At 71.7% G+C, this 348,112-nt stretch carries 319 protein-coding genes, 7 tRNA genes and 2 pseudogenes (1 of these 328 running past the window's edge); 190 read left to right on the forward strand and 138 right to left on the reverse strand.

The window, feature by feature from the left end; translation table 11 throughout:
- Positions 1 to 645, reverse strand: the 5' portion of a protein-coding gene (locus ACIPEQ_RS01045; protein WP_402714197.1) for an A/G-specific adenine glycosylase. It extends 222 nt beyond the left edge of the window; the window shows 645 of its 867 coding nt (coding positions 1-645); the start codon lies at positions 643 to 645; the stop codon falls past the left edge of the window.
- 85 nt (positions 646 to 730) lie between these two features.
- Between ACIPEQ_RS01045 and ACIPEQ_RS01050 the strand changes: the two genes are divergently transcribed.
- The 5 genes from ACIPEQ_RS01050 to ACIPEQ_RS01070 all read left to right on the forward strand — a co-directional run bounded on the left by ACIPEQ_RS01050 (position 731) and on the right by ACIPEQ_RS01070 (position 4,088).
- Positions 731 to 1,177 (forward strand): hypothetical protein, encoded by a 447-nt coding sequence (locus ACIPEQ_RS01050; RefSeq protein ID WP_250367177.1) that lies wholly within the window; start codon positions 731 to 733, stop codon positions 1,175 to 1,177.
- A 50-nt stretch (positions 1,178 to 1,227) separates the two neighbouring features.
- Positions 1,228 to 2,190 carry a tRNA pseudouridine(55) synthase TruB gene (gene truB, locus ACIPEQ_RS01055; RefSeq protein ID WP_402713539.1) on the forward strand — a complete coding sequence of 321 codons (963 nt, stop codon included), beginning with the start codon at positions 1,228 to 1,230 and terminating at the stop codon, positions 2,188 to 2,190.
- Positions 2,187 to 2,552: a hypothetical protein gene (locus ACIPEQ_RS01060; RefSeq protein WP_126892040.1), complete on the forward strand. Its 366-nt coding sequence runs from the start codon at positions 2,187 to 2,189 to the stop codon at positions 2,550 to 2,552. Before truB ends, ACIPEQ_RS01060 begins: the two co-directional genes overlap by 4 nt.
- A gap of 121 nt (positions 2,553 to 2,673) precedes the next feature.
- Positions 2,674 to 3,114: a hypothetical protein gene (locus ACIPEQ_RS01065; protein WP_402713541.1), complete on the forward strand. Its 441-nt coding sequence runs from the start codon at positions 2,674 to 2,676 to the stop codon at positions 3,112 to 3,114.
- Positions 3,115 to 3,122: 8 nt separating this feature from the next.
- Complete coding sequence (locus ACIPEQ_RS01070; RefSeq protein WP_402713542.1) at positions 3,123 to 4,088, forward strand: bifunctional riboflavin kinase/FAD synthetase; 966 nt, start codon at positions 3,123 to 3,125, stop codon at positions 4,086 to 4,088.
- A 205-nt stretch (positions 4,089 to 4,293) separates the two neighbouring features.
- Here the strand turns inward: ACIPEQ_RS01070 and ACIPEQ_RS01075 are convergent, their stop codons facing one another.
- Together ACIPEQ_RS01075 and ACIPEQ_RS01080 are read right to left on the reverse strand one after the other, a co-directional pair.
- Positions 4,294 to 5,526 (reverse strand): DUF349 domain-containing protein, encoded by a 1,233-nt coding sequence (locus ACIPEQ_RS01075; RefSeq protein WP_402713543.1) that lies wholly within the window; start codon positions 5,524 to 5,526, stop codon positions 4,294 to 4,296.
- A gap of 149 nt (positions 5,527 to 5,675) precedes the next feature.
- Entirely contained in the window at positions 5,676 to 6,488 is an 813-nt protein-coding gene (locus tag ACIPEQ_RS01080; RefSeq protein ID WP_402713544.1) for a peptidylprolyl isomerase, read from the reverse strand.
- A gap of 129 nt (positions 6,489 to 6,617) precedes the next feature.
- Here ACIPEQ_RS01080 and ACIPEQ_RS01085 point away from each other — a divergent pair, with 129 nt between their 5' ends.
- From ACIPEQ_RS01085 to aroB, 9 genes are all read left to right on the forward strand, one after another.
- Positions 6,618 to 8,048: a replication-associated recombination protein A gene (locus ACIPEQ_RS01085; RefSeq protein WP_402714198.1), complete on the forward strand. Its 1,431-nt coding sequence runs from the start codon at positions 6,618 to 6,620 to the stop codon at positions 8,046 to 8,048.
- 253 nt (positions 8,049 to 8,301) lie between these two features.
- Positions 8,302 to 8,931: a 30S ribosomal protein S4 gene (rpsD, locus tag ACIPEQ_RS01090; protein ID WP_058726527.1), complete on the forward strand. Its 630-nt coding sequence runs from the start codon at positions 8,302 to 8,304 to the stop codon at positions 8,929 to 8,931.
- Positions 8,932 to 9,061: 130 nt separating this feature from the next.
- A complete protein-coding gene (locus ACIPEQ_RS01095) occupies positions 9,062 to 9,244 on the forward strand; it encodes a hypothetical protein (protein ID WP_066654557.1) in 183 nt (60 codons plus the stop codon).
- A 56-nt stretch (positions 9,245 to 9,300) separates the two neighbouring features.
- Positions 9,301 to 11,958: an alanine--tRNA ligase gene (alaS, locus tag ACIPEQ_RS01100; protein ID WP_402713545.1), complete on the forward strand. Its 2,658-nt coding sequence runs from the start codon at positions 9,301 to 9,303 to the stop codon at positions 11,956 to 11,958.
- An 8-nt stretch (positions 11,959 to 11,966) separates the two neighbouring features.
- Positions 11,967 to 12,410, forward strand: coding sequence for a Holliday junction resolvase RuvX (ruvX, locus tag ACIPEQ_RS01105; RefSeq protein ID WP_175416095.1), 444 nt, complete (start codon positions 11,967 to 11,969; stop codon positions 12,408 to 12,410).
- Positions 12,411 to 12,499: 89 nt separating this feature from the next.
- A complete protein-coding gene (gene mltG, locus ACIPEQ_RS01110; protein WP_402713547.1) occupies positions 12,500 to 14,116 on the forward strand; it encodes an endolytic transglycosylase MltG in 1,617 nt (538 codons plus the stop codon).
- Between the two features lie 55 nt (positions 14,117 to 14,171).
- Complete coding sequence (gene aroC / locus ACIPEQ_RS01115) at positions 14,172 to 15,422, forward strand: chorismate synthase (protein ID WP_402713549.1); 1,251 nt, start codon at positions 14,172 to 14,174, stop codon at positions 15,420 to 15,422.
- Positions 15,419 to 16,042, forward strand: coding sequence for a shikimate kinase (locus ACIPEQ_RS01120; protein ID WP_402713550.1), 624 nt, complete (start codon positions 15,419 to 15,421; stop codon positions 16,040 to 16,042). The genes aroC and ACIPEQ_RS01120 overlap by 4 nt, the downstream gene beginning before the upstream one ends.
- 11 nt (positions 16,043 to 16,053) lie before the next feature.
- Positions 16,054 to 17,136, forward strand: a complete 1,083-nt coding sequence (aroB, locus tag ACIPEQ_RS01125) for a 3-dehydroquinate synthase (RefSeq protein ID WP_402714199.1) — start codon at positions 16,054 to 16,056, stop codon at positions 17,134 to 17,136.
- Positions 17,137 to 17,311: 175 nt separating this feature from the next.
- On the opposite strand, the gene ACIPEQ_RS01130 is transcribed toward aroB, so the two are convergent.
- Positions 17,312 to 17,656 (reverse strand): hypothetical protein, encoded by a 345-nt coding sequence (locus tag ACIPEQ_RS01130; protein ID WP_402713551.1) that lies wholly within the window; start codon positions 17,654 to 17,656, stop codon positions 17,312 to 17,314.
- Between the two features lie 126 nt (positions 17,657 to 17,782).
- Between ACIPEQ_RS01130 and ACIPEQ_RS01135 the strand changes: the two genes are divergently transcribed.
- From ACIPEQ_RS01135 to ACIPEQ_RS01200, 14 genes are all read left to right on the forward strand, one after another.
- Complete coding sequence (locus tag ACIPEQ_RS01135) at positions 17,783 to 19,471, forward strand: ABC1 kinase family protein (protein ID WP_402713553.1); 1,689 nt, start codon at positions 17,783 to 17,785, stop codon at positions 19,469 to 19,471.
- 156 nt (positions 19,472 to 19,627) lie between these two features.
- The gene (efp, locus tag ACIPEQ_RS01140; RefSeq protein WP_058729119.1) at positions 19,628 to 20,191 is read left to right on the forward strand and encodes an elongation factor P; all 564 of its coding nucleotides are present in this window, start codon (positions 19,628 to 19,630) and stop codon (positions 20,189 to 20,191) included.
- Between the two features lie 11 nt (positions 20,192 to 20,202).
- Entirely contained in the window at positions 20,203 to 20,721 is a 519-nt protein-coding gene (gene nusB / locus ACIPEQ_RS01145) for a transcription antitermination factor NusB (protein ID WP_402713554.1), read from the forward strand.
- 57 nt (positions 20,722 to 20,778) lie between these two features.
- Entirely contained in the window at positions 20,779 to 21,348 is a 570-nt protein-coding gene (gene pyrR, locus ACIPEQ_RS01150; RefSeq protein WP_402713556.1) for a bifunctional pyr operon transcriptional regulator/uracil phosphoribosyltransferase PyrR, read from the forward strand.
- Positions 21,345 to 22,307 (forward strand): aspartate carbamoyltransferase catalytic subunit, encoded by a 963-nt coding sequence (locus ACIPEQ_RS01155; protein ID WP_209677253.1) that lies wholly within the window; start codon positions 21,345 to 21,347, stop codon positions 22,305 to 22,307. Before pyrR ends, ACIPEQ_RS01155 begins: the two co-directional genes overlap by 4 nt.
- Entirely contained in the window at positions 22,304 to 23,668 is a 1,365-nt protein-coding gene (locus tag ACIPEQ_RS01160) for a dihydroorotase (RefSeq protein ID WP_402713558.1), read from the forward strand. Before ACIPEQ_RS01155 ends, ACIPEQ_RS01160 begins: the two co-directional genes overlap by 4 nt.
- Positions 23,669 to 23,684: 16 nt before the next feature.
- Positions 23,685 to 24,227 carry a hypothetical protein gene (locus ACIPEQ_RS01165; protein WP_126890790.1) on the forward strand — a complete coding sequence of 181 codons (543 nt, stop codon included), beginning with the start codon at positions 23,685 to 23,687 and terminating at the stop codon, positions 24,225 to 24,227.
- The gene (gene carA / locus ACIPEQ_RS01170; protein ID WP_402713560.1) at positions 24,227 to 25,456 is read left to right on the forward strand and encodes a glutamine-hydrolyzing carbamoyl-phosphate synthase small subunit; all 1,230 of its coding nucleotides are present in this window, start codon (positions 24,227 to 24,229) and stop codon (positions 25,454 to 25,456) included. Before ACIPEQ_RS01165 ends, carA begins: the two co-directional genes overlap by 1 nt.
- Positions 25,456 to 28,734 (forward strand): carbamoyl-phosphate synthase large subunit, encoded by a 3,279-nt coding sequence (gene carB, locus ACIPEQ_RS01175; protein ID WP_402713561.1) that lies wholly within the window; start codon positions 25,456 to 25,458, stop codon positions 28,732 to 28,734. Before carA ends, carB begins: the two co-directional genes overlap by 1 nt.
- Before the next feature lie 11 nt (positions 28,735 to 28,745).
- Positions 28,746 to 29,642, forward strand: a complete 897-nt coding sequence (gene pyrF, locus ACIPEQ_RS01180; RefSeq protein ID WP_402713563.1) for an orotidine-5'-phosphate decarboxylase — start codon at positions 28,746 to 28,748, stop codon at positions 29,640 to 29,642.
- 56 nt (positions 29,643 to 29,698) lie between these two features.
- Positions 29,699 to 30,592 (forward strand): guanylate kinase, encoded by an 894-nt coding sequence (gmk, locus tag ACIPEQ_RS01185; RefSeq protein ID WP_209823705.1) that lies wholly within the window; start codon positions 29,699 to 29,701, stop codon positions 30,590 to 30,592.
- A 115-nt stretch (positions 30,593 to 30,707) separates the two neighbouring features.
- Positions 30,708 to 30,971, forward strand: coding sequence for a DNA-directed RNA polymerase subunit omega (rpoZ, locus tag ACIPEQ_RS01190; RefSeq protein ID WP_402713564.1), 264 nt, complete (start codon positions 30,708 to 30,710; stop codon positions 30,969 to 30,971).
- 5 nt (positions 30,972 to 30,976) lie between these two features.
- Positions 30,977 to 32,191, forward strand: a complete 1,215-nt coding sequence (metK, locus tag ACIPEQ_RS01195) for a methionine adenosyltransferase (RefSeq protein ID WP_126890794.1) — start codon at positions 30,977 to 30,979, stop codon at positions 32,189 to 32,191.
- A 7-nt stretch (positions 32,192 to 32,198) separates the two neighbouring features.
- Positions 32,199 to 34,181 carry a primosomal protein N' gene (locus ACIPEQ_RS01200; RefSeq protein WP_402713566.1) on the forward strand — a complete coding sequence of 661 codons (1,983 nt, stop codon included), beginning with the start codon at positions 32,199 to 32,201 and terminating at the stop codon, positions 34,179 to 34,181.
- A gap of 94 nt (positions 34,182 to 34,275) precedes the next feature.
- Here ACIPEQ_RS01200 and ACIPEQ_RS01205 read toward each other — a convergent pair whose 3' ends face one another.
- Entirely contained in the window at positions 34,276 to 34,731 is a 456-nt protein-coding gene (locus ACIPEQ_RS01205) for a DUF4383 domain-containing protein (RefSeq protein WP_174234689.1), read from the reverse strand.
- A gap of 93 nt (positions 34,732 to 34,824) precedes the next feature.
- Here ACIPEQ_RS01205 and ACIPEQ_RS01210 point away from each other — a divergent pair, with 93 nt between their 5' ends.
- From ACIPEQ_RS01210 to ACIPEQ_RS01295, 18 genes are all read left to right on the forward strand, one after another.
- Complete coding sequence (locus ACIPEQ_RS01210) at positions 34,825 to 35,760, forward strand: methionyl-tRNA formyltransferase (RefSeq protein ID WP_402713567.1); 936 nt, start codon at positions 34,825 to 34,827, stop codon at positions 35,758 to 35,760.
- A complete protein-coding gene (locus ACIPEQ_RS01215; protein ID WP_402713569.1) occupies positions 35,757 to 37,307 on the forward strand; it encodes an RsmB/NOP family class I SAM-dependent RNA methyltransferase in 1,551 nt (516 codons plus the stop codon). The genes ACIPEQ_RS01210 and ACIPEQ_RS01215 overlap by 4 nt, the downstream gene beginning before the upstream one ends.
- A gap of 106 nt (positions 37,308 to 37,413) precedes the next feature.
- Positions 37,414 to 38,073: a ribulose-phosphate 3-epimerase gene (rpe, locus tag ACIPEQ_RS01220; protein WP_402713571.1), complete on the forward strand. Its 660-nt coding sequence runs from the start codon at positions 37,414 to 37,416 to the stop codon at positions 38,071 to 38,073.
- Between the two features lie 92 nt (positions 38,074 to 38,165).
- Positions 38,166 to 38,429 (forward strand): phosphoribosyl-ATP diphosphatase, encoded by a 264-nt coding sequence (locus tag ACIPEQ_RS01225; RefSeq protein ID WP_058726551.1) that lies wholly within the window; start codon positions 38,166 to 38,168, stop codon positions 38,427 to 38,429.
- Positions 38,430 to 38,504: 75 nt separating this feature from the next.
- Complete coding sequence (gene hisG, locus ACIPEQ_RS01230; protein ID WP_126890801.1) at positions 38,505 to 39,344, forward strand: ATP phosphoribosyltransferase; 840 nt, start codon at positions 38,505 to 38,507, stop codon at positions 39,342 to 39,344.
- Positions 39,345 to 39,421: 77 nt separating this feature from the next.
- Positions 39,422 to 40,177, forward strand: coding sequence for an imidazole glycerol phosphate synthase subunit HisF (hisF, locus tag ACIPEQ_RS01235; protein ID WP_126890815.1), 756 nt, complete (start codon positions 39,422 to 39,424; stop codon positions 40,175 to 40,177).
- Positions 40,178 to 40,230: 53 nt separating this feature from the next.
- A complete protein-coding gene (gene hisI / locus ACIPEQ_RS01240; RefSeq protein WP_402713572.1) occupies positions 40,231 to 40,656 on the forward strand; it encodes a phosphoribosyl-AMP cyclohydrolase in 426 nt (141 codons plus the stop codon).
- Entirely contained in the window at positions 40,653 to 42,197 is a 1,545-nt protein-coding gene (locus tag ACIPEQ_RS01245) for an anthranilate synthase component I (protein WP_402713574.1), read from the forward strand. Before hisI ends, ACIPEQ_RS01245 begins: the two co-directional genes overlap by 4 nt.
- The gene (locus ACIPEQ_RS01250) at positions 42,194 to 42,961 is read left to right on the forward strand and encodes a Trp biosynthesis-associated membrane protein (RefSeq protein ID WP_402713576.1); all 768 of its coding nucleotides are present in this window, start codon (positions 42,194 to 42,196) and stop codon (positions 42,959 to 42,961) included. Before ACIPEQ_RS01245 ends, ACIPEQ_RS01250 begins: the two co-directional genes overlap by 4 nt.
- On the forward strand, positions 42,958 to 43,197 hold the full coding sequence (locus ACIPEQ_RS01255) for a DUF6704 family protein (protein ID WP_066654504.1): 240 nt from the start codon (positions 42,958 to 42,960) through the stop codon (positions 43,195 to 43,197). Before ACIPEQ_RS01250 ends, ACIPEQ_RS01255 begins: the two co-directional genes overlap by 4 nt.
- Before the next feature lie 13 nt (positions 43,198 to 43,210).
- Entirely contained in the window at positions 43,211 to 44,011 is an 801-nt protein-coding gene (gene trpC, locus ACIPEQ_RS01260) for an indole-3-glycerol phosphate synthase TrpC (protein ID WP_402714200.1), read from the forward strand.
- A 64-nt stretch (positions 44,012 to 44,075) separates the two neighbouring features.
- A complete protein-coding gene (gene trpB, locus ACIPEQ_RS01265; protein ID WP_402713578.1) occupies positions 44,076 to 45,290 on the forward strand; it encodes a tryptophan synthase subunit beta in 1,215 nt (404 codons plus the stop codon).
- A complete protein-coding gene (gene trpA / locus ACIPEQ_RS01270; protein WP_402713580.1) occupies positions 45,287 to 46,090 on the forward strand; it encodes a tryptophan synthase subunit alpha in 804 nt (267 codons plus the stop codon). Before trpB ends, trpA begins: the two co-directional genes overlap by 4 nt.
- A gap of 234 nt (positions 46,091 to 46,324) precedes the next feature.
- Positions 46,325 to 47,320: a prolipoprotein diacylglyceryl transferase gene (gene lgt / locus ACIPEQ_RS01275; protein ID WP_209677234.1), complete on the forward strand. Its 996-nt coding sequence runs from the start codon at positions 46,325 to 46,327 to the stop codon at positions 47,318 to 47,320.
- 215 nt (positions 47,321 to 47,535) lie between these two features.
- Positions 47,536 to 52,143, forward strand: coding sequence for a glutamate synthase large subunit (gene gltB / locus ACIPEQ_RS01280; protein WP_402713581.1), 4,608 nt, complete (start codon positions 47,536 to 47,538; stop codon positions 52,141 to 52,143).
- Between the two features lie 65 nt (positions 52,144 to 52,208).
- Positions 52,209 to 53,666: a glutamate synthase subunit beta gene (locus tag ACIPEQ_RS01285; protein WP_402713583.1), complete on the forward strand. Its 1,458-nt coding sequence runs from the start codon at positions 52,209 to 52,211 to the stop codon at positions 53,664 to 53,666.
- Positions 53,667 to 53,805: 139 nt separating this feature from the next.
- Positions 53,806 to 55,251, forward strand: coding sequence for a pyruvate kinase (gene pyk / locus ACIPEQ_RS01290; RefSeq protein ID WP_066654495.1), 1,446 nt, complete (start codon positions 53,806 to 53,808; stop codon positions 55,249 to 55,251).
- 342 nt (positions 55,252 to 55,593) lie between these two features.
- Positions 55,594 to 56,670 carry a VIT1/CCC1 transporter family protein gene (locus tag ACIPEQ_RS01295; protein ID WP_402713584.1) on the forward strand — a complete coding sequence of 359 codons (1,077 nt, stop codon included), beginning with the start codon at positions 55,594 to 55,596 and terminating at the stop codon, positions 56,668 to 56,670.
- Between the two features lie 63 nt (positions 56,671 to 56,733).
- On the opposite strand, the gene ACIPEQ_RS01300 is transcribed toward ACIPEQ_RS01295, so the two are convergent.
- Together ACIPEQ_RS01300 and ACIPEQ_RS01305 are read right to left on the reverse strand one after the other, a co-directional pair.
- Positions 56,734 to 57,273 (reverse strand): HdeD family acid-resistance protein, encoded by a 540-nt coding sequence (locus ACIPEQ_RS01300; RefSeq protein ID WP_402713585.1) that lies wholly within the window; start codon positions 57,271 to 57,273, stop codon positions 56,734 to 56,736.
- 158 nt (positions 57,274 to 57,431) lie between these two features.
- Positions 57,432 to 57,938 (reverse strand): hypothetical protein, encoded by a 507-nt coding sequence (locus ACIPEQ_RS01305; RefSeq protein ID WP_402713587.1) that lies wholly within the window; start codon positions 57,936 to 57,938, stop codon positions 57,432 to 57,434.
- Between the two features lie 149 nt (positions 57,939 to 58,087).
- On the opposite strand from ACIPEQ_RS01305, the gene ACIPEQ_RS01310 reads away from it, so the two are divergent.
- The 6 genes from ACIPEQ_RS01310 (at position 58,088) to ACIPEQ_RS01335 (ending at position 62,413) form a co-directional block, all read left to right on the forward strand.
- The gene (locus ACIPEQ_RS01310) at positions 58,088 to 58,771 is read left to right on the forward strand and encodes a response regulator transcription factor (RefSeq protein ID WP_402713588.1); all 684 of its coding nucleotides are present in this window, start codon (positions 58,088 to 58,090) and stop codon (positions 58,769 to 58,771) included.
- Positions 58,771 to 60,345: an ATP-binding protein gene (locus tag ACIPEQ_RS01315; RefSeq protein ID WP_402713590.1), complete on the forward strand. Its 1,575-nt coding sequence runs from the start codon at positions 58,771 to 58,773 to the stop codon at positions 60,343 to 60,345. Before ACIPEQ_RS01310 ends, ACIPEQ_RS01315 begins: the two co-directional genes overlap by 1 nt.
- Positions 60,342 to 60,899 carry an MOSC domain-containing protein gene (locus tag ACIPEQ_RS01320; RefSeq protein WP_402713592.1) on the forward strand — a complete coding sequence of 186 codons (558 nt, stop codon included), beginning with the start codon at positions 60,342 to 60,344 and terminating at the stop codon, positions 60,897 to 60,899. Before ACIPEQ_RS01315 ends, ACIPEQ_RS01320 begins: the two co-directional genes overlap by 4 nt.
- Positions 60,900 to 60,940: 41 nt before the next feature.
- Positions 60,941 to 61,021 (forward strand) — tRNA-Leu (locus ACIPEQ_RS01325).
- 178 nt (positions 61,022 to 61,199) lie between these two features.
- Positions 61,200 to 61,805: an ANTAR domain-containing response regulator gene (locus tag ACIPEQ_RS01330; RefSeq protein ID WP_022903868.1), complete on the forward strand. Its 606-nt coding sequence runs from the start codon at positions 61,200 to 61,202 to the stop codon at positions 61,803 to 61,805.
- Between the two features lie 137 nt (positions 61,806 to 61,942).
- Positions 61,943 to 62,413 carry a GNAT family N-acetyltransferase gene (locus tag ACIPEQ_RS01335; RefSeq protein WP_402713594.1) on the forward strand — a complete coding sequence of 157 codons (471 nt, stop codon included), beginning with the start codon at positions 61,943 to 61,945 and terminating at the stop codon, positions 62,411 to 62,413.
- 19 nt (positions 62,414 to 62,432) lie between these two features.
- Here ACIPEQ_RS01335 and ACIPEQ_RS01340 read toward each other — a convergent pair whose 3' ends face one another.
- A complete protein-coding gene (locus ACIPEQ_RS01340; RefSeq protein WP_058730186.1) occupies positions 62,433 to 62,801 on the reverse strand; it encodes a PaaI family thioesterase in 369 nt (122 codons plus the stop codon).
- Positions 62,802 to 62,913: 112 nt separating this feature from the next.
- On the opposite strand from ACIPEQ_RS01340, the gene polA reads away from it, so the two are divergent.
- The 15 genes from polA (at position 62,914) to ACIPEQ_RS01415 (ending at position 84,289) form a co-directional block, all read left to right on the forward strand.
- The gene (polA, locus tag ACIPEQ_RS01345) at positions 62,914 to 65,586 is read left to right on the forward strand and encodes a DNA polymerase I (RefSeq protein ID WP_402713595.1); all 2,673 of its coding nucleotides are present in this window, start codon (positions 62,914 to 62,916) and stop codon (positions 65,584 to 65,586) included.
- 241 nt (positions 65,587 to 65,827) lie between these two features.
- Positions 65,828 to 67,507, forward strand: a complete 1,680-nt coding sequence (locus tag ACIPEQ_RS01350; RefSeq protein ID WP_402713597.1) for a DUF885 domain-containing protein — start codon at positions 65,828 to 65,830, stop codon at positions 67,505 to 67,507.
- A gap of 293 nt (positions 67,508 to 67,800) precedes the next feature.
- Positions 67,801 to 69,270, forward strand: coding sequence for a 30S ribosomal protein S1 (gene rpsA / locus ACIPEQ_RS01355; RefSeq protein ID WP_402713598.1), 1,470 nt, complete (start codon positions 67,801 to 67,803; stop codon positions 69,268 to 69,270).
- A gap of 90 nt (positions 69,271 to 69,360) precedes the next feature.
- Entirely contained in the window at positions 69,361 to 69,963 is a 603-nt protein-coding gene (gene coaE / locus ACIPEQ_RS01360; RefSeq protein WP_402713600.1) for a dephospho-CoA kinase, read from the forward strand.
- Positions 69,964 to 70,047: 84 nt separating this feature from the next.
- Positions 70,048 to 72,132 carry an excinuclease ABC subunit UvrB gene (gene uvrB, locus ACIPEQ_RS01365; protein WP_402713602.1) on the forward strand — a complete coding sequence of 695 codons (2,085 nt, stop codon included), beginning with the start codon at positions 70,048 to 70,050 and terminating at the stop codon, positions 72,130 to 72,132.
- Positions 72,122 to 73,045, forward strand: a complete 924-nt coding sequence (locus ACIPEQ_RS01370; protein ID WP_402713603.1) for an SDR family NAD(P)-dependent oxidoreductase — start codon at positions 72,122 to 72,124, stop codon at positions 73,043 to 73,045. Before uvrB ends, ACIPEQ_RS01370 begins: the two co-directional genes overlap by 11 nt.
- Before the next feature lie 49 nt (positions 73,046 to 73,094).
- A complete protein-coding gene (gene uvrA, locus ACIPEQ_RS01375) occupies positions 73,095 to 76,133 on the forward strand; it encodes an excinuclease ABC subunit UvrA (protein WP_402713604.1) in 3,039 nt (1,012 codons plus the stop codon).
- Positions 76,134 to 78,218, forward strand: coding sequence for an excinuclease ABC subunit UvrC (gene uvrC, locus ACIPEQ_RS01380; RefSeq protein WP_402713605.1), 2,085 nt, complete (start codon positions 76,134 to 76,136; stop codon positions 78,216 to 78,218).
- Positions 78,219 to 78,326: 108 nt separating this feature from the next.
- On the forward strand, positions 78,327 to 79,238 hold the full coding sequence (rapZ, locus tag ACIPEQ_RS01385; protein ID WP_209677211.1) for an RNase adapter RapZ: 912 nt from the start codon (positions 78,327 to 78,329) through the stop codon (positions 79,236 to 79,238).
- A 75-nt stretch (positions 79,239 to 79,313) separates the two neighbouring features.
- Complete coding sequence (gene whiA / locus ACIPEQ_RS01390; RefSeq protein WP_126891140.1) at positions 79,314 to 80,294, forward strand: DNA-binding protein WhiA; 981 nt, start codon at positions 79,314 to 79,316, stop codon at positions 80,292 to 80,294.
- 259 nt (positions 80,295 to 80,553) lie between these two features.
- Positions 80,554 to 81,564: a type I glyceraldehyde-3-phosphate dehydrogenase gene (gene gap / locus ACIPEQ_RS01395; protein ID WP_058727794.1), complete on the forward strand. Its 1,011-nt coding sequence runs from the start codon at positions 80,554 to 80,556 to the stop codon at positions 81,562 to 81,564.
- Entirely contained in the window at positions 81,561 to 82,778 is a 1,218-nt protein-coding gene (locus tag ACIPEQ_RS01400) for a phosphoglycerate kinase (protein WP_402713607.1), read from the forward strand. Before gap ends, ACIPEQ_RS01400 begins: the two co-directional genes overlap by 4 nt.
- Complete coding sequence (gene tpiA, locus ACIPEQ_RS01405) at positions 82,775 to 83,554, forward strand: triose-phosphate isomerase (RefSeq protein WP_402713608.1); 780 nt, start codon at positions 82,775 to 82,777, stop codon at positions 83,552 to 83,554. Before ACIPEQ_RS01400 ends, tpiA begins: the two co-directional genes overlap by 4 nt.
- 120 nt (positions 83,555 to 83,674) lie before the next feature.
- Positions 83,675 to 83,926, forward strand: coding sequence for a preprotein translocase subunit SecG (gene secG / locus ACIPEQ_RS01410; protein ID WP_058727797.1), 252 nt, complete (start codon positions 83,675 to 83,677; stop codon positions 83,924 to 83,926).
- 3 nt (positions 83,927 to 83,929) lie between these two features.
- A complete protein-coding gene (locus tag ACIPEQ_RS01415; protein ID WP_402713610.1) occupies positions 83,930 to 84,289 on the forward strand; it encodes an RNA polymerase-binding protein RbpA in 360 nt (119 codons plus the stop codon).
- 245 nt (positions 84,290 to 84,534) lie between these two features.
- Here the strand turns inward: ACIPEQ_RS01415 and pgl are convergent, their stop codons facing one another.
- The 5 genes from pgl to tkt form a co-directional block, all read right to left on the reverse strand.
- Positions 84,535 to 85,305 carry a 6-phosphogluconolactonase gene (pgl, locus tag ACIPEQ_RS01420; protein WP_126891144.1) on the reverse strand — a complete coding sequence of 257 codons (771 nt, stop codon included), beginning with the start codon at positions 85,303 to 85,305 and terminating at the stop codon, positions 84,535 to 84,537.
- A 108-nt stretch (positions 85,306 to 85,413) separates the two neighbouring features.
- Entirely contained in the window at positions 85,414 to 86,358 is a 945-nt protein-coding gene (locus ACIPEQ_RS01425; protein ID WP_126891145.1) for a glucose-6-phosphate dehydrogenase assembly protein OpcA, read from the reverse strand.
- The gene (zwf, locus tag ACIPEQ_RS01430) at positions 86,355 to 87,893 is read right to left on the reverse strand and encodes a glucose-6-phosphate dehydrogenase (protein WP_250366989.1); all 1,539 of its coding nucleotides are present in this window, start codon (positions 87,891 to 87,893) and stop codon (positions 86,355 to 86,357) included. The genes ACIPEQ_RS01425 and zwf overlap by 4 nt, the downstream gene beginning before the upstream one ends.
- 195 nt (positions 87,894 to 88,088) lie before the next feature.
- Complete coding sequence (tal, locus tag ACIPEQ_RS01435; RefSeq protein WP_209823609.1) at positions 88,089 to 89,201, reverse strand: transaldolase; 1,113 nt, start codon at positions 89,199 to 89,201, stop codon at positions 88,089 to 88,091.
- Between the two features lie 155 nt (positions 89,202 to 89,356).
- Positions 89,357 to 91,450 (reverse strand): transketolase, encoded by a 2,094-nt coding sequence (gene tkt / locus ACIPEQ_RS01440; protein WP_402713612.1) that lies wholly within the window; start codon positions 91,448 to 91,450, stop codon positions 89,357 to 89,359.
- Positions 91,451 to 91,823: 373 nt separating this feature from the next.
- Between tkt and ACIPEQ_RS01445 the strand changes: the two genes are divergently transcribed.
- Complete coding sequence (locus tag ACIPEQ_RS01445; RefSeq protein WP_250366987.1) at positions 91,824 to 92,768, forward strand: heme o synthase; 945 nt, start codon at positions 91,824 to 91,826, stop codon at positions 92,766 to 92,768.
- A gap of 607 nt (positions 92,769 to 93,375) precedes the next feature.
- On the opposite strand, the gene ACIPEQ_RS01450 is transcribed toward ACIPEQ_RS01445, so the two are convergent.
- Entirely contained in the window at positions 93,376 to 94,362 is a 987-nt protein-coding gene (locus tag ACIPEQ_RS01450) for a heme A synthase (protein WP_402713614.1), read from the reverse strand.
- A gap of 250 nt (positions 94,363 to 94,612) precedes the next feature.
- On the opposite strand from ACIPEQ_RS01450, the gene sufB reads away from it, so the two are divergent.
- The 5 genes from sufB to ACIPEQ_RS01475 are packed head-to-tail and all read left to right on the forward strand — an operon-like array spanning position 94,613 to position 98,848.
- Positions 94,613 to 96,031 (forward strand): Fe-S cluster assembly protein SufB, encoded by a 1,419-nt coding sequence (sufB, locus tag ACIPEQ_RS01455; protein ID WP_066654410.1) that lies wholly within the window; start codon positions 94,613 to 94,615, stop codon positions 96,029 to 96,031.
- Positions 96,032 to 97,369 (forward strand): Fe-S cluster assembly protein SufD, encoded by a 1,338-nt coding sequence (gene sufD / locus ACIPEQ_RS01460; RefSeq protein ID WP_402713616.1) that lies wholly within the window; start codon positions 96,032 to 96,034, stop codon positions 97,367 to 97,369. It abuts the gene before it with no gap.
- Positions 97,369 to 97,695 carry a non-heme iron oxygenase ferredoxin subunit gene (locus tag ACIPEQ_RS01465; protein ID WP_402713617.1) on the forward strand — a complete coding sequence of 109 codons (327 nt, stop codon included), beginning with the start codon at positions 97,369 to 97,371 and terminating at the stop codon, positions 97,693 to 97,695. Before sufD ends, ACIPEQ_RS01465 begins: the two co-directional genes overlap by 1 nt.
- Positions 97,696 to 97,754: 59 nt before the next feature.
- Positions 97,755 to 98,519 (forward strand): Fe-S cluster assembly ATPase SufC, encoded by a 765-nt coding sequence (gene sufC / locus ACIPEQ_RS01470; RefSeq protein ID WP_402713618.1) that lies wholly within the window; start codon positions 97,755 to 97,757, stop codon positions 98,517 to 98,519.
- Positions 98,519 to 98,848, forward strand: coding sequence for a metal-sulfur cluster assembly factor (locus tag ACIPEQ_RS01475; protein WP_022902786.1), 330 nt, complete (start codon positions 98,519 to 98,521; stop codon positions 98,846 to 98,848). The genes sufC and ACIPEQ_RS01475 overlap by 1 nt, the downstream gene beginning before the upstream one ends.
- Positions 98,849 to 99,104: 256 nt before the next feature.
- Here the strand turns inward: ACIPEQ_RS01475 and ACIPEQ_RS01480 are convergent, their stop codons facing one another.
- Positions 99,105 to 99,746: a biotin transporter BioY gene (locus ACIPEQ_RS01480; protein ID WP_402713619.1), complete on the reverse strand. Its 642-nt coding sequence runs from the start codon at positions 99,744 to 99,746 to the stop codon at positions 99,105 to 99,107.
- A gap of 74 nt (positions 99,747 to 99,820) precedes the next feature.
- Here ACIPEQ_RS01480 and ACIPEQ_RS01485 point away from each other — a divergent pair, with 74 nt between their 5' ends.
- On the forward strand, positions 99,821 to 101,419 hold the full coding sequence (locus ACIPEQ_RS01485) for an ABC-F family ATP-binding cassette domain-containing protein (protein ID WP_209823612.1): 1,599 nt from the start codon (positions 99,821 to 99,823) through the stop codon (positions 101,417 to 101,419).
- A 63-nt stretch (positions 101,420 to 101,482) separates the two neighbouring features.
- On the opposite strand, the gene ACIPEQ_RS01490 is transcribed toward ACIPEQ_RS01485, so the two are convergent.
- From ACIPEQ_RS01490 to ACIPEQ_RS01500, 3 genes are read right to left on the reverse strand one after another with little or no spacing between them, the layout of a single operon-like run.
- Positions 101,483 to 102,508, reverse strand: coding sequence for an SURF1 family protein (locus ACIPEQ_RS01490; RefSeq protein WP_402713622.1), 1,026 nt, complete (start codon positions 102,506 to 102,508; stop codon positions 101,483 to 101,485).
- Positions 102,505 to 102,813, reverse strand: coding sequence for a hypothetical protein (locus ACIPEQ_RS01495; RefSeq protein ID WP_374109361.1), 309 nt, complete (start codon positions 102,811 to 102,813; stop codon positions 102,505 to 102,507). The genes ACIPEQ_RS01490 and ACIPEQ_RS01495 overlap by 4 nt, the downstream gene beginning before the upstream one ends.
- Complete coding sequence (locus ACIPEQ_RS01500; RefSeq protein WP_161972653.1) at positions 102,813 to 103,289, reverse strand: DUF3099 domain-containing protein; 477 nt, start codon at positions 103,287 to 103,289, stop codon at positions 102,813 to 102,815. Before ACIPEQ_RS01500 ends, ACIPEQ_RS01495 begins: the two co-directional genes overlap by 1 nt.
- 179 nt (positions 103,290 to 103,468) lie before the next feature.
- Here ACIPEQ_RS01500 and fabG point away from each other — a divergent pair, with 179 nt between their 5' ends.
- Positions 103,469 to 104,182, forward strand: coding sequence for a 3-oxoacyl-ACP reductase FabG (fabG, locus tag ACIPEQ_RS01505; RefSeq protein WP_058750253.1), 714 nt, complete (start codon positions 103,469 to 103,471; stop codon positions 104,180 to 104,182).
- 108 nt (positions 104,183 to 104,290) lie between these two features.
- Here fabG and serB read toward each other — a convergent pair whose 3' ends face one another.
- Positions 104,291 to 104,929 (reverse strand): phosphoserine phosphatase SerB, encoded by a 639-nt coding sequence (gene serB, locus ACIPEQ_RS01510; RefSeq protein ID WP_126892068.1) that lies wholly within the window; start codon positions 104,927 to 104,929, stop codon positions 104,291 to 104,293.
- An 80-nt stretch (positions 104,930 to 105,009) separates the two neighbouring features.
- Complete coding sequence (gene glgC / locus ACIPEQ_RS01515; RefSeq protein WP_209677193.1) at positions 105,010 to 106,251, reverse strand: glucose-1-phosphate adenylyltransferase; 1,242 nt, start codon at positions 106,249 to 106,251, stop codon at positions 105,010 to 105,012.
- Between the two features lie 47 nt (positions 106,252 to 106,298).
- On the opposite strand from glgC, the gene glgA reads away from it, so the two are divergent.
- The 3 genes from glgA (at position 106,299) to ACIPEQ_RS01530 (ending at position 108,675) form a co-directional block, all read left to right on the forward strand.
- On the forward strand, positions 106,299 to 107,498 hold the full coding sequence (gene glgA / locus ACIPEQ_RS01520) for a glycogen synthase (protein WP_402713624.1): 1,200 nt from the start codon (positions 106,299 to 106,301) through the stop codon (positions 107,496 to 107,498).
- A 9-nt stretch (positions 107,499 to 107,507) separates the two neighbouring features.
- Positions 107,508 to 108,290: an ABC transporter ATP-binding protein gene (locus ACIPEQ_RS01525; RefSeq protein ID WP_209823614.1), complete on the forward strand. Its 783-nt coding sequence runs from the start codon at positions 107,508 to 107,510 to the stop codon at positions 108,288 to 108,290.
- A 136-nt stretch (positions 108,291 to 108,426) separates the two neighbouring features.
- Positions 108,427 to 108,675, forward strand: coding sequence for a type B 50S ribosomal protein L31 (locus tag ACIPEQ_RS01530; protein ID WP_022905175.1), 249 nt, complete (start codon positions 108,427 to 108,429; stop codon positions 108,673 to 108,675).
- Positions 108,676 to 109,318: 643 nt separating this feature from the next.
- On the opposite strand, the gene ACIPEQ_RS01535 is transcribed toward ACIPEQ_RS01530, so the two are convergent.
- Both ACIPEQ_RS01535 and treS read right to left on the reverse strand, forming a co-directional pair.
- Positions 109,319 to 110,017 carry a 3'-5' exonuclease gene (locus ACIPEQ_RS01535; RefSeq protein ID WP_354027232.1) on the reverse strand — a complete coding sequence of 233 codons (699 nt, stop codon included), beginning with the start codon at positions 110,015 to 110,017 and terminating at the stop codon, positions 109,319 to 109,321.
- A gap of 323 nt (positions 110,018 to 110,340) precedes the next feature.
- Complete coding sequence (gene treS, locus ACIPEQ_RS01540) at positions 110,341 to 112,053, reverse strand: maltose alpha-D-glucosyltransferase (protein WP_402713627.1); 1,713 nt, start codon at positions 112,051 to 112,053, stop codon at positions 110,341 to 110,343.
- A gap of 238 nt (positions 112,054 to 112,291) precedes the next feature.
- On the opposite strand from treS, the gene ACIPEQ_RS01545 reads away from it, so the two are divergent.
- Both ACIPEQ_RS01545 and ACIPEQ_RS01550 read left to right on the forward strand, forming a co-directional pair.
- Positions 112,292 to 113,281, forward strand: a complete 990-nt coding sequence (locus ACIPEQ_RS01545) for an alpha/beta fold hydrolase (protein WP_402713628.1) — start codon at positions 112,292 to 112,294, stop codon at positions 113,279 to 113,281.
- Positions 113,282 to 113,286: 5 nt separating this feature from the next.
- Positions 113,287 to 114,360, forward strand: a complete 1,074-nt coding sequence (locus tag ACIPEQ_RS01550; RefSeq protein WP_402714201.1) for a glycosyltransferase family 4 protein — start codon at positions 113,287 to 113,289, stop codon at positions 114,358 to 114,360.
- Positions 114,361 to 114,417: 57 nt separating this feature from the next.
- Here the strand turns inward: ACIPEQ_RS01550 and ACIPEQ_RS01555 are convergent, their stop codons facing one another.
- The 3 genes from ACIPEQ_RS01555 to ACIPEQ_RS01565 all read right to left on the reverse strand — a co-directional run bounded on the left by ACIPEQ_RS01555 (position 114,418) and on the right by ACIPEQ_RS01565 (position 116,823).
- A complete protein-coding gene (locus ACIPEQ_RS01555; protein ID WP_402713630.1) occupies positions 114,418 to 115,143 on the reverse strand; it encodes a hypothetical protein in 726 nt (241 codons plus the stop codon).
- A gap of 133 nt (positions 115,144 to 115,276) precedes the next feature.
- Positions 115,277 to 115,912 (reverse strand): histidine phosphatase family protein, encoded by a 636-nt coding sequence (locus ACIPEQ_RS01560; protein WP_402713631.1) that lies wholly within the window; start codon positions 115,910 to 115,912, stop codon positions 115,277 to 115,279.
- On the reverse strand, positions 115,909 to 116,823 hold the full coding sequence (locus ACIPEQ_RS01565; RefSeq protein ID WP_402714202.1) for a Sir2 family NAD-dependent protein deacetylase: 915 nt from the start codon (positions 116,821 to 116,823) through the stop codon (positions 115,909 to 115,911). Before ACIPEQ_RS01565 ends, ACIPEQ_RS01560 begins: the two co-directional genes overlap by 4 nt.
- A 74-nt stretch (positions 116,824 to 116,897) precedes the next feature.
- On the opposite strand from ACIPEQ_RS01565, the gene ACIPEQ_RS01570 reads away from it, so the two are divergent.
- Positions 116,898 to 117,725, forward strand: coding sequence for a TrmH family RNA methyltransferase (locus tag ACIPEQ_RS01570; protein ID WP_402713632.1), 828 nt, complete (start codon positions 116,898 to 116,900; stop codon positions 117,723 to 117,725).
- A 28-nt stretch (positions 117,726 to 117,753) separates the two neighbouring features.
- On the opposite strand, the gene ACIPEQ_RS01575 is transcribed toward ACIPEQ_RS01570, so the two are convergent.
- Together ACIPEQ_RS01575 and ACIPEQ_RS01580 are read right to left on the reverse strand one after the other, a co-directional pair.
- Positions 117,754 to 119,325 carry an AtzH-like domain-containing protein gene (locus ACIPEQ_RS01575; protein ID WP_402713634.1) on the reverse strand — a complete coding sequence of 524 codons (1,572 nt, stop codon included), beginning with the start codon at positions 119,323 to 119,325 and terminating at the stop codon, positions 117,754 to 117,756.
- On the reverse strand, positions 119,322 to 120,515 hold the full coding sequence (locus ACIPEQ_RS01580; RefSeq protein ID WP_402713636.1) for an acetamidase/formamidase family protein: 1,194 nt from the start codon (positions 120,513 to 120,515) through the stop codon (positions 119,322 to 119,324). Before ACIPEQ_RS01580 ends, ACIPEQ_RS01575 begins: the two co-directional genes overlap by 4 nt.
- Positions 120,516 to 120,707: 192 nt before the next feature.
- Here ACIPEQ_RS01580 and ACIPEQ_RS01585 point away from each other — a divergent pair, with 192 nt between their 5' ends.
- Together ACIPEQ_RS01585 and ACIPEQ_RS01590 are read left to right on the forward strand one after the other, a co-directional pair.
- A complete protein-coding gene (locus tag ACIPEQ_RS01585; protein WP_402713637.1) occupies positions 120,708 to 122,042 on the forward strand; it encodes a D-alanyl-D-alanine carboxypeptidase family protein in 1,335 nt (444 codons plus the stop codon).
- A 10-nt stretch (positions 122,043 to 122,052) separates the two neighbouring features.
- Positions 122,053 to 123,462, forward strand: a complete 1,410-nt coding sequence (locus tag ACIPEQ_RS01590; RefSeq protein WP_402713639.1) for a serine hydrolase domain-containing protein — start codon at positions 122,053 to 122,055, stop codon at positions 123,460 to 123,462.
- A 100-nt stretch (positions 123,463 to 123,562) separates the two neighbouring features.
- Here ACIPEQ_RS01590 and ACIPEQ_RS01595 read toward each other — a convergent pair whose 3' ends face one another.
- On the reverse strand, positions 123,563 to 124,354 hold the full coding sequence (locus tag ACIPEQ_RS01595; RefSeq protein ID WP_402713641.1) for an SGNH/GDSL hydrolase family protein: 792 nt from the start codon (positions 124,352 to 124,354) through the stop codon (positions 123,563 to 123,565).
- Positions 124,355 to 124,377: 23 nt separating this feature from the next.
- Here ACIPEQ_RS01595 and ACIPEQ_RS01600 point away from each other — a divergent pair, with 23 nt between their 5' ends.
- From ACIPEQ_RS01600 to ACIPEQ_RS01635, 8 genes are all read left to right on the forward strand, one after another.
- Positions 124,378 to 125,535 (forward strand): acyl-CoA dehydrogenase family protein, encoded by a 1,158-nt coding sequence (locus ACIPEQ_RS01600; protein WP_402713643.1) that lies wholly within the window; start codon positions 124,378 to 124,380, stop codon positions 125,533 to 125,535.
- Between the two features lie 64 nt (positions 125,536 to 125,599).
- The gene (dinB, locus tag ACIPEQ_RS01605; protein WP_250366968.1) at positions 125,600 to 126,850 is read left to right on the forward strand and encodes a DNA polymerase IV; all 1,251 of its coding nucleotides are present in this window, start codon (positions 125,600 to 125,602) and stop codon (positions 126,848 to 126,850) included.
- Between the two features lie 164 nt (positions 126,851 to 127,014).
- Positions 127,015 to 128,814 (forward strand): DEAD/DEAH box helicase, encoded by a 1,800-nt coding sequence (locus ACIPEQ_RS01610; RefSeq protein ID WP_402714203.1) that lies wholly within the window; start codon positions 127,015 to 127,017, stop codon positions 128,812 to 128,814.
- The gene (locus ACIPEQ_RS01615) at positions 128,811 to 129,020 is read left to right on the forward strand and encodes a hypothetical protein (RefSeq protein WP_209677165.1); all 210 of its coding nucleotides are present in this window, start codon (positions 128,811 to 128,813) and stop codon (positions 129,018 to 129,020) included. Before ACIPEQ_RS01610 ends, ACIPEQ_RS01615 begins: the two co-directional genes overlap by 4 nt.
- 112 nt (positions 129,021 to 129,132) lie before the next feature.
- Positions 129,133 to 130,461 (forward strand): NAD(P)/FAD-dependent oxidoreductase, encoded by a 1,329-nt coding sequence (locus ACIPEQ_RS01620; protein WP_402713645.1) that lies wholly within the window; start codon positions 129,133 to 129,135, stop codon positions 130,459 to 130,461.
- Positions 130,462 to 130,644: 183 nt separating this feature from the next.
- On the forward strand, positions 130,645 to 132,105 hold the full coding sequence (locus tag ACIPEQ_RS01625) for an HD domain-containing protein (RefSeq protein WP_402713647.1): 1,461 nt from the start codon (positions 130,645 to 130,647) through the stop codon (positions 132,103 to 132,105).
- A gap of 163 nt (positions 132,106 to 132,268) precedes the next feature.
- Entirely contained in the window at positions 132,269 to 133,408 is a 1,140-nt protein-coding gene (locus ACIPEQ_RS01630) for a zinc-dependent alcohol dehydrogenase (RefSeq protein ID WP_402713649.1), read from the forward strand.
- An 11-nt stretch (positions 133,409 to 133,419) separates the two neighbouring features.
- Positions 133,420 to 134,001 (forward strand): hypothetical protein, encoded by a 582-nt coding sequence (locus ACIPEQ_RS01635; protein WP_402713651.1) that lies wholly within the window; start codon positions 133,420 to 133,422, stop codon positions 133,999 to 134,001.
- Between the two features lie 175 nt (positions 134,002 to 134,176).
- Here the strand turns inward: ACIPEQ_RS01635 and ACIPEQ_RS01640 are convergent.
- Positions 134,177 to 134,262, reverse strand: a tRNA-Leu gene (locus tag ACIPEQ_RS01640).
- A 188-nt stretch (positions 134,263 to 134,450) separates the two neighbouring features.
- Between ACIPEQ_RS01640 and ACIPEQ_RS01645 the strand changes: the two genes are divergently transcribed.
- From ACIPEQ_RS01645 to mshC, 3 genes are all read left to right on the forward strand, one after another.
- Entirely contained in the window at positions 134,451 to 135,767 is a 1,317-nt protein-coding gene (locus ACIPEQ_RS01645) for a M20/M25/M40 family metallo-hydrolase (RefSeq protein ID WP_402713652.1), read from the forward strand.
- 61 nt (positions 135,768 to 135,828) lie between these two features.
- Complete coding sequence (locus tag ACIPEQ_RS01650) at positions 135,829 to 136,659, forward strand: undecaprenyl-diphosphate phosphatase (protein ID WP_326496292.1); 831 nt, start codon at positions 135,829 to 135,831, stop codon at positions 136,657 to 136,659.
- Positions 136,656 to 137,900 carry a cysteine--1-D-myo-inosityl 2-amino-2-deoxy-alpha-D-glucopyranoside ligase gene (gene mshC / locus ACIPEQ_RS01655; protein WP_402713654.1) on the forward strand — a complete coding sequence of 415 codons (1,245 nt, stop codon included), beginning with the start codon at positions 136,656 to 136,658 and terminating at the stop codon, positions 137,898 to 137,900. The genes ACIPEQ_RS01650 and mshC overlap by 4 nt, the downstream gene beginning before the upstream one ends.
- A 248-nt stretch (positions 137,901 to 138,148) precedes the next feature.
- Here the strand turns inward: mshC and ACIPEQ_RS01660 are convergent, their stop codons facing one another.
- On the reverse strand, positions 138,149 to 139,084 hold the full coding sequence (locus ACIPEQ_RS01660; protein WP_209677153.1) for a PAC2 family protein: 936 nt from the start codon (positions 139,082 to 139,084) through the stop codon (positions 138,149 to 138,151).
- Positions 139,085 to 139,243: 159 nt separating this feature from the next.
- Here ACIPEQ_RS01660 and ACIPEQ_RS01665 point away from each other — a divergent pair, with 159 nt between their 5' ends.
- The 9 genes from ACIPEQ_RS01665 to ACIPEQ_RS01705 all read left to right on the forward strand — a co-directional run bounded on the left by ACIPEQ_RS01665 (position 139,244) and on the right by ACIPEQ_RS01705 (position 150,025).
- Complete coding sequence (locus ACIPEQ_RS01665; protein ID WP_402713656.1) at positions 139,244 to 139,954, forward strand: HAD family hydrolase; 711 nt, start codon at positions 139,244 to 139,246, stop codon at positions 139,952 to 139,954.
- Positions 139,951 to 141,084, forward strand: coding sequence for a tRNA (adenine-N1)-methyltransferase (locus ACIPEQ_RS01670; RefSeq protein WP_402713658.1), 1,134 nt, complete (start codon positions 139,951 to 139,953; stop codon positions 141,082 to 141,084). Before ACIPEQ_RS01665 ends, ACIPEQ_RS01670 begins: the two co-directional genes overlap by 4 nt.
- A gap of 40 nt (positions 141,085 to 141,124) precedes the next feature.
- Positions 141,125 to 142,051, forward strand: a complete 927-nt coding sequence (locus ACIPEQ_RS01675; RefSeq protein ID WP_402713659.1) for an FKBP-type peptidyl-prolyl cis-trans isomerase — start codon at positions 141,125 to 141,127, stop codon at positions 142,049 to 142,051.
- A 72-nt stretch (positions 142,052 to 142,123) separates the two neighbouring features.
- Positions 142,124 to 143,254 carry a helix-turn-helix transcriptional regulator gene (locus ACIPEQ_RS01680; RefSeq protein WP_402713660.1) on the forward strand — a complete coding sequence of 377 codons (1,131 nt, stop codon included), beginning with the start codon at positions 142,124 to 142,126 and terminating at the stop codon, positions 143,252 to 143,254.
- Positions 143,247 to 144,218 (forward strand): helix-turn-helix transcriptional regulator, encoded by a 972-nt coding sequence (locus tag ACIPEQ_RS01685; protein WP_402713661.1) that lies wholly within the window; start codon positions 143,247 to 143,249, stop codon positions 144,216 to 144,218. The genes ACIPEQ_RS01680 and ACIPEQ_RS01685 overlap by 8 nt, the downstream gene beginning before the upstream one ends.
- Positions 144,219 to 144,688: 470 nt before the next feature.
- Positions 144,689 to 145,441, forward strand: a complete 753-nt coding sequence (tatC, locus tag ACIPEQ_RS01690; RefSeq protein ID WP_402714204.1) for a twin-arginine translocase subunit TatC — start codon at positions 144,689 to 144,691, stop codon at positions 145,439 to 145,441.
- Entirely contained in the window at positions 145,441 to 147,882 is a 2,442-nt protein-coding gene (locus tag ACIPEQ_RS01695; protein ID WP_402713663.1) for a DEAD/DEAH box helicase, read from the forward strand. Before tatC ends, ACIPEQ_RS01695 begins: the two co-directional genes overlap by 1 nt.
- A gap of 11 nt (positions 147,883 to 147,893) precedes the next feature.
- Positions 147,894 to 149,570 (forward strand): apolipoprotein N-acyltransferase, encoded by a 1,677-nt coding sequence (gene lnt, locus ACIPEQ_RS01700; RefSeq protein ID WP_402713665.1) that lies wholly within the window; start codon positions 147,894 to 147,896, stop codon positions 149,568 to 149,570.
- 104 nt (positions 149,571 to 149,674) lie between these two features.
- A complete protein-coding gene (locus tag ACIPEQ_RS01705) occupies positions 149,675 to 150,025 on the forward strand; it encodes an RNA polymerase-binding protein RbpA (RefSeq protein WP_126890067.1) in 351 nt (116 codons plus the stop codon).
- A 73-nt stretch (positions 150,026 to 150,098) separates the two neighbouring features.
- On the opposite strand, the gene ACIPEQ_RS01710 is transcribed toward ACIPEQ_RS01705, so the two are convergent.
- Both ACIPEQ_RS01710 and ACIPEQ_RS01715 read right to left on the reverse strand, forming a co-directional pair.
- Positions 150,099 to 151,280, reverse strand: a complete 1,182-nt coding sequence (locus tag ACIPEQ_RS01710; RefSeq protein ID WP_402713667.1) for an SPFH domain-containing protein — start codon at positions 151,278 to 151,280, stop codon at positions 150,099 to 150,101.
- The gene (locus tag ACIPEQ_RS01715; RefSeq protein WP_238638036.1) at positions 151,277 to 151,747 is read right to left on the reverse strand and encodes an NfeD family protein; all 471 of its coding nucleotides are present in this window, start codon (positions 151,745 to 151,747) and stop codon (positions 151,277 to 151,279) included. Before ACIPEQ_RS01715 ends, ACIPEQ_RS01710 begins: the two co-directional genes overlap by 4 nt.
- A 188-nt stretch (positions 151,748 to 151,935) precedes the next feature.
- Here ACIPEQ_RS01715 and ACIPEQ_RS01720 point away from each other — a divergent pair, with 188 nt between their 5' ends.
- The 6 genes from ACIPEQ_RS01720 (at position 151,936) to ACIPEQ_RS01745 (ending at position 156,696) form a co-directional block, all read left to right on the forward strand.
- On the forward strand, positions 151,936 to 152,697 hold the full coding sequence (locus ACIPEQ_RS01720) for an SDR family oxidoreductase (protein ID WP_126890069.1): 762 nt from the start codon (positions 151,936 to 151,938) through the stop codon (positions 152,695 to 152,697).
- A 34-nt stretch (positions 152,698 to 152,731) separates the two neighbouring features.
- Positions 152,732 to 153,187, forward strand: a complete 456-nt coding sequence (locus ACIPEQ_RS01725; protein ID WP_402713669.1) for an NUDIX hydrolase — start codon at positions 152,732 to 152,734, stop codon at positions 153,185 to 153,187.
- 124 nt (positions 153,188 to 153,311) lie between these two features.
- Positions 153,312 to 153,623 carry a DUF4190 domain-containing protein gene (locus ACIPEQ_RS01730; RefSeq protein ID WP_126890071.1) on the forward strand — a complete coding sequence of 104 codons (312 nt, stop codon included), beginning with the start codon at positions 153,312 to 153,314 and terminating at the stop codon, positions 153,621 to 153,623.
- Positions 153,624 to 153,747: 124 nt separating this feature from the next.
- Positions 153,748 to 153,912 (forward strand): hypothetical protein, encoded by a 165-nt coding sequence (locus tag ACIPEQ_RS01735; RefSeq protein WP_153257417.1) that lies wholly within the window; start codon positions 153,748 to 153,750, stop codon positions 153,910 to 153,912.
- 856 nt (positions 153,913 to 154,768) lie between these two features.
- Positions 154,769 to 156,052: a sensor histidine kinase gene (locus ACIPEQ_RS01740; RefSeq protein ID WP_402713670.1), complete on the forward strand. Its 1,284-nt coding sequence runs from the start codon at positions 154,769 to 154,771 to the stop codon at positions 156,050 to 156,052.
- On the forward strand, positions 156,049 to 156,696 hold the full coding sequence (locus tag ACIPEQ_RS01745) for a response regulator transcription factor (RefSeq protein ID WP_354027205.1): 648 nt from the start codon (positions 156,049 to 156,051) through the stop codon (positions 156,694 to 156,696). The genes ACIPEQ_RS01740 and ACIPEQ_RS01745 overlap by 4 nt, the downstream gene beginning before the upstream one ends.
- A gap of 20 nt (positions 156,697 to 156,716) precedes the next feature.
- Here the strand turns inward: ACIPEQ_RS01745 and ACIPEQ_RS01750 are convergent, their stop codons facing one another.
- Positions 156,717 to 157,847, reverse strand: a complete 1,131-nt coding sequence (locus tag ACIPEQ_RS01750; RefSeq protein ID WP_402713672.1) for a hypothetical protein — start codon at positions 157,845 to 157,847, stop codon at positions 156,717 to 156,719.
- Between the two features lie 130 nt (positions 157,848 to 157,977).
- Here ACIPEQ_RS01750 and ACIPEQ_RS01755 point away from each other — a divergent pair, with 130 nt between their 5' ends.
- Complete coding sequence (locus ACIPEQ_RS01755) at positions 157,978 to 158,508, forward strand: CGNR zinc finger domain-containing protein (protein WP_402713674.1); 531 nt, start codon at positions 157,978 to 157,980, stop codon at positions 158,506 to 158,508.
- A 215-nt stretch (positions 158,509 to 158,723) separates the two neighbouring features.
- Here ACIPEQ_RS01755 and ACIPEQ_RS01760 read toward each other — a convergent pair whose 3' ends face one another.
- Positions 158,724 to 159,098, reverse strand: a complete 375-nt coding sequence (locus tag ACIPEQ_RS01760) for a cupin domain-containing protein (RefSeq protein WP_402713676.1) — start codon at positions 159,096 to 159,098, stop codon at positions 158,724 to 158,726.
- Between the two features lie 64 nt (positions 159,099 to 159,162).
- Positions 159,163 to 160,194, reverse strand: a complete 1,032-nt coding sequence (locus ACIPEQ_RS01765) for an alcohol dehydrogenase catalytic domain-containing protein (protein WP_402713678.1) — start codon at positions 160,192 to 160,194, stop codon at positions 159,163 to 159,165.
- 103 nt (positions 160,195 to 160,297) lie between these two features.
- On the opposite strand from ACIPEQ_RS01765, the gene ACIPEQ_RS01770 reads away from it, so the two are divergent.
- Entirely contained in the window at positions 160,298 to 160,936 is a 639-nt protein-coding gene (locus tag ACIPEQ_RS01770; RefSeq protein ID WP_402713680.1) for an RNA polymerase sigma factor, read from the forward strand.
- The gene (locus ACIPEQ_RS01775) at positions 160,933 to 161,916 is read left to right on the forward strand and encodes a CU044_5270 family protein (protein WP_402713682.1); all 984 of its coding nucleotides are present in this window, start codon (positions 160,933 to 160,935) and stop codon (positions 161,914 to 161,916) included. The genes ACIPEQ_RS01770 and ACIPEQ_RS01775 overlap by 4 nt, the downstream gene beginning before the upstream one ends.
- 70 nt (positions 161,917 to 161,986) lie before the next feature.
- On the opposite strand, the gene ACIPEQ_RS01780 is transcribed toward ACIPEQ_RS01775, so the two are convergent.
- Positions 161,987 to 162,130 carry a hypothetical protein gene (locus ACIPEQ_RS01780; protein ID WP_402713684.1) on the reverse strand — a complete coding sequence of 48 codons (144 nt, stop codon included), beginning with the start codon at positions 162,128 to 162,130 and terminating at the stop codon, positions 161,987 to 161,989.
- 117 nt (positions 162,131 to 162,247) lie between these two features.
- On the opposite strand from ACIPEQ_RS01780, the gene ACIPEQ_RS01785 reads away from it, so the two are divergent.
- From ACIPEQ_RS01785 to ACIPEQ_RS01795, 3 genes are all read left to right on the forward strand, one after another.
- A complete protein-coding gene (locus ACIPEQ_RS01785) occupies positions 162,248 to 162,403 on the forward strand; it encodes a hypothetical protein (protein WP_402713685.1) in 156 nt (51 codons plus the stop codon).
- A gap of 75 nt (positions 162,404 to 162,478) precedes the next feature.
- Positions 162,479 to 163,705 carry a Na+/H+ antiporter NhaA gene (nhaA, locus tag ACIPEQ_RS01790; RefSeq protein WP_402713687.1) on the forward strand — a complete coding sequence of 409 codons (1,227 nt, stop codon included), beginning with the start codon at positions 162,479 to 162,481 and terminating at the stop codon, positions 163,703 to 163,705.
- A gap of 114 nt (positions 163,706 to 163,819) precedes the next feature.
- Positions 163,820 to 164,608 carry a fluoride efflux transporter FluC gene (locus ACIPEQ_RS01795; protein WP_402713689.1) on the forward strand — a complete coding sequence of 263 codons (789 nt, stop codon included), beginning with the start codon at positions 163,820 to 163,822 and terminating at the stop codon, positions 164,606 to 164,608.
- A 366-nt stretch (positions 164,609 to 164,974) separates the two neighbouring features.
- Here the strand turns inward: ACIPEQ_RS01795 and ACIPEQ_RS01800 are convergent, their stop codons facing one another.
- Genes ACIPEQ_RS01800 through ACIPEQ_RS01810 form a run of 3 tightly spaced genes read right to left on the reverse strand, consistent with a single transcriptional unit; the run spans position 164,975 to position 166,636 of the window.
- On the reverse strand, positions 164,975 to 165,400 hold the full coding sequence (locus ACIPEQ_RS01800) for a cupin domain-containing protein (protein ID WP_402713691.1): 426 nt from the start codon (positions 165,398 to 165,400) through the stop codon (positions 164,975 to 164,977).
- Positions 165,397 to 165,747 carry a carboxymuconolactone decarboxylase family protein gene (locus ACIPEQ_RS01805; RefSeq protein ID WP_402713693.1) on the reverse strand — a complete coding sequence of 117 codons (351 nt, stop codon included), beginning with the start codon at positions 165,745 to 165,747 and terminating at the stop codon, positions 165,397 to 165,399. Before ACIPEQ_RS01805 ends, ACIPEQ_RS01800 begins: the two co-directional genes overlap by 4 nt.
- Complete coding sequence (locus tag ACIPEQ_RS01810; RefSeq protein ID WP_402714205.1) at positions 165,731 to 166,636, reverse strand: helix-turn-helix transcriptional regulator; 906 nt, start codon at positions 166,634 to 166,636, stop codon at positions 165,731 to 165,733. The genes ACIPEQ_RS01805 and ACIPEQ_RS01810 overlap by 17 nt, the downstream gene beginning before the upstream one ends.
- A gap of 139 nt (positions 166,637 to 166,775) precedes the next feature.
- On the opposite strand from ACIPEQ_RS01810, the gene ACIPEQ_RS01815 reads away from it, so the two are divergent.
- From ACIPEQ_RS01815 to ACIPEQ_RS01825, 3 genes and pseudogenes are all read left to right on the forward strand, one after another.
- Entirely contained in the window at positions 166,776 to 167,798 is a 1,023-nt protein-coding gene (locus tag ACIPEQ_RS01815) for a zinc-dependent alcohol dehydrogenase family protein (protein WP_402713695.1), read from the forward strand.
- A gap of 128 nt (positions 167,799 to 167,926) precedes the next feature.
- Positions 167,927 to 169,159: a multidrug effflux MFS transporter gene (locus tag ACIPEQ_RS01820; RefSeq protein ID WP_402713697.1), complete on the forward strand. Its 1,233-nt coding sequence runs from the start codon at positions 167,927 to 167,929 to the stop codon at positions 169,157 to 169,159.
- A gap of 165 nt (positions 169,160 to 169,324) precedes the next feature.
- Positions 169,325 to 169,585 (forward strand): annotated as a pseudogene (locus tag ACIPEQ_RS01825) (DUF2255 family protein); the annotation flags it as partial.
- 966 nt (positions 169,586 to 170,551) lie between these two features.
- Here ACIPEQ_RS01825 and ACIPEQ_RS01830 read toward each other — a convergent pair.
- Positions 170,552 to 173,941, reverse strand: coding sequence for an RHS repeat-associated core domain-containing protein (locus ACIPEQ_RS01830; protein ID WP_402713699.1), 3,390 nt, complete (start codon positions 173,939 to 173,941; stop codon positions 170,552 to 170,554).
- A 319-nt stretch (positions 173,942 to 174,260) separates the two neighbouring features.
- Here ACIPEQ_RS01830 and ACIPEQ_RS01835 point away from each other — a divergent pair.
- Positions 174,261 to 174,879: pseudogene (locus tag ACIPEQ_RS01835) on the forward strand (recombinase family protein).
- A gap of 338 nt (positions 174,880 to 175,217) precedes the next feature.
- Here ACIPEQ_RS01835 and ACIPEQ_RS01840 read toward each other — a convergent pair.
- Entirely contained in the window at positions 175,218 to 175,898 is a 681-nt protein-coding gene (locus ACIPEQ_RS01840) for an SDR family NAD(P)-dependent oxidoreductase (protein ID WP_250366949.1), read from the reverse strand.
- A gap of 102 nt (positions 175,899 to 176,000) precedes the next feature.
- On the opposite strand from ACIPEQ_RS01840, the gene ACIPEQ_RS01845 reads away from it, so the two are divergent.
- On the forward strand, positions 176,001 to 176,834 hold the full coding sequence (locus ACIPEQ_RS01845; protein WP_402713701.1) for a helix-turn-helix transcriptional regulator: 834 nt from the start codon (positions 176,001 to 176,003) through the stop codon (positions 176,832 to 176,834).
- A 49-nt stretch (positions 176,835 to 176,883) separates the two neighbouring features.
- Here the strand turns inward: ACIPEQ_RS01845 and dhaM are convergent, their stop codons facing one another.
- From dhaM to dhaK, 3 genes are read right to left on the reverse strand one after another with little or no spacing between them, the layout of a single operon-like run.
- Entirely contained in the window at positions 176,884 to 177,603 is a 720-nt protein-coding gene (gene dhaM, locus ACIPEQ_RS01850; protein ID WP_402713702.1) for a dihydroxyacetone kinase phosphoryl donor subunit DhaM, read from the reverse strand.
- The gene (gene dhaL, locus ACIPEQ_RS01855; protein ID WP_402713703.1) at positions 177,600 to 178,226 is read right to left on the reverse strand and encodes a dihydroxyacetone kinase subunit DhaL; all 627 of its coding nucleotides are present in this window, start codon (positions 178,224 to 178,226) and stop codon (positions 177,600 to 177,602) included. The genes dhaM and dhaL overlap by 4 nt, the downstream gene beginning before the upstream one ends.
- Positions 178,227 to 178,257: 31 nt before the next feature.
- A complete protein-coding gene (gene dhaK / locus ACIPEQ_RS01860) occupies positions 178,258 to 179,259 on the reverse strand; it encodes a dihydroxyacetone kinase subunit DhaK (RefSeq protein ID WP_250366946.1) in 1,002 nt (333 codons plus the stop codon).
- 312 nt (positions 179,260 to 179,571) lie between these two features.
- Here dhaK and ACIPEQ_RS01865 point away from each other — a divergent pair, with 312 nt between their 5' ends.
- Together ACIPEQ_RS01865 and glpK are read left to right on the forward strand one after the other, a co-directional pair.
- Positions 179,572 to 180,297, forward strand: a complete 726-nt coding sequence (locus tag ACIPEQ_RS01865; RefSeq protein ID WP_402713704.1) for an MIP/aquaporin family protein — start codon at positions 179,572 to 179,574, stop codon at positions 180,295 to 180,297.
- A gap of 53 nt (positions 180,298 to 180,350) precedes the next feature.
- Entirely contained in the window at positions 180,351 to 181,862 is a 1,512-nt protein-coding gene (gene glpK, locus ACIPEQ_RS01870; RefSeq protein ID WP_402713705.1) for a glycerol kinase GlpK, read from the forward strand.
- Positions 181,863 to 182,119: 257 nt separating this feature from the next.
- On the opposite strand, the gene trpD is transcribed toward glpK, so the two are convergent.
- On the reverse strand, positions 182,120 to 183,175 hold the full coding sequence (gene trpD / locus ACIPEQ_RS01875) for an anthranilate phosphoribosyltransferase (protein ID WP_250366944.1): 1,056 nt from the start codon (positions 183,173 to 183,175) through the stop codon (positions 182,120 to 182,122).
- A 70-nt stretch (positions 183,176 to 183,245) separates the two neighbouring features.
- Between trpD and ACIPEQ_RS01880 the strand changes: the two genes are divergently transcribed.
- The 5 genes from ACIPEQ_RS01880 (at position 183,246) to ACIPEQ_RS01900 (ending at position 188,648) form a co-directional block, all read left to right on the forward strand.
- Positions 183,246 to 183,884, forward strand: coding sequence for a heme-copper oxidase subunit III (locus tag ACIPEQ_RS01880; RefSeq protein WP_058727853.1), 639 nt, complete (start codon positions 183,246 to 183,248; stop codon positions 183,882 to 183,884).
- Positions 183,885 to 183,905: 21 nt separating this feature from the next.
- Entirely contained in the window at positions 183,906 to 184,709 is an 804-nt protein-coding gene (locus ACIPEQ_RS01885) for a cytochrome c (RefSeq protein ID WP_126890110.1), read from the forward strand.
- 33 nt (positions 184,710 to 184,742) lie between these two features.
- Positions 184,743 to 185,810, forward strand: coding sequence for a ubiquinol-cytochrome c reductase iron-sulfur subunit (locus ACIPEQ_RS01890; protein WP_174234667.1), 1,068 nt, complete (start codon positions 184,743 to 184,745; stop codon positions 185,808 to 185,810).
- Positions 185,810 to 187,504 carry a ubiquinol-cytochrome c reductase cytochrome b subunit gene (locus tag ACIPEQ_RS01895; protein WP_250366943.1) on the forward strand — a complete coding sequence of 565 codons (1,695 nt, stop codon included), beginning with the start codon at positions 185,810 to 185,812 and terminating at the stop codon, positions 187,502 to 187,504. The genes ACIPEQ_RS01890 and ACIPEQ_RS01895 overlap by 1 nt, the downstream gene beginning before the upstream one ends.
- Before the next feature lie 184 nt (positions 187,505 to 187,688).
- Entirely contained in the window at positions 187,689 to 188,648 is a 960-nt protein-coding gene (locus ACIPEQ_RS01900) for a phosphodiesterase (protein WP_402713707.1), read from the forward strand.
- A 184-nt stretch (positions 188,649 to 188,832) separates the two neighbouring features.
- On the opposite strand, the gene ACIPEQ_RS01905 is transcribed toward ACIPEQ_RS01900, so the two are convergent.
- The 4 genes from ACIPEQ_RS01905 to ACIPEQ_RS01920 all read right to left on the reverse strand — a co-directional run bounded on the left by ACIPEQ_RS01905 (position 188,833) and on the right by ACIPEQ_RS01920 (position 193,026).
- Entirely contained in the window at positions 188,833 to 190,386 is a 1,554-nt protein-coding gene (locus ACIPEQ_RS01905) for a stealth conserved region 3 domain-containing protein (RefSeq protein ID WP_402713708.1), read from the reverse strand.
- Positions 190,387 to 190,466: 80 nt separating this feature from the next.
- Positions 190,467 to 190,829 carry a DUF6804 family protein gene (locus tag ACIPEQ_RS01910; protein ID WP_402713710.1) on the reverse strand — a complete coding sequence of 121 codons (363 nt, stop codon included), beginning with the start codon at positions 190,827 to 190,829 and terminating at the stop codon, positions 190,467 to 190,469.
- Between the two features lie 83 nt (positions 190,830 to 190,912).
- Complete coding sequence (locus ACIPEQ_RS01915; RefSeq protein ID WP_402713711.1) at positions 190,913 to 191,497, reverse strand: GDSL-type esterase/lipase family protein; 585 nt, start codon at positions 191,495 to 191,497, stop codon at positions 190,913 to 190,915.
- A complete protein-coding gene (locus ACIPEQ_RS01920) occupies positions 191,494 to 193,026 on the reverse strand; it encodes an SDR family oxidoreductase (protein ID WP_402713713.1) in 1,533 nt (510 codons plus the stop codon). The genes ACIPEQ_RS01915 and ACIPEQ_RS01920 overlap by 4 nt, the downstream gene beginning before the upstream one ends.
- A gap of 42 nt (positions 193,027 to 193,068) precedes the next feature.
- Between ACIPEQ_RS01920 and deoC the strand changes: the two genes are divergently transcribed.
- From deoC to ACIPEQ_RS01935, 3 genes are all read left to right on the forward strand, one after another.
- On the forward strand, positions 193,069 to 193,830 hold the full coding sequence (deoC, locus tag ACIPEQ_RS01925) for a deoxyribose-phosphate aldolase (RefSeq protein WP_402713715.1): 762 nt from the start codon (positions 193,069 to 193,071) through the stop codon (positions 193,828 to 193,830).
- A gap of 156 nt (positions 193,831 to 193,986) precedes the next feature.
- Entirely contained in the window at positions 193,987 to 194,946 is a 960-nt protein-coding gene (locus ACIPEQ_RS01930) for an ROK family protein (RefSeq protein ID WP_402713716.1), read from the forward strand.
- Between the two features lie 91 nt (positions 194,947 to 195,037).
- Positions 195,038 to 195,607 (forward strand): type IV toxin-antitoxin system AbiEi family antitoxin, encoded by a 570-nt coding sequence (locus ACIPEQ_RS01935; protein ID WP_402713717.1) that lies wholly within the window; start codon positions 195,038 to 195,040, stop codon positions 195,605 to 195,607.
- 55 nt (positions 195,608 to 195,662) lie between these two features.
- Here the strand turns inward: ACIPEQ_RS01935 and ACIPEQ_RS01940 are convergent, their stop codons facing one another.
- From ACIPEQ_RS01940 to ACIPEQ_RS02005, 14 genes are all read right to left on the reverse strand, one after another.
- Positions 195,663 to 198,005, reverse strand: a complete 2,343-nt coding sequence (locus ACIPEQ_RS01940; protein WP_402713719.1) for a RelA/SpoT family protein — start codon at positions 198,003 to 198,005, stop codon at positions 195,663 to 195,665.
- A gap of 57 nt (positions 198,006 to 198,062) precedes the next feature.
- On the reverse strand, positions 198,063 to 198,425 hold the full coding sequence (locus tag ACIPEQ_RS01945) for a rhodanese-like domain-containing protein (RefSeq protein ID WP_402713720.1): 363 nt from the start codon (positions 198,423 to 198,425) through the stop codon (positions 198,063 to 198,065).
- Complete coding sequence (gene secF, locus ACIPEQ_RS01950; protein WP_126890119.1) at positions 198,425 to 199,429, reverse strand: protein translocase subunit SecF; 1,005 nt, start codon at positions 199,427 to 199,429, stop codon at positions 198,425 to 198,427. The genes ACIPEQ_RS01945 and secF overlap by 1 nt, the downstream gene beginning before the upstream one ends.
- A complete protein-coding gene (gene secD, locus ACIPEQ_RS01955; RefSeq protein WP_402713721.1) occupies positions 199,429 to 201,177 on the reverse strand; it encodes a protein translocase subunit SecD in 1,749 nt (582 codons plus the stop codon). Before secD ends, secF begins: the two co-directional genes overlap by 1 nt.
- A gap of 91 nt (positions 201,178 to 201,268) precedes the next feature.
- The gene (gene yajC, locus ACIPEQ_RS01960; protein ID WP_402713723.1) at positions 201,269 to 201,664 is read right to left on the reverse strand and encodes a preprotein translocase subunit YajC; all 396 of its coding nucleotides are present in this window, start codon (positions 201,662 to 201,664) and stop codon (positions 201,269 to 201,271) included.
- 168 nt (positions 201,665 to 201,832) lie between these two features.
- Entirely contained in the window at positions 201,833 to 202,861 is a 1,029-nt protein-coding gene (gene ruvB, locus ACIPEQ_RS01965; protein WP_126890122.1) for a Holliday junction branch migration DNA helicase RuvB, read from the reverse strand.
- The gene (ruvA, locus tag ACIPEQ_RS01970; RefSeq protein WP_402713725.1) at positions 202,858 to 203,478 is read right to left on the reverse strand and encodes a Holliday junction branch migration protein RuvA; all 621 of its coding nucleotides are present in this window, start codon (positions 203,476 to 203,478) and stop codon (positions 202,858 to 202,860) included. The genes ruvB and ruvA overlap by 4 nt, the downstream gene beginning before the upstream one ends.
- Before the next feature lie 10 nt (positions 203,479 to 203,488).
- A complete protein-coding gene (ruvC, locus tag ACIPEQ_RS01975) occupies positions 203,489 to 204,154 on the reverse strand; it encodes a crossover junction endodeoxyribonuclease RuvC (protein WP_402713726.1) in 666 nt (221 codons plus the stop codon).
- Positions 204,155 to 204,158: 4 nt separating this feature from the next.
- Positions 204,159 to 204,923: a YebC/PmpR family DNA-binding transcriptional regulator gene (locus ACIPEQ_RS01980; RefSeq protein ID WP_402713728.1), complete on the reverse strand. Its 765-nt coding sequence runs from the start codon at positions 204,921 to 204,923 to the stop codon at positions 204,159 to 204,161.
- Positions 204,924 to 205,086: 163 nt separating this feature from the next.
- On the reverse strand, positions 205,087 to 205,680 hold the full coding sequence (gene pdxT, locus ACIPEQ_RS01985) for a pyridoxal 5'-phosphate synthase glutaminase subunit PdxT (RefSeq protein ID WP_402713730.1): 594 nt from the start codon (positions 205,678 to 205,680) through the stop codon (positions 205,087 to 205,089).
- Positions 205,677 to 206,597 (reverse strand): pyridoxal 5'-phosphate synthase lyase subunit PdxS, encoded by a 921-nt coding sequence (gene pdxS, locus ACIPEQ_RS01990; RefSeq protein ID WP_402713731.1) that lies wholly within the window; start codon positions 206,595 to 206,597, stop codon positions 205,677 to 205,679. Before pdxS ends, pdxT begins: the two co-directional genes overlap by 4 nt.
- Positions 206,598 to 206,609: 12 nt before the next feature.
- On the reverse strand, positions 206,610 to 207,257 hold the full coding sequence (locus tag ACIPEQ_RS01995) for an HIT family protein (RefSeq protein ID WP_402713732.1): 648 nt from the start codon (positions 207,255 to 207,257) through the stop codon (positions 206,610 to 206,612).
- Positions 207,257 to 209,245, reverse strand: a complete 1,989-nt coding sequence (gene thrS / locus ACIPEQ_RS02000; RefSeq protein ID WP_402714206.1) for a threonine--tRNA ligase — start codon at positions 209,243 to 209,245, stop codon at positions 207,257 to 207,259. Before thrS ends, ACIPEQ_RS01995 begins: the two co-directional genes overlap by 1 nt.
- Before the next feature lie 94 nt (positions 209,246 to 209,339).
- Positions 209,340 to 209,882, reverse strand: a complete 543-nt coding sequence (locus ACIPEQ_RS02005) for an adenine phosphoribosyltransferase (RefSeq protein WP_126891604.1) — start codon at positions 209,880 to 209,882, stop codon at positions 209,340 to 209,342.
- A 165-nt stretch (positions 209,883 to 210,047) separates the two neighbouring features.
- On the opposite strand from ACIPEQ_RS02005, the gene ACIPEQ_RS02010 reads away from it, so the two are divergent.
- On the forward strand, positions 210,048 to 211,055 hold the full coding sequence (locus ACIPEQ_RS02010) for a glycoside hydrolase family 6 protein (RefSeq protein ID WP_402713733.1): 1,008 nt from the start codon (positions 210,048 to 210,050) through the stop codon (positions 211,053 to 211,055).
- Positions 211,056 to 211,208: 153 nt separating this feature from the next.
- Here ACIPEQ_RS02010 and ACIPEQ_RS02015 read toward each other — a convergent pair whose 3' ends face one another.
- From ACIPEQ_RS02015 to ybaK, 3 genes are all read right to left on the reverse strand, one after another.
- Positions 211,209 to 211,457 carry a hypothetical protein gene (locus tag ACIPEQ_RS02015; RefSeq protein WP_402713735.1) on the reverse strand — a complete coding sequence of 83 codons (249 nt, stop codon included), beginning with the start codon at positions 211,455 to 211,457 and terminating at the stop codon, positions 211,209 to 211,211.
- 694 nt (positions 211,458 to 212,151) lie between these two features.
- Positions 212,152 to 214,743, reverse strand: coding sequence for an ATP-dependent Clp protease ATP-binding subunit (locus tag ACIPEQ_RS02020; RefSeq protein ID WP_402713737.1), 2,592 nt, complete (start codon positions 214,741 to 214,743; stop codon positions 212,152 to 212,154).
- 95 nt (positions 214,744 to 214,838) lie between these two features.
- The gene (gene ybaK, locus ACIPEQ_RS02025) at positions 214,839 to 215,324 is read right to left on the reverse strand and encodes a Cys-tRNA(Pro) deacylase (RefSeq protein WP_402713738.1); all 486 of its coding nucleotides are present in this window, start codon (positions 215,322 to 215,324) and stop codon (positions 214,839 to 214,841) included.
- Between the two features lie 66 nt (positions 215,325 to 215,390).
- On the opposite strand from ybaK, the gene ACIPEQ_RS02030 reads away from it, so the two are divergent.
- Together ACIPEQ_RS02030 and yidC are read left to right on the forward strand one after the other, a co-directional pair.
- Positions 215,391 to 215,693, forward strand: a complete 303-nt coding sequence (locus ACIPEQ_RS02030; protein ID WP_402713740.1) for a hypothetical protein — start codon at positions 215,391 to 215,393, stop codon at positions 215,691 to 215,693.
- A 56-nt stretch (positions 215,694 to 215,749) separates the two neighbouring features.
- Entirely contained in the window at positions 215,750 to 216,484 is a 735-nt protein-coding gene (gene yidC, locus ACIPEQ_RS02035) for a membrane protein insertase YidC (RefSeq protein ID WP_402713742.1), read from the forward strand.
- Positions 216,485 to 216,506: 22 nt separating this feature from the next.
- On the opposite strand, the gene ACIPEQ_RS02040 is transcribed toward yidC, so the two are convergent.
- Complete coding sequence (locus ACIPEQ_RS02040; protein ID WP_402713743.1) at positions 216,507 to 216,752, reverse strand: hypothetical protein; 246 nt, start codon at positions 216,750 to 216,752, stop codon at positions 216,507 to 216,509.
- 74 nt (positions 216,753 to 216,826) lie between these two features.
- Between ACIPEQ_RS02040 and ACIPEQ_RS02045 the strand changes: the two genes are divergently transcribed.
- Together ACIPEQ_RS02045 and ACIPEQ_RS02050 are read left to right on the forward strand one after the other, a co-directional pair.
- A complete protein-coding gene (locus tag ACIPEQ_RS02045) occupies positions 216,827 to 217,699 on the forward strand; it encodes a hypothetical protein (RefSeq protein WP_402713744.1) in 873 nt (290 codons plus the stop codon).
- 231 nt (positions 217,700 to 217,930) lie between these two features.
- Positions 217,931 to 219,313 (forward strand): MFS transporter, encoded by a 1,383-nt coding sequence (locus ACIPEQ_RS02050; protein ID WP_402713746.1) that lies wholly within the window; start codon positions 217,931 to 217,933, stop codon positions 219,311 to 219,313.
- A gap of 79 nt (positions 219,314 to 219,392) precedes the next feature.
- Here the strand turns inward: ACIPEQ_RS02050 and ACIPEQ_RS02055 are convergent, their stop codons facing one another.
- From ACIPEQ_RS02055 to ACIPEQ_RS02075, 5 genes are all read right to left on the reverse strand, one after another.
- Positions 219,393 to 221,684, reverse strand: a complete 2,292-nt coding sequence (locus ACIPEQ_RS02055) for a carboxypeptidase regulatory-like domain-containing protein (protein WP_402713748.1) — start codon at positions 221,682 to 221,684, stop codon at positions 219,393 to 219,395.
- Positions 221,685 to 221,780: 96 nt separating this feature from the next.
- On the reverse strand, positions 221,781 to 222,251 hold the full coding sequence (locus ACIPEQ_RS02060) for an NUDIX domain-containing protein (RefSeq protein WP_402713750.1): 471 nt from the start codon (positions 222,249 to 222,251) through the stop codon (positions 221,781 to 221,783).
- Positions 222,252 to 222,284: 33 nt separating this feature from the next.
- Positions 222,285 to 223,340 carry an SGNH/GDSL hydrolase family protein gene (locus tag ACIPEQ_RS02065; protein WP_402713752.1) on the reverse strand — a complete coding sequence of 352 codons (1,056 nt, stop codon included), beginning with the start codon at positions 223,338 to 223,340 and terminating at the stop codon, positions 222,285 to 222,287.
- A gap of 110 nt (positions 223,341 to 223,450) precedes the next feature.
- On the reverse strand, positions 223,451 to 223,807 hold the full coding sequence (locus ACIPEQ_RS02070) for a PRC-barrel domain-containing protein (RefSeq protein WP_402713753.1): 357 nt from the start codon (positions 223,805 to 223,807) through the stop codon (positions 223,451 to 223,453).
- A 61-nt stretch (positions 223,808 to 223,868) separates the two neighbouring features.
- Entirely contained in the window at positions 223,869 to 224,879 is a 1,011-nt protein-coding gene (locus ACIPEQ_RS02075) for a glycosyltransferase family 9 protein (protein ID WP_402713755.1), read from the reverse strand.
- Between the two features lie 61 nt (positions 224,880 to 224,940).
- Between ACIPEQ_RS02075 and ACIPEQ_RS02080 the strand changes: the two genes are divergently transcribed.
- From ACIPEQ_RS02080 to ACIPEQ_RS02110, 7 genes are all read left to right on the forward strand, one after another.
- Positions 224,941 to 225,492 carry a D-glycero-alpha-D-manno-heptose-1,7-bisphosphate 7-phosphatase gene (locus tag ACIPEQ_RS02080; protein WP_402713756.1) on the forward strand — a complete coding sequence of 184 codons (552 nt, stop codon included), beginning with the start codon at positions 224,941 to 224,943 and terminating at the stop codon, positions 225,490 to 225,492.
- A 68-nt stretch (positions 225,493 to 225,560) separates the two neighbouring features.
- Positions 225,561 to 226,613, forward strand: a complete 1,053-nt coding sequence (locus tag ACIPEQ_RS02085) for a glycosyltransferase family 9 protein (protein WP_402714207.1) — start codon at positions 225,561 to 225,563, stop codon at positions 226,611 to 226,613.
- Between the two features lie 146 nt (positions 226,614 to 226,759).
- Complete coding sequence (locus tag ACIPEQ_RS02090) at positions 226,760 to 227,761, forward strand: glycosyltransferase (RefSeq protein WP_402713757.1); 1,002 nt, start codon at positions 226,760 to 226,762, stop codon at positions 227,759 to 227,761.
- Complete coding sequence (locus ACIPEQ_RS02095) at positions 227,758 to 229,155, forward strand: glycosyltransferase (RefSeq protein WP_402713759.1); 1,398 nt, start codon at positions 227,758 to 227,760, stop codon at positions 229,153 to 229,155. The genes ACIPEQ_RS02090 and ACIPEQ_RS02095 overlap by 4 nt, the downstream gene beginning before the upstream one ends.
- Complete coding sequence (locus ACIPEQ_RS02100; RefSeq protein WP_402713761.1) at positions 229,152 to 229,778, forward strand: SIS domain-containing protein; 627 nt, start codon at positions 229,152 to 229,154, stop codon at positions 229,776 to 229,778. Before ACIPEQ_RS02095 ends, ACIPEQ_RS02100 begins: the two co-directional genes overlap by 4 nt.
- A 68-nt stretch (positions 229,779 to 229,846) precedes the next feature.
- The gene (locus ACIPEQ_RS02105) at positions 229,847 to 231,235 is read left to right on the forward strand and encodes a PfkB family carbohydrate kinase (RefSeq protein ID WP_402714208.1); all 1,389 of its coding nucleotides are present in this window, start codon (positions 229,847 to 229,849) and stop codon (positions 231,233 to 231,235) included.
- Between the two features lie 142 nt (positions 231,236 to 231,377).
- The gene (locus tag ACIPEQ_RS02110; RefSeq protein WP_402713762.1) at positions 231,378 to 232,082 is read left to right on the forward strand and encodes an SDR family oxidoreductase; all 705 of its coding nucleotides are present in this window, start codon (positions 231,378 to 231,380) and stop codon (positions 232,080 to 232,082) included.
- A gap of 393 nt (positions 232,083 to 232,475) precedes the next feature.
- On the opposite strand, the gene ACIPEQ_RS02115 is transcribed toward ACIPEQ_RS02110, so the two are convergent.
- Positions 232,476 to 233,597: a glycosyltransferase family 9 protein gene (locus ACIPEQ_RS02115; RefSeq protein ID WP_402713764.1), complete on the reverse strand. Its 1,122-nt coding sequence runs from the start codon at positions 233,595 to 233,597 to the stop codon at positions 232,476 to 232,478.
- Positions 233,598 to 233,753: 156 nt separating this feature from the next.
- Between ACIPEQ_RS02115 and ACIPEQ_RS02120 the strand changes: the two genes are divergently transcribed.
- The 5 genes from ACIPEQ_RS02120 to ACIPEQ_RS02140 are packed head-to-tail and all read left to right on the forward strand — an operon-like array spanning position 233,754 to position 239,048.
- Positions 233,754 to 235,178, forward strand: a complete 1,425-nt coding sequence (locus ACIPEQ_RS02120; protein WP_402713766.1) for an aldehyde dehydrogenase family protein — start codon at positions 233,754 to 233,756, stop codon at positions 235,176 to 235,178.
- Positions 235,175 to 236,728: a D-glycero-beta-D-manno-heptose 1-phosphate adenylyltransferase gene (gene rfaE2 / locus ACIPEQ_RS02125; RefSeq protein WP_402713768.1), complete on the forward strand. Its 1,554-nt coding sequence runs from the start codon at positions 235,175 to 235,177 to the stop codon at positions 236,726 to 236,728. The genes ACIPEQ_RS02120 and rfaE2 overlap by 4 nt, the downstream gene beginning before the upstream one ends.
- Positions 236,725 to 237,615, forward strand: coding sequence for a glycosyltransferase family 2 protein (locus ACIPEQ_RS02130; protein WP_402713770.1), 891 nt, complete (start codon positions 236,725 to 236,727; stop codon positions 237,613 to 237,615). The genes rfaE2 and ACIPEQ_RS02130 overlap by 4 nt, the downstream gene beginning before the upstream one ends.
- A 48-nt stretch (positions 237,616 to 237,663) precedes the next feature.
- Positions 237,664 to 238,257, forward strand: a complete 594-nt coding sequence (locus ACIPEQ_RS02135) for a molybdopterin-dependent oxidoreductase (RefSeq protein WP_402713772.1) — start codon at positions 237,664 to 237,666, stop codon at positions 238,255 to 238,257.
- Positions 238,254 to 239,048 (forward strand): ferredoxin reductase, encoded by a 795-nt coding sequence (locus ACIPEQ_RS02140; RefSeq protein WP_402713773.1) that lies wholly within the window; start codon positions 238,254 to 238,256, stop codon positions 239,046 to 239,048. Before ACIPEQ_RS02135 ends, ACIPEQ_RS02140 begins: the two co-directional genes overlap by 4 nt.
- 62 nt (positions 239,049 to 239,110) lie before the next feature.
- Here the strand turns inward: ACIPEQ_RS02140 and ACIPEQ_RS02145 are convergent.
- A tRNA-Gly gene (locus ACIPEQ_RS02145) sits at positions 239,111 to 239,182 on the reverse strand.
- 304 nt (positions 239,183 to 239,486) lie between these two features.
- Between ACIPEQ_RS02145 and ACIPEQ_RS02150 the strand changes: the two genes are divergently transcribed.
- Positions 239,487 to 239,693 (forward strand): hypothetical protein, encoded by a 207-nt coding sequence (locus ACIPEQ_RS02150; RefSeq protein WP_058727894.1) that lies wholly within the window; start codon positions 239,487 to 239,489, stop codon positions 239,691 to 239,693.
- 58 nt (positions 239,694 to 239,751) lie between these two features.
- Here the strand turns inward: ACIPEQ_RS02150 and ACIPEQ_RS02155 are convergent, their stop codons facing one another.
- From ACIPEQ_RS02155 to ACIPEQ_RS02190, 8 genes are all read right to left on the reverse strand, one after another.
- Positions 239,752 to 240,117, reverse strand: coding sequence for a hypothetical protein (locus ACIPEQ_RS02155; protein ID WP_402713775.1), 366 nt, complete (start codon positions 240,115 to 240,117; stop codon positions 239,752 to 239,754).
- The gene (locus ACIPEQ_RS02160; protein ID WP_402713776.1) at positions 240,114 to 240,608 is read right to left on the reverse strand and encodes a hypothetical protein; all 495 of its coding nucleotides are present in this window, start codon (positions 240,606 to 240,608) and stop codon (positions 240,114 to 240,116) included. The genes ACIPEQ_RS02155 and ACIPEQ_RS02160 overlap by 4 nt, the downstream gene beginning before the upstream one ends.
- A gap of 104 nt (positions 240,609 to 240,712) precedes the next feature.
- Positions 240,713 to 241,222, reverse strand: a complete 510-nt coding sequence (locus ACIPEQ_RS02165) for a hypothetical protein (protein ID WP_402713777.1) — start codon at positions 241,220 to 241,222, stop codon at positions 240,713 to 240,715.
- Between the two features lie 35 nt (positions 241,223 to 241,257).
- Positions 241,258 to 241,713, reverse strand: coding sequence for a hypothetical protein (locus tag ACIPEQ_RS02170; protein ID WP_402713778.1), 456 nt, complete (start codon positions 241,711 to 241,713; stop codon positions 241,258 to 241,260).
- A 71-nt stretch (positions 241,714 to 241,784) separates the two neighbouring features.
- Positions 241,785 to 243,767, reverse strand: coding sequence for an alpha/beta hydrolase (locus ACIPEQ_RS02175; RefSeq protein WP_402713779.1), 1,983 nt, complete (start codon positions 243,765 to 243,767; stop codon positions 241,785 to 241,787).
- Between the two features lie 285 nt (positions 243,768 to 244,052).
- Positions 244,053 to 244,124, reverse strand: a tRNA-Val gene (locus tag ACIPEQ_RS02180).
- A gap of 45 nt (positions 244,125 to 244,169) precedes the next feature.
- Positions 244,170 to 244,243, reverse strand: a tRNA-Cys gene (locus ACIPEQ_RS02185).
- Between the two features lie 82 nt (positions 244,244 to 244,325).
- Positions 244,326 to 244,397: transfer RNA gene (locus ACIPEQ_RS02190), tRNA-Gly, on the reverse strand.
- 365 nt (positions 244,398 to 244,762) lie between these two features.
- On the opposite strand from ACIPEQ_RS02190, the gene ACIPEQ_RS02195 reads away from it, so the two are divergent.
- The 5 genes from ACIPEQ_RS02195 (at position 244,763) to ACIPEQ_RS02215 (ending at position 251,575) form a co-directional block, all read left to right on the forward strand.
- Positions 244,763 to 244,835, forward strand: a tRNA-Val gene (locus ACIPEQ_RS02195).
- A gap of 75 nt (positions 244,836 to 244,910) precedes the next feature.
- On the forward strand, positions 244,911 to 246,425 hold the full coding sequence (locus ACIPEQ_RS02200; protein ID WP_402713781.1) for a DUF3375 domain-containing protein: 1,515 nt from the start codon (positions 244,911 to 244,913) through the stop codon (positions 246,423 to 246,425).
- Positions 246,422 to 247,183 (forward strand): DUF4194 domain-containing protein, encoded by a 762-nt coding sequence (locus tag ACIPEQ_RS02205; protein ID WP_402713783.1) that lies wholly within the window; start codon positions 246,422 to 246,424, stop codon positions 247,181 to 247,183. Before ACIPEQ_RS02200 ends, ACIPEQ_RS02205 begins: the two co-directional genes overlap by 4 nt.
- Complete coding sequence (locus ACIPEQ_RS02210; RefSeq protein WP_402713784.1) at positions 247,180 to 250,545, forward strand: ATP-binding protein; 3,366 nt, start codon at positions 247,180 to 247,182, stop codon at positions 250,543 to 250,545. The genes ACIPEQ_RS02205 and ACIPEQ_RS02210 overlap by 4 nt, the downstream gene beginning before the upstream one ends.
- A gap of 727 nt (positions 250,546 to 251,272) precedes the next feature.
- Complete coding sequence (locus ACIPEQ_RS02215; RefSeq protein WP_402713785.1) at positions 251,273 to 251,575, forward strand: hypothetical protein; 303 nt, start codon at positions 251,273 to 251,275, stop codon at positions 251,573 to 251,575.
- A 182-nt stretch (positions 251,576 to 251,757) separates the two neighbouring features.
- On the opposite strand, the gene ACIPEQ_RS02220 is transcribed toward ACIPEQ_RS02215, so the two are convergent.
- Positions 251,758 to 253,221 carry a peptide MFS transporter gene (locus ACIPEQ_RS02220; RefSeq protein ID WP_402713786.1) on the reverse strand — a complete coding sequence of 488 codons (1,464 nt, stop codon included), beginning with the start codon at positions 253,219 to 253,221 and terminating at the stop codon, positions 251,758 to 251,760.
- 209 nt (positions 253,222 to 253,430) lie between these two features.
- Here ACIPEQ_RS02220 and ACIPEQ_RS02225 point away from each other — a divergent pair, with 209 nt between their 5' ends.
- From ACIPEQ_RS02225 to ACIPEQ_RS02235, 3 genes are all read left to right on the forward strand, one after another.
- Positions 253,431 to 255,530: an acyl-CoA dehydrogenase gene (locus ACIPEQ_RS02225; RefSeq protein ID WP_402713787.1), complete on the forward strand. Its 2,100-nt coding sequence runs from the start codon at positions 253,431 to 253,433 to the stop codon at positions 255,528 to 255,530.
- A gap of 69 nt (positions 255,531 to 255,599) precedes the next feature.
- Positions 255,600 to 256,193, forward strand: coding sequence for a DNA-binding protein (locus tag ACIPEQ_RS02230; RefSeq protein WP_402713788.1), 594 nt, complete (start codon positions 255,600 to 255,602; stop codon positions 256,191 to 256,193).
- Positions 256,190 to 256,753, forward strand: coding sequence for a hypothetical protein (locus ACIPEQ_RS02235; protein WP_402713789.1), 564 nt, complete (start codon positions 256,190 to 256,192; stop codon positions 256,751 to 256,753). Before ACIPEQ_RS02230 ends, ACIPEQ_RS02235 begins: the two co-directional genes overlap by 4 nt.
- 86 nt (positions 256,754 to 256,839) lie before the next feature.
- Here ACIPEQ_RS02235 and csrA read toward each other — a convergent pair whose 3' ends face one another.
- The 13 genes from csrA to ACIPEQ_RS02300 all read right to left on the reverse strand — a co-directional run bounded on the left by csrA (position 256,840) and on the right by ACIPEQ_RS02300 (position 267,534).
- On the reverse strand, positions 256,840 to 257,112 hold the full coding sequence (gene csrA, locus ACIPEQ_RS02240) for a carbon storage regulator CsrA (RefSeq protein WP_402713791.1): 273 nt from the start codon (positions 257,110 to 257,112) through the stop codon (positions 256,840 to 256,842).
- Between the two features lie 4 nt (positions 257,113 to 257,116).
- On the reverse strand, positions 257,117 to 258,154 hold the full coding sequence (locus ACIPEQ_RS02245; RefSeq protein WP_402713793.1) for a hypothetical protein: 1,038 nt from the start codon (positions 258,152 to 258,154) through the stop codon (positions 257,117 to 257,119).
- Positions 258,129 to 260,183: a flagellar biosynthesis protein FlhA gene (locus ACIPEQ_RS02250; protein ID WP_402713795.1), complete on the reverse strand. Its 2,055-nt coding sequence runs from the start codon at positions 260,181 to 260,183 to the stop codon at positions 258,129 to 258,131. The genes ACIPEQ_RS02245 and ACIPEQ_RS02250 overlap by 26 nt, the downstream gene beginning before the upstream one ends.
- Positions 260,180 to 261,370, reverse strand: coding sequence for a flagellar biosynthesis protein FlhB (locus ACIPEQ_RS02255; RefSeq protein WP_402713797.1), 1,191 nt, complete (start codon positions 261,368 to 261,370; stop codon positions 260,180 to 260,182). The genes ACIPEQ_RS02250 and ACIPEQ_RS02255 overlap by 4 nt, the downstream gene beginning before the upstream one ends.
- Positions 261,371 to 261,376: 6 nt before the next feature.
- Positions 261,377 to 262,153, reverse strand: coding sequence for a flagellar biosynthetic protein FliR (locus ACIPEQ_RS02260; protein WP_402713799.1), 777 nt, complete (start codon positions 262,151 to 262,153; stop codon positions 261,377 to 261,379).
- Between the two features lie 2 nt (positions 262,154 to 262,155).
- The gene (locus tag ACIPEQ_RS02265; RefSeq protein WP_354027170.1) at positions 262,156 to 262,428 is read right to left on the reverse strand and encodes a flagellar biosynthetic protein FliQ; all 273 of its coding nucleotides are present in this window, start codon (positions 262,426 to 262,428) and stop codon (positions 262,156 to 262,158) included.
- Complete coding sequence (gene fliP, locus ACIPEQ_RS02270) at positions 262,428 to 263,252, reverse strand: flagellar type III secretion system pore protein FliP (RefSeq protein WP_209677058.1); 825 nt, start codon at positions 263,250 to 263,252, stop codon at positions 262,428 to 262,430. The genes ACIPEQ_RS02265 and fliP overlap by 1 nt, the downstream gene beginning before the upstream one ends.
- Positions 263,249 to 263,842: a FliO/MopB family protein gene (locus ACIPEQ_RS02275; protein WP_402713801.1), complete on the reverse strand. Its 594-nt coding sequence runs from the start codon at positions 263,840 to 263,842 to the stop codon at positions 263,249 to 263,251. Before ACIPEQ_RS02275 ends, fliP begins: the two co-directional genes overlap by 4 nt.
- 3 nt (positions 263,843 to 263,845) lie before the next feature.
- On the reverse strand, positions 263,846 to 264,553 hold the full coding sequence (gene fliN / locus ACIPEQ_RS02280) for a flagellar motor switch protein FliN (RefSeq protein WP_126891868.1): 708 nt from the start codon (positions 264,551 to 264,553) through the stop codon (positions 263,846 to 263,848).
- Positions 264,550 to 265,431, reverse strand: a complete 882-nt coding sequence (locus tag ACIPEQ_RS02285) for a flagellar motor switch protein FliM (protein ID WP_402713803.1) — start codon at positions 265,429 to 265,431, stop codon at positions 264,550 to 264,552. Before ACIPEQ_RS02285 ends, fliN begins: the two co-directional genes overlap by 4 nt.
- Before the next feature lie 66 nt (positions 265,432 to 265,497).
- On the reverse strand, positions 265,498 to 266,430 hold the full coding sequence (locus ACIPEQ_RS02290) for a flagellar motor protein MotB (protein WP_402713804.1): 933 nt from the start codon (positions 266,428 to 266,430) through the stop codon (positions 265,498 to 265,500).
- A 2-nt stretch (positions 266,431 to 266,432) separates the two neighbouring features.
- Complete coding sequence (locus ACIPEQ_RS02295; protein ID WP_250366880.1) at positions 266,433 to 267,248, reverse strand: motility protein A; 816 nt, start codon at positions 267,246 to 267,248, stop codon at positions 266,433 to 266,435.
- A 1-nt stretch (position 267,249) separates the two neighbouring features.
- On the reverse strand, positions 267,250 to 267,534 hold the full coding sequence (locus ACIPEQ_RS02300) for a flagellar FlbD family protein (RefSeq protein WP_126891864.1): 285 nt from the start codon (positions 267,532 to 267,534) through the stop codon (positions 267,250 to 267,252).
- Positions 267,535 to 267,768: 234 nt separating this feature from the next.
- On the opposite strand from ACIPEQ_RS02300, the gene ACIPEQ_RS02305 reads away from it, so the two are divergent.
- The 3 genes from ACIPEQ_RS02305 to ACIPEQ_RS02315 all read left to right on the forward strand — a co-directional run bounded on the left by ACIPEQ_RS02305 (position 267,769) and on the right by ACIPEQ_RS02315 (position 271,389).
- Positions 267,769 to 269,346, forward strand: a complete 1,578-nt coding sequence (locus ACIPEQ_RS02305) for a helix-turn-helix domain-containing protein (protein WP_402713806.1) — start codon at positions 267,769 to 267,771, stop codon at positions 269,344 to 269,346.
- Between the two features lie 164 nt (positions 269,347 to 269,510).
- On the forward strand, positions 269,511 to 270,638 hold the full coding sequence (locus ACIPEQ_RS02310; RefSeq protein WP_402713807.1) for a DUF475 domain-containing protein: 1,128 nt from the start codon (positions 269,511 to 269,513) through the stop codon (positions 270,636 to 270,638).
- Between the two features lie 94 nt (positions 270,639 to 270,732).
- The gene (locus tag ACIPEQ_RS02315) at positions 270,733 to 271,389 is read left to right on the forward strand and encodes a DUF1345 domain-containing protein (protein WP_402713809.1); all 657 of its coding nucleotides are present in this window, start codon (positions 270,733 to 270,735) and stop codon (positions 271,387 to 271,389) included.
- A gap of 37 nt (positions 271,390 to 271,426) precedes the next feature.
- Here ACIPEQ_RS02315 and ACIPEQ_RS02320 read toward each other — a convergent pair whose 3' ends face one another.
- From ACIPEQ_RS02320 to ACIPEQ_RS02330, 3 genes are all read right to left on the reverse strand, one after another.
- Positions 271,427 to 272,158, reverse strand: coding sequence for a hypothetical protein (locus ACIPEQ_RS02320; protein ID WP_402713811.1), 732 nt, complete (start codon positions 272,156 to 272,158; stop codon positions 271,427 to 271,429).
- Between the two features lie 94 nt (positions 272,159 to 272,252).
- On the reverse strand, positions 272,253 to 272,801 hold the full coding sequence (locus tag ACIPEQ_RS02325) for a PIN domain-containing protein (protein ID WP_402713813.1): 549 nt from the start codon (positions 272,799 to 272,801) through the stop codon (positions 272,253 to 272,255).
- Positions 272,802 to 272,804: 3 nt separating this feature from the next.
- Positions 272,805 to 273,296: a helix-turn-helix domain-containing protein gene (locus ACIPEQ_RS02330; RefSeq protein ID WP_250366873.1), complete on the reverse strand. Its 492-nt coding sequence runs from the start codon at positions 273,294 to 273,296 to the stop codon at positions 272,805 to 272,807.
- Between the two features lie 148 nt (positions 273,297 to 273,444).
- Between ACIPEQ_RS02330 and ACIPEQ_RS02335 the strand changes: the two genes are divergently transcribed.
- Entirely contained in the window at positions 273,445 to 275,025 is a 1,581-nt protein-coding gene (locus tag ACIPEQ_RS02335; protein ID WP_402713816.1) for a Na+/H+ antiporter, read from the forward strand.
- Between the two features lie 57 nt (positions 275,026 to 275,082).
- Here ACIPEQ_RS02335 and ACIPEQ_RS02340 read toward each other — a convergent pair whose 3' ends face one another.
- On the reverse strand, positions 275,083 to 276,180 hold the full coding sequence (locus tag ACIPEQ_RS02340) for a type I restriction endonuclease (RefSeq protein WP_402713817.1): 1,098 nt from the start codon (positions 276,178 to 276,180) through the stop codon (positions 275,083 to 275,085).
- A gap of 204 nt (positions 276,181 to 276,384) precedes the next feature.
- The gene (locus ACIPEQ_RS02345) at positions 276,385 to 277,116 is read right to left on the reverse strand and encodes a FadR/GntR family transcriptional regulator (RefSeq protein WP_402713818.1); all 732 of its coding nucleotides are present in this window, start codon (positions 277,114 to 277,116) and stop codon (positions 276,385 to 276,387) included.
- 84 nt (positions 277,117 to 277,200) lie between these two features.
- Here ACIPEQ_RS02345 and ACIPEQ_RS02350 point away from each other — a divergent pair, with 84 nt between their 5' ends.
- The 4 genes from ACIPEQ_RS02350 to ACIPEQ_RS02365 all read left to right on the forward strand — a co-directional run bounded on the left by ACIPEQ_RS02350 (position 277,201) and on the right by ACIPEQ_RS02365 (position 281,591).
- Positions 277,201 to 278,130 (forward strand): proline iminopeptidase-family hydrolase, encoded by a 930-nt coding sequence (locus ACIPEQ_RS02350; RefSeq protein WP_402713819.1) that lies wholly within the window; start codon positions 277,201 to 277,203, stop codon positions 278,128 to 278,130.
- Between the two features lie 170 nt (positions 278,131 to 278,300).
- Entirely contained in the window at positions 278,301 to 279,749 is a 1,449-nt protein-coding gene (locus ACIPEQ_RS02355; protein WP_354027161.1) for an APC family permease, read from the forward strand.
- The gene (locus tag ACIPEQ_RS02360; RefSeq protein ID WP_402713821.1) at positions 279,746 to 280,678 is read left to right on the forward strand and encodes an acetamidase/formamidase family protein; all 933 of its coding nucleotides are present in this window, start codon (positions 279,746 to 279,748) and stop codon (positions 280,676 to 280,678) included. Before ACIPEQ_RS02355 ends, ACIPEQ_RS02360 begins: the two co-directional genes overlap by 4 nt.
- Positions 280,679 to 280,916: 238 nt before the next feature.
- Positions 280,917 to 281,591 (forward strand): NUDIX domain-containing protein, encoded by a 675-nt coding sequence (locus ACIPEQ_RS02365; protein WP_402713822.1) that lies wholly within the window; start codon positions 280,917 to 280,919, stop codon positions 281,589 to 281,591.
- Between the two features lie 73 nt (positions 281,592 to 281,664).
- Here the strand turns inward: ACIPEQ_RS02365 and ACIPEQ_RS02370 are convergent, their stop codons facing one another.
- A complete protein-coding gene (locus ACIPEQ_RS02370) occupies positions 281,665 to 282,249 on the reverse strand; it encodes a DUF6611 family protein (protein WP_402713824.1) in 585 nt (194 codons plus the stop codon).
- A 141-nt stretch (positions 282,250 to 282,390) separates the two neighbouring features.
- On the opposite strand from ACIPEQ_RS02370, the gene ACIPEQ_RS02375 reads away from it, so the two are divergent.
- Positions 282,391 to 283,140, forward strand: a complete 750-nt coding sequence (locus ACIPEQ_RS02375) for an inositol monophosphatase family protein (RefSeq protein WP_402713826.1) — start codon at positions 282,391 to 282,393, stop codon at positions 283,138 to 283,140.
- Positions 283,141 to 283,254: 114 nt separating this feature from the next.
- Here the strand turns inward: ACIPEQ_RS02375 and ACIPEQ_RS02380 are convergent, their stop codons facing one another.
- From ACIPEQ_RS02380 to ACIPEQ_RS02400, 5 genes are all read right to left on the reverse strand, one after another.
- The gene (locus tag ACIPEQ_RS02380) at positions 283,255 to 284,685 is read right to left on the reverse strand and encodes a UDP-glucose dehydrogenase family protein (protein WP_402713827.1); all 1,431 of its coding nucleotides are present in this window, start codon (positions 284,683 to 284,685) and stop codon (positions 283,255 to 283,257) included.
- A 72-nt stretch (positions 284,686 to 284,757) separates the two neighbouring features.
- Entirely contained in the window at positions 284,758 to 285,912 is a 1,155-nt protein-coding gene (locus ACIPEQ_RS02385; RefSeq protein ID WP_402713829.1) for a right-handed parallel beta-helix repeat-containing protein, read from the reverse strand.
- 3 nt (positions 285,913 to 285,915) lie between these two features.
- Positions 285,916 to 287,829: a right-handed parallel beta-helix repeat-containing protein gene (locus ACIPEQ_RS02390; RefSeq protein WP_402713831.1), complete on the reverse strand. Its 1,914-nt coding sequence runs from the start codon at positions 287,827 to 287,829 to the stop codon at positions 285,916 to 285,918.
- Positions 287,826 to 289,229 (reverse strand): glycosyltransferase, encoded by a 1,404-nt coding sequence (locus ACIPEQ_RS02395; RefSeq protein WP_402713833.1) that lies wholly within the window; start codon positions 289,227 to 289,229, stop codon positions 287,826 to 287,828. Before ACIPEQ_RS02395 ends, ACIPEQ_RS02390 begins: the two co-directional genes overlap by 4 nt.
- A gap of 428 nt (positions 289,230 to 289,657) precedes the next feature.
- Positions 289,658 to 289,990: a hypothetical protein gene (locus ACIPEQ_RS02400; protein ID WP_402713835.1), complete on the reverse strand. Its 333-nt coding sequence runs from the start codon at positions 289,988 to 289,990 to the stop codon at positions 289,658 to 289,660.
- Between the two features lie 506 nt (positions 289,991 to 290,496).
- Here ACIPEQ_RS02400 and ACIPEQ_RS02405 point away from each other — a divergent pair.
- The 3 genes from ACIPEQ_RS02405 to ACIPEQ_RS02415 all read left to right on the forward strand — a co-directional run bounded on the left by ACIPEQ_RS02405 (position 290,497) and on the right by ACIPEQ_RS02415 (position 292,748).
- Positions 290,497 to 290,697: a hypothetical protein gene (locus ACIPEQ_RS02405; protein WP_402713837.1), complete on the forward strand. Its 201-nt coding sequence runs from the start codon at positions 290,497 to 290,499 to the stop codon at positions 290,695 to 290,697.
- A gap of 117 nt (positions 290,698 to 290,814) precedes the next feature.
- Positions 290,815 to 291,393, forward strand: coding sequence for a hypothetical protein (locus tag ACIPEQ_RS02410; RefSeq protein WP_402713838.1), 579 nt, complete (start codon positions 290,815 to 290,817; stop codon positions 291,391 to 291,393).
- Positions 291,394 to 291,590: 197 nt separating this feature from the next.
- A complete protein-coding gene (locus ACIPEQ_RS02415; RefSeq protein ID WP_402713840.1) occupies positions 291,591 to 292,748 on the forward strand; it encodes an FAD-dependent monooxygenase in 1,158 nt (385 codons plus the stop codon).
- 37 nt (positions 292,749 to 292,785) lie between these two features.
- Here the strand turns inward: ACIPEQ_RS02415 and ACIPEQ_RS02420 are convergent, their stop codons facing one another.
- Positions 292,786 to 293,610, reverse strand: coding sequence for a hypothetical protein (locus ACIPEQ_RS02420; protein WP_402713842.1), 825 nt, complete (start codon positions 293,608 to 293,610; stop codon positions 292,786 to 292,788).
- Between the two features lie 80 nt (positions 293,611 to 293,690).
- Here ACIPEQ_RS02420 and ACIPEQ_RS02425 point away from each other — a divergent pair, with 80 nt between their 5' ends.
- Positions 293,691 to 294,041 (forward strand): NUDIX domain-containing protein, encoded by a 351-nt coding sequence (locus ACIPEQ_RS02425; protein ID WP_402713844.1) that lies wholly within the window; start codon positions 293,691 to 293,693, stop codon positions 294,039 to 294,041.
- Positions 294,042 to 294,212: 171 nt separating this feature from the next.
- Positions 294,213 to 295,265, forward strand: coding sequence for a BLUF domain-containing protein (locus tag ACIPEQ_RS02430; protein ID WP_354027144.1), 1,053 nt, complete (start codon positions 294,213 to 294,215; stop codon positions 295,263 to 295,265).
- A 208-nt stretch (positions 295,266 to 295,473) separates the two neighbouring features.
- Here the strand turns inward: ACIPEQ_RS02430 and ACIPEQ_RS02435 are convergent, their stop codons facing one another.
- The 17 genes from ACIPEQ_RS02435 to ACIPEQ_RS02515 form a co-directional block, all read right to left on the reverse strand.
- Positions 295,474 to 296,649, reverse strand: coding sequence for a flagellar hook protein FlgE (locus tag ACIPEQ_RS02435; protein ID WP_402713846.1), 1,176 nt, complete (start codon positions 296,647 to 296,649; stop codon positions 295,474 to 295,476).
- Between the two features lie 54 nt (positions 296,650 to 296,703).
- Positions 296,704 to 297,135 carry a flagellar hook capping FlgD N-terminal domain-containing protein gene (locus ACIPEQ_RS02440; RefSeq protein WP_209677026.1) on the reverse strand — a complete coding sequence of 144 codons (432 nt, stop codon included), beginning with the start codon at positions 297,133 to 297,135 and terminating at the stop codon, positions 296,704 to 296,706.
- Between the two features lie 24 nt (positions 297,136 to 297,159).
- On the reverse strand, positions 297,160 to 298,548 hold the full coding sequence (locus tag ACIPEQ_RS02445; protein ID WP_402713848.1) for a flagellar hook-length control protein FliK: 1,389 nt from the start codon (positions 298,546 to 298,548) through the stop codon (positions 297,160 to 297,162).
- On the reverse strand, positions 298,545 to 299,273 hold the full coding sequence (locus tag ACIPEQ_RS02450) for a C40 family peptidase (RefSeq protein ID WP_402713850.1): 729 nt from the start codon (positions 299,271 to 299,273) through the stop codon (positions 298,545 to 298,547). The genes ACIPEQ_RS02445 and ACIPEQ_RS02450 overlap by 4 nt, the downstream gene beginning before the upstream one ends.
- Positions 299,270 to 299,701 (reverse strand): flagellar export protein FliJ, encoded by a 432-nt coding sequence (locus tag ACIPEQ_RS02455; RefSeq protein ID WP_402713852.1) that lies wholly within the window; start codon positions 299,699 to 299,701, stop codon positions 299,270 to 299,272. Before ACIPEQ_RS02455 ends, ACIPEQ_RS02450 begins: the two co-directional genes overlap by 4 nt.
- Positions 299,701 to 301,032, reverse strand: coding sequence for a FliI/YscN family ATPase (locus ACIPEQ_RS02460; protein WP_402713854.1), 1,332 nt, complete (start codon positions 301,030 to 301,032; stop codon positions 299,701 to 299,703). The genes ACIPEQ_RS02455 and ACIPEQ_RS02460 overlap by 1 nt, the downstream gene beginning before the upstream one ends.
- Positions 301,029 to 301,691: a hypothetical protein gene (locus ACIPEQ_RS02465; RefSeq protein WP_402713855.1), complete on the reverse strand. Its 663-nt coding sequence runs from the start codon at positions 301,689 to 301,691 to the stop codon at positions 301,029 to 301,031. Before ACIPEQ_RS02465 ends, ACIPEQ_RS02460 begins: the two co-directional genes overlap by 4 nt.
- Entirely contained in the window at positions 301,684 to 302,733 is a 1,050-nt protein-coding gene (gene fliG / locus ACIPEQ_RS02470) for a flagellar motor switch protein FliG (protein ID WP_402713857.1), read from the reverse strand. The genes ACIPEQ_RS02465 and fliG overlap by 8 nt, the downstream gene beginning before the upstream one ends.
- Entirely contained in the window at positions 302,730 to 304,406 is a 1,677-nt protein-coding gene (gene fliF, locus ACIPEQ_RS02475) for a flagellar basal-body MS-ring/collar protein FliF (protein ID WP_402713859.1), read from the reverse strand. The genes fliG and fliF overlap by 4 nt, the downstream gene beginning before the upstream one ends.
- The gene (fliE, locus tag ACIPEQ_RS02480) at positions 304,406 to 304,777 is read right to left on the reverse strand and encodes a flagellar hook-basal body complex protein FliE (RefSeq protein WP_402713860.1); all 372 of its coding nucleotides are present in this window, start codon (positions 304,775 to 304,777) and stop codon (positions 304,406 to 304,408) included. Before fliE ends, fliF begins: the two co-directional genes overlap by 1 nt.
- Entirely contained in the window at positions 304,777 to 305,172 is a 396-nt protein-coding gene (locus ACIPEQ_RS02485; RefSeq protein ID WP_224442989.1) for a flagellar basal body rod protein FlgC, read from the reverse strand. Before ACIPEQ_RS02485 ends, fliE begins: the two co-directional genes overlap by 1 nt.
- Complete coding sequence (locus tag ACIPEQ_RS02490) at positions 305,169 to 305,513, reverse strand: flagellar basal body rod protein FlgB (protein WP_402713862.1); 345 nt, start codon at positions 305,511 to 305,513, stop codon at positions 305,169 to 305,171. The genes ACIPEQ_RS02485 and ACIPEQ_RS02490 overlap by 4 nt, the downstream gene beginning before the upstream one ends.
- Before the next feature lie 381 nt (positions 305,514 to 305,894).
- On the reverse strand, positions 305,895 to 306,260 hold the full coding sequence (locus tag ACIPEQ_RS02495; protein ID WP_402713864.1) for a hypothetical protein: 366 nt from the start codon (positions 306,258 to 306,260) through the stop codon (positions 305,895 to 305,897).
- Positions 306,250 to 306,726 (reverse strand): flagellar export chaperone FliS, encoded by a 477-nt coding sequence (gene fliS, locus ACIPEQ_RS02500; protein ID WP_402713866.1) that lies wholly within the window; start codon positions 306,724 to 306,726, stop codon positions 306,250 to 306,252. The genes ACIPEQ_RS02495 and fliS overlap by 11 nt, the downstream gene beginning before the upstream one ends.
- A gap of 11 nt (positions 306,727 to 306,737) precedes the next feature.
- Entirely contained in the window at positions 306,738 to 308,138 is a 1,401-nt protein-coding gene (gene fliD, locus ACIPEQ_RS02505) for a flagellar filament capping protein FliD (RefSeq protein ID WP_402713867.1), read from the reverse strand.
- A 92-nt stretch (positions 308,139 to 308,230) separates the two neighbouring features.
- On the reverse strand, positions 308,231 to 309,082 hold the full coding sequence (locus ACIPEQ_RS02510) for a flagellin (protein WP_402713869.1): 852 nt from the start codon (positions 309,080 to 309,082) through the stop codon (positions 308,231 to 308,233).
- Between the two features lie 121 nt (positions 309,083 to 309,203).
- The gene (locus tag ACIPEQ_RS02515; protein ID WP_402713870.1) at positions 309,204 to 310,019 is read right to left on the reverse strand and encodes a sigma-70 family RNA polymerase sigma factor; all 816 of its coding nucleotides are present in this window, start codon (positions 310,017 to 310,019) and stop codon (positions 309,204 to 309,206) included.
- 493 nt (positions 310,020 to 310,512) lie between these two features.
- On the opposite strand from ACIPEQ_RS02515, the gene flgN reads away from it, so the two are divergent.
- The 6 genes from flgN (at position 310,513) to ACIPEQ_RS02545 (ending at position 315,910) form a co-directional block, all read left to right on the forward strand.
- Positions 310,513 to 310,998, forward strand: a complete 486-nt coding sequence (gene flgN / locus ACIPEQ_RS02520) for a flagellar export chaperone FlgN (RefSeq protein ID WP_402713872.1) — start codon at positions 310,513 to 310,515, stop codon at positions 310,996 to 310,998.
- 7 nt (positions 310,999 to 311,005) lie between these two features.
- Complete coding sequence (gene flgK / locus ACIPEQ_RS02525) at positions 311,006 to 312,421, forward strand: flagellar hook-associated protein FlgK (protein ID WP_402713873.1); 1,416 nt, start codon at positions 311,006 to 311,008, stop codon at positions 312,419 to 312,421.
- Positions 312,422 to 312,423: 2 nt separating this feature from the next.
- Entirely contained in the window at positions 312,424 to 313,305 is an 882-nt protein-coding gene (locus ACIPEQ_RS02530) for a flagellin (RefSeq protein WP_402713875.1), read from the forward strand.
- A complete protein-coding gene (gene fliW, locus ACIPEQ_RS02535) occupies positions 313,302 to 313,670 on the forward strand; it encodes a flagellar assembly protein FliW (RefSeq protein WP_402713877.1) in 369 nt (122 codons plus the stop codon). Before ACIPEQ_RS02530 ends, fliW begins: the two co-directional genes overlap by 4 nt.
- 308 nt (positions 313,671 to 313,978) lie before the next feature.
- Positions 313,979 to 314,917 carry a hypothetical protein gene (locus ACIPEQ_RS02540; protein WP_402713878.1) on the forward strand — a complete coding sequence of 313 codons (939 nt, stop codon included), beginning with the start codon at positions 313,979 to 313,981 and terminating at the stop codon, positions 314,915 to 314,917.
- A 72-nt stretch (positions 314,918 to 314,989) separates the two neighbouring features.
- Complete coding sequence (locus ACIPEQ_RS02545; protein ID WP_402713880.1) at positions 314,990 to 315,910, forward strand: hypothetical protein; 921 nt, start codon at positions 314,990 to 314,992, stop codon at positions 315,908 to 315,910.
- A gap of 86 nt (positions 315,911 to 315,996) precedes the next feature.
- On the opposite strand, the gene ACIPEQ_RS02550 is transcribed toward ACIPEQ_RS02545, so the two are convergent.
- A complete protein-coding gene (locus tag ACIPEQ_RS02550; RefSeq protein WP_402713881.1) occupies positions 315,997 to 316,965 on the reverse strand; it encodes a beta-ketoacyl-ACP synthase 3 in 969 nt (322 codons plus the stop codon).
- A gap of 78 nt (positions 316,966 to 317,043) precedes the next feature.
- Entirely contained in the window at positions 317,044 to 317,436 is a 393-nt protein-coding gene (locus ACIPEQ_RS02555; protein ID WP_402713883.1) for a ChaB family protein, read from the reverse strand.
- Positions 317,437 to 317,566: 130 nt separating this feature from the next.
- Here ACIPEQ_RS02555 and ACIPEQ_RS02560 point away from each other — a divergent pair, with 130 nt between their 5' ends.
- Entirely contained in the window at positions 317,567 to 318,538 is a 972-nt protein-coding gene (locus tag ACIPEQ_RS02560; protein WP_402713884.1) for an aldo/keto reductase, read from the forward strand.
- 277 nt (positions 318,539 to 318,815) lie between these two features.
- Here ACIPEQ_RS02560 and ACIPEQ_RS02565 read toward each other — a convergent pair whose 3' ends face one another.
- Entirely contained in the window at positions 318,816 to 320,090 is a 1,275-nt protein-coding gene (locus tag ACIPEQ_RS02565) for an ammonium transporter (protein WP_402713886.1), read from the reverse strand.
- Between the two features lie 267 nt (positions 320,091 to 320,357).
- Positions 320,358 to 321,308, reverse strand: a complete 951-nt coding sequence (gene zapE, locus ACIPEQ_RS02570; RefSeq protein WP_402714209.1) for a cell division protein ZapE — start codon at positions 321,306 to 321,308, stop codon at positions 320,358 to 320,360.
- Between the two features lie 190 nt (positions 321,309 to 321,498).
- Here zapE and ACIPEQ_RS02575 point away from each other — a divergent pair, with 190 nt between their 5' ends.
- The 5 genes from ACIPEQ_RS02575 (at position 321,499) to ACIPEQ_RS02595 (ending at position 325,302) form a co-directional block, all read left to right on the forward strand.
- Positions 321,499 to 322,410, forward strand: coding sequence for a sulfurtransferase (locus ACIPEQ_RS02575; protein ID WP_209823690.1), 912 nt, complete (start codon positions 321,499 to 321,501; stop codon positions 322,408 to 322,410).
- Complete coding sequence (locus ACIPEQ_RS02580; RefSeq protein ID WP_402713887.1) at positions 322,407 to 322,856, forward strand: SufE family protein; 450 nt, start codon at positions 322,407 to 322,409, stop codon at positions 322,854 to 322,856. The genes ACIPEQ_RS02575 and ACIPEQ_RS02580 overlap by 4 nt, the downstream gene beginning before the upstream one ends.
- Before the next feature lie 209 nt (positions 322,857 to 323,065).
- The gene (locus ACIPEQ_RS02585; protein ID WP_402713888.1) at positions 323,066 to 323,815 is read left to right on the forward strand and encodes a DUF6188 family protein; all 750 of its coding nucleotides are present in this window, start codon (positions 323,066 to 323,068) and stop codon (positions 323,813 to 323,815) included.
- Positions 323,805 to 324,590, forward strand: a complete 786-nt coding sequence (locus ACIPEQ_RS02590) for a hypothetical protein (RefSeq protein WP_402713889.1) — start codon at positions 323,805 to 323,807, stop codon at positions 324,588 to 324,590. The genes ACIPEQ_RS02585 and ACIPEQ_RS02590 overlap by 11 nt, the downstream gene beginning before the upstream one ends.
- 1 nt (position 324,591) lies before the next feature.
- Entirely contained in the window at positions 324,592 to 325,302 is a 711-nt protein-coding gene (locus ACIPEQ_RS02595) for a hypothetical protein (protein ID WP_402713890.1), read from the forward strand.
- Positions 325,303 to 325,367: 65 nt separating this feature from the next.
- Here ACIPEQ_RS02595 and ACIPEQ_RS02600 read toward each other — a convergent pair whose 3' ends face one another.
- The gene (locus ACIPEQ_RS02600; RefSeq protein ID WP_402713892.1) at positions 325,368 to 326,591 is read right to left on the reverse strand and encodes an alpha/beta fold hydrolase; all 1,224 of its coding nucleotides are present in this window, start codon (positions 326,589 to 326,591) and stop codon (positions 325,368 to 325,370) included.
- 23 nt (positions 326,592 to 326,614) lie between these two features.
- Here ACIPEQ_RS02600 and ACIPEQ_RS02605 point away from each other — a divergent pair, with 23 nt between their 5' ends.
- The 4 genes from ACIPEQ_RS02605 to ACIPEQ_RS02620 all read left to right on the forward strand — a co-directional run bounded on the left by ACIPEQ_RS02605 (position 326,615) and on the right by ACIPEQ_RS02620 (position 331,943).
- Complete coding sequence (locus ACIPEQ_RS02605) at positions 326,615 to 327,196, forward strand: DUF3000 domain-containing protein (RefSeq protein WP_209676978.1); 582 nt, start codon at positions 326,615 to 326,617, stop codon at positions 327,194 to 327,196.
- An 83-nt stretch (positions 327,197 to 327,279) separates the two neighbouring features.
- Entirely contained in the window at positions 327,280 to 328,464 is a 1,185-nt protein-coding gene (locus tag ACIPEQ_RS02610; RefSeq protein ID WP_402714210.1) for an HRDC domain-containing protein, read from the forward strand.
- 126 nt (positions 328,465 to 328,590) lie between these two features.
- On the forward strand, positions 328,591 to 329,802 hold the full coding sequence (locus ACIPEQ_RS02615; protein WP_402713893.1) for a thiolase family protein: 1,212 nt from the start codon (positions 328,591 to 328,593) through the stop codon (positions 329,800 to 329,802).
- Between the two features lie 2 nt (positions 329,803 to 329,804).
- Complete coding sequence (locus ACIPEQ_RS02620) at positions 329,805 to 331,943, forward strand: 3-hydroxyacyl-CoA dehydrogenase NAD-binding domain-containing protein (protein ID WP_402713895.1); 2,139 nt, start codon at positions 329,805 to 329,807, stop codon at positions 331,941 to 331,943.
- 154 nt (positions 331,944 to 332,097) lie between these two features.
- Here ACIPEQ_RS02620 and dxs read toward each other — a convergent pair whose 3' ends face one another.
- From dxs to dut, 5 genes are all read right to left on the reverse strand, one after another.
- Entirely contained in the window at positions 332,098 to 334,032 is a 1,935-nt protein-coding gene (gene dxs / locus ACIPEQ_RS02625; protein WP_402713897.1) for a 1-deoxy-D-xylulose-5-phosphate synthase, read from the reverse strand.
- A gap of 131 nt (positions 334,033 to 334,163) precedes the next feature.
- Positions 334,164 to 337,001 (reverse strand): aconitate hydratase, encoded by a 2,838-nt coding sequence (locus tag ACIPEQ_RS02630; RefSeq protein WP_402713899.1) that lies wholly within the window; start codon positions 336,999 to 337,001, stop codon positions 334,164 to 334,166.
- A gap of 128 nt (positions 337,002 to 337,129) precedes the next feature.
- The gene (locus tag ACIPEQ_RS02635) at positions 337,130 to 337,960 is read right to left on the reverse strand and encodes a DUF3159 domain-containing protein (protein WP_402713900.1); all 831 of its coding nucleotides are present in this window, start codon (positions 337,958 to 337,960) and stop codon (positions 337,130 to 337,132) included.
- Between the two features lie 44 nt (positions 337,961 to 338,004).
- A complete protein-coding gene (locus ACIPEQ_RS02640; RefSeq protein WP_402713902.1) occupies positions 338,005 to 338,727 on the reverse strand; it encodes a DUF3710 domain-containing protein in 723 nt (240 codons plus the stop codon).
- Complete coding sequence (gene dut / locus ACIPEQ_RS02645) at positions 338,724 to 339,212, reverse strand: dUTP diphosphatase (protein WP_402713903.1); 489 nt, start codon at positions 339,210 to 339,212, stop codon at positions 338,724 to 338,726. The genes ACIPEQ_RS02640 and dut overlap by 4 nt, the downstream gene beginning before the upstream one ends.
- A 77-nt stretch (positions 339,213 to 339,289) precedes the next feature.
- On the opposite strand from dut, the gene ACIPEQ_RS02650 reads away from it, so the two are divergent.
- A complete protein-coding gene (locus ACIPEQ_RS02650; protein WP_126890578.1) occupies positions 339,290 to 339,721 on the forward strand; it encodes a DUF3093 domain-containing protein in 432 nt (143 codons plus the stop codon).
- A gap of 228 nt (positions 339,722 to 339,949) precedes the next feature.
- On the opposite strand, the gene ACIPEQ_RS02655 is transcribed toward ACIPEQ_RS02650, so the two are convergent.
- Entirely contained in the window at positions 339,950 to 340,249 is a 300-nt protein-coding gene (locus ACIPEQ_RS02655) for a DUF4193 domain-containing protein (protein ID WP_031272446.1), read from the reverse strand.
- 287 nt (positions 340,250 to 340,536) lie between these two features.
- On the opposite strand from ACIPEQ_RS02655, the gene sepH reads away from it, so the two are divergent.
- On the forward strand, positions 340,537 to 341,550 hold the full coding sequence (sepH, locus tag ACIPEQ_RS02660) for a septation protein SepH (RefSeq protein ID WP_402713905.1): 1,014 nt from the start codon (positions 340,537 to 340,539) through the stop codon (positions 341,548 to 341,550).
- 108 nt (positions 341,551 to 341,658) lie between these two features.
- On the opposite strand, the gene ACIPEQ_RS02665 is transcribed toward sepH, so the two are convergent.
- Positions 341,659 to 342,825, reverse strand: coding sequence for an alkaline phosphatase family protein (locus ACIPEQ_RS02665; protein WP_402713907.1), 1,167 nt, complete (start codon positions 342,823 to 342,825; stop codon positions 341,659 to 341,661).
- Between the two features lie 25 nt (positions 342,826 to 342,850).
- Between ACIPEQ_RS02665 and ACIPEQ_RS02670 the strand changes: the two genes are divergently transcribed.
- The gene (locus ACIPEQ_RS02670) at positions 342,851 to 345,337 is read left to right on the forward strand and encodes a DNA topoisomerase (ATP-hydrolyzing) subunit A (RefSeq protein WP_402713909.1); all 2,487 of its coding nucleotides are present in this window, start codon (positions 342,851 to 342,853) and stop codon (positions 345,335 to 345,337) included.
- A 107-nt stretch (positions 345,338 to 345,444) separates the two neighbouring features.
- On the opposite strand, the gene ACIPEQ_RS02675 is transcribed toward ACIPEQ_RS02670, so the two are convergent.
- A complete protein-coding gene (locus ACIPEQ_RS02675; RefSeq protein ID WP_402713911.1) occupies positions 345,445 to 347,562 on the reverse strand; it encodes a type IIA DNA topoisomerase subunit B in 2,118 nt (705 codons plus the stop codon).
- Between the two features lie 177 nt (positions 347,563 to 347,739).
- On the opposite strand from ACIPEQ_RS02675, the gene ACIPEQ_RS02680 reads away from it, so the two are divergent.
- Entirely contained in the window at positions 347,740 to 347,964 is a 225-nt protein-coding gene (locus tag ACIPEQ_RS02680; protein WP_402713912.1) for a hypothetical protein, read from the forward strand.
- Positions 347,965 to 348,112 lie beyond the last annotated feature (148 nt).

Consider the following 348,112-nt stretch of genomic DNA (forward strand, 5'->3'; position numbering starts at 1 on the left):
GTCGTGCTCCGGGTACCCGGCCGCCCGCCAGGCACACCGATCGGCGATCGGGCACGCGTCGCACGCGGGGGAGCGGGCGGTGCAGACGAGCGCGCCGAGCTCCATCACCGCGGCGTTCGTCGCGGCGGCGTCGTCGCGGTCCTCGGGGAGCACCGACTCCATGAGCGGCAGGTCCCGCTTCGCCTTCGCGGGCCCGGGCTCGCCCTCGCCGAGGACCGCCCGGGCGAGCACACGCCGGACGTTGACGTCGACGACGGGGTGCCGGTCGCCGTACGCGAAGACCGCGACGGCCCTGGCGGTGTAGTCGCCGATGCCGGGCAGGGCGAGGAGCGCGTCCACGTCGCGCGGGACGACGTTGTCGTGCTGCTCGGCGATCGCGGTCGCCGCCGCGTGCAGCGCGAGCGCGCGTCTCGGGTAGCCGAGCCGGTCCCAGGCACGGACCGCGTCGCCGGGCGGTGAGGCCGCGAGGTCCGCAGGGGTCGGCCACCGGGTGAGCCACGCCTCCAGGCGGGGGACGACCCGCGCGACCTGCGTCTGCTGGAGCATGATCTCGCTGACCAGCGTGCCCCAGGCGGGGAAGCCCGGGCGGCGCCACGGCAGGTCGCGGGCCTCCGCTCGGAACCAGGCCAGGAGCGGGGCGGCGATGTCGGGACGGCTCGGGTCCGTCGGGTTCTCCACAGACGGCCGGGAGGCTCCGCTCGCGTTCACCACGACAGCCTACGGTGGGTGCATGGCACGCTGGGCACCGCAGGAGACCGACACGATGGCCGCGATCGCGAGCGAGGTGATCGCACAGGTCGGGACGAACCGGACGGTCGTCGGCATCGACGGTCAGGACGGCACCGACCTCGAGCGGGTCGCTGCTGCGCTGGTCGCGGCGTTCCAGCAGCACGGTGTGTCCGCGCTGGCCGCGGCGGCCCCCTCCACCGACCTCGACGTGCTCCGCGCCGACGTCGTCACCCCGTTCCGCACGACCGGAGCGGGCGAGGGCGTGCTCGTCGTGCACGGGCAGGGCCTGCTCGCGTCGGGCACCAGGAACCTCTGGCGCTGGTCGCTGTGGGTGGAGCAGGAGGACGGCCGCCTCGAGCGCCGCGCGGACGTCAAGATCGCCGCCTCGGCCGTGCTCGACGTGACGGACCCGGACCACCCCCGTCGCGAGTGGAACGACGCCTGCTGACCGAGGCTGCGCGAGGTCGGGCAGACGCACGTCGCTGGTAGCCTCGTCCGGTGCTCGCTACCCCGCCTGACGGCATCCTCCTCGTCGACAAGCCGCAGGGCATCTCCAGCCACCGGGTGGTGTCGATCGCACGTCGGCGTCTCGGTCTCAAGAAGATCGGTCACGCGGGCACCCTCGACCCGATGGCGACCGGCCTGCTGCTGCTCGGTGCCGGGCCGTCCACGAGGCTCCTGACACACCTGGTCGGTCTCGGCAAGACCTACACGGCGACGATCCGGCTGGGCGTCGGGACGGACTCGGACGACGCGGACGGCACGCCGACGTCAGCCGTCGGGGTCGCGGGCGCGGACGTCTCCGACGAGGCGATCGAGCACGCGGTCGCCGCCCAGCGCGGGGTGATCGACCAGGTGCCCTCGACGGTCAGTGCGATCAAGGTCGACGGGCGACGGGCCTACGACCTCGCCCGGAAGGGCGAGGAGGTCGTCCTGCGCTCCCGCACGGTCACGGTGTCCCGCTTCACGGTGACCGGGCGCGACGACCACACCGTCACCGTCGACGGCGTGGACGTCCCCGTGGTGGACCTCGACGTCGTGGTCGACTGCTCCTCGGGGACGTACGTCCGGGCCCTGGCACGCGACGTCGGCGCCGCCCTCGGGACGGGCGCCCACCTCACTGCCCTCCGACGCACCGCCGTCGGACCGTTCGACGTGGCGGACGCGCTGGACCTCGAGGACGACTCCGTCGACGTCGCAGCAGCCCTGGCACGTCCGGCGGACGTCGCACGGCGACTGTTCGACGTCGTCACGCTCGACGCGGCTGCGGCGAAGGACCTGACGGACGGCAAGCGGGTCGCGGTGGAGCACCCCGACCACGACGGCCCGGTCGCCGCGGTGGCGCAGGAGGACGACCGACTGGTCGGGCTCGTGTCGGTGCGGCGCGGTCGACTGCGGGTCATCACGAACTTCCCGGCGCCGACGACCGTCGGCACCACGACGGACGGAGCGCACGCGTGATCGAGTGGTTCATGTGGGTGCAGCTCGCGCTGGCCGTGGTCGCCGGGCTGTTCGCCGTGGTGGTCGGGTTCCTCGGCTGGAAGCCGAACGACTACACCGTCGGGTCGCTCGCGGTGATCGAGCTGCTGCTCCTGGCGCAGGGCGTGATCTCGCTCGTGCTCCCCGCGGTCGGCAGTCCGCCGCAGGGCAACGCGCTCGAGTTCGGGGTGTACGCCGTGTCGGTGCTGCTCGTGCCGCCGGCTGCGATCCTGTGGGCGCTGATCGACCGCACGAAGTGGAGCACGGTCGTCCTCGGAGCGGGGGCCTTCACCGTCGCGGTGATGGTCTACCGCATGTACCAGATCTGGTTCGCGCTGAACTGACCCCGGGCGCGCTGCGTGCGCGGCTGCTGCGTTGCCGGTGCCGGTGCCGGTGCCGGTACGGCTACCGGTGTCCGCTGCCGGGCGTCCGCGCTCGTCACCCGTCGTCGGTAGACTCGTCGCCGTGGCGAACAGATCCTCCCTCGCGACCGGCGTCGGCCGGGTCCTCATCGCCGTGTACGGCATCCTCGCACTCGCGGCCACCGGGCGCAGCGTCGTCCAGATCATCGAGAAGTTCTCGTTCGCGCCGTTCGCCTACACGCTCAGTGCCGTCGCGGCCGTGGTCTACATCGTCGCGATGATCGCGCTCATCGCCCCCGGCCGCGCCTGGTACCGCGTCGCGTGCGTGACCATCGGCTTCGAGATGGCCGGTGTGCTGGTCGTCGGCACCCTGTCGTTGCTCGACCGGCAGCTGTTCCCCGACGACACCGTGTGGTCGTACTACGGCCTCGGCTACGTCTTCGCGCCGCTCGTGCTCCCGATCGCCGGACTCTGGTGGTTGCGGAAGCACCACCGGACCGCCGTCGCCGAGCCGGCCACGGCGTCCGCGACGGTCGGCGAGTAGGGCGCGGCGTGCAGTACTACGACGACGTCGCGGACGTGGCGCAGGGCTTCGGCCCGAGCGCCGTCACCATCGGCAAGTTCGACGGGGTCCACGTCGGACACCGCGCGGTGATCGCGCACCTCGAGCGTGCCGCCCGCGATCGCGGACTCGTCTCCACCGTGGTGACCTTCGACCGCCACCCGCTCAGCGTCATCGACCCCGACCGCGTGCCACCCGCGCTGACGAGCACCGCGCAGCGACGCGAACTCCTCGAGGACATCGGGGTGGACGCGATGCTCCTGCTGCGCTTCGACCAGGACCTGCAGTCGCAGGCGCCCGAGGCGTTCGTCTCCGAGATCCTGGTCGGCACACTGCACGCCGAGCTGGTCTTCGTCGGCAGCGACTTCCGGTTCGGCGCCCGCGGCGCCGGGGACGTCGACCTGCTGCGTCGACTGGGGGAGCAGCACGGCTTCCGTGTCGAGCTCATCGACGACGTCGACCTGCGCGACGACGTCCGCCCGTCCGACGAACGCCGCGTCTCCTCGACCTGGATCCGCGAACTGCTCGGCGACGGTCGCGTGGCCGAGGCCGCCCGCCTGCTCGGTCGCGAGCACGCAGTCCGGAGCACCGTGGTGCACGGGAACCAGCGTGGTCGTGCCATGGGGTACCCGACCGCGAACCTCGACCCGTCGTGCGAGGGGTTCGTCCCCGCGGACGGCGTCTACGCGGCCCGCGTGCTGCACGACGGCACGGTGTACCCGGCAGCGGTGTCGGTGGGCAACAACCCGACGTTCCAGGGCGTCCCGGCGAAGCAGATCGAGGCGCACCTGCTCGACGTCGACATCGACCTGTACGGCGACACGATCTCGGTGCTGTTCGTCTCGTACGTGCGTGGCATGGTCGCGTTCTCGTCGATGGACGAGCTCGCGACCCAGATGCGCCAGGACGACCTCGACATCCGTCTGCTGCTCGGGCTGCCCGCACCGGTTCAGTAGCACGCGCCCGGCCTCGGGGCGGCCCGGCCGTGTGCGAGGTCGTGTGCGAGTCTCGGCCTGAGCGTCACGCCTCGCGCGTCCGAGCACGAGGACCGTCGCTCAGACCGAGTCTCGGGCCCACGGCACGCAGCGCGCAGCACGCAGCGCGCAGCACGACGCCCCGCGACCGATCAGCGGTCGCGGGGCGTCGTCTGCGTGGTGCTGGTCAGCTCCCGAGTGCGTCGAGCCAGATCTTGCGGGCGTCCAGGGCTTCCTGCGCCTCCTTGATCTTGCGGGAGTCGCCGGAGGCCTGGGCGGCCTCGAGCTCGGCCTGGAGCTTGCCGATGGCGTCCTCGAGCTGGCTCGCCAGGCCGGTCTGCCGTGCCTTGCGCTCAGGGTCGGAGGCCTTCCAGTGCTGGTCCTCGAGGCTCCGCACGTGGTCCTCGACCGCACGGAGTCGGTCCTCGATCCGGCGGACGTCGCCTCGGGGGACCTTGCCGATCTCGTCCCACCGCCGCTGGATGTCCGTCAGGGTGCGGCGGGCGGCGACGCGGTCGGTCTGCTGCAGGAGCGGCTCGGCCTCGGTCAGCAGGGCCTGCTTCGCGACGAGGTTCGCGGAGAACTCCTCGTTCTCCACCGCGGCCTCGGCATGGCGCTGCTCGAAGAGCACGTCGCCGGCGGCCTTGAACCGTGCCCAGAGCGCGTCGTCGTGGCGCTTCCCGGCGCGACCGGCACGCTTCCAGTCGTCGAGCAGCTGGCGGTACGCGGGGATGCCGTCCGACCCGCGGGTCGCGAGCGCCTCGGCCTGCTGCACGAGCTCCTGCTTGCGGTTCCGCGCGTCGCGGTGCTGTGCGTCGAGCTCGGAGTAGAAGGCGCGGCGGTGCTGGTCGACCGTCGAACGGGCGGCTCGGAAGCGCTTCCAGAGTTCGTTGGCCTCGTTCTTCGGCAGGCGCGGGCCGTCGTGCTGGTGCTGCTGCCAGCGGGAGAAGACGTCGTCGAGCTGCGCGGTGATCTGCTTCCACTGCGCGCGCGCCGGGTCGACGGCGGCGAGCGACTCGGCTTCCTCCACCAGGGAGGTGCGGTACGCCAGCGCGTCGGTGAGCGCCTGCTGTGCCTGTGCCTGCTGCTCCTTGGTGAGCGAGCCCACCTGATCGGACAGGCTCGCGACCCGGTTCTCGAGCGACTTCAGGTCGCCCACCACACGGGCCTCGGCGACCTGCGTCCGCAGGTGCTCGACGGTCCGGGCGACGTCGTTCGCCGAGGCGCCGCGCTGGACGCGCTGCTCGGCGATCTTCACCTGCCCCTCGAGGTCGGCGTACTTGCGCGCGAAGTACGCGAGGGCCTCGTCCGGGGTGGCGTCCGGGTACTCACCGACGGCCTTCTCGCCGTCGTCGTACCGGACGTACACCGTCCCGTTCTCGTCGACCCGGCCCCAGGTCGTTGCTTCGTCAGGTCCCACAGGTCTCGCCTCGATCGTGGTCGTGCATCACCGACGTCACCGTCGGCACGGTCAGGTCGTCAGCCTATTGCACCGGAGGGTCCCGGGGGCCAGTCGGACGTACGGGCTGTGGACGACCGGGCGCCGGGGGAGGGGCCCCACCCGTCCGGTCAGTCGGCCTTGCGGATGGTCGCGCCGGTGATCGTCGTCGCGACCTCCGGCGCACCGGTGCCGTCCGAGCCCGCCGACGCGATGCCCTTCGAGGTGATCTCGCGCTCCAGGTCGTCGAGCCCGCTCGTGACCTTGCCGACGACGGTGTACCCGCCCGTCGACCCGTCGAGCGTCGTGTCGCCGTAGACGATGAAGAACTGCGTCGACTGCGAGTACGGTGACGCACCACGTGCGATCGCGAGGGTGCCCTCGGCGTACCGGCCGTCGCTCGGGACGTTCTCGAGCGGACCGTACTGGAACCCGGCGTCGCCCGTCCCGTCGCCGTTCGCCGACCCGCACTGCAGGAACCGGAAGTCGGCGCTGTCGGCCAGGCGGTGGCAGGTGGTGCCCTCGTAGAACTGCTTGCGGATGAGGTCGATCTCGACGCTCGCCGCCTGCGGAGCGTCCTCGCCGTCGAGCTCGATGCCGAGCTCGACGTCCTTGTTCAGCGTCAGCGTGCCGGTCCAGGTCGCACCGTCCGCGATGCCCTTGCTCGGCACCGTGCCGGTGTTCCCGGCCGTCGCACTCGCCGAGGTGGTCGGGGTGGACGTCGCACTCGCGCTCGCGTCCGGCGTGTCCCCGGCCTGCGACCCCGCGAAGGCGAGCTGCGACCCGGTGGCCAGCGCCGCGACCAGGAGCAGCACGCCCGTACCGACGACGTTGTCCCGTACCCGCCGGCGTCGCTGCCGGTCGTGCACCCCCTGTCGGGCCTGGTAGAGACGGAGCCGCTCGCGCGCCTCGCGGTTGTCGCGCGCCTGGTTCTTCGGTGCCACGGTGCTGATCGGACCTCTCGTCGACTGTGCCGACGAGCGTAGCGGACCGAGGGGCACGGCCGGCCTGGAGGCACGCAGCACGTCGGCGGTCCGGCCTACGATCGGAGCATGGCAGCGGATCGATCGGGCATGCGCGCGCCCACGACGGGTGGTCGCGCGGGGTTGGCTCAGGGGTCCGTCCCGCTCGCGGTGCGGATGCGGCCGACGAGCCTGGACGAGGTCGCCGGGCAGCAGCACCTGCTCGGCCGGGGCAGCCCGCTGGTGCAGCTCGCCACCGGTACACGCGAGAACCCGGGCGGGGTGTCCGTGATCCTCTGGGGCCCGCCGGGCACCGGCAAGACGACCCTGGCGCAGGCGATCGCCCGGCAGTCCGGTCGCGAGTTCGTCGAGCTCTCGGCCGTGACCGCCGGCGTGAAGGACGTGCGCGAGGTCATGGAGAAGGCCCTCACGCACCGTGACCTCTACGGCTCGACCACCGTCTTGTTCCTCGACGAGATCCACCGGTTCAGCAAGGCCCAGCAGGACGCCCTGCTGCCGGGCGTCGAGAACGGGTGGGTGATCCTGATCGCCGCGACCACCGAGAACCCGTCGTTCTCCGTGATCTCGCCGCTGCTCTCACGTTCCCTCCTGCTGACGCTCAGGCCACTGACCGACGAGGACCTCGGCATGCTCGTCGACCGGGCGGTCGAGGACCCGCGCGGACTGGGCGGCTCGGTCGTCCTCGGCGACGACGCACGGGCGGCGATCGTCCGACTGTCCTCCGGCGACGCCCGTCGAGCGCTCACCGCACTCGAGGCCGCCGCGTCCTCGGCGATCGCCGCGCGGGCCGACGGCGCGCGCGACGCCGACGCCGGCGCCGACGACGCTGACCCCGACGAGGACACGGCGCTCGACGACCTTTCCCTCGGTGACGTCGAGACGGTGCCGCTGGTCGACGCCGACACGGTGGCTGCGGCGGTCGACCGGGCGCTGCTGCGGTACGACCGGCAGGGCGACGAGCACTACGACGTCATCAGCGCCTTCATCAAGTCCGTGCGGGGGAGCGACGTCGACGCCGCGCTGCACTACCTCGCGCGGATGATCGAGGCGGGCGAGGACCCGCGGTTCATCGCCCGCCGCATCATCATCTCGGCGTCCGAGGACATCGGCATGGCCGACCCCCAGGCCCTGCCGATCGCCGTCGCAGCAGCGCAGGCGGTGCAGCTCATCGGGATGCCCGAGGGTCGCATCCCCCTGGCCGAGGCCGTGGTCTACCTCGCGACGGCGCCGAAGTCGAACGCGTCGTACAACGGGGTCAACGCGGCGGTCGCGGACGTCAAGGCCGGGCGGATGGGCGTCGTCCCGGTGCACCTCCGCGACGCGCACTACCCGGGGGCGAAGCGGCTCGGGCACGGCAAGGGGTACGTCTACTCGCACGACGCCGAGCACGGGGTCGCCCGCCAGCAGTACCTGCCCGACGCGCTCGAAGGCACGGAGTACTACACGCCGACCGGCAACGGGTACGAGCGCGAGGTCGGTCCCCGGCTCGAACGACTCCGGAAGATCACGCGCGGTGAGTGAGCCCGGTGCTTCACCCGGGGTCCCGATGCTGCTATCGTTGACGGGCCTACGTCCTGGTCCTCGCGTGCGGCTGCGCCGAGGACAGAGTCCCACCCCGGTGGGACGGGGGCAGAGGTTCGGACTGTAGCCGTCCGATCCCACAGGCTCATCCCTCTGGATCCCGTCGCCGGGATCGACCACCCACGTGCGCTCGACGCCCGCGGTCGGTCGTGTGCCCGGCGAGTCATTCAGTTCAGACAGAGAAAAGGACCCTGTGTCTACCAAGTCACGCACCCGCAGCAAGACCCGCCTCTCGCGCGCGCTCGGCATCCCGCTGACGCCGAAGGCGGCCCGTTACCTCGAGAAGCGCCCCTACGGCCCCGGTGAGCACGGCCGCACCCGCCGTCGCGCGGACAGCGACTACGCCGTCCGTCTCCGTGAGAAGCAGCGTCTGCGCGCCCAGTACGGCATCCGCGAGAAGCAGCTCCGCATCGTCTTCGAAGAGGCCCGCAAGACGAAGGGCCTGACGGGTGAGAACCTCGTCGAGCTCCTCGAGCAGCGCCTCGACGCCCTCGTGCTGCGTGCCGGCTTCGCCCGCACCACCGCGCAGGCCCGTCAGCTGATCGTGCACCGTCACATCCTGGTCGACGGCAAGCTCGTCGACCGTCCGTCCTTCCGCGTGAAGGAGGGGCAGCTCATCCACGTGAAGCAGCGCTCCGAGTCCCTCGAGCCGTTCCAGGTCGCCGCCGCCGGTGGGCACCAGGAAGTCCTGCCGAAGGTCCCGGGCTACCTCGAGGTCGAGATCGACAAGCTCCAGGCCCGCCTGGTCCGTCGCCCGAAGCGCGCCGAGGTCCCCGTGACCTGTGAAGTGCAGCTCGTCGTCGAGTACTACGCAGCTCGCTGATCCACCGATCACACCCGAACGGCGGGTCGTCCTCTCAGGAGGACGGCCCGCCGTTCGGCGTCCCGGCTGCCCCGCGCCACTACACTCGTTCGGGCACGCACCGCTCGCGTGCGCGAGAGGGAGAGGCACCGTGAAGCAGCTGTTCTTCGTCGCCGTCGGCGTCGTCATCGGGTTCGCCGCCGCGCACCGGATCGCGAACACCCCCGGCGGCGCACGGCTCTTCGCGGACGTGAACGCGCGGACGAAGGCGTTCACCGACGCCGTGGCCGACGGGTACCGCTCCCGCGAGGCCGAACTCCGCACCGACGCCTGAGCGTCACCGCCCCCCAGCTCCCACGCACCCTCCGCCGACCTGAATCAGGAAGCACCATGCAGACCGCAGAGATCCGCCGCCGTTGGCTCCAGTTCTTCGGCGACCGCGGACACACCGTCGTCCCGTCCGCGTCGCTCGTCTCGGACGACCCGTCGCTGCTCTTCACGGTCGCCGGCATGGTCCCGTTCATCCCGTACCTGACCGGGCTCGTCCCGGCTCCGTACCCGCGTGCGACGAGCGTGCAGAAGTGCATCCGCACGAACGACATCGAGGAGGTCGGCAAGACCCCTCGGCACGGCACGTTCTTCCAGATGAACGGCAACTTCTCGTTCGGGGACTACTTCAAGGAGCAGGCGATCCAGTACGCCTGGGAGTTCCTGACCACCCCGGAGGCGGACGGTGGCCTCGGCTTCTCCGCCGACGACCTGTGGGTCACGGTGTACGAGGACGACGACGAGGCGATCGCGTTCTGGAAGCAGCACTCGTCGCTGCCGGACGAGCGGATCCAGCGCCTCGGCAAGGACACCAACTACTGGTCGACCGGTCAGCCCGGTCCCGCGGGCCCGTGCTCGGAGATCTTCTTCGACCGTGGTCCGGAGTACGGCATCGACGGCGGACCTGCCACCGACGACGACCGCTACGTCGAGATCTGGAACCTGGTCTTCATGCAGTACCAGATCGCCGACGTGCGGTCGAAGTACGACTTCACGATCACCGGTGAGCTGCCGAACAAGAACATCGACACCGGCATGGGGCTCGAGCGCGTCGCCTTCATCAAGCAGGGCGTCGACAACATGTACGAGATCGACCAGGTCCGCCCGGTCCTCGACGAGGCCGCTCGGATCTCCGGTCGTCGCTACGGCGCCGTGCACGAGGACGACGTCCGGATGCGCGTCATCGCCGACCACGTCCGTTCCTCGCTCATGCTCGTCACGGACGGTGTCACGCCGTCGAACGAGGGTCGCGGCTACATCCTGCGCCGACTGCTCCGCCGCACCGTGCGGGCCATGCGCCTGCTCGGTGTCGAGGGCGCGACCTTCCCGCAGCTCTTCCCGGCGTCGCGCGACGCCATGCAGGAGGCCTACCCGGAGGTCGCGAGCGACTTCGACCGCATCGCCCGGATCGCCTACGCCGAGGAGGAGACGTTCCTCCGCACGCTGGCGCAGGGCACCACGATCCTCGACGTCGCGGTCGAGCGCGCGAAGCAGGACGGCGCCCCCTCGATCGGCGGCGACACCGCGTTCCTGCTCCACGACACGTTCGGCTTCCCGATCGACCTGACGATGGAGATGGCGGACGAAGCCGGCGTCCAGGTCGACCGCGGGGCGTTCGAGACCCTGATGTCGGAGCAGCGTGCCCGTGCCAAGGCGGACGCGAAGAGCAAGAAGACCGCCCTCGCCGACCTCAGCGTCTACAGCGCCTTCCGTGCGAAGGGCGAGACGGTCTTCCTGGGCTACGACGCGCTCGAGGCCGAGTCCGCCGTGCTCGGCATCATCGTCGGCGGCACCAGTGTCGATCGCGCCGTCGCCGGCGACATCGCCGAGGTGATCCTCGGTGAGACGTCCCTGTACGCCGAGTCCGGTGGCCAGGACGCCGACCAGGGCTCGATCGTCGGCAACGGCTTCGACCTCGAGGTGCTCGACGTGCAGCGCCCGGTCGCCGGTCTCTGGAGCCACACGGTCCAGGTCCGTTCCGGCGAGGTCGGTGTCGGCGACGCCGCGACGACGGTCGTCGACGCCGAGTACCGCCGTGGGGCGACCCAGGCGCACTCGGCGACGCACCTCGTGAACGCGGCGCTCCGCGACGTGCTCGGCCCGGAGGCCCTGCAGGCCGGCTCGTACAACAAGTCCGGCTACATGCGCCTCGACTTCTCGTGGTCGCAGCCGGTCTCCGGCGCCACCCGGTCCGAGATCGAGGAGGTCGTGAACGCGGCGATCCGCTCCGACCTCGCGGTGCAGACCCGGGTGCTCCCGCTCGACGAGGCCAAGGCGCTCGGCGCGCAGGCGCTGTTCGGCGAGAAGTACGGCAGCGAGGTCCGCATGGTCGACATCGGCGGGCCGTGGTCGCGCGAGCTCTGTGGTGGCACGCACGTGGCGTCCAGCGCGCAGGTCGGCCTCGTCAACCTGGTGGGGGAGTCGAGCGTCGGCTCGACCAACCGCCGCGTCGAGGCCCTCGTCGGCCTCGAGGGCTTCCGCGACCTCGCCGTCGAGCGGACGATCGTCTCGCAGCTCTCGAGCGCGCTGAAGGCGCCCCGCGAGGACCTGCCGACCCGCGTGCAGGGGCTCATGGAGGACCTCCGCACCGCGCAGAAGCGGATCGCCGAGTTCGAGTCGGCGAACCTGCAGCAGCGGGTGCCGTCGATCGCGCGGCAGGCCGAGACCGTCGGCGCCGTGACGGTGGTCGCCGAGACGGTCGACGGGCTGCAGTCCGGCGACGACCTGCGCTCCCTGGCGACCGGCGTCCGTGGTCAGCTCGGTGACGGCGCCGCGGTCGTGGTCCTCGGTGCGGTGATCACCGGTAAGCCCGTGGTGATCGTGGCGACGAACGACGCTGCGCGGGCGGCCGGGGTGCAGGCGGGGCCCCTCGCCAAGGAGGCGGCCGGCGTGCTCGGTGGTGGCGGCGGCGGCAAGCCCGACCTCGCCCAGGGTGGCGGCACCGATGCGGCGGCGTTGCCCGCGGCACTGCGCGCCGTGACCGCGCGACTGGCGGGCTGAGCGTGCCGATCCGTCCGGGGCGTCGTCTCGGGGTCGACGTCGGCAAGGCCCGCATCGGTGTCGCCGTGTGCGACCGGGACGGGCTGCTGGCCACGCCGGTCGAGACGGTGCCCCGGGCGCAGGCGACCGACGTGCGCCGGATCGTCGAACTCGCCGACGAGTACGACGTCCTCGAGATCGTCGTCGGGCTGCCCCTGTCGATGTCCGGCGACGACACCCCGTCGACCGCGGACGCCAGGGGGTTCGCGGAGCTGCTCGCCGAGCACCGGCCGGTGCGCCTGGTCGACGAGCGGTTGTCCACGGTGACGGCGCAGCGCGGGTTGCACCAGGCCGGGAGGAACACGAAGAAATCCCGGGCCGTGATCGATCAAGCGGCCGCTGTTATCATCCTGCAACACGCGCTCGACCACGAGCGTGCGTCCAGCGCCGCTCCCGGCGCAACGCTTCCCTGACCGACCGGCCCCGGGACGGGTCGGGAGACCGTCGTTCCCGGACCGACGGGGCCCAGGTGGAGCCCCCGACCCGAGAGACCGAGGATCCCTTGGCAGACGACCTGGACTGGGACGCCATCATCGCGCCCGGCGACGACGCCGGGCGGCGACGTCGCACCGCCGAACCCGCCGCCGAGCCCGACCGCCCGATGTCCCGGCGGGAAGCCCGCGCCGCCGAGGCGGCAGGGTCCGAGCGCGCGCGCCGGGTCCCGGCACCGGCGGAGGGCACCGACGACGGTCCGGCCGCAGCGGGTGCCGACGCGCGCGGCCCGGCGTCGCAGCCGGCCGCGGAGCGACCCGCCTCACCGGCGGACGCACCGGTCGCGAGATCTGACGACGAGCTGCACCCCGACGTCCGGGCGCTGCTGACGGGAGAGCTCAGGGCGCCCGACGCCCAAGCCGTCCGCGATGCCCGTGCCGGGAACCGGCCGGGCCGGAGCGCGCGCGCCGCGAGCGACTCCGACGGACCGGACGCTGCCGCAGCCGCCGCCGCCGCGGGCGGAGCTGCCGGGGGCGACCGCGGGGCCGGCGGCACCGGAGACGGACGCGGGCGGAGTGGCGGAGGCGGAGGAGCCTCCCGGCCGCCGCGCGAGCCGCGACCGAAGCGGCGTCGGGGGCCGCTGATCGCCGGCATCGTGATCGTCGCCCTCGTCCTGGTCGGCGGCGTCGGTGCGTACGCGTTCGCCGCGCCCAAGGTGCAGCAGCTGATCAGCGCCGTCGGCGGTTCCAGCGAGCCCGACGACTACACGGGCGACGGGACGAGCAAGGTCACCGTGACCATCAAGCAGGGCGACATCGGCGAGGACGTCGCGAAGACCCTGCAGCGCAGCGGGGTCGTGAAGAGCTCGAAGGTCTTCTACAAGCTGCTGCTGACCTCGCCGGACGTCTCGTTCCAGCCGGGGTCGTACGAGCTGAAGAAGCAGATGAGCTCGAAGGCCGCCCTCGCCGCGCTCAAGGACTCCGGCAACCGCGTCCAGGCCTCGATCGTCATCCCGGAGGGGACCGCGCTGCAGGACATCGAGGCGGGCATGGTCTCGAAGGCGGGGCTGTCCGAGGCCGAGGTGAGCGCAGCCGCGAAGGACGTGCAGGCCTACGGGCTCCCTGCGGGCACGACGACGCTCGAGGGGTGGCTCTTCCCGGCGACGTACCCGATCAACCCCGGGTGGACCGCGAAGCAGTACTTCCAGTCGATGGTCGACACCATGAAGGAGCACCTGGCCGCCGCCGGGGTCGCCGAGGCCGACCAGGAGCGGGTGGTCGTCTTCGCCTCGCTCGTGCAGAAGGAGGCGGGCCTCGCCGCCGACTACCCGAAGGTCGCCCGGGTGTTCCAGAACCGGCTCGACATCGACATGCCGCTGCAGTCGGACGCGACCGTCGCCTACGGGACGGGCAACACGCACAAGGTGACCACGACCGACGCCGAACGCGCCGACGCCGGCAATCCGTACAACACCTACGTGCACAAGGGGCTGCCCCCGGCGCCGATCTCGAACCCGGGCGACGTCGCGATCAAGGCCGTCACGAACATGGCCGACGGGAAGTGGCTCTACTTCGTGACGGTCGACCTGGACACGGGCGAGACCGTCTTCTCGGACACGTACGCGGAGCACCAGGTGGCCGTGAAGCAGTTCCAGGCCTGGCTCCGGGCGCACCCCGAGTACCAGTAGTGCCCGCAGGGTCCGGTCGCGTCGCACGACCGGACCCTGTGGGAGGATGGTCGACATGCTTCGTTGGTTGACCGCTGGTGAGTCCCACGGACCCGAACTCATCGCGATGCTCGAGGGCCTGCCCGCGGGCGTCCCGGTGTCGTTCGAGTCCATCCGCACCGACCTCGCGCGACGGAAGCTCGGCTACGGACGCGGGTCGCGGATGAAGTTCGAGCAGGACGAGCTCCACGTCTCCGGCGGCGTGCGCCACGGCTCCTCGCTCGGCAGCCCCATCGCGATCCGCATCGGCAACACCGAGTGGCCCAAGTGGGTCGAGGTGATGAACCCCGAGCCCGTCGATCCGACCGAGATGTCCCGCGGCCGGAGCGCCCCCCTGACCCGGCCGCGTCCGGGTCACGCCGACCTGGTCGGCATGCAGAAGTACGGCTTCGACGAGGCACGACCGATCCTCGAGCGTGCGTCCGCCCGCGAGACCGCGGCGCGGGTCGCACTCGGTGCGGTCGCCAAGTCCTTCCTGGCCGAGCTGGGCATCCGCTCGGTCGCCCACACCCTGCAGGTCGGCACCGTCCGCGTGCCCGACGGCACGCCGCTGCCCCTGCCCGACGACGTCGACCGCCTGGACGAGGACCAGCTCCGCTGCGCGGACCCGGAGACCTCCGCACGGATGGTCACCGAGGTCGAGGCGGCGAAGAAGGACGGGGACACCCTGGGCGGCGTCGTCGAGGTGCTGTTCTACGGTGTCCCGCCCGGGCTCGGCTCGCACGTGCACTGGGACCGTCGACTCGACGCCCGGCTCGCCGCGGCGATCATGGGCATCCAGGCGATCAAGGGCGTTGAGGTCGGCGACGGCTTCGCCACCGCCGCACGCCGCGGGTCCGAGGCGCACGACGAGCTGTACCGCGAGGACGGCGAGATCGTCCGGACGAGCGACCGTGCCGGAGGGACCGAGGGTGGCATGTCCACCGGGACCGTGCTCCGCGTCCGCGCCGGCATGAAGCCGATCGCGACCGTACCGCACGCGCTGCACACCATCGACGTCGCCACCGGCGAGGACGCCGCCGCCCACCACCAGCGCAGCGACGTCTGCGCGGTGCCGGCCTCCGGTGTCGTGGCCGAGGCGATGGTCGCGCTCGTGCTGGCCGATGCCGTGCTGGAGAAGTTCGGCGGCGACAGCCTGACCGAGACGAAGCGCAACCTCGACGCCTACCTCGCGGCACTGCCGGAGACCCTGCGTTCCCGCCGGACCGACGGCGCAGCGTCCCAGGCGGCCGGGTCGCACGCGGCCGGGTCCACGTCGGTCCGGTGACCGGCGCCGACGCGTCGACCACCGGGGCGCTCCCGGGAACCGACGTGCCGGTCGTCGTGATCGGACCGATGGGTGCCGGCAAGTCGAGTGTCGGCAAGCGCGTCGCCAAGGCTCTCGGTGTGCCGTTCACCGACACCGACCGGGTCATCGCACGAGCACACGGACCGATCCCGGGCATCTTCGCCGACCGTGGTGAACCGGCGTTCCGCAAGCTCGAGGCCGAGGCGGTCCGCGCGGCAGTCGCGACCGGCGGCGTCGTCTCGGTCGGCGGAGGCGCCGTGACGCACCCGGACACACGGGCGGCCCTGCGCGGTTCCCGCATCGTGCTGCTCACGGTGTCGCCCGAGGCCGTCGCGGCGCGGATCGCCGGCAGCGACCGACCGCTCCTGGCGCAGGGCGGGATCGATGCGTGGCAGACGATCGCCGACGAGCGGGCAGCGACCTACGCCGACCTCGCGCACGCGACGTTCGACACCTCGCGACGCCCGATGGCGCACGTCGTCCGCGACGTCGTCGCGTGGGTGACCGAGCAGCAGACCGGCTCCGACGAGGGGCGCACCGGCTCCGACCAGGAGCACAGCGGCTCCGACCAGGAGCACACCACCGGAGGGACACCGTGACCGCGTCGAACCTGCCCGAGGGCACCACCGAGATCCGGGTCGGCGGCGAGGGCGGCTCCCGCGTCGTGGTCGGCAACGACCTGTTCGGCTCGGTCCCGTCGCTGCTCGGCCAACGGGTGGCGAAGGTGCTCATCGTGCACGCGCCGACCCTCGGTGCCCGGGCGAACGAGCTCCGCACCGTCCTCGTCGACGCCGGGCTCGATGCGCTCATCGCCGAGGTCCCGGATGCCGAGGCCGCCAAGCGCATCGAGGTCGCCGCGTTCTGCTGGCAGGTCATGGGTCAGGCGGACTTCACCCGCACCGATGCCGTCATCGGCCTCGGCGGGGGAGCCGTCACCGACCTCGCCGGGTTCGTCGCGGCCACCTGGCTCCGGGGCGTGCCGTTCCTGGCGATGCCGACGAGCGTGCTCGGACTGGTCGACGCGAGCGTCGGCGGGAAGACCGGCATCAACACCAACGAGGGCAAGAACCTGGTCGGGGCCTTCCACCACCCGCGCGCGGTGGTCGCCGACCTCGACCTCGTCCGGACGTTGCCGCGCAACGACGTGCTCACCGGGTTCGCCGAGATCGTCAAGGCGGGCTTCATCGCGGTGCCCGAGATCCTGGACGTGGTCGAGGCCGACGTCGACCGCGTCACCGACCCGACGACGCCGGAGTTCCGCCGCGTCGTCGAGCTCGCGATCGCGCTCAAGGCGGAGGTCGTCTCCGAGGACTTCACCGAGCAGGGGCGCCGGGAGGTCCTGAACTACGGGCACACCCTCGGGCACGCGATCGAGCACGCCGAGCGCTACCAGTGGCGGCACGGTGCGGCGGTGTCGGTCGGCATGGTGTTCGCCGCCGAGCTCGCGCGGCTGACGGGTCACCTGGACGACGCGACCGTCGACCGGCACCGGTCGATCCTCGAGTCGCTGGAGCTGCCGACGAGCTACGGACTCGGACGGTGGGAGGGCCTGCTCGCCACCATGCGTCGTGACAAGAAGGCGCGAGCGGGCATGCTCCGGTTCATCATCCTCGACGGGGTCGGCAAGCCCGTCACCCTCGAGGGCCCGGAGGACCACCTGCTCTTCACCGCCTACCAGGAGGTCGGCGTCTAGCAGGTCCGCACGCCTCGGTCAGCGGAGCTTGCGGCACGTTCGACGCCACCACCACTTCACGCGGAGCGAGACGGTGAGGACGTCGGTACGCTTCCACTCCCGGAACTCGTCGACCGTTGCTCCGTTCACCCACGCGTAGTACTGCTCCCGCCCGTCGACGTCGAGATCCGGTGCGTCAGGGAGTGGTCTCCGGAGCGGCATCTGATCCGGTCCTTCCGTCGGTGGTCGTCATGGTGGTATCGGGCTGAGCTTCGGCCGCGACGATGCGACGCAGCGCCTGCGTGGCCAGCCGCCAGTCCGGTTCGGACCACCACGCTACGTCTTCGAGCGCCACGAGCACACGTTTCGAGATGTCGTACTCCGGGCTGTCCCGTCGCCGAGCGAGCGCCCAGACGAAGCGCGACCAGGCATGGTCACGGTCCGCGGTGCGTCGTGCCTGGAAGGCGCCGAACCAGCTGACGACCGCAGCGGCGATCGACGCCGTCGCAGCGATCGCCGCGGTCATGAGTGCAGTGTCCATGTGACGAGGGTCGTGCAGTGGACCCGACCGCACGTGGCAGGTGCGCCGACCTGTGGACGGTGCGCCGCGCCTCCCGGCTGTGCAGGAGCGGGGCAGGCCCGCAGGGCCGGGGAGCAGACTGGTCCGGTGCCCACCCCGCCCCGCCTGAGCGATCTCGGCCAGCAGGACGTCGCCGTCGGCAGCCTGCGTTCCCGTACCCGACGCTTCGCCGAGCTGCTGTCGATCGCCCGCCGCCACGAGCTCCTGCCCTTCCGACGGCTCGACTTCACGCGTGACCCGGACACGTCGGACCTGCGGCGACGGCAGGCCGAGCACCTGCGCCGCGCCCTCGAGGAGGCGGGCGGTGGGTTCGTGAAGATGGGACAGCTGCTGTCGACCCGCGACGACCTGCTGCCCGACGAGTGGACCGAGTGCCTCGCGCACCTGCAGCGGAGCGTCCGTCCCGCCGACGCCGCGGAGGTCGCGACGCTCCTCGAGGAGGAGCTGGGCGCACCCGTCGACGAGGTGTTCGCGTCCTTCGACGCCGAGCCGGTCGCCGCGGCATCGATCGCGCAGGTGCACCGCGCGACCCTGCGCGACGGCACGGTCGTCGCCGTCAAGGTCCAGCGCCCGGGCATCGACGCCGCGGTCCGCCGCGACGTCGACATCGCGCTGCGGGTGGTCCGGTTCCTCGCGCGCACGAGCACCGAGGCCCGCCAGGTCGGGGTCGCCGACGTCGCACAGCAGTACGCCGACGACCTGGTGCGGCAGGTGGACTTCACCTCGGAGATGCGGAACCTGACCGCGCTGCGTGCCGCGCAGGCCAGGAGCGCCCGGCCGGACGCGGTCGCCTACCCGGAGCCGTACCGGGACCTCTCCGGCCGTCGGGTGATGGTGATGGAGTTCCTCGAGGGGGAGACGCTCAGCGCGTTGCGTGCCGCGGGGACCGGCCAGGACCTCGACACGCCGATGCGCGCCGTGCTCGACGCCTTCCTCCGGCAGATCGTCTTCGACGGGATCTACCACGCCGACCTGCACCCGGGGAACGTCGTGCTGCTGCCGGACGGGCGTCCGGCCCTCATCGACTTCGGGTCCGTCGGCCGACTCGACCCGGGCCTGCGGAGCACCGTGCAGGACCTGCTCGCCGGCTACATCCAGGACGACACGGAGCGGATCGCCGACGCGGTGATGCGGATGGCACCGGTACGCGATGCCGAGGACGAACCCGACTTCCGCCGGGACATCGCGGCGTTCGTCGCGGACGAGCTCGGCCCCGGCGCCCGGATCGGCGTCGAGACCGTCGACGACGCCGTCGCCGTGTTCGGGCGCTACCGGCTCAAGCCGCCACCGGACTTCGTCGCCGCCGCCCGAGCGCTCGCGATCTTCGAGGGGACCCTCCGCAGCCTCGCGCCGTCGTTCGACCTGCTCGAGGAGTCGCGCGACCTCGCGCGGCAGCAGATCCGCGACCAGCTGCGGCCGCGTGCCGTGCGCGACCTCGCCGTCCGCGAGCTCTTCGGGGTGGTGTCGGCCGCACGGAAGCTGCCCCGTCGGGTCGACCGCATCACCGAGGCGCTCGAGACGGGCAAGCTCGCGGTGAACATCCGGCTGTTCTCGGACCGCCGCGACCGTGAGGTGGTCTCCGGCCTGGTCCGGCGCGTGCTGCTCGTGCTGCTCGGCGCCGGTGCCGGCGTGCTGGCGATCGTGTACCTCGCGTCGCCGGCGCGGCCGACGGCGGTGCTCTCCACCGGGGCGGCCGGGGGCATCCTGGGCGGTACCGCCGTGGTGCTGCTGGTCTGGGCGGCGATCGACGCGTGGCGGGCGCGGCGGAGGCGGTGAGCCGTGACCGAGCGGCGGTCGCCCACGGCGGCGACCACCGGCCCGGCGGTCCTCGTCCGCTACACTCGTCGGGGCGTCGGCGAGGGCTCTCTCCGTCGTCGCCGGGACCGGACGAACGTCCGGGAGACCTTCACAACACCATCGAACGGAAGACCCATGGCGAGTACCACTGACATCAAGAACGGCGCCGTTCTCATCATCGACGGGCAGCTCTGGTCGGTCGTCGAGTTCCAGCACGTCAAGCCGGGCAAGGGCGGCGCCTTCGTCCGCACCAAGCTCAAGAACGTCGTCTCGGGCAAGGTCGTCGACCGCACGTTCAACGCCGGCGCGAAGATCGACACCGCGACCGTGGACCGCCGCGACTACCAGTACCTGTACCAGGACGGCGAGTCGTACGTCTTCATGGACACCGACACCTACGACCAGGTCCCCGTGTCGGAGACCGTCGTCGGCGACGCCAAGAACTACCTGCTCGAGTCCGCCATGGTCACCATCGCGATGAACGAGGGCAACCCGCTCTACATCGAGCTCCCGACGTCGATCGTCACCGAGGTCGAGACCGAGCCGGGCCTGCAGGGCGACCGTTCCTCGGGCGGCACGAAGGACGCGACCATCATCGCGACCGGCCACCGCATCCAGGTCCCGCTCTACCTGGAGAACGGCACCACCGTGAAGATCGACACGCGCGACGGCAGCTTCCTCGGCCGCGTCAACAACTAGGCGCTCGCTCCATGAGTGCTCGTTCGAAGGCCCGCAAGCGCGCCCTCGACATGCTGTACGTCGCCGAGGTGCGTGAGCTCCCGATCGCGGACGTCCTGGCCACCGAGACGGTGCGGCACCTCGACCAGCCCGAGCGGGCGTCGAGCTGGGACTACGCCCGTCAGATCGTCACCGGCGTCGACGACGACCGCGCGGCGATCGACAAGGTGATCGTCGAGCACGCGCAGGGCTGGTCCATCGCCCGCATGCCCGTGCTCGACCGTTGCATCCTGCGGATGGGTGTCTGGGAACTCCGGTACAACCCCGAGGTCCCGGACGCGGTCGCGATCGCCGAGGCCGTCGAGCTCGCGCAGTCGCTCTCGACGGACGACTCGGCCGGCTTCGTGAACGGCGTGCTCGGCGCCGTCGCCGGCGGCCGTGCGCCGTCCGGTCGCGCTGCCGAGCAGGGCGTCGCTCCGTCCGGTCGCACTGCCGAGCAGGGCGCCGCACCGTCCGGTCGGACTGTCGCGGGGGACGAGGAGTCCGAGTAGGGTTGTCCACGTCAGCGTCCTTTAAGTCCGTCCGGTGAGGCGGGGAAGGAGGTCGGCGTGGGCACCAGAACGGTCCTGCAACACCCCGACATCGCGCGTGCTCTGACACGCATCGCGCACGAGATCCTCGAGGCCAACCACGGCGCCTCGGAGCTCGTGCTCCTGGGCATCCCGACACGGGGTGCCGTCCTGGCCGAGCGGCTCGACCGCATCCTGGCCGACATCGAGCCCGAGTGGACGCCGGGTCCCACCCGCACCGGCACGCTCGACGTCACCATGCACCGGGACGACCTCGGTCACGGCATCGGTCGCGCCCCGCACCGGACGACGATCCCGGCCGGCGGCATCGACGGCAAGGTCGTCGTGCTCGTGGACGACGTGCTCTTCTCCGGCCGCACGGTGCGCGCCGCGCTCGACGCCCTGCAGGGGATCGGACGGCCGCGTGCGGTCCGCCTCGCGGTGCTCGTCGACCGGGGGCACCGGGAGCTGCCGATCCGCGCGGACCACGTCGGCAAGAACCTGCCGACCGCGTCCGACGAGCGGGTCACGCTGCGGCTGACCGAGACCGACGGCACCGACGAGGTCGTCATCGAACAGCCGGACGCGCGGCAGGAGGCAGCCTCGTGAAGCACCTCCTCTCCACCGCCGACCTGTCCCGCGAGCAGGCCGTCCGCATCCTCGACGTCGCCGAGGAGATGGCCGAGGTCAACACGCGCGAGGTCCGGAAGCTCCCGGCACTCCGCGGCAAGACCGTCGTGAACCTGTTCTTCGAGGACTCCACCCGCACGCGCATCTCCTTCGAGGCCGCCGCCAAGCGCCTGTCCGCCGACGTCATCAACTTCGCGGCGAAGGGCTCCAGCGTCTCGAAGGGCGAGTCGCTGAAGGACACCGTCCAGACCCTCGGCGCGATGGGCATCGACGGCATCGTCATGCGGCACCCGGCGTCGGGCGCCCCGCGGGTCCTCGCCGAGGCCGACTGGATCGACGTCCCGGTGGTGAACGCCGGCGACGGGACGCACGAGCACCCGACGCAGGCCCTGCTCGACGCCTTCACGATGCGCCGTCGTCTCCACGGCACCGCGAGCCGCGGGCAGGGGCTCGACGGCGTCCGCGTGACGATCGTCGGCGACGTCCTGCACAGCCGGGTCGCCCGGAGCAACGCCTGGCTGCTCCGCACGCTCGGCGCCGAGGTCACGTTCGCCGCGCCGCCGACCCTGCTGCCCGCGGTCGACCGGCCGTTCGGTGCCGCCGTGCACCACGACCTCGACGCCGCCCTCGCCGAGGACCCGGACGTCGTGATGCTGCTCCGGATCCAGCAGGAGCGGATGAACGACGCGTTCTTCCCGAACCCCCGCGAGTACACCCGCCACTTCGGCCTCACCGCAGCCCGGGCGGCGCGCCTGTCCGAGCGCACGCTGATCATGCACCCGGGGCCGATGAACCGCGGCCTCGAGATCGCCGGCGTGGCCGCCGACGACCCGCGCTCGACGGTCGTCGAGCAGGTCGCCAACGGCGTGTCCGTCCGCATGGCCGTCCTGTACCTCGCCCTCACCGGCGAGCACGAAGCGAAGGAGTCCGTCGCATGACCGCCCACCTGATCCGCGGCGCGCAGCTGGTCGACGGCTCGCGTGCCGACATCCGCCTGGAGGGACGACGCATCACCGCGGTCGGGTCCGGTCTCGACGGGGCCGGCGCCTCGGTCGTCGACGCGGACGGCCTGATCGCCCTGCCCGGTCTCGTGGACCTCCACACGCACCTGCGCGAGCCCGGCTCCGAGGAGTCCGAGACCGTCCTCACCGGATCCCGTGCCGCGGCGGCCGGCGGCTTCACCGCCGTCAACGCGATGGCGAACTCCTCGCCGGTCGCGGACACCGCGGGCGTGGTCGAGCAGGTCCAGGCGCTCGGGGACGACGCCGGCTACGTCACGGTCCGCCCGATCGGCGCCGTGTCGCAGGGGCTGCAGGGCACGCACCTGTCCGAGATCGGCGCGATGGCGACGAGCCGGGCGAAGGTCCGCGTCTTCTCGGACGACGGCTCGTGCGTCGCCGACCCGCTGCTCATGCGTCGGGCGCTCGAGTACATCAAGGGCTTCGGCGGGGTCCTCGCGCAGCACGCGCAGGAGCCGCGGCTGACCATCGGTGCGCAGATGAACGAGGGCCGGCTGTCGTCGGAGCTCGGGCTCGCCGGCTGGCCGGCCGTGGCCGAGGAGGCGATCATCGCCCGCGACGTGCTGCTCGCCGACCACGTGGGCGCACGCCTGCACGTCTGCCACGTGTCGACCGCCGGCAGCGTCGAGGTGATCCGCTGGGCGAAGTCCCGCGGGATCGACGTCACCGCCGAGGTCACGCCGCACCACCTCGTGCTCACCGAGGACCTCATCGCCGGGGTCGACGGAGCACCCGGGTACGACGCCCGGTACAAGGTGAACCCGCCGCTGCGCTCCCGCGAGGACGTCGACGCCCTGCGCGCCGCACTGGCCGACGGCACGATCGACATCGTCGCGACCGACCACGCCCCGCACACCGCCGAGGCGAAGTGCTGCGAGTGGCCGGCCGCGGCGAACGGCATGGTCGGGCTCGAGTCGGCGCTGAGCGTCGTGCACGCCGCCGTGGTCGAGGACGGCCGGCTCGGCTGGGCGGACGTCGCGCGGGTGCTGTCCGAGACACCCGCCCGCATCGGCCAGGTCGAGGGGCACGGTCAGCGCATCGCCGAGGGCGCCCCCGCCGAGCTGACGCTGTACGACCCTGCGGCGGTGCGGGAGTTCTCGGTCGACGACCTGCACGGCCAGTCGCAGAACTCGCCGTACCTCGGCATGCGGCTGCCCGGCCGGGTCGTCGCGACCTTCCACCACGGGTACCCGACGCTGCTCGACGGCGTGCTCGTCGACGCCGAGACGGTCGCCGCGGCCGCACTCGCGGCGCGGTCGGCGAAGGGGGCGTCCGCGTGAGCCCGGCGGTGACACGGTGAGCGGCGACGCGCTGCGCTGGCTGACCGGAGCGGTGATCCTGCTCCTGGTGGCCGCGCTGTTCGTCGCCATGGCGCGCACCTGGCGGACCCGGACCCGCGCGCAGACCGCAGCGGTGCCTCCCGTCCCGGTCCCGACCGGGCTCGGACCGGCGGCCGGGTCCTGGGACGGCTTCACCGTCGCGACGACCCGCGCCGACCAGCCCCTCGAACGCATCACGGCGGGCGGGCTCGGGTTCCGGGGCCGCGGAGGGGTTACCGTGCACGACACCGGGGTGGTCCTGCACCACGCCGGCACCGCCGACCGGTGGATCGCCGCGACCGACGTCCGTGGCGCCGACCGGGCGACCTCGGCCATCGACCGGGTGGTCGAACCCGGGGGACTGGTCCGTCTGCGATGGACGGCGACCGGCGCCGCAGGAGCGACGGACCTCGACACCTACTTCCGGTTCCCGGAGGGCGACGCAGCAGCACTCGCCGCCCTGCAGGGACTGACGACGACGCACGAACACCCGCACACCGCGGGCGAAGGGACGAACTGATGACACGCGAACGGGCCGTACTGGTCCTCGAGGACGGCACCCGCTACGACGGACGGGCCTACGGCGCCCGAGGCCGATCCCTGGGAGAGGTCGTCTTCGCCACCGGCATGACCGGCTACCAGGAGACGCTGACCGACCCGTCCTACGCCGGGCAGATCGTGGTGCAGACCGCGCCGCACATCGGCAACACCGGCGTCAACGACGAGGACCCCGAGTCCCGTCGCATCTGGGTCGCCGGCTACGTGGTCCGTGACCCCAGCCGCGTCGTGTCGAACCACCGCGCGAACGCGACCCTCGACGACCACCTGGTGCGCGACGGCATCGTCGGCATCTCCGGCATCGACACGCGCGCGCTCACCCGCCGGATCCGCGACGCGGGCGCCATGAAGGGCGGCGTCTTCAGCGGGGCGGACGCGGACCTGTCCGCGGACGAGCAGCTGCGTGCCGTGCGCGAGCAGGCCGCCATGGCCGGTGCGAGCTTCTCGTCGATCGTGTCCACGCCGGAGACGTACGTGGTGCCCGCCGTCGGCGAGCAGATCGGCCGGCTCGCCGTGCTCGACCTCGGCGTCAAGGCGTCGACCACCCGGTACCTCGCCGAGCGCGGGTTCGAGGTGCACGTCGTGCCGCAGGACATCACGGCGGACGCGCTGCAGGAGCTCGACCCCGACGCGCTCTTCTACTCGAACGGCCCCGGTGACCCGGCTGCGAGCGACGCGCAGGTCGAACTGCTCCAGGAGTCCCTGCGGACCGGCCGCCCGTTCTTCGGCATCTGCTTCGGCAACCAGCTCCTCGGCCGCGCGCTCGGCTTCGGCACGTACAAGCTGCCCTTCGGCCACCGCGGCATCAACCAGCCGGTGCTCGACACCGCCACGGGGAAGGTCGAGATCACGAGCCAGAACCACGGCTTCGCGGTCGACGCGCCCCTGGGCGAGGTGCTCGAGTCGCCGGCCGGGTTCGGCCGGGTCGAGGTCTCGCACTACTCCCTGAACGACCAGGTCGTCGAGGGCCTCCGCGCGCTCGACGTGCCAGCGTTCAGCGTGCAGTACCACCCCGAGGCGGCGGCCGGTCCGCACGACTCCATGTACCTGTTCGACCGGTTCGCGGACCTGGTCCGTGCGCGACGCGAGGGGAAGCCGCTCGACGCGGCGACCGCCACCGCCACGACCCCCGCAGCCGACCCGACGACCGACGCCGGCGCGTCGGCCGCGCAGAACGAAAGCAGCAACTGATGCCGAAGCGCGCAGACATCAACTCCGTCCTCGTCATCGGCTCGGGCCCGATCGTCATCGGTCAGGCCGCCGAGTTCGACTACTCCGGCACCCAGGCGTGCCGCGTCCTCCGCGCCGAGGGCGTCCGCGTCATCCTCGTCAACCCGAACCCGGCGACGATCATGACCGACCCCGACTTCGCCGACGCGACCTACATCGAGCCGATCACGAGCGCCTCGCTCGAGGAGATCATCAAGATCGAGCGCCCCGACGCCGTGCTCCCGACCCTCGGTGGCCAGACGGCGCTCAACGCGGCGATCAAGCTCGACGCCGAGGGCATCCTCGACAAGTACGACGTCGAGCTCATCGGTGCGAAGGTCGACGCCATCCAGCGCGGCGAGGACCGTCAGCTCTTCAAGGAGCTCGTGCTCGAGTCCGGTGCCGACGTGGCCCGCAGCCACATCGCCCACACCCTGGACGAGGCGAAGGCGTTCGCGCAGGACCTCGGCTACCCGCTCGTCGTCCGACCGTCCTTCACGATGGGTGGTCTCGGCTCCGGCTTCGCGTACAACGAGGAGGAGCTCGTCCGCTTCGTGGGCGACGGCCTGCAGTCGAGCCCGACCACCGAGGTGCTCCTCGAGGAGTCGATCCTCGGCTGGAAGGAGTACGAGCTCGAGCTCATGCGGGACAACTTCGACAACACAGTCGTGATCTGCTCGATCGAGAACGTCGACCCGGTGGGTGTCCACACCGGTGACTCGATCACCGTCGCCCCCGCGCTGACGCTGACCGACCGCGAGTACCAGAACATGCGGAACATCGGCATCGACATCATCCGTCGCGTCGGTGTCGACACCGGCGGCTGCAACATCCAGTTCGCCGTCGACCCGTCGAACGGTCGCCTGATCGTCATCGAGATGAACCCGCGCGTCTCCCGCTCGTCCGCGCTCGCGTCGAAGGCGACCGGCTTCCCGATCGCGAAGATCGCCGCGAAGCTCGCCATCGGGTACCGCCTCGACGAGATCGAGAACGACATCACCCGGGTCACGCCGGCGAGCTTCGAGCCGACGCTCGACTATGTCGTCGTGAAGACCCCGCGGTTCGCGTTCGAGAAGTTCCCGGCGGCCGACGCCACGCTCACCACCACCATGAAGAGCGTCGGCGAGGCGATGGCCATCGGTCGGAACTACGCCACCGCCCTGCAGAAGTCCCTGCGGAGCCTCGAGAAGCGCGGGTCGAGCTTCCACTGGGACACCCCGGCGGCCGAACTCGACAAGGACGCCCTGCTCGAGAAGGCGAAGACGCCGACCGACGGCCGCATCGTCACGGTGCAGCAGGCCCTCGTCGCCGGCGCCACCGCGGGCGAGGTCTTCGAGGCCACGAAGATCGACCCGTGGTTCATCGACCAGATCGTCCTCATCAACGAGGTCGCCGACGAGGTGCGTGCTGCGGAGACGCTCGACGCGGACACCCTGCGCTGGGCGAAGGAGCACGGCTTCAGCGACGCCCAGATCGCCGCGCTGCGAGGGATCACGGAGCAGGAGGCGCGCGACGCCCGCCACGAGCAGGGCATCCGCCCGGTCTTCAAGACGGTGGACACCTGCGCCGGCGAGTTCCCGGCCCTCACGCCGTACCACTACTCGTCGTACGACGCCGAGACCGAGGTCGCCGCGAGCGACCGCAAGAAGGTCGTCATCCTCGGCTCCGGCCCGAACCGCATCGGTCAGGGCGTCGAGTTCGACTACTCGTGCGTGCACGCCTCGTTCGCGCTGTCGGACGCCGGCTACGAGACGATCATGATCAACTGCAACCCGGAGACGGTCTCCACCGACTACGACACCTCGGACCGGCTGTACTTCGAGCCGCTCACCACCGAGGACGTGCTCGAGGTCATCGAGGCCGAGGCGGCGTCCGGCGAGCTCGTCGGTGTCGTCGTGCAGCTCGGTGGGCAGACCGCCCTCGGGCTCGCGAAGCCGCTCGAGGCGGCCGGCATCCCGATCCTCGGCACGACCCCGAGCGCGATCGACTCCGCCGAGGAGCGCGGCCAGTTCGCCGCGATCCTCGAGCAGGCCGGCCTGCTCGCACCGCGGAACGGCACCGCCCACGACCTGGCCAGCGCGACCGCGGTGGCCGAGGAGATCGGGTACCCGGTCCTCGTCCGCCCGTCCTTCGTGCTCGGCGGACGCGGCATGGAGATCGTCTACGACCCGGCCGCCCTCGCGGACTACTTCGACCGCATGGCCGACCAGGCGATCATCGGCCCGGACCTGCCGCTGCTGGTCGACCGGTTCCTCGACGACGCGGTGGAGATCGACGTCGACGCGCTCTTCGACGGCGAGCGGCTCTACGTCGGCGGCATCATGGAGCACATCGAGGAGGCCGGGATCCACTCCGGTGACTCGGCCTGCACCCTGCCGCCGGTCGGCCTCGGCAAGGCCGAGATCCGCGGCGTGGTCGAGGCGACGGAGAAGATCGCCCGCGGCATCGGCGTGCAGGGCCTGCTCAACGTGCAGTTCGCGATCGGCGCGGGTGTGCTCTACGTCCTCGAGGCGAACCCGCGCGCCAGCCGCACGGTCCCGTTCGTGTCGAAGGCGCTCGGCATCCCGCTCGCCAAGGCGGCGAGCCGGGTGATGACCGGCACGTCGATCGCCGCGCTCGTCGCCGAGGGCATGCTGCCGGAGCGCGACGGTTCCTCGGTCCCGCCGCAGGCACCCGTCGCCGTGAAGGAGGCCGTGCTGCCCTTCCGTCGCTTCCGTACCCACGACGGCCAGGTCGTCGACTCGGTGCTCAGCCCCGAGATGCGGTCGACCGGCGAGGTCATGGGCATCGACCGCGACTTCCCGCGGGCGTTCCTCAAGTCGCAGGACGCCGCGTACGGTGGTCTGCCGACGAGCGGCACGGTCTTCGTGAGCGTCGCGGACACGGACAAGCGCCAGGTCGTCCTGCCCGTGCACCGGCTGCAGCAGCTCGGGTTCACGATCACCGCGACCGAGGGGACCGCCGAGGTCCTGCGCCGCAACGGCATCGAGGTCACCCTGGTCGGCAAGTACAGCGAGGGCGGCGAGAGCGTCGTCGACCTGCTGGCTCGCGACGCGGTCGACATCGTCATCAACACGCCCTCCGGCGCCGCCGGTCGTGCGGACGGCTACGAGATCCGTGCGGCCACGGTCGCCGCGGACAAGCCGCTCTTCACGACGATCGCGCAGCTCGGTGCGGCGGTCGCGGCGATCGAGACGATCGGCACCCCGCTCAGCGCCCGCAGCCTGCAGGACTACGCGCTCGAGCGCGCGACCTGGTGACGGGAGCGGACGTGACGGCCGCCGTGTCGACGCCCCGGACGGGAGGCTCGAGCCCCTTCGGTGTCCGGCTCGCCGCCGCCGTGGGGCAGCGTTCCCCCCTGTGCGTCGGCATCGACCCCCACGCCGCCACCCTGGCGGCGTGGGGGCTCGGCCGCGACGAGCAGGGTCTCACCGCTTTCGGCGCGACCCTGGTCGACGCGGCCGCCGGCCGCGCGGCGATCGTGAAGCCGCAGATCGCCTTCTTCGAGGCGGCCGGGGTGCCCGGGTACCGCGCGCTCGACGCGACCCTCCGTCGCGCGCGTGATGCGGGCCTCCTGGTCGTCGCCGACGTGAAGCGGGGCGACATCGGGTCGACCGGTGACGACTACGCGCTCGCGTGGCTCGACCGAGACGGCCCGTTCCTGGCCGACGCGATGACGGTGTCGCCGTACCTCGGGTACGGCTCGCTCGCCGGCACCGTCGAGGTGGCACGGCGGAACGACGCGGGCGTGTTCGTGCTCGCCGCGACGAGCAACCCGGAGGCGCGCGTGCTGCAGACCGCCGTGCTCGCCGAGGGGCCGCGTGCCGGACGATCCGTCGCTGCCGGTATCGTCCTTGATGTGGCAGACGACAACCGGACCGGCGGCGAGCAGCCGCTCGGGGACGTCGGGCTCGTGCTCGGCGCCACCCTCGACCTCGACGACTTCGGCATCGACGCGGAGACCATCGGCAACGCGCCGGTGCTCGCCCCGGGCTTCGGCGCACAGGGAGCGCGGATCGAGGACCTGCGCGCCCGGTACGGTGCGCGCGCCGAGCAGGTCCTGGTGAACGAGTCCCGCGGGCTGCTGGCGGACGGCCCGGACGGTGTCGCGGCCCTCGTGCAGGACCGCGTCGACCGCATCCACGCTGCACTGGGGGCGGCCGCGTGACGGACCAGACGCCCGCCGACCAGACGCCCGCCGACCAGACGCCCGACCGCGGCGACCTGCCCGCGCACCGCAACCCGCCGGAGGTCGACCGGGTCGCGGCTGCCCGCGCCGCCGTCGCCGCACGGCGCGCCCGGGCGGCGGTCAAGGCGCAGGTCGCGTCGGGGGAGCGCAGCGCCCTCGAGGTCGCCCGTGCCGCCTGGTCCGACGAGGACCTGCCCGCCGAGAAGTCCCTGCGCGTGCGGGACCTGCTCACGAGCATGTCCGGCATCGGCCCTGCGCGTGCCGAGGCCGTGATGGGGGAGCTCCGCATCGCGCCGTCCAAGCGGCTCGGTGGTCTCGGTACCCGCCAGCGCACCGCCCTGGCGGACTGGCTCGCCGCGCGCGGCCGGAAGCGCGGCGCGTCGAAGCTCGTCGTGCTCGCCGGACCGACCGCGGTCGGCAAGGGCACCGTGAGCGCGCACATCCGCGAGCACTTCCCCGACGTGAACCTCAGCGTCTCGGCGACGACCCGGAAGCCCCGTCCGGGCGAGGTCGACGGCGTGCACTACTACTTCGTCGACGACGCCGAGTTCGACCGGATGATCCGCGACCGCGAGCTGCTCGAGTGGGCGGTCGTGCACAACTCCTACCGGTACGGCACGCCGCGTCCGCCGATCGACCGCGCGCTCGACGCCGGCGACAAGGTGATGCTCGAGATCGACCTGCAGGGCGCCCGGCAGGTCCGTGACGCCATGCCCGAGGCCGTGCTCGTGTTCCTGCTGCCGCCGACGTGGGAGGAACTGGTCCGCCGGCTCATCGGCCGCGGCACCGAGTCCGCCGAGGAACAGGCGCGCCGCCTCGAGACCGCGAAGGTCGAGCTGGCCGCCCAGGACGAGTTCGACGTGCGGATCGTGAACTCGGATGTCGGCACCGCGGCACGCGAGGTCGTAGACTTGTTCTCTGCGCCCTGACACGGCGCACCCGCGCGCGCCTCCTCGGCGTCGCGCCCGCGCAGCCCGACCACGGTCTGGCGGTCCGATCCGGTCGGACCCGCGCCCCACGCACCCGCAGCCGACAGGAGACACCATGGCCAACCCCCAGGGCATCATCGACCCGCCCATCGACGACCTGCTCGCCAAGGTGGAGTCGAAGTACGCGCTCGTCATCTTCGCCTCGAAGCGCGCGCGTCAGATCAACGACTACTACGCCGACCTGCACGAGGGGTCGCTCTTCGACAACGTCGGCCCGCTCGTCGACTCGACGATCGACGACAAGCCGCTGTCCGTCGCTCTGCACGAGATCAACGAGGACAAGCTGACCGTCACCAAGCAGCAGAAGCCCACCGACTGACCCCGGTGAGCGGCACCAACCTGCGCCTCTTCACGTCCGAGTCGGTGACGGAGGGGCACCCCGACAAGATCTGCGACCAGATCTCGGACACGATCCTCGACGCGCTGCTCGCGGTCGACCCGCACGCGCGGGTCGCGGTCGAGACGATGGTCACCACCGGGCTCGTGCACGTCGCGGGCGAGGTCACGACCTCCGGCTACGTCGAGATCCCGAAGCTCGTCCGCGACGTCATCACGGGCATCGGCTACAACTCGTCCGAGGTGTCCTTCGACGGCCGCACCTGCGGTGTCGAGGTGTCGATCGGCGCGCAGTCACCGGACATCGCCCAGGGCGTGGACGAGTCGCTCGACAGCCGGTCCGGCGCCGGCGTCGACGAGCTCGACCGCCAGGGTGCGGGTGACCAGGGCATCATGTTCGGCTTCGCCACGAACGAGACGCCCGAGTACATGCCCGTCGCGATCTGGCTCGCGCACCGCCTGGCGGAGCGTCTGGCCGAGGTCCGCAAGACCGGTGTGCTCGACTTCCTCCGTCCGGACGGCAAGACGCAGGTCACGGTCGGCTACGACGGCGTCGTGCCGAAGACCGTCGAGACGGTCGTGCTCTCCACGCAGCACTCGCCCGCGGTCACGCTCGACGAGCTCACGGCGCAGATCACCGAGCACGTGATCCGTCCGGTGCTCGACCTTGTCGACCTCGACTCGTCGCACGTCGACGTCATCGTGAACCCGACCGGCCGGTTCGAGATCGGCGGCCCGCAGGGCGACGCCGGGCTCACCGGGCGCAAGGTGATCGTCGACACGTACGGCGGAGCCTCCCGGCACGGCGGTGGCGCGTTCAGCGGCAAGGACCCGTCGAAGGTCGACCGCTCGGCCGCGTACGCGCTGCGCTGGGTCGCGAAGAACGCCGTCGCCGCGGGGCTCGCGGACCGGCTCGAGGTCCAGGTGGCCTACGCCATCGGCCGTGCGAAGCCCGTCGGCCTGTACGTCGAGTCGTTCGGCACCGGACACGTCGACGACGCCACGATCGAGGCGGCGATCACCGAGGTGTTCGACCTGCGTCCGGCCGCGATCATCCGCGACCTCGACCTGCTCAAGCCCCGGTACGCGCAGACCGCGGCGTACGGCCACTTCGGCCGCGAGCTGCCCGGCTTCACCTGGGAGCAGCTCGACCGCGTCGAGGAGCTCCGCGCCGCAGCAGGGCTCGTCACCGCCGCCGTCTAGGCACCGTGTGACCTCCGTCGCGCGCGTCGTCCTCGACTCGCCGCTCCCGCAGTTGGACCGTCTGTTCGACTACCGGGTGCCGGCCGAGCTCGAGGACGACTGCGTGCCGGGGGTCCGCGTCAAGGTGCCGCTGCGCACCGGCGCCCGGATGTCCGACGCGTACGTCGTCGAGATCGTCTCCGAGGGAGACTGGCCGGGCGAGCTCAGTCCCGTCGAGCAGGTCGTGTCACCGGTGCCCGTGCTGGCGCCGGAGATCTGGACCCTCGCGCGCGCCGTCGCCGACCGTGCCGCCGGCGTCGCGTCCGACGTGCTCCGGCTCGCCGTGCCGACGCGGCAGGTCCGTGCCGAGAAGGCCTGGCTGGCCCGCGACACCTCGTGGTCGCCCCCGGCGGTCGAGCCGACCCCCGTCACCGGCTACGGCGAGGGCGTCCTGGAGGCACTGCTCGCCGACCACGGACGGGCTGCGGTCGACGCCGTCCCCCACCCCGTCGACCTCGGGACGGCCGAGGATCCCGTGTGGGTGCCCGGATGGGCCGCGACGCTCGCGCAGGCCGCATCCCAGGTCGTCGCACGTGAGCAGTCCGCCGTGCTCGCGGTGCCGGACTTCCGCGACGTCACCGACCTCGAACGGGCGCTCCTCGCCGTGCTCCCGCCCGAGCGCGTCGTCCGCTTCGACGCCAAGCAGACGAACGGGCAGCGGGCGAAGGCACTGCTGCAGGCGCGGACCCACGCGGTCGTGGCGATCGGCAACCGGACGGCGGCGTTCGCACCGGCTGCCGAGCTCGGACTCGTGGCGATGTGGGACGACGGCGACGCGTCCTTCGTCGAGCCCCGCGCCCCGTACGTGCACACGCGTGACGTCGCCCTCGTCCGGACCGCCCAGTCCGGCGCTGCCCTCCTCTTCCTCGCGCACGCCCGGTCGACCGACGTGCAGCGGCTCGTCGAGCTGCACTGGCTCCAGGAGGTCGCGCCGTACCGGGTGCCGACGCCGAAGGTGATCCCGACCGCGCAGCAGGCGAGCGCCGAGGGCTTCGCAGCCCAGGCGCGCATCCCGAGCACGGCGTGGCGTGCCGCCCGCGAGGCCAGCCAGCACGGCCCGGTCCTCGTGCAGGTCGCGAACCCGGGCTTCGGCACCGGGTTGGTCTGCGCCGACTGCGGCGAGCGCGCGCACTGCCGGGTGTGCGGCGGGCCACTCGGCAGCCCGCACCGGAACGCGACCCCGCAGTGCCGGTTCTGCGGTGCCCTCGCCGTCGGGTACCGGTGCCCGACGTGCGGCGGGGGGAAGCTCAAGCCCGTCGGGCAGGGGGCGCAGCGGACCGCCGACGAGCTCGGTCGGGCGTTCCCCGGTACGAGGATCGTGGTGGCCGACGGCTCCCGTCCGCTCGACGAGGTCCCGGCCCGCCCCGCGGTGGTCGTCGCCACCCGTGGCGCGGAGCCCAGCGTGCCAGGCGGGTACGCCTGCGTACTGCTGCTCGACGGCGAACGGCTCCTCGCGCGTGAGGGGCTCCGGGTGCAGGAGGACGTGCTCCGCTTCTGGACGAACGCCGCCGCCAAGGGCGCGCCTGGTGCCGAGGTGTACCTCGTCGGCATCGGCGGGAAGCTCGCCACCGCGATGGCGCTCTGGCGGCTCGACGGTCCGGCGCACGACGAACTCGTCGATCGACGCGCCCTGCACTTCCCGCCGGCGGTCCGCGTGGCGACCCTCACCGGCACGGACGAGGCGGTGACCGCGGCGGTCGAGGCCCTCGGCGACGCGGTCGTCGGGGCGGTCCTCGGCCCGGTGCCGGTGCCGGAGGACCCGGTGCCCGGGACGGTCCGTGCGATCGTGCGGTTCCCGTACGCGCACGGGGGGGAGGTCGCGGCGACGCTCAAGGCCGAGGTGATCCGCCGCTCGTCGACCCGGCGGGTGCTGCCGGGCGGCAACCGCCGTCGTGCGGCGCCCACCCTGCGCGTGCGGCTCGACGACGCCGAGCCGTTCACCGAGGTCTGACCCGCTGCCGCAGAACGCAACGTCGGCGGCTGCTCGCAGGGGTGTACCACCGCGAGGAGCCGCCGACGTGGTGTGTTGCGGGTCCGGCCCCGGGTCAGGCGCCGACCGGGCGGCGGCGCTCCCGCGGGAAGACGACGCCGAGCGCCACCATGCCGATCGCCAGCACGAGGTGCAGCCAGTTGTCTGCCCAGTTCAGCGGGACGAAGTTCGCGCCGGACATCGTGCCCGCGGTGAACAGGCCGTACACCCACAGCACGAAGTAGACGACGCCGCCGATCACGAGGTACATCCGCGAGCCTGTCGCACGGTTCGCCGCGAGCAACCCGACGACACCGAACAGCAGGTGCACGATGTTGTGCAGGACCGACACCTGGAAGATCCCGAGCAGCATCGCCATCGAGTGGTGCCCGGCACCGCCGAGGTCGCCGGAGGTCAGCCCCGGCACGAACCCGGCGATCCCGACGAGCAGGAACACGATGCCGACGACGAGCGCGACCTTCTGGATCGACGAGCCGGCGTAGCGGTTGGTGGAGGTGGTGACGTCACTCATGGTCCGGACGTTACCCAGGCGGCTCGCAGTCCGTTCCCGGTCGTCCACGTCCCGCGCGCGTCGGACACCGTCGGGCGTGGGACGATGGACCCCATGCGTCTCGTCGTCGCCGGCAGCCCCGCTGCGGCCGTCCCCACCCTCCGACGTCTCGCCGCCTCCGACCACGAGATCGCGGCCGTCCTCACCCGACCCCCGACATCCCAGGGCCGGAAGCGTGTCCTCACGCCGACGCCCGTGGCGCAGGTCGCCGGGGAGCTCGGTCTGCCCGTCATCGAGGCGACCCGGGTGGACGAGGCCGTGACCGCGCAGCTCGTCGACCTGCAGACCGACCTCGGCGTCATCGTCGCGTACGGTGCGCTCCTCCGTCGTCCCGCCCTCGACGCTCCGCGCCTCGGCTGGGTCAACCTGCACTTCTCCGACCTGCCGGCGTACCGCGGTGCCGCGCCCGTCCAGCGCGCCGTGATGGCGGGCGACACCCGGACCGCCGCGACGGTCTTCCAGCTCGTCGAGGCGCTCGACGCCGGTCCCGTGTACGCCGCCGACCCGTTCGACATCGACCCGGACGCGACCAGCGGAGACGTCCTCGCCGCGATGGCCGAATCGGGGGCGGAGACCGTCCTGCGGGTCGTCGACGCCCTGGCCGACGGGAGCGCGGTCGCCACCGAGCAGTCCGGGCCGGTCACCCTCGCCCCGAAGCCGACCGCCGACGACGCACACGTCACCTTCGACGAACCGGCTCCCGCCGTCCACGCCCGCGTCCGCGGGGTGACGCCCGAGCCCGGCGCGTTCGCCCACCTCGGCCAGACACGGGTGAAGCTGCTCCGCAGCGCGCTCCTGCCGGGAGGCACGACCTCCTCCGCCCCGCACCTCGCGCCCGGCGCGCTCGCACTGGTCGACGGTCGGCTGCTCGTCGGGACGGCCGACGTGCCGCTCGTGCTCGCCGAGGTGCAACCGGCAGGCAAGACGGCGATGGACGGTGCGGCCTGGGCACGCGGTCTCGGCTCGCTCGAGGGCGTGGTGCTCGCATGAGCCCGACGAACCAGCCGCCCCGGCAGTCGCGAGCAGACCGCCGACCCCGGCCGACCAGTGCCCGTCGGGTCGCGTTCGACGTGCTCCGCGCGGTGCAGGTCGACGACGCCTACGCCAACCTGCTCCTGCCCACGCGCATCCGTCGCGCCGGCCTCTCCGCCCGCGACGCCGCCTTCGCCACCGAGCTGACCTACGGGTCGATCCGGATGCTCGGCCGCTACGACGCGATCGTCGGGGTCGCATCCGGTCGCCGGCTCGACAACATCGAGTCCGACGTGCTCGACGTGATGCGCCTCGGGGTGCACCAGCTGCTCGGCATGCGCACACCCACGCACGCGGCCGTCTCGGCGACCGTGGAGCTCGCCCGCGAGGTCGGCGCCCGTCGGGCCACCGGCTTCGTGAACGCCGTGCTGCGGAAGGTCGCCGCCAAGACCGACGACGAGTGGGACGCCCTGGTCACCGAGGGGCGGAGCGGCGACGCGCTGCTGGCCACCCGCTGGTCGCACCCGTCGTGGGTGGTCGCTGCGCTCCGGGACGCGCTGGCGGCGGAGCGGTCGCGCGACGAGCTCGCCGCCCTGCTCGCAGCCGACAACGTCGCGCCGCGCGTGCAGCTCGTCGCGCTCCCGGGGCTCGCCACCGACGAGGACGTCCGCACCGCGACGGCCGGCGACGCCGACGACGAGGCAGCGCCGCTCGGACCCGGCACCGTGACCCAGGACGATGACGGTGCCGACGACGGAGCCGGGACCGACGACGACACGGGCACCGAGCCTCCCGTCCGGATCCCCGAGGCGGACGCCGGTCCGGTGTCGCCGCTCGGCATCCGCGGGACGACCGGCGATCCCGCGCGGGTCCCCGGTGTCGCCGCCGGCCGGCTCCGGGTGCAGGACGAGGGGTCGCAGCTCGCGGCCCTCGCCCTCACGCGGTCGTCCGCCGTCCGCCCGGGGGAGCGGTGGCTCGACATGTGTGCCGGGCCCGGGGGCAAGGCCGCGCTCCTCGCCGCAGAGGCCGCGCAGGGCAGAGCGACCCTCGTCGCGAACGAGCTCGTCCCCGCTCGCGCCGGACTGGTGCGCAAGGCGCTGTCCACCGTGGTGGGCGCCGACACCGTCACGGTCGTCGAGGGCGACGGACGGCGCTTCGGCAAGCCGGGCGACGAGCTGTTCGACCGGATCCTGCTCGATGCTCCGTGCACCGGGCTCGGCGCGCTCCGTCGGCGTCCCGAGGCGCGGTGGCGCAAGCAGCCCGAGGACGTCCCCGAGCTCGCGGCGCTCCAGGCCGAGCTGCTCGACGCGGCCGTCCGAGCGCTCGCACCCGGTGGGACCCTGGCGTACGTGACGTGCTCGCCGCACCTGGCCGAGACGCGCGGACAGGTCGACGCGCTCCTGGAGCGGCACGGCGACGTGCTCGAGCAGCTCGACACCGCCGGCGTGGTCCGGTCGGTGGCGGCCCGGGACCCGCAGGTCGCCGACGGTCCGACGGTGCAGCTGTGGCCGCACCGGATCGGCACCGACGCCATGTTCGTCGCGCTCCTCCGCCGCCGCGCCTGACCCCTTCCGCGCGACGCAACGTCGGCGTCTGCTCGCAGTGCAGTACCGCTGCGAGGTGCCGCCGACGTTGCGTTCTGCGGAGGACACGGATCGGTAGGGTTGCACGGTGACGATCCGCATCTCGCCGAGCATCCTGTCCGCCGACTTCGCCAACCTCGAGCGGGAGCTGCACCGCATCGAGAGCGCCGACATGGTGCACGTCGACGTGATGGACAACCACTTCGTGCCGAACCTCACGCTCGGCCTGCCGATCGTGCAGCGCCTGCAGGAGGTCTCGCCGGTGCCGCTCGACGTCCACCTGATGATCACCGACGCGGACGTGCAGGCGCCGAAGTACGCCGAGACGGGCGCCTCGAGCGTCACGTTCCACTTCGAGGCCGCCGACGACCCGGTGGCCACCGCAGCCGCGATCCGGTCGAACGGTGCCCGTGCCGCCGTCGCGGTGAAGCCCGGCACCCCGATCACGCAGGTGCTCCACCACCTCGACGCCTACGACATGATCCTGCTCATGACCGTCGAACCCGGCTTCGGCGGGCAGTCGTTCATGCCGTCCGTCATGCCGAAGCTCGCCGACGCGCGCGCCGCGGTGGACGCCTCGGGCCTCGACGTCTGGCTGGAGGTCGACGGCGGCATCGCGGTCGACACCGTGCCCGAGGCCGTCCGCAGCGGCGCCGACACGCTCGTGGCCGGATCCGCCGTCTACGGCGGTGAGCCCGCCGAGCGCATCGCTGACCTGCGCGAGGCGGCAGCGGCGGCACGCGCGTGACCGACCGGGCGGACAGCGTGTCGGAGGCGACCAGCGCCTCCCGTCCGGACGGTGCGTCAGCCGTGTCCGCGCAGGACGGTAGCCTGGTCCCCGTGAAGACGTTCGACGACCTGTTCGCGGAGCTGACCGAGAAGGCGCGCACGCGCCCCGAGGGCTCCGGCACCGTCGCCGAACTGGACGCCGGCGTGCACCAGATCGGCAAGAAGATCGTGGAAGAGGCCGCCGAGGTCTGGATGGCGGCCGAGTACGAGGGTGACGAGCGCACCTCGGAGGAGATCTCGCAGCTGATCTACCACCTCCAGGTGCTCATGGTCGCGAAGGGGCTCACCCCGGCGGACGTCTGGCGACATCTGTAGGCACCCGCCACGCGCGCTCCGGCGCCGTCGCGACCCGCAGACGTCACCGACCTCCAGCAGAAAGCAGACCCCCTGATGCTCCGCATCGCCGTGCCCAACAAGGGCTCGCTGTCCGAGACCGCCTCCGAGATGCTCAAGGAGGCCGGGTACGCCGGTCGCCGTGACCCGAAGGCGCTCCACCTGCTCGACGAGCGCAACGGCGTCGAGTTCTTCTTCCTCCGCCCGCGCGACATCGCGACCTACGTCGGCTCCGGCGCGCTCGACGTCGGCATCACCGGCCGTGACCTGCTGCTCGACTCCGGGTCGGCGGCGCACGAGGTCGACGCGCTCGGGTTCGCCGACTCGACCTTCCGGTTCGCCGGCACCCCCGGTCGGTTCACCGAGCTGCAGGACCTCGACGGCGTCCGCGTCGCGACGAGCTACCCGGGTCTCGTGGGGGAGTTCCTCGCCCGGCACGGGGTGACAGCGACCCTCGTGAAGCTCGACGGCGCCGTCGAGAGCGCCGTGCGCCTCGGTGTCGCCGACGCCGTGGCCGACGTCGTCTCGACGGGCAGCACGCTCCGTGCCGCCGGGCTCGAGATCTTCGGTCCGGTCATCCTCGAGTCGACCGCGCTGCTCATCTCGACCGACGAGAGCATCCCGGGCATCGACGTCCTGCGTCGTCGCCTGCAGGGCGTGCTCGTCGCCCGCGGCTACGTCATGCTCGACTACGACATCCCGACCGACCTGCTCGAGCAGGCCACCGCGGTGGCGTCGGGCATCGAGTCGCCGACGGTCTCCCCGCTGCACGACCGCGACTGGTCGGCCGTCCGCGTGATGATCCCGCGCGAGGACGCGAACCTCATCATGGACGCGCTCTACGACCTCGGCGCGCGTGCCATCCTCGTCAGCCCGATCCACGCCGCACGCCTGTGAACGACGCGCTGCGCCCCGGCGCGACCGGACCCGAGCGCGGTTCCACCGACAGTGGTGCCGCCGGTGTCGCCGGCGGGGTGTCGGTCCGGGTCGTCCCGTGCCTCGACGTGCAGGGCGGTCGGGTCGTCAAGGGCGTGAACTTCCTCGACCTGCAGGACGCCGGCGACCCGGTCGAGCTCGCCGCCCGCTACTACGAGCAGGGCGCCGACGAGCTCACCTTCCTCGACGTCGGAGCGACGGTCGAGAACCGCGCGACGATGTACGACACCGTGACCCGGACGGCGGAGCAGGTCTTCATCCCGCTCACCGTCGGCGGTGGCGTCCGGAGCGTCGACGACGTGTCCCGTCTGCAGCAGTGCGGCGCGGACAAGATCGGCGTGAACAGCGCGGCGATCGCCCGGCCGGAGCTCGTCGGCGAGATCGCGGACCGCTTCGGTGCGCAGGCGGTCGTGCTGTCGCTCGACGTGAAGCGCTCGGACCGGATGCCGTCCGGCTTCGTGGTCACCACGCACGGCGGCCGCACGGAGTCCGACCTCGACGCGATCGCGTGGGCACGCGAGGGCGTCGAGCGCGGCGCCGGCGAGCTGCTCGTCAACTCGATCGACGCCGACGGCACGAAGAACGGCTTCGACCTCGAGCTCATCGCCGCGGTGCGCGCGGTCTCGTCGGTCCCCGTCATCGGCTCGGGAGGCGCTGGTCGCGTCGAGCACTTCGCCCCGGCCGTCGAGTCGGGAGCGGACGCCGTGCTCGCCGCCAGCGTCTTCCACCGCGGCGAGATGACCATCGGGGACGTCAAGGCAGCGCTGCGCGCCGCCGGCCACCCCGTCCGCTGACACCCGTCCGCTGACACCCGTCCGCCGACACCCCGCCGTAGGCTAGGAGTCCCATGACCGACAGCACCAGCACCAGCACGGAGGCGGTCCTCGACCGCGCACGGTTCGGGCACGACGGGCTGCTCCCCGCAGTCGTGCAGGAGGAGTCCTCGAAGGACGTCCTCATGCTCGGCTGGATGGACCGCGAAGCCCTCCGCCGCACCCTCACCGAGGGGCGGGTGACCTTCTGGTCGCGGTCGCGGCAGGAGTACTGGCGGAAGGGCGACACGTCCGGGCACGCGCAGTACGTCCGCGCCGCGGCACTCGACTGCGACGACGACACCCTGCTCGTCACCGTGCAGCAGGTCGGGGCGGCGTGCCACACGGGTGCGCACAGCTGCTTCGAGGTCGACCCGCTCGACCCCGTGACGGCGTCCGCGCCGGCCGAGGTCGTGACCGACGCACACGGAGCGACCACGGCCGTGGAGGAGACCCGATGAGCACCGCCACCGGCGCGGAGGAACCGCGCACGACCTCCCGGCAGGCCTTCGACGACCTGCTCGACGGCCACCGCGTCGTCCCGGTCGTCCGCGCGCTGTACGCCGACAGCGAGACGCCCGTCGGCGTCTACCGCAAGCTCGCGGACGGCCGCCCCGGGTCGTTCCTGCTCGAGTCCGCCGGCCAGGGCGGCCTGTGGTCGCGCTGGTCGTTCGTCGGGGTCCGGAGCTTCGGCGTCCTGACCCAGGACGGTGACCGGGCCTCGTGGATCGACACCGGCATCCCGGCGTCCCGGGCCGTGGACTCGCTCGAGGGCGCACCCCTCGACGTCCTGGCGCGCCTGCACGACCGGTGGGCGACCCCGCGCGTGCCGGGCACCCCGCCGCTCGTCGGCGGCACGGTCGGGTTCATCGGGTGGGAGGCCGTGCGGCAGCTCGAGCACCTGCCGGACGTCCCGCCGGCCGACTTCGATGTGCCGGGGCAGGCCTTGGCGTTCGTGTCCGAGCTCGCGGCGCTCGACCACCGCACGGGTCTCGTGCTCCTCGTCGCGAGCGTCCTCAACGACGGCACCGACGACGCCGACACGATGTGGTCGGACGCGCAGGCCCGGCTCGACCGGATGCAGGCCGACCTGGTGCAGCCGAGCCCGGCGACGGTGGCCGAGGCGTTCGAGATCGCCGAGCCGACACCGCGCCACCGGACGACGCCCGAGGACTACATGGCCGCGGTCGAGCGGTCGAAGGACTTCATCCGCGACGGCGACGTGTTCCAGGTCGTGATCTCGCAGCGGTTCGACCACGACGTCACGGCCGATCCGCTCGACGTGTACCGGGTGCTGCGGACGCTCAACCCGAGCCCTTACATGTACTTCCTCGCCCTGGCGGACACCGCGGACGAGCGCTTCTGGATCGTGGGCGCCTCGCCGGAGGCACTCGTGAAGGTGCAGGACGGGCGCGCGATCACGCACCCGATCGCCGGGTCCCGCCCGCGCGGGGCGAGCCCGGTCGAGGACGTCCGCCTCGGCGACGAGCTGCTCGCGGACCCGAAGGAGCGCGCCGAGCACCTGATGCTCGTCGACCTCGCCCGCAACGACCTGCAGAAGGTGTGCGAGCCGGGGACCGTCGCGGTGACCGAGTTCATGACCGTCGAGCGCTTCAGCCACATCATGCACCTGGTGTCGAGCGTCGAGGGCTCCGTGCGGCCGGAGGCCTCGGCGATCGACGTCTTCCGAGCGACCTTCCCCGCCGGCACGCTGTCGGGAGCACCGAAGCCGCGCGCGCTCGAGATCATCGACGAGCTCGAGCCGGCGAAGCGCGGGGCGTACGCGGGGGTCGTCGGCTACTTCGACTTCGCGGGCGACGCCGACCTGGCGATCGCGATCCGCACGGCGCTCATCAAGGACGGCGTGGCCCGTGTGCAGGCCGGCGCCGGACTCGTCGCCGACTCCGACCCGCACACCGAGCACGTCGAGGCCGTCAACAAGGCCGCCGCCCCCCTGCGTGCCGTCGCGACCGCGAACCGCATGCGCGAGGTCCGCTCGTGAGGCGCTCCCGCCCGCTCGTCGTCGTCGCCGGCCTCGCGGTCGCGGGCATCGTGATGCTCTCCTGGACCCGGACCTGGTTCACGGTGCACCTGCACGCCGGCACCGCGGTGGTGCCGCGGGTCGTGGCGGACGGTGCCGCCGTCGTGCCGCAGTACACGGCGCTGGCCATCGCGAGTCTGGCACTGTTCCTCGCCCTGACGATCGCCGGCCGGGTGCTCCGTGTCGTGCTCGCGGCGGTCGAGGTGCTGCTCGGCTTCGCGGTCGTCGCGACCGGCATCGGTGCACTGGCGGACCCGGTCGCCGCATCGAAGGGTGCGGTCGGCGAGGTCGCCGGCGTCAGCGACACCGAGGCCGTGCGGCAGGTCGTCGACCGGGTGGACGTCACCGCCTGGCCCGCCGTGGGCATCGCCGGCGGAGTCCTCGCCGTGGTCCTCGGCATCGTCGTGTTCGTGGTGCAGCGGCAGTGGCCCGGCCCGACCCGGAAGTACGCGGCCGCGACCGCCGGTGCCGCCGCCGACGCCCGTGCCCAGTCCCCGGTACCGCGCGACGCGATCACCGACTGGGACGACCTGAGCGCCGGTGACGACCCGACCGCCGACCCCACCGCCGACCCGACCGCCGAGCGGTCCGCCGACCCGGCCGCGGACTCCGCCGCCGAGACCCGCGGGACGGGCGCGGTGGGGGAGTCGTCCACGAGCGACACGGTAGGATCGGATCGGCGCCGATCGGACGACGGCGCCGGAGCAGAACGAGGAGCACCGTGAGCAACACTGAGCCCGCAGAACTCGGCGAAGGCCACTCGCCGGCCGCCTGGACCGCCGTCGTGATCATGCTGATCGGCTTCGCGGCAGGCACGCTGTTCTTCTGGTTCGACCTGGCGTGGGGCGTCTGGGCGTCCGCCGTCGTCGTGGTGATCGGCCTGGTCGTCGGTGCCGTGATGGCGAAGGCCGGCTACGGCGTCAACGGTCCGAAGTACGTCGCCAAGCACCACGCGGAGTAGTCCCGTGCCGAACGTGCTCGAGACCCTCGTCGCGGGCGCGCTCGAGGACGCCGCCGCCCGTCGTGCCGACCGTCCGCTCTCGGACGTCGAGCGCGACCTGGACCGGGTGGCGTCGCCGCTCGACGCCCTCGACTTCCTGTCGCCCGGCGACCGCGTGAAGATCCTCGCCGAGGTCAAGCGCGCGAGCCCGTCGCGCGGTTCGATGGCGCCCATCGAGGACCCGGCCGCCCTCGCTGCCGACTACGAGCGTGGCGGAGCGTCGACGATCAGCGTCCTCACCGAGGGGCGGAAGTTCCTCGGCAGCCTCGCCGACCTCGAGGCCGTGAAGGCGCGCGTGTCGCTGCCGGTGCTCCGCAAGGACTTCATCGCCGACCCGTACCAGGTGTTCGAGGCCCGTGCGGCCGGGGCCGACCTGGTGCTGCTCATCGTGGCGGCGCTGGAGCAGCGACAGCTCGTCGAGCTGCACGAGCTCGCCGAGCAGCTCGGCATGCGCGTGCTGGTCGAGGCGCACTCCGGTGACGAGGTCTCCCGCGGCCTGGACGCCGGCGCACGCATCCTCGGCGTCAACGCGCGCGACCTGACCGACTTCTCGCTGGACCGCGACCTGTTCGGCTCCCTCGCCGACCGCATCCCCGACGGGGTCGTGCGCGTCGCCGAGTCCGCCGTCGCCGGTCCCGCCGACGTCGCCCACTACCGCGCTGCGGGTGCCGACGTCGTCCTGGTGGGTGAGGCGCTCGTCACGGGCGCGGACCCCGCCACCACCCTCGCGTCGTTCATCGCCGCAGCGGACGGCTCCGGCCGTCCGCGCGGCTGATCCGACCACCGTCCCACCGGTCGCCCCGCACACCGGGGCCGCCGAACACCCCGGGAGACCCACTGTGACCTCACTCCGTGACCTGCAGGGCCCGTACTTCGGCGACTTCGGCGGACGCTTCGTCCCCGAGTCGCTCGTGCTCGCGCTCGACGAGCTCGAGACCGCCTTCCGCGAGGCCTGGGCGGACCCGGCGTTCCGCGAGGAGCTCGACACGCTCCAGCGCGAGTACACCGGTCGTCCGTCGATCATCACCGAGGCGCCGCGGTTCGCGAAGCACGCCGGTGGTGCGCGCATCATCCTCAAGCGCGAGGACCTCAACCACACCGGCTCGCACAAGATCAACAACGTGCTCGGTCAGGCGCTCGTCGCGAAGCGCCTCGGCAAGACCCGCCTGATCGCCGAGACGGGTGCGGGGCAGCACGGCGTCGCGACGGCCACCGCCGCGGCGCTGTTCGGCATGGACTGCGTCGTGTACATGGGTGCGGTCGACACCGAGCGTCAGGCGCTGAACGTCGCGCGCATGCGGCTGCTCGGCGCCGAGGTGATCCCCGTCGAGACCGGCTCGCGCACGCTGAAGGACGCCATCAACGACGCACTGCGCGACTGGGTGGCGAACGTCGACTCGACCCACTACCTGCTCGGCACCGTCGCAGGTCCGCACCCGTTCCCGGAGATGGTCCGCGAGTTCCACAAGGTGATCGGCGAGGAGGCCCGGAAGCAGGTCCTCGACCGCATCGGTCGTCTGCCGGACGCCGTCGCCGCGTGCGTCGGCGGCGGGTCGAACGCGATGGGCATCTTCGAGGCCTTCCTCGACGACGAGTCGGTCCGGTTGCACGGCTTCGAGGCCGGCGGCGACGGCATCGAGACCGGTCGGCACGCCGCGAGCATCTCGCTCGGGCGCACCGGTGTCCTCCAGGGCACGATGTCGTACCTCATGCAGGACGAGGACGGCCAGACCATCGAGAGCCACAGCATCTCGGCGGGCCTCGACTACCCGAGCGTCGGTCCCGAGCACGCCTACCTCGCCTCGATCGGCCGCGCGCAGTACTCGCCGATCACCGACGCCGAGGCGATGGAGGCCTTCCGCCTGCTCGGCCGGACCGAGGGCATCCTGCCGGCCATCGAGTCGGCGCACGCGCTCGCAGGGGCGATCAAGCTGGGCAAGGAGCTCGGTCCCGACGGCGTCGTGCTGGTGTCCCTGTCCGGACGTGGTGACAAGGACGTCGCGTCCGCCAGCCGCTACTTCGGCATCCTCGACGAGAACGCGGTGCAGCTGTGACGAACCCCGGGACCTCCACGTCGGTCGCGACGACGATCGACACCGCGAACGCCGAGCGCGCCGGCGCCGTCGTCGGGTACCTGCCCGCCGGCTTCCCCGATCTGCAGACCAGCGTGGACGCAGCCGTCGCCCTCGCCGAGAACGGGGTCGACGTCATCGAACTCGGCCTGCCGTACTCCGACCCGGTGATGGACGGTCCGGTGATCCAGCGCGCCGCCGAGGAGAGCCTGGCGAACGGGTTCCGCGTCGCGCAGGTGTTCGACGCGGTCCACCAGATCACCGACCGGGTCGACGTGCCCGTACTCGTGATGACCTACTGGAACCCGGTGCTCCGCTACGGCGTCGAGCGCTTCGCCGACGACCTCGTCGCGGCCGGCGCGTCCGGCCTGATCACGCCGGACCTCATCCCGGACGAGGGCCGCGCCTGGATCGACGCGTCGGAGCGCACCGGGCTCGACCGGGTGTTCCTCGCGGCGCCGTCCTCGACCGACGCCCGCATGGAGCAGGCGGTCCGATCGAGTCGCGGGTTCGTCTACGCCGTGTCGACGATGGGCGTCACCGGTGCGCGCGTCGGTGTCGACACCGCCGCCCGCACCGTCGTGTCGCGACTCCGCGACGCCGGGGTGGAGCGCACGTGCGTCGGCCTCGGCATCTCGACCGCCGACCAGGTGCGCGAGGTCCTCGAGTACGCGGACGGCGCGATCATCGGGTCCGCTTTCGTGCGCGCCCTCGCCGACCTCGGCGTCCAGGGCGTCGCGGACCGCGCGGCCGACCTGACCAGCGGCGCCGTGCGCGGCTGACGAGGGCGCACCGCCAGCCGCCAGCCGCCAGCCGAGAGCGAGCAGACCGGACGGGAGGCGCGGTGCGGGTGGGCCGACCGGCTCACCCGCTCCGCGCCTCCCGTCCGTGTCGGTCACAGTTCCCACAGGACCGCGCCCTGGTTCCTGGTCGGCGCGGTTCCCGCGCTACAGTGAGCGGGGCCGACCCTCCAGCGGCACCGCGGCCGTCCAGCACCGAAAGGCGACAGCACCTCCATGCCCCTCCTGAGCATCCCGAGCCCGAGCACCGCGTGGCAGTACTTCGACCTGACCGCCTGGCTCCGTGACGCGTTCGGCTGGTCGCTGCCGCTCGACTTCCGGATCCACGCGTACGCGATCTGCATCCTGCTGGGCATCGTCGCGGCCGTCGTGCTGGCGAACCGGCGGCTCAACGCCCGCGGGGTCGAGCGCTGGATCATCATCGACATCGCGATCTGGGCGGTGCCGGCCGGGATCATCGGTGGTCGCCTGTTCCACGTCTTCACCCACGTCAGCGACTACTTCGGGCCGGGGCGTGACCCGCTCTCGTTCCTCTACGTCTGGGAGGGAGGGCTGGCGATCTTCGGCGCGCTCATCCTCGGGTCGCTCGGCGCGTACATCGGGTGCCGCCAGGTGGGTCTGCGCTTCTCGACCCTGATCGACGCCATCGCGCCGGGTGTCCTGCTCGCCCAGGCCTTCGGCCGCCTCGGCAACTACTTCAACCACGAGCTGTTCGGCATGCCGACGAGCCTGCCGTGGGGGCTCGAGATCGAGTCGACGAACGCCGCGTTCCCGAAGGGCCTGCCCGAGGGCACGCTGTTCCACCCGACCTTCCTCTACGAGATCATCTGGAACGTCGTCGGCGTCGTCGTCATCCTGCTGCTCGACAAGCGCTTCCGGCTGCAGTGGGGCAAGGTCATGGCGCTCTACCTGATCTGGTACGGCACCGGCCGATCGGTCCTCGAGTCCATCCGCGTCGACACGAGCGAGACCTTCTTCGGGATCCGCACGAACGTCTGGATGTCGTTCGCCGCGATCCTGCTCGGCATCGTGATCTTCCTCGTGCAGACGCGTCGGCACACCGGTCAGGAGCCGAGCCCGTACCTGCCGGGTCGCGAGCCGCGTCGGACCTCCGATGTAGACTCGGACGACACCTGGTCGGAACACGACGACGACGCTCCGGCGACCGACGTCGACGCCGATCCGGTCCCTGCAGCAGGCCGCGCGCGGTAACTCCGCGACCGGCAGCACCCGCTCCACGGACGGCACCCGCCGGCCACGGAGCACCCTCCGCACGGTCGGGTCACCACGAGCGACCCCGCCACCTCGCGCGTCGTCTGCGCACCCTCCACGGCGACGCGCACGGGCACCAGTCCCGCCCGCTCGGGCGGAACGCACCACCGGGCCACCGACGTCCCTGTTCCACTTCCTCGTGAGGACGGTTCCCCATGGCGCTCCAGCCAGACCTTGCCCCCCGTTCGACGCGCTCCCTGCAGCCGGCGCACCGACGTTTCTCGGCCGTGCCCGAGGCCGTCGGTGCCTACGACCCGGCGAACGAGAAGGACGCCTGCGGCCTCGCCATGGTCGCGACGCTCCGCGGCACCGCCGGGCACGACATCGTGGACGCCGCGCTCGGCGCGCTCCGGAACCTCGAGCACCGCGGTGCCGTCGGCTCCGACGCCGGTACCGGTGACGGCGCGGGCATCCTGTGCCAGGTGCCGGACGCGTTCCTGCGCGACGAGGTGCCCTTCGAACTGCCTGCCGCGGGGGAGTACGCGGTGGGAACGGCCTACCTGCCCGTCGACGAGGACGAGCGCCACGCGGTGAAGGGCGCCGTCGAGCGCATCGCCCGCGAGGAAGGCCTGAAGGTCCTCGGCTGGCGCGAGGTGCCGGTGCGTCCGGAGGTCCTCGGGACGCTCGCGCGTGCCGCGATGCCGGCGTTCGAGCAGCTCTTCGTCGCCTCGACCCGGCACGACGTCCACGGTGCCGCCTGGAGCGGGATCGCCCTCGACCGTCAGGCCTTCCGGCTGCGCAAGCGCGCGGAGCACGGCGTCGAGGTCTACTTCATGTCGCTGTCGAGCCGGACGATGGTCTACAAGGGCATGGTCACGACGCTCCAGCTCGAGCCGTTCTACCCGGACCTCAGCGACGAGCGCTTCGCGTCGAAGCTCGCGATCGTGCACTCGCGCTACTCGACGAACACCTTCCCGTCGTGGCCGCTGGCGCAGCCGTTCCGCACGCTCGCGCACAACGGTGAGATCAACACCGTCCGCGGCAACCGCAACTGGATGCGCGCGCGCCAGTCGCAGCTCGAGAGCGAACTCCTCGGCGACCTCGCGCCGCTGCTGCCGATCGTCAGCCCGGGCGCGAGTGACTCGGCGTCGTTCGACGAGACCCTCGAGCTGCTCACGCTGACCGGCCGCAGCCTGCCGCACGCGGTGTCGATGATGGTGCCGGAGGCCTGGGAGAACCAGGTCGGCATGGACCCGGACCTCCGGGCGTTCTACGAGTACCACTCGATGCTCATGGAGCCGTGGGACGGCCCGGCGGCGATCACGTTCACCGACGGCGCGGTCGTCGGCGCGACGCTCGACCGCAACGGCCTGCGCCCCGGGCGCTTCCTCGTGACGGACGACGGCCTGATCGTGATGGGGTCCGAGACGGGTGTCATCGACGTCCCGGCGGGCAAGGTCGTCCGCAAGGGCCGCCTGCGTCCAGGCCGGATGTTCGTCGTGGACACCGAGGCCGGTCGGATCATCGAGGACGACGAGGTCAAGCGCGAGCTGGCGACGTCGGGCCCGTGGGCGCGGTGGCTCGACGAGGGGCGGATCAACCTGAGCGACCTGCCGGAGCGCGAGCACATCGTGCACACCCCGGCATCGGTCACCCGGCGCCAGCGTGCGTTCGGGTACACCGAAGAAGAGGTCCGCATCCTGCTCCGCCCGATGGCGCAGACCGGTGCGGAGCCCCTCGGCGCGATGGGTTCGGACACGCCGATCGCCGTGCTCTCGGAACGTCCGCGCCTGCTGTTCGACTACTTCACGCAGCAGTTCGCACAGGTGACGAACCCGCCGCTCGACTCGATCCGCGAGCAGGTCATCACTTCCATGGGCATGGGCCTCGGACCGGAGCGCAACCTGCTGAGCGCCGGGCCCGAGCACGCGAAGCAGATCGTGCTCGACTTCCCGGTGATCGACAACGACGAGCTCGCGAAGATCCAGCACTTCGAGACGGAGTCCGGACGCCACCTGACCGTCACGATCAAGGGCCTGTACCGCGTCGACGCGGGCAAGAAGGCGATGCAGAAGCGCATCGCGGCGGTCTGCGACGAGGTCGACCAGGCGATCGAGTCGGGCAAGCAGTTCATCGTGCTGTCCGACCGTGACGGCAACGCCGAGCAGGCACCCGTCCCGAGCCTCCTGCTGCTCGCGGCCGTGCACCACCACCTCATCCGCACCGAGCAGCGCATGAAGGTCGGGCTCATCGTCGAGGCCGGCGACGTCCGCGAGGTCCACCACGTCGCGACCCTGATCGGCTACGGCGCCTCGGCGATCAACCCGTACCTGGCGATGGAGACGTGCGAGAACCTCGTGCGCTCGGGCATGATCACCGGCATCACGCCGGAGCAGGCCGTGAAGAACGTGATCAAGGCGCTCGGCAAGGGCGTGCTGAAGATCATGTCGAAGATGGGCATCTCGACGGTGTCCAGCTACGCCGGCGCGCAGGCGTTCGAGGCCGTCGGGCTCAGCCAGGAGTTCGTGGACAAGTACTTCACGGGCACCTCGTCGATCCTCGGCGGCGTCGGCATCGAGGTCATCGCGAAGGAGAACGCCGAGCGTCACGCCCAGGCGTACCCGCAGGACGGCGCGGTGCTGTCGCACGAGCGGCTGCAGACCGGCGGCGAGTACCAGTGGCGCCGTGAGGGTCCGCCGCACCTGTTCAACCCGGACACGGTCTTCCGGCTCCAGCACGCCACCCGTGCCCGCCGGTACGACATCTTCCGCGAGTACTCGCAGGCGGTCGACGACCAGTCCGAGGAGCTCATGACGCTCCGCGGTCTGTTCCGGTTCCGCCACGGCGTCCGGGAGCCGATCGCGCTGGACGAGGTCGAGCCGATCGAGTCGATCGTGAAGCGGTTCAACACCGGCGCGATGTCCTACGGGTCGATCTCACAAGAGGCCCACGAGACCCTCGCGATCGCGATGAACCGCCTCGGTGCGCGCTCGAACACGGGCGAGGGCGGCGAGGACGTCGAGCGTCTGCTCGACCCCGAGCGCCGCAGTGCGATCAAGCAGGTCGCCTCCGGCCGCTTCGGCGTCACGAGCATGTACCTGACGCACGCCACCGACATCCAGCTGAAGATGGCGCAGGGCGCGAAGCCGGGCGAGGGCGGGCAGCTGCCGCCGACCAAGGTGTACCCGTGGGTCGCCCGCACCCGGCACGCGACCGCCGGCGTCGGGCTCATCTCGCCGCCGCCGCACCACGACATCTACTCGATCGAGGACCTCAAGCAGCTCATCTTCGACGTGAAGCGGGCGAACCCGTCGGCGCGCGTCCACGTGAAGCTCGTGAGCCAGTCCGGCATCGGCGCGGTCGCCGCGGGCGTGACGAAGGCGCTGGCCGACGTCGTGCTCGTCTCCGGCCACGACGGCGGCACCGGGGCGTCCCCGCTCAACTCGCTCAAGCACGCGGGCACCCCGTGGGAGATCGGCCTGGCCGAGACCCAGCAGACCCTCATGCTGAACGGCATGCGCGACCGCGTGGTCGTGCAGGTCGACGGGCAGATGAAGACCGGCCGCGACGTGGTCGTGGCGGCGCTGCTCGGCGCCGAGGAGTACGGCTTCGCGACCGCACCGCTCGTCGTCGAGGGCTGCATCCTGATGCGTGTCTGCCACCTGGACACGTGCCCGGTGGGTGTCGCGACGCAGAACCCGGAGCTCCGCAAGCGCTTCACCGGCAAGCCCGAGTTCGTCGTGAACTTCTTCGAGTTCATCGCACAAGAGGTCCGTGAGCTCCTCGCCGAGCTCGGCTTCCGGTCGCTCGACGAGGCCATCGGACAGGTCGACACGCTCGACACCGACCGTGCCGTGGAGCACTGGAAGGCGTCGGGCCTCGACCTCGCACCGGTCCTGCACGGGCCGGAGTTCGGCCGCGACGAGCCCCGCCGTCACCTGCGCGAGCAGGACCACGAGCTCGACGAGCACTTCGACGTGCAGCTCGTCCGGCAGACCGCCGACGTCCTCGAGCACGGCGGCTCCGTCGCGCTCGACCTGCCGATCCGCAACACCGAGCGGGCGGTCGGCACCATGCTGGGCCACGAGGTCACGCTGCGGCACGGCGAGCACGGCCTGCCCGCCGGGTCGATCGACGTCACGCTGCGCGGCTCGGCCGGGCAGTCGCTCGGGGCGTTCCTGCCGGCGGGCATCACGCTCCGCCTGGTCGGCGACAGCAACGACTACGTCGGCAAGGGCCTGTCCGGCGGCGCGATCGTCGTCCGCCCGGACACCGAGTCGGCGTTCGACCCGTCCGAGAACGTCATCGCGGGCAACGTCATCGGCTACGGCGCGACCCAGGGCAGCATGTTCATCCGCGGCATCGTGGGCGAGCGGTTCCTCGTCCGGAACTCCGGCGCGACCGCGGTGGTCGAGGGCGTGGGCGACCACGCGCTCGAGTACATGACCGGTGGGCTCGCGCTGATCCTGGGCGAGACCGGACGGAACCTCGGCGCCGGCATGTCCGGCGGCACCGCGTACGTCCGCGGGCTCCGTCGGGAGCACGTGAACGCCGACGCGCTGGCGACCGGTGAGCTGCGGCTCGAGGAGCTCGACAGCGCCGACGTCGAGATCGTCACCGACCTGCTCCGGCAGCACCTCGCCGAGACCGGGTCGACCGTCGCGGGCGACCTGCTCGAGTCCGGTGACCTGAGCGACTTCGTCAAGGTGCTCCCGCGCGACTACGCCGCCGTCCTCGCGACCCGCCAGCAGGCGGTCGACGAGGGCCTCGACCCGGACGGCACCGTCGTCTGGAACCGCATCCTGGAGGTGACCGGTGGCTGATACGACCCCGGCGCGCTCCCGCAGCGACCACCCCACCCCGAACGAGACCGAGCAGGAGGCGGACCATGGCTGACCCGAAGGGCTTCCTCAAGGTGCAGGAGCGCGAGCTCCCGCCCCGCCGCCCCGTGCCCGTGCGGCTCATGGACTGGAAGGAGGTCTACGAGCAGCAGGAGTCCGGTGCCCTGAAGCGGCAGGCCGGTCGCTGCATGGACTGCGGCGTGCCCTTCTGCCACCAGGGCTGCCCGCTCGGGAACCTCATCCCGGAGTGGAACGACCTGACGTGGCGCGGCGAGGGCCGCCAGGCGATCGAGCGCCTGCACGCGACGAACAACTTCCCGGAGTTCACCGGCAAGCTCTGCCCCGCCCCGTGCGAGTCGTCCTGCGTGCTCGGCATCAACCAGCCGCCGGTCACCATCAAGCAGGTCGAGGTCTCGATCATCGACGAGGCGTACAAGAACGGTTGGGTCACCCCGCACCCGCCGGAGCGCCTGACCGGCAAGACCGTCGCGGTCGTGGGTTCGGGCCCCGCCGGCCTCGCTGCCGCCCAGCAGCTCACGCGCGCCGGTCACACCGTCGCCGTGTACGAGCGGGACGACCGCATCGGTGGCCTGCTGCGCTACGGCATCCCGGACTTCAAGATGGAGAAGCGCCAGATCGACGCGCGGCTCGCCCAGATGCAGGCCGAGGGCACCCGCTTCCGCGCCGGCGTGGAGATCGGCGTGGACATCACGTGGGACGACCTGAAGTCCCGCTACGACGCGGTCGTCGTCGCCACCGGCGCCACGGTGCCGCGCGACCTGCCGATCCCCGGACGCGACCTCGCGGGCGTGCACTACGCGATGGAGTACCTCGTCCAGCAGAACAAGGCGAACGCCGGCACCACCGTCGACAACCAGGTCACGGCCGAGGGCAAGCACGTCGTCGTCATCGGCGGCGGCGACACCGGCGCGGACTGCATCGGCACCGCCCACCGCCAGGGCGCCCTGAGCGTGACGAACCTGGCGATCGGCAAGCAGCCGCCGCTCGAGCGTCCGTCCGAGCAGCCGTGGCCGATGTTCCCGACGGTGTTCGAGGTCACGAGCGCCCACGAGGAGGGCGGCGAGCGGCACTTCCTGGCGTCGACGGTCGAGTTCCTCGGCAACGCCGCGGGCGAGGTCCGCGCGCTCCGGGTCGCCGAGACCGAGTACCTCGACGGTCGTCGCGTGCCGAAGACGGGCACCGAGCGCGAGATCCCGGCCGACCTGGTGCTCATCGCGATGGGCTTCACCGGTCCCGAGACCGACACCATCGAGCCGCAGCTCGGGCTCCCCGCGACGGTCTCGGGAGCGGTCGCCCGTCAGGCCGACTACTCGACGAACGAGCCCGGCGTGTTCGTGGCCGGTGACGCCGGCCGTGGCCAGTCGCTCATCGTCTGGGCGATCGCCGAGGGGCGCGCCGCCGCCTCGAAGGTCGACGCGTACCTCGAGGGCTCGACCATCCTGCCGGCGCCCGTCAAGGCCACCGACCGCGCGCTCACGGTCTGACGTCGTGAACGCGCACGGAACACCGGTCCACCGATGAGCAGCAGGCCACCGGCACTCGATAGGGTGCTGGTGGCCTGCTCTCGTTCCGCGCGGCCCCACAGCGCGGAAACCGGCACCACCCACCACACGAAGGAATCCATTGAGACGCGCAAAGATCGTTTCGACGCTCGGTCCGGCTACGTCGGACTACGAGACCGTCAAGGAGATCATCGAAGCGGGCGTCGACGTCGCCCGCCTCAACCTCAGCCACGGTGACTACAGCGTCCACGAGGCCAACTACGAGAACGTCCGTCGCGCTGCCGAGGACCTCGGCAAGCCGGTCGCGATCCTCGTCGACCTGCAGGGTCCGAAGATCCGTCTCGCGAAGTTCGCCGACGGCCCGCACGAGCTCGCCGTCGGTGACGTCTTCACGATCACGACCGAGGACGTCCCCGGCTCGAAGGAGATCTGCGGCACGACGTTCAAGGGCCTGCCCCAGGACGTCAAGCCCGGCGACCCGCTGCTCATCGACGACGGCCGCGTCCGCCTGCGCGTGCTCGACACCGACGGCGTGCGCGTGCGCACCGAGGTCGTCGTCGCCGGCACCGTCTCGAACAACAAGGGCATCAACCTCCCCGGCGTCGCGGTCAACGTCCCGGCGCTGAGCGAGAAGGACGAGGCGGACCTCCGCTGGGCGATCCGTCAGGGCGCCGACCTCATCGCGCTGTCGTTCGTCCGCAATGCCTCGGACGTCGTCCGCGCCCACGAGATCATGGACGAGGAGGGCAAGCGCCTCCCGATCATCGCCAAGGTCGAGAAGCCGCAGGCCGTCGACGCCCTCGAGGAGATCATCGACGCCTTCGACAGCATCATGGTCGCCCGCGGTGACCTCGGTGTGGAGCTCCCGCTCGAGGCCGTCCCGATCGTGCAGAAGCGCGCCGTCGAGCTGTCCCGCCGCATGGCGAAGCCGGTCATCGTCGCGACGCAGATGCTCGAGTCGATGATCTCGTCGCCGATCCCGACCCGGGCCGAGACCTCCGACGTCGCGAACGCCGTCCTCGACGGCGCGGACGCGGTCATGCTCTCCGGCGAGACCAGCGTCGGCGAGTACCCGGTGCAGACGGTCCGCACGATGGCCCGCATCGTCGAGTCGACCGAGGACCACGGCCTCGAGCGCATCGCCCCGCTCGGCACGAAGCCGCGCACGCTCGGCGGTGCGATCACGCTCGCCGCGGTCGAGATCGCCGAGTTCACCGAGGCGTCGTACCTCTGCGTCTTCACCGAGTCCGGCGACTCGGCACGTCGCATGTCGCGGCTCCGCCACGGTCTGCCGATCATCGCGTTCACCCCGAACGAGGCCACGCGGCGCCGCATGGCGCTCACCTGGGGTGTCCGCTCGTTCCTCGTGGAGCGCAAGACCCACACCGACGAGCTGTTCTCGCAGGTCGACGACGTGCTGCTCGCGAACGGTCTCGCCGCCCCCGGCGACCGGGTCATCGTGACGGCCGGCTCGCCTCCCGGACTCGAGGGCTCGACGAACGACCTGCGCGTGCACCGCGTCGGCGACGCGCACGCCGAGGCGGCTCCCGCCTACGTGCGGGACTGACCCCGGTCAGACCACCCGGTCACCACGCCGACAGGGCGCGGACGGGAGGCACGGCGCGACACCGCGCACGGCCTCCGGTCCGCGCCCTGTCGCGTGTGTGCCCCCGCCGCGTCGGGTGACCGGCGGCGTCGACACGCCGGCGTCGCCGCGAGACGGCCCGGAGCGCGCGAGACGCCCTCGGATCCGACGGCGTCTCGCCGCGCCAGCGGCGTCTCGTCGCGACGGAGGCGTCTCGTCGCGCCGACGGCGTCTCGCCGTGACCGAGGCGTCCCGATGGGCCGGAACCGGCCACCCGCGGTGCGCCGCGACCACGCGTCGGAACGAGCGGGCAGGATCGGTGCCGTGAGCCTCCAGGACGAACGCCCCACCGCACCCACCGCAGCCGACGTGCGCCGCTGGCGTCGGTACCTGGCGGACGAGCGTGCCGAGGCCGCGGTCTACCGGAACCTGTCGACCCGCCGCTCCGGTGAGGAGCGCGAGATCCTGGCGGCACTGGCCGACGCCGAGAGGCGGCACGAGCAGCACTGGCTCGACCTGCTCGGGGACGACGTCGGCCGACCGTTCCGCGGCAGCCTGCGCACCCGGGTCCTCGCCGCACTCGCGAAGCGGTTCGGCTCGGTGTTCGTCCTCGCGCTCATGCAGCGCGCCGAGGACCGGTCGCCCTACGCCGACGACGACGACGCGACCGCACGCATGGCGGCCGACGAGCGGATCCACGGCGAGGTCGTCCGGGGCCTCGCGAACCGCGGCCGGATGCGGTTGTCCGGCACCTTCCGCGCGGCGGTCTTCGGGGCCAACGACGGACTCGTGTCGAACCTCGCGCTGATCATCGGCATCAGTGCCTCGGGCGCCGACCGGCACTTCGTGCTGCTCAGCGGGATCGCCGGGTTGCTCGCCGGTGCACTGTCGATGGGGGCGGGGGAGTACGTGTCGGTGCGGTCGCAGCGCGAGCTGCTCGACGCCTCCGCGCCGCACCCCGAGGCCGGGCGGGCGGTCGCCGACCTGGACGTCGACGCCAACGAGCTCGCCCTGGTCTACCGCGCGCGCGGCATGGACGAGGCAGCGGCGCAGGCGCACGCGGCCGAGGTCCTCGGCGGTCGGACGGTCACGGCAGCCACCGCGACGGACGAGCACGAGGCGGTGGGCAGCGGGACGAGCGCCGCCGTGTCGAGCTTCTGCTTCTTCGCGTCCGGGGCGATCATCCCGGTGCTGCCCTACCTGTTCGGGCTCCAGGGATGGCCGGCGATCGTGCTCGCGGCCGTGCTGGTCGGCATCGCGCTCCTCGGGACCGGTGCGGTCGTCGGTGTGCTCAGCGGGGCCTCACCGCTGAAGCGGGCACTGCGCCAGCTCGCGATCGGCTTCGGCGCCGCGGTCGTGACGTACGGGCTCGGCCTGCTGTTCGGGACCGGGAGCGCGTGACGGGCGACGCGAGCGGTTCCCGATCGACGCCGCAGCAGCCGGCGGACGCTCCTGCCTGACGCGTCAGCGGCGCGCGGCCGCGCGTGCGGGGAGCAACAGGAGCGCCGCGGCCCCGACGACGACCAGCGCGATGCCGGAGAACACCGTGAACACCGTCAGCGCGAGCCCCGGCGCGACGAGCACGACGACGCCGCCGATGATCGACAGGAGCCCGCTCACCACGCTCGGCAGCCTCGAGGAACCCGGGTGCCCCACGAACGCGCCGACGATGGCTGCGACGCCCTCGAGGAGGAACGCCACGCCCGCCAGCACGGCGTAGGCCAACAGGGGGATCGCCGGGTCGACGAGGGTCACCAGGCCGGCGACCCCGACGAGTCCGCCGACGACTCCCGACGTCCACCGCCAGACGGCGGACGTGCCGTGCCCCCGCACCGCCGCGACGACGCGCATCGCGCCCGCCGCCACCAGGTAGACGCCGAAGACGAGTGCGACGAGGACGAGGGACGGTTCGGGCCAGACGACGGCGACGATGCCGAGCACGATCGCGACCACGGCCGTGACGACGACGAACGCGCGGAACGACCGCACGGCGCGAGAGTCCACGGATGCCCCTTCCGCTCGGTCCGCGAGGACCCCGACGGTACCCGTGGGAGCACGTCGGCGTCCGCGGTCGGGATCGGGCGCGCCGGTCCGGCCGGGAGGCGCGACGTGCGTCGACCGGTCGGCCGACGACGGGCGCCTCCCGCACCGGGGCGACCCGCTCAGGACCCGGACGTCGGCGCGGGGGTGGCGGATCCGTCCGCGCTGTCGCCCTGGCCGGGCTGCGGCGGCTTCGGGGCGTCCGTGCCGGTCGGCGGGGTGGGGACGTCGCCGTCCTTCGGCGGCTCCGGTGCGTCCGTGCCGGTCGGCGGCTTCGGTGCGTCGCCGTCCTTCGGCTTCGGTGCGTCGCCGGCCGGCGGGGCGGCCACGCAGCCGGGAGCCGGAGCAGCGCCCGGACCGGTGCCCTCGGCGCCCGGTGCCTTCTCCGCGCCGTGGCCGGGGGCGTCCTTCGCGCCCGGAACGGGAGCGTCGGTCGGTGCGCCGCTGGGCGCATCCGTCGGTGCACTCGTGGCGCGCGGGGTGCCGGATCCGTCGGCGACGGCGGCGGTCACGCCGAGCCCGCCGAGGAGCAGCGCTGCAGCAGCCGCGGACCCGATCCCGACGCGACGCAGCGTGCGGCGGCGGCGGTCGGGAGCGGTGACGGGCTGGTCGTGTCGTTCGTCGTGCATGGTGTGCCTTCCGTGTCGGTGTCACCGGACCGGAGTGGTCCGGCGACGAGGACGACGGTCGAGCTCGAATCTGAAGCAGGACTGAAGCACAGCGATCCTCCAGCGTCCTCCATGCTCTCTACGGGCAGTGCCCACCTACCGTGTCCGCCGTGAACGCACCCGCTCGTGTCCTGGTGGTCGAGGACGACGACTCCCTCCGCACCGCCGTCGCCGCGACCCTGCGCGCCGAGGGCTTCGTCGTGACCGAGGTGTCCGACGGCCGCTCGATCGCCGAGGACCTCGACCGGGCCGCCCCCGACCTCGTCCTGCTCGACTGGATGCTGCCCGGCCCGAGCGGCATCCTGCTCGCGGCCCGGATCCGTACACGGTCGGACGCCGCCGTCGTGATGATGACCGCGCGGGACGAGCTCGACGACCGACTCCGCGGCTTCGCCGAGGGGGCCGACGACTACGTGGTGAAGCCGTTCGCGATGGCCGAGCTCGTGGCCAGGGTGACCGCCGTGCTGCGTCGCCGCGGTCGGGTCCCGTCGGTGATCGAGGTCGGCGACCTGGTGCTCGACCCCGAGGGCGCGACCGTCCGACGCGGTGGTGTCCTGCTCGACCTGACCGCCACGGAGTTCCGGCTGCTGCGCTTCCTCGCCGAGAGTCGGGGCCGGACGGTGTCGAAGGGACAGATCACGACACAGGTGTGGGGCTACGAGGACATCGCGCCGAACCTGGTCGAGGTCCACCTCAGCGCACTCCGCCGCAAGATGGAGGCGCACGGACCCCGGCTCGTGCACACCGTCCGGGGGCTCGGGTACCGGCTCGCCGTGGACCGGGGCGCAGCGTGATGCCGGTCGGCGATCGGCTCCGCACGACGTCGCTGCGGTTGCGGACCGTCGTGGCGGTGCTCGTGCTGCTCGCGGTGCTGCTCGCCGGGCTCGTCGTCGCGGTCGAGGCGGTGCTCGGCGCCCGGCTCCGCGCCCAGGTCGAGGACCGCCTGCGGGACCGGGCGGCCGCCGCGGCCGCGCTCGTCGGGGTGCTCGACGCGGACGACCTGGCCGACCGGCTCTCGGACCAGGGACTCTCGGTGCGGATCGTGCAGCCCGACGGTGCCGCTGTCGAAGCCGGTCCGACCCCCGACCAGCTGCGCTCCGGTCCGCCCGACCCCGGAGGACTCCCGGGACCGGCCGTGCGCGACCGGTCAGCGGGCGGGTCGTCGGCCCCCGGATCGACGTCTGCCGGGTCGTCGTCGGCCGGGTCGTCCGGGCCCGGAGCCGCCTCGGCGACGTCCGGTGCATCCGTCGTGTCGTCCAGCCTGCGGGACGACGACGGCGTCCTCACGCTCCGGTCCGTCCTCGACGACGGCACCCGCATCACCCTGACCGCCGGGACGCGTGACGTGCAGGAGACCCTCGCGCAGCTCGGCTGGGTCATGGGCGGCGCGTCCGCGGCCTTCCTCGGTGTCGCCGTGGTGGGCGTCGTCGTGGTCGTCCGTCGGGCGCTGTGCCCGCTCGACGAGGTCACCGCGACCGCGCGCTCGATCGCCGACGGTGATCGCGGTCGGCGCCTCCGACCCGCCAGGACCGACACCGAGATCGGCCGCGTGGCCGCCGCGTTCGACGAGATGCTCGACGCCGTCGAGGGCGCCGAGGCCCAGGCCGTCGCCGCCGAGGAGCGCGTCCGCGGGTTCCTGTCCGACGCTGCACACGAACTCCGCACGCCGGTCGCCGGGGTCCGCGCAGCGGCCGACACCCTCGTGCGCAGCGGCGGCGACGACCCGGCGACGACCGAGGTGCTCGCCGTGCACGTCGTCCGACAGGCGGACCGCGCGGCACGCCTCGTCGACGACATGCTCACGATGGCGCGCCTGGACCGCGGGATCGCCCTCGACCGACGGACGACCGACCTCGTGCCGTGGATCCGTACCGAGGTCGACCGGCTCGGACTCCGGCTGCCGGGCATCACCCTGCAGCCCGACGTGCCGTCCGGGTCCGTGCGAGCGGACGTCGACCCCGACCGGCTCGCCCAGGTGCTCGGGAACCTCGTCGACAACGCCGCACGGGCCACCGGCGGCACGGGGACGGTCCGGGTGGCCCTCGGCACGGACGAGGGCGACGTGGTGCTCGAGGTCGAGGACGACGGCCCCGGCATCCCCGCCGAGGACCGGGAGCGCGTGTTCGACCGTCTCGTCCGGCTCGAGGACTCCCGCGACGTCCGGTCGGGCGGCGCCGGACTCGGCCTGCCGATCGCCCGCGGCATCGCGGTCGCCCACGGCGGGACCCTCGTCCACGGGGACGACGGCACGCTCGGCGGCGCCCGGTTCGTGCTCCGCCTGCCCCACGCCGGACGGTCCGTCGATGCTGCGCCCGGAGCACCCCGGACTGTCGGTCGGGCCCCTGCGTCTGCGACGATGGGCACGTGAGCGCTCTTCAGGAGACCGGCCGGATCGTCGCGGTGAGCCGCGACGCCGAACACCGCTTCAGCAAGCCCGTGGTCGAGGAGATCACCCTCGTCACCGGGTGGGGTGTCGAGGGCGACGCCCACGCCGGCACGACCGTGCAGCACCGGTCGCGCGTCGCCCGCGACCCCTCGCAGCCGAACCTGCGCCAGGTGCACCTGCTGCACGCCGAGGTCTTCGACGAGGTCGCAGCGGCCGGGCACACGGTCGTCCCCGGCGACATGGGGGAGAACGTCACCACGCGCGGCGTCGACCTGCTCGGACTGCCGACGGGTGCGATGCTCCACCTCGGTGACGAGGCGTGCGTGCGCGTGACCGGACTCCGGAACCCCTGCCAGCAGATCAACGACTTCGACCCCGGCCTGCTCCGCGCGGTCCTCGGTCGGGCCGAGGACGGGACGGTGGAGCGCAAGGGCGGCGTGATGGGGGTGGTCGTCGCGGGCGGCGTGGTCCGCGCCGGCGACACCGTGCGCGTCGAGCTGCCGGCGGGGGAGCCGCAGCCGCTCGTTCCGGTGTGACGACCGGAGGCGGACCCGGGCCCTGCTAGCCTGGAGCCCTCGCGAGTGTGGTGGAACGGTAGACACGGGGCACTCAAAATGCTCTGCCTCACGGCGTGCGGGTTCGAGTCCCGCCACTCGTACAAGGTCGCTCACGGCGTGCGGGGCTGCGCGCACCGAGGGTCCCGCCACTCGTACAAGGTCGCTCACGGCGTGCGGGGCTGCGCGCACCGAGGGTCCCGCCACTCGTACGGAAGCTCGTTGTCGACGCCACTCCACAGCTGACGGAAGCCGCGCACTCCGTCTAGTAGGCTCTCCGTCGTGAGTGACACAGAAGCAACCCCAGCAGCACCGCGTCGCGTCGTCGTCGCCGAGGACGAGTCGCTCATCCGTCTCGACATCGTCGAGATCCTCCGCGACAACGGCTTCGACGTGGTCGGCGAGGCGGGCGACGGTGAGACCGCCGTCCAGCTCGCGACCGACCTGCGCCCGGACCTCGTCGTCATGGACGTCAAGATGCCGCAGCTCGACGGCATCTCCGCTGCCGAGAAGCTCTCCAAGAACCACATCGCTCCGGTGGTCCTCCTCACGGCCTTCAGCCAGAAGGACCTCGTCGAGCGTGCGACGGAGGCCGGTGCCCTGGCCTACGTCGTGAAGCCCTTCACCCCGAACGACCTGCTGCCCGCGATCGAGATCGCCCTCTCGCGCCACCAGCAGATCATCACGCTCGAGGCCGAGGTGGCCGACCTCGTCGAGCGCTTCGAGACCCGCAAGCTCGTCGACCGTGCCAAGGGCCTGCTCAACGAGAAGATGGGCCTCACCGAGCCCGAGGCGTTCCGCTGGATCCAGAAGGCGTCGATGGACCGCCGCCTGACCATGCACGACGTCGCGAAGGCGATCATCGAGCAGCTCAGCGCCAAGAAGTAACGAGTACCCACTCGCTCACGCGGAGAGCGCCGCCGGACCGGTCCGGCGGCGCTCTCCGCGTTCCGGCCGCGGCAGGCGCCGGACGGGAGGCGCGGGTCGGCCCCGCCGCCGCGCCGTCGACCTGGCAGGGTGGGGACATGGACGACGTGGTGATCCGAGCCTCCCGACCGGCGGACATGCCTGCGGTCGCCGACCTGCGCTGGCGGTGGAGCGTCGACGAGGACGGGCGCGCGCCGACGGCGACCCGCGAGGAGTACCGCGAGGCGATGACCGCCTTCGCCCGCGAGCACGGCGACTCGCACCGGTCCGTCGTCGCGGAGCGGGGCGGCGTCGTGCTCGGTATGGCGTGGCTCGCGCTGAACGCCCGTCCGCCGGTGCCGCACCGCCCACGGGGACGCGTCGCCGCCGAGCTGCAGAGCGTCTACGTGCACCCGGACCTGCGCGGCGCCGGAGTGGCGAAGCTCCTGGTCGCGGCCCTGCTCGACGTGGCGGACGAGGCCGGCGCGGAGCGCGTGGTGGTGCACTCGAGCGTCGTCGGCGAGACGCTCTACCGTCGGCTCGGGTTCGGGGACGCCCGCCTGCTGCTGCAGCGACCGCCGGAGGACTGAACGGTCCCGGTCCGGTGGACTAGCGCCGCTCGCGGATCATGTTCGTGATGCGCACGGTCGAGCACCGTCGGCCCTCGTCGTCGGTCAGGACGATCTCGTGCGTCGTGAGGGTGCCGCCGAGGTGGATCGCCGTGCAGGTCCCGGTCACGCGGCCGCTCGTGGCGCTCCGCGAGTGGGACGCGCTCAGCTCGATCCCGACGGCGTAGCGCCCGGGGCCGGCGTGGACGTTCGCGGCCATCGAACCGAGGCTCTCGGCGAGCACGACGTAGGCGCCGCCGTGCAGCAGGCCGACCGGCTGGCGGTTGCCCTCGACGGGGATCGATCCGACGGCCCGCTCGGCGCTCAGCTCGGTGATCTCCATGCCCATCTTCGTGGCGAGTTCACCCATCCCGCGGTCGGACAGTCGCTCGTCGACGGCTCCGGAGGTGGTCGGTTCGTGGGTCACGTCGTCGGTCACGCTGGCGGACTCCCGTGTCGGATGGCGTCGGTAGGCTGTCCGGGTGTCGGACTCCGCAAAGCCTACCCTCATGGTCATCGACGGCCACTCGCTCGCCTTCCGGGCCTTCTACGCGCTCCCGGTCGACAGCTTCGTGAACCGCGAGGGGCAGCACACGAACGCCATCCACGGCTTCATCTCGATGCTGCTCATGCTCCTGCAGCGCGAGAAGCCGACGCACCTGGCGGTCGCGTTCGACATCTCCCGGTTCTCGTTCCGCACGCGTGAGTACGAGGACTACAAGGGCACCCGTTCCGAGACCCCGCCGGAGTTCAAGGGCCAGATCCCGCTCCTGCAGCAGGCGCTCGAGGCGATGGGCATCACGACGGTCACGAAGGAGGACTACGAGGCCGACGACATCCTCGCCACCTTCGCCCGTCAGGGGTCCGAGCAGGGGTACCAGGTGTACGTCGTGTCCGGTGACCGCGACTCCATCCAGCTCGTGAACGACGACGTCACGCTGCTGTACCCGTCGGTGCGCGGCGTCTCCGAGCTCACCCGGTACGACCGCGACAAGGTGTACGAGCGGTACGGCATCGAGCCGCACCAGTACCCGGACATCGCGGCGCTCGTCGGCGAGACCAGCGACAACCTGATCGGCATCGACAAGGTCGGCGAGAAGACCGCGGTGAAGTGGATCACGGCGTACGGCTCGCTCGAGGGGGTGCTCGAGCACGCCGACGAGATCAAGGGCGTCGTCGGCAACAACCTCCGCGAGCAGAAGGACCGGGCGATCCGGAACCGGAAGCTGAACCGACTCGTGAACGACGTCGAGCTGCCCGTGGGCCCCGGCGACGTCGCACTGCGCCCGCTCGACGAGCAGGCGGTCCGCGACCTCTTCGCGAAGCTGCAGTTCCGCACCCTGCTCGACCGGGTGTTCAAGGTCGCCGGCAACGGTGAGCCCGGCGAGGCGAGCGACGCCCCCGGCACCGTCGACAGCGGTGCCCCGACCCCGCCGAAGGTCACCACGGTCATCGACGAGGAGCTCGGCCACTGGCTCGAGCGCAAGGGTGCGAACGACGCCGAGAACGGGTTCGGCGTCGCGGTCGAGGTCATCGACGGCCGGCTCAGCGCGATCGGCATCGCCACCCACGACGACGCCGTCCTGGTCCCCGGCGGCAGCGGCGCGAAGGACTACGAGCAGCTCGCCGCGTGGTTCGCGTCCGACGCACCGAAGCACTTCCACGACGCCAAGGCCGCGATCAAGGCCCTCGGAACGGTCGGCATCACCGTCGCGGGCATCGCCGGTGACGCCCGTCTCACCGGGTGGCTCGCACAACCCGGCAAGCAGGGGCAGCCCCTCGCCGACCTCGTGTACCAGGAGCTCGGCGAGGAACTGCCGACCGCCGACCCGAACCAGCTCGTCCCCGAGACCGAGCCGGTGAACATCGGGGTGCACGCCTGGTACGTCCTGCGCGTCGACACCGCTCTGCGCTCGCGCGTCGACGAGTCGTCGCTGCGCGTGCTCGACACGATCGAGCTGCCGCTCGTCCCGGTGCTCGCGGGCATGGAGACCATCGGCGTCGGCATCGACCGACCGGTGCTGACCGGGCTGTCGCACGACCTGGGGGAGCGGGCCGCCGAGCTCGCGCAGCAGGCGTTCGCCGAGATCGGGCACGAGGTGAACCTCGGTTCGCCGAAGCAGCTGCAGGAGGTCCTGTTCACCGAGCTCGCGATGCCGAAGACCCGCAAGACGAAGACGGGCTTCTCGACCGACGCCGCGAGCCTGGCGGACCTGCAGGAGCAGCACCCGCACCCCTTCCTCGGCCTGCTGCTGCAGCACCGTGACGCGACGAAGCTCCGCCAGATCGTCGACACGCTCGACGCGGCGGTCGTCGACGGGCGCATCCACACCCGCTACGAGCAGACCGGCACCAGCACCGGCCGCGTGTCGTCGACCGACCCGAACCTGCAGAACATCCCGGTCAAGACCGCCGTCGGCCGCCGCATCCGCTCGGCCTTCGCGGTCGCCGAGCCGTACACGACCCTCGTCACCGCCGACTACTCGCAGATCGAGATGCGCATCATGGCGCACCTGTCGGGCGACCCGGGCCTCATCCAGGCGTTCAACGAGGGCGAGGACCTGCACCGCTTCGTCGGCGCCCGGGTGTTCTCGGTCGAGCCGGCCGACGTCACGCCGGAGATGCGCACGAAGGTCAAGGCGATGTCCTACGGCCTGGCGTACGGCCTCAGCCCGTTCGGTCTGTCGAAGCAGCTCCGCATCGAACAGTCCGAGGCCCGCACGCTCATGAACGAGTACTTCGCCCGGTTCGGTGCCGTGCGCGACTACCTCCGGGGCGTCGTCGAGCAGGCCCGCGAGGACGGCTACACCGAGACGATCTTCGGTCGCCGTCGTCCGTTCCCGGACCTGAAGAGCCCGAACCGCGTCCTCCGTGAGAACGCCGAGCGTGCCGCGCTGAACGCCCCGATCCAGGGGTCGGCGGCCGACATCATGAAGATCGCGATGCTCGGTGTCGACGAGGACCTCCGTGAGGGCTCGCTCGAGTCGCACCTGCTGCTCCAGGTGCACGACGAGCTCATCCTCGAGGTCGCGCCCGGCGAGCAGGAGCGCGTCGAGGAGATCCTGCGGACGCGGATGGGTGCGGCGGCCGAGCTGAGCGTCCCGCTCGACGTGTCGGTCGGCGTCGGCCCGAACTGGGAGGTCGCGGCGCACTGACCCGCGCGGGTCGCGTCGCGACCACGGGCCGGACGGGAGGCACGGTGCCAGCTGGCACCGTGCCTCCCGTCCGTCGTCGTGTCGCGCGGCCAGCGTGGCGAGCGTTCCTGCCCATCACACGTGACCTGGGATGCCGAACCGCGCGTCGGAGGCAGGAAGGAACGACGTCCCACGCGCGGATCGACCTCCCACGCGCGGATCGGCACCCGGCGCGCGTCGTGTCGCTGGGTAGGGTCGGGGCATGAGCGAAGACCGACCCGTCCGCCAGCCGTCCGCCGTCGACCGCGTCGCCGAGGACTGGGTGTCCACCCTCGTCGACCTCGACCCGACCGTCGCCACGTACATCGGTGTCCCGGGACGCACCGACGGCTACGGCGACGCTTCTCCCGCCGGTGCCGACGCCCTCGCCGACGCTGCCCGCTCGGCCCGCCGCGCCCTCGACGCCGCCGAGTCCACCGACGACGTGGACCGCGTGACGAAGACCGACCTCGGCGCGGAGCTCGACCTGGTCGTCGAGTCGCACGAGCGGAAGCTGCACCTGCGGAACCTCAACGTGATCGCGAGCCCCGCGCAGGAGTTCCGCGACGTCCTCGACCTGATGCCGACCGCCACGGCCGACGACTGGCAGGACGTCGCCGGTCGTCTCGCCGCACTGCCGGGCGCCCTCGAGGGGTGCCGAGAGACCCTGCTCCAGGGCACGCGTGAGCAGGTGACGCCCGCGAAGCGCCAGGTCGAGTTCGTCGCCGAGCAGGCGGCCCGCAACGGCGCCGAGGACGGGTTCTTCCGGCAGCTGGTGGACGGCGCCGCGCTCGAGGGCGGCGCGCCGCTGCCCGAGTCGCTCCGCAGCGAACTGGCCCGCGGGGCCGAGGTCGCAGCCGCCGCCTACCGCTCGTTCAGCGGCTTCCTCGAGCACGAGCTCCTGCCGCTCGCGACCCCGGTGGACGCGGTCGGCCGCGAGGACTACGAGCTGCACTCCCGACGATTCCTCGGCGCGGTCGTCGACCTCGACGAGACGTACGAGTGGGGCATCGAGGAGCTCGCCCGCATGCGCGACGAGCAGGAGCGCATCGCGGACCGCATCGAGTCGGGTGCCTCCGTGGCGCGCGCGATCGAGGTCCTCGACGCCGACCCCGCCCGCATCCTGCACGGCACCGACGCGCTGCAGCGGTGGATGCAGGAGACGAGCGACGCGTCGATCCGGGCGATGGACGGGAAGTACTTCGACATCGCCGACCCGATCAAGCGCCTGGAGTGCCGGATCGCGCCGACGCAGGAGGGCGGGATCTACTACACCGGCCCCTCCGACGACTTCTCCCGGGCCGGCCGCATGTGGTGGTCGGTGCCGCAGGGCGTGACCGAGTTCGGCACCTGGCGCGAGAAGACCACGGTCTACCACGAGGGCGTCCCGGGCCACCACCTGCAGATCAGCCAGGCGGTCTACAACCGCGGCGAGCTGAACACGTGGCGCCGCCAGCTGGCCGGTCCGTCCGGGCACGTGGAGGGCTGGGCGCTCTACGCCGAGCGGCTCATGGAGCAGCTCGGGTTCCTCGACGACGACGGCGACCGCCTCGGCATGCTCGACGGCCAGCGGATGCGTGCGGCCCGCGTCGTGCTCGACATCGGCGTGCACCTGCAGAAGACCAACCCCGACGGCGGCGGCTGGACGTGGGAGTACGCGCTCGACTTCATGGGGCAGAACGTCAACATGGCGCCGGAGTTCGTGCAGTTCGAGGTCGCCCGCTACTTCGGGTGGCCGGGACAGGCCCCGTCCTACAAGGTCGGGCAGCGCGTCTGGGAGTCCATCCGCGACGAGCTCGCCGCCCGTGAGGGCGCCGCGTTCGACCTCAAGGCCTTCCACCACCGCGCGCTCGCGCTCGGCGGTGTCGGCCTGGACACGCTCCGGAGCGCGCTGCTGGGCTGACCACCAGCGGCTGGCGACGGACGGCTGACGGACGGGAGGCGCGGGGCGGACCCCGCCACGCGCCTCGCGTCCGTCGCGGGTGGGGCTCCTCCGTCCGGCCGGGTCCGGCCCGTCCGCGACACGCGACGACACGCCCGGTTGTCAGGGTCACCGCGCTGCGGTTAGACTCGATCGGCGCAATCTGCGTCATCCAACCAACCGCTGCGACGGCTCGTACCTGTGACAGGTGCGGACCAGGGGGTCGCTCCCTCGCCGTCTCGGCCCGACTCATGTCCGTTCGGAGCAATCTCTACATGACAACCACCACGACCAAGGCTCCCAAGCAGGTCGCCATCAACGACATCGGCTCGGCTGATGACTTCCTGGCCGAGGTCGAGAAGACCCTGAAGTTCTTCAACGACGGAGACCTCATCTCCGGCACCGTCGTGAAGATCGACCGCGACGAGGTCCTCCTCGACGTCGGTTACAAGACCGAGGGTGTCATCCCCTCGCGCGAGCTCTCGATCAAGCACGACGTCGACCCCAACGAGGTCGTCGAGGTCGGCGACGAGGTCGAGGCCCTGGTCCTCCAGAAGGAGGACAAGGAAGGCCGCCTCATCCTGTCGAAGAAGCGTGCGCAGTACGAGCGCGCGTGGGGCGACGTCGAGAAGATCAAGGAGTCCGACGGCGTCGTGACCGGCACGGTCATCGAGGTCGTCAAGGGCGGTCTGATCGTCGACATCGGCCTCCGTGGCTTCCTCCCGGCCTCGCTCATCGAGCTGCGTCGCGTCCGCGACCTGACCCCGTACCTGGGCCAGGAGCTCGAGGCGAAGATCCTGGAGCTCGACAAGAACCGCAACAACGTAGTCCTCTCGCGCCGCGCCCTGCTCGAGCAGACGCAGTCCGAGTCGCGCACCACCTTCCTCAACAACCTCCACAAGGGCCAGGTCCGCAAGGGCATCGTGTCGTCGATCGTCAACTTCGGTGCGTTCGTCGACCTGGGCGGCGTCGACGGTCTCGTCCACGTCTCCGAGCTCTCCTGGAAGCACATCGAGCACGCCAGCGAGGTCGTCGAGGTCGGTCAGGAAGTCACCGTCGAGATCCTCGAGGTGGACCTGGACCGCGAGCGCGTGTCGCTCTCGCTCAAGGCTACGCAGGAGGACCCGTGGCAGGTCTTCGCCCGCACCCACGCGATCGGCCAGATCGCACCGGGCAAGGTCACGAAGCTCGTGCCGTTCGGTGCCTTCGTCCGCGTCGCCGACGGCATCGAGGGTCTCGTCCACATCTCGGAGCTCTCGAACAAGCACGTCGAGCTCGCCGAGCAGGTCGTCTCCGTCGGTGACGAGGTCTTCGTCAAGATCATCGACATCGACCTCGACCGTCGTCGCATCTCGCTCAGCCTCAAGCAGGCGAACGAGGGCGTGGACCCGGAGGGCACCGAGTTCGACCCGGCGCTCTACGGCATGCCGACCGAGTACGACGACCAGGGCAACTACAAGTACCCCGAGGGCTTCGACCCGGAGACCAACGAGTGGCTCGAGGGCTACGACACCCAGCGCACCGAGTGGGAGGGCCAGTACGCGGCCGCCCAGTCGCGCTGGGAGGCCCACAAGGCGCAGGTCGCGAAGACCATCGCCGACGAGGAGAAGGGTGGCTTCGACCTCCCGGCCTCGGCCTCGAGCTCGTCCTCGTCGACCTTCTCGAGCGAGTCGAACGGTCAGGGCACCCTGGCCGACGACGCCTCGCTCGCGGCGCTCCGCGAGAAGCTCAGCTCGAGCAACTGATCGAGCGGGTCGCACCGTACCGGAAGCCCGGCACTCCTCACGGGGTGCCGGGCTTCCGGCGTTCCGCGACCTGATCGGTAGCCTGGAGCGGTGCGCATCATCGGTCTGACAGGCGGCATCGCCGCGGGCAAGTCCACGGTCTCCCGTCGCTGGGCGGAGCACGGCGCGGTGGTCGTCGACGCCGACCGGCTCGCGCGACAGGCGGTCGCACCGGGCAGTCCCGGGCTCGCCCGCGTCGCCGAGCGGTTCGGGACGGGCGTGCTCGCACCCGACGGCTCGCTCGACCGGCCCGCGCTCGGCAGCATCGTGTTCGCCGACGCCGCGGCTCGGAAGGACCTCGAGGGCATCACCCACCCCGAGGTGTGGCGTCTCGCACGGCAGGCGTTCGACGCCGCCGAGGCAGCCGATCCCGACGCCGTCGTCGTGTACGACGTGCCGCTGCTGGCCGAGGCCCGGGGGAGCCGTCCGATCCGGTTCGACGCGGTCGTCGTCGTCGACGCCCCCGCGGCACAGCGCGTCGAACGGCTCGTGGAGCACCGGGGGATGGCCCGCGAGGAGGCCGAGCGTCGGGTGGGCGCACAGGCGTCCGACGCGGAGCGACTCGCCCTCGCCGACCACGTCGTCGACGCGACCGGCTCGCTCGAGGACACGCTCCGGTCGGCGGACGAGGTGTGGCACCGGATCGCCGGCTGAGGCGGTCCTGCGCGCTCGCGCGCACGCTCAGCTGTGGGCGATCAGGGCCGCGTGGTGTCAGGGGTCCCGACTAGCGTTGGTCCCATGGCAGTGTCGATCGAGCCCACCCGGGCGATCCGTCCCTTCGAGGTGATCAGCGAGTACTCGCCGAGCGGTGACCAGCCGGCGGCGATCGCCGAGCTCGCCGGTCGGATCAACGCCGGTGAGACCGACGTGGTGCTCCTCGGAGCGACCGGTACCGGTAAGTCGGCGACGACGGCCTGGCTCATCGAGCAGGTGCAGCGCCCGACGCTCGTGCTCGCGCACAACAAGACCCTGGCCGCGCAGCTGGCGAACGAGTTCCGCGGGCTCATGCCGAACAACGCGGTCGAGTACTTCGTGTCGTACTACGACTACTACCAGCCCGAGGCGTACGTCCCGCAGACGGACACCTTCATCGAGAAGGACTCCTCGGTCAACGCCGAGGTCGAGCGCCTCCGCCACTCGACGACGAACTCGCTGCTCAGCCGGCGCGACGTCGTGGTCGTCTCCACCGTGTCCTGCATCTACGGCCTCGGCACGCCGGAGCAGTACATGAACGCGTCGATCGCGCTCCACGTCGGCCAGACGATCTCGCGGGACCAGCTCGTGCGCAAGTTCGTCGGCATGCAGTACCAGCGGAACGACGTCGACTTCGCGCGCGGTACCTTCCGTGTGCGCGGCGACACCATCGAGATCATCCCGATGTACGAGGAACACGCCATCCGCATCGAGATGTTCGGTGACGAGATCGAGGCGCTCACCTCGCTGCACCCGCTGACCGGCAACGTCATCGCGGACCTGCCCGGCGTCTCGATCTTCCCGGCGTCGCACTACGTCGCCGACACCGACGTGATGCACCGTGCGATCGAGCGGATCAAGGAGGAGCTGGCCGAGCGGCTCGCCGAGCTCGAGGGCCAGGGCAAGCTGCTCGAGGCCCAGCGGCTCCGGATGCGCACGACCTTCGACATCGAGATGATGGAGCAGATCGGGTTCTGTTCCGGCATCGAGAACTACTCGCGGCACATGGACGGGCGCGAGGCCGGCGAGGCCCCGCACTGCCTCATCGACTACTTCCCGGACGACTTCCTCATCGTCATCGACGAGTCCCACGTGACCGTCCCGCAGATCGGTGCGATGTACGAGGGCGACGCGTCCCGCAAGCGCACGCTCGTCGAGCACGGCTTCCGGCTGCCGAGCGCCCTCGACAACCGACCGCTGACGTGGGAGGAGTTCCTCGACCGCGTCGGCCAGAAGGTCTACCTGTCCGCGACCCCGGGCAAGTACGAGCTCGGTGTGACGGACAGCGTCGTCGAGCAGATCATCCGCCCGACCGGCCTGGTCGACCCCGAGATCGTGGTGAAGCCGAGCGACGGCCAGATCGACGACCTGCTCGAGGAGATCAAGCTCCGCGTCGAGCGGGACGAGCGCGTGCTCGTCACGACGCTCACGAAGCGGATGGCCGAGGAGCTCACCGACTTCCTGGGCAACGCCGGTGTGCGCGTCCGGTACCTGCACTCCGACGTCGACACCCTCAAGCGTGTGGAGCTGCTGACCGAGCTCCGCCAGGGCGTGTACGACGTGCTCGTCGGCATCAACCTGCTGCGCGAGGGCCTCGACCTGCCCGAGGTATCCCTCGTGGCGATCCTCGACGCCGACAAGGAAGGGTTCCTGCGCTCGTCGACGTCGCTCATCCAGACGATCGGCCGTGCCGCTCGCAACGTGTCGGGTCAGGTGCTGATGTACGCCGACAAGATGACCGACTCCATGCAGCAGGCCATCGAGGAGACCGATCGGCGTCGCGAGAAGCAGGTCGCCTACAACCTCGAGCACGGCATCGACCCGCAGCCCCTCCGCAAGAAGATCGCCGACATCACCGAAGTGCTGCAGCGCGAGAGCGACGACACCAAGGCCCTGCTCGAGGGTCGCCCGGCTGCCGACGGCCGCCGTTCGCCCACGCCGAACCTCCGCCGCGAGGGCATCGCTGGCGAGGGCGCGACCCAGCTCGAGGCGACGATCGCCGACCTCAACGACCAGATGCTCCAGGCCGCGGCCGAGCTCAAGTTCGAGCTCGCGGCCCGGCTCCGCGACGAGGTCCAGGACCTCAAGAAGGCCCTGCGCCAGATGGAGTCGGCCGGACATGTCCGCTGACTCCGCGGAGACCGTGCGACGCACGGTCGTCGTCACGGGCGCCAGCGCCGGTCTCGGCTACCACGCGGCGGAACAGCTCGCGGCTCAGGGGCACCGTGTGGTGCTCGCCACGCGCAACCCCCAGCGCGGAGCAGCCGCCGAGCGGAGCATCCGCACGCACGTCGACGACGCCGACCTCGTGCACCTGCACCTCGACCTGGCCGACCTCGGCAGCGTGCGCGACGCGGCGGCCGAGCTGCGGGGGCTCGGACCGGTGCACGCGCTCCTCAACAACGCCGGTGTGGTGGGCTCCGCCCGGCCACAGCGCACGGCGCAGGGGTTCGAGCTGCAGGTCGGCACGAACCACCTCGGGCACTTCGCCTGGACGGCCCTGGCACTGCCCGCGCTCGACCAGGACACCGGTCGCGTGGTCCACCTCGGTTCCATCGCGCACCGCTTCGCCACGCTCGACCGCAGGGACCCGCTTGCGGTCGGACGCTACGAGGGGCACCGGCAGTACGCCAGGAGCAAGCTCGCGGTGATGCTGTTCGGCTTCGAGCTCGCGCAGCGGCTGGGGGACGCCGGTTCGCGGGTCCGCAGCCTCGTCGCGCACCCGGGTCTGGCGCTGGACGCCGCCGCTCCTCCCCGCCCGGACGTCGCACCGACGCGCGCGGAGCCAGCGTGGATGCGCGCGGGCTCGGGTTGGGTGGCGCAGGGCAAGGACGCCGGGGCGTGGCCGCTCGTGCACGCCGCGGTGGGCGACGGTGTCCGCTCCGGGGAGTACTGGGGGCCCGGCGGGCCGCTCCAGTTCGCCGGTCGGCCGGCACTCGTGCCCGCTCGTCCGCGTGCGCACGACCGGACCACGGCCGCGCGCCTGTGGACGGCGAGCGAGCAGGCGACCGGCGTCGCGTTCGCTCTCGACGCACTCGGCTGACCCGCCACGCCCGGACGGATGTCGGTGCTGCTTCGTAGAATCGTCTGCGATGACCATCACCTCTGACCGCGGAACCGCGACCCCTGGCCGGAACGCCTTCGGCGAGCCCGCAGACCTCCACATCCCCGGCGGGACGGCGCCGCACAACACCTCGACGCTCAGCGTCCGTGGTGCTCGCGTCCACAACCTGCGCGACGTCGACCTCGAGATCCCGCGCGACTCGCTCGTCGTCTTCACCGGGCTGTCCGGGTCGGGCAAGTCCTCGCTCGCGTTCGACACGATCTTCGCCGAGGGCCAGCGCCGCTACGTGGAGTCGCTCTCGGCCTACGCCCGCCAGTTCCTCGGGCAGGTGGACCGGCCCGACGTCGACTTCATCGAGGGGCTCTCCCCGGCCGTCTCGATCGACCAGAAGTCGACGAACCGGAACCCGCGATCGACCGTCGGTACCATCACCGAGGTCTACGACTACATGCGTCTGCTGTGGGCGCGCATCGGCGTCCCGCACTGCCCCGTCTGCGGCGAGGTGATCAGCAAGCAGAGCGTGCAGCAGATCGCCGACCAGCTCATGGAGTTCGAGAACGGGACCCGCTTCCAGGTCCTCGCGCCGGTCGTCTCGAAGAAGAAGGGCGAGTTCGTCGACCTCTTCCAGGAGCTCGCTGCGTCCGGCTACGCCCGTGCCATCGTCGACGGTGAGCGGATCCAGCTGAGCGACCCGCCGAAGCTGAAGAAGCAGGTCAAGCACGACATCTCGGTGATCGTCGACCGCCTCGTCGCGAGCGACGACATCCTCGGCCGCCTCACCGACTCGCTCGAGACCGCCCTGCGGCTGACGGGCGGCACCGTCGCGATCGACCTCGTCGACCACGAGGGGCCGGGCGCGGTCCGGACCTACTCCGAGAACCTGTCCTGCCCGAACAACCACCCGCTCGCGCTGACGGAGATCGAGCCGCGGACCTTCTCGTTCAACGCACCCTTCGGCGCGTGCCCGGAGTGCTCCGGCCTCGGGACCCGGATGTCGGTCGACCCCGACCTGGTGCTCGGTGACCCCGAGGCCTCGCTGCGCGACGGTGTCCTGCTGCCCTGGACGGGCACGAGTGGGCTGTACTCGTACTTCGAGAAGCTCCTCGCGGGCCTCGGCAAGGACCTCGGGTTCAGCCTCGACACCCCGTGGAGCCAGCTCGACCCCTCGGTGCAGGCCGCGATCCTGACCGGCAAGGACTTCCAGGTCTCCGTGTCGTGGAAGAACCGCTTCGGCCGTGAGATGCGCTACACGAGCGGGTTCGAGGGCGTCATGCCCTACATCGAGCGCAAGTTCGCCGAGGCCGAGTCGGACTCGCAGCGGCAGCGCTTCCAGGGCTACCTGCGCGAGGTGCCCTGCCCGGTCTGCGACGGCACGCGCCTCAAGCCCGAGGTCCTCGCGGTGACGGTCGACGGCCGCAGCATCGCCGACGTGACCGACATGTCGCTCGACCAGGCCTACGGCTTCATGGACGAGCTGACGCTCACCGAGCGCGAGGCGCACATCGCCGCCGCGGTGCTCCGCGAGATCCGGGCGCGCCTTGAGTTCCTGCTGGAGGTCGGTCTCAACTACCTGACCCTGGCGCGGGGCGCCGGCGGGCTCTCCGGCGGGGAGGCCCAGCGCATCCGGCTCGCGACGCAGATCGGCTCGGGTCTGACCGGCGTGCTCTACGTGCTCGACGAGCCGAGCATCGGTCTGCACCAGCGCGACAACCGACGACTGATCGACACGCTCGTGAAGCTGAAGGACCTCGGCAACACCCTCATCGTCGTCGAGCACGACGAGGACACCATCCGCACGGCCGACTGGGTCGTCGACATCGGACCCGGCGCGGGCGTGAACGGCGGCAAGGTCGTGCACTCCGGTTCCTACGAGGGCATCATCGAGAACCGCGAGTCGGTGACGGGGGACTACCTCGCTGGTCGGCGTGCGATCGAGGTCCCGTCAGAGCGACGGAAGATCAACCCGAAGCGCGTCATCAGCGTGCAGGGTGCGCGGGCGAACAACCTCAAGCAGGTCGACGTCGACTTCCCGCTCGGGGTCTTCACCGCGGTCACCGGCGTCAGCGGTTCCGGCAAGTCGACCCTGGTGAACGACATCCTGTACAAGGTGCTCGCGAACCAGCTCAACGGCGCACGGCACATCGCCGGCAAGCACACCCGCGTCAAGGGCCTCGACCAGCTCGACAAGGTCGTGCACGTCGACCAGGCGCCGATCGGCCGTACGCCGCGGTCGAACCCGGCGACCTACACGGGTGTGTTCGACCGCATCCGGCAGCTCTTCGCCGAGACGCCCGAGGCGAAGGCGCGCGGCTACCAGCCCGGTCGGTTCAGCTTCAACGTCAAGGGCGGCCGCTGCGAGAACTGCTCCGGCGACGGCACGATCAAGATCGAGATGAACTTCCTGCCCGACGTCTACGTCGCGTGCGAGGTCTGCGGCGGTGCGCGGTACAACCGCGAGACCCTGCAGGTGCACTACAAGGGCAAGGACATCTCCGAGGTCCTCGACATGCCGATCAGCGAGGCGGCCGAGTTCTTCGAGCCGATCTCCGCGATCCACCGCTACATGGCGACGCTCGTCGACGTGGGCCTCGGCTACGTGCGCCTCGGTCAGAGCGCCACGACGCTCTCCGGCGGCGAGGCACAGCGCGTCAAGCTGGCGACGGAGCTCCAGCGCCGCTCGAACGGCCGGACGGTCTACGTGCTCGACGAGCCGACGACCGGTCTGCACTTCGAGGACGTCCGGAAGCTGCTGCTCGTGCTGCAGAGCCTGGTCGACAAGGGCAACACCGTCATCACGATCGAGCACAACCTCGACGTGATCAAGTCGGCCGACTGGCTCGTGGACATGGGTCCGGAGGGCGGCGCCGGCGGTGGTACGGTCCTGGCCGTCGGGACGCCCGAGCACGTGGCCGACGTCCCCGAGAGCCACACCGGTGTGTTCCTGCGCGAGATCTTCGACGCGCAGGACGCCCGCGTGGGCAAGGAACAGGCGGTCGGTGCCCGGCAGGCGACCCAGAAGCAGCAGGGCACGAAGCAGCAGGGCAAGCAGAAGGCGGGTGCTCGGTAGGTGGCGGACACCGTCTCCTGGCGGCCGAAGGCGGGGGAGATCCCGACCGACCCAGGCGTCTACCGGTGGCGTGACGAGGCCGGACGGGTGCTCTACGTCGGCAAGGCGAAGAACCTCCGTGCCCGACTGAGCAACTACTTCGCTCCGCTGCCGACCCTGCACGAGCGCACCCGGCGCATGGTGCTCACCGCGCGCAGCGTCGAGTGGACCACGGTCGGCTCCGAGATCGAGGCGCTGCAGCTCGAGTACACCTGGATCAAGGAGTTCGACCCGCCCTTCAACGTCAAGTTCCGGGACGACAAGTCGTACCCGTACATGGCGATCACCCTGGGCGAGGAGTCGCCGCGGGTGATGGTGACGCGGAACCGCAAGATCAAGGGCGCGAAGTACTTTGGGCCCTACCCGAAGATCTGGGCGGTGCACGACACCATCGACCTGATGATCAAGGTGTTCCCGATCCGCACCTGCTCGGACTCGTCGTACAAGAAGGCGATGCAGACCGGGAAGCCGTGCTTCCCGGGACAGATCGGCAAGTGCGGCGGTCCGTGCTCGCAGAAGGTCACGATCGCGGAGCACCGGGCGATCGTCGAGGAGTTCGTCCGCTTCATGGGCAGCTACGACCGCAAGGTGATCACGACCCTGCGGCAGCGCATGGGAGCGGCGGCCGACGCGATGGACTACGAGCAGGCCGCGAAGTACCGCGACCAGGTCGGTGCGCTCGAGGCGGTGCTCGAGAAGTCGGCCGTCGTCCTCCGCGACTCGGTGGACCTGGACCTCTTCGGCGTCGCCGAGGACGAGCTCGCGGCCGCCGTGCAGCTGTTCTCGGTCCGCGGTGGGCGCATCCGCGGCGTCCGGGGGTGGGTGGTCGACAAGGAGCTCGACATCAGCACGGGCGACCTCGTCGAGCAGATCGTGCAGGGCCAGTACGCCACGAGCGACGACGTCCCACGCGAGGTCGTCGTGCCCGAGCTGCCCGAGGACGCCGAGGCGCTGCAGCAGTGGCTCAGCGAACGACGCGGCGGACGCGGGACGAAGCTCAGCACGGCGCAGCGGGGAGACCGAGCGGGGCTCGCGCGCACGGCCGCCCAGAACGCCGCGCAGGCGCTGATGCTCTACAAGACCAAGCGCAGCGCCGACTACACGACCCGGTCGGCCGCCCTCGCCGACATCCAGGACGCCCTCGGCATGACCGAGGCCCCGTTGCGCATGGAGTGCTACGACATCTCGCACCTGCAGGGCACGAACGTCGTGGCCTCGATGGTCGTGTTCGAGGACGGACTGCCGCGGAAGGACCAGTACCGGCGGTACACGATCGCCGAGACGACCGACGACACCGACAGCATGTACCAGGTGCTGTCGCGTCGTCTGGCGCGTCTGGACGAGGACGCCTCGGTGCCGGACGTCCCCGACGCCACGAGCGAGGACGTCGTCGAGGGAACCAAGCCCACGAAGCGCTTCGCGTACCGCCCGCAGCTGCTCATCGTCGACGGTGGTCAGCCGCAGGTGCAGGCGGCGAAGCGGGCGATGGACGAGGCCGGGGTGCACGACATCGCCCTGGTCGGCATCGCGAAGCGCCTCGAGGAGCTCTGGCTGCCCGACGACGACTTCCCGGTGATCATGCCGCGCAACTCCGAGGCGTTGTTCCTGATCCAGCGGATCCGCGACGAGGCGCACCGGTTCGCGATCACGCACCAACGGACCCGACGGAAGCGCGACGTCCGGTCGCAGCTGTCGGAGATCCCGGGGCTCGGCCCGACCCGCGTGAACGCCCTGCTCAAGCACTTCGGGTCCGTGGCACGCCTGCGCGAGGCGACGGCGGAGCAGATCGCCGAGGTGAACGGGGTCGGGCCGGCCACGGCGGCAGCGGTCGTCACGAAGCTGGCGCAGACCCCCCGCAGTGCACCGGAAGCGAGCGCGCCGGGAGCGAGCGCGCCCGGCGCGAGTGCACCCGATGCACCCGACGCACCCGACGCGGTCGTGGCGGCGGACGTGACGGAGCCGGACCGTGCCTCCCGGCCGGCGCTCCCGACGGGTCCCGTCCGTGTCCCGGCCGTCTCCCACGACGGCCCGTCCCGCCCACGGTGACCCGCACCGCCCCGAGCGGGGGACGGTAGCCTGGACGAGCAGCCGAGACCCGAAGCCGAGACCTCCCCGGGCCGTGGCCCGGGCCCCCACGACGGAGCCCTCCCACACATGAGCGACACGAGCGCCGACCGACCAGCCCCGACGTCCGCGTCGCAGCAGCACGACATCCTCATCGTCACCGGCATGTCCGGAGCCGGCCGCTCGACGGTCGGCAAGGCCCTCGAGGACCTCGGCTGGTACGTGGTCGACAACCTCCCGACGCAGATGCTCGGCCCGCTGACGGAGCTCGCCGACCGGGCGGGGGAGAAGATCCCGAAGATCGCGACCGTCGTCGACGTCCGCGGCGGGCGGTTCTTCACCGACCCGGAACAGGCGGTCGAGCAGGTCCGGGCGGGCACGTCCGCCCGGGTCCGGGTGCTCTTCCTCGAGGCGACCGACGCCGTGCTCGTGCGCCGCTTCGAGCAGGTCCGGCGTCCGCACCCGCTGCAGGGCGACGGGACGCTGCTCGACGGCATCGGGCTCGAACGGTCGCGCCTGTCGGGGCTGCGCGAGGCGTCCGACGTCGTCATCGACACGTCGGACCTCAACATCCACCAGCTCGCGAACGCGGTGACCGACCGGTTCGCCGACGACCACTTCGTCGGGGTGCAGGTCACGCTGATGAGCTTCGGGTTCAAGTACGGGCTGCCCGCCGACGCCGACATGGTGGCCGACGTGCGGTTCATCCCGAACCCCTACTGGGTGCCGGAGCTCCGCCCGCACACCGGCCTCGACGCCCCGGTCTCGGAGTACGTCCTGTCGCAGCCGGGTGCCCGCTCGTTCGTCGAGCGCTACGCCGCCGTGCTCGAGCCCGTGCTGGCGGGATACCAGCGCGAGAACAAAAGACACGCTACGATCGCCATCGGCTGTACCGGCGGCAAGCACCGCTCGGTCGCCGTCGTCGCCGAGTTGGCGAACCTCCTCCGCGGGATGTCCGACGTCGCCGTGCGTGTGAAGAACCGAGATCTCGGCCGGGAGTGACCGTTCCTCCGGCCGCTCCACACCACGTGCGCCGGACCCGCGGACCCCACCAGAGAAAACGTTAGGAATGATGCTGTGCCGTTGACTGCCGAGGTCAAGGACGAACTGGCCAGGGTCGCCGTGAACCGCAACACGGTCCGCGCCGCCGAACTCGCGACCATCCTGCGGTTCGCGGGCGGCCTGCACGTCATCTCGGGCAGGATCGCGGTCGAGGTCGAGCTCGACACCCGGATCATCGTGCACCGCGTGCGCAAGGACCTGGCGGAGCTGTACGGCGTGCGGAGCGAGGCGTCGGTGGGGTCGTCCGCTTCCTCCCGCCGCGGCACCCGCTACCTGGTCCGCGTGCTCGAGGCGGGGGAGACGCTCGCCCGCCAGACCGGGCTCATGGACGCCCGGCGTCGCCCGGTGCGCGGCCTGCCCAACCGTCTGACGACCGGCAACCGCGAGGACCTCGCCGCCATCTGGCGCGGTGCGTTCCTCGCCTCCGGCACGCTGACCGACCCGGGTCGTGCCGCAGCGCTCGAGGTCACCTGCCCGGGGAACGAGGCCGCGATGGCCCTGGTCGGTGCCGCATCGCGTCTCGGCATCGCGGCGAAGGGCCGTGAGGTCCGCGGCGTCCACCGCGTGGTCATCCGCGACGGCGAGGCGATCGGGCAGATGCTCACCGTCATGGGCGCCGCTCGCACGACCGCCGAGTGGGAGGAGATGCGCCAGCGCCGCGAGGTCCGTGCCACCGCCAACCGTCTGGTCAACTTCGACGACGCGAACCTGCGCCGCTCGGCGCAGGCCGCGGTCGCCGCGTGCGCCCGGGTCGAGCGTGCGCTCGAGATCCTGGCGGACGAGGTCCCGGACCACCTCAAGTACGCCGGCTCGCTGCGGCTCCAGCACCGTGACGCCTCCCTCGACGAGCTCGGCCAGCACGCCGAGCCGCCCATGACGAAGGACGCCATCGCCGGACGCATCCGTCGCCTGCTCGCGATGGCCGACAAGAAGGCGTCGGACCTGGGGATCCCGGGGACCGAGGCCAGCGTGCCGGAGGAACTCGAAGGGGCGTAGCCCCTGGCGTTCCCCACGACCTGACGGGAGGCGCGGTGCCGGCTGGCACCGCGCCTCCCGTTGCGTTCGTCCACCCGTCCACCGCCGCCCGTGCGACCGTCCGGACGGACCGTCATCCGGCGCGGGCGCGCAGTGTCCGACTGCTAGGGTCGTTACGGCGACGTTACGGGGCGTATCGTCCACCACACGTGGGTCCGCAGGGCCGCACGACTCCGAAAAGCAGCGCCCCCGGGGCGCTCCACACCCACCAGGAGATCCATTGACCGTCAAGATCGGCATCAACGGCTTCGGCCGCATCGGCCGTAACTTCTTCCGGGCCGCCCTCGCCAAGGGCTCCGACCTCGAGATCGTGGCGGTGAACGACCTCACCGACAACGCAGCCCTCGCGAACCTGCTGAAGTTCGACTCCATCACGGGCCGTCTCGGCGTCTCCGTCGAGCTCGACGGCGACAGCATCGTCGTCGACGGCAAGCCGATCAAGGTCCTCGCGGAGCGCGACCCCGCCAACCTCCCCTGGGGCGAGCTGGGCGTCGACATCGTCATCGAGTCGACCGGCTTCTTCACCAAGGCCGCCGACGCGCAGAAGCACATCGACGCGGGCGCCAAGAAGGTCATCATCTCGGCCCCGGCGACCGGCGACGACGTCACCATCGTCCTCGGCGTGAACGAGGACCAGTACGACCCCGAGAACCACAACATCATCTCGAACGCGTCGTGCACCACGAACAGCCTCGCGCCGCTCGCCAAGGTCTTCCACGACAAGTTCGGCATCGAGCGTGGCCTCATGACGACGGTGCACGCCTACACCGCCGACCAGAACCTGCAGGACGGCCCGCACAAGGACCCGCGTCGTGCCCGTGCCGCCGCGCTGAACATCGTCCCGACCTCGACCGGTGCGGCGAAGGCCATCGGCCTGGTCATGCCGGAGCTCGCCGGCAAGCTCGACGGCTACGCGCTCCGCGTGCCGGTGCCGACCGGTTCGATCACCGACCTGACCCTCGAGACGTCGTCCGAGGTCACCGTCGACGAGATCAACGCCGCCTACAAGGAGGCCGCCGAGGGCCCGCTCAAGGGCATCCTGCTCTACAGCGAGGACCCGCTGGTGTCGACCGACATCACGACGGACCCGCACTCGTCGATCTACGACTCCGGCCTCACCAAGGTCATCGGCAAGCTCGTCAAGATCACCTCGTGGTACGACAACGAGTGGGGCTACTCGAACCGCCTCGTCGACCTGACCGAGTACGTGGGCGAGCGACTCCCGGCATGAGCCTCCGCACCCTCGAGGACCTCGGCGACCTCGCCGGCAAGCGCGTCGTCGTCCGGTGTGACCTGAACGTCCCGCTCAAGGACGGCACGATCACCGACGACGGCCGCGTGCGGGCGTCGCTGGGCACGCTCAACACGCTCGTCAATGCCGGGGCGCGGGTCATCGTGATCTCGCACCTCGGCCGTCCCGACGGCAAGCCCGCGCAGGAGTACTCGCTCGCCCCCGTGGCGCAGCGGCTCTCCGAACTGCTGGGCAAGGAGGTCACCTTCGTCGGCGAGACCGTCGGTGACGAAGCGACCGCGGCCGCCGAGGCCCTCGGGGACGGCGACGTCCTGCTGCTCGAGAACCTCCGCTTCAACCCGGAGGAGACCTCGAAGGACGCGTCGGAGCGCCAGGCGTTCGCCGAGCGGATCGCCGGCCTCGGTGACGCGTTCGTGTCCGACGGCTTCGGTGTCGTGCACCGAAAGCAGGCCTCGGTGTACGAGCTCGCAGCAGCGCTGCCCAGCGCGGCCGGCTCGCTCATCGAGTCCGAGCTGACGGTGCTCGAGCGACTGACGAAGGACCCGCAGCGGCCCTACACGGTCGTGCTCGGCGGGTCGAAGGTCAGCGACAAGCTCGGCGTCATCGAGCACCTGCTCCCGCAGGTCGACACGCTCTGCATCGGCGGCGGCATGCTCTTCACGTTCCTCGCGGCCCAGGGCCACGGGGTCGCGAAGTCGCTGCTCGAGCAGGACCAGCTCGACACCGTCCGCGCCTACCTGTCGAAGGCGGACGAGCTCGGCGTGACGATCGACCTGCCGACCGACGTGGTGGTGGCCTCCGGCTTCGCGGCCGACGCCGACCACGAGACCGTCCCGGCGGACGCGATCGAGTCCTCGTCGTTCGGCGCCGACGGCATCGGCCTCGACATCGGCCCGGAGACCGCGGAGCGCTTCGCGTCGGCGGTGTCCGGTTCGAAGACCGTGTTCTGGAACGGCCCGATGGGCGTGTTCGAGTTCCCGGCGTTCGCGGCCGGCACGAAGACCGTCGCGCAGGCGCTGACCGAGGTCGACGGCCTCGGTGTCGTCGGTGGTGGTGACTCCGCCGCGGCCGTACGGTCCCTCGGGTTCTCGGACGACCGGTTCGGGCACATCTCGACCGGTGGTGGCGCGAGCCTCGAGTTCCTCGAGGGCAAGTCCCTGCCCGGTCTCGAAGCACTGGGGTGGTCCCGATGACCCGCACGCCGTTCATCGCCGGCAACTGGAAGATGAATCTCGACCACCTCCAGGCCATCGCCACCGTGCAGAAGCTCGCGTGGACGCTGAAGGACGCCCGCCACGACCACGACGACGTCGAGGTCGCGGTGTTCCCGCCCTTCACCGACCTCCGCAGCGTGCAGACGCTCATCTCGGCCGACAAGCTCGCGATCGAGTTCGGCGCGCAGGACCTCTCGCAGTACGACTCCGGTGCGTACACCGGTGACGTCTCGGGTGCCTTCCTCGCCGCGCTCGACGCGAAGTACGTCATCGTCGGACACTCCGAGCGTCGCACGATGCACGGTGAGACCGACGAGGTCGTGGCCGCCAAGACCGCCGCTGCCGTCAAGCACGGACTCGTGCCGGTCGTCTGCGTCGGCGAGACCGGCGAACAGCGCGAGCAGCGCGGCGCCGGCGTGGTCCCGGTCGAGCAGCTGAAGGTCGTCCTCGACGCCGTGAAGCCGTCCGAGATCGTCGTCGCGTACGAGCCCGTCTGGGCGATCGGCTCCGGCCAGGCCGCCACGGCGGAACAGGCACAGGAGGACTGCGCCGCCCTGCGTCGCGGGATCGCCGAGGCCTGGGGCGACGACCTCGCCGGGAGCACCCGTGTGCTCTACGGCGGCTCGGTGAAGTCGGGCAACATCGCCGGCTTCCTCCGCGAGCCCGACATCGACGGCGCGCTCGTCGGCGGGGCCTCGCTCGACGTGCAGGAGTTCGCGGCCATCGCGCGCTTCCGGCAGCACGTCGGTCTCTGATCCACCCCGCTCAGGCCGGTCACGTCCGCGTGGCCGGCCTGAGCCACGCCTTGCCCGGTGTCCTGGCTGCTCGCGCGGCCCGGTACACTTGCAGGGCTGACTTCACACGAAAGGTACGTCGTGGCGATACTCTCCGTCGTGCTGCAGGTCCTGCTCGCGATCACGAGCCTCCTGCTCACGCTCCTCATCCTCCTGCACAAGGGCCGCGGTGGCGGTCTCTCCGACATGTTCGGCGGCGGCGTGACGAGCAACCTCGGGGCGTCCGGCGTCGCCGAGCGCAACCTCAACCGCATCACGGTGATCCTCGGTCTGGTCTGGATCGTGTCCATCATCGTGCTCGGTCTCATCAACAAGTTCACGGCGGGGAGCTGATCCATGGCATCCGGAGGCAGTGCAATCCGAGGGTCGCGCGTCGGCGCAGGCCCGATGGGGGAGCAGGACCGCGGCGTCCAGGCGGAGCGCGTGGCCGTCTCGTACTGGGACGCCCTGGGCAACGAGGTCGTGCGGTACTTCTCGGCGACCCTGCCGGACGACGAGATCCCGGAGACGGTCGACTCACCGTCCACGGGTCTCCCGGCCGGCCGTGACAAGGAGAACCCTCCTGTCGTCGCGAAGACCGAGCCCTACAAGACGCACCTCGCGTACGTGAAGGAGCGCCGCACCGAGGAAGAGGCAGCGCAGCTCCTCGAGGACGCGCTGCAGCAGCTCCGGCAGCGCCGCGGTACCGCGAAGTAGCACCAGACGCCCGAAGGCCCCCGCACCGATCCGGTGCGGGGGCCTTCGTCGTGCCACCGGTCCATCATCGGCGAGCGAGCAGGACATGCCGTGTGTCGTCCGCCGATCGGGCGCGATCTGTCGGCGGAGAGTGCCGACCGTGACGGTTCTGGCCCGCTCGGCGGACGCGGACCGGTGGGACCACAGACGAACGGGAGGCGCGGTGCCAGCCGGCACCGCGCCTCCCGTCCGTCAGGAGCCTGCGTCTAGTACGTCGAGGCGATCAGGTTCTCCGGGACGTCGCGCGCGGCGTCCTGGTCCACGAAGAACACCGTGCGCTTGCGGCCCTGCACGCCGCCGACGGGAACCTCGTCCACCGCGGCGCCGGCCAGCGCGAGGCCGAGCACGGACGCCTTCTCGGCACCGGACAGGATCACCCACACGCGCTGCGAGGCGTTGATCACCGGGAAGGACAGCGTCAGGCGCTGCGCCGGCGGCTTGGGGGAGTCGTCGACCGTCAGGACGGCACGGTCGGTCACCGCGAGCTGTGGGAACTCGGGGAAGAGCGACGCCGTGTGGCCGTCGGGACCGACTCCGAGCAGCGTGATGTCGAAGCGCGGTGCGACCGCACCCTCGGGCGCGGCGTCCTGGAGCTCGCGCTCGTACTGCGCGGCGGCCTCGTCGATGGACAGGCCCGCGTCGGACGGCGCCATCGGGTGGATGTTCGCCTGCGGGATGTCCACGTGCTCGAAGAAGTCCGTCTGCGTCCCGGTGACGTTGCGGTCCGCGTCGCCCTCGGCGACCCAGCGCTCGTCGACCCACCAGACGTGCACCTTCGACCAGTCCACGCTCTCGCGCGCGGGCGACTGTCCGATCGCCGCGAGGACCAGCGTCGACACCGAGCCGCCGCTGATCGCGATGTCGGCGCGCTCCTGCTCGTCCAGCACGTCGATGATCTTCGTGATGAAGCGGGCGGCGACCGACGCGCCGAGGGACTGCTTGTCCGGGTGCACCAGCACCCGTCGTTCGTTGGTCACGTGTCTCCCGTGTTCGTGGCGGCCGACCGGTGCGACCGCCTTCGGTCCGACCGGGTGCCGGGCGGTGGTCGTGTCGACCACCGCCCGGCGCCCGGTCGTGTGGGGTGCTCAGCCGGCGATGGTCTCGCGCAGCTGGGGCACCCCGTGCTTGACGACGTCTCCGAAGAGGACGTCCGGGTCGAGTCTACGGAGTTCCTCTGCGAGGCAGTCGCGCAGGTTCCGCCGCGGCAGCGACAGGTCGTGCGTCGGCTGCCCGGGCATCGACAGGGTGGCGACGTCGACGAGGGAGCGTTCGAGGTCGATCGTGCCCGAGGCGCGCTCGAGCTTGACACCGTGGATGCCGCTCGACCCGGTCGCCCGCGGCGAGGTGACGACGGACACCGGGACCTGCAGCTGCAGCTGCAGCCAGGCGGCGAGCAGGACCGTCGACGGGCTGTCGCTCGCACCGGACACCTCGACGCCGGTGACGGGTTCGTACGGCGGCTGGTCGAGTGCCGCGGCGAGCTGGTTCCGCCACAGCGTCAGGCGGGTCCACGCGAAGTCGGTGTCGCCCGGCACGTAGGACTTCCCGAGCGCCTCGATCGCGCCGTTCGGGTCCTTCTGCGCGGCGGCGTCGGTGATGCGGCGCTGCGCGATCCGGCCCAGAGCGGACGCCGCCGGCTGTTCCGGAGCGGCCTGCGGCCACCACGCGACGACCGGAGCGTCCGACAGCAGCAGGCCCGTGACCAGGCTCTCCTCGTCGGTCGCGGTCTCGCCGTAGGCGCGGAGGACGATGACCTCGCTCGCGCCCGCGTCGCTGCCCACGCGGATCTGCGCGTCGAGACGACCGGGCGACTTCGTGTCGCCGTCGTTCTTCGACACGATGATCACGCGCATCGGGTGCTCGCGCGACGCCTGGTTCGCGGCCGAGATCGCCTCTTCCTCGTGGCCCAGTGCCGTCGAGATGATGAGCGTCAGCACGCGGCCGAGGGCGACGGCGCCGCCCTCCTCGCGGATGTGCACGAGCTTCTTCTGGATCTTCGACACCGTGGTGTTCGGCATGTCGATCTTCATGGACGCCTCCAGGTCCGGCCGTCGCGGGCGAGCAGGGCATCGGCGGACGCCGGGCCCCACGTGCCGGGACGGTACTGCTCGGGTTGGCCCTGCGTGGCCCAGAACTCCTCGATCGGGTCGAGGATCTTCCACGACAGTTCCACCTCTTGGTGACGGGGGAACAGGGGCGGGTCGCCGAGGAGCACGTCGAGGATGAGTCGCTCGTACGCCTCCGGCGAGGCCTCGGTGAACGCGTGTCCGTAGCCGAAGTCCATCGTCACGTCGCGCACCTGCGTGCCGACGCCGGGGACCTTCGAGCCGAAGCGGAGCGTGACGCCCTCGTCCGGCTGGACACGGATGACGAGCGCGTTCTGGCCGAGGGGCGCCTGCGTGTTGCCGTAGACGTCCTCGGGGACGCGCTTGAACACGATCGCGATCTCGGTGACGCGGCGACCGAGTCGCTTGCCGGCACGCAGGTAGAACGGGACGCCCTGCCAGCGGCGGGTCGCGATGTCGAGCTTGATCGCCGCGAAGGTCTCGGTCGTGGACTCGGGGTCCATCCCAGCCTCCTCGAGGAAGCCGAGCACCTTCTCGCCGCCCTGCCAGCCGCCGTCGTACTGCCCGCGGGCGGTCGCCGTGGCGAGGTCCTCGGGCAGGCGCACGGCGGAGAGGACCTTCTCCTTCTCGGCACGCAGGTCCGCGGCCTTGAACGAGACGGGCTCCTCCATCGCGGTGAGGGCGAGGAGCTGCAGCAGGTGGTTCTGGATGACGTCGCGCGCGGCGCCGATGCCGTCGTAGTACGCGGCTCGACCGGCGACGCCGATGTCCTCGGCCATCGTGATCTGCACGTGGTCGACGTAGTTCGAGTTCCAGATGGGTTCGTACATCTGGTTCGCGAACCGGAGCGTCAGGAGGTTCTGGACGGTCTCCTTGCCGAGGTAGTGGTCGATGCGGAAGACGTCGTCCGGCGCGAAGACGCTCTCGACGATCGCGTTCAGCTCGCGTGCGGTGCGGAGGTCGGAGCCGAACGGCTTCTCGACCACGACGCGGCTCCACGAGCCCTCGCGCTTCTCGGTCAGGCCCGAGACCTTGAGCTGCTCGGTCACCACCGGGAACATCTTCGGCGGGATCGACAGGTAGAAGGCGTGGTTCCCGAGCGTTCCGCGCTCGGCGTCGAGCTCGTCGACGGTGCGCTTCAGCTCGAGGAACGCCTCGGGGTCGTCGAACGAGCCCTGCACGAAGCGGATGCCCTGCTCGAGCTGCTTCCAGACGGCCTCGTCGAAGGGGGTGCGGGAGTGGTCCCGGACCGCGTCGTGCACGAGCTGGGAGAAGTCCTGGTCCTCCCAGTCGCGCCGGGCGAACCCGACGAGTGCGAAGCCCGGGGGCAGGAGCCCTCGGTTCGCCAGGTCGTAGACCGCAGGCATCAGCTTCTTGCGGGACAGGTCGCCCGTGACGCCGAAGATGATGAGGGTGCTGGGACCCGCGATCCGGTTCAGACGTCGGTCGGTCGGCAACCGGAGCGGGTTGTGCTCCGGGGTGATCGCCACCGGTGACATGGGTGTGGACTCCTTGAGGGTCGAACGGAGACGGCGGAGCGCGACGCTGCGGTGGCAGCGGCGACTCCGCCGTCGTGGTGGTCAGGACCGGCCTGGAGGCTCGTCGCGGCTCCGGCTGGCCGGTCCTGACCGTGGGTGCCTGCGTCCCGTCGACGGTGGTCCCGTCACCGGGACGCAGGCTCCTGTGGTGCTTGCTTACTTGCTGTTCTCGAGCGCGGTCTTCACCGTGTCGACGAGCTCGCCCCAGGAGACGTTGAACTTGTCCACGCCCTCCTTCTCGAGCAGTGCGACGACCTCGTCGTAGTCGACGCCGGCCGCAGCGATCTGGTCCATGACCTGCTGCGCGCCCTCGTACGAGCCGGCGATCGCGTCGCCGTGGATCTCGCCGTGGTCGAACGTCGCGTCGAGCGTCTTGCCCGGCATCGTGTTGACGGTGTTCGGCGCGGCGAGCTCGGTCACGTACAGCGTGTCGGGCAGCGACGGGTCCTTGACACCGGTCGAGGCCCAGAGCGGACGCTGCGTGTTCGCACCCGACTCGAGCAGGCCCAGGGCGCGCTCGGTCGCGAACTGCTCGGTCCAGACCTGGTAGGCGAGCTGCGCGTTGGCGATGCCGGCCTTCGACTTCAGGGCCGTCGCCTCGTCGGTGCCGACGGCGTCGAGACGCTTGTCGATCTCGGAGTCGACGCGCGACACGAAGAACGAGGCGACCGAGTGGATCTTCGAGAGGTCGTGGCCGGCGGCCTTGGCCTTCTCGAGGCCACCGAGGTAGGCGTCGATGACGGCGCGGTAGCGCTCGAGCGAGAAGATCAGCGTGACGTTGACGGAGATGCCGGCGCCGATGACCTCGGTGATGGCCTCGAGGCCCTCGAGGGTCGCGGGGATCTTGATGAGGACGTTCTCGCGGCCGACCTTCTCGAACAGGAACTTCGCCTGCTCGATGGTCTTCTGCGTGTCGTGGGCGAGGCCCGGCTCGACCTCGATCGAGACACGGCCGTCGAAGCCCTTGGTCTCGTCGTAGATCGGCTTGAAGACGTCGGAGGCGTTCGCGACGTCCTGCGTGGTGATCTCGAAGATCGCCTCGGTGACGTCGGTGCCCTTCGCCGCGAGCTCCTTGACCTGCGCGTCGTAGCGCTCGCCCTTGGCGAGGGCCGACGCGAAGATCGTCGGGTTCGTGGTGACGCCGACGACGTTCTTCTGCTCGATGAGCTCGGTGAGCTTGCCGGTCTCGAGGAGCTCGCGCGACAGGTCGTCGAGCCAGATGCTGACGCCGACCTCGGAGAGGGCGGCGGTGGGGGTGTTCTCAGCCATGGTTTCTCTTCTTCTTTCGTCGACCGGCCCGGTCTGCGTGACGCGACCGGGGCCGTGGTGTCGTGGTCTGTGGGCCGGGAGGCGCGGGACGGGCCCGCTGCGTGCCTCCCGGCAGAGGGGCCGGACCCGGCGTACCGGATCCGGCCCCTCGTGGGTCAGGACGCTGCGATCGATTCCTTGGCGGCCGCGACCACGTGCTCCGTGGTGAAGCCGAACTCGGCGAACAGGCGCTGGTAGTCGGCCGACGCACCGAAGTGCTCGATCGACACGCTGCGGCCCTTGTCGCCCACGATGTCGCGCCAGCTCATGGCGATGCCGGCCTCGACCGAGACGCGTGCGGTGACGGCCTTCGGCAGGACCTGCTCGCGGTAGGACTCCGACTGCTCGAAGAACCACTCGAGCGACGGGGCGCTCACGACGCGGGCGTTGATGCCCTCGCCCTTGAGCTGCTCGCGTGCGTCGACCGCGATCTGGACCTCGGAACCGGTCGCGATGAGGATCACGTCCGGGGTGCCGTTCGGCGCCTCGGCCAGGACGTACGCACCCTTGGTGACGTTCTTCGCCGATGCGAGCGTGTCACCGGAGGCGTCGCCCTCGCCGCGCTCGAACACGGGGAGGTTCTGGCGGCTCAGCGCGATGCCGGCCGGACGGTCCTTGTGCTTGAGCATCTCGAGCCAGGCGTACGAGACCTCGTTCGCGTCGGCCGGACGGACGACGTCGAGACCCGGGATCGCACGGAGCGCGGTGATCTGCTCGATCGGCTGGTGCGTCGGGCCGTCCTCGCCCAGGGCGATGGAGTCGTGGGTCCAGACGTAGATCGCCGGCGCCTTCATGAGCGCGGCGAGACGGACCGCCGGACGCATGTAGTCGCTGAAGATGAGGAACGTGCCGCCGAAGGGGCGGGTGTTCCCGTGCAGCACGATGCCGGACAGGATCGAGCCCATCGCGTGCTCGCGGATGCCGAAGTGCAGCACGCGGCCGTACGGGTCGGTCGACCAGGTCTTCGTCGAGGCCTCGGCCGGACCGAAGGACTTCGCGCCCTCGATCGTGGTCAGGTTCGACTCGGCGAGGTCGGCGGAACCGCCCCAGAACTCGGGCATGAGCGGCGCGATGGCGTTGATGACCTTGCCGGAGGCGGCACGGGTCGAGACGGCCTTCTCGGTGGAGAAGACCGGCAGCGCCTCTTCGAGGCCCTCGGGGAGCTCACCGGCGTTGATGCGGTCGAGCATCGCCTTCTTCTCCGGGTTGGCCGCGGCCCACGCGTCGAAGGTCTTGTTCCACTCGGCGTGCTGCTCCTGGCCCTTGGTGATCGCACCGCGGGTGTACTCGAGCACCTCGGGGTCGACGTGGAAGGTCTTGTCTGCGTCGAAGCCGAGGACCTCCTTGAGGCCCTTCAGCTCGTCGGCGCCGAGCGCCGAACCGTGGATCTTGCCGGAGTTCTGCTTGGTCGGCGACGGCCAACCGATGATCGTCTTGAGGACGATGAGCGACGGCTTGGTCGTCTCGGCCTTGGCGGCCTCGACGGCGCGGTAGAGCTCCTCGACGTCCTCGGAGTACTCGCCGGTCTTCTTCCAGTCGACGTGCTGGACGTGCCAGCCGAGCGCCTCGTAGCGAGCGGCGACGTCCTCGGAGAACGCGATGTCGGTGTCGTCCTCGATCGAGATCTGGTTCGAGTCGTAGAAGACGACCAGGCGACCGAGCTGCTGACGGCCGGCGAGGCTCGCGGCCTCGTTCGTCACGCCCTCCTGCATGTCGCCGTCACCGGCGATCACGTAGGTGAAGTGGTCGAAGGGCGACTCGCCGTCGGCGGTCTCCGGGTCGAACAGGCCGCGCTCGAAGCGCTGCGCGTAGCCGAAGCCGACGGCGGAGGCGAGGCCCTGGCCGAGCGGGCCGGTGGTGATCTCGACACCGTCGGTGTGGCCGTACTCCGGGTGACCCGGGGTCTTCGAGCCCCACTTGCGCAGGTGCTGCAGGTCCTCGAGCTCGAGGCCGTAGCCGTGCAGGTAGAACTGCACGTACTGCAGGATCGAGGCGTGTCCGGCGGACAGGATGAAACGGTCGCGGCCGATCCAGGTGGAGTCGCTGGGATCGCGACGCATCACCTTCTGGAAGAGCAGGTGGGCGACCGGCGCGAGGCTCATCGCGGTGCCGGGGTGACCGTTGCCGGCGGCCTCGACCGCGTCGGCGGCGAGGACGCGCGCCGTGTCGACGGCCTTCCGGTCGATGGCGTCCCAGGTGAATTCAGCCACTTGGATGTTGACCCTTCGTTGTTGCGACATGTGCGAGGGCTCGTGCCATCGCACGGACATGATCGCCGTCCCGGGGCCGTGTGTCGTGTCGCCGTCGAGCGGCGGCCGACCGGCTCTTCGCGGCCGACGTCTTCGGGGCACACGATGCGGGAGGGCGTGTCCAGCATAGTGACAACGCTCTCAGAAGGTGTCCAGGTGACGACGGTGCCGTGTCGGGCAGTCGGCCCGGTCGGCGAGGCGGGGCATCCTCGCGGCGCCTCGATGGCCTAAACTACTGCTGACCCGTGTGCATTCCGGGTCGACGCACGCCCCGACGGTGACGGTGCCGCCCACCGAGCGTGCGAGCTGACGCGAACGGACTGAGGTTCCCCTGTTGACTGCCACCGCGACCCGGCCCGACACCGATCGACCCCGCTCGACGCTGTCCCGCAAGGTCCGGGCGTACGTCTCGCTGACGAAGCCCCGGGTCATGGAGCTGCTCCTCGTCACGACCGCTCCGACGATGTTCCTGGCGGAGCGCGGGGTCCCGGACCTGTGGCTCGTGTTCTGGACGATGCTCGGCGGCGCGATGTCCGCGGGTTCGGCTTCGGCGTTCAACTGCTACATCGACCGCGACATCGACCGACTGATGAAGCGCACGAGTCAGCGGCCCCTCGTCACCGGCGAGCTCTCCGACAAGGAGGCACTGGTGTTCTCGTGGACGCTGGCCGTCCTGTCGACCGCGGTGCTCGGCTTCCTGGTCAACTGGCTCGCCGCCGCGCTCAGCGTCATCGCCATCCTGATCTACGTCTGCGTCTACACGCTCTGGCTCAAGCGTCGCACCCCGCAGAACATCGTGTGGGGCGGATCGGCCGGGTGCATGCCCGTGCTCATCGGTTGGGCCGGCGTGACCGGGTCGCTGACCTGGGCACCGATCATCCTCTTCATGGTGATCTTCCTCTGGACGCCGCCGCACTACTGGCCGCTCTCGATGAAGTACCGCGACGACTACGACGCCGCCGACGTCCCGATGCTCGCCGTCGTCCGCGGCCGCACGGTCGTCGGACTGCAGGTCGTGCTGTACGCCTGGGCGACGCTCGTCTGCTCGCTGCTGCTCATCCCGGTCGCGCACATGGGGCCGCTGTACACGGTCGTCGCACTCGCTGGTGGGATCTGGTTCGTCGTCGAGTCGCACCGCCTGTACTCGCGGGCGATCCAGCACGTCGAGCACGTCCAGCCGATGCGGGTCTTCCACAGCTCGATCACCTACCTGACGCTGCTGTTCATCGCCGTGGGCATCGACCCGCTGCTGCCGCAGGTCTTCACCTTCACGATCTAGCGCGGGCTCTGCCCCACAAACGACAGCGCCGCCGGTCCGCCGGCGGCGCTGTCGTGCGTGGCGGCGCGGGTGCGTGCGCGCTCTGCTGTAGGTGGTGCGCGTGCGGGTGGAGCGCGTGCTGGTGCTGCGCGTGCGGGCGGGGGGCCTGCGGGTGCTGCGACAGATCCGCTGTCGTACGACGGCGCGGATGTCGCAGTGGGCCGTCAGCGAGCCGGGCCGCGGTCGGGCCTGGGTCTCGGTCGGCTGAGCCGACCCCGGCGGCGATGCCGCTGTCGTACGACGACGCGGACGTCGCGACCAGCCGCGGCGTGGCGAGCGGCCGACGGCCGGGAGGCGCGGGGCGGGCTCGTGCCGGGCCTCCCGTCCGCACCGTGGCCGGGCTGCCGCCGGGGCGCGGGACGGGGGCGTCTGCGGGGGACGGTCGCGTCCACGTGAGACGGGGCCGGATCCGGAGGTGTCTCGGGCTGCCTGCGGCGTCCCGCATCGACGCCGGCGTCTCGAGCGCGGCCGCGGGACCGGTGCCGTCCGGACGACGACGGCCCACGCGTCGGCGCTCAAGACGGAGGCGACGCGTGGGACGTCGGAAGCGGGACGGGGCGGAGGCCGGTCAGGCGGCGATGCGCTCCCGGACGGCCCCGCGCCCGGCGCTGCCGCGCGTCGAGAGCACGACCACCGTGACGGCGCCGACGAGGAGCCCGGCGAGCACCATGTGCGTCCCCACCAGGCCGACCGGCAGGCCCGTGCGTGCCTGGGTCAGGCCGACGGCGATCTGCACGAACTCGACGACGAGCAGGACGAGGGCCCAGCGGCTCGACAGCCGGAGGACGACCGCGCCGATGACGAGCGCGAGGGTCAGGGCGAAGAGCACGTAGGCCGGGATCGCGTGCAGGTGTTCCATGAGCTGCGGGTCGAAGCCGGTGCGGTGCAGACGACCGCCGTCGACCGCTTCGCTCGCTCCCGCGTGCGGGCCGGAACCCGTCGTCAGGATGCCGACCAGGACGGTGACGACCACGGCGGCGACGGTGCCGCGCACCAGGCCCGTGTACCAGCCGGGGACGAGTCGGGCCGCAGTTCGCGGGCCGTTCATCGAGCGGTAGACGAGCGTCGCCGTGACCGCGACGAGCGTCGTCGAGACCACGAAGTGCAGGCCGACGACGAAGGGGTTGAGGTTCGTGAGGACGCTGAGTCCACCGATCACGGCCTGCACCGGGATCGCGATGCCCTGGGCGAACGCGAGCCAGAACAGCTCGGGACGGGTGCGGCGCACCCGGACCACGAGCAGGAACATAGCGACCGCGACGATCACCAGCACGAAGGTGAGCAGACGGTTCCCGAACTCGATCACGCCGTGGATGCCCATCTCGGGCGTCGACACGAGCGACTCGGCGGTGCACTTCGGCCAGGTCGGGCAACCCAGACCGGAGGCCGTGAGCCGCACGAGGCCACCGGTGCCGATGAGCACGACCTCGACCACGAAGGAGGCCCAGGCGAGCCAGATCACACGGGGGTCGACGGCGCGGGGGAGCGACCACCACCGCTGGTCGCGGGTGCCGGGGCGGACGCCCTGCTCGACGGTGGGTCCGACGCGAGTCACGAGGGTGGTGCCTTCCTGTTGTTCCGTGCGGTGAACCTGTAGGATTCGAGGGTTCAGCAGCAGTCAAGTCTAGGCAGGCGCCGGCTCCGAATGGGCCGAGATCGCCGATCGGTCGGACGACTGCGTGGGACCATCGACGTTGCGAGGCAGCAACGCCGTGGGACTCCTGTCGGAGGTCTGCGGTGGAATGGCGTCCGGACGTCACGGGTTGTCCCGACAGACGCTGCCGCGAGAAGGAAACGAGGAGACCATGTCCGACGTGCTCATCGACCGTCCAGAACTCGAAGGGCTCGGCCAGTACGAGTTCGGCTGGTCCGACTCCGACACGGCCGGTGCGTCTGCGCGCCGCGGTCTGTCGGACGAGGTGGTCAGCGACATCTCCGCCCGGAAGAACGAGCCCGAGTGGATGCACAAGCTCCGCCTCAAGGCGCTGACGCTGTTCGACCGCAAGCCGATGCCGTCGTGGGGTGCCGACCTGTCGGACATCGACTTCGACAACATCAAGTACTTCGTGAAGTCCACCGAGAAGCAGGCCCAGACCTGGGAAGAGCTCCCCGAGGACATCCGCAACACCTACGAGCGGCTCGGGATCCCCGAGGCCGAGCGTCAGCGCCTCGTCGCCGGCGTCGCCGCCCAGTACGAGTCCGAGGTCGTCTACCACCAGATCCGCGAGGACCTGGAGCAGCAGGGCGTCATCTTCATGGACACGGACACGGCGCTCCGTGAACACCCCGAGTTCTTCGAGGAGTACTTCGGTTCGGTCATCCCGGCCGGCGACAACAAGTTCGCCGCGCTGAACACCGCCGTGTGGTCCGGTGGGTCGTTCGTCTACGTCCCGAAGGGCGTGCACGTCGAGATCCCGCTGCAGGCCTACTTCCGGATCAACACCGAGAACATGGGCCAGTTCGAGCGGACGCTGATCATCGCGGACGAGGACTCCTACGTCCACTACATCGAGGGCTGCACGGCACCGATCTACAAGTCGGACTCGCTGCACTCCGCCGTCGTCGAGATCATCGTGAAGAAGAACGCTCGCGTGCGCTACACGACGATCCAGAACTGGTCGAGCAACGTCTACAACCTCGTCACCAAGCGCGCGATCGCGCACGAGGGCGCCACGATGGAGTGGATCGACGGCAACATCGGGTCCAAGGTCACGATGAAGTACCCGTCGATCTACCTCGCCGGTGAGCACGCCAAGGGTGAGACCCTGTCGGTCGCCTTCGCCGGTCCGGGCCAGCACCAGGACGCCGGCGCGAAGATGATCCACATGGCGCCGTACACGACGTCGTCCATCGTGTCGAAGTCGATCGCCCGCGGCGGCGGCCGCGCCGGCTACCGCGGCGAGGTCCGGGTCGATCCGGCCGCGCACCACGCCGCGAACACGGTCCGCTGCGACGCGCTGCTGGTCGACACGGTGAGCCGCAGCGACACGTACCCGGCGATCGACATCCGCGTCGACGACGTGCAGCTCGGCCACGAGGCCACGGTCTCCCGCGTGAGCGAGGAGCAGCTCTTCTACCTCATGTCGCGCGGCATGCCGGAGGACGAGGCCATGGCCATGATCGTCCGCGGCTTCATCGAGCCCATCGCCCGCGAGCTCCCGATGGAGTACGCGCTCGAACTCAACAAGCTCATCGAGATGAGCATGGAAGGATCCGTCGGCTAGATGTCGAACACCAGCACCAACCCGACACCGACCGACGGGGCCAGCCCCGCTCCGCACATCGACCAGCCGGTCGAGCCGTCCGCCGTGGCGCAGGGCCAGCAGGCGCCGTCGGCGCAGGGCCAGGGCCAGGGCACTGAACAGCACGGCGCTCGGGCGCACTCCGACGGCGGCTGGGACACGAAGGTCCCGGTCCAGACCCGTTCGGAGCGCCCGCAGTCCGGCGACCTCGACGCCTTCCCGCCGGTCACCGGCCGCGAGGTCAACTGGAAGTTCGCGCCGCTCGCGAAGCTCCAGCCGCTCCTCGACGGCGGCCTCGACGGTTCCGCCTACCCGTTCCTCGCCCGTCAGACCGAGGGCGCCGACGTCGAGTGGGGCCGCAGCGACGACCCCCTCGTCGGCTCAGCGGGCCTGCCCGAGGACCGTGCCGCGGCGGCTGCCTGGACCGCACGCGACGCCGTGCTCAAGGTCACCGTCAAGGCGACCGAGGCGCACGAGTCGATCTCGATCACCCGCTCGGACTTCGGCACGCAGGCCCGCGCGGCGCACACGGTCATCACGGCCGAGCAGCACGCGCAGGGCATCGTCGTGATCGACAACCGCGGGTCGGCGCTCCTCAGCGAGAACGTCGAGATCGTGGTCCGCGACGGCGCCCGGCTCACGGTCGTCAGCCTGCAGGACTGGGACGACGACGCGGTGCACGTGTCGACGCAGTTCGCCGAGGTCGGTCGCGACGCCTTCCTCAAGCACGTCGTGGTCTCGCTCGGCGGCGACGTCGTCCGTGTGAACCCCTCGACGCACCTCGGCGCGCAGGGCGCGGACACCGAGATGTACGGCGTGTACTTCGCCGACGCCGGGCAGTACATCGAGCAGCAGGTGTACGTGAACCACGACGCCGCGAACACCCGCGGCCGCGTCAACTACAAGGGCGCACTGCAGGGCGAGGGCGCGCACACGGTCTGGATCGGTGACGTGCTCATCGGCCGCGCCGGTGACGGCACCGACTCGTACGAGCAGAATCGCAACCTCGTCCTGACCGACGGCACGCGCGCGGACAGCATCCCGAACCTCGAGATCGAGACCGGCAACATCGAGGGTGCCGGGCACGCCAGCGCGACCGGTCGCTTCGACGACGAGCAGCTCTTCTACCTGCAGGCCCGCGGCATCCCCGAGGAAGAAGCACGTCGCCTCGTCGTCCTCGGCTTCCTGGTCGAGGTCATCCAGAAGATCGGTGCGCCCGAGCTCGAGGAACGCCTGATCGCCGCAGTCGAGCAGGAGCTCGCCGACGGCCGCACCGCGGTCGTCGCAGCGGAGCCCGAGGCCGAGCAGGCGGACGCCTGATGGCCGAGAAGGTCTGCGCCGAGTCCGAGGTCGCCGTCGACAGCCCGATGCGCGTCGTCGTGGACGGCACCGCCGTGGCGATCGTGAAGGACTCCGCCGGCACCGTGCACGCGATCGGCGACACCTGCACGCACGGGGACATCTCCCTGGCCGAGGGCTTCGTCGAGGGTGACACGCTCGAGTGCTGGGCCCACGGGTCCCGGTTCTCGCTGGCCACCGGCAAGCCGCAGAACTTCCCGGCGTACGAGCCGGTCCCGGTCTTCCGGGTCGAGGTCCGTGACGGCGACGTCTACGTCGACGTGCACGACACCGTCCCCGTCGACTGACCGACCCCCACTCTCCTCCGCGGCTGACGCCGCACACCAGCTGCAACCGAAGGAACGCAATGTCCACTCTCGAAATCCGCGACCTCCAGGTCTCGATCGACACCGATCAGGGCACCAAGGAGATCCTCAAGGGTGTCGACCTCACCATCAACGAGGGCGAGATCCACGCGATCATGGGGCCGAACGGTTCCGGCAAGTCCACCCTGGCGTACACGATCGCCGGGCACCCGCGCTACAACGTGACCGGTGGCTCGATCACCCTGGACGGCGAGGACGTCCTCGCGATGAGCGTCGACGAGCGCGCCCGTGCCGGCATGTTCCTCGCGATGCAGTACCCGGTCGAGATCCCCGGCGTGACGGTGTCGAACTTCCTGCGCACCGCGAAGACCGCGATCGACGGCGAGGCCCCCGCGCTCCGCGGCTGGGTCAAGGACCTCCGCCAGTCGATGGCCGACCTCAAGATGGACTCGTCGTTCGCCGAGCGCAACGTGAACGAGGGCTTCTCGGGCGGCGAGAAGAAGCGCCACGAGATCATGCAGCTCGAGCTCCTCAAGCCGAAGTTCGCCGTGCTCGACGAGACCGACTCGGGCCTCGACGTCGACGCGCTCAAGATCGTGTCCGAGGGCGTCAACCGCGCGAAGGCCGCCACCGGCCTCGGCGTGCTCCTCATCACGCACTACACGCGCATCCTCCGCTACATCAAGCCGGACTTCGTGCACGTGTTCGTCGCGGGCAAGGTCGCCGAGCAGGGCGGCCCCGAGCTCGCCGAGCGCCTCGAGAACGAGGGCTACGACCGCTACGTCCAGGCAGCTGCGGGCAACTGATGATCACCGCACTCTCCCCGGAGAAGTTCGACGAGGTCGTCGAGGGCCTCAAGGAGGTCCAGGACCCGGAGCTCGGCGTCAACATCGTCGACCTCGGCCTGATCTACGACCTGGCGATGGACGACGAGGCGAACGCGCTCGTGATCAGCATGACGCTGACGAGCGCGGGCTGCCCGCTCACCGACGTCATCGAGGGCGACACCGCGAACGCGCTCGACGGCATCGTCGACGCGTTCCGCATCAACTGGGTCTGGATGCCGCCGTGGGGTCCGGAGCGGATCACCGACGACGGGCGCGAGATGATGCGCGCGCTCGGCTTCTCGATCTAGCCGCCACCACCGCAACGGACGGGAGGCGCGGTGCCAGCTGGCACCGCGCCTCCCGTCCGTCGTCGGTGCAGCACTCCGCCACGCCGAGTGGGCTCGATCCGTCACGTTCGACTGGTTTCCGCGACGGACATCGCCCGCCCGGCGTTCATCGCGCGGCATGTCGTGCTCGCTCGCGAAGCGAGACAGCCGCCAGTGGCCGGAAGGGCGACGAGCCCCGCACCAGGAGGTGCGGGGCCCGTCGGCGGAGCAGGACGCGTCAGCGGCGGCCGACCAGCTTCCATGCCAGGGGCAGGACGCCCGCGGCGATGAGGGCCTTGGCGACGCCACCGACGACGAACGGGTAGAGGCCGGCGGCGAGCACCGACTGCAGGTCGTTCGGCGCGCCGAGCTGACCGAGCACCACCGCGAGCCAGGGCAGACCCGTCACGAACGGGATCGCGCTCGCGAGGAGCATCGCCACCGTCGCCCGGCCGACATTGCGGTCCCAGTTGCGGCGCGCGAGCCAACCGACCACACCGGCCGCCGGCACGAAGCCGATGACGTAGCCGAAGCTCGGCGAGGCCAGGGCCGCGAGGCCACCGGAGAACTCGGCGAAGAACGGCGCCCCCGCGAGACCCGCCACGGCGTAGACGAGCAGCGACAGCATGCCGCGTCGGGCGCCGAGCGTGGCGCCGACCAGCACGACGGCCAGGGTCTGGCCGGTGATCGGGACCGGCCACATCGGGACCTGGAGCTGTGCCATCGCGGCGGTGAACAGGGCGCCGCCGGCGACCAGGGCGGCGTCGGTGGCGAGCCCCGAGGCGCGAAGACGGTCGGCGAGGACTGCGCGGCGAGCGAACCCGGTGGCGTTCGTCATGGATTCTCCTAGAATGGACTGCTGGTCCCGTTCGAGGACCATCGGTCCCGTCAGCGTAGCGGTGCACCTCCCGCACACGTCGTTGTGCACATCACCAACTGATTGGACGTCCTCCTGTGCTTGCCGTGCACGACCTCGAGATCCGCGTAGGCGCTCGCCTCCTCATGGAGCACGTGTCCTTCCGTGTCGAGAAGGGTGACAAGATCGGGCTCGTCGGGCGCAACGGCGCCGGCAAGACCACGATGACCAAGGCCCTCGCAGGCGAGGCGCAGCCGACCGACGGCAAGATCGAGCGCTCCGGCGAGATCGGCTACCTGCCGCAGGACCCGCGCTCGGGCAACCCCGAGGACACCGCCCGCAAGCGCATCCTCGACGCCCGAGGGCTCGGTGAGCTCGTCGAGGGCATCCGGCAGGCGACGCTCGACATGGCCAGTGAGGACCCGGACACCGCCGAGAAGGCCATGCGTCGGTACAGCCGCCTCGACGACCAGTTCAACGCCCTCGGGGGCTACGCAGCCGAGGCCGAGGCGGCGTCGATCGCGTCCAACCTCAAGCTGCCGGACCGGATCCTCGACCAGCCCCTCAAGACGCTCTCGGGCGGTCAGCGTCGTCGCATCGAGCTCGCGCGCATCCTGTTCTCGGACGCCGAGACGATGATCCTCGACGAGCCGACGAACCACCTCGACGCGGACTCGATCATCTGGCTGCGCGAGCACCTCAAGACCTACGCGGGCGGTGTCATCGTCATCTCGCACGACGTCGAGCTCGTCGACGAGGTCGTCAACCGCGTCTTCTACCTCGACGCGAACCGCCAGACGATCGACGTCTACAACATGGGGTGGAAGCTCTACCAGCGGCAGCGTGCCGCCGACGAGGACCGCCGCCGCAAGGAGCGCGCGAACGCCGAGAAGAAGGCCGCGACGCTCAAGGACCAGGCTGCCCGCTTCGGCGCGAAGGCCACGAAGGCCGCCGCGGCGCACCAGATGGTCGCCCGCGCCGAGAAGCTCCTGGCCGGGCTCGAGGACGAGCGCGCCGTCGACCGCGTCGCCAAGCTGCGCTTCCCGACGCCTGCCGCCTGCGGCCGGACGCCCCTGATGGCCGAGGGCCTGTCGAAGTCCTACGGCTCGCTCGAGATCTTCGCCGGACTCGACCTGGCGATCGACCGCGGCTCACGCGTGGTCATCCTCGGCTTCAACGGTGCCGGCAAGACGACGCTGCTCCGCATCCTCGCCGGCGCGGACCAGCCGGACACGGGCGAGATCCTCCCCGGCCACGGCCTGCGCATCGGGTACTACGCGCAGGAGCACGAGAACATCGACGTGAACCGCACGGTCATCGAGAACATGGTGTCGGCGTCGCCGAACCTCACCGAGACCGAGGCCCGTCGCGTGCTCGGCTCGTTCCTGTTCACCGGCGACGACGGCTACAAGAAGGCCGGCGTGCTCTCCGGCGGCGAGAAGACCCGCCTGTCGCTCGCGATGATCGTCGTGTCGGGCGCGAACGTGCTGCTGCTCGACGAACCGACCAACAACCTGGACCCGGCATCGCGCGAGGAGATCCTCGGCGCACTCGCCGGCTACGAGGGCGCGGTCGTCCTGGTGTCGCACGACGCCGGCGCGGTCGAGGCGCTCAACCCCGAGCGTGTCCTGCTGCTGCCGGACGGCACCGAGGACCACTGGAACAAGGACTACGCGGAGCTCATCGAGCTCGCGTAGCGACCCAGGACGCAACGGGAGGCGCGGTGCCAGCTGGCACCGCGCCTCCCGTTGCGTCGGTGGCTACACGCCCAGCAGTTCGTCCTCGACCTCGTCGTCGGACCGCGGCTTGGCGTCCTTCCGCCGCTGCCGCTCGAGCGCCCGCTCACGCTCCTCGGGGTCGTCCTGGTTGAGGTTCCGGTACTCCTGCACCATCACGTACGCCAGGAACCCGAAGCCGCCCGCGGCGAAGAGGAACCACTGGATGAAGTAGCTGAGGTGCAGACCCGTGTCCGCCGAGGGGCGGTCCCAGCCGAGGGGCCGGGCGTCCGTCGGCGCGGGGGACTCGGAGGCGAGCTGGCCGTACGCGCCCGTCCAGATCGGTGCGTCCACCTTGTCCGCGACGTCGGCGAGCGTGACGGACTGCACCTGGTCGGTGTGCGACGGATCCGTGCGTCCGGGGATGCGCGGCTCGCTCTGCTGCAGGCGTGCCGTCACCGTCACCTCGCCGGCCGGGGGAGCGGGGACGCTGTCCGGAGCGTCCTGCCGGTTGCCGGTCGGCACCCACCCCCGGTCGATCACGAACGCGCGGCCGTCGGCGGTGACGAGCGGCGTGAGCACCTCGAACCCGGGCTGTCCGTTGTGCACGCGGTTGCGGACGAGGAGCTGGTCGTCGACGTCGTACCGGCCGGTGACCTCGACCCGGAGCCACTGCTGGTCGTCGCTCCACGAGGAGGCCCGGGGGAGCGCCTGGTCGAGCGGCACGGGGGTGTGGTCGTAGTTCTGTGCGATCTGCTCGTTCTGCCGGACCGCCTCGTTGCGGCGGTCCCACTGCCACATGCCGAAGAGCGTGCAGATGATCGCGAAGGCCACGGCGATCGCGAAGTAGCCCACCCAGCGGCGGCTCCGGACGAAGGCCCAGCCGACCGTGGGACCGTCAGCGGTGCCGGCGCGGACCGCGGTCGGGGCGTCCGTGCGGTCGGACGTGGGGGTGCCGCCGGACGCGGGGGTGCCGTCTGCATCGATGGTCGGACGTCGTCCGGCGTCGCGCTGCAGCTTCGCGGCGTGCTTCCGGCCGTAGCGGGCGGTGGGGTCGAACTCGTCCGTCATCGTCCGGTGCCGGTGGAGCGCACCCCGACGTCGTTCTTGGGAGCGTCCTCACGCGCACGGACGTCGTCGAGGCTGTCGACGTCCTCGTGCATCCCGGTCACCCGGACCGGGAACGAGCGGGAACGCAGGTAGTCGGCGAGGAAGTCGCAGTGTTCCTCGCACGCCGCCCAGATCTTCACCCGGTCGACGGCGTGGATGCGCGGGTTCCGCCAGTTGATCCGCCACTCGGCGGTGTTCGTGCAGCCCGCTCGCGAGCAGACCGGAGTCGAACCCGGCTCCGTGAAGAGGTCGAACGTCGCGCCCATCAGCGACGCGTCCGGGACTTCGCGGACCACACACGGGAGCGGTCGCCGTTCCGCTGCCATTCCTCCTGCGCGTGCTGGGCCTGCTCGCGGAGGCGTTCCTGCTCGGCGCGGTAGGCCTCGGCCCGGGCGTCCTCCTGCTGCTCGCGGAGACGGGGGTCGACGGCGTCGTAAAGCTCGATCGAACCAGCGGGTGCGACGATGTCGCTCTCGGCGTGGTTGCCGGCGTTCGCGAGGATCACGGCCACCCACGGGATCACCGCGGCGAGCACGATCGGGATGACCGCGAGCCAGGTGTGCCACGTCGTCCACACGAGGACAGCGCCGATGAAGCACACGACACGCACGCCCATCTGCCAGACGTACTTGGACAGGCGGTGCGCCCGGTCCAGCTCGGGGGAGTCAGGCAGGGACGTGATGCTCTGCGTGGACCCGGAGTGGGTGTGCGTCGCGTGGAACCGGCGCTGCGTCGACTTCATACGGTGTTCTTCCATTCGCCAGGGTCAAGCCTAAGCCCGGACCACCGACAGTCGACCCACCGCGCGGGGGACAGGTGCGGGGAACGGCTCCGGTACGCTCGTCCGGGCGTGTCCAGCGGCCGCAGGCCTCGCGGTCGGACCGGCACACGCCGCGTCACCCCCACTCGAACGGAGCGATCATGACCACCCCCCGTACCGTCCTCGTCACCGGCGGCAACCGCGGCATCGGCCACGCCCTCGCTGCACGCTTCGTCGCCGAGGGACACCGCGTCGCCGTGACCTCCCGGAGCGGTCAGGGCGGACCCGAGGGTGCGCTCACCGTCGCCGCCGACATCACCGACTCCGCGTCGGTCGACGCTGCCTTCACCCAGGTCGAGGCCGAGCTGGGGCCGATCGAGGTGCTGGTCGCGAACGCCGGCATCACGAACGACCAGCTCCTGCTCCGCATGTCGGAGGAGGACTTCACGAGCGTCGTCGACACGAACCTGACGGGCACGTTCCGGGTGGTCAAGCGTGCGACCAAGGGGATGATGAAGGCGAAGTTCGGCCGCATCGTGCTCATGTCGAGCGTCGTCGGCGCCTACGGTCAGGTCGGCCAGGTCAACTACGCCTCGTCGAAGGCCGCGCTCGTCGGCATGGCCCGCTCGATCACGCGTGAGCTCGGCTCGCGCGGCATCACCGCCAACGTCGTCGCGCCGGGGTTCATCCAGACCGACATGACGGCCGCGCTCCCCGAGGAGCTGCAGGCCGAGTTCAAGAAGCAGATCCCGGCGGCGCGCTACGGCACGGTCGACGACGTCGCCGACGCCACGCTCTTCCTGGCGAGCGACGGCGCCGGGTACGTCTCCGGTGCGGTGATCCCGGTCGACGGCGGTCTCGGGATGGGCCACTAGCCCGCTGGGCGCACCCGACCGAGTCTCGGGCTCAGCGACGGGTCTCGCGCTCTCGGGCACGAGACCGGTCGCCCACCCCGAGTCTCGGCGACGCCCCCGGGCCGCGGATCAGCCGCGCAGGCCGAGCGTCGCGAGCACCGCGGACAGGTCGCGGTCGACGACCGCCACGTCCGCCCGCTCGCGGACCAGCGGCTTCGCGTCGAAGGCCACGCCCAGGGCCGCGACGCCCATCATGACGAGGTCGTTGGCCCCGTCACCGACCGCCACGGTACGGGACAGCGGGACGTCGTCCGCCCCGGCCCACGCGCGCAGCGTCCCGGCCTTCGCCTCGGCGTCGACGACGTCACCGAGCACGCGACCGGTGAGCACGCCGTCCACCACCTCGAGCCGGTTGGCCCGGCAGTGGTCGAGGCCGAGCCGCGCGGCGAACGGGTCGAGGACCTCGTGGAACCCGCCGGACACGACGCCGACGGTGCCGCCGGCGGCGTGCACGCCGCGGACCAGCTCCTCAGCACCCCGCGTCACGCGGACCGCCTGCTGCGCGCGCGTGCAGACGTCGGCCGGGAGGCCCGCCAGGGTCGCGACCCGCTCCCGGAGGCTCTCGGCGAAGTCGATCTCGCCGCGCATGGCGCGCTCCGTCACCGCCTGCACCTGTGGACGGGTGCCGGCGTGGTCGGCGAGCAGTTCGATGACCTCGTCCTCGAGCAGCGTGGAGTCGGCATCGAGGACGACGAGGAAGCGTGGCACGCACCAACGGTACCGACAGCAGGAGGCGCGGCCGACGTCTGTGACGTCAGCCGCGCCTCCAGGCCGCGTGGTGGGTGGGGTCAGGCCTCGACTCGGACGCCCTTGCCCACGACGGTGATCCCCGACTCGGTCACCGTGAAGCCGCGGGCCTCGTCGGTCTCGCGGTCGACGCCGACCTGCGCGCCGGGAGCGATGACCACGTCCTTGTCGAGGATCGCGCGGTTCACGGTCGAACCGGCACCGATCGACGCCCGCTCGAACACGATCGAGTCGAGGACCTTCGCGCCGGAGTCGATGCCGCACCACGGACCGATCACACTGCGTTCGACCTGGGCACCGGACAGCAGGCAGCCGAGCGAGACGATCGAGTCGACCGTCGAGCCGGTGTTGCCGTTCGCGTCGCGCACGAACTTCGCCGGCGGCAGGTTCGTCTGCTGGTTGAAGATCGGCCAGTCCTGGTTGTACAGGTTGAAGACCGGCACCGGCGCGATGAGGTCCATGTGGGCGTCGAAGAACGAGTCGATCGTGCCCACGTCGCGCCAGTAGTACCGGTCGCGGTCGTTCGACCCGGGCACGTCGTTGCGCTGCAGGTCGTACACGCCGGCGTCGCCGCGGGCCACGAAGTCCGGCACGATGTCGCCGCCCATGTCGTGCTTGCTCGACTCGATCTGCCCGTCGCGGAGCACCGCGTCGACGAGGGCGTCGGCGTTGAACACGTAGTTGCCCATCGACGCGAGGATCTCGTCGGGGGAGTCCGCCAGGCCGACGGCGTCCTTCGGCTTCTCGAGGAACGCGTCGATCTTGGTGGGGTCGTCCTGGTCCACCTGGATGACGCCGAACTGGTCGGCGAGTCCGATCGGCTGCCGGATCGCCGCGACCGTGGCACTGCGGCCGGAGGCGATGTGAGCCTCGATCATCTGGTGGAAGTCCATCCGGTAGACGTGGTCGGCACCGACCACGACCACGATGTCCGGGCGCTCGTCGCGCAGCAGGTTGAGCGACTGCAGGATCGCGTCCGCCGAGCCGGCGAACCACCGCTTGCCGAGTCGCTGCTGCGCCGGCACCGACGCGACGTAGGACCCGAGGAGCCCCTCCATGCGCCAGGTCTCGGCCACGTGACGGTCGAGGCTGTGCGACTTGTACTGGGTCAGGACGACGATCTTCTGCAACCCGGAGTTGACCAGGTTGGAGAGCGCGAAGTCGATGAGGCGGAAGTTGCCGCCGAACGGGACTGCGGGCTTCGCGCGGTCGGCCGTGAGCGGCATGAGCCGCTTGCCCTCGCCGCCGGCGAGGACGATGCCGAATACCTTCTTTGGTGCCATGTGGTTCACAGTAGGCGTCCGGACGGCTGACCCGTTACGTTGAGTCCGTGCGAGTCGATCTACTGACCAGGGAGTATCCGCCGGAGGTCTACGGCGGAGCGGGTGTCCACGTGGCCGAGCTCACGGCTGCGCTGCGGTCGGGGACGGACACGGACGTGCGCGTGCGTGCCTTCGGGGCGTTCCGCGACGAGGAGGGCGTGTGGGCCTACCGCACGCCCGAGGGCCTCGAGGACGCGAACGGTGCGCTCCAGGCGCTCGGCACCGACGTCCGCATCGCCGCCGACGTCGAGGGCGCCGACCTGGTGCACTCCCACACCTGGTACGCGAACGCTGCGGGACGCATCGCGCAGCTCACCCACGGCATCCCGCACGTGGTCACCGCGCACAGCCTCGAGCCGCTGCGCCCGTGGAAGGCCGAGCAGCTCGGTGGCGGGTACCGGCTGTCGAGCTGGATGGAGCGCGAGGCGTTCGAGCAGGCCGACGGCGTGATCGCGGTCTCGAAGGCCATGCGGGCCGACATCCTGCGCTCCTACCCGTCGATCGACCCGGCGAAGGTCCACGTCGTCTACAACGGCATCGACATCGACGAGTGGAAGCCGACCGTCGACGAGGGCGCCGTGCGCGCCCTCGGCATCGACCCGTCGCGCCGCTCGGTGGTGTTCGTCGGCCGGATCACCCGGCAGAAGGGCCTGCCGTACCTGCTCCGTGCGGTGGCGTCGCTGCCGTCCGACGTGCAGATCGTGCTGTGCGCGGGCGCTCCGGACACGCCGGAGATCATGGCCGAGGTGACCGGACTGGTCGAGTCCCTGCGCGCCGAGCGCGACGGTGTGGTCTGGATCGACCGGATGCTCTCCCACCAGGAGGTCGTCAACGTCCTGTCGTCGGGCACCGTCTTCGTCTGCCCGTCGATCTACGAGCCGCTCGGCATCGTCAACCTCGAGGCGATGGCCTGCGGGATCCCGGTGGTCGGGACCCGCACGGGCGGCATCCCCGAGGTCGTCGCCGACGGACTGACCGGGCGCATCGTCCCGATCGACCAGGCGCAGGACGGCACCGGGACGCCCAACGACCCGGACCGCTTCGTCGCGGACCTCGCCCGCACGCTCGACGAGGTCCTGGCCGACGAGGGGCTCGCGAAGCTCATGGGACGCGCCGGGCGCCTGCGTGTCGAGAGCGAGTTCACCTGGGACGCGATCGCGCACCGCACACGGCAGGTCTACGACGAGGTGCTCGCCCGGAAGCCGTAGGCTGTGGCCATGCCCTCGGTCGTGCGCTTGTCAGACGTCTCCGTGGTCCGCAACGGGGCCACCATCCTCGACGGGATCTCGTGGGAGGTGCAGGACGACGAACGCTGGGTGGTGCTCGGTGCCAACGGCGCGGGCAAGACCACGCTGCTGCAGGTGGCCGGCGCCCAGACGTTCCCGACGTCGGGCAGCGTCGAGGTGCTCGGTACCGAGCTCGGCGGCGCGGACCTGTTCGAGCTGCGCCCGCGCATCGGCTTCGCGTCGACCGCCCTCGCCCGCCGGATCCCGGTGACCGAGAAGGTCGTCGACGTCGTGCTGACCGCTGCCTACTCCGTGACCGGGCGCTGGAACGAGGAGTACGAGGAACTCGACGTCCGCCGCGCCCAGCGCGTGCTCGACGAGTGGGGCCTCGGTGACTTCACCGACCGCACCTTCGGTGAGCTGAGCGACGGCGAGCAGAAGCGCGTGCAGATCGCCCGTTCCGTGATGACCGACCCCGAGGTGCTGTTCCTCGACGAGCCGGCCGCGTCGCTCGACCTCGGTGCTCGCGAGAGCCTGGTCCGCACGCTCGGCGGGTACGCGCAGAGCAGCGACTCGCCGGCGATCGTCATCGTCACGCACCACGTCGAGGAGATCCCCGAGGGCTTCACGCACGCCCTCGTGCTCGCCGACGGCACCGTGCAGGCCGCCGGCCCCATCGACGAGGTCCTGACGGCTCCCACGCTGTCCCAGGCCTTCGGTGTGGAGCTGACCGTGTCGAAGGACGCCGGTCGGTACACGGCACGCGCGGCCTGACGCTCCCGATCCGGCCCGTCGTCTGGTAACGTGGACGGCTGGCGCACGCCGCAGACTTCCCGCGCGGGGGTCCCGATCGAGTCCGCTCGAACCGGCCGTCCGCGCACCTCCCACCATCTCCAACCGAGGAATCTCCATGAAGACCGACACCCACCCCGAGTACAACGCCATCGTCTTCCGCGACCTGGCTTCCGGTGAGACGTTCCTGACGCGTTCGACCGCGACCAGCGACAAGACCATCGAGCTCGACGGTGCGACCTACCCGGTCATCGACGTCGAGATCTCGTCCGCGTCGCACCCGTTCTACACGGGCAAGCAGCGCATCCTCGACTCGGCCGGTCGCGTCGAGAAGTTCAACCAGCGCTTCAAGGGCTTCAGCAAGTAAGTCCGCGTTCGCGCTCGGACGGGCGGTCCTCCTGCGGGAGGGCCGCCCGTTCTGCGTCGCGGGGCGTGCGGCGCGCTGTGTCCGGGGGCGGCGGGGGTCGCGCCCCGCTGCGGACGGTGCGCCCCGGCACACGGGGGTGCGGCGTCCGGGACGGGGCGCGATCGCGTTCCGCGGCACCTCGGTGGCCACGCGATGGCGACGTCGTGCCGACGCTCCGTGGCGCGTGGTGCTCGTGCACAGCTCGGAGCAGGTCGCGCCATGCGATCACGTGGTTCGGCGTGCGTTCGGTTGTGCGGCTGCACCGAGAGCGAGGCCTCGGTCACGGCCGGGAGGCCCGGTGCGGGGTCAGCAGGGCGGCTCACCTGACGACGTCGGGCCGTTTCGCGCTCGTCCGCTCCGGCAGTCCGGCGCGCGTGACGGCCGTGGTTCGTCGTGCTCGCGCACCACGCGGCGCACGTCGCGCCACGCGATCGCACGGTTCGACGTGCTTCCGGTTGTGCGCGTGCACGGGGCGCCTGGCCGGGCGCGCGTACCTGGCCGGGGAACGGCCACGGCCACGGGCGCGGACGCGGGCGGCTCAGCGTGCGTCGGCGGGTGACCTCGCGCGCGGGTCGGCTCCGCGGCCGCAGGGCAGCGGGCGGGGCTACGAGCCGTTGCGGTGCGGCCAGCGACCGTCGGCGGTGAAGGAGGGGTCGCGCTTCTTCCGCATGTAGTCCTGGAACGAGGTGGCCTGCTCGGCGCACCAACCGACCTGCTTGCGGTGGAGCTCCTCGGCGGAGACACCGAGCTCGTCGGGGTATTTCGCCGCGAGGGCCTGTGCGACACGCCCGGCAGCGATGGCGTCCGCCGCGGCGTCGTGTGCGTCGGACAGGGTCACGCCGTAGAGCTCGGACGCGGCCTCGAGCGTGCGCTTGCCCTTGCGGTAGGTGTCGAGCGCCTTGTCCATCACGAGGGGGTCGACGACGTTGCCGATGACGGGGGAGGCGATGCCGTGCCGGCGGGCCTCGCGGTCGAGCACCGTCAGGTCGTACGGCGCGTTGTAGATGACGAGCGGGATGCCGCGGGCGAAGACGGCCTCGACCGCGGCGACGATCTCGGCGACGACCTCGCCGGCGGGTCGGCCCTCGGCCTGCGCGCGCTCCGTGGTGTAGCCGTGTACGGCGGCGGCGCCCTCGGGGATGGCGATGCCCGGGTCGGCGATCCAGGCGCCCTCCGCGATGGAGCGACCGGTCATGTCGATCAGTCCGACATGGGCGGTGACGATGCGGGCGGTCTCCACGTCGACGCCCGTCGTCTCGAGGTCGAACACGCCGAGCGCGTGCCACCAGGGCCGGCCGCTCAGGTCCTGCACGGCCGGTGCGGCGGGTGCGGGCGTGTCGAGCGCTGCTGCGGAGTACGTCACGCCACGAGGCTAGCGGGCCACCACCGACACGCTCCACGCGACCCGCCTGCCGGGGCGCCACGACACGCTCCACGCGACCCGCCTGGCGGGCCGCCACGACATGCTCCATGCGACCCGCCTGGCGGGGCGCCACGACACGCTCCGCGCGGCCCGCCTGGCGAGGACGCCAGGACGAGCCACGGCGACGCGACGAGCGCGGGGCGAGCCGCGCCTCCAGGCCGACAGCGACCACCCGGCGGACGGAGGCCGCCCGCCGGCCCGTGTCAGACGCCGACCGGCGCGCCCACGTGCAGCCAGTAGAACGACTGCGTCCCCATCGTCAGCGTGACGGAGCCGTCCTCGTCGAAGGACGGGAACGAGCCGCCGCCGAACAGGTCGTACAGCGGCCGACCCGCGAACTCCGGCGCCGAGATCGTCACCGACGTCGGGTTGGTGGCGAAGGAGAACACGCAGAGGACGTCCTCGGCGGACGGACCGAACTGCTGCCCCGAGCCCTCCCACGACCGGACGAACGCGAGCACCGAGTCGTTCGTCGTGTCCTGCACGTGCAGCGAGCCCAGGCCGAAGACGGGGTGCGCCTTGCGGACGTGGATGACGTTGCGGACCCAGTGCAGCAGCGAGCGGGACTGGGCGAGCTGCGCCTCGACGTTGACCTGCGCGTAGTTGTAGACGAGCGACTGCACGACCGGCAGGTAGAGCTTGCCCGGATCGGCGGTCGAGAAGCCGGCGTTGCGGTCCGGGGTCCACTGCATCGGCGTGCGCGAGGAGTCGCGGTCCGGCAGCCAGATGTTGTCGCCCATGCCGATCTCGTCCCCGTAGTACAGGAACGGCGACCCGGGCAGCGAGAACAGCAGGGCGTGGATGAGTTCGAGCTCGGCCCGTGAGTTGTCGAGCAGGGGAGCGAGGCGACGACGGATGCCGATGTTCGACCGCATCCGCGGGTCGTAGCCGTACCAGCCGTACATCGCCTGCCGGTACTCCTCGCTGACCATCTCGAGTGTCAGCTCATCGTGGTTGCGGAGGAACACGCCCCACGCGGCCTTCTCAGGGACGTCGAGCGTCTCGGACAGGATCGCCTTGAGCTCGGCGGCGTGCTGCGCGCGGAGCGAGTAGAAGATGCGCGGCATCACCGGGAAGTCGAACGCCATGTGGCACTCGGGCTCCTCGTCGGTGCCGAAGAACGCGGCGGTCTCGCGCGGCCACTGGTTCGCCTCGGCGAGCAGGACGCGCCCCGGGTACTCGTCGTCGACCATCGCGCGGAGCCTCTTGATGAACTCGTGGGTCTCCGGCTCGCCCTCGCCGTTGCCCTCCTCGGACTCGAACAGGTACGGGATCGCGTCGAGCCGCAGCCCGTCGACGCCCAGGTCGAGCCAGTGGCGGACGACGTCGTAGACGGCCTCGACGACGGCCGGGTTCTCGAAGTTCAGGTCGGGCTGGTGCGAGAAGAACCGGTGGAAGAAGAACTGGCGGCGCACCGGGTCGAACGTCCAGTTCGACTCCTCGGTGTCCACGAAGATGATGCGGATGTTCTCGTAGTGCTCGTCGGTGTCGCGCCAGACGTAGAAGTCGCCGTAGGGACCGTCCGGGTCCTCGCGGGACTGCTGGAACCACTCGTGCTGGTCGGATGTGTGGTTGATCACCATGTCGATGACGATCCGCATGTTCCGCTCGTGCGACTTGGTGACGAGCTCGCGGAAGTCGTCGAGGGTACCGAACTCGGGCAGGATCGCCCGGTAGTCGGAGATGTCGTACCCGCCGTCGCGCATCGGCGACTGGAAGAACGGCGGCAGCCAGATGGCGTCGACGCCGAGCCACTGCAGGTAGTCGAGCTTGCCGATGACGCCCTGGATGTCCCCGATGCCGTCGCCGTTCGAGTCGACGAACGAGCGGATCATGCACTCGTAGAAGACCGAACGCTTGTACCACTGCGGGTCCAGGGTCAGGCCGGGCAGCTGGATCGGGGCCGTGAAGGTCAAGCGTGCTCCTCGTCGTCGGCGGGCCGGCGACGTGGCCCGACTCCGGCCACAGTAGGCGCGTGCTCCTGCTGCTGTCCGCGGGTCGCGTTCGCCACCGCGTCGCGCGGCCGGACGGTCCGACCTCGGCGGCGCGGCCGGGAGGCGCGACACCCCTCCACAGCGTGCCTCCCGCCCGCCGTCCTCACCAGCCGGGCGCGGGGCGCACCCCCGCCTGCTCCCGCTTCGTAGACTGGCCGCGATGCAACCCCCCGTGATCTCCCCGTACCAGTCGCTCGTCGCCGCGACCCCGGTCGTGCACCGGGCCGTGACGGTCGACGGCCGCACCACGCACTACTGGGAGTACGGCCCGGCCGACGCGACCGAGACGGTCCTCGCCGTGCACGGGTTCCGCGGTGACCACCACGGGCTCGAGACGATCGCCGCCCACCTGCGCGGCGTGCGGGTGGTCGTCCCCGACCTGCCCGGGTTCGGGATCTCCGACCCGCTGCCGGTCTCGGACATCGACGCGTACGTCGGCTGGCTCACCGGGTTCCACCGAGCGCTCGGCCTCGGTCCGGACACGGTCGTGCTCGGCCACTCCTTCGGGTCGATCGTCACGGCGGCCGCGGTCGCAGCCGGCCTCGACACGCGGCTGCTCGTGCTCGTGAACCCGATCGCCGCGCCTGCACTGCAGGGCCCACGCGCGATCGGGACCGGCATCGCGATCGGCTACTACCGTGCCGGCGCGGTGCTGCCGAGGCCGGTCGGGCTGGGGCTGCTCCGCAACCGCGCGATCGTCCGCGCGATGAGCCTCGCGATGCTCAAGTCGCGTGACCGCGATCTGCGCCGGTGGGTGCACGACCAGCACGACCGGTACTTCTCGGCGTTCGCGGACCGGACGAGCGTGCTCGAGGCGTTCCGGACCTCCGTGACGCACGACGTCTCCGAGTACGCCGATCGCATCGACGTGCCCGTCCTGCTGGTCGCGGCGGAGCACGACGACATCACGGCGCTGCCCGAGCAGCGGGCGCTGGCCGAGCGACTCCGGGACGCCGAGCTCGTCGTGGTGCCCGAGGTCGGGCACCTCGTGCACTACGAGACGCCCGGGGCCGCCGCGGACGCGGTCCTCCGTCGGATGGCGGAGCCCGCGACCCGGCGTCGAGCCGGACGCGGTCCTGCGCGCGGGACGAAGCGGACGTCGGCGGAGTCAGCGTCGGGGAAGTCGACGTCGGGGGAGTCGGCGTCGTGAGCCGCCTGCGGATCGGCATCGACTGCCGGTACGTCCGGATCGGACGACATGACGGCATCAGCCGCTTCACGGCCGGCATCGTGGCGCACCTGCCCGACCGGCACGACCACGTGCTGCTCGTGCACGACGAGCGGCAGCTCGAGTCACTGCCCGACGGCATCCCGTGGGAGCGCATCCCCGCACCGACGGACGCCGGTGAGCCGTTCGTGGCCCGAGCGGTGAACCGGCTCGGGCTCGACGCGGTGTTCTCGCCGATGCAGACCATGGGCTCCCGCGGCCGGCGCTACGCGCTCGTGCTCACCCTGCACGACCTCATCTACTACCGGAACCGCACGCCTCCACGGGAGTTCTCGTGGCCGATCCGGCTGGGGTGGCGGCTCTTCCACCTGAGCTGGGCGCCGCAGCGGGTGCTGCTGAACGGTGCGGACGGCGTCGTGACGGTGTCCGAGACCACCGCGGGGCTGATCGAGCGGCACCGCTTGACGAAGCGTCCCGTGACCGTGGCGTACAACGCGGCCGATCCCGCCGCGCCGCGCGACCCCGCTGCCGGACGTTCCCGGACGCTCGTCTACATGGGGTCGTTCATGCCGTACAAGAACGTCGAGACGCTCGCGGCCGCACTGCCCCTGCTCGGCGCCGACTGGACGCTGCACTGCATGTCACGGGTGTCCGATGCTGATCGACGCCGACTGGAGGCCCTGGCGCCGGCGGGGTCGATCGTCTTCCACGACGGCGCCTCGGACGACGAGTACCTGGAGACCCTGCGCGGCGCGACCGCACTGGCGACGGCCTCGTACGACGAGGGCTTCGGCATCCCCCTGGTCGAGGCGATGGGCGTCGGGACGCCGGTGGTCGTCAGCGACGTCCCGATCTTCCGCGAGATCGGTGGCGACGCCGCGGAGTACTTCGATCCGTCCTCGCCGTCGGCCGTGGCCGCCGCGGTCCGCCGACTCGAGGACCGGTGGGACCAGGCGTCACAGGCCTCGCTGGAGCGGGCGGCCCGGTTCCGGTGGCAGGACTCCGCGGAGCAGGTGACGCGCGCGGTCGAGCAGGCCGTCGCGGACCGGCAGCGCGGGTGACGGGAGCCGCCGTGCCGACCGCAGTGGTCGGCCGTGCGGACGACGAGGAGCGTGGCGTCAGGACGGCTGGCGCGCACTGACGCCGGCGTCGGGGAAGACGTCGTGCGTCGCGCGCTGGGCGACGTCCGTGATCGCCGCGAGGGCGACGTCGGTGGCGGCCGTGACGAGTTCGACCCGTTGCGCGGCTGCGTCGTTCGACGGCGCGTCGGTGGCCCAGTCGCACCGCACGGCGACGACACCGCCGATCCCCGCCACCGACCGGGCGACCTCGAGTCGCTGGCGCGTGACCTCGGCGTCCGTGGTGACCCCGATCACCATGGTGTCGAACCGGACCTCCGCCGACACGGCGACCCCGTTGCCGTCCGCGTCGGCGGCCGCCGCGCTGAGTGCCCGGGTGATGTCCACCTGCTGGCCGTGGGACAGCCCCGTTGCCGCGTCGACCACGGCGGACACCCGGTACGCCGCCAGGGAGTCGTGCGTCGTCTCCTCGTCGCGGACGCCGCGCACCCCCGCGACCTCGGTCGCCGCGGTGCGGAACCGGTCGAGCGCTGCCTGCGGACGGGGGAACACGCCGCCGACCCCGGTCTGGATGCTGCCGACGATGGTCGAGAGCACGACGGCGATGACGACACCGGCCGCGACGAAGGACAGCGTGATGACGGTGCCGCGTCGCAACCGCTGGCCGGTGGACGCCGTCGCGATCGAGGCCGTGTCGGGACCGAACGCGCGGTCGAGGTCGTCCGTCGAGTCGACGCGGTCGTCCGCAGGTCCCTGGTTCGTCACGGCCCCTCCTCGAGCACGGGTGCGAGCACCACCGGGCGGTGGTCGGGTCGCCCGTGGAGCGGAGCCTAGTCCGGGTGGGTCCTCTCGATCCGGCGGCCGCGGGTAACGGTCGTGTACCGGTCCGCTGCGCGCGCTACCGGCGCTCGAGCGGGTTCTGCTCGGCGAAGGACTCGTCGCCCGTCTGCTCCGAGACCTCGTCGAGCGGGTCGTCGAAGCGGACGAGCTCGGCTCGGAACCGCTCGGGGTCCCAGCGGAACGAGTGCACGGAGCCGTTGCGGATCGGCGTCGTGTACCGGTCCGCCGTGCCGGGAGCGGCAGCGTTGACGACGGCCCGGATGACGGCGCCGTGCGTCGCGACCACGACCGACCCGGCGTCGAAGCGGACCGCGATCTCGGCCAGGGTCTCGGTCGCACGCGCGAGCAGGGCGGAGCGGGACTCCCGTCCGGGGATCTCGTCGTGCGGGTAGCGCTCGGCGACCTCGGTGTCGGTGAGCCCCTCGGCCTCGCCGTACGAGCGCTCCGCGAGCCCCGGGTACGTCGCGGGCTCCGGGAGCCCGAGGTGGCGGGCGATGATCGCGCCGGTCTCGAACGCGCGCGACAGCGGTGACGCGACGACGGCGTCGAACCGCCGCCGACCGAGGAGCAGCGCGGTGGCCGCGGCCTGGGACCGACCGGTGTCGTTGAGGGGGATGTCGGTCGAGCCCTGGATGCGTCGCTGCGCGTTCCAGTCGGTCTCGCCGTGCCGGACCAGGGTGAGGAGCGTCGTCACCCGTCGATCCTGCCAGAGGGCACCGGAGCAGCCGAGCCCGGAGCCGCCGAGCCCGGAGCATCGGACGTCGGGCCGGTCGACGCCGGACCAGCCGACGCCGGCACGAGCCGTGCGGCCAGTGCCTCGAGTGTCTCCGTGGTGCCGGCGTCGAGCTTCGCGGCCGCCCGCCGGTCGCTGCGGGTGGCCCCGCGGTTCACGATGACGACCGGGTGCTTGCGCCGCGTGGCGTGGTCGACGAGCCGGACGCCCGAGTTCACGGTGAGCGACGATCCGACGACGAGCAGGGCGTCGGCGTCCGCGACGATCGACACGGCCTCGCGGAACTTCTCGGCGGGCACGAACTCGCCGAAGAACACGACGTCGGGCTTCAGCACCCCGCCGCAGACCGAGCAGTCCGGCACCCGGAAGCGCTCGACGTCGGTGATCTCCACGTCGCCGTCCGGCTGGAGCTGCACGGTGCCGGGTTCGTCGATCCACGGGTTCTCGCGGTCGAGGACGGTGGCCAGGTCGGCACGTGAGAACACCTGCCCGCACGTCAGGCACACCGCGCGGTCCATCGAACCGTGGATCTCCACGACGCGTCGGGACCCGGCGCGCAGGTGCAGTCCGTCCACGTTCTGCGTGACGACCCCGGCGACGACACCCGCGTCCTCGAGCGCTGCGAGCGCCCGGTGGCCGGTGTTCGGGCGGGCGGCGGCGAAGGTCCGCCACCCGAGGTGCGAGCCGGCCCAGTAGCGCTGGCGCTTCGCCGGGTCGGAGCGGAACTCCTGGAAGGTCATCGGCTTCCGGACGACACGGCCCTCGCCGCGGTAGTCGGGGATGCCGGAGTCGGTGCTGAGCCCGGCGCCGGAGAGCACGGCGACACGCTTGCCCGCCAGCATCTCGACGACGCGGTCGAGCTCGTCCGTCATCGGGTCGGTCAGCACGTCGTCCACGGTACCCTCAACAGCCGAACGCCCAGCCGCCTTCCCACGAAACGAGCCCCGTGCACGCCGTCCGCATCGACTCCCTCGACGACCCCCGCCTCGACGACTTCGCCCGGCTCACCGACGTGGCGCTGCGCCGGGTCACCGAGCCGGAGGGTGGGCTCTACATCGCCGAGTCGAACACGGTGATCGAGCGCGCGGTCCGCGCCGGGCACGTCCCGCGGAGCGTCATCGTGCAGGAGAAGTGGCTCGACAGCGTGCTGCCCCTGGTGGCGGACCACGAGGGCCCGGTCTTCGTCGGACCGGACGCACTGCTCGAGGACCTGACCGGCTTCCGGATGCACCGTGGCGCCCTCGCCGCGATGCACCGCCCGGAGTTGCCGTCCGTCGCCGACGTCGTGCGGGACGCGAAGGTCGTCGTCGTGCTCGAGGACGTCGTCGACCACACCAACGTGGGTGCGGTGTTCCGGAGCGTGGCCGGGCTCGGTGCGGACGCGGTGCTCGTCAGCCCCCGCTGCGCGGACCCGCTCTACCGCCGGAGCGTGCGGGTGAGCATGGGTACGGTGCTCCAGGTGCCGTGGACCCGCATCGGCGAGTGGCCGGCCGCGGGCGAGGAACTCCGCGCGCAGGGCTTCCACCTGGCCGCGATGGCGCTCACCGACCGCTCGGTCGACCTGGACGCGTTCGTCGCCGACGTCCCCGAGCGGGTCGCGCTCGTGATGGGCACGGAGGGGCAGGGGCTCACCGACGCCGCCATCGCCTCGGCCGACACGACGGTCCGCATCCCGATGGCGCACGGGGTCGACTCGCTCAACGTGGCCGCGGCGAGCGCCGTCGGGCTCTGGGCGGTCACGCACGCGCAGCGCGCAGCACGACCGACCACCTGACCGCTCGGCGACGGCCCGCCGCACCGGTTCAGGCAGCTCCGGCCGGGAGGCCCGTCCCGACCCCGTCGCGCAGCCAGCGAGCCGCCGTGGTCACCAGGGCGCGGTCCGTGCCGGTCCCGCCGGTCAGGCACAGCCCGACGGGCGCGCCGTCCACACCGAGCGCGGGGGCGCTCACCGAGGGCACCCCGCCCACGCTCGCGAGCGCGGTCATGGTGGTCGTCGCGGTCCGGACCCGTTCGAGCTCCGTCGTGTCGGCCGTGAGCGACGGTGCCGGCCCGGGCGCGGTCGGCGTGACGAGCAGTCGACCGACCAGTGCCGCACGGACGGCGGCACGCACTGCGGGGAAGCGGTCCCGCGCGCCGTCGACGAGCTCCGGCGGGTTCGCGGCGGCGGCGGCGAACCGCTGCCCGACGACGGCGCCGAGCGCACCGGGGTGGGCGGCGATCCACGCTCCGTGCGCCGCCGTCGCCTCGGCACCCTGCACGAGCCGCAGGAGCTCGCGCAGGTCGTCGAGCGGCGGGATCCCGAGGTCGTCGAGCGTCACGACCGGCAGGTGGCCCGCGACCGCACTGAAGGCGTCCTGCGTCGCCGGGTCCGCGGCGGCGAGGAGCTCGGCGAGCACGACCGGGACCCCGGCCTCCGACGCGCGGTCCGCGTCGTGCGGCACCGAGGCGTCGAGGGCCCGGACCAGGGTGTCGGCGTCCCGGGTCAGCCACCCGACGGTGTCGAACGACGGTGCGAGCGGCAGCAGCCCCGCACGGTCGACGAGGCCGTGCGTCGTCCGCAGGCCCCACAGGCCCTGGTAGGAGGCCGGGATCCGCAGCGATCCCGCGGTGTCCGTGCCGAGTCCGACGTCCGCCGCGCCGGAGCGGACGGCCGATGCGGATCCGCTGGAGGAGCCTCCCGGCACCCGCGACGGGTCCGCACCGTTCGGCGGCGTGCCGTGGTGCTCGTTGCGTCCGGTCAGGGCGTAGGCGAACTCGTCGGTGCGCGCGATGCCGCGGATCGATGCTCCGGCGTCGAGCAGCGCGGCGACCGCGGCGGCGGACGCGGCCGCGGGCTCCGACTCCCGCAGGTGGGTCGGGTTGCCGGCGCCGACGCGGTGCCCGGCGACGGCGTACAGGTCCTTCACGGCGACCGTCGCACCGTCGAGCGGGCCGCTGCCCGTGGGCGGGAGGAGCGGGTCGCCGACGACGCGCCACACCGTGGTGTCGAGGGGACGGGGTCGGCCGGTGACGTGCGCCGCCTCGATGCGCCACGCGTCGGCGTCGTGGCGCCAGAGCTGGGTCTGCAGGCCCGACCCGCCGTCGCGGAAGGCGGAGACCGAGACCACGAGCGCGAGGTCCTCGGCGAGCACGCGGACCTCGACGCGGCTCAGGTGCCGCGGCGCGATGCCCCCGCGCGTCCCGCGGAACGCGCTGATCGCCTCGTGCCCGACGAGCAGCCCGCGGTCGTCCCCGCGCAGCGTTCCGGGGGAGCGGACGAAGGCGTCGTCGAGCGCTGCCAGGTCGTCGTCGGCGAGCGCGCGCTCGTACGCGTCGAGCGCGTCGAGGAGTCCGGCGGGTGCGGTCGGACCACCGGTCGGCCGTGCGGCGCTCACCGGACGTCCGCGAAGTCGGCCTTGCGGATGCGGGCGTGCGCCCCGGTGACGAGGTCGACCACCTGCGAGACGTCGAAGTCCGTCGCCGCGCTGAGGTAGGCGTACGCCAGGTGCGGCTCCATGCCGTACCGGGCGCCGAGGATCGCGATCGCGTGCCGGACGCAGGCGCGGACGGCCTCGTCGAGGTCGGGGTCGAGTCCGGTCGGCACCAGGAGGTCCTGCGTCTCGACGAGCGGCCAGACCAGTTCCCCGAACTGCTGCGCCGCCTCGGCGGCCGGCGTCACGTCGAAGCGCACGGTCGTGCGGAGTGAGGCCTCCATGGCGGTGAGTGCGACCTCGCCGTCGCCCTGCGCGAAGTGCGGGTCGCCGACGTACGCCAGGGCGTCCGGCACGAGCACCGGCAGGTGCAGCTGCGCACCGGCCTGCAGCAGGTTCACGTCGATGTTGCCGCCGTGGCGTCCGGGCGGGACCGAGTGCAGCCGCTCGCCTGGGGTGGCGACGCCCATGATGCCGAGGAAGGGTGCGAGCGGGAAGCGGGCGTACCGGTCGCCGCCCTCGGTGATCGGGATGCGGCCGCGGGGCCCGTCGTCGCCGGGCACGACGTCGGCGAAGACGCTCACGGTCCGCCCGTCGACCGGGTACTCGCCGTGCAGGGCTCCGCGACCGTGTCGGTTCGAGACGACGCCGTACGGCACGCGGGGGAGCGTCTCGAGCACGGTCATGGTCAGGACGTCCCCCGGCTCGGCCCCCGCGACGGCGATCGGACCGGTGACGACGTGCGGGCCGTCCCGATCGGGGTCGCGGCGACCGTGGCGGGCGATGGCGACGGCGTCGGCGAGCACGTGCTCCGGTGGGACGCCGTGGCGGCCGAAGAAGGCGAGGGGGTCGCTGCCCTGGTCCGGCAGGAGTCCCTCGTGGCTCACCGTGTCGATCGTCAGGTCGTCGCCGGGCGCGAGGGTGACGACGGGGCGGTCGTCGCCGTTCGGGAGCCGCCCCCAGAGCACCCGGTCGGCCTCGGCGGGCAGGTACCGGGTCGAACGCACGGGGCCGGTCCCCGGCTGGAGCACCGTCACCGGGGCCGCCGGGTCGGTGACCCGGTCGACGGCCGTGGCCGTGGCCGTGGCCGTGGCGGTGGGCGGCGCGGTGCTGCGGTCGCCGTGCGCGGCGCCCGGGGTGGTTCCGTGGTGCATGTCCAGCACGCTAGGGGCAGTGCGCGCCACAGCGCGGGCCGAAGCGCGGAGTTTTACGTGTTCGTCACACGGTGGCCGCGCTGCGACGGCCACGGCGGTGACGACGGGGGCGGCGGCGTCGACGACCGGCTCGGTCGGCACGCGGCCCGCTGACGGCCGGCACCCCGGGACCGCCCGGTACCCTCGGTTCCCGTGCCCCGTGTCGACCGCAGCCCCCGCTCCGCCGTCCGGCGGCCCGTGACGATCGGTGTCGTCGCGGTGCTCCTGCTCGCCGTCGGGTACCTGGTGGCCGCCGCGGTCGTGCCGTTCGCCCCGGCGAGCGCCACCACGACGAAGTACTCCGCTCCGACCTCGACCCTGCCGGACCTGCGGTTCCCGGGCTACGGCGCCACCGCGGTGCAGGCCACCGGCTTCCCGGAGAGCCTCCGCACCAGCGGCGACACGAAGCCGCGGTCGATCGCGAGCATCACCAAGGTCGTGACGGCCCTCGTCGTGCTCGACGCGAAGCCGCTGGCGCGCGGGGAGTCCGGGCCCGCCATCCGCTTCGACCCGCAGATGCATGCGCTGTACGCCGAGTACCTCGCGCAGAACGGTGAAGTGGCCCCGATGCCGGACGGTCTGCAGCTGTCCGAGTACCAAACCATGCAGGTCATGCTGATGAAGTCGGCGAACAACTACGCAGGCGCCCTGGCGCTCTGGGCCTTCGGGTCGATGGACGCGTACCAGCGCGCCGCCTCGGCCTGGCTCGACGCGCACGGGCTCGACGACACGACGATCCACGAGCCGACGGGCCTCGACCCCGCCAACCAGTCCACCGCGACGGACCTCGTGCGTCTCGGACAGCTCGCGCTCGCGGACCCCGTGGTGAAGGAGATCGTCGGCACGCAGCAGGTGACGGTGCCCGGGGCCGGGCAGATCGAGAACTCGAACAAGCTCCTCGGGATGGACGGCATCGAGGGCATCAAGACCGGCACGCTCGACCAGGCGGGCGCCTGCCTGCTCTTCGCGGCCACGTACCAGCGCGGAGGACGTCAGGTCACCGTCGTCGGCGTCATGCTCGGCGGCAAGGACCACCCATCGCTCGACGTCGACGTCCGCACCCTCCTCCGCTCGGTCGCCGACAACTTCCAGGTGGTCACGCTCACGCACGCCGGCCAGACCTTCGGCACCTACTCCACGCCCTGGCGCGACGACGCGGACGCCGTCGCCGCCGAGGCTGCGGAGGTGCTCGTGTGGGGTGACACGACCGTCAGGGCCCGCACCCGGCTCGACAGCCTGACCCTCGGCGAGCGCGGTGAGCGGGTCGGGACCGTCCGGTTCACGATCGAGCACCACGACCCGGTGACGGTGCCGCTCGAACTCGAACGCTCCATCGAGGACCCCGGGCTCTGGTGGCGCTGGACGAACCCGTTCCGCGGCGTCGAGACGACCGCGGCGACCGGGCCGACGGCCGTTGCCCGGCAGACCACCGCGGCGACCTTGCTGACCGGCGCCGCGTCCGCGGGGCGCTGGGGGCTCGCCGCGTAGGCTCTCCGACGTGACGACGACGTTCCCGCGCAGCACCCCGTCCGCCCTCGGCATCGACGCACGCGGGGTGTCCGCGTTCCTGGACGCCCTCGAGTCGACCCCGGACGTCGAACCGCACAGCATCGTGCTGCTGCGGCACGGCCGTGTCGCCGCGCAGGGCTGGTGGGCGCCCTACGCCGCGGACCGCGTGCACCTGCTGTACTCCCTGAGCAAGAGCTTCACCGCCGCCGCCGTGGGCATCGCCGTGCACGAGGGGCTCGTCGACCTCGACGCCACCGTGCTGTCGTCCTTCCCGGAGCTCGACGCGGACGTCACCGACGAGCGCAGCCGCCGCATCCGGGTCCGGCACCTCCTCGCGATGGCCTCCGGGCACCGCGAGGAGACCCTGCAGCGGGCCGAGGCCACCGACCCCGACGACCTCGTGCGCGGGTTCCTCCTGACCCCGCCCGACGAAGAGCCCGGCTCCGTCTTCGCGTACAACCAGCCGTGCACGTACACGCTCGCCGCGATCGTCCGTCGGGCCAGCGGCGAGTCGCTCGTCGACTACCTGCGCCCGCGGTTGCTCGACCCGCTCGGCATCGACGACCTGGCGTGGAAGCGCGACGAGACCGGTGCCGAGCTCGGCTTCAGCGGTGCGTACGCCCCGACGGCCGCCGTCGCCGCTCTCGGCCAGCTGTACCTGCAGCGCGGCGTGTGGGAGGGCCGGCGCATCCTCGACGAGGACTGGGTGGACGCCGCGACGAGCACGCAGGTCGCGAACCCCGACGAGGAGAACGCCGACTGGCAGCAGGGCTACGGCTTCCAGTTCTGGATGGCCCGCCACGGCTTCCGCGGCGACGGCGCCTACGGGCAGTTCTGCGTGGTGCTCCCCGAGCAGGACGTCGTGCTCGCCCTGACCGGGCAGTCGCTCGACATGCAGGCCGTGCTCGACGCCGCCTGGCAGCACCTGCTGCCGGCGATCGCGCCGCAGGACGGTGCCGAGAGTGACCTCGACCCTGAGGCGGACGCCGGCCTGGAGGCCCGCCTCGCCTCCCTGGGGCTGCCCCCGGTGCAGGGTGGTCGCCTCGCCGGCCCCGTGGCCGGCTCGTACGAGTCGGACGGCGTGCTCGAGGGGCTCCGGCTGGAGCCCGACACCGACACCGGCCGTGACACCGACGCTGCCGCGTGGCGCCTGACCGTCGACGTCGACGGCGGACTGCTGTCGTTCCCGGTCGGCCAGGGAGCGTGGGCGGTCGAGGGACCGCTCGCCGCGAGCGCCGCGACCGACGCCGACGGTGGCGTGCAGGTCGTCGTCCGGTTCGTCGAGACCCCGCACGCCGCCCGGCTCCGCCTCGACCCCGCGACCGGCACGGCGTCGGGGGAGTGGATCACCCAGCCCCTGCACGACGGGCCGCTGACGCTGCGTCGCCCGGTCGCCTGACCGGTCGCGCTGACCGGTCGCGCCCCCGTCCGGACACCGCGCCCGCGCACTCGGGGTTGCAGCGTCCGTCCGGGGGTGCACCGGCGTCGTGGCCTCTCGGTCAGGGCGTGTCGGAGGTCCCGGAGACCGGCTGCAGGCCGGGACGCTTCGCGCTGATGCCGTCGCCGGACGACGTGTGCCGGATGCGGCGCACGACCCAGGGGACGAGGTACTCGCGCGCCCAGCCCAGGTCCTCGACGCGGGCTTCCCGCCACGGCCGCGGCTCGAGCGGCTCCGGCGTCACCGGGTCGAGTCCGTGGTCGACCCCGAGGGCGTCGAGGACCGCCGCGGCGACCGTCGCGTGCCCGGTCGGCGAGTGGTGCAGCCGGTCCGGTGCCCACATCCGGGGATCGCGGAGGACCCGGAGCGCCCACATGTCGGCGACGAGTGCGCCGTGCTTGAGCGCGATCGCGTGCAGGTTCTCGTTGTAGATCGCCGTCTTGCCACGGACCATGCCGAGCACGGGCGTCATGCCGACGTCCGGGCCGGTGAAGAGCACGACGGTCGCGCCGTCGCTCCGGAGCCGCTCGATCATGCCGTCGAACCGCTCGGCGAGCTCGTCGGGGTCCGAGCCCGGGCGGATGATGTCGTTGCCGCCGGCCGACACGGTGACGAGGTCGGGGCCCAGGGCGAGCGCCGGCGCCACCTGCTCGTCGACGATCTGGCCGAGCAGGCGCCCGCGGATCGCCAGGTTGGCGTACGAGAAGCCGTCGGACCCCGTGGCGAGGACCTCGGCGACCCGGTCGGCCCAGCCGCGGTGACCGCCGGGGACGGTGGGGTCGGGATCGCCGATGCCCTCGGTGAACGAGTCACCGATCGCGACGTACTTGGACCACGCATGACGAGCTGACACCCCTCCGACCGTAGTCTCGTCGCATGACGTTGGTCGACGACCCCGTGTGGACGCTGCCGGAGGACCTGCTGGAGCGGATCGCGTCCCGCGCGCCGCGGTACGACGCCGAGAACGCGTTCTGCGCCGAGGACCTCGACGAGCTCCGTGCGGCGGGCTGGCTCCGGATCGGGGTGCCCGTCGAGCAGGGCGGCGCGGGTCTCGGCCTCGCCGCGACGAGTGCGCTGCAGCGGCGGCTCGCGCGGGCCGCACCGGCGACCGCGCTCGGTCTCGGGATGCACCAGGTGTGGGTGCAGGCGGCGCGCGCCGTCGCTGCGCGAGGTGGGTCGTTCCTCCAGACCGTCACCGACCGGGCGGCGGACGACCACCTGCTCGCGTTCGGCGTGAGCGAACCGGGCAACGACGCCGTGCTGTTCGACTCGTCGACGACGGCGGAGCCGGACGGCGACGGCGGCTACCGCTTCACCGGCACGAAGGTGTCCACCTCGCTCGCGCCCGCGTGGGACGTGCTCAGCGTGTTCGGCAAGGACACCAGCGGGCCGGAGCCGCGCCTCGTGCACGGCTTCGTGCTGCGGTCGGACGGTGACGTCGAGCACCTCGACGACTGGGACACGCTCGGGATGCGGGCCACCCAGAGCCGCACGACGCTGCTGCGCGGCGTGCACGTGCCGGCGTCGCGGATCGTCCGGGTGCTCCCCGTCGGTCCGACGCAGGACCCGCTCGTCTTCGGCGTGTTCGCCGCGTTCGAGCTGCTCGTGGCGTCGGTGTACATCGGGATCGCCGAGCGGGCGGTCGAGCTGGCCGTCGCGGCGGTGTCCGGCCGACACGGGCGCGACGGGGTCCCGCGCTCGCAGGACCCGGACGTGCGCCGCGCGGTCGCCGACCTCCGGGGCGCGGTGGACGCGGTCACCCTGCAGGTGTCGTCGCTGGCACGGTCCGTCGACGAGCTCGACGACTTCGGACCCCGCTGGTTCCCGCTGCTCGTCGGCACGAAGGCGCGGACGGTGGACACGGCGCAGCACGTCGTGGACGAGGCGCTGCGGCTCGCCGGCGGGTCGGCCTTCCGGGCGTCGTCGGAGCTCGCCCGGCTGGCGCGGGACGTCCGCGCGGGGCAGTACCACCCGTCGACCCGGGACTCGGCCGCGCGGACGATCGCCGCCGCGGAGCTCGGGCCGCTCGCCTGAGCCGCAGGCGGTCAGGGCCGAGCGGGCCGCGCCGGCTGTCGGTGGCGCGTGGCATCATCGCCGGGTGAGCAAGCAGGACGGACGCAACCGGCTCGTCTCCGACCACCCGGTCGACGACGTGACCGCGACGGTCCTGCACGTCGACATGGACGCCTTCTTCGCCTCCGTCGAGCTGCTCGACCGCCCCGACCTGCGCGGGCTCCCCGTCATCGTCGGACACGACTCGGACCGCTCCGTCGTCACCGCCGCCACGTACGAAGCCCGTCGCTACGGCGTGAACTCCGCGATGCCGATGGCCGTGGCGAGACGGCGCTGCCCGAACGCGGTCATCGTCGAACCGCACTTCGAGAAGTACGCGGCGAAGTCGGCGGCGGTGATGCGCGTCTTCGGGCAGTTCACCCCGAAGGTCGAGAAGCTCGGCATCGACGAGGCGTTCCTCGACGTCGCCGGGGCCCTCCGTCTGTACGGCACCCCGTGGCAGATCGGCACCGCCATCCGCGCCGCGGTCCTCGCGGAGACCGGGCTGCACTGCTCCGTCGGCGCGGCCTCGACGAAGTTCGTCGCCAAGCTGGCGTCGAGCCGCTCGAAGCCCGACGGCCTGCTCGTGGTGCCGGCCGAGCACACCGTGGCCTTCCTGCACCCCCAGCCGGTCTCGGCGCTCTGGGGCGTCGGCGGCACCACGCAGGAGAAGCTCGAGCGCCGCGGCATCCGCACCGTGGGGGACCTCGCCCACACGCCGTTGTCGTCGCTCGTCGCCGCGCTCGGACCCGCCGGCGGACAGCGCCTGCACGACCTGTCCTGGGGTCGCGACCCCCGCGTGGTCGACACCGGCGTGAGCGAGAAGTCGATCGGGCACGAGGTCACCTTCGGCCGCGACCTGACCGAGCGCGACGACGTCGCCCGCGAGCTCCTCCGCCTCGCCGACAAGGTGGCCGTCCGCCTGCGCCGGGCCGACGTGCAGGCGCGGACCGTGGCGCTCAAGGTCCGCTACACCGACTTCAGCACGCTGACCCGCTCCCGCACGCTCGCCGAACCGACCGACGTCGCCAAGCGGCTGCACCACGAGGCGGTCGAGCTCTACGACGTCCTGCACCGCCCGGGCAACCGGATCCGGCTGATCGGCGTCCGTGGCGAGAACCTCGTGCCGGCCGCGGCGAGCAACGCCCTCTGGGACGACGACGCGCCGTGGCGGGAGACCGAGACCACCGTCGACGCGGTCGCTGCACGCTTCGGTGCCGGCGTGCTCCGACCCGCCTCGCTCGTGCGCGGCACGCCCGAGCAGCGTCCGCCGCACGCCCGGCAGGACCCGGCCTGACGGTAGGATCGCGTGAAGTGAGCGCAGCGGAGTACGACGACCAGCAGCAGCCCGCGACGCTGTGGGGCGACACCCCGGACGGCGTCGACCGGGCGACGCGGGAGCAGTCCGCGGCCGGTGGGGAACCGGCCGCGCCGACGGCTGCCCGACCCCACGACGAGGCCGTGGTCCAGGCGGAGAACGCCGGCAACGCGGCCGCCGAGCACCTGTCCCCGGCGTTCCCGGAGCGGGCGGCGTGGGGGACCGCATCGAAGCTCCGTGCCTGGCAGGTCGAGGCACTCACGAAGTACTTCGAGACCGAGCCGCGCGACTTCCTCGCCGCGGCGACCCCCGGCGCCGGCAAGACCACGTTCGCGCTCCGCCTCGCCACGGAGCTCCTCGCCCGTGGCACAGTGGACCGCATCGTCGTCGTGGCGCCGACCGAACACCTCAAGCGGCAGTGGGCGGACTCCGCCGACCGCGTCGGCATCCGCATCGACCCGATGTTCAAGAACGGCGACGGCATGTTCGGCCGGCACTACCAGGGCGTGGCGATCACCTACGCGCAGGTCGGCATGAACCCGGAGGTCCACCAGCGGATCACCGAGGGCGGTCGCACGCTCGTGATCCTCGACGAGGTCCACCACGGCGGCGACGCCCTGACCTGGGGCGACGGCATCCGCGAGGCCTTCACGAAGGCGACCCGTCGACTCTCCCTCTCCGGCACGCCGTTCCGGTCGGACACCGCGCCGATCCCGTTCGTGCAGTACGCCCCCGACGAGCAGGGCATCCGGACCTCCATCTCCGACTACAACTACGGCTACGGCCGTGCCCTCAAGGACGGCGTCGTCCGACCGGTGCTCTTCATGGCCTACGCCGGGCAGATGCGCTGGAAGACGCGCATGGGCGACGAGATGTCGGCGTCCCTCGGCGAACAGGTGACGAAGGACATCACGGCCCAGGCCTGGCGGACCGCGCTCTCGCCGGAGGGCGAGTGGATGCCGGCCGTGCTCTCGGCCGCCGACAAGCGACTGACCGAGGTCCGTCGGGGCGTGCCGGACGCGGGCGGCCTGGTGATCGCGACCGACACCACGACCGCGCGTGCGTACGCCCGGATCCTGCAGCAGATCACCGGCGAGCGACCGACCGTGGTGCTCTCCGACGAGGCCGCTGCCTCGAGCCGGATCCAGGCCTACGCCGAGGACACCTCGCGGTGGATGGTGGCCGTCCGCATGGTGTCCGAGGGCGTCGACGTGCCCCGGCTGTGCGTCGGCGTGTACGCCACGAGCGCGAGCACTCCGCTGTTCTTCGCCCAGGTGATCGGGCGCTTCGTCCGGGCCCGTCGCCGTGGGGAGACCGCGAGCGTGTTCCTGCCGAGCGTGCCCGGGCTGATGGCGCTGGCGGCGTCGCTCGAGCTCGAGCGGGACCACGCCCTCGACCGGCCGAAGGACAGCGACGACGGGATGTACAACCCCGAGGACGCCATGGTCGCCGAGGCCAACAAGGAGGACCGGGCGTCCGAGAGCCTGCTCGAGGTGCAGCCGTTCGAGGCCCTCGACTCGCAGGCGTCGTTCGACCGGGTGCTCTACGACGGCGGCGAGTTCGGCACCGGGGGCGAGGTCGGCTCCCTCGAGGAACTCGACTTCATCGGCATCCCCGGACTCCTCGAGCCCGACCAGGTGCGCGACCTGCTGCGGGCCCGCCAGGCATCGCAGGCGAAGCGGTCGAAGGGCCGCGCCGCGAAGGACGGCATGCCGAAGCCGAAGCCGGACGAAGCGCGTCCGATGTACCAGACCATCAAGGAGCAGCGGACCGAGCTCGCACGGCTCGTGTCGATCTGGTCCCGGCACGCGAACGAACCGCACGGCGCCATCCACGCCGAGCTCCGGCGGATCAGCGGCGGACCGGCCGTGGCGCAGGCGAGCATCGAGCAGATCCAGAAGCGCATCGACGTCCTGCGCTCCCGCATCGGCAACCGACGGTGATCGAGCCCGTCGACGACCGCACGTGGCTCGTGAAGCGCACACCGGACTCCTCGCCCGAGGCGATCATCGACCGCTTCGGCGGCGGGTACCGCCTGCGTCGGTTCTCGCTGACCGAGTCCCGGCGCACCCAGCACGGCGTGTACACGGGGCCCGAGCTGGCCGAGACCGCCTGGTGGCGCCTGCAGGACCGCCCGCGCGGACGGTGACCGATCGCGAGACGCACCGCGTGACGGACCGAGCGCCCGATCCGGCTGCGGTGCGCGGACCGGGCGGCGCGGCTTGGTGACGTCCCAGGGGTTCTTCCGGTAGACCGGGTGCATGGCAGACTCCATCCCTCACATCCTCGTCCTCGGCGGCGGCTCCGCCGGCTACACCACGGTCAAGCAGCTCCAGAAGCACGCCGCGACCGTGCCGATGCGGATCACGCTGGTGGACCAGAACACGTACTACACGTACCTGCCGTTCCTGCCGGAGGTCGCGGGCGGGCACATCGCCCCGAAGGACGTGACCTTCGAGCTCCGTCGCGCGCTGAAGAAGACCCGCGTCATCCAGGGCAAGGTCACCGGCATCTCGTCGAAGGACAAGTCGGTGTCGATCGCCACGGCCGGCGGTGACGACCGCACGCTCGGCTACGACCAGCTCGTCGTCGCGCTCGGCTCCGTGACCCGCACCTTCCCGACCCCCGGGCTCGAGGAGTACGGCGTCGGCTTCAAGACCGTGGAAGAGGCCGCCTACGTCCGCGCGAAGCTCCTCGACAACATCGCGAAGGCCGCTGCCACCCGCGACGAGGACGAGCGTCGCCGTCTGCTGACGAGCATCTTCGTCGGCGGTGGCTACACCGGTGTCGAGGCGATCGGCGAGCTCTTCGACGTCTCGCAGGCCGCCATCAAGACCTACCCGTCGCTCGCCGGCGAGCAGCCGCGCTGGGTGCTCATCGACGCACTCGACCGCGTCGCGCCCGAGGTGGGCCCGGAGCTGTCGAAGTGGACCCTCGAGTCGCTGCGTGCCCGCGGCATCGACGTCCGTCTGAAGACGACCATGCCGAGCGCCGAGGGCGGGATCATCAAGCTCTCCGACGGCGACGAGTTCGCCACCGGGCTGCTCGTCTGGACGGCCGGCGTCAAACCCAACCCGCTCCTCGACGCCACGGACCTGCCGCGTGGGCCGAAGGGCCACCTCGCGGCGAACGCGAAGCTCCAGGTCGAGTCCGAGGACACCCACGAGGTCGTCCCGGGCGTCTGGGGCCTCGGCGACGTCGCGCAGGTCCCCGACCTGACGGCCGAGAAGCAGCCGGCCTACTACCCGCCGAACGCGCAGAACGCCGTCCGTCAGGCCGTCGTCGCCGCGGACAACGTGGTCGCCACCATCACGGGCAAGCCGCTCGAGGAGTACCGCCACCCGTCGATCGGCACCGTCGCCTCGTACGGCGTCGGCAAGGGCGCGGGCAACATCAAGGGCGTCAAGATGACGAACCTGCTCGCCTGGCTCGCGCACCGCTCGTACCACGTGTACGCGATGCCGACGCTGAACCGGAAGGTCCGCATCGTCATCGGTTGGATCACCGGCGCGGTGTCCGGTCGCGACGCGACCAGCCTCATCAAGGAGACCGACCCGCGACGCAACTTCGTCGAGGCCTCGAAGAGCTGACACAGGTCGACGTCACGACGTGACGGACGGGAGGCGCGGTGCCGGTCGGCACCGCGCCTCCCGTCCGTCCGGGGTCGTGTCCGGGGCCGCGGTGCGGCAGACTGACTCCCTCGGTGCCGCCGCACGGAGGTCCCGAGGACGGTCCGGTTCGTGCCCCACACCCCTTGCCCACGATGCGCCACGGTGCGCGGCTCAGCCCTGCACCGGTGCCCCGGCCCGGCCGATCCGGTGGGCTGGCTCCGTCTGCCGCAGGCCGCGCAGACGTTGCTCGCGGCGCTGTCCGAGGTCGGGCGACCGCTCGTCGTCGGCGGCACCGTGCGTGACGCGCTCCTGCGCGAGGTCGGTCGGTCCGTCCCCGACGTCGGACCGCCGGACGTCGACGTCGAACTGCACGGCGCCGGAGGTCCCGAGGCGGTCGCCACAGTCCTGCGCGCGACCGGTGCCGTCGTGGTCCTCGCGGGTGCGACCTTCCCGGTGTGCAAGGTCGTGCTGGACGGCACGCACCTCGACGTCGCGGTGGTGCCCGGCCCGGTCCCGGACGACGACGCACTCCACGCCGCCGTCGCCTCGTCGGCACGACAGCGAGACGTGACCCTGAACGCCGTCGCGTGGGACGCCGTCCGGAACGAGCTGCTCGACGCCGTCGGTGGCATCGACGACGCCCGCGCCGGGGTGCTCCGGCACGCGTCGGTGCGGTTCGGCGACGACCCGCTCCGGGTCCTCCGCCTGGTCCGGTTCGTCGCCCGGTACGGCTGCACGGTGCACCCGGACACGATCGCGCTGGCCCGCACCCTCAGCGACCGGTGGGACTCCGTCGCGCACGAGCGCCTCTGGCCCGAGCTGCGCCGGCTCACCGAGGGAGACGAGCAGTCCGCCGCCCTCGCCGTCCTGCACGCCACCGACTGGGAACGGCACCTGCCGGAGCTCGCCGCGGTCCGCGACGTCCCGCAGGACCCGGTGTGGCACCCCGAAGGGCCCGTGCACGTCCACGCGGGGCTCGCTGCCGACGCCGCGGCGCGTGCCTGCCGTGCGGCCGGTGTGACCCCGGCGCGGCGTGTGGTCGTCGTGCTCGCGGCGCTGCTGCACGACGTCGGCAAGGCCGGGGACGGGACGCAGCGGGTCGTGGGCGAGGACGGCTCGGTCCGCATCCGGAGCCTCGGGCACGAGGTCTCCGGCGCGCTCGCGGCGACGGCGCTGCTCCGACGGCTGGGCGCCCCGCGGGCCGTCGTGCAGGAGGTGGCCGTGCTGGTCCGCGAGCACATGGTGGCGCACTCGACGACGGGTGCACCGCCGTCGGTGCCGGCTGCCCGGCGACTCCTGCGACGACTCGGGGGATCACTCGACACCGCGGAGGCGTGGGCGCTCGTCTGCGAGGCCGACTCGCAGGGCCGCGGACCGGCCGCGAGCCGCAGTCCGGCGTGGGCGTGGCTGGAGGTGATCGCGGGTGACCAGGTCGCGGGGCGCCGCGAGCGACTCGTCACCGGCCGGGACCTCCTGGACGCGGGACTCGAGCCCGGCCCGAGCTTCCGTGCGCTCCTGGCCGAGGCCGCCGACGCGCAGGACGACGGCGTGTTCGACGACGTTTCCGCGGCGCGGCACTGGCTGGCGGCCCGCCTGGCGGAGCGGGCCGCGGACCCCGACTGACGCGACGGCCGGCGCGGGCAGCACGACGGACCCGAGCCGTGCCTCCCGGTCGTCCGTCTGCCCGGTCTCGACGACCGCGGGCGTTCTGCACAGATCACGCGGTCCTGGGTCGGCACGCACGGCACCGCGGTGACCGTGGGTGCCACGAGCGAGAGGAGCGCCCATGCGCGCCATGACCTACCGCGGACCGTACCGGGTCCGCGTCGAGGAGAAGCCGGACCCCCGGATCGAGCACCCGAACGACGCCGTCGTCCGGGTCGAACGGGCTGCGATCTGCGGTTCGGACCTGCACCTGTACCACGGCATGATGCCCGACACCCGCGTCGGGCACACCTTCGGCCACGAGTTCATCGGCGTGGTCGAGGAGGTCGGCTCGTCGGTGGCGTCACTCGCCGTCGGCGACCGCGTGATGGTGCCCTTCAACGTCTACTGCGGCTCCTGCTGGTTCTGCGCGAGGGGGCTGTTCTCGAACTGCCACAACGTGAACCCGAACGCGACGGCCGTCGGCGGCATCTACGGGTACTCGCACACCACGGGCGGCTACGACGGCGGGCAGGCGGAGCGCGTCCGCGTGCCGTTCGCCGACGTCGGCCCGTCCGTGATCCCGGAGTGGCTGGACGCCGAGGACGCCCTCCTGATGACCGATGCCCTGAGCACGGGCTACTTCGGCGCGCAGCTCGCGTCGATCCGCGAGGGCGACACCGTGGTGGTGCTGGGCGCCGGCCCGGTCGGGCTGTTCGCTGCCCGGTCGGCGTGGTTCATGGGTGCCGGCCGCGTGATCGTCATCGACCAGCTGGAGTACCGGCTCGAGAAGGCGCGCACCTTCGCCCACGCCGAGACCATCAACTTCGCCGAGGTCGACGACGTCGTGCTCGAGATGAAGCAGCAGACCGACTTCCTCGGAGCGGACAGCGTGATCGACGCCGTCGGTGCCGAGGCGGACGGCAACTTGACGCAGCAGGTCACGGCGTCGAAGCTCAAGCTGCAGGGCGGGTCACCGACGGCGCTCAACTGGGCGATCGACGGTGTGCGCAAGGGCGGGACGATCTCCGCCGTCGGCGCGTACGGACCGATCCCGAGCGCGGTGAAGTTCGGCGACGCCATGAACAAGGGCCTGACGATCCACACGAACCAGGCGCCGGTGAAGCGCCAGTGGCCCCGGCTGCTCGAGCACATCCAGGCCGGACACTTCCGTCCGAGCGACATCATCACGCACCGGGTCCCGCTCGAGCACATCGACGAGGCCTACCACCTGTTCTCGTCGAAGCTCGACGACTGCATCAAGACGGTGGTCGTGCCGTGAAGGAGACACCCGTGACCGACCACACGCCCTACATCGCCGACCCGCCCCGACGTGTGCCCTCGTCGGCGGAGCTCCGTGAGCGCATCCCCGGGTGGGGGAGCGACCTCGACCTCGCAGACCGTCCGTCGGTGCCGAAGCTCTCTCGCGAGGTCGGGCTCGCCTCGGGTGCGCACTGGGACGTCCCCGAGCAGCAGACCGGTGCGGAAGGCCGCGAGCGGTCGATCGAGCACGCCCACGTCACGCCCGTGTTCGGGACCGCGCAGCCGTTGTCCGGGCTCGCCGGGGTCGTGAAGCGGTACGCCTACCGACGGTTCAGCGAGGGCCGTCTGGCGCACTGGATGCTCCTCGTGCTGGGCGACCGGATCGACGTCGCGACGCACCGGGTGACGGACGCGCTCCGAGGCCGTCCGGACCGGGTCGTGCACGAGACCGGGTGGCGCGCCGAGCTCGGCAATCGGCCCGTCTCGACGCGTCTGGGCTCCTCGCGACGGGACCGGCGCCACCAGCTGCTCGACCCGGTCGTGGCGAACTGGGGCTGGCTCGCCGCCCTCGGCGGCCTGGTGCTGGTCGTGCGTCGCCTGCGGCGTCACTGAGGCGCGGGACGGAGGGCCTCGCGCCGCGCGTCTCCTGCGACACCGCGCTCGTCGTTCGACAGCGGTGATGTCGCACGATGCGCATGCATCAGGTCGTCAGCCCGCAATGCTCGCCGGGCGAGCACGGACGAGAAGAGCCCCCTGGCCGACAGGCCAGGGGGCTCTTCGCTTCTTGTGTCCGAGGGGGGACTTGAACCCCCACGCCCTAATACGGGCACTAGCACCTCAAGCTAGCGCGTCTACCAATTCCGCCACCCGGACAGGGTGTTCTTCACTTGTTCGGCCGTCGCTCCGGGTTGTTTTCCCGGCGTTCCTGCCGAGAGAAGACACTAGCACGGCTCTGAACGCACGATGAACACGGCTGCGCATCCCGGGCGAGTCCCCCGGAACGGCGGGGGAGCAGCGCCTCCGGACGGGCCGGCGATCCCGCTGCCGGTAGCGTTGGCGGCATGAGCGACGCCCTGCCGACCGAGCCGGACCTCGAGGCCACCGCCACCATCGCGCGGGACCTCATCCGCATCGACACGACGAACTGGGGCGAGGGGAAGTCGGCCGGCGAGACCGAGGCCGCGCACTACGTCGAGGCGAGGCTCCGCGACCTGGGTCTCGAGCCGCAGCTCTTCGAGTCGGAGCCGGACCGGGTCAGCGTGGTCGCACGGGTTGCGGGACGGAACCCCGACAAGCCGGCGCTGGTCGTGCACGGGCACCTCGACGTGGTGCCCGCCGATCCGGCGAACTGGACGGTGGACCCGTTCGGTGGCGAGGTCCGCGACGGCATGCTCTGGGGCCGCGGTGCGGTTGACATGAAGGACATGGACGCGATGATGCTCACCGCGTTGGGCGACGTGGTCGAGCGGCAGGGCGCACCGGAGCGTGACCTCGTGATCGCGTTCTTCGCGGACGAGGAGGCCGGTGGGGTGCTCGGCGCACACCACGTCGTCGACACCCACCCGGAGGTCTTCGCCGGCGCGACCGAGGCGATCAGCGAGGTCGGCGGCTACTCGGTGACCCTCGGCGGGCAGCGCGCGTACCTGCTCCAGACGGGCGAGAAGGCCCTGATGTGGATCAAGCTCGTCGCCCGTGGCACGGCGGCGCACGGGTCGCACGTGATGCGCGACAACGCGGTGACGAAGGTCGCCGCTGCGGTCGCGCGCATCGGCGCCGAGGAGTGGCCGGTCCGCCTCTCCGGTACGACCGAGGCGATGGTCCGCGAGATCGCACGGCTGCTCGGCGTGGACCCGATCGCGTCCGGCCCGGACGAGGTCGCCCTCGCGACGGGGTCCGCCTCGCGCTTCATCCACGCGGCGCTCCACACGACGACGAACCCGACGGTCCTCCGCGCCGGGTACAAGCACAACGTGATCCCGGACACCGCCGAGGCCCTCGTCGACCTCCGGTGCTTGCCGGGCGACGAGGAGGCCGTGCTCGAGCGGGTCCGCGAGCTCGCGGGCGAGGACGTCGAGGTCGTGATGACGCACCGCGACGTCGGCCTCGAGCAGGACTTCGGCGGACCGCTGGTCGACGCCGTCCGGGAGACGCTCGAGCGCCACGACCCGGGCGCACCCGTGCTGCCGTACCTGCTCTCGGGCGGTACGGACAACAAGGCGATGTCCCGGCTCGGCATCGCCGGCTACGGGTTCGTCCCGCTCCGCCTGCCCGAGGACGTCGACTTCCCGGCGATGTTCCACGGGGTCGACGAGCGCGTGCCCCTCGACGCCCTCGCCTTCGGGCGGCGCGTCCTCGGCGACCTGCTCGCCACGTACTGATACATTGCCGGGTCGCCCCTCGGCGGCGACCCGCGACGACCGGCACGAAAGGCCCCGTTCGATGCACATCCTCGAGGCGATCTTCCTCGGCTTCGTGCAGGGACTCACCGAGTTCCTGCCGGTGTCCTCCAGCGCGCACCTGCGCATCGTCGGACTCTTCCTGCCCGACGCGAAGGACCCGGGTGCCGCGTTCACGGCGGTGACGCAGCTCGGGACCGAGACGGCCGTGCTGATCTACTTCTGGAAGGACATCACCCGGATCGTCGGGCGGTGGTTCCGCTCGGTGTTCCGACGGGACGTGCCGAAGGGCGACCCGGACGTGCGACTCGGGTGGCTGGTGATCCTCGGCACGATCCCGATCGGGGTCGCGGGACTCCTGCTGAAGGACTCGATCGAGACCACCTTCCGGTCGCTGTGGATCGTCGCGATCGTGCTCATCGTCTTCGGCGTCGTCCTCGGCGTGCTCGATGTGGTCGGCCGCAAGGTCCGGCCGATCGAGCAGATGACGTTCCGGAACGGCCTGCTCATCGGCGTCGCGCAGATGCTGGCGCTCGTGCCCGGCGTCTCGCGGTCCGGTGCGACCGTGTCGATGGGACTCGCCCTCGGGTACACCCGACCGGCGGCGGCGCGCTTCGCGTTCCTGCTCGCCGTGCCAGCGGTGTTCCTGTCCGGCTTCTACGAGGCCGCGACGAGCCTCGGCGACCACGGCGCCCCCTTCGGCCTGGTCGACACGCTGGTCGCGACCGTGGTCGCGTTCGTCGTCGGGTTCGTGGTCATCGCCGCGTTCATGAACTACATCTCGAAGCGCAGCTTCATGCCCTTCGTGGTCTACCGGATCGCACTCGGTATCGTGCTCATCGTGTTGCTGTCGCTCGGAGTGATCCAGCCGTGAGGGCCTGGCAGGTCCCGTCCGTCCCGTCCGTGCCCGGGGACGCGCCCCGACCCGTGGTGCACGACACTGCCGCCGGGAAGCCCGTCGACCCGACGCACGGCGCCGAGGGCGCCACCCTCTACGTCTGCGGCATCACCCCGTACGACGCCACGCACCTCGGCCACGCGGCGACCTACCTGGCGTTCGACACGCTCGGCCGTGCCTGGCGTGACGCGGGGCTCGAGGTCGAGTACGCGCAGAACACCACCGACGTCGACGACCCGCTGCTCGAGCGGGCGGCGCGCGACGGCGTGGACTGGCGAGAGCTCGCCGCTTCCCAGATCGACCTGTTCCGGCGCGACATGGAGGCCCTCCGCGTCCTGCCGCCGGACGACTTCGTGGCCGTGACAAACGAGGTCGAACGCATCGCCGAGGCCGTCGCGTACCTGCAGGAGACCGGGTACGCCTACGACGTGCCGACCGACGACTCCGAGGGCGACGACGTCTACTTCGACGTGAACCGCCCCACCGAGGCGTGGGCGCTCGGCGACGAGAGCCGGCTCGACCGCGAGACGATGACCGCCCTGTCGGCGGAGCGCGGCGGCGACCCGAACCGCCCCGGCAAGCGCGATCCGCTCGACCCGCTGCTGTGGCGCGCCGCGCGCCAGGGCGAGCCGAGCTGGGACACGGCCGTCGGACCCGGGCGTCCGGGCTGGCACATCGAGTGCAGCGTCATCGCGGGCGACCGCCTCGGCCTGCCGATCAGCGTCCAGGGCGGTGGGAGCGACCTCGTCTTCCCGCACCACGAGATGAGCGCCGGGCACGCCGCGGCCCTCGCGCACCAGCCGCTCGCGAACGCCTTCGTCCACACCGGCATGATCGCGTACCAGGGGTCGAAGATCTCCAAGTCGCTCGGCAACCTCGTCACCGTGCGCGGCCTGCTCGACGACGGCGCCGACCCGCGGGCGATCCGGCTCGCGCTGCTGTCGCACAGGTACTCGGACGACTGGGAGTGGTTCGACGGCGAGCTGACGAGCGCGACCACCCGGCTCGCGACGTGGGACGCCTGGGCGTCCGGCGACGCTCCGGGCCACGAGGACGACGCCGCCGAGGCGATCGCGCGCATCCGTGCACGGGTCGCCGACGACCTCGACACCCCGGGTGCGGTCGCCGCGGTGGACACCGCGATCGCTGCGGGCACCCGCGCCACGCCGGAGCTCGTCGACCTCGTCGACGCCCTGCTCGGCATCCGCCTGGCCTGAGTCGAGGCCGCCCGCCCACCGAGTGGGCACGACACGCCGCGGGTGTACCGCCGAGCGGGTGCTACCCGTCGACGTGGTCTGTCGAGCGTGACGGAACGGGATCGGTCGGTCGGGCGACTGCCGAAGACCAGACGGACGGGAGGCGCGGTGCCAGCTGGCACCCCTCCCTCGCAGGCTCGGTCGGCGCGCCCCGCGCAACGCTCCGCGTCGCTGCTGAGCGGGGCGCGCCCGTCCGTCCGTGGTCGCGACTACTGCTGCGGTGGCTGCGGGGGCCGCCACGGGCCCTCGCCGCCGGCGGTGCCGCCGTCCTTGCCGTCCTTGCGCTCACGGCGACGGAGGTACTGCTCGAACTCCTGCGCGATCGCGTCGCCCGACGCCTCGGGGGAGTCGACCGTGTCGCGGGCCTGCTCGAGCTGGCCGATGTAGCTGGCCATGTCCTCGTCGTCGGCGGCGAGGGCGTCGATGCCCTCCTCCCACTCGGTGGCCTCGTCGAGCAGGCTGCCGCGCGGGACCGTGACGTCCGCGAGCTCCTCGATCTTGTCGAGCAGGGACAGGGTGGCCTTCGGCGACGGCGAGTTGTGCACGTAGTGCGGGACCGAGGCCCAGAGGGAGAGCGTCGTGAGCCCGGCGGTGTCCATCGCGTCGGAGAGTACGCCGAGGATGCCGGTCGGGCCCTCGTACGACGACCGGTCGACGTCGAACGCGGCGCGGACACCGGCGTTCTCGCTCGACACGAACACGGAGATCGGACGCGTGTGCGGGACGTCGGCGAGCATCGCCCCGACGAACACGACCGCGTCGATCGAGTACACGTCGGCCAGGTCGATGATCTCGGCGCAGAAGCCGCGCCACGTCCGCGAGGGTTCCGGACCGACCAGGACGAAGACGTCGCGCTCGGTCTCGGAGCCGGCGGCACCGAGCACCGGGCGACCCTCGGCGCCGGGGCCGTGCAGCACGATGCGGGGCCAGCGGATGCCGCGCGAGCCGTCCTCGGCGGTGCCGACCTCTGGTCGGTTGAACTGGTAGTCGACGTACCGCTCGCCGTCGATCTCGCGCAGCTCGTCGAGCTCCAGCGCGTCGACGATGCGGCGTGCGAGGCCGCTCGCCGCCTCGCCGGCGTCGTTCCAGCCCTCGAACGCGACGACGAGCAGGCGTCCGTCGCTGAAGGGGGAGTGCTGTGGCACGGAGGGGCCTCCTGGTGGTGGAGCGGGGCGCACGCGGTGCTCGCGCGCGGCCGGACACGGTCGATCACCCAGGATAGGCCGGAGCCGACCGCGGGCACCCCTCCGTCCGCCCGGAGCGGAACCGCGGGGCCGGTCGGCGCCCCGGTAGACTCGTCGCCCGTGACCGCCCAGCACCCCGAACGCGTCCTCCCCGCAGCCGTGCTGTGGGACATGGACGGCACGATCATCGACACCGAGCCGATCTGGCAGCAGTCCCAGGTCGAGCTGACCGACCGGTACGGCGCCGAGTGGACGCACGAGGACGGCCTGTCGCTGGTCGGCAGCGGCCTCGAGCGGTCGGGCGAGATCCTCCGCGACCGGGGCGTCGACATGGAGGTCGAGGAGATCGTCCTGTGGATGACCGACTACGTGACGGAGCGCCTGCAGGGCGGGGAACTGCCCTGGCGTCCGGGCGCCCGTGAACTCGTCGAGGAGCTGCACGACCGCGGCATCCCGACCGCACTCGTGACGATGTCCCGCCGCACGATGGCGCTCGTCACGGCCGACGCCCTCGGGGCCCGCGGGTTCCGCGTGGTCGTCGCCGGTGACGACGTCGAGCGCCCGAAGCCGTACCCGGACGCGTACCTCGCCGCCGCGGCGCAGCTCGGGGTCGACCCCACCGCGTGCGTCGCGATCGAGGACTCCGCCACCGGCGTCGCCTCGGCGGTGGCGTCGGGCGCCGTGACCGTCGCGGTCGAGCACATCGTGCCGCTGTCCGAGATCGCCGGCGGCGACGTGCACCTGACGACGCTGGCGGACGTGGACGTCGACCGCCTCGTCGAACTGACCAGCCCGGCCCTCGCGGCCCGTACCGAGACGGCGAACCGATGACCGAGCAGACCCAGCCCGAGCAGACCCAGCAGGCCGAGGGCGCGCAGCAGCCCGACGAGGTGGCGCTGCCGCACACCGCGGGCGACGCCCCGCACACCCCGCCGCGCGGCCCGTTCCGCGCCGGTGACCGGGTGCAGCTCACCGGTCCGAAGGGCAAGCTCACGACGCTCTCGCTCGAGACCTCCGGCGAGTACCACACCCACCGCGGCGTGCTCCGGCACGACGACGTGATCGGGCAGCCCGACGGATCGGTCATCCGGGCGAGCACCGGCGACGAGTACCTGGCGCTCCGCCCGCTGCTCAACGACTACGTCATGTCGATGCCCCGCGGTGCGGCGATCGTCTACCCGAAGGACGCCGCCCAGATCGTCGCCTTCGCGGACGTCTTCCCCGGCGCCCGTGTCGTCGAGGCCGGCGTCGGCTCGGGAGCGCTCTCGCTCTTCCTGCTCCGGGCGATCGGGCCGACCGGGCAGCTGCAGTCGTTCGAGCGCCGCGAGGAGTTCGCCGCCATCGCGCGTGGCAACGTCGGCACGTTCCTCGGCGCCGTCCCGGACAACTGGTCGGTGACCGTCGGTGACCTCGTCGAGGAGCTCCCCGGCGCCACCGAGCCGCAGAGCATCGACCGCGTGGTCCTCGACATGCTCGCGCCGTGGGAGTGCGTGGACGCCGCGGCGGACGCCCTCGTCCCCGGCGGACTCATCGTCTGCTACGTGGCGACGGTCACGCAGCTGTCCCGCACCGCAGAGGCGCTGCGCGACACCGGGCGCTTCACGGACCCGCAGTCGAGCGAGACCCTCGTGCGCACCTGGCACGTGGAGGGCCTCGCCGTCCGACCGGACCACCGGATGGTCGGCCACACCGGCTTCCTCGTGACCGCGCGTCGTCTGGCCGACGGTGTCGTCCTGCCGAACCTGAAGCGTCGCGCAGGCAAGGCCGAGTTCTCGGACGAGGACGTCGAGGCCTGGACCCCCGGCGCCGTCGGCGAGCGGTCCGCCAGCGACAAGAAGCTGCGCAAGGTGGCGCGCCAGGCCGCGGCACAGGCACGGAAGGTCGCCGCCGCCGAGGCCGGGACGGGCGCGGACGAGGTCGCCCCGCACACCTCGCACGATGCCGCCGACGGCGACCGCTAGGCTACGCATGCCCGTCCAGCACCGAACGGAAAGAGGGTCCGTGCGCACCATCCCCGCACTCCTGGTCACCATCGGCCTCGCCGCGTCCCTGACGGGGTGCGCCGCCAGCGGGGCCGGTTCGGCGCCGTCCGCGTGCCCCGCTCCCGGTGCCGCCTCGGCAGCGGTGACGGCGACCGGTGCGTTCGGCGAGGAGCCGAGGGTGTCGGTGCCCGCCGGGCTGACCACGAAGGGCACGCAGGTCTCCGTCCTGCGCTCCGGCGACGGCCGACAGGTCGAGGAGGGCACGCCGGTCCTCGTCGAGTACACGCTGGTCGACGGCGCCACCGGACAGGTCGCGCAGACCAGCGGGTACTCCGGCCAGACCGCCCCGATCACCGTCGGCGCCGCGAACTTCGGACCGCTGGGTACCGCGCTCGAGTGCGCCCACGTCGGCGACCGGCTCGCCGTGGCCCTGCCGAAGAGCGGACTGAGCGGGAGCGCCACCAGCACGTCCGGCACCTCGGAGAAGACCGAGGACGCCGTCGTGGCGGTCATGGACGTCAAGCAGGCCTTCGACGCACGGGCGACCGGTACGCCGCAGCTCGCCGGTGACGGCATGCCCGCCGTCGTCCTGGCGCCGTCGGGTGCACCCGGGATCACGATCCCGTCGTGGAGCGCGCCGAAGGACGACGCCCTGCACCTGCTCCGCAAGGGCTCCGGGACGGAGCTCACCGCGAAGGACACCGCGGTCATCAAGTACACGGCCGTCTCGTGGGCCGGCAGCAACGGCGACTCCTCGGTCGTCGCGTCGAACTGGACCGACGGCTCCGGTGCCCAGGCGATCCCGCTGGCGAAGGGCCAGCTCATCGACGGCGTGCGGAACGCGGTCCTCGGCCATCGCGTCGGCGACCAGGTCCTGGCGATCGTGCACCAGCAGGACGGCACCACGGCGTACGTCATCGACGTGCTCGGGAAGATGCCCGCCTGAGCCGCGGCCGTCCCTCCACCGACCCTGCGCGGGTGCACTCCGGTGCACCCGCGCTGCCGTAGGATCGGGCTCGTGCCAGCCACCCGAGCCCCCCGCGTCCCCGCCGAGGAGCGGCTCTTCAGCCTCGTGCTCGCACTGCTCTCGACCGAGGCCGGGCTGACGAAGGCGGAGATCCTGGCGAACGTGCAGGGCTACCGGCAGCGGTTCTCGCCCGGTGGGGACAACGCCTCGCTCGAGCGCCAGTTCGAGCGCGACAAGGACGACGTCCGCGACCTCGGCATCCCGCTCGAGACCATCGAGACCCCGGGCGCCGCCGGCAACAACCAGACGCTGCGCTACCGGATCCCGAAGGGCGAGTACGACCTGCCGCTCGACGTCCGGTTCACCCCGGACGAGTCCGCCCTGCTGTCGCTCGCCGCGATGGCGTGGCGCGAGGGCGCACTGTCCACGGACTCCCGCCGGGCGCTGCTCAAGGTCCGGTCCGCCGGCGCCGACGACGACGGGTCGAGCGCGGCGCGGGGCGTCGCCGGCATGGCTGCGTACGCGCCGCGGCTCCGCGCCCGTGACGCCGCGTTCGAGCCGCTGCGCTCCGCCCTCGACCGCGGCGCCGCCGTCCGGTTCGACTACATCACGCCGGGTGAGCACGCGCCGCGTCGCCGTGACCTCGCGCCCCTCGCGCTCGTGCAGCACGGCGGACGCTGGATGCTGGCGGCGCACGAGTTCTCCACCGGCGGCACGAAGAACTACCTGCTGTCCCGGATCGTCGGCCCGGTCGGCGTGCACGAGGTCGGGCAGCACCCTGCCCCCGCCGGTGCCGCCGAACGGGCACTCGCCGAGCTCGACCGGGTGTGGGCCGAGCGCACCGCCCGCATCGCGGTCGTGCCGGGGTCCGACGCCGAGCGCCGGCTCCGACGTCGCCGTGGTACGGAGGTCACCGCCGACGGCGTGCTCGTGGTGCACCACGTCGACCCGCAGATCCTCGCCGGGGAACTCGCGGCCTTCGGCCCCGAGGTGCGGGTGCTCGAACCCGCCGCGCTGCGGGAGCAGGTGGTGTCCCGTCTGCGCGCCCTCGTCGCCGACCACACGGACGCAGCCGACCGGACCGGTGCGGGCGCCGACACCGACGGAGCCGACCGGACGGCAGACGCCGACCAGACGGCAGACGCCGACCAGACCGCCGACGCCGGGGGTGCCCGTGGCTGACCAGCAACCACTCCAGGCCCAGGACAAGCTTGCGTTCCTGCTCGTCCTCGTGCCCTACCTCATCGACCACGAGCGCGTCTCCGTGGCCGAGGCCGCGCGGCACTTCGGCGTCCCCGAGCAGCGCATCCGCCGTGCCGTCGAGCTCATCGCGGTGTCCGGTGTGCCCGGCGAGACGATGCAGTACCAGCACGGCGACCTGTTCGACATCGCCTGGGACGACTTCGAGCAGAACGACATGATCGTGCTGACGAACCTCGTGGCGATCGACGACTCGCCCCGGCTCTCGGCGCGCGAGGCCTCGGCCCTGATCGCCGGCCTGCAGTACCTGTCGGCGCTGCCCGAGGCCGCGGACCGCGACGCCATCCGGGCGCTCATGGCGAAGCTGTCCCGCGGTGCCGGGGGAGCGGCGTCGAACGTGGCGGTCGGTCAGGACCTGCACGACGCCGCGCTGACCACCATCCGGCGCGCCGTCGCCGACGGGCGCGGGCTCGCCTTCGAGTACGCCGGTCCCCGCACCCGCGGCGGTACCCGCCGCGTGGACCCGCTCCGCGTCGAGTCGATCGACACCGACTGGTACCTGCGGGCCTGGGACCTCGACCGGCAGGCACTGCGGACGTTCCGCCTCGACCGGATGACGAACGTCCGGGTCGACGACCGGCCGGCCGAGAAGACCATCGGCGACGTCGTGATCCCGGACACGCTCTTCCAGCAGTCCGGGGGCGACGTCATCGTCACGGTGGAGCTCGACTGCTCGGCGCTGCCCCTCGTCGCGGACTACCTGGCGGACACCGCCGACGCCGAGGACGCCGACGGCCGCGTGCGCATCCGGCTCGCGGCGTCCAACGGCTTCGACGGCGTCGTCCGACTGGTGGCCGGTCTGCCGGGCCGCGCGGTCGTGCTCGACCCGCCGGCGGTGCGCGCCGCCGTGCGCGCGTTCGCCGTGGCGGCACTGGCCGCCGAGTAGCGCCCGTGCCGCGGCAGCGGCCCCGGCCCCGGCTCGCTGGCGCGGACGCCTCGCGACCGACAGCCGTCGCGCCCCCGCACCGACTTCGCACCCCGCAGCACCGGGGCGCACCGTCCGCACGGGGGCGCGACCGCGTCGACCGCGGGGCGCGACAGCGACCGCGTCGACCGGGGACGCGCCCACCGCGCCCGCGCCGACAGCGACCGCGTCGACCGGGGACGCGCCCACCGCGCCCGCGCCGACCGCGACCGCGTCGACCGGGGGCGCCCACCGCTGCCTCCGCGACCGCCGCCGGACGGGAGGCGCGGGGCGGGCCCGAGCCGCGCCTCCCGTCCGGCGGTCCTCCTGTGGGTCCGCCGCCGACGGCCCGACTGTCGGTCCCGGTCCCGTAGGATCGGGCCATGGCTTCGACGACCGCGAGCGGGCGAGCGGGGCGACCAGGCCGTCCGAAGAAGGACACCGAGGGTCGCATGTCGCTCGGGCAGCACCTGATCGAGCTGCGGAACCGTCTCTTCAAGGCCGTCCTCGCGGTCGCGGTGTGCGCGATCGGCGGGTGGTTCCTCACCCCGTTCGTCCTCGACGCCCTGCGGCAGCCGGTCACCCAGCTGGCCGAGGTCGGCGGCCACACCTCCGAGCTGAACTTCCCCCAGATCACCGGGGCGTTCGACCTGCGGCTGCAGATCGCGATCACGATCGGCGTCGTCATCTCGAGCCCCGTGTGGCTGTACCAGGTGTGGGCGTTCATCGTCCCGGCGCTGGTCCGGCGCGAGAAGCAGTACGTGTTCGGGTTCCTGGGCACCGCGATCCCGCTGTTCTTCGCCGGGTGCTGGTTCGGCTGGTACGTCCTGCCGCACATCGTGGGGATCCTGGGCAGCTTCGTGTCGTCGCAGGACACGTCGATCGTCGACGCGAAGGCGTACTACGACTTCGTCATCAAGCTCATCGTGGCCGTCGGCATCGCGTTCGTGCTGCCGGTGTTCCTCGTCCTGCTGAACTTCGTCGGGGTGCTGTCGGCGAGCTCGATCATCAAGTCGTGGCGCGTCGCGATCGTCTGCATCCTGGTGTTCTGCGCGATCGTCACCCCGTCGGCCGACGTCATCTCGATGTTCCTGCTGGCGATCCCGATGACGGTGCTCTACGCAGCAGCGTGTCTCGTGACCTGGCTCCACGACCGCCGGCTGGCGAAGCAGCAGGCGAAGCTCGACGAGGAGTACGCACGCTGATGACACCCGGACCCACTGCTGCCGAGCGCTACCAGGCGGCGAAGGTCCGGAACCGCTCGCGCAACCTCGAGCTGTTCCGTTCCGACCTGCGCTTCGACCTCGACCCGTTCCAGGTCGCCGGCTGCGACGCCCTCGACCAGGGCCGGAGCGTCCTGGTCGCCGCACCGACCGGTGCCGGCAAGACGATCGTGGCCGAGTTCGCGATCTGGCTCGCGATGCGGCAGCCGACGGCGAAGGTGTTCTACACGACGCCGATGAAGGCGCTGAGCAACCAGAAGTACAACGAGCTCGTGGCCGACTACGGCGAGTCCGAGGTCGGGCTCCTCACCGGTGACACGAACGTCAACCCGCGGGCGCGTGTCGTCGTGATGACGACCGAGGTGCTCCGGAACATGATCTACGCGGACTCCGACCTGCTCGACGACCTGGCGTGGGTCGTCCTCGACGAGGTCCACTACCTGGCCGACCGGTTCCGCGGCGCGGTGTGGGAAGAAGTGATCCTGCACCTGCCGACCGAGGTCCGGCTCGTGTCGCTCAGCGCGACGGTGTCGAACGCCGAGGAGTTCGGCGACTGGTTGCAGACCGTCCGCGGCGACACCGACGTCATCGTGTCCGAGGACCGGCCCGTCCCGCTCGAGCAGCACGTGCTCGTCGGCTCGAAGATGGTCGACCTGTTCGACTCGAGCGGTGCCGCCGCGACGAACCGCGTGAACCCGGAGCTGCTCCGGCTGGTCGGCGGTGCCTCGCGCAGCGAGCGGCACGGCGGCGGTCACCGCGGTCGTCGCGGCCGCGGCGGCTACCCCGAGCGCCGGGGTCCGCGCACCGAGAAGATGTACCGCGAACAGATCGCGAAGGTGCTCGACGAGCGGATGCTCCTGCCCGCGATCTTCTTCGTCTTCAGCCGCAACGGCTGCGACCAGGGGGTCCGTCAGGTCCTGCGGTCCGGCATCTCGCTGACGACCGCCGACGAGCGCAACGAGATCCGCGAGACGGCCGAGTACCACTGCCGGACCCTGCTCGACGAGGACCTCGCCGTGCTCGGCTACTGGGAGTGGCTCGAGGGGCTCGAGCGGGGGGTCGCCGCGCACCACGCGGGGCTCCTGCCCGCCTTCAAGGAGGTCGTCGAGGACCTCTTCCAGCGCAAGCTCCTCAAGGTCGTGTTCGCGACGGAGACCCTGGCACTCGGCGTGAACATGCCGGCGCGCACGGTGGTGCTCGAGAAGCTCGAGAAGTTCAACGGCGAGGCCCGGGTGCCGATCACGCCGGGGGAGTACACGCAGCTCACCGGTCGTGCCGGACGCCGTGGCATCGACGTCGAGGGGCACTCGGTCATCCAGTGGTCGGACGGCCTCGACCCGCAGGCCGTCGCGTCGCTGGCGAGCCGTCGGACGTACCCGCTCAACTCGTCCTTCAAGCCGACGTACAACATGGCCGTGAACCTCATCGAGCAGTTCGGGCGGCAGCGCACCCGCGAGGTCCTCGAGACCTCGTTCGCGCAGTTCCAGGCGGACCGTTCCGTCGTCGACCTCGCGCGCAAGGTGCGGTCGCAGCAGGAGTCCCTCGACGGGTACCAGCGGGCGATGGAGTGCCACCTCGGCGACTTCACCGAGTACGCCGCGCTGCGTCGTCGCCTGTCCGACCTCGAGCGCACGAACGTCCCCGGCGGCCGCGAGGCCTCGCACGGCGCCCGTCAGGAGCGCCAGGCGGCGATCACCGAGGTCCGTCGGCAGATGCAGCGGCACCCCTGCCACGCCTGCCCGGACCGCGAGGCGCACGCCCGCTGGGCCGAGCGCTGGTACAAGCTCAAGCGCGCCAACGACAAGCTCGTGCAGCAGATCCGTTCCCGCACCGGTGCCGTCGCGACGACGTTCGACCGCGTCACGGACGTGCTCCTGCAGCTCGGCTACCTGGTCGCGACCGGGGACGACGAAGCCACCGTCGCCGCCGGCGGGCGCCGCCTGCAGCGGATCTACGGCGAGCGTGACCTGCTCGTCGCCGAGTGCCTCGAGGCCGGCGTCTGGAAGGAACTGACCCCGGCACAGCTCGCCGCGATGGCCGCGACGATCGTCTACCAGCCCCGCCGCGAGGACGCCCCCGGCACCGAGCACGCCCTGCCCCGCGGCGCGTTCCGGCCGGCGCTCGACGAGACCCTGACCATCTGGGCCCGCCTCGACGACATCGAGCGGGACGCCCGGCTCGCCGGCTCCCAGCCGCCGACCCCGGCCATGTCCGTCGGCACGTTCCGGTGGGCGTCCGGCTCCGCGCTCGACGACGTGCTCCGGACCCTCGACATGCCCGCCGGTGACTTCGTGCGCTGGTCGAAGCAGGTGATCGACCTGCTCGACCAGGTCCGGAACGCCGGTGACGACGAGCTCGCCCAGACCGCGCGGCGCGCGACCGACGCGGTCCGCCGCGGCATCGTCGCCTACGCGACGGTCTGACGGGAGGCCCGGTGCACGTCCCCGACGCTGCCACGCGTCCGCAGGCCGGCGGCCCCACCCCGCGCCGTCGCGTCACCCGCCGCACCTCGCTGGCGACGACGCGATCCGGTTCCGGGCACGGCGTCCTGCCGGACGGCCGACGCGACGAGTTCGCCGCGCTGCCGCTGCGGCTCGCGCTCCCGCTCGCCGTCGTCGGCGGCCTGCTCTTCGCCCTGTCGTTCCCGTCGCCGGGGTGGTGGTTCCTCGCCTACCCGGCGATGGCCTGCATGCTGCTCGCCGCCATGGGGCAGCGCGCCCGTCGCGCAGCCTGGCTCGGGTACGTGGCCGGTGCCGCGTTCTGGCTGCCCGCGATCTCGTGGGCCGGACGGTACCTCGGGCCGGTCCCGTGGCTGGCGCTCGCGCTGTTCGAAGCCGCGTACTTCGCGCTCGGCAGCGTGGCGATCGCCCTCGCGTACCGGTGGGTCGCGCGCGTCCTGCCCTCGACCGCCTGGCGGGTGTGGGGCCTCCCGGCCGTCGTCGCCGGCCTGTGGACCGGACGCGAGTGGTTCTCCGGGAGCTGGCCGTACGAGGGCTTCGCGTGGGGCCGTGTCGGACTGTCCCAGTCGCAGGGTCCGTTCACGCACCTCGCCGCGTACGTGGGTGTGCTCGGGGTGACCTTCGTCGTCGTCTACTGCGTCGCCGTCGTGCTCTCGCTCGCGCTCGTCGTGCCGCGGGCACCCGGCGCCGTCCTCGGTGCACCCGTCCGCATCGCGGCCGCAGGGCTCCTGGTCGCCGTGGTCCTGGCCGTGCCCGCCTGGCCGACCCGCGTAGACGGGAGCATCCGCGTCGAGTCCGTGCAGGGGAACGGTCCGGCCGGGTACTTCGACCGGGCACAGCCGGGCGAGGTCCTCGCCGCGCAGGTCGCCGCGACCGACGTCGAGGTGCGCGGCGTCGACCTGGTCGTCTGGCCCGAGGCCGCCGCCGAGGCCGATCCGCGGCAGTTCCCGACCGTCGCGGACGCGCTCGACGCCGTGGTGGACACCGTCGGGGCGCCCCTCGTCGCCGGGGCGATCACGCAGACGCCGAGCGGGGTGCTGCACAACACCTCGTTCGTCTGGACCGCCGACGGCTGGCAGTCGTCCTACGACAAGAAGCGTCCCGTCCCCTTCGGCGAGTACGTGCCCGACCGCTGGTTCTTCTCGAAGCTCGCGCCGTCGCTCATCGGGCTCCTGCAGCGCGACTACACGCCGGGCACGAAGCCGAACGTGCTCGATGTCGCGGGCATCAAGGCCGGGATCGCGGTCTGCTTCGACATCGTCGACGACGGCCTCACGTCGGACATGGCGCGCGGGGGAGCGCAGGTCATCCTCGCGCAGACGAACAACGCCGACTTCTCCGGCACCGACGAGAACCTGCAGCAGCTCGAGATCGCCCGGCTCCGTGCGGTCGAGACCGGCCGGTCGCTCGTCAACATCTCCACGGTCGGTGCCTCGCAGGTCATCGACCCGTCGGGACGGACCATCGACCGGGTCCCGGAGTACACCGCGACCTCGATGATCACCGACGTGCCGCTCGGGACCGGTACGACGCCCGCGACGGTCGTCTCCGGCTCCGTGACCCTCCTCGTGTCGCTCGGGAGCCTCCTCGCACTGCTCGCCTGCGCGCCCCGGGGCCGCCGATCCGCTCGTCGCCGGCGCCTCGCTTCCTGAACACCGCGACCTCCCACTGGGAACGCTCTGTGAATGCGCCCCATCGGGATGCAACCCGCGTGGGACAGTGTTGAGGACGGCAGACGAGCGAGAGGAGCACACACATGGCTGATCGGAGTCTCCGCGGGATGCGGCTCGGGAGCCAGAGTCTCCAGAGCGAAGAGGGCGTCGAGCTCTCCGACCGGAAGCGCGCGGTGTACCAGACCCCGTCGGGGGAGACGTTCGACGTCGTCTTCTCCGCCGAGGCCGACGTACCACAGACGTGGTCGGAACCCCGGACCGGGCGCGAAGGACGACTGCTCGGCGACGACGGGATCCCCGTCGAGGTCGCTGCTGAGGACGTCAAGGCGCCGAGGACCCACTGGGACATGCTGCTCGAGCGACGCTCGCGCGAAGAGCTCGAGGAACTGCTCGAGGAGCGCCTCGCGTTCCTGCGGGCACGACGCGGCGCCTGAACCGCAGCTCCCGGACACGACGACGCCCGCCCCGGGATCCCGGGGCGGGCGTCGTCGTGTCGCCGGGCTCCGGCTACTGCGCGCGCTGCTGGTCGTCGCCCGCCTGCTGCTGGCCGCCGTCGAGGTCCGCCTGTGACGCGTCGTCCGCAGCAGCGAGGTGCGCGTCGACGCTGCGGTCGGACTCGGCGAGTCGCTCGTCGAGCGCCGCGTCCGGCACGATGTCCGCCGCCGTGGCGTTCGGCCGCGGGTTCGCCGCTGCGGCGCCGTCCGCCGTCGCGGTGTTCGCCAGGCTCTCGTTGGCGAGCTTCGAGATGCGGGACAGGAAGTCCGTGCCCCCGCCGGCACCGGTGACGGGACCGCTGCCGGTGCGACCGGCCGTGAAGCCCTTGGCGATGCCGGACAGCGCGTCGGTGAACTCACTCGGGATCATCCACAGCTTGTTCGCAGTGCCCTCGGCGATCTTCGGCAGGGTCTGCAGGTACTGGTACGACAGCAGCTTGTCGTCCGGGTCACCCGTGTGGATCGCCTCGAACACGGTCGCGATGGCCTGCGCCTCACCCTCGGCGCGGAGCACCTGGGCCTTCGCGTCACCTTCGGCGGCGAGGATCGCGGCCTGCCGCTGACCCTCGGCCTCGAGGATCTGCGACTGCTTCGTGCCCTCTGCCTGCAGGATCGCGGCACGACGGCTCCGCTCGGCACGGAGCTGCTGCTCCATGGCGTCCTGGATCGACACGGGCGGCTCGATCGCCTTGAGCTCGACACGACCGACCCGGATGCCCCACTTGCCGGTTGCCTCGTCGAGGACGACGCGCAGCTGGCCGTTGATGTTGTCGCGGCTCGTCAGCGCCTCTTCGAGGTTCAGGCCACCGACGACGTTGCGGAGCGTGGTCGTGGTGAGCTGCTCGACCGCGCCCAGGTAGTTCGCGATCTCGTAGGTCGCGGCGCGGGCGTCGGTCACCTGGAAGTAGACGACGGTGTCGATCGACACCACCAGGTTGTCCTCGGTGATCACCGGCTGCGGCGGGAAGGACACGACCTGCTCGCGCATGTCGATGAGCGGGCGGAGTCGGTCGATGAACGGCACCAGGAGGTTGAGCCCCGGGCTGAGGGTCTTGTGGTACTTGCCGAGGCGTTCGACGATCCCGGCCGTCGCCTGCGGCACGATGCGGATCGCACGGGACAGGACGACGATCACGAAGATCACGACGACGAGGACGAGGACGATCAGGGCGATCGTCCCGGCTGAGATGGTCACGAGGTGGCCCTTTCTCCGAGGCGGACGACCGCGGTCGACCCCTCGATCGACTCGACGACCACGGGGGTGCCGAGCGGCGGTGTGCGGTCGGGGGAGCCAGCGGCGAGCCGGGCGCTCCAGGTCTCGCCGTTCGCGAGACGGACCTGCCCGGGCGACGACGACGTGAAGGCCACGGCGACGGTGCCGCGCAGGCCGATCAGCCCCTCGATGTTGGTGCGGTGCGGGTCGGCGTTCCGGCCGAGCGCCACGAGCAGTCGCGGGCGGACGAGCGACAGCAGCACGAGGGCCACGACGGCCGCGATGATCGCCGAGAGCCACCACGGTGCGCCGAGCAACGCGGCGATCAGCCCTCCGGCAGCACCCGCGGCGAGCATCAGGAAGATGAAGTCGAGGGTGAAGATCTCGACCACACCCAACAGCAGTGTCAGTCCGATCCAGACGACGGTCTGTATCCAGTCGATGTTCACGCGAACTCCCTCCCTCGCATCGCGCGCTCCGGCGTGCAGCGTCGCGACGGCCGGTCCAACTCCGTTCAACATATCGGGTAACGCTCGGATCCGCGCGACCGAGGGGGTCCTCGACGGTGCCGACACGGGCGGTTGGTAGGCTCGTGCGCGGCCGAACCGGCCACAGCAGCGACCTGGAGAACACGACTGTGAGCAACCCCCTCGCCCCCGGATCCCTCGCCGACAAGCGCGCCCTCGTCACCGGGTCGTCGCGCGGCATCGGCGCCGACACCGTCGGCTACCTGGCGGAGGCCGGCGCGAAGGTCGTCGTGAACTACCGCAACAAGGCCCGGCGTGCCGAGCAGATCGTCGAGAAGGTCGTCGCTGCCGGTGGCTCCGCGATCGCCGTGGGTGCCGACCTGACCGACCACGACTCGGTCCAGGCGATGGTCGACCGCGTCGTCGCCGAGTGGGGCGGCATCGACCTGCTCGTGCTGAACGCCTCGGGTGGCATGGAGGCCGACCTGGGGGAGGACTACGCACTCCGCCTGAACCGCGACGCGCAGGTCGACATGCTGCAGACCGCCGTGCCGCACATGCCGGCCGGATCGCGCGTCGTCTTCGTGACCAGCCACCAGGCGCACTTCGTCGAGACCGCCGAGACCATGGACGAGTACGTGCCCGTGGCGAAGAGCAAGCGCGCCGGTGAACTCGCCCTGCGCGAGCTCATCCCGCAACTCGAGGCCGCCGGCATCGAGTTCGTCACCGTCTCCGGCGACATGATCGAGGGCACCATCACGGCGACCCTGCTCAACCGCCTGAACCCCGGCGCGATCGAGGGTCGTCGCCAGGAGGTCGGCAAGCTCTACAGCGTGTCCGAGTTCGCGGCGGAGATCGCCCTCGCCGCCGTCGAGCCGATCCCGGCCGACCACACCAAGCTCGTCGGCGACACGAGCGGCTTCACGGCCTGACGAGCGCCACGGGACGACCGGTAGCCTCGGGCGCGTGACAGCGAAGCCCGGCCTGCGTCTGACGTCCCGCATCCTCCTGCTCGACCCCGACGGCCGCGTGTTCCTCATGGACACGCGGTCGCCGTCGTCCGACGGGTCCCACCGGTGGATCACCCCGGGCGGCGGCGTGGACCCGGGGGAGTCGCACCGTGACGCCGCCGTCCGGGAGCTCCGCGAGGAGACCGGCATCGTCGTCGACGATCCGGGGGAGTCGGTGTGGTCGTGGGACTTCACCGTCGAGTGGGACCTCGCCGACCACGATCGGGGCCACGCTGAGTTCTACGTCGTCCGGACGCCCGGGTTCGAGCTCTCCGACGCCGAGTGGACGGACGACGAGCGCGTCGACATCCTCGCGTCCCGCTGGTGGACGGCCGAAGAGCTCGACGCGACCGACGAGCCCTTCGAACCGGCGGAACTCCCGCAGCTCGTGCGGCAGCACCGGGTGGTCTGACCGACACGACAAGACCGCCACGCCGGTGTCGGACGGGTGCGTACGGGATTCGCAGGTATCGCATAGCGTGTGCGCAGACGGCCGCACGCAACCCGTGCCAGCGGCCTTGACACGAGGAGCTTCAATGTCCACGAACGGTTTCCCGCCGGCACCGAACACGCCCGGCGCGGCTCCCGCGACGAACGGCGGCAACGGCCTCGCCGTCGGCTCGCTGGTGCTCGGCATCGTCGCCGTCGTCTTCGGCTTCCTGTTCTCGATCATCGGTCTGATCGCCGGCATCGTCGGTCTCGTCCTGGGCTTCGTGGCGCGTCGCCGCGGCCTGAGCCGCGGCATGGTGCTCGCGGGCATCGTCCTGAGCGTCATCGGCATCGTCATCGCGATCATCTTCATGATCATCGGCGCGATGGCCGCCGTGTCGTACATGAACAACCAGTAGTCACTTACCGGACGGGAGACGCGTGGCGGGTCCGCCGCGCGCCTCCCGTCCGTCTGTCCGGTCTCCGACGTCCGCTGCACCGTCGTCGAGACCGTCCCAGCCCGGTCCGAGTAGCGTCCGCGCCATGACGTACAGCCAGCCGGACCCCGCAGAAGAGACCACCCAGGCAGACGCGCCGGAGCAGCCGGACACCGACCGCCCCGAGGTCGAGGAGGACGGCCGCGAGGACGCGGCCCTCGAGATCGACGCCGACGACGTGCCGACCGGCGACGAGACGCCCGAGCACTGACTCCGAGGGGCTGACCGCCGCGCGCCGACGCTTGCGCGCTGGTTCTTGCGCCCCCATGATCCGGCGTTCCTGACCGACGGCCCACCGGTCGTCCTGGTCGCCCCACGCCGGTCGCACGACATGCCGCTCACGATGTTCGTGAGCGGCATGTCGTGCGACCGGGACACCTGGTCGGCGGCAGGTCGTACGCCTCCGGGCTCGATGCGTCGGCGCCGACGGTGTGGGGCATGTGGGTCGTCGCCACGGGTGGTCCGGCACCGTCCTCGACCTCGTCCTCGTCCTCGTCCTCGACGGAGGCTGACCGGTGTGCGGCCGTCCCGCGCCGTGTCTGCGACGATGAGTCGCATGAGTGACCTTCACGACGTGGTCCCGGTCGCATCGCCGGACCGCGATGCCGCGACCACGAGGTCGTGCGGAGTACGTGGCGATCCGACCGTGCGGATCGGACGACCGCGACGCCGCCGTGGGGGAGTCCGGCTCGCCGGTGCGCTGCTGCAGACGGTCCTGTCCGGTGGGAGCGGCGCGACCGCCGAGCTCGTCCCGGCGCGCGCTCCGATGTGACCGGGAGCACTCCTGCGCTGCTCGGGATGCGGCCCGGTCGGATCGCGACGAGATCTCGTCGGACTGCTGCCCCGCGACCTGACGACCCGTGCGCGCTGACCGAGTGCCGCGGCGCCCCCCGTTCGGGTTTCCCCCCAGCAGACGGAGGGCCTGCCTGGTCCCGCGAACGCCCGCGTTCCCCGAAGCTGGGAACAGCGCAGCACACTCCCGGTTCCCACGAAGAGGTCTCATGTCCCGAACCACTGTTCTCGTCCCGCAACGCACCGTAGTTCCCCGGTTCCGGTTCGTCTCCGGATTGTTCGCAGCATCGACCTGGCGGCAGTTCGCGTTCCATGCCGCGCACCTGCCGATCGCGATCGGGGCGGTGACGTGGTTCGCCCTGGCGGTCGGTATCGGCGTTCCGTCGGCGGTCACGTGGTTCGGTCTGATCGTCACGGCGTTCCTCGTCGGGGGTTCCGCGTGGTTCGCTGCGGTCACCCGGCGGATGTCGGCTGCACTGCTGGGGCAAGAGGTGGTCGCGCCGACGATGCGTCAGCCTCGCGGAGGCCCGTTGGCACGGGCGACCACGCGACTGACGGACGGCTCGACGTGGAGGGCGTTCGCGTACCTGGTGGTCGGCTTCGTCGTCACGACGGCGTCCTTCGCCATCTCGGTCTCGGTGCTCGTCTCAGCGGTCGGTGCGCTGTCGCACAGCGTCTGGGGCCGCTTCCTCCCGGAGCAGACGGGTTCGGACGGGCTGCAGCACCGCGGTGCGCAGTTCCTCGGGGTGTTCGTCGACACCGTCCCGCTCCAGATCGCGTTCGCCGCGGTCGGCCTGGTCGTGCTCGTCGCGGTCTGGCCCGCCGTCAACCACGGCCTCGGGTCCCTGCAGCGCGCGGTCATCCGTTCGATGCTCGGCGCCGACCCCCGGCAGCGGCGCCTGGCCGAGGTCACCGCGTCCCGTGACGCAGCGGTGATGGACGCGGACACGACGTTGCGCCGCATCGAGCGAGAGCTGCACGACGGCACGCAGGCACGTCTGGTCGGCCTGGCGATGACGCTCGGGGACGCCCGTGACCGGCTCCGGAACCGTCAGGACGCCGACGGGTCCGGAGTGGACGCGCTCGTCGCCCAGGCGCACGCCTCGACGAAGGAAGCGCTCGTCGAGTTGCGTGCGCTGGCCCGGGGGATCCATCCGCCGGTCCTCGACGAGGGGCTCGAGGCAGGGCTTGCGTCGGCGTGCTCCCGCACCCCGTTCCCCGTGACGTTGCGTGTGGAACTGCCCGTCCGACCGTCGCCGGTCGTGGAGGGCATCGTCTACTTCGGAGTGCTCGAGCTGCTCACGAACGTGTCGAAGCACGCTGGCGCCACCGCGGCCACGGTCGACGTGGCATCGGAGGGACCCGAGCTCGTCGTCACCGTCGTCGACGACGGAGTGGGAGGCGCTCACGTCTCGTTGCCGCGGCCGGACGGGCAGGGGACCGGTCTCGTCGGACTGCTCGAACGCCTCCGAGCGGTCGACGGCACGCTCGAGGTCGAGAGTCCGGCCGGCGGCCCCACCACGGTCCGGCTCGCGGTGCCCTCCGGCAGGTCCGCATGAGGATCGTGATCGCCGACGACAACACGATCGTCCGCGAGGGACTGGCGTCGTTGTTGCAGGGACGCGGTCACGAGATCGTCGCGGCGGTCGGTGACGGTGCGGCCGTCCTCCCCGCGCTCACGTCCGAGCTCGTCGACGTCGTCGTGATGGACATCCGGATGCCGCCGACCCACACCGACGAAGGTGTCCGGGCCGCAGTCGCTCTCAAGGCAGCGCGGCCGGAGGTCGGCGTGCTGCTGTTCTCGCAGTACGCCGAGGTCCGGTGGGCGCGGACCCTGCTCGACGTCGCGACCGTCGGCGTCGGCTACCTCCTGAAGGACCGGGTCGCCGAGGTCGCCACCTTCATCGAGTCGTTGCAGCAGGTCGCGGCCGGCAAGGTCGTGCTCGATCCCGAGGTCGCCGCCGCGCTGGTGCAGGCACCGCGACCGCTCCGGGACCGGCTCGACCGGCTCACCGCGCGCGAGACCGACGTCCTGCGACTCATGGCTGAGGGACGGTCGAACGCGGCGATCGCCGAGACGTTGTTCCTGTCGGGCGGGACGGTCGAGAAGCACGTGACGGCCGTCTTCGCGAAGCTCGGGCTCGAGGCGACGACCGCGGACCACCGGCGGGTGCTGGCCGTCCTGCGCTTCCTCTCCGCCTAGATCCGCCGCCGGGCGTCGAGCTACTCACCCGATCCCCGGCACGGTGCGCTCTCCGTGCTGCTCTTCGCGCGCAGGGCGACGACCAGGGTGAGTGGGACGAGAACGCCAGCGCACACGAGCACCGCCGCTTGACCGACGTGGGCGAGGAGCATGCTCGCGAGGGCGAAGCCGGCGTTCTGCGCGGCGAAGGCCCAGGAGAGGTAACCGGCGCGCTGTCGCGACGGGAGGCCGATGTCGATGCGGTGCGAGCGCAGACCGAGCAGAGCCGCGACGGGAACGCCGCTGAGGAGCAGCCCGAGGACAGCCCACGGGAGCGAAGGGACCGACGAGACGAGCATGCACCCGACGCACATCGAGGCGGCGCCGACGAGCGCCCACCGGTCCTCGCTTGCACCCGGAGGTCGGGAGGCATCCACCCACCCGCCGAGCACGCTGGTGACCGAGAGCACGAAGAAGACCACCCACGCAACGCTCACGTCGAAGCCGTGGACGGCAACGAGGGCCGGCGCCCCAACCTCCATGGCTCCGAAGTAGAGGCCGATGGATGCGCTGAACACGATCCACGACGCACCGTGAGCATCCCACCGGAGTCGTCCCCGGTCCGCGCTCCTGCGGCCTCGCTCCGAGGAAGTGACCGCGAAGCTGTCGTTCGACATCAGGGAGACGGCGACAGCCGCGGACAGACCCACCACGGCCACCGTCGCGACCGGCGCCGTCGGATGGAGGAGCGATGCGAGCGCCGCGAGCAACGGCGCAAGGAAGACGAGGAGGTCGAGGAAGGTCACGTCCACCGTGGACGCGGCCCGTGCAGCGTCCGCGGGCACGGTCCCGGACATCAACACGCGCACGGCACCTGCATTACCCGCGATCACCGCACCGGCGGCCGCTGCGAGCAGCGGGGCCACCCAGGAAGGACCCTGGTACGTCCAGCACGCCGTGATCCCGATCCAGAGGACCGCGTGGGCGAGCATCTGCCACCGGAGCACCTGGCGCAGCGGCAGCGACCCGACCAGCTGCGCCATGACCGGCATCGCCGCGACCGTGCCCACCACGTACCACGCCGCCAGCGCCGCACCCGTCGCCAGGGTCCCCGTCACGAGGATGCTCGTCGTGGTCAGGGCCACCGCGGCCATGAGGACAGGTGCACGCATCAGCGATGCGACGGCGGAGTACCTCCAGAAGGCTGGCGACCGGAGGACCGCGAGGAGCGGGGAGGTGTGCGTCATACCCCGAATGTAACGGGTTCTACCCAATGCGTCCGTTACCTGCGATGATGGTCGCATGGAGATGCATCCCATCGATCGCGAGGAACTCCGCCGTGCCATCGCCCTGGTGGCGACGCGGGAGATCGGGCCGTGGCCGGAGGAGCTGCTGACGATGGCGGATGTCGAGCGGATCTTCCCCGACAGCCGCACGCGACAGCACACGAGCGACGCCGGCCCGGCGGCTCTGCAGGGGATCCGATCACTCCGCGACACGCTCGCTGCCGTGCTCCTCGACCCACACGCGCCGGACGCGGCTGCTCGTCTCGACGGCCTCGTGGCCGAGTACGCCGTCACCCCCCGCGTCCCCGCCCTCGGTGAACCGGTCACGTACCGCAGCTCGAGGACAGGTCTCGTCGGTCACGTCGCCGGACGCGTCATCGGCGCGAGCATCGCTGCGTACTCCACCGGCGAGGTCCGCTACCTCCACGAGTGCGAGGCAGACGGCTGCATCACCCCGTTCCTCGACACCTCGCCGCGCCACAACCGCGCATACTGCTCCGATCGGTGCTCGACGAAGATGCGCGTACGACGTCATCGTCAGGCCTAGCTGGCGTCCACCCACCCTGTTCGACGATCGGATGACGGAGCCGGAAGTGCGTTGCACAGCCGTGATGCGGTGCATCGACTCGCGCGGCACGGACACCCGTGAGGTCACCGGCTGCAGGCAAGACCGCGAGCCGATAATGCATATTATGTCAACTCAGGCCGACGTGGCCGGTCTGCACGACGGTCCGAGGGCTCCCCTGGCGGGCTCAGCGAACTTCACGGGGTCGGTCTCGGCGTGACCAGCGGGCACCCCTCGACCTGTGCCGCCACGAACACGAGCACGAGTTCCTCGTCCGACACGTTCGTCGCCTCGTGGTCGACGAACGGTTCCTCGACGAGCACCTGGCCAGGTTCGTAGTACCGCACGGTGTCGGCCGTCCGGTGCCGCAGTCTGCCCCGGGCCACGATGCCGGTCTGCCACCCGTCGTGTCGGTGCCAGCCCGTCGAGCACTCCGGTGCGATGCGGACCACGAACGACCGGACTGCACCAGGCTGGTCGGGCTGACCAGCCTCCGGAGGCGCCACCGATCGGCAGCCGAGGACCGCACCCGTCTCCACGAGCTCGATGCTCGCTCCGTCACCCCATGTCATGGCAGCAGTATTCCAGATGTCGGCGGCGTCGTCCGCTGTTCCCGACAGCTGACGATCCGAGGGATCAGAACACCGCGACGACCATGCCGGAGCCGGTTGCCGGTCGATCCATCGCCTCGAGCGCTCCCGGCAGGTCGTCGAAGCCGATGGTCGACCCGATCGACTCGGCGGGACGGAGCCGCCCGGCGACCACGTCGTCGAGCATCGCGGCGTACTCCCCCACGGCGATTCCATGACTGCCGAGCAGTTCGAGCTCGTCCGCGATGACCCGGCCCATCGGGATGGCCGGCGCGGCCTCGTCGTCGAGCAGCAGTCCGACCTGCACGTGCCGGCCCCGGGGTCGGAGCGAGTCCACCGCCGCCACCGAGGTCGCCCGGCTGCCGTATGCGTCGACGGACACGTGTGCGCCGCCGCCGGTGACCTCGCGCACCGTCGCCGTCACGTCCTCACCCATCTGGAGGGTGGTCGCGCCGAGGGCCGCGGCGCGTTCGAGCGCTGCCGGCGAGACGTCGACGGCGACCACACGTGCGCCCGCTGCCACGGCGACCAGGACGGTGGACAGACCGACACCGCCGCAGCCGAAGACCGCGACCCACTCCCCCGCAGCGACCCGTCCGCGAGCGTGCAGCGCGTGGTAGGCGGTGCCGAACCGGCAGCCGAGCCCCGCCGCCTCGGCGAAGCCCACCTCGGCAGGCAGCGCCACGAGGTTCACGTCGGCGTGCGGCACGACGACGGACTCGGCGTACGACCCGGGCAGCGTGAAGCCGGGTTGCTGCTGTCGGGTGCAGACCTGCGTGGCCCCGTCGCGGCACTGCTCGCACGTGCCACACGCGAAGACGAACGGCGCGGTCACCCGGTCGCCGACCGCGAACCCGGAGACGTCCGACCCGACGGCCGCGACGATGCCGGAGAACTCGTGACCCGGAACGTGCGGCAACGCGACAGAGTCGTCGTGCCCCTTCCACGCGTGCCAGTCGCTCCGGCAGACGCCCGTCGCACGGACGGTCACGACGACGCCGTCCGCGGGTGCCTCCGGCGCCGGGAGCTCGACGATCACGGGCATGGATCCGAAGCGGTCGTACTGTACTGCGCGCATCCCGTCATCCTGGCAGAGCCACCGACGGCCGGTGGTCCGCCGACGACACGCACCGATCTGTCACACGAGTCGCTCCCCCGACACCTCATGATCGGAGGCAACAGTGAACACACCGAGGGGGCCGGGCACCATCCCGGAGACGACCAGCACGACGACCAGCACGACGACCAGCACGACCACCGGCACCACGACCGACGGGGCCCTGGTCGCGGCGATCGCCACCGGCGACGCCGACGCGTACACGACGCTGCTCGACCGGCACACGCGGTCGGTCTTCCGCTACGCCTGGGGACTCGCCGATCAGCGGTCCGACGTCGACGACATCGTGCAGGAGACCTTCGTCGTCGCATGGCGCCGACGCAGGGACCTGCGCATCGTCGGGAGCTCGGCGCTGCCGTGGCTGCTGACGACCGCGCGGTTCGTCGCGATGAACACGAACCGGCAGCGTCGCGCGCACCGCGTCGACGAGCTCGACGAGCACAGCGGCGCCGACGAGGCCTGGTACCGCCAGGTGTCGCACGACGAGGCCGTGCAGCAGCTGCGGTGGGTCCGTGCGGAGATCGCCGGGCTCGACTCGCCGGACCGTGAACTCTGCGAGCTCTGCCTGCTGCAGGACCGGTCCTACGACGAGGCCGCCGCGATGCTCGGCCTCTCCCCCGCCAACGCGCGCAAGCGCATCCAACGATCCCGCGCCCGACTCCGTTCGAGCCGTGCGGCGCAGGGGATGGAGCAGACGTCATGATCACCCTTCCGCCGCCCGAAGGTCCGGCCCTCGACGATGCCGTCGCACCGATCCGCCGCGAGGTGCTCGCCCGGACCGTCGGTCACCGCCGCACCAGGTCCCGGTGGACCCTGGGCGTGGTCGGCAGTGTCGCCGCGGTGACCGCGCTCGCGACCGTCCTGGTCGCGGGCGACCTGACGGGCACGACCGAGCACGTGCCCGTCGTCGGCTCGGCGCCGCAGGCCGCCACCGCCGCGGAGGTGTTCCGTCGTGCCGCCGACGCCACGGTGCACACGAGCGACCCGGTCGTCGGCCCGGGCCAGTACCTCGAGGTCGACGTGCAGGAGCAGAGCCAGGCGTTCCTCGGTCCTGACATCTCGGCCCTCGTGCCGTACTCGCTGACGGTCTACCGTCCGGCGGACACGTCCGCCGAGTGGACCCTGGTGCGCACCTCGGGAGAACCGGTCGCGTACTTCCCGTCGGACCGGGCGGCCGAGGTCGAGGCGGCGTGGAAGGCCGACCCCGCCGGGTACCCGACCGGCACGGTCCGGGCGCTCGACGGCGCCTTCTCCGGCGACCCCTGGACGCCGGCCGACCTCGCCGCCATGCCGCGGGACCCCGACGCGCTCTACGACTGGGTCGCTGCGCACGCCTCCGGCTCGAACAGTCACGAGGAGGCGATGACGGTGCTCGTCACCGACCGGCTCGCAACGGGGATGGTGCCGGCGGACCTCCGCAGCGCCATGTACCAGGTGCTCGCGAGGATCCCCGGGGCGACCGTCACCCACGACGCCGTCACGCTCGACGGCCGCACGGGCGTCGGCATCGGACGCACCGAAGCCGGACGCGGGGACGAGTACACCGAGGTCGTCGTCGACCCGACCACGGGCGACTTCATCGGGATGCGCTCCATCGCCGGCAGGGCCACCCGCGCCTTCCCCGCGGGGACGGTGCTGGACTCGAAGTCGGTGACGACCTCGGTGGTCGACACCGCACCGTGAGGGGGCCGCGGGACGGACGGCAGGCGCGTGGCGGGGCCGCCACGCGCCTCCCGTCCGTCCGCTGGTCGGCTCAGTACTCGATGCGCCCGGTGCGGTCGTGGAACTCCCCCGTCGGCCCGTCCGGACCGATCAGGGCGAGCGCGACCGTCGCGTCCGTGCCCGTGACCGAAGTCGAGCCCCGCGAGACGTGAGTACGGCGCCCGCCGAAGGCCACCACCTATCGGTCACGCGAGGGGTGCCGCGTCGATTGCGGTTCGTAGCCGCCGTCGACGTCTCGATAGCCGATGGTTGATCGAGACGGGTTCGCAGGCCTGGTCCGTATGCTGAGCCGGTGCTGATCGTCGACTCTTCCGCCCTGCGCGCAGGCGCGGACTTCCCGGAGCGGCTGCTGCTGACCAAGCGCGCCTCTGGGACGAACGGGTGGATGAGCTCGTGGGGCACGAACGCGCACGGCGAGATTGCCGGCTGCCCGCCGCCAGCACTCTGACGCGGCCGGCCCGGTGACACCGGGCGTCGGCCGCTGACGCTGCCCACGCCCGCCCTGCTCGCCCGAGGTACCCGCATGTCCGCTGACCCGTCCCCCCTGTCCACCTTCGACCAGATCACCCGGTTCCTGTCCCGCGACCTCACTGGCGGAGCGCTCTTGCTCGCTGCGACCGTCCTGGCGCTGATCGCCGCGAACACGCCCGCGGCCGGCTGGTACAACACCGTCCGCGAGTTCTCGTTCGGCCCGGAGAGCATGCACCTGCACCTCACGGTCGGGTCTTGGGCTGCCGACGGGCTGCTCGCGATCTTCTTCTTCGTCGTCGGGCTGGAACTGAAGCAGGAGTTCGTCGCGGGCCGGCTCCGCGACCCACGCGCCGCGGTCCTGCCCGTCGTCGCCGCGATCGGCGGAGTCGCCCTGCCCGCGGTCATCTTCACCCTCGTCAACCTCAACGCCGGCGACGACGCGCTCCGCGGGTGGGCGATCCCCGCAGCAACCGACATCGCGTTCGCCATCGCTGTCCTCGCCGTCGTCGGCAAGGGCCTCCCGCCGGCACTGCGGACGTTCCTGCTGACCCTCGCCGTGGTCGATGACCTCCTCGCCATCACGATCATCGCCGTGTTCTACACCTCCGGGATCGCCTTCCTGCCGCTGCTGCTCGCGCTCCTCCCATTGGCTGTGTTCACGGTCCTGGTCCGGCGGGGTGTGCGGGCATGGTGGGTGCTGATCCCGCTCGGCATCATCACGTGGGCGCTCGTGCACGCCGCCGGCATCCACGCCACCATCGCCGGTGTCCTCCTCGGCCTGGTCGTCCCCGCAGTCGCCGAGCACCGCTCAGGCGTCCACCACCACGGCGCACGCGTCGCGCTGACCGTGCACTTCGCGGAACGGTGGACCCCACTGTCATCCGGGATCGCGGTCCCGGTGTTCGCGTTCTTCTCCGCCGGCGTCACCGTCGGCGGCTGGGACGGCCTCGTGTCAGCGTTCACCGACCCGATCGCGATCGGGGTCCTCGTCGCACTCCTGATCGGCAAGTCCGCCGGGATCACCGGCGCGACGTTCCTCATCACCCGGGTACCCGGCATCCGCCTCGACCCGACCCTCCGGTGGTCGCAGATCCTCGGTGTCGCGTTCGTCGCCGGGATCGGGTTCACCGTGTCCCTGCTCGTCGGGGAACTCGCCTACGGCGACGGCAGCATCCACGACGATCACGCAAAGGTCGGCATCCTCGTCGGCTCGTTCATCGCCGCCGGCATCGGCGCCGTGATCCTCCGCAGCACCAAGCGCACCACCGCCTCGGCGTGACACACTGACCGGGTACCCCGCCTCACGGGGTGCCCGGTGGTGGGGCTCGCCGGACCCAACAGCATCGACACCAACAGTCCCTGTCTCCCGCACTCGCCGGCAGGTAGGACACCCATGCCCGCCCCCGCCCGACCGCTTCCCCGCCAGACACTGCTCGTCGGCCTCGGTGGCGCGATCGGCACCGCCATCCGGCTGCTGCTGACCACCTGGCTCCCGCCCGTCCACGGCGTTCCGGTCAGCGTGTTCCTCATCAACATCACCGGAGCGTTCCTCCTCGGCGCGCTCCTGGAAACCCTCACCCGGACCGGCCCCGAAGCAGGCATACGCCGAACCGTGCGGCTGTTCGTCGGGACCGGAATCATCGGCGGGTACACCACCTACAGCACCCTCGCCGTCGGCGTCGCGGAAGTATTCACCCCGGGCAGCTCTGGAATGCCGCCGCATACGGGGTCGGCACGGTTCTCGTCGGAGCCGCTGCGACCCTCCTCGGCATCATCGCTGCCCGCACAGCCGTTTCGGCCGGTGGTGTGCAGTGAGCGTCTGGCTGATCCTCGCAACCGCGATCGCCGGCGGGCAGGGTCCTCGCTGCGGTTCCTCCTCGACATTGCTGTCCGCGGCCGGCTCGGCTCCCACTTCCCGTGGGGGACCAGCGTCATCAACCTCACCGGCTCCTTCGCGCTCGGCATCGTCACCGGTCTCGGCACAACCGTCCTGCCAGCGGTCTGGGTGATCGTCATCGGTACCGGCCTGATCGGCGGGTACACGACGTTCAGCACCGCCAGCGTCGAAACCGTCCGCCTCGCACTCGAGCACCGCTACCGCGCAGCAACGGCACACGGGCTCGTGAACCTCGTCGCCTGCGTCCTCGCAGCACTCCTCGGACTGTGGATCGGCGTCCGATAGCCGATGGCCATGTCGCGGCCGGCGCCGGTAGTGCGGCCGGGGGCGACGGTGGAGTTCCACACGTGCCGATCCGGGTCGTAGTGCGTCATCGTCGACGTCATGACGCCGGCGGTGAAGCCGAAGTTGCATGAGGTCAGCATGGATCCGGTGACGACGCGGTTCGTGCGGTAGATGATCACCGAGAGATGGCATTCGGATGGCAGTGCCTGCGGCGTGACCGCCTGGCTGCTTGCTCCGCCGGCCGTGGTGGGTTTGCAGTCAGCCTGCGATACCCACCGCCACCGCCAGCGGCCCTACGGGCTATGCGTCGTCGCTATGTCTCAGTGCCCGCTAGCCGGTCAGCTACTGAGATGACGCGCCTGTTGCCTACTCGTCATTCGTGAGGGCGCCGTACACCTCGTCGGAAACGGGCTCGAGCCATTCGTTGCTGACGTTCTCGCCGGGCGTGATGAACGCCAGGTGCGAGAACCAGGATTCTGCTTTCGCGCCGTGCCAGTGCTTCGTGCCAGCAGGGACGCGGACCGCGGTTCCGGGGACCAGACTGATCGGATCGGAGCCCTCGGCCTGGTACCAGCCGGACCCGGCGGTGCACAGCAGCACCTGGTCGCCGCCGCCGTTCTCACCGTGGTGGATGTGCCAGTTGTTCCGGCATCCCGGTTCGAAGGTGATGTTGTTGACCGGGACGCCGCCGTCGACGACGGGAGCGTTCCAGGTCTGCCCCGAGAAGTACTTCGCGAACGCATCGTTGGTCCCGCCGAGGGGGAATGGCTGTTGGAAGTTGGCGGCGGTCATCGCTGCTCCTCGGTGTCGTGCTCGATGATGGTCTTCAGGACGGTGGTTGCGCTCATGCCGTTCGGCCAGCCGGCGTAGAACGCCAGCTGCAGGAGGGCCTCCTTGAGTTCCTCATCCGTGACGCCGTTCTGCCGGGCGTAGGCGAGGTGGAACCGCAGCTGGTCCGTCTTGCCGAGCGCCGTCAGCGCCGCGATGGTGACCAGGCTGCGGTCGCGCTTGGACAGGCCGTCGCGTTCCCAGACCTCGTCGAAGAGGACCTTGTCGGTGTAGTGCACCATCCCGGGCGCGAAGTCGCCGAACGCGTTCTGCCCGCCGGTCCAGCCGGTGTGCTCATCGTTGGTTTGCATCGTGTGGTGTCTCTTCCTGATCGGTGTCAGCAGCCGTCGAGGCCGCCCATGAGGCGAGCAGGCGGAGTCGTTCGGCGGAGGGGGATCCGGGTTCGGCGGTGTACGTCATGAGGGCGATGCCCGGCTCGGCGGAGACGAGGAGTTCTTCGTAGGCGAGCGTGAGTTCACCGACAACCGGGTGGTCGAAGCGTTTGCTGCCGGTGCCGTGGGTGCGCACGTTGTGGGCCGCCCAGAGCCGACGGAAGGTGTCGCTGCGGGTGGAGAGTTCGCCGACGAGGTCCTGCATCTCCTTGTCGTGCGGATCCTGACCTGCCTTGGCGCGCATGACGGCGACGCACATCTCGGCGAACAGCGCCCAGTCCGGGTAGAAGTCGCGGGCGACCGGGTCGAGGAACTGGAAGCGTGCGAGGTTCGGGGTCCGTCCACCGTCACCGATCACGGGCGCGTAGAACGCCCGGCCCAGGTCGTTGATGGCGAGGAGGTTCATCCGTTGGTCGACGACGCCCGCGACGGAGTCCTTCAGCGATGCCAGAAGCCAGTGCATCGACGGGCGGGACGCGGTCTTGGAGGTCAGACGTCGCCCGCGAGACCGTCCGGATGTCGGGATGCCGTCAGATGCCCGGGCGAGGTCGAACAGGTGCGCGTGTTCGGTGTCGTCGAGTTGCAGCGCTTCGGCGATGGCATCGAGTACTGCAGATGAGGCGCCCCCGATCTGACCACGCTCGAGGCGGCCGTAGTACTCGACGCTGACGTCCGCGAGGTTCGCGACCTCTCCGCGGCGGAGCCCCGGGACCCGTCGATTGCCGCCGGCCGGTAGCCCCGCCTGCTCCGGGGTGAGTCGCGCACGCCGCGAGCTGAGGAACTCGCGGACCTCCAGTCGGTTGTCCACGGCGTCCAGAGTAGGCCCGTGTCGCTCGGGGAGGGATGCCCTGACAGTGCACGTCAGCACAGGGCATTCCTCGTTGCGTACGGAACGGCTTGAGTCGTGGACGGGCAACAGCCCAACTACGTGAAAGGAACGCATCATCATGCGCGGAGCACTTCTCTACGGTCCCGGCGACGTCCGCGTCGAGGACCGCGACGACCCCACCATCGTCGAGCCGACGGACGCGATCCTCCGGGTTGCGGCGGCGTGTGTCTGCGGATCCGACCTGTGGTCCTGGCGCGGCCTGATGATGAACAGCGACGACCCGATCCCGATGGGGCACGAGTACGTCGGCGTCGTCGAGCAGATCGGCGCCGACGTGAAGAACATCAAGGTCGGCGACTTCGTCGTCGGGTCCTTCGTCGCCTCCGACAACGCGTGCGAGATCTGCCAGGCCGGCTACCAGTCGCACTGCATCCACCAGCAGCCCGGTGCCGCCACCGGTTCGCAGTCGCAGCTCGTGCGCGTCCCGCTCGCCGACGGCACCCTCGTCGCCACCCCCGGCCAGCCCGACCCCGAGATCATCCCGTCCCTGCTGACTGCATCCGACGTTCTCGGAACCGGCTGGTTCGCTGCTGTCGCAGCTGAGGTCGGCCCCGGCAAGACCGTCGCCGTCGTCGGCGACGGCGCGGTCGGTCTGCTCGGCGTGCTCTCGGCCAAGCAGCTCGGCGCCGAGCGCATCATCATCTTCTCCCGTCACGCCGACCGGCAGGCCCTCGCCCGGGAGTTCGGCGCGACGGACATCATCGAGGAGCGTGGCGACGAAGGTGTGGCGAAGCTCAAGGAACTCACCGGCGGCCTCGGCGTGCACAGCACCATCGAAGCGGTCGGCACCAAGGAGTCGCTGATGCAGGCCATCCAGGCCACTCGCGCCGGCGGCCACGTCGGCTACGTCGGTATTGCCCACGAGCCGCTGCCCGGCGAGGCCCTGTTCTTCTCCGGCGTCCACTTCCACGGCGGCCCGGCACCGGTGCGCCGGTTCCTGCCCGAGCTCATCCAGCTCATCTGGGACCGGAAGATCAACCCCGGCAAGGTCTTCGACCTCGAGGTCTCGCTCGAGGACACGGCTGAGGGCTACAAGGCGATGGACGAGCGCCGCGCCATCAAGGCACTCCTGCGCCCGTAGACGTGACGGCGGGGACGCCCCCACAAAGCGTCCCCGCCTCCGCATCCCGCAACCCGCATCCCGCATCCCGCATCCCGACGGACTGCCCTTCGCAACGGTGAAGAAGTCCGGCACTGGAAGGACTCACCGTGACGAACACCGCCCTCCGCCCCACGGTGACACCGGGTGGCGCTGTCAGCGGCTCCCTAGTGGCTGTGGTCATCTTCCTCACCGCCGTGGCGCCGCTGGCGACCGACATGTACGTGCCGGCGTTCCCCCGGGTCGAAGCGGAATTCGGTACGACCGCGTCGCAGGTGCAGCTCACCCTGACGACGTTCTTCGCCGGGATGGGGCTCGGGCAGCTCATCGGAGGCCCGTTCTCTGACCAACGCGGTCGACGGCTCCCGCTGCTGGCCGGCACCGTGCTCGTCGTCCTGGCAAGCGTCGCGTGCGCGTTCGTGCCCAACGTCGGGCTCCTCATGGCCGCCCGGTTCCTGCAGGGCTTCGGCGGCGGATGGGCGATGGTCATCGCCCGCGCCGTCATCGTCGACCTCGCACACGGCGACCAGCTCGTCCGCGCACTCAACGTCATCATGGGCATCGGCGGCGTCGCCCCGATCATCAGCCCGCTTCTCGGCGCCGGCGTGCTGCACTTCGGCGGCTGGCGGACCACGTTCTGGGTCCTCGCCGCCCTCGGAGTCCTGATGCTGATCGCAGCGCTCGTCGCCGTCCCCGAATCCCTCCCACGCGAACAGCGGCACGCCGGAGGGCTCCGCACCTTCGCCCACGCCGCGAAGGAGGTCCTCGGACAGCGCCGATTCGTCGGATACGTCATCGTCGCATCCGCGTCCTTCGTCGGTCTGTTCGCCTACGTCGCCACCAGCGCGTTCATCCTGCAGAACATGAACGGCCTCAACCCGACGCAGTACTCACTCGTGTTCGCAGCGAACGCCGGCGGGATGACGATCGCGTCGCTGATCTCCGCACGCCTGGCCGGCCGCGTCTCGACGCGGAAGGTGATCCTGGTCGGTCAGATCGTGTCCCTGGTCGCCGGAGTGGTGATGCTCGTCGGTGCGCTCTGGCTGGGCACACCGCTGCTGCTGGCGATGGGCTGCTTCTTCGCGCTCATGGTCGCGCAGGGACTCATCGTCACCAACGGCGGCGCACTCGCCTCCGCTGAGGTGCCGCAGCACCCCGGCACCAGTTCAGCCGTCCTCGGCCTCATCCAGTGGACCACCGCCGGCGTGGTCGCGCCCATCGCCGGACTCGGCGGCTCCGACACCGCCGTGCCCATGGCGCTGCTGATGCTCTTCGGTGCCCTGGCATCCATGTTCGGCCTCCTCGTCCTCGCCCGATCCCGTCGGGACACCGCACGCAGCTGACCGCACCCGTCAATCACCGCACCAGAGAGAGGACACTCCGTGTCGAACTGGGACGCTCAGACCCTTGCTGCGATCGCAGCAGCCGACGACCTGCACGTCGCACCCTTCCGTGACGACGGGATCACGTCCGGGACGCTGACGTGGATATGATCCGTCGCCGTCGACGGTCACCTCGCGGTCCGCGCCTGGAACGGCACCGCCTCACGGTGGTACCGGGCGGCAATGCGGCAGCACGCCGGCATCATCACCGCCAACGGGCAGCAGTTCGAGGTGCAGTTCCACGACGGCACCGACCTTGACACCGACGCTGTCGACGCCGCGTACCAGGCGAAGTACGCCGGCTCGCCGGGACCCGGTGAGGCCCCCCGGCATACGCGTGGTGACCCACAAGCCAGGGCGCCGCGAACTCGGTTCACGTGCCGTTGACGGAGGTTCGGACAGCACCAGCAGGGGGTTGCGGGCAATCGTTGAGCGGGTCCGCACCTGGTGGCAGGTGGAAACCGCAACAGCCGAACTGACCCGAGACCGTGCGCGGGAGGACCACATCATCCAGGTCGGTGCCCGAGAGATCGCGGCGACCCCATACGCCATCGGCCTCCTGTTCCGCCCATCAGCACCACAAAGACGCGAGCAACGCAAAGACAGCGGTTTCCAGGTGTAGGTCGAAACCGTCCGGTGGACGATCGGCTGACGGGCACGCTGAGGTAGGTGGGCACCTTGACGCGCAGACCTCCTTGACGCGCGAACACCGTGCCTCGCGTACAGGGGCGGAGCAGACTGGCGTCAACAGACGCCAGTCGGAGGTAAACCATGGATCAGCGCCGCCAAGGCTCGAAGCAGGTGCCGCCAGCCGGCTTCATCATCGCTGGTTGCGCTCTAACTGCCTTGGGCTGCTGGGGGCTGATCGCCCCATCGCTTCATGCACTGAGCGCTGTGCAGGGCAGCGGATACGCGATGTTCATGCTTCCAGCCGGAATCGTCTTCGTGATCGTAGGAGTTGTGCAGCTACTCCGCCGCAGACGGTGACCTGTCACCTTGTGACAGGCCACCGTCGGCAGGGCCTGCACACTCACGATGGCGCGGCACCGCAGGTACGAGCCATCACGAGCTCAGGGTCGGCCTGTCCGAATGTTCCGGTGAGGTGACCATGTCGGTGTGATCAAAGACCCCGTCTAGCCATGAAACGGTAGATGAAGAAGAAGATCACCCCGAGTGCGACCAGTCCGAGACCGCACCACGTGAGCACTGGCGTTCGGTGCATGATCGCGAGCAGTAGCCCGACGACAACTGCCGCCCACGGCAGGACGAGGCGTACTGGGCCGTACCGCCACTTGTACCGACTTGGTTGCTGACCCTCACGAGATTCCTGGTCATCGGCTCGGTTCTCCACGATCAGCCTTCCTCGAGAGCGTGCTCGAACAACTTTGTTGCCACATAACACCCGCCGAGCGCGACCAGCGCGCCAGCGACCGTCGGAGCGGCGATCGCACCAGCAACAAGCCCGCATGCCAGCGAGAAGGCTGCGCTGAGCCCTTCAGTCTGCGAGTCCGTTCCAAGGACGGTGTAGACGTCCTTCCCAGTGAAGAGTGCGACAAGAATCTTGACGAAGAGGCTGAACGGCATGTAGCCGTTCGGGTCCGCGCTGTTGATCGGGTCGCTCTTCGCGTAGGCGTACGCGTTGACTTCCTGGCCGCTGGGGTCCATCTGGGTGAATCGGCCGAGGGCAGGGTCGTAGTAGCGGGCTCCGAGCTTGTACAGCCCGCTGCTGTCGCGGTACCCGCTGATGTAGCGGAAGGGATTCGCCTGCACGGCTGGAGCCGTCGAGGCGGAGCGGGTCTGTCCGTAGGGGGTGTAGCTGTAGCCGCCTTGCCACACTCCGGTCTGGTCGAACAGACCCAAGACGGAGCTGCTGGCGTCGAGGACGTAGTAGCTGGTCGTGGTGTTGCGGAGATCGATGAGGCCACCGGTGGGTGTGCGTGTCAGGAAGTTCTGCGCACCGGCTGCGCCGAAGGCTGTGACGCCCAGACCGGAGTTTCCAAACGCGACGGTGCCGGATCGGGTGCGGGTGTTGTTACCGTCACCGAAGTAGGTGTTCACGGTCGCGCCGGTGTTCGCAGCGGCAAGGCGGCTGTCGTAGCCGATCCCAAAGCCGGTGATGCCGTTGCGGGTTTGTTCACCGTCAGCGTCGTAGGTCCATGTTGTCGTGTCGGCGCTGGTCTTCGTGATCTGGTTCGCGGCGTTGTAGGTGTAGCTGGTGGTTCCCGTTCCTTCACCGGTCGCACCGGCCAGGATCTGCGAGGTGCGATTCCCGGCGCCGTCATAGGCGTAGGTCCATGCTGCACTCGTTGCTCCGCCTGCTACCTCGGTCGCGGAGAGTAGCTCAGAGCGTGAGTCGTACTTGTACGAGGTCACCGCACCAGCAGTGACACCCTGCTCCAGGTACGAGGTGCGGCTCTGCAACCCATCGGTGTCGGACCCGCTCCGTGCGAAGCTGTAGCCCACGTCGACCCGGGTCACTCCCGCGGAGTCTTTCGCTGTGACGCGCGTGGTCCGTCCGGCGTTGTCGCGAGTGGTCTGCACGATCGCGTTGCCTGGCAGCGTGCGGAGTGTCTCCTGCTCGTTGTTGTCGTACTGCACTCGAACGCAGCCGGAGCCGGCGGCTGAGGTGGTCGCTCCGCTTGGGCAGGAGCCGGTGGGGTCGGTGATCGTCGCAACGTTGTTCGCAGCGTCGTACCCGTAGCCCGTTGTTCCGCTGGCGTCGGTGTAGCTCGACAGGTTACCGGCGGCGTCGTAGGTCATCTTCTCGTTCTCGACCGTGGGCCCGGTCTGGGACGTGGTGTTGCCACCGGTGTCGTACTGGAAAGCCTGGGATCCACCGGCGGAGTCGTCGACGTTCTTCACGAGTCCATTCGGGTAGTACGACGTCGTAACTGCGGAGCCGTTGGCGTACGTCGCTTTCACGAGACGGTCCATGACGTCGTACACGTACTGGGTCTTCTGCCCCTTCCCATCCGTGACGCTGGTGACACGGCCGAGAGAGTCGTACGTGTACGTCGTCGCGCCGAGCGGGCTCGGCGGAGTGACCTTCAGGAGATTCCCGTTGCCGTCATACGTGTTCTTGGTGACGTTGCCGTTGCCGTCCGTCGACGAGCAGACCTGCCCCGCGATGCCACCGCAGACCGGGGTTCCGGAGGTGCTGGTGGCGTAGTTACGAGTCTCGTAGGTGTACTTCGCGGTGATCTTCGCCGTGGAGCTGGTGGTGTCGTTCTGCTGCAGCAGATTCCCCGCAGTGTCGTACTGGTACGTCGCCTTGTTGCCCGACCCGTCGGTGCTGCACTTCGGCTCGTACGCAGTGCCAGAGTTCGCGACACCGCACGACCCACCCACACTGTAGGAAGCGGTCGCAGCAGCGCCCGTAGGCAGACTGGCCTTCGTGGTGTTGTTGTTGCTGTCGAACTGGTAGGTGGTGACGTTCCCGACCGTCAGCGCATCAGTGGAGGACTGCACGTCACTGTTCGTCGTCCAGATCTGCGACCGTGACTTCCCACGACCATCGGTGGTCTTCGTGACCCGACCCGTGCTGTCGATCGTGTACGAGGAGGTGTTGCCGTTCGGGTCAGTCTGCGTCGTGACACCATTCGCGTACGAGAACGTTGTCACCGCGTTCGCCGCGGCACCGTTGGTCAACGAGCCCTGCTGCTGCGTCACCGCGGTGACACGGTTCTGCGCGTCGTACCCGAACGTGACCGTCGACGTCGCCGTGCTGGTTGCTGCCGACGGCGAGGTAATCGTCGCAAGACGGCCCGCGGAGTCATAGGTGTAGGTGGTGGCCGACCCGTCAGGCGCGGTGACGGTGTTCAGGCGCTGGCTGCTGTCGTACCCGTACCGCACCTTCCGACCGGCACTGTCCACCAGGTCGGTCAAGGTGCCATCGTTCTGCGAGAAGTCATAACCGAACGAGGAGTGCGTCGTGTTCGGACCCCACGCAGACACCGTCAGGACCTGCCCGGCGCTCAGGGCGTAGTACTCACCGACACCGTTCCGATCGAAGGTGCCCTCCAGACGACCGACACCGTCGAAGCTGTACCGCTCCCCGGTGCGGTTCGACGTCACGTTCCACGCGAAGTCACCCGACCCGGCGCGGGTCAGGGTCATGTTCGATCCAGCCGGCGCGGACCACTTGCTGTTGGCGTAGGTGAAGCGCACCACGGTGCCGTTCGGGCCGGAGAAATCGGCGTAGCTACCCTCGAGATCCAAGCCGATCTCGTTCGTGGAGGAGTTGTAGCCCCACCCGCCACCGAGGGTGCCGGTGTTCGTGGACAGGCCGTTGTAGAAACGTGCCTGCCGGAACCCGTAGCCCGGGCTCGCCAACGACAGGTCCGTGTCCTTCACCAGCAGATTGCCGTTCGCGACGTTCACCTGCGCGATCGAGGTCTTCGTCAATGGGAACTTCTCAAACGAGAACCACGGCAGCTCCCCCACCCCCGGCGCCCCGACGCTCGTTCCTGCCGGCGCGGTCTGCGGTGACACCGTTGCTGCCGCAACCCGGGACTTGGACGCAGTGGATTCGCGGGAGCCGAACCGCCCGCCGACACTGGGTCGCCAGGGGTGATCGAAGTCCGTCCGTGGCGACACCTTCGGTGCCGCAGTTGCTGCCGGAGGTGACCAGGCGGTGCTCACCTCGGACGCAACAGCAGCCTGGGGCACGGTGAGGCCCACCCCGACCAGTCCGGCCACGACACACACGGCCACAACGCATTGACGAATCCGCACGACGCTCATCCCCAGAACCCGCGATGGCACGCTCCTGACAGAAGCCGATGAATCCACCCCGAAATCACGCACACAGTGGCGGACCGCGGAATGCGCTAGACATCCCTACAACGGGGGTCTTGACGAACAAAACACACGAAAACACTGGACAGGCGCACTCTTCGAAGCTTGACAGTAAGCCAGAAAACGTCGGCGGGACCTGAGGCGGATCGCTCACCGAGACGTCATGAGCTCGAGAGCGAGACCCAAGAACGCGCGGGCCCAAGCAGTCTCACATTGGTGGTCCGAAACAGGTTCCGGTGACGGTGCCCTGTGCGAGACTTGAGGCGTGGAATCCGGATGGACCCTCGGCTACGCCCGAGTCTCGACTGACGGCCAGGAACCCCACGGCGCAGACCGATGCCCTCCTAGCGCTCGGCGTACCGGCGGAACGGGTGTTCACTGACAAGGGCATGACCGGCGCCAAGTGCGATCGACCGAGGCTCAAGTCGTCGCTGGCAGCCTGCCGGCCGGGAGATGCCCTCGTGGTCACGAAGCTCGACCGACTCGCACGATCCCTCCGTGACGCGACAGACATCGCAGAAGAGCTCACAGGCCGCGGCGTGAAGCTGAACCTCGGAGGATCCATCTACGACCCCACCGACCCCGTCGGCCGGCTGCTGTTCAACGTGCTCGGCATGGTCGCTGAGTTTGAATCCGATCTCATCCGTGCCCGCACCCGAGAAGGCATGGCCACAGCGAAGGTCCGCGGAAAGCTCAAGGGGCGGAAGCCCAAGCTCTCCCCTGCGCAGGACCGTCACCTCGTCGCGCTACACCGCGCCGGTGATCACTCCATCGCCGAGCTCGTCGAGCTGTTCGGGATCGGGCGCGCGACGGTGTACCGGGCGCTTGACCGCCATCCGATCGACGTCAGCGCTGACCTGGCGCTCCCCCGTGCGGACGTGTGAGCCGCCCAGCGATCAACGTATTGCGACGATGGTCACAGCGAAAGGTGTGAGGGCCGTAGCGCGAGCAACAACGATCCGCACGACGTTCGCTGCACCGAGTGTCGATGTCGGAGAGCCAGCCACCCGCTCGTAGCGCTCTTCCAGGACCGCCCGCCGCTTCGCCTTGGGCTCCGCTTGGAGCTGACGCTCGATGAGTCTCATTGCGTCTTGACGCTGATCACGAATGGCCGCGGACAGCGCTTCTTGCGGCACGATCCCGACTGCCGTGACAGTCACTCCGCAAAGGCCTAGGCGCGTGGCGGGGCCGCCACGCGCCTCCCGTCCGTCCGCTGGTCGGCTCAGTACTCGATGCGCCCGGTGCGGTCGTGGAACTCCCCCGTCGGCCCGTCCGGACCGATCAGGGCGAGCGCGACCGTCGCGTCCGTGCCCTCGGTCACGGTCTGGTGTCCGCCGTGGCCGTTGAAGTCGGTCGCCGTGTAGCCGGGATCGCTCGCGTTCACGCGGAAACCGGGCAGGTTCTTCGCGTACTGCACCGTCGCCGCGATCAGCGCCGCCTTCGACGCCGCGTACGGCACCGCGGCGACCGGGTACTCGTCGTGCCCCGGCGTGGTGAGCCAGCGCGCGAAGCCCACGCCGGACGCGACGTTGACGATCACGGGGTTCGACGACCGACGCAGCAGCGGGAGGGCCGCCTGCGTCACCCGGACGACCCCGACCACGTTCGTGTCGAGCACCGCGGTGATCGCGTCGGCGTCGAGGTCGTCGACACCGAAGGACGTCCCGAGGACGCCGGCGTTGTTCACGAGGACGTCGAGCTCCGGCAGCGACGAGAGCGCGGCATCGACGCTCGCCTGGTCGGTGACGTCGAGCTGCACGGGGTGTGCGCCGAGGGCTCGGACGGCGTCACCGGAGGCGGTGTCGCGCATGCCGGCGTACACGGTGTGGCCGGCCTCGAGGAGTCGGCGTGCGGTCTCGAGTCCGAGGGAGCGGTTCGCTCCGGTGATGAGTGTCGTGGTCATGCACTCCACGATGCCCCCGCCGTTCCCGTCCTCCCAGGCACCGCTCGACGGTGGGACCGGCAGTACCACGACCGTTCGCCCGACGGAGGCGATGATGGACGCATGAGCGAGTTCGCGGAGGTGTTGCGTGCCTGGCGGGACCGGGTGCGTCCGGCCGAGGTCGGGTTGCCCGCGGGGCAGGGGCGGCGGACCGCCGGGCTCCGGCGCGAGGAGCTCGCCGCGCTCGCCGGGGTCAGCGTCGACTACGTCGTCCGGCTCGAGCAGGGTCGCGCGACGAACCCGTCACCCCAGCTGCTCGGCGCCCTCGCGACCGCGCTCCGCCTGACCGAGTCGGAACGGGACCACCTGTACCGGGTCGCGGGTGCAGCGGTGCCGTCGCGGGCGGAGGTTCCGCGGCACGTCCCGCCGGGCGTGCACCGCATGGTCGACCGGCTCGGTGACGTCCCGGTGGCGGTCTTCACCGCGGCGCACGACATCCTGCTCTGGAACGACCTGTGGGCGGCCGTGTCCGGCGATCCGAGCACCTGGACCGGGGTCGAGGGGAACCTGGTGTGGCGGCACTTCACGCAGGGGCACGACGGTGTCGAGTGGGACGACACGCACCAGGAGGACTTCTCGAGCGACCTCGTCGCCGACCTCCGCTCCGCTGTCGGCCGCTACCCGGCGGACCGGCGGCTCGCGGAGCTCGTCACCCGGCTCCGCCGCGGATCCCCGGAGTTCGAGCGACGCTGGCACGGCGCGCGCATCGCCGAGCACCGGACGAGCCGCAAGGTCGTGCACACGCCCGTCGGTCCGGTCGAGGTCGACTGCGACGTGCTCAGCGTGCCGGGCAGCGACCTGCGGATCGTCGTCTACACCGCGGTCCCCGGCAGCGAGGACGCCGCGAAGCTGGACCTGCTCCGGGTCACCGGACTGCAGGAGTTCGCGACGTCCTGACGCGGCGGTTCCCGCCGCGCCCGCCCCGCGGCGGGTGCGGCGGTCGTCGTCACTCGCCGAAGCCGGAGCGGACGAGCGCGACGAGGGCGTCCACGGCGTCCCGCGCGTCGGGCCCGTCGGCCTCGATCGTCACGGTGGCACCCTTCGGCAGGGCGAGCGCCATGATCGCGAGCAGGCTCTTCGCGTCGACGCCGTTCACGCGGACGCGCGACTCGTGCTTCGCGGCGGCCTTCACGAACTCGGCCGCCGGACGGGCGTGCAGCCCGCTCTCGTTGACCAGCTCGACGGTCTCGGTGACCGCCCCGTCGGCGGTGCCCGCGTCGTCGACGGAGGTCGCGCCTCCCGGCTGGTCACCGGTCGGGTCGGAGGCTCCCCCGGCGTCGTCCGCGGACCCTGCGGCCGATGCGGCGGCGGCCAGGACGGCACCGACGTCACCACCGGTCTGCGCGGCGACCGCCGCAGCGACCGTGCCCTCGACGAGCGGGGCCTGCGAGACGTGCACGCGCTCGCGGTCGGCGTCGTCGAGGAAGTCGAGCGCGGTGTCGGTGGTCAGGTAGGCGGACCCGAGGTCGCACAGCACGACGACGGCGTCGGCCGCCGAGAGCTCGTGGATGCCGTCGGTGATCGCCTCGAACGAGGTCCCGATGCCGCCGTCGTCCGTGCCGCCTGCGGCGACGAGCGGCACGTCGGCGGCCATCTGGCGGGCCAGCTCGACGGTGCCGGTCGCGATCGCCGCACTGTGCGAGACGACCAGGATGCCGACGGTCACGCGGCGTCCACCGCGGCGCGCAGGATGTACGCCGTCGACTGGGCCCCCGGGTCGCGGTGTCCGACCGCCCGGTCGCCGAGGTAGCTCGCGCGGCCCTTGCGGGCGACGAGGGGGTCGGTGGACTCGGCACCGGTCACGGCGGCGTCGGCGGCGGCCTCGAGCACGCGTTCCGGACCCTCACCCGCCGCGGCTGCGGTACCGGCGGCGTCGACGGCGGCCGACCAGGCGTCGACCATGGTCTTGTCGCCGACCTCGGCCTTGCCGCGCGAGACGACGCCGTCGCGGGCTGCGGTGAGCACGGCGACCAGGGCGTCCGCGTCGAGCTCGGTCGCGTCGCCGGCGGCCTGCGCGGCCTTCAGGTACGCGGTGCCGAACAGCGGGCCCGCCGCGCCGCCGACCGTCGAGATGAGCTTCGTCGCGACCGTCTTGAAGACCGCGCCGGGGGTGTCGAAGGACCCGGCGTCGACGGCTTCGAGCACGGCGCGGAAGCCACGGTCGAGGTTCTCGCCGTGGTCTCCGTCGCCGATCTCACGGTCGAGCGTGACGAGTTCGGCGCGGTGGTCGTCGATCGTCGCGGCGGTGCGGCGCACCCAGTCGATGGCCCATGCGGTGTCGAGCGCCAATTCGTGTTCCTTCCTGGATGGTGGACGGTGGTCAGCGACCCCAGCGCAGCGCCGGGGTCTCCACCGGGGCGTCCCAGAGGGCGGTGAGCTCCTCGTCGAGCACCGTGACGGTGATCGAGAAGCCGGGCATCTCGAGGGACGTGACGTAGTCGCCGACCACGCTACGCGCGACGTGGTGGCCGCGGTCCGCGAGCACCTCGGCGGCGCGTCGGTAGACGATGTACAGCTCGGAGAGCGGGGTGCCGCCCATGCCGTTGACGAGAAGCAGCAGCTGCGAGCCCGCTGGGGCGTCGAGGTCGGCGAGCACCGGTTCGAGCACGCGGTCGACGAGCTGGTCGGCCGGGGCCATGGCGATGCGCTCGCGGCCCGGCTCGCCGTGGATGCCGATGCCGAGCTCGACCTCGTCGTCCGCGAGCGTGAAGGACGGCTCTCCCGCGTGCGGGACCGTCCCGGAGCCGAGGGCCAGGCCCATCGACCGGGTCACCTCGTTGACCCGTCGGGCGACCGCGGCGACGGCGTCGAGGTCGTCACCACGCTCGGCAGCGGCGCCGGCGCACTTCTCGACGACGACCGTGCCGGCCACGCCGCGGCGTCCGGCCGTGTACAGCGAGTCCTGCACGGCGACGTCGTCGTCCACCACGACGGACGCGACGCGGATGTCCTCGATCTCGGCGAGCTCGGCGGCGGTCTCGAAGTTGAGCACGTCGCCGGTGTAGTTCTTCACGATGTGGAGCACGCCCGCTCCCCCGTCGACCGCCTTCGTCGCGGCGAGGATCGGGTCGGGGGTCGGGCTCGTGAAGACGGGACCGGGGACGGCCGCGTCGAGCATCCCGTGACCGACGAAGCCGGCGTGCAGCGGTTCGTGCCCGCTGCCCCCACCGCTCACGATCCCGACCTTCCCGCGCACCGGGGCGTCGGCGCGGTGCAGGTGGATCGGGTCCTCGACCAGCACGACGTGCCCCTCGTGCGCCCGGGCGAACCCGCGGACGGTCTCCGTCACGACGTCGTGCGGATCGTTGATGAGCTTCTTCATGACGGACCTCCACGGGTGCGGGGGTCGACCGCCGGCGGAGCCGCACCGCCGTCGTCGACCGGAGTGCGTTCACCCTACAGCGGCCGCCCGTTCGCCTCAGGTGCACGTTCGTGCAGCAGGGTGCTGTCGCGGCCCGGTCCCGGGATGCGCCTCCGCACACCAGGCGTGCACGTTCGTGCAGTTTCGCGAACTCGGCTCGTTCCGTGATCGCGTCGCGGTGACCGGCCTCACTATGCTCGGCCCCAATCACTCGACGGGGAGTGCCGGACGCAGCAGCCACCGGACCCCCACCACTCGCACTGGAGGTCACCGATGGACGGCATCGGCGTCAATTTCATGTCAGAGCTCGTCGGTACGGCGTTGCTCATCATCCTCGGTGGCGGAGTCGTCGCCGCCGTCTCGCTGACGAAGTCCAAGGGCTTCGGCGCCGGCTTCCTCATGGTCACGATCGGCTGGGGCTTCGCGGTCTTCGCCGGTGTCCTCGTGTCCTACAAGTCGGGCGGCCAGCTCAACCCCGCCGTCAGCCTCGCGCAGATGCTGCTCGGCAACATCAGCATCGGCACCATGCTCATCTACTGGGTCGCACAGCTGCTCGGCGCCTTCATCGGCGCGGTGATCGTCTGGCTCGCCTACAAGCAGCACTTCGACGAGGAGCCCGACGCCGCCGCCAAGCTCGGCGTGTTCTCGACCGGTCCGGCGATCCGCAGCTACGGCTGGAACCTCGTCACCGAGGTCATCGGCACCTTCGTACTGGTCTTCGTCATCCTCGGCATCACGAACGGCAAGGCCCCGGCCGAACTCGGCGCCGTCCCCGTCGCCTTCCTGGTGATCGCGATCGGTGTCTCGCTCGGCGGCCCCACCGGCTACGCCATCAACCCCGCCCGTGACCTCGGCCCCCGCATCGCCCACGCGGTCCTGCCGATCAAGGGCAAGGGCTCGAGCGACTGGTCCTACGCCTGGGTCCCGGTCGTCGGCCCGCTCATCGGTGCCGCCCTCGCGGCCGGCGCCTCGACCTTCCTGCTCCCCGTCGTCTCCTGACGACTGCAGACCGAACCCCCAGCACACACCGAACACACCCGTAAGGAGCACCAATGGCCGACTACATCGTCGCCATCGACCAGGGCACGACCTCGACGCGTGCCATCGTCTTCGACCACTCCGGTTCGATCATCTCGGTCGGGCAGAAGGAGCACGAGCAGATCTTCCCGCGCGCCGGGTGGGTCGAGCACGACCCCGCGGAGATCTGGGACAACACCCGTGAGGTCATCGGCCAGGCCCTGTCCCGCGCCGACATCACCCGCCACGACGTCGCGGCGGTCGGCATCACGAACCAGCGCGAGACCGCGGTGGTCTGGGACAAGAACACCGGCAAGGCCGTCTACAACGCCATCGTCTGGCAGGACACCCGCACCCAGGCGATCGTCGACAAGCTCGCCGACGGCGACACCGACCGCTACAAGGCGATCGTCGGCCTGCCGCTCGCCACCTACTTCGCCGGCACCAAGATCGCCTGGATCCTCGAGAACGTCGAGGGCGCACGCGAGAAGGCCGAGGCGGGCGACCTGCTCTTCGGCACCACCGACACCTGGGTCCTCTGGAACCTGACCGGTGGCACCGACGGCGGTGTGCACAAGACCGACGTCACGAACGCGTCCCGCACGCTGTTCATGGACCTCGAGACGCTGCAGTGGCGCGACGACATCCTGGCCGACTTCGGGGTGCCGAAGTCGATGCTCCCGGAGATCGTCAGCTCCTCCGAGGTCTACGGCCACGTCGAGTCGTCCAGCCTGCTCCGCGAGGTCCCGATCGCCGGCATCCTCGGCGACCAGCAGGCCGCGACGTTCGGCCAGGCGGCGTTCGACCAGGGCGAGTCGAAGAACACCTACGGCACCGGCAACTTCCTCATCTTCAACACGGGCACCGAGATCGTCCGGTCGGAGAACGGGCTGCTCACCACCGTCGGGTACAAGCTCGGCGACCAGGAGACGCACTACGCGCTCGAGGGCTCGATCGCCGTCACCGGTTCGCTCATCCAGTGGCTCCGCGACAACCTCGGCATCATCGGCAGCGCCCCGGAGGTCGAGGCGCTCGCCAAGACCGTCGAGGACAACGGTGGCGTGTACTTCGTGCCGGCGTTCTCGGGCCTGTTCGCGCCGTACTGGCGTCCGGACGCCCGCGGCGCCCTGGTCGGCCTGACCCGCTACGTCAACAAGGGGCACATCGCCCGTGCCGCCCTCGAGGCGACGGCGCTGCAGACCCGCGAGGTCCTCGACGCCGTCAACGCGGACTCCGGTGTGGACCTGACCGAGCTCAAGGTCGACGGCGGCATGACCGCCAACGACGCGCTCATGCAGTTCCAGGCGGACATCCTCAACGTGCCGGTCGTCCGTCCGGTCGTCGCGGAGACCACCGCGCTCGGTGCCGCGTACGCCGCCGGTCTGGCCGTCGGGTTCTGGGCGAACCTCGACGAGCTCCGCGCCAACTGGCAGGAGGACAAGCGCTGGGAGCCGTCGCTCGACGACGCCGAGCGCGACCGCCAGCTCCGCCTCTGGAAGAAGGCCGTCACGAAGACCTTCGACTGGGTCGACGAGGACGTGCGCTGACGCGCAGCTGAGGTGACCGCCTGGAGGCGCGGTGCCGGTCCCACGGGCCGGCACCGCGCCTCCAGGCCGTTGCGGTGGCACGCGCGGTGCGGGCCGGGCGCACCGGGCCGGCCGGTCCGCGCAGCGCCCCCTTCACGTCGAGACGCCCCTTCCGCAACGAGACGCCCCTTCCGCGTCGAGACGCCCCCGGATCCGGGGGCGTCTCGTCGTCCGCAGTGCGTCTCGCGTCGACGCCGGCGTCTGGAGGGCGGGGTCGCTCAGGCCGCGGGAGCGGCGCCGACCCAGTCGGCGAGCTTCTGCGCGGCGGCGCCGGAGTCGACCGCCTCGGCGGCGACGGCGAGCTGCTCGCGGAACCGCTGCAGGATCGGCCGGTCCGCCTGCTCGGGGTCCTCCGCCAGACGGAAGGACACCAGCCCGGCGGCGGCGTTGAGCAGCACGATGTCACGGACCGGGCCGGCCTCCCCCGCGAGCACGCGGTGCACGACGGCGGCGTTGTGCTCGGGGTCACCGCCGAGCAGGTCCTCCGTGCGCGCCCGGGCGATCCCGAGGTCCCGCGGGTCGAGGTCGTGCTCGATGACCCGGCCGCCGGTGACCTCCCAGATGTGGGAGTGCCCGGTGGTGGTCAGCTCGTCGAGGCCGTCGTCGCCGCGGAACACGAGCGCCGTCGCCCCCCGGGTCTGGAACACGCCGGTGATGATCGGCACGAGCTCGAGCTGCGCCACGCCCACCGCGTTCGCCTCGCACCGGGCCGGGTTCACCAGCGGCCCGAGGAAGTTGAAGACGGTGGGCACCCCGATCTCGCGCCGGACCGGTGCCGCGTGGGCGAAGCCGGGGTGGAACGCGCTCGCGAACGCGAAGGTCAGCCCGACACGCCGGAAGGTGTCCGCGACACGCGCGGCGTCCATCGTCAGGTCGAGCCCGAGGGCGGCCAGCACGTCGCTCGAGCCAGACTTCGACGAGCTCGCGCGGTTGCCGTGCTTGACGACCGGCACGCCCGCGGCGGCGATGACGATTGCAGCCATCGTCGAGACGTTCACGGTGCCCACGACGTCGCCGCCGGTCCCGACGATGTCGAGTGCCATCGGGTCGACGTCCAACGGGACGGCCGCGTCGAGGATCGCGTCGCGGAAGCCGACGACCTCGTCGACGGTCTCGCCCTTCGCCCGCAGCGCCACCGCGAAGGCGGCGATCTGTGCGGCGGTCGCGCGTCCCTGGACGATCTCCTCCATGGCCCACGTGGACTGCCTGATCGAGAGGTCCTCGCGCGCCATGAGCGCGCTGATGACTGCAGGCCAGGAGAGTGTGAGGGACATGGCTCGATGGTACTGAGTTCGAACGACCCGCCAGTGTCCTGCGAAAACACTGTCAGTGGTTTCGGCCATAATGGAGGACGTGACTAGCACCCCTCTCTCCAGATCCGCCAGCGGTCCGGTCCTGAACAGGCCGAACGCCGTTGCCGTGGGGACGATCGTGTGGCTGGGCAGCGAGGTCATGTTCTTCGCCGGCCTGTTCGCGATCTACTTCACGCTGCGCAGCACCTCGCCCGAGCTCTGGGCGACCGAGACCGCCAAGCTCGAGGTGCCGTTCGCCTCGGTGAACACGATCATCCTGGTGCTGTCGAGCTTCGCCTGCCAGTTCGCGGTGTTCGCCGCGGAGCGCTTCCAGGTGCACCGCACGAGCTGGAACCCCAAGGACTGGGGCATGACGGAGTGGTTCTTCGTCACGTACTGCATGGGTGCGATCTTCGTCTGCGGCCAGATCTTCGAGTACGCGAACCTCTGGCACGAGGGCGTGACGCTCTCGTCGAGCGCCTACGGCTCCGCGTTCTACATGACCACCGGCTTCCACGGCCTGCACGTCACGGGTGGTCTGATCGCCTTCCTCCTGACCCTCGGTCGCGGTTTCGCTGCCAAGAACTTCGGGCACAAGGAGGCGACCACCGCGATCGTCGTGTCGTACTACTGGCACTTCGTCGACGTGGTCTGGATCGGCCTCTTCGCTGTCATCTACCTTCTCAAGTAGGAACTGGACACCCCCCACCGCATGTTCACCAGAAGCAAGTCCAAGAAGGGCCGCCGTTCCCCGATGGCGACCGTCTCGCTCATCGTCGTCGGTCTCATGACCACCGGCGGTGCGTACGCGCTGTTCAGCTCGACGGCCAACGCCGACGACAGCACCACCTCCGCGGTGTCCAGCCAGTCCAAGGTCAACGAGGGCGAGAAGCTCTTCGCCTCGAACTGCGCGACCTGCCACGGCCTCGACGCCCAGGGCACCAGCGAGGGTCCGTCCCTCATCGGTGTCGGAGCCGCGTCGGTCGACTTCCAGGTCGGCACCGGCCGCATGCCGATGGCCGCGCAGGGCCCCCAGGCCGAGGAGAAGCCTGCCCAGTTCACGGACGAGCAGATCGATGCCATGGGCGCCTACGTCGCCTCGCTCGGCCCCGGCCCGTCGGTCCCCTCCTCGTCGCTGACGGACGGCAAGGGCGACGCAGCCGAGGGCGCCGAGCTCTTCCGCATCAACTGCGCCATGTGCCACAACGTGGCGGGTGCCGGCGGTGCACTCACCGAGGGCAAGTACGCCCCGAACCTGCAGTCGGTCTCCGGCAAGCACATCTACGAGGCCATGGTCACGGGCCCGCAGAACATGCCGGTCTTCAACGACCTCAACCTGACGCCGGAGCAGAAGGCCGACATCATCACGTACCTGAAGTACGTGCAGGACAACAAGTCGCCCGGCGGGTTCGCCCTCGGCTCCCTCGGCCCGGTGGCAGAGGGTCTGTTCATCTGGATCTTCGGACTCGGCGCGGTCGTCGCGATGACCGTCTGGCTGACCGCGAAGTCCAACTGATCGTCCGTGTCGAACGACACTGAAGGGAACACCATGGCAGAGCACGACGACGAGGCACTGAACTCGTCCTCGGCTGTCGAGAAGCACGGCGCGACCAGCACGTCGGCCGGGATCGCGGTCGTCCCCGCGGACCCGTTCGAGAACCCGGGTGAGCCGCCGCACCGCGCGCGCCGCACCGACGTCGACCCGAAGAAGCAGCGCCTGGCCGAGCGTCAGGTCGCCACGTTCTTCTACCTGTCCATCGTGGGCAGCGTCCTGGCGATCGCGGCGTACATCGCCTTCCCGATCGACCCCGAGGACTTCGGCACCGTCCGGTCCGGCAACCTCTGGCTCGGTCTGGCGATCGCGCTTGCCCTGCTCGCGCTGGGCCTCGGCGCCGTCTACTGGTCCAAGTCGCTCGTCGTGGACCGCGAGATCACGGAGATGCGCCACAGCACCCGCGGCACCGACGCGACCCGCGCGAAGGCGGTCGAGGCCTTCCAGCTCGCCGACAAGGAGTCCGGCTTCAGCCGTCGCAAGCTGATCCGCAACTCGATGATCGGCGCCCTGGTGGCGTTCCCGCTGCCGGGTGTCGTCCTCGTCCGTGACTTCGCCCCGGCGGAGGACCCGAACGAGCTCCTGCGCCACACCTTCTGGAAGTCCGGCATGCGCCTGACGAAGGACCCGACGGGTCTGCCGATCAAGGCGTCCGACGTCACGATCGGTTCGGTCTTCCACGTCATCCCGGACGGCATGCTCGACTCCGAGCACATGCTCGAGGAGAAGGCGAAGGCCTCCGTCCTCCTCATGCGTCTCGACCCGAAGGACCTCAACCCCTCGAAGGGGCACGAGGACTGGGGCTACGACGGCATCGTCGCCTACTCCAAGATCTGCACCCACGTCGGGTGCCCGGTCGCGCTCTACGAGCAGCAGACGCACCACCTGCTGTGCCCGTGCCACCAGTCGACGTTCGACGTCTCGAACAACTGCGAGGTCATCTTCGGCCCGGCTGCACGTCCCCTCCCCCAACTTCCGATCGCGATCGACGACGACGGCTACCTGGTTGCCCAGAGCGACTTCCACGAGCCGGTCGGACCGTCCTTCTGGGAGCGTGAACGCTGATGACCAGCACCACCACCACGAGCGCGCCGTCCACGGCCACACGGCCCGAGCCGACGCGCGGGTCCCGACTCATCGGGGCCACCGCCAACTACATCGACGAGCGCACGAGCATCTCGGGTCTGGTGAAGGAGGTCGGGCGCAAGATCTTCCCCGACCACTGGAGCTTCATGCTCGGCGAGGTCGCGCTGTACAGCTTCGTCGTCGTCCTGCTGTCGGGGACGTTCCTGACGTTCTTCTTCCAGGCGTCGATGACCGAGGTCGTCTACAACGGCTCGTACGTCCCGCTGAAGGGCGTCGAGATGTCGACCGCCCTGCAGTCCACCCTGAACATCTCGTTCGACATCCGCGGTGGCCTGTTCGTCCGGCAGATCCACCACTGGGCAGCCCTGCTGTTCGTGGCCTCGGTGATGCTGCACATGGCCCGCGTGTTCTTCACCGGCGCCTTCCGCAAGCCGCGTGAGCTCAACTGGGTCTTCGGCTTCGTGCTGTGGGTCCTGGCGATGGCCGAGGGCTTCACCGGCTACTCGCTCCCCGACGACCTGCTCTCGGGCAACGGTCTCCGCATCATCGTCGGCATGATCGAGGGTGTCCCGGTGATCGGCGTGTGGATCGCCTACCTGCTGTTCGGTGGCGAGTTCCCGGGCACCGACATCGTCGGCCGCCTCTACACGCTCCACATCCTGCTGCTGCCGGCGATCCTCGTCGCGGTGCTCGGCGTGCACCTCGTGCTCGTCGTCATCAACAAGCACACGCAGTTCGCGGGCCCCGGCAAGACCAACGACAACGTCGTGGGCGTCCCGATCCTCCCGGCCTTCGCCGCGAAGGCCGGCGGCTTCTTCTTCATCGTCGCGGGCATCCTCGCCCTCATCGCGTCGCTGTTCACGATCAACCCGATCTGGAACTACGGCCCGTACGACCCGTCCCCCGTGTCCGCCGGCACCCAGCCTGACTGGTACATCGGCTTCGCGGACGGTGCGCTCCGTCTGGTGCCGCCGCACTGGGAGGTCGTGTGGTTCGGCTACACGGTGTCGTTCAACATCCTCGTCCCGATCGCCGTCCTCATGGCGCTCATCATCGCGATGTTCGCCTACCCGTTCCTCGAGGCGTGGGTCACCGGCGACAAGCGAGAGCACCACCTGGCCGACCGTCCGCGCAACGCCCCGACCCGCACCGCGTTCGGTGCTGCGGGCATCACGCTCTACGCGTCGCTCTGGGCCGCGGCCTCGTCCGACATCATCGCCACGCACTTCATGGTGTCGATCGAGCACGTGATCCACGTCATCCAGGCCACGACGGTCCTCGGCCCGTTCGTCGCGTTCTGGATCACGAAGCGCGTCTGCCTCGCGCTGCAGAAGAAGGACCGCGAGATCGTGCTGCACGGCTACGAGTCGGGCCGCATCGTCCGACTGCCGCACGGCGAGTACATCGAGGTCCACGAGCAGCTCGACGAGTACGAGCGCTGGAAGCTCCTGCAGTTCAACGAGTACAAGCCGCTCATGGTCCGTCCGGACGCCAAGGGTCGGATCACCGGGGTGCAGAAGGTCCGTGCGAACCTGTCGCGCTTCTTCTTCGAGGACCGCATCGCGCCGGTCACGAAGGCGGAGCTCGAGGCCGCGCACGCCGCGCACCACGGTCCGGAGCTGGAGGGCGACCACCAGGCCCAGGCCCCCGCGCTCGGCGCAGCCAACCACTAGGTCCCGCAGCAACACCGACGGAGCCCCTCGACCACCACGTGGTCGGGGGGCTCCGTCGTTCACTGTGGACCGACGCGGATCCGCCACTCCCGGTTCACCGTGCATTCAGAGTGGCGTGCTGGACTCGTCCTCGACGGTGTGGCAACGTGTTGCACCACGCATCCGCCAACGGAACGAGAGACCGATGGACAGCCGGACGGCCGAACACCCCAGGCCGAACCACTTCCTCCTCCACCTCAGCGACACCCACCTCGTGGCGGGTGACGGCGCGCTCTACGGTGACGTCGACTCCGCAGCACGTCTCTCGGCGATCGTCGCCGACATCGAGGCCTCCGGCACTCGCCCGGAGGCCATCGTCGTCACGGGCGACGTCGCCGACAAGGGCGAGCCGGGCGCCTACGCCAGGATCCGCGACATCGTCGAGCCCGCCGCCCGTCGCATCGGCGCGCAGGTCATCTGGGCGATGGGGAACCACGACGAGCGCGGCGCGTTCCGCCAGGAGCTCTTCGGTCTCCAGCCGACCGATCGCCCCGTCGACTTCGTGTACGACGTCAACGGCCTCCGCGTCATCACCCTGGACACGAGCGTGCCCGGAGCGCACCACGGCGAGGTCTCCCCCGCGCAGCTCGACTGGCTTGCTGAAGTCCTCTCCGAGGCTGCGCCGCACGGCACGATCCTCGCAATGCACCACCCGCCGGTCCCGAGCGTGCAGGACCTCGCGGTCCTCGTCGAGCTCCGCGACCAGGCCGCCCTCGCCGAGGTGATCGAGGGGTCGGACGTCATCTCGATCATCGCCGGACACCTGCACTACTCCACGAGCGCCGTGTTCGCCGGGGTGCCCGTGTCGGTGGCGAGTGCGACGTGCTACACGCAGGACCTCACCGAGTACCAGGGCGGGACCCGCGGGCAGGACGGCGCGCAGTCCTTCAACCTCGTGCACGTCTACGGCAACAACGTCGTGCACTCGGTCGTGCCGATCGGGCACTACTCGACGGTCGGCGAGCCCGTGTCGTCGGAGCAGACCGAGGCGCGTCTCGCCGCTGCGGGCATCAGGATCGCGCCCGCGGTCGAGCCGGCCCCGGTCACCGCGAGCATCCCGGTGTTCACCCTCGACACGGTGCCCAGCTCCCCGATCCGCCGCTGAGGGTCGGCCACCCGTGTGACACGTCTGCACGCTGTCGAACGAGCACGACGTGCCGTCGGGTGTTCACCGCGCGGGTGGGACTCGTCGCCCGTCCCGCGCGACCGTGACAGATCGTGCCCGTCCGGCGCAACGGACCGGGGACCGGCAGCCCGACGCCAGGACGCCCGAACAGCCCGCCGCAGCCCTACTGCGCGTCCTGCTCCCACGGCGCCGGGAACGGGAAGTACTTCTCGAGGAAGTCCGTCACCCGACGGGTGCGCTCCTCGTCCGAGACCTCCGGGAAGCTCCCGTCGTTCAGGCAGAAGAAGTCGACGTTCCGCTTCTTGAGCAGGTCCTCCAGCGCCTTCAACCCGGACTGCATCGTCGTGTCGACGTACCGGACCGGAGCGTTCTCCTGCACGATCGCGCGGCCGGTGAGCAGGGCGTAGTAGTGGTACAGCGAGTTCGTCACCGAGATGTTGTCCGCCGCACGGAACCGTGAGGCGGCGGTCGCGCGGAACTCCGCCGCGAACTCGTGCTCCATCTCGGTCATGATCGAGGCGCGGAGCGGCGTGGGAGCGTGCTCGAGGTGCCGCGTGGTCACGGCGCCGAACCGCTGCTGCAGCAGCTGGCGGTTCACGCGCGCGGAGTTCTCGAACCCGCTGCGGGCCGGGTTGTTCGAGCCGAGCCCGATGCGGGTCGTCGCGAGGATGAACTTCGACACCGAACCCGGGCTGAAGAACACCGACGGCTCGACCATCCGCCCGAAGAACATGTCGTCGTTCGAGTAGATGAAGTGCTCGCTGATGCCCGGGATGTGGTGCAGCTGCGACTCGACGGCCTGCGAGTTGTGGGTCGGGAGCACCGAGGGGTCCGCGAAGAACTCCTCGCTCCGAACGATCCGCACCTTGGGGTGGTCCGCGAGCCAGGCGGGTGCCGGCGAGTCGGTGGCGATGTAGATCTGCCGGATCCAGGGCGCGAAGGTGTGCACCGAGCGCAGGGCGTACTTCAGCTCGTCGATCTGCCGGAACCGCGCGGGGGCGTCGTCGCCCTCCCCCAGTACCGCGTTCGCCTGCGCTGCCTGCCGGGCTCGCTGGTACTCGATCGCGTTGCCGTCGACCCACGAGAAGACGATGTCGATCGGGAAGCGGATGTCCGACACGTGGTCGTCGAACATGTGCTCCACCGTGCGCCAGGTGCGGCCGTAGCGCTCGATGTCGACGAGCACGAACTCGTCGACCGGCAGGCTGCGCCGCATCAGGGCGTTCTCGACGGGCGCGAGCACCTCGGTGTCGGTGACGCGCCAGAACTCGAGCTGGACGCTCGTCTCGGCGCCGTAGCGGAGCCGACCCATGGGTTCGAGCCGCGGCCGGAAGACCCGCAGCACCGGCTCGTCGACCGATCCGAGGCCGTCGTCGATCACGAGCACGGCGGGCTGCCCCGGCGGCTTGGCGTAGAACGGCTCGTTGGCGGCGGCCGCCATGATCGCGCTCTCGGCACGCTGCCGGTCGCGTTCGTCGACGGCGATGACCGGCCGTCGGTCGTTGCCGCGGATGAGCAGGTGGTCGACGTCACCGGCGGTGAGCGCGTCGTCGAGGAACAACAGGTCCTCGATCATCGACTGCTGGGGCGTCAGGTGCCCGTTGACCAGGGTCAGGCGTCCCTTGCGGACGACGACGTCAGGTCGGTCGAGACCGCCGGAGGACGGTCGAGGGTTCAGCAGAGGACTCTCGGTCGCCGGCTCGGTCTCGTGGCTCATCCATGCCCTTCGCATCACGTCGGCCGGGCCCTGTGCCCGGCTCCTGCGATCCTACCGTCCGGCGGACGAGCGCCGCGCGGTCACGGACGGGAGGCGCGCCCTGCGTCCGCCCCGCGCGGCACCTTGACGGCGATCCCGACGAGGATGAACGCGGCGGCCGCCACGAGTTGCAGACCCGCCCACACCTGGCCGGGGATCGGTACGACCACCACCGGGTTCCAGCACACCGCGATCGCCGCGGTGAGGGCGACCGCCCACCAGGCGCGGCCGCGGAACCCGAAGACGAGGACGATGAGCGCGAGCACCGTCACGCCCCACCGGACGAAGACGAAGGCCGAGGAGTCGATGACCGCCACGAACGCGATGAGCACGACGGCAGCGAGCAGCCCGGGGGCCAGGGCGGGGCGGGTGAACGGCGGTGTGCCGTCGGCGTCCGGGCGCACATCCTGCGGACGATGCGCGTCCTGGCGCCCCAAGGGGACCCCCTGCAGCGACGATCCCGCCGGGGGCCGACCCTTCCGTGCCATCAGGCGCCGGCCTCCTCGAGGTCGATCGCCTGGATCGGACGGGACATCGGCGGGAGCCCGCGCACGCGCTCGAGCGCCGGCTCGAGTTCGTCGACCACCGCGCGGTATCCGTCGGCGTTGAGGTGCAGGCCGTCCTCGGTGAAGCGCTCGGCCAGGTGGTCGTCCTCGGCCAGCGCGGGCCAGAGGTCGAGGTACTGCGCGTGACAGGTCGCGACGAACTGGCGGAGGTGCCGGTTCGCCTCCTCGATCTTCGCGCACCAGTCGGACTGGCGGGGCAGGATCGACACGAGCAGCAGGCGGACGCCCGGGAGCTCGCGGCGCAGTGTCACGAGGATCGACTCGACCCCGCGGACCACGTGCTCGACGCTCGACCGGTGGTTGCCGAAGTCGTTCGTCCCGATCAGGAGCACGATGACCTCGGGCTGTTCGGCGATCACGGCGTCGAGCCGCGTGAGCACGCCGTCGGTGGTGTCGCCGCCGACACCCTGGTTGCTCGTGCGCTCCCCAGGGAGCCACTGGTCCCAGGATCCCTGCTCGGTGATGCTGTCGCCCAGGAACAGGACGGTGGGGTGTTCGGTGGTCATGCTGCCTCCTCGTGTACCGGTTCCTGCGGCCCATTCTGCTGGGTCCAGTTCCGCCCCGTCGACTCCGTGTGCTGGGACTCGCGCTCCGCCGCCGCCGTGATGCGCTCGACCATGCCCGGGAAGATGATCCCGTGGAACGGCAGGATGCCGTACCAGTACAGGCGTCCGGGGAGCCCCTGCGGGAAGTAGATCGCCCGCTGGTGGTAGTCGCTGCCGCCGTCGTCGCTCGGGGTGACCCGCATCTCGAGCCAGGCGCGCCCGGGCGACTTGAACTCGGCGCGGAGCCGCAGGTAGCGCCCGCGCTCCAGCCGCTCCACGCGCCACCAGTCGAGCGCGTCGCCCTGCTCGAGGCGGTGCGGGTCGCGCCGGCCCCGGTTGAGTCCGACCCCGCCGGCGACCTTGTCCATCCAGCCGCGGGCGACCCAGGCCAGGGGGAACGAGTACCAGCCGTTCTCGCCGCCGATCGACTCGACGACGCGCCAGACGTCCTCGGCGCTGGCGCTCGAGTGGCGCTTCCGGTCGTCGACGTAGACGGTGTGTCCGGCCCACTCCGGGTCGCTCGGCAGCGGGTCGGCCGGGGTCGACGAGAGCGTGGCGCTCCGCCAGCTCGTCTGCACCTCACCCTTCCGCATCTTCGTCAGGGCCAGACGGACGGCCCGTCGGTACGAGGTGAGTCCGCCCTCCGGACGCGGGACGACCTCGTCGATGTCGTGCTCGCGCTGCACGCACTCGAACTGGAGCGACTCGATGATCGGCGTCGCGAGCTTCTTCGGGATCGGCGTCACGATGTTGAACCAGTGCGCGGAGAGCCCCGGGGTGAGCACGGGCAGCACGGTGAAGCGCCGTTGCGGCAGCTTCGCCTCGACCGCGTAGCCGTTCAGCATCTGGCCGTACTTGAGCACGTCCGGACCGCCGATGTCGAACGTCCGGTTGACGTCGGCGGGGATGTCGAGCGCCGCGACCAGGTAGTACAGGACGTCGCGGACGGCGATGGGCTGGATGCGGTTGCGGACCCACCTGGGCGCGGGCATCCAGGGCAGCACGTCGGTCACGTGCCGGATCATCTCGAACGAGGTGCTCCCCGAGCCGATGACGACGCCCGCCTGGTAGGCGATGGTCGGGACGCCGGAGGCGAGGAGCACGTCCCCGACCTCCTTCCGGCTCCGGAGGTGCTTCGACAGTTCGCCGTCCGGGTGCAGTCCGCCCAGGTACACGAACCGGCGGACCCCCGCGTCGCGGGCCTCGCGCGCCATCGTCTCGACGGCGTCCCGTTCGGCCTGCTCGAAGTCCCCGTCCGCACCCATGGCGTGCGCGAGGTAGTAGACGGCCTCGATGCCCTCGACAGCGGAACGCACCGCGTCAGCGTCCTGCAGGTCGCCCTCGGCGACCTCGACGTCGTCGTGCCAGGGCACGTCCTGGAGCTTCCGCGGCGTGCGGACGAAGACGCGGACGTCGTGTCCGGCCTCGAGGAGGCGGGGGACGAGACGACCGCCGATGTACCCGGTCGCACCGGTGACGAGGACCTGCATGGAGGGCACGGTACGCGCGTCGCCTCCGGGTAGGCTTTCCGGGTGGACAACGCAGCGACCCCCGCACACCAGGACCGGGCCGACCAGCACGAACTCGGCGCCGACGCCGTTCGAGCCCTGATCGACCACGCGATCCTCAAGCCCGAGCTCACCCGCGCCGACGTCGACGCCCAGCTCGACGAGGCCGCCGCCCACCGGGTCTTCAGCGTCTGCGTCCGGCCGAGCGACGTCGCGCACGCCGTCGAGCGACTGCAGGGCACCGGCGTCGGCGTCGGCACCGTGATCGGGTTCCCGCACGGCACCACCACCACCGCCGCCAAGGTCGCGGAGTCGCTGCAGGCCCTGGCCGACGGCGCCTTCGAGCTCGACATGGTGCAGAACATCGGCGCCGCGCGGTCCGGTGACTGGGAGCGTGTCGAGCAGGACGTCCGCGCGGTCGTCGACGCCGCGGGCGACACCGTCGTCAAGGTCATCCTCGAGACCGCGTTCCTCACCGACGACGAGATCGTCGCCGCGTCGCGGGCCGCACAGCGTGCCGGCGCCGCGTTCGTCAAGACCTCCACGGGGTTCGCGGGCGGGGGCGCCACCGCCGAGCACATCCGCCTGATGCGCGAGACGGTCGGCCCCGACACGGGCGTCAAGGCCTCCGGGGGCGTCCGCGGTCTGGACACCCTGCTCGAGATGGTCGAGGCCGGCGCCGACCGGATCGGGACGAGTGCCTCGGCGCGCATCCTCGACGAGGTCGCGCACCGCGCCACGACCGGCGCCGCGTCCGCACTCGGGGACGACACCTCCTCGTACTGAGGGCCCGGCCGCCCGCTCGCGGGCGGCCCCACCCGGACCGGCCGCGGCCGGACCAGTTCCACCCGACCCGACCACACCGCCCGGGCCGGCCCGCACCGACGCGAGGTCGCGTCGTCACGGTGAGCCGAGCCTCCAGACCGCCGCATCGGAGCGCGCATGTCCAGCACCGCAGCCCTGTCCCCCTCGTCCGCGCTCGCACTGGCCGTCGATCTCGGCGGCACCAAGGTCGAGGCGGCTCTCGTCACCGACCACGGCGTCGTCCTGCCGGGGACCCGGCACCGGCAGCCGACCGGACCGCAGCGGACTGCTGCCGAACTGCAGGCGGCCGTCGACCAGGTCGTGACGGCGACCCTCGCAACGCTGCCGGCGGGCGCGCAGCTCGTCGGCGTCGGCGTCGGCGCTGCCGGCCCCGTCGACGAGGAGCACGGCCTCGTCTCCCCCTTGAACATGCCGGTGTGGCGCGGTTGGCCGCTCCGGGACCGCGTCGCAGCCCTCGTCCCCGAGGGCGTCCCGGTGACGCTGCGGATGGACGGCCTCGCGATCACCCTGGCCGAGCACTGGGTCGGGGCGGCGCAGGGGTCGGACCACGTGATGGGCATGATCGTGTCCACCGGCGTCGGTGGCGGGCTGATCCTGCACGGCCGCACCGTGAGCGGGCCGACCGGCAACGCCGGCCACATCGGCCACGTCGAGTGCGGCGGGTTCGACGATCCGTGCGCGTGCGGCGGGACCGGATGCCTCGAGGCGATCGCCAGCGGCCCGAAGACCGTCGCCTGGGCGCAGCGGCAGGGGTTCGCCGGGACCACCGGCGAGGAGCTCTCCGCCGCCTACGCTGCCGGGGACGAGATCGCGGTCGCCGCGGTCCGGCGGAGCGGGCGCGCACTGGGACAGGCGATCGCCGCGGCGACGAGCCTGGTCGACCTCGAGGTGGTGGCGATCGGCGGCGGCTTCTCGCACGTCACCCCGGACCTGTTCGAGTACGCGCGCGAGGCGGTGGCCGAGCGGGTCGAGTTCGGCTTCGTGACGAAGGTCCGGATCGTGCCGACCGGACTGTCCCAGGACGGACCGCTCATCGGGGCCGCGGCGCTGGTGCACCGAGCGGACGTGCTGCGCTGACCCCTCGCCGCTGAACCACCGGCGCTGCGTCGTCGCACGGTGCTCTCCACAGGCCGGACCGCGACCGACGTCCGTCCGGCAGGATGAGCGGGTGCCGACGCCCAGCCTGCTGACCAGCGACGACTGGCCGGAGGCGGAGCTCCGCGCCGCCGTGCTGGCCGGCGAGCTCGTCGCGGTCGGGTGGTGCTGGGCCTCCCCCGCAGAACCGCAGACGCCGGCACTCCGCGCCGCCGCGCACGCGTGGCGTGTGCCGGACGGACGACTGGTTGCGAGCGGTCGGTCCGCCGCGTGGATCTGGGGCGCCACGTCGCGTCCACCGTCGCCGGTCGAGGTGAGCGTGCCGCCGACCGTCCGCGTCCGGGTCGACCCCGACGTGCGGCTCCGCGAGGTGCGACTCCCCGCCGTGGACACGGTGCGGCTCGGGTCGGTCCGGGTGACCTCGCCGGAGCGCACGGCCGTCGACCTGCTCCGCGCGCCCGACACGTTCGACGTGACCGCGCGCGACGCCCTGCGCGGCCTCGTGGCGATCGGCGCGGTCCGGGTGGACGACGTCACCCGCCGCCTCGACGCGCTCGGGACGATCCCCATGGTGCGGCAGGCGGCGCGTCGGCTCGTCCGCGCGACCGCCGGGTGGACACCGCCCGCCGTCGCTCAGCGCTGAGGCAACAGGGGTCGACCGGGTCGACCCGTGCTGACGCGACCGACGTCGACCGGGGTCAGCCTGCGCTGACGCGGTACACGTCGTACACCGCGTCGATCCGCCGCACGGCGTTCAGCACGCGGTCGAGGTGCGTCGTGTCGCCCATCTCGAACACGAAGCGGCTGAGCGCCAGACGGTCCGACGAGGTCGACACCGTCGCGGACAGGATGTTCACGTGGTGGTCGGTCAGCACCCGGGTGACGTCGCTGAGCAGCCCGGAACGGTCGAGCGCCTCGATCTGGATCTGCACGAGGAACACCGACTTCGACGACGGGGCCCACTCGACCTCGATCATCCGGTCCGGCTCGTTCATCAGCGACTTCACGTTCGTGCAGGACGCCTGGTGCACCGAGACACCCTGACCGCGCGTGATGAAGCCCACGATCTGGTCACCGGGCACCGGGGTGCAGCACTTCGCGAGCTTCACCAGGATGTCGGGCGCGCCTCGGACGAGCACGCCGCTGTCGCTGTTCCGGAGCTGGCGGCTCGTGACCTGACGCGGGAACGCCAGCTCGGGCTCGTCCGTCTCGGTCTCGGCCTGGACGTTGCCGAGCACCTTCTCGATGACGGACTGGGTGGACACGTGGCCCTCGCCCACCGCCGCGTAGAGCGCGGAGACGTCGTCGTACCGCATCGACGACGCGACCTCGGCGATCGAGTCCTGGCTCATGATGCGCTGCAGCGGCAGGTTCTGCTTGCGCATCGCGCGGGCGATCGCGTCGCGGCCCTGCTCGATCGCCTCTTCGCGGCGCTCCTTCGTGAACCACTGCTTGATCTTGTTGCGGGCCCTGGGGCTCCGCACGAAGGTCAGCCAGTCCTGGCTCGGCCCGGAGTCGGGGTTCTTCGACGTGAAGATCTCGACGACGTCGCCGCTCGACAGGGAGCTCTCGAGCGGGACGAGCCGCCCGTTCACCTTGGCACCCATCGTGCGGTGCCCGATCTCGGTGTGCACCGCGTAGGCGAAGTCCACCGGGGTGGCACCGGCGGGCAGGCCGATGACCTTGCCCTGCGGGGTGAAGACGTAGGTCTCCTTCGCGCCGATCTCGTACCGCAGCGAGTCGAGGAACTCGCCCGGGTCGCTCGTCTCGGCCTGCCAGTCGGTGATGTGCGCGAGCCACGCCATGTCCTGGTCGTCGGTGGTCGACGAGGCGTCGACGTCCCGACCCTGCGCGCGCTGCTTGTACTTCCAGTGCGCCGCGACACCGAACTCGGCGCGCTGGTGCATCTCGTGCGTGCGGATCTGGATCTCCACGGCACGGCCCTGCGGCCCGAGCACGGTCGTGTGCAGGGACTGGTACAGGTTGAACTTCGGCGTCGCGATGTAGTCCTTGAAGCGCCCGGGCAGCGGGGTCCACCGCGCGTGCACGGACCCGAGCATCGCGTAGCAGTCGCGGACGGTCGGCACGAGGACGCGGATGCCGACCAGGTCGTAGATCTCGTCGAACTCGCGACCGCGCACGATCATCTTCTGGTAGATCGAGTAGTACTGCTTCGGCCGGCCCATGACCTCGCCGCGCACCTTCGCGGCCTTCAGGTCCTTCTTGAGCGTGCCGATGACGTTCTGCACGAACTGCTCGCGCTTCGGCTGCCGTTCCTTGACCAGGCTGTCGATCTCGACGTAGAGCTTCGGGTGCAGCACCGCGAACGACAGGTCCTCGAGCTCCAGCTTGATCATCTGGATGCCGAGGCGGTGCGCCAGCGGCGCGTAGATCTCGAGCGTCTCCTTGGCCTTGCGGGTCGCCGAGGCGGACTCCACGAAGCCCCACGTCCGCGCGTTGTGCAGGCGGTCGGCGAGCTTGATGACGAGCACCCGGATGTCCTTCGACATCGCGATGACCATCTTGCGGACGGTCTCGGCCTGCGCGCTGTCGCCGTACTTGACCTTGTCCAGCTTGGTGACGCCGTCGACGAGCATGGCGATCTCGTCACCGAAGTCCGACCGGAGCTGGTCGAGCTGGTAGTCCGTGTCCTCGACCGTGTCGTGCAGCAGGGCTGCGGCGATCGTGATCGTGCCGATCCCCAGGTCGGCGAGGATCTGCGCGACCGCGACCGGGTGGGTGATGTACGGCTCACCGGACTTGCGCTTCTGCCCGTCGTGCGCCCGCTCGGCGACGGTGTACGCCCGCTCGATGAGCGTCACGTCGGCCTTCGGGTGGTGCGACCGGACGGTCCGGATCAGGGTGTCGACCGCCCCCGCGGGCTGCGCCCGCGAGAACAGCCGGGGCAGCAGCGACCGCAGGGATCCGAGGTTGCCGGTGGTCGTCGCGTTCAGCGGGCTGGAGGGCCGTGGTGCGGAACCGGGACGGCTCGCGCCGGGCGTGGGCGCACCCTGGGCCGAGGACTCACGGGTGTCCGTCATGATGCGCCTCCTGCGACCGGTGTCCGGGTACGGTCTGGCAAGCCTACGCGCGTCCCGTCAGTGCTCGTGACGCGGTTCGCCCTGGGCGTCGTCGGACGCTCCCGCGCGCACGACCGGCTGGCCGGACTGTTCCCAGGCGACCATGCCGCCGGTCAGGTTCACCGCCGGCAGGCCCGACTGCTCGAGGGCGGCCACGACCCGCGCGGACCGGGCGCCGGAGTGGCAGACGACGATGGCGGGCTGGTCGCCGCCGTCGATCTCCTGCCAGCGGGCGACGAGCTCGGACATCGGGACGAGCGTCGCCTCCGGGGCGTGCACCTCGTCCCACTCCCCCTGCTCACGGACGTCGAACAGTCGGGCGCCCGCATCGAGGCGACGTCGGGCCTCGGCCACGTCGACGTCGTGCACCTCGACCGCCATCAGGCGACCTCGGCAGCGGCGTCGACCTCGCGCTGACGCTTCTCGGCCGCGCGCGTCTTCTTGGCGTCGGCCTCCTTGACCTTCGGCTCGTTCTCACGCAGGTGCGCGTACATCGGCGACGCGATGAAGATCGTCGAGTAGGTGCCGACAATGATGCCGATGAAGAGCGCGAGCGAGATGTCCCGCAGCGTGCCGGCGCCGAGCACGTACGACCCGATGAAGAGGATCGCGGCGACGGGCAGGAGCGCCACGACCGACGTGTTGATCGAGCGCACCAGCGTCTGGTTGACCGCGAGGTTGACCGACTGCACGAAGGTGCGGTGCGACTCCTGCGACGTGTTCTCGCGCACCTTGTCGAACACCACGACGGTGTCGTACAGCGAGTAGCCGAGGATCGTCAGGAAGCCGATGACGGCGGCGGGGGTGACCTCGAGTCCGACGATGCCGTACACACCGGCGGTGATGAGCAGGTCGTGCAGCAGCGCGACCATGGCGGACACCGACATCTTCCACGTGCGGAAGTAGACGGCCATCACGACGGCCGCCAGCGCGAGGAAGATGACCAGACCGCGGATCGCCTGTGCGAGCACGTCGGCGCCCCAGGTGGCGCCGATGTACGTCGAGGCGACCTGGTCGTCGGACACGCCGTAGGCCTTCGCCAGGGCGTCCTGCACCTCGCTGGTCTCACGGTCGGTCAACTGCTCGGTCTGGACGCGGATGCCGTCCTGGCCGACCTGGGAGACGCGCGGGATCCCCTCGGGGACGATCGACTCGACCGTTCGGGTGGCGATCGACTGGTCGAGGTCCTTCGCGTTCGAGATCGTGAACTCGGACCCGCCGGTGAACTCGATCCCGAGGTGGTAGCCGCCGCGGAGCCACGGCACCGCGAGCGACACGACGATCGCGATCAGTGCGATGAGGTACCAGGTCTTGCGGCGCCCGACGATGTCGTAGGAGCGCTTCCCGGTGTAGAGGTCGCTGCCGAACTGGCTGAAGCTGGCCATCAGTCGTCCTTCCCGTCCGGCGTGGAGCCGTTGTCGCCGGAGGCCTGCTGGGCCTTCCGCTCTGCGATCGTCTGGCGGCGCTGGGCCTCGCCCGCACTGCGCTGGCGCTTGCCGTCCACGACCGGCGCACGGAACTGCGCCCGGCCGCGGTACACGGCACCGAGGGCGGACGGGTCGAGTCCGCTGAACTTGTGCCCTTCGCCGAAGAACCGGCTCCGGGCGATGAGCTGCATCATCGGGTGGGTGAACAGCACCACGACGACCACGTCGATCAGGGTCGTGAGCAGCAGCGTGAACGCGAAGCCCTTCACGTCGCTCACGGCCAGGATGTACAGCACCACCGCGGCGAGGAAGTTGATCGAGTCGGACGCCAGGATCGTGCGGAGGGCACGCTTCCAGCCGGACTCTACGGCGCTCTCGAGCCCGCGGCCGTCGCGGAGCTCGTCACGGATGCGCTCGAAGTACACGATGAACGAGTCTGCCGTGATGCCGATGGCCACGATGAGACCGGCCACACCCGCGAGCGACAGACGGTAGTCGACGCGCCACGACATGATCGCGATCACCAGGTAGGTCAGGACCGCCGCGACACCGAGCGACAGCACGGTCACGAAGGCGAGCGCCCGGTACTGGATGATCGAGTAGATCACGACCAGGATCAGACCGATCAGGCCGGCGACGAGACCGCCGACGAGCTGCGCGGTGCCGAGCGTGGCCGAGATGTTCTCGTTCGACTGCACCTGGAAGTTGATCGGCAGGGCGCCGTACTTCAGCTGGTCGGCGAGGGTCTTCGACGACTCGGCGGTGAAGTTGCCGGTGATCTGCGCCTTGCCGTTGGTGATCGCCGCGTTCGAGGCGGGAGCCGTGATGACGGTGCCGTCGAGCACGATCGCGAACTGGTTCTGCGGCGAGGGGAGCTTGACGAGGCGGCTCGTGACGTCGCGGAAGTCGTCCGAGCTCTTGCCCGAGAACGTCAGGTTGACGGCCCACTGCCCGGTGGTCGCACCCTGCGAGTCGGTGGCGAGGCCCGAGGTCGCGTTGCTGATGCCCGCACCGGAGACCTCGACGGGGCCGAGGATGTACTTGGCGGCGCCGTCCTGGTCACAGGTGACGAGCGGCTCGTCGTCGGGCGCCGTCGTGACGTCGTCCGGGGCCGCGCAGTTGTAGTTCGTGTACAGGTCCTGCAGCGCCGGCGTGACCTGCGACAGGTCGCTGCCGTTGGTCGGCTTCGTGCTCGGGGTCGCGTCGAGAGATGCCGGCGGCGAGTACGGCGTCGGCGATGCGGTCTTCCCGTCGCCACCGACCGCGGTGTTCGACGCCGCCTCGGTGTAGAGCACCGGACGGAAGGTCAGCTTCGCCGCTGCCTCGATCCGGTCGATCGTCGCCTTGTCCGGCTTGCCGGGGATGGACACGACGATGTTGTTCGTGCCCTGCGTGTTGATCTGCGACTCGGAGACACCCGTGGCGTTGATGCGCTGACGGATGATGTTGACCGCCTGGCTCAGCTGCTGCGAGGTGACGGACCCGCCCTCGGTGTTCTGCGCGGCGAGGGTCAGCTGCGTGCCGCCCTGCAGGTCGAGCGCCAGTTCGGGCACCCAACTCGCGCCGGCGAACCACTCGTTCGTGTCGTCCTTGCTGTTGGCCGCGAGCACCGACGCAGCGGTGTTCAGGCCAGCGAGGGCCGCCATGATGATCACCAACCAGGTGAGCGAACGCAGCGCCTTCTTGACGGGTGTCGATCGTGCCACCGGTCGTCTCGTCTCTCTGTTCAGGACCGACGGCGTCTCGGCCGGCGGCGGTGTGTGGTCGCTGGGTCGGTGGACCCGGCGACCGAGGGCGTCAGTCTTCGGTCTTGCGCTTGTTCGGGTCGGTCTCGTCGACACGCTCGCCGTAGAATGGCTCACCGTTGAGCTCGGCGACCGGCTTCGGCGCCGCGGCGTCGTCCTCGGGCGACACGGTGGTCTCGACGTCGGACGCATTGTCGTCGACGACGCGCGAGAGCGTCTGGCGGTGGACCGTGACGACCGTGCCCGGGGCGATCTCGACGTCGGCCGTGACCTTCTCGTCGTCCACCGAGAGCAGCGTGCCGTACAGGCCGAACGACAGCATGACGCGGGCGCCCGGGACCATCTTCGTCTGCAGGTCCGCCTGCTGCTTCTTGCGCTTGCGGCTGCTGTAGAACATGAAGGCGGCGAACGCGACGATGATGACGATGAGGAAGAGTGATTGGTCCATGGGGGCGTTGCCTTCTCTGGTTGCTCGGATCCAGCCGGAGCGGTCGTTGCTCGGCTTCGGGCCGTAGCAGTCTAGGGCACGGGCGTGCCCGCGATCGGGCAGCCACCTGAGCGAGTGCAGACGGGTCGAGCTACACGAGCGACATTGCCCAGAATACCGTATACGAGATCAGTCGTCGAACAGCCCGGGCTGCCCGCCGACGCCCTCCCCCGGGGTGATGCCGAAGTGCCGCCACGCCTGCGGCGTCGCGATGCGCCCCCGGGGTGTGCGGGTCACCAGTCCCACGCGGACCAGGAACGGCTCCACGACCGACTCGATGGTCTCGGACTCCTCGCCCACCGACACCGCGAGGGTGTTCAGCCCGACGGGGCCGCCGTCGAACCGCGTGAGCATCGTCTCGACCACGGCGCGGTCGAGCCGGTCGAGACCGAGCTCGTCGACGTCGTACAGGTCGAGCGCGCCCTGCACCGCGGCCATGCCGTCCGAGGTGCGGTGCACGAGCGCGTAGTCGCGGACCCGGCGGAGCAGGCGGTTCGCGATGCGCGGGGTACCCCGGGACCGCCCGGCGATCTCGCGCAGGGCCGTCCGGTCGATCTGCAGGTCCAGCAGGTGGGCGGCGCGGATCAGCACCTGTTCGAGCTCGTCCTTCTCGTAGAACTCGAGGTGGGCCGTGAAGCCGAAGCGGTCGCGCAGCGGGTTCGGCAGGAGGCCGGCGCGGGTGGTCGCCCCGACCAGGGTGAACGGCGCGAGGTCGAGCGGGATGCTCGTCGCGCCGGCACCCTTGCCGACCATCACGTCGATCCGGAAGTCCTCCATCGCCAGGTAGAGCATCTCCTCCGCCGAGCGTGCCATGCGGTGGATCTCGTCGATGAAGAGGACCTCGCCCGGCACCAGGGACGACAGCACCGCAGCCAGGTCGCCGGCGTGCTGGATCGCGGGACCGCTCGACATCCGCAGGGGTCGGCCGGACTCGTGCGCGACGATCATCGCGAGGGTGGTCTTGCCGAGTCCGGGGGGACCGGCCATCAGGATGTGGTCGGGCGTGCGCTCCTGCAGTGCCGCGGCCCGGAGCAGCAGGTCGAGCTGCCCGCGGACCTTGCGCTGCCCGACGAACTCGTCGAGGGACTTCGGACGGAGCGCCCCCTCGAACGCCAGCTCTTCCTGTGACTCGGCGCCGGCCGAGGTGATCCCGCTCACCGACCGGCCCCCGCGGGACGCAGCGTCCCGAGGGCGGCGCGGAGCAGGGCTTGCGTGCCCATGGCCGCGGCGTCCGGGTCGTTCGCCACCACGGCGTCGACGGCGGACTGTGCGGCGTCCTCACGCCAGCCGAGCCCCACGAGCGCCGACACGACGTCGACGGTGGCCGGGTGCGCGACCGCCCGCGCTCCGGCGGCGGCCGTGGGGGCCTGCTCGAAGGCGACGAGCTTGCCCGACAGCGCGACCGTGATGAGCTTCGCGGTCTTCGGCCCGATGCCGGAGACCTTGCGGAACGCCGCGTCGTCCTCGCTCGCGACGGCGTTCGCGACCTGTGCCGGGTCCAGGTGGGCGAGGACGCCGAGCGCCGACTTCGGCCCGACGCCCGAGACACTGCGGAGCAGGTCGAACACCTGGAGCGCATCGGTCGACTCGAACCCGAAGAGCAGGTGCTCGTCCTCGCGCACGATCATCGCCGTCCGCAGGAAGACCTCGGACCCGAGGCGCATCGTCAGGGCGTGCGCAGGGGTCACCGTGACGGCGTACCCCACTCCCCCGACCTCGACCACCACGGCCGATCCGGAGACGTCGATGCAGGTTCCCCGGAGGCTCGCGATCATGCCCACGAGCCTAGGGCCGCCCACCGACGGAGCCGGACCGCCGCGCGGCGGCAGCGGCGCCGACGCCGGCGCCCGGGCCCTTGCGCGACGCCGCGGCGGCGGCCCGCGCCAGCGGTGAGTCCGCGGTACCGGCCTGCGCGTCACGCCAGGCACGCTGCGCGGAGGTGAGCGTCGACGGGCCCGGGCCGACGCGGTCGGGTGACCCGAGCCTCCAGGCGTGGCAGACCGCCAGCGCGAGCGCGTCGGCGGCGTCGGCGGGCTTCGGCACCTCGTCGAGCCCGAGCACCCGCGCGATCATCGTCTGCACCTGCCGCTTGTCGGCGTTGCCGTAGCCGGTGACGGCGGCCTTCACCTCGGACGGCGTGTGCAGCCCGACGGGCAGCCCGCGGGCGGCGGCGGCGTGCAGCGCCAGTCCCGCCGCCTGCGCGGTCCCCATCACCGTCCGGACGTTCGCCTGCGCGAAGACCCGTTCGACGGCCACCGCGTCAGGGCGGTGCTCGTCGATCTCGGCCGCGATGCCGTCGGCGATGCGCAGGAGCCGCTGCTCCAACGCCATGTCCGCCGGGGTGCGCACGACCGTCACGTGGACGAGCCGTGCGCGCCGGTTCGGAGCGACCTCGACCACACCGACGCCGCACCGGGTGAGCCCGGGGTCGACCCCGAGCACACGGAGCACCGGACTAGTCCTCGTCCTCGTCGAGCTCGGCCTGGACGTCCGCGGGGATGTCGAAGTTCGCGTAGACGTTCTGCACGTCGTCGCTGTCCTCGAGCGCGTCGATCAGCTTGAAGACCTTGCGCGCCGAATCGGCGTCGACGGGGACCTTCACGCCGGGCACGAACTCGGCGTCGGCCGAGTCGTAGTCGATCCCGGCGTCCTGCAGGGCCGTGCGCGCCGCGACGAGGTCGCTCGCCTCGGTGATGACCTCGAAGCCGCCGCCCTGGTCGATGACGTCCTCGACACCCGCGTCGAGCACGGCCGTCATGACGGTGTCCTCGTCGAGGCCGTCGGTCTTCGTCACCGAGATGACGCCCTTGCGCGAGAAGTTGTAGGCGACGCTGCCCGGGTCGGCCATGGTGCCGCCGTTGCGGGACATCGCCGTGCGGACCTCGGCCGCAGCACGGTTCTTGTTGTCCGTGAGGCACTCGACGAGCATCGCGACACCGTTCGGGCCGTAGCCCTCGTACATGATGGTCGTGTACTCGATCGACTCACCGGTCAGACCGGCACCGCGCTTGATCGCGCGGTCGATGTTGTCGTTCGGCACCGAGGTCTTCTTCGCCTTCTGCACGGCGTCGACCAGTGTCGGGTTGCCCGACAGGTCCGCGCCGCCCATCTTCGCGGCGACCTCGATGTTCTTGATGAGCTTGGCGAACGACTTCGCACGGCGCTGGTCGATGACCGCCTTCTTGTGCTTGGTCGTTGCCCACTTGGAATGCCCGGACACGGTGCTCCTTGCGTCTAGCGGAAGATCCGCACCAGTCTACCGGCCGGGAGGCGCGGATCGCCGCCGCCCCGCTGCCTCCCGCGAAACGCGATGTCGGCGACACCGCGCAGCGCGATTCCGCTGCGACGAACCGCCGACGTTGCGTTCTGCGGGTCGGGAGGACCTAGGCAGAACGGACGAGGTCGAGGAAGCGGCGGTGGAAGCGGTCCTCGCCGGCGACCTCGGGGTGGAACGCACTGGCCAGGACGTTGCCCTGCTGCACCGCGACGACCTGCCCGTCGGCCAGGGCGCCGAGCACCTGGACGCCGGCCCCGTGCTCCTCGACCACGGGCGCGCGGATGAACACCGCGTGCACGGGGGCCTCGCCGAGCGCCGGCATCGGGATGTCGGTCTCGAAGGAGTCGTTCTGGTTGCCGAAGGCGTTCCGGCGCACCCTGGTGTCGAGCACGTCGAGCGTCTGCTGCCCCGGGATACCAGCGGCGATCCGGGAGGACAGCATGATCATCCCGGCGCAGGTGCCGTAGGCCGGCAGTCCGTCGCGGATCGCGGCGCCGAGCGGCTCCGCGACGCCGAACGTCCGGGAGAGCTTGTCCATGACGCTCGACTCGCCGCCGGGGACCACGACACCGTCGAGCGCGTCGATCTCCTCCGGGCGACGGAGCGGCACCACGTCGGCGCCGAGCTCCGTGAGCGAGGCGATGTGCTCCCGGAAGTCGCCCTGCAGCGCGAGGACCCCGATGCGGGGTCGGGCGCTCACCAGCCGCGCTCGGCGAGGCGGTGCGGCGCGGGGACGTCGGCGACGTTGATGCCGACCATGGCCTCGCCCAGCCCGCGGGAGACCTCGGCGATGACCTTCGGGTCGTCGTGGAAGGTGACGGCCTTGACGATCGCCGCGGCACGCTTCGCCGGGTCGCCCGACTTGAAGATGCCGGAGCCGACGAACACGCCGTCCGCGCCGAGCTGCATCATCATCGCGGCGTCGGCCGGGGTCGCGACACCACCGGCGGTGAACAGCACCACCGGGAGCTTGCCGGTCTGCGCGACCTCCTTCACGACGTCGAACGGCGCCTGGAGCTCCTTCGCGGCGACGTAGAGCTCGTCCTCCTTGAGGTGGCGCAGTGCCGCGATCTCCTTGGAGATGGTGCGGATGTGCTTCGTCGCCTCGGACACGTCACCCGTGCCGGCCTCGCCCTTGGAGCGGATCATCGCCGCACCCTCGGTGATGCGACGGAGCGCCTCGCCCAGGTTCGTGGCACCGCAGACGAAGGGGGTGGTGAACTTCCACTTGTCGATGTGGTTGACGTAGTCGGCGGGCGACAGCACCTCGGACTCGTCGATGTAGTCGACGCCGAGCTCCTGCAGGACCTGGGCCTCGACGAAGTGGCCGATGCGGGCCTTGGCCATGACCGGGATGGACACCGCGGCGATGATCTCCTCGATCATCGACGGGTCGGACATGCGGGCGACGCCGCCCTGCGCACGGATGTCGGCGGGGACGCGCTCGAGCGCCATGACGGCGGTCGCGCCGGCCTCTTCCGCGATGCGGGCCTGCTCGGCATCGATGACGTCCATGATCACGCCGCCCTTGAGCATCTCGGCCAGGCCGCGCTTGACGCGGTCGGAGCCGGTGATCGAGGTGCCGTTGGTGTCCGAGGTGCTGGTGCTGTCGCTCATGATGCCGACAGTCTAGTCCGCGGCGGGCCAGCCTTCGGCGACGAGTCGGCGGGTGTCACCGAGCAACTGGGACATCGACTTGGTGCGGGCGATGATCGGGAAGAAGTTCGAGTCCGACGCCCACCGCGGCACGATGTGCTGGTGGAGGTGCGCGGCCACGCCGGCGCCGGCGATCTCGCCCTGGTTCATCCCGATGTTGAACCCGTCGCAGTGCGACACCTCGCGCAGCACCCGCATCGCGGTCTGCGTCAGCTCGGCCATCTCGCGGGTCTCCTCCGCGGTCGCCTCGTCGTACAGCGGGACGTGACGGTAGGGGCAGACGAGCAGGTGCCCGTTGTTGTACGGGAACAGGTTGAGCAGGACGTAGGCGTGCTCGCCGCGGGCGACGATCAGGGCGTCCTCGTCGGACTTCCGCGGGGCCTCGCAGAACGGGCAGTCGTCCTCGTGACCTCGGCCCTTCCCGTCGCGGCCGGCGTCGATGTACGCCATCCGGTGCGGGTTCCACAGGCGCTGGAAGGCGTCGGGAACCGCGGCGCCGGTCGCGGCGTCGCGGATCACCAGCGGGTCGGGACCGACCACGTCGTCGACGTGACCGGTCCCGGGGATGTCCGGTGTGCCTCCAGGCTGCGCCGCGTCCACGACCGGCTGCTCCTCGTCCATCAGACCTGCGCGCGGTCGCGGATCGCGGTGAGGATGCGGTCGACGGCCTCGTCGACGGGCACGCCGTTGTCCTGGCGACCGTCGCGGAAGCGGAACGAGACCGCACCGGCGTCGCGGTCGTCACCACCGGCGATGAGCTGGAACGGCACCTTCGCCTTGGTGTGCGTGCGGATCTTCTTCTGCATGCGGTCGTCCGAGTGGTCGACCTCGGCGCGGACACCGTGCGAGCGGAGCTTCGCGACGACCTCGTCGAGGTAGTCGCCGTACTCGGCCGCGACCGGGATCGCGACGACCTGCACCGGGGACAGCCATGCCGGGAACGCGCCGGCGTAGTGCTCGGTGAGGACACCGAAGAAGCGCTCGATGGAGCCGAACAGAGCACGGTGGATCATCACCGGACGCTGGCGCGAGCCGTCCGGCGCGGTGTACTCGAGCTCGAAGCGCTCCGGCAGGTTGAAGTCGAGCTGCACGGTCGACATCTGCCACGTGCGGCCGATCGCGTCCCGCGCCTGCACCGAGATCTTCGGGCCGTAGAAGGCTGCGCCCGCGGGGTCCGGGACGAGCTCGAGGCCGGACTCCTCGGCGACCTCGCGCAGGGTGTTCGTCGCGACCTCCCACACGTCGTCGTCGCCGACGTACTTCTCCGGGTCCTTCGTGGAGAGCTCGAGGTAGAAGTCGTCGAGGCCGTAGTCGCGGAGCAGCGACAGCACGAACTGGAGCGTCGTGGTCAGCTCCTCCTTCATCTTCTCCTGCGTGGTGAAGATGTGGGCGTCGTCCTGCGTCATGCCGCGCACGCGGGTCAGGCCGTGGATCACGCCGGACTTCTCGTTGCGGTAGACCGTGCCGAACTCGAACATCCGCAACGGCAGGTCGCGGTAGGACCGGGCCTGCGAGCGGTACGCCAGGATGTGCATCGGGCAGTTCATCGGCTTGAGGTAGTAGTCCGCCCCCTGCCGGGTGACGTTGCCGTCCTCGTCGCGGGCCTCGTCCATGTGCATGGCCGGGAACATGCCGTCCTTGTACCAGCCGAGGTGGCCGGACTGCTCGAACAGGTCGCCCTTGGTGATGTGCGGCGTGTAGACGAAGGAGTAGCCCTCCTGCTCGTGCCGACGGCGCGAGTAGTCCTCCATCTCTCGGCGGATGATGCCGCCCTTCGGGTGGAAGATCGCCAGGCCCGAACCGATCTCGTCCGGGAACGAGAACAGGTCGAGCTCGGCACCGAGCTTGCGGTGGTCGCGCTTCGCAGCCTCTTCGAGACGGAGCTGGTGCGCCTTGAGCTGGTCCTTGTCCGGCCACGCCGTGCCGTAGATGCGCTGCAGCTGCGGGTTCTTCTCCGAGCCGCGCCAGTACGCCGCCGCGACGCGCATGAGCTTCGACGCGTTGCCGATCCAGCGGGTGTGCGGGACGTGGGGGCCGCGGCAGAGGTCCTGCCAGACGACCTCGCCCGTCTTCGGGTCGACGTTCTCGTAGACCGTCAGCTCGCCGGCACCGACCTCGACGCTCTCGCCGGAGTCGCCCTCGTCCGCTGCACCCTTGAGGCCGATGAGCTCCTGCTTGAAGGGCTCCCCCGCCATGCGCTCGCGCGCCTCGTCGTCGGTGACGACGACGCGACGGAAGCGCTGGGCCTGCCGGATGATCCGGTCCATGCCCTTCTCGATCGCCTTGAGGTCCTCCGGGGTGAAGGGCTCGGCGACGTCGAAGTCGTAGTAGAAGCCGTCGGTGACGGGCGGACCGATGCCGAGCTTGGCGTCCGGGTTGATCTGCTGGACGGCCTGCGCCAGCACGTGGGCGGCGGAGTGGCGGAGGATGTCGAGGCCGTCCTGCTCCTGCAGCGTCACGGCCTCGGCGGTCTCGCCGTCCTGCACGGTCGCGTCGAGGTCCTTGAGGGCGCCGTCGACGCGGATGGCGACGACGCCGCGCTCCCCGTCGAACAGCTCGGTGCCCGTCGTGGCCGTCGTCGCGGTGCGGGGCTCGGGTGCCTGGGGCAGGTCTGCGGGCTCGGGTGCGACTGCGTCGGTCACGATCGTGGTGCTCCTCGGTTGGTTCAGGGGTGGGTCAAGACTAGTGCGCGGCCGAGCCGGTTCAGGCGGGGACGCGACCGAGCGTGGTGACGGGCAGGCGGGGCTCGAGGCGCTCCCGACCGGCGAGGCCGTCGAGCTCGAGCAGGGACGCGAACCCGATCGCCTCGTACCCGGCACGCTCGAGCAGGGTGATCGTCGCCGCCGCGGTGCCCCCGGTCGCGAGGACGTCGTCGACGACGAGCACGCGCGTGCCCTGCGGGAGCTGGCCCGGGCGCAGCTCGAGCTCGGCCTCGCCGTACTCGAGCGCGTACTGCTCGCTGAGGACCTCGCCGGGGAGCTTGCCGGCCTTCCGCACGGTCAGCACGCCGACCTGGTGCTGCGCCGCGATGCCGCCGGCCAGGGCGAAGCCGCGGGCCTCGATGCCGGCGACCGCCTGGAAGCCACCGCCGATCGCGAAGGGCGCGGCGAGTGCCTCGCAGACACGACCGAAGGCCACGGGGTCGGAGAACACCGGCGTCACGTCGCGGAACAGGATGCCGGGCTTCGGGAAGTCCGGGACGATGGCGGTCAGGCGTTCGACGAGTGCAGCTGCGGTTTCGGTCACCGCACAACGGTACGCGACCGCGGACACGGCACACGCCGACCGTCCGGTGCCTGTCCCTCGTTCTGGAGATCGCCCCACCGCCGCTCGGCGGGTTCTGATGGTCAACGGCAGGTGGAACGGGACGTCCTGCGCGTCCCGGCAACGGACGGGAACAGGACGGGGACCATGCACTCGAGGATCAGGACACTGCTCACGCTGGCCGTCGCGGCGACGGCGGTGTTGGGCACCGTCGGTTCGCCCGCGGCTGCGACGGCTGCGTCCGTGGCACCGGTGCCAGGCACTGCCCTGCACACCGCGACCCCGGCGCAGGTCTTCGCCGGCGGGTTGTTCGTGCAGCCGGACAGCCAGCCCGCGCAGGCCGCGGCGGCACTCAGCGCGGCGGGGAGGACGACCGAGGCCGCTGCAGCCCGGACCATCGCGCAGCAGCCGATCGCGATCTGGCTCGGCGAGTGGTACACGGGCGATGCGCTGGACCGGGTGATCGCACGGAGCCTCGCCGCTGCGGAGAAGGCCGGCACCACACCGGTGTTCGTCACCTACGCCGTTCCGAACCGCGACTGCGGCGGCTACTCGGCAGGTGGTCTCAGCCCGTCGCAGTACGCCGAGTGGAACCGCCGCATCGCCGCCGACCTCAGGGGGCACCGGGCCGTGGTGATCGTGGAGCCGGACTCGCTGGCGCACCTGAGCTCGTGCACCGCCGAACGCGCGCGCCGGCCGGCGATCATCGCTGCCGCCGTGCGCGACTTCGCCGCGGCCGGCGTGCCGACGTACCTGGACGGCGGGAACGAGAACTGGAACAGCGCGGAACTGCAGGCGACCTACCTGCGGGAGGCCGGTGTCGCGCAGGCCCGCGGCTTCTTCACGAACGTCGCGAACTTCTACGGCGTCGACGGCGAGCGGGCCTACGCCGAGCGACTCAGCACGATGACGGGCGGTGCACGGTACGTCGTCGACGTGTCGCGGAACGGCCGCGGATGGCTCGGGACCTGGTGCAACCCGACCGGGGCAGGACTCGGCGGGAGGCCGCAGGTCGCAACGGGCACGACCCAGCTCGACGCTCTGCTCTGGGTCAAGACGCCCGGTGCGAGCGACGGGACCTGCAACGGCGGACCGCGGGCGGGGACGTGGTTCCCGTCGTACGCGGTGGCGCTGGTGGCCAACCGGAGACGGTGAGCACGGAGCACGACCGGGAGCACCTCGCGCCACGCGATCACGTGGTGCGAGGTGCTTCCCGTTGTGCGGAGGCGGTGGGCGCCACGATCCGCCGAGCGCTCGAGCGCTCGAGCGCTCGAGCGCTCGAGCGCGCGACCGACCGCGCACCGCGCGTCAGCGCCACATGCGCATCGCGGTGCTCCGGACGAGCAGGTCGATCTCGCGCTCGGACCGCTCGCGTTCGAGCCGCTGCCGGGTCGCGTGGTCGACCGAGGGACGCGCTCGGTGCGTCCGACGACTCCAGATGATCAGCGACATGCCGATCCGGAGGGCGATGCGGTCGGCGAGTGTGACCCGGCGGCGCACCGCGCGGGTATCGGGGGGACGGACGTCGATGTCGTTCGACACGATGGTGCCTTTCACGGGTGCCCGAGGGCATGACGGTGAACCCGACCGCCGAGCGCACGAATGCGTCGGGAACGGGTCCGCAAGAACGCCCGGGGAATGCGGGCGAGAATGATCGCAGGGCACGCAGGAATGCGCACGGCTGCATTGTCGGTGACCGGCTCGGGTCACCGCGTGGAGTCGTCGCGGGAGACGTCCGCCGCTCGCGGCCCGACCTCGATCCACCCCGTCGCACGCCCGGTCGCCGTCACCAGGACGGGGAGCCGGGCTGACGGACGCCCGGGAGGACGGCCGTCACCGGGACGAGCGGCCGCGGCGGACGCGGTCGGTACGGCCCAGCGCAGCAGGGCTGTGCCGGAGCAACCGGTACGGCGTCACCGCGCCGTCACGTCGGTGCAGCGGTGCGGATGCCTCGGTCGATCGAGGAAGAACAGCTGGAGCGGGACGTCCCGCGTCAGTGCGAACGGAGCGGGGTGCCGCCGATCCCACGGATTCCACGGAACGGGTTCGTCGTGCAGATCATCATTGTCGGCCCCCTCTCGGTCTCGTACAGCCGGTGATGCTCGTGAACACTATCGGCGTCGGGAATGCGAGCGCAACCCCTTTTCCCAACATTCCTGGAATTGCATCGCCGAACACGATCGGCACCGCCGGACGCGGAACGGCCCCGGTACCGCTCGGGTACCGGGGCCGTGCTCGGGGTCAGCTCGGACTAGACCGCTGCAGGGGCGGACGCGCGGGCCACGAGCCCGCCGTCCTCGACGTCGATCCGGACGGTGTCGCCCTCGCGCGCCTGCTCGTCCACCACGAGGGTCGCGATGCGGTCGTCGACCTCGCGCTGGATGAGTCGGCGGAGCGGTCGGGCGCCGTACTCCGGCTCGTAGCCGTGCTCGGCGAGCCACTCCGTCGCCGCGTCGGACACCGACAGGGTCATCCCCTGCGCGAGGAGCCGGAGCGCGGTGTCCTGCAGCAGCAGGTCGACGATCGACCGGAGCTGCTCCTGCGACAGCTTGCGGAAGAGCACGATCTCGTCGATGCGGTTGATGAACTCCGGGCGCATCGACTCGCGCAGCTTGCCCATCACCCGGGCGCGCAGGTCGTCCTCCGCGTACCCGCCGTCCGCCGATGCCGAGAACCCGAGCGCGCCGGAGCGCGACGCGAGGAACTCGGAACCGAGGTTCGACGTCATGATGACGACCGTGTTGCGGAAGTCGACCGTGCGCCCCTGCCCGTCGGTGAGGCGACCGTCGTCGAGCACCTGCAGCAGCAGGTTGAAGACGTCCGGGTGCGCCTTCTCGACCTCGTCGAGCAGCACGACGGAGTACGGGTTGCGACGGACGCGCTCGGTGAGCTGGCCGGCCTCGTCGTACCCGACGTACCCGGGAGGGGCACCGACCAGGCGCGAGACGGTGTGCCGCTCGCCGAACTCGCTCATGTCGAAGCGCAGCATCGCGGACTCGTCGCCGAACAGCGATCCGGCCAGGGCCTTCGCGAGCTCGGTCTTGCCGACGCCCGTCGGACCGAGGAACAGGAAGCTGCCGACCGGGCGGCGGGGGTCGCCCATGCCGGTCCGGCTGCGTCGGACGGCCGTCGCGATGGCGCGCACCGCGTCGTCCTGGCCGACGACGCGCTCGTGGAGTTCGTCCTCGAGCGTGGCGAGGCGCGAGCGGTCGCCCTGGGACAGGCGGGTCGCCGGGATGCCGGTGGCGCGCGAAACCACCTCGGCGACGTCCGCCTCGGTGATCACGCGGTCGGCGGACGACGGCCGGGAGGCGCTGCTCGCGTCCGCCTGCGAGGCGGCGGTGATCAGCGCCTCCAGTCCGTCGATCTCGTCACGGAGGCGCGACGCCTCCTCGTACAGCTCCTCGGCCACCGCGCGGTCCTTGTCGGCCCGCAGCTCCGCGACCTGGTCGCGGAGCGCCTCGACGTCCGCGTCGCCCGACAGGGCGAGGCGTCGGCGGGCGCCGGCCTGGTCGACGAGGTCGATCGCCTTGTCCGGCAGGTGCCGGTCGGTGACGTAGCGGTGCGACAGCTCCACCGCAGCGCGCAGGGCGCCGTCGGTGTAGGTGACGTCGTGGTGCTCGGCGTACCGCGGGGCGAGGCCCGTGAGGATCGCGACGGCGTCCTCGACGCTCGGCTCCCCCACCGTGACCGGCTGGAAGCGCCGCTCGAGCGCCGCGTCCTTCTCGATGCGCCGGTACTCGCTGAGCGTCGTCGCACCGACGAGGTGCAGGTCACCGCGGGCGAGGCGGGGCTTGAGGATGTTGCCGGCGTCCATCGAGCCGCCCTCGCCGCCGCCACCAGCGCCGACGACGGTGTGGAGCTCGTCGACGAAGACGATCAGCTCGTCGGCGTGCGCCGCGATCTCGTCCATCGCCGTCGTCAGACGCTCCTCGAAGTCGCCGCGGTACCGGGTGCCGGAGACCATGCCCGCGAGGTCGAGGGAGAGGACGCGCTTGCCCCGGAGCAGCGCGGGCACGTCGCCGTCGGCGATGCGCTGCGCGAGCCCCTCGACGATCGCGGTCTTCCCGACGCCGGGCTCGCCGATGAGGACGGGGTTGTTCTTCGTGCGGCGCAGCAGGATCTCGACGGTCTGCTCGATCTCGTCCGCGCGGCCGACCACCGGGTCGATGCGGCCGTCACGGGCGCGCTCGGTGAGGTCGGTGCCGAACCGGTCGAGCGTCGGGGTGTCGCTCGTCGACTCGGCCGTGGTGTCGGTCGCTCCGGGCATCGGACGCCCCTCTCGTGCTGCTGCCGCGGCCTGCTGGGCGTGCTCCTGCAGGTGCTGCGGGGTGACGCCGGCGCTCGCGAGCAGCTGCCCGGCGACGGTGTCCTGGTCGGTGACGAGCGCGAAGAAGACGTGCTCGGGGTCGGTGTACGTGCTGCCGAAGGCCCGGGCGGCCTGCGTCGCCTCGAGCAGGATCCGCTGCGCGGTGCCGGTCAGTGCGGGCTGGCCGGTCCGCTCGGGACGAGGCTCGGACGGCACGGGCAGGCGTTGCTCGACCTCGGCGGCGAACTGCTCCGGGTCGACGCCGGCGCTGCGGACGACCGCGGTGAAGGGTTCGGTGCGCACGAGGACGTGCAGGACGTGCAGGGCGTCGATCTCGTGCTGGCCCTGCGCGACGGCGTCCTCCGCGGTGCGCTGGAGCAGTTCGTGGGTGCGGCGGCTGAGGAGCCGCGTGATGTCGACCGGGCGTCCCAGCGGTACGGATCGCTGGGCGCCGGCCTGCTGGGCCGCGATGAGCCGGGCGAGGAACGCGTCGAACGCGTCGTCGCCACCGGTCGGACCGAAGGGTGCTGGCAACGGGACCTCCTGGGAACGTGAGTGCCTTCGACTCAGTGCAACGCAGGAGGAGCGGCGCCATTCCCGAGGGATCGAGAAACTTGCGTCAGGTCGACTCAGGTCCGCGCGATCGGTGCCGTGGACGCCTCGGTGACCCGGACGAGGTCCTGCGGCGCGACCTCGATGTCGAACCCACGACGTCCACCAGAGACGAAGATGCTCGGGTGCTCGAGGGCCGATGCGTCGACGACCGTGCGCAGGCGGGTCTTCTGGCCGACCGGGCTGATGCCGCCGACCACGTACCCGGTCCGCTTCTCGGCGAGGGCCGGCTGCGCGAGCGTGGCCTTCTTCCCGCCCAGCGCCGCTGCGATCGCCTTGAGGTCGAGCCGGTTCGCGACCGGGACGACCGCCACCGCGAGCTGACCGTCGACGGCGACCACGAGGGTCTTGAAGACCTGGTCCTCGCGGAGCCCGAGCGCCGCCGCTGCCTCCTCGCCGAAGTTCGTCGCGGTCTCGTGGTGCTCGTACACGTGCGGTGTGAACGGGATCCCCGCCCGCTCGAGGGCGAGGGTCGCTGGGGTGCTCGGCGATCCTGCGGTCATGGCCCGATCCTGCCCGTCCGAGCCTGCCGGTCGACCGCGGCACGCGGGGGTTACGCTGAACGGACCATGACCGTCGTCGAACTCCTCCTGCGTGCCCTCGCGGTGCTGCAGACCGGCGACGCCGCACTCCTCGGTCCCGGCGGCTCCCCGGCTCCCCTGCTCGCCGTGGCCGCACTCGGGCTCGCGGCGGTCGCGGTCACCGTGCTCGTCGTCCGCCTGCTCGCGACCGTGCTCGGTGTCGATCCGGACGGCGGGCGTGCCGAGCGGAGCGGCGCGGCAGTGGAGCGGCCGACACGGATCGCATGGAGCCACCCGGACGCCGACGGCCAGGTGCGGTCGCGAGCACCGGGAGCGCCGACACCGGCCTGACCGCCCGCGGGTGGTCGGGTCACGTCGTCGTCGACCCCTCCACCGAACGGAACGTCATGGACCTCTCCACCCTGCCCGTCGTCAGCACCCTGCTGCACGCGGGCGCCGACCTGCTCACCTCCCTCACCGCCGCGCTCTCCCCCGTCGCCGGGAGTGCGGCCGCCGCGCTCGCGGTCGTCGCGCTCACCCTGGTCGTGCGCATCGTGCTCGTCCCGCTCTCCGTGCTGCAGGTGCGTGCCGAGCGGGACCGCCGACGTCTCGCGCCGCAGCTCGCCGCGCTCCGCCGTCGGTACGGGTCGGACACCCGCCGTCTGCAGGAGGCCGTGCAGCGCCTGTACACCGCGGAACGCGTCTCCCCGCTGGCCGGCTGCCTGCCGGTGCTCGCGCAGGCGCCGGTCCCGTCGCTCGTGTACGCGCTGTTCACCCACGCCTCGATCGCCGGTGTCGCGAACACGCTGCTCGACGCGACACTGGCCGGGATCCCGCTCGGGCACACGCTGCTGGCCGTGGTCGCGTCCCCGCTCTGGAGCCACGCCTGGGTGGTGCTCGTCCTGCTCGCCGTCCTCGCGGTGGCGGTCGAGGCGTCACGTCGAGCCGCGGCGCACTGGAACCCCGTCGAGCGGCCCTCGGGACAGCCGGGGGCCGGAGCCTCCGCGGTGCTGGTCCGGTGGGCGCCCTTCGTGTCGGTGGTCTTCGCCGCGGTGGTGCCGCTCGCCGCCACGCTGTACGTCGTCACGAGCGCGGTCTGGGCGCTCGGGGAACGAGCAGTGCTGCGACGACTGGTGCGCTGAGGCCGGTGCAGCAGCCGGGGGATCAGCCGCCCTGGCCCTCCTGCTGCGGGCCCTGGTCGACCGGGTCGTACTCGGCGCCGCGACCCTGCTCCTCGTCCGGGGTGGGGACGTGCCGCTCGGTGCCGGTGCCGCCCGGGCTCGTCGCCACGTAGTCGGCCTCACCGGACTGGGTGTCGTGGCTCAGCGGCTCCAGGGTCTCGGGGTCGGCGTCGTGTCGCGTGGCGTCGTGTCGGGTGCCGTCGCGCCCGGTTCCTGCGTCTGTCGTCATGCGACCCGTCTACCCCTCGGGGACTGGACAGCCCCCCGCGCTGGGGCCGGACGCGGCGCCGTCCGGGTGGGAGCATGAGCGTGTCCGGTGCGTCCGGACCGGGAGCGCGCATGGCCGACGAGGACGTCACGGCGGAACGGGCACGACTGGAGGCCCTCGCATGGGGTGCCGGGGTCGAGCCGGCGGTCGCTGCGCGCGCTCGACTCGCGCTCCGGGCACGTGACGGGGTCGAGCCGGTCGTGCAGGAGACGCACGAGCCGCCGCAGCAGCAGCAGCAGGAGCAGGACCTGCCGGAGCCGCCGCAGCAGGAGCCGCAGCCGACCACGGCCGGACCGGGCGCCGATCCGACACCGGCTGGTGACGCGCCGCCGGCCACGGGAACGGGCGCGGTCCGTGACGGGGGTGGGGAGGGCCTCCCGGCCGGGCCGAGCACGTGGCGGACGCGCGCGAGCGGGTTGCTCTGGACCGCGCGCCCCCGGGTCTGGATCGCGCTCGGCGCCGCGGTCGTCGTCGGCCTGGCGTTCGCAGCGGGAACGCTGGTCGGGACCTCCGACGGCGAGCGGGTCGCCGCGCCGAGCACGACACCGACACCCGGGGCGATCACGCTCGAGGAGCTCCTCGACATCCCGCAGACCTACGCGGACCAGCTGCCGGGACCGGTCGAGGCCCCGGTGAGCCTCCGGACGACGCGCCTGGTCTTCACGAACCGCGCACTGGACGGCAGCGCCTTCGAGACCCCGTGGAACGTGTGGGCGGGGGTCGGGACCGACCGCGAGACGATCTGCCTGGTGGCGACCGCGAACCGCCTCGAGTCGACCACGGCGTGCTACCCGCGGGAGGACGCCCTGCACGGGAACGTGTCGCTCTCCGCGCAGTCGGCGAGCGGGACGCTGACGATCACCCTGCGCGGTGGCGGCGTGCAGGGCACGGTGACGAACGAGAACTGATCGGGAATGCTCGTCCGAGCATCTCGTTGGAGCGCTACAAGAATCTTCGGCGACCCCCTCGCGCGATCCGGATGCTCCGTGCAACACTGGATGTGCGCACTCGCCGTGGAGTCGTCACAACACCGGGTCGTCCGACCCGCACCACACCCACCGCGAGCGCGCACCGCGCACCGCCGTCACGACGGCCGGTCCGACGCGTGCTCCGGCGTTCCCCGGAGGAGGTCAGCAAGCGTGTCCACGAACACCACCACCTCGGCCGTGTCGACGAACACTCGGCCGATCACCGTCACCACCCAGTCGATCGTCGGCATCGCCGTGCTCGGGCTCGCCACCTTCTTCGCGATCACCACCGAGCTCATGCCGGTCGGGCTGCTCGGCACGATGAGCCGCGACCTCGGGGTCAGCGAGTCCACGATGGGCGTCGTCGTCACCGTCTACGCGGCAGCCGTCGCGATCCTCGCCCTCCCGCTGACGTCGCTGACGGCACGGCTCCCCCGGAAGGCGGTGCTGGTGTCGACCCTGGTCGGCTACGCGGTCTCGAACCTGCTGGTCGCCCTCGCGCCGAGCTTCGCCGTTGTGTGCGCCGGTCGGGTCGTCGGCGGCGTGGCGCACGCGCTCTTCTTCTCGGTGGCGTCCGCCTACGCGACGCGGATCGTCCCACCGCGGCTCGCGGGCCGGGCGATCGCGTTCGTCTACTCCGGCAGCTCGCTCGGCTTCGTCCTCGGCGTGCCGCTCGCGACCTGGGTCGCGCAGACGATCGGGTGGCGTCCGGCGGTGGGGTCCGTCGCGCTCGCCGCAGCCGCGCTCGCGCTGGTCGCACTGGCGTTCCTGCCCGCGGTGGGCGGGACCGCTTCACCGCACGTCGGCTCGCCGCGTGCCTGGGCGCGGACGGGGCTGCTGTCCGTCATCGTCGCCGACCTGCTGCTCTTCGCCGGGCACTACGTCGTCTACACCTACATCGGGCCGTACGCGATCGACGCCGGGCTCGACGCCGGCATGGTGAGCGGAGCGCTCCTCGTGCTCGGCGGGACCGGCATCGTCGGCCTCTGGCTCGCCGGCATGTTCGTCGACCGGGCACCGCGGCAGACCCTGGTCGCAGCGGTCGCCGTGATGGCCGCCGCCTTCGCCGTGCTGCCGTTCGTGCACGGGTCGCTGCTCGGCACGATGGTGGTCGCAGGCGTCTGGATGGCGGCGAACGGCACGACCGGCACGCTGTTCATGGCCGCGGCGATCCGCACGGGCGGCGTCTCCCCCGACATCGCCGGTGCCCTGGTGAACGGCGCGTCGAACATCGGCATCGCGGGCGGCGCGGCCGTGGGCGGTCAGGCGCTCGGAGCGGTCGGCCTGCAGTACCTGCCCTTCGCCGGGGCCGTCGTGCTGGTCGGGTCGCTCGGCGTCGTGCTCGCGGCGCGCCGTGGCTTCCCGGTGCACTCGCACACGCAGGAGCACCTGTCGACGACCTCGATCGAGGCGATCACGTCGTCGCTCGCCGTCGTCACGAGTTCGGTGCCCGTCGTCAGCCGCGCGATCGCGACCATCACCGGGTCCGTGGGCGTCGTCACGGGCTCCGTCTCGACCGCCACCGGGTCGGTGCGGTCCCAGCGGCGCGGCTGATCCGGTCGGACGAGGACGAGCACGGGGCGCGTCGGTGCCGACGCGCCCCGTGCTCGTGTCCGGACGTGGCCGGGTGCGGTCAGTCCTGCGGGAGCGCCCGACGACGACGGGACGCCCGGACGGACAGCAGCCCACCGCCCGCCAGGAGCAGCAGCGCGGCGAGGGCGATCGCGGGGGCGACCTCGGCGCCGGTGAACGCGAGCGCACCGACGCCCGGCCCGCTGCCGCCCTGGCCGGTACCGCCCGCGACGGGTGCCGTGCTCGGCGTCGGGCCGTCGGTCGGCTGCGGCGTCACCGTCGGGGTCGGGGTCGGCTGCGGCGTCACGGCGGCCTCGGCGAGGACGAGGCGTACGGGGACCGGGGTCACGCCCACCGCGGCGGTCGCGACGACCACCGGGTCGGACTGCTCGACGCCCGTGCCGGCGGTGATCGTGTACTCGGTCCCCGGGCGGAGCCCCTCGAGGGCGAAGGCGCCGTCGTCGCCGGTGGTCGTGCTGATCGGCTCACCGTCGTCGTCGCCGGTCGGCGTCGCCACGACCGGGACGTCCGCGGCGGGGGCGCCGTCGGCGTCCACGACCGTGCCCGGCTGGTCGACCGTCGGCAGGGGCAGGACGAAGTCGACGGCGTCGCCGGCGGTCCCCGTGGCGGGCGTCGTGACCGTCCGGACGGGAGCACCCTCGACGCTCACGGTGTACTCCGTCGACGGCGTCAACCCGGTGAGCGCGTACCCGCCGTCCGCGGTCGTCTGCACCGTGACCACGGCACCCGAACCGGCCTCGACCGGCCGTGCGGTGACGGTCGTGTCCACCCCGGGCGTGCCGTCCTCGTAGCGGACCGAACCGGCCTGCCCGACGGTGACCGGGACCGGCGTCGTGAACGGGAAGTCCGCGCGGACCGTGCCGTCGGCGGTGACCACGACCGACAGCTCGGTCGGCTCCGGAGCACCGGCGACCGCCGCCTCGGTACGGACGGTGTAGGTGCCGGGCCGGAGCGCCAGGCCGTACGTGCCGTCGGACCCCGTCTCGACGGTGGCCACCACGACGTCGTCCTGCAACACCTCGACGAGCGCCGGCGCGGCGGGGGCCGCGCCGTCGAGCGTCACGAGGCCGCTGAGCGTCCCGACGCTGACCGGCAGCACGATCGGGGCGAGCACGGTCGCCGGGGCACCGTCGGCACCGGTCGTGCCGGAGACCTGCGGGGCACCGACGACACTCGCGACGACCGCGGTGCCGGCCGGGAGGCCCGTGGCACGCCAGCGGCCGTCGGCGTCGGTGACGACGGTCGCCAGTGGCAGACCGGCGGAGTCCGTCACGGTCACCTCGGCGTCGGCCACCAGGCGTCCGTCGGCATCGACCACCGTGCCGTCGAGGTCGACGGTCCCCGGGGGCGTGCTGAAGGCGAAGTCCGCGCCGGTGACGTCGCTGCGCAGGCTCACGGGCGCTGGTTGCTCGTCGACTGTGGCGTTCTCCGGCGTCGCGACCGACACCCGGTAGCCGTCGGCCTGGGTCAGCGCGTCGAACGTGTAGCTGCCGTCCGCGTCCGTCGTCGTCGTGTACGCGGTGCCGTTCGGGGCGGTGACCGTGACGAGCGTGTCCGGCAGCGGCTGGCCGTCGAGCACGGCGGTACCGGAGAGCGACGAGGTCCGGTTCGCGAACCAGGTCTGGTACACGGGGAAGCCGCTGCGCTGCTGGTACGTGATGGTGAGCGTGGCGAGCGAGGCCGTCGGTGTGAACCAGGCGCTGGCGCCCGCCGTGTCGTTGGCGGCGTCGTTGCCCCGGAGCACCCCGGTGGCGGGGTCCCACGTGGGGCGGTCCTGCCCCGGTGCCACCCCGCCGGGGTCGCGCGGGCAGCTCCACCCGCCGGGCGAGACCGTCGAGCAGGAGTTGTAGGACCCCTCGTACCCGAGCTGGGCCACGGTGGCAGGCGTGCCGTCGGCGAGGGTCGCCGAGATCGTCGCCTGGTCCGCGTCGACGTCCCCCAGGACGAAGGACCACCCGCCGGCACCGGGCGTCCCGCCGTCGAAGGTGTAGGTGGTGACGGCCGGGCCCTGCGCGTCGTCCTTCGCGGGACGCTGGTTGAGGTACGTCTCGCCGCGACTGGTGGCGTAGGCAGCGCCCGGAGGCGTGGACGGCCCCTGCCACGTCGATGCGCCGGAGATGACGCCGGCCTGGCGGGACGTCGAGGTGAAGGTGGTCTCCGGGAACCCCGGGAGTGCGACCGAGCCGGTGTACGCCTGACTCGACCCGCCCACGGTGAAGGTGCCCCAGTTGCCCGTGGTCGCGGCCGTCGCGCTCGTGACGCCGCCCACCGCCAGTGCTGCTCCGAGTGCGACGGCGATGCCGCCGGCGGTGAAGGTGCGCCGTCTGCGCATGCGTGCTCCCCTGTGTCGGCGTCGACGAATCCTCGACGCTTCCTCAGGCTATCTGCGGCCCGCGCACGGGGGCCAGATCCGGGTGCGGAACCCGGCTCACCAGCCCTGCACGGCCGCGAGCAGTCGGTCGAGTGCGGCGACCTGGCCCGCCACGAGCAGTTCGCGAGCCTCGTCCACGCTCACCCAGCGCGCGTCGTCCACCTCGGGGACCTCGACGAACCGTCCGGACCCTCGCGGGAGTTCGACCTGCACGGTGTTGCTCCGCACCTCGTCGACCACGAAGCCGTCCGCCCGCAGGACGAAGACCCGGACGCGCTTCCCGGAGGCCTGCCGGACCTCGCCGAGGTCGAGCACGGGGCCGTCCGGAGCGCGGACACCGATCTCCTCGGCGAACTCGCGTCGTGCCGTGTCGAGGGGGTCCTCCCCGTCCTCGAGGAGCCCCTTCGGGATCGACCACGCGCGTGGACGACGACGCCAGAACGGCCCGCCCATGTGCGCGACGAGGACCTCGAGGGACCCGTCGACCGGCGATCGACGGTGCAGCAGGAGCCCTGCGCTGGTGACCACCGGTCGAGCCTACGACCCGCCGTCGTGCAGCGCTCAGCCCGCGGTCGCCCGGAGCTCGGCAGCGAGCCGCCGGGTCAGCCACGCGACGCCGCGCCCGTTCGGGTGCAGGGCCCCGGGCTCCATGTCGATGCGGCTCAGGTCCCCGGCGCCGGAGAGCGAGACGCCGGCGACGTACGGGTCGTCGGTCGCGCAGGCCGAGTGCGCCTGCGACGCGGCGAACACGTCGACGAACGGGACCCCCGCAGCCTCGGCGGCGGACGCCGAGACCTCGTTCAGGGAGTCCTGGACGTCGTGCAGGTACCGGACGTCGCTGTTCGTGAACGGGTAGGTGTCCCGGGGGAAGGACCCCACGAGCGACCCGAGGTCGAGCGCCGAGCGGAAGCAGCCCCCCGCCGGCGTGTGCGCGGCGTCGGGGAAGATCGCCGGGTACCCGAGGAACACCACGACCGCGTTCGGGGCGGCCTGTCGGACCGCGGCCAGCGTGTCGGCGATCCCGAGTGCGACCCGCGAGCGGATCCGAACGTCGAGGTCGTCCACGCCGTCGTGCACCAGCGTGCTGCGGCACGACGGCGCATCACGGCCGGAGAACACCGGCCCGCGGGACGACAGCGCGAGGCAGGACGCCGCGGTGCCGAACAGGTCGGCGTCGTTGCCGCCGATCGTCAGCGTGACGAGCCGGGTGTCCTCGGACAGCGCGCTGACCTGGGGCGGCACGCCGCGGAACTGGTGACCGGACACCACGTCACGGCTGGTGGCGCCGGCGCACGTGACGTCGGTCAGGTCGAAGCCGAAGCGCGCTGCGAGCCGGTGCGGGTAGTCACGCGCGGACTGGCCGCAGGCGCTGGTCGGCAGGCGCGTGGGATCGGAGAGGCCGTAGCCGGCCGAGTACGAGTCACCGAGGGCGACGTACTCGCTGCCGGGTGGCAGGTCGGACAGCGTCTCGTCGGGGTCGTCCGTGACCGGGTAGGGCGCTGGCACCGGCCACATCGGCGCCGCGACGGCACGGTCGCCCGACATCCCCACGAACGAGCCCGCGCCACCGATCGGGCTCCACGGCGCGACGACGGTCGCGGCGAGGACGGCGAGCACGGCGGCGACGGCGGTGAGCCGCTTCGGGCGGGCAGTGCGGTGCAGGGGGTCCTCCGGGTGGACACGGCGACGGGACGGGCAAGGTTACCTGCCCGTCCCGAGCGGCGGTGTCAGCGTCGGCCCAGACGCCGTTCGCCGTTGCTGCCGGTCTGGTACTGCAGCCCGTAGTGCTCGTACAGCACCGGCTCGGTCGAGGCCTCGAGCTCGCCGTCGGTCGGGATCGACGGCGCGTCCTTGACGAGCTTCTTGGCGAAGGTCACGAGCAGGTGCTTCGGCGCCACCGTCGCACCGACGAGCGGGACGAACAGCAGCTTCTGGAACCCGGGCAGCCCGGTCGTGACGGCGCCGAAGGCGGGCTCGGACGTCGCGGTGTCGTAGTAGATGCTCTCGAGGGTGCCGATCTTGTCGTCGGTCTCGTCGACGACGGGCAGGCCGATCCAGTCACGGATGTTGGCGGCTTCGAACACGGGGCGCTCCCTTCGAGCAGGACAGGTACGCCTCGACGCTACCGACGAGCACTCGGGGAGTTCACGGCGAAGCGGTCGGAGCGGCCGGGGCGGCAGCGGCAGCAGCAGCAGCAGCGACCGGCAGCGAGTCGACCGCCGCGAGCACGTCGTCGACCCCGACCGCCAGGAGCGCCGGGTCCGGGTCCTCGGCGAACACGTCGCCGCGTCGGACGGACGCGTCGGTGAGCACCACGTGCGGACCTGAGGCGGGCGGACCCCACGCCTCGGGCGGCGCCGGACCGAAGACCACGACGGACGGGATCCCGTAGGCGGAGGCGAGGTGCGCGGCCCCGGTGTCGACCGTGACCACGAGCGCGGCCGAGGCGATGACGCCCGCGAAGGCCTGCAGCTCCAGCGCACCGGCGAGGACCGCCTCCGGCGGCAGGCCGGCCGTCCGTGCGACGGCGGTGGCGCGCTCGACGTCCTCCGCGCCTCCCGTCAGGACCACGTCGAGACCGCGGTCCCGCAGCCCGCGCACCACGTCCGCGAACCGGTCGGTCGGCCAGTGCCGCGCACCGTGGAAGGCACCGATGTGCACGACGGCCGCGCCGGGCGCGACGGACGGCGCGACGGGCCGTGCGATGGCGACCTCGTCCGGGTCGGCGGGGATGCCGTGCCAGGTCACCAGGTCCGCCCACCGCTCGCGCTCGTGGACGTCGTCGGGCCACTCCGGGCCCTCGTAGCCGTGCGTCGGGTCGGCGTGGCCGATCACCCGTCGGGCACCGAGCGCGGCGACGAGGTCGGACGACTCCGGCCCGGCGCCGTGCAGGTTGACCGCGACGTCGACCGCGCCCGCGGGGGCGGCGATCGGGTGGTCGAGGCCGTGCTGCGCGAGGTGCACGTCGACCGGCAGCAGCTCGACGACCGGGGCGAGCCACGCGGTCGTCGCCAGGGTGATCCGGTGACCGGGGAACGCCCGGCGGAGTGCGTGCAGGGCGGGGACGGCGACGAGCGCGTCGCCGAGCTTGATGGCGCGCAGGACGAGCAGGTCCGGGCGTCCGTCGGACGGGGGCAGGGCGGGGACGGCGGTCACGGTCCGACGCTATCCGGCCACGCCTGGGCCGGTTCCCGGCCGGCGGACGGTACCAAGGAGCATGGCTCTCGCGAAGGACCGTGTCGTCCGCGGTCTGCTCTTCGATCGTGACGACACCCTCGTCATCGACGTCCCGTACAACGCCGACCCGCACAAGGTCGTCCCCGTGCCCGGTGCGCACCGGGCGGTGGAGCGTGCCCGTGCCGCCGGCCTGCGCGTCGGGGTCGTGACGAACCAGTCGGCGATCGCGAAGGGCCTGGCGACCCGCGAGCAGGTCGACGCGACGAACGCCCGGGTGGACGAACTGGTCGGCCCGTTCGGCGTCTGGTGCGTCTGCCCGCACGACGCCGGCGACGACTGCGACTGCCGCAAGCCGCGTCCGGGCATGGTCCTCGACGCGGCCCGTCGGCTCGGACTCGACCCGTCGGAGGTCGTCGTCGTCGGGGACATCGGTGCCGACGTCGGGGCCGCCGCCGCAGCGGGTGCGCAGGGGATCCTGGTGCCGACACCGCGGACGCGCACCGCGGAGGTGGACGAGGCCGGGACCGTCGCGACCTCGCTCGACGACGCCGTGTCCCTCGTGCTGGCCCGCGTCCCGGCAGCGCTCGCGTGAGCCGTCCCGAGGAGACCGCAGACACCGGCACCGCGTGCACCGGCACCGCGCGCTCCGGCCCGCGCGTCCTGGTCGTCCGGCTCGACTCGTTCGGCGACGTCCTGGTCGCCGGCCCCGCCGTCCGCGCCGTCGCCGCCGGTGCCTCGCACGTCACGATGCTCTGCGGCCCCCAGGGGTCCCCGGCTGCCGACCTGCTGCCCGGGGTCGACCGGGTGCGCGTCTGGGCAGCACCGTGGGTCACCGAGACCGCCCGACCGATCGACGACGCACTGCTCGGCGAGTTCCGCGCGCTGGTCACCGAGGAGCAGCCCGACGAGGCCGTCGCCCTCACGTCGTTCCACCAGTCGCCCCTGCCGGTCGCCCTGCTGCTCCGGCTCGCCGGCGTGCCCCGGGTCTCCGGCGCGTCGGTCGACCACCCGGGGTCGCTGCTCGACGTCCGACTCCGGCCCGGCGAGGACCTGCCCGAGGACCTCCCCGAGCCCGAGCGTGCCCTCCGCATCGCCGCGGCCGCCGGGTTCGACCTGCCGCCGGGGGACGACGGGAGGCTCGTGGTGCGTCACGACGCCGTCGCACCGCCCGAGGTGGCCGCCCTCGACCGCTACGTCGTCGTCCACCCTGGCGCGAGCGTCCCCGCACGCTCCTGGCCGGAGGGACACCACCGCGCCCTCGTCGCCGCGTACGCCGAGCGCGGGGTCCCGGTGGTCGTCACGGGCAGCCCGGGCGAGCGGGACCTCACCGCGGCCGTCGCGGGCGACACCGCGGTCGACCTCGGCGGTCGGACGTCGCCCGCGGAACTCGCCGCGGTGCTCGCCGGTGCCGAGGTCGTCGTCGTCGGGAACACCGGCCCGGCGCACCTCGCTGCCGCGGTGGGCGCGAGGATCGTCAGCCTGTTCTCCCCCGTCGTGCCCGCCGTGAAGTGGGCTCCCTACGCGCCGCAGGTCGAGCTGCTCGGCGACCAGTCCGCCGCCTGCCGCCTGAGCCGGGCGCGCGAGTGCCCGGTCCCAGGGCACCCCTGCCTGTCCGGAGTGCGCGTGGAGGACGTCCTCGCAGCACACGGACGCCTGCTGGCAGGCGGGGACGGGTCCGGACCCGTCTCGAGCGGCACTGCGCTCCGCGGATGAAGCCGGAGAAGCTGCGAGGAGCACCAGCAGTGCTCCCGTAGCGTGCGCCACTGCTCCTCCTGCTCCTCTTCCGGCACCCGCGCAGCGCGCGCGAGCGTCGACGGAGCAGCTGTCCGGAGGGGCACCGACCCGTCGAAAGGCCCTGCATGCGGATCCTCGTGTGGCACGTGCACGGCGGCTGGATGGACGCCTTCGTCCGCGGCCCCCACGAGTACCTCATCCCGACCACCCCGGCCCGCGACGGCTGGGGGCTCGGACGCGGCGGGCGGGACTGGCCGGCGAACGCGATCGAGATCGACCCGGCGGACATCGCCGACGCCGAGGTCGACGTGGTCGTCCTGCAGCGCACCGAGGAGCTCGAGGAGGCCCGGCGCCTGCTCGGCGGACGCCGGGTGCCGACGGTCTTCGTCGAGCACAACGCCCCGCGGGTCGACGTCCCGAGCAGCCTGCACCCGATGCGGGACCGCGACGACCTCGTGATCGCGCACGTGACGCACTGGAACGCCCTGATGTGGGACTGCGGCACGACCCGCACCACGGTGGTCGAGCACGGTGTCGTCGACCCGGGCCCGCTGTACACCGGCGAGCTCGAGCGCTTCGGCGTCGTGATCAACGAGCCGGTCCGTCGCGGCCGCGTGGTCGGCACCGACCTGCTCCCCCGCTTCGCCGAGGTCGCGCCCGTCGACCTCTGGGGCATGGGCACCGACCGCCTGCCCGAACTCGGGTTCGGTGACCGTGTCATCGCCCTCGGCGACGTGCCCGCCGACCCGATGCACGCCGCGCTCGCACAGCGGCGCGCCTACGTGCACCCGAACCGGTGGACGTCGCTCGGTCTGTCGCTGATCGAGGCGATGCACATGGCGATGCCGGTCCTCGTGCTCGCGACGACCGACGCACCGCGGACCGTGCCCGCCGAGGCCGGCGCGATCGCGACCGACGTCGACGACCTGGTCCGCGCCTCCAGGACGCTCCTGGAGGACCCCGAGGAGGCCCGCCGCCGCGGTGCCGTCGCCCGTGAGGCCGCGCTCGCGCGGCACGCGCTCGGCCGGTACCTGGCGGACTGGGACGACCTCCTCGACGACGCCGTCGCGCGTGGTGCGCGACGCGGACGCGCGGCGGACGCCGCGCTGGAAGGGAGCCTCCGATGAAGATCGCGATGGTGTCCGAGCACGCGAGCCCGCTCGCGGTGCTCGGCGGAGTCGACGCCGGTGGACAGAACGTGCACGTCGCCGAGCTCTCCGGAGCCCTGGCGGACCGCGGCCACCAGGTGACCGTGTACACGCGGCGCGACGACGCCGACCAGCCCGTCCGCGTGCTCCTGCGCCCCGGCGTCGCGGTCGTGCACGTCGACGCCGGTCCCGCCCGGCACGTGCCGAAGGACGACCTCTTCCCGTTCATGGACACGTTCGCGTCGGTGCTCGCGGCGGAGTGGTTCGTCGACCGTCCCGACGTGGTGCACGGGCACTTCTGGATGTCCGGGCACGCCGCGCTCGAGGCCGTCAAGCAGGTCCACGCCCGCACCGGTGGGGTCCGGATCCCCGTCGTGCAGACCTTCCACGCGCTGGGCGTCGTCAAGCGTCGCCACCAGGGCACCGCCGACACGAGCCCCGCCGAGCGCGAGTGGATCGAGCCCGCCGTCGGCCGGAGCGTCGACCAGGTCGTCGCGACGTGCTCCGACGAGGCCTTCGAGCTCAAGGCGCTCGGCGTCCCGCTGCACGCGATCTCCGTGGTGCCGTGCGGGGTCGACACCGAGCTCTTCCGGCCGGACGGCCCCGTCGAGGAGCGCGGACGCCCCTACCGGGTCCTGACCGCGTCCCGCCTGGTGCGCCGGAAGGGCGTCGGCACGACCATCGCCGCCCTCGCGAAGCTGCTGGACGAGGGCCGCGAGGCCGAGCTCGTCGTCGTCGGCGGTGCCGGCACCGCCGGGGCCGACCTGGCCGACGACCCGGAGTACCAGCGCCTGGACGCCCTCGCCCGGTCGCTCGGCGTCCGGGAGCACGTGACCTTCCGCGGCCAGCTCGGACAGCACGACATGCCCGCCGTCTACCGCAGCGCCGACGTCGTCGTCTGCGCCCCCTGGTACGAGCCCTTCGGGATCGTGCCGCTCGAGGCCATGGCGTGCGGCCGCCCCGTCGTCGCGTCGAGCGTCGGTGGCCTGATCGACACCGTCGTGGAGGACGCCACGGGCCTGCACGTCCCGCCCCGCGACGAGGACGCCGTGGCCGCAGCCGTCGGTGCGATCCTCGACGACCCCGAGCGCCGCGACGCCTACGGACGCGCCGGACGCGAACGCGCCGAGGCCCGGTACACCTGGCACAAGGTCGCCGCCGAGAGCGAGCGCGTCTACGAGCGGCTCGTCGCCGGTGCCGCGAACGGCCTCGCCGCGCCCGTGGCCGCGACCGGCACCGCACCCGTGTCGAACGAGCCCGTCACGATCACCCCCGCCACGACCACCCCGGGCGCCCGTCCCGGACGCGCCGGACGGACCGCCCGCCCGACGCCCGCGGTGCTGCCGCACCAGACGGAGAGGACCGCACGATGACCATCGAGCAGCAGACCGGCACCCGCGAGCCGGAGACCGGGAGCCCCAGCGTCCGGACCGTCGTCGACCACATCGCCGCCTCGGTGCCCGTGATCGCGTCGCTCGTCGACCACAAGGACCACATCGCCGCGTGGGCGGACGACATCGCCGCGCGGCTCGTCGCCGGCCGTCGGCTGCTCGCCGCGGGCAACGGCGGGTCGGCCGCGGAGGCGCAGCACCTGACCTCCGAGCTGACCGGCCGCTTCGACGGGGACCGCCCGGCGTACTCGGCGATCTCCCTGCACGCCGAGAGCTCCGCCGTCACCGCGATCGGCAACGACTACGGCTACGACCAGGTCTTCGCCCGCCAGGTCACGGCGCACGCCCGCGCCGGCGACGTCGTCGTGCTCCTCAGCACGAGCGGCAAGAGCCCGAACCTGCTCCGCGCCGCCGAGGCCGCACGGGCCGTCGGTGCCCGCTCGATCGCGATGACCGGTCCCGGCCCGAACCCGCTCGCCGACGCGGTCGACGACGCGATCTGCATCGAGGGCCCGTCGGCGAACGTGCAGGAGGCGCAGCTCGTCCTCGTGCACGCCCTGTGCCGTGCGATGGAGCCGGCACTGCGCCGCGGTGGCCGCCGGTGACCGCACACGACAGCACCGCAGCCCCGCACGGCCGCACCGCCGCGCACGCCGACGGCGCCCGGCGCCGCATCGTCGTCGTCGGCGACACCCTGCTCGACGTCGACGTCTCGGGCACCAGCGAGCGGCTCAGCCCGGACGCCCCGGTGCCCGTCGTCGACGTCCGCACCGACGACCGCCGCGCCGGTGGCGCCGGCCTGGTCGCGTCGATGCTCGTGCGGGACGGCCACGACGTGACGCTCGTCACCGTGCTCAGCGACGACGAGCGCGCCGACGAGATCCGCGGACTGCTGCCCGACGTCCGGGTGGTCGCCGGCCCCTCCGGAGCCCCGACCCCGGTCAAGACCCGCGTCCGCGTGGTCGACCACGCGCTCGTCCGGATCGACGAGGGGTGCGCCACCCCGCCCGTCCCCGGGACCACGACCGAGATGACCGCCGCGCTCGAGGGTGCCGACGCGATCGTCGTCGCCGACTACGGCCGCGGTGTCGCAGCGTCCGAGGGACTGCGCGACGCCCTGGCCGCCGTGGCCCGCACCACGCCGGTGGTCTGGGACCCGCACCCGAAGGGCGCCTCCCCCGTCGCCGGGACCGCCGTCGTCACGCCGAACACCGCCGAGGCCCGACGCTTCACCGACCTGTCCGGCGAGGGCGTCCCCTTCGCCACCGACGCCGCCGCCGAACTCGTCCGCACCTGGGACGTCGCCGCCGTCGCCGTCACGATGGGCGACCGCGGCGCCCTCGTCGCCTCCCGCCGCAGCGGCGACGGCACCGCGCCGGGCGCGCTCGACAGCCGCTTCGTCCCGGCACCGTCCGTCACCGCCGGCGACCCCTGCGGCGCCGGCGACCGGCTCGCCGCAGGCGTCGCGATCGCCCTCGCCGAGGGTGCGGACGTCACCGACGCCGTCGCCGCCGGCGTGCTCGCCGCCTCGGAGTACCTGGCAGCCGGCGGGGTGACCGCGCTCTTCGCCGACGACGGTCCCGCCCCGGTGCCCGTCCCCGGTGTCGACCGCGATGCACTGCGCGTCGTGCACGAGGTCCGCAGCGCCGGCGGGACCGTCGTCGCGACCGGCGGCTGCTTCGACCTGCTGCACGCCGGGCACGCCCGCACGCTCTCCGCCGCCCGGGCGCTCGGCGACTGCCTGGTCGTCTGCCTCAACTCGGACGACTCGGTCCGCGCCCTGAAGGGCCCGGAGCGACCGATCATGACGCAGGACGACCGGGTCGAGCTGCTGCTCGCACTCGACTGCGTCGACGCGGTGGTCGTCTTCGACGAGCACACCCCGGACGAGGCGCTCCGCCGCTTCCGCCCGGACGTCTGGGCGAAGGGCGGCGACTACGCGGCCAGCGAGCTCCCCGAGGCGGCCACGCTCGCCGAGTGGGGCGGCCGGGTCGTCACCGTCCCGTTCCACCCTGGTCGGTCCACCACTCGGCTCGCCGCGGCACTCGCCGCGGTCGGCTGACCGACCCGACCCGACCCGACCACGTGACGGACGGGAGGCGCGGCGCACCGCCGCCACGCGCCTCCCGTCCGGCACGGTCACCACACACGTCCCGTCGGCACCGCCGGCGGACCGGCACCACGCCACTCCCGGAAGGAAGTCCATGCCCGTCCCCACCACCCCCATCGGCCGCGTCCTCGTCACCGGCGGCGCCTCGGGTCTCGGCGCGGCGGTCGTCGCCGCGGTCGCCGAGGCCGGCGGCACCCCGATCGTCCTCGACCTGCGCGTCGACGGCGTGCCGGAGGGCACCGACGCCGTCGCCGTGGACGTCACGGACACGGAGGCGACCGAGCGCGCCGTCCGCGAGGCAGCCGAGCGCCACGGTGGCCTCGACGCCGTCGTGACCGCCGCGGGCATCGACAAGCCCGCCCCGATCGGCGGGATCTCCTCCGGCGACTGGGAGCGCATCGTCGGCGTGAACCTGCTCGGCACCGCCGCCGTCGTGCGCGCGGCGCTCCCCGCCCTCGAGGCGACGCACGGCCGCGTCGTGACGATCTCGTCGTCGCTCGCGCTGAAGGGCGTCGGCGACGGCACGGCCTACTCGGCGTCGAAGTTCGGCGTGCGCGGCTTCTCGCAGGCGCTGGCCGCCGAGACCGCCGGCCGCATCGGCGTGACGAACATCATCCCCGCGGGCATGCGCACCGCGTTCTTCGAGGGCCGGACCGAGCAGTACAAGCCGGGTCCGGACGCGCAGCTCATCGAGCCGGAGTACGTGGCGAACTCGATCCTGTTCGCGCTGGCGCAGCCCGCCGGGTGCGAGATCCGCGAGCTGTCGATCATGCCGGCGACGGAGCCCAGCTGGCCGTAGTCCCCGCTGACGACGCGACGGGAGGCGCGGTGCCGGACGGCACCGCGCCTCCCGTCGCGTCCGTGGCCGGCTCCGCTGCCGGCCCCGTCCGTCGCGGTCGCCTCCGTCCGCCGAGCGGGCCAGATCTGTCACGCTCGGCACCAGCGGCCGACGGATACCGCCCGCACGACGGCACGCCTGCGGCGTGTCCTGCCCGGTCGGGGTCGTCCCCGTCTGCCCGGACTCGTTCGCGTCCGCTCGATCCCGCCCTGCCGAGCGGGCCAGATCTGTCACGCTCGGCACCACCCGACGACGGATCGCGTCCGCTCGACGCAGCGCGCGTGGCAAGTCCGGCCCGCTCGCGCGGATCGCGGCGGGGCCGGAGCCGACGTCCGGGCGCACCCCAGCGCCGGCTCAGGCGACCGGTTCGGCTGCGCGCTCGCGGGGCCGAACCGTGGCGAGCAGGTCCTCGACGTCGGCGAGCACGGCCTCGGGCTGCACCTCGTCGACGTAGGACGGGTCGTGCTCGCAGCGCTCCGCGGTCCACCCGACCTGCGTGACGTCGACGCCGCACACCGGGCAGTGCGTGACGAAGGACATGTGCACCCGGTGCCGTCCGCGGTCGACCGGGCCCGCGTTCACGACGTTGCCGAACCAGAAGACGCCGACCGTGGGCGTGCCGACCGCGACGGCGAGGTGTCGCGGGCCGGAGTCGTCGCCGACCATGACGTCGGCAGCGGCGAGCACCGCGGGGAGCTCGGTGAGCGGCAGGGCGTCCGTGAGGTCGTGCAGTCGGTCCTGCAGCGCCACCGGGACCGCCCCGCGGATCGCCTGCGCTGCGGGGACGTCCGTCGCGTCGCCGACGAGCACGACGTCGTCGCCGGCGTCGAGCCGCGCGGACACCACGGCCGCGAACCGCTCGGGGCTCCAGCGCCGACGTGGATCGGTCGCGCCGGGGTGCACCGCGACGAGGTGTCCCCGCACGTCGAGCCGGTCGCGTACGGCCTGCCGCTCCTCCTCGGTGACGTCGACCCGCGGGTCGAGGGTGACGGGCGCGGCACCGGCGAGGGACACGACCTCGAGCCCGCGGAGCACCTCGTGCTGGTAGTAGACGTAGCGGACCCAGCGCTCGAGCACCTCGGCGTCCTCGGTCGCGGTGCCGACGGTGTGCGGTGCGGCGAGACGGAGCAGGAACGGGTTCGAGTTCCGACCGCCGCCGTGCAGCTGGACAGCGAGGTCGAACCGGCCGCGCAGCCGCGACTCGAAGTCCTCGAGCGTGGGGGCGCCGTCGCCGCCGTCGCGCACGCCGGGCACGACCGGGAGCTCCTCGAAGGCGTGCACGGCGTCCGTCCGACCCCGCAGCAGCGCAGCGGCGGAGGGGCTGCCGAGCAGCGTGACGCGGGCGTCGGGGTACGCGGCGTGGAGCGCGTCGAGGGCGGGGACCGCGAACATCAGGTCTCCCAGACCACCGCCGCGGAGCACCGCGATCTCCCGGACGTCGTCGAAGCGGTCTCCACCGTTGCCGATCAGTTGCACCAGACCCGTCTACCCGTTCCGAGCCGTGAGGACTGCCGGGCCCGACCGGCCGACGGCCCCCGCAGTGCGCTCCGCGGACCGAGGACGCGAAACCGGAACCCCGCACAGGTGCCCCCGGGCAGCGTGGAGCGGTACGCCCGTCTCCGGAAGGACACCATGAGCATCGCCACCCCGTCAGCGACCGCGACCGACACCGACCACCTGGTCGTCACCGACCCCGTCGACGGGTCGATCGCCACGACGACACCGCGCTCCACGCGCGAGGACGTCGTGAACGCGGTCGCGCGCGCACGGGCGGCCGCTCCCGGGTGGGCGCGCACCGCACCGGCGGAGCGCGGAGCCCTCCTGCACGCCGCAGCCGCACACCTGCGCGAGCACGCCCAGGAACTCGCCGACCTGAACACCCGCGAGACCGGCAAGGTGCCCGGCGACGCGATGGGCGGGGTGCAGGCCGGCATCGGGACGCTGGTGCAGTACGCCGAGCTCGGCCCGGTCCACCGCGGTGAGGCGCTCCGCGGGCAGTTCAGCGCCGCGGACTGGTCGGTCCCCCACCCCCGTGGCGTCGTGCTCGCCCTGACGCCGTGGAACGACCCGGTGGCCGTCGCCCTCGGCATCCTGGGTGCCGCGATCGTCACCGGCAACACCGTCGTGCACAAGGGCAGCGAGCGGTGCCCCGGCACGATCGCCCGCCTGAACGCGCTGCTCGCCGAGGTCCTGCCGGAGGGTGTCCTGGTGGGCGTCGACGGCGACGCCGCGACCGGTGAGGCGCTGCTCGAGCAGGACGGCATCGACGTGTACGCCCACGTCGGCTCCACCGCCACCGGCGACCGCCTCTCGGAGGTCGCCGCACGGACCCGCGCTCACGTGATCCGCGAGAACGGCGGCAACGACGCGGTCGTCGTCGACGCCGACGTCGACCCGACCTGGGCCGCCGCGCAGGTCGCACTGGGCGCCTTCGCCAACACGGGCCAGATCTGCACGAGCGTCGAGCGGGTCTACGTGCACCGGGACGTCGCCGAGGAGTTCACCGCCGCGCTCGTCGCCGAGGCCGAGCGCCGGACGGCGTCGTCCGCCGCCGAGTTCGGACCGCTCGTCGACGACCGGCTCCGCAGCACGGTGCAGGCGCACGTCGACGACGCCGTGCAGCGCGGCGCCGTGGTCCGCACGGGCGGCACGACCCCCGGAGGCGTCGGCACGTTCTACCCGGCCACCGTCCTGACCGACTGCACGGACGACATGCTCGTGGTGACCGAGGAGACCTTCGGTCCGATCGCACCGGTCCGGGTCGTCGAGTCGTTCGACGAGGGGCTGCGGCTCGCCGCGGCCGACCGGTACGGCCTCGCCGCGACCGTGCTCACCGGCGACACGGGCCACGCGCTCCGTGCGGCTGCCGAGCTGCCCGTCGGCACCGTGAAGGTGAACGCCGTGTTCGGCGGCGCACCGGGCGGCAGCGCCCAGCCCCGCGGGGCGTCGGGCGCCGGCTTCGGCTACGGCCCGCACCTGCTCGACGAGATGACGACCACCACCGTCGTCCACCTCGAAGCCGCTCCCGCCCGCACCACCACCGGAGGAACCCGATGACCGCCGACGTCCGTCTCGTCCGCGACCTGGTCGCCTCGGTCGACGACCGCGAACCCCTCGTCGTCGTCGTCGGCGACTGCATCCTCGACCGCTGGACGGTGGGCGAGGCCGAGCGCGTCTCCCGTGAGGCGCCCGCTCCGGTCGTCCGCGTGACCGAGACCGTCGCCGTACCGGGCGGTGCGGCGAACACCGCGGTCAACGCCCGCGCCCTCGGTGCCCGCGTCCGCATGGTCGGCCTGATCGGCGACGACGAGTCGGGCCGCGTGCTCCGCGAGCGGCTCGAGTCCGCCGGGGTGGACACGACGTACCTGGTCGAGGTCGCGGGTGCGCGCACCACGACGAAGTCGCGGGTGGTCGGCGGCGACCGCGTGGTCGTCCGCGTCGACGAGATCGCCGCCGTGCCGGACGCCCGTGCAGGAGCCCGACTCGGCGAGGCGGTCGCCCGCGCGGTCCGCTCCGCCGACGCCGCCGTCGTGTGCGACTACGGTCTCGGCGTGCGGCCCGAGGACGTCGTCCCCGTGCTCGACCGCGACCGGCCCGGCGCCGTCGTGGTCGACGCCCACGACCTCACCCGCTGGGCCGACCTGCACCCGGACCTCGTCACGCCGAACGCCGGCGAGACCGCCGGGCTGCTCGGGCGTGACCTCGGGACCGGCTCCGCCCGGGTACCGGTCGTGGTGGACGCCCGCCACGAGGTCCTCGCGCGCAGCGGCGCCCGTGCGGCCGTCGTCACCCTGGACCGCGACGGGACCGTCCTGCTCGAGTCCGACGCCGACCAGGCCTTCCGCACCCGTGCCACCCCCGCTTCCGAGCAGCAGGCCTCGGGTGCGGGCGACACCTTCTGCGCCGCGGCCACGGTCGCCCTCGCCGTCCGCGCCCCGCTCCGCGACGCGATCGCCGTCGCCCAGGCGGCGGCCGACGTCGTGGTCCGCGAGGCCGGAACGTCGGTCTGCACCGCCGCCGCGCTGATCGAGTCGGTCACGGCGCCCGCCGCGACCGTGGTCGACCACGACGACCTCGCGCTGGCCGTCGAGTCCGCCCGCGCCGCCGGCCGCCGGGTCGTCTTCACGAACGGCTGCTTCGACGTCGTGCACCGCGGGCACACCACCTACCTGCGGCAGGCCCGCGAGCTCGGTGACCTGCTCGTCGTCGCCCTCAACGACGACGACTCGGTCCGACGGTTGAAGGGTCCGGAGCGTCCGATCAACACCGCCGAGGACCGGGCCGGCGTCCTCGCCGCCCTCGCCTGCGTCGACCTGGTGACCGTCTTCGCGACCGACACCCCGATCCCGCTCATCGAACGCCTGCGTCCCGAGGTCTACGTCAAGGGCGGCGACTACTCCCCCGAGATGCTCGAGGAGACGGGCGTCGTGCAGGCGTACGGCGGCGAGGTCGTGATGGTCGACTACGTTCCCGAGCACTCGACGACCGCCGTCGTACGACGCATCCGCGAGGCCACCGCCGCCGCGGCTGCCGCGGCCGGTACCGCTCCGGCGACCGACGCCGCGGACTCCTCGGCACCCGCCGTCGAGCCCGACCCGGCGCCGTGACCGCCGCCCGCTGGTCCGGCGCCTGGGCGCGCCCCCTGACGGACGACCGCGGTCCGGCCGAGGTCGACGTCCTGGTCCCGACCGTCGGGCGGCCCGCGGAACTCGCCACCACGCTCGCCGGGCTGGCGGCGCAGACCGACGTCGACCTGCGCCTGGTCCTCAGCGACCAGTCCGCGGGTCAGGACGCCGCCGCCGAGCCGGCGGTGGCCTCGATGCTGCGCGTCCTGGAGGCACAGGGCCGGCCCGTCACGCTCCTCGCCCACCCGGAACGGCGTGGCCTGGCAGAGCACCGGCAGCACCTCCTCGACCACGCCACCGCCCCCGCGGTGCTCTACCTCGACGACGACGTCTGGCTCGAGCCGGGCACCGTCCGCCGGATGCTCGACGCGCTCCGCGACCTCGGGTGCGGCTTCGTCGGGAGCGCCGTTCAGGGGCTGTCGTACCTGCAGGACCGCCGTCCGCACGAGACGGCCGTGTTCGAGCCGTGGGACGGTCCGGTCGTGCCCGAGGTGGTGCGCCGTGGGACGGCCGGCTTCGACCGGCTGTCGCTGCACAACGCCGCGAACCCGGCGCACGTCGCAGCGGAGCTCGACGTCGAGACCGGCGGGTGGGTGCCCTACCGGGTCGCCTGGGTCGGCGCGTGCGTCGTGTACGACCGCGCCGCGCTCGAACAGGTCGGTGGCTTCCGGTTCTGGGACGCCCTGCCCCCGCAGCACTCCGGTGAGGACGTCGTCGCCCAGTGGCGGGTCATGGAGCGCTTCGGCGGTGCGGGCATCCTGCCGTCCGGCGCCGTGCACCTCGAGAGCCCGACCACGGTGACCGACCGGCGGGTCGACGCCCCGGACGTGCTCTTCGACGACCACGAGACGGCACCGCACCACCGCTGAGGCGCACGGGGCAGAATGGCCACACCACCAGTGACCAGGAGGACCACGATGGCGACGTTCACCCGCGGCTTCGGCGGCCGCCGCGACGACCGCGACGACCCGCGCATCCCGCCGGGGCAGACCCTCGTCCGCGACTGGCCGGTGCTCTCCGCCGGAGCCACGCCGGACATCGCGCCCGAGAACTGGAGCTTCTCGATCCGGACCGAGTCGGGCCTGCACACCTGGTCGTGGGACGAGGTGCACGCGCTCGGCGTCGAGGACGTCACCGTCGACATCCACTGCGTCACCCACTGGACGAAGCTCGACATGCCGTGGCGCGGCGTCCCGCTCGACCGGCTCTTCGCCGACGTCGAGACCTCGTTCGACTTCTGCACGGTGCACAGCTTCGGCGGCTACACGACGAACGTTCCGCTCGACGAGCTCCTCGACGGGCAGTCCTGGATCGCGTTCGAGGCGGACGGCGAGGCCCTGACCCCCGAGCACGGCGGCCCGGCCCGCCTGCTCGTGCCGCACCTGTACTTCTGGAAGAGCGCGAAGTGGGTGCGCGGCATCGTCATGCAGGCCGAGGACGAACCCGGCTTCTGGGAGAACGCCGGCTACAACATGCACGGCGACCCCTGGAAGGAGGAGCGGTACTGGTGAGCACACCCCCCGTCGACGGCCTGGAGGCGCGGATCGCCCCGGGTGGGCTGGCTCCCGTCCGCAGACGGCCCGCCTGGCACCCCGCCACCGTCGCCTCCGTCGCGACGGAGACCCCGAACGCGCGTCGCATCGTCCTCGACGTGCCGACCTGGCCCGGCAACGACCCCGGCCAGCACCTCGACCTGCGGCTCACCGCCGAGGACGGCTACCAGGCGTCCCGCTCCTACTCGATCGCCTCGGCCGGTGCGGGCACCCGGGTGACGCTGGCCGTCGACCGGGTCGAGGGCGGCGAGGTCTCGCCCTTCCTCGTCGACGCGATCGAGGTCGGCGACGCGGTCGACGTGCACGGCCCCCTCGGCGGGTGGTTCGTGTGGCGTCCGGGTGCGTCCGACCGGCCTGTGCAGTTGATCGCCGGCGGGTCGGGCATCGTCCCCCTGCTCCCGATGGTCACCGCGCACGCCGAGGCGGACGACCCGGTGCCGTTCCGGCTGCTGTACGCCACCCGCACCCCGGAGGACGTCTTCTTCCGTGAGGAGCTCGACGCTGCCCTGCGTGCGACCGCACCGCTCGAGGTCACGCACGTGTACAGCCGACGGGCACCGTCGGGATCGGGCGAGCCCGTGGGCCGGCTCACACGGGAGCGTCTCGGCGAGTCCGTGCTGGGGCCCGACGCCGGCGCGCTCGTGTACGTCTGCGGGTCGACGCCGTTCGTCGAGCAGGTGCTGCGGTGGCTCGGCGAGCTCGGCCACGACCTGTCCGACGTCCGTGCGGAGCGCTTCGGCGGCGCCTGAGGGCCTGGTCCGGCTGGTGCACGACGAAGGCCCTGGTCGGTGACCAGGGCCTTCGTGTTCCGAGCGGATGACGAGATTCGAACTCGCGACCCTCACCTTGGCAAGGTGATGCGCTACCACTGCGCCACATCCGCGTACGGGAACACTCTACCCCGGATCGGTCCTGTGCCCGTGATCCGGGGTGAGGCCGGGCGCGTCGTCGGTCATCCGTCGTTGCGGGGTCGCGGGTCCGCGGGATTGCGGGATTGCGGGAAACCGCACGGCGCGGTCGTCGACCAATCCGGATACTCGTCGGTTCCGGATGATCCCTCGGTGCCCGGCCCACACGACCGGCGCTCCGGGGCCACCCACCCCCCGTCCGGCCGATCGCGGCGACCCGAACCCTGCGAGCGGCCGGACGGTCCCGGGTTCCCAGGCCCGACCGGGTTCACTCGGAGCATGAGCTACGTGCACGACAACCCCGGTGGCACCGAGGCACACGGTGTCGACCTGATCGACGGGGACGCCCCCGCGGTCCGCATCCTGGTGCACGGCGACCTGCCGACGACGATCGAGCACGAGGGCCGCACCTGGCTCGCGACGGGCGACGCCCACGACGACGGCGACCCGTCCGCTCCCCCGATCGCGATCTACCGACCGGTCTGACGAGCGCCGTCCCCGCCCGTCGTCGGGCCGGCGTCTCCTGTCGGGCAGGCGTCTCCCGTCAGCCCGGCGCTGTCGCAGCCGCCTGGCTCAGCAGGGAGACGATCGTCAGGTAGAGCCCGGAGGAGAGGACCGCTCCGGGCAGCAGCGCGAAGACGGCGACCGGGATCGCCCACAGCTGGTGCACACCGGGGTTCCCATCAGGCGGCGTGTTCGCCATGGCTGCGAACGAGGACGCCGAGACGAGCACCGCGAACGCCGCCGTCATGCACACGACCGCCCACGACTGGTACCCATCGCTGACCATCGGGACGAGGAGCGGCAGGAAGAACATCGCCGGAGCAGCGACGAAGCCGAAGCGGGAGACGATCCGGTAGGTCCGTCGGTCCCGATCGGTCACCCGGTCCGTGCGCTGGTCGTCGGTCATCCCTCGCCCGCTCCCCGTAGGTCAGCGACGCTCCTGTCGAAGCACGTCGACTCCCCGGTCACGCTGTAGCGCTGGGGGAAGGCGTTGAACCCGACGGACGTCACCGGGCCTCCGGCGCCGCGGACGCCGAGCAGGGGATCCGCTGATCCGCTCTCGAAGCGCTCGGCCACGATGCCCTGCTCCTCCCACGCCTGCTCGACCCGTTCGACGTCCGCGGCCGGGTCGGCTCCCGCCGGTGCCACCCGTTCGACGATGTAGCTCCACCGGGCTCCGGGCGCAGCGCCTGCACGATCGCAGCTCTCCGCCGCAGGACCGCTGTACACGCTCCACTCGCCGCCGATCGACGCCGTCGTGTGCTCGACCACGTCGACGATCGACCGCTTCGCCTCGGACGCGTCCGCACGGGCTCCGCCCGGGTCGGCACTGCACGCCGACAGGACCGCTGCGGTCGCGACCAGTACGGCGACGCACGTGTTCGATCGGCCATTCATCGTTCCTCCTCGTCCTGAGCGCGCGCGGCACCACGAGTCGTGCGGCCGATGACCGCGCCGTGTCCGAGCAACGACCGCACGCCGGCGATCGGTCACGCTGTGGTTCATCCCGGAGCCAGATCGTCTGCACGCCCCGGCGCGCATGCCGAGACGCCGGAGAGGCTGGAGCGCGCGGGGTGGGCGTCGAACCCGATGGATGTGGTGGGACCGCCCTTGCCGCGGACGCCCCGGAGCGGTTCGTCCCCGCCTGTCTCCGTGTCGAACACCTCGATGCCGTCCTGCTCCCAGAGCTCCGTGACCGCACGGATGTCCCGTTCGGCGCTCTCGGGGGAACCGTCGCGTTCCAGGACGTAGACGTACCGCACGCGGTCCTCGACGCCCTCGCCGCACGCCTCCACCGACGGCCCGAGTGACACGCGCCACTCCCCGCCGATCGCTTCCGAGGAGCGCTCGACGAGGTCGACGATCGACTTCTCGGCCTCGGACGCCCGCACGGTGGTTCCCTTCCGATCCACGCTGCTGTCCGCACAGCTGGTGAGGACGAGCGAGAGCCCGATGGCTGCTGCGAGTGCGAGCCAGGCGCTCGACCGGTGTCGAGGTGCGATCGTCGTCACGGCGCCTGCATCATCTGTCCGAGGACTGGATCCGCTCAGCCCTGGTCCGAGAACTCCTCGTCGCGGAGCTCCGACGCGTTCCCGGGCGCGCAGACGCTGACTCCGGACATGCTGTACCGGTCCGGCTTCGCGTCGAACCCGATCGAGGTCACGGGGTCGCCGGTCCCGCGGATGCCGGCGCGCGTCGCCCCTCCGGCCGTAGCCGTGTCGACTACGTCCATGCCCGCGTCCTTCCAGACGGCCCGGACCGCATCGACATCGCGCTGCAGCTCGGTGGCCGACCCCTCTCGCTCCACGATGTAGACGTACCGGACGCGATCCTCCACGTCCTGTCCGCACGGCTCGACCGCAGGGCCGCGGTAGACCTTCCAATCGCCCCCCACGGCAGCCGTCGACCGTTCGACGAGATCGACGATGGACTTCTTCGCGGTCGACGGATCCATGTCGGAGCCTCTCGGTGTCGTGGTTGTGCTCCCGCAGGCGGTGAGCATGAGCAGGACGAGTGCCGTGGTCGAACCGAGCAGGGCGGTGCGACGTGTTCTCGTCGAGGATCGCTTCATCATCACGGTGCTCTCATCATCTGTTCGAGCAGGTCGCGCTCGAAGTCCGTCGGTCCCTTGGCCACGTAGTCGGTCATCTCTTCCGGCTGACCGGTCGTCGCGTACCCGATGTTCGAGAGGGACTCGGTGTTCACGTCGAGGTAGCCCTCGCCGTCGGGGGTGCTGACGCCGTGGTCCTTGACGCCGCGCAGCTTCTCCCCGTCCTTCTCCACGCCGTCGGCGCCGAACGCGGACGCACCGAAGCTCGGCGACGTGGGGTCGATCCCGTGCACGGGGCTGAGCCGACCGGTACCCGCCCACTGGTCGCCCTTCTCGTCGCCCGGGAGCGCCCACACGTTCCGGGCCTGACCGGCGTAGACGTCATCAGCGTGGATGTCGTCTGCTCGTGGGATCGAGTTCGGGATGCCCGCCGAACCGATCGTCGTGAAGGAGTCGACGTGGACCCCCGCCTGGGTCAGACCGAACGCTGCCGTCGTCGATCCGTAGGAGTGGGCAACGACGTTCGTCCGGGGCATGTCCCCTCCACGCACGGCATCCAGCCCCTTGATCGATGCTGCGAGCGCGTCGCCGCCCGGCTCGGCGTACCCGTTGAACAGCACCCCCGGATCCGGGCTCCCCGAGATGACGGGGATGGGCGGGGCCTTGTACCCCATCCACGCGATGACGGCGTGCTGCTGCAAGGGGCTGTCGTCGTCGACGCTGTCCCGCTGCTGGTCGTAGATGTTCTGCGCCGAGGACGCCCACGCGTTCATACCGGTGGTCGACGACCCCATGCCGGGGACCGCCCAGGTCACGTTGCGAGCGGTGTCCAGGTCGCCGATCGCGACGGCAGCGAGTGGTGGCACGTCGTCGGTCAGCGAGACGACGTACCGGTCACCCGACGGCGACCCGGGAACGAACCGCGCACCGGTGCGGATGTCCCGCAATGCCTTGAGGTTCTCCGACGCTCGGCTCCAGGCCGTCCCGTTGTCGTACGCGATCGTGGACTGCAGCGCCTCCACCTCCTGCTCGGCCTCGGTGATCCGGGCGTCGAGCACGGTGCGGTTCGCCGTGTCGCGGGCCCAGTAGGCGACACCCTCGAGGTTGCCGAGGCGAGCGAGTACCGGCAGGGGCAGCGCTCGGACGTCCTGCTTGCGGGAGGACGACCATCCGAGCTGTGCCCAGAGTGCCGCGACCTCGGCCGCGGTCAGGTCCGGATCGAGCATCTGCTGCAGCGCCGGAGGCAGGTCGGCCGGTGCTGCGATGTCGAGTGTCGCGTTCGAGAGATCGCCGGAACCACCGGCCCGGTCGAAGGCGTCGGCGATCCGCTCGAGCCACGCTGCATCCTCGCGGTTCTCGTCGAGCAGCCGGTCCGCACCGGCCAGGAACGACGCGTTCGCGATGCGCACCCAGCCACAGCTCCCGGTGAAGCCGTGCCACGCGGTCCGCAGCGTCGTGAGCTTCTCCTCCGCGGCGCGATCTGCGGCGCGGCTGTCGCTCGCGAAGGACCGGAGCGAACCGGGGACGGCTGAGCTCGTCCCCTCTGCCGTCCCGCCACCGGTGCGCGTCCGACCCCGCGCCGAGAACGCCACGGTGACGGTCGGCGGAGCGATCGGCGTCTCCGTCGGCTTGAAGTCGAAGACACCGAGCGACGGACTCCCGTGCAATCCGAGCGGATCGGCCGCGACCTGGCGGTCCCGCTCGTCCTGCCGGAGCTGCCACGCCGCGAGCTGCTCACGGCGTTGCCGTTCCTGCTCGGCTGCAGCGGTGGCCTCGGTCACCTGGTCGACGAGGTCGTCGAGTGCGGACGTGAGCTTCGGCCGGTCGTCGGCTTCGATCTGCACCGACTCCTCGAAGCGCTTCGCGTACGCGCCGCGGAAGTCGTCCAGGGCTGATTCGGCGGCGCTCCGACGCGCTGCCCCCTGCCCGCGCAGGCGCTCGGCGGCCGCGCCGGCTGCCCTGACGACGGCATCCGCCGCCGCTTCGTCGTACTGGATGTCCCCCATGTGCTCCCCCTTGCACGTCCACTGTACGCAGACTGGCCCGCGATGTGCGGGTAGGACCGCCGAGCACCGGTCAGGGTCCCCGGGTTCGCGGAGGGACGGGCACGTCGCAGGTGCGCGCGCCCGATGCGCTGGGTCGCCGCCGGATGAGTCGACCCGAGTCCATCGGTCCACCGTGGTGACGTCGCCAGCAGGACGTGCCCGAACCGTCTCGCGTCCCCCGGCTCGCAGCGGGAGCAACACCCCGGAAACACGAGAACCCCCGCCGGAGCGGGGGTTCTGCGTCGGTGGGCGATACTGGGATCGAACCAGTGACCTCTTCCGTGTCAGGGAAGCGCGCTACCGCTGCGCCAATCGCCCAGAGATCTGCTGACCGGGGTCGTGCAGGATCTTGGAGGGTGTTGCTGGAGGTGGGGACGGGATTCGAACCCGCGTGGACGGCTTTGCAGGCCGCTGCCTAGCCTCTCGGCCACCCCACCATCGAGGTTCACGTCTCCGTGAGTACCCGAACGGTGGGATACCCTCTGGTGAGTCGTGGTCGTCCGAGGACTCCCACACTCGAGCGGATGACGAGATTCGAACTCGCGACCCTCACCTTGGCAAGGTGATGCGCTACCACTGCGCCACATCCGCATTCCACGACCCGGGGGCCGCTTCTGTCTCTCCGCTGTCGCGGCGACGAGAAGAACTCTATACGAACCGAGCAGCATCCGCCAAAATCCCCCTCGTTCACCGGGCGTGTCCCCCGCGTTCATGCGGATCGAAGGGGTCCGCGGCTGCCCGATCCTTCCCATGACGGTCGAGATGCCTGGCGATTCCGGGCGTTCCTGGCAGGACAGACCCACCATGTACGCCCGTTCCCACCGAGTACGCCCGATCCCACCGGGTGCCAGCACGCACGAGCACGAGCTCGAGCACGACGCGCCACACCCGGGTGACGCGCCGTGTTCGGCGCAGCCCCGAACGTCCGCTACTATCGACTGGCACGCAAGTGCAGGGGGCGATTGGCGCAGTTGGTAGCGCGCTTCGTTCACACCGAAGAGGTCATCAGTTCGAGTCTGGTATCGCCCACACCACCACCGAGAGCCCGACGCAACAGCGTCGGGCTCTTGTCGTTCCCCACGAAGGACCCACGAGCAAGGACCCATGACCGACGTCGACCTCGAGTTCTCCCGCGTGCGCGCGGTGCTCGACCGCCCGACCCTCCGGCTGATGTCCCGCCCGACGAGCGCCGCCGTCATCGCGGTCTTCCGCACGGTGTTCGACCGCGACGTGCAGTACGTCCCGGCCGACCGCATGCACCTGCAGGTCGAGGAGCACGTCGCGCGACTGCAGTCCACCGGCGCGCGCGTCCCCGCGAGCGAGCAGGGTGAGGGCGAGTCGGACGCCCGCCCGAACGGCCGTGCCCTCTGCCGCGACTGGGTGGCGGCGCAGTGGCTGGTCCGCTCGAACTCCCCCGACGGCGACGAGCAGTACTCTCTGACCAGTCACGCCCTCGAGGCGCTGAACCTCGTCGACGCCCTGAGCGCCGACCGGGCCCTCATCAGCGAGAGCCGCCTGGCGATGATCGTCGACGCCGTGCACCGCTGGGCGGCCAGCGCAGAGCCGGACCCGGACGTGCAGGTGCGCCGCATCGATGCCCAGATCGCCGAGCTGCAGGCCGAACGCGAGCGCATCGCCCGGGGCGAGGTCACCGAGGTCGACGACGCCCGCATGCACGACGGCTACACGAACGTCGCCGACCTCATCCGGCAGCTGCCCAGCGACTTCAAGCGCGTCGAGGAGGCGGTCGCGACGATGCACCGCTCGATCGTCGAGGACTTCCGGCAGGAGGTCCGCCCGATCGGCGAGATCCTCGACGACTACCTGGCGCGCACGGACGACCTCATGCAGGCCACTCCGGAGGGCCGTGCCTTCGAGGGCGCCTTCGAACTGCTGCGCGACGACGCCCTGCTGCTCCGGCTCCGCGACGACATCGCCACGATCCTCGCCCACCCGTTCGCCCAGTCCCTCGGAGCGGGTGAACGCCGCGCGTTCCGCAACACGGTGAGCATCCTGCGCCAGGGCATCGAGGACGTCCTCGCCCAGCGGCGCCAGCTCACCGCGACGCTCCGCGACCAGATCGTCGCGCACGACGTCGTCCGCGACCGTGAGCTCGACGCGGTGCTCCGTTCGGTCAACCGCGGGCTCGCCGCGTGGATCGACGAGCGGTCCGCCCGCGACCGCGTCCCGCTCGGACTGCTCCCCGCGACCGCCGAGATCGGCACGCTGCGCGAGCGCTTCTACGACCCCGACAACGAGGCCGTGCCCCCGCCCATCGAGGAACCCGACGACGACGTCTTCGAGGACCTCGACGTCGAGTCGCTGCGCCGCCACGGCGGTCCGCTGCTCGCCGAGCTCCGCGCCGCGCTCCGCAGCGCCCCGGACAGCGTCTCGGCCTTCCACGCGCTGCCGCCCGAGCAGCGTCGGCCGGTCGAGCTCTTCGGGCTCGCGCACCTGCTCACCGGCAACGACGACTTCGAGACCGCCACGCACGTGGTCCCGCACCGCACGGTGCGTCCGGACGGCGAGACGGTCACCTTCCACATGCCCTCGGCGTCCCTGACCGGCGCGCGGGCGGACGACCAGCACGACGACGACAACGGCCTGGAGGCACGGTGAGCGACACCACGACGGCTCCCGTCGACGAGACGGACCCCGAGGGCAGCGACCCGCTCGAGCAGGACCGGCTCGACGAGCGCGACGACTCGAGCTTCGCCCTCTTCGAGGGCGACGAGGGCCGCCTGGACGAGCCGCAGCGCCGCGCCCTGGTCGCGCTGCTCCGCCACACCTACGTGAGCGCGCGTACCCACACCGACGAGTGGCGCGCGATCACCGACGGTGAGCACCAGCTCCGGTCGCGGCTCAACGACCTGTTCCTCGAACTGCACGTCGACCGCGACCGCGAGGTCGCCTGGAAGCGCCAGGCACGCTCGGAGAGCCAGCGCCGCTCCTTCCCGACGCTGCTCCGCGACGTGCCGTACACCCGCGAGGAGACGATCGTCCTCGTCTACCTGCGCATGCGCCTGCGGGCGGACACGCGCCCGGGCCTCGACCAGGTCGTCGTCGACCGCTCCGAGATCCTCGGGCACGTGTCCGGGTTCCTCCCGGCGACCACCGACCGCACCCGCGACGAGTCCCGCGTGGCGAAGGCCGTCGAGCGCCTGGTGACCGCGCGCATCCTCATCCGCACGACCGATCCGGACCGTTTCCGCGTCGCGAGCGTCGTCGAGGTCCTGCTCCCCCTCGAGCAGCTCCGTGAACTCGACCGCTGGCTCCGCGACGCGACCACGGACGGCGGTGCGCCGCTCGCCGGGGCCGCACCGGGCCTCCAGGCCGGACCCGCCGACACCGACGACGAAGGCGAGGCAGACGCATGAGCGACACCCTGATCGACGCCGGCGGCATGCCGGCGCTCTTCGACGCCGTCGCGCAGTGGCGGGCGGAGTCGATGCAGGTCGTCAACTGGGGCGGCTTCCACGGGCACCGCCAGGTCGAGCTGTCCGGCACCGCGACGCTCATCTCCGGCGCCTCCGGTACCGGCAAGTCCACGCTGATGGACGCCTACCTGGCGGTCATGATGCCGTCCGACGTGCCGTTCAACGGCGCCTCGAACGACGCGACCACCGGGCGTGCGCGGAGCGCCGACCAGCGGAACCTGCTCACGTACCTGCGCGGCAAGGTCGACACCCGCCGCGACCCGGAGACGGGCGCGCTGCGCGACGTGAACCTGCGCGGCGACGACCAGACCACCTGGGGCGCCGTCGCGGTGACCTTCCGGAACGACGACGAGCGGCGCTTCACCGTGCTGCGCGCGTACCTCGTACCGAAGCGGGCACGCGGGGTGGGCGACATCCAGATGACCATGGCGACGGTCGACGACACGTTCGACCTGCGCCGGCTCGAGGAGTTCGTGCCGTCGCGCTTCCACCACCTCGAGCTGACCGGCCGGGTGCCGGGCCTCGTCGTGCGGGACACCTACCAGGAACTCGCGTACACGCTGCAGACCCGGCTCGGCATCGGCGACTCCGGCGGCGGCAACCGGGCGATGCGGCTCCTCGCGCGGATCCAGGCCGGGCAGCACCTGCCGACGGTCGACGCGCTGTACAAGTCGCTCGTGCTCGAGACCCCGGGCACGTACGAGGCGGCCGACCGCGCCCTCGCGCACTTCTCCGCGCTCGACGAGGCGTACGAGGCGATGGACACCGAGGAGCGCAAGGTCCGCATCCTCTCCCCCATCGTCGAGCTGCACGACGAGATCGCCCGCTCGAAGGCCGCGGCCGACGCCCTCGACGGCATCGCCACCGGCGCCGAGGTCTCCCCCTTCGCGCACTGGACGGCGTCCCGGAAGCGTGCACTCCTCGACGCCGAGGTCGAGCGGAACGGACGCGAGCGCACCGCCGCCCGCGCCGACGTCGCCGCGACCGAGGCCCGGCACGCCGCCGTCGAGATCGAGCTCCGCGAGGCCGAGGGCCGCCTCCGCGACCAGGGCGGGAACGCCCTCGCCCAGCTCGAGGACCGCATCGACCGTCGGACCCGCGAGCGCGACGCGGTCGCCCGAGCACGCGCGACCTTCGACGACCGGACCAAGGCGCTCGGGCTGGCGCTCTCCTCCGAGCGCACGTTCAGCGACGCACAGGCGGCATCGCACGCGTTCCTCGGCTCGTACGCCGCGGCCCGTGGCGAGCTCGACGATCGCCGGGACGCCCTGACGCGCGAGGAGTACCCGCTCCTCGACCGCGAGCGGACCCTGCGCCAGGAGCGCCGGTCGCTCGAGCACCGACAGGGCGCGATGCCGCTGCCGATGCACGAGGCGCGGCTCGCGATGGCCCGGGCCGCCGGCATCTCCCCCGACGCGCTGCCGTTCGTCGCGGAACTGCTCGACGTGCTCCCCGCCGAGGAGCACTGGCGCACGGCGATCGAGTCGGTGCTGGCGCCCGTCGCCCGAACTCTGCTCGTCGACGAGGACCAGCTGTCGTCGTTCAGCGAGGCGATCGACGCGCTGCAGCTGCCGGTCCGGGTGCAGTTCGAGGGCGTCCCGACGGGCCCGCACCTCGACCTCGACGGCGACCCGGCGATGGTCTCCGGCAAGCTCGCGATCAAGGACTCCCCGTTCAGCACCTGGGTGCGCGAGCGCATCGAGTCCGACCGGATCGACGCGCGGTGCGTGGACTCCGCCACGGAGCTCGGTGGTGGCGGACGCCGCGTGACCCCGTCCGGGCAGCTCCGCGACGGACGTCGTGGTGCGCACGGCGACCGACGGCAGTCGAACGTCATCGGCTTCACGAACGAAGCCCGGATGGCGTCGGTGGAGCAGGAGCTCGCCGCCATCGCCCAGGACCTCGCGACGCTCGAGGCCCGACGCACCGACGTCGCGCAGGACATCGCCACGCTCGACGCCCTGCGCGCCGCGCACCAGCACGTGGTCGACACCACCTGGGACGGCATCGACGTCGCCGGGCTCGACGAGTCGCTGGCCCGCCTCGACGCCGAACGCCAGGCGCTGCTCGCCGCCGACGACGGACTGCGGACCCTGCGCGAGTCCGTCGCCCGGCTCCGACGCTCGCTCGACGAAGCAGCCGACCGGCGGGCCGCCGCGCGGCTGTCCGTCACCCGGCTCGAGGAGCGCCACGCGGTGCTCGTCGACGGGCAGGACGCCGCGGCCGAGATCCTCGCGCGGTTCGAGGACACCCCGGAATCGCTGCCGGACGACGAGCAGTCCCGGCTGCTCGCCGAGACGTTCGAGGAGGTCGGTGCCCCGGACGGCATCGACGGCTTCGACGACGCCGCACGCCGACTCCGACGCCGACTCGAGGAGCGGCTCGCCCAGGCACTCGACGGCGCCGCTGCCGCCTCGACCGCGCTCATGCTGACGTTCCAGCGGTACCAGGACGCCTGGCCCGACCCGAACCTCGGCACCGGCGTGGCCTCGTACCCGGACTACCACGCGATCCTCGACCAGATCCTCGCGACCGGCCTGCACGCGCGCCGCAGCGAGTGGCGTCGTCGGCTGTCGCAGTGGAGCGGCGAGGACCTCGTCCCGCTCGCCGGTGCCTTCGACCGCGCGGTCGTCGAGATCGAGGAGCGACTCGAGCCGGTCAACGAGATCCTCCGCGAGCTGCCGTTCGGCGCGAACCGGGACCGCCTGAAGATCCAGATCCGCCGGGTCACCCGCGAGGACGTCACCGCCTTCCGCCGGGAGCTCCGCGCGCTGTCGGCGTCGGTGGACACCGAGCTGACCGACGACGTGCTCGAGACCCGCTTCCGGCGACTCCGCCGGTTCATGGCGGTCATCCGCCCGGACCCGGCGGCAGCACGCGGACGGACGACGCAGCGCGACGCCGTGCTCGACGTCCGACGGCACATGGAGATCACGGCCGTGCGGTACGACACCGAGGGCAACGACCTCGGCGTGTACTCGTCGCTCGGGGACAAGTCCGGCGGTGAGACGCAGGAGCTCGTGGCGTTCATCGTCGGGGCGGCGCTGCGCTACCAGCTCGGCGACGAGACCCGACCGCGGCCCCGGTTCGCGCCGGTGTTCCTCGACGAGGCGTTCATCAAGGCGGACTCGGAGTTCGCGGGGCGTGCCGTGACGGCGTGGCTCCGGCTCGGGTTCCAGCTCGTGGTGAGCGCTCCGCTCGACAAGGTCACCGCGCTCGAGCCGTCGATGGAGCGCCTGCTGTCGATGCGGAAGCACCCCGAGACGGGCCACTCGTCGATCACGGAGATCGCCCGCGCCTGACGCCCGTGGCGGCCGGTGGGGGGCTCGGTTCCGGTCGGGGCGCGAGCGGGCGACATCCGTCACGGTCGGGGCCTACGGCCGACAGGTACCGCCCGCTCGACGCACCACGCGCGGCATGTCGTGCCCACTCGCCGGACGGGAGGCACGGCGCGATGCCGCCACGCGCCTCCCGTCCGTCCCGGCGCCGGAATGCGCGAGCGGGCGGGATCTGACGCGGTCGGGGCCTGCGCGCAACCGGTACCGCCCGCTCGACGCACCACGCGCGGCATGTCGTGCCCACTCGCCGGACGGGAGGCACGGCGCGGCGCCGCCACGCGCCTCCCGTCCCTCCCGCTGCCGATCTCGCCGCCAGCCCCTGTCGATGGACGCCTCCCGCCCGCGAACGGGCCAGATCCGTCGCGGTCGGGGCCTACGGCCGACAGGTACCGCCCGCTCGACGCACCGCGCGCGGCATGTCCTGCCCTTTCGCCGGACGGGAGGCACGGCGCGGCGCCGCCACGCGCCTCCCGTCCGTCCCGCCGTCCCGCCCGACGCCGCCCTGCCGACTGCCCCCGGCGACCGACGCCCCCGCCCGCGAGTGGGCGAGATCGGTCACTATCGGACCCTGCAGGCGACGGATACCGCCCGCTCGGCGGCCTGCGCACGGCGTGTCCTGCCCGCTCAGGGGCGTACAGGGTGCGGGACCGGCGTCGGTCGATCGCCGTGCAGGGCGCGGTACGGTGGGCGGGTGTTCGGACGACGTGCTCGCAGCCCCCGCCCCGATGACGCCGGCGCAGACGGCGGTGGGCTCGGGATCGGCGCCCTCGTGCAGGTGGTCGACACGGACCGCGGCGGTGAGCAGTGGGACGGTGAGCCGATCGGGGTGATCGTGGCTCCCGGCGGGGTGCAGCTCGGCGGGATGCAGCGCACCTGGACCGTCGCGTTCGACGAGCCCGCGTACACGAAGGACGGCCGCGGCCCCTTCGAGCGCGCGACCGTCCTGGGTCGTCAGTTGGTGCCGGTCGGACCGGCTGCCTCGGACGAGGTCTAGTACTCCTCGTTGCCGCTCTTGAGCATGGCGGCGACGGCCATGCACATGCCCACGCCACCGAGCACGCCGATGCCGATGATGACGCCTGCGATGAGTTCGAGCATTGGTGACTCCTTGGGTTGCGGGGCCGGTGTGGCGGTGGCCGTCGTGGCCGCGTCCAGGCTACCGGATGTGCCTCGGGGCTAACGGATGCCGCGCATGAGGCGGAGCACCGGCTTCGCGCAGAGGAGCAGCACGACCCCGACCGCGACGGCGACCAGGCCGAGGACGGTGAAGTACGGCACCTCGTTCGTCGGCGAGTAGTACTGCGAGAGCACGCCCGTCGCCGCGGTGCCGAGGGACACCGAGAGGAAGAAGAGCGCGACCATCTGTGTCTGGAACCTCGGCGGTGCCAGCTTCGTCGCGACGGACTGTCCGACCGGGGAGAGCAGCAGCTCGGCGATGGTGAAGACCAGCAGGATGGCGACGAGGGCGATGAGCGGCGTGCCGTTCCGCCCCGTGCCGGAGAACGGCAGGAAGAGCAGGAACGCGATGCCCATGATCCCGGTGCCGAGTGCGAACTTCGTCGGCGTGGAGGGCTGACGGTCGCCGATCTTCGTCCAGATCGCCGCCGCGACACCGGACAGCACGATGATGAAGACCGGGTTGATCGACTGGACCCACGACACCGGCATCTCCCAGTCGCCGAACGAACGGTCGAGGCGCTGGTCCGAGTACTGGGTCACGACGGTGAACTGCTGCTGGTACAGCGACCAGAAGACGGCGCTCGCGATGAACAGCGGGATGAAGGCGAACACGCGCGACCGCTCATCGGCCGTGATGCCGCTGTTCAGGATGACCACGAAGTAGGCGATGGTGGCGACGACGACGATCGCGACGACGACCGTCGGCAGGTTCGACACCGTGAGCAGTCCGGTGAGCACCGACACCACGACCACGGCGAGGGCGACGACGACGAGCACGGCGACGAGCGGCAGCCGGCGACGGTCGACCGGGTTGGTGACGTGCCGGACCGACTCCGGCAGCTTGCGCCGACGGATGCCGTACTGCACGAGGCCGGCGGCCATGCCGACCGCGGCGAGCCCGAAGCCGTAGTGGAACCCGAGCGAGGACTGGAGCAGCCCGGTCAGCAAGGGACCGAAGAAGGCGCCGAGGTTCACCCCGAGGTAGTACAACGAGAAGCCGGCGTCGCGGCGCGGGTCCTCGCGGCTGTAGAGCCCGCCGACGATCGTCGTGGCGGTGGCCTTGAGGCCGCCGGAGCCGAGCGCGATGAGCACGAGTCCGACCCCGACGCCGGCAACGCCCGGGATCAGGGCGAGTGCGATGTGACCGAGCATGACGACGACCGCGCTCGTGAAGAGCGTCCGGTCGGCACCGATCAGCCGGTCTGCCACCCATGCGCCGATGATCGTGAACAGGTACACGGCGCCGCCGTACGCGCCCATGATGCCGTTCGCGACGCCCTCGTCGATGCCGAGGCCGCCACGCGTGACGGTGTAGTACATGTAGATCAGGACGATGCCCTGCATGCCGTAGAACGAGAACCGCTCCCAGAGCTCCACCGCGAAGGGCGTCGACAGCTCGAAGGGCTGCCCGAAGAAGGTGCGTTGCTGCGCCGGAGCGCTGGGTGGGGTGGTGCGAGACATCCGTCCACTGTGCCCCCGTGCACCCCGCTCGTCCGAATCGAGGCGGGGCGCGTACAAACTTCCGGGGCCGGGTCTTGGAGGATTCCCACCACCACGATCCCGCTCGGCTGGTGGCCGTTGTGCGCCCGCACGGCGTTCGACCAACACTCGGCCGAGGTGCCTACCGTGTCGAGTGCAACACGGACAGAGCAGTTCAGGAAGGCTCCCCCATGGTCGACACCGCACCCGCACGCCCCACCTCGACGACCGAGGCCCCGAACGCCGACGCCACGGGCGACCCGGCAGCGGGCACCCCGACGGGCGGTACGGACACCGACGTCCGGATCGACACGACGCTGCTCGGGGAGCTCCTGCTCGGACGCTGGGCCGAGGACCGCCGCATCTCCCGGCGCCTGTCCCGCGATCCCGGGCTGCACAAGATCGAGGGGCAGCCGATCGCGGAGCACCGCGCGCGCGTCCTCGAGCAGCTGCGCGTGCTCGTCGACGCCGGCGCGATCCAGCGGCCGTACCCGACCGAGTTCGGCGGCCAGGAGAACCACGGCGGCAACCTCGCCGCGTTCGAGGAGCTGACGACGGCGGACCCGTCGCTGCAGATCAAGGCCGGCGTGCAGTGGGGGCTGTTCGGGTCCGCCGTGCACCACCTCGGCACCGAGCGCAACCACCGCGAGTTCCTGCCGGGCATCATCCGGTTCGACGTCCCCGGGTGCTTCGCGATGACCGAGACCGGGCACGGCTCGGACGTGCAGAGCATCGCGACGACGGCGACCTACGACCCGGACACGCAGGAGTTCGTCGTCCACACGCCGTTCCGCGGGGCCTGGAAGGACTACATCGGCAACGCGGCCCTGCACGGACGCGCGGCCGTGGTGTTCGCGAAGCTCGTGACGCAGGGCGTCGACCACGGCGTGCACGCGTTCTACGTGCCGCTCCGTGACGAGGACGGGGCGTTCCTGCCCGGCGTCGGCGGCGAGGACGACGGCGTGAAGGGCGGCCTGAACGGCATCGACAACGGTCGCCTCTGGTTCGACCACGTCCGGGTCCCCCGCACGAACCTGCTGAACCGGTACGGCGACGTCGCCGAGGACGGCACCTACAGCTCCCCGATCGCCTCGCCCGGTCGTCGCTTCTTCACGATGCTCGGCACGCTCGTGCAGGGCCGGGTCTCGCTCGACGGCGCCGCCGTGGTCGCACAGAAGATCGCGCTGCAGATCGCGCTGACCTACGCCGCCGAGCGTCGGCAGTTCCCGACCGGCGGCGGCGACGAGGGCGTGCTGCTCGACTACGGCCGCCACCAGCGCCGGCTGATCCCCCGGCTCGCGACGGTCTTCGCGCAGTCCTTCGCGCACGAGAAGCTCCTGCAGACCTTCGACGACGTCTTCAGCGGGCGCGAGGACACCCCACAGCGCCGTGAGGACCTGGAGACCCAGGCGGCCGCCTTCAAGGCGATGTCCACCTGGTCGGCGCTCGACACGCTGCAGGAGTGCCGCGAAGCCTGCGGCGGCGCGGGGTTCCTCGCCGAGAACCGGCTCACGGGCCTCCGCGCCGACCTCGACGTCTACGTCACCTTCGAGGGCGACAACACGATCCTGCTGCAGCTCGTCGGCAAGCGCCTGCTCACCGACTTCCGGGCGAAGGCCCCCCGGGACGCAGCCTCGACCGCCCGGTTCGTCGCCGCGCAGGCCGCCACGAGGCTCGCCGACGCGTCCGGCATCCGACGCCTCGGGCAGACGGTGGCCGACCGCGGCTCCCTGGCGGCCAGCGTCACGGACCTGCAGGACCCGCGCACGCAGCGCGCGCTGCTGGCCGGCCGTGTCGACACGATGGTGTCCGAGATCGGGGTGCGCCTCGCCTCCGCCGGCAAGGACCGGGCGCGTGCCGCGAAGCTGCTCAACCGCTCGCAGCACGAGCTCATCGAGGCCGCGAAGGCCCACGCCGAGCTCATGCAGTGGGACGCGTTCACCGACGCCATCGAGTCCGTCGCCTCCGGTGACACCCGGCGGGTGCTCGTGTGGCTGCGCGACCTCTTCGCGCTCGGGCTCCTGGAGCAGCACCTCGACTGGCACCTGGTGCACGGCCGCCTGTCCGCGCAGCGTGCCCGTGCGGTGTCGGCCTACGTGGACCGGCTGGTCGCCCGTCTCCGCCCGGTGGTCCCGCAGCTCGTCGAGTCGTTCGGGTACGCTCCCGAGCACGTCCGCGCACCGATCGCCCTCGGCGAGGAGCGGGCACGTCAGGAGGAGGCGGCAGCGTGGTTCGCCGCCGAGGCCGCTGCCGGACGCCTGCCGGAGCAGGAGAAGAAGCCTCGTCCGTGATCAACCTCTGAGGGTTGATGTCGGCGGAATCAACCTTGTAGGGTTGATGGCGGAGGTGCGATGTACGCGGTGACGGTGGACCAGGTGGGCAGTCGCTCGGACGACGACCGGGTGGAACAGGCCATCGACGTCGTCCGGACCGTGTCCGAGGGGCGCGTGGTGCTGCCGCCGGAGCGCACCGCCGGCGACGAGTTCCAGTTCCTGCTCGACGACGCGGGCACCCTGCTCGACATCGTCTTCGCCCTGGCGCGCACGGACGGGTGGAGCATCGGGATCGGCGTCGGCGACGTCGAGGAGCCGGTGCCGTCCTCGACGCGTGCGGCGCGCGGCGACGCCTTCGTGCAGGCGCGTGCGGCCGTCGACCGGGCCAAGGAGGCCCCCGAGCACCTGGCGCTCGAGGTCGCCCCGGGTCGCCGGCTCGGTACCGCCGACGTCGAACCCCTCGTCGCGCAGACCGTCCGCGCCCGGCAGCGCCGGTCCCGGGAGGGCTGGGAGCTCGCCGACCTGCTGCGCGCCGGCCACTCGCGGACCGAGGCTGCCCGGCTGCTCGGCGTGACCCCGCAGGCGGTCGCCAAGCGCTGGCTCGCCGCGGACCTGCGCTCCGACGACGCCGTGCACGCGGCGCTCACGCGGCTCCTGGCCGAAGCGGACTCCCCGGCATGACGCTCTGGCTGGTCGGAGCACTCGTGCTGCTCGCCGCGGCCGGGCTCAGCGCCGTGCACCGCGTCCCACCGCTCGCCCGTGCGGTCCCGGCGGTCGTGCTCGTCGCCGTCGTCCTCGCCGCCGAGCTCCTCGACGTGGTGCCGGCCGCCCCGTCGACCGCGCTGCACGTGCTCGGGACCACCGCGGTGGTCGCCCTCGGCGTCCTCGCGGGCAGCGCCGTCACCGGGACGGTGCTCGGCTTCGCGATGCGCGAGGGCGTCGAGCGGGGACAGCACGGCGGGATCCTCGTGTCGCGTGCCGACGAGCCCGCGGTCGTGCGACGCCGTCCGGAGGTGCTCCGGGGCGGGGCGGCGATCGGGGTCCTCGAACGCTTCGCGGTGATCGGCGCGGTGCTGGTGGGGCGGCTCGAGATCGTCGCGGCCGTCGTCGCGGTGAAGGGCCTCGGTCGCTTCTCGGAGCTCGACTCCGCCGAGGCGCGGGAACGCTTCATCGTCGGGACGCTCACGAGCACCTGCTGGGCCGGGCTCGCCGCCTGGACCGCGATCGGCCTGCCCGCCTGACGGCTCAGGCACAGGCAATGGCTCAGGCACCGACGTGCCCACGCCCGCAGCCCGCACCCGCCCGCGCACCCGCGAGCCCGGCGTGCTCAGCCCTGCTCGGGCGCCCGTCGCAGATCACCGAGCGCGGCCCGCAGGCGCGCCTCGGCGTCGTCGCTGCCCTCGGAGGCGGGGGCCGCAGCAGCAGCAGCCTCGGCGTTCGCCTCGATCACGGCGCGGACGACCTCCTCGCGCTGGATCTTGACCCCGCGCGGTGCGTCGATGCCGATCCGGACCCCGTCCCCGCGGCTGTCGAGGACCGTGATGACGACGTCGTCACCGATGAGGATCCGCTCCCCGACCTTCCGCGTGAGTACCAGCACCCCGTCAGCCTAGCGACACCACCGGCAGCCCCAGACGGTGCACGGACTCCGGCGTGGCGGTCTCCCGCGCGCCGATCGCGACCACGCCCGCGACGGGCACCCGACCGGCGACGGCGAGCACCACGGCCCGCGAGTCCTCGGTCTTCCGCCCGACGTCCACCACGACCCACACCTGGTCGGCTGCGAGCCCCTCGACCGTCGCCGCGTCGTCCCACGCCGACACGCCGAGCAGGGCGTACCCGTTCCGGACGCCCTCGGCTCGCGCGAGGATCCCGGACCGCCGGTCGGCGGCGTCGGTCGCGCGCAACCCGTACCGTCCGGCGAACACGCCGGCCGCCGCGTCGACGTCGCCCGGTCGTCCGACGAGCAGCACGAGGTCCCCGTCGGCCGAGCGCACCGCCGGGACCGGCAGCACCGGAGCGACGGTCGTCGGCGCGGACGTGGTGGCCACGCCGGGGAGCACGGTGACCACCGGGGCGACGGGAGCCGGTCCCGTGACCGGCAGCGTGCCTCCCGGACGGCCCGGGGCCTCGTCCGGTCCCGGCACGGTGAGCGACGTGACGTCCTGGAGGCGCGACCCGGCTCCGTCGACGGGTGTCGGGTCCGTACCGGCGCGGCCGGGGCGCGGGGCGCCGGCCGCGGTGGCGCCCGTCACGGCGGCGCCCGTCCCGGCGGGTCCCGCGCTGATGCCGTCCGCCGCGAAGCCGTCGAGCACGGAGGCGAACGCGTCCGCCCGCGTCGAGGCGGTGCCGTCACCGGCGGCGATGCGCGCCTCCGCGGCCTCCGCGTCGGCGAGGAGCGCGGCGATGCCGATCCGGGTCACGGGGCCGTCGGCGATGGCGACCCGTGCGGTCGGCGGGTCGAGCGGGTCGGGCACCTCGACGACGGCCTCGACGTGGGCGCGGCGGAAGAGCCCGCCGATGCCGGGGGTGGACACGCGCTCCGCCGAGACGATCCGTGCGCCGGCGCCGAACTCGGCACGGACGGCGTCGCGGACCGCCTCGAGCGTGGGGCCGCTACGCAGCGATCGGGTCGGCGGCACGGACCACCCCCACGGTCTCGATGGTGGAGCCCGCGGCCGTGGCCTCCTGGTAGGAGAGCACGGGCAGGCCGTTCGCCTGCGCGGACACCATGCGGTGCACGGCCGGCCGGAGCTGCGGAGCGCAGACGAGCACGGCGGACAGCCCCTGCTCCTCGACGCTGCGCACGGCGTCGCGGAGGGAACCGAGGACCTGCTCGATGCGGTGCGCGTCGAGCACGATCTGGGTGCCCTGCTCGGACGGTCGCAGCCCCTCGAGCATCGACTGCTCGAGCAGCGGGTCGATCATGATGACGCGGAGCGTGCCGGCCTCGGCGTGGCGTGCGGGCAGGGCCGGGCCGAGGGCGGCGCGCGCGGCCTCGACGAGCCCCTCGGGGTCGGTCGACACCTTCGCACGCAGGGTCAGCGCCTCGCAGATGCGCCCGAGGTCGTTGATCGGCACGCGCTCGGCGAGCAGGCCCTGGAGCACGCGCTGGACCTCGGCGAGGGACAGCATGCCGGGGACGAGCTCCTCGACCGCGGCGGGGTTCACCTGCTTGACACCGTCGGTGAGCACCTTGACGTCCTCGCGGGTGAGCAGTCGTGCGGCGTTGTCGCCGATCACGGCCTGCAGGTGCGTGACGAGCACGGACACGCGGTCGATGACGGTCGCGCCGGTCATCTCGGCGGCGTGCCGGAGCTCGGCGGGGACCCACTTGCCGGCGAGCCCGAACACCGGCTCGACCGTCGCGGTGCCCGGGAGCCCGTCGAGCTGGTCGCCCAGGGCGAGCACGCTGCGGGAGGGTGCGGTGCCCCGCCCGGCCTCGACGCCGGCGATGCGGATCGCGTAGGTCGACGGCGGCAGCTCGATGCTGTCCCGGGTCCGGACGGGCGGGACGACGATGCCCATGTCGACCGCGATCTTCCGGCGCAGCGCACGTACCCGACCGAGCAGGTCGTCGGAGGACCCGGACACCATGTCGACCAGGTCCGGGGCGAGCAGGATCTCGAGCGCGTGCACGCGCATCTGCTCGAGCAGGTCCTCCGGACTGTCCGACGACGGCGCCGCGGCCTCGAGCGCCTGCTGCTGCTCGACCGCTGCCGCCTGCTGCGCCGCCTGCCGCGAGAGCCGCCAACCGGCGAACAGCAGTCCGGCGCCGATGAGCAGGAACGGGATGACCGGCATGCCCGGGATGAAGCCCATCGCGATCGCGGCAGCACCGGCGATCATCAGCGCGTTCCGCGACTGCGTCAGCTGCGTGGTGGCCGAGGCGCCGATCTCGGTCTCCGCGCCCGACCGGGTGACGATCATGCCCGTGGACACCGCCATGAGCAGCGCGGGGATCTGCGAGACCAGGCCGTCGCCGATCGTGAGGATGCCGTACTTCGACAGCGCGTCGGTGACCGACAGCCCGTTCTGCAGCATGCCGATCGCGACCCCGCCGAGCATGTTGATGACGAGGATGAGGATGCCGGCGATCGCGTCGCCCTTGACGAACTTCGACGCGCCGTCCATCGCGCCGTAGAAGTCGGCCTCGGCGGAGACCGCCGCACGGCGCTCCTTCGCCTCGGCGTCCGTGATGAGCCCGGCGTTCAGGTCGGCGTCGATCGCCATCTGCTTGCCGGGCATGGCGTCGAGGGTGAACCGTGCACCGACCTCGGCGACGCGCTCGGCACCCTTCGTCACGACGACGAACTGGATGACGACGAGGATGAGGAAGACGACGGCGCCGATGATGATCGAGCCGGACACCGCGACGTGGCCGAACGCCTGGATGACGTCACCGGCGAAGCCCTCGCCGAGCACCAGGCGCGTCGAGGCGACGTTGAGCCCCAGCCGGAACAGCGTCGCGACGAGGAGCAGCGACGGGAACACCGAGAAGTCGAGCGGCTTCTTCACGAACAGCGTCGTGAGCAGGATCACCAGCGCCAGCAGGATGTTCAGGATGATGAGCACGTCGAGCAGGAACGACGGCACGGGCAGGATCAGCAGCAGGACGATGCCGACGATGAAGACCGGGACGGCGAGCTTGGGCAGGTCCTTGCGGTTCATGCGGGTGCCCCTTCGGTGGTGGACGGACGGGTGCGGAGGCGCCGTGGTCGGGCGTCGCCGCTGAGCGTGGTGGGGTCGAGGACGGTCGCGACCTCGTCGGCGGTGGTCGGCGTCGGCGCGGCGTGCGTCCCGGCTGCGGCACCGCGGGACTTGAGCGCCATGACGAACGAGAGCACCCGGGCGACCGGGGTGTAGAGGTCGACGGGGACCTCCTGCCCGAGCTCGCACGCGGCGTGCAGTGCCCGGGTCAGCGGGACGTCGCGGACGATCGGGACGCGGGACGCCTCGGCGGTGGACCGGATGACGTCGGCGACGGGCCCGGCGCCCTTCGCGACCACCCGGGGCGCGGACTTCCCCGGCTCGTAGCGCAGCGCGACCGCGTAGTGCGTGGGGTTGGTCATGACGACGTCGGCGTCCCCGACCGCGGCGATCATCCGGTTGCGGCTCATCGCGAGCTGGCGGGATCGACGCTGGCCCTTGACGAGCGGGTCGCCGTCGGTGCGCTTCGACTCGTCCTTGACCTCCTGCTTGGTCATCATCGTGCGCTTCCGGTTGCGGCGCACGACGACGAGGACGTCGACCGCGGCGAGCAGGAGCCCGGCGGCGACGGCGGCGCGGAGCAGGGTCCCGGTGCCCTCCTTCGCCGCGTCGAGGACGGACGACAGCGGCAGCGAACCGCTCGTCATGAGGACGGGCACGAGCGACTGCACGGCGAACCAGAGGACGAGCCCGACGACGGCGGTCTTGAGCAGCGCCTTCACGCCGTTCCAGAGTGCCTGCACGCCGAACACCCGCTTGACCCCGGCGACCGGGTCGAAGTGGTCGGGCTGCGGGGCCATCCGGCGGAAGTGCACGCCACCCTGCGCGACGGACACCGCGGCGACGGCGACCGCGACGACGGCGAGCATCGGGCCGACGGTCGCGGCGACGGACCCGAGCGCGTCGGCCAGTGCCTGCCGGACCGCCGGGATCGTCGGGTCGGCGATGACGTGCTGCACGGCACGGAGCTGCTGCTCCCCCGCCCCGGCGGCGTTGCCGATCGCGGCGGGCATGACCAGCGCCGCCGTCGCGATGCCCACCCAGGCACCGAGGTCCTGCGACCGGCCGAGCTGCCCCTTGCGGTGCACCTCCTGCATCCGCTTCTGGGTGGCCTTCTCGGAGCGTTCACCGCTCCCTCCGTCGGACACGTCGCCTCACCCCCGCCCGGTGATCGCGGCGACGGCGTCGCCGGTGAGCGACGACACGACGGCCGGCAGGGCCATGAAGAGCGCACCGGCGAAGATCACGGTGAGCCCGATCTTGATCGGGAAGCCCATCTGGAACGCGTTGAGCGCCGGTGCCACGCGGGTGAGGAGCCCGAGCCCGACGTCGGCCAGGAAGAGCACGACGACGAGCGGCCCCGCGATCTGCAGCGCCGCGAGGAACATCTGCGATGCGGCGTGCACCAGGACCGAGGCGAAGCCACCGATCGCGAAGGTGCCCGGGGACCCGTCCGCCGCGACCAGGGGCACCGCGTCGAAGGACCGGACGAGCCCGGCCACGATGAGCTGGTAGCCCCCGCTCGCGAAGAGCAGCGCGAGGGACGCCATCTGGAACAACCGGGTGAACTGTGCGCCGTTCACCTGGGACTGCGGGTCGTACGCCTGCGCCAGGGTGAAGCCGCCGAACAGGTCGATGAGCCCACCGGCCGACTGCACCGCGGCGAACACGAGGTACACGAGGAAGCCGAGCCCGAGGCCGACGAGCAGCTGGGTGAGCAGGGCGAGCAGGAACCCGCCGGTGTCGAGCGCGGTGTACCCGAGACCGACCCGCGGTGCGACGCCGATCGCCAGGCCGAGCCCGAGGATCACCTTCACCGTCCCGGGGAACGCCTTGTACGCGAACGGCGGCGCGATCACGAGGAAGGCGACGAGTCGGACCCCGGCGAGCATGGTGGCTTCGAGCTGGTCGGCGTCGATGGCGAGGTCCACGGCTACGTCCCGAGGAGCTTCGGGATCATGTCGAACGCGACGTGGGTGAACGCGATCATCTCGGCGATCATCCAGTTGCCGCAGACGACCAGCGCGATCGCGACGGCGACGGCCTTCGGCACGAACGAGAGCGTGACCTCCTGGATCTGCGTCACCGACTGGAAGAGCGAGATCGCGAAGCCGACGACGAGCGACGTCACGAGCACGGGGGCCGCGAGCTTGCCCGCGACCACGAGCGCCTGGAGGACCAGGTCGATGACCGCCTGCTGGTTCATCAGTGCACCACCTGGTAGCTCTCGATGAGGGACGTGATGATGAGCCCCCACCCGTCGACGAGGACGAACAGCAGGATCTTGAACGGCAGCGAGATCATCACCGGCGGCAGCATCATCATGCCCATCGACATGAGCGCGGCAGAGACGACCAGGTCGATGACGAGGAACGGGACGAAGATGACGAACCCGATGATGAAGGCGCTGCGGAGCTCGGAGATCACGAACGCCGGGATGACGGTCGTCATCGGCACGGCATCGAGGTCCTTCGGGTTCGCCTGACCGGCGGCCCGGGTGATGAGCGCGACGTCCTCCTCGCGCGTCTGGTGCAGCATGAACGTCCGCAGCGGCTTCGTGCCGACCTCGACCGCCTTCGCGAAGTCGATGTGCCCGGCGAGGTAGGGCTGCAGGGCGTCGTCGTTGATGTGGCCGAGCACCGGGGCCATCACGAACAGGGACAGGAAGAGCGCGAGCCCGGCGATCACCTGGTTCGGCGGGATGCCCTGCAGCCCGAGCGCGTTCCGGGTCATCGCGAGCACCACGAAGATCTTCGTGAACGACGTCATCATGAGCAGCAGCGCCGGCGCGACGCTGAGCAGCGTGATGCCGAGCAGCGTGACGATCGCCGACGACGGGGTGCCGTCAGGGCCGTTCACGCTGACGCTGAAGTCACCGCTCGCGGGCGCCGTCGGGGTGGCCGGCGCGGTCGGGCCGGTGACACCGGCGGCGTGCGCGCCGGTGGTGGTGAGGAGGACGAGCCCGGCGACCGTCGCCAGCCCGAGGACGACGAGGGTGGCGGTGCGGCCGGTCCGGAGCGCGGCCGTCACCCGGCCCGCCGGCCTCGGAGCGCGGCCGCGGCCTGCCGCCACGTGTCGGCGGAGAGCACGGACCCCTGGAGCTGCTGCGCGGTCGGCACGACGGCACGTGCGGGCCGGCGGGCGCTGCCGCGGGGCCGCATCGGGAGCGGCGCCGTGGAGCTCGACGCGGTACCCGTCGCGGTGCCCGACGCGGTGTCGGCCGGGAGGCCCGTGGTCGCGTGGTCCTGCCGCTCGAGTTCCGCACGGAACCGGTCGGCGGTCGTGGCCGGCGCCGGCGCGCGCGGCTCCGTGGGCAGGACGACCGGTCCGGTGACGATGGTGAGCTCCGGTGCAGGGGTCGGGCCGCTGCGGAGCAGCGAGACGCTCTGCTCGGACACGCCGAGCACGAGACGCTCCCCGTCGACGTCGACGACCACGACGCTCGCCTTGCCGCCGATCCCCTGGCGACCGACGACCTCGACCGCGGCGGAGCGACGTCCCCGCGCCTTCGTCGCGGCTCCGAGCCCGCCCTTCGTCGCACGGCGGTGCAGCACCCACATCAGGGCGAGCACCACGCCGAGCGACACGGCGACCCGGAGGGCCATCCAGAGGGTGTCCACGGCTCAGACCGTCTCGGCGACGTCGAGGATCTTCGTGATGCGGACCGCGTAGTCCTGGTCGACCACGACGACCTCGCCGTGGGCGATCAGCCGGCCGTTGAGCAGGACGTCGGCGGGGGCACCGGCACTGCGGTCGAGCTCGACCACGGCACCGGGCTCCATGCCGAGCACGTCGCGCACCGACATCCGGGTCCGGCCGATCTCGACCGTCAGGGTCATCTCCACGTTGTTGATGCGGCCGAGGTTCCCGGCGGGGACCGCGCCGGCGGCGACCGGAGCCGAGACCGTGCCGTTCTCGCGGACGCGCAGACCGAACCACCCGCCGGGGACCCCGCCCGCGGTGAGCTCGAACACGACCGTCTCCGGGTCCGCGAACAGCGACGCGGCCGACTCGCGGCGGGCGTCCCCGAGCACGCCGACGCCGAGCACGGAGGCCGCGGCCTCGAGCGACGGGCGCAGCACGTCGGTGACGTCGACCAGGCCGGCGTCCGCGCCGCCGGCGGCGACGACGGAACCGAGGTCGGTGAGGACCAGCGCGAGGTCCGCGGAGAGCCCGCCGACGAAGGACGCGACCACGCCGTCGACCGCCGCCTCGAGGACGACCGGGGTCGCGCCTCCCGGCAGGGGCAGGGCGGTCAGGGGTGCGGCCGTCGGGAGCTGCGCCGCGAGCGACTCGGCCGCGGTGGCGTGGAGGGTGGTGGTGGCGCTCATGCGTGCTGCTCCGGATCGGTGGTGGTGACGACGATGCCGGCCAGGCGCGAGCCGTTCGCGCCGACGGCGGCGGTGCCGACGGGTTCGCCGTCGACCGCGATGGTGAGGGGGCGGTGCTGCGGGTGCGGCAGCGGCAGGACGTCGCCGACGGCCAGCCGGAGCACCTGCGTGGGCAGCACGGCGGCGGGCGCGAAGTGCAGGCTGACGCCGACCGGGACGCTCGCGAGCTGGGCGTCGAGCAGGGCGCGGGCGTCGGCGGCCGAGACGCTCGTCGCGTCCTCCCCGAGCTGCGGCAGCACCGCCTCGGCGGGCAGCGCGAGCGTGCCGGGCGCGACCCGGTCGCCGACCCGGATCGAGAACGCGGCGACGATCATCAGGTCGCCCTTCTGCGCGGCCTGGGCGAACTGGCTGTTGAACTGGAACCCGCCGGTCGTGACCTCGTGCGCGAGGAGCCCGCCGAACGAGTAGCGGAGGTCGTCGAGGGCGTCCTCGACGATCTTCCGCACCAGGGCCTGCTCGATCGGCGTGAAGGTGCGCTCTGGGGTCGGCAGCGGCTTCGAGGCGCCGAGGGCGTGCGACACCCACGTGAGTGCGGCGTCGAGCGGGACCTGGAGCACACCCTTCGGTGCCGTGTCGGCGATCGGCAGCAGGACCATGCCGGTCAGCGCCGGCAGGGACGCGGCGTACTCGTCGTACGTCGTCATCGAGACCTGCTCGCAGGTGACCTGGCTGACCGCGCGCACCTTCGCGGTGAGCTGCGTGCCCCACTGCCGCGCGAACGTCTCGAAGGCGAGCTCGAGGACCCGTGCGTGCTCGCGGGCGAGCGTCGACGGGCGCGCGAAGTCGTACACCTCGGGCGCGGGCAGGGTCTCGGTCACGGGTGCGTCTGTCGGCCGACGACGGGCAGGCGTCAGCGCTGTGCCCCGTTCTGGGGCGCTGGGGGTCTAGCCCTGGCGTGCTCCGTCCTGTGCCGTCGCGAGGGCGGGCATCAGCTCGCTGACGTCCTGGTCCTCGTTCGACAGCACCACGATGTCGACCCGTCGGTTCAGCGTGTTGTCCGCATCGCTGGCGCCCTTGGCGAGCGGGCGGCTCGAGCCGAACCCGACGCTCTGCACGTGGTCCGCCGGCATCCCGCCGCGCTCGACCAGGTCGCGGAGCACCCCGGTGGCGCGGGCGGCACTGAGCTCCCAGTTGGTCGCGTAGGGGGCGGTGGAGTTCCGCTGGTCGGCGTGGCCCTCGACGCTGACGTCGTGCCCGCTGGTCCTCAGGACCGGGGCGATGGCGTCCATGATCCGGCGGGCCTGGTCGGACAGGTCGGCGCTGTTCGTCGCGAAGTAGGTCTCGCTGCCGACGAGTCGCACGGTCAGACCACGGTCGTCGACCGCGAACTGCACCTTCGACGACTCCCCCGCCTGGTCGAGGTTGCCCTGGATGGCCGCCTCGATCGCCTTGAGGTCGTCGAGCTCCCGCTGCGCCGCCGCCAGGTCGGCCTTCGTCGCCACGGGCGGCACCGCCGTCGACGCCGGGTCGACGTTCGTGTCGTCGGCGCCGGACGCGGCGGTCGAGTGGTCGGCGTCGGACTTGTCCGTCGCGTACCCCTTGCCGTCCTTCGTCACCTCGGACTTCGACACGATCGTGCCGGACGCGGTGTCGACCTTCTCGGACTTGACCTCGCCGAAGCCCGTCGCGAGCGAGTTCTTCAGCGCGATGTACTTCTCCTGGTCCACCGACGACATGGCGAAGAGCACGAGGAACATGCACATGAGCACCGTGATCATGTCCATGTACGACGCCATCCAGCGCTCGTCGGGGTGCTCGGCCTCGTCGTGGCCGCCCTTCTTCCGACCGCGCCCGCGCCCGCGGGGGTTCGCGCTCACGGTCAGGCCGCCAGCTGCTGGTCGTCGGCGGTGGCCTTCGCGGCCTTGCCGCCCTTGCCACCGGCACCGCGCGCGGCGGGCGGCACCATCGCGGTGAGGCGCTCACCGAGCAGTCGGGGCTGACTGCCGGCCTGCACCGCGAGCAGTCCCTCCATCAGCAGGGTCTGCCGGTCGGCCTCGAGCTGCGCGAGCTTGCGGAGCTTGCCGCCGAACGGCAGCCAGAGGAAGTTCGCGGTGAGCAGGCCCCAGAGCGTCGCGACGAACGCACTCGCGATGAGCGGGCCGAGCTCGTCGGGCTTGCCGAGGTTCGCCAGGACGTGGGTCAGCGAGACGACCGTGCCGATGATGCCGACCGTCGGGGCGAAGCCGCCCAGACCCATGAAGAACGCGCTGGCGCTCCGCATCGGTGCGGCGTTCGACTCGATCTCGTCCTCGAGCAGGATCCGGAGCTCGTCGCCGTCGGTGCCGTCCGCGATGTTCTGCAGGGCCTTCTTCATGAACGGGTCGTCGTGCTTGTCGGCCTCCTGCTCGAGCGCCAGCAGGCCGTTGGCCCGAGCGGTCTCGGCGAGCCCGACGACGTCGTCGATGACGGTCTGCGGCGGGGTCACCTTGCCGGTGAACGCCTTCGGGACGGTCTTGAACGCGGCGAGGGCGTCCTTCATGGTCGTGCTCGCGACGCCGCAGCCGATGGTGGCGACGAAGACGAGGAGCATCGGCGCGGGCAGGAAGAGGCCCGCCATCTCGACGTGCTCCATCTGCGCCATGCCGAACAGGGCGCCGAACGCGAGGAGGATCCCGACGATCGTTGCGATGTCCACGTCAGCGACCCCCGTCCCGGCGACTGGCGGCGACGAGCGGTGCGACCGGAGCGAGGGTGGGCTGCGGGCCGGTCGCGTTCGTCGCGGTGTCGGTGCCGTAGGCCATGCCGACGATCCGCGCACGGTAGGCGGCGACCAGGCCGATGACGTCGGCCATGGACTCGCGCACGATGTACTTGGCGCCGTCGACCATGATGAGCGTCGTGTCCGGCGTCTCCTGGATGCGCTCCACGAGGTCGGGGTTGACAGCGAATGCGCTGCCGTTGAGTCGTGTGACGACGATCATGGCCCGTCCTGGTTCTCGATCGTCCCGCCGCCGTCCGTGGGGCGGGATGCAGACCCGTCCGTGGGTGTGCAGCGGTGCCTATCGGCGGTCGGCCGAGCGGCGTTAGCGCGACGTCCACTGCGGGAAGACACCCGTCGCGCAACTTCTCATGGACGAGTTATTCCCGATCTGATCCTGCGAGAACGCCGGGATTCGTGCCCGTTTTTATCTCATGAGCGTGTTACCGTGACGTCCATGTCCGACACCACCACCGTCGTCACGCCCGCCGAGCCGGCCGGCACCTCGCCCGCCGCTCCGCTGCGCGAGGTCGGCGCCCTGATCCGGGGCGCCCGCAAGGGCCGCAGCATGACCCAGTCCCAGCTCGCCGAACGCGTCGGGACGAGCCAGAGCGCGATCAACCGCATCGAGCAGGGCGGCCAGAACCTGTCGCTCGAGATGCTGACGCGCATCAGCGACGCCCTCGACCAGCAGATCGTCTCCATCGGCGGTGCCCCGCAGCGCGCGCACCTGCGCGTGCAGGGCGGTCGGAAGCTCAGCGGCTCCATCGCGGTGAACTCGAGCAAGAACGCCGCGGTCGCACTGCTCTGCGCGTCGCTGCTGAACCGCGGTGTCACCCGTCTCCACAAGGTCGCCCGCATCGTCGAGGTCGACCGCATCATCGACGTGCTCCGCAGCCTCGGCGCGACCGTCACGTGGTCCGGGGACGGCGAGGTGCTCGAGATCGTCGCACCGTCGGACCTGCACCTCGACGCGATCGACGCCGACGCGGCGCGGCGCACCCGCAGCGTGCTCATGTTCCTCGGTCCGCTCAGCGGCCGCTACGGCTCGTTCCGTCTGCCCTACGCCGGCGGCTGTGACCTCGGGACCCGCACGGTGGAGCCGCACCTCATCGCGCTCCGCCCGTTCGGGGTCGACGTCGAGGCGACCTCCGGGTGGTACGAGGTGGACGTGGCGAACACCGAGGTGCCCACGAAGTCCGTCGTGCTGACCGAGCGCGGCGACACCGTCACCGAGAACGCGATCCTCGCCGCCGCCGCTCGTGACGGCGTGACGACGATCCGGAACGCCAGCCCGAACTACATGGTGCAGGACCTCTGCTTCTTCCTCGAGCTCCTCGGGGTGCAGGTCGAGGGCATCGGCTCGACGACGCTCCGCATCACCGGGAAGAGCCGGATCGACGAGGTCGTCGACTACTGGCCGAGCGAGGACCCGGTCGAGGCGATGAGCCTGCTGACCGCCGGCATCGTCACCGAGTCCACCCTCACGGTGACCCGTGCGCCGATCGAGTTCCTCGAGATCGAGCTCGCGACCCTGGCCGAGATGGGCCTGCGCTTCAACGTCAGCGAGGAGTACGCCGCCGCGAACGGTCGGACCCGCCTCGTGGACATCACGGTGCACCCGTCCGAGCTGCACGCACCGATCGACAAGATCCACGCGATGCCGTTCCCCGGCCTGAACATCGACAACCTGCCGTTCTTCGTCGTCATCGCCGCGATGGCCGAGGGCACCACGCTCGTGCACGACTGGGTGTACGAAGGTCGGGCGATCCACCTGCTCGACCTGACCCGCCTCGGTGCGAGCGTGACCCTGCGCGACCCGCACCGCCTCGACGTCACCGGTCCGACGCACTTCTCGGGTGCCGAGGTCAGCTGCCCGCCGGCACTGCGACCCGCCGTCGTCATCCTGCTGGCGATGCTCGCGGCGAAGGGTGAGAGCGTCCTGCGCAACGTGGGCATCATCGCCCGTGGGTACGAGCAGCTGCAGGAGCGCCTCAACTCGCTCGGTGCGTCCATCGAGACGTTCCACGACTGAGCCCACAGCGCCACCTCGGCGACCCCTCCGGTCACCGCACCCGACGGCCCGTCCCCGCAAGTGGGGACGGGCCGTCACCCGTCGCGGAGAACGCACCGGAGCCTCCAGGGCGTCTGCCAGACGGAACGGACCCGCGATCCAGACGCCAGGTGCTGCATGGGGACATGGCCACGAGATTGCTCCTGACCGTCCCCCTCGTCCTCACCGTGGCGGCCGCGACCGTCGCATGGGTCGCACTCGGCCCGGCAGCCGCTCTGGCCTTCGGTGCGCTCGCCCTGCTCGAGATCGCCATGGCCGCCGACTCGTCGGTCCCGATGGCGGGCATCGCAGGGCGCCTGCACTCCCCGGCGCGACGGCTCTTCCTGTCGATCGGCATCGTCGCCGGTGTGCTCGCGATGCGCCTGGTCCTGCCACCTGCGGCCGTCGCCGTCGGCGGAGCGACGGACCCCGCGTCAGCCGTCGACGAGGCCGTCTTCGCCCCGGGGTCCTTCTCGGCACACCTCGCCGAGGTCCGGCCCGCGCTGGCCGCCTTCGGCGCAGCCTTCATCTGGTCGGTGTTCGCCGAGTACCTGTTCAACACCGACCGCCTGTCACGGCGGTCCTGGCTGGGCGCTCTGGAGGCACGGCTCGCCCGGGTCGCGCGGCCGCGCGCCTGGTCCGTGGTCACCGCTGCGACCGGTGTGCTCGTCACGACCGTCCTGGTCGGGCGGCACGACGCGTGGACCCCTGACGCGGTGCTGCCGGTCGCCGTCGGTGGCGCGGCCGGCGTCGGCGCGTACCTCGTGTCCAAGCGGATCGCGCGGTGGGCGCTGCGCGGCGTGGACGGCACGGACACCGGGTCGGTCGGGACGCGCGGCGCGTGGCGCGTCCACGCCTACGCCTACGCCTCGACGGTGGTCTTCGAGCGCGGCCTCGTGGTCTTCATGCTGTTCGAGATCCTGGACGGCGTGTACAGCCTGTCGGGATCGGGTCTGCTCGGTGCCGACGGACTCGGTGCGCTCGAGCAGGCCGCACTCGCGGTCGCTGCCATCGCCGTCGGCGCAGTCTTCCTCGCCCGGACGACCTCGCACCTGGACCAGGCGGCGACGCTCAAGCGCCTCCGGTACCTGAAGGCAGGGGCCGCGTACGTCCTGGGGGTCCTCGCGGTCCTCCTCTGGACCAGCCTGCTCGTCCCGGTCCCCGGGACGGTCGTGGCCTGGTTCGGCACCGTCGTGATCGGTCTCGCGCTGGCCAGCTCGCTGCCGTGGCGGGCGTGGGCACGACGGTTCCGCCGGCGGACGCTGGCCGGCTGACGCGATCGCACTCCGTGGCGCCCTGCGTGCACGCTCAGCGCGGGTGCCCGGTGTCCGGGGCGCACTGACGGTTCCGGTCAGCATGCTGAGCGGCATGAGCGCACCCCTGGACCCGCGGACGGGTCGGTCCCGCCGCTACCGTCACCGCCTCGTGCTGATGGTCGCGGTCGGCGTCGTCGTCGCGGTCGTCACGGCGCTGACCGCCGGGCCCCGCTGGGCTGCCTCGGTCGGCTGGGCCGCCGCGTGTGCCGTCTACGTCGTCACCGCGTTCCCGCTGCTCCGCGCCGACGCCGACCGCACGGCGCGGTGGGCTGCTCGCGAGGATCCGCAGCGGACGACGTCGGACCTGCTGCTCGTCGGTGCCTCCGGAGCGAGCGTCGTCGCGATCCTCGTCGTGCTGAGCACCGCACGCGGGCTGCACGGTACGGCGCAGGACCTGGCCGCCGCCCTCGGTGTCGTGAGCGTCCTGCTGTCCTGGCTGCTCGTGCAGACGCTCTTCACGCTGCGGTACGCCGAGCTCTACTACAGCGGGACGCCCGGCGGGGTGGACTTCAACCAGCCGGAACCACCGCGGTACACGGACTTCGCGTACTTCGCCGTCACGGTCGGCATGACCTACCAGGTGTCGGACACCACGATCACGTCGAGCACCATCCGAGCGACCACCCTGCGACACGCGCTCCTGTCGTTCTTCTTCGGCACGGTGGTCATCGCCAGCGTGATCAACCTGGTCGCGGGGCTGGGGAGCTGAGTCGGGCTCCCAGGGTGCATCCGTCCCCACGAGCGGTTCAGGGGATCGGCACCGGCGCCCAGGACACGAAGAACTGCAGCCGGAAGGTGAGTGTCGTGTCCGACGGGCGGAACCGGGAGCTCAACGCCGCGGACGTCCCTTCCGGCACCGGCACGTCGGTGCTCGCGCCCAGCCGCTCGCTCGTCTCCGTCGGATCGATCGACGGGACCGAGTCCACCGCCTCCTGCAACTCGTCCGCACCGCCGGTCGGCAGGCCGGCAGCGCCGAGTGCGTCCCGGTACGCCGCGACACCCGCCTCCGCACCCGACGTCTTCGATCCCTCGACCTGCAGGACGAACGACCGACCGGCTGGTGTGATGACGTCTCCGGAGGAGTCCGTGAGTCCGTCCGGGTGGTCGTCGACGGTGACGATGACCTCGCCGACCGACAGGTCCACGACCCGGTCGCCCGGCAGGACGAACCGAGCGGGCCGGTCCTCGGCGGAGCTGTAGGCGGCGACCGCGTTGCGCAACGTCGCGGCACCGTCCGTGTCGACACCGAAGGCCTCGACGCTCGGGGGTCCGGTGAGGTCCCAGACCTCCACGCCGTCCTCGAGGTGCACGGCAGTCGGAGCCGGGCCGCGGTGCTGGACGTCCGGAGCGTTCCGGTCCGGAGCGGACGAGGAGCCGCGCACGCCGCTGTGCGGCTGACCGACGCAGCCGGCCAGCAGGACGACGGCTGCGGTGGCCACGAGCGCGGCGCCGATCCGTCGGCGGCGTGCCCGACTCATCGTGCTCCGTGCGTCAACGACGCCGATCCGATCCCCCACACCGGAGCAGGCTAGCCGCTCCCGACGAGAAGGGGCCGGGCAGGACGAATCAGGCTCACAGGTACCGACGGACATCCGACGCGAAGCGCGGCACGCCAGCGCGGCGGAGATCTTCCAGCACGTCGTCGATCGTGAGCGGTGGGTCGTCGTAGTCCTCGGTCAACTCGAGCAGGACCCTCGTCACGACGCCGGGGAACAGGTCGAGCTGGTCGAGCAGGAAGTCGTCCGGGTGCACGACCTCGACGTCGAAAGGCGCGAGGGAGGCCTCGGGGAAGTCGCGGACGTTGAATGTCACGAGTACGTCGGCCTTCGCGCGGACGGCGGCAGCCAGGACGTGGCGGTCCTTCGGATCGCACGTCATCGCCGCTGTGAGTGCTTCGTACCCGGTCACCGTCGCGTCCGGGAAGAACCGCTGCATGGCACTGATCCGGCTACCGATCCGCGACGGGTCGACGCCTGCGCCGACGACGTTCCTCCGAACCTCCTCGAGGACCTCGTGGGACCACAGCGCTCGAAACGCCCCCGCGTCCGCGAGGCGGAGCACCAGGTCGGTCAGCCGGATGCCGTAGAGGGTGCACGCGTCGAAGAAGGCGGGGAACGCCATCGGTCACGCTCCGGCTGAGGCCGCTTGCTGTCGCTCCAGCGCTTGCGTCCCGCGAGCCATCTCCCTGAGAGCAGCCCGTCGGCTGACGCGGAACTCCTCCTGAAACGTCACGACGTCGCGGAGGAGGACCCTGCGATGACGACCGCGCTTGTCGAAGGGGATCGTGCCGTCCTCGAGGTACTTGATCAACGTCGGCCTCGAGACGCCGAGGAAGTCGGCAGCCTGCTGCGTGGTCATCTGCATGTCGTTGGGGGCGACCGTGACACCGCTCCCGTTGGCGAGAGCGTCCGCGACCTGCTCGAGGATAGCGAAGAGCTCCTCCGGGATCGGGCGTTCCGATCCGTCGGGAGCACGCAACGCAGCGCCCTTGTGCGGCTCCGCCGAACGCTCGTGGAGGAGCCGCGCGAAGTCCACGAGGTCATCCCTCGAGTCATCGGTCGGCAGGTACGTTCGGGCTCCGGCGTTCCGGGTGCGGGGTGAGGTCGAGATCGCCATGGACCGATCGTATCCGCAAGATCCGAAAGGGTGCAGATCGAGGCGGTGATCGGTGAACGCTGACCAACCGGCCACAGGACGCGGATCGGGAAGGACTCGCAGTACCCGCGGCGTTGACTGACGCGTCCGACGAACCGCGAGGAGACACGTGCTCGGTCCAGAACTGGTGGTGGCCCTCGGGCTCGCCATCGCCGTGACGGCTGCCGTCGCCGACCGGATCAGGATCGCGCCGCCAGTGCTCCTGCTCGTCATCGGCGCGCTGCTCGCGTTCGTCCCCACCTTCGGACGGGTCGAGCTGCCCGCCGACGCGGTGCTGCTGCTGTTCCTCCCCGCGCTGCTCTACTGGGAGAGCCTGACCACCTCGCTCCGTGAGATCCGGAAGAACCTGCGCGGCATCGTCCTCATGGGCACGCTGCTCGTCGTGGTGACCGCCGGTGTCGTCGCCACGCTCCTGCACCTGCTCGGCATGCCGTGGGGTCCGGCCTGGGTGCTCGGCGCCGCGGTCGCACCCACCGACGCCACTGCCGTGGGGGTGCTCACGAAGATGCTGCCCCGCCGCAACGTCACGGTGCTGCGTGCGGAGAGCCTCGTCAACGACGGCACGACCCTGGTGGTCTACGGCATCGCGGTCGCCGTCACCGTCGGCACCCAGGAGCTCACGTTCTGGAACGTCTCCGGCATGCTCGTGCTGTCGTACGTCGGCGGGGTCGCGGCGGGGCTGCTCGCCGCATGGCTCGGCTCGCTCGTCCTCCGACGGGTGGACACGGTCGTGCTCGAGAACCTCGTGACGCTGCTCGTGCCGTTCGCGGCCTTCCTCGGTGCCGAGGCGATCGGCGCGTCCGGGGTGCTCGCCGTCGTCGCCGCGGGCATCGTCGTGAGCCAGGTGGCGCCGAAGCTCGACCGGGCGGAGACCCGGCAGCAGGTCCGTGCGTTCTGGTCCTTCCTCACGTACTTGCTGAACGGTGCGCTGTTCGTGCTCGTCGGCATCGAGGCGATGGTCGCCGCCCGCGCTCTCGACGCCCGTGAGCTCTGGACCGGGGTCGGCCTCGTGCTCGCGGTCTCCGTGGTGCTCGTGCTCGTCCGCTTCGCCTTCGAGGGCACGATCGGCGGCACGGTCTGGCTCGTCACCCGGCGGTTCGGCGGCGAGCCCCGCGAGGGCCGGCGCGACCGGCTCGTGAGCGGCTTCGCCGGCTTCCGCGGAGCGGTCTCCCTGGCGATGGCCGTCGCTGTCCCGCGCACGCTCGAGTCGGGCGGCGCCTTCCCCGACCGCGACCTCATCGTCTTCGTGACCGCCGGCGTCGTCGTCGTGACCATCGTCGGCCAGGCCCTCGTGCTCCCCGCCGTCCTGCGTCGCGCGGCGCTCCCCGAGGACGAGTCCGTCGGCGAGGAGCGCCGGTACGCAGAGCGGACCGCGGTCGAGGAGGCCCTCGACGCACTCCCCCGCCTGGCACGCAAGGCCGGAGCCGACCGGGCGACGGTGGACCGTGTCCGGCGCGACCTCGAAGCCCACCTCGACGTCATTCAGGCTCGCGAGGAGGAGGACGAGGACCACCCGACCCTGCAACGCCACGACGCGACGGTCGCGCTCGAGCTCGCCCTGGTGCGGCACAAGGCCGCCACCCTGCTGCGGCTGCGGGACGACGACGAGATCGACGACGTGGTGCTCCGGCAGGTCCGCGCGGGCTACGACGCCGAGGAGGCGCGGCTGGAGGGGTCGACGCCGGCCTGAGTCCGCCCTGGGATTACTTCCGTCACCGCCGACGAGCGCAACGACGAAGCGCCCGAGTCAGCTTCCGTAGTGACGCACCGTCGCCCGGATCGCCTCCGCGTGCTCGTAGATGCCGTCCATGCCGTCGATGGCGTGCTTGGTCTCCACCTTGTCTTCGTCGAAGAGCCCGAGGTACTTCTGCTTCTTGCCGTTGAACCAGAGGCGCGCAATCGGCTTGCGGTTGTTGTCGTCCAGGAGCACGGCGAAGTACGACTTCTGGTCCCGATGCGCGATGCGATCAGGCTTGACCTCGCTGCAGGCGATCGCCTTCACGATCTGGTACCCCTCGAGCTCCTCGAGCGTGGTCTCGATCTCCGTGTCGCGATCGAGGTCGTCCTCTGCAACGGCCGCACTCGTCATCGCAGCAACCGGCGCCTCAGGTTGGAGCGGCGCACTGTAGGACGCGCCGAGAGCGGTCTTCAGGCGGTCGTTCACCTGCTCGTTGAGGAACTGCTTCGAGGCCTTCGAAACGAGGGAGGTGAACTGCGTTCGCGCTTCCTGCGTGAACCGCCCCTCGTACACACGTGAGGTGAAGAGGCGAACGAAGTCCTCGTCGGGCTCTCGGAACTGACCGGCGATCGCCCGCTTGATCGAGCCGACGTACTTCAGCTCCTCCGCCGCGCTGATGACCGAATCGAGATCGAAGACGTCCTTCGTCAGCTTGCGCAGTTCCGGCAGGAGTGTTTCATCGATGTCCGCGAGATCGAGCACGAGGAAGGGACGATCGTCCATCTTGTTGGGTGCGTCGAGGTCGGTGAAGAAGTTGTAGACCTCCCCGTTCGTCAGGACAGCGATCCGCGCATTGGTGACGGAGAAGTAGCGGAACAGTTGCGAAGCGTGCTCGATCCTCAGTGGTTCAGTCGACTTCTTGCACTCAATGAGGATCTGCACCTCACCGTCGCGCATGATCGCGTAGTCGACCTTCTCACCACGCTTCACTCCGACATCGGCCGTGAACTCGGGTACCACCTCGAGCGGGTTGAACACGTCGTAACCGAGGATGGTCGAGATGAACGGCATCACGAACGCGTTCTTCGTCGCTTCCTCGGTCTGGATGGCTTCTCGCTGGTTCTGCACCTTGGTCGCGAGCGCTGCAAGACGTTCTTCGAACTCCACTGTTCCTCCTCGGTCGATCTCAGCGTAATTGAGCAATCGTCCTTCGAGTGGACCGCCGGTCCCCCTGTCCTGGGGACAAGTAACGGGCAGATATGACGACCGAGGACCGGAGATCAGCACCGCGCTTCCGGCGCCGTCTCCAAGCCGCCCTGCCGAACCAGGCGGCTGCGGAGACGATCCTTCGCGGTTCCGTTGCGACAGGCGTCAACCGGTCGGGACCTGCCCTGCCCGTAGCATCGCCCGCTCGAGCAGCTCGAGGTCGATGCCGACGTGCCGGCGTGCCAGCACCCCGGCATCGACCGGTCGGCCCGCACACACGGCCTCGACGAGCCCCTCGTGCTCCAGCAGCGCGCGCTCCTCCATCTCGGCCATGCCCTCGGCGGTGCCCCACAGGTGCGCGGGCGCCGCGATGGACACCTGCGACTCGAGGTCGGCGAGCGCCGTGGCGAGCACCGCGTTGCCGGCCGCGTCGATGATCGTGCGGTGCAGCACCGCGTCCGCCTGCTGCTTCTCGAGCCCGGACGCCGCGGCGCGGAAGTCCTCGAGCCGGGCGCGCAGCGTCGCGCGTTCGTCCTCGGTGATCCGTTCCGCTGCTGCGGTGGCGAGGGCGCCGTGCAGCAGGGCGATCGCGTCGGTGGTGTCGCGGATGCCGGCCCACCGGGCGAGCAGCGTCCGGCCGACGGCGTCGGAGGAGGAGTCCGGCCACTGCGAGCGGACGAAGGTGCCGCCGCCGCGGCCCCGGCGGGTCTCGAGCAGGCCCCGGTCGACCAGGCGGGCGAGGGCCGCGCGGACGGTGACGCGTCCGACCCCGAGGAGCACGGCGAGCTCCCGCTCAGGTGGGAGCCGTGAAGCGGGCAGGTACTCGCCGACGGCTACGGCCGTGACGAGCCGGTCCTCGACCTCGTCGACACGGGTCTCCGTCGCGCGATCTGGCACTCCGCCCCCTCCTTGCGTTTCGTCCACGTTAAAGGACGAGAAAAGGTATTGCAGGGAACCTTTGCCGGGTCCATGCTGTGCGTCATGTCCCGCATCACCGAAGGCACGATGCCGTTCCAGGACGGCGAGACCTGGTACCGCGTCACCGAACCCGACGCCCAGACCCCCGGCGCGCTCCCCCTCGTGGTCCTGCACGGCGGTCCTGGCATGGCGCACGACTACCTCCGGAACCTCGCGGCCCTCGCCGACGAGACCGGTCGCACCGTCGTGCACCACGACCAGTTCGGCTGCGGCCGCAGCTCCCACCGTCCCGACGCACCGTCGGAGCACTGGACCCCGCAGCTCTTCGTGGACGAGTACACCGCCCTCGTCGCCCACCTCGGCCTCGGCGACCACCACGTCCTCGGCCAGTCGTGGGGCGGGATGCTCGGCTCCGAGATCGCCGTGCGGCAGCCGGAGCACCTGCGCTCCCTCGCGATCTGCAACTCCCCCGCGTCGATGCAGCTCTGGGTCGACGGCGCCGCCGAGCTCCGCGCACAGCTGCCCGAGGACGTGCAGGACGCCCTCACCCGGCACGAGGAGGCCGGCACCGTCGACGACCCCGAGTACCTCGCCGCCACGCAGGTGTTCTACGAGCGCCACGTCTGCCGCGTCGTACCGATGCCGCAGGACTTCGTCGACTCCGAGGCCCAGATGGAAGCCGAGCCGACGGTCTACCACACGATGAACGGGCCGAACGAGTTCCACGTCATCGGCACGATGCGCGACTGGACCGTGATCGACCGGCTCGACCGCGTGTCCGTCCCGACCCTCGTCGTCGCCGGTGAGCACGACGAAGCGACACCCGCCACCTGGCAGCCCTTCGTCGAGCGCATCGCCGACGTCCGCCAGCACGTCTTCCCCAGGGCGAGCCACTGCTCGCACCTGGAGCAGCCCGAGGAGTTCCGCCGCGTGGTCGCGGCGTTCCTCGCCGAGCACGACGACCACGCACCCAGCGACCAGCCCACGGGCTGACCAGGCCCGGCCCACCAGGCCGACCACCCGTCGGACGGGAGGCGCGTCCTCACCCCCACCACGCGCCTCCCGTCCGACACCCCACCGGACCGGACCGGCGCGCCCACCCCGCCACGCGCCTCCCGTCCGTCATCCCCCTCCCACGCACCGTCTCCCCGAACGGAACCACGATGTCGCAGCAGCACAGCGAGCTCTCCGCGCAGCAGCAGCTCGAGGCCTACGGCTACAAGCAGGAGCTCAAGCGCTCCGTGTCCACCACCGACCTGCTCGTCTACGGGCTCGTCTTCATGGTGCCGATCGCCCCGTGGGCGATCTTCGGCACCGTCTACAACGCGTCGAGCGGCATGGTGCCGCTCGTCTACCTGGTCGGCCTCGTCGCGATGATCTTCACCGCGCTCGCGTACGCGCAGATGGCGAAGTCGATCCCCCTCGCCGGCAGCGTGTTCTCCTACGTCGGCCGCGGGATCCACCCCACCGCCGGCTTCTTCGCCGGGTGGGCGATCCTGCTCGACTACCTGCTCGTCCCGACGCTGCTCTACGTGTTCGCGGCCGAGAGCATGGTCGGCATCTTCCCCGGTACGCCCCGCTGGCTGTGGGCGCTCGTGTTCGTCGCGATCAACACCGTCATCAACCTGCTCGGTGTCTCGTCGCTGAAGCTGGCGAACCGCATCTTCCTGCTCATCGAGCTCGTGTTCGTCGCGATCTTCGTCGTCATCGCGATCGTCGCGCTCACCGGTGGGACCGTGCCCGGCGCCTCGTTCAGCACCGACCAGGTGTGGGACCCGTCGAAGGTCTCAGCGCCGCTGATCGCCTCGGCGCTGTCGATCGCCGTGCTGAGCTTCCTCGGGTTCGACGGCATCTCCACCCTGTCCGAGGAGTCCACCGGCCGTCGTGGCGGAGCCGGGCTCGCGATGGTCCTGGCGCTCGTCATCGTCGCGTTCCTGTTCGTGCTGCAGACGTGGCTCGCGTCGGCGCTGGCGGGCGGTCGTGACTCGTTCCCCGAGGGCGAGGCCGGGAACGCGTTCTTCACCATCGTCGAGCAGGCGTCGTCGAGCGGCTGGGCGACCGCGTTCTTCGCCGTCAACGTGCTCGCCGTCGGCATCGCGAACGCCATGGCCGCACAGGCCGCGACGAGCCGCCTGCTCTTCTCGATGAGCCGCGACCGGCAGCTGCCCGCGTTCCTGCACAAGCTCAACGGCCGGCTGGTCCCGCAGAACGCGATCATCGTCGTCTCGGTGCTCTCCGCGATCCTCGTGCTGTTCTTCGTCGGACAGATCGACACGATCTCGTCCCTGGTGAACTTCGGTGCACTGTTCGGCTTCATGCTCCTGCACGTGTCGGTGTTCGTGCACCACGTGGTGAGGGGGAGGTCGCGGAACTGGCTGCTGCACCTCGTCGTGCCGCTCATCGGCTTCCTGATCATCGGGTACGTCCTGCTCAACGCCGCCGTCGAGGCGAAGGTCGGCGGGATCGTCTGGCTCGTCGTCGGCGCCGCGGTGTTCCTGTACTACCGCCGGACCGGCCGCTCGACCGAGGTGGGGTCCGAGGAGCCCGGCACACTGGGCGAGGGGTCCGTCGGCGGCCTCGACACCACCACGACCGAGAAGGGCCAGCGATGATCATCCCCGACCACCACCTGCCGAACAGCTTCGGACGCCCCGGGTTCTCCGCCGACCGCGAGCCCGTGCTCCGCATCACCCCGGGTACCGGCGAGACGATCGGCTTCGAGACCACGGACGCGGTCTACGCCGAGCTCGACGAGCACCACGACCTCGCGCAGCTGCAGGCACCGATCAACCCCGTCACCGGCCCGGTCTGGGTCGAGGGCGCCGAGCCCGGCGACACCCTGGCGGTGCACATCCACGACATCGAGCTGACGACCCACGGCTGGTCGGTGTCGCTGCCCGGGTCCGGCGCACTCCAGCACGTCATGCCCGAGGGCGTCTTCGCCCGCCGCTGCCCCATCGAGGACGGCGTCGTGCACGTCACCGACCGGCACGCGTTCCCGGTCCGTCCGATGATCGGGTGCATCGGCGTCGCGCCGGCGTCGGGGACGAACTCGACGATCATGCCCGCGTACGCCGAGGGCGGGAACATGGACGTCACCGAGGCCCGACCGGGCTCGACCGTGTACCTGCCGGTGCGGGTACCGGGTGCCCTGCTGTCGATCGGGGACATCCACGCGATCATGGCCGAGGGCGAGTCGTCGTTCGTCGCGATCGAGGCGCAGGGCACCGCGATCGTCTCCGTCGACCTCGTGCAGGGCGAGCGGCCCCTCCGTGCACCGCGCATCGAGACCGACGACGAGTGGCTCTTCGTCGGGCTCGGCGACCCGGTGCAGGAGAGCGTGCGGCGCGGGTACGAGGACGCGTTCTCCTTCCTGGTCGAGGACCACGGGTTCACCGCCGAGGACGCCTACGCCGTGCTCAGCGCGGTCGGCGACTCGAAGCTCGGCGGGCCGACCGGGTCCGGTGACCCGGACCCGCTGCACCCGTTCGCGGCGGTCGGGGCGGTGACGCTGCACCGGGTGCCGAAGGCGGTCCTGTAGCGGACCGTGCACGGGCCTGTGTGCGGCGGCAGCGCGCGGTGCGCGGTGCTGCCGCGCAACGCAGAGCAGCTCGCGCCACGGATCTCCGTGGCGCGAGCTGATTCCGGTTGTGCGGAGGGTTCCGGACGGACGACGACGTCGGACGGGAGGCCCGTGGCGGGGCCGCCCCGCGCCTCCCGTCCGACGGGTGGTGACCCGTGTCGCGTGGTCGGCCCCGCGGTCCGCTAGCGTCGGGAGCATGACGACGTGCGGCAACACGGAACCGGACAGCAGGGGTAGGACCGGTCTCGACCGGGTCGGACGTGACCTCGACCGGAACCCGGACGTCGTGGTGCGGGACGTCGAGGTGACCTCCGACGGGTGGCACGTGCTGCGACGGACGACGTTCGACGTCCGCGGGGCCGACGGCACCTGGACCACTCAGCAGCGGGAGACCTACGACCGCGGCAACGGCGCGGCGGTGCTGCCGGTCGACCGAGCGCGCGGCACCGTGCTGCTCACGCGGCAGTTCCGCTTCCCCGCGTACGTCAACGACCACCCCGACGGCATGCTGGTCGAGGTCGCGGCGGGCCTGCTCGACGAGGACGACCCGGAGACCGCGATCCGACGCGAGGCCCTCGAGGAGCTCGGGGTGCGGCTGGGCGACCTGCGGCACGTGACCGCCGCGTACATGAGCCCGGGGTCGGTCACCGAGCGGGTGCACTGCTACGTCGCCGAGTACTCCCCCGACGACCGGGTCGAGGTCGGTGGCGGTCTCGCCGGTGAGGGCGAGGACATCGAGGTGCTCGAACTCCCGGCCTCGGAGGCGCTCGCCATGATCGAGGACGGACGGATCGTCGACGGGAAGACGATCCTGCTGCTCCAGTGGGCCGCACTGCACGGCCTCGTGACCGGGCAGCACGCTCAGTCGTAGCCGAGGACCACCGACGGGTCGTCGCCCTCCGGGTCGGCGCTCGGGACCAGCACCGAGGGCGCGGTCGACCCGCTCACCGGTGCGACCGTCGGCGCTGCGCGACCTCGCGGGAGCGCGACCGACCGGCAGGACGGACCACCGGCTCGGGCATCGACCGCCACACCTGTCCCCAGACCTGCTCGTACTCGACCCGGGACACCTGCCCACGTCGGACGGCGTCCTCGACCAGGCACAGCAGGTCGAGCGATGCCTCGAGGAGCCGGGCGTCGCCGTGCACCTCGGGCCGACCGTTGCCGTGGAACACCGTGACCGTCAGGGTCCTCACGCCGGGGCGCACCCGACGGGTCACCCGGACGAGCAGGACGAAGCCGACGGCGTAGAGCAGGACCGCGACGACGAGGCCGACCGCGGGCGCCCGGTGCAGCGCCACGACGAGCGCGACCGCCACGAGTGCGCCGGCCGCACCCCAGACCTGGAGTGCCCGGAGCAGCAGGAGCTCGCCCGCGGTGGTCCCCGGTGCGTGCACCTCGAGCGTCCGGCCGCTCCAGAGGGCGCGGGTGACGGGCTGCACGGTGCAACGTCCCCATGGGTGCCAGCCGGTCCGGCGGGTGCGGTGCGGGTGCGGGTGTCGGTCTCGGTGCTCGTCCACGTCGTCCACCCTGCGGCGGACCGACCGGGGCCGTGCCGGTCCTCACGGTCTCCTGACGCTGTCGACCGGTTCCCGTGCGCCGACCTGACGCTGCTGCGGCGGCGCTCCCGCAGCAGTGGTGCGCTGTCCGTCGCCCGCTACCGTGGGCGCATGGACGACCACACCCTCGCCGCCGCCCTCGTGACCGACGCCGCTCGCCTCGCGGCCGACATGCGGCGCGACGGAGCGCAGGCGGAACGGAAGACCTCGGCCGCCGACCTCGTCACCGCCGCGGACCGCGCCGCCGAGGAGCTCGTCCGCCGTCTGCTGCTCGAGCACCGTCCGGACGACGGGGTGCTCGGTGAGGAGGGCGCCCGCTCCGAGGCGACCGACGGACGCCGGTGGACCGTCGACCCGATCGACGGGACGTTCAACTACGTCGCTGGACTGCCGGCGTGGTGCAGCGCCGTGTCGCTCGAGGTCGACGGCGAGCTCCGGGTCGGTGCGGTGCGTCGTCCGACCGTCGACGAGACGTGGGTGGCGTCCGACGGGGTGACCACCCGCGACGGGGAGCGTGTGCCGCCGGTACCGGACGTGGCACTCGCCGCGACGAGCGTGGCGACGTTCCTGAACAGCTCCCACCTGCGCGCTGCCGAGGCGGGTCCGATGGCCGTGCTCCTGGCCGCGGCGGCGACGGTGCGGATCAGCGGGTCGGGGTCCTGCGACATGGTGGACGTCGCAGCAGGGCGCGTCGGGCTCTGGGTGCAGACGGACTGCGCCGACTGGGACTGGCTGCCCGGGCGTGCGCTCGTCGAGGGTGCCGGCGGTGTCGCGACCGTCGTCCGGGCCCACGGCCACGACTGGCACCTCGCCGGCGCTCCGACCGCGGTGCGGCAGGCGGCCGAGCTGCTCGGCGCCTGAGCCGCCCTGCGCGGAGGAGCGGCGCTGCCCGAAGCCGCCCCTCCGCACCGTCCGGCGCACCTCGTCGTGCACCGGACGCGTCCTCGGCGGTACCCCCGCCGAGACGTCCTGCCGTCAGGCCGTGGCCTGCAGGCGGTCCTGTTCGTCGACGACGATCTCCACGGTGCCCGACGCCGTGGGACGTCCGAGGGCGCGGAGGTCCCAGCCCGCCGCTCGGTAGGCGTCGGCGTCGAGTGCGTGCCGGCCGTCGACGATGCGCCGGTGGTGGACGAGGGCGCCGAGGTCGTGCGGGTCGACCGTGCGGAACTGCTCCCACTCGGTCAGGAGCACCACCACGTCCGCATCGATCACCGCCGCCGTCATCGACGGCGCGTACCGCAGGGTCGGGTACGCCCGCGCCGCGTTCTCCATCGCCTCGGGGTCGTACACGGTGACGACGGCACCCGCCTCGCCGAGCATCCGGGCGACGTCGAGTGCCGGCGCGTCGCGGATGTCGTCGGAGTTCGGCTTGAACGCCGCCCCCAACGCTGCGATCCGCTTGCCCGTCAGGTCACCCTCCGCCATCTCCGTGACCAGGTCGACGGTCCGTTGCCGGCGGCGCAGGTTGATCGCGTCCACCTCGTCGAGGAACCGGACCGCCTGACCGACGCCGAGTTCCTGCGCTCGAGCCGAGAAGGCCCGGATGTCCTTCGGCAGGCACCCCCCGCCGAAGCCGAGGCCCGGCTTGAGGAAGCGGCCGCCGATGCGGGTGTCGTGCGACAGGGCGCTCGCCAGGACGCTGACGTCCGCACCGGCTGCCTCGCAGACCTCGGCCATCGCGTTGATGAACGAGATCTTCGTCGCGAGGAAGGAGTTCGCGGCCACCTTCACGAGCTCGGCCGTGGGCAGGTCGGCGACGACGAGCGGTGTCCCCTCGTCGAGGATCGGTCGGAACGCCGCACGCAGCTGCGCCTCCGCCCACGCCGACCGGACACCGAACACGAGCCGGTCGGGGTGCAGCGTGTCCTGCACCGCGTAGCCCTCGCGGAGGAACTCCGGGTTCCAGGCGACCTCGACCTCGGCTCCGGCAGGGGCGACCTGCTCCACGAGTGCCGCGAGCCGTTCGGCGGTCCCGACGGGCACGGTCGACTTCCCCACGATGAGCGCACGCCGGTCGATGTGCGACGCGAGCTCGCGGAAGGCGGAGTCGACGTAGGTCAGGTCGGCGGCGTGCGAGCCCCGCTGCTGCGGGGTCCCCACGCAGATGAAGTGGACGTCGCCGAACTCGGCGGCCTCGCGCAGCGACGACGTGAAGCGGAGCCGTCCGGAGGCGAGGGCCGCTGCGAGCTGCTCGGGCAGGCCGGGTTCGTGGAAGGGCACCCGGCCGGCGACCAGGGCCTCGACCTTGGCAGGGTCGACGTCGACGCCGAGGACCTCGTAGCCGAGGACGGCCATCGAGACGGCGTGGGTGGCGCCGAGGTACCCCGTGCCGATGACGGTCAGGCGGGGTCGGTCGACGACGGGTGGCATCCCGGAGGACGGGATCGGGGTGACGGAAGCAGACATGGGAAGGCTCGCTCTCGGGTCGCGGAGGATGGGTGTGGACGGGTGCGGACGGACCGCGGTGGCCGTCGTGTGTCAGTCGGTGCAGGTGGTGGTGCTGAGCTCGTTCGAGCCGACCACGGTGTTGTCGCAGGAGACGGTGTTGCCCTCGACCGGTCGGAAGGCGAACGCGACGCCGTCGGTGTTGCCCAGGTCGACCCGGTTGTCGGTGAAGGTGTTGTCGGTGCCCCAGCCGGAGAGCAGCTCGTGCGTCTGGAACCCGTCGAGCGGCGATCGGACGCCCCGGTTGCCGGTGATCGTCCAGCCGTTGCCCTTCACGTCCACCCACGAGTCGGCGTGGTTCTCGCCCTGCATGCCGACACCGTCGAAGGAGTTGTCGGACAGCGTGCCGCCCGTGGTGCCCTCCTTGATGTCGACGTTCTCGGCAGCGGTGTCGGCGACCGTGTTGCCCGTGACGACGTTGCGGTCGCTGCGGTCCTCCCGGCACTCCGAGACCTTGCACCAGTTGCTCTTCGACGAGCCGATGTAGATGCCCTCGCCGAACTGCGGCTTGCGGAGCCCGGTCCTGGTGACGGTGTTCCCGACGACGGTGTTGTCGCTGCTGTCGGCGCGCAGGTGGATGCCCTCGTCACCGATGTCGGTGACCGTGAGCCCGCTGACGGTCGAGTGCTGGACGCCGTCGAACATGACGCCCTTCTGCCCGTTCCGCACGGTGAAGCCCTCGAGCGACCAGTAGGACGCGCGGTCGAGGTGCAGGACGTACCCGCCCTCCGTGCCGCCCCCGTCGAGCACGGCGTCGCGGGGACCGCAGAGCGTGACCGGGTCGTCGGCGGTGCCCGCCGCGGACGCCTCGAAGCGGCCGGAGTAGGTACCGGACTCGAGCCGGACGACGTTCCCGGCCCGTGCGTCACGGAGGGCCTTCTGCAGCTCCTTCGCGGTGCTCACCGTGGTCGTCGCCGAGGCCTCGCACCGGGCGGTGTCCACCGGGGACACGGCGCCGGGAGCGGCTGAGCCGGTCGACGTCGCCCGGGGCTCGGGGACGTCCCGCGCCCGGGTCGGCTCGGACGTCGGAGCGGCACTCGACGTGGGGCGGGCGCGGGCGTCCTGCTGCGCGCCGCGGTCCGACGCGGTGGTCGCCGCCCACAGCCCGCCGACGGCCAGGACGCCGACCACCAGGCCGGCACCCCCGACCAGCAGGTACGAGCGCAGCCCGCGTCGTCGTGCGCTCACCGGTCAGCTCCCCGAGGGTGCGACCGCACCCGGCTCGGCAGCGTGGGTCCCGCGGCCCCCGACGGGCGGCAAGCCCAGCGAGGTCGGGTCGACCGCACCGCGCGTGTAGCTCGACAGCGGGGCCAGCTTGGCGTACGGCAGCTCCTGCTGCGCCCGACGACGTCGTCGTGTGCCACCGATCGCGGCGACCAGCACCACCGTCAGCAGCAGCAGCCAGAGCACCGTCAGCGGTTGGAAGACCGCGCGCAGGGTGACCAGGAACGGCTTCGTCGAGTGCCACTCGACCGTCGTGTTGCCCCGCTGGGCAGCACCGTCCGAGCGGGCGAGGTCGATCGCGCTCGGCCCGCGGCCGACGACCGTGTTGTTCTCGACGGAGGTGCCGTCGACCGCGCCGACCGTCGTGACACCGTGGACGCGGGCGTCCGCGATCGCGTTGTTCGTCACCGACGACGAGGCGCTGTCCCGCAGGTACACGCCGATGTCCGCGCCGTCCACCGAGTTCTCGGAGACCTCGGTCCGGCTCGCTCCGTCGAGGACGGCGATGCCGTTCTGCGTCGAGTCCTTGACGACGTTGTTGCGGACGACCACGTCGTCGGCGTCGTGCCGGACGACGATGCCCATCTCGTTGCGCGCGACCGTCGACCCGCTGATCCGGACGTTCTTCCCGCCGATCACCTCGATGCCGTAGCGGCCGTTCCCGGAGCTGTTGCTGTCCGAGAGCGCGTTGTTGCCGTAGGTCGTCGTCGGCATGCCCGCCGCGTTCGGACCGGCTGCGAGCCCGCTGCCGTTCAGCGTGATCCCGTTGCGACCGTTGTCCGACGCGGTCACCTGACTGAACACGATGCCGGTCGACGCCCGCGTCATCTTCACACCGTCCACCGCGTTGTCGGTCGACCGGACCGAGGTGAACGTCGAGTTGGTGACGTAGCGGTGCAGCACCAGGCCGTCGATGAGCGAGTGCTCCACCGTGGCGTCCGACATCGTGACGCCGTCCGCGCTCGTCAGGAAGAGGCCGTAGGCGTTCCCGTCGAAGGTGACGTGCTGCACGAGGGCGGAGACGTAGCTGTAGCCGCCGGCGCTGGCCGTGGCGCTGCCCGACTTCGGCAGTTCACCGGTCGGCAGGATCGCGTTGCCGAAGACGTCCTTGGTGGTCCGCTCGGTCTTGCCCTGCTGGTCACCGGAGGCCTGGTCGAGGGTCGAGAGGTTCGTCCCGGTCAGGGACACCCCGCCCGTGGAACCGCTCCAGAACCCCAGGTGGGAGAACTCCGCGTACTGCAGCGTCGCCGTACCGCCCTGCACGCGGACGTACGCACGGCCGTCGGTGGTCTGCTGGTCGACCCGACCGGACTGGGGGTCCCACGCGTCGATGGCGACCGGGGCCTTGGCCGAACCGACCACCTGGAGGCTGCCCGCCTGGGTGACGATGGACACGAAGCCCTCGTGGTTGCTCGCCATGTGGATGCGCAGCCCGTCCGGGCTCGCGAGCCGCAGCGTGGCACCGTTCTCGACGACGATGTTCTCGCTGAGCAGCCAGGAGCCGTCCGGCTGCTTGACGAACGTCGACGGCGCGAGGCGTGCGAGGTCTTCGACGGTGTAGGCCGCGCCGCGGGCGACGAGGACGAGCGTGTACGACGAGCCGGTGGCGAGGCGGTAGGGCTGCGAGACCGCGAGGCCGCTCCAGCGCGCCGCCGAGGCCAGTGCCCGGACGTTGTAGATCCGGTCGTTCTCGGCCGTCACCAGCCGCGCCTCCTTGTCCGGGTCACCCTGGTAGGGGCGTCCCGTCACGGGGGCCGCCGGGCCGGACCCGGTCGCAGCGGCAGCCGCGCCGGGCAGGCCGACGACACCCGCGACGAGCAGCCCCGCTCCCACGAGGAGTCCCGTGGCGATGCGCGGCACCGCCTTCGTCAGCGCGCTCATGCGGCGACCGCCTGGTCGTCGGATGCGGAGACGGAGACGGCGGCAGCAGCAGCAGCGCCGGCAGCGGTGCCGGCAGCGACCGTGCCCTGCGGGAGGACGATGCCGGGCGTCGCGACCCGACGGCCGGAGGTGGTCTCGGGCTGCAGGGTCCGGGCCTGCTGCCCGTCCCCACCCACCTGGTCGGCGTGCCGGGTCAGCCATCCCTGCTTGTTCATCGTGACGAACGAGTACACCTTGATCGGCAGGGCGACCGCGATCACCACGAGGGCCAGCACGGGCAGCACGAACAGGTCGAGCGGGTGCCGCTTGAGGTTCGAGACGCCGCGGACCGCTCGGCCGAAGAGCAGCCAGCCGAGGGTGAAGAGCACGCCGACGGTGCTGAGCTCGAGCCGGCTGAACAGCAGGTACCACATCGTGATGCCCATGGTCACCGGGGTGAGGATGATCTGCAGGACCGTGATCTTGGTCACGAACGGCACCCGCCACACCCATCCCTTTGCGATGGCGGTGAGGTACGTGCGGTAGGAGTTGCGGCTCCAGCGGATGCGCTGCTTGAAGAAGGCCTTGCCGCTCGCCGGGAACATCGAGAGCGCCTTGGCGGACGACTGGTGCACGGTCTTGTACCCGGACGCGATGACGAGCCACGTCAACCGACCGTCGTCGCCTGCGATGCACCGGCGCCCGAGGAAGAACTCGTTCTCGAGGTTGTCGAGCACCGGCATGACGGCGGAGCGTCGGTAGGCGGCGGTCCGTCCGGACAGGATCGGCACGGCACCCGCGGCGCCCATCGCCGGGACGTAGTTGAAGTAGCGGAGGTTGACCAGCCAGTCGGCGATGATGCGCCAGATGCTGGAGTTCCGCTGGTACACGTTCTGCTGCGTGCCGACACCGCCGACGCGCTCGTCGACGAAGGGCATCTGCACGGCTTCGAGGAGACCGGGCTCCCAGGAGGTGTCCGAGTCCACGAGGACCAGGACGTCGTACTTCGCGCGGCGGATGCCCTCGCCGAGCGCGCTCCGCTTGCCGACGTGGTGGAACAGCACCGGCTTCACGGTGGGGTCGCCCACCGCCACGATCCGGCGGTAGGCCTCGGTGTCCGCGACGTCGAGCACGATGATGATCTCGTCCGGGTGCTGCTCCCGCCAGGAGTCCAGGCAGCGGAGCAGGATGTCGGGGTCCTCGTGGAAGGACGGCACCACGACCGAGGTCGTCGTGCGGAAGCCGTTCTCGACCGGACGGGCGCGGGCCGAGAGCACGACCCGGTAGAGCCAGAGCGCCCAGACGATGATGCCGGCGATGCCGATCGGGAAGTACTTGAGCGCCTCGTGGCCGAAGCCGGCGATGTTGTCGAGCACGACCTGGGTCGAGGTCTGCGACGCGAAGAGGACGAGCGGGTGCATGAGGTCGGGTCCTTCGTGCGGTGTTCGGTTTCGGGTACGGAACACGACACTCGGCAGCACCGCACGACGGCACACCGCGCAGGGTGACGCGGGAGCCGCCTGGGTCAGCGGTGCGGAGAGGGTCGGGACAGCGCCGGATCCCCCCGTCGCTGCACGTCGCCAGGTCGGGTCGGGGACCGTGGTCCCGCATCCGACGCTGAGCGTTGGCCTGAACGTACTCTCGGGCGTGTCCCACCACAAGCACAGGACACCGCAATGCGGGTTTGCGCGAAGCCGTAGGGCGGTGTTCCGCCAGACTGGCGCGGTACCCCTCTGTCCCCGTCCTTGCCTCCGACGGCTCCCTGAGGCGCGCGGCCGACGGACTGGAGGCGCGTGGCGGCGCCGCCACGCGCCTCCAGTCCGTCGCGGCGAGGCCGGACGGGACCGGGTCAGCCCGCCACGGGGCCGAACCAGAGCAGGACCGGGGCGAGGACGAGCAGGATCGCGCTGATCCCGGTGACCGCGGAGGCGCGTCGGTCGTCACGCGCGTTCCGGGAGCGCGCGGCGAGGACGAGGGCCGTCCAGGTCGTCCCCCACGGGACGACTGCCAGCAGGAGCACCAGCGGGTAGAGGAACAGGCTCCCCTGCGACCCGGTCACCAGCACCGGGAGCCAGAGCACCGACCACAGCACCGCGAAGGCCGTGGCGGAGCCCACGAGCAGCGCACGCGCGACCTCGTAGCGGGTGTCCGTGGACGGCGGAGGACCTGCAACGGGGTGCACATCGCCACCGTAGCGCGAGCCCGGCCCTCGGCTCGTCACGTGCGCGGCCGTCCTGGTGGGTGTCGACGCCTTCCCGCCCGGCGGCAACTCCGCGGGCGCTGGCACAGCGGGGCGCACCCCCAGCGTGTCGGCTGGTCGAACTCGATGGCCGCCGCGGTCGGTGACCGGGAGGTCTGGGCCTGGACCTCGCGTCGCCGCCGTCGGACGCGCTGTTCCGGTGGAGCGCGCCGCACGTGCTCGCGATGCTCGAGCCGGCGGGGTCCCGACGACAGCCTGACCGGGCGGCGGAACGGAGTCGCTGCCACCCTGCGGGGGGCGGCACCGCGCGGAGCTGCTGTGGGGCCGACGCGCCGTCGTCGTCATCTCGCTCGTCGCCGGTGCGCAGTCCCGGGGAGCGGCGGTCCAACGTGTCGGACGGGAGGCGCGGGGCGGGCCCGCACCGCGCCTCCCGTCGGACTGCTGGTTGGCCCGCTTCGAGTCGAGGACAGATCAGCTATCGTGCAGGGATGACCCCCGAAGTGTGGATCGCCATCGCCGGCGCGGCCCTGCTCGTCGTCTTCTGGATCGGGCACTTCTTCGGGTGGTTCACGAGCAAGCACGGCCGAGGTCTGCCGGACGGATCGGCACCGACGATCCAGGGCAGTCAGGTGACCCCGCCGGACGTCGGCGGCCACGGTGGTGGCCACGGTGGTGGCCACGCGGGCTGACTGCTGCACGGACCCTGACGGGCCTACGCTCAGTGCAGGCAGGAGACCAGCTCCGACCGATGGTTCGCCGTCCGGTGTGTGTTCCGCTACCGCCGGGGTACCTACGAGGAACGGATCGTGACGGTCCTCGCCACGAGCGCCGAGGACGCCATCGGGAAGGCCGAGGACGTTGCGGCCGAGTACGCGGACACCCTCGGTGCTGAGTACCTCGGCCTCGCGCAGTCGTACGAGCTCTTCGACGAGCCGGGCGACGGTGCCGAGGTGTTCTCGCTGATGCGCGACTCCGACCTGCCCGACGACGCGTACCTCGACGCCTTCTTCGACACGGGAGGCGAGCGACAGCGCGACGTGGAGACGCCCGCGGCACCGCCGGATCGACCCGCCGGTCCGCCGACCGAGGAGACGAGCCCAGCCGACGAGACGGGCCCTGTCGGCGAGACCAATCCCGTCGTGCCCGGCGCCGGGTCGGTCGGAGCGGTGGCACTGCCGACCTGGACGATCAACCACTTCTCGCAGAGCAATCCCACGGGCGAGGGACAGGGCGATGTCGCGGCACTCCTGCGTCGGGTGGCGCAGACGATCGACGACCTGGGCGACGTACTGATCGAGGACATCACCTTCTCGAGCAGCGTGACCGCGGGCGAGGACGACCTCACCGTGACCGTGTACTTCCATCCGGAACCGCGCCGTCGCTGACTCGTGCTTCCGGCGGGACTACATGCTCGGTTGCGGTAGCCGGCGGTTCGTGCCGTCGGCGATCATCCGAGCAGGACGACCGGAACCGGCGCGAGGCACCGACGTCCTCCCGGGCGCCGCGGCCGGTGTCAGTGCCGCGTCAGCGGGATGTGAGTGGTCGGGCGGATGGTGGTCCCACCGACACGAGGAGTCCCCCGATGACCCGCATCCTGATCTCCGGCGCCAGCATCGCCGGCCCCGCCCTCGCCTTCTGGCTGAGCCGCTCCGGCCACGACGTCACCGTCGTCGAGAAGAACGACGGCATCCGACCCGGTGGGCAAGCCGTCGACTTCAAGGGCACGACCCACATGCGGGTCCTGCGGGAGATGGGCATCCTCGACGAGCTCCGTCAGTACGACATCCGCGACGGGGACGCTGCGATCGTCGACGAGCACGGCCGCACGATCGGCATCGCACCCGGGGGGCTCGGCTCCGGCGAGCTGAACGTCCCTCGGGACACGATCGCCACGGTCCTGTACGAGCGGACGAAGAACGACGTCGACTACCGGTTCGGAGACCGCATCGTCTCGCTCAGCGACGACGGCGAGGGTGTCTCGGTGACGTTCCACAGCGGCACGACGGACCGGTTCGACCTGGTCGTCGGCGCCGACGGCGTGCACTCCGGTGTCCGTCGCCTGGTCTGGGGTCCGGAGGAGCAGTACGTCGAGCACCGCGGTCACCACTACGTCCTGGCGGACCTCGACCTCGGCGACGACGATGTCGTCTACAGCCAGCCCGGCATGACGGTGATGCTCGGCGGATCGAAGGCCCCCACCTTCATCGTCGTCGCTGCGGACCGGTTCCCGGAGGCCCGCGACGACGTCGACGAGCAGAAGCGTCAGATCGCAGGCGCCCTGCGCGGCGGGCGGTGGCGGATCCCCGAGATCGTCGAACACTTCCCGGACGCGCGGACGTTCTACGCTGACTCGATCAGCCGGGTGACCGTGGACCGGTGGAGTCGCGGTCGGGTGGTCCTGCTGGGAGACTCCGCGTGGGGGAACGCCCTGAGCGGCTACGGCACGGGCCTCGCCCTGGTCGCGGCGTACGTGCTGGCCGGAGAACTCCGCCTCGCAGACGGGGATGTCGCCCAGGCCCTCTCCGAGTACGAGAACCGCTTCCGGCCGTACACGGCCGCCTCCCACAAGGTGAACGCCGGTGCGCTCCTGGCGCCGCGGACGAACCGCGGCATCCGGCTCCGGAACCTGTTCTTCCGCGCCGCATCGATCGCCTCCCCGCTCATGCGGCTCCTCGACCTGCCCGCCAAGGGGATCGACCTCCGCCGCTACCAGCACGCGGGAGCGCTTCTCGAAGACTGACGAAGCGCTTGCGACGGACCATGTGCCGTGCCGCCGATCAGGGCTTCGCCCCGTTGCCGAACGACCCGTGCAGCGTCGTACTGGCGAACGCGGTCCCGTCGATCACGCCGCGGACCCGTGCGAGCGTGGCGTCGTCCGCCGGTGAGACCCCGATGGTGAGCGAGCCGTAGTCGACGCGCAACGTCTGCGGGATGCTCGCCTCGAGTCCCGTGACGCCAGGCGTGGCGGCGAGCGTGGCCAGCCCGGACGCGACGCCGAGAGCGGTCTCGTCGGGGATCCGCTGGTCGAAGGTGCCCGAGTAGGTGACGGAGGTGAGGACGTGCCCTGGCCCGGCCGGCACCTGCAGCGTGAGGGTGACACCGGTCCAGGCGAGCCGCTCCGCCATCGTCACGGGGACCGCCGCCGCTTCCGACGGGGTCGCGTCCGGATCCATGGTGACCACGAAGGCGCTCGAGAACGAGTGCGACTCGGTCGCACCCGCCTGGGGTGCGGGACGAGCCGAGGGCGTGGGCACTGGCGGTAGACGGGGATCGTCCGGGGAGACGGCGCCGATCGGCGGCGGTGCGGCCGGGCCGGCGTCGCGGTTGTTCCATGCGTCGAGGCCAGGGGGCGTGACGTCCGTCCCGTCGGCGGCGGTGTACCGCTGGTGCAGCTCGATGCGGTTCGTCGCGCTCGCGACACCGGGGCTGGACTGCACGGTGCGGAGTGCGTCGTCGAGCGACGATGCGACCTGCGGGTCCAGCTGCGGGACCGCCGCCCCCGTGGCGGAGGAGGCCGAGCCTCCCGACCCTGCTGCGCACCCCGTGACCGAGACGAGCGTGATGACGAGGGCTGCGGTGACGGCAGCGGTTCGATGGAGCATCTCCCGACCGTACGGGTGTGGACGGCGCCGGCGCATCGACCGTTCGGCACAGGAGCCTCGATGGCGTCGAGCGGACCGGTGTGTTCCTCGACGACGTCCGCCGCCGCCCGACCGATCGAGCCGGAGCGTGGTGGACTGGGGGCAAGCGCGTCCGATCAGCGGCAGTCGTGGTGCTCGACGAGCGGGTGCTCGTCATCAGGAGGGTCAAGGACGGTCGGAGCTACTGCGTCCTCCCGGGAGGCGGCGTCGAGGAGGACGAGGACCTGCGAGGCGGGCCGGAGTTGCACCGCGCGTCCGTGGACGACCGGTACGACCCCACCTGGGTCGCCGCCTCGTCGCTCGACGGAGAACGCCTCGTCCCTGACGAAGCACGGCGCGCGGTCCATCTCGTCCTGAGCGCGGACCGGCCGGTACCGGAGCCGCCTCGGTAGCCGGTGCCACGCAGGTCTCCTGGACTCGCGGATCGAACAGGATCGGGATGCGCTCCGGCTTCCGCTCCGGCACCGCGGCACGTGCGGCCGGTCGGGGGGTTGCGGAGCAGTAGACAGCGCAGTTCACTCGAGAGTGCACCGTGTTCCACTACGGCAGGGAGACCAGCACTGATGCGTTCGATCGTCTACACCAGCACGCAGACCCGTCCGATCACGGACACCGAGCTCGCGCAGATCCTCGCGGTCGGACGGGAGAAGAACAGCGCGCTCGGGGTGACCGGCATCCTGGCGCACAAGGGCGACAACTGCCTCGGGATCATCGAGGGAGACGACGAGACCGTCGCGGTCCGCTTCGAACAGGTCCGCCGTGACCCTCGGCACACGAACGTGCGGGTGCTGGCGGACGAGCCCGTCGCCCGGCGGTCGTTCCCGGACTGGTCGATGGCGTTCCAGCCGCTCGACCCGCTGATGCAGCAGGTCCCGGGCTTCAGCGACCTGTTCGGGCCCAGCCAGCCGGCGGACCCGTCGTTCGGGTTGACCCGGGCGCGAGGGCTGTTGGAGTGGTTCCGGAAGCACCCTCTGGCACCGTTGACGAGCCGGACAGCCGAGGCGGACGAAGCGCCCCGCACGCGTGCGATCAACGGCGCGATCACCGCGCTCCACGACGGCGGCGTCACCCGGTTCACCCTCGACGTCGTTGCCGAGCGTGCGGAGATGAGCGCGGACGAGGTCCGTGCGGTGTTCCCGACGGAGCGGGCGCTGCTCGCCGCGACCGTCGAACGGTGGACGCAGACGATCGCGGCGCCGCTCGCGCCGTTGATGACGGAGAAGGGCACGGTCCCGTTCCTGCACGCCCTCCTCGCCGCACACGCAGAGGAGCCGGCGCTGATGGAACTCCTCGCGGCGAGTCTCGCGTCCGCCGCTGACCCGACGGTGGACGGCGCCGACTACTACCGGTCCACGTACCGGCGGTTCCGGCAGTCGATCCGTGACGGACTCGCGGCGGACGTCCGCGACGGACGGGAGCCGTCGACGATGGACCCGGTCCGGGGCGCGCAGCAGTTGCTGGCGCTGTACGACGGGCTGCGCCTGCAGGCCCTGCTCACCACGGACACGGACCTCGTCGACGCGTTCGACCGTGCGGCGACGCGGATGCGTCGCGGGTGGTCCGAGCAGTACGAGCAGCCGTCGTACTGGGACACGCCGGACACCGAGGCCCGCTAGCGCCTGCGCGGGGTCGCGGTCCGTCGGTGACGGAGGTCTCGACCACCGGACGCTCCGCGCGCTGTCGCGGCGCCCCGCGAGGTGCAGCACCACCGGGGACGAGGCGCACGTGCGGCGGACGGACTGCCCCTCGTGCCACGACGATCCGTGGTACGAGGGGCAGTCACACACCGGGCATCCGCGCGGCCCGGAGGCCCGCTCCGCTCCCCTACCGCTTCAGGTTCGTCAGCTCCTGCAGCACCTCGTCCGAGGTCGTGATGATCCGCGCGTTCGCCTGGAAGCCGCGCTGCGCCACGATCAGGTTCGTGAACTCCTGCGAGAGGTCCACGTTCGACATCTCGAGCGTGCCGGACGCGAGCGACCCGACCCCGGCGGACCCGGGCACGCCCACGTTCGCGGTGCCGGAGTTCGCGGTGGCGCGGTAGCCCGACGCACCGGTCTTCTCGAGGCCGGCCGGGTTGGCGAAGGTCGCCAGCGCGATGCGGCCGATCGCCAGCGAGGACCCGTTCGAGAACGACCCGACGACGGTGCCGTCCTTCGAGATCGAGTAGCCCTGCAGCGACCCCGCCTCGTGCCCGTTCTGCGACGAGATCGACGCGGTGTTCAGGGCCGCGAAGCCGGACAGCTGCGTCATGTCGACGGTGATGCCACCGACCTGCAGCGTCTGGCCGCTGGTGATCTTGCCGTCGTCGCCGAAGGTGATCGTGCCGGCGGCGGAGGTCCCCTGCCCGTCCGAGGCCCTGACCGTCCAGCCCGCGTCGGTGCGAAGGTAGGCGAGGGACAGGGTGTGCTTGGTGCCGTACTGGTCGTACACGGTGGCGTCGCGGTTGAGCGTCTCGTTGACTGCGGTGTCGGACGGCAGGTTGCCGGTGAGGGTCGCCGAGCTCGTCGCGGTCGCGGGGGCGGCGGCACCGATCGGCAGCATGATGTCGCTGAGGCCACCGCCGTCGTTCACGACGCCGTTCGTGGCCGAGTACCCCTGGACGATCTTGCCGTCGGCGGTGACGAGGCGACCGTCGGCGTCGAAGTCGAACGCTCCGGCGCGCGAGTACACGGTGTCGCCACCGAGACGCGTGACGAAGAACCCGTCGCCGGAGATCATCAGGTCGGTGGCCTTGCCGGTGGCCTGCGCGGAGCCCTGCGCGAAGTTGGTGGAGACACCGGCGACCTGCACGCCGAGGCCGATCTGGGCGGGGTTCGTGCCGCCGATGCCGGTCTGCGGTCCCCCGGCGCCCTGGGTCATCTGCGACAGGGTGTCCTGGAAGACGGTGGTGGACGACTTGAAGCCGACGGTGTTCACGTTGGCGATGTTGTTGCCGGTGACGTCGAGCATCTGCTGGTGGGAACGGAGACCGGAGATGCCGGAGTAGAGCGAGCGGAGCATGGTGCGACCTTTCGGTGAAGGAAGTCAGGAGGGGGGAAGGAGCGGGTTGGCGGTTCAGGCCGCCTTGATACCGGAGATCACGTCGAGGTCGACCTCCTTCCCGTTCACGGTCACGGTCGGCACGCTCTTCGCGTACGACACGGCGGTGGCGGTGCCCGAGACCGCGGTCCCGGTGCTCGCGTCGGTGTAGCTGACCTGCTTGCCGACGAGGTTCGCGGCGGCGATCCGCATCTGCAGCGAGAAGTTCTCGTTCGCCGTCGTGGTCTGGTTGGTGATCTGCTCCATCGTCGCGAGCTGCGTCTGCTGGCTGATCATCTGGTTCGTGTCCATCGGCGAGGACGGGTCCTGGTTCCGGAGCTGCGTGACGAGCAGCTTCATGAACACCTCGGAGTCCATGGTCTGCGACTTCTTCGCACTGGCGGTCTGCGCGAGGGCGGCTGCCTGTGTGGCAGCGTCCACCGAGCCGGTGATGCCGTCGAGGGGCATGGCGTGGTCTCCTTCGTGTCCGCGTCAGGCGAGGACGTCGAGTCCGACGGATCGGACGGTGGTGGGTCGGGCCGTGACCGGCGCGGTCGGGGTGGGGCGGGCCTCCAGGTCGGGTCCCGGACGCGGCACTGACGGGGCAGGACGCTCGTCGCGACCCGGCTGCTCCCCCGGGTGGTTCTGCGACGACAGGTCGAGCGTCGTGGCGACCCCGCTGCCGGCCGCGTCGCGCCGGAGGTCCGGCAGCACCTGCCGGACCGCGTCGCGGCCGGCGTCCGACGCGGCGAACAGCTCGACGTGCATCTCGTGCGCGGTGACGTGCGCGCGGACGGTGACGGGACCGAGCTGGTCGGGGACGACCTGCACCGTGACGACGTGGTCGCCGGGGCCGGCCTGCGCGAGCGTGAACAGCGGACGGGCGAGCTGCTGCGCGAGGGGCGCGGGAGCGTTCGCCGTGGCCGCTCCGGACGGCGGGGTCGGTGCGGTGGACGCAGGAGCGGGGACGGGGAACGCCGTCTCGCCACCGCGCGGGGCGGTCACGGCCTGGAGGCTCGCAGCACCCTGGTCCCCCGGCCGCCGGTCGGTGTCGGGGCCGGTTCGCGGACCCGTGGCCGGGCCGGTCTGCACGGCCGGTACGGCGGTGGCCGCCGGGCCCGCAGTGGATGCCGGCGCCGCTGCCGGATCCGTAGCCGGCCCGGTCGCCGCGGTGGCGATGGCGGCGGCGGGGGTGGCGCTCGACGCGGTCACCGGACCGGACGGCGCGGTCGCGGCCTCGGTCGGGACGGCTCGCGGTCCGCGAAGGGGTGTTCCCGGCGTCGTGCTGCCGCCCGCGGCTCGGGCTGCCTCCGTCGCTGCTGCGCTGGTCGCCGGTGTCGCACCGGTCGTGGCCGCGGCCGTTCGCCCGTCGGTGGCCGACATGGCGGGCGTCTGCTGGGCGGCTGCGACTGCGGCTGCGGAAGGCTGCGTCGCGGTCGCGGGGACGACGGCGGACGGGGGCGTCGAGTCCGCGGCGGATCCTGCGACGTCGGAGCCCGTGGCCCCCGGCGCGGTCTGACCGGCGGTCGTGCCCGAGCCGACGGGCACGACCGCGCCGGGCAGGACCACGGGGACGACGGCCGACGCGGCGAGGGCGGCGAGGAGCACGGGGTCGACGGTGGTGCTCGCGGCGGAGCCGTCCGAGGGCGTCTCGGCAGCGCCCGCCGCGGCAGCCGCAGCCGGGCGCGTCCCTGCGGGCTCGCCGGAGGACGAGGCTGCTCCGGCCGCCGAGGTCTGCGCACCGGCGACGGATGCTCGCGCGCTGCCGACGGCCGCGAGGGCGACGCCGAAGGGGAGCGCGGACGCCGACGAGGGTCCTGCGCCGCTGCCGGTCGACCCCGGGGTCGCCGACGGGACGGGTGTCGTGGTCACGGTGCTCATGCCGCACTCCCCCGCATCGCGGACAGGAGCGCCGCGGTCTGCAGGTCGGTGACCGACTGCGCCGCTCCGGTGGTCGGGACGGACCGGGCCGCCGTCGGCGCCGCGGCCTCGCTCGGCGCGATGCGGCGGATCGTCGCGATGTCGGAGTCCTTGTACCAGTTGTCCACGATCCGGACGTCCTTGCCGGGGCGGGGCGCGTGCAGCACCTTGCCGTCGCCGACGTAGATCACGATGTGCTGCTCGCCCTTCGGGATGATCAGGTCGCCCGGCTTCGCGTCCTTGAGCGACCCGACGGGCACCCCCATGTCCGCCTGGTCGGGCACCACGCGTGGCATGGTCACCCCGAGGTCCTTGAACACCGTCTGCACGAGTCCGGAGCAGTCCATGCCGGACCGCGTCGTCCCGCCGAAGACGTAGGGCACACCGAGGTACTTCTTCGCGTCCTCGACGACGTCGGACCCGGTGGCGCCGCTGCCGGTCGCCAGGGTGCCGCGACCGGCGTCCACCGACGTCGCCGGCGTGCGCGTCGCCGAGTCGGTCGCTGCCGTGCCGGTCGTCGCAGAGGTCGACGTGCCGGTCGCGGTCGCCAGGGCGTCGGCGAACGCGCCGCTCGCCGCATCGCCCGAGGCGGAGGCGGAACCGGCGGCGGTCGTGGTGCCGCCGCGGAGGGCGTCGATCTGGGACCGGATGTCGGCGATCCGGGAGAGCACGGCGTCCACGCTCATCGGGCACCACCTTCCGTGCGGCGTCGTGCCGCGATCTCGTCGAGGGCGTCCTGCTCGGCGCGCAGGTCGGCGGCGGCCTGCTCGCGGTCGTGGTGCCCCTCGAGCTTCTCGAGGCCGAGTGCGGCACGGCGGGCCGCCGAGTACGCGGCCTGGGCGCCGTCGGCCTCGGCGCGACGGGTGCGCGCGACGGCGTCGAGCTCCTCGAGCATCCCGCGCGTGGAGGCCCGGGCGGCGGCGAGGGCGCTGAGGGTCGCGGCGTCGGTGACGGGCTGCGCCTGCTCGCGGTCCGCCAGGGTGCGCCGAGCGGCGAACCGGGCGTCGGCGGTGTCGCGGATCCGGTCGTTCGCGGCGGCCAGGGCGGCGGCAGCGCGGTCCTGCTCGGCGTGCCGCAGGCGCAGCAGTCCGGCGAGGGGGAAGCGTCTGGCCATCAGGCGGACACCCCCAACCGGGCGACGAGGGCGTCGAGCGCGCGCCAGGACGTCACGGCGTCGGCACGCTCGTCCATGCCCTGCCGGAGGAACGCGTCGATGGCGTCCTGGTGAGTGACCGCGGCGTCGACGAGGGGGTTCGTCCCGGGCTGGTACGCGCCGACGTCGAGCAGGTCCTGCGCGTTCCGGCGCGCCGCCATCACCTTCCGGAGCGCGGTCGCCGCGGCGCGCTGCCACGGTTCGGTGACCTTCGACGCGACGCGGGACACCGAACCGAGCGCGTCGACGGACGGGAAGTGCCCGGTCACGGCGAGCTTCCGGTCGAGCACGACGTGCCCGTCGAGGATGCTCCGGGCGCTGTCGGCGATCGGCTCGTTGTGGTCGTCGCCGTCCACCAGCACCGTGTACAGCCCGGTGATGCTGCCGACCCGGTCGGTCCCGGCGCGTTCGAGCAGCCCGGCGAGCACCGAGAACGTCGACGGCGGGTAGCCCCGGGTCGCGGGCGGTTCGCCCACGGACAGGCCGATCTCGCGCTGCGCCATGGCGACGCGGGTGAGCGAGTCCATCATGAGCACGACGTCCTGCCCGACGTCGCGGAACGACTCGGCGATGCGGGTGGCGACGAACGCCGCGCGCAGGCGCATCAGGGCCGGCTCGTCGGACGTCGACACGACGACGATCGAGCGGGCGAGTCCCTCGGGTCCGAGGTCGTCCTCCAGGAACTCCCGGACCTCGCGGCCGCGCTCCCCCACCAGGGCGATCACGTTCACCGCGGCGTCGCTGCCGCGCGCGATCATCGACAGGAGCGAGGACTTGCCGACGCCGGAGCCCGCGAACAGGCCCATGCGCTGCCCGCGGCCGACCGTGGTCAGGGTGTCGAGCACGCGGACCCCGAGCTGCATCGGTGCGTCGATCCGCGTGCGGGCCATCGCGTTCGGTGTCGCGTGGTCGATCGGTACCCAGCCGTCGGTGTCGAGCGGACCGCGGCCGTCGATCGGCCGCCCGAGGCCGTCGAGCACCCGCCCGAACAGCCCGGCGCCGGTCGGCACGAGCACGGGTCGACCGGTCGGGCGCACGGGTGTGCCCGCGGTCACGGCGACCAGGCGTCCGAGCGGCATGGAGCGCACGCCGGTGGGGTCGGTGGCGACGACCTCGACGGGGGTCTGCGGACCGTCCTCGGCGCCGACGATCAGGACGTCGCCGATGCGGGCGTCGACCCCGGCAACGGTCAGCCCGAGGCCGACCGCGCTCGTGACGACACCGACGCGCTGTGGTGCGGCGAGGGCGATCGCCTCGTCCAGACCGCGGGGACGGAGGAGCGTCGCGGTCACCGGGACACCTCCGGTCGTCCGGCGCAGCGGCCCAGCGCGACCCGCGCGCGGTCGAGTGCGGCGCCGATGCGGGCGTCGAGCACCCCGTCGGGCAGGTCGACGACCGCGTCGCCGTCGTGCAGCGCGGCGTCGGCGACGACGGGGACGGTGAGCGCGAGGTCGGCCACGCGGGCGGCGTCGGCGGGGCTGAGCCGGACGGCCACCGGGACCGTGGCGTCGACCGAGGCGAGCGCACGTCGGACGGTGGCCTCCGCGCCGGGGGCGGTGCGTGCCTTCAGGCCGTCGTCGTCGCCGGTCACGGCGTCGTGGCGACCCGACCGGACCACGTGCCCCACGACGGCCTCGGCCAGGTCGAGGGCCGCGTCGACCAGGGACTCCTCGGCGTCACGCAGGACCGGCGCGACCTGGGAGAGCATCGCGTTCGTGGCGGCGTCGAGCACCTGGACGCGGCGGACCGTCTCGGCCTGCAGCGCGGCGAGTCGTGCTGCGTGCTCGGCCTCGAGCCGGGCGTGCAGCGCGGCGGTCTCGGCCTGCGCGGCACGGAGGCCCGCGGCGTACCCGGCGGCGTGCCCGCGCACGTCGGCGGCCGCTGCGAGGTCGCGGGTGGTCGCGCTCCCGAGCACCGGGAACGCGACGCGCTGGACGGTGACGTCAGTCAACGAGCTCGTCCTCCTCGGCGCGGTGGACGGTGATGGTGCCCTCGGCCTCGAGCTCGCGGACGGAGCGGACCACCTCGGCGCGCGCCTCCTCGACCTGCGAGACGCGGACCGGGCCCATGGCCTGCAGCTCGTCGTCCAGCAGCTGGCGGTTGCGCTCCGAGACGTTCGCGCGGATGGTCTCGACGACCGGGGCCGGCGCGCCCTTCATGGCGGTCGCGAGGAGCTTCGAGTCGATGCCGCGCAGGACCTGCTGGATGTCGCGGGACTCGAGCTTGACGATGTCCTCGAAGGTGAGCATGCGCGAGCGGATGTCCTCGGCGAGCTCCGGGTCCCGCGCCTCGAGGCCGTCGAGCACGGCCTTCTCGGTGGCGACGTCCGAGCGGTTGATGATCTCGACGAGGGGTGCGATGCCGCCGACGACCTCGACGCTCTCGCGCGGGGACACCACGGCACCGGCGCGCTGCCGGAGGACCCCGGCGACGATCCCGACGGCCTCCGGGGTGGCGGTGCCCATCGTCGCGAACGCCTGGGCGACGTCGGTCCGCACGCGGTCGTCGACACCGGCGAGCACCGCGCTCGCCTGGCCGGGCCGCAGGTGCGCGAGCACGAGCGCGATGGTCTGCGGCAGCTCGCCCTCGAGCAGGCTGACGACCTGGCCGGGCTCGGCGTCGTCGAGGAACTCGAAGGACTGCCCGGCGAGGTTCGACGCCAGCCGGTCCATCACGCCCGCGGCCCGCTCGGAGCCGAACGATGCCTCGAGCAGCCCGAGCGCGGCGTCCTTGCCGCCGCGCTTCTGCACGCGCCCACGCTGCGTGATGCGGTGGAACTCGCTCATCGTGCGGTCCACGACGCTGTCGTCGACGCGGCGCATCCGGACGATCTCCGCGCTGATCTCCTCGGCCTCGAGCTCCGTGAACTGCTTCATCACCTCGGCGGCGCGCTCGGTCTCCATCTGCATGAGGATGAGCGCGACCTTCTGCGCGCCGGTCAGGATGCGCTCGACCGCCCCGTTGCCGGCGGGGACCGGGACGAGGGCGCTCACACCGGCGACCGGTCGTCGAGGAGTCCGCGGAGCAGGTCGGCGGTGCGCTTCGGGTCGCGCTCGGCGAGTGCGGAGATCTCCTGGCGGCGACGTTCGGCACTGATCTCGTCGGTGGTCAGCACCTCGGTCGGGGCGTCGTCGTGCGGCAGGGTCGGCAGCGCGACGGTCTCCGGCTCGACGGCGGGGATCGCCAGGTCGTCCCCACCGAGCGGCAGCTCGAAGGTCTCCCCGGCGAAGACGTCGAGCTCGCCGACGTCCACCGCCTCACGGGACTGACGACGGGCACGGCGGGCGAGGACGATCGCGAGCACGATCGCGGCGGCGAGGACCGCGAGCACGATGCCGGCGGTGCGGATGGCCGACCACATCGCCTGCTGCTGCTCGGTCTGCTGCTGCTCCTCGAGGGCCTTCGCGGCGTCCTTCGCGGCGGAGTCGTCGAAGTCCATCATCGCGACGCGGACCTGGTCACCGCGGGTGTTGTCGGCACCGGCAGCGGCGGACACGAGGTCGTTGATGCTCTGCAGGTTGGCGTTCTGCACGGAGTCCGCACGGGAGTTGAGGGCGACCGAGATCGTCTGCCGCTCGACACCGCCCGCGGGGATCTGCGTCGTCTCGGTGGTCTTGTCGACGGCGTTGTTCTTGGTCGCCGACTCGTTCTTGTAGCCGTCGTCACCGGTGGCCGTGCCGTTCGCGTTCGTGCCGCCGGCGGTGCCGTTCGGGACCGCGATGTTGTCCGGGCCGAGCACGCCGGTCGCGCCGGCACCCGCGCCGGAACCGGAGCCGTACTGCTCGGTGGAGCTCGACTCGTTCAGGGCGACCGGGCCGGTGGTCGGCTGCGCGAAGCTCTCCGACGTCCGGGTGCCGGACTGCTGGTTCATCGTCGCCGAGACGACCACGCTGGCGTTGCCCGGGCCGAGCGTCGTGTCGAGCAGGTCCTGGATCTTCTTCCGGGTGGTCGCGTCGTAGTCGGCCGCCTGGTCCGCGCCGCTGCCCGTCGCGCCGGTCCCGACCGCGGAGAGGGTCTGGCCCTTCTGGTCGACGACGGAGACGTCGGTGGGCTGCATGCCCTCGACCGCCGCGCTCGTCAGGTGCACGATCGACTGCACCTGGTCGGTGGTGAGCTGCGCGCCGTTCTCGGTCGCGACGAACACCGACGCCGTCGGGTCCTTCTCCTCGGAGACGAACACGGTCTTCTCCGGGATCGCGAGCTGCACGGTCGCGGCCTTCACGCCGTCCATCGACGAGATCGTCTTCGCGAGCTCGCCCTCGATCGCGCGCTTGTACGTGACGTCCTGCTGGAACTCGGAGCTCGTCACGCCCATCTTGTCGAGCAGCGAGTAGCCGCCCTCGTTCGACGACGGCAGGTTGTTCGACGCCGCCTTCAGCCGCTCCGAGTACACCTTGTCCTGCGGCACGAGGATCGTCGCACCGCCGTCGGTCAGCTGGTACGGCACACCGTCGGTCGTCAGCTGGTCGGTGATCGAGCTCGCGTCGGCCGCCGCCAACCCGGTGAAGAGCGGCGCGTAGGACGCCTTGCCGAGCCAGCTCGCGAGCGCGATGCCGCCGAGCACGAGTGCGGCGACACCGATCAGCGCGATGGTGCGCTGTGCGGCGGAGAACCCCTTCACGTAGGCGACGATGCGCCCCCACGTGTTCTGCATCGCGGCGGGCATCAGGCCTGCATCCGCATGATCTCGTTGAACGCGTCGACGCCCTTGTTGCGGACCGCTGCGACGAGCTCGAGGGTGACCTGGGCGCGCGTGGACGCGATCGTGGCGTCGTGGATGTCGTCGAGGTTGCCCGTGACGGCCTTGAGCGCCAGGGTCTTCGAGTTGCTCTGCAGCTGCTGCAGCCCGTCGACCGCGTTGCCCAGGCTCGCGGCGAAGCCGTCACCGCCGGCGGCCGGCTGGACCGCACCGGCGCCCGCCGCCCCGGCTCCTGCGGCACCGCCGAGCGCGCCGGTACCGGTGACGGCGTCCGCGGCTCCGGCGAACGCGCGGGTCATGGCGTTGGTGGTCACACCGTTCAGGGCGTCGATGGGCATCAGTTCTTCCCGATCTGCAGTGCCGCCTCGTAGGCGGTCTTGGCACGGTCGACCACGGCGGCGTTCGCCTGGTAGCCGCGCTGGGCCATGATGAGGTCCGCCATCTGCGTGCCGAGGTCGATGTCCGGCATGCGGACGTACCCTTCGGCATTCGCGAGCGGGTTGTCCGGGTCGTAGGTCACACGGCCGGCGGCGCTGCCGAACGCCGCGCCCTTGACGTAGGCGCCGGACGTGCCGGCACCCTCCTGCACCTCGACGTAGCGGGCCTGGAACGCGGAGTCGTCCATCGACCGCACGGTGTTGACGTTCGCGATGTTGTCCGAGATCGCGTCGAGCCACTTCCGGTGCACGGTCATGCCGGTGCTCGCGATGCCGATCGCGTCGAAGGTCGTCACGAGTTCGTCCGCATCGCTGCGCGCAGGGCCGTGGCCTCGCCGCCGACCGCCTGGGTGGCGAACTGGTAGCGCAGGACCGTGTCGACGTTCGACAGGGTCTCCTGGTCGAGGTTCACGTTGTTGCCGATCTCGTTCGTCGGCTCGAGGCTGCGCGCGACGGTCGGCGTCGTGTGCCCGTCACCGTGCACGATCGACTGCGCGAGGGCGTCCTCGAAGCGCACCTTCTCGGCGTGGTACATAGGGGTGTTGATGTTCGCGACGTTGTTCGCGATGGTGCGCTGCCGCAGCGACAGCCCGTCGAGCGCGCTCTGCAGCGCGACGCTCGTCACGGAATCGAACACGGGTGGCCCGTCCCCTCGGTGTGCGACGTCGTGCGACGTCGCCGATTGGCGGTGGCCGATCCGTGGCCGAACGAGTGAGCGATCCGTGCTCGCGGTGCGCTGTCGGCGGCGGCGGGTGGGGCGTTAGGGCTCGCCCCGAACGGGGGGGCGGGGGCTCCCGACGGCCCGGTCGCGTGCACGCGTCCTCGCCGGGTGGCCGGGCCGCGCGCCGCTGTGGTCGGGCCGCGCGCGCCGCTGTGGTGCGACGATGCCGCTGTCGTACGACGACGCATCTGTCGTCTCGCCCGGAGACGCGCCACGACCTGCGACCCGAACGACGGAACCGCTGTCGTACGACGACGCATCTGTCGTCGGACTCGCTCGGGCTGTCGCGGATCCGGCTCAGGCGGAGGCGTCGAGGTACACGGAGCCGCGCGGCTCGTCCGTCGCCGCGACCTGGCGGAGCGCACCGAGGTGCTCCAGGGTCTGCCGCCGCTCCGTCTCGAGCGCCGACATCCGGTCGCGCTGCGCGGCCAACAGCCGGGAGGCACGACCCAGCAGTGCGCGCGGCACGGGCCCGAGCGTGGTCGGCTCGGCCCACGGGGTCGCGTCGAGGACGCTCGCTGCGGTCGCGACGGGGTCAGAAGCGCTCGCGTCGATCGCGGTCGGCGCGCTGGCGGTCAGCTCGCGTTCGAGGGCGTCGAGCACTGCCGCCCACTCGCTGTGGACGGCGTCGACGGTGGTGTCGTCGATGGCGTCAGGCGACACCGAGGGCTCCCCCGGTGTCGACCTGCGGCGCCTGGGTCGTCGCCAGCGCCGCGGCGGCCTCGTGCCACGACTGCCGCAGGGGTTCGAGGATCCGGATGCAGTCGCGCGTGGCCTGCACGTCGCGGTGCACGTTCGCCGTGATCAGGGAGGTCGACGCGTAGTTGTAGATCGCGAGGAGTCCCTCGCCACCGTCCCACACGTCGATCCGGAGCGTGGACGACAGCTCGCCGACGATCGCCTGGGCGTGCAGGAGCTGCTCGCGCGCTGCCTCCCAGTCGGACGTCGTCTGCGCGGCCTCTGCGCGGTGCAGGTCGAGGAGCAGCCGGTCGTAGAGCATCGTGACGAGCTGCGCGGGCGTCGCCGACAGCACGGCCTCGTTCGTGTACTGCGCGCGGCGCTGGTCGGTCACGGTGCGGGGCTGCGCGGCCTGCCGGAAGGCGGCGGACTGCAGGTCGAAGGCGTTCATGGTCGTTCCCGTCACTTCGACGTCGATGCCAGCTGGCCCGAGAGCCACGCCGACTGGGACTGGAGCTTGCTGAGGCTGGTCTCGAGGGCGGAGTACTGCGCCTGCAGCGTCGCCCGCCGCGCAGTCAGCCGGTCCGACCAGTTGTCGATCTGCGTCGTCAGGTCCTTCGCGACCGACTGCTGCCCGGTGATCGAGGTCGTGATCGACCCCGTGTACTTGTCCGACGCCGCCGTCGCCGAGGCGCCGACGTTCGTCGCGACCGCGGACAGCATGGCCTGGGTGCCCTGCGGATCGTCCGCCAGGGCCTTCTGGAAGGCCGCGGCGTCGAAGCTGAAGGTGCCGTCCTTCTGGATGACGATGCCGATCGACGACGGCGACTTCCCGTTCACCGGCGTCGACATCGTCGTCGTGAGGCGCTGGACCGCGTCACGGGTCGTGCCGTCCCCGGTCAGCACACCGGCCTTGGTCGACGTCGTCCCGGTGGTCGGACTCGTGGTGCTCGTGACCGCGGTGTTCGTGGCGTAGTACGAGGTGACGGCGTTCAAAGCGTCGACGAGCCCTGACGCCACGGCCTGGGCCTTCGTCGTGTCCTGCGCGACCGTGACCGTCACCGGCTCCGTCGTGGTCTGGGTCACCGTGACGTCGAGCCCGGGGAGCAGGTCATCGAACGTGTTCGTCGCGCTCGTCACGGTCTGCGCTGCGGCTGTCCCTGCCCACAGCGTGACGCTGGCGTCCTTGCCCTGTGTGACGATCGCGGCACCTGGCTGGGTGAACACGTTCGTCGCCGTCCCCGCCGTCACCTCGTCCGAGGTCCCGCGGTAGAGGGAGAACGACGCCGCGGTGCCGGTCTTCGTCGCGCTGAGCTGCAGGCGGTAGAGCTTCGTGCCGTCGGTGTCGGTGCCGGCGGCGACCTTCGTCGCGGTGACCCCGGCGCCGGCCTTGTTGATCGCGCTCACGGCGTCGTCGAGCGAGCCGGAGGCCGGCGTGACGGTGGTCTTCTTCCCGTCGGCCCCGACGAGCGTCAGCGGCTCGGCTGCCGACGCCCAGGTCGACATCGCCGCGGTGACGCCGACGTGCGCGGTCGCGGTCGACCCGACCTGGAAGCTGACCGAGCCGGCGGAGGCCGTGGCATCGGTCGCGACGGTCACGCCGGTCGACGAGCTCGTGGCACTGTACACGTCCAGCGACGTGGCCTTGGCGGCGTCGCCGGCCTTCGTCGCGAGGGTCTGCACCAGCGAGTTGATCGTCTGCAGCGACGACACGAAGGAGTTCGTGTCGGTGAGCTTGTTCTTGAGCAGGGTCTGCGGGACCTGCTCGATGGTCATCAGCGAGTTGATCAAGTCGGTGGTCTTGAGACCGCTGACCAGACCGTCGATCGCGAGACTGTTGCCCGAGACGGACGACGTCGACATCGCGGGGCTCCCTGTCGTCGGGGGTGGTCGTGGGTGTGATGACGCCGCCGTCCGGAGGACTCGAACTCCTCCGGACGACGGCGTCGGTGGTGCTAGCGGAGGAGCGAGAGCACGCCCTGGGTGCTCTGGTTCGCCTGCGCGAGCATCGAGGTGCCGGCCTGGCTCAGGATGTTGTCGCGGGTGTACTTGACCATCTCCTGCGCCATGTCGACGTCGGTGATGCGCGAGCTCGCCGCGGTGAGGTTCTCCTTGGCCACGTTCGTCACGTTGATGGCGTGGTCGAGACGGTTCTGGACCGCACCGATGTTGGAACGCGCAGCCGAGACGTACTTGATCTCGTCGTCGATCTTGCCGATCGCGGTCTGGGCGTTCGCTGCCGAGTCGAACGTCAGCGCACCGACGTTCGTGGCGACGGTCCCGACGTTGGCCTTCGACAGGTCGATCGAGATCTGGCTCGCGGACGTGCCATCGGCGCCGACCTGGAAGGTCAGCGACCCGTTGCCGGTGCCGTCCGTGCTCGCGGTGCCGTCCAGCAGCTTGATGCCGTTGAAGTTGGTCGAGCCCGAGATGCGCGTGAGCTCGTCCTTCAGCTGGCCGACCTCGGTCGAGATCGCGGTGCGGGACTCCGCGTTGTTCGAGTCGTTACCCGCCTGGACGGCCAGGTCGCGCATGCGCTGGAGGATCGAGTGGGTCTCGGTGAGGCCACCTTCAGCGGTCTGCACGACGGAGATGCCGTCCTGCGCGTTGCGGGCGGCGACCGTGAGGCCACCGACCTGCGACTTGAGTCCCTCGGAGATCGTCAGGCCCGAAGCGTCGTCTGCAGCGCGGTTGATGCGGAGACCCGTCGAGAGCTTCTCGAGGGACTTCGACAGGTCGTTCTGCGTCGCGTTGAGGTTCCGGTACGTGTTGAGTGCCGAGAGGTTGGTGTTGATGGACATACCCATGGTGGTTTCCTCCGTGAATCCTTGGGTGGTGGTGCCTGCCCGTCCATGGGCTGACATCCGTGACTCTCGGCAGGTTCGCCGAGGTCGTTAGGTGTCGGCGAGGAAATCTCCTCGCCGAAGATCAACTGGCCGCCACGGCCGTCGGCGCCGACGCGTCCTGCACGGCCCTGGCGACCCCGGCGGCCGCGTTCGCCGCGACCCGCGCCAGGTACGCGCTCCGACGTGCGGCGGTGGTGCGGGACACCGGCTCGACCGCGGTGCCGTCGCCGTAGTGCTCGGCCAGTCCGTCGCGCAGGAGCCGCATCGCCTCGGACCGCTGCTGCGACACCGCGGAGTGCGTGATCCCGAGCTCGGCGGCGACCTCGGTGACCGAGCGGTCACCGAAGTAGACGTTCTCGACCACGAACCGCATCCGGTCGGGCAGCGCGGCGACGGCGGCGCGCAGGTACCGGCGCTTCTCGGCTTCGAGCAGGTCCTCGCCGGGCAGCGGCTGGTCGGACGTGATGACGTCGTGCACGGTCTCGTCGATCGTGCCGACCGTGCGGCCCGCGTCGGACATGGCGTCGGCGGCGGTCTGGCGGTCGACGCCCATCGCGTCGGCGATCTCCTGCACGCCGACGGAACGACCGAGTCGGGCGGACAGGGCCTCCTGCGTCGCGAGGGTCTCGCGGATCCGCTTCCGGGTGCCACGGGAGGCCCAGTCGGCAGAGCGCATGTCGTCGGCGAGGGCACCGGTGATACGGGTGCGGGCGTACGCGCCGAAGGGCACGCCGAGATCCGGGTCGAACGCCTCGGCGGCGGCGACGAGTGCGAGGGACCCGACGGCAGCCAGGTCGTCGCGGTCGAGGTGGGTGGCGCGCGCACGGACGTCCGACACGATGTAGCCGACGAGCGGCAGGTGTTCCACGATCATCGCGTTGCGTGCGTTCCGGTCCATTGGCTTCCCCTGGTCGACGTGCTGACTGACCCGTCCGTGGGCGCGACGGACACCGGCCCTCGGGAGGCCGGTGCGGTCGACGAAGAACCACCCGGTTCCCTCCGGGCGGTGCACCCGCGCCCCTGCGACGCGGTGCGGGGGCGAGCCCCTGCGGTGCGTTCCGAATGTATCGGCTGGGAAGTCCCCGGTGCCGGCTGTGAACGTCCCCAGTGCGGGGGGACGCGGGGTTCCGACGGTCCGCACTTCGGCGGACACACGGGCCGGAACGACCGTTCTCGTCCCCCGCTCTGGGTGACATCTCGTCCCCCGCCCACCGACGACCGGGAGGCTCGACCCGCCCCCGACTCGTCCCTCACGTCCGCCTCGTGGTCGCGTCCACCGCCGTGGTCCGCTTACGCCCGACCGACCGGCGTCGATAGTCCCCGCTGTCCACCGGAAGGCGGACCGGAACGACCCGACCGTCGCCGACACCGATCCCGAACCGGGAGGAGCCATGAGCGTGAACGACCTGTCCGCCGTCCTCTGGCGCGAGCGCGAACTGCTCGAACTGCTCACGTTCAAGCTCGAGGAGGAGCAGCTCCTGCTCGCCGCCGGGCGCTCCCGCTGGGTGTCGCACGCCAGCCGCGAGGTCGAGCAGGTGCTCGAACGCCTCCGCAGCACCGGACTCGAGCGGGCCGCGTCGAGCGCCGCCGTCGCCGAGGAGTGGGGCGTCGACCCCGGCGCACCGCTGCGCGACGTGGTGGCCGCTGCCCCGAACGGCCCCTGGGGCGAGATCCTCGCTGCGCACCTCACCGCGATGGTCGAGCTGACGACGCAGATCGGCGCGCTCCGCGACGAGAACGACCGCTTCCTCCGCACCGCGACGCAGGCCACCGAGGAGACCCTCGCCGGCTCGGTCGGCGACGCGTCCACCTACGACGCCTCGGGCAGCTCCGGCTCCCGCTCCGACGGCGCACGCCTGTTCGAGGGGACCCTGTAGCACCGTGGTGAGCACCTTCGGATCCCTCGCGACCGCCTACTCCGGCCTGACCGCAGCCCGCGCGGGCATCGACGTCACCGGGCAGAACATCGCGAACGCCGGCACCGCCGGGTACACCCGCCAGCGCGTGACGCAGTCGTCGGTCCCCGCCGTCCAGACCGGCTTCGTGCACGGCACCGCGGCCCTCGCCGGCCAGGGCGTCTCGGTCGACGGCATCGCCCGTCTCGGCTCCCTGACGCTCGACGCCGGCCTCCGCACCGCGACCGGCTCCTCGGCGTGGGCACAGACCCGCGCGACGGGCCTCTCGACGATCGAGGACGGCCTGCACGAACCCGGGAAGAACGGCCTCTCGGCGCAGCTCGACGTCTTCTGGTCGGCGTGGAGCGACCTCGCCGCGCACCCCGACGACGCGGGAGCCGCCTCGACCGTGATCGCCGCGGCCTCCACGGTCGCGGGCAGCCTGGCCACCGGTTCGAAGGCCCTCGACACGCAGTGGACCACCGTCCGGTCGACCGCCGCGACCCAGGTCGACCAGCTCAACGGCGCCGCCGCGCAGGTCGCCGACCTGAACGGGCAGATCCGGTCGACCCTCGCCGCCGGCGGCAACGCGAACGAGCTGCTCGACCAGCGCGACCAGCTCACCCAGCAGATCGCCGGACTCGCGGGCGGCACGGTCCGGACGAACACCGACGGGACCGTCGACGTGCTGCTGGGCGGCAACCCGCTCGTGCAGGGCGACACCGTCCGCACCGTCGCACTCGACGGCGGCACCCGGCTCGGCGACGGGACGGCCGTCGCCCTCCGCTGGACCTCGGGCAGCGCCAGCACGGTGACACTCGACGGCGGCTCGATCGGCGGTGCGCTCTCGCTCCTCGCCCCGGCCTCCGGCGGCACCGGTGGAGCGATCGCCGAGGCCTCCGCCGCGTACGACCGGGTCGCGACCCGGCTCGCCGAGACCGTGAACGCCGAGCACGCGAAGGGCACCACGCCCTCGGGGGCCACCGGTCAGCCGTTCTTCGCCCTCGCCACCGGCACACCGGCGGCCCAGGGACTCTCGGTCGTCCCGACGGACGGCACGGGCCTCGCGACGCGGAACGCGGCGGGGGAACTCGACGACTCGTTCGCCGACACGCTCTCGCGACTCGGCGCGGTCGCCGGGGGTGCGGACAGCACCTGGGCGACGTTCGTGGCGGGGGTGGGCAGTGCCTCCCGGACGGCCACGTCGGAGGCGACGCTCACCGGACTCGCCCTGACCAGCGCACGCACGCAGCAGCAGTCCGGGGCCGGCGTCGACCTCGACGAGGAGAACGTGGCCCTGCTGAGCTACCAGCACGCCTACCAGGGCGCGGCGCGCGTCCTCACCGCGGTCGACGAGATGCTCGACACGCTCATCAACCGCGTCGGACTCGTCGGGAGGGGCTGACCGTGATCACCCGTGTGACCACCCAGATGTCGATCGCATCGGCGACGGAGCGACTGCAGGCCAACGCCGCCCGTGTGGCCGAGGCCACGCAGCGCGCGACCACGCTGCAGGCGATCGCGAAGCCGTCGGACGACCCGGTCGGCACCGGTTCGTCGATGCAGGTGCGGAAGGAGCAGGCCGCCGCCGCGCAGTACACGCGCAACGCGAACGACGCCGTCGGCTGGCTCGCGACGACCGACAGTGCCCTCACCGGTGCCCACTCGGTGCTCGCGACGGTGCGGGACCTGACCGTTCAGGCCGCGAACTCCGGTGTGATGGACGACACCGCCCGCGACGCGTTCATCACGCAGTTCCGGGCGCTGAAGGCCGACCTCGAGTCCGCCGCCAACAGCACCTACGGCACGCGGTCGGTGTTCGCGGGCTCGTCGACCTCGTCGACCGCGTACACGAGCGCCGACGGCTTCGCCGCTGCGACCACGGCGGTGTCCCGACGGGTCGGCGACGCCCAGACCGTGCGGGTCGACACCCCGGGCGCGGCGGCGTTCGGCTCGGGCGCGTCATCGGTCTTCGCGGTGATCGACGGCATCGTCGCCGACCTCCAGAACGGTGTGAACGTGAACCCGAAGCTCAACGACGTCGACGCCGCACTCGGGACCCTTCGCTCGGCACAGGCCGACGTCGGTGTGCGGCACGCGGCGGCGCTCAGCGCGCAGGACGCGCTGAAGACGTCGTCCGTCGCACTCGAGACCCGCCGAGCCGGCATCGAGGACCTCGACCTCGCCGGTGCCGTCCTCGACCTGCAGGTACAGCAGACCACCTACCAGGCAGCCCTCGCCGTCACCGCGAAGGTCCTGCAGCCGACCCTGATGGACTACCTCCGATGAGCATCGACCTGACCTTCCCCACGCCCCCGTTCGGGCTGTCGCCGGCGCCCGTATTCACCCTGGAGCCCGTCGACGGCGCCGAGGGGCTCTTCGCCCTGCACGGCGACGACGCGCGGCTCTTCCTGCTCGACGCCGCGGTGCACCTGCCCGACTACGCGCCCGAGCTCACCGACGAGCAGGCGGCGACGATCGGCCTGACCGACCCCGCCGACGCGATGCTGCTCGTCGTCGCCAACCCGGGGCCGTCCGGCACGACGGTGAACCTGCTCGCCCCGGTCGTCGTGCACGCGCGCACGGCCGTCGGCGCGCAGTTCATCCTCGAGGACCAGGACCTGCCGCTGCGCGCCGAGCTCGCGCGGCGGTAGCGCGCGGCGGGCGCGCGGCGAGGCGCTAGGTCGTCTCGCGATCGCACGCGTTCTTCGACATCGCGCCCGTCGCGTCGGGCCTGCGCTGTCGTACGACTCGCCCGCTGTCGTACGACAACGGGTTTGTCGTACTTCTCGCGCAGCTGCGCTCGCCCGCGGCTGCCGCGACAGATCCGCTGTCGTACGACAGCAACTTCGTCGCACTTCTCGCCGCCGCCACTCCTGCACAGCCGGGAGGCTCGACTCACCATCCCCAGTTCAGCTCACCCCCGCCGATCGCCCCGGTCCAGGACGCGAGGCTGGCGGACATGCACGAACGAGTCCTCGCCGTCCCGCTGATCCGGACGAGTCACTCCACCTCCGCAGAGCGCCGCGCACTGCAACGTCGTGCACAGCGCGGCGAGCTCCGGCCGATCCGTCCCGGCGTCCTGGTCGATCCAGCAGCGGTCACCGACCTCCTGCCGGAGGAACACCACCTCCTGCTCGTGCGCGCCACCGCGCACCGCATCCGTCCCCCGAGACTGCTCGCTCACCGCAGCGCCGCACTCGCCTACGGGCTCCCCCTCGTCGGTGCCCCGCCGGACCGGGTCGAGCTGCGGGACCCACGGCGGTCTCGCGTCGAGACCACCGCGTACCTGCGGACCCGCCCGGTCGTCGCGCGAGCACCTCGCGGGAAGTGGGACGGCACGCCGCCGTACAGCCCGTCGATGTTCGCCGGCGTCACCGTCGAACCACTCGTCGACGTCCTGGTCGATGTCGCCGCGACCGAACCGCTCTGCACCGCGCTCCCGATCATCGACGCCACGTTGCACGGCCGTCAGCTGCTCCCGTCGATGCTCTCGGAGGCAGCCGGGGCGGCTACCGCTGCACACGACAAGGCGGCGACGGCACTCGGGATGGGGTCGGCGCTGTCGGACTCCCCGGCGGAGTCGGTGTGCCGAGTGCGCTTCCGGCAGCTGGGAGCGCCGGCGCCCGTCCAGCAGCACGTCTTCACGCGGCCCGGCGAGCGGACCGCAGTGGTCGACTTCTGGTTCCCCGACCAGGGCGTCGTGGTCGAGGTCGACGGGCGGGGGAAGTACGGCGAGGGCCTGGAGGCCGCTACCGCGCGCTGGCACGAGAAGCAGCGCGAGGACTTCGTCCGTTCGTTCCCCGAGGTCAGGACCGTCGTCCGGGTCGTCTGGGCCGACCTGGTGGAGCCCGAGCGACTCCGGGCGAAGCTCCTCCGAGCGGGCATCCCGTGCCGGTGATCTCCGACGGGTCGACGCGCGCGGCGACCAGCGCGAGCGGAGCTCCCACCGCCCGGGCGTACCGTCTCCGTCATGGCCCGACAGCACAACGACGGGGCGATCGTGCCGATGCCGCCCGCCCCGGTCCAGCCCGACACCCGCGACGACCGGACCCCGACGCCCGACAGCCCGAAGGGGTGGGCGAAGATGCTCGACCGCGTGATCGCGGTGCAGCGCCCGGTGGTGGTCGCGCACGTGAACGCGATCCGACGACGTCACCCGGACGCGAGTCCGGCCGAGGTCATCCAGATCCTCGAGCGGCAGTACCTGGCGGCGGTCACGACCGGTGGCGCTGCCGTCGGCGCGAGTGCGGTCATCCCCGGCGTCGGCATGGCTGCGGCCCTCGGGCTGAGCGGTGCCGAGACCGTCGGCTTCCTGGAGGCGACCGCTCTCTTCGCGCAGTCGGTGACGGAGGTGCACGGCATCGCCCTCGAGGACCCCGAGCGCTCCCGCACCCTCGTGATGGCCCTCATCCTCGGCGCTCCCGGCACTCAGCTCGTCAAACAGCTCGCCGGTCAGGCCGCCGGCGGCCAGGCGCGCTCGGCGTTCTGGGGCGAGATGGTGACGGCCTCGCTGCCGAAGCAGGTCGTGAGCGGCATCGGCGGGAAGGTCCGCGACCAGTTCATCAAGCGGTTCGCCGCTCGGCAGGGTGCATCGGTCCTCGGTCGTGCGCTTCCGTTCGGCATCGGTGCAGCGGTCGGGGGGCTCGGCAACCACGCGTTGGGCAAGAAAGTCGTCCAGGCCTCCCGCGAGGGCTTCGGCCTGCCCCCGCGGCACTTCACCATCGTGCTCGAGGCGAAGCCGACGAAGGAGCGCGGCCGCGCCGCCAAGGCGAAGGGCGCGCTGGACGAGCGATCGGACGACCACGAGCGCCGCGCGCTGCCGTGGCGTCGGAAGAGCCGGGCCGACGACGACCTGTGGGCGGACACCCCGCACCGCGAGGAACGCGACTGACGCACGCGACGACGTGATCACGTCGACGGACGGGAGGTGCGGTGCCAGCTGGCACCGCGCCTGCCGTCCGTCATCGGCTCACGGGATCACGCGCGCCGCTTCGGCGTCCGCACCACCTGTCCGGCGTGCGCGAACCCGCCCCCGAAGCCGAACAGCAGGGCGAGCGCGTCCTCCGGCAGCTCCCCGCGGTGCCAGGCCTTGGACAGTCCGAGCGGCACGCTCGCAGCCGAGGTGTTCCCCGACTCGACGACGTCCCGCACGACGTACTTGTCCGCTCCGCCCAGCGCCGCGGCGAGGGGCTCGATGATGCGCAGGTTCGCCTGGTGGAACGCGAACACCGCGATGTCGTCGAGGGTCACCCCGGCGGCGGCGACCACCCTGCGTGCGTGGCCCTCCGCTTCGGTGATCGCCCACCGGTAGATGGACCGGCCCTGCTGGGTGAAGTACTCGGGGTCCCGCGTGACGAGGACGGCCTCGTTCAGGTGCGGCACGCTCCCCCAGGACACGGGACCGATCTCCGCGGTCTCCGACGCTCCGATGACGACGGCACCGGCGCCGTCGCCCACGAGCACACAGGTCGACCGGTCCGTCCAGTCGGCGATGCTCGACAGCGTCTCGGACCCGATCACGAGCGCGGTGTCCGACGAGCCGACGCGGATCGACTGGTCGGCGAGGGCCATCGCGTACTCGAACCCGCTGCACGCGGTGTTGATGTCGATCGGCGCTGGTCCGTTCGCCATCCCGAGCGCCGCTGCGACCCGACCGGCGGTGTAGGGCGACCGCTCGCGGTGGGTGGTCGAGGCGACGATCACGAGTCCGATGTCGGACGGTTCGAGGCCGGCGTCGGCGATCGCCATCCGGCCGGCCTCGATCGCCATCGACACGACGCTGTCATCCGGTCCGGCGATGCGGCGGGTCCTGATGCCGGTGCGGGTGGTGATCCACTCGTCGTTCGTGTCGACCATGGTCGACAGCTCGTCGTTGGTGAGGACCCGTTCGGGCTGGTGGTGGCCGAAGCCGAGGATGCGGCTGCCACGGAGTGCTGGCGTGTTCACCCGCGGCACGCTACTCCCCTCCGCGGCGCGCTCATGCCGGGCCGGGCATGCAGGGACGTCCAGGTGGCCCGCCGCTCCTCACTTCCGCGAGGCCGCCGTCGCACGGTCGTTCGCGCGCTTGATCGCCTGCACGAGTTCGTCCTTGTCCATCGTCGAGCGTCCGCTGACGTCGAGACGCTTCGCGACCTCCATGAGGTGCGCCTTCGTGGCGTTCGCGTCGACGCCGCCGTGGGTCTCGCCGGAACCGCGCGTTCCCGCTGCGCCGGAGTCCGACGGGCCGGAGGAGTCCTTCTCCTCCCAGTGGTCGCCGACCTTCTCGTACTCGTGCTTCACGGCGGCGTACGCCGTGCGGTGTGCGCGCTCCCCCGGTCCGTACGTCTCGTTGGCCGAGTCGAGCGTCTCGGTGAAGATGTCCTGCGCGTGCTTCGGCGACCGCTGCAGGGTGCTGGGGATCTCGTCCTTCGCGGGCATGGGTGCGTCCTTCCGTCCGGGGTGTGTCGACCGCTCGCCGTGGAGAGCGGGCCACTCCCTTCTACGCCGGGCGCATGACCGGTACCCGCAGGGCCTGGTCCGCACACCGGGCCGGGCGTAGACCGGGGTCATGGACTACACACACCTCGGACGGACAGGGCTGTCGGTGTCACGGGCGGTGCTCGGCACGATGAACTTCGGCCCGGAAACCAGCGAGGACGACTCGCACGCGATCATGGACCGGGCGCACGAGTTCGGCGTGAACTTCTTCGACACCGCCAACGGCTACGGCGGCTCGGTGGGCAAGGGCGCCACCGAGGAGATCATCGGCCGCTGGTTCGCCAAGGGCGGCGGCCGACGCGAGAAGACCGTCCTCGCGACGAAGGTCTACGGCGACATGACCGACTGGCCGAACGGCGGCAAGCTCAGCGCGCTGAACATCCGGCAGTCGCTCGACGCGAGCCTCCGCCGGCTGCAGACCGACCACGTCGACCTGTACCAGTTCCACCACGTCGACCGGGCGACCCCCTGGGACGAGATCTGGCAGGCGATCGACGTCGCCGTGCAGCAGGGCAAGGTCCTCTACGTCGGCTCCTCGAACTTCGCCGGGTGGCACATCGCCCAGGCGCAGGAGGCCGCCGCCCGTCGGGGCACGCTCGGCCTGGTCAGCGAGCAGTCGATCTACAACCTCGTCGTCCGCGACGTCGAGCGCGAGGTGCTGCCGGCCGCCCGCGAGTACGGCCTCGGCGTCATCCCGTGGTCGCCGCTGCAGGGCGGCCTGCTCGGTGGCGTCATCGAGAAGACCGAGAACGGGTCCCGCCGCCTCTCCGGCCGCAGCGCCGAGTACGTCGAGGGCCACCGCGACCAGCTCACCGCGTACGAGTCCTTCGCGAAGGAGCTCGGCCACACCCCGGGCGAGCTCGCCCTGGCCTGGCTGCTGCACCAGCCCGGCGTCACCGCGCCGATCACCGGCCCACGCACCATGGAGCAGTGGGAGTCCGCGGTCCGTGCCGTCGACATCCGTCTCGACGAGGCGGCGCTGGCGCGCCTCGACGAGATCTTCCCGGGGCACGAGACCTCGCCGGAGGACTACGCCTGGTGACCTGATCCCGCGGCGCACCACGCGTCGCGTCCGCGAGCACGGCCGGGAGGCGCGGTGCGGGTCCGACCCGCGCCGCGCCTCCCGGCCGTCGTTGCGTCAGTCCGTGTGCTCACCGGCTGCTGTCGGACCACGGAACCGACATCGAACCGGCCCGCTCGCCTGGTTTGATCTCGGTTCCCCGGTTCGAACGGCACGCACCGCACGAGACGCCCCGCACACGACGACGGGCCCCGCGCCTGCTGTGTGCGCGGGGCCCGACGTGCGGGTGGTGCGGTGGCTAGCGGACCGAGACCGGGGTCTCGTCGCGCTCCTCGTAGAGGACGTAGCCCTCTTCGCCGTGGACCGCCGTGTCGATGCCGGCGACCTCGTCCTCGGTCTTCACGCGGAAGCCGATGGTCTTCTCGATGGCGAAGCCGATCACGAAGGCGAGCACGAACGAGTAGACCAGGACGACTCCGGCGGCGACGGCCTGCTTGCCGAGCTGCGCGAAGGAGCCCGAGTAGATGAGGCCGGTGGTGTCGGCGAAGATGCCGAGGTAGAGCGTGCCGAAGATACCGCCGACCAGGTGGACGCCCACGACGTCGAGCGAGTCGTCGAAGCCGAGACGGTACTTCCAGTCGATCGCGAAGCAGCAGACCACACCGGCGAGGAAGCCGAGCAGGATGCCCCAGCCCGGGGTCAGCGCGGCACAGGCCGGGGTGATCGCGACGAGGCCGGCGACGGCACCCGAGGCAGCGCCGACGGAGGTGGCCTTGCCGTCCTTGAGCTTCTCGATGAGCAGCCAGCCGAGGATCGCGGCTGCCGGGGCCGCGAGGGTGTTCACCCAGGCGAGCGAGGCGATGCCGTCGGCCGCGCCCTCGGAACCCGCGTTGAAGCCGAACCAGCCGAACCACAGGATCGCGGCACCGAGGAGGACGAAGGGCGGGTTGTGCGGCTTGTGCGCACCCTTGGCGAAGCCGACGCGCTTGCCGAGCACGAGTGCCAGGGCGAGGCCCGCGGCACCGGCGTTGATGTGCACCGCGGTACCACCGGCGAAGTCGATGACGCCCCACGTGGCGAACATGCCCGAGGTGAGGTTGAACACCCACGAGGCGACCGGGAAGTAGACGACCGTGACCCAGACGCCGGCGAAGATCATCCACGCGCCGAACTTCGCGCGGTCGGCGATCGCGCCCGAGATGAGCGCGACGGTGATGATCGCGAACGTGGCCTGGAAGCCGACGAACGCCATCGACGGGTACGCCGCGTTGATGGTCGAGGCCTTGGCCTCCTCGAACGCCTGGCCGAGGCCGATCTGGTTCCAGTCGATGCTGAAGAACCCGACGATGCCCGCGACGTTCGTGCCCTCGCCGTGGTTGGCGAAGGCGATCGCGTAGCCGTAGAGCACCCAGAGGACGCCGACCAGGGCGATCGCCCCGAAGGACATCATCATCATGCTGATGACGGACTTGGCCTTCACCAGGCCGCCGTAGAAGAAGGCCAGGCCGGGTGTCATGAACAACACCAGCGCCGCCATGATCAACACGAATGCCGTGTTGCCCTGATCAAGCATCTGTTCACCTCTCGCGATTGCAGTGCGGCTCTCGGGACCGCCCTCGGGTGTTCAGAGTCTGGCGACGCGACGTTTCGCGAGGGAGCACGATGTGTTTCGCGGGTGTAACGCGTCGGCCCCTCATGTGAACGATGTGTTTCGGGCCGCTCCGACGGGCCCGTGCGGGAGCGGCGAGGACGCCGACCGACCTGGAGCACGTCGCGCCACGCGAACGACGGACGGGAGGCGCGTGGCGGGGCCGCCACGGGCCTCCCGTCCGTCGGTGGCTCAGTCGGCCGCGCGGGACAGCGCGACCACGCGCGATGCGGCCCGCAGGTACTTCTTGCGGTAGCCGCCGTCGAGCATCGCCTGCGGGTAGACCTGGTCGAGGGGCGTGCCGGACGCGACGATGCGGACCTGCCCGTCGTAGAGCCGGTCGACGAGCGCGACCCACCGCAGTGCGTCGGTCTGGTCGGTGAACGCCTGCACGTCGGTGAGCCCGACGGCGTCGAGCCCGTCGACCATGGCGACGTACTTCGACGGGTGCACGTTCGCCAGGTGCGCGACGACCGCGCGGAAGTCGTCGAGTGTCGTCGTGCCCTCCGGCAGGGCACCGGGGACGTCGTCGACCGTGCGGGCAGACTCGTCGACCGCGCGGCGGCGGTAGTCGAGCCCGTCGATCCGCATCGTCTCGAACCGGTCGGACATGGCCTGGATCTCGCGGAGGAAGTCCTGCGCGGCGAACCGGCCCTCGCCCAGGGCGCCGGGCGGGGTGTTCGACGTCGCCGCGAAGCGCGTGCCCGACTCGGAGAGCTCCTTGATGAGCCGCGTCATCACCATCGTGTCGCCCGGGTCGTCGAGCTCGAACTCGTCGATGCAGACCAGGGACGTCCCGCGGAGCAGGTCGACCGTCCCCTGGAACCCGAGCGCGCCGACGAGCGCGGTGTACTCGATGAACGTGCCGAAGGTCTTGCGGGACGGCTCCGCGTGGTACGCCGCTGCGAGCAGGTGGGTCTTGCCGACACCGAACCCGCCGTCCAGGTACACCCCCGAGCGCGCCGGCTGGACCGGTTCGCGGCGGCGGCCGAACAGTCCGCGCTTCGCCGGCTCGGGCCGGGCGGCGACGAAGGCCTCGACCGCGTCGCGGACCGCTGCCTGCGACGGGTACTCCGGGTCCGGCCGGTAGCTGGCGAACGACGCGTCGGCGAACTGCGGCGGCGGGACGAGCGCAGCGGCCATCTGCTGCGGCGTCACCTGCGGATCACGGTCGACGAGGTGTGCAGGCAAGTGTGGCCCCTCCGGGAAGCATGTCGTGCGGTGTCACGTTGCAGGTGGCGGTCGGTACGTCCGCGTACCGTTGCCCGCGGGCACCGAGGACCGATCCTATGCCTCGTCCGCTCCGCTCGTCCCGCACCTGGAGGTACCCCCGATGACCGCACCGGTCGACCCGTCCGAGAAGTTCGCCGCCTACGCCCACCCCGAGCGCCTGGTGTCGACCGAGTGGCTGCAGGAGCAGCTCGACGCCGGTGCCGGCTCCCCCGACCTGGTGGTCGTCGAGTCCGACGAGGACGTCCTGCTCTACGAGACCGGACACGTGCCCGGCTCGGTGAAGATCGACTGGCACACCGACCTCAACGACCCGGTGCAGCGCGACTACATCGACGGCGAGGCCTTCGCCCGGCTCGTCGGCGGCAAGGGCATCGGCCGCGACACCACCGTCGTGATCCACGGCGACAAGAACAACTGGTGGGCCGCGTACGCCCTCTGGGTCTTCACCCTGTTCGGCCACGAGGACGTCCGCCTGCTCGACGGTGGCCGGGCGAAGTGGATCGCCGAGGACCGTGCGCTCACCACCGACCGCACCGAGGTCACCCCGGTCGAGTACCCCGTCGTGGAGCGCCGCGACGAGCAGGTCCGCGCCTTCAAGGACGACGTGCTCGAGCACCTCGGCAAGCCGCTCATCGACGTGCGCAGCGCTCCCGAGTACTCCGGCGAGCGCACCACGGCGCCGGACTACCCGGAGGAGGGCGCCCTGCGCGCCGGACACGTCCCGACCGCCGTGAACATCCCCTGGGCGACCGCAGCCGCTCCGGACGGCACGTTCAAGAGCCGGCAGGAACTGGACGCCGTGTACCGCGAGGGCGCTGGCATCGGCGACGCCGACGAGGTCATCGCCTACTGCCGCATCGGCGAGCGCTCGAGCCACACCTGGTTCGTGCTGCAGCACCTGCTCGGCTACGAGAACGTCCGGAACTACGACGGATCCTGGACCGAGTGGGGCAGCGCCGTGCGCGTCCCGATCGCCACGGGCACCGAGCCGGGTACCGTTCCCACCCGATGAGCCCCGAACTCCCCCGTCCCCTCGCCGAGATCCGCGACGACTTCCTCGAACTCTCGCAGCAGGACCGCCTCCAGCTGCTCCTCGAGTTCTCCGACGAGCTCCCCGCGCTGCCCGAGCGGCTGCAGGGGCACGAGGACGAGCTCGAGCGCGTCGAGGAGTGCCAGTCCCCCGTGTTCATCACCGTCACGGTGGGTGCCCCGGGTGATGCGCCGGACGTGGTGCGGATGCACGCGACGGCGCCGCGCGAGGCGCCGACCACCCGCGGGTTCGCGTCGATCCTGGCGCAGGGGCTGTCGGGGCTGACGGCGTCCGAGGTCCTGGCGGTCCCGGTGGACTACCCGCTGACGCTCGGGCTCACCGAGGCGGTCAGCCCGCTGCGGATCCGGGGCATGGTCGGCATGCTCGGCCGGGTGCAGCGGCAGGTGCAGGCGGCCGCTGCGGACTGATCGCGGTCTGCTGACGGACGGGAGGCGCGGTGCCGGTCGGCACCGCGCCTCCCGTCCGTCAGTCCGTCGGGACGCGACATTCCTCTCGCTGGTCGTCCCCGCTCCTCCCGTGCCAAGATCGAGGAGTCATCGGGGGGGGGGGAGACAGCATGGCGAAGGTCCACGGCACCGATCGGAGCACGCCGGGTCCGACGCTCGAGGACGTCCCCATGCTCCTCGTCGGAGAGACGGTCGACGCCGTGTGGGTCGACCACGCGCTCCGACTCCTGTTCTCGAACGGCTCGCGCGTCGTCCTGGAGTGCCCGTTCTCGCTCGGTCGGTCACCCGACACCGCAACGATGATCGACCCGGAGGGCGACAAGTCGGGGCTGGTGCCGGCTCTCCGCCTGCACACGCTCGAGGTCACCGCGGCGCACGCCACGGGATCGACGCTGACGATGGCGTTCTCGGACGGCTCCCGACTGACCGCCGGACCGCATCCGGAGTTCGAGTCGTGGCACTACTCCGGACCGGAGACCCCTCCGACGATGATCGTCATGATGCCGGGCGGTGGCCCTGCCGTCTGGCTCCACCACGACCCGACGGGGCAGGAATCGGCGGAACGGGTCCGGTCACTCCTGCTCGCGTACCTCGACACGCTCCCCGCGCAGCGAACGGCGGTGCTGCGCCAGCAGGCCGAGGCGGTCCGGGCCGTCCGCGAGACAGCTCCGCGGATCTGGGACGTCGTGCTCGCGGAAGCTCCTCGAGCCGACTTCGCCGACGGCCCCCTCCCGGGATCCCTGGCCTACCGCACCGACGAGGCACCGCTCGCGGGTGAGGTCCTCGTCTGGATGCGCGACGGCCGGATCGACTCCGTCGAGCTCCCGTGGTTCACGACGGAGATGCCGGCCGGACTCCCCAGGCCGGAACAGCTCATCCGCGATGCGGTCGGCGGCGACGGAGCCCAGGGTGTTCGGTAGACGGAAGAACGCCGAGCGGTCGGCGCAACGGGTCCACCAGGCCGACAGCCGCGAGGAGCTGTTCGCGCAGCTCTTCGCCGAGACCCGCGCCGACCCCGAGGCACTGTTCACGATCGAGGTCGTTGACCACGCGCGACCGGGGCAGGATCTCGACGAGCGCGCGCAGCGACTGCGCCGGACCGGGGTGGCGCGGACACCGCTGGCAGCCCCGGACCCGACCGTCGCCCCTGCGTCCGCCGCGACCGCCGACGCCTTCCACCCGCTGAGCCGACCGCCCTTCTCGGCAGCAGCCGGTGACGTCTTCCTGATCCCGGACGGGACGGGCGGCGCACTGCTCGGGCACGTGATCGCCGAGGTCTTCGACGCCGTGTACGTCGCCGTCTTCCGGCGCCCGGAGGACGTCCCGCCGCCGGCGGACCCGCTCGTGGTGCTCGCCACACGACCCGTCGTCGCCGGACTCACCCTGCCCGCTCGGTTCCAGCCGGGCATGTGGGAGGTCGTCGGCACGGCCACGCCCGACGCGGCACGACTGCTCCCCGCGTACTCGTGGGGCACTGCCGCGGACGGCGTGCACGTCACGGACTTCTCCGGCAGCAGGTCACGGCCCGCGAGCGTGATCGAGGCCGAGACCGTCCCGCGCCAGGTGGTCGTCTCCCCGTTCTTCGTCGACATCGCCGTCCGGGCGGTGACCGGCGTGGTCGACTGGCACCCGGACTTCGAACACCTCCGCTACCGGGCGACACCGCGATCCGCCGACCGCTTCCCCGAGGCATGACGTGACGACCTCCGGCACGAGCGTGCCACTGCTCCGCGTGACGCTCCCCGACCGCCCCGACGTCCCCACCCGGGCTCACGAGATCCTGGCGGCTGCCCCGGACGACACCGATGTGCTCGAGTACGACGCTCCCGCCGCCGGGATCGCCCGCGCGCTGCGCCGCAGCAGACGAGCGGGGCAGCCCGGCAACGATGTGCTCCTGGCGCCCCTCGACGCGCTCGGTGACGAGCTCGTCCTCGTCCGGCAGGTCGACCTCGGCGACGAGCTCGTCACGGTCCTGCTCCGAGCGGCGGACGAGGCGTTCCTGTCCGCCGCGGTCGTCGACCGTTCCGCCGGGGTCGAGACCATCAGCGTTGCCGAACTCGCGACGCTCCTCAGGGGCTCGGCGGCACCCGGTGCGGACCGGGCGCTCGAACTCGTCCGACTCCTCGCGCCCGACGACCGCATGAGGCTCTTCGAGCAGGGCGCTCGATCGGCCGCTCGGACGTTCGCGACGAAGTACGACCTCGCGGCCGAGCGCGGGTTCACCGTCGACGACCTCGGGTCCTTCGTGGACGCGGTGTCCTCCTTCGGCGCAGTCGACCTGCAGTGCTGTGCGCTGGGCGCCCACGGGGCGCTGGTGACCGTCGCGTTCACGGCGGACCGCACCGCGGTCCTCTCGACGACGAGCGCGCGACGCTCCCCGGCCGACCAGGACGACGACCGACCCTGACCCAGGACGACCTGGAGGCACGGTGCCAGCTGGCACCGTGCCTCCAGTCCGTCCGTCGGTCGCGTCTACCGGGCGCTGGTCGCGTCCGTCGGCTGCACCACCTCGGTGAGCCACGCGAGGATCCGCGCGTCGAACCAGTCCGCGTCGTGGTTCCAGAGCTTGGTGTGCCGAGCGGTCGTCTGCACCTCGAGCCGGACGATGTCGGGCCGCACCCGCGCCAGCTCGTGCGACGCGGACGACGGCACGAAGCCGTCGTCGTCGCTGTGCAGGATGAGGATCGGGACGGTCAACTCGTCCGCTCGGGCGACCATGTCGAGCTCACGGAGGTCGACCGGCTGCTCGAGACCGACCACACGGTGCAGGACCGGCGTCCGCAGGAGTCGCTGCGCGACCTTCCGGACCGGCCGCGGCAGCTTGAGCACCCGGCTCTGCGACTTGAGCACCTCGTGCCAGTCGACGACCGCGGACTCGAGGACGATCCCGTCGACCATGTCGGCGAAGCGCGAGCGGACGAGGGTCTGCAGGACGACCGCGCCACCCATCGACCACCCCATGAGCACGACGCTTCCAGCGTTGCGAGCGGCGAGCCAGCGGAGCACGGCGTCGACGTCCTCCCACTCCGTGGTGCCGAGCCCGTAGCGGCCGTCGGGGCTCCGCGGTGCGACGCCGTCGTTCCGCCACGAGGCGAGCACGACCGAGTAGCCGGCGGCCCGGAACACGGGGACGGCGCGGATGGTCTCCGCCCGGGTGACCCCGCGACCGTGCACGAGCACGGCCCAGGGCGCGTCGGGGTCGTCGGCGCGGACGATCCACGCGGGCGAGGGTCCGTTCGGTGTGGGGATGTCGACGTCCTCGACCGGGACGTCGAGCTCGCCGGGGGTGAGGTAGAACCAGCCACCCCACCGTCCGCGGCGAGCGGAGGTCGGGTCGCCGGCGTCGACGGCGATGATGCGCCGGGTCACGGTCGTCTCGGTCGTGCCGAGCACGTCGCCGATCCGCATGTGCCCGGTCCCACCGCCGAACCAGAGGCTGTACCGGCCCTGCAGCTCGGTGTCGGCGGTGCGTTCGAGGGTGACCGTCATCCGGTCCGGGTCGACCGCGTGGATCGGGACCCGCTCGGCGCGCTTGCGGTCCGGCGTGACGACGGCACGGGCGACGGCGGCGACGAACCCACCCACCACGGCGGTGCCGACCGCGGCGGCCGCGATGCCCGCCCCGAGTGCGATCAGGCCGACCGAGCGCACGGCGTCCTGGGCGGCGTCCTCGGCGGGTCGCGCGGATCGGGACATGGTGCGGAGCCTAGTCTGCAAGCGTGTCCGAATCCGCAGAGCCCGAGGCCTTCGCGCGTCTGCGCGAGCTGGTCGCGTCGGGCGGGACCCGCACCGAGACCACCGTCACCGAGATCCCGTCGCCGTCGCGGATCGCGCCCCACTCGATCGCCCTCGCTGCGGACGTCTCCGGCGCCGTGCACGGCATCGACTCCGACCTCGGGACCGGCCGCTTCATCGCCCTGTACGACCCCGAGGAGCCCGAGGGCTGGGGCGGCGCGTTCCGCGTCGTGACCTTCGCCCAGGCACCGCTCGAGCCGGAGATCGGCGTCGACGAGTTCGTCGCCGACGTGACGTGGAGCTGGCTCGTCGACGCGCTCGCTGCCCACGGCGCGACGTACGACCGGGCCTCTGGCACGGCGACCAAGATCATCTCGCGCGGCTACGGCGACCTCGCAGCCCAGGGCGACGGAGCGCAGCTCGAGCTCCGGGCCTCGTGGACGCCCCGCGACGAGGACCTGACCGCGCACGTCGAGGCCTGGGAGGAGATCGTCGCGATGCTCGCGGGACTCCCGCCGGCGTCCGACGGCGTGACCCTGCTGGCCCCGAGGAGGACCACGAAGTGACCGACCCCGCCAGCCAGGCCCGCCACGCCGCGTCGGGCGCCTCGGCCGACCCCGCGTTCGAGGACTCGCACGACACCGTCCGCGTGATCGAGGACCGTGACGAGTACCTGCAGGCGGTCGCCGCGATCGCCGCCGGACACGGCCCGGTCGCGGTCGACGCCGAGCGGGCGAGCGGCTACCGGTACTCGCAGCGCGCCTACCTCATCCAGGTCTTCCGCCGCGGCGCCGGCGCGTTCCTGTTCGACCCGATCGCGATCGGCGACTTCGCGGAGCTGCAGCAGGCCATCGTCGACGAGGAGTGGCTGTTCCACGCCGCCTCGCAGGACCTGCCCTGCCTGCAGGAGGTCGGCCTCGTCCCGACCCGCATCTTCGACACCGAGCTCGGTGCCCGGATCGCCGGGTTCCCCAGGGTCGGTCTCGGTGCGGTGGTCGAGCAGCTCCTCGGCATCACGCTCGCGAAGGCGCACTCCGCCGCCGACTGGTCGACGCGCCCGCTCCCCCAGGCCTGGCTCGTGTACGCCGCGCTCGACGTCGAGCTGCTCCCCGACCTGCGCGACGCCCTCGCGTCGGTGCTCGACGCCGCCGGCAAGTCGCGGATCGCCGCCGAGGAGTTCGCCGCCGTGCTGAACCGCGCGCCGAAGCCGCCGAAGGCCGAGCCCTGGCGGCGCCTGTCCGGCATGCACGCGCTCCGTGGCGCCCGTGCCCTGGCGATCGCCCGGTCGCTCTGGACCGCCCGCGACGCCTACGCCCGCGAGGTCGACACCGCTCCGGGCCGGATCGTCCCCGACTCGGCGATCGTGGCTGCCGCCGCGGCGAACCCGACCTCGAAGTCGGAACTCAGCGCCGTGAAGGCCTTCACCGGCCGCGCCAGTCGGTCCGAACTCGACCGCTGGTGGGCCGCCGTCGAGGAGGGGCGCACGACCGAGGACCTGCCGAAGCTCCGCGGGACCGGTGAGGTCACCCTCCCGCCGCCCCGGTCCTGGGCCGACCGGAACCCCGAGGCGGACCTCCGGTACAAGGCCGCCCGGGCCGCCGTCGTCGCGCGCGCCGAGGAACTCGACGTCCCCGTCGAGAACCTGCTCACCCCGGAGACCCTGCGGGTGGTGTCCTGGGAACCGCCGACGCCGATCGCGACCGAGACCGTCGGGGCCGCACTCGCCACGCACGACGCCCGCCCGTGGCAGGTCGAGGAGACGGCGTCGATCATCGCGCACGCGTTTGTCGAGGCCGCACAGCAGCCTGCTGCCGAGAGCAACACCGGCTCGTAGGAACACCCCAACCGGCATGCGTCTGCTCAGCCGGCGGGCATAGCGTCGGTACCGTCGCCGGGTCCAGCCCGGCCGGTCGGGGCGGAACGTGCCCCGACTCGATCGAAGAGGATCTGGAGGCCCGGATTGCCCAAGGCATCAGACGTCGTGTTCGTGGACGGTGTACGCACACCGTTCGGACGAGCCGGTGAGAAGGGGGTGTTCTGGAGAACCCGCGCGGACGACCTCGCGGTCCACGCGATGCGCGGTCTGCTCGACCGGAACAGCCAGCTCGACGGCGCGGCGGTGGACGACGTCGCCGTGGCCGCCACGACCCAGCAGGGCGACCAGGGCCTGACCCTCGGCCGCACGGTCGGCATGCTGGCCGGCCTGCCGAAGTCGGTCCCCGGCTACGCGATCGACCGCATGTGCGCCGGTGCGATGACGAGCGTGACGACCCTCGCCGGGGCGATCGCCTTCGGCGCCGCCGACGTCGCCATCGCCGGTGGGGTCGAGCACATGGGTCGCCACCCGATGGGCTTCGGCGCCGACGTCAACCCGCGGTTCGTCGCGGAGCGCATGGTCGCGACCGACGCCCTCGTCATGGGCAGCACCGCCGAGCGGCTGCACGACCGCTTCCCCGCGATCACGAAGGACCGCACGGACGCCTTCGCCGTCCAGTCGCAGCAGCGCTACGCCGCTGCGTGGGCTGCCGGCAAGCTGCAGCCCGACGTGATCCCGGTCGAGGTGAACACCGGCGAGGGCTGGGACATCGTCACGACGGACGAGCCGCCGCGACCCGGCACCACCCTGGAGGCTCTGGCTGCGTTGCGCACGCCGTTCCGGCCCCACGGACGGGTCACCGCCGGCAACGCGGCCGGGCTGAACGACGGCGCCACCATGAGCCTCCTCGCGTCCGAGGACGGCGCGAAGCAGCACGGCCTGCCGACGAAGATGCGCATGGTCTCGTTCGCCTTCGCCGGTGTCGAGCCCGAGGTGATGGGCGTCGGCCCCGTTCCCGCGACGGACAAGGCGCTCCGCAAGGCGGGCCTGACGATCGACGACATCGGCCTGTTCGAGATCAACGAGGCGTTCGCCGTCCAGGTGCTCGCCTTCCTCGACAACTACGGCCTCGCCCAGGACTCGCCGAACGTCAACGCCTGGGGCGGCGCGATCGCCGTCGGGCACCCGCTCGCGTCGAGCGGCGTCCGGCTCATGAACCAGCTCGCGGCGCAGTTCGCCGAACGACCGGACGTCCGGTACGGCATCACGACGATGTGCATCGGCCTCGGCCAGGGCGGGACCGTCATCTGGGAGAACCCGAACTTCAGCAAGAGCGCGGCACGGAAGGCGGCCTGACGATGACCACCACCCCGATCGACCAGCTGACCGAGCTCAGCGCCGACGAGGTCGTCACCCACTCGTACGTCAAGCACGTGCCCCTGCCTTCGGGCGGCACGCTGGCGCTCGTCACGCTCGACAACGGCAAGGACTACAAGCGCCCCTCGACGCTCGGGCCGCGCACCATGCGCGAGCTGTCCGACGTGCTCGACACCCTGCGCGCAGCGGCGTCCGCCGGCAGCATCCAGGCCGTCGCGATCACCGGCAAGGAGTACTGCTTCGCCGCCGGCGCCGACCTGTCCCAGGCGGCGGCACTCCCCTCGCGCGAGGTCGCTCACGAGCTCGGTGCGCTCGGTCACGCCACGCTGCGCAAGCTCTCCGACCTCGGTGTGCCGTCGTTCGCCTTCGTGAACGGCATCGCGCTCGGCGGCGGGCTCGAGGTCGCGATGCACTGCACCTACCGCGTGTTCTCGTCGGCGGCGCAGGGCATCGGCCTGCCCGAGGTCTTCCTCGGCATCATCCCCGGCTGGGGCGGCGCCACGCTGCTCCCCCGCCTGATCGGGCCGGAGAAGGCGCTCCGCGTCATCGTCGAGAACCCGCTCAAGAACAACCGGCTCATGGACGGCAAGGCAGCCGTCGAGCTCGGCATCGGCGACGCGCTGATCCCCTCGGTGACCTTCCTGCCGTCCGCGGTCGCATGGGCCGACGGCGTCGTCGCCGGTCGCACCAAGGTCGTGCGGAAGAACGAGCCGGGCATGCTCGAGAAGGCCGCGTGGGGCACCGTCGTCAAGGTGGCCCGAGGGCAGGTCGCCTCGAAGATCGGCACCGTCCCGAAGTCGCCGTTCCGAGCGCTCGACCTCGTCGCCGCGGCGAAGTCGGGGTCGCTCGACGAGCGCTTCGCCGGCGAGGACGACGCCCTCGCAGACCTGCTCGCAGGCGACCAGTTCGCGGCGTCGATGTACGCGTTCGACCTCGTGCAGAAGCGTGCGAAGAAGCCCGTCGGCGCTCCCGAGGGCGTGGAGGCGAAGAAGATCACGAAGGTCGGCGTCCTCGGCGCCGGGCTCATGGCCTCGCAGTTCGCGCTCCTGTTCGCCCGCCGTCTCGGGGTCCCGGTCGTCATCACCGACGTCGACCAGACCCGCGTGGACGCCGGCGTGGAGCGGATCCGCGGTGAGGTCGGCAAGATGCTCGACAAGGGGCGGATCTCCCCCGACGACGCGAACCGCATCACGGCACTCGTCTCCGGCTCGGTCTCCTACGACGCGTTCGCCGACGCCGACTGGGTGATCGAGGCCGTCTTCGAGGAGATGTCGGTCAAGCAGGACGTCTTCCGGAAGATCGAGCAGGTCATCGCCCCCGACGCGATCCTGGCGACGAACACGTCGTCGTTGTCGGTCGACGAGATGGCCTCGGTGCTCGAGCACCCGGAGCGCCTCGTCGGCTTCCACTTCTTCAACCCGGTGGCCGTGATGCCGCTCCTCGAGGTCGTCCGGGCCGACAAGACCTCGGACGAGGCCCTCGCCACCGCACTCGCCGTGGCGAAGACCCTGAAGAAGACCGCGATCATCACCGCCGACCAGCCGGGGTTCGTCGTCAACCGGGTGCTCGCCCGGGTGCTCGGCGAGGCGATGCGCGGCGTCGAGGAGGGCACGCCCTTCGAGACCGTCGCCGAGGGTGCTGCGCCGCTCGGCCTGCCGATGTCACCGTTCGAGCTGCTCGAGCTCGTCGGCCTGCCGGTCGGTGCGCACGTGCTCGACTCGCACCACGCGGCGTGGCCGGAGCGCTTCTACCCCGGTGACGGCCTGAAGCGGATCGCGGAGCACGGCACGATCCTGACCCGCGACAAGAAGGGCAACGCCACCGGGTACGACCCGGCTGCCGTGAAGCTCGTCGCGCCCGCGAAGAAGGACGCGAAGCCGGTCGACGCGGCGACGATGCAGCAGCGGTTCGAGGACGCCCTGGCCGACGAGGTGCACCGCATGCTCGACGACCACGTGGTCGAGCACGTCGAGGAGATCGACCTCGGTCTGATCCTCGGCGCGGGCTACCCGTTCCAGGCCGGCGGCATCAGCCCGTACCTCGACCGTTCCGGTGCCTCCGAGCGGGTCTTCGGCGGCCGGTTCCACGACCCGGCGATCGTCGGTCCCGCCTCGCGCTAGCCGAGGCTCGGACCACCCCGCACAACCGTAAGCACCTCGCGCCACGGATCCCCGTGGCGCGAGGTGCTTCTCGTTGTGCTGCAGCACGCCGAACCGCGCACCGGCGGGCCGAACCGCGCACCCGCGCACCGGCACGCTGGCGCGTCGACCGGGCTCAGCGGTCGGCCGACTCCCGCGTCCGCGCCGGCTTCGCCTGGGGCAGCTTGGTCCCGACCACCTGGTCGATGACGTCGCGTGCGATCGCCCGGGCGGTGAGCCCGACGTCGGCCAGGATCTGCGACCGCGACGCGTGGTCGATGAACTCGTCCGGCAGTCCGAGCTCGTTCACCCCGGTGTCGACCCCGGCGGCACGCAGGTCCTGCCGCAGTCGGGTCCCGACCCCGCCGACCCGGACGCCGTCCTCGATCGTGATGACCAGGCGGTGGTCGCGAGACAGGTCGATGAGCGACGACGGGATCGGCACCACCCAGCGCGGATCGACGACGGTCGCGCCGATGCCCTGCGCTTCGAGCAGCTCGGCGGCCTCGAGCGCGACGGGCACCATCGACCCGACCGCCACGATCAGCACGTCCTGCTCCTGCGACTCCCCGGGGGAACGCAGCACGTCCACACCGTCCGACAGCCGCCGTTCAGCGGGGATGTCCGGTCCGACCGAGCCCTTCGACCACCGCAGCACCGTCGGGGCATCGTCGACCGCGACGGCCTCGCGGAACTCCTCGCGGAGCGTCGCGGCGTCACGCGGTGCCGCGATCCGGATCCCGGGCACGACCTGCAGCAGCGCGAGGTCCCACATCCCGTGGTGCGACGGGCCGTCCGGCCCGGTGATGCCCGCGCGGTCGAGCACGAAGGTCACGCCCGCGCGGTGCAGGGCGACGTCCATCAGCACCTGGTCGAACGCACGGTTGAGGAACGTCGCGTAGAGCGCCACCACCGGGTGCAGTCCGCCGAAGGCGAGCCCCGCGGCGGTCGTCACGGCGTGCTGCTCCGCGATGCCCACGTCGATCACGCGGTCGGGGTGCTGCTCCTGGAACAGGTGGAGTCCGGTGGGTCGCAGCATGGCCGCGGTGATCGCGACGATCCGCTCGTCGCTCGCACCGACCGCGGCCAGCGTCGACGCGAACACCGAGGTCCACGAGGGTCCCGACGACACGTCGAGCGACTCGCCGGTCTCGGGGTCGATGTGCCCCACGGCGTGGAACTGGTCCGCCTGGTCGCGGAGCGCCGGCTCGAAGCCGTGGCCCTTCTCGGTGATCGCGTGCACGATCGTCGGGGCGCCGTACGCCTTGGCCTGCCGGAGGGCCGCCTCCATCGCCCGCTGGTCGTGTCCGTTCACCGGCCCGATGTACTTGATGTCGAGGTTCGAGTACAGCGCCTCGTTGTTCGTGAACCGGGACAGGAAGCCGTGGAGGCCCCCGCGGACGCCGCGGTAGAACGCCCGACCCGGTGCTCCGAACCGCGATGCGACGGCCTGCGACTTCTCGAAGAGCGCCCGGTACTCGCGACGCGTGCGGACCGAGCTGAGGAACCGTGCCATGCCGCCGATCGTCGGCGCGTAGGACCGACCGTTGTCGTTGACGACGATGACGAGCCGACGGTCGTTGCCGTCCGAGATGTTGTTGAGCGCCTCCCACGTCATCCCGCCCGTGAGTGCGCCGTCCCCGACGACGGCCACGACGGTGCGGTCGTCCTGCCCGGTCTGCCGGAAGGCACGGGAGATCCCGTCCGCCCAGGAGAGCGACGAGGACGCATGCGAGGACTCGACGATGTCGTGCTCCGATTCGCTCCGCTGCGGGTAGCCGGCGAGTCCACCACGTTCCCGGAGGTGCGAGAAGTCCTGTCGCCCGGTGACGAGCTTGTGCACGTACGACTGGTGCCCGGTGTCGAACACGAACGGGTCGCGCGGCGAGTCGAACACGCGGTGCATCGCCAGCGTCAGTTCGACCACCCCGAGGTTCGGTCCGAGGTGCCCGCCGGTCTTCGCGACCTCGGCGACCAGGAACCGACGGATCCCGGCCGCGAGCTCCGTCATCTGCGCGTCCGACAGACGCTTGAGGTCGCGCGGCGACGAGATGCTGCTCAGCAGGCTCACGGGCGCTCCTTTCGTGGGGCAGGACCCCACACTAGCCGCGTGGACGGACGACGGACTGGAGGCCCGTGGCGGTGTCGCCACGGGCCTCCGGTCCGTCAGGTGGTCGCCTCAGCGACCCGTGCTCACGTCGATCAGACGAGCGAACGGAGCACGTACTGCAGGATGCCGCCGTTACGGTAGTAGTCCGCCTCACCGGGAGTGTCGATGCGGACGACCGCGTCGAACTCGACGGTCTGCTTGCCGGCCGGAGAGTGCTCGCTCGGCTCCGCGGTGACGTGCACGGTCTTCGGCGTGCGGCCCTCGTTGAGCTCGGTCAGCCCGGAGATCGAGACGACCTCGGTGCCGTCGAGACCGAGCGACTCGACCGTCTCGCCCGCAGGGAACTGCAGCGGGACGACGCCCATGCCGATGAGGTTCGAGCGGTGGATGCGCTCGAAGCTCTCGGTGATGACCGCCTTCACGCCGAGCAGGTTCGTGCCCTTCGCCGCCCAGTCGCGCGACGAACCGGAGCCGTACTCCTTGCCGCCGAAGATGACGAGCGGGATGCCCCGCTCCTGGTAGTGCTGCGACGCGTCGTAGATGAACGACTGCTCGCCGTCGGGCGTGGTGAAGTCGCGGGTGTAGCCGCCCTCGACGCCGTCCAGCAGCTGGTTGCGCAGGCGGATGTTCGCGAACGTGCCGCGGATCATCACCTCGTGGTTGCCGCGGCGCGAGCCGTAGGAGTTGAAGTCCTTGCGGTCGACGCCGTGCTCGTCGAGGTAGCGACCAGCCGGGCTGTCCGCCTTGATCGAACCGGCCGGCGAGATGTGGTCGGTGGTGACGGAGTCGCCGAGCTTCGCGAGGACGCGGGCACCGGAGATGTCCGACACCGCGTCGGGCTGCATCGTCATGCCCTCGAAGTACGGGGGCTTCCGGACGTAGGTCGACTCCTGGTCCCACTCGAAGGTGTCACCGGTCGGGGTCGGCAGGTTCTTCCAGCGGTCGTCGCCCTCGAACACGGAGCCGTACTCGTGGGTGAACATCTCGGTGTCGATCGACGAGTCGATGACGTCCTGCACCTCGGCCGCGTCGGGCCAGATGTCCTGCAGGTAGACGTCCTTGCCGTCCTGATCAGTGCCGAGTGCGTCCTTGTCGAAGTCGAAGTGCATCGACCCGGCGAGGGCGTACGCGATGACCAGCGGCGGCGAGGCCAGGTAGTTCATCTTGACGTCGGGGTTGATGCGGCCCTCGAAGTTGCGGTTGCCCGAGAGCACCGCGGTGACGGCGAGGTCGTTGTCCTGCACGGCCTGCGAGATCTCCTCGGGCAGCGGGCCCGAGTTGCCGATGCAGGTGGTGCAGCCGTAGCCGACCGTGTAGAAGCCGAGGTCCTCGAGGTAGCTGGTGAGCCCGGCCTTCTCGTAGTAGTCGGTGACGACCTTCGAGCCCGGCGCGAGGGTGGTCTTCACCCACGGCTTGGCCTTCAGGCCCTTCTTCGCAGCGTTCCGCGCGAGGATGCCGGCGGCCATCATCACCGAGGGGTTCGACGTGTTCGTGCACGACGTGATCGCGGCGATCGCGACGGCACCGTGGTCGATGGTGAACGTGTCACCGTCGGCGACGGACACCGACGTCGGCTTCGACACCGTGCCGGGCGCGCTCGAGGCGTGCACCGGGACCTCGGACGCCGGGGCGTCCTGCAGGTCGTCGACGGCGTGCTCGTCACCGGGGGCGGCAGCGACCGGGTCGGACGCCGGGAAGGTGTCCGCGACGGCCTTGTCCTCGTGGGTGTGGTCGATGCTCGCGTAGTTGGCGAGGTCGACCTCGAACTGGTCCTTGGCCTTCGACAGCTCGATGCGGTCCTGCGGGCGCTTCGGGCCGGAGATCGAGGGGACGACCGTCGACAGGTCGAGCTCCATGTACTCGGAGTACGCGGGCTCCACCGAGGGGTCGTGCCACAGACCCTGGGCCTTGGAGTACGCCTCGACCAGGGCGATCTGGTCCTCGGACCGGCCGGTCAGGCGCAGGTAGTCGAGCGTGACGGCGTCGACCGGGAAGATCGCGGCGGTCGAGCCGAACTCCGGCGACATGTTGCCTATGGTCGCGCGGTTCGCGAGCGGGACCTCGGAGACGCCCTCGCCGTAGAACTCGACGAACTTGCCGACGACGCCGTGCTTGCGGAGCTCCTGCGTGATCGTGAGCACCACGTCGGTCGCGGTGACGCCCGCGGGGATCGAGCCGGACAGCTTGAAGCCGACGACCTTGGGGATGAGCATCGACACGGGCTGGCCGAGCATCGCGGCCTCGGCCTCGATGCCACCGACGCCCCAGCCGAGCACGCCGAGGCCGTTCACCATCGTGGTGTGCGAGTCGGTGCCGACGAGCGTGTCCGGGTACGCGTAGAGCTCGCCGTCGAACTCGCGCGTGTACGTGACCTTCGCCAGGTACTCGATGTTGACCTGGTGCACGATGCCGGTCCCCGGCGGGACGACCTTGAAGTCCTCGAACGCGGTCTGACCCCAGCGGAGGAACTGGTAACGCTCCCCGTTGCGCTCGTACTCGAGGTCGGTGTTGCGCTGGAGCGCGTCCTCGCGACCGAACAGGTCGGCGACGACGGAGTGGTCGATGACCATCTCGGCCGGCGAGAGCGGGTTGATCTTGTTCGGATCGCCGCCGATCTGCGCCATCGCCTCGCGCATGGTGGCGAGGTCGACGATGCACGGCACGCCCGTGAAGTCCTGCATGACCACGCGGGCCGGCGAGAACTGGATCTCGGTGTCCGGGTCGGCCTCGGGCCGCCACGAGCCGAGCGCGCGGATCTGGTCCTCGGTGACGTTCGCGCCGTCCTCGGTGCGGAGCAGGTTCTCGAGCAGCACCTTCAGGCTGTACGGGAGCTTCTCGTGCCCCGGCACCGTGTCGATCCGGTGGAACGCGTAGTCGACACCCCCAACCGAGAGCGTGTCCTTCGAGCCGAAGCTGTTGACTGCAGCCACTGTGCCGCCTCCCTACTGATCGGTGTGCCCTCATCATCGCGGGCGTCGGAACGTCCCACCAGCAAGGCAAACCTAATCCCGACGGTGCAGGCGCGCCCCCGGGAAACTGTCTCGATGTCGAGACAACTCTACACCGCGGCGGTGTCCTCCCGGCGCACGAACACCGTGCGGACGAGCAGCCACGTGACCCAGAGCACGGCGGCGTAGAGCGGCACGCCGAGCACGAGCTTCACGGCGGCGAGGAGCTCGACCTGCGCGGTCAGGTACAGCGGCACCTCGACGGCGAGCCGGAGCGCGAAGAGCCCGACCCAGATCCACGTGGCGACGGTGAGCACACGGCGCTTCGCGGGGTCGGCGCGCCAGTCGACGTGGGACCCGTCCTCGTTCGGCGGCAGCAGGAACCCGACCACCACACCGATCAACGGCCACCGGATCGCCAGGGTGACGAGCAGCCCGACGAGCCACACCGAGTTGATGACGATGCCGGGGATGAAGTTGGTCTCGGCCCGCCCGGTGAACAGCGCGAGGGCCGCCGAGACGACGACGCCGGCGATGCCCGCGAAGGACATCACGAGCGACTGCCGCTGGGCCAACCGGACCACCACGAAGACGAGCCCGACGAGCACCGGGATCACGACGCTCGGGACGAGCTCCTTCGTGATCGCGTAGACGACGAGGAACGCGAAGCCGGGCAGCACCGACTCGGCGAGACCGCGCACGCCGCCGACCGCTCCGAGGAGCGCGCGGCCCGAGGGTGCCTCGCCCGGTGCCACCCTGGCGATGCCCGCGTTCTGCACGGCGGCGCGGAACTGCGCCGAGAACGACGGCGCGACCTCGGGCTCGGTCACCGCCGGCCCGTCCGCCGGCCCGTCCGCCGGACGGGACCGGACCCCGTTGCCGGGAGCGACGGTGTCGTCGCGACCGTCCGTGGGTCGGTGGATGTCGTCGTGGTCCGGCACCGTGCCTCCAGGCCGTGTCGAGTCGTGTGCTGCTGCGCCGGCGGTCAGACGGCGGTCTGCGTCGACTTCGGCATGTGCAGCGGGATGAGGTCGCGCGGCGGCATCGGGGTGGCGCCGCGCACCACGACCACGGAGCGGAACAGCTCCTCGATCTCGGCAGCGTCGTCCGGGCTCTCCGCGGCCTTGCCGGCGATCACGCCGCGCAGGAACCAGCGGGGGCCGTCGACACCGACGAAGCGTGCGGCGCGGGCACCGTCGGTCGCTCCCGATCCGTCCACGACGACCGGCACGAGGGCACGGAGCTCGGGCCCGAAGGGACCGTCGACCTCCTCCACGCGGCCACCCTGGCGCTCGATCTGGTCGGCGATCTGCGCGCGGATCTCGTGCCACAGGCCCGTCGAACGCGGGGCGGCGAACGGCTGCACCTGGAGCGTGGACTCGTCGTAGTCGAGTCCGACGGCGACGACGCGCTGCGAGCCCTCCTCGACCTCGAGGCGCAGGTGCAGGCCCTCGCGCGGGAGGACCTTCACACCGCCGAGGTCGACGTACGGGCGGACCAGGTTCGCCTCGGTCTCGTCGTGCGGACCGTTCTCGGCGCGATCCGCCGGCGCGGACTTGTCGGTCGGAGCGACCGCGTCCACCTCGTCGAGGTCGGCGTCGGCGTCGGTCGCGATGTCGACCTCCGGCGTCGTCCCCGCGACCACGGCGTCGTCGGCGACGGCCTCCGCCACCTCGACCTCGTCACGCTTGCGTCGACCGAACTTCATGCGCCCGTTCCTTCCTGGGAGTCGTCGGCAGCGCTGTTGGCGGCGCTGCGGTCACCGTAGCCCGAGGAGCCGAAGCCGCCCGCACCGCGGACGCTCTCGGGCAGTTCCTCGACGCGCGTGTACGTGACGTGCGGCACCGGCATGACGATCAGCTGCGCGATGCGGTCCCCCACGTGCACCTCGTACGGCTCGGATGCGTCGGTGTTGAGCAGTGCGACCCGGACCTCGCCGCGGTAGCCGGAGTCGACCGTACCGGGGGCGTTCACGATGGAGATGCCGTGCTTCGCCGCCAGGCCGCTCCGGGGCACGACGAAGGCGACGTGTCCGTCCGGCAGCGCGATCCGGAGCCCGGTGCCGACGAGCCGGCGCTCCCCGGGCTGCAGCACGAAGGCCTCGGTCGAGACGAGGTCGGCTCCGGCATCACCGGGGTGGGCGTGGACGGGAGGGTTCTCCCCGGTCCAGAGCACGTCGACTGGTTCGGTCACGTGACGAGGGTAGTGCACGAGCACGGTCGTTCCGTGACCGTTCCGTGACCTGCCCCGAGTCGTGGTGGGATGGAGGGGTGACCGTGTACCGCGAACGACTCTGGGCCCCGCCCGCCCTCTACCTGGCGACGGCGCTCGTCATCCCCGCGAGCCTGCTCGTCTTCCTCCCGATCAGCGTCCTGGCCGGCGTCCTCGTGGCGATCGGGATGTACCTCGGCGTCGTCGTCCTGCTGTGGGCGCTCGCACCGACGATCGAGGTCACGGACACCGAGTTCCGCGCCGGCCGTGCGCACCTGCCGCGCACGCTCGTCGGCGAGGCCACCGCCCACACCGGCGCAGCAGCCACCACCCAGCGCGGTCCGGCGCTCGACGCCCGCGCGTGGACGCTCTTCCGCGGGTACGTGCGCGGCGTCGTGCGCGTGGAGGTCACGGACCCGGCGGACCCGACGCCCTACTGGCTCGTGAGCGCACGCAACCCGCAGGCGGTCGTGGACGCCCTGCGTTCCTGACGCGGCTGGCGCGCGGGCCGGGAGGCTCGCACTGTCCCCGCCCCGCCCGTTCCTTCCCATGACGGGTGCAGTAGGAAGCGTTTCCGGGCACACCAGGTCGTTCCGGAAGACCAGGTACGCCCGATCCGACCCGGCACGCCCGATCCCACCCGGCACGACCGCCCTGCGCCGCAACGCGGAACGGCCCGCCACCCCGAGGGGTGACGGGCCGTCCGACGAGCAGCGTGCCTAGAGCGCCGCGCACTCCGCGCACACGGGGCCGAGCTTCGACTCGTGGTCGAGCTGCGAGCGGTGCTTCACGAGGAAGCACTCGACACAGGTGAACTCGTCGACCTGCGGCGGCAGCACGACGACGTCGAGGTCGACGTCGCTGAGGTCCTGTCCGGCGAGCTCGAAGCTGCCGGGGTTGTCCGAATCATCGTCGACGACCCCCGACATCTTGTCGGGCACGCGCTCCTTGAGGGCCTCGATCGACTCCGAGTCAGAGGAGTCGTCGGTCTTCCTGGGGGCGTCGTAATCGGTGGCCATGCCCATCCGTTTCTCGTGTCGAGAGGTCGTCGCCGGTGATCGGCGGCGACAGTTTGCACCACGACCCGCGAGAGCGCAAACCGAACGCCGTGCGGGATCGTCAGGCCGTCCAACCCACGGTCGGGCGTGGACATTCCCGACGGCCGACGACCGCAGCGCCCCACGACGGCACACCCGCGCGCGGGAGTCGCGGCACGCCCGTGCGCCTCCGCGGGAACGCGTGTGCTCCGCTGCATACTCCCTGGAGGTACGAGCACGACCGTACGCAACGCTCGGGAGGCGCAACCATGCAAGACGTGAGAGTCATCGGAGTCGAGTCCGGGGCGCTCCTGCTCGCGACCGACGGCGGCACCGAGTTCCGGTTGCCGGTCACCGCGTCGCTGACGAGCCAGGTCCGCCAGGCGAACCCCGACGCCGGCCCGCAGAAGCGCGTGTCCCCGAAGGACGTCCAGGCCCGCATCCGCGGCGGCGCCGACGCGGCCGAGGTCGCAGAGGCGCTCGACGTCGACGTCGAGTACGTCCGACGCTTCGAGGGCCCCGTGCTGGCCGAGCGCGCCTTCGTCCTCGACGCCGCGCGTCGCGTGCCGGTCACCCCGTCCGACGCCGAGGCACCGGACACCTTCGGCGAGGCCATCGAGGCCAAGCTCGAGTCCGGCGAGGCGACCGGCGTCGCGTGGGCCTCGTGGAAGAACGCCGAGCAGGGGTGGCAGGTCCGCGTCCGCTACACCGCGTCCGAGGTCGAGCACGACGCGCAGTGGCTGTTCGACCCGAAGACGTCGACCCTCACGCCCGACAACGGTGATGCGCACCGCCTCTCGCACACCGACGACGAGGGCATCGCCCCGCGCCTGCGTGCCGTGGAGAACGACCACCACGACGCCGACGGCACGCGCTTCGACTCCGGCGCCTTCCGCGTCGAGCAGACCGAGGACGCCCCGACGCCCGAGGTCCAGGAGCGCCCGCTCCGCGCACCGCTCCCCCGCATCGGCGCCGCGCCGGTCGAGGAACGCTCGCCCGGCAACGAGACCGCCGACCTGCTCGAGGCACTCCGCCGACGACGCGGTGAGCGCGAGGCTGCGTCCTTCACCGAACACCAGGACGAACCCCGCGGGACCTCCATCAGCGTGGTCGACGTCCCCCTGCAGGGCTGGGACTCGCCGGCGTCCGCACCTGAGCGCGACGACCGCCCGGCCTCGGCTCCCGAGGGCGACGGCCGTCCGGAACGCAAGAAGCGCAACCGCCGGTCGATGCCGAGCTGGGACGAGATCGTCTTCGGCACCCGCCCGGAGGACCCCGCCTGATCCGGCACCACGCCCGGTCCGTGACGGACTGGAGGCCCGGTGCAGCCCCGCAACGCCCGTCGCGTCGCGGGGCTGCCGCCGTTCCGGCCCGGGTGGGGTCGAACGAGCTCAGCTGGCGAAGGCGCCCGCCAGGCGCAGCGGGACGAAGAGCTCGTCGTCCGTCATCGCGCCGTGCTGGCCGACCATCCGCTTCGGTTCCTTCCGCGGGTCGGCCTCGCGGTCGTCGTTGAACGCCCACGAGCCCCGCGCCACGACGACCACGTCGCCGATGCGCGGGAGCACCGGCTCGTCCACGGCGCCGAACCACCCGGCGGCGACGGCCTCGTCACGGCTGGCGACGTACGCCTTCTTGCCGTAGCGGGTGCGCCACGCCTCGACCAGCGCCGGAACGTCGGTCCCGGGACGCACGGCCAGCTGGCGGCAGCGGGGGTCTCCGGCGATGCCCACGACGTCGACGAGGAGCGCCGGGTCGATCGCGATGTTCGCCTCGGCGGGTACGTCCAGCACGCCGTGGTCTGCCGTCACGAGGATGCCGACGTCGGGAGTGCTGCGGGCCGCGAGGCGTGCGAGCTCGCCGTCGAGCGACTCGAGCGCCGCGGTCCAGCGGTCGGACTCCCACCCGTGCTTGTGGCCGATCGAGTCGAGCTCCGGCACGTAGAGGTAGACGAGCGACCGACCGGATGCCGTCGCGGCCAGTGCGGCGTCCACCCGCTGCGGGATGCTGTCGGCGGCGGTGTACCGTGCACCGCCGAGCACGTTCGCGGTCATCCCCGAGGACTCGTAGCGGGCCGGCCCGACCACCACGGGGTCGATGCCGAGCGCGGTGGCCTCGGTGAAGACCGTGTCGGTGAGGAGCCAACCCGCCGGGACCTCGGAGTCCCACCCGGAGAGCAGGTTGACGACCCGCTCACCCTCGGGCTCCCACCCGCTGTAGCCGACCACGCCGTGCGTCCCGGGCGACCGGCCGGTCGTCAGGGTGGTCAGGGCTGCGGCGGTCGTCGTGGGGAAGCCGCTGCGCAGCCGCTTGAGCGTCCCGCCGCCGGTCGCGGCGGTGAGCCAGCGGGCGTGTCCGGCGCGCGCCGACAGGGCGGACGAACCGAGGCCGTCGACCAGCACGACGACGACCGAGCGGGCGGGACGGAGCGTGATCCGAGCCTCCCGGCCGGTGCTGCGCAACCACGTGTCGTCGACGGCGCCGAGCGCGACGAGGCAACTCGGGAGCACGTCGGCGAGGTTCGCGGTGGTGTCTGGGGCGCTCGGTACGCTGGGGGGCACCCCACGATCCTCCCAGAAAGGTCCCATGGCACGCACGGAAGCAGTCGGCCTGCCCGACGGTGAGCGCATCGAGGACGTCGACGTCTCCGAGGAGATGCAGGGTTCGTTCCTCGAGTACGCGTACTCCGTCATCTACTCGCGGGCCCTGCCGGACGCGCGCGACGGCCTCAAGCCGGTGCAGCGCCGCATCCTGTACCAGATGGCCGAGATGGGACTCCGGCCGGACCGGGGGCACGTGAAGAGCGCCCGCGTCACCGGCGAGGTCATGGGCAAGCTGCACCCGCACGGCGACGGTGCGATCTACGACGCACTGGTGCGGATGGCGCAGCCGTTCACGGTGCGCGTGCCGCTGGTCGACGGGCACGGCAACTTCGGGTCGCTCGACGACGGCCCCGCTGCTGCCCGGTACACCGAGGCCCGCCTGGCCGAGCCGTCCATGGCGATGACCGAGGGCCTCGGCGAGGACGTCGTCGACTTCGTCCCGAACTACGACAACCAGATCATGCAGCCCGGCGTGCTGCCCGCGGCGTTCCCGAACCTGCTCGTCAACGGCGCCTCGGGGATCGCGGTCGGCATGGCGACGAACATGGCGCCGCACAACCTGGGCGAGGTGGTCGAGGCCGCGAAGCACCTGCTCCTGAACCCGACGGCGACCCTCGAGGAGCTCATGGAGTTCGTGCCGGGGCCGGACCTGCCGTCCGGGGGCACGATCGTCGGGCTCTCCGGGGTCCGCGACGCCTACGCGACCGGGCGCGGGTCGTTCCGCACAAGGGCGAAGGTGAGCGTCGAGAACCTCACGCCGCGCAAGGTGGGCCTCGTCGTCACGGAGCTGCCGTACCTGGTCGGCCCCGAACGCGTGATCGAGAAGATCAAGGACGGGGTGCAGGCGAAGAAGCTCGCCGGCATCTCCGACGTCAACGACCTGACCGACCGGAACCACGGGCTGCGGCTCGTCATCGGCATCAAGTCGGGCTTCAACCCGACGGCCGTGCTCGAGCAGCTGTACAAGCACACCCCGCTCGAGGACGGCTTCGGCATCAACAACGTCGCCCTCGTGCACGGGTCACCGCGCACGCTCGGCCTGCGCGAGCTGCTCGACGTCTACGTGCAGCACCGGCTCGACGTGGTCACGCGACGTTCCCAGTACCGGCTCGCCCGTCGGAAGGAACGGCTGCACCTCGTCGAGGGTCTGCTCGTCGCGATCCTCGACATCGACGAGGTCATCGAGGTCATCCGCTCGTCCGACGACTCCGAGGCTGCCCGCACACGACTGCAGGACGTCTTCGACCTGTCCGAGGTGCAGGCCGAGTACATCCTCGAGCTGCGACTGCGGCGCCTGACGAAGTTCTCGCGCCTCGAGCTCGAGGGCGAGCGCGACCAGCTGCTCGCCGACATCGCCGCGCTCGAGGAACTGCTCGCCTCCGACGCCCGACTCCGTGCCCAGGTGGCGCAGGAGCTCACCGAGGTGTCCGACCGGTTCGCCACCCCGCGTCGCACCCTGCTCACCGAGGCCGATGCCCCGGTTCGTGGTGGCCGCAAGGCCGCGGTCGACCCCGAGTCGCTGCAGGTCGCCGACGCTCCGTGCCGCGTGCTGCTCTCGACCACCGGGCGACTGGTGCGGGTGGACGTCCCCGACACCGACCTGGGGATCGTGCGGGTGCCGAAGCGGTCGAAGCACGACGCGGTCCGCTCGACCGTCCTGTCGACCGTCCGCGGGCAGGTCGGCGCGCTGACCTCGACCGGTCGGGTCCTGCGGTTCTCCCCCGTCGACGTCCCCGCGGTGCCGCCGGCGTCCGTCCGGCTCGACGCCGGCGTCCGGGTGTCCGACTACCTCGGCATCACCAGGACCGAGACGGTCGTCGCGCTCGTCGACCTGTCCGCGGGTGCGACGGACTCGCTCGCGATCGGCACCGCGCAGGGCATCGTGAAGCGCGTCGCGACGGGTGCCTGGCCGGACAAGGACGAGTTCGTCGCCATCGGGCTCAAGCCGAAGGACACGGTCGTCGGGGCCGCGCAGGCGCCGGAGTCGGACGACCTCGTGTTCATCACGTCGAACGCGCAGCTGCTGCGGTTCCCGGCGTCGGGCGTCCGACCGCAGGGGCTGCCCGCGGGCGGCGTCGCGGGCGTCTCCCTGGCCTCGGGCGCGGCGGTGATCTGGTTCGGGTCCGTCGCACGTTCGGACGACGCCGTGGTGGCCACGGTGTCGACGGCCTCGGGTGCGTTGCCGGGCACCGATCCCGGGCGCGCGAAGGTCTCGGCGTTCTCGGAGTTCCCCGCGAAGGGTCGGGCGACGCAGGGTGTGCGGGCGCACGCGTTCCTGAAGGGCGAGGACGGCCTCACCGTGGCGTGGGCCGGCATCGCGCCGCCGCACGCCGTCGGCGCCGACGGTGCCGCGCGGACCCTGCCCGACTGGCTGTCGAAGCGCGACGGGTCGGGCGCGCCGCTCGAGGCCGTGATCGGCTCGATCGGCGGGAGCGCAGCGGCCTTGGACGGCACCGCGGGCGAGGCGTAGGGCCCGCGGCCCGCGGCCCGCGGCCGTGCGAGTCTCGGGCTCCGCGACAGTTCTCGCGCTGCACGGCACGAGAACTGTCGCTCAGCGCGAGTCTCGGGCCGGCCCGCCTACGCGTCGATGCGATCGCGGTCGAGGCCCTCGCCCGCCAGGATGAACTCCTTGCGCGGTGCGACGTCGTTGCCCATCAGCAGCTCGAACACCTTCGCGGCGCTCTCGGCATCGGTGACGTTGACGCGACGGAGGGTGCGGTGGGCCCGGTCCATCGTGGTCTCGGCCAGCTGGTCGGCGTCCATCTCCCCCAGGCCCTTGTACCGCTGGATCGGCTCCTGGTACTTCTTGCCCTGCTTCGCGAGCTTCTTCAGCACCGCCTGCAGCTCGGCCTCGGAGTAGGTGTACAGCGTGTCGTTCGCCTTGCCGCGGTTCACCACGACGACGCGGTGCAGCGGCGGGACGGCGGCGAACACCCGGCCCTGCTCGATCATCGGGCGCATGTACCGGAAGAACAGCGTCAGCAGGAGCGTGCGGATGTGCGCGCCGTCGACGTCGGCGTCCGACATGATGATGATCTTGCCGTAGCGGGCCTGGTCGATCTCGAACGAGCGGCCCGAGCCGGCGCCGATGACCTGGATGATCGAGGCGCACTCGGCGTTGGACAGCATGTCCGACACCGAGGCCTTCTGCACGTTGAGGATCTTGCCGCGGATCGGCAGCAGCGCCTGGTACTCGCTGTTGCGGGCGAGCTTGGCCGTGCCGAGCGCCGAGTCGCCCTCGACGATGAAGAGCTCGGTGCCCTCGGCGTCCTGCTTGCGGCAGTCGGCGAGCTTCGTCGGCAGTGACGAGTTCTCGAGCGCGTTCTTGCGGCGCTGCGTCTCCTTGTGCGCCCGGGCCGAGATGCGGGTCTTCATCTCGGCGACGACCTTCTCGAGCAGGGTCGCTGCCTGGGCCTTCTCGGTGCGCTGCGTCGAGGTGAGGATCTCGGTCAGGTGCTTCGAGACGACCTGGTCGACGATCTTGCGGACCGCTGGGGTCCCGAGGACCTCCTTCGTCTGTCCCTCGAACTGCGGTTCGGGCAGCCGGACGGTCAGCACGGCGGTCATGCCGGCGAGGACGTCGTCCTTCTCGAGCTTGTCCTGGCCGACCTTGAGCTTGCGGGCGTTCGCCTCCACCTGGGTCCGCACGGCCTTGACGACACCCGACTCGAACCCGGTCAGGTGCGTGCCGCCCTTCGGCGTCGCGATGATGTTGACGAAGCTCCGCTCGACGGTCTCGTACCCGCTGCCCCAGCGCATCGCGATGTCGACCTCGCACGTGCGCTCGACGGAGGTGGACACCATGTGCCCCTTGTCGTCGAGCATCGGCACGGTCTCGGTGAAGGTGCCGGTGCCCTGGATGCGCCAGACGTCGGTGACCGCGGAGTCGACGGCGAGGTGCTCCACGAACTCGCTGATGCCGCCCTCGTATCGGAAGCGCTCGATGACCGGGCCGGGCGTGACGGCCGTACCGGTCGCCTCGGCGCGCTGTGCCGCTGCCTCGATCGAGGTCGGACGCTCGTCGGTGATGGTGATGCCGAGCCCGGGCACCAGGAACGCGGTCTGACGCGCCCGGCTGACGAGGTCGGAGGTGCTGAACTTCGCGTCCGACGTGAAGATCTGCCGGTCCGCCCAGTACCGGACACGGGACCCGGTGACGCCCTTCTTCACCTTGCCGACGACGCGCAGCTCGCTCCCGGAGGTGAACGGCGTGAACGGGGCGTCGGGGCCGTCACCCGCGAAGGTCCCCGGCTCGCCTCGGTGGAAGGACATCGCGTAGGTCTTGCCGCCCCGGTCGACCTCGACGTCGAGGCGCTCGGACAGCGCGTTGACGACCGAGGCACCGACGCCGTGCAGCCCGCCCGAGGCCGCGTACGACCCGGAGCCGAACTTGCCGCCGGCGTGCAGCTTGGTGAACACGACCTCGACCCCGGTCAGCCCGGTCTTCGGCTCGACGTCGACGGGGATGCCGCGGGCGGTGTCGCGGACCTCGACCGAGCCGTCGTCGTGCAGCACGACGCCGATCTCGTCGCCGTGCCCCGCGAGCGCTTCGTCGACGGAGTTGTCGATGATCTCCCACAGGCAGTGCATGAGCCCGCGGGAGTCCGTCGACCCGATGTACATGCCGGGACGCTTCCGAACGGCCTCGAGTCCCTCGAGGACGGAGAGGTGGCGTGCAGAGTAGTCGGAGCTCACCTCCCGATCGTACCGACGGGCACCGACAGCACCGGCTCCGAGGGGCGGCGCGCCTCGGAGTGGGGACAACCGCTCCGCGCACAGCGAAACAGGCCGTCCGCGATGCACGTCTCCCAGCCACCACGTGTTCAAATGGGTGTCCACCCGCACCACCTGCGATCCGTGAGGAGCACAGCAATGACCCAGACCGTGCACGACCTCTCCATCGACGAAGCCGGCAGCCACCAGCTCACCGCCGCTGACCGCTGCGACAGCTGCGGAGCGCAGGCGTACATGCGCGCCACCATGGCCAGCGGCGAGCTCTACTTCTGTGCCCACCACGGCGCCGAGTTCAAGGACAAGCTCGCTGCCACCGCGCTCGAGTGGCACGACGAGAGCAGCCGACTCCACGAGTCGAAGTAGTCGTCACCAGACGGACGAACGGGAGGCGGGGGGGCCCCGGGGCCCCCCCCCCCCCGGGGGGGGGGGGGGGCGGCCGGGGGGGGGGGGGGGGGGCGGGGGTGCGCTGGTACCCCCTGTTGTCGGTTGGGGGGGGCGGGGGGGCCCCCCA

The sequence above is a fragment of the Curtobacterium sp. NPDC087080 genome (assembly GCF_044745105.1).
Lineage (GTDB): Bacteria > Actinomycetota > Actinomycetes > Actinomycetales > Microbacteriaceae > Curtobacterium.

Coding starts and splice junctions, on each gene's coding strand:
- ACIPEQ_RS01050 (WP_250367177.1), top strand. CDS start 731: ATGGCACGCTGGGCACCGCAGGAGACCGACACGATGGCCGCGATCGCG.
- ACIPEQ_RS01085 (WP_402714198.1), top strand. CDS start 6,618: ATGCGCGCGCCCACGACGGGTGGTCGCGCGGGGTTGGCTCAGGGGTCC.
- alaS (WP_402713545.1), top strand. CDS start 9,301: ATGCAGACCGCAGAGATCCGCCGCCGTTGGCTCCAGTTCTTCGGCGAC.
- aroC (WP_402713549.1), top strand. CDS start 14,172: ATGCTTCGTTGGTTGACCGCTGGTGAGTCCCACGGACCCGAACTCATC.
- ACIPEQ_RS01130 (WP_402713551.1), bottom strand. CDS start 17,656: ATGGACACTGCACTCATGACCGCGGCGATCGCTGCGACGGCGTCGATC.
- efp (WP_058729119.1), top strand. CDS start 19,628: ATGGCGAGTACCACTGACATCAAGAACGGCGCCGTTCTCATCATCGAC.
- nusB (WP_402713554.1), top strand. CDS start 20,203: ATGAGTGCTCGTTCGAAGGCCCGCAAGCGCGCCCTCGACATGCTGTAC.
- ACIPEQ_RS01160 (WP_402713558.1), top strand. CDS start 22,304: ATGACCGCCCACCTGATCCGCGGCGCGCAGCTGGTCGACGGCTCGCGT.
- carA (WP_402713560.1), top strand. CDS start 24,227: ATGACACGCGAACGGGCCGTACTGGTCCTCGAGGACGGCACCCGCTAC.
- carB (WP_402713561.1), top strand. CDS start 25,456: ATGCCGAAGCGCGCAGACATCAACTCCGTCCTCGTCATCGGCTCGGGC.
- rpoZ (WP_402713564.1), top strand. CDS start 30,708: ATGGCCAACCCCCAGGGCATCATCGACCCGCCCATCGACGACCTGCTC.
- ACIPEQ_RS01205 (WP_174234689.1), bottom strand. CDS start 34,731: ATGAGTGACGTCACCACCTCCACCAACCGCTACGCCGGCTCGTCGATC.
- ACIPEQ_RS01210 (WP_402713567.1), top strand. CDS start 34,825: ATGCGTCTCGTCGTCGCCGGCAGCCCCGCTGCGGCCGTCCCCACCCTC.
- ACIPEQ_RS01215 (WP_402713569.1), top strand. CDS start 35,757: ATGAGCCCGACGAACCAGCCGCCCCGGCAGTCGCGAGCAGACCGCCGA.
- hisG (WP_126890801.1), top strand. CDS start 38,505: ATGCTCCGCATCGCCGTGCCCAACAAGGGCTCGCTGTCCGAGACCGCC.
- hisI (WP_402713572.1), top strand. CDS start 40,231: ATGACCGACAGCACCAGCACCAGCACGGAGGCGGTCCTCGACCGCGCA.
- ACIPEQ_RS01245 (WP_402713574.1), top strand. CDS start 40,653: ATGAGCACCGCCACCGGCGCGGAGGAACCGCGCACGACCTCCCGGCAG.
- lgt (WP_209677234.1), top strand. CDS start 46,325: ATGCCCCTCCTGAGCATCCCGAGCCCGAGCACCGCGTGGCAGTACTTC.
- gltB (WP_402713581.1), top strand. CDS start 47,536: ATGGCGCTCCAGCCAGACCTTGCCCCCCGTTCGACGCGCTCCCTGCAG.
- ACIPEQ_RS01285 (WP_402713583.1), top strand. CDS start 52,209: ATGGCTGACCCGAAGGGCTTCCTCAAGGTGCAGGAGCGCGAGCTCCCG.
- ACIPEQ_RS01305 (WP_402713587.1), bottom strand. CDS start 57,938: ATGCACGACGAACGACACGACCAGCCCGTCACCGCTCCCGACCGCCGC.
- ACIPEQ_RS01315 (WP_402713590.1), top strand. CDS start 58,771: ATGCCGGTCGGCGATCGGCTCCGCACGACGTCGCTGCGGTTGCGGACC.
- ACIPEQ_RS01335 (WP_402713594.1), top strand. CDS start 61,943: ATGGACGACGTGGTGATCCGAGCCTCCCGACCGGCGGACATGCCTGCG.
- ACIPEQ_RS01340 (WP_058730186.1), bottom strand. CDS start 62,801: ATGGGTGAACTCGCCACGAAGATGGGCATGGAGATCACCGAGCTGAGC.
- ACIPEQ_RS01350 (WP_402713597.1), top strand. CDS start 65,828: ATGAGCGAAGACCGACCCGTCCGCCAGCCGTCCGCCGTCGACCGCGTC.
- rpsA (WP_402713598.1), top strand. CDS start 67,801: ATGACAACCACCACGACCAAGGCTCCCAAGCAGGTCGCCATCAACGAC.
- uvrB (WP_402713602.1), top strand. CDS start 70,048: ATGGCAGTGTCGATCGAGCCCACCCGGGCGATCCGTCCCTTCGAGGTG.
- ACIPEQ_RS01370 (WP_402713603.1), top strand. CDS start 72,122: ATGTCCGCTGACTCCGCGGAGACCGTGCGACGCACGGTCGTCGTCACG.
- uvrA (WP_402713604.1), top strand. CDS start 73,095: ATGACCATCACCTCTGACCGCGGAACCGCGACCCCTGGCCGGAACGCC.
- rapZ (WP_209677211.1), top strand. CDS start 78,327: ATGAGCGACACGAGCGCCGACCGACCAGCCCCGACGTCCGCGTCGCAG.
- ACIPEQ_RS01400 (WP_402713607.1), top strand. CDS start 81,561: ATGAGCCTCCGCACCCTCGAGGACCTCGGCGACCTCGCCGGCAAGCGC.
- tpiA (WP_402713608.1), top strand. CDS start 82,775: ATGACCCGCACGCCGTTCATCGCCGGCAACTGGAAGATGAATCTCGAC.
- ACIPEQ_RS01415 (WP_402713610.1), top strand. CDS start 83,930: ATGGCATCCGGAGGCAGTGCAATCCGAGGGTCGCGCGTCGGCGCAGGC.
- ACIPEQ_RS01425 (WP_126891145.1), bottom strand. CDS start 86,358: ATGAAGATCGACATGCCGAACACCACGGTGTCGAAGATCCAGAAGAAG.
- zwf (WP_250366989.1), bottom strand. CDS start 87,893: ATGTCACCGGTGGCGATCACCCCGGAGCACAACCCGCTCCGGTTGCCG.
- tal (WP_209823609.1), bottom strand. CDS start 89,201: ATGGCTGAGAACACCCCCACCGCCGCCCTCTCCGAGGTCGGCGTCAGC.
- sufB (WP_066654410.1), top strand. CDS start 94,613: ATGTCCGACGTGCTCATCGACCGTCCAGAACTCGAAGGGCTCGGCCAG.
- sufD (WP_402713616.1), top strand. CDS start 96,032: ATGTCGAACACCAGCACCAACCCGACACCGACCGACGGGGCCAGCCCC.
- ACIPEQ_RS01465 (WP_402713617.1), top strand. CDS start 97,369: ATGGCCGAGAAGGTCTGCGCCGAGTCCGAGGTCGCCGTCGACAGCCCG.
- sufC (WP_402713618.1), top strand. CDS start 97,755: ATGTCCACTCTCGAAATCCGCGACCTCCAGGTCTCGATCGACACCGAT.
- ACIPEQ_RS01475 (WP_022902786.1), top strand. CDS start 98,519: ATGATCACCGCACTCTCCCCGGAGAAGTTCGACGAGGTCGTCGAGGGC.
- ACIPEQ_RS01480 (WP_402713619.1), bottom strand. CDS start 99,746: ATGGTCCTCGAACGGGACCAGCAGTCCATTCTAGGAGAATCCATGACG.
- ACIPEQ_RS01490 (WP_402713622.1), bottom strand. CDS start 102,508: ATGACGGACGAGTTCGACCCCACCGCCCGCTACGGCCGGAAGCACGCC.
- ACIPEQ_RS01495 (WP_374109361.1), bottom strand. CDS start 102,813: ATGGGCGCGACGTTCGACCTCTTCACGGAGCCGGGTTCGACTCCGGTC.
- ACIPEQ_RS01500 (WP_161972653.1), bottom strand. CDS start 103,289: ATGAAGTCGACGCAGCGCCGGTTCCACGCGACGCACACCCACTCCGGG.
- fabG (WP_058750253.1), top strand. CDS start 103,469: ATGACCACCCCCCGTACCGTCCTCGTCACCGGCGGCAACCGCGGCATC.
- glgC (WP_209677193.1), bottom strand. CDS start 106,251: ATGGCACCAAAGAAGGTATTCGGCATCGTCCTCGCCGGCGGCGAGGGC.
- ACIPEQ_RS01525 (WP_209823614.1), top strand. CDS start 107,508: ATGCCCTCGGTCGTGCGCTTGTCAGACGTCTCCGTGGTCCGCAACGGG.
- ACIPEQ_RS01530 (WP_022905175.1), top strand. CDS start 108,427: ATGAAGACCGACACCCACCCCGAGTACAACGCCATCGTCTTCCGCGAC.
- ACIPEQ_RS01545 (WP_402713628.1), top strand. CDS start 112,292: ATGCAACCCCCCGTGATCTCCCCGTACCAGTCGCTCGTCGCCGCGACC.
- ACIPEQ_RS01565 (WP_402714202.1), bottom strand. CDS start 116,823: ATGACGGACGAGCTCGACCGCGTCGTCGAGATGCTGGCGGGCAAGCGT.
- ACIPEQ_RS01580 (WP_402713636.1), bottom strand. CDS start 120,515: ATGCACCACGGAACCACCCCGGGCGCCGCGCACGGCGACCGCAGCACC.
- ACIPEQ_RS01600 (WP_402713643.1), top strand. CDS start 124,378: ATGACGTTGGTCGACGACCCCGTGTGGACGCTGCCGGAGGACCTGCTG.
- ACIPEQ_RS01620 (WP_402713645.1), top strand. CDS start 129,133: ATGGCAGACTCCATCCCTCACATCCTCGTCCTCGGCGGCGGCTCCGCC.
- ACIPEQ_RS01630 (WP_402713649.1), top strand. CDS start 132,269: ATGCGCGCCATGACCTACCGCGGACCGTACCGGGTCCGCGTCGAGGAG.
- ACIPEQ_RS01645 (WP_402713652.1), top strand. CDS start 134,451: ATGAGCGACGCCCTGCCGACCGAGCCGGACCTCGAGGCCACCGCCACC.
- ACIPEQ_RS01650 (WP_326496292.1), top strand. CDS start 135,829: ATGCACATCCTCGAGGCGATCTTCCTCGGCTTCGTGCAGGGACTCACC.
- ACIPEQ_RS01670 (WP_402713658.1), top strand. CDS start 139,951: ATGACCGAGCAGACCCAGCCCGAGCAGACCCAGCAGGCCGAGGGCGCG.
- tatC (WP_402714204.1), top strand. CDS start 144,689: ATGTCGCTCGGGCAGCACCTGATCGAGCTGCGGAACCGTCTCTTCAAG.
- ACIPEQ_RS01695 (WP_402713663.1), top strand. CDS start 145,441: ATGACACCCGGACCCACTGCTGCCGAGCGCTACCAGGCGGCGAAGGTC.
- ACIPEQ_RS01705 (WP_126890067.1), top strand. CDS start 149,675: ATGGCTGATCGGAGTCTCCGCGGGATGCGGCTCGGGAGCCAGAGTCTC.
- ACIPEQ_RS01730 (WP_126890071.1), top strand. CDS start 153,312: ATGTCCACGAACGGTTTCCCGCCGGCACCGAACACGCCCGGCGCGGCT.
- ACIPEQ_RS01735 (WP_153257417.1), top strand. CDS start 153,748: ATGACGTACAGCCAGCCGGACCCCGCAGAAGAGACCACCCAGGCAGAC.
- ACIPEQ_RS01745 (WP_354027205.1), top strand. CDS start 156,049: ATGAGGATCGTGATCGCCGACGACAACACGATCGTCCGCGAGGGACTG.
- ACIPEQ_RS01750 (WP_402713672.1), bottom strand. CDS start 157,847: ATGCGTGCACCTGTCCTCATGGCCGCGGTGGCCCTGACCACGACGAGC.
- ACIPEQ_RS01755 (WP_402713674.1), top strand. CDS start 157,978: ATGGAGATGCATCCCATCGATCGCGAGGAACTCCGCCGTGCCATCGCC.
- ACIPEQ_RS01760 (WP_402713676.1), bottom strand. CDS start 159,098: ATGACATGGGGTGACGGAGCGAGCATCGAGCTCGTGGAGACGGGTGCG.
- ACIPEQ_RS01765 (WP_402713678.1), bottom strand. CDS start 160,194: ATGCGCGCAGTACAGTACGACCGCTTCGGATCCATGCCCGTGATCGTC.
- ACIPEQ_RS01775 (WP_402713682.1), top strand. CDS start 160,933: ATGATCACCCTTCCGCCGCCCGAAGGTCCGGCCCTCGACGATGCCGTC.
- nhaA (WP_402713687.1), top strand. CDS start 162,479: ATGTCCGCTGACCCGTCCCCCCTGTCCACCTTCGACCAGATCACCCGG.
- ACIPEQ_RS01795 (WP_402713689.1), top strand. CDS start 163,820: ATGCCCGCCCCCGCCCGACCGCTTCCCCGCCAGACACTGCTCGTCGGC.
- ACIPEQ_RS01800 (WP_402713691.1), bottom strand. CDS start 165,400: ATGACCGCCGCCAACTTCCAACAGCCATTCCCCCTCGGCGGGACCAAC.
- ACIPEQ_RS01805 (WP_402713693.1), bottom strand. CDS start 165,747: ATGCAAACCAACGATGAGCACACCGGCTGGACCGGCGGGCAGAACGCG.
- ACIPEQ_RS01815 (WP_402713695.1), top strand. CDS start 166,776: ATGCGCGGAGCACTTCTCTACGGTCCCGGCGACGTCCGCGTCGAGGAC.
- ACIPEQ_RS01830 (WP_402713699.1), bottom strand. CDS start 173,941: ATGAGCGTCGTGCGGATTCGTCAATGCGTTGTGGCCGTGTGTGTCGTG.
- ACIPEQ_RS01840 (WP_250366949.1), bottom strand. CDS start 175,898: ATGACCACGACACTCATCACCGGAGCGAACCGCTCCCTCGGACTCGAG.
- ACIPEQ_RS01845 (WP_402713701.1), top strand. CDS start 176,001: ATGAGCGAGTTCGCGGAGGTGTTGCGTGCCTGGCGGGACCGGGTGCGT.
- dhaK (WP_250366946.1), bottom strand. CDS start 179,259: ATGAAGAAGCTCATCAACGATCCGCACGACGTCGTGACGGAGACCGTC.
- ACIPEQ_RS01865 (WP_402713704.1), top strand. CDS start 179,572: ATGGACGGCATCGGCGTCAATTTCATGTCAGAGCTCGTCGGTACGGCG.
- glpK (WP_402713705.1), top strand. CDS start 180,351: ATGGCCGACTACATCGTCGCCATCGACCAGGGCACGACCTCGACGCGT.
- trpD (WP_250366944.1), bottom strand. CDS start 183,175: ATGTCCCTCACACTCTCCTGGCCTGCAGTCATCAGCGCGCTCATGGCG.
- ACIPEQ_RS01880 (WP_058727853.1), top strand. CDS start 183,246: ATGGAGGACGTGACTAGCACCCCTCTCTCCAGATCCGCCAGCGGTCCG.
- ACIPEQ_RS01885 (WP_126890110.1), top strand. CDS start 183,906: ATGTTCACCAGAAGCAAGTCCAAGAAGGGCCGCCGTTCCCCGATGGCG.
- ACIPEQ_RS01890 (WP_174234667.1), top strand. CDS start 184,743: ATGGCAGAGCACGACGACGAGGCACTGAACTCGTCCTCGGCTGTCGAG.
- ACIPEQ_RS01895 (WP_250366943.1), top strand. CDS start 185,810: ATGACCAGCACCACCACCACGAGCGCGCCGTCCACGGCCACACGGCCC.
- ACIPEQ_RS01900 (WP_402713707.1), top strand. CDS start 187,689: ATGGACAGCCGGACGGCCGAACACCCCAGGCCGAACCACTTCCTCCTC.
- ACIPEQ_RS01905 (WP_402713708.1), bottom strand. CDS start 190,386: ATGAGCCACGAGACCGAGCCGGCGACCGAGAGTCCTCTGCTGAACCCT.
- ACIPEQ_RS01915 (WP_402713711.1), bottom strand. CDS start 191,497: ATGACCACCGAACACCCCACCGTCCTGTTCCTGGGCGACAGCATCACC.
- ACIPEQ_RS01920 (WP_402713713.1), bottom strand. CDS start 193,026: ATGCAGGTCCTCGTCACCGGTGCGACCGGGTACATCGGCGGTCGTCTC.
- ACIPEQ_RS01930 (WP_402713716.1), top strand. CDS start 193,987: ATGTCCAGCACCGCAGCCCTGTCCCCCTCGTCCGCGCTCGCACTGGCC.
- ACIPEQ_RS01940 (WP_402713719.1), bottom strand. CDS start 198,005: ATGACGGACACCCGTGAGTCCTCGGCCCAGGGTGCGCCCACGCCCGGC.
- ACIPEQ_RS01945 (WP_402713720.1), bottom strand. CDS start 198,425: ATGGCGGTCGAGGTGCACGACGTCGACGTGGCCGAGGCCCGACGTCGC.
- secF (WP_126890119.1), bottom strand. CDS start 199,429: ATGGCCAGCTTCAGCCAGTTCGGCAGCGACCTCTACACCGGGAAGCGC.
- yajC (WP_402713723.1), bottom strand. CDS start 201,664: ATGGACCAATCACTCTTCCTCATCGTCATCATCGTCGCGTTCGCCGCC.
- ruvA (WP_402713725.1), bottom strand. CDS start 203,478: ATGATCGCGAGCCTCCGGGGAACCTGCATCGACGTCTCCGGATCGGCC.
- pdxS (WP_402713731.1), bottom strand. CDS start 206,597: ATGAGCGACAGCACCAGCACCTCGGACACCAACGGCACCTCGATCACC.
- ACIPEQ_RS01995 (WP_402713732.1), bottom strand. CDS start 207,257: ATGGACGAGGAGCAGCCGGTCGTGGACGCGGCGCAGCCTGGAGGCACA.
- ACIPEQ_RS02010 (WP_402713733.1), top strand. CDS start 210,048: ATGCACTCGAGGATCAGGACACTGCTCACGCTGGCCGTCGCGGCGACG.
- ybaK (WP_402713738.1), bottom strand. CDS start 215,324: ATGACCGCAGGATCGCCGAGCACCCCAGCGACCCTCGCCCTCGAGCGG.
- ACIPEQ_RS02030 (WP_402713740.1), top strand. CDS start 215,391: ATGACCGTCGTCGAACTCCTCCTGCGTGCCCTCGCGGTGCTGCAGACC.
- yidC (WP_402713742.1), top strand. CDS start 215,750: ATGGACCTCTCCACCCTGCCCGTCGTCAGCACCCTGCTGCACGCGGGC.
- ACIPEQ_RS02040 (WP_402713743.1), bottom strand. CDS start 216,752: ATGACGACAGACGCAGGAACCGGGCGCGACGGCACCCGACACGACGCC.
- ACIPEQ_RS02045 (WP_402713744.1), top strand. CDS start 216,827: ATGAGCGTGTCCGGTGCGTCCGGACCGGGAGCGCGCATGGCCGACGAG.
- ACIPEQ_RS02055 (WP_402713748.1), bottom strand. CDS start 221,684: ATGCGCAGACGGCGCACCTTCACCGCCGGCGGCATCGCCGTCGCACTC.
- ACIPEQ_RS02080 (WP_402713756.1), top strand. CDS start 224,941: ATGGCTCTCGCGAAGGACCGTGTCGTCCGCGGTCTGCTCTTCGATCGT.
- ACIPEQ_RS02090 (WP_402713757.1), top strand. CDS start 226,760: ATGCGGATCCTCGTGTGGCACGTGCACGGCGGCTGGATGGACGCCTTC.
- ACIPEQ_RS02095 (WP_402713759.1), top strand. CDS start 227,758: ATGAAGATCGCGATGGTGTCCGAGCACGCGAGCCCGCTCGCGGTGCTC.
- ACIPEQ_RS02100 (WP_402713761.1), top strand. CDS start 229,152: ATGACCATCGAGCAGCAGACCGGCACCCGCGAGCCGGAGACCGGGAGC.
- ACIPEQ_RS02110 (WP_402713762.1), top strand. CDS start 231,378: ATGCCCGTCCCCACCACCCCCATCGGCCGCGTCCTCGTCACCGGCGGC.
- ACIPEQ_RS02120 (WP_402713766.1), top strand. CDS start 233,754: ATGAGCATCGCCACCCCGTCAGCGACCGCGACCGACACCGACCACCTG.
- rfaE2 (WP_402713768.1), top strand. CDS start 235,175: ATGACCGCCGACGTCCGTCTCGTCCGCGACCTGGTCGCCTCGGTCGAC.
- ACIPEQ_RS02135 (WP_402713772.1), top strand. CDS start 237,664: ATGGCGACGTTCACCCGCGGCTTCGGCGGCCGCCGCGACGACCGCGAC.
- ACIPEQ_RS02150 (WP_058727894.1), top strand. CDS start 239,487: ATGAGCTACGTGCACGACAACCCCGGTGGCACCGAGGCACACGGTGTC.
- ACIPEQ_RS02155 (WP_402713775.1), bottom strand. CDS start 240,117: ATGACCGACGACCAGCGCACGGACCGGGTGACCGATCGGGACCGACGG.
- ACIPEQ_RS02160 (WP_402713776.1), bottom strand. CDS start 240,608: ATGAATGGCCGATCGAACACGTGCGTCGCCGTACTGGTCGCGACCGCA.
- ACIPEQ_RS02170 (WP_402713778.1), bottom strand. CDS start 241,713: ATGCTCACCGCCTGCGGGAGCACAACCACGACACCGAGAGGCTCCGAC.
- ACIPEQ_RS02175 (WP_402713779.1), bottom strand. CDS start 243,767: ATGGGGGACATCCAGTACGACGAAGCGGCGGCGGATGCCGTCGTCAGG.
- ACIPEQ_RS02200 (WP_402713781.1), top strand. CDS start 244,911: ATGACCGACGTCGACCTCGAGTTCTCCCGCGTGCGCGCGGTGCTCGAC.
- ACIPEQ_RS02210 (WP_402713784.1), top strand. CDS start 247,180: ATGAGCGACACCCTGATCGACGCCGGCGGCATGCCGGCGCTCTTCGAC.
- ACIPEQ_RS02220 (WP_402713786.1), bottom strand. CDS start 253,221: ATGTCTCGCACCACCCCACCCAGCGCTCCGGCGCAGCAACGCACCTTC.
- ACIPEQ_RS02225 (WP_402713787.1), top strand. CDS start 253,431: ATGGTCGACACCGCACCCGCACGCCCCACCTCGACGACCGAGGCCCCG.
- ACIPEQ_RS02235 (WP_402713789.1), top strand. CDS start 256,190: ATGACGCTCTGGCTGGTCGGAGCACTCGTGCTGCTCGCCGCGGCCGGG.
- ACIPEQ_RS02250 (WP_402713795.1), bottom strand. CDS start 260,183: ATGAACCGCAAGGACCTGCCCAAGCTCGCCGTCCCGGTCTTCATCGTC.
- ACIPEQ_RS02265 (WP_354027170.1), bottom strand. CDS start 262,428: ATGAACCAGCAGGCGGTCATCGACCTGGTCCTCCAGGCGCTCGTGGTC.
- fliN (WP_126891868.1), bottom strand. CDS start 264,553: ATGAGCGCCACCACCACCCTCCACGCCACCGCGGCCGAGTCGCTCGCG.
- ACIPEQ_RS02300 (WP_126891864.1), bottom strand. CDS start 267,534: ATGATCGTCGTCACACGACTCAACGGCAGCGCATTCGCTGTCAACCCC.
- ACIPEQ_RS02305 (WP_402713806.1), top strand. CDS start 267,769: ATGTCCGACACCACCACCGTCGTCACGCCCGCCGAGCCGGCCGGCACC.
- ACIPEQ_RS02310 (WP_402713807.1), top strand. CDS start 269,511: ATGGCCACGAGATTGCTCCTGACCGTCCCCCTCGTCCTCACCGTGGCG.
- ACIPEQ_RS02315 (WP_402713809.1), top strand. CDS start 270,733: ATGAGCGCACCCCTGGACCCGCGGACGGGTCGGTCCCGCCGCTACCGT.
- ACIPEQ_RS02320 (WP_402713811.1), bottom strand. CDS start 272,158: ATGAGTCGGGCACGCCGCCGACGGATCGGCGCCGCGCTCGTGGCCACC.
- ACIPEQ_RS02325 (WP_402713813.1), bottom strand. CDS start 272,801: ATGGCGTTCCCCGCCTTCTTCGACGCGTGCACCCTCTACGGCATCCGG.
- ACIPEQ_RS02330 (WP_250366873.1), bottom strand. CDS start 273,296: ATGGCGATCTCGACCTCACCCCGCACCCGGAACGCCGGAGCCCGAACG.
- ACIPEQ_RS02350 (WP_402713819.1), top strand. CDS start 277,201: ATGTCCCGCATCACCGAAGGCACGATGCCGTTCCAGGACGGCGAGACC.
- ACIPEQ_RS02355 (WP_354027161.1), top strand. CDS start 278,301: ATGTCGCAGCAGCACAGCGAGCTCTCCGCGCAGCAGCAGCTCGAGGCC.
- ACIPEQ_RS02360 (WP_402713821.1), top strand. CDS start 279,746: ATGATCATCCCCGACCACCACCTGCCGAACAGCTTCGGACGCCCCGGG.
- ACIPEQ_RS02365 (WP_402713822.1), top strand. CDS start 280,917: ATGACGACGTGCGGCAACACGGAACCGGACAGCAGGGGTAGGACCGGT.
- ACIPEQ_RS02375 (WP_402713826.1), top strand. CDS start 282,391: ATGGACGACCACACCCTCGCCGCCGCCCTCGTGACCGACGCCGCTCGC.
- ACIPEQ_RS02380 (WP_402713827.1), bottom strand. CDS start 284,685: ATGTCTGCTTCCGTCACCCCGATCCCGTCCTCCGGGATGCCACCCGTC.
- ACIPEQ_RS02390 (WP_402713831.1), bottom strand. CDS start 287,829: ATGAGCGCGCTGACGAAGGCGGTGCCGCGCATCGCCACGGGACTCCTC.
- ACIPEQ_RS02395 (WP_402713833.1), bottom strand. CDS start 289,229: ATGCACCCGCTCGTCCTCTTCGCGTCGCAGACCTCGACCCAGGTCGTG.
- ACIPEQ_RS02405 (WP_402713837.1), top strand. CDS start 290,497: ATGACCCCCGAAGTGTGGATCGCCATCGCCGGCGCGGCCCTGCTCGTC.
- ACIPEQ_RS02415 (WP_402713840.1), top strand. CDS start 291,591: ATGACCCGCATCCTGATCTCCGGCGCCAGCATCGCCGGCCCCGCCCTC.
- ACIPEQ_RS02420 (WP_402713842.1), bottom strand. CDS start 293,610: ATGCTCCATCGAACCGCTGCCGTCACCGCAGCCCTCGTCATCACGCTC.
- ACIPEQ_RS02430 (WP_354027144.1), top strand. CDS start 294,213: ATGCGTTCGATCGTCTACACCAGCACGCAGACCCGTCCGATCACGGAC.
- ACIPEQ_RS02435 (WP_402713846.1), bottom strand. CDS start 296,649: ATGCTCCGCTCGCTCTACTCCGGCATCTCCGGTCTCCGTTCCCACCAG.
- ACIPEQ_RS02440 (WP_209677026.1), bottom strand. CDS start 297,135: ATGCCCCTCGACGGCATCACCGGCTCGGTGGACGCTGCCACACAGGCA.
- ACIPEQ_RS02445 (WP_402713848.1), bottom strand. CDS start 298,548: ATGAGCACCGTGACCACGACACCCGTCCCGTCGGCGACCCCGGGGTCG.
- ACIPEQ_RS02450 (WP_402713850.1), bottom strand. CDS start 299,273: ATGAGCGTGGACGCCGTGCTCTCCCGGATCGCCGACATCCGGTCCCAG.
- ACIPEQ_RS02455 (WP_402713852.1), bottom strand. CDS start 299,701: ATGGCCAGACGCTTCCCCCTCGCCGGACTGCTGCGCCTGCGGCACGCC.
- fliF (WP_402713859.1), bottom strand. CDS start 304,406: ATGCCCGCCGCGATGCAGAACACGTGGGGGCGCATCGTCGCCTACGTG.
- fliE (WP_402713860.1), bottom strand. CDS start 304,777: ATGCCCATCGACGCCCTGAACGGTGTGACCACCAACGCCATGACCCGC.
- fliS (WP_402713866.1), bottom strand. CDS start 306,726: ATGAACGCCTTCGACCTGCAGTCCGCCGCCTTCCGGCAGGCCGCGCAG.
- fliD (WP_402713867.1), bottom strand. CDS start 308,138: ATGTCGACGTCGTCCGTCTCGGGCAACAGTCTCGCGATCGACGGTCTG.
- ACIPEQ_RS02510 (WP_402713869.1), bottom strand. CDS start 309,082: ATGGGTATGTCCATCAACACCAACCTCTCGGCACTCAACACGTACCGG.
- ACIPEQ_RS02515 (WP_402713870.1), bottom strand. CDS start 310,019: ATGGACCGGAACGCACGCAACGCGATGATCGTGGAACACCTGCCGCTC.
- flgN (WP_402713872.1), top strand. CDS start 310,513: ATGAGCGTGAACGACCTGTCCGCCGTCCTCTGGCGCGAGCGCGAACTG.
- fliW (WP_402713877.1), top strand. CDS start 313,302: ATGAGCATCGACCTGACCTTCCCCACGCCCCCGTTCGGGCTGTCGCCG.
- ACIPEQ_RS02540 (WP_402713878.1), top strand. CDS start 313,979: ATGCACGAACGAGTCCTCGCCGTCCCGCTGATCCGGACGAGTCACTCC.
- ACIPEQ_RS02545 (WP_402713880.1), top strand. CDS start 314,990: ATGGCCCGACAGCACAACGACGGGGCGATCGTGCCGATGCCGCCCGCC.
- ACIPEQ_RS02555 (WP_402713883.1), bottom strand. CDS start 317,436: ATGCCCGCGAAGGACGAGATCCCCAGCACCCTGCAGCGGTCGCCGAAG.
- ACIPEQ_RS02560 (WP_402713884.1), top strand. CDS start 317,567: ATGGACTACACACACCTCGGACGGACAGGGCTGTCGGTGTCACGGGCG.
- ACIPEQ_RS02565 (WP_402713886.1), bottom strand. CDS start 320,090: ATGCTTGATCAGGGCAACACGGCATTCGTGTTGATCATGGCGGCGCTG.
- zapE (WP_402714209.1), bottom strand. CDS start 321,308: ATGGCCGCTGCGCTCGTCCCGCCGCCGCAGTTCGCCGACGCGTCGTTC.
- ACIPEQ_RS02575 (WP_209823690.1), top strand. CDS start 321,499: ATGACCGCACCGGTCGACCCGTCCGAGAAGTTCGCCGCCTACGCCCAC.
- ACIPEQ_RS02580 (WP_402713887.1), top strand. CDS start 322,407: ATGAGCCCCGAACTCCCCCGTCCCCTCGCCGAGATCCGCGACGACTTC.
- ACIPEQ_RS02585 (WP_402713888.1), top strand. CDS start 323,066: ATGCTCCTCGTCGGAGAGACGGTCGACGCCGTGTGGGTCGACCACGCG.
- ACIPEQ_RS02600 (WP_402713892.1), bottom strand. CDS start 326,591: ATGTCCCGATCCGCGCGACCCGCCGAGGACGCCGCCCAGGACGCCGTG.
- ACIPEQ_RS02620 (WP_402713895.1), top strand. CDS start 329,805: ATGACCACCACCCCGATCGACCAGCTGACCGAGCTCAGCGCCGACGAG.
- ACIPEQ_RS02640 (WP_402713902.1), bottom strand. CDS start 338,727: ATGAAGTTCGGTCGACGCAAGCGTGACGAGGTCGAGGTGGCGGAGGCC.
- ACIPEQ_RS02655 (WP_031272446.1), bottom strand. CDS start 340,249: ATGGCCACCGATTACGACGCCCCCAGGAAGACCGACGACTCCTCTGAC.
- sepH (WP_402713905.1), top strand. CDS start 340,537: ATGCAAGACGTGAGAGTCATCGGAGTCGAGTCCGGGGCGCTCCTGCTC.
- ACIPEQ_RS02670 (WP_402713909.1), top strand. CDS start 342,851: ATGGCACGCACGGAAGCAGTCGGCCTGCCCGACGGTGAGCGCATCGAG.
- ACIPEQ_RS02680 (WP_402713912.1), top strand. CDS start 347,740: ATGACCCAGACCGTGCACGACCTCTCCATCGACGAAGCCGGCAGCCAC.